The 331,519-nt window shown below is 70.2% G+C and carries 349 protein-coding genes, 1 tRNA gene and 3 pseudogenes (1 of these 353 running past the window's edge); 196 read left to right on the top strand and 157 right to left on the bottom strand.

What is annotated here, in order from left to right; genetic code table 11:
* Nucleotides 1-471: 471 nt before the first annotated feature.
* The 4 genes from DMB42_RS12345 to DMB42_RS12330 form a co-directional block, all read right to left on the bottom strand.
* Nucleotides 472-660: a hypothetical protein gene (locus tag DMB42_RS12345; protein WP_125633796.1), complete on the bottom strand. Its 189-nt coding sequence runs from the start codon at nt 658-660 to the stop codon at nt 472-474.
* 1,071 nt (nt 661-1,731) lie between these two features.
* Complete coding sequence (locus tag DMB42_RS56350) at nt 1,732-2,175, bottom strand: transposase (protein ID WP_125633794.1); 444 nt, start codon at nt 2,173-2,175, stop codon at nt 1,732-1,734.
* Nucleotides 2,176-2,868: 693 nt separating this feature from the next.
* The gene (locus DMB42_RS12335) at nt 2,869-3,525 is read right to left on the bottom strand and encodes a RadC family protein (protein ID WP_125633792.1); all 657 of its coding nucleotides are present in this window, start codon (nt 3,523-3,525) and stop codon (nt 2,869-2,871) included.
* Between the two features lie 931 nt (nt 3,526-4,456).
* Nucleotides 4,457-5,173 (bottom strand): GntR family transcriptional regulator, encoded by a 717-nt coding sequence (locus DMB42_RS12330; protein ID WP_125633790.1) that lies wholly within the window; start codon nt 5,171-5,173, stop codon nt 4,457-4,459.
* Nucleotides 5,174-5,842: 669 nt separating this feature from the next.
* On the opposite strand from DMB42_RS12330, the gene DMB42_RS12325 reads away from it, so the two are divergent.
* The 3 genes from DMB42_RS12325 (at nt 5,843) to DMB42_RS12315 (ending at nt 9,229) form a co-directional block, all read left to right on the top strand.
* Entirely contained in the window at nt 5,843-6,289 is a 447-nt protein-coding gene (locus DMB42_RS12325) for a GNAT family N-acetyltransferase (RefSeq protein ID WP_125633788.1), read from the top strand.
* A 282-nt stretch (nt 6,290-6,571) separates the two neighbouring features.
* On the top strand, nt 6,572-7,489 hold the full coding sequence (gene dapA / locus DMB42_RS12320) for a 4-hydroxy-tetrahydrodipicolinate synthase (protein ID WP_125633786.1): 918 nt from the start codon (nt 6,572-6,574) through the stop codon (nt 7,487-7,489).
* Between the two features lie 54 nt (nt 7,490-7,543).
* Nucleotides 7,544-9,229: a ribonuclease J gene (locus DMB42_RS12315; protein WP_125633784.1), complete on the top strand. Its 1,686-nt coding sequence runs from the start codon at nt 7,544-7,546 to the stop codon at nt 9,227-9,229.
* Nucleotides 9,230-9,422: 193 nt separating this feature from the next.
* Here the strand turns inward: DMB42_RS12315 and DMB42_RS12310 are convergent, their stop codons facing one another.
* The 3 genes and pseudogenes from DMB42_RS12310 to DMB42_RS12300 all read right to left on the bottom strand — a co-directional run.
* The gene (locus tag DMB42_RS12310; RefSeq protein WP_185844608.1) at nt 9,423-10,199 is read right to left on the bottom strand and encodes an ABC transporter permease subunit; all 777 of its coding nucleotides are present in this window, start codon (nt 10,197-10,199) and stop codon (nt 9,423-9,425) included.
* Nucleotides 10,196-10,918, bottom strand: a complete 723-nt coding sequence (locus DMB42_RS12305) for an ABC transporter permease subunit (RefSeq protein ID WP_185844607.1) — start codon at nt 10,916-10,918, stop codon at nt 10,196-10,198. The genes DMB42_RS12310 and DMB42_RS12305 overlap by 4 nt, the downstream gene beginning before the upstream one ends.
* Nucleotides 10,919-11,025: 107 nt before the next feature.
* A pseudogene (locus DMB42_RS12300) lies at nt 11,026-11,676 on the bottom strand (ABC transporter ATP-binding protein); the annotation flags it as partial.
* 112 nt (nt 11,677-11,788) lie between these two features.
* On the opposite strand from DMB42_RS12300, the gene DMB42_RS54170 reads away from it, so the two are divergent.
* Entirely contained in the window at nt 11,789-13,168 is a 1,380-nt protein-coding gene (locus tag DMB42_RS54170) for a sensor histidine kinase (RefSeq protein ID WP_221762103.1), read from the top strand.
* Nucleotides 13,165-13,806 (top strand): response regulator transcription factor, encoded by a 642-nt coding sequence (locus DMB42_RS12290; protein ID WP_125633776.1) that lies wholly within the window; start codon nt 13,165-13,167, stop codon nt 13,804-13,806. The genes DMB42_RS54170 and DMB42_RS12290 overlap by 4 nt, the downstream gene beginning before the upstream one ends.
* A gap of 821 nt (nt 13,807-14,627) precedes the next feature.
* On the opposite strand, the gene DMB42_RS56345 is transcribed toward DMB42_RS12290, so the two are convergent.
* Entirely contained in the window at nt 14,628-15,092 is a 465-nt protein-coding gene (locus DMB42_RS56345; protein WP_221762102.1) for a transposase, read from the bottom strand.
* 643 nt (nt 15,093-15,735) lie between these two features.
* Here DMB42_RS56345 and DMB42_RS12280 point away from each other — a divergent pair.
* Nucleotides 15,736-16,233, top strand: coding sequence for a DUF402 domain-containing protein (locus DMB42_RS12280; protein ID WP_125633774.1), 498 nt, complete (start codon nt 15,736-15,738; stop codon nt 16,231-16,233).
* Between the two features lie 209 nt (nt 16,234-16,442).
* On the top strand, nt 16,443-16,574 hold the full coding sequence (locus tag DMB42_RS54910; RefSeq protein ID WP_260477634.1) for a hypothetical protein: 132 nt from the start codon (nt 16,443-16,445) through the stop codon (nt 16,572-16,574).
* Between the two features lie 374 nt (nt 16,575-16,948).
* Here DMB42_RS54910 and DMB42_RS12275 read toward each other — a convergent pair whose 3' ends face one another.
* Together DMB42_RS12275 and DMB42_RS12270 are read right to left on the bottom strand one after the other, a co-directional pair.
* The gene (locus DMB42_RS12275) at nt 16,949-18,100 is read right to left on the bottom strand and encodes a hypothetical protein (protein WP_125633773.1); all 1,152 of its coding nucleotides are present in this window, start codon (nt 18,098-18,100) and stop codon (nt 16,949-16,951) included.
* A complete protein-coding gene (locus DMB42_RS12270; protein WP_125633771.1) occupies nt 18,097-19,353 on the bottom strand; it encodes a glucarate dehydratase family protein in 1,257 nt (418 codons plus the stop codon). Before DMB42_RS12270 ends, DMB42_RS12275 begins: the two co-directional genes overlap by 4 nt.
* 107 nt (nt 19,354-19,460) lie before the next feature.
* Here DMB42_RS12270 and DMB42_RS12265 point away from each other — a divergent pair, with 107 nt between their 5' ends.
* Nucleotides 19,461-20,936, top strand: coding sequence for an aldehyde dehydrogenase (NADP(+)) (locus DMB42_RS12265; protein WP_125633769.1), 1,476 nt, complete (start codon nt 19,461-19,463; stop codon nt 20,934-20,936).
* Nucleotides 20,937-21,258: 322 nt separating this feature from the next.
* Here the strand turns inward: DMB42_RS12265 and DMB42_RS12260 are convergent, their stop codons facing one another.
* The 5 genes from DMB42_RS12260 to DMB42_RS12240 all read right to left on the bottom strand — a co-directional run bounded on the left by DMB42_RS12260 (nt 21,259) and on the right by DMB42_RS12240 (nt 26,428).
* Nucleotides 21,259-22,167 carry a 5-dehydro-4-deoxyglucarate dehydratase gene (locus DMB42_RS12260; protein WP_125633767.1) on the bottom strand — a complete coding sequence of 303 codons (909 nt, stop codon included), beginning with the start codon at nt 22,165-22,167 and terminating at the stop codon, nt 21,259-21,261.
* Between the two features lie 321 nt (nt 22,168-22,488).
* On the bottom strand, nt 22,489-23,250 hold the full coding sequence (locus DMB42_RS12255) for an IclR family transcriptional regulator (protein ID WP_125633765.1): 762 nt from the start codon (nt 23,248-23,250) through the stop codon (nt 22,489-22,491).
* Between the two features lie 70 nt (nt 23,251-23,320).
* Nucleotides 23,321-24,181, bottom strand: coding sequence for a carbohydrate ABC transporter permease (locus DMB42_RS12250; protein WP_125633763.1), 861 nt, complete (start codon nt 24,179-24,181; stop codon nt 23,321-23,323).
* A 10-nt stretch (nt 24,182-24,191) separates the two neighbouring features.
* The gene (locus tag DMB42_RS12245) at nt 24,192-25,124 is read right to left on the bottom strand and encodes a carbohydrate ABC transporter permease (protein WP_125633761.1); all 933 of its coding nucleotides are present in this window, start codon (nt 25,122-25,124) and stop codon (nt 24,192-24,194) included.
* Entirely contained in the window at nt 25,121-26,428 is a 1,308-nt protein-coding gene (locus tag DMB42_RS12240) for a sugar ABC transporter substrate-binding protein (protein ID WP_125633759.1), read from the bottom strand. Before DMB42_RS12240 ends, DMB42_RS12245 begins: the two co-directional genes overlap by 4 nt.
* Before the next feature lie 135 nt (nt 26,429-26,563).
* Between DMB42_RS12240 and DMB42_RS12235 the strand changes: the two genes are divergently transcribed.
* The 3 genes from DMB42_RS12235 to DMB42_RS12225 all read left to right on the top strand — a co-directional run bounded on the left by DMB42_RS12235 (nt 26,564) and on the right by DMB42_RS12225 (nt 29,333).
* On the top strand, nt 26,564-27,358 hold the full coding sequence (locus tag DMB42_RS12235; protein WP_260477633.1) for an NAD(P)-dependent oxidoreductase: 795 nt from the start codon (nt 26,564-26,566) through the stop codon (nt 27,356-27,358).
* Nucleotides 27,359-27,441: 83 nt separating this feature from the next.
* Entirely contained in the window at nt 27,442-28,404 is a 963-nt protein-coding gene (locus DMB42_RS12230) for a LacI family DNA-binding transcriptional regulator (protein WP_125633758.1), read from the top strand.
* The gene (locus tag DMB42_RS12225) at nt 28,401-29,333 is read left to right on the top strand and encodes an aldose epimerase family protein (RefSeq protein ID WP_125633756.1); all 933 of its coding nucleotides are present in this window, start codon (nt 28,401-28,403) and stop codon (nt 29,331-29,333) included. The genes DMB42_RS12230 and DMB42_RS12225 overlap by 4 nt, the downstream gene beginning before the upstream one ends.
* Here DMB42_RS12225 and DMB42_RS12220 read toward each other — a convergent pair.
* The 5 genes and pseudogenes from DMB42_RS12220 to DMB42_RS12205 all read right to left on the bottom strand — a co-directional run bounded on the left by DMB42_RS12220 (nt 29,323) and on the right by DMB42_RS12205 (nt 33,514).
* The gene (locus tag DMB42_RS12220; RefSeq protein WP_125633754.1) at nt 29,323-31,800 is read right to left on the bottom strand and encodes a SpoIIE family protein phosphatase; all 2,478 of its coding nucleotides are present in this window, start codon (nt 31,798-31,800) and stop codon (nt 29,323-29,325) included. The two genes, DMB42_RS12225 and DMB42_RS12220, sit on opposite strands and share 11 nt — an antisense overlap.
* A gap of 101 nt (nt 31,801-31,901) precedes the next feature.
* Nucleotides 31,902-32,363 (bottom strand): MFS transporter, encoded by a 462-nt coding sequence (locus tag DMB42_RS54905; RefSeq protein WP_396981981.1) that lies wholly within the window; start codon nt 32,361-32,363, stop codon nt 31,902-31,904.
* 16 nt (nt 32,364-32,379) lie between these two features.
* Nucleotides 32,380-32,592 (bottom strand): annotated as a pseudogene (locus DMB42_RS56340) (hypothetical protein); the annotation flags it as partial.
* Nucleotides 32,593-32,615: 23 nt separating this feature from the next.
* Nucleotides 32,616-32,843: an MFS transporter gene (locus DMB42_RS12210; protein ID WP_125633750.1), complete on the bottom strand. Its 228-nt coding sequence runs from the start codon at nt 32,841-32,843 to the stop codon at nt 32,616-32,618.
* A complete protein-coding gene (locus tag DMB42_RS12205; RefSeq protein ID WP_125633749.1) occupies nt 32,840-33,514 on the bottom strand; it encodes a tyrosine-protein phosphatase in 675 nt (224 codons plus the stop codon). Before DMB42_RS12205 ends, DMB42_RS12210 begins: the two co-directional genes overlap by 4 nt.
* A gap of 87 nt (nt 33,515-33,601) precedes the next feature.
* Between DMB42_RS12205 and DMB42_RS12200 the strand changes: the two genes are divergently transcribed.
* Entirely contained in the window at nt 33,602-34,309 is a 708-nt protein-coding gene (locus DMB42_RS12200) for a GntR family transcriptional regulator (protein ID WP_125633747.1), read from the top strand.
* On the opposite strand, the gene DMB42_RS12195 is transcribed toward DMB42_RS12200, so the two are convergent.
* A complete protein-coding gene (locus DMB42_RS12195) occupies nt 34,293-35,129 on the bottom strand; it encodes a metallophosphoesterase (protein ID WP_125633745.1) in 837 nt (278 codons plus the stop codon). The two genes, DMB42_RS12200 and DMB42_RS12195, sit on opposite strands and share 17 nt — an antisense overlap.
* A gap of 123 nt (nt 35,130-35,252) precedes the next feature.
* On the opposite strand from DMB42_RS12195, the gene DMB42_RS12190 reads away from it, so the two are divergent.
* From DMB42_RS12190 to DMB42_RS12165, 6 genes are all read left to right on the top strand, one after another.
* The gene (locus DMB42_RS12190; protein ID WP_125633743.1) at nt 35,253-37,763 is read left to right on the top strand and encodes a DNA translocase FtsK; all 2,511 of its coding nucleotides are present in this window, start codon (nt 35,253-35,255) and stop codon (nt 37,761-37,763) included.
* Between the two features lie 77 nt (nt 37,764-37,840).
* Nucleotides 37,841-38,605, top strand: coding sequence for a helix-turn-helix domain-containing protein (locus DMB42_RS12185; RefSeq protein ID WP_125633741.1), 765 nt, complete (start codon nt 37,841-37,843; stop codon nt 38,603-38,605).
* Nucleotides 38,606-38,663: 58 nt separating this feature from the next.
* Nucleotides 38,664-40,073 carry a 30S ribosomal protein S12 methylthiotransferase RimO gene (gene rimO, locus DMB42_RS12180; RefSeq protein ID WP_125633739.1) on the top strand — a complete coding sequence of 470 codons (1,410 nt, stop codon included), beginning with the start codon at nt 38,664-38,666 and terminating at the stop codon, nt 40,071-40,073.
* Nucleotides 40,070-40,642: a CDP-diacylglycerol--glycerol-3-phosphate 3-phosphatidyltransferase gene (gene pgsA, locus DMB42_RS12175; RefSeq protein ID WP_125633737.1), complete on the top strand. Its 573-nt coding sequence runs from the start codon at nt 40,070-40,072 to the stop codon at nt 40,640-40,642. Before rimO ends, pgsA begins: the two co-directional genes overlap by 4 nt.
* 8 nt (nt 40,643-40,650) lie before the next feature.
* Nucleotides 40,651-41,154, top strand: a complete 504-nt coding sequence (locus DMB42_RS12170) for a CinA family protein (protein WP_125633735.1) — start codon at nt 40,651-40,653, stop codon at nt 41,152-41,154.
* A 286-nt stretch (nt 41,155-41,440) separates the two neighbouring features.
* Nucleotides 41,441-41,797 carry a helix-turn-helix domain-containing protein gene (locus DMB42_RS12165; RefSeq protein WP_125633911.1) on the top strand — a complete coding sequence of 119 codons (357 nt, stop codon included), beginning with the start codon at nt 41,441-41,443 and terminating at the stop codon, nt 41,795-41,797.
* Here the strand turns inward: DMB42_RS12165 and DMB42_RS12160 are convergent.
* From DMB42_RS12160 to DMB42_RS12150, 3 genes are read right to left on the bottom strand one after another with little or no spacing between them, the layout of a single operon-like run.
* On the bottom strand, nt 41,794-42,573 hold the full coding sequence (locus tag DMB42_RS12160; RefSeq protein ID WP_125633733.1) for a DNA-formamidopyrimidine glycosylase family protein: 780 nt from the start codon (nt 42,571-42,573) through the stop codon (nt 41,794-41,796). The genes DMB42_RS12165 and DMB42_RS12160 overlap by 4 nt on opposite strands.
* A 56-nt stretch (nt 42,574-42,629) precedes the next feature.
* Nucleotides 42,630-43,079, bottom strand: coding sequence for an Rrf2 family transcriptional regulator (locus DMB42_RS12155; RefSeq protein ID WP_125633731.1), 450 nt, complete (start codon nt 43,077-43,079; stop codon nt 42,630-42,632).
* A gap of 8 nt (nt 43,080-43,087) precedes the next feature.
* Entirely contained in the window at nt 43,088-44,965 is a 1,878-nt protein-coding gene (locus DMB42_RS12150; protein ID WP_125633729.1) for an endonuclease/exonuclease/phosphatase family protein, read from the bottom strand.
* A 91-nt stretch (nt 44,966-45,056) separates the two neighbouring features.
* Between DMB42_RS12150 and DMB42_RS12145 the strand changes: the two genes are divergently transcribed.
* Nucleotides 45,057-46,238: an ROK family transcriptional regulator gene (locus DMB42_RS12145; RefSeq protein WP_125633727.1), complete on the top strand. Its 1,182-nt coding sequence runs from the start codon at nt 45,057-45,059 to the stop codon at nt 46,236-46,238.
* Between the two features lie 85 nt (nt 46,239-46,323).
* Here the strand turns inward: DMB42_RS12145 and DMB42_RS12140 are convergent, their stop codons facing one another.
* From DMB42_RS12140 to DMB42_RS12125, 4 genes are all read right to left on the bottom strand, one after another.
* Entirely contained in the window at nt 46,324-47,763 is a 1,440-nt protein-coding gene (locus DMB42_RS12140) for a glycoside hydrolase family 3 protein (protein ID WP_125633725.1), read from the bottom strand.
* A 76-nt stretch (nt 47,764-47,839) separates the two neighbouring features.
* On the bottom strand, nt 47,840-48,691 hold the full coding sequence (locus DMB42_RS12135; protein ID WP_125633723.1) for a carbohydrate ABC transporter permease: 852 nt from the start codon (nt 48,689-48,691) through the stop codon (nt 47,840-47,842).
* The gene (locus tag DMB42_RS12130) at nt 48,688-49,701 is read right to left on the bottom strand and encodes a carbohydrate ABC transporter permease (RefSeq protein WP_125633721.1); all 1,014 of its coding nucleotides are present in this window, start codon (nt 49,699-49,701) and stop codon (nt 48,688-48,690) included. The genes DMB42_RS12135 and DMB42_RS12130 overlap by 4 nt, the downstream gene beginning before the upstream one ends.
* 2 nt (nt 49,702-49,703) lie before the next feature.
* On the bottom strand, nt 49,704-50,828 hold the full coding sequence (locus tag DMB42_RS12125) for an extracellular solute-binding protein (RefSeq protein WP_260477631.1): 1,125 nt from the start codon (nt 50,826-50,828) through the stop codon (nt 49,704-49,706).
* 335 nt (nt 50,829-51,163) lie between these two features.
* Between DMB42_RS12125 and DMB42_RS12120 the strand changes: the two genes are divergently transcribed.
* The 3 genes from DMB42_RS12120 (at nt 51,164) to DMB42_RS12110 (ending at nt 54,139) form a co-directional block, all read left to right on the top strand.
* A complete protein-coding gene (locus DMB42_RS12120) occupies nt 51,164-52,312 on the top strand; it encodes an ROK family transcriptional regulator (protein WP_125633717.1) in 1,149 nt (382 codons plus the stop codon).
* A 12-nt stretch (nt 52,313-52,324) separates the two neighbouring features.
* A complete protein-coding gene (locus DMB42_RS12115) occupies nt 52,325-52,981 on the top strand; it encodes a M15 family metallopeptidase (RefSeq protein WP_125633715.1) in 657 nt (218 codons plus the stop codon).
* Between the two features lie 72 nt (nt 52,982-53,053).
* Nucleotides 53,054-54,139, top strand: a complete 1,086-nt coding sequence (locus DMB42_RS12110) for a glutamate--cysteine ligase (RefSeq protein ID WP_125633713.1) — start codon at nt 53,054-53,056, stop codon at nt 54,137-54,139.
* A 9-nt stretch (nt 54,140-54,148) separates the two neighbouring features.
* Here DMB42_RS12110 and DMB42_RS12105 read toward each other — a convergent pair whose 3' ends face one another.
* The 4 genes from DMB42_RS12105 to DMB42_RS12090 form a co-directional block, all read right to left on the bottom strand.
* Nucleotides 54,149-54,895: a sulfite exporter TauE/SafE family protein gene (locus DMB42_RS12105; protein ID WP_125633711.1), complete on the bottom strand. Its 747-nt coding sequence runs from the start codon at nt 54,893-54,895 to the stop codon at nt 54,149-54,151.
* Nucleotides 54,892-56,685, bottom strand: coding sequence for a gamma-glutamyltransferase family protein (locus DMB42_RS12100; RefSeq protein WP_221762111.1), 1,794 nt, complete (start codon nt 56,683-56,685; stop codon nt 54,892-54,894). The genes DMB42_RS12105 and DMB42_RS12100 overlap by 4 nt, the downstream gene beginning before the upstream one ends.
* A 92-nt stretch (nt 56,686-56,777) precedes the next feature.
* On the bottom strand, nt 56,778-57,461 hold the full coding sequence (locus DMB42_RS12095; RefSeq protein ID WP_185844606.1) for a GntR family transcriptional regulator: 684 nt from the start codon (nt 57,459-57,461) through the stop codon (nt 56,778-56,780).
* A gap of 262 nt (nt 57,462-57,723) precedes the next feature.
* Nucleotides 57,724-62,376 carry an ATP-dependent helicase gene (locus DMB42_RS12090; protein WP_185844605.1) on the bottom strand — a complete coding sequence of 1,551 codons (4,653 nt, stop codon included), beginning with the start codon at nt 62,374-62,376 and terminating at the stop codon, nt 57,724-57,726.
* Between the two features lie 89 nt (nt 62,377-62,465).
* Between DMB42_RS12090 and DMB42_RS12085 the strand changes: the two genes are divergently transcribed.
* Nucleotides 62,466-62,954 (top strand): VOC family protein, encoded by a 489-nt coding sequence (locus tag DMB42_RS12085; protein ID WP_125633706.1) that lies wholly within the window; start codon nt 62,466-62,468, stop codon nt 62,952-62,954.
* 253 nt (nt 62,955-63,207) lie between these two features.
* On the top strand, nt 63,208-63,402 hold the full coding sequence (locus DMB42_RS12080; protein ID WP_125633704.1) for a DUF3046 domain-containing protein: 195 nt from the start codon (nt 63,208-63,210) through the stop codon (nt 63,400-63,402).
* Here the strand turns inward: DMB42_RS12080 and DMB42_RS12075 are convergent.
* Nucleotides 63,385-63,660: a hypothetical protein gene (locus tag DMB42_RS12075; protein WP_125633702.1), complete on the bottom strand. Its 276-nt coding sequence runs from the start codon at nt 63,658-63,660 to the stop codon at nt 63,385-63,387. The genes DMB42_RS12080 and DMB42_RS12075 overlap by 18 nt on opposite strands.
* A gap of 597 nt (nt 63,661-64,257) precedes the next feature.
* On the opposite strand from DMB42_RS12075, the gene recA reads away from it, so the two are divergent.
* The 3 genes from recA to rny all read left to right on the top strand — a co-directional run bounded on the left by recA (nt 64,258) and on the right by rny (nt 69,742).
* A complete protein-coding gene (recA, locus tag DMB42_RS12070; protein ID WP_125633700.1) occupies nt 64,258-65,352 on the top strand; it encodes a recombinase RecA in 1,095 nt (364 codons plus the stop codon).
* A gap of 11 nt (nt 65,353-65,363) precedes the next feature.
* Nucleotides 65,364-67,664, top strand: a complete 2,301-nt coding sequence (gene recX / locus DMB42_RS55970) for a recombination regulator RecX (RefSeq protein WP_312024724.1) — start codon at nt 65,364-65,366, stop codon at nt 67,662-67,664.
* Between the two features lie 461 nt (nt 67,665-68,125).
* A complete protein-coding gene (gene rny, locus DMB42_RS12060; protein WP_125633698.1) occupies nt 68,126-69,742 on the top strand; it encodes a ribonuclease Y in 1,617 nt (538 codons plus the stop codon).
* Nucleotides 69,743-70,076: 334 nt separating this feature from the next.
* Here the strand turns inward: rny and DMB42_RS12055 are convergent, their stop codons facing one another.
* The 11 genes from DMB42_RS12055 to DMB42_RS12005 form a co-directional block, all read right to left on the bottom strand.
* Nucleotides 70,077-71,039 (bottom strand): ABC transporter permease, encoded by a 963-nt coding sequence (locus DMB42_RS12055; protein ID WP_260477630.1) that lies wholly within the window; start codon nt 71,037-71,039, stop codon nt 70,077-70,079.
* 153 nt (nt 71,040-71,192) lie between these two features.
* Entirely contained in the window at nt 71,193-72,200 is a 1,008-nt protein-coding gene (locus DMB42_RS12050; RefSeq protein ID WP_125633696.1) for an ABC transporter permease, read from the bottom strand.
* Nucleotides 72,197-73,195, bottom strand: a complete 999-nt coding sequence (locus tag DMB42_RS12045; RefSeq protein ID WP_125633694.1) for an ABC transporter ATP-binding protein — start codon at nt 73,193-73,195, stop codon at nt 72,197-72,199. Before DMB42_RS12045 ends, DMB42_RS12050 begins: the two co-directional genes overlap by 4 nt.
* Entirely contained in the window at nt 73,195-74,232 is a 1,038-nt protein-coding gene (locus tag DMB42_RS12040; RefSeq protein ID WP_125633692.1) for an ABC transporter ATP-binding protein, read from the bottom strand. Before DMB42_RS12040 ends, DMB42_RS12045 begins: the two co-directional genes overlap by 1 nt.
* A gap of 61 nt (nt 74,233-74,293) precedes the next feature.
* On the bottom strand, nt 74,294-76,120 hold the full coding sequence (locus tag DMB42_RS12035; RefSeq protein WP_125633690.1) for an ABC transporter substrate-binding protein: 1,827 nt from the start codon (nt 76,118-76,120) through the stop codon (nt 74,294-74,296).
* A gap of 203 nt (nt 76,121-76,323) precedes the next feature.
* On the bottom strand, nt 76,324-78,129 hold the full coding sequence (locus tag DMB42_RS12030; protein WP_125633688.1) for a prolyl oligopeptidase family serine peptidase: 1,806 nt from the start codon (nt 78,127-78,129) through the stop codon (nt 76,324-76,326).
* A 40-nt stretch (nt 78,130-78,169) separates the two neighbouring features.
* Entirely contained in the window at nt 78,170-79,021 is an 852-nt protein-coding gene (locus DMB42_RS12025) for a glutamate ABC transporter substrate-binding protein (protein ID WP_125633903.1), read from the bottom strand.
* Nucleotides 79,022-79,157: 136 nt separating this feature from the next.
* Complete coding sequence (locus DMB42_RS12020; protein ID WP_125633686.1) at nt 79,158-80,075, bottom strand: amino acid ABC transporter permease; 918 nt, start codon at nt 80,073-80,075, stop codon at nt 79,158-79,160.
* Nucleotides 80,072-80,740 (bottom strand): amino acid ABC transporter permease, encoded by a 669-nt coding sequence (locus DMB42_RS12015; protein WP_125633684.1) that lies wholly within the window; start codon nt 80,738-80,740, stop codon nt 80,072-80,074. Before DMB42_RS12015 ends, DMB42_RS12020 begins: the two co-directional genes overlap by 4 nt.
* 58 nt (nt 80,741-80,798) lie before the next feature.
* Complete coding sequence (locus tag DMB42_RS12010) at nt 80,799-81,650, bottom strand: glutamate ABC transporter substrate-binding protein (RefSeq protein ID WP_260477629.1); 852 nt, start codon at nt 81,648-81,650, stop codon at nt 80,799-80,801.
* Nucleotides 81,651-81,675: 25 nt separating this feature from the next.
* A complete protein-coding gene (locus DMB42_RS12005) occupies nt 81,676-82,431 on the bottom strand; it encodes an amino acid ABC transporter ATP-binding protein (protein WP_125633680.1) in 756 nt (251 codons plus the stop codon).
* A gap of 137 nt (nt 82,432-82,568) precedes the next feature.
* Between DMB42_RS12005 and miaB the strand changes: the two genes are divergently transcribed.
* Nucleotides 82,569-84,062 (top strand): tRNA (N6-isopentenyl adenosine(37)-C2)-methylthiotransferase MiaB, encoded by a 1,494-nt coding sequence (gene miaB / locus DMB42_RS12000; protein ID WP_125633678.1) that lies wholly within the window; start codon nt 82,569-82,571, stop codon nt 84,060-84,062.
* Nucleotides 84,063-84,117: 55 nt separating this feature from the next.
* Here miaB and DMB42_RS11995 read toward each other — a convergent pair whose 3' ends face one another.
* Nucleotides 84,118-84,540: a hypothetical protein gene (locus tag DMB42_RS11995; RefSeq protein WP_125633676.1), complete on the bottom strand. Its 423-nt coding sequence runs from the start codon at nt 84,538-84,540 to the stop codon at nt 84,118-84,120.
* 325 nt (nt 84,541-84,865) lie between these two features.
* On the opposite strand from DMB42_RS11995, the gene DMB42_RS11990 reads away from it, so the two are divergent.
* The 3 genes from DMB42_RS11990 to DMB42_RS11980 all read left to right on the top strand — a co-directional run bounded on the left by DMB42_RS11990 (nt 84,866) and on the right by DMB42_RS11980 (nt 87,022).
* Nucleotides 84,866-85,399: a hypothetical protein gene (locus DMB42_RS11990; protein WP_125633674.1), complete on the top strand. Its 534-nt coding sequence runs from the start codon at nt 84,866-84,868 to the stop codon at nt 85,397-85,399.
* Between the two features lie 81 nt (nt 85,400-85,480).
* Nucleotides 85,481-86,257: an isocitrate lyase/phosphoenolpyruvate mutase family protein gene (locus DMB42_RS11985; protein ID WP_125633672.1), complete on the top strand. Its 777-nt coding sequence runs from the start codon at nt 85,481-85,483 to the stop codon at nt 86,255-86,257.
* Between the two features lie 120 nt (nt 86,258-86,377).
* Nucleotides 86,378-87,022 carry a hypothetical protein gene (locus tag DMB42_RS11980; protein ID WP_125633670.1) on the top strand — a complete coding sequence of 215 codons (645 nt, stop codon included), beginning with the start codon at nt 86,378-86,380 and terminating at the stop codon, nt 87,020-87,022.
* On the opposite strand, the gene DMB42_RS11975 is transcribed toward DMB42_RS11980, so the two are convergent.
* Nucleotides 86,998-87,912, bottom strand: coding sequence for a ribonuclease Z (locus DMB42_RS11975; protein ID WP_125633668.1), 915 nt, complete (start codon nt 87,910-87,912; stop codon nt 86,998-87,000). The genes DMB42_RS11980 and DMB42_RS11975 overlap by 25 nt on opposite strands.
* Here DMB42_RS11975 and DMB42_RS11970 point away from each other — a divergent pair.
* From DMB42_RS11970 to DMB42_RS11915, 12 genes are all read left to right on the top strand, one after another.
* The gene (locus DMB42_RS11970; protein WP_125633666.1) at nt 87,911-88,423 is read left to right on the top strand and encodes a methylated-DNA--[protein]-cysteine S-methyltransferase; all 513 of its coding nucleotides are present in this window, start codon (nt 87,911-87,913) and stop codon (nt 88,421-88,423) included. The genes DMB42_RS11975 and DMB42_RS11970 overlap by 2 nt on opposite strands.
* Nucleotides 88,424-88,463: 40 nt before the next feature.
* Entirely contained in the window at nt 88,464-89,369 is a 906-nt protein-coding gene (miaA, locus tag DMB42_RS11965) for a tRNA (adenosine(37)-N6)-dimethylallyltransferase MiaA (protein ID WP_125633664.1), read from the top strand.
* Nucleotides 89,370-89,378: 9 nt separating this feature from the next.
* Complete coding sequence (gene dapF, locus DMB42_RS11960) at nt 89,379-90,191, top strand: diaminopimelate epimerase (protein WP_125633662.1); 813 nt, start codon at nt 89,379-89,381, stop codon at nt 90,189-90,191.
* A 51-nt stretch (nt 90,192-90,242) separates the two neighbouring features.
* On the top strand, nt 90,243-90,998 hold the full coding sequence (locus DMB42_RS11955) for an SCO6745 family protein (RefSeq protein WP_260477628.1): 756 nt from the start codon (nt 90,243-90,245) through the stop codon (nt 90,996-90,998).
* Between the two features lie 19 nt (nt 90,999-91,017).
* The gene (locus DMB42_RS11950; RefSeq protein WP_125633660.1) at nt 91,018-93,294 is read left to right on the top strand and encodes a tetratricopeptide repeat protein; all 2,277 of its coding nucleotides are present in this window, start codon (nt 91,018-91,020) and stop codon (nt 93,292-93,294) included.
* 1 nt (nt 93,295) lies between these two features.
* On the top strand, nt 93,296-94,054 hold the full coding sequence (locus DMB42_RS11945) for an SDR family NAD(P)-dependent oxidoreductase (protein WP_125633658.1): 759 nt from the start codon (nt 93,296-93,298) through the stop codon (nt 94,052-94,054).
* 25 nt (nt 94,055-94,079) lie between these two features.
* Nucleotides 94,080-94,703 (top strand): GNAT family N-acetyltransferase, encoded by a 624-nt coding sequence (locus DMB42_RS11940; RefSeq protein WP_125633656.1) that lies wholly within the window; start codon nt 94,080-94,082, stop codon nt 94,701-94,703.
* An 82-nt stretch (nt 94,704-94,785) separates the two neighbouring features.
* Complete coding sequence (locus DMB42_RS11935; protein ID WP_125633899.1) at nt 94,786-97,179, top strand: FAD-dependent oxidoreductase; 2,394 nt, start codon at nt 94,786-94,788, stop codon at nt 97,177-97,179.
* A complete protein-coding gene (locus DMB42_RS11930) occupies nt 97,176-98,378 on the top strand; it encodes a sarcosine oxidase subunit beta family protein (RefSeq protein ID WP_125633654.1) in 1,203 nt (400 codons plus the stop codon). The genes DMB42_RS11935 and DMB42_RS11930 overlap by 4 nt, the downstream gene beginning before the upstream one ends.
* Nucleotides 98,378-98,626, top strand: coding sequence for a sarcosine oxidase subunit delta (locus tag DMB42_RS11925; RefSeq protein ID WP_125633652.1), 249 nt, complete (start codon nt 98,378-98,380; stop codon nt 98,624-98,626). Before DMB42_RS11930 ends, DMB42_RS11925 begins: the two co-directional genes overlap by 1 nt.
* Nucleotides 98,623-101,730, top strand: coding sequence for a 2Fe-2S iron-sulfur cluster-binding protein (locus tag DMB42_RS11920; RefSeq protein ID WP_125633650.1), 3,108 nt, complete (start codon nt 98,623-98,625; stop codon nt 101,728-101,730). Before DMB42_RS11925 ends, DMB42_RS11920 begins: the two co-directional genes overlap by 4 nt.
* Nucleotides 101,731-101,791: 61 nt before the next feature.
* The gene (locus DMB42_RS11915; RefSeq protein WP_229824582.1) at nt 101,792-102,460 is read left to right on the top strand and encodes an HNH endonuclease family protein; all 669 of its coding nucleotides are present in this window, start codon (nt 101,792-101,794) and stop codon (nt 102,458-102,460) included.
* 40 nt (nt 102,461-102,500) lie between these two features.
* Here the strand turns inward: DMB42_RS11915 and DMB42_RS11910 are convergent, their stop codons facing one another.
* Together DMB42_RS11910 and DMB42_RS11905 are read right to left on the bottom strand one after the other, a co-directional pair.
* Nucleotides 102,501-103,739 carry a HAMP domain-containing sensor histidine kinase gene (locus DMB42_RS11910; RefSeq protein WP_125633648.1) on the bottom strand — a complete coding sequence of 413 codons (1,239 nt, stop codon included), beginning with the start codon at nt 103,737-103,739 and terminating at the stop codon, nt 102,501-102,503.
* Entirely contained in the window at nt 103,736-104,413 is a 678-nt protein-coding gene (locus tag DMB42_RS11905) for a response regulator transcription factor (RefSeq protein WP_125633646.1), read from the bottom strand. Before DMB42_RS11905 ends, DMB42_RS11910 begins: the two co-directional genes overlap by 4 nt.
* A gap of 93 nt (nt 104,414-104,506) precedes the next feature.
* On the opposite strand from DMB42_RS11905, the gene DMB42_RS11900 reads away from it, so the two are divergent.
* On the top strand, nt 104,507-104,920 hold the full coding sequence (locus DMB42_RS11900) for a hypothetical protein (RefSeq protein ID WP_125633644.1): 414 nt from the start codon (nt 104,507-104,509) through the stop codon (nt 104,918-104,920).
* A gap of 52 nt (nt 104,921-104,972) precedes the next feature.
* On the opposite strand, the gene DMB42_RS11895 is transcribed toward DMB42_RS11900, so the two are convergent.
* The 8 genes from DMB42_RS11895 to aceB form a co-directional block, all read right to left on the bottom strand.
* A complete protein-coding gene (locus DMB42_RS11895; protein ID WP_125633642.1) occupies nt 104,973-106,886 on the bottom strand; it encodes a hypothetical protein in 1,914 nt (637 codons plus the stop codon).
* A 62-nt stretch (nt 106,887-106,948) separates the two neighbouring features.
* A complete protein-coding gene (locus DMB42_RS11890) occupies nt 106,949-107,161 on the bottom strand; it encodes a DUF2277 domain-containing protein (RefSeq protein WP_125633640.1) in 213 nt (70 codons plus the stop codon).
* Nucleotides 107,162-107,165: 4 nt separating this feature from the next.
* Nucleotides 107,166-107,906, bottom strand: a complete 741-nt coding sequence (locus DMB42_RS11885; RefSeq protein ID WP_125633638.1) for an IclR family transcriptional regulator — start codon at nt 107,904-107,906, stop codon at nt 107,166-107,168.
* Between the two features lie 48 nt (nt 107,907-107,954).
* The gene (locus DMB42_RS11880) at nt 107,955-108,698 is read right to left on the bottom strand and encodes an IclR family transcriptional regulator (protein WP_125633636.1); all 744 of its coding nucleotides are present in this window, start codon (nt 108,696-108,698) and stop codon (nt 107,955-107,957) included.
* Entirely contained in the window at nt 108,695-109,897 is a 1,203-nt protein-coding gene (locus DMB42_RS11875) for a (Fe-S)-binding protein (protein WP_125633634.1), read from the bottom strand. Before DMB42_RS11875 ends, DMB42_RS11880 begins: the two co-directional genes overlap by 4 nt.
* 2 nt (nt 109,898-109,899) lie before the next feature.
* Nucleotides 109,900-111,105: an FAD-binding oxidoreductase gene (locus DMB42_RS11870; RefSeq protein WP_125633632.1), complete on the bottom strand. Its 1,206-nt coding sequence runs from the start codon at nt 111,103-111,105 to the stop codon at nt 109,900-109,902.
* Nucleotides 111,105-112,544, bottom strand: coding sequence for an FAD-linked oxidase C-terminal domain-containing protein (locus tag DMB42_RS11865; protein ID WP_125633630.1), 1,440 nt, complete (start codon nt 112,542-112,544; stop codon nt 111,105-111,107). The genes DMB42_RS11870 and DMB42_RS11865 overlap by 1 nt, the downstream gene beginning before the upstream one ends.
* 179 nt (nt 112,545-112,723) lie before the next feature.
* Nucleotides 112,724-114,301, bottom strand: a complete 1,578-nt coding sequence (gene aceB / locus DMB42_RS11860) for a malate synthase A (RefSeq protein ID WP_185844604.1) — start codon at nt 114,299-114,301, stop codon at nt 112,724-112,726.
* 156 nt (nt 114,302-114,457) lie between these two features.
* Between aceB and DMB42_RS11855 the strand changes: the two genes are divergently transcribed.
* The 6 genes from DMB42_RS11855 to DMB42_RS11830 all read left to right on the top strand — a co-directional run bounded on the left by DMB42_RS11855 (nt 114,458) and on the right by DMB42_RS11830 (nt 121,764).
* The gene (locus DMB42_RS11855; protein ID WP_125633628.1) at nt 114,458-115,150 is read left to right on the top strand and encodes a DUF4097 family beta strand repeat-containing protein; all 693 of its coding nucleotides are present in this window, start codon (nt 114,458-114,460) and stop codon (nt 115,148-115,150) included.
* 85 nt (nt 115,151-115,235) lie between these two features.
* Nucleotides 115,236-116,648, top strand: coding sequence for a GTPase HflX (gene hflX / locus DMB42_RS11850; protein ID WP_125633893.1), 1,413 nt, complete (start codon nt 115,236-115,238; stop codon nt 116,646-116,648).
* A gap of 426 nt (nt 116,649-117,074) precedes the next feature.
* The gene (gene hutI, locus DMB42_RS11845; RefSeq protein WP_125633626.1) at nt 117,075-118,283 is read left to right on the top strand and encodes an imidazolonepropionase; all 1,209 of its coding nucleotides are present in this window, start codon (nt 117,075-117,077) and stop codon (nt 118,281-118,283) included.
* Nucleotides 118,284-118,318: 35 nt separating this feature from the next.
* Nucleotides 118,319-119,140, top strand: coding sequence for a DegV family protein (locus DMB42_RS11840; protein ID WP_125633624.1), 822 nt, complete (start codon nt 118,319-118,321; stop codon nt 119,138-119,140).
* Between the two features lie 544 nt (nt 119,141-119,684).
* A complete protein-coding gene (locus DMB42_RS11835; protein WP_125633622.1) occupies nt 119,685-120,350 on the top strand; it encodes a ComEA family DNA-binding protein in 666 nt (221 codons plus the stop codon).
* Entirely contained in the window at nt 120,310-121,764 is a 1,455-nt protein-coding gene (locus DMB42_RS11830) for a recombinase family protein (RefSeq protein ID WP_125633620.1), read from the top strand. The genes DMB42_RS11835 and DMB42_RS11830 overlap by 41 nt, the downstream gene beginning before the upstream one ends.
* A 728-nt stretch (nt 121,765-122,492) precedes the next feature.
* Here DMB42_RS11830 and DMB42_RS11825 read toward each other — a convergent pair.
* Nucleotides 122,493-122,897, bottom strand: a complete 405-nt coding sequence (locus tag DMB42_RS11825; protein WP_125633618.1) for a hypothetical protein — start codon at nt 122,895-122,897, stop codon at nt 122,493-122,495.
* 225 nt (nt 122,898-123,122) lie between these two features.
* A complete protein-coding gene (locus tag DMB42_RS11820) occupies nt 123,123-123,485 on the bottom strand; it encodes a hypothetical protein (RefSeq protein ID WP_125633616.1) in 363 nt (120 codons plus the stop codon).
* A 326-nt stretch (nt 123,486-123,811) separates the two neighbouring features.
* On the opposite strand from DMB42_RS11820, the gene DMB42_RS56335 reads away from it, so the two are divergent.
* From DMB42_RS56335 to DMB42_RS11725, 22 genes are all read left to right on the top strand, one after another.
* Nucleotides 123,812-124,051, top strand: a complete 240-nt coding sequence (locus DMB42_RS56335) for a helix-turn-helix transcriptional regulator (RefSeq protein ID WP_125633614.1) — start codon at nt 123,812-123,814, stop codon at nt 124,049-124,051.
* The gene (locus tag DMB42_RS11810) at nt 124,048-124,227 is read left to right on the top strand and encodes a hypothetical protein (RefSeq protein ID WP_125633612.1); all 180 of its coding nucleotides are present in this window, start codon (nt 124,048-124,050) and stop codon (nt 124,225-124,227) included. The genes DMB42_RS56335 and DMB42_RS11810 overlap by 4 nt, the downstream gene beginning before the upstream one ends.
* The gene (locus tag DMB42_RS11805) at nt 124,224-124,922 is read left to right on the top strand and encodes a phage antirepressor N-terminal domain-containing protein (protein WP_125633610.1); all 699 of its coding nucleotides are present in this window, start codon (nt 124,224-124,226) and stop codon (nt 124,920-124,922) included. The genes DMB42_RS11810 and DMB42_RS11805 overlap by 4 nt, the downstream gene beginning before the upstream one ends.
* A complete protein-coding gene (locus DMB42_RS11800) occupies nt 124,922-125,200 on the top strand; it encodes a hypothetical protein (protein ID WP_125633608.1) in 279 nt (92 codons plus the stop codon). The genes DMB42_RS11805 and DMB42_RS11800 overlap by 1 nt, the downstream gene beginning before the upstream one ends.
* Nucleotides 125,201-125,399: 199 nt before the next feature.
* Nucleotides 125,400-125,654: a hypothetical protein gene (locus DMB42_RS11795; RefSeq protein ID WP_125633606.1), complete on the top strand. Its 255-nt coding sequence runs from the start codon at nt 125,400-125,402 to the stop codon at nt 125,652-125,654.
* Complete coding sequence (locus DMB42_RS11790) at nt 125,654-125,911, top strand: hypothetical protein (protein WP_125633604.1); 258 nt, start codon at nt 125,654-125,656, stop codon at nt 125,909-125,911. Before DMB42_RS11795 ends, DMB42_RS11790 begins: the two co-directional genes overlap by 1 nt.
* Nucleotides 125,908-126,135, top strand: a complete 228-nt coding sequence (locus DMB42_RS53140) for a hypothetical protein (protein WP_185844602.1) — start codon at nt 125,908-125,910, stop codon at nt 126,133-126,135. The genes DMB42_RS11790 and DMB42_RS53140 overlap by 4 nt, the downstream gene beginning before the upstream one ends.
* Nucleotides 126,132-126,368, top strand: a complete 237-nt coding sequence (locus tag DMB42_RS53135) for a hypothetical protein (RefSeq protein WP_185844601.1) — start codon at nt 126,132-126,134, stop codon at nt 126,366-126,368. Before DMB42_RS53140 ends, DMB42_RS53135 begins: the two co-directional genes overlap by 4 nt.
* Nucleotides 126,365-127,201 (top strand): ERF family protein, encoded by an 837-nt coding sequence (locus tag DMB42_RS11785; protein ID WP_185844600.1) that lies wholly within the window; start codon nt 126,365-126,367, stop codon nt 127,199-127,201. The genes DMB42_RS53135 and DMB42_RS11785 overlap by 4 nt, the downstream gene beginning before the upstream one ends.
* The gene (locus tag DMB42_RS11780) at nt 127,198-127,542 is read left to right on the top strand and encodes a hypothetical protein (RefSeq protein ID WP_125633600.1); all 345 of its coding nucleotides are present in this window, start codon (nt 127,198-127,200) and stop codon (nt 127,540-127,542) included. The genes DMB42_RS11785 and DMB42_RS11780 overlap by 4 nt, the downstream gene beginning before the upstream one ends.
* Nucleotides 127,539-127,994 carry a hypothetical protein gene (locus tag DMB42_RS11775; RefSeq protein WP_125633598.1) on the top strand — a complete coding sequence of 152 codons (456 nt, stop codon included), beginning with the start codon at nt 127,539-127,541 and terminating at the stop codon, nt 127,992-127,994. Before DMB42_RS11780 ends, DMB42_RS11775 begins: the two co-directional genes overlap by 4 nt.
* Nucleotides 127,991-128,140: a hypothetical protein gene (locus tag DMB42_RS53130; RefSeq protein WP_185844599.1), complete on the top strand. Its 150-nt coding sequence runs from the start codon at nt 127,991-127,993 to the stop codon at nt 128,138-128,140. The genes DMB42_RS11775 and DMB42_RS53130 overlap by 4 nt, the downstream gene beginning before the upstream one ends.
* A gap of 80 nt (nt 128,141-128,220) precedes the next feature.
* Nucleotides 128,221-128,592 carry a hypothetical protein gene (locus DMB42_RS11770; protein WP_125633596.1) on the top strand — a complete coding sequence of 124 codons (372 nt, stop codon included), beginning with the start codon at nt 128,221-128,223 and terminating at the stop codon, nt 128,590-128,592.
* Nucleotides 128,589-128,984 carry a hypothetical protein gene (locus tag DMB42_RS11765; RefSeq protein WP_125633594.1) on the top strand — a complete coding sequence of 132 codons (396 nt, stop codon included), beginning with the start codon at nt 128,589-128,591 and terminating at the stop codon, nt 128,982-128,984. The genes DMB42_RS11770 and DMB42_RS11765 overlap by 4 nt, the downstream gene beginning before the upstream one ends.
* On the top strand, nt 128,981-129,700 hold the full coding sequence (locus tag DMB42_RS11760; RefSeq protein WP_125633592.1) for a hypothetical protein: 720 nt from the start codon (nt 128,981-128,983) through the stop codon (nt 129,698-129,700). The genes DMB42_RS11765 and DMB42_RS11760 overlap by 4 nt, the downstream gene beginning before the upstream one ends.
* Nucleotides 129,697-130,050, top strand: coding sequence for a hypothetical protein (locus DMB42_RS11755; protein ID WP_125633590.1), 354 nt, complete (start codon nt 129,697-129,699; stop codon nt 130,048-130,050). Before DMB42_RS11760 ends, DMB42_RS11755 begins: the two co-directional genes overlap by 4 nt.
* On the top strand, nt 130,047-130,406 hold the full coding sequence (locus tag DMB42_RS11750; protein ID WP_125633588.1) for a hypothetical protein: 360 nt from the start codon (nt 130,047-130,049) through the stop codon (nt 130,404-130,406). The genes DMB42_RS11755 and DMB42_RS11750 overlap by 4 nt, the downstream gene beginning before the upstream one ends.
* Complete coding sequence (locus DMB42_RS11745) at nt 130,399-131,370, top strand: DNA cytosine methyltransferase (protein ID WP_125633586.1); 972 nt, start codon at nt 130,399-130,401, stop codon at nt 131,368-131,370. The genes DMB42_RS11750 and DMB42_RS11745 overlap by 8 nt, the downstream gene beginning before the upstream one ends.
* A 186-nt stretch (nt 131,371-131,556) precedes the next feature.
* On the top strand, nt 131,557-132,186 hold the full coding sequence (locus DMB42_RS11740; protein ID WP_185844598.1) for an HNH endonuclease: 630 nt from the start codon (nt 131,557-131,559) through the stop codon (nt 132,184-132,186).
* Nucleotides 132,186-132,479 carry a WhiB family transcriptional regulator gene (locus DMB42_RS11735; RefSeq protein ID WP_260477627.1) on the top strand — a complete coding sequence of 98 codons (294 nt, stop codon included), beginning with the start codon at nt 132,186-132,188 and terminating at the stop codon, nt 132,477-132,479. The genes DMB42_RS11740 and DMB42_RS11735 overlap by 1 nt, the downstream gene beginning before the upstream one ends.
* Nucleotides 132,476-133,198: an HNH endonuclease signature motif containing protein gene (locus DMB42_RS11730; protein WP_125633582.1), complete on the top strand. Its 723-nt coding sequence runs from the start codon at nt 132,476-132,478 to the stop codon at nt 133,196-133,198. The genes DMB42_RS11735 and DMB42_RS11730 overlap by 4 nt, the downstream gene beginning before the upstream one ends.
* Complete coding sequence (locus tag DMB42_RS11725; protein WP_125633580.1) at nt 133,198-133,884, top strand: hypothetical protein; 687 nt, start codon at nt 133,198-133,200, stop codon at nt 133,882-133,884. Before DMB42_RS11730 ends, DMB42_RS11725 begins: the two co-directional genes overlap by 1 nt.
* A gap of 53 nt (nt 133,885-133,937) precedes the next feature.
* On the opposite strand, the gene DMB42_RS11720 is transcribed toward DMB42_RS11725, so the two are convergent.
* Both DMB42_RS11720 and DMB42_RS11715 read right to left on the bottom strand, forming a co-directional pair.
* On the bottom strand, nt 133,938-134,348 hold the full coding sequence (locus DMB42_RS11720; protein ID WP_125633578.1) for a type II toxin-antitoxin system prevent-host-death family antitoxin: 411 nt from the start codon (nt 134,346-134,348) through the stop codon (nt 133,938-133,940).
* Complete coding sequence (locus tag DMB42_RS11715; protein WP_125633576.1) at nt 134,345-134,572, bottom strand: hypothetical protein; 228 nt, start codon at nt 134,570-134,572, stop codon at nt 134,345-134,347. The genes DMB42_RS11720 and DMB42_RS11715 overlap by 4 nt, the downstream gene beginning before the upstream one ends.
* A 240-nt stretch (nt 134,573-134,812) precedes the next feature.
* Between DMB42_RS11715 and DMB42_RS11710 the strand changes: the two genes are divergently transcribed.
* From DMB42_RS11710 to DMB42_RS11685, 6 genes are all read left to right on the top strand, one after another.
* Nucleotides 134,813-135,703 carry a hypothetical protein gene (locus DMB42_RS11710; RefSeq protein WP_125633574.1) on the top strand — a complete coding sequence of 297 codons (891 nt, stop codon included), beginning with the start codon at nt 134,813-134,815 and terminating at the stop codon, nt 135,701-135,703.
* Entirely contained in the window at nt 135,703-136,257 is a 555-nt protein-coding gene (locus DMB42_RS11705; protein WP_125633572.1) for a hypothetical protein, read from the top strand. The genes DMB42_RS11710 and DMB42_RS11705 overlap by 1 nt, the downstream gene beginning before the upstream one ends.
* The gene (locus tag DMB42_RS11700; RefSeq protein WP_125633570.1) at nt 136,254-136,571 is read left to right on the top strand and encodes a hypothetical protein; all 318 of its coding nucleotides are present in this window, start codon (nt 136,254-136,256) and stop codon (nt 136,569-136,571) included. The genes DMB42_RS11705 and DMB42_RS11700 overlap by 4 nt, the downstream gene beginning before the upstream one ends.
* Before the next feature lie 51 nt (nt 136,572-136,622).
* Complete coding sequence (locus tag DMB42_RS11695; protein ID WP_125633569.1) at nt 136,623-137,687, top strand: DUF5131 family protein; 1,065 nt, start codon at nt 136,623-136,625, stop codon at nt 137,685-137,687.
* Entirely contained in the window at nt 137,680-138,009 is a 330-nt protein-coding gene (locus DMB42_RS11690; protein WP_125633567.1) for a hypothetical protein, read from the top strand. The genes DMB42_RS11695 and DMB42_RS11690 overlap by 8 nt, the downstream gene beginning before the upstream one ends.
* 151 nt (nt 138,010-138,160) lie before the next feature.
* The gene (locus DMB42_RS11685; protein WP_125633565.1) at nt 138,161-138,460 is read left to right on the top strand and encodes a hypothetical protein; all 300 of its coding nucleotides are present in this window, start codon (nt 138,161-138,163) and stop codon (nt 138,458-138,460) included.
* Between the two features lie 47 nt (nt 138,461-138,507).
* Here DMB42_RS11685 and DMB42_RS11680 read toward each other — a convergent pair whose 3' ends face one another.
* Nucleotides 138,508-138,786 carry a hypothetical protein gene (locus DMB42_RS11680; RefSeq protein WP_125633563.1) on the bottom strand — a complete coding sequence of 93 codons (279 nt, stop codon included), beginning with the start codon at nt 138,784-138,786 and terminating at the stop codon, nt 138,508-138,510.
* Between the two features lie 89 nt (nt 138,787-138,875).
* Here DMB42_RS11680 and DMB42_RS53125 point away from each other — a divergent pair, with 89 nt between their 5' ends.
* From DMB42_RS53125 to DMB42_RS11600, 20 genes are all read left to right on the top strand, one after another.
* Complete coding sequence (locus tag DMB42_RS53125) at nt 138,876-139,034, top strand: hypothetical protein (RefSeq protein WP_185844597.1); 159 nt, start codon at nt 138,876-138,878, stop codon at nt 139,032-139,034.
* A 99-nt stretch (nt 139,035-139,133) separates the two neighbouring features.
* Entirely contained in the window at nt 139,134-139,658 is a 525-nt protein-coding gene (locus DMB42_RS11675) for a hypothetical protein (RefSeq protein WP_125633561.1), read from the top strand.
* Nucleotides 139,659-139,731: 73 nt separating this feature from the next.
* Nucleotides 139,732-140,010 carry a hypothetical protein gene (locus DMB42_RS11670; protein WP_125633559.1) on the top strand — a complete coding sequence of 93 codons (279 nt, stop codon included), beginning with the start codon at nt 139,732-139,734 and terminating at the stop codon, nt 140,008-140,010.
* A gap of 86 nt (nt 140,011-140,096) precedes the next feature.
* Nucleotides 140,097-140,297: a hypothetical protein gene (locus tag DMB42_RS11665; RefSeq protein ID WP_125633557.1), complete on the top strand. Its 201-nt coding sequence runs from the start codon at nt 140,097-140,099 to the stop codon at nt 140,295-140,297.
* A gap of 14 nt (nt 140,298-140,311) precedes the next feature.
* Nucleotides 140,312-140,620, top strand: coding sequence for a hypothetical protein (locus DMB42_RS11660; protein ID WP_125633555.1), 309 nt, complete (start codon nt 140,312-140,314; stop codon nt 140,618-140,620).
* 4 nt (nt 140,621-140,624) lie between these two features.
* Nucleotides 140,625-140,834 (top strand): hypothetical protein, encoded by a 210-nt coding sequence (locus DMB42_RS11655; RefSeq protein ID WP_125633553.1) that lies wholly within the window; start codon nt 140,625-140,627, stop codon nt 140,832-140,834.
* Nucleotides 140,827-141,063: a hypothetical protein gene (locus tag DMB42_RS11650; protein WP_125633551.1), complete on the top strand. Its 237-nt coding sequence runs from the start codon at nt 140,827-140,829 to the stop codon at nt 141,061-141,063. Before DMB42_RS11655 ends, DMB42_RS11650 begins: the two co-directional genes overlap by 8 nt.
* The gene (locus DMB42_RS11645; protein WP_125633549.1) at nt 141,056-141,460 is read left to right on the top strand and encodes a DUF4326 domain-containing protein; all 405 of its coding nucleotides are present in this window, start codon (nt 141,056-141,058) and stop codon (nt 141,458-141,460) included. Before DMB42_RS11650 ends, DMB42_RS11645 begins: the two co-directional genes overlap by 8 nt.
* Nucleotides 141,453-141,749: a hypothetical protein gene (locus tag DMB42_RS11640; RefSeq protein WP_125633547.1), complete on the top strand. Its 297-nt coding sequence runs from the start codon at nt 141,453-141,455 to the stop codon at nt 141,747-141,749. Before DMB42_RS11645 ends, DMB42_RS11640 begins: the two co-directional genes overlap by 8 nt.
* Nucleotides 141,742-142,044, top strand: a complete 303-nt coding sequence (locus DMB42_RS11635; RefSeq protein WP_125633545.1) for a hypothetical protein — start codon at nt 141,742-141,744, stop codon at nt 142,042-142,044. The genes DMB42_RS11640 and DMB42_RS11635 overlap by 8 nt, the downstream gene beginning before the upstream one ends.
* A 248-nt stretch (nt 142,045-142,292) precedes the next feature.
* Complete coding sequence (locus tag DMB42_RS11630; RefSeq protein WP_125633543.1) at nt 142,293-142,577, top strand: hypothetical protein; 285 nt, start codon at nt 142,293-142,295, stop codon at nt 142,575-142,577.
* Nucleotides 142,578-142,658: 81 nt separating this feature from the next.
* Nucleotides 142,659-142,814, top strand: coding sequence for a hypothetical protein (locus DMB42_RS53120; protein ID WP_185844596.1), 156 nt, complete (start codon nt 142,659-142,661; stop codon nt 142,812-142,814).
* A gap of 3 nt (nt 142,815-142,817) precedes the next feature.
* Nucleotides 142,818-142,964, top strand: a complete 147-nt coding sequence (locus tag DMB42_RS53115) for a hypothetical protein (RefSeq protein ID WP_185844595.1) — start codon at nt 142,818-142,820, stop codon at nt 142,962-142,964.
* Nucleotides 142,965-143,201: 237 nt separating this feature from the next.
* Nucleotides 143,202-143,393, top strand: coding sequence for a hypothetical protein (locus tag DMB42_RS11625; protein ID WP_125633541.1), 192 nt, complete (start codon nt 143,202-143,204; stop codon nt 143,391-143,393).
* A 698-nt stretch (nt 143,394-144,091) separates the two neighbouring features.
* Nucleotides 144,092-144,724, top strand: a complete 633-nt coding sequence (locus DMB42_RS11620; protein WP_125633539.1) for a hypothetical protein — start codon at nt 144,092-144,094, stop codon at nt 144,722-144,724.
* A gap of 297 nt (nt 144,725-145,021) precedes the next feature.
* Entirely contained in the window at nt 145,022-145,771 is a 750-nt protein-coding gene (locus DMB42_RS11615) for a hypothetical protein (protein WP_125633537.1), read from the top strand.
* Entirely contained in the window at nt 145,771-146,313 is a 543-nt protein-coding gene (locus DMB42_RS11610) for a DUF6221 family protein (protein ID WP_125633535.1), read from the top strand. The genes DMB42_RS11615 and DMB42_RS11610 overlap by 1 nt, the downstream gene beginning before the upstream one ends.
* Before the next feature lie 20 nt (nt 146,314-146,333).
* Complete coding sequence (locus DMB42_RS53110) at nt 146,334-146,495, top strand: hypothetical protein (protein WP_185844594.1); 162 nt, start codon at nt 146,334-146,336, stop codon at nt 146,493-146,495.
* A gap of 98 nt (nt 146,496-146,593) precedes the next feature.
* The gene (locus DMB42_RS11605) at nt 146,594-146,929 is read left to right on the top strand and encodes a hypothetical protein (protein WP_125633533.1); all 336 of its coding nucleotides are present in this window, start codon (nt 146,594-146,596) and stop codon (nt 146,927-146,929) included.
* Nucleotide 146,930: 1 nt separating this feature from the next.
* Nucleotides 146,931-147,110, top strand: a complete 180-nt coding sequence (locus DMB42_RS11600; RefSeq protein WP_125633531.1) for a hypothetical protein — start codon at nt 146,931-146,933, stop codon at nt 147,108-147,110.
* 108 nt (nt 147,111-147,218) lie between these two features.
* Here DMB42_RS11600 and DMB42_RS11595 read toward each other — a convergent pair whose 3' ends face one another.
* A complete protein-coding gene (locus DMB42_RS11595; RefSeq protein ID WP_125633530.1) occupies nt 147,219-147,458 on the bottom strand; it encodes a hypothetical protein in 240 nt (79 codons plus the stop codon).
* A gap of 188 nt (nt 147,459-147,646) precedes the next feature.
* Between DMB42_RS11595 and DMB42_RS11590 the strand changes: the two genes are divergently transcribed.
* Genes DMB42_RS11590 through DMB42_RS11575 form a run of 5 tightly spaced genes read left to right on the top strand, consistent with a single transcriptional unit; the run spans nt 147,647 to nt 152,450 of the window.
* Nucleotides 147,647-148,165, top strand: coding sequence for a hypothetical protein (locus DMB42_RS11590; protein ID WP_125633528.1), 519 nt, complete (start codon nt 147,647-147,649; stop codon nt 148,163-148,165).
* A 14-nt stretch (nt 148,166-148,179) separates the two neighbouring features.
* Nucleotides 148,180-148,485 carry a hypothetical protein gene (locus DMB42_RS54160; protein WP_221762101.1) on the top strand — a complete coding sequence of 102 codons (306 nt, stop codon included), beginning with the start codon at nt 148,180-148,182 and terminating at the stop codon, nt 148,483-148,485.
* Nucleotides 148,473-149,729, top strand: coding sequence for a phage terminase large subunit (terL, locus tag DMB42_RS11585; RefSeq protein WP_312024726.1), 1,257 nt, complete (start codon nt 148,473-148,475; stop codon nt 149,727-149,729). The genes DMB42_RS54160 and terL overlap by 13 nt, the downstream gene beginning before the upstream one ends.
* Before the next feature lie 17 nt (nt 149,730-149,746).
* Nucleotides 149,747-151,477: a hypothetical protein gene (locus tag DMB42_RS11580; RefSeq protein ID WP_125633526.1), complete on the top strand. Its 1,731-nt coding sequence runs from the start codon at nt 149,747-149,749 to the stop codon at nt 151,475-151,477.
* The gene (locus DMB42_RS11575) at nt 151,386-152,450 is read left to right on the top strand and encodes a phage minor head protein (RefSeq protein ID WP_125633524.1); all 1,065 of its coding nucleotides are present in this window, start codon (nt 151,386-151,388) and stop codon (nt 152,448-152,450) included. Before DMB42_RS11580 ends, DMB42_RS11575 begins: the two co-directional genes overlap by 92 nt.
* A 4-nt stretch (nt 152,451-152,454) precedes the next feature.
* Here DMB42_RS11575 and DMB42_RS11570 read toward each other — a convergent pair whose 3' ends face one another.
* On the bottom strand, nt 152,455-152,991 hold the full coding sequence (locus tag DMB42_RS11570) for a hypothetical protein (protein ID WP_125633522.1): 537 nt from the start codon (nt 152,989-152,991) through the stop codon (nt 152,455-152,457).
* Nucleotides 152,992-153,060: 69 nt separating this feature from the next.
* On the opposite strand from DMB42_RS11570, the gene DMB42_RS11565 reads away from it, so the two are divergent.
* The 13 genes from DMB42_RS11565 (at nt 153,061) to DMB42_RS11505 (ending at nt 159,818) form a co-directional block, all read left to right on the top strand.
* Entirely contained in the window at nt 153,061-154,539 is a 1,479-nt protein-coding gene (locus tag DMB42_RS11565; protein WP_125633520.1) for a hypothetical protein, read from the top strand.
* Between the two features lie 20 nt (nt 154,540-154,559).
* On the top strand, nt 154,560-154,913 hold the full coding sequence (locus DMB42_RS11560; RefSeq protein ID WP_125633518.1) for a DUF2190 family protein: 354 nt from the start codon (nt 154,560-154,562) through the stop codon (nt 154,911-154,913).
* 15 nt (nt 154,914-154,928) lie between these two features.
* Nucleotides 154,929-156,089 carry a Mu-like prophage major head subunit gpT family protein gene (locus DMB42_RS11555; protein ID WP_125633515.1) on the top strand — a complete coding sequence of 387 codons (1,161 nt, stop codon included), beginning with the start codon at nt 154,929-154,931 and terminating at the stop codon, nt 156,087-156,089.
* Nucleotides 156,086-156,319, top strand: coding sequence for a hypothetical protein (locus DMB42_RS11550; RefSeq protein WP_125633513.1), 234 nt, complete (start codon nt 156,086-156,088; stop codon nt 156,317-156,319). Before DMB42_RS11555 ends, DMB42_RS11550 begins: the two co-directional genes overlap by 4 nt.
* Nucleotides 156,319-156,516, top strand: coding sequence for a hypothetical protein (locus DMB42_RS11545; protein ID WP_125633511.1), 198 nt, complete (start codon nt 156,319-156,321; stop codon nt 156,514-156,516). The genes DMB42_RS11550 and DMB42_RS11545 overlap by 1 nt, the downstream gene beginning before the upstream one ends.
* Nucleotides 156,516-156,872: a hypothetical protein gene (locus DMB42_RS11540; RefSeq protein WP_125633509.1), complete on the top strand. Its 357-nt coding sequence runs from the start codon at nt 156,516-156,518 to the stop codon at nt 156,870-156,872. The genes DMB42_RS11545 and DMB42_RS11540 overlap by 1 nt, the downstream gene beginning before the upstream one ends.
* Before the next feature lie 12 nt (nt 156,873-156,884).
* Complete coding sequence (locus tag DMB42_RS54155; RefSeq protein ID WP_221762099.1) at nt 156,885-157,316, top strand: DUF6093 family protein; 432 nt, start codon at nt 156,885-156,887, stop codon at nt 157,314-157,316.
* Nucleotides 157,317-157,763 carry an HK97 gp10 family phage protein gene (locus DMB42_RS11530; RefSeq protein WP_125633505.1) on the top strand — a complete coding sequence of 149 codons (447 nt, stop codon included), beginning with the start codon at nt 157,317-157,319 and terminating at the stop codon, nt 157,761-157,763. It begins immediately after the preceding gene.
* Nucleotides 157,760-158,194, top strand: coding sequence for a hypothetical protein (locus DMB42_RS11525; RefSeq protein ID WP_125633503.1), 435 nt, complete (start codon nt 157,760-157,762; stop codon nt 158,192-158,194). Before DMB42_RS11530 ends, DMB42_RS11525 begins: the two co-directional genes overlap by 4 nt.
* A gap of 67 nt (nt 158,195-158,261) precedes the next feature.
* Nucleotides 158,262-158,594, top strand: coding sequence for a hypothetical protein (locus DMB42_RS11520; RefSeq protein WP_125633501.1), 333 nt, complete (start codon nt 158,262-158,264; stop codon nt 158,592-158,594).
* 1 nt (nt 158,595) lies between these two features.
* A complete protein-coding gene (locus tag DMB42_RS11515; RefSeq protein ID WP_125633499.1) occupies nt 158,596-158,808 on the top strand; it encodes a hypothetical protein in 213 nt (70 codons plus the stop codon).
* A gap of 3 nt (nt 158,809-158,811) precedes the next feature.
* Nucleotides 158,812-159,297 carry a hypothetical protein gene (locus tag DMB42_RS11510; protein WP_125633497.1) on the top strand — a complete coding sequence of 162 codons (486 nt, stop codon included), beginning with the start codon at nt 158,812-158,814 and terminating at the stop codon, nt 159,295-159,297.
* Nucleotides 159,297-159,818, top strand: coding sequence for a hypothetical protein (locus DMB42_RS11505; protein ID WP_125633495.1), 522 nt, complete (start codon nt 159,297-159,299; stop codon nt 159,816-159,818). Before DMB42_RS11510 ends, DMB42_RS11505 begins: the two co-directional genes overlap by 1 nt.
* Before the next feature lie 360 nt (nt 159,819-160,178).
* On the opposite strand, the gene DMB42_RS11500 is transcribed toward DMB42_RS11505, so the two are convergent.
* Entirely contained in the window at nt 160,179-160,601 is a 423-nt protein-coding gene (locus tag DMB42_RS11500) for a hypothetical protein (protein ID WP_125633493.1), read from the bottom strand.
* Nucleotides 160,602-160,735: 134 nt separating this feature from the next.
* Between DMB42_RS11500 and DMB42_RS11495 the strand changes: the two genes are divergently transcribed.
* Nucleotides 160,736-165,538 carry a hypothetical protein gene (locus DMB42_RS11495; RefSeq protein ID WP_125633491.1) on the top strand — a complete coding sequence of 1,601 codons (4,803 nt, stop codon included), beginning with the start codon at nt 160,736-160,738 and terminating at the stop codon, nt 165,536-165,538.
* 43 nt (nt 165,539-165,581) lie between these two features.
* Here the strand turns inward: DMB42_RS11495 and DMB42_RS11490 are convergent, their stop codons facing one another.
* Nucleotides 165,582-165,860 (bottom strand): hypothetical protein, encoded by a 279-nt coding sequence (locus DMB42_RS11490; protein WP_125633489.1) that lies wholly within the window; start codon nt 165,858-165,860, stop codon nt 165,582-165,584.
* Nucleotides 165,861-165,883: 23 nt separating this feature from the next.
* Here DMB42_RS11490 and DMB42_RS11485 point away from each other — a divergent pair, with 23 nt between their 5' ends.
* The 11 genes from DMB42_RS11485 to DMB42_RS11440 all read left to right on the top strand — a co-directional run bounded on the left by DMB42_RS11485 (nt 165,884) and on the right by DMB42_RS11440 (nt 173,707).
* Nucleotides 165,884-166,153, top strand: a complete 270-nt coding sequence (locus tag DMB42_RS11485; RefSeq protein ID WP_125633487.1) for a hypothetical protein — start codon at nt 165,884-165,886, stop codon at nt 166,151-166,153.
* Nucleotides 166,137-166,589 carry a hypothetical protein gene (locus DMB42_RS11480; protein WP_125633485.1) on the top strand — a complete coding sequence of 151 codons (453 nt, stop codon included), beginning with the start codon at nt 166,137-166,139 and terminating at the stop codon, nt 166,587-166,589. Before DMB42_RS11485 ends, DMB42_RS11480 begins: the two co-directional genes overlap by 17 nt.
* 77 nt (nt 166,590-166,666) lie before the next feature.
* Nucleotides 166,667-168,508 (top strand): phage tail family protein, encoded by a 1,842-nt coding sequence (locus tag DMB42_RS11475; RefSeq protein ID WP_125633483.1) that lies wholly within the window; start codon nt 166,667-166,669, stop codon nt 168,506-168,508.
* A gap of 37 nt (nt 168,509-168,545) precedes the next feature.
* Nucleotides 168,546-170,381 carry a hypothetical protein gene (locus DMB42_RS11470; protein ID WP_125633481.1) on the top strand — a complete coding sequence of 612 codons (1,836 nt, stop codon included), beginning with the start codon at nt 168,546-168,548 and terminating at the stop codon, nt 170,379-170,381.
* Nucleotides 170,382-170,386: 5 nt separating this feature from the next.
* Complete coding sequence (locus DMB42_RS11465; RefSeq protein ID WP_125633479.1) at nt 170,387-170,800, top strand: hypothetical protein; 414 nt, start codon at nt 170,387-170,389, stop codon at nt 170,798-170,800.
* Between the two features lie 125 nt (nt 170,801-170,925).
* Nucleotides 170,926-171,366 (top strand): hypothetical protein, encoded by a 441-nt coding sequence (locus DMB42_RS11460; protein ID WP_125633477.1) that lies wholly within the window; start codon nt 170,926-170,928, stop codon nt 171,364-171,366.
* Entirely contained in the window at nt 171,353-171,760 is a 408-nt protein-coding gene (locus DMB42_RS11455; RefSeq protein ID WP_125633475.1) for a hypothetical protein, read from the top strand. Before DMB42_RS11460 ends, DMB42_RS11455 begins: the two co-directional genes overlap by 14 nt.
* The gene (locus tag DMB42_RS11450) at nt 171,757-172,539 is read left to right on the top strand and encodes a peptidoglycan-binding domain-containing protein (RefSeq protein ID WP_125633473.1); all 783 of its coding nucleotides are present in this window, start codon (nt 171,757-171,759) and stop codon (nt 172,537-172,539) included. The genes DMB42_RS11455 and DMB42_RS11450 overlap by 4 nt, the downstream gene beginning before the upstream one ends.
* Nucleotides 172,536-172,658: a hypothetical protein gene (locus DMB42_RS54885; RefSeq protein ID WP_260477626.1), complete on the top strand. Its 123-nt coding sequence runs from the start codon at nt 172,536-172,538 to the stop codon at nt 172,656-172,658. Before DMB42_RS11450 ends, DMB42_RS54885 begins: the two co-directional genes overlap by 4 nt.
* Nucleotides 172,659-172,801: 143 nt before the next feature.
* Entirely contained in the window at nt 172,802-173,344 is a 543-nt protein-coding gene (locus DMB42_RS11445; RefSeq protein ID WP_125633471.1) for a hypothetical protein, read from the top strand.
* Nucleotides 173,345-173,353: 9 nt separating this feature from the next.
* Entirely contained in the window at nt 173,354-173,707 is a 354-nt protein-coding gene (locus DMB42_RS11440) for a hypothetical protein (RefSeq protein ID WP_125633469.1), read from the top strand.
* A gap of 138 nt (nt 173,708-173,845) precedes the next feature.
* Here the strand turns inward: DMB42_RS11440 and DMB42_RS11435 are convergent, their stop codons facing one another.
* The 4 genes from DMB42_RS11435 to DMB42_RS11420 form a co-directional block, all read right to left on the bottom strand.
* Nucleotides 173,846-174,664: a phosphotransferase family protein gene (locus DMB42_RS11435; protein WP_125633467.1), complete on the bottom strand. Its 819-nt coding sequence runs from the start codon at nt 174,662-174,664 to the stop codon at nt 173,846-173,848.
* Between the two features lie 136 nt (nt 174,665-174,800).
* Nucleotides 174,801-176,168: a hypothetical protein gene (locus DMB42_RS11430; RefSeq protein ID WP_125633465.1), complete on the bottom strand. Its 1,368-nt coding sequence runs from the start codon at nt 176,166-176,168 to the stop codon at nt 174,801-174,803.
* A 12-nt stretch (nt 176,169-176,180) separates the two neighbouring features.
* Complete coding sequence (locus DMB42_RS11425; RefSeq protein ID WP_125633463.1) at nt 176,181-176,861, bottom strand: hypothetical protein; 681 nt, start codon at nt 176,859-176,861, stop codon at nt 176,181-176,183.
* A gap of 130 nt (nt 176,862-176,991) precedes the next feature.
* Complete coding sequence (locus DMB42_RS11420) at nt 176,992-178,017, bottom strand: NAD(P)-dependent oxidoreductase (RefSeq protein WP_125633461.1); 1,026 nt, start codon at nt 178,015-178,017, stop codon at nt 176,992-176,994.
* A 206-nt stretch (nt 178,018-178,223) separates the two neighbouring features.
* On the opposite strand from DMB42_RS11420, the gene DMB42_RS11415 reads away from it, so the two are divergent.
* Nucleotides 178,224-179,669: a helix-turn-helix transcriptional regulator gene (locus DMB42_RS11415; RefSeq protein WP_185844593.1), complete on the top strand. Its 1,446-nt coding sequence runs from the start codon at nt 178,224-178,226 to the stop codon at nt 179,667-179,669.
* A 498-nt stretch (nt 179,670-180,167) separates the two neighbouring features.
* Here the strand turns inward: DMB42_RS11415 and DMB42_RS56330 are convergent, their stop codons facing one another.
* From DMB42_RS56330 to DMB42_RS11395, 4 genes are all read right to left on the bottom strand, one after another.
* A complete protein-coding gene (locus tag DMB42_RS56330) occupies nt 180,168-180,512 on the bottom strand; it encodes a type II toxin-antitoxin system PemK/MazF family toxin (protein WP_185844592.1) in 345 nt (114 codons plus the stop codon).
* A complete protein-coding gene (locus DMB42_RS11405) occupies nt 180,509-180,829 on the bottom strand; it encodes a hypothetical protein (protein WP_125633455.1) in 321 nt (106 codons plus the stop codon). The genes DMB42_RS56330 and DMB42_RS11405 overlap by 4 nt, the downstream gene beginning before the upstream one ends.
* Nucleotide 180,830: 1 nt before the next feature.
* Nucleotides 180,831-181,211, bottom strand: coding sequence for a hypothetical protein (locus DMB42_RS11400; RefSeq protein WP_125633453.1), 381 nt, complete (start codon nt 181,209-181,211; stop codon nt 180,831-180,833).
* Between the two features lie 139 nt (nt 181,212-181,350).
* Nucleotides 181,351-181,602 (bottom strand): hypothetical protein, encoded by a 252-nt coding sequence (locus DMB42_RS11395; protein WP_125633451.1) that lies wholly within the window; start codon nt 181,600-181,602, stop codon nt 181,351-181,353.
* A gap of 11 nt (nt 181,603-181,613) precedes the next feature.
* Here DMB42_RS11395 and DMB42_RS11390 point away from each other — a divergent pair, with 11 nt between their 5' ends.
* Nucleotides 181,614-181,907, top strand: a complete 294-nt coding sequence (locus tag DMB42_RS11390; RefSeq protein ID WP_125633449.1) for a hypothetical protein — start codon at nt 181,614-181,616, stop codon at nt 181,905-181,907.
* On the opposite strand, the gene DMB42_RS11385 is transcribed toward DMB42_RS11390, so the two are convergent.
* From DMB42_RS11385 to DMB42_RS11340, 13 genes are all read right to left on the bottom strand, one after another.
* Nucleotides 181,908-182,096, bottom strand: a complete 189-nt coding sequence (locus tag DMB42_RS11385; protein ID WP_125633447.1) for a hypothetical protein — start codon at nt 182,094-182,096, stop codon at nt 181,908-181,910. It abuts the gene before it with no gap.
* An 87-nt stretch (nt 182,097-182,183) separates the two neighbouring features.
* Nucleotides 182,184-182,363: a hypothetical protein gene (locus tag DMB42_RS11380; protein ID WP_125633445.1), complete on the bottom strand. Its 180-nt coding sequence runs from the start codon at nt 182,361-182,363 to the stop codon at nt 182,184-182,186.
* Between the two features lie 5 nt (nt 182,364-182,368).
* A complete protein-coding gene (locus DMB42_RS11375) occupies nt 182,369-182,548 on the bottom strand; it encodes a hypothetical protein (RefSeq protein WP_125633443.1) in 180 nt (59 codons plus the stop codon).
* Nucleotides 182,549-182,589: 41 nt separating this feature from the next.
* On the bottom strand, nt 182,590-182,721 hold the full coding sequence (locus DMB42_RS54880; protein WP_260477625.1) for a hypothetical protein: 132 nt from the start codon (nt 182,719-182,721) through the stop codon (nt 182,590-182,592).
* An 82-nt stretch (nt 182,722-182,803) separates the two neighbouring features.
* A complete protein-coding gene (locus tag DMB42_RS11370) occupies nt 182,804-182,992 on the bottom strand; it encodes a hypothetical protein (protein ID WP_125633441.1) in 189 nt (62 codons plus the stop codon).
* 82 nt (nt 182,993-183,074) lie between these two features.
* Nucleotides 183,075-183,242, bottom strand: a complete 168-nt coding sequence (locus tag DMB42_RS53105) for a hypothetical protein (protein WP_185844591.1) — start codon at nt 183,240-183,242, stop codon at nt 183,075-183,077.
* A gap of 8 nt (nt 183,243-183,250) precedes the next feature.
* Nucleotides 183,251-183,415 carry a hypothetical protein gene (locus DMB42_RS53100; protein WP_185844590.1) on the bottom strand — a complete coding sequence of 55 codons (165 nt, stop codon included), beginning with the start codon at nt 183,413-183,415 and terminating at the stop codon, nt 183,251-183,253.
* 8 nt (nt 183,416-183,423) lie between these two features.
* Complete coding sequence (locus tag DMB42_RS11365; RefSeq protein ID WP_125633439.1) at nt 183,424-183,681, bottom strand: hypothetical protein; 258 nt, start codon at nt 183,679-183,681, stop codon at nt 183,424-183,426.
* 279 nt (nt 183,682-183,960) lie between these two features.
* Entirely contained in the window at nt 183,961-186,192 is a 2,232-nt protein-coding gene (locus DMB42_RS11360) for an ATP-binding protein (RefSeq protein WP_221762097.1), read from the bottom strand.
* Nucleotides 186,189-186,506 (bottom strand): hypothetical protein, encoded by a 318-nt coding sequence (locus tag DMB42_RS11355; RefSeq protein WP_125633437.1) that lies wholly within the window; start codon nt 186,504-186,506, stop codon nt 186,189-186,191. The genes DMB42_RS11360 and DMB42_RS11355 overlap by 4 nt, the downstream gene beginning before the upstream one ends.
* A gap of 145 nt (nt 186,507-186,651) precedes the next feature.
* Nucleotides 186,652-187,857: a hypothetical protein gene (locus DMB42_RS11350; protein ID WP_125633435.1), complete on the bottom strand. Its 1,206-nt coding sequence runs from the start codon at nt 187,855-187,857 to the stop codon at nt 186,652-186,654.
* A 294-nt stretch (nt 187,858-188,151) separates the two neighbouring features.
* The gene (locus DMB42_RS11345) at nt 188,152-188,370 is read right to left on the bottom strand and encodes a hypothetical protein (protein ID WP_125633433.1); all 219 of its coding nucleotides are present in this window, start codon (nt 188,368-188,370) and stop codon (nt 188,152-188,154) included.
* A gap of 104 nt (nt 188,371-188,474) precedes the next feature.
* The gene (locus DMB42_RS11340) at nt 188,475-188,636 is read right to left on the bottom strand and encodes a helix-turn-helix domain-containing protein (protein WP_125633431.1); all 162 of its coding nucleotides are present in this window, start codon (nt 188,634-188,636) and stop codon (nt 188,475-188,477) included.
* 156 nt (nt 188,637-188,792) lie between these two features.
* Here DMB42_RS11340 and DMB42_RS54875 point away from each other — a divergent pair.
* Together DMB42_RS54875 and DMB42_RS11335 are read left to right on the top strand one after the other, a co-directional pair.
* Nucleotides 188,793-189,068: pseudogene (locus DMB42_RS54875) on the top strand (GntR family transcriptional regulator); the annotation flags it as partial.
* A gap of 27 nt (nt 189,069-189,095) precedes the next feature.
* Entirely contained in the window at nt 189,096-189,647 is a 552-nt protein-coding gene (locus DMB42_RS11335; RefSeq protein ID WP_260477641.1) for a UTRA domain-containing protein, read from the top strand.
* Nucleotides 189,648-189,699: 52 nt separating this feature from the next.
* Here DMB42_RS11335 and DMB42_RS11330 read toward each other — a convergent pair whose 3' ends face one another.
* Nucleotides 189,700-190,368 carry a hypothetical protein gene (locus DMB42_RS11330; RefSeq protein ID WP_125633427.1) on the bottom strand — a complete coding sequence of 223 codons (669 nt, stop codon included), beginning with the start codon at nt 190,366-190,368 and terminating at the stop codon, nt 189,700-189,702.
* Nucleotides 190,369-190,795: 427 nt separating this feature from the next.
* Between DMB42_RS11330 and DMB42_RS11325 the strand changes: the two genes are divergently transcribed.
* From DMB42_RS11325 to holA, 4 genes are all read left to right on the top strand, one after another.
* Entirely contained in the window at nt 190,796-191,041 is a 246-nt protein-coding gene (locus DMB42_RS11325; protein WP_125633887.1) for a GntR family transcriptional regulator, read from the top strand.
* A 103-nt stretch (nt 191,042-191,144) separates the two neighbouring features.
* Nucleotides 191,145-191,381 (top strand): GntR family transcriptional regulator, encoded by a 237-nt coding sequence (locus tag DMB42_RS11320; protein ID WP_125633425.1) that lies wholly within the window; start codon nt 191,145-191,147, stop codon nt 191,379-191,381.
* A 141-nt stretch (nt 191,382-191,522) separates the two neighbouring features.
* Nucleotides 191,523-194,198, top strand: coding sequence for a ComEC/Rec2 family competence protein (locus tag DMB42_RS11315; RefSeq protein ID WP_185844589.1), 2,676 nt, complete (start codon nt 191,523-191,525; stop codon nt 194,196-194,198).
* A 196-nt stretch (nt 194,199-194,394) separates the two neighbouring features.
* Nucleotides 194,395-195,366 (top strand): DNA polymerase III subunit delta, encoded by a 972-nt coding sequence (gene holA / locus DMB42_RS11310; protein ID WP_125633423.1) that lies wholly within the window; start codon nt 194,395-194,397, stop codon nt 195,364-195,366.
* 471 nt (nt 195,367-195,837) lie between these two features.
* Here holA and DMB42_RS11305 read toward each other — a convergent pair whose 3' ends face one another.
* Nucleotides 195,838-196,977, bottom strand: coding sequence for an epoxide hydrolase family protein (locus DMB42_RS11305; RefSeq protein ID WP_125633421.1), 1,140 nt, complete (start codon nt 196,975-196,977; stop codon nt 195,838-195,840).
* A 59-nt stretch (nt 196,978-197,036) separates the two neighbouring features.
* On the bottom strand, nt 197,037-197,534 hold the full coding sequence (locus tag DMB42_RS11300; protein WP_125633419.1) for a MarR family winged helix-turn-helix transcriptional regulator: 498 nt from the start codon (nt 197,532-197,534) through the stop codon (nt 197,037-197,039).
* A 68-nt stretch (nt 197,535-197,602) separates the two neighbouring features.
* On the opposite strand from DMB42_RS11300, the gene DMB42_RS11295 reads away from it, so the two are divergent.
* Complete coding sequence (locus DMB42_RS11295) at nt 197,603-198,964, top strand: MFS transporter (RefSeq protein WP_125633417.1); 1,362 nt, start codon at nt 197,603-197,605, stop codon at nt 198,962-198,964.
* Nucleotides 198,965-199,065: 101 nt separating this feature from the next.
* On the opposite strand, the gene DMB42_RS11290 is transcribed toward DMB42_RS11295, so the two are convergent.
* The 6 genes from DMB42_RS11290 to DMB42_RS11265 all read right to left on the bottom strand — a co-directional run bounded on the left by DMB42_RS11290 (nt 199,066) and on the right by DMB42_RS11265 (nt 207,903).
* Nucleotides 199,066-199,758 (bottom strand): ABC transporter ATP-binding protein, encoded by a 693-nt coding sequence (locus DMB42_RS11290; RefSeq protein ID WP_185844588.1) that lies wholly within the window; start codon nt 199,756-199,758, stop codon nt 199,066-199,068.
* Nucleotides 199,748-200,677 (bottom strand): ABC transporter ATP-binding protein, encoded by a 930-nt coding sequence (locus DMB42_RS11285; RefSeq protein ID WP_125633415.1) that lies wholly within the window; start codon nt 200,675-200,677, stop codon nt 199,748-199,750. Before DMB42_RS11285 ends, DMB42_RS11290 begins: the two co-directional genes overlap by 11 nt.
* Entirely contained in the window at nt 200,674-203,265 is a 2,592-nt protein-coding gene (locus tag DMB42_RS11280) for an FtsX-like permease family protein (RefSeq protein ID WP_125633413.1), read from the bottom strand. Before DMB42_RS11280 ends, DMB42_RS11285 begins: the two co-directional genes overlap by 4 nt.
* On the bottom strand, nt 203,262-206,321 hold the full coding sequence (locus DMB42_RS11275) for an ABC transporter permease (RefSeq protein ID WP_125633411.1): 3,060 nt from the start codon (nt 206,319-206,321) through the stop codon (nt 203,262-203,264). Before DMB42_RS11275 ends, DMB42_RS11280 begins: the two co-directional genes overlap by 4 nt.
* A 192-nt stretch (nt 206,322-206,513) precedes the next feature.
* A complete protein-coding gene (rpsT, locus tag DMB42_RS11270; RefSeq protein ID WP_125633409.1) occupies nt 206,514-206,783 on the bottom strand; it encodes a 30S ribosomal protein S20 in 270 nt (89 codons plus the stop codon).
* Nucleotides 206,784-206,913: 130 nt separating this feature from the next.
* Complete coding sequence (locus DMB42_RS11265) at nt 206,914-207,903, bottom strand: hypothetical protein (protein ID WP_125633407.1); 990 nt, start codon at nt 207,901-207,903, stop codon at nt 206,914-206,916.
* Between the two features lie 55 nt (nt 207,904-207,958).
* On the opposite strand from DMB42_RS11265, the gene lepA reads away from it, so the two are divergent.
* The gene (gene lepA, locus DMB42_RS11260; protein ID WP_125633405.1) at nt 207,959-209,794 is read left to right on the top strand and encodes a translation elongation factor 4; all 1,836 of its coding nucleotides are present in this window, start codon (nt 207,959-207,961) and stop codon (nt 209,792-209,794) included.
* A gap of 130 nt (nt 209,795-209,924) precedes the next feature.
* Here lepA and DMB42_RS11255 read toward each other — a convergent pair whose 3' ends face one another.
* Entirely contained in the window at nt 209,925-210,218 is a 294-nt protein-coding gene (locus DMB42_RS11255) for a hypothetical protein (RefSeq protein ID WP_125633403.1), read from the bottom strand.
* Nucleotides 210,219-210,284: 66 nt separating this feature from the next.
* Here DMB42_RS11255 and DMB42_RS11250 point away from each other — a divergent pair, with 66 nt between their 5' ends.
* Entirely contained in the window at nt 210,285-210,776 is a 492-nt protein-coding gene (locus tag DMB42_RS11250; protein WP_229824584.1) for a GNAT family N-acetyltransferase, read from the top strand.
* Here the strand turns inward: DMB42_RS11250 and DMB42_RS53095 are convergent.
* Together DMB42_RS53095 and ccmA are read right to left on the bottom strand one after the other, a co-directional pair.
* On the bottom strand, nt 210,764-212,314 hold the full coding sequence (locus tag DMB42_RS53095; RefSeq protein WP_185844587.1) for a DUF6297 family protein: 1,551 nt from the start codon (nt 212,312-212,314) through the stop codon (nt 210,764-210,766). The two genes, DMB42_RS11250 and DMB42_RS53095, sit on opposite strands and share 13 nt — an antisense overlap.
* A complete protein-coding gene (ccmA, locus tag DMB42_RS11240; RefSeq protein ID WP_125633401.1) occupies nt 212,311-212,934 on the bottom strand; it encodes a heme ABC exporter ATP-binding protein CcmA in 624 nt (207 codons plus the stop codon). The genes DMB42_RS53095 and ccmA overlap by 4 nt, the downstream gene beginning before the upstream one ends.
* A 152-nt stretch (nt 212,935-213,086) precedes the next feature.
* On the opposite strand from ccmA, the gene DMB42_RS11235 reads away from it, so the two are divergent.
* Both DMB42_RS11235 and DMB42_RS11230 read left to right on the top strand, forming a co-directional pair.
* On the top strand, nt 213,087-213,377 hold the full coding sequence (locus DMB42_RS11235) for a hypothetical protein (protein ID WP_125633399.1): 291 nt from the start codon (nt 213,087-213,089) through the stop codon (nt 213,375-213,377).
* Nucleotides 213,378-213,456: 79 nt separating this feature from the next.
* On the top strand, nt 213,457-214,089 hold the full coding sequence (locus tag DMB42_RS11230; protein ID WP_125633397.1) for an MOSC domain-containing protein: 633 nt from the start codon (nt 213,457-213,459) through the stop codon (nt 214,087-214,089).
* Nucleotides 214,090-214,142: 53 nt separating this feature from the next.
* On the opposite strand, the gene DMB42_RS11225 is transcribed toward DMB42_RS11230, so the two are convergent.
* Nucleotides 214,143-215,387, bottom strand: coding sequence for a glycoside hydrolase family 18 protein (locus tag DMB42_RS11225; RefSeq protein ID WP_125633395.1), 1,245 nt, complete (start codon nt 215,385-215,387; stop codon nt 214,143-214,145).
* A gap of 54 nt (nt 215,388-215,441) precedes the next feature.
* Entirely contained in the window at nt 215,442-216,656 is a 1,215-nt protein-coding gene (locus DMB42_RS11220; protein ID WP_125633393.1) for a styrene monooxygenase/indole monooxygenase family protein, read from the bottom strand.
* A gap of 55 nt (nt 216,657-216,711) precedes the next feature.
* Here DMB42_RS11220 and hemW point away from each other — a divergent pair, with 55 nt between their 5' ends.
* The gene (gene hemW, locus DMB42_RS11215; protein WP_125633391.1) at nt 216,712-217,929 is read left to right on the top strand and encodes a radical SAM family heme chaperone HemW; all 1,218 of its coding nucleotides are present in this window, start codon (nt 216,712-216,714) and stop codon (nt 217,927-217,929) included.
* On the opposite strand, the gene DMB42_RS11210 is transcribed toward hemW, so the two are convergent.
* From DMB42_RS11210 to DMB42_RS11200, 3 genes are read right to left on the bottom strand one after another with little or no spacing between them, the layout of a single operon-like run.
* Nucleotides 217,922-218,500 carry a DUF4870 domain-containing protein gene (locus DMB42_RS11210; RefSeq protein WP_125633389.1) on the bottom strand — a complete coding sequence of 193 codons (579 nt, stop codon included), beginning with the start codon at nt 218,498-218,500 and terminating at the stop codon, nt 217,922-217,924. The two genes, hemW and DMB42_RS11210, sit on opposite strands and share 8 nt — an antisense overlap.
* A complete protein-coding gene (locus DMB42_RS11205) occupies nt 218,497-219,309 on the bottom strand; it encodes a DUF3097 domain-containing protein (RefSeq protein ID WP_125633387.1) in 813 nt (270 codons plus the stop codon). Before DMB42_RS11205 ends, DMB42_RS11210 begins: the two co-directional genes overlap by 4 nt.
* 17 nt (nt 219,310-219,326) lie before the next feature.
* Nucleotides 219,327-220,085 (bottom strand): hypothetical protein, encoded by a 759-nt coding sequence (locus tag DMB42_RS11200; RefSeq protein WP_260477623.1) that lies wholly within the window; start codon nt 220,083-220,085, stop codon nt 219,327-219,329.
* Between the two features lie 156 nt (nt 220,086-220,241).
* Between DMB42_RS11200 and hrcA the strand changes: the two genes are divergently transcribed.
* The 3 genes from hrcA to DMB42_RS11185 are packed head-to-tail and all read left to right on the top strand — an operon-like array spanning nt 220,242 to nt 223,144.
* On the top strand, nt 220,242-221,255 hold the full coding sequence (gene hrcA, locus DMB42_RS11195; RefSeq protein WP_125633385.1) for a heat-inducible transcriptional repressor HrcA: 1,014 nt from the start codon (nt 220,242-220,244) through the stop codon (nt 221,253-221,255).
* Between the two features lie 11 nt (nt 221,256-221,266).
* Nucleotides 221,267-222,409: a molecular chaperone DnaJ gene (dnaJ, locus tag DMB42_RS11190; RefSeq protein WP_125633383.1), complete on the top strand. Its 1,143-nt coding sequence runs from the start codon at nt 221,267-221,269 to the stop codon at nt 222,407-222,409.
* Between the two features lie 9 nt (nt 222,410-222,418).
* On the top strand, nt 222,419-223,144 hold the full coding sequence (locus DMB42_RS11185) for a 16S rRNA (uracil(1498)-N(3))-methyltransferase (RefSeq protein WP_125633381.1): 726 nt from the start codon (nt 222,419-222,421) through the stop codon (nt 223,142-223,144).
* Nucleotides 223,145-223,154: 10 nt separating this feature from the next.
* Here the strand turns inward: DMB42_RS11185 and DMB42_RS11180 are convergent, their stop codons facing one another.
* Together DMB42_RS11180 and DMB42_RS11175 are read right to left on the bottom strand one after the other, a co-directional pair.
* Nucleotides 223,155-223,799, bottom strand: coding sequence for a hypothetical protein (locus DMB42_RS11180; protein ID WP_125633379.1), 645 nt, complete (start codon nt 223,797-223,799; stop codon nt 223,155-223,157).
* Entirely contained in the window at nt 223,796-224,308 is a 513-nt protein-coding gene (locus DMB42_RS11175; protein ID WP_125633878.1) for a SigE family RNA polymerase sigma factor, read from the bottom strand. Before DMB42_RS11175 ends, DMB42_RS11180 begins: the two co-directional genes overlap by 4 nt.
* A gap of 279 nt (nt 224,309-224,587) precedes the next feature.
* On the opposite strand from DMB42_RS11175, the gene DMB42_RS11170 reads away from it, so the two are divergent.
* The 8 genes from DMB42_RS11170 (at nt 224,588) to era (ending at nt 230,502) form a co-directional block, all read left to right on the top strand.
* Entirely contained in the window at nt 224,588-224,932 is a 345-nt protein-coding gene (locus DMB42_RS11170) for a histidine triad nucleotide-binding protein (RefSeq protein ID WP_125633377.1), read from the top strand.
* A 90-nt stretch (nt 224,933-225,022) separates the two neighbouring features.
* Entirely contained in the window at nt 225,023-226,060 is a 1,038-nt protein-coding gene (locus tag DMB42_RS11165) for a PhoH family protein (RefSeq protein WP_125633375.1), read from the top strand.
* Nucleotides 226,057-226,533, top strand: coding sequence for an rRNA maturation RNase YbeY (ybeY, locus tag DMB42_RS11160; RefSeq protein ID WP_125633373.1), 477 nt, complete (start codon nt 226,057-226,059; stop codon nt 226,531-226,533). Before DMB42_RS11165 ends, ybeY begins: the two co-directional genes overlap by 4 nt.
* Complete coding sequence (locus DMB42_RS11155; RefSeq protein ID WP_125633371.1) at nt 226,530-227,825, top strand: hemolysin family protein; 1,296 nt, start codon at nt 226,530-226,532, stop codon at nt 227,823-227,825. Before ybeY ends, DMB42_RS11155 begins: the two co-directional genes overlap by 4 nt.
* A gap of 308 nt (nt 227,826-228,133) precedes the next feature.
* Entirely contained in the window at nt 228,134-228,769 is a 636-nt protein-coding gene (locus DMB42_RS11150; protein ID WP_125633369.1) for a hypothetical protein, read from the top strand.
* Nucleotides 228,770-228,779: 10 nt separating this feature from the next.
* Nucleotides 228,780-229,097 carry a cytidine deaminase gene (locus DMB42_RS11145; protein ID WP_125633367.1) on the top strand — a complete coding sequence of 106 codons (318 nt, stop codon included), beginning with the start codon at nt 228,780-228,782 and terminating at the stop codon, nt 229,095-229,097.
* 7 nt (nt 229,098-229,104) lie between these two features.
* Entirely contained in the window at nt 229,105-229,575 is a 471-nt protein-coding gene (locus DMB42_RS11140) for an NUDIX domain-containing protein (RefSeq protein ID WP_260477640.1), read from the top strand.
* An 18-nt stretch (nt 229,576-229,593) separates the two neighbouring features.
* On the top strand, nt 229,594-230,502 hold the full coding sequence (era, locus tag DMB42_RS11135) for a GTPase Era (RefSeq protein ID WP_396981829.1): 909 nt from the start codon (nt 229,594-229,596) through the stop codon (nt 230,500-230,502).
* Between the two features lie 18 nt (nt 230,503-230,520).
* Here the strand turns inward: era and DMB42_RS11130 are convergent, their stop codons facing one another.
* Complete coding sequence (locus DMB42_RS11130; RefSeq protein WP_125633361.1) at nt 230,521-230,994, bottom strand: hypothetical protein; 474 nt, start codon at nt 230,992-230,994, stop codon at nt 230,521-230,523.
* 110 nt (nt 230,995-231,104) lie between these two features.
* Complete coding sequence (locus DMB42_RS11125; protein ID WP_125633359.1) at nt 231,105-233,672, bottom strand: BTAD domain-containing putative transcriptional regulator; 2,568 nt, start codon at nt 233,670-233,672, stop codon at nt 231,105-231,107.
* 79 nt (nt 233,673-233,751) lie between these two features.
* Here DMB42_RS11125 and DMB42_RS11120 point away from each other — a divergent pair, with 79 nt between their 5' ends.
* Nucleotides 233,752-237,168, top strand: coding sequence for a WD40 repeat domain-containing serine/threonine protein kinase (locus DMB42_RS11120; protein WP_185844586.1), 3,417 nt, complete (start codon nt 233,752-233,754; stop codon nt 237,166-237,168).
* A gap of 23 nt (nt 237,169-237,191) precedes the next feature.
* On the opposite strand, the gene DMB42_RS11115 is transcribed toward DMB42_RS11120, so the two are convergent.
* The 4 genes from DMB42_RS11115 to DMB42_RS11100 form a co-directional block, all read right to left on the bottom strand.
* Complete coding sequence (locus tag DMB42_RS11115) at nt 237,192-237,491, bottom strand: hypothetical protein (RefSeq protein ID WP_125633355.1); 300 nt, start codon at nt 237,489-237,491, stop codon at nt 237,192-237,194.
* Entirely contained in the window at nt 237,488-237,763 is a 276-nt protein-coding gene (locus tag DMB42_RS11110; RefSeq protein ID WP_125633353.1) for a DUF6461 domain-containing protein, read from the bottom strand. Before DMB42_RS11110 ends, DMB42_RS11115 begins: the two co-directional genes overlap by 4 nt.
* Before the next feature lie 183 nt (nt 237,764-237,946).
* The gene (locus DMB42_RS11105; protein ID WP_125633351.1) at nt 237,947-238,516 is read right to left on the bottom strand and encodes a hypothetical protein; all 570 of its coding nucleotides are present in this window, start codon (nt 238,514-238,516) and stop codon (nt 237,947-237,949) included.
* Nucleotides 238,517-238,774: 258 nt separating this feature from the next.
* Complete coding sequence (locus tag DMB42_RS11100; RefSeq protein ID WP_125633349.1) at nt 238,775-239,506, bottom strand: Mut7-C RNAse domain-containing protein; 732 nt, start codon at nt 239,504-239,506, stop codon at nt 238,775-238,777.
* A 26-nt stretch (nt 239,507-239,532) separates the two neighbouring features.
* On the opposite strand from DMB42_RS11100, the gene DMB42_RS11095 reads away from it, so the two are divergent.
* A complete protein-coding gene (locus DMB42_RS11095) occupies nt 239,533-240,432 on the top strand; it encodes a TAXI family TRAP transporter solute-binding subunit (protein ID WP_260477622.1) in 900 nt (299 codons plus the stop codon).
* Here the strand turns inward: DMB42_RS11095 and DMB42_RS11090 are convergent.
* From DMB42_RS11090 to DMB42_RS11065, 6 genes are all read right to left on the bottom strand, one after another.
* The gene (locus DMB42_RS11090; protein ID WP_125633347.1) at nt 240,423-241,748 is read right to left on the bottom strand and encodes a HAMP domain-containing sensor histidine kinase; all 1,326 of its coding nucleotides are present in this window, start codon (nt 241,746-241,748) and stop codon (nt 240,423-240,425) included. The genes DMB42_RS11095 and DMB42_RS11090 overlap by 10 nt on opposite strands.
* A complete protein-coding gene (locus tag DMB42_RS11085; RefSeq protein ID WP_125633345.1) occupies nt 241,745-242,410 on the bottom strand; it encodes a response regulator transcription factor in 666 nt (221 codons plus the stop codon). Before DMB42_RS11085 ends, DMB42_RS11090 begins: the two co-directional genes overlap by 4 nt.
* 9 nt (nt 242,411-242,419) lie before the next feature.
* The gene (locus DMB42_RS11080; protein ID WP_125633343.1) at nt 242,420-243,730 is read right to left on the bottom strand and encodes an MFS transporter; all 1,311 of its coding nucleotides are present in this window, start codon (nt 243,728-243,730) and stop codon (nt 242,420-242,422) included.
* 125 nt (nt 243,731-243,855) lie between these two features.
* A complete protein-coding gene (locus tag DMB42_RS11075; protein ID WP_125633341.1) occupies nt 243,856-245,970 on the bottom strand; it encodes a protein kinase domain-containing protein in 2,115 nt (704 codons plus the stop codon).
* Between the two features lie 26 nt (nt 245,971-245,996).
* Nucleotides 245,997-246,971, bottom strand: coding sequence for a GNAT family N-acetyltransferase (locus DMB42_RS11070; RefSeq protein ID WP_185844585.1), 975 nt, complete (start codon nt 246,969-246,971; stop codon nt 245,997-245,999).
* Nucleotides 246,972-247,040: 69 nt separating this feature from the next.
* Nucleotides 247,041-247,286, bottom strand: coding sequence for a DUF2630 family protein (locus DMB42_RS11065; RefSeq protein ID WP_125633337.1), 246 nt, complete (start codon nt 247,284-247,286; stop codon nt 247,041-247,043).
* 38 nt (nt 247,287-247,324) lie between these two features.
* On the opposite strand from DMB42_RS11065, the gene ddaH (DMB42_RS11060) reads away from it, so the two are divergent.
* Nucleotides 247,325-248,071, top strand: coding sequence for a dimethylargininase (gene ddaH / locus DMB42_RS11060; RefSeq protein WP_125633335.1), 747 nt, complete (start codon nt 247,325-247,327; stop codon nt 248,069-248,071).
* Nucleotides 248,072-248,336: 265 nt separating this feature from the next.
* Nucleotides 248,337-250,043: a 2-isopropylmalate synthase gene (gene leuA, locus DMB42_RS11055; RefSeq protein WP_125633333.1), complete on the top strand. Its 1,707-nt coding sequence runs from the start codon at nt 248,337-248,339 to the stop codon at nt 250,041-250,043.
* Nucleotides 250,044-250,113: 70 nt separating this feature from the next.
* Here the strand turns inward: leuA and DMB42_RS11050 are convergent, their stop codons facing one another.
* On the bottom strand, nt 250,114-250,809 hold the full coding sequence (locus tag DMB42_RS11050) for a TetR/AcrR family transcriptional regulator (RefSeq protein WP_125633331.1): 696 nt from the start codon (nt 250,807-250,809) through the stop codon (nt 250,114-250,116).
* Between the two features lie 117 nt (nt 250,810-250,926).
* Between DMB42_RS11050 and DMB42_RS11045 the strand changes: the two genes are divergently transcribed.
* From DMB42_RS11045 to DMB42_RS11035, 3 genes are read left to right on the top strand one after another with little or no spacing between them, the layout of a single operon-like run.
* Nucleotides 250,927-251,280 carry a YrdB family protein gene (locus DMB42_RS11045; RefSeq protein WP_125633329.1) on the top strand — a complete coding sequence of 118 codons (354 nt, stop codon included), beginning with the start codon at nt 250,927-250,929 and terminating at the stop codon, nt 251,278-251,280.
* A 2-nt stretch (nt 251,281-251,282) separates the two neighbouring features.
* Nucleotides 251,283-252,194 carry an NAD-dependent epimerase/dehydratase family protein gene (locus DMB42_RS11040; RefSeq protein WP_125633327.1) on the top strand — a complete coding sequence of 304 codons (912 nt, stop codon included), beginning with the start codon at nt 251,283-251,285 and terminating at the stop codon, nt 252,192-252,194.
* Entirely contained in the window at nt 252,191-253,075 is an 885-nt protein-coding gene (locus tag DMB42_RS11035; RefSeq protein ID WP_125633325.1) for a Gfo/Idh/MocA family protein, read from the top strand. The genes DMB42_RS11040 and DMB42_RS11035 overlap by 4 nt, the downstream gene beginning before the upstream one ends.
* Here DMB42_RS11035 and DMB42_RS11030 read toward each other — a convergent pair.
* The 4 genes from DMB42_RS11030 to DMB42_RS11015 are packed head-to-tail and all read right to left on the bottom strand — an operon-like array spanning nt 253,059 to nt 257,461.
* Entirely contained in the window at nt 253,059-253,883 is an 825-nt protein-coding gene (locus DMB42_RS11030; protein WP_125633322.1) for a serine protease, read from the bottom strand. The genes DMB42_RS11035 and DMB42_RS11030 overlap by 17 nt on opposite strands.
* A 56-nt stretch (nt 253,884-253,939) precedes the next feature.
* Complete coding sequence (locus tag DMB42_RS11025) at nt 253,940-254,959, bottom strand: acetamidase/formamidase family protein (RefSeq protein ID WP_125633320.1); 1,020 nt, start codon at nt 254,957-254,959, stop codon at nt 253,940-253,942.
* Nucleotides 254,956-256,323: an APC family permease gene (locus DMB42_RS11020; RefSeq protein ID WP_125633319.1), complete on the bottom strand. Its 1,368-nt coding sequence runs from the start codon at nt 256,321-256,323 to the stop codon at nt 254,956-254,958. The genes DMB42_RS11025 and DMB42_RS11020 overlap by 4 nt, the downstream gene beginning before the upstream one ends.
* Before the next feature lie 58 nt (nt 256,324-256,381).
* The gene (locus DMB42_RS11015) at nt 256,382-257,461 is read right to left on the bottom strand and encodes a substrate-binding domain-containing protein (RefSeq protein WP_260477621.1); all 1,080 of its coding nucleotides are present in this window, start codon (nt 257,459-257,461) and stop codon (nt 256,382-256,384) included.
* 51 nt (nt 257,462-257,512) lie between these two features.
* On the opposite strand from DMB42_RS11015, the gene DMB42_RS11010 reads away from it, so the two are divergent.
* Nucleotides 257,513-257,959, top strand: coding sequence for a MarR family winged helix-turn-helix transcriptional regulator (locus tag DMB42_RS11010; RefSeq protein ID WP_125633315.1), 447 nt, complete (start codon nt 257,513-257,515; stop codon nt 257,957-257,959).
* A gap of 10 nt (nt 257,960-257,969) precedes the next feature.
* On the opposite strand, the gene DMB42_RS11005 is transcribed toward DMB42_RS11010, so the two are convergent.
* The gene (locus DMB42_RS11005; protein ID WP_125633313.1) at nt 257,970-258,164 is read right to left on the bottom strand and encodes a hypothetical protein; all 195 of its coding nucleotides are present in this window, start codon (nt 258,162-258,164) and stop codon (nt 257,970-257,972) included.
* 72 nt (nt 258,165-258,236) lie between these two features.
* Entirely contained in the window at nt 258,237-259,514 is a 1,278-nt protein-coding gene (locus DMB42_RS11000) for a Glu/Leu/Phe/Val dehydrogenase (protein ID WP_125633311.1), read from the bottom strand.
* 239 nt (nt 259,515-259,753) lie between these two features.
* On the opposite strand from DMB42_RS11000, the gene DMB42_RS10995 reads away from it, so the two are divergent.
* The 4 genes from DMB42_RS10995 (at nt 259,754) to DMB42_RS10980 (ending at nt 263,892) form a co-directional block, all read left to right on the top strand.
* Nucleotides 259,754-261,289 (top strand): alkaline phosphatase D family protein, encoded by a 1,536-nt coding sequence (locus DMB42_RS10995; protein ID WP_260477619.1) that lies wholly within the window; start codon nt 259,754-259,756, stop codon nt 261,287-261,289.
* Nucleotides 261,290-261,299: 10 nt separating this feature from the next.
* Nucleotides 261,300-262,016, top strand: coding sequence for a trans-aconitate 2-methyltransferase (locus tag DMB42_RS10990; protein ID WP_125633309.1), 717 nt, complete (start codon nt 261,300-261,302; stop codon nt 262,014-262,016).
* An 81-nt stretch (nt 262,017-262,097) separates the two neighbouring features.
* A complete protein-coding gene (locus tag DMB42_RS10985; RefSeq protein ID WP_125633308.1) occupies nt 262,098-262,691 on the top strand; it encodes an RNA polymerase sigma factor in 594 nt (197 codons plus the stop codon).
* The gene (locus DMB42_RS10980) at nt 262,684-263,892 is read left to right on the top strand and encodes a CU044_5270 family protein (protein ID WP_125633306.1); all 1,209 of its coding nucleotides are present in this window, start codon (nt 262,684-262,686) and stop codon (nt 263,890-263,892) included. Before DMB42_RS10985 ends, DMB42_RS10980 begins: the two co-directional genes overlap by 8 nt.
* A gap of 64 nt (nt 263,893-263,956) precedes the next feature.
* On the opposite strand, the gene rocD is transcribed toward DMB42_RS10980, so the two are convergent.
* The 3 genes from rocD to DMB42_RS10965 all read right to left on the bottom strand — a co-directional run bounded on the left by rocD (nt 263,957) and on the right by DMB42_RS10965 (nt 266,571).
* Entirely contained in the window at nt 263,957-265,162 is a 1,206-nt protein-coding gene (rocD, locus tag DMB42_RS10975) for an ornithine--oxo-acid transaminase (protein WP_125633304.1), read from the bottom strand.
* A 1-nt stretch (nt 265,163) separates the two neighbouring features.
* Nucleotides 265,164-265,961, bottom strand: coding sequence for a dimethylargininase (gene ddaH / locus DMB42_RS10970; protein ID WP_125633302.1), 798 nt, complete (start codon nt 265,959-265,961; stop codon nt 265,164-265,166).
* 121 nt (nt 265,962-266,082) lie between these two features.
* Nucleotides 266,083-266,571: an Lrp/AsnC family transcriptional regulator gene (locus DMB42_RS10965; protein WP_125633300.1), complete on the bottom strand. Its 489-nt coding sequence runs from the start codon at nt 266,569-266,571 to the stop codon at nt 266,083-266,085.
* 91 nt (nt 266,572-266,662) lie between these two features.
* Here DMB42_RS10965 and DMB42_RS55965 point away from each other — a divergent pair, with 91 nt between their 5' ends.
* Nucleotides 266,663-269,011 carry a GH1 family beta-glucosidase gene (locus DMB42_RS55965; RefSeq protein ID WP_125633298.1) on the top strand — a complete coding sequence of 783 codons (2,349 nt, stop codon included), beginning with the start codon at nt 266,663-266,665 and terminating at the stop codon, nt 269,009-269,011.
* Here DMB42_RS55965 and DMB42_RS10955 read toward each other — a convergent pair.
* From DMB42_RS10955 to DMB42_RS10940, 4 genes are all read right to left on the bottom strand, one after another.
* Nucleotides 269,008-269,955 carry an isopenicillin N synthase family oxygenase gene (locus DMB42_RS10955; protein WP_221762089.1) on the bottom strand — a complete coding sequence of 316 codons (948 nt, stop codon included), beginning with the start codon at nt 269,953-269,955 and terminating at the stop codon, nt 269,008-269,010. The two genes, DMB42_RS55965 and DMB42_RS10955, sit on opposite strands and share 4 nt — an antisense overlap.
* Before the next feature lie 80 nt (nt 269,956-270,035).
* Nucleotides 270,036-271,445, bottom strand: a complete 1,410-nt coding sequence (locus DMB42_RS10950; RefSeq protein WP_125633295.1) for a glycoside hydrolase family 16 protein — start codon at nt 271,443-271,445, stop codon at nt 270,036-270,038.
* Between the two features lie 228 nt (nt 271,446-271,673).
* Nucleotides 271,674-272,393 (bottom strand): DUF5941 domain-containing protein, encoded by a 720-nt coding sequence (locus tag DMB42_RS10945; protein ID WP_125633293.1) that lies wholly within the window; start codon nt 272,391-272,393, stop codon nt 271,674-271,676.
* On the bottom strand, nt 272,390-273,898 hold the full coding sequence (locus DMB42_RS10940; protein ID WP_125633291.1) for a CDP-alcohol phosphatidyltransferase family protein: 1,509 nt from the start codon (nt 273,896-273,898) through the stop codon (nt 272,390-272,392). The genes DMB42_RS10945 and DMB42_RS10940 overlap by 4 nt, the downstream gene beginning before the upstream one ends.
* Nucleotides 273,899-274,038: 140 nt before the next feature.
* Between DMB42_RS10940 and recO the strand changes: the two genes are divergently transcribed.
* From recO to DMB42_RS10920, 4 genes are all read left to right on the top strand, one after another.
* Nucleotides 274,039-274,773 (top strand): DNA repair protein RecO, encoded by a 735-nt coding sequence (gene recO / locus DMB42_RS10935; RefSeq protein ID WP_125633289.1) that lies wholly within the window; start codon nt 274,039-274,041, stop codon nt 274,771-274,773.
* Nucleotides 274,770-275,552 carry an isoprenyl transferase gene (locus DMB42_RS10930; protein ID WP_125633287.1) on the top strand — a complete coding sequence of 261 codons (783 nt, stop codon included), beginning with the start codon at nt 274,770-274,772 and terminating at the stop codon, nt 275,550-275,552. The genes recO and DMB42_RS10930 overlap by 4 nt, the downstream gene beginning before the upstream one ends.
* A 116-nt stretch (nt 275,553-275,668) precedes the next feature.
* Nucleotides 275,669-276,586: an ABC transporter ATP-binding protein gene (locus tag DMB42_RS10925; protein WP_125633285.1), complete on the top strand. Its 918-nt coding sequence runs from the start codon at nt 275,669-275,671 to the stop codon at nt 276,584-276,586.
* Complete coding sequence (locus DMB42_RS10920; RefSeq protein WP_125633283.1) at nt 276,583-278,175, top strand: ABC transporter permease; 1,593 nt, start codon at nt 276,583-276,585, stop codon at nt 278,173-278,175. Before DMB42_RS10925 ends, DMB42_RS10920 begins: the two co-directional genes overlap by 4 nt.
* A 268-nt stretch (nt 278,176-278,443) precedes the next feature.
* Here DMB42_RS10920 and DMB42_RS10915 read toward each other — a convergent pair whose 3' ends face one another.
* Nucleotides 278,444-278,971, bottom strand: coding sequence for a CGNR zinc finger domain-containing protein (locus tag DMB42_RS10915; protein ID WP_312024725.1), 528 nt, complete (start codon nt 278,969-278,971; stop codon nt 278,444-278,446).
* A 91-nt stretch (nt 278,972-279,062) separates the two neighbouring features.
* On the opposite strand from DMB42_RS10915, the gene DMB42_RS10910 reads away from it, so the two are divergent.
* Nucleotides 279,063-279,980, top strand: a complete 918-nt coding sequence (locus DMB42_RS10910) for a DMT family transporter (protein WP_185844583.1) — start codon at nt 279,063-279,065, stop codon at nt 279,978-279,980.
* Here the strand turns inward: DMB42_RS10910 and DMB42_RS10905 are convergent.
* Genes DMB42_RS10905 through DMB42_RS10885 form a run of 5 tightly spaced genes read right to left on the bottom strand, consistent with a single transcriptional unit; the run spans nt 279,920 to nt 283,265 of the window.
* Nucleotides 279,920-280,309, bottom strand: coding sequence for a Fur family transcriptional regulator (locus DMB42_RS10905; RefSeq protein ID WP_125633277.1), 390 nt, complete (start codon nt 280,307-280,309; stop codon nt 279,920-279,922). The genes DMB42_RS10910 and DMB42_RS10905 overlap by 61 nt on opposite strands.
* Nucleotides 280,306-281,178: a metal ABC transporter permease gene (locus tag DMB42_RS10900; protein WP_125633274.1), complete on the bottom strand. Its 873-nt coding sequence runs from the start codon at nt 281,176-281,178 to the stop codon at nt 280,306-280,308. The genes DMB42_RS10905 and DMB42_RS10900 overlap by 4 nt, the downstream gene beginning before the upstream one ends.
* Nucleotides 281,175-281,954, bottom strand: coding sequence for a metal ABC transporter ATP-binding protein (locus DMB42_RS10895; RefSeq protein ID WP_125633272.1), 780 nt, complete (start codon nt 281,952-281,954; stop codon nt 281,175-281,177). Before DMB42_RS10895 ends, DMB42_RS10900 begins: the two co-directional genes overlap by 4 nt.
* Nucleotides 281,951-282,862, bottom strand: a complete 912-nt coding sequence (locus DMB42_RS10890) for a metal ABC transporter substrate-binding protein (protein WP_260477638.1) — start codon at nt 282,860-282,862, stop codon at nt 281,951-281,953. Before DMB42_RS10890 ends, DMB42_RS10895 begins: the two co-directional genes overlap by 4 nt.
* 58 nt (nt 282,863-282,920) lie before the next feature.
* Nucleotides 282,921-283,265, bottom strand: a complete 345-nt coding sequence (locus DMB42_RS10885) for a DUF6703 family protein (RefSeq protein ID WP_125633270.1) — start codon at nt 283,263-283,265, stop codon at nt 282,921-282,923.
* A 57-nt stretch (nt 283,266-283,322) separates the two neighbouring features.
* Here DMB42_RS10885 and DMB42_RS10880 point away from each other — a divergent pair, with 57 nt between their 5' ends.
* Complete coding sequence (locus DMB42_RS10880) at nt 283,323-283,610, top strand: antibiotic biosynthesis monooxygenase (RefSeq protein ID WP_125633268.1); 288 nt, start codon at nt 283,323-283,325, stop codon at nt 283,608-283,610.
* Between the two features lie 94 nt (nt 283,611-283,704).
* Entirely contained in the window at nt 283,705-285,090 is a 1,386-nt protein-coding gene (locus DMB42_RS10875; RefSeq protein ID WP_185844582.1) for a glycine--tRNA ligase, read from the top strand.
* A 76-nt stretch (nt 285,091-285,166) separates the two neighbouring features.
* Here DMB42_RS10875 and DMB42_RS10870 read toward each other — a convergent pair whose 3' ends face one another.
* Complete coding sequence (locus DMB42_RS10870) at nt 285,167-286,078, bottom strand: dienelactone hydrolase family protein (RefSeq protein ID WP_125633266.1); 912 nt, start codon at nt 286,076-286,078, stop codon at nt 285,167-285,169.
* Nucleotides 286,079-286,238: 160 nt separating this feature from the next.
* Here DMB42_RS10870 and DMB42_RS10865 point away from each other — a divergent pair, with 160 nt between their 5' ends.
* Nucleotides 286,239-286,901: a response regulator transcription factor gene (locus DMB42_RS10865; RefSeq protein WP_185844581.1), complete on the top strand. Its 663-nt coding sequence runs from the start codon at nt 286,239-286,241 to the stop codon at nt 286,899-286,901.
* Nucleotides 286,898-288,070: a HAMP domain-containing sensor histidine kinase gene (locus DMB42_RS10860; RefSeq protein WP_125633264.1), complete on the top strand. Its 1,173-nt coding sequence runs from the start codon at nt 286,898-286,900 to the stop codon at nt 288,068-288,070. Before DMB42_RS10865 ends, DMB42_RS10860 begins: the two co-directional genes overlap by 4 nt.
* Nucleotides 288,071-288,076: 6 nt before the next feature.
* Here the strand turns inward: DMB42_RS10860 and DMB42_RS10855 are convergent, their stop codons facing one another.
* Together DMB42_RS10855 and DMB42_RS10850 are read right to left on the bottom strand one after the other, a co-directional pair.
* Entirely contained in the window at nt 288,077-288,520 is a 444-nt protein-coding gene (locus tag DMB42_RS10855) for a hypothetical protein (RefSeq protein WP_125633262.1), read from the bottom strand.
* A 56-nt stretch (nt 288,521-288,576) separates the two neighbouring features.
* Nucleotides 288,577-289,935 (bottom strand): cytochrome b N-terminal domain-containing protein, encoded by a 1,359-nt coding sequence (locus tag DMB42_RS10850; RefSeq protein WP_125633260.1) that lies wholly within the window; start codon nt 289,933-289,935, stop codon nt 288,577-288,579.
* A 229-nt stretch (nt 289,936-290,164) separates the two neighbouring features.
* Between DMB42_RS10850 and ppdK the strand changes: the two genes are divergently transcribed.
* A complete protein-coding gene (ppdK, locus tag DMB42_RS10845; protein WP_125633258.1) occupies nt 290,165-292,801 on the top strand; it encodes a pyruvate, phosphate dikinase in 2,637 nt (878 codons plus the stop codon).
* A gap of 19 nt (nt 292,802-292,820) precedes the next feature.
* On the opposite strand, the gene DMB42_RS10840 is transcribed toward ppdK, so the two are convergent.
* Complete coding sequence (locus tag DMB42_RS10840) at nt 292,821-293,345, bottom strand: GNAT family N-acetyltransferase (RefSeq protein ID WP_125633256.1); 525 nt, start codon at nt 293,343-293,345, stop codon at nt 292,821-292,823.
* A 246-nt stretch (nt 293,346-293,591) separates the two neighbouring features.
* Between DMB42_RS10840 and DMB42_RS10835 the strand changes: the two genes are divergently transcribed.
* Nucleotides 293,592-294,068 (top strand): GNAT family N-acetyltransferase, encoded by a 477-nt coding sequence (locus tag DMB42_RS10835; RefSeq protein ID WP_125633254.1) that lies wholly within the window; start codon nt 293,592-293,594, stop codon nt 294,066-294,068.
* On the opposite strand, the gene DMB42_RS10830 is transcribed toward DMB42_RS10835, so the two are convergent.
* Complete coding sequence (locus tag DMB42_RS10830; protein WP_125633252.1) at nt 294,065-295,555, bottom strand: M48 family metallopeptidase; 1,491 nt, start codon at nt 295,553-295,555, stop codon at nt 294,065-294,067. The two genes, DMB42_RS10835 and DMB42_RS10830, sit on opposite strands and share 4 nt — an antisense overlap.
* An 81-nt stretch (nt 295,556-295,636) precedes the next feature.
* On the opposite strand from DMB42_RS10830, the gene DMB42_RS10825 reads away from it, so the two are divergent.
* Together DMB42_RS10825 and DMB42_RS10820 are read left to right on the top strand one after the other, a co-directional pair.
* On the top strand, nt 295,637-296,857 hold the full coding sequence (locus tag DMB42_RS10825; protein ID WP_125633250.1) for a deoxyguanosinetriphosphate triphosphohydrolase: 1,221 nt from the start codon (nt 295,637-295,639) through the stop codon (nt 296,855-296,857).
* A gap of 77 nt (nt 296,858-296,934) precedes the next feature.
* On the top strand, nt 296,935-298,098 hold the full coding sequence (locus tag DMB42_RS10820; protein ID WP_185844580.1) for an NAD(P)/FAD-dependent oxidoreductase: 1,164 nt from the start codon (nt 296,935-296,937) through the stop codon (nt 298,096-298,098).
* Here the strand turns inward: DMB42_RS10820 and DMB42_RS10815 are convergent.
* Complete coding sequence (locus tag DMB42_RS10815) at nt 298,061-298,957, bottom strand: M23 family metallopeptidase (protein WP_125633248.1); 897 nt, start codon at nt 298,955-298,957, stop codon at nt 298,061-298,063. The genes DMB42_RS10820 and DMB42_RS10815 overlap by 38 nt on opposite strands.
* 209 nt (nt 298,958-299,166) lie before the next feature.
* Here DMB42_RS10815 and dnaG point away from each other — a divergent pair, with 209 nt between their 5' ends.
* Both dnaG and rpoD read left to right on the top strand, forming a co-directional pair.
* On the top strand, nt 299,167-301,008 hold the full coding sequence (gene dnaG / locus DMB42_RS10810; protein ID WP_125633246.1) for a DNA primase: 1,842 nt from the start codon (nt 299,167-299,169) through the stop codon (nt 301,006-301,008).
* A 354-nt stretch (nt 301,009-301,362) separates the two neighbouring features.
* Nucleotides 301,363-302,466 carry an RNA polymerase sigma factor RpoD gene (gene rpoD, locus DMB42_RS10805; RefSeq protein WP_241563834.1) on the top strand — a complete coding sequence of 368 codons (1,104 nt, stop codon included), beginning with the start codon at nt 301,363-301,365 and terminating at the stop codon, nt 302,464-302,466.
* Nucleotides 302,467-302,545: 79 nt separating this feature from the next.
* Here the strand turns inward: rpoD and DMB42_RS10800 are convergent, their stop codons facing one another.
* From DMB42_RS10800 to DMB42_RS10770, 7 genes are read right to left on the bottom strand one after another with little or no spacing between them, the layout of a single operon-like run.
* A complete protein-coding gene (locus DMB42_RS10800; protein ID WP_125633244.1) occupies nt 302,546-303,352 on the bottom strand; it encodes a transporter substrate-binding domain-containing protein in 807 nt (268 codons plus the stop codon).
* Nucleotides 303,349-304,725, bottom strand: coding sequence for a hypothetical protein (locus DMB42_RS10795; RefSeq protein WP_125633242.1), 1,377 nt, complete (start codon nt 304,723-304,725; stop codon nt 303,349-303,351). The genes DMB42_RS10800 and DMB42_RS10795 overlap by 4 nt, the downstream gene beginning before the upstream one ends.
* Entirely contained in the window at nt 304,722-305,360 is a 639-nt protein-coding gene (locus DMB42_RS10790) for an FHA domain-containing protein (protein WP_125633240.1), read from the bottom strand. The genes DMB42_RS10795 and DMB42_RS10790 overlap by 4 nt, the downstream gene beginning before the upstream one ends.
* Entirely contained in the window at nt 305,360-306,643 is a 1,284-nt protein-coding gene (locus DMB42_RS10785) for a VWA domain-containing protein (RefSeq protein WP_125633238.1), read from the bottom strand. Before DMB42_RS10785 ends, DMB42_RS10790 begins: the two co-directional genes overlap by 1 nt.
* On the bottom strand, nt 306,636-307,487 hold the full coding sequence (locus DMB42_RS10780; RefSeq protein ID WP_221762109.1) for a PP2C family serine/threonine-protein phosphatase: 852 nt from the start codon (nt 307,485-307,487) through the stop codon (nt 306,636-306,638). Before DMB42_RS10780 ends, DMB42_RS10785 begins: the two co-directional genes overlap by 8 nt.
* A complete protein-coding gene (locus tag DMB42_RS10775; RefSeq protein ID WP_125633234.1) occupies nt 307,487-309,655 on the bottom strand; it encodes a serine/threonine-protein kinase in 2,169 nt (722 codons plus the stop codon). The genes DMB42_RS10780 and DMB42_RS10775 overlap by 1 nt, the downstream gene beginning before the upstream one ends.
* Nucleotides 309,652-310,818 carry a hypothetical protein gene (locus tag DMB42_RS10770; RefSeq protein WP_125633232.1) on the bottom strand — a complete coding sequence of 389 codons (1,167 nt, stop codon included), beginning with the start codon at nt 310,816-310,818 and terminating at the stop codon, nt 309,652-309,654. The genes DMB42_RS10775 and DMB42_RS10770 overlap by 4 nt, the downstream gene beginning before the upstream one ends.
* A gap of 177 nt (nt 310,819-310,995) precedes the next feature.
* On the opposite strand from DMB42_RS10770, the gene DMB42_RS53090 reads away from it, so the two are divergent.
* Genes DMB42_RS53090 through DMB42_RS10760 form a run of 3 tightly spaced genes read left to right on the top strand, consistent with a single transcriptional unit; the run spans nt 310,996 to nt 312,931 of the window.
* Nucleotides 310,996-311,154 carry a hypothetical protein gene (locus DMB42_RS53090; protein WP_185844579.1) on the top strand — a complete coding sequence of 53 codons (159 nt, stop codon included), beginning with the start codon at nt 310,996-310,998 and terminating at the stop codon, nt 311,152-311,154.
* A 32-nt stretch (nt 311,155-311,186) separates the two neighbouring features.
* Nucleotides 311,187-312,461 (top strand): amylo-alpha-1,6-glucosidase, encoded by a 1,275-nt coding sequence (locus tag DMB42_RS10765; protein ID WP_125633230.1) that lies wholly within the window; start codon nt 311,187-311,189, stop codon nt 312,459-312,461.
* The gene (locus DMB42_RS10760; protein ID WP_125633228.1) at nt 312,458-312,931 is read left to right on the top strand and encodes a hypothetical protein; all 474 of its coding nucleotides are present in this window, start codon (nt 312,458-312,460) and stop codon (nt 312,929-312,931) included. Before DMB42_RS10765 ends, DMB42_RS10760 begins: the two co-directional genes overlap by 4 nt.
* A 41-nt stretch (nt 312,932-312,972) precedes the next feature.
* On the opposite strand, the gene DMB42_RS10755 is transcribed toward DMB42_RS10760, so the two are convergent.
* Nucleotides 312,973-313,293, bottom strand: coding sequence for a YtxH domain-containing protein (locus DMB42_RS10755; RefSeq protein WP_125633227.1), 321 nt, complete (start codon nt 313,291-313,293; stop codon nt 312,973-312,975).
* A gap of 126 nt (nt 313,294-313,419) precedes the next feature.
* Here DMB42_RS10755 and DMB42_RS10750 point away from each other — a divergent pair.
* Nucleotides 313,420-313,491: transfer RNA gene (locus DMB42_RS10750), tRNA-Asn, on the top strand.
* Between the two features lie 113 nt (nt 313,492-313,604).
* On the opposite strand, the gene DMB42_RS10745 is transcribed toward DMB42_RS10750, so the two are convergent.
* Entirely contained in the window at nt 313,605-314,138 is a 534-nt protein-coding gene (locus DMB42_RS10745) for a hypothetical protein (RefSeq protein ID WP_125633225.1), read from the bottom strand.
* Between the two features lie 164 nt (nt 314,139-314,302).
* Between DMB42_RS10745 and DMB42_RS10740 the strand changes: the two genes are divergently transcribed.
* The 6 genes from DMB42_RS10740 (at nt 314,303) to DMB42_RS10715 (ending at nt 320,409) form a co-directional block, all read left to right on the top strand.
* Nucleotides 314,303-314,506: a hypothetical protein gene (locus DMB42_RS10740; protein WP_125633223.1), complete on the top strand. Its 204-nt coding sequence runs from the start codon at nt 314,303-314,305 to the stop codon at nt 314,504-314,506.
* A gap of 164 nt (nt 314,507-314,670) precedes the next feature.
* Nucleotides 314,671-315,066, top strand: coding sequence for a hypothetical protein (locus DMB42_RS10735; RefSeq protein WP_125633221.1), 396 nt, complete (start codon nt 314,671-314,673; stop codon nt 315,064-315,066).
* A 345-nt stretch (nt 315,067-315,411) separates the two neighbouring features.
* On the top strand, nt 315,412-316,506 hold the full coding sequence (locus DMB42_RS10730) for a nitric oxide synthase oxygenase (RefSeq protein WP_260477615.1): 1,095 nt from the start codon (nt 315,412-315,414) through the stop codon (nt 316,504-316,506).
* Nucleotides 316,507-316,547: 41 nt separating this feature from the next.
* Nucleotides 316,548-317,321, top strand: a complete 774-nt coding sequence (locus DMB42_RS10725; protein ID WP_125633217.1) for an enoyl-CoA hydratase-related protein — start codon at nt 316,548-316,550, stop codon at nt 317,319-317,321.
* A gap of 144 nt (nt 317,322-317,465) precedes the next feature.
* Entirely contained in the window at nt 317,466-318,503 is a 1,038-nt protein-coding gene (locus DMB42_RS10720; protein WP_260477614.1) for an NAD(P)-dependent alcohol dehydrogenase, read from the top strand.
* Between the two features lie 79 nt (nt 318,504-318,582).
* Entirely contained in the window at nt 318,583-320,409 is a 1,827-nt protein-coding gene (locus tag DMB42_RS10715) for a glycoside hydrolase family 15 protein (RefSeq protein WP_125633214.1), read from the top strand.
* Here the strand turns inward: DMB42_RS10715 and galK are convergent.
* Entirely contained in the window at nt 320,406-321,518 is a 1,113-nt protein-coding gene (gene galK, locus DMB42_RS10710; RefSeq protein ID WP_125633212.1) for a galactokinase, read from the bottom strand. The genes DMB42_RS10715 and galK overlap by 4 nt on opposite strands.
* A gap of 43 nt (nt 321,519-321,561) precedes the next feature.
* Between galK and DMB42_RS10705 the strand changes: the two genes are divergently transcribed.
* Nucleotides 321,562-322,398, top strand: a complete 837-nt coding sequence (locus DMB42_RS10705) for a 1-aminocyclopropane-1-carboxylate deaminase/D-cysteine desulfhydrase (RefSeq protein ID WP_125633210.1) — start codon at nt 321,562-321,564, stop codon at nt 322,396-322,398.
* Here the strand turns inward: DMB42_RS10705 and DMB42_RS54860 are convergent.
* Nucleotides 322,332-323,000, bottom strand: a complete 669-nt coding sequence (locus tag DMB42_RS54860; RefSeq protein ID WP_260477613.1) for a DUF6766 family protein — start codon at nt 322,998-323,000, stop codon at nt 322,332-322,334. The genes DMB42_RS10705 and DMB42_RS54860 overlap by 67 nt on opposite strands.
* Before the next feature lie 47 nt (nt 323,001-323,047).
* Complete coding sequence (locus DMB42_RS10695) at nt 323,048-323,593, bottom strand: hypothetical protein (protein WP_125633209.1); 546 nt, start codon at nt 323,591-323,593, stop codon at nt 323,048-323,050.
* Between the two features lie 115 nt (nt 323,594-323,708).
* Here DMB42_RS10695 and DMB42_RS10690 point away from each other — a divergent pair, with 115 nt between their 5' ends.
* The 3 genes from DMB42_RS10690 to DMB42_RS53085 all read left to right on the top strand — a co-directional run bounded on the left by DMB42_RS10690 (nt 323,709) and on the right by DMB42_RS53085 (nt 327,124).
* On the top strand, nt 323,709-324,437 hold the full coding sequence (locus DMB42_RS10690; RefSeq protein ID WP_125633207.1) for a TetR/AcrR family transcriptional regulator: 729 nt from the start codon (nt 323,709-323,711) through the stop codon (nt 324,435-324,437).
* Entirely contained in the window at nt 324,434-326,911 is a 2,478-nt protein-coding gene (locus tag DMB42_RS10685; RefSeq protein ID WP_125633206.1) for a PEP/pyruvate-binding domain-containing protein, read from the top strand. Before DMB42_RS10690 ends, DMB42_RS10685 begins: the two co-directional genes overlap by 4 nt.
* Before the next feature lie 72 nt (nt 326,912-326,983).
* Nucleotides 326,984-327,124, top strand: coding sequence for a hypothetical protein (locus DMB42_RS53085; RefSeq protein WP_185844578.1), 141 nt, complete (start codon nt 326,984-326,986; stop codon nt 327,122-327,124).
* A 64-nt stretch (nt 327,125-327,188) separates the two neighbouring features.
* Here the strand turns inward: DMB42_RS53085 and DMB42_RS10680 are convergent, their stop codons facing one another.
* A complete protein-coding gene (locus tag DMB42_RS10680) occupies nt 327,189-329,171 on the bottom strand; it encodes an amino acid transporter (RefSeq protein ID WP_125633204.1) in 1,983 nt (660 codons plus the stop codon).
* An 86-nt stretch (nt 329,172-329,257) separates the two neighbouring features.
* Nucleotides 329,258-330,229 carry a PP2C family protein-serine/threonine phosphatase gene (locus tag DMB42_RS10675; RefSeq protein ID WP_185844577.1) on the bottom strand — a complete coding sequence of 324 codons (972 nt, stop codon included), beginning with the start codon at nt 330,227-330,229 and terminating at the stop codon, nt 329,258-329,260.
* Nucleotides 330,230-330,367: 138 nt separating this feature from the next.
* Between DMB42_RS10675 and DMB42_RS10670 the strand changes: the two genes are divergently transcribed.
* Nucleotides 330,368-331,519 carry the 5' portion of a LuxR family transcriptional regulator gene (locus tag DMB42_RS10670; RefSeq protein ID WP_148109011.1) on the top strand. 954 nt of this gene lie beyond the right edge of the window, so only the first 1,152 of its 2,106 coding nucleotides appear in the window; it begins with the start codon at nt 330,368-330,370; its stop codon lies beyond the right edge, outside the window.

The raw sequence follows: 331,519 nt of genomic DNA, 5'->3' as shown, positions 1-331,519 counted from the left end.
TGCGACGGTGTGGATTGTGGTGATCAACCCGTCTACCAGGAGCTTCTTCACGTCACCGGCCGGACACCGGCATCGCGATCATGCTGTGACCAGGGCGCTCGCTGCGGAGCCTGAAAAAGGTTCACTGTTCATCGCGGCCATCACGTAGCCTCCTTCGTTCTCGGACAAGGCCCTAGAAGGAATACGGGTTGACCGTCACCATTTCCAGAATCGCATGCACATGCCAACCGGCAGCCGTGACCCGAACACATCTCACCACCGCACGTTTGAAGCCCATCCCCGCCGTTCGATGACCTTCACCCCGTACGAACAAGAGCCCCCGGCAAACACCGAAGGCTCAGCCCCGTCCTACAAGTCATCCTTCGCCAATAGGCGATCAAGTCTGAGCCCCAGATCAACCAGCTGGCACTGAAGCTCATCGAGCCTCCTCAGCACCTCCGCCAGGCTGGACCTGCAGTTATCGTCAAGGGTTCACCGAAGGCGTGCGATCTCGAAGTTGAGGATCTCGAAGTCCTGACCGACCTCCGAGTGAACATCGGCGACGTCAGCCCTGACAGTAGCGATCCCAGCCAACAACGCGTTGCTGCTCTCCGAGCACGACCGAGCCTCGAGCGCCTGGATCCGGAGCTGCAGATCAAGGATCTCCACCTCAATGTTCACGTACCCCTACCCCTTACCGCTAGTCGAAAGGGAGCCCGGCCCTCCATCGGCCAGGTCCCACCTGCCGCCAGCACATATTCGCAAGGAGCCCATGCCTTCGGCGATCGCCGACGACCATCCCAGGAGTGCTTTTCTTCACCCACCGATTGGCGCTATTCCCGTGACGTCCGCGTCCGCCCCGCTTGTCGGAGGAAATAACCTGACCCAGGTAAGAGGAAGAACACCCCGCCTGGTCACATCCGCTCGGTCAAAGGCCTGCGCAACGCAGCAATGATCGCCTCAATGCAACAGCGCTCTCCGGAAACCAGAGGGCGCAGACTCGACCGAACGTCCCGAAAGCTTGCCTATCCGCGTGCAACCAAGCTGTTCGTGACGACCGGAGGACTGGCGATCGCAGCGAGCCGGAGCTTGGTCTCGTCCGCATCACCTGGACCTGACCACAGCCCGCCCTCCGAGAGCGGACCCCACAGCAAGCTCAAGCTCCCGATAGTGCCCGCCTGTAAGCCCGACCACCATGACAAGGCCACGCCGACACCCTGCCGCCATGCCACCGTTGCGAAAGGCCGACGCCCTCTCGCAACCACGAACTGACGCACCCATCCATTCCCGTGTTTTGGGCTGTATCCGTTCGTGCGTCACCAGGCCAGATCAAGGCTGACCAGGTCTCCAAGACCCGAACATCAACACCATGGTCGACACGAATGGCCTGAACGTCCCGGCCCTGTACTGCCTGGCGAATCGCCGGCCGCACTCAAGGAACTTAAAGTGCTCGTCAGCGTCGTCTCATCCCAAGCAAGTCAAACCGCTCGAATGCACCCAGGCATCACTACCGCTCAACCCTGACGGCACCACGAAGGAAGTGCCACCCACACACCATCGGTGAGCCTGACCGGGCCCGTTAGCGCACCCCCGTAGTCACGTGCCGCCGCCGTCACACGACCCCTGCCCCGCCACCCGACGCCGCGCCATCGGCCACGGCCCCGACCGAGCCTATGGGGCAATCACCTCCGTGACGGCAGGCGCCGCATGCTAACCCGGCATCCCGTGCCTGTCGCCAGCAACGTACTCACTTCAACCCTTGCGTCTCCCCATTTGGATCACCTCTGCCAGGCGGAGCGCCAAGCTCGCCAGCACCGGATCCCGCTGCTGTGCCAGGCCGGCCCCCTCGTCGTACGCGACCTGTGACGAGAGACCAACATCGAAGATCCTTACGACACCAGCAGTCACTGAAACACCACCGCCCACTTGGCCGTCACCATCCTGAGCGGCCTGTACCTCGCTGAACAGGCGCTGCCAGGTCCCGTCCGCCGCCCAGCGGCGTTGCCGCTTGTAGACCGTGATCCAACACCCGAACCGGTCCGGGAGGCTACGCCACGGCGCCCCGGTACGCGCCTGGTACAGCACCCCGTTGATCACCGTCCGATGATCCCCTCGCCGCCCCTGCCGAACCTCGCCGTCAGGTAGCAACGGCATCAGGCGTTCCCACTCCGCATTCGTCAGATCCGAATGAAGCATTTATCCCTACCCCTTGAGTGCAATCTGCTCTCGACCTCGTCATCAGGGCAATAAGGACGGCCATCGCAGGTTCCCTTCGAATAGCAACGATTCAAGGGGTGAAGGAGCCCTGCGATGGCCGCAGGAACTAGTTTGCCTTCTCCGTCATGCTCGCCGCAGCAGATCGGCAAGAATTAACCAAATTTCTTGAGCCGACCATCCGTGCGAACACAGGCCGTTGAGGATTGATCCTCGCCAGCGTCGTTTTGTCATAGAGAGTCGGCCGCCATGTGATTACGCCTATTCGGAAGCGCGCGCAACCCGCATATAGTCACATAGCTCGCCGGGTTCCAAGTCCCAGAAATGGGTGAATGCTCCAAGCATCACCCTCAGCGCAAACGACACAGGCGCGGACTCGAATACTGCCTGTCGTCTACATGGATGGGGAGCAGCGGGCCGTTATCGCCGCCGGCCCGCTGTCCCGGTCCAGATTCCTCCGTGAGGAGTAGAAGCGTGGTCCCGCACTCTCCGGGATGCGCGGGACCACGCTTTGGCGAGTCTGTTGGCCGGCCGACGTCCATTACGACCTCAACTCGCGCCATTAGATTCTCATGACCGCCCCATGGGTTTCTACTGTTCGGCGCTATAAACGGGAAGGTCCCATTTGATGCATCCAGGGTTCATGCATACGTTCAGATCCTGAATGGAGGTGATTTACATGGAGATCCGCCTCCAGGCCGCATCCGTGATGATCAGATGGTCGAGGAAGCGCACCCCGACTGTCTGGGCGGCCTCGGCGAGGCGAGCCGTGGCCTCCAGGTCGGCATCGCTGGGATCCAGAGAACCTCCTGGATGATTGTGGGCAACGCCGAACATGGCGCCGCCCGCCGTGAGCACGAGCGAGATCGTCTCCCGTATGGGAACCGCCGTGTGATCGGCGCCGCCTTCAGTCAGCACTGACCTTTTCAGCACGCCACCTCGCGTGTCGCACACCACTACGACGAAACGCTCGTGCCCGAGACCGCGAAGTAATGGCGCGCAAACTTCCGCCAGATCGGACGTACTGCTGATACGGACCCGTGCTGGTTCCGAGGCCGCGCGCCGTACGAGATGAAACGCCGCCGCCACCCGGGCGGCCTTGGCCGGCCCGATGCCTGGCAGCCTGAGCAGTCGATGCGGGTCGGCGCGCCCGAGCGCATCGAGATCGCCGCAATGTTCGATCACCTGGCTGGCCAGCTCCAGCGCGCTCGACCCACGAAAGCCGGAGCCGAGCAGGACGGCCAGCAGCTCCCGGTCGGCCAGCACCGCCGCGCCGCTCGACATGAGCCGCTCCCGCGGCCGATCGCGCTCGCACAAATCTTTGACTCGCATTCTCAACCTCCGCCCCCGTTCTATCAACGACGACCGACAATCTCCGGCCCGGCATCTCGGGGCCGATAAATCAGCTAATGGTCGGCAAGTGTGCCTTCAGGTGTGCGCACCATGGACACTTCCGTTTCGGAGAGAAACAGGTGCGTGTTGGGGAAGTCTCCCGGCCGAAGCCATGCTGACTGACTTATGGGGAGATGTCTCCAGCTGCGTGCCCTTCGGTCGATTATCTGAACGCTGTGCAATCCGGCATCTGGGGTGATTCAGTGCGCAGACTGCTGCTCTTGGCGCCAGGATGAATCGCCTTTCATGGCTTGATCGAGATTGCTTCCCGTGCACTCGCATGGTTGCCCGCTGCGGGATGCCGCATATCTCGTGACTTGCGACTGGGGAATTGCATCCGGGGCCGCGGTAGAGTGCACGCATCACCAACTGCCGTTGGCGTTCCGGGGGATAGGCGCTGTCGAAAGTGCCTGGTCAGCGCTCGCGATCAAGGCTGTCAGACCATGCAACTCGTGATGAGCTGTGAGTCATCGTTCACGGCCTGCGCGACACGCTGGGATGTATCGGTCAAGGCGGCAAGTTCTACAATTGTTGCCAGCTGAGCTCGGAGTCGAGATGGTCGAGAGCATGACTCCAGGACCGTCATAGGACGCGCCGGGCGCCCACCAAGAGGTCCGTTCGACGCCTATTATCCCTGCCCGGACCGTCTGTAGAAGTGTCGCCTCATCAGCTGAGGGCGTGATCTTAGAACCGTTCCGTTGATCGCCCTACTGTCATACGAGCACCTGCTCATGACCTGCCTCCGCCGCAGTGGCCTCGTAACGCTGGCAGGTCCCGCGTCGCTCCCGCTAAGGGTGCACGCCGACCCTCTCTGAGGGCAAGCGAGGCTCCAGGCGGCGAGGCGCGGCGCCACCCGGAGCGCAGAGGTCGGTCAGACAGGCATGCTGTACATCACTCTGAAACGATCGCCTGGAATGACGATGTCGCTCGTTTCGACCGGACGCTCGCCGGCCCAGTGCGTACGTTCGACATGCAACACGTGAACCCCAGCCGCCAGAGCGAGCGCGTCACTCTCGGCCGGCTGGGGAACGCGGGTGTGAATGCTCTCCACCACTTCTGTGATCTTTATGCCATGCGCGTACATTCTCGCGACCAGGCTTCGGCGTTCCTCCTCTGTATGGGCGACGAACGCCATCGGCTCGTAGGCGGTGACCAGTTGGATCGGCTTGCCGTCGCCGCGGAAGACGTAGGACGTTCTGGTCAAGGTGGACTGTTCGTCGATGCGTAGGCGTCTGGCGATGTCGGGACTGGCCTCGGCCGGCTCGCTGTGCCAGTCCCATGTCACGCGTCTGCCTTGTGATTGCAGGTCGGCCGCGAACGGCGCGGGATGGTCGAGAAAGCGCCATCGATGCAGAGGGGTGAGGTTGGGGCGGTCCCTGACGTAATGACCCGACCCGACACGGCCAATGATGAGCCCCTCGCCCGCGAGCACGCGTAGGGCGTGACGGGCAGCGGTCTCTCCGACCTGGTACTTACGGGTCAGTTGCGCCCGTGAGGGGATGGGCGCGCCTGGGGGGAGGGTGCCGTCGATGATCTGCCGCCGGATGTCTTCGACGACACGCAGGTAGACCGGATCTGAGGTGGCCACTAGTCCATCCCTGGGGGTTCGTGTGAGGCGTTGCCCCATGTTGCCGTATTCGACAGGTAACCGACCGTCATCGATGACTGCTGGAGCCCCAACTTTGCGATGGTGGAAAATTATCGAAGAAACCTTGTAACGCGGATGTAAGGGACGCCGATTCTCCGGTAGAGGTCGTCGATGTGTGTACCCCCGAGCACATATCGGCGGCCTCTTCCATGCCCGCACTTCGGAAGCGGCAGTTGGGGTCGGACGAGCGCAGATCAATCATGCGCTGCGTCCCTGCTGACGGTCATCTCGTTGATCGCAGCCACGCCGTGCTCCCATAGGCCGAGGCCGAAGGGCCGGCCGCCGGATGGCTTCGGAAAGAGCGCCGCTGGATCACGAGCCGCCCATGCCTTGAGCCTGCTCCCGTGACCTCTGGGTTGGATCTGTGTGTATGTGAGAGTGAGGCGGCGCACAGAGCGATGGCCTGGTGGAGCCCGGGTTCAGGGTGGTGAACGGCGCGGGTGCAGGTCTGACGTCGGGAAGAGTGGTCTTCTGGTATCGCCAAGAAGTGGCTGTGTTGTGAAGGGCCACCTGCTCCCTAGGTTGTGGCTTCCCCCGTCATTAGGCATTGGCTGCTTGCCCATGTGTCCAGGATGGTCGATGCCTCAGCTCTCGCCCTAAGGAGATCATTTGATCAGCATCGGCAAGCTCGTGCCGTCCGACCGAGATGTGTGGGAAGGCCTGTTCAGGGCGTACATCGACTTCTACCAGCGCGTTGAACCGGCTGAGATGTACGAACGCGCATGGCAGGAATTTCAGGCGGACACCCGCATGCATGCCTTCGGCGCGCGCCTGGACGGTCGACTCGTCGGCATCACGCACTTCCTGGTCCATGCCAGCACCTCGGCCCCTGACGCCGACGTCTGCTATCTCCAGGATCTGTTCACCGCTTCCGACGTCCGGGGCAGGGGAGTGGGGCGCATGCTGATCGAGGCCGTCGCAGACTGGGCTCGTGATCGCGGTTGCTCCCGGGTCTACTGGAACACTCATGAGTCGAACAGCACCGCGCGTCGTCTGTACGACAAGGTCGCCGAGAACAGGGGTTTCATCAGATATCAGATCGAACTGCCCCGGTAGGGCTTGATTCACGGTTGCTGCTCTCGCCTTGGGGGCCCGTTCTGGGCGATGAGAGTGGGTCACGACGGATCCCGAGGGAGAGGCCAGGCCAAGGGAGAGGAGGATATGGGCTTGGCGGCAGCCGGGGTGATCGTCGGCGGAGCAGGTTGGGTCACCGCAAGCGGTCATCCTTGTCACCTGGGCCCTCCAGATGCCCGCGAATGAGGGCAAATGGCCCCGCTGGGCAGGCAAAGCGGGGTGGCGACGTCCAACGCTTTTCCGAATCCAGGTAGCGTTCGCACTATGGCATCGCCAACTGGAACCACCGACGCACCCTTCGGTCGCATGTTGACCGCGATGGTCACGCCGTTCACCCATGACGGCGACGTTGACTACGCGGGCGTACGGCGCCTGGCCACCTTTCTGGTGGACGAGCAGCGTAACGATGGTTTGATCGTCAACGGGACGACAGGTGAGTCGCCCACCACCTCGGACGATGAGAAGCGACGGATTGTCGCCGCCGTCCTGGAGGCTGTGGGTGATCGCGCGGTGGTTGTGGCCGGCGTGGGGACGAATGACACTCGCCACAGCGTCAAGCTTGCCAAGCAGGCGGCGGAGGTGGGGGCCCACGGTCTGCTGGTGGTGACGCCGTACTACAGCAAGCCTCCGCAGGAGGGGCTCTATCGGCATTTCACCGCCGTGGCCGACGCCACCGAGTTGCCGGTGATGCTTTACGACATCCCGGGACGCAGCGGCGTACCGATCAAGACTGAGACGCTGATCCGGCTGGCGCAGCACGACCGCATCGTGGCCGTAAAGGACGCGAAGGGCGATCTGTTCGCTGCGAGCCAAGTGATGACGGCGACCGATCTCGTCTTCTACTCCGGCGACGACCTGCTCAACCTGGCCTGGCTGTCCCTCGGCGCCGCAGGGTTCGTGAGCGTCGTCGGACATGTGGTGGGCTCCGAACTGGCTCGCATGATCGCGTTGCACAAGAGCGGTGACGTCAGGCAAGCGCTGGCGGTTCACGGCCAGGTGGCCCCCGTGGTGGACGGGATCATGCTGAAGGCCGGTGGCGCGATCATGGCAAAGGCGGCACTGAGTCTGGTGGGTGTGCCGGTGGGATCGGTACGCCTGCCGCTCGTGGACGCGACAGAGAAGCAAATCGCCGAGCTGCGTGCTTGCCTGGTAGCCGGCGGGGTGAAGTTGACAGACGCATAGGAACGGGGAGGAACCGGGAGTTTTGAGAACACGATTTGACCATGGGGGCCGGGTATGAGCCATCCGCATCCTGAGCTTGGCCCCCCGCCGGAGCTGCCGTACGGCGGCTTGCGCATCGTCGCGCTCGGCGGGTTGGGTGAGATCGGCAGGAACATGGCCGTCTTCGAGTACGACGGTCGCCTGCTGGTCGTCGACTGCGGGGTACTGTTCCCCGAGCCCGACCAGCCGGGCGTCGACCTGATCCTGCCCGACTTCGATTACATCAGGGACAGGCTCGACGACATCGAAGCCGTCGTGCTGACACACGCCCACGAGGACCACATCGGGGCAGTTCCCTACCTTCTGCGCGAGCGGCGCAACATCCCGCTCATCGGATCCAAGCTCACATTGGCCCTGATCGAGGCCAAACTGACGGAGCACAGGATCCAGCCGACCAAGCTCGAGGTCATCGAGGGTGAACGGCACGTCTTCGGGCCTTTCGACTGCGAGTTCCTCGCGGTGAACCACTCGATTCCGGACGCGCTGGCCGTGGCGATCAGGACGCCCGCCGGCATCGTCCTGCACACCGGCGACTTCCGTATGGACCAGTTGCCGAGCGACGGCCGGCTCACCGACCTCGGCGGTTTCGCCAGGCTCGGCACCGAGGGTGTCGACCTGCTGATGTCGGACTCCACCAACGCCGAGGTGCCGGGCTTCGTCACCAGTGAGCGGGAGATCGCGCCGGTCATCGACGAGGTGATCCGCACTTCCGAGCAGCGCGTGATCGTGGCCAGCTTCGCCTCGCACGTGCACCGCATCCAGCAGGTCATGGACGCCGCGGCCAAGCACGGCCGCAAGGTCGCCCTGGTAGGACGGTCGATGGTGCGGAACATGGGGGTGGCCCGCGATCTGGGCTACCTCAAGGTGCCGCCGGAGCTGATCGTCGACGCGCGCGACATCGAGGAGTGGCCGCCGGAGGACGTGGTGCTGGTCTGCACCGGTTCCCAAGGCGAGCCGATGGCGGCGCTGTCGAGGATGGCCAACCGCGATCACCCGATCCGCATCGCCGAGGGCGACACCGTGTTGCTGGCCTCGTCCCTGGTACCGGGGAACGAGACCGCGGTCAACAAGGTGATCAACGGGCTCACCAGGTGGGGTGCCCGCGTCGTGCACAAGGGCAACGCCAAGGTGCACGTGTCCGGACACGCGGCCGCCGGCGAGCTTCTTTACGTCCTCAACCTGACCCGTCCCTCGAACTTCATGCCGGTGCACGGGGAATGGCGACACCTGCGGGCGCACGCCAAGCTTGCCGCGCTCACCGGTGTTCCGGACGACCACATCGTGATCGCCGAGGACGGCGTCGTGGTGGACCTGGTCGACGGCAGAGCGAGGATCGTGGGAGCGGTTCACGCCGGGTACGTCTATGTTGACGGCACCTCGGTCGGCGAGATCACCGACACCTCGCTGAAGGATCGCAGGATTCTCGGTGACGAAGGATTCATCTCGGTGGTCGTCGTGGTCGACTCCGCCACCGGGAAGCTCACCGCCGGCCCCGAGATCCACGCGCGTGGGTCGGGCATCGATCCGGCCCAGTTCGAGGAGTTCATTCCGCAGATCGAAAGGGCGCTCCAGGAGAAGGCCGCAGACGGTGTGGTCGACATGCAGGAGATCCGCCGAGTCGTGCGTCGCACGGTCGGTCGGTGGGTCAGCGACACCTATCGTCGCCGTCCCATGATCATCCCTGTCGTGCTCGAAGTCTGAGCCTCTGGGCGGTACGGCAGGCGCCTGAGCCTGCCGTACCAGCGGTTGCGGACCGAACCTCTGCCGCATCGGCCCTCGCCGGGTACGGAGACCCGTGACGGCCATCTGCTCTGACCGAGGGCGCCTGCGGAAGATGTCATGACTTGCCGGACGGCGGCGGACACGCCGTACCAAGGCCCCTAGAACGCGCAACTCAAGCGTCCCTCCTGCGAATGAGCCAGACGGCGGCCAGCAAGGGAAGAACCGCGTACGCCACCGATACGGCGACGGCCGCTGGAGGAGACAGCAGGGAGCCGTACACCGAAGTGGTGATGAGGTCGCCGGTGATCTCTCGGGCCAGCGCGCCGATCATGACCGAGCCCAGCCGTTCGCTCCAGGGTTCCGGGATGTTGCCCACGATCATCGGGATCACATAGACGAGCCCCACCAGCAAGGTGATCGCGCCTGCAGCGGAACGCAGAAGCGCGCCCAAGCCCAGGCCCAATAGAGCGAAGACCGTCACCGTGAGACCGGTGACGAGTAGGAATGGTAGCTTGGCCGCGAACGGGACCAGATAGGTGCCGGAGAAGCGGTCACCAAGCACCCCACGTGAGACGAAATAGGTTCCGAACACTGCAATCGGGCCAACGACCAGGCTCACTACGGCCACTACGGCGGCCTTCGCGGCGAGAATCGGCCATCGACGGGGGACCACCGTCAGACTCGTTCTGATCAAACCGGTGGTGTATTCAGAAGTGATGACCAACGTGCCCAGGACACCCATACAGAGCTGCGGCACGATCACCAGGACCTCCTCCAGGTCTGCCACCCGGGCGCTTGCGCGCTGCTCCGCTGAGGCGTTGTCGTACATGCCGGCCGCCATCGAGGCGAGGGCCAGGCCCAGGAGAATCGTGCCGAGGCTGATGCCGACGATGAGGTAGGAGGAGCGGACGGAACGCACCTTCAGCCACTCCGAAGTGAGAACACTCATGCGTCCCTCCGCTTGAACATGATGAAGCCGACAATGAGAGCGATGGCCGGATAGAGGAGGAGGGCCAGGAGTGCGGCCCATGGCGGTAGAAGGCCGTCGCCAAGCCGTGACGAGAGGCGATGACCGGCCAACTGCGGAACCAGGTTCGGCAGCAGCAACGTGGCAACACGCGTGCTCCACGGCGGAGGCAGATAATTGACGACGCCGGGCAGGATGAACAGCAAGGTCACCACCGAAACGATCGCCCCCGCCGTAGACCGCATGGCCGCACCCAGACCGAGCCCCACCAAAGCCAGCGCAGTCACCGAGATCCCCGCGGCGAACAGCATCGGCAGATCATCGGCCAGAGGTGTCTCGTTGAAGCCCAACCGGTGGCCGGCGGCGATCAGGCGGCTCGCCGAATAGGTGACCAGCAGAACGACGTACGCCGTTGTCGAAGTGGCCAGGCCGACGACGACGGCCTTGGCCAGGAACAAGGTACGGCGCTGCGGGACGACAGTGAGACTGGTACGGATCATTCCTGTCGCGTACTCGGATGTGATCGCGAGCACGCCCAGGACGGTCAGGCTCATCTGAAGGAGTGGCAGGAATCCCTGTTCCGGCGCGGCTGCCTGGACGGTCCCTCGTTCGTCGGCGAGGCCGCCGACATAGACCGTCCACACCGCGCCGAGCACCATCATCAGTGCGGCAGCCCCCACCACGTGCCAGGTCGAAGTCACCGACCGGAGCTTCAGCCACTCGGACGACAAGGTTGCCTTCATCTCGTCGCGCCGAACTGCACGCTGCTCGCAGCCAGGGCCATGTAGGCGTCTTCCAACGAGGCATGGCCCGCGGTCAAGTCGGCTACCGTGGCGTGCGCGATCAGCCGCCCTCGGCCGAGGACCACGATGCGTTCAGCGGTCAACGCCATCTCACTCATCAGGTGACTGGAGAGCAGGACCGTCCTTCCCTCACAGGCCAGCGAACGCATGAGGTCGCGGATCCAGCGCACGCCGTCGGGGTCGAGGCCGTTGACCGGCTCGTCGAACAGCAGGACGCCAGGATCGCCGAGCAACGCGGCGGCGATACCGAGCCGCTGTTTCATGCCGAGAGAGAAGCCGGCCACGCGCTTTCGCGCCACATCCGTCAGCCCCACCTGTTCAAGCACCTCAGCCACCCTTGTGGCGCCGATGCCGTTGGTGGCGGCCAGGCAGAGCAGATGGTTGTAGGCGGTGCGCCCACCGTGGACGGCACCCGCATCGAGCAGCGCCCCCACCTCGTGCATGGGCCTCCTCATAGAGGCATAGCGTCGGCCGTTGACCAGGGCCAAGCCGGAGGTCGGCGCATCCAGGCCCAGGATCATGCGCAGCGTGGTGGACTTGCCGGCGCCGTTGGGGCCGAGGAAGCCCGTCACGTGGCCAGGCTCGACCGTGAAGGACAGATCGTCTACGGCGAGCGTGTCGTCGTACCGCTTGGTGAGGTGCTGAAGTTCGATCACGCTGAACAAGATGCGGCACGCCGGGTCGCCGCCGCATCGGACCACGGTCCGAACTTCAAGGTCAGACCCTGGGTTGACGTGCTCAGCTTGGCGAGCGGCTACCGTTCAACACGTGAACGAGAACCACCCCTTCTTCGCCAGGCGTTGGAGCCGCCGCCAGTTGATCATGCTGGATCTGGCGGCGGCGCTGGGGTTCGCGTTCGTGTTCTTCACAGCTGCCGTCACCACGCCGGATATGCCTCTGTGGCTGAAGATCGCCCTTCCGTGCGGACTGGGATTGCCGCTGGCGGTGCGAAGGCTCTGGTCTCTGCCCGTCTTCTGTCTCACGCTGCTGCTCGCCGTCACCGCCGCGATGGTGGATGCGGTGGCGTACGCCTACATCGCACCCGCGTATGCGATGTACATCGTGGCGATGTCCGACAGGCTGGGAGCCCTGATCCCATCCTCGGCCATCGGTGTGGTGAGCATGATCAGTGTGCTCGGGCTGGTGGTGGCAGGGGGAGCGCCACGCGAGGGCGCTCCGTTCTGGCTGGTGCACATCGACCAACCGCTGGTCGGGATCGCGGCGCTCGGCGGAGCCTGGACGATAGGGCGGGCTGTGCGGGAACGCCGGCTGTACGCGGCGCGGGATGCCGAGCGATTTGCGGAGCATGCGGTGACACAGGAGCGGTTACGCATCGCGCGAGAGCTGCACGATGTCGTGACCCACAGCGTGGGCCTGATCGCGGTCAAGGCAGGCGTGGCCAATCACGTGCTGGCCACCAGACCGGAAGAAGCACATGATGCCCTCCGCGTGATCGAGACTGCCAGCAGGAGTGCCTTGGTGGAGATGCGCCACCTGCTGGGCGTGCTGCGTTCCAACCAACTGCCCGATTTTGCTCCCGTGCCGGGGATCGCAGGATTGGAGGGCTTGGCGGAGCAGGCCAGGCAAGCCGGGGTTGCGGTCGAGCTTGATCTACGGATCGGGGCGGCTGACGCCGACGAGACGCGGCCAGGAGATCGTGTTCAGACTGGCAGCACGTCACGTGGCCGGGCAGACAGGTCGTCGCGTGAAGAAGACGAGCCTTCTGAAGGGCCGCGCGCCATGTCTCCGAACGGCGACTGTGGGCCGCATGAAGACCTGTCGATGGGAGCCACCTCCGTGCCTGGAGTGGGCGGAGATCGAGAAGTCATTGCGGCGGGAGGGAGACGGTTGCCCGACGGTGTGGAGCTGTCTGTCTATCGCCTCGTGCAGGAGGCGCTCACAAACGTGGTCAAGCACGCCTCGCCCACTCGTTGCCGGGTGTCCGTTGCCGCAGAGGAGGGTGAGGTACGCATCGAGGTGATCGACGAAGGGCTGGGCAAGCGCTCGTTGTCCCCGGACGGCGCCGGTCACGGACTCATCGGGATGCGGGAGCGGGTCATGATGTACGGCGGGGTGTTTGAAGCGGGGAATTTGCCGCGAAGGGGCTTCCGTGTGTTCGCGTGCCTGCCCTATCAGGAGCTCTCGTGATCAGGGTCGTCGTCGCTGACGATCAGGCCCTCCTCAGGGGAAGCTTCACGATGTTGGTCGATTCCGAGCCTGACCTGATGGTTGTTGGCGAAGCATCGACCGGTTCCGAAGCCGTGTCGGTCGTCTTGGAGCAGCGGCCGGATGTGGTGTTGATGGATGTTCGCATGCCGGAGATGGATGGCATCGAGGCGACGCGGCGCATCGGGGCTGTCTCGCGAGTTCTCGTGGTGACCATGTTCGATCTTGACGCGTACGTCTACGATGCGCTTCGGGCTGGGGCGAGCGGGTTTCTGCTCAAAGACACGCCGCCGGCTGACCTGCTCGCCGCCGTTCGGGTGGTTGCGAGCGGCGAGGCTCTGCTGGCGCCTACGGTGACGCGACGCTTGATCGAGGAATTCACGAAGACTCCCGTGGTGCAGCGGCCGCAGGGGCTCGAAAAGCTGACGGGTCGCGAGCGGGAAGTGCTGTTGTTGATCGCTCAAGGACTTTCCAACGGGGAGATCGCTGATCATTTGCGGTTGAGTGTAGCCACGATTAAGACGCATATCGGCCGGTTGCTGGCGAAGCTGGGGGCGCGCGATAGAGCACAGCTGGTCATCGCGGCGTACGAGAGTGGGCTGGTTTCCGCAAGGCGATGACTCGGGGTGAACCTGATGTGGGGTGTCGGGTGGGACGTGCTAGCCCAGGTAGGGAGCCGGCGTCTTCTCGCGGGTGACGAGTGGGCCTTAGCGGTCGGTTCTGTCGGCGGCGATCTGGTGGGTTCTGAGTCGGAGTTCTGGTGCGGTGCGGTATCTCAAGGGATCGGTAGACGGTTGGCGTAGGTTGCGCAGATGGAGTGGGATCTTTGTGGCGATCCTCTCCATATGTCCTTCTGTGTGATGGAGTGCAATTTTGGCTTCCTGGGATGCTTGGCGCCTATTGGGTATCTCAGGAATTGTGCTGGTCACGCTTTGATTGCGCAGTATCCATGTAAGGGGAGGCGGCTGGTGGGTGTCAGAGAACACGAGTCGCAGCACTATGGTCGAAACCTGCCGGGTTAATCGGAGGGTTCGGCGCTAGGCCGTCGCCAAGCTGTGGGCGGTGACCTGGTGCGAAGGGTTTGGCCGCCACCGAACCGGACCTGTGTCAGGGGCGGACGTGCTGGCGCCTTGATGTGGCCGACATTGATGCCAATGCGACAGGTGGAGCTGGCAGAGGGTATTTGTCCGGCAACAGAGCACTTGAGTGCGGCACGGAAATGCTGTGTGCGAGAGCCGGCCCGCGCGGGCACCCATGAAGGGGTGGTGCCCACGCGGGCCGGGTGGAGGAAGAAGGTAGGTGCCCGCGCGGGCAAAATGGAGGGGGTTTCTAAGTGCCCGCGCGGGTGTCTGTGGGATCCTGTGTCGGATCGGACTTGTCCTACTTTGAACAGGTTAATGCGGTCCCTGTTCGGGTTTCCGGCTCGCTCAGGGGAAGATTACTAGTCGGACGCCTCTTTGTGGGCGTGAATTCTTATGTTGATGCTGGTGGGGTTGGTGAGCGCGGGCGGTTCAGTAGCAGCGGATTGAGAATCCTCTTTCGCGCCTTCTGGGGGATTTTCGGGGGTTCGAGTTGATAGTCCCCGATCTTTCCTAATCCTGGATGGACGCGGGTGGGGCGGAAGTGGAGAGGGGGCCGGATCGTGTTCGTCTTCGGCTTGTGCTTCCTCTAGGACTCTCGCCCAGGTTCCGTCTTCGGTCCAGCGTTTGAATCGTTCGTAGCAGGTTTGCCAGGGGCCGTAGCGCTCTGGGATTTCTCGCCAGGTTGCTCCAGTCTCGAAGCGCCACAGGATTCCGTTCACTACTTGCCTGTGTCCCCGCCAAGGCCGGCCGGGGCCTGCGGCAACCGGGAGTAGAGGTGCGATTCGTTCCCATGCCTTGTCGGTCAACTCGCCACGTCTCGCCACGGGTCACAATCTAAGCGGGATCAGGCGGTCGTTGTAAGGGGGTTATGGGGGCGTTCTTGGGGTGGAAGTGTGTGGGCGGGGCAGGAACGGCGAAAATGCCTGGCTATTTGGGAGATATGTCTGTGAATTTTGAAGGTTGACTGGTTTTTGAGTTGCTGTCGAAGGATGATGATATTTCGTGTGACGTGGGGCTTGTCGGGATGTCTTGAGGAGGCGCTATTCGCGCATTTTGGGGTGAAATGCTTGGATGGGTGCTTGTTGGAGGTGCGTTGCATTTGTTGTGTTGGATGACGATGCGTTTTGGGTGCACCTTGATGGTTGTTTGTGAATGCCGGCGAGTTGTGGGTTATGTAGTGGAAGAGCGGGGAGGAGGGGGCCTCTCGGGTGGGGCTGGCTCGCTACAGAGGCGCCTCGTGCGAGTGGGTTGCCTCGGCGGAGTGAGGGGCGCGTCGCGTCGCTGGCGAACCTTGTGGCCGTGAGTAGTTGATGGTTCGAGGTGCGTTTAGAGGCGCTGGGGTGGCCTGCCTGGTTGGGGGGTCTGTCTTCGAAGTTTGGGATGCGGTGGTGAGGGGTGTGCGTGGGGGATGTGGTCGTGGGGCTAATGGCCTCGTGGTGGAGGTGGGCGGAAAAGTAGGTTTGTCTCATGAGTGATGTGCGTGTGGTGTTTCGGAAGTACGGCGGGGCTCTGCACTGGAACCATCCGGGCAGGGTGCTCGGGGATGATCAGCACGGGATCTGGGTGGCGGTGCCGGGAGGGACGGTCGCGCGGAAGGGGGAAGGGCCGGCCGTCAAGTGGGAGACCCACGCGATCATGCTGTTCCCGCGGGATGCCTGGTGGACGGCATCGTTCAATGCGGCGCCGCATCGTAGTGAGGTCTACGTGGACGTCACCACGGTTCCAGAGTGGCGTGATGACGAGGTCACCATGTTGGACCTCGATCTCGACGTGATCAGGATGCGGGACGGGCGGCTCATTCTCGACGATGAGGACGAGTTCGCCGAGCATCAGGTGCTGCTGGGGTATCCGCCGGAGTTGGTAGCTCGGGCGGAAGAGAGTGCGCGGTGGTTGATGGATGAGGTGGGGGCGCGAAGGGGGCCGTTCGGGGGAGCGCACCTGAAGTGGCTTGCGATGTTGGATTGAGTGCCGTCGGATCTGGTGGTGGGGTTGGGACGGCAGGAGCCCAGTCCTGGGCCCGGGACGTTGCTGGGGCTGGGTGGTGTGTCGGTCGTCGGGTAGGGCGGGTGGCGGGCTGCTCGGGTGGGTGATCTTCGGTGCTGGGGTGCGATGCAGGTTGCGACGCCGACGTCCGGTAGGGGGCGGCCTGATCTGAGGGGCGGGCTGTTCGGTGGGTGAGGAGTCTGCTTCCGCTGCGCTGCTGCCGTTTCTGGTCGGGCTGGCTGCGGGCCTTCCTGAAGCGGCGGGTGTTGGGGTTGCGTCTGCGGCTGATCTTCACCGTTGGCGGGTTGTCGGTCAGCCGTTGAGCCTGTCTCTGCCTCGGTCGGGCTGTTGGTGACCTAGGCAGGTGCGTGTCTGGGCGTCGGGCGTTGATGTGGGGCACGCGCTGATGGGTGTGCATCTAGGGGGCAGCTGGTCCGGTGCTGCTGGTGATCGGTGAGTTAGACGCTTCAGGTAGGCGGCTGGGTATGGGACTCGATCTGTTCCGAATGTTGGTCGGTGTCCCGGGACACGTGGGTAGCTGACTCGGGGGCTGAGGCGCTCTTCAAGGCAGTTGCGCGGGGGAGTTTGTTGTGGCTCGTGGTTCGGGCTTCGATGTTCGGGGCGCTCATCGGGGGGAGGGGCCGGATGTCCTGGGCTGGGGTCTCTGCTGGCGTTATGGGCGCGATCAAGGCTGAGGTCAGGGGAGATGGCGGAGGGCGTTTGTGAGGGCTGAGAGGCGCTGGGGGGAGGCCAGGCCTGCGTGGTAGAGGTGGAATTCTGAGGCGCCGGCGTGGGCGTAGGCCTTCAGGTGCGCGGCCAGGGTGGTTGTGTCGGCCGGGCGAGGTGGGAGGGCCAGGACGTAGGCGCCTACTCGTTGGCCAGGGGTGCACAGGTTCGCCAAGGCGGTGAGGCGGGCGGCGTCTGTGGTGGTGTCGCCCCAGCAGTTGCCTACGAGGACGTCCAGGTCTGGGTCGCCGTCGGGGAGGGCGGCGAAGGGGCCGGTCGCCCAGGGGGTCGGGTTGGCGTGCAGGGTGATCGGCGTGTTCGGGGCTGTTGCGCGGGCGGCGGAGAGCAGGCGGCGGCGGAGGGAGGCCGACAGCCGCACGCGGATCGCACGTACCTCGTCGGTCAGGGGGCCGAGGGCGTGGTCCATCGTGTCGGCCTTGGGGGGATGGGGGCCGGTTTCGGGTGAGGCGGTTGCTGGGTGGTCGAGGATTTCGCGGATTCGAGGGGCGGCTTCTGAGGGGTAGTGGGGGGTGCAGGCCTTGCAGAAGCAGAGGGAGAGGAGGTCGGTGTCGGTGAGGGTCCAGTCGGCGCCGGAGGTCTTCTCGTGGATGCTCTGGTGGGTGAACCCCATCGGTCCGCAGGCCTCCAGGATCAGGCCGTCCGGCTCGGCCAGGGTGAGGGTTTCCGTGACGAGGGTCTCGCAGTACTCCAGGACGTCCTCGTGGGCGGGGCAGAGGGCGTACGGGTAGGGGTCGCCGAAGGCGTTGCGTACGACCAGGTCGGGGAACCGGGTGCCCAGGTAGGAGTTGTGGGTGAGGACGATCCAGGCGTGGACCTTCAGGCCGGCCCGGTGCAGGGCCGTCTGGGCCTGGAGATAGGCGTCCGGCGGGGTCCAGGTGGGAGCGGCGGGGACCAGGCGGGACCAGGTGTGCGGGCGGATCGGCAGGTAGAAGGCAGGGTGGGGGACGTCCAGTACGCGGTGTGCGGGGTGGTACGGGGTGACGGCGCGGGTGGAGTGATAGGCGGCCGCCAGGGCGATCGTGTCCACGCCCAGTTCGGCAAGGCGGGTGGGGGCCGTCGGGTCGCCGACGACGTCCCAGGGGTAGACGTAGGCGACGTTCACCAGCGGGGTCTCCTCGTGGAGAAGGCGGGCTCGAAACGCCGCATGTAGGTCGTGTCGTCGCGGGCCCGGACGCCGCACGTCTCGTACTGCTCGTTCATGATCGCCAGTGCGTCGCGGTCCAGTTCGACGCCGAGGCCGGGGCCCGCGGGGACCGGTACGGCGCCGTCGGTGAAGCGCAGGCTGCCGGGAAGCACCACGTCCTGGCCGTCCTGCCAGGGGGTGTGGGTGTCGCAGGCGAAGGTCAGGTTCGGGGTGGCGGCGGCGAGGTGGGTCATCGCGGCCAGGCTGATGCCGAGATGGGAGTTGGAGTGCATCGACAGGTCCAGGCCGAAGGTGCCGCAGAGCGTGGCGATGTGCGCCGATCGTACGAGGCCGCCCCAATAGTGGTGGTCCAGCAAGAGCACGCTGATCGCGCGGGCGGAGATGGCGGGGGGCAGGTGTTCGGGGGTGACGACGCACATGTTCGTGGCGAGGGGCATCGGGACGGCCGCGGCCACCTCCGCCATGCCCGAGATGCCCGGTGTGGGGTCCTCCAGGTACTGGAGGGCGCCGTCGAGCTCGCGGCCGACGCGGATGGAGGTCTCGACGGTCCAGGCGGCGTTGGGGTCCAGGCGGAGGGGGATCCCTGGGAATGCCGCGTGCAGGGCCCGGATGCCGGCGATCTCCTGGTCGGGGGGCAGCACGCCGCCCTTCAGCTTGATCGAGGAGAAGCCGTACTCCTTGGTCAGGAGGGCTGCCTGCGCGACCAGGCCCGCCTCGTCGAGGGCCGGGCCGAAGCGGTCGGGGCCGGCGCCCGGGTGGGCCGCCCATTTGTAGAAGAGGTACGCGCTGTAGGGGACGGCGTCGCGGACGCGTCCGCCGAGCAGGTCCACGACCGGTACGCCGGCCGCCTTGCCGCGGATGTCCAGGCATGCCACCTCGAAGGGGGAGAAGACCCGGTCGACGCTCTTCTCCTTGGTGGCGGCGCCGGTCAGGCCGTGCAGGTCGGTCACGACGTCGCCGACGGTCGCCGAGACGCGGGCGTACATCTCGTTGGTGGCATGGACGTCGAGGCCGAGCAGGACCTGTGCGCACTCGCGGACCTTGGTGAGGTGGCCGAGGTCGCCGTAGGTCTCGCCGAGTCCCGAGATGCCCTCGTCCGTGACGATCTCGACGATGGTGCGCAGGGCCCATGGTTCGTGCACTCCGGCGGCATTCAGGAGGGGCGGATCCCGGAAGGCGACGGGGGTGACGTGGATCTGCCGGATGATCATTTTAGAACCGCCGTCCATATATGTGAACAAATGCCAGATTTGTGGACAGGTTGCCGCCACTGTAAGAATCGGGCTCAGACAGTGTCAAGACTGCGAAGGGCCATGTGATGATCTACGGATACGACCCCAGGACCGGTGAGACCGTGGGCAGCGCCGTGCCCGAGACCGACAGCGCCGGGGTCGGCCTGACCGTCTCCGCGGCGGCGGCGGCCGGCGCCGCGTGGCGGGCGACCCCTGTGGACGAACAGGCGCTGGCGCTGGAGGCCGTCGCCGACGCGCTCACCGCGCACGTGGACGAACTGTGGCAACTCGCCGACCAGGAGACCGCCCTCGGAGAGGTACGGCTGCGCGGCGAGGTGGCGCGTACGGCCGGCCAGTTCAGGCTCTTCGCCCAGGTCGTCCGGGACGGCGGCTACCTGGAGGCCGTCATCGACCACGCCGACCCCGCGCTCACCCCGCCGCGGCCGGACGTGCGGCGGATGAACCATCCGCTGCCCGGTGTCGTCGCCGTCTTCGCGGCGAGCAACTTCCCGTTCGCGTTCTCGGTGGCGGGTGGCGACACCGCCTCGGCGCTGGCCGCCGGGTGTGCCGTGGTGGTCAAGGCGCATCCGGGGCATCCGAACACGTCCGAGCGGGTGGCGAAGATCGTACGGAATGCCCTGCCTTATCCGGACCTGCTCGGGCTGGTGCAGGGGATGCAGGCAGGCGTCGACCTGGTACGGCATCCGCGGGTGGTCGCGGCCGGGTTTACCGGGTCGGTGGCGGGCGGCAAGGCGATCCGGAAGCTGATCGACGAGCGGGAGACGCCCATCCCGTTCTACGGCGAATTGGGCAGCGTCAATCCCGTGGTGGTGCTGCCGTCGGCGCCGGCGAAAGAGGTGGCGAGCGGGTTCGCGGCGTCGCTGACGCTGGGGGTCGGGCAGTTCTGTACGAATCCGGGGCTCATGTTCGTGCCCGAGGACGACGAGCTGCGCGAGGCGCTGGTCGCGGCGATCGAGGGGACCGCCGCGACCGGGCCCATGCTGGCCGAACGGATCAGGGACGGGTATCTGGGCGGGCTCGGACGGCTCGGCGAGCTGCGGTTGCTGGCCGAGGGGAAGCCGGGGGAGGGGGCCTGGGCGGTGGCGCCCAAGGTGTTCGCGACGGATCTGGAGTCGTTCGGGGAGAGGTTGCCGGGAATCGCGGAGGAGTGTTTCGGGCCGGCGGCTGTCGTGGTGACTTATCGGGATATTTCGGAGCTGCGGAGGGTGTTGGAGCGGCTGGAAGGGTCGTTGACGGCGACTGTTCATGGCAGTGATCCGGATGAGGCCGAAGAGGTCGTCGAGGTGCTCGGCCGGAAGGCGGGGCGGCTGATCTGGAACGGGTGGCCGACGGGGGTGGCGGTCTGCTGGGCGATGCATCACGGGGGGCCGTGGCCGGCTTCGACGTCGGCGTTCACGTCCGTGGGGGCGGCGGCCATCGGGCGGTGGGTTGCGCCTACGGCGTATCAGGACTGGCCGGAGGCGTTGCTGCCTGAGGAGCTGAAGGAGGGAAACCCCCTCGGGATCTCGCGCCGGGTCGATGGGCGACTGCAGGCGGGGTGATGCTGAGTGTGCCCTTGGGAGGTGGGGGCTCGGCTCGATGGGGGCGGGAGCGAGCCCTGTGCCTGGCTTGCGCCTGCGCCTGAGCCTGAGCCTGAGCGTGCGGCTGAGGCTGAGGGCTGAGGGCTGAGGGCTGAGGCTGGGCTGAGGCTTGGGCTTGGACTTGGGGGCGAGGGCGTGGGGTGATGGGGCGTGAGGGTATGTGGTGGGCGCGGGCTGGGGGCGTGGTCTGACCCTAGAGCTCAAGGTGGCCTGGGTGGTGGGAGGGCTCACTCGCCGAGGGCTACCAAATGGCTGCTCGATGGGACCGACTCGCTGACTCCCGTCAGGTGGTGGCGAGGTGTAGGCCGGTGGTCGTGAGGTGTCGCAGGGTGGCCAGGTGGTCGGGGGTGGGGTCCGTCAGGGGGGCGCGTACGCCGCCGACGTCCAGGCCTCGTAGGCGTACGCCTGCTTTGACCAGCGATACCGCGTACCCCGGCACCAGGTCGCGCAGTTCCACCAGCGGCAGGTAGAAACCGGTCAGCAGGCGGCGTACGAGTGCGTCGTCCCCGCTGGTCACCGCCTTGTGGAAGGCCAGCGCGATCTCGGGGGCGAAGGCGAAGACGGCGCTGGAGTACAGGTTCACGCCGAGGCCGCGGTAGGCCGGTACGGTCAGCTCGGCGGTGGGCAGGCCGTTGAAGAACGTGAACTCCCCGCTGGGCGCGGCGGCCTGGACGGTCAGGATGATGCGCTGGAGCAGGTCGAGGTCGCCCAGGCCGTCCTTGAAGCCGATCACGTTCGGCAGCGCGGCGAGCTCGGTCACGGCGGCGGGGGAGAAACGCGCGTTCCCTCGCTGGTAGATGATGACCGGGAGGTCGGTGGCGGCCGCCACTTCGCGTACGTACCTCACCAGACCGGACGGCGGGGCGCTGACCAGGTACGGGGGCAGCAGCAGCAACCCGTCGGCGCCGCTGTCGGCGGCGGCCAGCGCGCCGGCCCTGGCCATGGGGAGCGGTCCGCCCGCGCCTCCGAACACGGGCACGCGGCCCTGCGTCGCCGCGACCGACGTGGTCATGACCTTGGTGTAGTCGGTGAGGTCGAGGGCGTTGAACTCGCCGGTTCCGCAGGCGGCGAACACTCCTCCCGCTCCGGCGGCGACCCCGTCGGAGACGTGCTTGGCCAGCACCGCCGCGCCGTCGGCGCCGTTGCCGTCGAAGGGGGTCACGGGAAAGAAGAGAACACCATCCAGCCGCATCGGCAGTCCTTCCAAGGAGGGGGTCGGCGGGTGCCCGGTCGGCGATTCCGCCGACGTCGGGGTGGTGGATGCCTGTCGGCGATCCTTCCGAGGTGAGGGTCGGTGGATGCCCCGGCGGGGGCATCCACGCAAGGCGGGCATTCGGTGGAGGCCCTGGCGACAGTCCGTGCAAGATGGGTGTCCTGGCGACAGTGGAAGGTGGTGGTCCTGGCGACAGGCCCCGCGAGGTGGGTGTCCTGGTGACAGGCCCCGCAAGGTGGGTGCCGTGGCCGGGGGTCTTGCATGGTGGATTACTGGTTGGCGGGCTCTGCGAGGTGGGGACTAGCGGATGCCTTCTCTGCGGAGGGTGGCGGCCAGTCTGCGGGTGTGGTTGATCACTGCTTCGGTGATCCGCTCGATCTCGGCCGGTGGCAGCCCCACCGGCATCGAGCAGCTGATCGCGTCGGTGGCCGGGATGCGGTAGTCGACCGCCACGGCCACGCAGGCCACGCCCGGCGTGCCCTGCTCGCGTTCCAGCGCCCAGCCCCGGGTGCGCACCTGGTCGAGCTCGCCGGTCAGCTTGGTCAGGTCGGTGATGGTGTGGTCGGTCAGCGCCCGCAGCGGGTCGGGCAGCAGGGCCACGACCTCGTCGTCCGTGAGCTGGGCGAGCAGCACCTGGCCGAGCGCGGTCACGTGGGCGGGCAGCCGCCGGCCCACCCTGGGGATCACGTGGCCGGCCTCCCGTGACTCGCGGGTGGCCAGGTAGAGGACGTGGGCCTCGTCCCGGCGGGCGAAGTGCACGGTGTGGCCGATCTCGTCCCGCAGGTCCTCCAGGGTCTCCTGGGCGAAGCGCAGCGCCGGGTCCTTGTCGAGGTACGCGGTGCCGGTCAGCAGCGCGTGCGGCCCGATCCCGAACGCGGACCTGGTCGTGTCCGTCTCCACCCAGTTGAGCTCGACCAGGGTGCGCATGAGGGCGTGCAGGCTGCTGCGCGGGAAGCCGGTGCGCTGCTGGAGCTGTGCCAGCGTGAGGTGGTCGTGGGACTCCGCCAGGGTCTCCAGGATGCGTACGGTCCGCTCGGCGGACTTGACCAGCTGTGGCTCCATACTCGTCCCATCTCGGCGGCGACGGCTTCAGGGTGTCAGGATATGGGATCCCGTCCATATACATGGACATCTACCCCTTGATCGCGCCGCTGGTCAGACCCCGCATGAACTGCCGCTGGAACGCCAGGAACGCGATGATCGAGGGCAGCAGCGCCAGCAGCGAGCCCTTGAGCAGCACGCCGATGCCGACCTCCTCGTCCGAGCGGAGCGAACGCAGCGCGATGGGCAGGGTCCAGGTGCTGGAGTCGGTCGAGACGATCAGGGGCAGCAGGTACTGGTCCCAGATCATGGTGAAGCCGAAGACGCCGATCACGCCGAGCGCCGGACGGCACAGCGGCACGATGATCGTGGCGAAGATGCGCAGCTCGCCCGCGCCGTCGATGCGGGCGGCCTCCTCCAGCTCGACCGGCACCTCCTTCATGAACTCGGTCATCACCAGGATCGAGAAGCCCCAGGCGCCGACGGGCAGGATCATCCCGGCGTACGTGCCGATCAGGTTGAGGTGGAGCACGGGCAGGTCGGCGAGGACCAGCGACAACGGGATCGCGATGATCTCCTCGGGCAACATCATCGTGGCCAGCATGAGCAACATCACGACGGTCATGCCGCGGAACCTCTTGCGTGCCAGCGAGTACGCCGCGAACACGCTCACCAGCAGTTGCAGCAACAGCCCGAACCCGACGACGACGAAGGAGTTGAACAGGTAGAGGTAGACGTTCTTCTCCCCGGCCTGGACGAAGTTCTCCAGGGTCAGGTCGTCGGGCCACAACGAGAAGGACGTCGGGTCGAGCGTCCTGCTGAACGCGCTGACCAGCAGCCCCACCAGCGGCCCGGTGAAGACCAGCACCATCGCGGAGTAGAGCACGACCTTGCCGGCGGTGGCCGCCGGCCCCTTGTGCGCCTCCAGGCCCAGGGCGCTGTCGAACCTCATCTGTCGAACCTCATCTCGCCTGCCTCCTGCGCAGCATCTGCACGACGAGGGTCAGCGCCAGCGTGGCCAGGAACAACACGATCCCGCCCGCCGAGGCGACCCCCAGCTCGTTCTTCTGGAACCCGAGCTTGTAGATCAGCGTCATCAGCACCTCCGAGGACCCGTCGGGGCCGCCGTTGGTCAGGACGTAGACCTCGACGAACACCCGCAGCCCACGGATGGCGGCCAGCGTGAACAGGATCCAGAACACCGGCCGCAGCGCCGGCAGCGTGATGTGCCGCAGCCGGCGCCAGGTGGACGCGCCGTCGACGGCGGCGGCCTCGTACAGGGTGCGGTCCACGCCGACCAGGCCGGCCAGAAAGATCATCATGTCGTACGGCGTCCCGCGCCAGACGCTCATCAGCATGATCGACCAGAGTGAGGAGTCCTCGCTGCCCAGCCACGGCTGCGGGTCGATGCCCAGCCGACCGATGATGACGTTGAGCATGCCGGTGTCGCCCGGGTGGAACATGATCCGCCAGACCTCGGCCACCGCGGCCATCGTGGTGACGACCGGGAGGAAGGCCGCGGTCCTGACGAACCACAGGTAACGGGCGGTGCCCTCGATGAGCAGCGCGAGCACCAGCCCGAGCAGGAGCGAGCCGAGCGTGGTGCCGAGCGCCAGTACGAGGCTGTGCCAGATGGCCGAGGCGAAGGCGTCGTCCGCGATGATCGTGCGGTAGTTGTCGAGGCCGACCCATTCGTCCGAGACGTACTGGACCTTGTTGAAGCTCTTCCACAGGCCGAGGGCCATCGGGATGAACTTGAAGTACAGGAACAGCAGCAGGGCGGGGGCGAGGAACAGCCAGGCGGCCAGCGTGCCCCGCCGCCGGGCCGGGCCGGGTCCGGTGTGGCGGCGAGCGGGCGCCGTCGTGGCCGCCGCCCGCGTGACGGTCGGGGTCATGACGCTTTCTGGCTCTGCAGTTCCTGGGTGAGCTTGGTGGTCAGCTCGCCCATCTTCGCCTTGACGTCGGCGCCGCAGTCGGCCCATACGGCGTTGACGACGTCGGCGGAGTCCTGCCGGATGGGCGCCCAGTTGGGCACCGGCGGCGCGTAGACGGCGTGGTCGTAGGACTCCTGGAACACCTTCCAGCGCGGGTCCTGCCGCTCGGCGGCCAGGTCCACGCCCTTGTTCACGGGCAGGCGGACGATTGCGCCGTTGGCGTCCTTGTTCATGCCGATGCGCTGGCCGTCGGGGGAGATCGCGAACTCGGCGAACTTCTGCTGGGCGTCGGGCATGTCCGATCCGGCCATCAGGTAGACGTTCTCGCCCTCGCCGAGGGTTCCGGGGCCGCCGGAGGGGCCCTTGGGCACCGGCAGCACCTCGATCCTGTCGGTGCCGATGCTCTTGACGAACCGGGCCAGCACGTACGGGCCGACCAGGTAGATGCCGCCCTGTCCCTTCTCGAACACCTCGTGCGTGACGGTGGTGTCGTTGCTGACCGCGCCCGGGTTGACCGTCTTGCTCTTGCAGAACTGGTCCTGGAGGTACTGCACGGCCTCGACGGTCCTGGGGTCGTCCGTCATCGCGGCGAACCTGCCGGGGCCGGTGGGCTTCACGAAGTCGCCGCCGTTGGCGTAGATGAGGGAGGAGGCGTACCAGGAGGCGTAGCCACGTTTGGTGCCGGCCGGGATCACGAAGCCGGCGGTGTCCTTCTGCCCGTTGCCGTCGGGGTCGTCGTCGGTGAAGGCGCGGGCCAGTTCGGCCAGGTCCGCCCAGGTCCGCGGCGGTCGCAGGCCGACCTTCTCCCGCCAGTCCTTGCGCACGATGAGGGCGAAGGCCTGGGCGGAGAAGGGCGCGCCGTAGAACTTGCCGTCGGAGCCGGTGGCCGCCTTCCAAGCCAGGTCCGAGAGCTGGTCGCCGCCGGTCAGCTTGCTCTTGTCCACCTCGCGCAGCCAGCCCTGGGAATGCATGTTGCCCAGTTGCGCGGTGTCGTTGACGACGATGTCGGGAAGCGCCTTCTGGGACGCCTGCTGGTTCAGTTTCGTCTCGAAGTCGTCGAAGAGGGCGACGACTTTGGTCTTGATCCCGCTGGCCTTGGTGAATGCGCCGGCGAGTTTCACCGCCGTCTTCGCGGAATCGGAATCGGGCGCCTGCCTGATCCAGATCTCCAGCGTGTCGTTCGTGCTCGATCCCCCGGAACCGCAGCCCGTCAGCGTTGCGGCCAGGCTCGCGGCGAGCGCGACCCCCAGCAAACGGCGTGACATCAGACCGCCTCCCGTTCACATACGTGGACACGTGTCGTGTGCATGAACTTGTTCCTGTGACGGTAACTACGGCGATATAGACCGGTCAATATTCAAGGATGTGAATTTATGTCAGAATTGTGTACAACGGTTGACATGCGCATTCTGATGACCGGAGCCGCGGGAAAAGTCGGCACGCTGCTCCGCCCCCGGCTCGCCCGTCCGGGGCGCACGCTGCGGCTCTCCGACCTCCACCCGGTCGGTACGGGCCCGGACGAGGAGTGGGTGACCGCCGACCTCGCCGACGCCGCGGCCATGGCCGAGGCCATGAAGGGTGTGGACGCCGTACTGCACCTGGGCGGCCAGAGCCGCGAGCACCCGTGGGACGACATCGTGCACGCCAACGTCAACGGCACCCACGTGCTCATGGAGGCCGCCAGGAACGAGGGCGTCGAGCACTTGGTACTCATGGGCAGCCACCACGCGGCCGGCTTCCACACCAGGCCGCGCGACGGCTCAGACCTCCCCGACTACGCCTTCCCGCGCCCCGACACCTTCTACGGTGTCAGCAAGGTCGTCATGGAGGCCCTGGGCAGCCTCTACCACGACAGGTTCGGCATGAACGTGACCGTGATCAGGCTCGGCACCTGCAACGAGGGCTCGGCCGACACCCGGGGCCTGGCCACCTGGATCTCGCCCGACGACCTGGCCCGCCTGGTCGAGGCCGCGCTGGCCGCGCCCGGCTACCACGTCGTCTGGGGCGTGTCCGGCAACGCCCGCCGGTGGTGGTCGCTGGAGGAGGCCCGCCGCATCGGCTACGACCCCCGCGACGACTCCGAGCCCCAGGCCGCCGCGCTCGTCGCCGAGCAGGGCGAGCCCGACCTGGCCGACCCCGTGCACGACCGCGCCGGAGGGATGTTCACGCTGAAGGAGCTCGGCGGCTCCTGGTAGGCAAACGGTTGCAGAAACCTTGACGGCCGGACCGTCGAAGGTCAAGGCTTAGCCCTGGCAACCGTTTGCAAGGGAGGACGGCGATGGCGACGACGATCAAGGACGTCGCACGCGCCTGCGGCGTGCACGTGTCAACCGTCTCACGCACCTTCTCCGCGCCGCACCTGGTCAATCCTGCCACGCGCAACCGCGTGCTGGCCGCCGCCGAGGACCTCGGCTACCGGCCCAACAGGGCGGCCAGGGCGCTGACGACCGGGCGTACGTTCAACCTCGGCCTCATCGTGGCCGACATCGCGAACCCGTTCTTCCCCTCGTTGATCAAGGCCGCCCAGGCGCAGGCCAGGGGCCGTGACTACCACGTCTTCGTGGCCGACACCGACGAGGACCCGCGGGTCGAGGAGGAGCTGATCAGGACGTTCGCCAAGCAGGTGGACGGTGTGCTGCTGTGCAGCCCCCGCCTGTCGAACCGGATGATCGAGCGCCTGGCCGAGGACGTGCCGTTCGTGCTGGTGAACCGGCGGATCAAGGGCATGCCCGCGGTGCTGATGGACGTCGGCAAGGGCGCCAGGCTCGCGCTGGAGCACCTGGCCGGGCTCGGCCACCGCAGGATCGCCCTGCTCTCCGGCCCGCCCGGCTCGTGGACCAGCAACGAGATGCAGGCCGCCGCCGCCGAGATGCCGGGTCTCGACCTGGTCTTCTTCGGCCCCAACCAGCCCACCGAATCGGGCGGCCTGGCGGTGGCGCCCGAGGTGGCCGCGTGCGGGGCGACCGGCGTGCTGGCCTACAACGACCTCGTGGCGCTCGGCCTGATCGAAGGGCTGACGGCGATGGAGATCGGCGTACCGGGCCGGATCAGTGTGATCGGGTTCGACGACATCCTTCCTGGGCGGCTCGGCCGGCCCAAGCTGACCACGGTGGCGATGCCCGCCGCGACGGCCGGGCGGATGGCGGTCGACCTGCTGCTGCAGTCAGAGGGCGAGGGCGCGGTGATCACCCTGGACACCGACCTCATCGTCCGCGAGTCCACGGGAAGGGCCAACACATGATCTTCGGAACGCTGGCGTCGGGCGAGACCGTCGAGCGCGTGGAGCTGTCGTCCGGACGGCTGCGCGCCGAGGTGCTCACCTACGGCGCCGTCCTGCGCTCGCTGGAGGTCGGCGGCCTCGACGTCGTGCTCGGCCTGGACACGCTGGAGGACTACCTGACCCGCAGCCGCTACTTCGGCGCCGTGGTCGGCCGCTACGGCAACCGCGTCGCCGGCGGCCGCTTCACCCTCGACGGCGAGCACCGCCTGCCGGTCAACAACGGCCCCAACAGCCTGCACGGCGGCACCGAGGGCTTCGACCGCAGGGTGTGGACGATCACCGCCCGCACCGCCACCTCGGTCACCCTCGAACTGACCAGCCCCGACGGCGACCAGGGCTACCCCGGCACGCTCACCGCCTCGGTCACCTACACCCTGGACGACGACGCCCTCCGCCTCGACTACACCGCCGAGACCGACGCGCCGACCGTGCTCAACCTCACCAACCACTCCTACTTCAACCTGACCGGCGGCGGCGACGTGCTCGGCCACGTGGTCAGGATGGAGGCCGGCCACTACCTGCCCGTGGACGACGGCAAGATCCCCACCGGCGAGCTCGCGCCGGTCAAGGGCACCGACTTCGACTTCACCGAGCCGCACGCGGTGGGCGACCGGCTCGGCGGCGCCTACGACCACTGCTTCGTGCTCGACGGCGGCGTCGAGGTCACCGCGGGCGGCCTGACCATGCGGGTGACCACCACCGAGCCCGCCGTGCAGTTCTACGCGGGCGGCATGCTCGACGGGGTCGCCACTCCGTACGGGCCCTTCGCCGGGTTGTGCCTGGAGACCCAGCACTTCCCCGACTCGCCGAACCAGCCGCACTTCCCGTCCACCGTGTTGCGGCCCGGCGAGCGCCACACGTCCTCGACCGCCTACCGGTTCACGGCCTGACCCCGCGCAGCTCCGCCGCCGCCTTGATCACCAGCAGCGCCACGTCGTCCTGCGACGGCTCCTTGGCGAACGTCTCGACCGCGTGCCGTACGCGCTCGGCCACCCCGTGGGCGCTCAGCCCACGGCAGCCGGACAGCAGGGCCGACAGGCCCTCGTCGTCGTCGAGCAGCCGGTCGCCGTTGCGCCGCTCGGTCACGCCGTCGGTGACGCACAGCAGCACCTCCTCCGGCGCCAGCTCGAACGTCTCGACGTAGAACCTCGCGCCGGCCTCGATGCCGAGCAGCAGTTGCGGCGAGGCCACCGTGTCGACCACGCCGTTCGCGCGCAGCAGCAGGGGCGGCGGGTGCCCGGCCGAGGCGATCGTGCACAGCGCGCCGCCCTGGGGGAGCGGGGTCAGCTCCCCGCACAGCAGGCTGAGGAAGCGGTCCTCCTCGACCTCCTCCAGCAGTGCCTGGTTGAGCCGGTCGAAGATGTCGGCCACCGTGTAGTGCTCCTTGGCCAGCAGGCGTACGGCGTGCCGGGCCAGGCCGGTCACCGCGGCCGCCTCTGGGCCGCTGCCGCACACGTCGCCGAGGGCGAAGCACCAGTGGTCGGAGACCGTGAACAGGTCGTAGAAGTCGCCGCCGACGTCGGCGCCCTCCTCGGCGGGCTCGTAGACGACCGCCGACTCCAGGCCCGGCATGGGCGCCGCGCGCATGGGCAGCAGGCTGCGCTGCAACACCCGCGAGGTGGTCGCCTGCCGGGCGTACAACATGGCGGTGTGCAGGTTGAGGGCGACCAGGCGGCACAGGTCGGCCAGCAGGTCGGCCAGCTCCAGCGGCAGGGTCGGCTCGGCGCGGCCGATCACCAGCGCGCCGTGCGAGCGGCCCTGCGTGAGCAGCGGGAACGACAACACGGTCTCGGCGCCGACCGGCCAGCTCACCTCGTTCAGCGCGGTACGCGGGATCGCCGGCAGCGACCTGCGCAGGTTGGCGTTGTAGCGCTCCTCGCTGTGCCAGACGTGGGCGAGCCTGGTCATGCCCGCCAGGTCGGTCAGGTAGACCGCCGCCCAGGTCGCGATCTTGGGTACGACGAGCTGCGCGGTCAGCGCGGCGATCAGCTCCTCGTCGTGCACCCCGGCCAGCAGCTCGCCGGCCTCGGCCAGGAAGGAGAGGCGGCCGCGGTGGGCGCGTTCGCGTTCGGCCAGCCGTTCGCGCTGCACCGGCATGGCCACCTGGTCGGCGATGTGCTGGAGGCTGACCGTGAGCTCCTGGTCGAAGCGGCCCGGCTGGGCGGCGGTCACCACGATGTAGCCGGTCACCTCGCCGCCCACGCTCATCGGCGCGCACGCCAGCGACCTGGCCCGGAGCTGCTGGGCCAGCTCGACGTCGCCGGCCAGCAGGTCGTCGATCATCGACGGCGTCCTGCCGTCGGGGCCGAACACACCCGCGGCCAGCACGCCCACCAGCCCCGCCGTCGCGCCCGCGCCCGCCGCCACCCCGAACCGGTCGCCGCCCTCGGCGGCCAGCAGCACGTACGCCGCGTCGCCGCCGCTGCTGGTCTGGACGATCTGGGCGATGGTGTCCAGCAGCTCGGCGAACGGCATGTCCCGGTCGAGCAGGTCCTTGATCCGCCGACCGGCCTCCCTGCGCAGCGGCGCGGCCGGCGGCGTCAGCACGTAGCGGTGGTCGCCGGCCACGATCATCCAGATCGACCGGTGGTCCTCTGGGCCGCCGCGGCTGCGTACGTGCGAGACGTAGACGGGGATCAGCCGGCCGTCGGCGTGCCGCATCCGGGCCTCGCCCCGCCAGCGGCCCAGAGAGAGGGTGCCGGCCAGGGACATCGCGTACGGGCCGTGGCCGCGCCAGGCCACCAGCTCGGCCAGCGGCAGGCCGACCGCCTGCTCCGGCGTCCAGCCCAGCAGCTTCTCGGCTTCGGAGTTCCAGGACAACACGGTCCCGTCGCCGTCGGCGAGCAGCACGCCGACGTGGAGCCCCTCGATGGGCGTGGCCACGGTGGCCGGTACGAGCCCCGGCGTGCCGACCATGACCTCCTGGTGGTCGGGCCCGTCGGTCAGCTCCAGGCGGACCCACACCCGCTTGGCGGTCCTGGTGTAGGTGACGCCCCAGGCGTCGGCCAGCATGCAGGCCAGGGCGAGCCCGCGCCCGGACGAGCGCATCACGCCGTTCGACACCGCCTCGGCGGACACGGCCTCGGCCGTCAGGACCGTCCGGGCGGGATGGTGGTCGTCGACCTCGATCTCGAGTCTGGCCGGGCTCGCCGAGACGTCGAGACGGCAGGTCAGCTCGATGCCGGTGCCCGCGTGCACCACGGCGTTGGTGACGAGCTCGCTGGTCAGCAGCACCGCGTCCTCGGCCAGGTGGCTCAGGCGCCATTCGCTGAGCACCTGGCGGATGAATCGGCGCGCGTGCGCGGGCGCGTGGGGAGTGCCGTCGAAGGCCGTGCTCGACACTCGGGTCGTGTCCACTCTGGCGGTCCTAGTACATCACTCGATGTGGCAGTTCGGTGACTCTCAGAGTGGCAGAACGGTGCCGTTGATACCTCCTGTTGTGAAGAAGGAGCCGCGGGCTACCGTACGCCGCGAAGAAGACCGACAAGGGGCGCCGCGGCCGCCGTCACGATCGCGCAGGCCAGGAAGAGCAGGAAGTAGTTGGGGCCCGGTGCGAACGGGTCGCTCCCGACGCCGAGCAGCAGCGGCGCGAGCGCCGGGGCCACCGCCGACGGCAGGTGCTTGGCCATCGCGAACGCGCCCAGGAAGCGCCCGGCCTCGCGCTCGTCGGGCAGCACCTGGGTCACCATGCCGAGGTCCACCGCGTAGTAGACGCCGGTCGCCGCCCCCGAGACCACGGCCACGAGCACCACGACGGCCACGCTCGCGGTCGCCGCCTTGAGCAGCAACATGGCGGCCAGGATCACGGTCGCCCACAGGACGAACGGCCGGCCCTTGCCGATCCTGGCCGACCAGCGCCCGCCCAGGTAGGCGAGCAGGCCGGACAGCAGCGTGCTGACGATCGTGGTCAGGCCGACCAGCGCCGCGGCGCCGGCGGTCGGGCAGGACCACCCAGAGCACGAGCGCGGCGGCGACGGCCAGCGCGCCGCACACCGCGAACGCGGTGACCAGCGAGTCCTTGAACACCTGGGCCAGCACCATGGCGGGCACCACGCCGACGATGTTGCACATGGAGAACACGCCGGCCACCCGCGTCCTGCGCGCGGGCGGGAACTGGTCGACCACCGTGGCGGTCAGGCCGGCCACCATGGCCTGGTAGCCGCAGACGGCGATCATCCAGCCGAGCGCGACCAGGGGACCGAGCCGGCCAGGGCGAGCAGCAGCAGGCCGGCCAGGCCGGTGAGCGAGCCGCCGAGGATCCAGGGGCGGCGCATGCCGTACCGGCCGGCGGTGCGGTCCGACAGGTGGCCCGAGACGGGGTTGGCGATCACGGTGGCCACGCCGCCGAGGGCGCTGACCAGGCCGCGGCGCAGGCGTACCGGCTCCTGGGTGAGCGTCATGGCAGCAGCGCGGCGCGCAGCCGCTCGATCCGGTCGGCGGTGAGGCCGTTGGTGAGCAGGAACGTCTCGGCGCCGCCCAGTTCGTCCAGGGTGGCCAGGAACGTGCGCATGGCGCTCTCGGGGGCGTCGAGCAGCGCGCCCGGCACGGCCGCGGGGCCGTCCGCCCCGGACAGGCCGAGCATGAGCAGGATGTCGGGCAGCGCCGGCGCGGTCAGGGCGTAGTCGCGGACGATGGCCTCGTGGTCCACGTCGAGCAGGTCGAGGATCAGGGCGACGACCATGCCGGTCCGGTCCTTGCCGGCGGCGCAGTGCACGAGCGCGGGCAGGCCGTCGGCGATCTCGGCGATCACTCCGGCGAACCAGGCGGCCCGGTGCCGGAGGAGGCCGGCGTACAGGTCGCCGAGGTCCAGGTCGGCGGGCAGTGTGGCGAGCTGGGCGGGGGAGGAGGTGCTGCCCGCGCCGAGCGTGGCGTGCCGGACGGCGCCGCCGAGTACGGCCGCCCAGTCGCCGAGCCGGCGCTCGTCGTCGCCGCGCAGGTCGGCGATCAGCCGAAGGCCGGTGACGAGCCGGGTGTCCTCGGAGGTGAGGGTGTGCGGTTGCGCCGAGCGGTAGAGCACGCCCGGGCGCAGGGAGGTCGCCGCGGCGACGTCACGGAGGTTCAGGAGGGGCATGAGTCATATATATGAGTTGGCGGTCTGCGGGCAGACGGCCTGCGTGTGGCCGACGGATGAACCCTGACGCACCTTTAAGGTGTTCACGTGCCACGACAAGCCCGCTACCGGGAGATCGCCCACGTCCTCGGCAGATCCATCGAGTCGGGGGAGCTGGCTCCGGGCGAGCGCCTGCCGACCGAGGACGCCCTCGCCGAGCGTTACGGCGTCCACCGGCTGACCGCCCGCCAGGCGATGGTGGAGCTGCGCAAGGCCGGCCTGGTCGAGACCCGGCAGGGGCTCGGGAGCTTCGTCAGGCGGGCGCCGCGCAGGATCGAGGTCTCCGTCGATCCCGAGACCCGCAGACACCGTCCTTCGGACATCGCGGGCATGGCGGGCCTGTTCACCGGCGGGGAGCGGCTCGTGGAACGCGGCGAGGTTGCGCATCCGGCCGCGGCCGGTCACCTGCGGCTGCCCGGCGGCATCGTGCACGAGATCACCACCCTGCTCAGGAACGGCGAGCGGCCCTGCGTGCTCAGCCGCTACCGCCTGGCCCCCGAGCTGGCCGGGCTGCGCCTCGACCCGAAGGCGGGTGTGCTGGCCTCGCTGGAGGCCGCCGGCCACGCCTACCGCTACGCCTGGCGCGCCATCTCGGCCGAGCCCGCCGACCTGCACGACCAGAGCATGCTGGAGATGCAGGCGGGCGAGGCGGTGGTGGTGCGGGAGGGGCTGCTCACGCACGACGGGCAGCCCCTGTGCCATGTCGAACGGCGTTGCCGCGGCGACATGATCTCGTTCGTCACCCGATATGACTGAGCAGCACCTCGGTGTCCAGCTCGTAGACCGGCGGGGCCGGCGACAGCGGCACGAGCGTGGTGAGCACGCCTGACGGGCCGAGGTCCACGCGGGTGAACGCCTGCGAGGCCAGCGCGCGGGTGCGTCCGGCGGGGGCCATGGTGTCGGCCGCGTAGGCGCTGCCCGGTCCGACCCAGATCGGGATGCCGGCCAGCGTGCCGGCGCTCGCGCTGTGGGTGTGGCCGGCCAGCACGAGCCGCACGTCCGACCCTTCGAGCACGCGGGCCAGCCGGGCGGGCTCGCGCAGGCCGATGCCGTTCATGAGGGGCAGCACGCTGGGGATCCGCGGGTGATGCAGCACCAGCACGCTGCCGTCGGGCGCGGGTTCGGCCAGCGTGTCCGCCAGCCAGGCGAGCTGGTCGTCGTCGAGCTCGCCGTGGTGGTGGCCGGGCACCGAGGTGTCGAGCGCGATCAGCCGCAGGCCGCCCGCCATCGTGACGGCGTCCCAGGCGCCCTCGCCGGTGCGTGGGCGGGCGGCGGCGTTCAGCCCGGACAGGCCCGCGCGGAAGGCCGCGCGCTCGTCGTGGTTGCCCATGGCGGTCACCACGACCGCCCCGAGCGCCCGCGCGGCCTCCCCGACCGCGTCCTCCAGGATCCGGTACGAGGCCAGGTCGCCCTGGTCGGCCAGGTCGCCCGACAGGACGATCGCGGCCACGTCCAGCCCGGAGGCGCGGACGGCCGACAGCGCGGCCCGCAGCCCGCCCACGGGATCCGCCGAGCCGTGCAGCGGCCCCTCGGGTACGACATGGACATCGGTCAGGTGGATCAGCGTGTACGTCATGACCGCGAACGATGCACGACGACACCGAACGTGACCGGTCATCTATATGAATAAAGTCGGACATTTCGGGCGCACGGCGCGTCCTCGCGCGTGCGGCGGCGTCTCCGACGTACCTTTGGCATCATGGCCACCCGTACGCCGAAAAGCGCATCGAAGGGGCCGGCGAAGCGGTCGGCCTCGCCTCGATCGACCCCCGCGAAGCGGCCGGCCACGGCGGCGGGGCGACCGAAGGCGAGGGCCGCAGGCTCCGGTCGCAAGTCCTCCGTGACCCATCCCGACCCGATCAGCTGGGTCTTCACCATGGTCGGCAAGCTGATCGTCGGCTTGTGGATGTTGCTCGCCAACGGCATCGGCAGCACCGCCCGCGCGCTCGGCAAGAACGCCCGCGAGCTCGACCCCGCCCACCGCCGCGACGGCGTCGGCCTGTCGGTGCTGGCCGGCGCGATCGTGCTGGCCGCGATGACCTGGCGCAACCCCGAGGGCACGGTCTCCAGCGTCGTCAACACCACCGTGCACGCCCTGTTCGGCTCGCTGGCCTGGGCGCTGCCGCTGCTGCTCGGCCTGCTGGCCTGGCGCTACCTGCGCCATCCCGACCAGAACGCCGACACCGGCCGCATGGTCATCGGGTGGAGCGCGCTCATGGTCGGCGTGCTCGGCGTCATCCACGTGGCCAACGACACCCCCTACCCGGCGGGCGACGGGCAGGGCATGGACAAGGTGTCGGCCGCCGGGGGCATGATCGGGTTCATCGTGTCCGCGCCGCCGATGAGCATCCTGCCGTCCTGGATCACGATCCCGCTGCTGATGTTGTTGTCCGGGTTCGGCGTGCTGGTGATCACCGCCACGCCCGTCCACCGCATCCCCGAGCGGCTCTCGGAGCTGCGGCACATGCTCTTCGTACGGGACGCCGAGCAGCCCGCGCCGCGGGGGCCGGGCAAGCGCAAGCCCAGGACCAGGAAGACCGACGCCGAGGGCGCCGAGACGGTCAAGCCGTACGATACGCCGGTCATCGCCGAGAAGGACAAGCTGGCCGACCACTCGCCGGAGATCGTGCCGGGGCTGACCGACGGGCCCGCGGAGGAGGAGCCGTCCGCGCCGGAGCGCAGGCCGGAACCGCCGGAGCCCACACCCGCGCCGCGCAAGGTCGAGCAGCTCGTGCTGTCGCCGCAGGCGGGGCCGTACAGTCTGCCCGACCTGCAGTTCCTCAAGCAGGGCAGCGCGCCCAAGCCGCAGACCAAGGCCAACACGACCGTGGTCAACGCGCTGACCAGCGTGCTGGAGCAGTTCACCATCGACGCGCAGGTGATCGGCTTCACCCGCGGCCCGACGGTCACCCGCTACGAGATCGAGCTGGGCCCAGCGGTCAAGGTGGAGAAGGTCACCGCCCTGACCAAGAACATCGCCTATGCCGTCAAGTCCGCCGACGTCCGCATTTTGTCGCCGATCCCCGGCAAGTCGGCGATCGGGGTCGAGATCCCCAACGCCGACAAGGACCTGGTCTCGCTCGGCGACGTGCTGCGCTCCCAGGTGGCCCAGGCCGACCATCACCCGATGATCGTGGGCCTCGGCAAGGACGTCGAGGGCCGGACCATCGTCGCGAACCTCGCCAAGATGCCCCACCTGCTCATCGCGGGCGCGACCGGCGCCGGAAAGTCGGTCTGCGTCAACGGCCTGATCACCAGCATCCTCATGCGCAGCACCCCCGACGAGGTGCGCATGGTGCTGGTCGACCCCAAGCGCGTCGAGCTGAGCGTCTACGAGGGCATCCCTCACCTCATCACCCCCATCATCACCAACCCGAAGAAGGCCGCAGAAGCCCTCGAATGGGTCGTGGGCGAGATGGACCGGCGCTACGACGACCTGGCCGCCAGCGGGTTCCGGCACGTGGACGAGTTCAACAAGGCCGTACGCGCGGGCAAGCTGGTGCCGCCGCCGGGCAGCGAGCGGGTCTACCAGCCGTATCCGTACCTGCTGGTGATCGTGGACGAGCTGGCCGACCTCATGATGGTGGCCCCGCGCGACGTCGAGGACTCGATCGTCCGCATCACCCAGCTCGCCCGCGCGGCGGGCATCCACCTGGTGATCGCCACCCAGCGGCCCTCGGTCGACGTCGTCACCGGCCTGATCAAGGCCAACGTGCCCTCCAGGCTGGCCTTCGCGGTGTCGTCGCTGACCGACTCGCGGGTCATCCTCGACCAGCCGGGCGCCGACAAGCTGGTCGGCCAGGGTGACGCGCTGTTCCTGCCGATGGGCGCGAGCAAGCCCATCCGGATCCAGAACGCGTTCGTCTCGGAGAAGGAGATCGCCGAGATCGTCTCGCACTGCAAGGAGCAGATGCAGGTCGAATACCGCGACGACGTGGCCGCCGCGCCGGTCAAGCGGGAGATCGACGAGGAGATCGGCGACGACCTCGACCTGCTGATCCAGGCCGCCGAGCTGATCGTGACCACGCAGTTCGGCTCGACCTCGATGTTGCAGCGCAAGCTGCGCGTCGGCTTCGCCAAGGCCGGGCGGCTGATGGACCTGCTGGAGAGCCGCAACGTGGTCGGCCCCAGCGAGGGCTCCAAGGCCCGCGAAGTCTTGGTGAAACCGGACGATCTGCCTGGCCTGCTGGCGGACCTGCGTGGCGAATGACCCCAATGCACGGTTCCACGGCGATAACTGATTGAATATGAACCACTACGCACTGTCGTGGTGGGGAGGCGTTCGCTGTGCAGGAACAGAGCATCGGGGCCATGCTGGCAGCGGCCAGGCAGGCGGCGGGAATGACGGTCGCGCAGGTCAGCGCGGCCACGCGGATCAGAGAAACGATCATCAACCACATCGAGCAGGATGACTACGAGCAGTGCGGGGGCGCCTTCTACGCCCGCGGTCACGTCAAAGCCATCGCCAAGGTCGTCGGCCTCGATCCCGAGGCCACGGTCCACCTGTTCGACCAGCAGCACGGCGGGGCGCCGCAGCCCGTGCGCGCCGCGGCCGTGTTCCAGGCCGACCGCACGCTGGCCCTGCGCGAGCGCCGGGGGCCCAACTGGACGATGGCGCTCGGCGTGGCGCTGGCCGTCGTGGTGGTGTTCGGCACCGTACGGGTGCTCGGCGGCGCCAGCGACCAGGTGCACACCGCCGACGTGCACGCCATCACGCCCAAGCCCAGCGTGCCGCCGAACACGCCCATCACCGAGGCGCCCCGCGCCGCGGCGGCCAAGGGCAAGGTGACCAAAGGCATGGTCACCCTGAAGATCAAGGCCAAGCGGACCTCGTACGTGAACGTGCGCGACGGTGAGGGCCGCATGCTCTTCGCCGGGATGTTGCAGGCCGGCAACAGCTCGACCTGGCAGGCCGCCGACAAGCTCAGCCTGCTCCTCGGGGACGCCGGGGCGGTATCTCTGCAGGTCAACGGCAAGAAGGTGGACAAGCTCGGCGGTCGGGGGGAGATGGTGAGCCGCTCGTTCGGGCTCTCCACGACGCCTCCGCGGTAGTCCGGCGGGGAGGCCGTGCATCAGGTGGTGGCCAACTCCCGATACCGTAGTGTTCACCATGTCATCCCGCCGAACCGCATCGCTGATCACTCTGGGCTGCGCACGCAACGAGGTCGACTCCGAGGAGCTGGCCGCGCGACTTGAGGCTGCCGGCTGGCAGCTGGGCGACGACGACCCCGACGTCGTCGTCGTCAACACGTGTGGCTTCATTGACTCGGCCAAGAAAGACTCCATCGACACGCTGCTCGCCGCCGCCGACTCCGGGGCGAAGGTGGTGGCCGCGGGCTGCATGGCCGAGCGCTACGGCAACGAGCTGGCCGAGGCACTGCCCGAGGCGAGCGCCGTCATCTCCTTCGACGACTACACCGAGATCGGTGGCCGGCTCGACGACGTGCTGGCCGGGCGTCCGCTCAAGCCCCACACGCCGCGCGACCGGCGCACGCTGCTGCCGATCTCGCCGGTCGAGCGGGGCAGCGCGCCCAAGACCGGCATCCCGGGCCACGGCGACCTGCCCGACGGGCTCGCGCCCGCCAGCGGGCCGCGGGTGCTGCGCAAACGGCTCGACGAGAGCCCGGTGGCCTCGCTCAAGCTGGCCTCCGGCTGCGACCGGCGCTGCACGTTCTGCGCCATCCCGGCCTTCCGCGGCGCCTACGTCTCGCGCAATCCCGACGAGCTGCTGGCCGAGGCTGACTGGCTGGCCCACCGGGGTGTGCGCGAGCTCGTCCTGGTCTCGGAGAACTCCACCTCCTACGGCAAGGACCTCGGCGACCTGCGGGCGCTGGAGAAGCTGCTGCCGGAGCTCGCCGCCGTGCCGGGCATCGACCGGGTGCGGGTCAGCTACCTGCAGCCGGCCGAGCTGCGGCCCGGCCTGATCGAGGTCATCACCGCCACCGAGGGCGTGGCCGACTACTTCGACCTGTCCTTCCAGCACGCCAGCGGCAGCGTCCTGCGCCGGATGCGCCGCTTCGGCGACCCCGAGCGCTTCCTCGGCCTCCTGGAGAGCGTGCGCAAGGGCGCTCCCGAGGCGGGTGTGCGCTCCAACTTCATCGTGGGCTTCCCGGGCGAGACCGAGGAGGAGTTCGGAGAGCTGGTCGGGTTCCTGGAGCGGGCCAGGCTCGACGTCATCGGCGTGTTCGGCTACTCCGACGAGGACGGCACGGAGGCCGCCGGGCTGCCGGGCAAGCTCGACCAGGAGGTCATCGACGAGCGCGTACGCGTGCTCACCGAGCTGGCCGAGGAGCTGACCGCCCAGCGCGCGGAGGAGCGCATCGGCACCGAGGTCGACGTGCTCATCGACGACGACCTGGGTGACGGCGGCTACGAGGGCCGGGCCGCCCACCAGGGCCCGGAGGTCGACGGTTCGGTGACGGTCCAGGGCATCGGCCTGGTCAAGGGACAGATCGTGCGCGCGGTCGTGGTCGACGCCGAGGGGGTTGACCTGATCGCGCGCATCAAGGCCAGTCCATGACCAGGGACGAGCGCCGCGTGGTGAGCCCGTGGAACATCGCCAACGTCCTCACGGTCCTCCGGTTGGCGCTCGTCCCCTTCTTCGTCTTCTGCCTGTTCCTGCCCGGCACCGGCTGGCGGCTGGCCGCGCTGGCGGTGTTCGGGGTGGCCTCGATCACCGACCATCTCGACGGCGAGCTGGCCCGGCGCTACGGCCTGATCACCGACTTCGGCAAGATCGCCGACCCGATCGCCGACAAGGCGCTCACCGGGGCGGCGCTGGTGTGCCTGTCGATCCTCGACGAGCTGCCGTGGTGGGTCACGATCGTGATCCTGGGCCGCGAGCTGGGCATCACGCTGCTCCGGTTCATCCTGCTTCGGCACGCGGTCATCCCGGCCAGCTACGGCGGCAAGGTCAAGACCGTGTTGCAGATCGCCGCGATCGTGCTCTACATCCTGCCCGGGGTGCCGTGGCCGCTGCGGTGGGCGGTGATGGGCGCGGCGCTGATCGTGACCGTGGCCACGGGCGTCGACTATCTCGTACGCGCGGTCAAGCTGCGCCAGGTCGCCAGACGGGCGCGTGGGGAGTGATCTGAGCGATGGCGGACGTGGCCGACGTCGTGGCCGAGGTTCTGGCCCTGCTGGTACGGCGGGAGGCGACCGTGGCGGTGGCCGAGTCGCTGACCGGGGGGCTCATCGGGGCCGCGTTCACCTCGGTCTCGGGGTCCTCCAAGGCGTTCAGGGGCGGGGTGATCTCCTACGCCACCGATCTCAAGCGCGATCTGCTGGGCGTGCCGGGCGCGCTGCTGGAGCGCGAGGGGGCCGTGCATCCGGAGGTGGCGGCGGCGATGGCCGAGGGGGTCGCCCGGGTGTGCGGGGCCGCGTACGGGCTGGCCGTGACCGGGGTGGCCGGGCCGGAGCCGCAGGACGGCAAGCCCGTGGGCCTGGTCTACGCGGCCGTTCATGGTCCCGGTGGGGAGTTCCTTGTCCGGGAGTTGACCCTGGAGGGGTCGCGTGAACGTATCAGGGTAAGGACGGTGCACGAGGCAGTCGATCTCCTCGCAGGTGTGCTGAAGGCTAACAAAGGGGAACATTCCGGATGATTACCGTGTTACGTCCCGAGCGAACATGCGAAGCACGGTCTGACGCGGTGTCGGTGGATACGGGTACGGTGGAGCTGTGAGTGAGGTCCGTGAGCCAACTGCAAGCACCGAGCGCCCGGCAGGCGGGCCTGATGAGTCGCGCAACCAGGCACGAGCGGCAGACCCGGGTCGGCGACGCCCCATGATGACGGCGAGGAGTATGTACGAAGCAAAGAAGACCAATGTGCGGCACGATCCGATCGCGCGGGGCGTGGTGAAGACATCCGCGCCGGGGAGGGAGCGACAGATGATTCTGCTGCGTCAGCTGCTCGGTGACGTGCTGAGGCGGTTGCGGGTGCGTCAGGGGCGCACGCTTCGAGAGGTGTCCACGCTGGCGCGTGTCTCGCTCGGCTACCTGTCCGAGGTTGAGCGTGGCCAGAAGGAAGCCTCGTCCGAGCTGCTCGCGTCGATCTGCGGTGCCCTCGGAGTGCCGCTCTCGCAGGTGTTGCGTGAGGTTTCCGACCAGTTCGCGCTGGCGGAGCTGCAGGCCGCGCCTGTTTTGGCCGACGTGCCCGAGCACGAGCGGCTGCCCCTTGCCGAGACGGTTCCCGGGTCGATCTCCGACACGGTGTTCCCCGAGGTCAAGGACATGGTGGCGGCCTAACGCGGCTGGCAGCCACCACACCACAGGATGAGCCTTTCCTGTGGCTGTGCCCCCATCTCCCCGCGGCTGATGCGGGTGCCGCATCGGCGACAGGGTCTCCCTGCCCTGCCATAGACCCAGGTCTGGTTCGCCGGGCGGCGATCACCTGTCGTCACCGTGCCGGCATGCCCCTTGTTGGCCTCCAGGAGCCGGTGGGCCAGTGTGACGAGCCCTTCGAGATCCTCGATCTCCCCGACCTTCTTCCACGGCCAGATCCCGCGTAGGAACAGGGTCTCGGCGCGATAGATCGTGCCGATCCCCGCCAGGTTGCGCTGATCGAGCAGCGCTTCCCCGATCGTCCTGTCCGGCGCCCCTCGTAGTCTTCGCACGGCCTCGGCCGGATCCCAGTCGGCGCCCAGCAGATCGGGCCCCAGATGGCCCACGAGCCGCTCCTCGTCGGCGGTCCTCACCAGGTCCACCATGCCGAGTTTGAGCCCCACCGCCTGCCACCGCTCGTTGGCCAGGATCAGCCTGACCTGATCGCCGCCGGCCGTACGCCGGCTGGCGGGAACGATCAGCCAGCGTCCGTCCATGCGCAGGTGGGTGTGCACGGTCAGGCCGCCCTCCACCCGGGTCAGCAGGTGTTTGCCCCTGGAGACCGTCGTGATCACGGCTCGGCCCCTCAGATCGGCGGTGGCGTGCCGCGGGACGCGGAAGTCCGACGTGGTCAGCACGCGGCCGTCGAGCGCGCCACGCAGGCGCGCGGCGGTGCGGTGGACGGCGTCTCCCTCGGGCATCCCTCCAGTCTAGGTTTCCGGCCGGCCGGGATCCGGGGTCGCGCCGCCCGGTGGGGTCAGTCCCAGGCGGCCGGGTCGGCGGCGAGCTGGCGGACGCGGTGGGGCAGGCTTCCCGTGGCGACCTGTTCGAGCGTGACCTCCTCAAGGATGGCTCGCTCGGTGGCGCGCAGGGCGATCCACACCTGCTGCAACGACTCCGCCGGGCCCCGGTAGCCGACGTGTTCGGGACGTTCGCCCCGTACGTTCGCCAGCGGCCCGTCAACGGCCCTGATCACGTCCGCCAGGGAGATGTTGGCGGCGGGCCTGGCCAGCACGTAGCCGCCCTCAGGGCCCCGCTGGCCGCGTACGAGGCCGGCACGGCGCATCTGGAGCAGGATGTTCTCTAGGTATTTGGGCGGCATGTCCTGTTCCTTGGCGAGCTCACCCACGGTAGTCGGGCCCGCGCCGGCTGCGGCGAGTTCAGCGGCGGCGCGGAGGGCGTAGTCGACACGAGCGGAAAGGCGCATGTTCTCGATTATCCCTCCTGGTCAACACTGGTTAGGCGCAAGGTCGTCAGAAGGGGCAGGTGATCCGAATACGGCAGACGCGGCGCCTGCGCGGAAACGGCCGTCAGTCCCTTGGTGATCAGCACGTGGTCGATGCGCTCCTTGGGGGCGTCGGCGGGTGAGGTCGGCGGGTCACCGAACGCCGTCAGAGGGTCGGTCAGCCCGGCCGCCTTCAGCACCTCCATCGCCGGGTCGGTGGGCCGTGTGTTGAGGTCGCCCGCGAGGATCACCGGCCGTCTGACCTGCCCCTCGGGCCCGGGGCCCCCTTGTCCGGCCTCGTCGGCGTCCCGTCCGGCGGCCAGGGAACGGGCGATCGCGGCCACCTCCGGCGCCTGGCCGTCGGTGGCCTGCAAGTGGGTGTTGACGATGCCCACCTCCCGGCCGCCGACCTCCAGGACGATCGCCTGGGCCTGCGCGCCCGTCGGATAGTCGTGCTTGCCCAGGCGGTGGGAGTACACCTGCTTGACGGGCAGGTTGGTGAGCAGCGCGTCACCCCACACCTCGTCGGCGGCGGGGGCGAAGTGGTAGCGCATGCCGAGCCCGCGGGCGATCCTGGCCAGGTCGTCGTGGCCGCCGTTGAGCAGCCAGCCGCGGTCGACCTCGCTGAGCAGCACGACGTCGGGCTTCTGGGCCGCGGCCCACGAGGCGATCCGGTCCAGCGACAGGCGGCCGTCCAGGCCGTAGCCCATGCGGATGTTGTAGGCGATCAGGGTGAAGGTGCCGCCCTGCCTGGCCCGTACGGGCGGCGCGGACGGCGTGCCCAGCGTGAGGAGGCCCACCAGGAGGACGGCGAAGGCCGGGGGCAGCCAGCTCACCCGGACCCGTGCGGTAGACGGCGGTGCATGCCGGACGAGGGCCGTGACCGCGCCGAGAACGGCCACCAGCACCGCCACCGCGACGAGGATCGCGCCGTTGGGGAAGCCCAGGTCGAGGTCGTAGGCGGCGTAGTAGAGGAACAGGGCCACGAAGAAGACCAGCCCGCCGCCGAGCACGGCCACGCCCGTCCGACGGCCGCCGGGGTGGTCCGGCCGCGCGGTCCCGGCCAGCAGGGCGCCGACGCTGCCGATCAGCAGCACGCCGATGTAGGACGCACCCATCACGAGGGTCAGCGTGAAGACCACGAGCATGACCCCGGTGACGAGGTCGAAGAAGGGCGACAGCGGCGGACGGGCGCTCTGCGCCATGGTCATGACCAGGACGACGGCGAGCAGCGCGGCGCCCGGCAGGGCCTGCCACAGGGACAGCGGGCTCTCCTCGGGCTTGGCCCAGCCCGTGGCGGCCACGCCGGTCAGCAACATCGCCGGGCCGAGCAGGAACCAGGTCAGCGCGGGCGCGCGGTCCACCTCGGCGTCCGGGGCCGGGGGACGTATGAGGGTCAGGAAGGCGGCGCAGACGGAGAGCGCGGCCAGCCAGGGGAGCACGCCGTCACGCCAGACCAGGTCCACGCCGTCCAGCAGCAGGTGGACGATCAACGACAGGCACAGTCCGCCCATGATTCCGGCCGGTACGGCCCGCCGGGGGACCGTGTGGGCGCAGCCGTACAGGAAGACCAGACCCGCGGTGACGCCGGCGGAGGCGACGTAGAGCTGTCCGACTCCGGACTGCAGCAGGATCCTGGCCAGGACCAGCGCCGCGGCGCCGCCGAGCAGAGCGTGGCGCGGCTTGGCTAACAGCGCCAGGAAAGGCAGGATGAACCAGGCGGCGGCGTAGAGGCCCATCAGCTCAGGCGGAGTCTCGCCCGCGCGGCCGAACAACGTGATCAACGACGGAAGGAAGACCCTCGACACATCCAGCAGCAGCACGAGGCCGAGCGCGAGCATGATCGCCGGGCCGCGGGGGATAGTCATGAGGCATCCTCGTGTTCGGCTCCGATGATATGCAAGAGCTGGGGCGCTAAACTTCCAACAACCTTTTCGATTTTGACGGTGGGATATCAGCGTGGAGCGTCGTCCTGGTGTGCCCAGACTTCTCCGGGAGATCAACGATCGGGCCGCACTGGAGCTGTTGCTGGACACCGGTCCGATGACGAGGGGACAGATCGGCGACCTGACCGGTCTGTCCAAGGTCACCGCCTCCCAGACGCTCGCGCGACTTGAGGAGCGCGGCCTGGTCGAGGTGGTGGGCGCGCAGGCGGGCGGCAGGGGGCCGAACGCGGCGCTCTACTCGGTGATCCCCTCCAGCGCGTACGTGGCCGGTCTGGAGGTCGGGCCCGAGCTGATCTCCACCGCGGTCGCCGACATCCACGGCCGCACGGTCGCCGAGGTCACCGTCGATCCCGGCGGTCACGACGACCCGGTCGCCGCCGTCCACGGCGCGATCGTCAAGGCCTGCCGCAGCGCCAAGGTCAGCCTGGCCAAGCTGCGCGGCGTGGTGATCGGCACCCCGGGCGTGGTCGACCCGCGCAGCGGCGACGTACGTTTCTCCTTCGACCTGCCGGGCTGGCACGAGGGCATCCACGAGGCGCTGGCCGGCGACCTGCGGCGCGAGGTGACGATCGAGAACGACGTCAACCTGGCCGCCATCGCCGAGCACGTCGACGGCGCGGCCAAGGGCGTGGACGACTTCGTGCTGATGTGGGCCAGCCGCGGTCTCGGCATGGCCGTCATGCTGGGCGGCAAGCTCCACCGGGGGCGTTCGGGCAGCGCGGGGGAGATCGGCTATCTGCCGGTGCCCGGCGTGCCGCTGCCGGAGAACATCCACACGACGCCGGGCCGGCTGCCGTCGCTGGCGGGCGGCCTGCAGTCGCTGGTCAGCGCCGAGGCGGTGGCCGAGCTGGCCAAGAGTTACGGGCTGGAGGCCGAGAGCGCCGCGGAGTGCGTCGAGGTCGCGGTGGCTGCGGTATCCCGCGGCGAGCCGATGCTCGACGAGATCGCCAACCGGCTGGCGCTGGGTGTGGCGGCGGTGTGCGTGATCCTCGACCCGGGGCTGGTGGTGCTGGCCGCGGAGGTCGGTCACGCCGGGGGATCCGCGCTGACGTCCAGGGTGGAGGAGGCCGTGGCGCGGATCTGCCCGGTGCGGCCGCAGGTGGTCACCACGGCGGTGGCCCACAAGAACTCGGTGTTGCGCGGCGCGGTGCTGGCCGCGCTGGACCAGGCGCGCGAGGAACTCCTCACGCCCTGACCCGGCGGTGTTCCGCCCGAACGCGGCGCTCAGACGGGTTTCGCCTGAACACCGCGCTCGGGGTGGGTTTCGCCTGAGCGTGTGCTCAGGCGGTGATCAGTTCAACGGCGGCCTGGGCGTTGGCCCTGGCCGCCCCGTACGTGGCGATGTAGGCGGCGCTGTCGGGCCGCCAGACGGGCAGGCCCATCTCGATCACCGTCGCGTCCTGGCGGGCCGCCACCAGGGCGGAGACCAGTTCCTGGCTCTCCTGGTAGCGGTGGGCGTCCTTGACCACGATGACCAGCGACCGGTTGGCGGCCTTGGCCAGCAGGGCGGGGACGTCGGCGGCCGCCGGCTCGACCCGGATGATCTCCGCGTCCGGCAGCCACGGGCCCACACCCCATGGCACGTTCCCCACGGCGATCGTGGGCGGGGTGTCCACCTCGATCACCAGGGGTTCGACCAGGGGTTCCGTCTCACCGGTCAGCCGTACGGCGCGGCGGGCGGCGTGCAGGCCGACCCCGTTCTGCCCGGCGGCGACCACCTCGGGCGTGCCGAACCAGGAACGCAGCGCGCTGACCCGGTCGGCCGCCTCCTCCAGCCTGGCGGCCGGCAGGCGGCCCTCGGCCACCGCGGCCACGATCTCCGCGATGACCCGCTGGACGTCGTCCTCGCCGGGGATCGGGCCGAGGCAGATCAGGTCCGACCCGGCCGCGAGCGTGAGCACGGCGCCGTTGGCCAGGCCCACGCTCTTGGTGATCGCGTGCATGTCAAGCGCGTCCGTGATGACCACGCCGTCGTAACCGAGCTCGCCCCTGAGGAGCCCGGTCAACGCGGCGGCCGACAGGGTGGCCGGGGTGTCCCCGGTCACCACCGGCACCGCCACGTGCGCAGTCATCACGGTCTTCGCGCCGGCCTCGATCGCCGCCCGGAACGGTGCGAGCTCGCGGGCCCGCAGCACGTCCAGGCCGACGTCCACGACGGGCACGGCCAGGTGGGAGTCCACCCGGGTGGCGCCGTGGCCGGGGAAGTGCTTGACGCAGGCGGCCACGTTCACCGACTGCAGCCCAGCGACCGCCGCGACCGTGTGCCTGGCCACCAGCGCCGGGTCGGCGCCGAACGACCTGGTCCCGATCACCGGGTTGTCGTCCTCGGTGTTGACGTCGGCGCTCGGCGCCAGGTCCAGGTTGATGCCGCACGCGGCCAGCTCCGACCCGATGGCGGCGTAGACCCGGCGGGTCAGGTCGACGTCGTCGACCGCCCCCAGCGCCGCGTTCCCCGGGTACGGGCTGCCCACGTGGTAGTCCAGCCTGGTGACGTCCCCGCCCTCCTCGTCGAGCGAGATGACGGGCTCGGCCGAGGCGCGCAACGCCGCGGTGAGCGACCTGACCTGGTCGGGACTGGCGACGTTGAATCCGAAGAGCGTCACGCCGCCCAGGCCGTTGTCCAGCTCACGCAGCACCCAGTCGGGCGCAGTGGTGCCCTGGAAGGCGACGAGCAGCGTGCCGGCCGCGAGGCGACGCAGCCCCCGATCACTCTGACTCATGGCTCCTCATCACTTGAATGACGGCACGATCGGGTACGGCTCGGAGCAGCCCGAGCCGTACGAGGATCCGCGCCCTTTACCCCTTCACGGCCCCGGCCGTGAGACCGGTGACCATGCGGCGTTGTACCAGCAGGAAGAAGACGACCACCGGAAGGGTCATCAGGGTGGAACCGGCCATGATCGCGCCCCAGTCGACGCCCTTCTGGCCGAAGAAGTACTGCAGGGCGACCGGCATCGTGTACCCCTCGGAACCCGACATGAGGTAGAGGGCGAACACCAGATCGTTCCAGGCGGTGATGAAGGAGAAGATGCTCGTGGCCACCAATCCCGGCGCGACCAGCGGGAACAGCACCTTCCAGAACGTGGTCAGCCGGCTCGCGCCGTCGATCCACGCCGCTTCCTCCAGCGTCCGCGGCACCGCCGCCACGAACGTGCGCAACATCCAGATGCCGAACGGCAGCGTCAGCGCGACCTGGGTGATGATCAGCCCGAGGAGCTGGTCACCGAGGCCGACCCGCTTGACCATCATGTACAGCGGGATGAGCAGGCCCTCCGACGGCAACATCTGCACGATCAGCAGGACGACCAGGAACGTGCCACGTCCCTTGAAGCGGAACCGGGCGATCGCCGTGGCCGACAGCAGCGCGAAGACCGAGCCGACGAGCACGGTGCCGAGCGCCACGATCGCGCTGTTGCGCATGTAGAGCCAGATGGAGTTGTTGGCCACGCCCTCCGTCAGCACCCGCGCGAAGTGGTCGAACGTGAAGTGCGTCGGGAACGGGATGAACTCCGTCGTGAAGATCTGGTCGTTCTCCTTGAAACCGGTGGAGACCATCCAGTAGACGGGGAAGACCGCGTAGAGGAAGACCAGCACGCCGGCCGTGTTCAGGAGGATCTTCCCGAGCTTCTTGCGGGCGAGCGGGTTCACATCTCCTCCTGCTTCACGATCTGCCGGACGTACGCGACGGTGATGATGAGCAGGATGATCGTCAGCACGATGGAGATCGCCGCGCCCGTGCCCAGCTTCTGCGGGGGCTTGAACGCCTCCGCGACCGAGTACATCGACAGGTTGAAGCCGTCCCGGTTCGTCGGGCCGTTCATCAGCACGTAGAGCTGGCTGAAGACCTTGAAGTCCCAGATGATCGACAGGATCGTCAGGACGGCGAAGACCGGCTTGAGCAGCGGCAGGGTGATCTTCCTGAACGTCCGCCACGCCCCCGATCCGTCGACCTTCGCCGCCTCGTACAGCTCGGCCGGGATGCCCTTGAGGCCCGCCAGCACCGAGACCGCGATGAACGGGAACCCGGCCCACACCACGCACACGACCAGTGCGACGTAGAGGGGGAAGCTGTCGTTGAGCCAGGGGGTGCCGGTCCAGTCCTGCTGACCCGCCGGTGGCGCGGCCAGCCAGTCGGGCAGCAGGTTGAGCAGCCAGTTGACGATGCCGGACTCGGCGTCGAAGAGCGAGCGCCAGATGACGCCCTGCGCGACCGGCGGCACGGCCCAGGCGAACATGCACCCGATGACCACGAACAGGGACATCCTCTTGCCGAGCTTGTTCAGCAGTACGCCGACCGCGGTGCCCACGATCAGGGTGAGGCTGACGGCGACGAAGGCGAACACCACGGTGTTGCGCAGCGCCGACCAGAAGATGTCGTTGGAGAGGACCTTCTCGAAGTTGTCCAGGCCCACCCATTCAGCAGGCCTGCTGCCCCTGATCTGCGCGAGTCCGACCTTCTGGAAGGCCATCACGACGAGCTGGAACATCGGGTAAAGCAGTAGTACCGCGATGACCAGCAGACCGGGGACGAGCAGGACGTACGGGATGCTCCAGGAGGGCATCCCGCTGCTCTTGACGGGCCCGCCGCCCTTCTTACGGCGGCGCCCCGGGGCGGGGGACGAGCCCCTGCCCCGGGTGACCGTAGTCGTGTTCGCCATCGTTACTGGTTCAGGATCTCTTCGAGTTCCTTGTTGGCGTCAGCGAGAGCCGCGGCGGTGTCCTTCTTGCCCTCGATGACGGCGCGCGCCGCGTTCTGCAGCACGGCCTTGGTGGCGTCGGCCTCGGACCAGTTCGGGTCGGCCGGGAACGCCTTGGCCTTGGCGAAGGCCTGGGCGAACGGACCCTGTGCCGGGTCCTCGTTCAGCGCTGCCAGGGTGTCGGGGTAGACAGGCAGCAGGCCGCCTTCCTTGGCGTAGCGGTCGGCCCAGGTCTTGCTGGTGGCGAGCTTGATGTACTCCTTGCCGAGGTCGGCCTCCTTGGTGCCGCCCCACAGCGCGATGTCGTTGCCGCCGAAGAAGGACGGGGCCAGGCCGCCGGTCTTGGCGGGCAGCGGGAAGAAGCCGAGCTTGTCGCCCTTCAACTTGCCCTTGGAGTCTTCCTCGATGCCGGGCAGGTCCCAGCCGGCGGTGAGGTACATCGCCACCTTGTTGTTGGCGAAGCGCTTGCGGATGTCGACCGTGTTCAGCGTCAGGTTCGCCTTGCTGGACAGGCCGTCCTTGACCAGACCGGTGTAGGTCTCGAAGCCCTTGGTGAAGCCGGGCTCGGTCAGCTTGCCGACCCACTTGTCGCCTTCCTTGACGGCGAACTCGCCGCCCTCGGACCAGGCGAAAGCGGCCAGCAGGTGGTTGGCGTCGGAGCCGCCGTTGAAGGCGAAGCCGTCGACGCCGGCGCCCTTGGCCTTCTGGAGCTTCTTGGCCGCGGCCACGAGCTCGTCCCAGGTCTTCGGAACCTCGATCTTGAGGTCCGCGAACCAGTCCTTGCGGTAGAGGACGGCGCGGGCGCCGGCGCCCCACGGGATGCCGTAGACCTCGCCGTCGACCGTCTCGTAGCCGTAGAGGTTCTCGGGGATCTGCGCCCGGTCGCCCTCGTGGGCGATGTCAGTGATCGGGGTGAGCGCGTCCTGGCTCTGCCACATGGGGACCTGGTCGTTGCCGATCTCGGTCACGTCCGGGCCGGCGCCCGTCGCGGCGGCCGCGAACTTGTCGGCCACCTGCGGCCACGGGATCCACTCAAGCTTGACCTCGGCGCCGGTCTGAGTCTTGAACTCGGCGTTGAGCTCTTCCATGTACTTGGCCGCGGCCGGGTTGCTGTCACCGAGGCGCCAAACACTGAGCGTCTTGCCCGCGAACTTGGGTCCACTAGAGGCGGGGGCGGCAGCCGTGCTGGACGACGGCTTCGGCTCCTCACCAGACCCACAGGCAGCCAGGCCCAGGGCCAGGGCGGCCGTGGTGACCGTAGTGGCTGTGATCTTCGCGATCCTCACAGGGTTCTCCCTTCCCGGGTGCTGGCCTACGGTCCGCACCAGGCTGATCGTCAAATGCCGAACGACGCTGTTAAACTAACAAGAAACTTTCTTAAAAGAAACGCTCGTTAGCCATTCGTGACGAGAGGGGTGCGGTAATGAGTCGAAGCCCGGGGATCCCCCGGTTGCTGCGCAGGTTGAACGACCGCTCGGCACTTGAACTCCTCCTCGCGGACGGCCCGCTGACCCGCGCCGAACTGGGAGAGCGAACGGGGCTATCCAAGGTAACCGCAGGTCAGCTGCTGGCTCGCCTGGAAGAACGGGGCCTCGTGGAGGTCGCGGGCGAGCGCGCCGGAGGCAGAGGTCCCCACGCCGCCCTGTACGCCGTGGTTCCGTCCAGCGCGTACGTCGCCGGGCTGGAGGTGCTGCCCGAGAGCCTCACTGTCGGTGTGGCGGACATCACAGGTAAAATCGTTGTCGAGGTGACGGTCAACCCCTCCGACGGCCGGGATCCCGTCAGGGCGGTCCACTCGGCCGTGCAGCGGGCCTGCGCCACGGCCAGCGTCGAGCTCTCCCAGCTCCGCTCCTTCGTCATCGGCACCAGAGGCGTCGTCGATCCCCGCAGCGGCGACGTGCGCTGGTCCTACGACCTGCCCGACTGGCACGTCGGCGTACTGGCCAGCCTCCGCGAGACCCTGGGCGCCTCGGTGACCATAGAGAACGACGTCAACCTGGTCGCCCTCGCCGAGAGCCGCTACGGCGCCGCCGTCGGCCGCGACGACTTCGTGGTCATCTGGGCCGGCGTCGGCCAGGGTCTCGGCGTGATGCTCGGCGGCAGGCTGCACCGCGGCATCACCGGCGGCGCGGGCGAGATCGGCTGGCTGCCGGTGCCGGGCGAGCCGCTGCCCGCCGACGTGTCGCAGCCGCAGTCGGGCTCCTTCCAGCGCCTGGTGGGCCATGACGCCCTGCGCGGCCTGGCCGGCGAGCACGGCGTGATCGGCTACACCGTGCCCGACCTGGTGCGCAACGGTGACGAGCACTACCTCGACGAGGTCGCGGGCCGCCTGGCCGTGGGCGCCGCGGCCGTGGCCGTCGTGCTCGACCCCGAGTTGATCGTGCTCAGCGGCGACGTCGGGCGGGCCGGCGGCGAACGGCTGGCCGCCAAGGTCCAGGAGGCCGTGGCCCGCGTGTGCCCGAGCCAGCCGACCGTGCTGACGACCAAGGTGACCGGGAACGCGGTGCTGCGCGGGGCCATGGTCGCCGCTCTTGAGCAGGCCCGGGAGCAGGTTTTCTCCGACACTGTGTGAGAATTTCTGCCCATGTGGCAGCTCGACACCGACGTAGTCCTCATCTCCGACCCGCGTGTGACCGCGATCCCCGTACGGGAGTGCGGCGAGCCGCTGGCTGACGTACGCGGGCGGCTGCGGGTCGACAAGCGCATGGCCGACCGCGACGGCGCGTACGCGCATCTGCGCGCGGGCCTGCTCGACCGCCTGGAACAGGCCGAGCGTGGCCTTCCCGAGGGCTTCCACCTGCTGATCGTCGAGGGCTACCGCCCGATCGCCACCCAGCGCCGCATCTTCGAGGGCTACCGCGCCGAGCTCCTGGACGCCTACCCCGGCATGACGCCCGAGCAGTCCCACGTCGCGGCCAGCCGCTACGTCTCGCCCGTGGAGGTCGCCCCCCACACCGCCGGCGCGGCCGTCGACCTGACCCTGTGCGCGCCCGACGGCACCGAGTACGACATGGGCACCCAGGTCAACGACAACCCCGAGGAGAGCGGCGGCGCCTGCTACACGGCCGCGGCGGGCATCCCGGCCGAGGCCCGCGTCCACCGCGAGATCCTGGCCGCCGCCCTGGAGCCCGTGGGCCTGGTCAACTACCCGACCGAGTGGTGGCACTGGTCGTACGGCGACTGCTACTGGGCCATGTCCACCGGCGCCCCCGCCGCCCTGTACGGTCCTGCCCCCTTCTAGCCAGGTTTTCCACAGGCGGCGGTACGGGCACAACCTCAAGCGGAGGCTTCTGGACTCCCCAGCGAGGTGTGCATGGTTCCGTTGATCGGGATCGAAGAGGAATACCTCGTCGTCGATCCCCGCACCCGCCACGTGGTCCCCCGAGCGGCCGACGTCCTGGCCGCCGCGACGGACATGCTCGACGTGGCCTACGAGATCACCCGATTCCAGGTGGAGGCCCGCACGCCACCCTCCGCCGACCTGAGCGAACTGGGCTCCCACCTGCGGGCGGCCCGGAAGGAGGTGGCCCAAGCGGCCCGGTCGTGCGGTCTGGCGGTGGTGGCCAGCGGCATCCCGGTGCTCGGCGACGTCATGTCCCCGCCGCTCACCGACGACCACCGCTACCTACAGGGCAAGGAGCTCTACCGGGCGTTGCAGGACGAGATCAGCATCTGCGCCCTGCACGTGCACGTCGACGTACCGGACGAGGAGGTCGCCGTGTACGTCGGCAACCATCTGAGACCCTGGCTGCCGACGCTGATCGCGCTGGCCGCCAACTCGCCGTTCTTCGTGGGCCGCGACACCGGGTACGCGTCCTGGCGGGTGATCAGCTGGGGACGGTGGCCGGTGTCCGGCGCGCCGCCGTACTTCCCGACGTTCGCCGACTACGAGCTGGCGCTGCGGGCGTTGTCGGAGTCGGGCGCGCTGATGGACCCCAAGACGGTCTTCTGGGACACCCGTCCGTCGCCGCGGTTGCCGACGGTCGAGATCCGGGTGGCCGACGTGCCGCTCGACGTGAGCGACAGCCTGACGATCATCGGCCTGATCCGGGCCCTGGTCGTGACCGCCCTGCGGGAGGTGGCGCGCGGCGATCGCGGGCTGCCGATCCCGTCGGAGGTGTTGCGGGCCGCCTATTGGCGGGCTGCCCGAGACGGGCTGGTCGGCGACAGCCTCGACGTGCGGCACGGCACGCTCGTGCCCGCGACGGTGATGGCCCGCCGCCTGCTCGCCCACGTACGTCTCGCGCTGGCCGAGGCCGGCGACCTGTCCTTCACCGAGGAGGGCCTGGAACGGCTGCTGCGCAAGGGGTCGGGCGCGGTACGCCAGCGGCGGGTGCACGCCCGCGGCAACGACCTGGCCGACGTCGTGGACGACCTGATCGAGGCCACCGTCGCCTGAACCGCCCGTCTACCGCAGCGCGAGCACCGCCGCCACGCCGAGGCCGAAGGCCACGACGACGCCGCGCAACACGTTCGGCGGCATCAGCCGGGCCACGCGGGTGCCGAGGAAGCCACCCGCCAGGCTGGCCGGCGCGACCACCGCCACCGCCTGCCACTCCACCGGCCCGAACAACGCGAACGCCACCACCGCCACCGTACTGATGACCAGCGACAACGCGGCCCGTACGGCGTTGACCCGGTGCAGGTCGTCGTGCAGGAACATGCCGAGCACGGCCAGCAGCAGCACGCCCATGCCGCCGTTGAAGTAGGCGCCGTAGCAACCGCCCAGGAACACCCCGGCGTACACCAGCCTGCTCGGGGCCTGCCCGGCCGCGCCGCCGAAGCGGGACCGCAACCACGGCTGGGCCAGCAGCGCGAGGCTGGCGAAGGTCACCAGCCACGGCACCAGCGAGTCGAACAGCCGGCCCGGCGTGAGCAGCAGCAGCGCGCTGCCCGCGGCCGCGCCCGCCGTCGTCGCGGCCGACAGCGTCACCACCCGGCGCCGCTGCCCGCGCAGCTCGGCGCGGTACCCGAGCACGCCGCCCAGGTAGCCGGGCCACAGGGCCACCGCGTTGGTCACCGACGCCGTGATGCTCGGGTAGCCGAAGGCCATCAGCGCCGGGAAGGAGATGAGCGTGCCACCACCGGCCAAGGCGTTGACCGCCCCCGCCAGCAGCCCGGCACCGGCCAGGAACGCGAGGTCGGCGAGCGTCATCGGCCCACCGCGTATCCCTGGGCGCCACGCGGGTTGGCGGCGGCCTTGAGGAAGCCGCCGTCGCGGGCCACCGCGCTCAGCCTGCCGAGCGACCACGGGCCCTCGACCTCGACCTCGTGCCCGCGCCGCCGCAGCTCGGCCACGACACCCGGATCGAGCCGCTCCTCGACGTGCAGCACCCCGGGACGCGAGCCGCGCGGGAAGAACGAGCTGGGGAAGTGCGCGGAGTGGAACATGGGGGCGTCGATCGCCTCCTGGAGGTTCAGGCCGCCGTGCACGACGGCCAGGAAGAAGTTCACGCTCCACTGGTCCTGCTGGTCGCCGCCCGGCGTGCCGAACGCCAGCCACGGCCTGCCGTCCCTGGTCGCGAACGACGGCGACAGCGTGGTGCGCGGGCGCGTGCCGGGCCGCAGCGAGGCGGGCAGCCCCTCCTGGAGCCAGAACATCTGCGCCCTGGTGCCCAGGCAGAAGCCCAGCTCGGGGATCGTGGGGGAGCTCTGCAGCCAGCCGCCGCTGGGCGTGGCCGAGACCATGTTCCCGAACCGGTCCACGACGTCCACGTGACAGGTGTCGCCCCGCACCGCGCCGTCCGGCGTCACCACCTGCTCACCCGCGCCGGTCTGGTTCCGCGTGCCCGTCAGCGGGGTGTGGCGGGCGATCGTGGGTTCGCCGAGGCCCGGACGGTTGCCGGGGGTCGCCGCGGCGGGCGCGAGGTAGGCGGGCAGCCGCGGCCCCCGGCCGCCGGGGGAGCCCGGCCGCAGCTCCAGGCTGGCCTCCGGGCCGATCAGCCGCCGCCGCTCCTCGTTGTACGCCGGGCCCAGCAGGTCGGACATGGGCACGTCCGCGTCGCCGTACCAGGCTTCGCGGTCGGCGAAGGCGAGCTTGGCCGCCTCGGTCACCGTGTGCACGTAGTCCGCGCCGAGGAACTCCATGGCGTCGAGGTCGTACCCGGCCAGCAGCGCGAGCTGCTGAAGGAAGACGGGCCCCTGCCCCCAGGGGCCCGTCTTGTACACGGTGTGCCCCCGGTAGTCGAAGCCGGCCGGCTCCTCGACGGTGGCCGACCAGCGTGCCAGGTCGTCCCCGGTGAGCAGGCCGCCGTGCACCTCGCCGGAGCTGTCCCGCCAGGCGGTGCCGGCGCTGAACGCGGCCACGGCCTCGGCGACGAAACCCTCGTACCAGGCCCTTCTGGCGGCGGCGAGTTGTCCTTCGCGAGAACTCGACGCGGCCTCGGACTCGGCGATCAGCCTGCGGTAGGTCGCCGCGAGCACCGGGTTGGCCAGCCGCGAACCCGGCGTGGGCACCCGTCCGCCCGGCAGCCAGGTGGCCGCGGACGTGGGCCACTCCTGAGTGAACAGCTCCTCGACCGTGCCGATCGTGGCGGCGATCCGGTGGAGCACCGGCACGCCGTGCTCGGCGTAGTGGATCGCCGGGGCCAGCACGTCGGCCAGCGACCAGGTGCCCCACCGCTCCAGCAGCAACATCCACCCGCCGAACGCGCCCGGCACCGTCGCCGCCAGCAGGCCCGTGCCAGGGACGACGTCCAGGCCCAGCGCGGCGAAGCGCTCGACGGTCGCGGCGGCGGGCGCCACGCCCTGGCCGCACACCGCCGACACCCGCTGCTCGGCCTCGCTCCACAACAGGATCGGCACCTCGCCGCCGGGGCCGTTGAGATGCGGCTCGGCGACCTGCAACACGAACCCGGCGGTCACCGCCGCGTCGAAGGCGTTGCCGCCGCGTTCCAGCACGCCCATCCCGGCGGCGGAGGCCAGCCAGTGGGTGCTGGCGACCATGCCGAAGTCGCCCGTCAGTTCGGGCCTGGTGGTGAACAACGCCGTCTCCCTGTCCGCTCGGGTTCAGGAGACTGTATACAACACCTCACATTTCAGGCATCCCCGGGGCCTTCGCCGGCCTCCCGGGTCGCGGCCGAGAGGAACGACCGGCGCGCGGCGGCGACGTGCGCGACCGCCCTGGCCTGGGCCTCGTCCTCGTCGCCCGCCGCGATGGCCTCGCACAGGCTCAGGTGCTCCGACCAGGAGTGCGGCCCGCGGGCGGCGGCGGTCTGGCTGAACACCCACTGCGCCCGCTGCAACATCGGCTTCATCATCAGGTTGAGGTAGGAGTTGCCGGCCGCCTCGCCCACGGCCAGGTGGAAGGCGGTGTTGAGGTCGGCCACCTCCTCCAGCCGCCCGGCCTCCACGGCCTCCCTGGCGTGGTCGAGCATCCGGCGCAGCCGGTCGGCGGCCTCGGGGGAGCGCTTGCGTGCCGCCAGCCGCGCGGCCAGGCCCTCGATCGCCATCCGCACGTCGAAGAGCTCCTCGCCCTCCTCGGCCGACAACCGCGCGACCGTCGCGCCGATCCGCGGGACGACCTCGACGAACCCCTCGGCGGCCAGCACCCGGATGGACTCGCGTACGGGGTTGCGCGACACGCCGAGCAGCGCGGCCAGCCGGTCCTCGACCAGCCGTTCGCCCTGGGCCAGCTCGCCGCGGAGAATACGGCGGCGCAGCTCCTCGGTGACCTCGTCCCGCAGGGTCTGGTGGGCGGCGCCCAGAGTCAGATCAGCCATATGAGCGCTCATCGTATACAAGAGCGGGCCGGTCGGAGGATGATCATCCCCGCCGCCACCGGCCGGCGCAGCCCCGGCCCCATGTACGTGGCCAGGAACCACGAGTGGCGAACGCGACAACTACACGAACACCGCGAGCTGGAGCACCATCGACGGCACCGCCACCAGCGCCGCAACCACACTCTGCCGCGCCCCGGCCGGCCGCCGCGGCCCCGGCCCGAGCAGCGAGAAGAACTCCGGACGCAGCGTCTCGTCCCGCAGGTCAGGCGCGCAGGCGCAGGCCCCTCGGCGTGGGGTGGAACCCGGCCGCCTCCAGGGCCGCGGCCAGCGGCGACTCCACGATGGACGCGCCGTCGGCCCGCTCCACCGTCAGCTTCCCGAGCGCGCCGTCGCGTACGGCCAGGGCCAGGGCGTCGACGGCCGGCTGCAGACGTTCGTCGTCGGCGAACGACAACAACGTCTTGCCGCCCCGCTCCACGTAGAGGACGAGGTAACCGTCCACGAGCACGACCAGCGCGCCCGCCTTCCGGCCCGGTTTGTGCCCGACGTCCCCAGGCCGCTGCGGCCAGGGGAGCGCGGCGCCGTACGGACTGGCGGGATCGGCCGCGGCCAGCACCACGGCACGCCGCCCCGCCACAGGCCGCCCGGCCCCCGGGCCGCCGGGAGGAGCGAAGCCCTCGTCGGGCCCGCCGCCCGTCGGGGCGATGCCCGGAGCCATGGCGCGCATGCGGTCGACCGCGCCCGGCAACGCGAACTGCGCACCCCCGAGCCCCTCGACGAAGTACCCCCGCCGGCACCGCCCGCTCTCCTCATAAGCACGAAGGACCTGGTAGACGGGCGTGAACCCGCCAGGCAACCGCTCGGACGTCACCGCCCCCCGCGTCACCACCCCGTGCCGTTCGAGCAGCACCTCGGCCTGCGCGTGAGCCCGCTGCGTCGTGTCGTCGGCGGGCCCGGGGAGCAGCCACCACCGCCCGGCCACCGTCGGCGGCCCGCTCCTGGACGGCAGCACGGCCCGGCGCCGCCGCGTCGTGGCCGGCCGGTGCGCGGGACGCCCGGTGCCCAGCGTGGCCCGCAGCGGCGCGAGCGTGTCCCCGGACACCCGGCCCGACCACACCAGATCCCACAACGCCGAGACCAGCGTGGCGTCGTCGAGCGCACCGCCCTGGGCGCCGAGCTGGTCGGAGATCCCACGGAAGAACAGCGCGCCCCCACCGCCCAGCAGGTCGAGCACCCGCTCGTGCAGCGGCGTCATCGTGATCTCGGCGGGCTCGGGCAGCAGCAGCGGCGCGGTGTCGGCGAAGTAGAGCGACACCCATCCGTCGCCGCCGGGCAGCGACCCCTGTCCCACCCACATCACCTCGCCCGACGACGTCAGCTCGTCGAGCAGCGCCGGATGGTAGCCGGGCACCCGCGAGGGCAGCACCAGCGTCTCCAGCGCCGAGGCCGGCACGGCGGCGCCCTGGAGCTGCTCGACGGAACGCACCAGCGCGTCCATCGCCCTGGCCGCCCCGGCCCGCGAACCGTCGGGCGCCGCCGAGCCCGAGCCGGTGATGCCGTGCCAGGTGGGCAGGAACCGCGCCAGCGTCTCGGCCGCGACCGGCTCGACCTCCTTGCGCAGCCGGGCCAGCGACCTGCGGCGCAACATCCGCAACACCCCGGCGTCGCACCACTCCTCGCCCCGGCCGCCGGGACGGAACTCGCCGTTCACGACCCGCCCCGAGGCGGCCAGCCGCCGCAGCGCGTCGGTGACCACGGCCGCGCCCAGACCGAAGCGGGCGGCGGCCGTACCGGCGTGGAAGGGGCCGCGGGTGCGGGCGTGCCGGGCCACCAGGTCGGCCAGCGGGTCGGGCACCGGCTCCAGGAACACGTGCGGCACCCCCACGGGCAGCGGCACGCCGAGCGCGTCGCGCAGCCGGGCCGCGTCCTCGACGGCCGCCCACTGCTCCTCGCCGGCGACGCGCACGCGGATGGCCCGGCGCGCGCGTTCGAGCTCCTCCAGCCAGGACGGGTCGCCGCCGCGCACGCTCACGTCGGGCGTCAGCAGCGGCCCGTGCGAACGCAGCAGGTCGGCGAGGTCCTCGGCGTCGCGCAGCGGCCGGTCGAGCCGGGCCAGCTCGCGTTCGCTGGCCACGATCACGTCGGGGTCGAGCAACTCGCGCAGGTCGGCCTGGCCGAGCAGTTCGGCCAGGAGCGTGGTGTCCAGCGCCAGGGCTTGGGCGCGGCGTTCGGCCAGCGGGGCGTCGCCCTCGTACATGAACGCGCCGACGTAGTGGAACAGCAACGACGCCGCGAACGGCGAGGCCTGCGAGGTCTCCACCTCCACCACCCGGACCCTGCGCGCGGCGATGTCCCGCATGAGCTGGACCAGCCCCGGCACGTCGAACACGTCCTGGAGGCACTCGCGCATCGTCTCCAGCACGATCGGGAACGAGGCGTATTGGGAGGCCACCCCCAGCAGGTGGGCGGCCCGCTGGCGCTGCTGCCACAGCGGGCTGCGCCGGCCCGGCACGCGGCGCGGCAGCAGCAGCGCCCGCCCCGCGCACTCCCTGAACCGGGAGGCGAACATGGCCGACCCGCCCAGCTCCTCGGTGATGATCTGCTCGATCTCCTCGGCGTCGAACGCCGCCACGTCGGTGGGGGGCTCGGCCAGCGTGTCGGGGATGCGCAACACGATGCCGTCGTCGGAGTGGACGGCCTGGACGTCGATGCCGTAACGCTCGCGCAGCCGCCGGTTGATCGCCAGCGCCCAGGGCGCGTGCACACGCGCGCCGTAGGGGGAGTGGATCACCACCCGCCAGTCGCCGAGCTCGTCGTGGAAACGCTCGACCAGCAGGGTACGGTCGTCGGGCACGTAGCCGGTGGCCTCGCGCTGCTCGTCGAGATAGGCCAGCAGGTTGCCCGCGGCGAACTCGTCGAGCCCCGCCTCCCGCATGCGCTCGGTGGAGCCCTGCTTGGCCTGCTCCCGCAGGAACTGCCCGATCGCCCGGCCCAGCTCGGCGGGACGCCCGGCCGTGTCGCCGTGCCAGAACGGCAGCTTGCCCGGCTGCCCGGGAGCGGGGGAGACCAGCACCCGGTCGGCCGTGATGTCCTCGATCCGCCACGACGTCGCGCCCAGCACGAAGACGTCGCCCACACGCGACTCGTAGACCATCTCCTCGTCGAGCTCGCCCACCCGGGACGCCTTCTCGCCCACGAGGAACACGCCGAACAGGCCGCGGTCGGGGATGGTGCCGCCGTTGGTCACGGCCAGCCGCTGCGCGCCGGGCCGCCCCTGGAGCGTGCCGGTGACGCGGTCCCAGACGATACGGGGCCGCAGCTCGGCGAACTCCTCGCTCGGGTAGCGCCCGGCCAGCATGTCGAGCGTCGCCTCCAGCGCGCCGCGCGGCAGCCTGGAGTAGGGGGCGGCCCGCTTGACCAGGGCCTCCAGCTCGTCGACGGTCCAGTCGTCGAGCGCGGTCATGGCCACGATCTGCTGGGCCAGCACGTCGAGCGGGTTGCGCGGGTAGCGCAACTCCTCGATCTGCCCGCTGCGCATGCGCTCGGCCACCACGGCCGTCTGGACGAGATCGCCCCGGTACTTGGGGAAGATCACACCCCGGGAGACCGCGCCCACCTGGTGGCCGGCCCGGCCGATGCGCTGCAACCCGCTGGCCACGCTGGGCGGGGCCTCCACGCACGCCACCAGATCGACCGCGCCCATGTCGATGCCCAGCTCCAGGCTGGACGTGGCCACCACGGCAGGCAGCCGCCCCGACTTGAGCGCCTCCTCGATCTGCGCCCGCTCCTCCTTCGACACCGAGCCGTGGTGGGCGCGGACGATCTCCGTCACCACACCCTTGCTCGCCCCCGCCTGCGCCATCATCTCGGCCGGCATACGCCTGGGCGGGGCCGGGTCCTCGTGGTCCTGCGGCGGCGTCTCCCAGATCGACAGGTCGACGGCCTCCAGCCCCTGCCGCCGCCCGTAGGCCAGCTCGTTGAGCCGGGTGCACAACCGTTCGGCCAGGCGCCTGGAGTTGGCGAACACGATCGTCGAACTGTGGGCCTCGATCAGGTCGAACAGCCGGTCCTCCACATGAGGCCAGATCGACCGGCCGGACGGCTCGACCTGCTCCGGATCGGGCGCCCCCTCCATCTCCGTCATGTCCTCGACCGGGACGACGACCTCGATCTCGATGCGCTTGTCGGACGGCGGCTGCACCACCGTCGCCGGGCGCGTGCCGCCGAGGAAGGCGGCCACCTCGCTCACCGGCCGCACGGTCGCCGACAACCCCACCCGCTGCGCCGGACGCTCCAGCAGCGCGTCGAGCCGCTCCAGGCTGAGCGCCAGGTGGGCGCCGCGTTTGGTGGCCGCGACCGCGTGCACCTCGTCGACGATCACCGTCTCGACGTCGCGCAGCGCGTCGCGCGCCTGGCTGGTGAGCAGCAGGAACAGCGACTCGGGGGTGGTGATCAGGATGTCGGACGGCTTGGCGGCGAACCGCCTGCGTTCCTCGGCCGGGGTGTCGCCCGAACGGATCGCCACCGAGATCTCCGGCACGGGCAGCCCGAGCCGCCGCGCCGTCTGCCTGAGCCCGGCCAGCGGCGCGCGCAGGTTGCGCTCGACGTCGACGGCCAGCGCCTTGAGCGGCGACACGTAGAGCACCCGCGTCCCCGGCTTCGCGCCCTTCGCAGGGGACTTCGGCGCTTTCGCGCCCGCTTCCGCGGGGGGCTGATCGGCCGCCCGGGCCGCGAGCCTGTCGAGCGACCACAGGAACGCCGCCAGCGTCTTGCCCGACCCCGTGGGGGCGACGACCAGCGTGTTGTCACCGCGCGCGATCGACTCCCACGCGCCCTCCTGGGCCGCCGTGGGCGCCTGGAAGGCCCCGGCGAACCATTGCCTGGTCACCTGGCTGAAGTGGTCTAGCGAGCTCACCAGCACATACTGCCTCGCGCCACCGACAGAAAACGTATTGGCGGAGCGCCCGGTGATTGAGGTGGGGTCATGACGGACATACAGCGACCGTGACCATTGACTATGCCGCCGTCGAGAACCGACGCGCACAACTGCGACAACAGTACGCCTTACCGCACCGGCCGTCGAGCAGCGCCCGTGGCCTGCACCACGTGGCCCTGTTGTCGTCCGATGTGGAACGAACCATCAAGTTCTACCAGGAACTCCTGGAGTTCCCGCTGACGGAGATCATCGAGAACCGCGACTACAAGGGTTCGAGCCACTTCTTCTTCGACATCGGCAACGGAAACCTGCTCGCCTTCTTCGACTTTCCCGGGCTCGACCTCGGTCCCTACCAGGAGGTGCTCGGCGGTCTGCACCACGTGGCGATCTCCGTGGACCCCGCCACCTGGGAACGTCTGCGGGGCAAGCTGGAGATGGCCGGCGTGCCGCACCAGATCGAGAGCGGCGCCTCCATCTACTTCAAGGACCCCGACGGCGCCCGCCTGGAGCTGCTCGCCGACCATCTCGGTGAGATGTACGGCGCGCGGGTGTTGTGACCGTGCGTCGCAGGCTCAGCGCCGCGACGCCCTGCGCGTGCGCGGCCTGCCCGCACGCGGTTCCTGCCTGATTCCCGCGTGCCGTTCCGATCGCTGTCCCTTCTCCTTCTGTACGGCCTGCCGCATCGCGAGTAACAGCCGGCGGCGCCTGGCCCTGTTGGCCTTGGTCCTGGAGGTCTTGGGGGGCGAGGACTTGGGGGTCTTTGGCATGCGGATGTCTTACCCACGTCCGACGCGATTCCATACTTGGTCCATGCGCCTGACCGAGTTCTGGAGACGGATGAACGCCCATTTCGGCGAGACCTACGCCGAGTCGTGGGCCCGCGACTACGTGATCGCCCCGCTGGGCGGCCGTACCGTGACGCAGGCGCTGGCCGACGGCGAGAGCGCCAAGACCGTGTGGCGGGCCGTGTGCCAGGTGGAGGACGTCTCACCCAGACTGCGCTGAGTCCAGCGTCCGGCGCAGCGAGGCCGCCGCGCTCTCCAGGTCGTCCGCGTCGCCCTGCCCGCCGGGCGACCACAACAACGTCCAGCCCCCGCTGGAGGGGGTGGCGAAGACGATCGTCTGGCGGCGCGTACGCGGGTGCCACACCCACAGCACCGGGTCGTCGCCGCCGACCAAGCGGCTCACCAGCCCCTGGTGGGGCAGCAATTCGGCGAGCGCCTCCAGAAGGGCTCGTCGTTCCCCGGTGTAGCCACTCGCCACTTCGCCGCCTCCAAGCCTGTCCCTGGAGTGAGTCTCCCCAGCTCACGGCGTCTGACAACACGCCGGGGCCAACCCGTACGCCGTCACTTCCGACGTGTGGGGAGGACGGCCGTGACGTCGCCCTCCCTCCTCCCCACACGGCGATCCCGTACGGCGATCCCGTACGGCGATCCCGTACGGCGATCCCGTACGGCGATCCCGTACCGATCCGTGTTCCAGGGACCCGATCACATGACGCCCGTCCATGTGGGACAGGCGTTCATCCGACCCGGACCCGTACAACCGCCCATCCGGGCGTACCCCATCACGTCCGCCCGCCGCGCGCGGTCGCACGGCAACGATCCCCAGGGCAGACCCCACGGCCAATCCGGTAGTGACGACCATGAACGCGAGCGGCGTCCGAGCACCGGCCTCGCCCTCCTTTGAACACGCCGCATGCATCCCAGCAGCGTGTTCGTGATGTGATCGAACAATCGTTCGGCTACGATGTAACAGCCGAACCAGGCCACGCCTTCCCCGGCCGTCACGGAAAATGTCGGTGGCAGGCCGTAGCTTTCACTCGACTGATCGGACCACGACCCTCCAGAGGGAGCTCCCATGGCTATCAACGACCGCGAGAAGGCCCTCGAGACCGCGCTCGCTCAGATCGAGCGGCAGTTCGGCAAGGGCTCCGTCATGCGACTGGGCGACGACGCCCGAGCCCCCATCGAGGTGATCCCCACCGGGTCGATCTCCCTTGACGTGGCCCTCGGCATCGGCGGCCTCCCGCGCGGCCGCATCGTCGAGATCTACGGCCCCGAGTCCTCCGGCAAGACCACGATCGCCCTGCACGCGGTGGCCAACGCCCAGCGGGCCGGCGGCATCGCGGCGTTCATCGACGCCGAGCACGCCCTCGACCCCGAATACGCCAAGAAGCTGGGCGTGGACACCGACGCGCTGCTGGTCTCCCAGCCCGACACCGGTGAGCAGGCGCTTGAGATCGCCGACATGCTGATCAGGTCCGGCGCGGTCGACATCATCGTCATCGACTCGGTGGCCGCCCTGGTGCCCAAGGCCGAGATCGAGGGCGAGATGGGCGACAGCCACGTCGGCCTCCAGGCCCGTCTCATGTCCCAGGCCCTGCGCAAGGTCGCCGGCGCGCTCAACAGCACCGGCACCACCGCCATCTTCATCAACCAGCTCCGCGAGAAGATCGGCGTCATGTTCGGCAGCCCCGAGACCACGACCGGTGGTAAGGCGCTCAAGTTCTACGCCTCCGTCCGCATGGACATCCGCCGCATCGAGACCCTGAAGGACGGCACGGAGGCGGTCGGCAACCGCACCCGGATCAAGGTCGTCAAGAACAAGATGGCCCCGCCCTTCCGCGTCGCCGACTTCGACATCCTCTACGGCGTGGGCATCTCCCGCGAGGGCGGTCTCATCGACATGGGCGTCGAGCACGGCTTCGTCCGCAAGTCGGGCGCCTGGTACACGTACGAGGGCGACCAGCTGGGCCAGGGCAAGGAGAACGCCCGTAACTTCCTGAAGAACCACCCCGACATGGCCAACGAGATCGAGAAGAAGATCAAGGACAAGCTCGGGGTCGGCCCCAAGCTCGACGCGCCCGCCGAACCGGCCGCTGCCGCCCCGGCTCCCGCCGCCGCGCCGTCTGGTCGTGGCTCGAAGTCCACCCCCAAGCCGGGTGACGTCTGATCGGTCGGCACATGAGTGACAGGGATCCGTCGCAGGCGCCCCGTTCCCAGGACTGGGGCGCATGGTCCGATCTCCCCGCCTCGGGGGAGCGCAGAAAGCGCGGACCCCGCGGCCCTCGGGCCACCACCCCTGAGCCGGCGCCCCGGGCGACCGACCGCCCGGCCCCCGCTCAGGGATCGCGTGGCCCCGACCTGGCCCGTTCGGCCGCAGACGGCTGGCCATCGGTAGACGAATGGCACGAACAACGCGCCCGCCTCCGAGCCGCCACCCCACCGACCACGGACACCCCTCTGGCAGGTGACGGCCTCCTGGCCGGTGACACCACCCCGCGGGACATCTCCATGTCCGGTGACACCGCCGAGCCCACCTTCGCTCCGGACTCCCTCCCGGCCGGTGACACCACCCCCACCGAGCTCCCTCTCGCCGACCATGACGAGCCGTCCGACCCGGCCATCCATGACGAGGTGGACGGCTCGGCCGCCCACGACGCCACGGTCGCGGCTGACGACGCTGATGACGCAGTCGTCGAGGCCGACGACAGTGGTGATGATGCGGTCGAGGCCGACGACGTGGCTGTAGCGGCTGACGAAATGGCCAGCTCCGATTGGCACTTGGAGCGCCGGACGGCCGTTGCCGTGCCTCCGGCGTGGGGGCCGGGCCGAGACATCGCCCCGCCGACCTTCACCTGGCCCGGTCAGCAGAGCTCCCCGTCCGCCGAACCCGACGCGGGCCCGGCCGACGAGGCCGCCGCAGGGCTGGGTGGTGAGCGTGGTGGCCTGTTGGATGCGATTGCATCCGGTTGGGGTCAGTCGGCCGAGGAGCGGGATCGGGCTGAGGAAGGCGCTGCTGATCGGCGTACAGGTGATCGAGCTGGTGGCCGGCCCTTCCAAGGGCGCTCGGAGGATCGTGCCGAGGCGCCGATCTTCGTATGGCCAGGTGAGCGTACTGCCCGTTCCAGCGGTGACGCCGCTGCTGCGGGCGGGCCTTCCAGCGCCGGTGCCGTACGAGCCGGTAAGGGCGTCTCCGGAAGGCGTAAGAAGAGGACCCGGGACGGCGAGGGTGTCACCGAAGGTCCGCTGAATGAGGTTGGTGGCCGTGGCGGTGAGGGCTTCTCCGGTGGGGAACTGAGTGAGCCGGACGCCCAGGACGGCGGCAAGGGCTCTGAACGGCGTCGGGGTGAGCGGGAAGACCCGCATGAGCCGGGCGGCGTTGTTGAAAGCACGCCGGGGGCCGAGGTTCCTCCGAAGGCGAAGTACGACGCCGACGGGTGGCATTCCGAGGTACTGGCCGGAAGTAGCTGGTTCGCCGAGGAGCAGCAGGCGAGCGGTAAGAAGCGATCGAGCAAAGAGCGATCGGGCAAGGGACGTCGCGCAGGTGGACGAGGGGCCGGCGGGGAAAGCGGTCACTCCGAGGAGGACGCGGCGGGAAACGGCTCGTCCAGGGGAGACGGAGACGCCGGGGGAAGTGGCTCTTCCGGCGGAGACGCCGGGGGGAGCGGTTCGTCCTGGGCGGACGCGAAGGGAAGCGGCTCGTTCCGGACGGTCGAAGGGGGAAGCGGCTCGGTCGGAGGGGGCTCGGAGGGAAGTGAGCAGTTCGGGGGCTCAGAGGGGAGCGGGCTCTTCGGGGGAGGCGGCTCGGAGGAAGGTGGGCTGTTCGGGGAAGGGCCAGGGGGAAGTGGGCTGTTCGCGGGGGGATCCGGTGGGAGCGGTCGGTCTGGGAGGCGCGCCAAGGGGAGTGGTCGGTTCGGGAGAGGGGCTCGGGGGCGTGGGACGTTGCCTGACGGGCCCGACGCCGAGAGTTCCGCTGCGGCTGGGCCCGAGGCGGATCCGGAGTCGGTGGCGCGGGCCATCTGTCTTCGGTTGCTCACCATGGCTCCCAAGACCCGGGCGCAGCTCGCCGAGGCCCTTCGCAAGCGGGACGTACCAGACGAGGCCGCGGAGAAGGTACTCGATCGGTTCGCCGAGCTCGGGCTGATCAATGACGAGGCGTTCGCGGAGGCGTGGGTCGATTCCCGGCATCACGGGCGTGGCCTTGCGAAGCGGGCGCTGGCGGCCGAGTTGCGCCACCGGGGCGTGGACACCGACACCGTCAAGGAAGCCGTGGACCGCCTGGATTCCGACCAGGAGGCCGAGACGGCCCGGCGGCTGGTGGAACGCAAACTCGCCTCCACCCGGTCGCTCGATACGCAGACCCGTACTCGGCGTCTGGCCGGCATGCTCGCGCGGAAGGGGTACTCGTCCGGGGTGGCCTATCGGGTGATCCGGGAGGCTCTCGAGCAGGAGGGCATCGACCTGGAGGATGACTTCTCCTGATCTTCTTCGGAGGCACCCGTCCCGATCCCGAGGAGTGTGTCCCCCACAAAGCTCTGCGGCTGAGGTCTGAGGGGCGTGAGGGCAGGGTGTTGAGGGAGAGGGGAAGGTGGGGACAAATGGGGGTGATCGTGGGTTATGTGGTCGATTGGGGAGATTCGGGCCCGTAAGACACGCTTGAGGACGCGTTTGCTTGCTCGTGACCTGTTCGACGCATAACCTCGACGGCAGTGAGGAGTTACTCCGCGCAGTGCGGATTTGCCATACCGGTGAACGACGGACGAACGAGCTCGGTTGATCGAGGCAGGCGAGGTGTCGGCTATGGGGGTCGATGCCCGGTCAGTCTTGGCTTGACATCGGTCCTGGAGACGACGCCGACCGGGCGTTCCGTGGCGCGCACGTGACCCCTCCCGTTTTGGGTCCGCGTTATGAGGTGTTGACGACGCGAGGAGGGCGGGGCGCACATGCAGCCGCTGGTCGTGGTGCTGATGGTGGCGGTGCTCGTGCTCGCGTTCGGGATGATCGCGGCGCTGCTCGTCGTCATACGCCGGACCTCAGGCGGTCTGCCCCGGAAGGGCGGGCCGAGCCCCGAGCAGGTGGAGGCCGTACACACTGAGCTTGAAGAGGCTCGGGAGAAGGCCAGCGAGATCCGGACCAAGGCGGAGAGCGACGCCGAGGAGATCCTGCGCAGGTCGGAGACCGCCGCCGAGAGCGCCGCGCAGATGCGGCGGGAGGTCGAGGAGGAGAGCCGGATCCTGAAGTCCGAGCTCAAGGAGCTCCGGACCGATCTCGAACGCAGGGAGGCCAGGCTGGCCGAGCGCGAGCAGCGGCTCGACGAGGAGGCCAGGCGGCAGGCCGAGCGGGACAGGAAGCTGGCCGAGACCGAGGTCGGGCTGGCCGACCGGCGCGAGGAACTGCTCCAGGTCGAGGAGGAACGGCGGGTGATCCTGGAACGGGTCGCCGGGCTGACGGGGGAGCAGGCCAAGTCCGAGCTGGTCAGGGAGATCGAGAACCAGGCCAAGCGCGAGGCGGCGCTGATCATCCGGGAGATCGAGAGCGATGCCCGTAAGGAAGGCGAGAAGCGGGCCACCAAGATCGTGACGCTGGCGGTGCAGCGGGTGGCGGCCGAGCAGACGGCGGAGTCGGTCGTCAGCGTGCTGCATCTGCCCGGTGATGAGATGAAGGGCCGGATCATCGGGCGCGAGGGGCGCAACATCCGGGCGTTCGAATCGACCACCGGCGTGAATCTGATCATCGACGACACCCCGGAAGCGGTGTTGTTGTCGTGTTTCGACCCGGTACGCAGGGAGACGGCGCGGCTCACGCTGGAGAAACTGGTGCTGGACGGACGCATCCATCCCCAGCGGATCGAGGAGGCGCACGACCGCAGCCGCCAGGAGGTGCAGGACCTCTGCGCGCGGGCGGGCGAGGACGCGCTGGTCGAGCTGGGCATCACGGACATGCACCCGGAGCTGACGCTGCTGCTCGGGCAACTTCGCTACCGCACGTCCTATGGACAGAACGTGCTCAAGCACCTGATCGAGTCCGCGCACATCGCCGGCATCATGGCGGCCGAGCTGAAGATGAACCAGCAGCTCATGAAGCGGTGCGCGCTGCTGCACGACATCGGCAAGGCGCTCACGCACGAGGTCGAGGGCAGTCATGCGCTGATCGGCGCGGAGATCGCCCGCCGGTACGGCGAGCAGGAGGACGTGGTGCACGCCATCGAGGCGCACCACAACGAGGTCGAGGTGCGTACGGTCGAGGCGGTGCTCACCCAGGCGGCCGACGCCATCAGCGGCAGCCGGCCGGGGGCGCGCAGGGAGTCGCTGGAGGCGTACGTCAAGCGGCTGGAGCGGCTGGAGGAGATCGCGCAGTCGTACGAGGGTGTGGAGAAGGTGTTCGCCATGCAGGCCGGGCGGGAGATCCGGGTCATGGTCAAGCCTGACGCGATCGACGACATCCAGGCGCAGGTGATCGCCCGGGACGTGGCCAAGCAGGTGGAAGAGGAGCTGACGTACCCGGGGCAGATCCGGATCACGGTGGTGCGGGAGTCGCGGGCAACCGAGTTCGCCCGCTGACCCTCGGTACGTCGGGAGAGTGGCTGTCCCCTGGGAAGTGGATGATCAGGGGATGGCCGACGTGGGCCGGGTGCGGGCCCGTGGTGGTGCCGGGACAACCGTCCAGCCAGCCGCGGTCCCTTCGGCGGTGGAGGGCCGCAGGCGGTTGGGACGGATGTTGGTGGGCCGCGGGTGGCGAGGGCGGTCGCCGGGTGGCGTTGCGGGTGGCCGGGGCGGTCGCTGATGGTGCCGCAAGGGGATCAAGAGGTGTGTTCGGCGAACGCGCTGGAGGGCTGGGCGGGCGCGGTTGGAGTGCGCCCGCCCGGTGGGTGGGTGGGTCGGGTGGGTTTGATGGTCAGGCCAGGCGGATTCGGGGGTCGAGGAGGCCGTAGGCGATGTCCACCAGGAGGTTGGCCACCACTACGGCGGTGGTGGCGAGGATGACGACGCCCATGATCACTGGTAGGTCGCCGCTGATGAACGCCTGCACCACCGCCTGCCCCACGCCGCCGAGACCGAAGACCGACTCCGTCACCACCACGCCGCCGATCAAGGTGCCGATGTCGACGCCGAGTTGGGTCACCACGGGGGTCAGCGCGGCCCGCAGGCCGTGCCGGTAGATGACGCGGCCCTCGGGTACGCCCTTGGCGCGGGCCGTACGGATGTAGTCCTCGCCGAGGACGTCCAGCATGGAGCCCCGGGTGAGGCGGGCGTACGAGGCCGCCTGGACCATGGCCAGGGTGATCCACGGCAGGATCAGGTGCCGGGCCCATTCGCCGGGGTTGTCGGTGAAGGCCACGTAGGAGTCGGGTGGCAGGATGGGCGCGCCTGCCATGGAGAGCTGGAAGAAGAAGAAATACAGCAGGAGCAGGCCGACCACGAACGTCGGCATCGAGACTCCGGCCAGGGCCAGCGTGGTCAGCACGCGGTCCAGGAACGACCGGACGCGGGTGGCGCTGAGCACGCCCGCGCCGACGCCGAGGCAGAACCACAGGACCGCACCCCCTAGCACCAGCGAGAACGTCGGGGGGAAGTCCTGGGCGAGCAGCTTGCCCACCGATTCGCCCGAGAAGTACGACTGGCCCAGGTCGCCGTGCAGAAGGCGGCCGAGGTAGTCGAAGTACTGGACGATGGTCGGGCGGTCGAGGCCGAGGTTGTGGCGGATCAGGTCGACCTGTTCGGGGGTGGCCTGGCGGCCGGCCAGCGTACGTGCGGGGTCGCCGGGGGCGACGAAGAACAGGAAGAACGTGCCCAGGGAGACCAGCCACAGCACCAGCAGCCCGAGCAGCGCCCTCCGCAGGAGGAACCGTCGCAACATCAGCCCACCACCCCCGATGTTACGAAGGTTCCGACAAGAGGGAGGGAGATGGGACTTACGAAGGGGCCGATGAGGGGGCCGGCCAAGGGCGCCGCGAAGGGGCCGATGAGGGAGCGGGCGAAGGGGCCTTCGTGGAGGCGGAGGGACACGGGGCTAGTGAGGTGCGGCATCGGAGCTCCCCGAAGCAGGTGCGGATACGGGGGCGGGGCGGCGGCGGGTACGGCGTCGCCGACGGCTGAACAGCCGTTCCATACGCGGATCGATGGCATCCCTGATCCCATCGCCCACCAGGTTGAACGCCAGCGTGGTGATCAGCAGCGACGCCGCCGGGAACCCCAGATACCAGTACGCCACCCGGTAGAACCCCTGAGCCTCGCTCAGCAGGTTCCCCCAGGACGGGGTGGGGGGAACGATCCCGAGCCCCAGATAGGACAAGGTGGACTCGAACACGATCGCCGCCGGCACCAGCAGCGTGGTGAGCACGATGACGGGGGCCAGCAGGTTCGGCAGGATGTCCACGAACATGATCCGCGCGTCGCCGGCTCCCATCGACCGGGCCGCCTCCACGTACTCGCGTTCCTTGAGCGAGAGTGTCTGACCTCTGACCACGCGGGCGATGGCGGCCCAGGAATAGAACGAGATCACCCCGATCGTCGCGGTCAGCGAGGGCCCGGCGATGGACACCACGGCGATCGCGAAGATCAGGTACGGGAACGACAACACCACGTCCATGAGCCGGGACAGGATGGTGTCGATGACGCCGCCGTAGTACCCGGCCAGCAGCCCGATGACGACGCCGATCAGCGCCGCCACGCCGGTCGCGACCACGCCGACGAGCAGCGAGACGCGTGCGCCGTACAGAACCCTGATGAACAGGTCGCGGCCGAGGCGGTCGGTGCCGAACCAGAACTCGCCGTTGGGCCCGACGGGCAGGCCCTCGTCGGTGATGCCGGTGTCGCGGAACTGTTCGTCGGGGTCGTGGCCGTTCCAGGCCGAGATGAGCGGCGCGGCCAGGGCGAGCAGGCACAGCAGTACGACGACGATCCCCGACACCAGGGCCACACGATCGGACCTGATCCTGGCCCAGGCGAGCTGCCAGGGGCTGCGGCCGGCGATCGTACGGTCGGCGACGGCGTCCGGACGGATCTCCGTGAGTGTCATGTGGTCCTCCCGGCGGTCAGGTCCTCGCCCGCCTCGACCGGGTAGTGACAGGCCACCAAGTGCTCCTGGGCCACCAGCTGCGGTTCCTCGGCCGAGCATCGTTCCCGCGCCTTCGGGCACCGGGGATGGAACCGGCACCCCTCGGGCGGGTCGATCGGCGAGGGCACGTCGCCGGTGAGGATGATGCGGTGCCGCCGTTCGGCCTCGTCGGGGTCGGCCACGGCGGTCGCCGACAGCAGCGCGTTCGTGTACGGATGGCGCGGCACCGCGTGCAGCTCCTCGGCGGAGGCCAGTTCGACCACCTTGCCCAGGTACATGACCGCGATCCGGTCGCTGACGTGCCGCACCACCGACAGGTCGTGCGCGATGAACAGGTACGTCAGCCCGAAGTCGTCCTGGAGGTCCTTGAGCAGGTTGAGGATCTGGGCCTGGATGGACACGTCGAGCGCCGACACCGGCTCGTCGCAGATGATCAGCCGGGGCCGCAGCGCGAGCGCCCGCGCGACCCCGATGCGCTGCCGCTGACCGCCGGAGAACTCGGCGGGGAACCGGTTGTAGTGTTCGGGGTTGAGCCCGACCCGTTCCATCAGCTCCTGGACGGTGCGCCGCAGCTCCTGGCCGCTCGCGACCCGGTGGATGACGAGCGGGTCGGCGATGATCGACCCGACCCGCCGGCGCGGGTTCAGGGAGCCGTACGGATCCTGGAAGATCACCTGGATGTCGCGGCGGTAGGGCCGCATCCGGCGGCGCGGCAGGTTCGTGATGTCCGACCCGTCGAACCGCACGCTGCCCGAGGTGATCGGATGCAGGCCCGCGATGCAGCGGGCCAGCGTGGACTTGCCGCAGCCGGTCTCGCCGACCAGGCCGAGCGTCTCGCCGGGCGTCAGCGACAGGCTGACGCCGTCCACGGCCTTGACCTGCCCGATCGTCTGCTTGATCAGCATGCCGCTGGTGATGGGGAAGTATTTGACCAGGTTCTCGACTTCGAGCAGCATCACGCCTCCTCAGCCGTGACCCGCGGCGCCTGCTTGCGCAGCGCCTCCGCCTCCGCGCCGAGCCCGACCGCCTCGTGCGGCAGCCAGCACGCCGAGGCGTGCCCGCGCGCGCCGGTGACGGAGGCCAGCGGCGGCCGTTCGGCGGGACAGACCGGCATGACGTACGGGCAACGCGGATGGAAGGCGCACCCGGACGGGATCGCGATCAGGCTCGGCGGCGAGCCCGGGATGGGCCGCAGCCGCCCGCCGCGGTCGCCGGTGCTGCCCGGGATCGATTCCAGCAGCCCCTTGGTGTACGGATGGTGCGGGCTGTAGTAGAGCGTGCGCCGGTCGGCCCGCTCGACCACGAGCCCGGCGTACATGACCATGACCTCGTCGGCCATGCCCGCGACGACGCCGAGGTCGTGCGTGATGAGGATGAGCGCGATGTCGAACTCGGCCTGCACCCGCCCGATGAGCTCCAGGATCTGCGCCTGGACGGTCGCGTCGAGCGCGGTGGTCGGCTCGTCGGCGACGATGAGCTTCGGGTTGAGCGCGAGCGACATGGCGATCATCGCGCGCTGCCGCATGCCCCCGGAGAACTGGTGGGGGTAGTCGTCCACCCTGCGGTCCGGGCGGGGGATGCCCACCAGGCCCAGCAGCTCGACGGCCCGCTTCCTGGCCTCGGCGCGGCGGGTGTCGGGACGGTGGACGCGGATCAGCTCCTCGATCTGCCAGCCGACCTTGTAGAGCGGATGGAGGCTGGTCAGCGGGTCCTGGAAGACCACGCTGATCTCCGCGCCGCGGATCCGGCGGAGTTGCTCGCGGTCGAGTTCGAGCAGGTCGATGCCCTCGAACAGGGCCGTGCCCGAGATGTCGGCGTCGGGGGTCAGCCCGAGGATCGCCTGGGTGCTCACGGTCTTCCCGCTGCCGGACTCGCCGACGATCGCCAGAGTCTGGCCGCGGTCGACGGTGAACGACAGCCCCCGCACCGCCTGGACCACGCCGTCGGATGTGGGAAAGGCCACCTGGAGGTCGGTTACCTCAAGCAGGCTCATATGTCTCCCTCACGGTTGTCCCGCGGACCCGCCGGTCGGCGGGCCCGCGGGACACCGGTCGTCAAGGCGTGTTGGGGTTCAGCCAGAGGTTGGTGACGTCATAGATCTGGTACGACGGCAGATACAGGGCGTTCTGCACCCGCTTGTTCTTGTACAGCGGCGTGTTCTGGTTGTTCAGCGGCACCATCACCGCGTCGCCCAGCACCGTCTGGTCGGCCTGGTGCCACAGCGCCGCGGCCTTGGCCTGGTCGGTCTCGGCGAGCGCCTGCTTGATCAGGTCGTCGACCTTGGGGTTGCTGTAGCAGCCGTAGTTGCTGGTGCCGGCGTTGCAGTTGGTCTGGAACAGCGGCTGCATGACCGCGCGGCCGTTGTTGCCGTACCAGTCGGGGATCCAGCCGGGGGCCGACAGGTCCCACTCGCTGTTCTTGGCGTGCGAGGGCGTCTGCAGGTAGGTGTAGTAGTCGCCCTGGCGCAGCGGCAGGCCCTTGACGGTGATCCCGCACTTCTTCAGGTCGGCCGAGTACGACTGGAAGTTGGCCGGGTGGTTGCCCGCGTTGCGGAAGGCGCCGATGAGGGTCAGCCCGTCGGGGTAGCCGGCCTCGCTCAGCATCTGCTTGCACTTGGCCGGGTCGCCCTGGTCGTTCGGCGTCGGGTACGGGTTGTACTCCTGGTAGCCGATGTTGCCGGGCGGGATGACCGTGTGCAGCGCGGTCGCGACGTCGGCGCCGCCGTAGATCTTGGCGATGGCGGTCTTGTTGATCGCGTACTCGATGGCCTGGCGGACCTTGAGCTTGCCCATCGCCCCGCCGGCGTTCTTGCTCTGCAGGTTGAACACGACGTACGGGTTCGTCACGGCGCCGGGGTAGATCGTGAAGTTGGGGTCGTTGCTCTTCAGGCGCGGGATCTGCGCGGTCGGCACCGGCAGGTCCCAGGACAGGTCGGCGCTGCCGGCCTCAAGCTGCTGCTGTACGGCGTCCGGTTCGGCGACGCCCATCTTGACCTCGATGGCGTTGACGTACTGGTGCCGGATCGGGTCGGACTCCTGTTTCCAGGCCGGGTTCTTCTCCAGCTTGATCGACTTGGTGGCCACGTACGAGGTGATCTTGTAGGGGCCGTTGGAGATCACGTGCTGGCGGAAGGTGGCGTCGTCGGGGACGTACTGGTCGTACTCCTGTGGCGCGGCCGAGGCGAAGTTCAGGGACAGGATGTTGAGGAAGTCACCGGCCGGCTGGGTCAGCGTGAAGACGACCGTCTTGTCGTCCTTGGCCTGCACACCGGCGATGTCGTGGCCGTTCTGGAAGTCGGCCAGTGCCTTGGCGGTGGGCTTGGCCTTCTCGAACGCCTTGATGTAGGCGTCGCAGTATTCGGCCATGCCCTTGATCGTGCTGGTGTAGTAGCCGGGCGCGCCGGAGCCCGCCACCGGGTTGCAGATGCGCTTGAAGCCGCGGACGAAGTCGCTCGCCGTCACCTGCCGCGGCGGCTGGGTGTCCCACTGCACGCCGTCCCGCAACTTGATCGTGTACGTGAGCTTGTCGGCGCTCAGGCCGCCGTTCGCCTCGGTGGGCAGTTCGGTGGCGATGTCCGGGAGCACCTCGTAGCCCTTGGTGGTGTCGGCCCCCGCGGCCACGCCTTGGAGGGCGAAGAGCTGGCGCGAGTAGCCGCGCATGATCCCGATGGTGACGACGTAGTAGATGCTGGTCGGGTCGAGATGGTCGACGTCGCCCGAGCCCACGAGCCTGAGCGTGCCGCCCGCGACGGGGCTTCCGGAGCTCGGGGCGGCGGCGGTGGGCGGCGCGGAGTTCTTGGCTCCGTTCTCCGTCGCGCAAGAGGTGGCGAGCAGAGTTGCCGCCGCCACCGTGATGATGCTGAGATGGCGCAAGCTGGCCATCTGGCCTCCCTCGTGCCGAGATGGGGTGTTCGTGGCTGGCACAGCTGGGGCGCGCGTCGTGGCCGCGATGCGCGCCCCACGTTTGCTGTGTCGAGCAACCCACGCCTGAGGGAGACTGTCGAGATCGGTTTACGTAACTGTTTGCGACTAGCGACTGCTTGGTAATGCTGGTTCAGTCTGAATTACGTCCAGGTATTGCGACATCAACTGAATAGCTGCTGGTAGAAGGCCAGCTCGGCGGCCAGTGCCGCGACACGTGTTTCCAGCCGGCGAAATCCGTGGGATTCGCCGTCGAAAGCCAGATAAGTGCAGGAGACTCCGCGCTCGGACAACGCGTCGGCGAAGGCCGTCGACTGCTCGGGCGGCACCACCGGGTCGTCGAGCCCCTGAAGGAGCAACATCGGGCAGGACACGCCGTCGACCAGGCCGAGCGGCTCCCTGGAAGCGTAGACGGCCGGGTCGTCGCCGACGAGCCACTCCACGTAACGGGACTCGAAGTCGTGGGTGTGCGCCACGAGCGGGGCGAGCGCGCTGACGCCGTAGTAGGACACCCCGCCCGCGAACACGTCGGACCGGCAGCAGGCGGCCATCACCGTCCAGCCGCCCGCGCTGCCGCCGCGCACCGCGATCCTGGCCGGGTCGGCGAGGCCCGAGTCGGCCAGCCACCGCGCGGCGGCGACCGTGTCGGCCACGTCGACCAGCCCCCACTGGCCTCTGAGCCGCTCCCGGTAGGCGCGGCCGTAGCCGGTGGAACCGCCGTAGTTGACGTCGAGCACGCCGATGCCGCGCGAGGTCAGGAACGCCTTCTCCAGGTCGAGCGCGGTGTCGGAGTGGGCGGTCGGCCCGCCGTGCACGAAGACCACGTACGGCGCCGGCTCCTCGCTCACCTGGTGGAGGAAGGCGTGGACCGGCCGCTCGCCCGGCACCACGACCGCGCGCGGATCGGGCACCCCGGACAGGTCGGGCAGGCGCTCGGCGGCGCGCATGAGCGGCTCGGCCCGGCCGGAGGCGACGTCGACCCGTACGACCGAGCGCGGCGTCCTGGCCGCGTGGCCGATCCCCGTCACCGTCGTGCCGTCGGCCGCGAGCGCCGCCTGCCAGCCCGCCCAGGGCACGTCGAGGTCGTGAAGCGCTCCCGTGGCCGGGTCGAGCACGCCCAGCCGCAGGTCGCCGCGCCCGTGCAGCACCGCGAGCCGCCCGTCGCCGAGCACGGTGTACGGCGCCCCGCCGAGCTGCCACGGCGGCTGCGTGAACTCCTCCTCTGCCGGGCACAACGCCCGGGCCTGCCCGCCGTCGAGGCCGCACTCGTAGAGGTTCCACCAGCCGGAGCGGTCGGAGACCAGGTAGAGGGTGTCGTCGTCCTTCCACGCGGGCGAAAGGACGGACTCGGTCTCGCCGCCCAGCAGCGTGCGGGCCTGCCCGTCGCGCAGCCGGACGACGCGCAGCTCGGTGCCGTCCCAGGGCATGCGGGGGTGGTTCCAGCAGACGTAGGCCAGGTGGGCGCCGTCGGGGGACAGGACGGGCGAGGCGTAGAAGTCGTGGCCGGAGGCCCGCTCGCGGGGCTCGCCGCCGGCCAGCGGGATCGACACCACCGAACGGGTGATCTTGCCGTTTCCGTCGTGCTGCTCGCGCACCGCCCAGACCTCGTCGTCGCGGACGGTGAGGTCGGCGTATCTGGAGCCCTCGGTGGTGAGGGGTTTCGGTCGGCCGTTTTCGCGGAGAATGTACAGGCGCTGATCGGTCAGGCTGGTGAAGACCACCTCGCCGGCGGGCGTCACGGCATAGGGGCGGCCGCCGTACTCGTGCACCCGGGTGCGGGCGCTCCAGGGCGCGGGCAGCAGGTCATGGCAGGTGCCGTCGGCCTCGCGGCGGACGATCGCGGTGCGGCCGCCCTCGCCGGGACGGTCCTCGGTCCACCACACCCGGCCGCCCTCGGCGACGGGCCAGCCGGGACGCAGACCGGCCGCGGCCACGTCGTGGGCGGAGATGGGGGATGGCCAGAAAGGCATACTCGCATCCTGCCGGAAGATCGGGGGCCGTGGGGCGCGATCAAGAACATCTCTCGGGCGGCGGCATCGTCGTGGGCAGCCTGAGCCCGGTCTCGCCGAACCATTTGCGCAGCAGCCGGGTGGCCGTGCCGTCCCGCCACATCTCGGCCACGGCCTGGTTGGCCGCCTCGCAGGTCTCGATGTCGCCCTTTTTCAGGCCGATGCCGTACAGCTCGTCGGTGAAGGGGGCGTTGAGCAGCCGGAACAGGCCGGGGACCTGCTGGGCGAAGCCGGCCAGGGTCAGGTCCTCGGTGGAGACCGCGTCGAGCTCGTTCGCGCTGAGCTTGCGTACGCAGTCGGAGTAGTTGGCCGCGGGCACGGCCACGACGGGCAGGTCGAGCTTGCCGTCCGGCGGCGGGTCGGCGACCCGTTTGAAGGAGTTGGAGCCGGGCACCTGGCACACGCGTTTGCCCCGCAGGTCGTCGACCTGGTGGATGTCCGGATTGCCGGCCAGGACCATCGTGTCCTGGTGCACGAGCACGTACGGGCCGGCGAAGGTGACCTTGGGGCGGCGTGCCTCGGTGATGGAGTAGGTGGCGAACACCATGTCCACGGTGCCGTTCTGCAGCAGGGCCTCGCGGCCCGCGGCGGGCGCCTCCCGCCAGGTGATGTGCACGGGCCGGCCGTTGGCCAGCTTGGCGACGACGTACCGGGCGACGTCCACGTCGAAGCCCTCGGGGTCGCCCGTACCGACCTTCAGGCCCAGGCTCGGCTGGTCCCACTTGGTGCCCACGGCGACCTGGCCGGTGCCCCTGATCTTGCCCAGGACACTGGAGTAGGCGCCCCCGCCGCCGCACGCGACCGGGACGGCGATCGCGACCGCGCCGGCCAGCACCACCGCGACTGCATGCATCCGCACGGACAGGAGTCTGCGCGCTGGAGGGCCGCGGGGAGCGGGTCGGCGGGCCGCGTCGGCGAAGATCTTGAGCTTTCTTTACGGGACGGCGGTGGGCTCGGGTGCCCGCCGCCGTCCCCGCCGTTCTCGCCGGTCACTCCACCGGGATGTCGGGCGCCATGCCGCCGCCCTCGGTGCCCTGGCCGGTGGCGACGCCGACGGCGGCCGAGCGCTGGGTGGCGGTCGGCCGCGCGGAGGTCTTCCTGCTGCGCCGGCTGCGCCGCTCCAGCCACGTGGCCAGGTAGCTCAGCGTCATGTTGAGCGCCACGTAGATGATGCCGATGACGATGGCCGCCGGGATCAGCGAGCCGAAGTAAGCGGCCGGCAGGATCTTGAACCCGGTGTTGAGCAGGTCGACGTAGGCGATGATGTAGCCGAGCGCGGTGTCCTTCAGCAGCACCACGAGCTGGCTGACGATCGCCGGCATCATCGTCGTGACCGCCTGCGGCAGCAGCACCATGCGCAACACCTGGCTCTTGCGCATGCCCACCGCGTACGCGGCCTCGGCCTGCCCCTTGGGGATGGCGTGCACGCCCGCGCGCACGATCTCCGCCAGCACCGAGCCGTTGTAGAGCATGAGGCCCAGCACGACCGAGATGAAGGCGTAGTCGCCGCCACCGGCGATCGTGGGCGCCAGGTAGAAGATGAAGAAGATCAGCAGCAGCAGCGGGATGGCCCTGAAGATCTCCACCACCGCGGCCGCCGGGACCCTGATCCAGGCGTGGTCGGAGAGCCTGGCCAGGCCGAAGACCGCGCCGAAGACCAGCGCGAGCGCCGCCGCGGCGACCGCCGCCTTGAGCGTGCCGAGCAGGCCGGGCAGGATGAACTCCTGCCACACCTCGGCCGTCAGGAACGGCTGCCAGATCTTGCCTTCCCACTGGCCCTTGGCGTCGAAGCCCCGGTAGACGAAGTACGCGGCGGCCAGGACCGCCACGAGACTGATCGCCGTCAGCAGGTGGTTGCGCAGCCGCGCGCGCGGCCCGGGGGCGTCGAACAGGACGGATGCGCTCATCGTGCCACCGCCAGACGCCGGGCCAGCCAGCCGGAGAGGAAGCCGACCGGCATGGTCAGCGCCATGAAGGCCACGACCACCCCGAGGAAGATCGGGATCGAGGCGCCCGTGGTGTCGAACGTGAGCTTCATCTCGGCCGCCACCTCACCGGCGAACCCGCCGGCGACGGCCACCGTGGTGTTCTTGATCATGGCGATCATCACGCTGCCCAGCGGCGCGACGACCGAGCGCAGCGCCTGCGGCAGGATGATCATCCGCAGCGTCTGCATGAAGGACAGGCCGATCGCCCTGGCGGCCTCCGCCTGCCCCATCGGCACCGTGTTGATGCCCGAGCGCACCGCCTCGCACACGAACGCCGCCGTGTAGACCGACAGGCCCATGGCGACGATCCAGAAGGAGTTCGTCCGCGGCACGTCGGAGAAGATCAGGCCCAGCTGGTCACTCAGGCCCAGCGCCGAGAACGCCAGCACCAGGGTCAGCGGGGTGTTGCGCACCACGTTCACATAGACCGTGCCCACCGCGCGCAGCACGGGTGTCGGGGAGACCCGCATCCCGGCCAGGACCGTCCCGAGGATGAGCGAGACGACCGCGGCCACGAGCGAGAGCTTGATGTTCTCCAGGAAACCCAGCGCGAGGTTGGGGAGGTACTTGATTAGTTCGTCCATCGTGCTCCACCGCATAGAGCGGCGGCGGCCGGGATCCCGGCCGCCGCCTCTGGCGTGACTAGCTGCAACCCTCGGCCGGGGGCGCGGTCTCCGACAGCTTCAGGCCCTGGATGCCGCCGAACCACTTCTCCAGCAGCTGCTTCATGGTGCCGTTCTCCCACAGCTTCTTCACCGCGGTGTTGACGGCCTCACACGTCTTGCTGTCGCTCTTCTTCAGGCCGATGCCGTACTTCTCGTCCGTGAAGCCCTGGCCGAGCACCTTGAAGTTGCCGCCGGCCTGCTTGGCGAAGCCCGCCAGGATCAGGTCGTCGGTGGTGACGGCGTCGAGGTTGCTGCCCGACAGCTTCTGCACGCACTCGGAGTAGTTGGCCGCGTCGACGGTGGTGGCGTCGATGTCGAGCTTGCCGTCCGGGGGCGGGTCGGTGACACGCTTGTAGGAGTTGGAGCCGGCCGCCTTGCAGATCTTCTTGCCCTTGAGGTCCTGCGGGGCGTTGATCGAGGCGTCGTCCTTGCGGACCATGATGTCCTGGTGGGCGATCACGTACGGGCCGCCGAAGGAGACCTTGGCCTTGCGCTCCTCGGTGATGGAGTACGTGGCGAAGATGATGTCGACCGTGCCGTTCTGGAGGAAGGGCTCGCGGTTGGAGGAGGCGGACTCCTTCCACTCGATCTGGGCGTCCTTGCCGCCGTTCATCTCCTTCAGCACGGCCTTGGCGACGTCGACGTCGAAGCCCTCCGGCTCCGACCCCTTCTTCAGGCCCAGGCTCGGCTGGTCCCACTTGGTGCCGACCACGATCTTGCCGCCGTCCTGGACCTTCTCCACGACGCTGGCGTAGGTCTTGTCCCCGCCGCAGGCGGCGAGCGCGGCGAGCATGCCCGCAGCCGTGACCACCGCTCCCAAACGACGCATGTGCATGTATACCTGCCTCAAAATCTCAGTGCGTGAGGATCTTCGAAAGGAAATCACGCGCGCGGTCGGTCTGCGCGTTGGTGAAGAACTCGTCGGGGGTGTTCTCCTCCACGATCTGTCCGTCCGCCATGAACACCACTCGGTTGGCGGCCCGGCGGGCGAATCCCATCTCGTGCGTGACGACCATCATCGTCATGCCGTCACGTGCCAGCCCGATCATCACGTCGAGCACCTCCTGGACCATTTCCGGGTCCAGCGCGGAGGTCGGCTCGTCGAACAGGATCATCTTCGGGTCCATCGCCAGCGCCCGCGCGATCGCGACCCGCTGCTGCTGGCCGCCGGAGAGCTGGGCCGGGTACTTGTCCGCCTGCGCGGCGATGCCCACCCGTTCCAGCAGCTCCATGGCCCGCCTGTCGGCCGCCTGGCGATCCTGGCGGCGCACCTTGACCGGACCGAGCGTGACGTTCTCACGGATGGTCTTGTGCGCGAACAGGTTGAAGGACTGGAACACCATGCCGACCTCGGACCGCAGCCTGGCCAGCCCCCTGCCCTCCTCGGGCAGCACCTGGCCGTCGAACACGATCCTGCCGCCGTCGATCGTCTCCAGGCGGTTGATCGTCCGGCACAGCGTGGACTTCCCTCCGCCCGAAGGACCGATGACCACCAGAACCTCGCCACGAGAGACGGTCAAGTTGATGTCCTTCAGGACGTGCAAGGCCCCGAAGCGCTTGTTGACGCCCTCCAACAGAACTAGTGGAGTGGCGTCGCCGTTCTCCGTCATGGACCAAAACGGTAGAGGTCATTAAGGCGCTGGTCACTAACCAGGTGGTACCGATCCGGTCACATCGTGCCGTCAAGCTGGTGTTTTAGACGCCGGCGGCTGTCGCGAGCCGGACAACGACTACCCTTGAACCTGCCATGACTGTGACCCAGGAGAGCGCCCGCACGTACGAAGTGCGCACATACGGGTGCCAGATGAACGTGCACGACTCCGAGCGCCTTTCCGGCCTGCTGGAGGGCGCCGGCTACGTGCCGGCCCCCGACGGCGAGACGGCCGACGTGGTGGTGTTCAACACGTGCGCCGTGCGGGAGAACGCCGACAACCGCCTCTACGGCAACCTCGGCCACCTGCGACCGGCCAAGACGAGCAATCCGCGCATGCAGATCGCGGTGGGCGGCTGCCTGGCCCAGAAGGACCAGGGCGAGATCGTCCGCAAGGCCCCGTGGGTCGACGTCGTCTTCGGCACCCACAACATCGGATCTCTGCCGGTGTTGCTGGAGCGGGCCCGCGTGGCCGGCGAGGCCCAGGTGGAGCTGAAGGAGTCGCTGGAGGTCTTCCCTTCCACCCTGCCCACCAAGCGCGAGTCGGCCTACGCGGCGTGGGTCGCGATCTCGGTCGGCTGCAACAACACCTGCACGTTCTGCATCGTGCCGTCGTTGCGCGGCAAGGAGAAGGACCGCCGGCCCGGCGACGTCCTGTCCGAGGTCCGCACCCTCGTCGGCCAGGGCGTGCTCGAAGTCACCCTGCTCGGCCAGAACGTCAACACCTACGGCGTGGAGTTCGGCGACCGGCTGGCCTTCGGCAAGCTGCTGCGCGCCTGCGGCGACGTCGAGGGCCTGGAGCGGGTGCGTTTCACCTCGCCCCACCCGGCCGCCTTCACCGACGACGTGATCGCCGCCATGGCCGAGACGCCCAACGTCATGCACCAGCTCCACATGCCGTTGCAGTCGGGCTCCGACCGCGTGCTGCGGGCCATGCGCCGCTCCTACCGCGCCGAGCGTTACCTCGGCATCATCGAGCGCGTACGCGCCGCCATGCCCGACGCGGCCATCTCGACCGACATCATCGTCGGCTTCCCCGGCGAGACCGAGGAGGACTTCCAGGCCACCCTCGACGTCGTCCGCCAGAGCCGCTTCGCCAACGCCTTCACCTTCCAGTACTCCATCCGTCCCGGCACGCCGGCGGCCACCATGGAGGACCAGATCCCGAAGGAGGTCGTCCAGGAGCGTTACGAGCGCCTGGTGGCCCTCCAGGAGGAGATCTCCTGGGAGGAGAACAGGAAGCAGGTCGGGCGCACGCTGGAGGTGCTGGTCGCCGAGGGCGAGGGGCGCAAGGACGACGCCACCCGCCGCCTGTCGGGCCGGGCCGCCGACAACCGGCTCGTGCACTTCGCGGTCGGCGAGGAGACGCCCAGGCCCGGTGACATGGTCACGGTCGAGGTCACCTACGCGGCCCCCCACCACCTGGTCGCCGACGGCGCCGTCCGCGACGTGCGGCGCACGCGGGCCGGTGACGCCTGGGAGGCCCGCCAGGGCGCCCCGGCGAAGGGGCCCGGCGTGCTGCTCGGCATGCCGTCCGTCGGCCGCCCGCCGGCTCCCGCCCCCGTGGCCGACGGCTGCTCGGCCCACTGACCTTCCGCGTTCCCGCACCCCGCCGCCCGTTCCGGACGGCGGGGTGTTCCATGTGTCAGCGGGTGAGGCGGTCGAGGAAGCTGTAGCACGGTTGCCGCCGGAAGTCGTCGAACGTGGCGCACGGATCGGGCATGCCCTGCCGTACGGGCGGCTCCGGCGCGGGGGGCGCGACCCGGGCCGGTTCCGGGACGGAACGTTCCCGGGGCGGCGGCTGCGGCGACACGTGCGGAGCCGGACGGTGGACGGCGGCCCGGCGCGGCGGACGCGGGGACGCGACGAGCGGCGGATGCGTGGGAACCGCCCTGGGGGAGACGGCCACGGCCCTGGCCGACGGCGGAACGCCCGCCACGGGCGTGGCCACGACGGGTTCGCCGGGCGCCGGTACGACTTCGAGCCACCCCGGGGTCCACCCCGGGGTCCACCCCGGGGTCCACGGCCCCGCGGAAGGGGTGGGCGGCGTGACGGACGGCCCGTCCACCGGCGGGACCGCGGCCTGCGAAGGAAAATACGATCTTGGGATAAGCGGTGTTTCCTGATCGAATTCACGATTGCTTTGCGGGCGCGATTCCGAAGGCCCGGCGAATGCGAGGAATATCCCGAGACCGGCCGTGACGAGTACCCCGGCCGCTCCGGCCGCGGCGCCCAGGCGAGGACGGCCACCTGCGCAAACAGATCTTTGGGGGGACAAGTCGTGATTCCTTTGTGATTGGTGTGCGAGCATTCCGCTGATGCGGCTAGTGTGGTCCATCACCCGCGGAAGCCGGCGAGCTTTCCCCGATACGACCGCAGGGAGCTGCACCACCATGCATGATCCGACCGAACCGGATCGTCAGGAGATCCTCTCCGGGCCGGGCCCGTCCAGAAGGGCCCCAGGCAGGAACAGGAAGACCGTCCTCATCGTCGCCTCGGCCCTCGTCGGCGTGCTCGCGGCGGGCGGCGCCGGCTATCTGCTGGCCGCCAAGCCCGGCCAGGGCACGCAGCAGGAGCAGGGCGCCGGGCGGCCGTCCCCGGCGCGGAGCGGCGGCGACGAGGTGTTCGACGCCGATGAGGAGGCCACCATGGGCGACGCCACCACAGACGCCCCCGACGACGCCTCCACCGACGACGGCCTGCCCACCGACGGCTCCGACGACTCCGCCATGGGCGACGCGGTCACGGACGGCGGCTCCGACCCCGCCGCCAAGGGGTCCACCGGCTCCGACGGCGGCACGACCCAGACGGGCACCGGCAAGAAGCCGACGACCCCGTCGAAAGCCCCGCAGCAGCCCGACGCGGACCTGCCCGCCGACGGCCCGGCGGGCGAGCTCAGCGGGCAGTGCGCCAAGAGCGGCTGCTGAGCCGCCGCCGCCAAGTGGCTCGCTCCTTCCGGCCGGTATTGGACCTGCTGGAGAGCCGGACGGCCTCGTAGGGTTCCGGGCATGACGACTGACAGAGCGGCCACTGACGGAGCTGCCGCTGACAGAGCGGCCACGCTGCGCCGGCTGCACGTGCCCGGCAGCCCGCTGATCCTGCCCAACGTCTGGGACGCGGCCTCCGCGCGCGCCGTCCAGGAGGCCGGGTTCCCGGTGGTGGCCACCGGGAGCGCGGCCGTGGCCCGCGTGCTGGGGTACGCCGACGGCGAGCGCACGCCGGTCGCCGAGATGATGGCGGCCGTGGCCCGCATCGCCGCGGCCGTGGACGTGCCCGTCACCGCCGACGTCGAACGCGGCTACGGCCTCGCGCCGCGGGAGCTGGCCGAGCGGCTGGCCGAGGCCGGGGCCGTGGGCTGCAACGTGGAGGACTCCGACCCGCGTACCAAGGAGTTGGTGGACGCGGGGGCGCAGGCCGACTTCCTGGCCGGGCTGCGGGCCGCCGCGGGCGCGGACCTGGTGATCAACGCGCGGGTCGACACGTACGTCACCGGCCTGCGCGATCGGGCGGCGGCGGTGGAGCGCGGGCGGCGCTACCTGGAGGCGGGGGCCGACTGCGTGTATCCGATCACGCTGGAGGACGAGGACGAGATCGCCGCCCTGGTGACCGAGGTGGGCGGGCCGGTGAACATCCTGTTCAGGCCGAAGGCGCCGTCGTACGCGCGGCTGGCGGAGCTGGGGGTGGCCCGGATCAGCTTCGGCGGCGGGCTGCACCAGGCGGTGCACGCCTACGCCCAGGGGCTGTTCGCCGCGGTCAGGGACGGCCGCGACCCCTACGCCGGCTGACTCGGAGGCGACGGCCGCGATCCCCGCGCCGGCTGACCCCTGAGTGACCGGGCGGGATCTCCGCGCAGGTCGACCCCCTGAGCGACCGGGGGCGGGCGGGGGCCGCGTACGCTTGCGCTCGTGCTTGTCGCCGCGGCCGTCTGCCCGCAAACCCCGCTGATCGTGCCCCGGCTCCCCGAGCTGCGCACCGCCGACCTGACCGCGGTCGCCGCGCTCCGGGACGCCCGCCCCGACCTGCTGGTCGTGGTGGGCGGGGCGGAGACGACGCGGGCGTACGACGGCGCCGCGGGGGGCAGCCTGCGGCCCTGGGGGTTCGACGTCACCGTGGGCGAGGGCCCGCCCGTGCTGCCGCTGTCCCTGACCGTCGGCCGCCTGCTGCTGGACGGCGAGCCCGTCCCGGCCCGGTCGGTCGCCTACGACGCGACGCCGGCCGAGTGCCGGGCGATCGGCGCGGAGCTGGCCGCCGCGGGCAGGGTGGCGCTGCTGGTCATGGCCGACGGCTCGGCCTGCCTGACCCCGCGGGCCCCGGGCCGGTACGACGAGGCGGCCGGGCCGTACAACGCCCTGGTCGCCGGGGCGGTCGGTCGGGCGGACGCGGCGGCGCTGGCCGCGCTCGACCCCCGCGAGGCCGACCGGTTGTGGGTGACCGGCCGCGCGGCCCTGCAAGTGCTGGCGGGCGCGGCCGAGGGGACGGCGCTGACCGGCCGGCTCCTCATGGAGGCCGCCCCCTACGGCGTGGGCTACTTCGCGGGCGTGTGGACCTGACGGCGCGGCACCGGGATCCTCATCAGGTCGCGCGCGGTGACGACCTCGCCGTCGAAGCTGCGCCGCACCTCCTCGACGAAGGCCGGCTCCTCGGCGAACCCGTAACGCTCGGAGAAGTGCGTGAGCACCAGCCTGCGCACACCCGCGTCGGCCGCCACCACCCCCGCCTCGAACGCCGTCAGGTGCCCGTACTCCTTGGCCAGCGTGCTCTCCGCGGACAGGAACGTCGACTCGATCACCAGCAGGTCGGCCCCAGAGGCCAGCTCGAAGACGGCGTCGCACAGGCGGGTGTCCATGACGAACGCGGCGCTCTGCCCCGGCCTGGGCTCGCTGCACTCGGCGAGCGTGACGCCCCGGACCGATCCGGTGCGCTGGAGCTCGCCGACCTCCGGGCCGCGGATGCCGTGGCGGGCCAGCCGGTCGGGCAGCATGCGGCGGCCGTGCGGCTCCTGCACGCGGTAGCCGTAGGACTCGACGGGGTGCGACAGGCGGCGCGCGATGACCGGGCCCACCCCGGCCAGCTCGCCGGAGACCGGATGCTCCTCGATCACCGAGGTGTCGGCGAACGCGGCCGCGTGCCGCAGCCTGCGCCAGTAGGTCTCGCCGGAGGCGGGGAAGAGCGCGCGCACCGGGTGGCGCACCCGGTCGCGGGCGATGCGCTGCACGACTCCCGGCACGCCCAGGCAGTGGTCGCCGTGGAAGTGGGTCAGGCACAGCCAGTGGACGTCGTTCGCGCTCAACCCGGCGTGCAACATCTGCCGCTGTGTGCCCTCACCTGGGTCGAAAAGGAAGCCTTGACCGTCCCAGCGCAGAAGGTACCCGTTGTGGTTACGGTGTCGGGTGGGCACCGCGCTGGCGGTGCCGAGCACCACGAGTTCACGTGAGGACATGATGACCACGGTCGCCTACGCCGAGGTGCCGACGCCGGTCGGCCCGTTCGTCCTGGCCGTCACCGAGCAGGGGCTGGTCGCGTCGGGATGGGGATCCCGCGCGGGACTGACCGGCAGGCTCGGCCTGGCTGAGGTTCATGATGCGGATCGTACGGCCTCAGTGGTCGCCGAGCTGAATGCTTATTTCGCGGGCGAGCTGCGCGACTTCACCACGCCCGTGGACTGGCGGCTGATGACGGGGTCGCGGCTGCAGGTGCTCCAGGCCCTGCACCGGGTCCCGTACGGGAAGGCGGTCACGTACGGCGAGCTGGCCCGGCGGGCCGGGTCGAGCGTGCCCGCCCGCGGCATCGGGTCGATCATGGGCTCCAACCCGATCCCCATCATCGTGCCCTGCCACCGGGTGGTCGCGGGCAACGGGCTGGGCGGGTTCAGCGGCGGCGTGGGCGTGGAGACCAAACGCTGGCTGCTGACCCACGAGGGATACCTGCAGCCGACGCTCCTCGACCTGTAGTTGGTCCGGCCACTACCGGACAGTTGACACACTGGTCGGTGTGCGCCAGCAGCCAGTCATCGCCGTCGTGGGTCCCACGGCGGCCGGGAAGTCCGACCTCGCCGTGGATCTCGCGCTCCGGCTCGGGGGCGAGTGCGTCAACGCCGACTCCATGCAGCTCTACCGCGGCATGGACATCGGCACGGCCAAGCTCACTCCCGCCGAGCAGCGCGGCGTTCCCCACCACCTGCTGGACATCTGGGACGTCACGGTCACGGCCAGCGTCGCCGAGTACCAGCGGCTGGCCAGGGAGCTGTTCGCGAAGATCGACGTTCCGGTGCTGGTCGGCGGCAGTGGCCTCTACGTCCGGGCCGCCATCGACGACCTGGAGTTCCCCGGCACCGACCCGGTGATCAGGGCCCGGCTGGAGGAGGAGCTGGCCGAACGCGGCCCGGCCCCCCTCTACGAGCGGCTGCGCGAGCTCGACCCGGCGGCCGCCGCGGCCATCCTGCCGAGCAACGGCCGTCGCGTCGTGCGCGCGCTGGAGGTGATCGAGCACTCCGGCCGGCCGTTCTCGGCCACCATGCCCTCCTACGACGCCGTCTACCCGAGCGTGCAGATCGGCCTGGAGGTGCCGCGGCCCGTCCTGGACGAGCGCATTGAGCTGCGGGTCGGCCGCATGTGGGCCGCGGGCCTGGCCGGCGAGGTCCGCGAGCTGCTCGGCCAGGGGCTCGCCGAGGGCCGTACGGCGGGCCGCGCGCTCGGCTACGCCCAGGTCATCCGGTTCCTTGCGGGGGAGTGGAGCGAGGAGCAGGCGTTCGCCGAGACGGTCAGGGCCACCAGGCGCTTCGCCCGCCGCCAGGAATCGTGGTTCCGCCGCGACCCTCGGGTGCGCTGGCTCCCGTACGACGCCCCCGACCTGCTTGAACGCTCCCTTGCGCACATCGCGGAGCCGGGTGCGGCATAAACTCAGGCAATGCGGTTTCTCAAGGGGCACGGCACCGAGAACGATTTCGTCATCCTGCCCGATCTCGACGACGGCCTCGATGTGTCGGCCGCGCTCGTGGCCAAGATCTGTGACAGGCGGGCCGGGATCGGCGCCGACGGCGTGCTCCGGGTCGCCAGGACCAAGCAGCACGCCGAGGTGGCCGCGCACGCCGAGGTGGCCGAGTGGTTCATGGACTATCGCAACGCCGACGGCAGCGTCGCGGAGATGTGCGGCAACGGCGTACGCGTCTTCGCCCGCTACCTGCTCGACGCCGGTCTGGTGGAGGGCACGGAGTTCGTCCTGGCGACCAGGGGCGGCCCGCGCAGGGTCCGGTCCGAGCCCAACGGTGACATCACGGTCGACATGGGCAGGCCCTCCGTGCTCGGCGAGAGCACGGCCAGCGTCGCCGGCCACGAATACTCCGGCCTGCGCGTCGACATGGGCAACCCCCACCTGGCCTGCGCCATCGGCGACCCCGTCGTCCAGGTCGACCTGAGCCACCAGCCCGGCTTCGACACGGGCGTCTTCCCGGCGGGCGTCAACATCGAGCTGTTCAACCCGGTCGGCGTCAGCCGCGTGGTGATGCGCGTCTACGAGCGCGGCTCGGGCGAGACCCGTTCCTGCGGCACCGGCGCCGTGGCCACCGCCGTGGCCGCCGCCCACCTGTCCGGCGACACCACCGGCACCTGGACCGTCGAGGTCACCGGCGGCACGCTGACCGTCATCCTCGACGAGGACACGAGCTACCTGTCCGGTCCGGCGGTGATCCTGGCCAGCGGCGAGCTGATGCTTGCAGAATGATGTTCTCCTGAGCGATGCTGGGTCCACTTCCCGAACCGAGAAGGGGTGGAGATGGCAGACCCACGTACCACGGCGGTGCAGGTCAAGGCGCCCATCGGCCAGTACGGCGGTGGCTTCATGGTCTCCCGCGAGGCCAAGGCCCTGTGCGAGGAGCACGGGCTCGGCCCGCGCGAGCTGTACTTCCGCGGGCGCTGCGGGGTGCTCGGCGAGTGCCACGCCGACGTCGTCACCTCGGTCGCGGTCTTCTTCCCCGCCGCCCACGTCGAGGAGAGCTGGAACGGCGGCAGGAAGATGCACGTCGAGCGGGCCGTGGAGCTCTACGCCGAGGCGTGCAGGCAGTGGGGGCGGCGAAAGCTCGGCGGCCACGACGGCTGCGCCAGGATCGCCGAGCTGCTCGAACCCGTCGTCGCCCAGGCCTCGCCGGTCGGCGCGCCGCTGTTCGCCGGCTGGCGGGCGGTGCCGCTGCCGGACGACCCGCCCGCGCGCGCCGTCCAGCTCATGCACGTCCTGCGCGAGCTGCGCGGCGGCCTGCACGCCAACGCCGTGCTCGCGGCCGGCCTCGACCCCCTGGAGGCCACGCTGGCCGCCACCCACGACACGACCCCCTTCGGTTACGCCGACGGCGTGACGATCGCCAGGTTCTTCACCTGGCCCGAGCCCTACCCCACGCCCGGTCCCGAGGTCGTCGCGCGGCGGGCCGAGGTCGAGGAGACCACCGACGTGCTGATGGCGCCGGTCTTCTCGGTCCTGCGTGACAGCGAATCGGACGAGCTGATCGAGCTTCTGCGTTTTGGGCACGCTCGTTGACCTGGCAGACTGACTGCCCATGGACGTGGACATCTGGGCCTGGGTCGGCGAAACCCAGCAGCAGCTTTCCGAGGCGGGCAACGTTGGCCTCGCCATGGCGCTGGGAGACCTTCCCGCACAGGCCTACGAGGGCCGGTATCCGCAGCTCGACGTGATGGCCCCGGCCATCGCCCAGCAGGCCGAGACGCTGGAGCTGCCCTGGCTGGAGTTCTACGCCCGCTACTGGCACCTGATGGGCCGGATCGGCGACCGGGCCCAGGGCGCGGTGGCCATCGACGACGCGCGGCAGCTCCTCACGTTCGCCCAGCGCGAAGACGTGCGCGAGTGCCCGGCCACGCCGGCCGCCGTCGAGGCGATGGCCGTCGTGTGGGCCAACACCGACGCTCCCGGCTACGCCGGCGAGCGCCTGGAGACGGTGGCGGCGTTCCTTGAGGGGATGAGCCCGGAGCGGCCGGCGTTCTGCGGCCTCGTGACCCAATACGTATCGGCGCTCATCGACGCGGGCCGGGCCGAAGAGGCCGTCACCTACGCCGAGTCCGCCGTCGAGCGGCTGCGCACGGCCGGTCGCGAGGCGAGCTGGGAGCTCGGCGCCGAGGGCGCCCGCGCGCTGCTGGCCGCCGGCCGCGCCGACGACGCGCTGGCCGCGCTCCAGGCCGCAGCCGACTTCGCGCCGGACGACCCGCCCGCCAAGGCCCACCGCGAGGGTGTGCGCCGCGCGCTCATCCTGGCCGAGCTCGGCCGTACGGCCGAGGCCGTCGACGCGCTGCCCGATCTCGACGTGGTCGGCGAGCACCCGCGGGTCTTCGTCGAGTGGTCGCGCGCGGTCAACAAGCTGGCCGGCTCCTCCCAGATCACCAACACCTGGCAGCTCGGCCGCGTGTTGCGCCAGTGGATCGACTACTTCGGCATGATGGGCGGCTACCGCGCCCGCGTCGAGCTCGCGCTGGTCGCGGGCGAGCTGGCCCTCGCCAGGAAGGGTGTGTGGCAGGCCCGCCTGCTCGCCGACCTGGCCGACTCCGGCGCGGCCGAGCTGCGCGAGACCGGCGACCTGGCCGAGCGCATCGCCGGGCTGCGCGCCGCCGCAGACGCCACGTCCGAGCCCGAGGCCCCCGGGCCCCTGTCGGAGCGGGTCGGGCTCTTCGACGCCGCCGACGGCTTCAACGCCGACCCCGAGAAGTGGGTGGGCTGGCTCGCGCCGCTGTCCGGCGAGGACCTTGAGGCGACCCGCCGCCACACCACCACGCTCGGCTTCCTCGGCTTCCCCGCCGCGGGCGCCGACATCTACTGGAAGCTGCTGGTCGACTCCGGCGACACCGCCGACGCCGACCCCGACGACGTGGCCTACCTGACCACCCTGCTCATCGAGGCCCGCCAGGACGAGCGGCTGGAGCAGATGGCGGCGCTGCTGCCGCACGCCGCCCAGTACCTCGCGCTGGCCAGGCTCCACAGCGCCCGCGAGCACTGGCAGGAGACGCTCGACGCCGCCGAGCACGCGGTCGCCGCCGGGGCCGGCATCGAGGCCAGGCGCCTGCTGTCCGGCGCCGCCCAGCAGCTCGACCACAACGACAGGGCCGCCGGCGTGCTGCTGGAGGTGCTCGACGAGCTGACCGACGAGGACACCTGGCGCATGGTCGTCATGGCCACCTCGGCGGAGGACTGGGACACCGTCCGCAAGGGCGCGGCCAAGATCGGCATGCCGATCAAGTCCAAGCAGGGGCCGATCGAGGAGGAGATGGGCCTGATCAGGCTCATCCTCCCGGCGCCCGACGGCGGCCAGCGGCAGGTGTTGTCGATCCGTACCGGCCCGGCCACGGCGCGGCTCGCGCTGCCGCAGCCGCGCGGCATGGACTACAACGCGGGCGACCTGGTCGTGTTCGACCCGCAGTTGCTGGAGCCGGTCCCCGAGGACCCGCAGGAGCAGCAGAACTTCGTGCCGCCGTTCGCGGCGGTGCGCATCCTGCGGCCCGGCGGCTACACCAGCTACTTCTTCGACGGCGCCGCGCCGAGCGAGGAGGACTGGGCGGAGTTCACCGAGGTCATGGCCGAGCGCGGCTGGCCGATGTGGGTCTACAGCGACGAGAACTACACCGTCACCCACCCGACCAGCGGCGAGTCGCTGCCGGGCGTGTTCGGCTGGGTCGCGGTGCCGCCGGACGTGTCGGCGTCCGAGGTCGACGCCCTGCTCGACGACGCCACCGAGCGGTGGGTGCACCCGCTGGCCTGGCTCGACCTGGCCCGCGAGATCGACGTCGAGATCGAGCGGCACGAGCGCATCGTCAAGGAATACGGGCTCTGACGTGCTGGAGCGCTTCAGCCTCGACGGCAAGGTCGCCATCGTCACGGGCGCATCGTCGGGGCTGGGCGTGGCCTTCGCCCGCGGGCTGGCCGAGGCCGGCGCCGATCTCGTGATCGGCGCCCGGCGCGCGGACCGGCTGGAGGAGACCAGGCGCCTGGTCGAGGAGACCGGGCGCCGCTGCCTGGCGATGCCTACCGACGTGGCGGTTCCGGAGGAGTGCGACGCGCTGGTCGCCGCGGCCGTGGCCGAGTTCGGGGCGGTCGACGTGCTGATCAACAACGCGGGGGTCGGCACCGCCGTGCCCGCGGTGCGCGAGCGCCCGGAGGAGTTCCGCCGGGTGGTGGAGATCAACCTGCACGGCACCTACTGGATGGCTCAGGCGTGCGCGCGGGTGATGCGGCCGGGCTCGTCCATCGTGAACGTCGGCAGCATCCTCGGCGAGACCACCGCCGGGCTGCCGCAGGCCGCCTACAGCGCCTCGAAGGCGGCGGTCGCCGGGCTCACCCGCGACCTGGCCCAGCAGTGGACGGCGCGGCGCGGCATCCGGGTCAACTGCCTGGAGCCGGGGTTCTTCGGCTCGGAGATGACCGAGCAATATCCGCCCGGCTACCTGGAGCAGATGCTGGAGCTGCGGGTGCCGATGAAGCGGGCGGGGGAGCCGGCCGAGCTGGGCGCGGCGGCGGTCTTCCTGGCCAGTGACGCCTCCTCGTACGTCACCGGGGTGACGCTACCCGTGGACGGCGGGATCCTGATCACCTAGGGGTGCGTCCAGTACGTTGTCGGGAATGACCGCCCCCTTCGTACGTCCGTACCGTCCCGCCGATCTGGCCGCCGTCTACGACATCTGCGTGCGCACCGCCGACGCCGGTGGCGACGCCCGCGGCCACTACGCCTCCGACCTGCTCATGGGCGACATCTTCGCCGTCCCGTACGTGACCCTGGAGCCCGAGCACGCCCACGTCGTGGACGACGGCGCCGGCCAGGCCGTCGGGTACGTCCTCGGCACCGCGGACACCGCGGCGTTCGTCCGCCGCTACCGCGAGGAGTGGATCCCGATGTCGGCCGCCCGCTGCCCCCTGCCCGCCGACCCGCCGGTCACGGCCGACGACCTGATGCTCACCCTGCACCACCGGCCCGAGCGCATGCTGCTGCCGGAGCTGGCCGGGCACCCGGCCCACCTGCACATCGACCTGCTGCCCGGCTGGCAGGGCAAGGGCTGGGGCCGCCGGCTGATGAGCTCGTTCGTCGACGGCCTGCGGGCGGCCGGGGTGGCCCGGCTGCACCTGGGGATGGTCAGCACGAACGTGTCCGCGCGGGCCTTCTACGACCGGCTTGGGTTCGCCGAGCTGGCGGTGGCCGTCGCGGGGCCGGTGACGTACCTGGGGCGGGACACCTCGCCGCTCGGCTAGCTCTTGTCCCTGAGGATCCGGGGCCTTATGTTCGTTGCGTAGTCCGGTGTGTGTTGCGTATTAAGGAACAACCGGAGGCGTGATGGGTCGGCCGCGCGTGGTCATCATCGGAGCGGGGATCGTGGGATGCGCGGTCGCCGACGAGCTCACCGAACGCGGCTGGACCGACGTCACCGTGGTCGACCGGGGGCCGCTGTTCGCCGCGGGCGGCTCCAGCTCGCACGCACCCGGCCTGGTCTTCCAGACGAACCCGTCCAAGACCATGACCGAGTTCGCCGCCTACACCGTGCGCAAGTACACCGGGCTGGGCGAACGCTGCTTCCGGCAGGTCGGCGGCCTGGAGGTGGCCACCACCCCCGAACGCTGGACCGACCTGCACCGCAAGCTCGGCTGGGCGCAGTCGTGGGGCGTCGAGGCCCGCCTGCTGGACACCGGACAGTGCGCCGAGCTGTGGCCGATGCTCGACCGCGGCAGGGTGCTGGGCGGCCTGTACGTCCCCAGCGACGGCCTGGCCGGAGCCGTGGCCTGCGGCGAGACGCAGGCGGCACGGGCCACCGGACGAGGGGCCCGCTTCCTCGGCGGGCACACCGTGACGGGCGTCGAGCAGAAGGGCGGCCGGGTCACCGGCGTGTCCTGCACGGTCGCGGGCGAGTACCGGACGATCCCGGCCGACGTGGTCGTGTGCGCGGCGGGCTTCTGGGGCCCCTCGATCGGGAAGATGGCCGGGCTGACCGTGCCGCTGCTGCCGCTGGCCCACCAGTACGCGAAGTCCGGCCCGCTGCCCCCGCAGCCCGAGGGCCCGATCCTCCGCCACCAGGACCGCGACCTGTACGTCCGGCAGCACGGCGACCGCCTCGGCATCGGCTCCTACGCCCACCGCCCGATGCCGGTCGCCCAGCACGAGATCGCCCTCAAGGGCACGACCATGCCCTCGGTGCAGGCGTTCACCGAGGAGGACTTCGACCCCGCCTGGCGCGACGCCGCCGAACTGCTGCCCGCGCTGGCCGAGTCCAAGTACGAGGACGGCATCAACGGCGTCTTCTCCTTCACCCCCGACGGTTTCCCCCTGATCGGCGAGGCGCCGCACCTGGACGGCTTCTGGCTGGCCGAGGCCGTGTGGGTGACGCACTCGGCCGGGGTGGCCAGGGCGGTGGCCGACCTGCTGGTGACCGGCCGGTCGGAGGTGGACCTGCACGAGTGCGAGCTGGCCCGCTTCGAGCAGGCGCAGCTCTCGCCCGCGTTCGTCGAGGAACGCGGCCGGCAGAACTTCGTCGAGGTCTACGACGTCATCCACCCGTTGCAGCCCATGGAGTCGCCGCGTCCGATGCGGACCAGCCCGTTCCACCCCCGGCAGGTGGAGCTGGGCGCGTTCTTCCTGGAGGCGGCCGGGTGGGAACGGCCGCACTGGTTCGGCGCGAACGAGCCGCTGCTCGCCGGCCTGGAGGAGCCGCGCGTCGGCGCCGCACCCCGGGACGCGTGGGCGGGCCGCTACTGGTCAACCGTCGCCGCCGCCGAGGCGTGGGCCACCCGGGAGCGGGTCGCGCTCTACGACATGACCTCGCTCAAGCGCATCGAGGTTGCCGGCCGGGGCGCGGCGGCGTTCCTCCAGCACATGACCACGAACAACGTGGACAAGAGGCCCGGGACGGTCACCTACACGCTGCTGCTGGACGCCCGGGGCGGCATCCGCTCCGACCTCACGGTGGCGCGGGTGGAGGAGGACCGGTTCCAGATCGGCGCGAACGGCAACCTCGACCTCGACTGGCTGGCCCGGCACGCCCCCCACGGCGTGCACATCAGGGACATCACGCCCGGCACCTGCTGCGTCGGCGTGTGGGGACCGCAGGCGAGGGAGTTGTTGCAGGGCCTCACGGACATGGACCTGTCCAACGAGGGTTTCCGCTACTTCAACTGCCGGTCCGGGTACGTCGGCCAGGTCCCGGTCCTCGCGATGCGCGTCTCGTACGTGGGCGAGCTGGGCTGGGAGCTCTACACCAGCGCCGACATGGGCCTGAAGTTGTGGGACACGCTCTGGGCCACCGGGACGCCGGTCGCGGGCGGCCGGGCCGCGTTCAACAGCCTGCGGGTGGAGAAGGGATACCGGCTCTGGGGGGTGGACATGACCACCGAGCACGACCCGTACGAGGCCGGGCTGGGGTTCGCGGTCAAGGCGGACAAGGACTTCATCGGCCGCGACGCCCTGTCCACCGAGCCGGTCCGCAGGCTCGTGCCGCTGCTCAGCGCCGAGGTGGTCATGGGCAAGGAGCCGGTCTCGCACGCCGGCCGCGTCGTCGGGTACGTCACCAGCGCCGCGTACGGGCACACCGTCGGCCGGCCCATCGCCTACGCCTGGCTGCCCGCCGAGCTGGCCGGGCCGGGGACAAGGGTGGACATCTCCTACTTCGGCCGCCGCGTGCCCGCGGAGGTCGCCGCCGAGCCGCTGTACGACCCCCAGATGGAGAAGATCAGACGTTGACCCACCCCGGCTTCCTCTGGCGCAACCCCGACCCCAGGCCCGCCTACGACGTCGTCGTCGTGGGCGGCGGCGGGCACGGCCTGGCCACCGCCTACTACCTGGCCAGGAACCACGGCCTGACGAACGTCGCCGTCCTGGAGAAGGGCTGGCTGGCCGGCGGGAACATGGCCCGCAACACCACCATCATCCGCTCCAACTACCTGTGGGACGAGAGCGCGGCGATCTACGAGCACTCGCTGAAGTTGTGGGAGGGCCTGAGCGCGGAGCTGGACTACGACCTGATGTTCAGCCAGCGCGGCGTGCTCAACCTGGCGCACACCCTGAGCGACGTGCGCGAGGGCAGGCGGCGGGTCAACGCCAACCGGCTCAACGGCGTGGACGCCGAATGGCTGGACGCCGACGAGGTCGGGAAGTTCTGCCCGGTCGTCAACGTGTCCGGCCGGGCGCGGCATCCCGTCCTGGGGGCCACCTTGCAGCGGCGCGGCGGCATCGCCAAGCACGACCACGTGGCGTGGGCGCTGGCCCGCAAGGCGGACGCGTACGGGATCGACCTGATCCAGGGCTGCGAGGTCACCGGGTTCGAGATCACCGGGAACCGGGTGACGGGCGTGCGCACCTCGCGGGGGCGCATCGCGGCGGGCACGGTCGCGCTGGCCGCGGCCGGGCACACCTCCGTCCTGGCCGAGCGGGCCGGGATCCGGCTGCCGCTCCAGTCGCACCCGCTCCAGGCGCTGGTGTCGGAGCTGCTGGAACCGGTGCTGGACTGCGTGGTCATGTCCAACGCCGTCCACGTGTACGTCAGCCAGGCGCACAAGGGCGAACTGGTCATGGGGGCGGGCATCGACGCGTACAACTCCTACGGGCAGCGCGGCGGGTTCCACGTGATCGAGGCGCAGATGGCGGCGGCCCTGGAGCTGTTCCCGGTCTTCAGCCGGGTCCGCGTGCTGCGTACCTGGGCCGGGATCGTCGACGTCTCGCCCGACGCCTCCCCGATCATCGGCGCCACCCCGGTGGACGGCCTCTACGTCAACGCGGGCTGGGGCACCGGCGGCTTCAAAGCCACCCCCGGCTCCGGCTGGGTGTACGCCGACACGATCGCCAACGGCCGGCCGCATCCGCTCGCCGAGCCGTTCGCGCTGGAGCGGTTCACCACGGGCGCGCTCATCGACGAGCACGGCGCGGCGGCGGTGGCCCACTGATGATGCTCATCGACTGCCCCTGCTGCGGCCCGCGCGACGAGAACGAGTTCCACTACGGCGGACAGGCCGGCGTCCCCTACCCCGAGAGCCCCGCCGACCTGTCCGACCAGGAGTGGGCCGCCTACGTCTTCCTGCGCGACAACCCCAAGGGCTGGTTCCGCGAACGCTGGTTCCACACGCACGGCTGCCGGACCTGGTTCGCCGTCGAACGGCACACGGTCACGCACGAGATCAGGAAGGCGCCATGAGGTTCACCTTCGACGGCCGTACCCTCCAGGGGGAAGCGGGCGACACGCTGGCCGCGCTGCTGCTGCGCAACGGGGTGCGCGTGGTCGGCCGGGGGGTGGAGTCGGGCCGCCCGCGCGGCGTCTTCTCGGCCGGCCCCGAGGAGCCGAACGCCCTGGTCCGCGTGGGCGCCGACCCGATGCTGGCGGCCACGACCGTGGAGCTGTACGACGGGCTGGAGGCGTGGAGCCTGCGCGGCAAGGGCCGGGTGGACCTCGACGCGGCCGACGACCGCCGCTGCGACAAGGGGTACCTGCACTGCGACGTGCTGGTGATCGGCGGCGGCCCGGCCGGGCTCGCGGCGGCCGCAGCGGCGGCGGCGGCCGGCGTCCGGGTGATCCTGCTCGACGACCAGCCGCGCCTGGGCGGCGACCTGCTGAACAGCCGGGTGCTGCTCGACGGCGCGCCCGCGCTGGACTGGGTGGACTCGCTCGACCTGTCCGGCGTGCGGGTGCTCACCAGGACCACGGCCGTCGGCCACCACGACCACAACTACGTGGTGGCCGTGGAGCGGCGGGCGCGCGGCGAGCGGCTGTGGCACATCAGGGCCCGCCGGGTCGTGCTGGCGACCGGCGCGCACGAGCGTTCGCTCGCCTTCCCCGGCAACGACCGGCCCGGCGTCATGCTGGCCGCCGCCGCCCGCGCCTACGCCAACCGGTACGGCGTGCTCCCCGGCCGCCGCGCGGTGGTCCTGGCCTGCGCGGACTCCGGTTACGAGGCCGCTCGGGACCTGCGGGCGGCCGGGGTGGAGATCGCCGCCATCGTCGACCCGCGCCCCGAAGGGCTGACCCCCGACACGCTGGCCGGGCAGGTGGTGACCGGCACCACGGCCGGCGCGGACGGCGTGCTGACCGGCGTACGGGTGGGGGACCGGCACATCGAGGCCGACCTGCTGGCCGTCGCGGGCGGCTGGAACCCCGCCGTGCATCTGTTCAGCCAGTCGGGGGGACGGCTGCGCTTCGACGACGGCCTCCAGGCGTTCGTGCCGGACGTCTCGGCCCAGGCCGAACACTCCGCGGGCGCCTGCCGCGGCCTGTACGGCACCCGCGAGGCCATCGCCGACGGCCACGCCGCCGGACGGGAGGCCGCCGGATCGGCCGCCCGCGAGCTTCGCGTCCCCGACTGCGACGAGCGGCCGCCCCGGCCCCCGGCCAAGTTGTGGCTGGTCGAGGGGGAGGACGACGAGCCCGCCTTCGCCGACCTGCACCGCGACGTGACCGTGGCCGACCTGGCCAGGGCGACCGGGGCCGGGATGCGTTCGGTCGAGCACGTCAAGCGCTACACCACCGCGGGCACCGGCGCCGACCAGGGCAAGACGTCGGGCGCGGTCGTCGTCGGCGTGATGTCGGCCCTGCTCGGGACCGCTCCTGGACAGGTGGGCACGACCACGTTCCGGCCGCCGTACACGCCGGTGTCGTTCGCCACGCTCGCCGGGCGCGACCGCGGCGCGCTCTCCGACCCCGTCAGGACCACCGCCATGCACGCCTCGCACGTCGCGGCGGGCGCCGTGTTCGAGGACGTCGGCCAGTGGAAGCGCCCCCGCTACTTCCCGCTGGACGGCGAGCCGATGGAGGTGGCCGTCCTGCGCGAGTGCCGGGCCGCGCGCACGTCCGTGGCCGCCATGGACGCCTCCACCCTCGGCAAGATCGACATTCGGGGCGCGGACGCGGGCGTGTTCCTCGACCGGATCTACACCAACATGTACTCCACACTGGCCGTCGGCGCCTGCCGCTACGGCCTGATGTGCCGGGCCGACGGCATGGTGTTCGACGACGGCACCACGACCAGGCTCGCCGAGGACCGCTACCTCATGACCACGACCACCGGCAACGCCGCCGCCGTGCTCGACTGGCTGGAGGAGTGGCGGCAGACCGAGTGGCCGGGGCTCGACGTCTCCTTCACCTCGGTCACCGACCACTGGGCGACGGTGGCCGTGGCGGGCCCGAAGGCGCGCCGCGTGCTCGCGGCCGTCGCGCCCGGCGCGCTCGACCTGGCCTTCATGCGGTACGCGGAGACGGACGTGCTCGGCGTGCCCGGCCGGGTGTTCAGGATCAGCTTCTCCGGCGAGCTGGCCTACGAGGTCAACGTGCCCTGGCCGTACGGGAGGGCGTTGTGGGAGGCGGTGCTGCAACTGGGCGCGGTGCCGTACGGGACCGAGGCCATGCACGTGTTGCGGGCCGAGAAGGGGTTCGCGATCGTCGGCCAGGAGACCGACGGCACGGTCACCCCGCACGACCTCGGCATGTCGTGGATCGTCTCGCCGCGCAAGCCCGACTTCGTGGGCAGGCGCTCGCACGCCCGCCCCGACACCGCCCGGGAGGGCCGTAAGCGGCTGGTCGGCCTGCTCGCCGACGACCCCGCGACGACGATCGAGGAGGGCGCGCAGCTCGTCAGGGGTGAGCCCGGCGTCGCGCCCATGCTCGGCCACGTGACCTCCGGCTACGCCAGTGCCGCGCTCGGGCGTACGTTCGCGCTGGCCATGGTCAGGGACGCGGTGCCGGGGGACCGGCTCACGGCCGTGTCGGGGACGGCGGCGCACGGCGTGACGGTCGTCGAGCCGGTCCTGTACGACCCGGACAACGCCCGCCGCGACGGCGATCCGTCGGAGGGCGCGCCGGTCGGACCCGGCGGGGCCCTCGTGAGGGAGAGCCCGGCCGCGGCGATCGCCGCGCGGTTCGCGGCGGCGAGCGGGCCGTCCGTACGGCTGCGCGAGGCGGCGTTCGAGCCGATGTGGGAGGTGCGGGGCGCCGATCCGGGCGTCGGGCTGCGGCTGGGGCCGTCCTGGTGGCTGGTCGCCGGGGAGGCCGCGCCGGGCCCGGACTGGGTGGACGTCTCGGGGCAGCGGACGATCCTGGAATTGTCGGGACCGGCGGCGCTGGACGTGCTGATCACCGGCTGTCCCGTGGACCTGCATCCCGGCGTGTTCCCGGGGCACACGCAGACGCTGCTGGGGAAGACCTCGGTGATCCTGGAACGGCGGGCGCCCGACGTGTACCGGATCCACGTCAGGTCATCGTTCACGTCCTACCTGGCGGAGTGGCTGTTGGACGCCATTTTGGCGTTATAAGGCCATTTAGGGGTACTCGCTATACCTAGACTTTACGAAAACAGGGAGTCTGGGGGATCACGTGCGCGCACGGGCGTTCATGGCCGGTCTGGCCGCGGTGACGATGTTGACCGGCTGTGGGGGCCTGGCGGCGCAGTCGGGCGGCAAGGACCCGGCCAAGCCGGACTCGGCGTCGGTCTCGGACGCCCGCAAGAAGCTGGACAAGCTCCAGGTCAAGGGCCGCGCCGCGCGTACCGGCTTCGACCGGGACGAGTTCGGCCCCGCCTGGTCGGACGTGGACCACAACGGTTGCGACACCCGTAACGACATTCTCAAGCGCGACATGAAGGACGAGACGTTCAAGGCCGGGACCCACGACTGCATCGTGCTCAGCGGCACGCTCGACGACCCGTACAGCGGCAAGACGATCAGCTTCAAGCGCGGCCAGGACACCAGCACGGCCGTGCAGATCGACCACCTGGTGCCGCTGTCGGACGCCTGGCAGAAGGGCGCCCAGCAGTGGTCGGCGACCAAGCGCAAGGAGTTCGCCAACGACCCGCTGAACCTGCTGGCGGTGGACGGCCCGCTGAACGGCCAGAAGAGCGACTCCGACGCGGCCACCTGGCTGCCGCCGCGCAAGGCGTACCGGTGCGCGTACATCGCCCGCCAGATCGACGTCAAGAGCAAGTACGACGTCTGGGTCACCGCGGCCGAGAAGACCGCCATGGAAGGCATCCTCAAGGACTGCTGAGACCCGTGGATCCACGCCCGCCGAGGAAGCCCGGCCGGCGCTAAGGGGCGGTCAACGCCACCTCCACGCGGGCCCCGCCGCCGTCGGGGACCGTGACGGCCAGCGTGCCGCCGCAGGACTCGGCGGTACGCCGGGCGATGTCCAGCCCGAGCCCGGTCGAGCCGCGCCCGCTGTTCCCCCGTTCCAGCAACCCAGGGTCGAACCCCGGCCCCGAGTCCTCCACGACCAGCAGCGCGCCGGAGGGCCGCCGCGACAGCCGTACGGCCATGGCGGTCCCCTCCGGTGTGTGCGCGAACACGTTGCCGAGCAGCGCGTCCACGCACGCGGCCAGTTCCTCGCCGCCGACGGCGACCGGCGCGGGGAGGTCGGGCAGCGACACCGACACCGGCCGCCCCTGATCCTCGGCCAGCACCGACCAGAACCGCACCCGCTCCCGAACCACCTCGGCCGCGTCGCACGGGCCGCGCCCGGCCGAACGCCGCCGCGCCTCGGTGATGACCGCGCTGACCGCCCGCTCAAGGGCATCCACCCTGGCCTGCACCCGGCCCGCCTCCTCCGGGTCGCGCAGCGACTCCGCCTCCAGCCTGAGGCCGGTCAGCGGCGTGCGCAGCCGGTGGGACAGGTCGGCGACCGACTCGCGCTCGGCCGCCAGCAGGTCGCCGATGCGCCCGGCCAGGTGGTTGAGCGCCATCGCCACCGACCGCACCTCGGGCGGCCCGCCCGGCTCGGCCCGCGCGCTCAGGTCGCCCCCGGCCAGCCGGTGGGACACCCGCGCCAGCCCGTCCACGGGCCTGGTCACGGCCAGCGCCAGCCGGTCGGCCAGCACGATGCCGAGCACCACGAGCCCCAGCCCGAGCACCAGCAGCGCCAGCCAGGCCGCCCGCACACCCTGCGTCAGCTCGGCATCCGGCACGAACACCCTGATCACGGCGGTGCCGTCGGGCGACTGCGCCGACACCAGCACCTCCCTGCCGCCGGGGGCGGCGGCGGTCACGCTGCGGCCGGTCGCGGCCAGCCGTACGGCGTCGGAGCGGGCGGCGGGCGCGCCCAACGTCGTCTCGTGGGGCAGGAACACCGTCACGGGCCGCGGCACCTGCTCGACGGCCAGCGCCAGGTCGGGCGTGCCGACCGCGACCGCCACGGACTCGGCGGCCGCGGTGGCCCTGCTCATCGCGCCGTTCTCGGCCACCGCCCCGATGAGCAGCGCCATCGGCACCAGCAGCGCGATCAGCACGAGCGACGTCGTCGCCGCCACCAGCAGCGCCAGCCAGCGCCTCACGACGGGCCGACCAGCTTGACCCCGACGCCTCTGACGGTGTGCAGGTAGCGGGGTTCGGCCGCGGTCTCGCCGAGCTTCCTGCGCAGCCACGACAGATGCACGTCCACGGTCTTGTCCGCCCCGCCGTACGGGAGCCGCCACACCTCCGTCAGCAGCTCGCGCTTGGTGACCACCTCGCCGGGCCGCGCCGCGAGGAAGTGCAGCACGTCGAACTCGCGCGGCGTCAGGTCGAGCGACACGCCGTCGAGCGTGGCCGTACGCGCGCGGGGGTCGACGCGCAGCCCGCCCACGGCCAGCGGTTCGGGCGCCGCCTCGCCCGCGCGCCGCAACACGGCCCGCACCCGGGCGTCGAGCTGCGCCGCGCTGTACGGCTTGACCACGTAGTCGTCGGCCCCCGCGTCCAGGACGGGGACCATCTCGGCGTCGCCGTCGCGGGCGGTCGCCACGATCACCGGCACCCGGCTCACCGCCCGCAACATGCGCAGCAGCTCGACGCCGTCGAGGTCGGGCAGGCCCAGGTCGAGCACGATCAGATCGGGACGGTCCTGCACGGCCAGCCGCAGACCCTCCAGCGCGGTCGGGGAGGAGGAGACCGCGTGGCCGAGATCGCGCAGGCCCCGGCTCAACGACGTCCGGATGGTCACGTCGTCCTCGATGAGCAGGATGTCAGCCATATACCCAAACCGTAACCGGTCCCTGACAGTGCGCCGAGCATCCTTAGGATGCCCTTAACCTGCGCTTAGCCGTACATGGGAGAGGGTGGGGGCGTGAAACGTCTCGTGCTGGCCTGGGCCGCCACCGCGGTCGCCGCGACCGGCGCGGCGGTCGCGGTGCTCGGCCTGCTCGGCACCGGCGTCACCGGCACCTCCAGCCGGGTGCTCAGCGGGCCCGAGGTGCGCGCCGCCCTGGCCACCGCCACCGCGCGCGCCGCCACCCCGCCGCCCCGCACGGCCGCCCGCGCCCAGGACCGGCTCGTGCGCAGTCCGGGCGGTACGGTGATCGCCTCCTGCTCCGGCGGCGGCCTGGTCACCCTGCGCTCCTGGAGCCCCGCCCAGGGTTACTCGGTGGACGGCGTCGAGGCGGGCCCGGCGCGCGAGGTGAAGGTCGAGTTCGAGCCGGAGGACGGCAGGGAGGTCGAACTCAAGATCATCTGCACCCCGGAGGGCCCAGCCGCCCGCTGACCACCCCGCCGCTGCACCGCCCCCTTGAAGGGCCCGCCCGCCTCCAGAGGGGTCAGGATTCGGCGGCGAGGGCTGACTTCGTGAGTTCGGCCTGTCGGGTGATCTGGCCCATGACGATCGGGTTGACGCCCTTCGCCGCGAACAGCGCGACCATCCGGTCCATGACGGCCTCGGCCCGCGCCAAATCGCCTTGGCGGGCCTCGGCCCTGGCCAGGCGGCGCAGGACCAGGTTGAGGGTGATGTTGTCGACGCCGTCCTGGCGGGCGACCCTGGACAGGTGCTCGATGCCCTGCTCGGGGTCGGGCGGCCGGACGTGCAACCGCCTGTCCGCGGTCAGCGCCTTGAAGCCGCGTTCGGCGTTCAGGCCCTTGACCAGCCGGGCGTAGACGGCCAGGGGATGGCTGCCGTACCGGTCGAGCAGCTCGTCGAGGGCCTGGTTGCCGGCGCGCAGGGCCGTCGAGTCCGAGCCGAGCAACGAGAACAGCTTGCCCTGCTCCTCGCCCAGCATCAGCTCGGCCACCGCGTGGTCGTCCGCGCTGACCGGGAGGCGTACCCGGACCACGCACGGCGGGGAGACGACGCGGGAGCCGTCGGCGGCGATGTACTGGGCGCGCACCCGGTACTCGCCGGGCTGCTGGAAGTAGTGGCCGTCGCGGCCGTGCCCGATGTACGCGCTGCGGTACATGGCCGGGTTGCCGTCGTCCAGGCGGATCCGGGGCGAGGTGTCCACGCAGTGGCGCATCATCGGGCGGTACAGGACGGTCCGGCCGCCCGGCTGGGTGATCGAGACCTGGGTGAACTCGGTGTCGGGGTGCAGGTGGCCGTGCGTGCCGCGCGGCTCGCCCGTGACGGCGAGCTTGAGCTCGACCACGACCGGCTCGCCCAGCTCGAACGCCTCCTTGGCGCGCAGCTCCAGCCGCAGCCCCGAGTGGTCCTCGACCGGCGGCTCGAACGGGGCCACCTCGGCGGCCCTGGTGCCGAACGCGTTCGCGCCCATGGCCACGTCGCGGTAGAAGCCGTGGCGGAGGTGGACCAGCTCCGGATCGGTGAACTGGAACGGGAAGGCCGCCCAGTAACCGGGCTCGCCGCCCGGACGGTAGTTCTGCACGTAGTTCATCCACGACAGGTCGCCGAAGCCGCCCTCGGGGCCCAGCGGCTGCGGCGGCACGGCCAGATCCTTCTGCCAGGAGTGCAGCAGGTTGAACGCGTGCCCCAGCTCGTGCATGTACGTACGCAACTGCGCCCGCTGCGCCTGCGGCGTCGTGCCCTTGATCTCCTCGTAGAAGACCGCCGAGCCCTGCCGCTGGTGGGCGTCGTCGTAGTCGAACATGATGCCCCGGTAGCCGCCTACGTGCCTGCTCGCCACCAGCAGCCACACCCGCCAGGCCGGGGCGTCGGCGTACCGGCTGAACTGCTGGGTCATCGCGTGGTGCAGCTCGGCGTCGTCCCACGCCAGGTCGGCGCCGGCGCCGTCCACGGGGATCACGCCGGGTGGGGCGAGGGTCAGCTCGACGCCGGCCTCGGCGTAGGCCGCGACGACGCTCAGCGTCCTGGCCGCGGAGCCGGACGGCGAGGGCAGCGAACCCGTCCCGTACGACACGAACGGCACGGCCCCCGCCACCGAGTCCTGCTCCAGCAGCACGCTGCGGAAGTACGGCGAGGTGAAGGCCAGCGGGAAGACGCGCCCGGCCAGCGCCGCCGTGGCGCCCTGGCCGGTGATCGCGACGCTCACGTCCTCCGCCGGGCTGTCGAAGGTGAACGCCCCCCGCCCCTCGACCCGCGTCTCGTCCCCCTCGGCCCGTACGACCGGGGAGCCGACGACGAACGAGCCGGCGTAGGAGGTCGTCGAACCGGCCACCGTGAACAGGTCGCCGCTGACGCCGCGGGCCGGACGGGGACCGTCGACGTCCACCCTGAGCGCGAGCCGCGAATCGCCGTCCTGTCCCTCGTACAACCCGCTGATCATGGCAGCTCCCCGGGGGATGGCTGGGTCATATGCCAGGACACTTCTCCGGCGGCGCGGGCGTGTCAACGACCTCCGCGAACTTCCAGCGCCCCCAGCAACTCCTCGGACGCCTTGGTGATCGCCTCCACGGCCCGGTCGAACGCCTCGGCGTTGTGCGCGGCGGGGGCGCGGAAGCCGGAGATCTTCCTGACGTACTGGAGCGCGGCGGCCCGCACGTCCTCCTCGGTCACGCTGTCGGCGTACGGCGGCCTCAGGGTCTTGATGCTTCTGCACATGGTTTCAACGGTAATAGCCGATGCGCTGGCTTATCTCCTTCGCGCCCTCGACGAGCAGCACGGCGACCTCGGGCAGCCGCTCGGGCGTGAGCCGGTAGGACGGCCCCGACGCGCTGACGGCGGCCACCACCGAGCCATCGGCCCCCCTGACCGGGGCCGCCACGGCGTTCAGGCCCACCTCAAGCTCCTCCACCGTGGCCGCCCAGCCGCGCTCCCTGATCTCCTCCAGGCCCAGTTCGGCGGGGGAGGTGAGGGTGCGGGGCGTGTAGCGCTCCAGCTCGCCGGTCAGGCGGAGGGCGCCGAAGGCGAGCAGCACCTTGCCGCTGGAGGTGGCGTGCGAGGGGGTGCGCTGGCCGACCCAGTTGTGGCCGCTGATCGCCGCCGGGCCGCGTACCTGGCTGATGTTGACCGCGTCGCCGTCCTGGGGGACGGCGATGTTGACGGTCTCGCCGACCGTCTCGGCCAGGCGCAGGCACACCTCGCGGCTCTCCCGCGACAGGTCGAGCTGGGCCGTGGCCGCGCCCGCCAGCCGTACGACGCCGAACCCCAGCCGGTAGCGCCCCCGGTCGCCGCTCTGCTCCACGAGCCCGCCCTGCTCCAGGGCGGCCAGCAGCCGGAACGCGGTGGACTTGTGCACGTCGAGCTCGACCGCGAGGTCCGTCACCCGGGTGGAGCCCTCGCGGGCCAGGATCTCCAGGATCGCGATGGCCCGGTCGACGGACTGAACCGTCGTGCTGTTGCTCATAGCGCAACACGATAACCGGTTGCCCCGCTCCGCACCCGGGACGCGGTCTCAGCGGCCCGGGGCGAGTTCGCGGCCGAAGTCGTGGGCGATCCTCCGCATGCCCTCGGCCAGCTCGTCGCGGTCCAGGGCGTCGATGCGCTCGGCCGGCCCCGACACCGACATCGCGGCCACCACCCGCTCGCCGTCCCGTACGGGCACCGCCAGGCAGTGCACACCCAGCTCCTCCTCGCCCAGGTCCATGGCGTAGCCGCGTTCCTCGACCCGGTCGAGCTCGGCCAGCATGCCGGCGATGTCGGTGATCGTGTTCGGGGTGCGCCGCGGCATGCCCGTACGCTCGAACACCGCCACCGACTCCGCGGCCGGCCGTCCCGCCAGCAGCGCCTTGCCCACGGCCGTGCTGTGCGGCAACACCCGCCGGCCGACCTCGGCGAACATGCGCAACCTGCGCGGCGAGGGCACCTGCGCCACGTAGACGACGAAGTCGCCTTCGAGCACGGCCAGGTTGGCGGTCTCGCCCGACAACTCCACCATCCGCGTCAGGTACGGCTGCGCCCACACGCCCACCATGCTCTCCGCGATGCCGCCCAGCCGGACCAGCCCGCCGCCCAGCGCGTACCGGCGGTCGGACTCCTGACGTACGTAACCGCGGGCGAGCAACGTCTGCAGCAGCCGGTGGATGGTCCCGTACGGCAGGCCCGTGCTGGCCGCGATCTCCGACAGGCCGGCCTCGCCGCCATGCTCGGCCAGCGCCTCCAGCACGTCGAGCGCCCGCTCGACCGACTGGACGCTCACAGGGACACCCCGCGCAGCGAGGCGTCCAGCACCTCGGCGGTGTGGGCCACCCTGATCTCCTTCCCGGCCCGCCGCATCGCGGAGGCGATCTGCATCGTGCAGCCCGGATTGGCCGAGACCAGCAGCTCGGCCCCGGTGGAGCCGACCGCCCCTGCTTTCCGGTCACCGAGGTCGCGGGCCGCCTCCGGCTGAAGAATGTTGTACGTCCCCGCCGACCCGCAGCAGATCGCCGACTCCGGGATCTCCCGCAGCTCCAGCTCCGGGATGCCGCGCAGCAGCTCGCGCGGCTGGGCCCGGACGCCCTGGGCGTGGGCCAGGTGGCAGGCGTCGTGGTAGGCGACGGTGAGCGGCAGCGGATGCCGCCTGGCCGCCGGGCCCAGCTCGGCCAGGAACTCCGACAGGTCCATCACCTTGAACCCGGGATCGGCGCCGAGCAGCTCGGCGTACTCCTTCATCGTGGAGCCGCAGCCGGCCGCGTTCACCACGACCGTCTCGACCCCGGCCCTACGGAACGCCCTGACCGTCCGGCGGGCCAGCCGCCGGGCCTGCTCCGCACGCCCGGCGTGCACGCTGAGCGCCCCGCAGCAGCCCTGCCCCGCCGGGACGAGCACGTCGCAGCCCTCCAGCGCCAGCACCCGCGCGGTGGCCGCGTTCACCTGCGGGAAGAACTCCCCCTGCACGCACCCGGTCAGCATCCCCACCACGGCCCTGCGCCCGCCCCTGGCCCTGACCAGGCGCGGCAGGCGCTGCCGGTGCTCCACGGGCGGCGCGAGCGCGGCCATGGCCCCGAGGCTCGGATGGACCCGCGCCAGGAACGGCGCCATCCGCCCGGCCAGCCACATCGTGGGCCGCAGCAGCCGCAGCCGGCGCGGGTAGGGGAACAGGCTGAACACGATCTCCCGCACGGCCCGCTCCCGGGGCTCGCGCACGTGCGTACGCTCCACCTCGACCCGGGTCAGCTCGATCAGCCGGTCGTAGCGCACGCCCGACGGGCAGGCCGTGACACACGCCATGCAGCCCAGGCAGGCGTCGAAGTGCCCGGCCATCTCCGGCGTCACCGGAGTGCCCTCGACGTGCTGCTGCATCAGGTGGATACGCCCGCGCGGGGAGTCCATCTCCTCGCCCCACAACGCGTACGTCGGGCAGGTCGGCAGGCAGAAGCCGCAGTGCACGCAGTCGCCGATCAGCTCCGGGTCCATGGTCAGACGCCTCCCGTCAGCCGTCCGGGCGACATCCTGCGCCCCGGATCGAACCGTTCCTTGACCCGCCGCATCAACGGCAGCGAGCTCACCCGTCCCCACCTGTCGACCCCCGCGTACGGGGTGGCCACCACGTTCACCCGGCCGCCCGCCGCCTCGACCCGCTCCCGAAGCCCGGTCACCAGGGCCGGCAGGGCGGCCTCGCCGACGGGCTCCCACGGCTCCAGCGACACCCGCCCGGCGACCGCCGAGCCGCGCAGCGACAGGCCGCACCCGGACGCCGCCGCCAGCACCGCGCCGCAGGCCGCGGGCGGGAAACGTACCTCGACCAGCAGTTCGTTCGCCGGGACCAGGCCCCACCAGGGCGGCGGTACGGAGGTCACCGTACCGGCGCCGGCCAGGTCGCGCAGCGCTTCGGCCCGCTTCCCGGCCGCCGTGCCCTCCACCAGCGCGGCCAGCGTCACCGGACCGCCCGGCTCCGGACGGTCCACCTCGACCGCGCTCGGCTCGGCCTGCGAGGCCGCCAGCGCCGCGGCGATCCCCGGCACGTCGTCCGCGGGCACCTCGGCGACCACCCAGCATCGCTCGCCGGGCAGCGGATGCAGCCGGAACGTGGCCTCCGCGATCACCCCGAGGGTGCCGTACGAGCCCGTGAAGAGTTTGCCGAGGTCGTAGCCCGCGACGTTCTTGACCACCTTGCCGCCCGACCGGGCGATCGTGCCGTCGGCCAGCACCACCGTGATGCCGATGAGCAGGTCGCGGGCGGCGCCGTAGCGGAAGGCGCGGGGGCCGGGCAGCGCGGCGGCGAGCGTGCCCCCGACGGTCGCGCCCTCGGCGAACGGCACGTCGAGCGCCAGCTCCTGCCCCTCGGCCGCGAGCACCCCGGCCAGCGCCTCCATGGTCACCCCGGCCTGGACGCGCACTACGAGGTCACCCGCCGCGTGCTCCAGGACCTCGTTCATGCAGCACAGGTCGAGCAGCACGTCGCACCGCTCCGGCGGCGGGCCCCAGTGGAGCTTCGTGCCGCCGCCCACGGGCACCGCCGCCAGGTCGTGCGCGGCGCAGGCGCGCAGCACGGCGGCGATCTCCTCGACCGTCTCCGGCAGCGCCACCCACCGGGCCGGCACGCCGCCCACCGTGTCGCCGGGACCGGCCTCCCTGACCGTCACGCCGGTGCCCGAGAGCGGGCCCGAGCCCGGATCCGTCATCAGAACTGCTCCGCCCTGCCCGACTCGACCAGCGGATGCACACCCTTGCGCACACCCGGCACCTCGCCGCACAACCGCGGCGTGGGGAACACCTTGCCCGGGTTCGACAGGCCGCCCGGATCGAACGCGCACCGGACGAGCTGCATCGTGTCCAGGTCGGCAGCGGTGAACATCTTCGGCATGTACCGGGACTTGTCCACCCCGACGCCGTGCTCGCCGGTGATCGAGCCGCCGTGCTCGATGCACAGGTCGAGGATCGCGCCCGAGACCGCCTCGGCCCGCTCACCCGCGCCCGGCTCGGCGTCGTCGAACAACACCAGCGGGTGCAGGTTGCCGTCGCCGGCGTGGAAGACGTTGGCCACGCGGATGTCGTGCTCGCGCGAGAGCCGGTCGATGGCCGCGAGCACGCCGGGCAACGAGGTGCGCGGCACCACGCCGTCCTGGACGATGTAGGCCGGGCTGATCCGCCCGACGGCCGCGAAGGCCGACTTGCGTCCCTTCCAGATCGCCGCGCGCTCGTCGGGACCGGCCGCCACGCGCAGCTCGAACGCCCCCGAGCAGATCTGCGTCAGCTGGGCGAACTCCCGCTCGACCGCCTCGCGCGGCCCGTCCAGCTCCACGATCAGCACCGCGCCCGCGCCGCGCGGGTAGGAACAGGCGACGGCCGCCTCGGCCGCCTCGATGGCCAGCGCGTCCATCATCTCGATCGCGGCCGGCACGATGCCTGCCCCGATGATCGCCGACACCGCCCGTCCGCCCTGCTCGATGTCCTCGAACGCGGCCAGCACCGTGGTCACCGCCTCCGGCGCCCGGCTCAGCCGTACGGTGATCTTGGTGGCGATGCCCAGCGTGCCCTCCGAGCCGATGAACGCGCCGAGCAGGTCGTAGCCCGGGTCCATACGGTCGAGGACGACCAGGTCGCCGTCCGGCGTGACGATCTCGCACGCCTCGACGTGGTTGACGGTGAAGCCGTACTTGAGGCAGTGGGCGCCGCCGGAGTTCTCGGCGACGTTGCCGCCGATGGAGCAGACCTGCTGGCTGGAGGGGTCGGGGGCGTAGTAGTAGCCCTGGTCGCGTACCGCCTCGGTGATCGCCAGGTTCGTCACGCCCGGCTCGACCACGGCCCTGCGGTCGGGCAGGTCGATCTCCAGGATCCGGCGCATCTTCGAGGTGACGATGAGCACGCCGTCCTCGCGGGGGAGCGCGCCGCCCGACAGGCCCGTGCCCGAACCCCTGGCCACGAACGGCACCCCGAACTCGTTGCACAGCCGTACCACTCCGGCGACCTGCTCGGCCGTCTCGGGCAGCACGACGACGCCCGGCGTCGCCCGGTGGTTGGTCAGGCCGTCGCAGTCGTAGGTGCGCAGGCGTACCGGGTCGGTGATCAGCGAGTCGGGAGGCAGCAGCGGACGCAGCGCCGCCGTCAGCGTGTCGAGCACCGGTCTCCTTCCAGGTCTCTCACCTCATAGTGTGCGTTCGTATCGCCCGATCTGGCCACTTTTCGGAGGCGACCTGGCCGGTTTTCGGAGGTGCGGATATGTCCGGTGGTGCTGGTCATGTTCGGCGGTGCGGTTATGTCCGGCGCTGACGCGCCGGACATAACCGCAAATTTCACCATCTACGGCATTTGTGCGTACGCCGGCAGCGTCAGGAACTCGGCGAAGTCGTCGTCCAGCGCCACCTCCTTGAACAGCGCCGTCGCCTGCCCGAACAGCCGCTCGTCGTAGCCCGGCTCGGCGGAGATCCGGTCCAGCTCCTCGGCGATGATCCGCTCCACGAGCTCCTTGGTCACCTGCTCACCGGTGTCGGCCAGCGTGATGTCGTTGTGGATCCACTGCCAGATCTGCGAGCGCGAGATCTCGGCCGTCGCGGCGTCCTCCATGAGGTTGTGGATCGCGACCGCGCCCAGCCCGCCCATCCACGCGGCCAGGTAGCGCAGGGCCACGTCGACGTTGTTGCGCAGGCCCGTCTCGGTGATCTCACCGGGCGTCTCGGACACCGACAGCAGGTCGGCGGCCGACACGCTGACGTCCTCGCGCAGCCGGTCGAGCTGGTTGGGCCGCGCCCCGAGCACGCCGTCGAACACCTCGCGGCACACCGGCACCAGGTCCGGGTGCGCCACCCACGAACCGTCGAACCCGTCGCCCGACTCGCGCGTCTTGTCCGCCCGCACCTTCTCCAGCGCCACCGCGTTCACCTCGGGGTCGCGCCGCGAGGGGATGAACGCCGCCATCCCGCCGATGGCGTGCGCGCCGCGCTTGTGACACGTACGCACCAGCAGTTCGGTGTAGGCCCGCATGAACGGCGCCGTCATGGTCACCGCGTTCCGCTCGGGCAGCAGGAACTCCCGCCCCCGCGTCCGGAACTTCTTGATCACGCTGAACAGGTAGTCCCAGCGTCCCGCGTTGAGCCCGGCCGAGTGGTCGCGCAGCTCGTAGAGGATCTCCTCCATCTCGAACGCCGCCGGATAGGTCTCGATGAGCACGGTCGCCCTGATGGTCCCGTACGGGATGCCGAGGAGCTCCTGCGCCCGCGTGAACACGTCGTTCCAGAGTCGCGCCTCCAGGTGCGACTCCATCTTGGGCAGGTAGAAGTACGGCCCCTTGCCCTTGTCGAGCTGCCGCCGCGCGCAGTGGAAGAAGTACAGCCCGAAGTCGAAGATCGACGCCGACACCGGCCGCCCGTCCACCTGGGCGTGCTTCTCGTCCAGGTGCCAGCCGCGCGGGCGCACCACGATCGTGGCCAGCTCGTCGTCGGGCCCCAGCGCGTACGTCTTGCCGCCGGTCTCGAAGTCGATCGCCCGGTCGAGCGCCTCGCGCAGGTTGAGCTGCCCGGACACGCAGTTCTCCCAGAGGGGGGAGTTGGCGTCCTCGAAGTCGGCCAGCCACACCTTGGCGCCCGAATTGAGCGCGTTGATGGTCATCTTCCTGTCGACCGGACCGGTGATCTCGACGCGGCGGTCCTCCAGGCCGGGGGCCGGCGGCGCGACCCGCCACTCGCCCTCCCTGACCTCCTTGGTCTCCGGCAGGAAGTCGAGCGTCCCGCCGGCCGACAACTCCGCCTGCCGCGTCCGGCGGGCGTCGAGCAGCTCCAGCCGCCTGGCGCCGAACTCCCGCTGGAGAGCCGCCACGAAGTCGAGCGCCTCCGGCGTGAGGATCTCGTCGAACCGTTCGAGCATCGGGCCGGTGATCTCCATGTCCCCTCTTTTCCGCATCATGGAAAACAAATTCTGGATTGTGGAAGTGAAGCTACCCCCGCCAGGGATCCCGGGTCAAAGGCTGGGGTATCCCTGGGTCGTCTTCGGGGGCATCCCCGATGCGGGGGGTGTCATGCCCGCGAAAAGATCGGAGGCATGAAGACGATTGCTGTGGCGGGCGGGCTGCTGGCCGCCGCGCTGGTGCTGACGGGCTGCCGGATCGAGAGCTTCGGCGGTTCCACGAGCCAGGACACCGCGTCCTACGAGGTGAAGGACAAGGTTTCCAAGCTGCAGGTCAAGAGTGACGCCGGCGACACCGTGATCACCGAGACCGATGGCACGGCCATCCGCGTCATCGAGACGTTGCGCTGGCGGGGCGACGACAAGCCCCGGCCGCAGCACAAGGTCGAGGGCCAGGCGCTCTTCGTGACGTACGACTGCCCGTCGAACTGGGGGAGTTGCAGCGTCGACTACAAGATCGAGATCCCCAAGGGCCTTGCCGTCGACCTCGACAGCGGTTCGGGCGACATCACCCTGCGGGCGCTGAGCGGCCAGCTCGACGTCGAACTCGGCTCCGGTGACATCGACGGCTCGAACATCACGGGCAAGAAGGCGTACGTCAAGGCCGGATCGGGCAACGTCGAGCTCAAGTACGCCGCCGCGCCCGACAGCGCGGAGCTGGAGTGCGGCTCGGGTGACATCACCCTGCGGGTGCCCACCGGGGCCTACGACATCAAGACCGACGTGGGGTCCGGCGACGCCAGCGTGCCGATCAAGTCCGACCCGGCCTCGCCCCACAAGATCTCCCTGACCGCGGGTTCCGGCGACGTGGTGGTGTCCGCGGGATAACCAGGTGATGACTCCCGGGATGTCGTGCCACCATCGTGGGAAGACACCGAGGTGTCCAGACGTTTCCCTCATAGAGATGACACGAATGCACGAATACACCGCGCTCGACGAGTTCGAGACCGGCGACATGGACCTCGAGGAGCGCCAGGCGCTGCGCCGCGTGGCGGGCCTCTCCACCGAACTCCAGGATGTCTCCGAGGTCGAGTACCGGCAGCTGCGGCTCGAGCGGGTCGTCCTTGTCGGCGTCTGGACCTCCGGCACAGCCGAGGACGCCGAGAATTCCCTGCTGGAGCTCAAGCTCCTGGCCGAGACAGCCGGGTCCGAGGTGCTCGAAGGGCTCATCCAGCGGCGCCAGAAGCCCGACCCGGCCACGTACATCGGCTCGGGCAAGGCCCTGGAGCTGCGCGACGTGGTCGACTCGACCGGCGCCGACACCGTCATCTGCGACGGCGAGCTGACCCCCGGTCAGCTCCGCCAGCTCGAGGAGACGGTCAAGGTCAAGGTCATCGACCGTACGGCGCTGATCCTCGACATCTTCGCCCAGCACGCCAAGAGCCGCGAGGGCAAGGCCCAGGTCGAGCTGGCGCAGCTGCAGTACCTGCTGCCGCGCCTGCGAGGCTGGGGTGGCAACCTGTCCCGCCAGGTCGGCGGCCGCGCCGCGGGCGGCGTGGGCATCGGCGGCCGCGGCCCCGGTGAGACCAAGATCGAGCTTGACCGGCGCCGCATCCGCGAGCGCATGTCCAAGCTGCGCCGCCAGATCAGCGGCATGTCCACCTCGCGTGAGACCATGCGCCACCGGCGCCAGCATCGCGAGGTCCCGGCCGTGGCCATCGCGGGTTACACCAACGCGGGCAAGTCCTCGCTGCTCAACCGCATCACCGGTGCGGGTGTGCTGGTCGAGGACGCGCTGTTCGCCACGCTCGACCCGACCGTACGCCGCGCGCGCACGCCGGAGGGCCGGCTGTTCACGATCGCCGACACCGTCGGGTTCGTCCGCCACCTGCCCCACCAGCTCATCGAGGCGTTCCGGTCCACGCTGGAGGAGGTCGCCGACGCCGACCTGATCCTGCACGTGGTCGACGGCTCGCACCCCGACCCCGAGGGGCAGCTCGCGGCCGTCCGCGAGGTGTTCGCCGACATCGAGGGCGCCTCCGAGGTGCCCGAGGTCGTGGTGATCAACAAGGCCGACGCGGCCGACCAGGAGGTGCTCGACCGCATCGCCAGGCGCGAGCGCGACAGCATCGTGGTCTCGGCCCGTACCGGCAAGGGCGTCACCGAGCTCATGCGGCTCATCGAGGAGCGGCTGCCGCGCCTCGACCACGAGGTCCACCTCCTGGTGCCTTATGACCGGGGCGACCTCGTCTCGCGGGCCCACAAGGAGGGCGAGGTGCTCTCCGTCGAGCACGTCGGTGACGGCACCGTCCTGCACGCCCGCGTGTTGCCGAGCCTGTTCCAGGAGCTGGAGCGGGTAGGTAAGCCCGTCGAACGCGTCTCTTAGCGGGACGGCTGGGCAGCTCTCGCTCAAAGTAGCGCAGAGCTGCCCAAATAGGGCAGTGGTCCGCGAACCCCGGGGTTGCTAGGATGGCCAGACCTAACGTTGGTCTGGTTTTTGGGTTTCGGTTCTGGGTTTCGGATGATGACGTCGAGTGCCACAGTCGTCAGCGGGGGCCAGGGGGTAAGGCGTGCCCGGGTGACGGATGGGATGAGTGGTCTTTCTTCCGAATAACCCTGTACACCAAGCCCGGCTGTGAAATAACGTAACTGAACTGAAATCGCCGGATCATGTCTCTGGCGATACGGTCACCGCACAACATCACGCGGATGAGAGCAGGAGACCCCCCATGTCGTCCGGACCCGGAGCGGACTCAGTGGGCGCGGCACAGGCCGTGCGCTGGGTGCTGCGCCTGCGCGGGGCGGTGGTGCGATGACCGTTCGACTCTTGACCAACATCGGCCGCCTGTGGACGGGCAACGAGGTCCTCAGCAACGCGGCCATCCTCGTGCACAACGACCGCATCGCCTGGGTCGGGCGGGCGCCCGACCTCCCGCAGAGCGTGCCCGGCGTCGTCGATGACATCGTCGACGTCGACCACGTGGAGAACCTCGGCGGCGCGCTCGTCACGCCCGGTCTCATCGACGCGCACACCCATCCGGTCTACGCCGGCAACCGCTACGCCGAGCTGGCGATCCGTACCGGTGGTTCCAGCGCGGCCTCGATCACCGCGGCGGGCGGCGGCGTCGGCTCCACCGTCACCGTGACGCGCGGCACCGACCCCTGGACGCTGTGCAACGGCGTGCGCGAGCGCCTGCGGAGCTGGCTGCTCAGCGGCACCACCACCGTCGAGGCCAAGACCGGCTACCACCTCACCCGCGACGGCGAGCTGGCCGACGTGCGGCTCCTGCGCGAGCTGGAGAAGGAGCCGATGATGCCGCGGGTGCACGTCACCTTCCTCGCGGCGCACGTCGTCCCGCCCGAGTACTTCGGCCGCCAGCGCGAGTACGTCGAGGCCGTGGGCGCCTGGTGCGCCGACGCGGCGGCGGCCGGCGCCGACAGCGTCGACGTCTACTGCGACGAGGGCCACTTCACCACCGAGGAGTCCCGCTGGGTCCTCGCCTCGGGCCGCAACGTCGGGCTGCTCCCGCGCATCCACGCCGGCCTGTTCAGCCGTCGCGGCGCCGTGCAGCTGGCCGCCGAGCTCGGCTGCGCCTCCGCCGACGGCCTGCACCACATGTCCGACGAGGACATCGCGATCATGTCCCGTTACGGCGTGCCCGCGGTGGTCTGCCCGGCCACGGCGCTCCAGCGCGGCCACGTGCCGCCGGTCCGCCAGATGATCAAGCACGGCGTGCAGATCGCCCTCGGCAGCGACCACAACCCCGGCTACTGCGGCATCACCTCGATGTCGCTGGTCATCGCCATGGCGGTGTCGGCGTTCGGCATGAGCGTCAACGACGCGCTGCGGGCGGCCACGCTGGGTGGCGCGACCGTGCTCGGGGCGCCCGACCGCGGGGTGCTGGCTCCCGGGCGACTGGCCGACATCGTCCAGTGGGACGCCGACCACGAGGGCGCCTTCGCCTGGTCCTTCGGGCTCAAGCCGCGCCGAGTGTGGCGGGGCGGGACGCCCGTCCAGTAACGCCGCATCCGGGATTCGGTGGCTAATCTCGGGATATGCCGCCCTCTGTCGCCGTCGTCACCGATTCCACCGCGTATCTGCCTGCCGTGCCCGGGGTGACGGTGGTGCCCGTACAGGTGGTCGACCGCGGCATCCCCCGTGACGAGGACACCTTCACCGGCGACCTCGCCGGCGTCACCACCTCGCGCCCGTCGCCCTCCCGCTTCGCCGCCTGCTACGACGCGCTGGCCGCCGCCGGCGCGACGGGCGTGGTCTCGATCCACCTTTCCGGCGAACTGTCCGGCACCGCCGACTCGGCCATGGCGGCGGCCGAGGGCGCGTCCGTGCCGGTCGAGGTGATCGACAGCCGTTCCATCGCGATGGGCCTCGGCTACCCCGTGCTGGCGGCGGCCCGCTCGGCCGCGACCGGGGCCGAACTGCCCGCCGTGGCCGCCGCCGCCCGCCGCGTCGCCGCCGCCACCAGGACCTTCTTCTACGTGGACACGCTGGAGTACCTGCGCCGCAGCGGCCGCATCGGCGCCGCCGCCTCGCTGTTCGGCTCGGCTCTCATGATCAAACCGCTGCTGCACATCGTGGACGGGCGCATCTCGCTGCTGGAGAAGGTCCGTACGTCGGCGCGGGCGATCGCACGGCTGGAGGACCTGGCGGTGGAGGCCGCGGCGGCGTCCTCGGGGGTTGTGGAGGTGGCGGTGCAGCACATGGGGGCGCGGGGGCGGGCCGAGATGCTGGGCGAGCGGTTGTCCAAGCGGGCGCCGGGCGGGGGGGCGGGGGTGCGGGTGGTGGAGGTGGGGGCGGTGATCGGGGCGCATGTGGGGCCGGGGATGCTGGGGGTGACGGTCACGCCGTACGAGGGGTGACCTGGTGCTTTCCGTGCCTGCTTTCCCGGGGCGTTTGTCCACAACCCTCTTCGTCCCTCGCCTTCTTCATCCCCAGAACCTGATTCGGTGACTTCTGGCGGGGGGTTGTGTCCCTAGGTTCGTCGGCGTGCGATCTCAGGACCCGACGGCGGAGCGGACCATAGCCGAATCCAGGCTACGGTCGATCACCACCCCTGCCCGTAGGCCCCGCTCAGGGCGACGCAGCACGCATCCCTACCCCGACGAGCCCTGGAACGCCCAAAAGGCGCAGCTCAAAGCCGTCCCGCCGTTGGCCGAAGACCTTCGAAGGGGGCCAAGGCCCAAGCGGGGGACAAAGTCCCAAACCGAGCCTTGGACTGATGCCGACGCCGCGTCGCGATCCGTGCGTGGGGCGGAGTCCTGGTCCGAGGCGTGGGCCGCTTTCGAGGCCGCGCCGCGATCTGAGCACCGGGCCGATCCGCAGTCCGAGACGTGGGCTGAATCTCAGGTCGCGGAGGCTCCGTCACGGCCCACCGGCCGTCGGTTGACGGGCAGCCCTGCCCCTATGCCTCCCACCTTCCAGGCGTTCCGGGCCGCCATCGCCTCCTCCCAACCCGCCACCGCCCTCGACCTCGGCAAGCCTGGCCTGCGTGTGCTCATTGCCGTAGGCGCCCTGGCCGTCGCGACCGCCGCCTTCTTCGTCTGGCGCTCCCAGCCCGCCCCCGAGCCCCTGGCACCCCCACCCGTCATCGCCCCGCTGACGCCGTCGCCCACCGCCAAGGTGACCGTCCAGGTGGCGGGCAAGATCCGTAATCCCGGCGTCTACCTGCTTCCCCAAGGCTCCCGGGTGACGGACGCGGTGACAGCGGCAGGCGGGCTCAAGCACGGCGCCGCCACAGGCTCCCTCAATCTGGCCAGACGCCTGATCGACGGAGAGCAGATCGTCGTGGGCGCCCCCGCAGCCGCAGCGGCTGCCGGATCTCCCGTCGTAGATCCCGCCACAACCATCCTCGACCTCAACTCCGCCACCCCCGACCAGTTGGAAGACCTTCCCGGAGTAGGAGAGGTGCTGGCCGCCCGGATCGCCGAGTTCCGCACCACCCACGGCGGCTTCACCAGCGTCGACCAACTCCGCGAGGTGAGCGGCATCGGCCCCCCGAAACGAATAAAAGAGATTAAGCTAGCGAACCGTGAAGCCCATACGCGCCATCCTTCTGCTGCGCATCAGTGACGACAAGAGCGGCGAAGCGGCCGGCGTCACCCGCCAAGACGAAGACGGACGACGACTTGCCGACAGGCTCGGCTGGACCATCGGCCCCGACGAGACTCACGTCATCATCGAGAACGACACCTCGGCGTTCAAACGCCGCAAGATCCGACTCCCTGACGGGGGAGAAGGCCTGAGAACCGTGCGCCCAGGATTCCGTCGTGGGCTCGACATGCTCGCCGACGGCACCGCAGACGGACTCCTCGCCTACGACCTCGACCGGGTAGCCCGCGACCCGCGCGACCTTGAAGACCTCATCGACGTCGTCGAGTCCAAACACCATCGCATCCCTGTGGAGTCCGTCTCCGGTTCGCTCAGGCTGGCCAACGACGCCGACGTCACCATGGCCCGAGTCATGGTCGCCGTTGCCAACAAGAGCTCCCGCGACACATCCCGTCGAGTGGCGCGCAAGCACGAGGAGCTCGCCATGTCGGGCAGGCCGGGCGGGGGCGGGATACGCGCCTTCGGCTACGAGCAGGACGGGGCGACGGTACGCCAGGACGAAGCCGACACCGTCGAGTGGATGGCCGAGCGGGTGCTTGAAGGTGAGTCGCTCAACAGCATCGCGGCCATGCTGAACGAGCGTGACATTGCTCCTGTCCGGGGTGCGGAGTGGAACGCCAGGTCGGTTTGGTCCATCCTCACCGGCCCTCGCATCGCTGGCTTGCGCCGGTTCCGGGGCGCTGTGGTGGGAGAAGCGACATGGCCGGCCATCTTGGACCGCGACGTCTGGGAAGAGGTTAGGGAGCGGATCTCCAACCGTGCGACCGGGCATCGGAACCAGCTCACGCGCTGGCTCACCGGCACCTTGTGGTGCTCGCTGTGCGACTATCCACTGATCGGCACCGCTGCAACCAAGCGAGTCGGACCGAGGTACTGGTGTCCGACCCCGCGGGGAGGGTGCGGGAAGATCGCCATCACGGCACTCGCCGCCGAAGATCTGATCGGCCGGAGAATGATCGAGTACCTCTCTGACGAGAACGTGACGACGAACCTGCTTGCCGCAGTGTCCGGCGGGTCGTCGGAGGATGTCCGCAGGCAGGTGGCCGAGGATGAGAGTCAGCTCAAAGACCTCGCCCGCATGTGGGCGACGCGCCGTATCACTCTCGCCGAATACAGCGAGGCGCGCGACATCATCGAGGCGCGTATCAAGGATGCTCGCATGTTTACGCTCGGGTCGGTGCCTCGGGTGCTGCGTCGGCTCCTTGAGGGCGATGTCGAGGAGGGGTGGAGCGACCTCGCCCCCAAAGAGCGGCGCGATGTGCTTCAAGCGATCGTGCCTAACGGGTTCGCGGTGCTGCCCCACCCGAAGGAGAAGGCGCGCCGCTTCGACCCGGACCGGATTGTGCCGCGATCAGCCGAGGAGACACGCATCTAGCAGCGGGTTGAGATCCACGCGAACGAGGCAGTCGCGTCCTGCTGCGGCGGTGGCGCCTTGGGTTGGCGTAGGGGCTGATGCGGCTGTCGCTGGAGGTGTTGGCGGCCCAGGTGGCGCGTGACTGTCGGCCGGCGAAGGGTCGGCCCCGCGGGCACCCGGGGCTGTGGGAGTTCCGGATGGACGCGTGTCTGGAGGGCGTGGGCTCGGCCGTCTCCGTCTGGTGGGTGACGCTTGGGGGCGTCCGCTGCTGTGCGGTGGAGTGGTGATCTTCGGAGGGCCGATGGGAGGCAACGTTGCCTGAGGGCTGGGTGCCCGGGAGGTCGCCGATGGGCTCGGCCTCCGGGTTGGCCGATGTGTCGAGTAGGAATGAGTGGCGGTCGTCGTCATGGTGTGCGGAGCTGCACTAGGCGCCGCGTCCCCGTCTTTCAGCCCGGTCCCAGCGACGATCGCGGCGGTGGCAATTGCCCCCAAGCTGGCGGCAGTCGTCCCGAGCGCAACTCCTGGGTGCGTCATGGTCGCATTCTTGATCGGCTCCCAGGCGTATAACGCGAGCGGCAGCAGAATCAGCGAACCGAGGTTGCGTTTGTATGCCCGTGCTGCATCGACGATCGCGGTGGCCCGCTCTTTGCCTTTGAGTTTGGCGTCCACCTCGACGATCAGTTCGCCGTCCTTTTCGTAGGCGACGGCCGGCAGGGGAGCGTCCTCGATCTCCACTATCTTCGGCATCTTCATGCGCCACTCTCCCCGTAGCGCTCTCGCAGCTGACGCCAGAGCTGTGCTTCGGCGACCGGGTCGTCATATCCCCGCTGGGGGATGAGAAGGATCCTCGGTATGCCGCCGAGATCGAGGCGGACGGGCTGCAGGCCGCTGCCGTGGCTGCGTAGCGCGTGCCGCAGCTGTACAGGGACAGGGTTGTCTTCGCTTCCGTATAACTGGTGCGTGAGATCGGCGATCGTGTCGTGCGCGGATTGGAGATCTTCTACTACTTCATTGAGGCGACGCTGAAGAAACTCAGCATCTCGTAACTCGGACTCGCTCAGCACCTTGGCGGCGACGAGCCGTTCCTTGATTACTCCTAGGACGTGTTCGATCAGTTGGCGTTCTGAGGCTCCGTTGCCCGTCTTGCCTGTCACGATCACCTCTTTTGTTGCGCGACGTACCACAATGGACGTCGTTGTTCCCCCTCGCCCCGAATGTTCCTCATATTGGACGCCCGAGTTGTTGAATCGTCTACAGGCCGTTAACGGTCGTGACCTTATCGTGACGTGGTGTGCCCTGGCGTGGCCGGGCATGCCCCGGTGGCGACGCAAACAAGGCTCCGGATCGTCGTGATCCCGGAGCCTCGGCTTCGTGCGGGGTTATTGGCTTCGGCGGCGAAACTCGTGCACCTCGGCGTGAGACTGGTGGCGCTCATGTGCCTCGTCCGCCCGGCGCATCGCCTGAAGGTGGCCGATGAGTTGCCGGCGTTGTGTGGCACTAAGGCCGGGCGTCTCCCAGAGGTGTTGCTCGGCCCTGTCCGCATAGCGCGACTCGACGTCGGAGATGGCCTCGCGTGGTTGGGTGCGGCGGTCCGTCTCGCTCGGCTCCAGGTCTCCGCCTTGGAGTGCGCGGTCGACGGCTCCGGACTTGAGTTGGTACGCCTGCTCGATCGCCCGCTTGGTGGCGTCCGAGAAGTTGGTGCGTCGCGCGCTCTCGACGTCGTAGAGGACTCGGTAGTCCATGCCGACAGTGGCCGCGAACGCTCTGCGGTTGCGGTATCTGACATCGAGTTCTACGCGACGTGCCAGTAGGAGTTCCCCGAGGCGGGTCCACGCCTCAGGTGTATGCGTATCCACTTCTGACACCTCTCGTCAGGATGGTGCTCCACCGAGAGTGGCGGACTCAGTAGGACTAGTCAACTCTCCAAGAGTAATTGATGTCTACCCATGTCACGAACCAAGTGTCCCGACAGCAACGCAAGTCGTACTGAGTCTCAACAGGGGCTCTGACATCAAGTGAGTCATAGGAGAGGGTTGTGTGATGCGTAACTGAGTCATATTGTGAGTACGTGCCACCAACCAAGAACACACCGCAGCACGGCCCCGCCATACGAGCGCTCCGCGAGAAGGACGGCTTGAGCGTCGAGGAGCTCGCTGCCCGCATCGACATGCACCCGCAGTCTCTGCGGAACGTGGAACTGGAGCGGCGCCCGATCTCCCACAGGAGGCTCAACCTCCTCGCCCGCGCACTCCAGGTCGAGACGGCAGCGATTAGCCGAGAGACCGGCCCACGCAAGGGGGCAGCATGAACACCCCCAACCCGGTGGAGGGGCGCGGCCTCTCCCGGCCGCTTGTCGAGCTCATTGACATGCCGTCGCCTGAGCAACTCCGCAGGGTGGCGCGACTCCTTGGGCTGGTCGACGTCGTACAGCGCCGCCTGGACCGGGAAGCCGCCGAACGCAAGACGGCGGGGGAGGCGGCATGAGCGACATCGTTCACATCCCCTTCCACGGCGGGGAAATTCTGGCGGCCCAGGAGAACGGGAAACCGCGCATCATCCTCAAGCCAGCCGTCGAGCACATCGGCTTGGACTACCCCACGCAGTATCGGAAGTTGGAGTCGAAGTCGTGGGCAACCGTTGGCCTGGTGCCAATGGTTGCCGAGGACGGCCGGACCCGCCAGATGGTCGTGGTCGACCTCCGCACCTTCCTGATGCTGCTGGCGACGATCGACGAGAAGCGCGTCAGCGATGCCGCTCGCCCGATCCTGGTCGCGTACCAGAACGAGGTTGCCGACGTGATCGAGGCGTATTTCACGAAGGGCAGCGTCGCCAACCCGCGGCTCGCTCAGGCCGAGCTCGCGCCGATGGCGATCAGCTTCGACGACGCGATGGCCCTGTACGGGCAGGAGTACGGCTACGACTATCCGACGCCGTTCTTCACCGCAGGCCTGCGGCTGGCCGGCTTCCTGCGGCAGGGCGGCTGTGTGCCGCGCCGTAAGAAGCGCAAGTACTTCTGGTTCAACGGGACGAGCTGGGAGATCAGGGCGTGGGCTCTGCCGATTCTGTTCGGCGAGTTCGACAACGTGATCCGCCAGTTCGAGCCGCTGCCGTGGGCGCAGCTGCGGTTGGATGACGGCGCCGCCGAGCGGGTGCTGCCAGTGAAGCGGGGCGAGTCCTGATGACTGAACTCGTCTTCCGGGACCCGCCTCCGCCGAAGAAGTTGCGGCGTAACTGGTCCGCCATCGCTGAGCAACTGCGGCAGAAGCCCGGCAGTTGGGCGGTCGTCGCGTCGGGACAGCGCCGCGCCACCATGGCGACGCTCGCGGGCCGGCTGAATGAGGGGCGGATGGCTGGGATGCCGGCCCGTCTCTTCGAGGCCGTGACCCGCGCTAGTGACACGGCGCCGGGCTTGTACGAGGTGTACGTGCGTTACGTCGGACAGCGGGACGGCCTGTGATGACCGCCGCCGAGTTCAACGAGCGATGTGCCGAGGCGTTCGCCTGCCACGTGATCCGGCTGGACCTCGACGACGCGCTTGAGATCGCCGCCGAGTACCAGCTCACCGCCTGAAAGCGCGAGGCCAGCCGGACAGGGCTGACCTCGCAAGACCACCCGCTCATCCACGAGTCGGACCACGACTGAAGGAGCAGGAAGTCATGAACAAGGTACTTGAAACACTCGCCGCCTACACCTACGCGCACCAGCTCGACCAGGGCGGCACCCACTTGCGGACGGCGCTGCTCGCCGCGGTGCTGACCGAACGCCACAAGCTCACCCCTGGTGAGGCTCTCGACCTGGCGTGCGGCTACTCCTTCGACGACCGGGTTCGTCCGGCCGGTGACGAGACAGACCGGCTGATCGACCAGGCGCGTCGCGCGGACTTCGCCTCGCAGGCCGAGGCGGTGGCCTGATGCCCGCCCCCACGCTCACACGCAACCTGGTCGCCGAGTACCAGGTGCGCGGTACCTGTCTGGACTCCGAGGGCGACGAGCAGAGGGCCACCGAACCGGTGGACGGCATCGCTGAGGCTCACATGCAGTGCGCGCTGATCCTCGAATACCAGGAGCGGTGGCGCCTGCCTGAGGACGCGGAGATCTGGTGGCGTCCCGGAGCCGGCCACGCCTGGCGGAAGTGGGCGGCCATAGCCGAGCAGGCGGTGACGGCATGACCGTGCTCGCCCCGTTCCTCATTGCCGAGGGCCGCACCAAGGCCGATCCGGACGAGAACCACCTGTACTGCTGCAACGAGAACGTGTCCCTTTGCGGGCTGGACATCACCGACACCGGCGAGCAGGACTTCGACGACGAGGACTGCTGCCCGATCTGCCGAGACCTGTCGGGCCTGCCCTGTCGCCCAGGATGCCGCGGCAGCGAGGGCGGTGAGGTTCTGTGACCTTCACCTGGCTGTCCATCAACGACGCTGCGGATCGTCTCCGCCTGTCCCCGCTCACGGTGCTGGCGATGGCTGTCGATGGAGAGCTGCACTCCCGTCTGGCCACCGATCACCGGGAAGTGTGCGCCGGCGCGGTAGCCGCCTGGCGGGAGCAGTCCCGGCCCAGCTACCGGGGCGGTCCCGAGATCGGGTTCGAGGCGGAGGACGAGTACCGAAGGGAACAGGACACGTGACCGAGCCGCAGAGCGTCATTCAGCTCATCGTCGAGGCCAAGCGCAAGGTTGGTGCGATCCGCAAGCGGGAGCGCAACACGCAGCAGAACTTCGTCTACCGGGGCGTCGAGGCCGTGGTGAACGCGGTCGGCCCCCACCTCGACAAGTTCGGCATCGTGGTCGTCCCCATCATGGAGACCAGCTCCTACGAGACCGTTGAGGTCGGCAAGAACCGCACTCAGATGGGGCACGCGACGGTCGAGGTCACCTACCGCTTCTACGGGCCCGCGGGCGACCACATCGACGCGCGGGTGCCTGGTGAGGCGATGGACTCGGGCGACAAGGCGATGGCCAAGGCCATGGCGGTTGCCTGGCGGACCGCGCTGATTCAGGTGTTGAACCTGCGCACGAACGACCCGGAGCCGGACGAGATGTCCTACGAGCGGTCGCCGGCCAAGACCGTCGAGGACTTCCGCATGGAGGCGCTGAACGGCAACGCCACCAAGCAGGACCTTGAGCGGACGTACCGGGAGGCGAACCGGGCGGGGATGCTTGCCCAGCTCGTCACCGACGCGGCCGGCAACGAGATGCGGCTGGTCGACCTGCTGATTGAGCGGGGCAAGCAGGTGCCTGACGGGCTGCCCCGCAACAAGGACCGGACGGTGTCGAGGTCGAAGCTGACCGACGAGGAGAAGGCCGCAGCCGGCCTGATGACCGGCCCCGAGCTCAAGGCGCACAACAAGCTTGAGAAGGAGACGATCGCCAACCCGAAGAAGGCCGAACGTCTCGACTCGTCTGAGCTGTTTGACCCGTTCGCTACCGTGCCGCCCACGCCGAATGGCGGTGGGGCATGAGCGAGATGCTCACCATCGTCAAGCAGCTCGGGCAGCTCTCCCGCGACCTGGACGACGCGGTCAACAAGCTGGCCGACCTCGAGTTCCTCGCCATCGAGGCCGAGGGTGAGTTCAAGGTCGCGTTCGCGAAGGCGTTCCGCGAAGCGACTGGCTCGGTTGAGGACCGCAAGCAGGTCGCGGTGATGCAGACCGACCCGCTGTGGCGCACCCACGAGAAGGGCGCGGCGGCAGTCCGGCTGCAGAAGGAGCACATCAAGGCGCTCCACGCCCGGATCGACGTCGGCCGGACGATCCAGTCCACGGCCCGCGCGGAGATGCAGATGGCGGGAGGGACGCTGTGAAGCGCGGCAACCCTCCCCAGCGCCGGACGCCTCTGAAGCAGGGCAAGCCGCTCGAGCGGAAGACGCCTCTGCGGGCGGCTGGCAACCTCGAGCGGAAGCCGATCCGCAACCAGTCGAAGAAGCGCCAGGCGGAGAACCTCGAGCGCCGCGCCATGAAGCACGCGATGTTCCCCGACGGCACCCCGCCCTGCATCGTGCCGTGGTGCGGACAGTGGGCCGACGACCTGCACGAGCCGCTCACCCGGGCGCGCGGCGGGTCGATCACCGAGCCGGACAACGCCGTCCCCACGTGCCGGCGGCACAACAGCGAACTCACGGAGGAACCGCCGTGGGGCTACGAGCTGCACCTGCTCGTCCACGCGTGGGACACGCGGACGTACGCCGAGGTCGCCGCAGATCGCCGTGAGGCGCTGGCCGGATGGCACGCCGAGCAGGTGCGGGAGGCGTCGTGAACGGCCCGCTACGTCCTGAGGCGCTGGCGGGCGAGGTCGGCTGCATCGAGCGCTGGCCTGACGAGTCGCCGTGCGGCACCTGCTCGGACTGCCTCACCGCGATGCTCTCCGACCCTCGCTACGGCTCTCATTCCGACCATCCCTGATCTTCCGCTTCCTCGCCCCGACCTCTCGGGGGACGGGGCGAGGGGCGGCTCTCAAGACCACTTCAGCAACAGGAGATCGCATGGGACGCCACAGCTCCGCACCAGTCCGCGAGGAACAAGTCAGCGTCAAGCAGCCGCTGCGGCAGCGGTTCCGCGCTCTGGTCCTGCGCTCGTGGCGTCTCCTGCCGGCAGAGTTCCGGCGCCGCATGTGGCACCGCCGCCAACGCTGGAGGTCCTGGTGGGACCGCTGGCACAGCCGCCCCCGGCTCCGCGACTGGAAGAAGGGCCAGGAGTGGGAGGCATCCCTCCCGCGAGATCCCAGCCTCTGGTCCGACGCCTGGGACCACATCGGCTCCTACGCCGTCGCCGCCGAACTCCGCCGCCGCGACGCCGAACGCGGCGATCTCCTTCCTTCCCGCCCCCGCATCGAGCCTCTTCAGGAGGAATCATGACCACCACTCTTGAAAAGACCACACCGTCGGCTCCGTCCCTGCCGTGTGACGGGCAGATGGCCTGTGACGCGTGCGGCAAGGTCTACACCCACGCGATCGTGCTGGACTCCGCTGTCTCATTCCGAGAGCAGATCCGCCAGGCCGCATCCCGCGACGGCTGGAAGCTCACCTTCGACGGGCGCGACGTGTGCAACGCCGACGCCGAAGGTGACTCCGCGTTCCTGATCCGCGGATGGACGGACTTCTGGTCCCCCGAGAAGGCGATCGTCCCGCTGCAACGCCCGCCGGTGATGAACGGCGACGACCAGCAGACCGTCACCCTCCCGGCCGTCGTCGAGCCCGTCGCGGTTCCGGCCGGCCGTCCCCCCTACTCCCCGAAGGACGCAGCATGAGCGACATCGTGCTCAACACCGCCGAGCTTCACGACCTGATCGTCCCCGTTCTGCCTCACGCGAGCGGCGACAAGAACACACCTGAGCTCGACATCGTCCGCATCGAGGTGCGAGACAACGTCCTCTACGCCATCGCCAGCGACAGGTACACGATGGCCGTCACTCGGCATCGCCTGCGTGACGCCACCGCCGACTCCACGATCGCGATCGGCCGAGCTGACGCCGCCGTCATGCTGAAGCTGTTCAAGTTCGACAGGAACGCCAACCCGGATGTGCAACTCACCGTCGGCAGCGTGGAGGCCGAAACCATCCTGGACCCGGCCGACAGGCCCGCCCTGACGGTGTCGGCCAAGGACGGCAACACGCTGGTTTTGCACGGTCGCGATGACCGGTCGATCGCCTCATGGCGCAAGATCATGGCCAAGGTCATTCACCGCGAGGAACAGCCCGCCAGCCCGCATCTGAATCTCGCCCCGATGTACCTCTCGCGCTGGACCAAGGCGATGCGCAAGGGCGTCCCCCTGTCGGTGTCCTTCGGCGCCAAGACGACCGATCCGGTCGTCGTCCGTGTGGAGGACTACTTCATCGGCATCTGGATGCCTGTTCGGCAGACGGATGGCAGCAAACGGCTGGCCGACAGCCCGTGGCGCAAGGAGCTCCCGCTCGACGCGGAGACCACCGAGGTTGCTCCGGCCGAGACGCGAGGTGCGGCATGAGCGAGATCACCCCCGAGCGGGTCGCTGCCCACCTGGGCTACTTCTCCGGCAGCCCGGACAAGGCGCTCGGGCTCGTGATTGTGAACCGGTCCGGCGCGAGGTTGGACATCCGCATCACTCGCGATGGATCGACCAGCTTGTTCCGGGCGGTCGTCGTCGAGGGCGAGACAGACCCGATCGTGCTGGACCGGGACCGCTACCGGGATCGTGTCGAGGACATCGTCAAGGCGTTCTCCACGGCTCTCGCCTCGTCGGTGCTGGAGATGTACCCGTACCACCTGGCCCGGCTGAAGGGTGCGCTGTGGGACCTCGCTGAGGCCGCTCAGGCAGAGAAGGGCGGCAAGCCGTGAAGCCGTCCCGTCTGTTCTTCGCTGCCGCCTACGCGTTCTCCACGTCCGTGTGCGCCACCATCTCAGCGCTTGCCGTCCGTGACCTGATCGCCGAGCCGTTCTCGTGGCCGACCGCCGCGATCGCTGCGGGCGGCGCAGTAGCCACTGTGATGTGCGCCTCCCTCCTGGTTCGCACGCTTGGGGACGCGTTCTCCCACCTGTTCGGCTGGCACCGCCCGGCTGTGGAGGAGATGGCGGACCCGGCCTACAACCCCGAGTTGGACCGGCATCAGAGGATCCTCCGCGCGGCGCTCAAGGGTGAGGCCGAGCGCTACCCGGCCGACCTGCACGACGTGTTCGGGGGCGGCGATGACTGACCTGACCGCCGTCTCCCTGTTCGCCGGCATCGGCGGCTTCGACCTTGCGCTGCAGCGCTCCGGTGTCAAGGTCGTCGCCGCGGTCGAGATCGACGCGGCGGCCCGCAGGGTGCTGCGGCGCCACTTCCCCGACACGGTCCTGTTCGAAGACGTGAGAGAGGTGACTGGTGACGCTCTTCGAGCAGCCGGATTTGTTCCAGAGCGAGGGATCATCACCGCCGGCTGGCCCTGCCAGGGCAACAGCATCGCCGGCCGCCGCGAGGGCTTGGCCGACGCGCGATCCGGCCTGTGGTCCCACACGCGGCGCCTGCTGCGCGAGGCAGACCCCGCCTGGTTCTTCGGCGAGAACGTCGCCGGCCTGCTTTCGGTCAACCGCGGCCAAGACTTCGGAGTCATCCTCGACGACCTGGCCGACCTCGGGATGGGGGTCTGCTGGAGGGTGGTGGACGCGCGACACTTCGGAGTCGCCCAGCGTCGCCGTCGCCTCCTCATTGTCGGACGTGCTGGAGCCGACGTCCGCAGTCCCGTCGAAGTACTACTTGAGCCCGAAGGCGGCTGCTGGAGTCCTCCAGCGAGCGCAGGCGACCGGCCGGACACTGCCGCCTTGGCTGATGGCGGCACTGGAAGCGGCCACTGGACCGCCGACGGACTGACAGCGCCCGCCCCCGTGGCCGTGCGGGGGCGGGCCGGCGGCGCGCAGATCGAGTACGGCGCGCCCGGGGAGCCGGCCTTCACTCTGCGTACGCCGGGCGGTGGCTCGTCCTATCCGATGGTCGCCACAGACGTGGTGCGCCGTTACATGCCCATCGAGTGCGAGCGTCTACAGGGCTTCCCTGTCGACTGGACTGCGGGGCAACCCGATGTCGCCCGGTATCGACAGCTGGGCAACGCAGTCCCGGTTCCGCTGGCGGAGTGGGTCACTCGCCGCATCGTCGCCGTGGACTCCCGGGAGGTGGCGGCATGACCGGCCTCCGCCGCTGCTGCCAGCAGGACTACCTCGACGGCTTCTCTCCGGAGGAGCACGCCCGAGTGTGCCGCGATCCCGAACACGTCCGAACGGTCTCGGATGTCCCCGTACGGGACCGGACGGAGACGGATGGTTCCGGAACGTCTCGGAACGGATCGGACCCGAGAGGCGAGGAGGAGACCCGTGGCCACGCCTGAACGACCTGCGCTGGACAGCCTGAACAACTACCTGCCGGCCGGCAACGGGTGCTGGGTGTGGCAGGGCTACATCGACCGGAACGGATATGGCCGCGTCTACGACTCCACAGCGGCGCAAGGTAAGCGCACCGACTGGGTTCATCGCGTCTCGTACCGGCACTACAAGGGCCCAATCCCCGAGCGTTACGAGATCGACCACACCTGTGAAAACACGGCATGCATGAACCCGGATCACCTGGACGTGGTGACCAAGTCAGAGCATGTCCGCCGGACGTTGGACCGTCTCGGGACAACAGATCGCCAGAAGCTTGCCGCTCAGCTACGACACACCGGCCTCACCTACGGGGAGATCGCCGAGGCGCTCCGGTATGCCAGCAGGACCGGCGCTCACGACGCCGTCCAAGCAGCCATCGACAAAGGCCTGGTGGATGCAGACGACGTCCCCCCTCCTCCGCGGCTGACGCCGGAAGAGAGGGAGGACATCCGCGCTCTGTATGCGCTCGGAGTTCCCCAGACCGAGATCGCGGTCTGGTACCGCCTGGACTCCTCCCAGATCTCGCGCGTGTGCAACGGCCAATCGAGTGGTCACCGTCAACGCAAGCAGGGAGTGAAGTGATGGCGGACATGCGCGGTTGGTCCTGGCAGGACGATGCGGCTTGTAGAGGCGAAGACCTGGTCCTGTTCTTTGGGCCGGATGGTGAACGCCAGCCTGAGCGCGACATCCGGGAGCGGAAAGCTAAGGCGATTTGTGCTCAGTGTCCGGCGCGTCGTCCTTGCCTCAACTACGCGCTGTCCAGGCCGGAGAAGTACGGGCTCTACGGCGGACTCAATGAAGGCGAACGGGCGGCGGAACGGCGACGCCGTATGCGGCGTCCTGCTGATCGCTCGCGCATGGAGGTGGCGAGTTGAAGCGCGACGAATTGATCGGCGCCATTGTCAGCTTCTGGTCCCAGGTACGCCGGGACGGTGACAGGTGCTGGCTGTGGACCGGTGAACTCAACAGCACAGGCTATGGTCGCCTGGAATGGTGGAGCGGCGCCAAGCGCGAGCGAATCTTGGCGCATCGTCTGGCATATCTGCTCTTCACTGGGGATGACATCGCCGGCTTAGTTGTCCGGCACGACTGCGACACGCCTCTCTGCTGCAACCCAGCTCACCTGCGCTCCGGGACGCAGGCGGACAACATTCAGGACGCCATCGAGCGGAACCGGGCCAACTTCGATGGGCTCGCCAAAGGGCGCGCCAACAAGGCGGCCGGCCTTGAAGCGAAGCTGCAATCCCAAGAAAAGCAGTGTCCAAACTGTCAGGCCACCAAGCCCCTTGACGCATTTCACAAGGCTCGTGGATCCGCTGATGGTCGACAGGGCTGGTGCAAGAGCTGTCGCTCGCAGAAACTCCGGGATGCGTGGCAGAACGACCCCGGCTTCCGGGAGCGTGAGTTGGCCCGCAAGCGGGAGCGCAGGGCAGCACAGCCCAAGGCGGATAACTCGCCCCGAACTCACTGCGGGAACGACCATGAACTGACGCCTGAGAACCGTGGGGCGCGCGGCCAGTGCAAGCAATGCGCCAGAGACCGGGCCCGTCGCGCCCAGGAGAAGAAGCGGGCCAACGTCGAGGCGGTGGCGTGATGGCCGCCAAGTACGCCACCAACGCTCCGCACGGCGTCTACCACCGGTACACGATGGGCGGCTGCCGGTGTGAGCTGTGCCATGCGGCGATGCTCCGGTACAACAAGCGGCGCCTGGCGCTGATCCAGCGCGGCGAGTGGAAGCCGTGGATGGAGGCCGAGTCAGTCCGCCGCCACATCAGGAGGCTTCGCGACGGCGGGATGCGCTTGGAGACCATCGCGTCTCTCGCTGGGGTGGCGCCGGGCAGCATCTACAAGCTGTTCGACGCCGGCCGGACCAGAGTGCGGGCCGACTTCGCCGGCAAGCTGCTCGGCGTCGCTCCCGACGCTGAGCCTCCGCCGCGGGCTCGTGTGGATGCGACGGGGACGCGCCGCCGGTTGCAGGCGCTCGTCTTCATGGGCTGGTCGGCTCAGCTTCTGGCCGAGCGGCTGGGCATGGAGCGGTCCTTCATCCGCAAGGTGATGGACCGGCCCCAGGTCGAGGGTGTCACTGCTCGGGCGGTGCAGGACCTGTTCGCCGAGATGTCGATCGTGGGCCCGCCTGTCCGGACCAGGTACGAGCAGGCGAGCGCGACGCGAGCGCAACGGTATGCGCGTGAGCGGGGCTGGGTGTCGGCGCTGGCCTGGGACGACATCGACAACCCGAAGGAGAAGCCGAAGGGGCTTGTCCGTGGGGAGGCGTCGTGAAGACGTCAGGAGTCCTCGGGGGTAGCGCGCTTGCGTCGCCCTCGGGGGCGACGTCAGTCCCTGGACTCGTGGTAGCCCTGGATCGCTTCGGCGTCGGCCACAGATACCACGGCAGCGATGCGCCGGCCGCGGCTGGTGACGTACGTGATCGTGTCGTAGGCCGCGGCGTCGTTGATGACGTCGGCGAAGCGCGCACGGAGGTCGCGGACGCTTGTGCCAAGCGGCGGGTGGTAGTCGGCGTGAGCTCGGTTGTGCGCTGGTCGCTCCGTCTTGATGGCGGCGATCTCGGCGGCTGCGGCTTCGGCCCGTGTGGCGTACCACTGGACAGCCTTGCGCGCGACCTGCGGCCACCACTTGGTGGTGGAGTGGGCTTGCCAGCGGACCGCCGTGTCGGTGGTGATGCCGACGTACAGGAGTTCGTCAGCGGCGTCGTAGAGCCGATACAGGGCGGTGCGCTCCCTCATTCGCCAGCCTCGCCACGAAGTGAGGCGTCCTCGAACTCTCGCTGGAAGCGGCGAACCTGCTCGCGCGTCAGCCCGAGCTCTCTGACGATCGCATCCTGCGAGATGTCCTGTCGGCGGGCATCCCGGATCGCCCGCCCGAGGTCCAGGCGGGCGCGTTTGACGAGTTCGCGAGCATCGATCTGGGCCTTCTCGTACGCCTTGCGGGCGGCGACTACGTATCCCATCGGGTCCGACACCTCTTCATGGTCTCACGGGGTTGGCCTAGCAGAGATTATGCCACATGGCAACGTGGCGTATAGGCCAATGCCACATGCGGCGTAGGCGTAGACTGAACCCGAGCAACCGAGTGATCAGGGGGACTCGAATGGCTTCGCTCCGAAGACAGGCCCCGCCCTGCGCCTGAACCAATCCCTACTGAACTACCTGGAGCAACCGACGTGGCATGGGCTCGCATCGATGACGCCTTGGACGACCACCCGAAGGTGTTGTCGCTGCTGGACGAGGAGGGCGGCGCCGCTGCCCTCGGTTTGTGGACGCTGTGCCTGGCATGGGCGCACCGCAACACTCGACGACGGGGAAAGGTCCCCGGGCTCTTGCCTGGGTCGCTCCCGCGCCGCTATCTGGGACCCGATGGCAAGGCCCTCGCCGTCCTTCTCGTGCGCGTCGGCTTGTGGGATGAGTCGGAGGACGGCGGCTGGTTCATCCACGACTTCGACAAGTACCTGCCCGGCGATGAGACCAGGGCAGCCCGTTCGGAGGCCGGCAAGCGGGGCGCGGCCAATAGGTGGGCAGCAAAGCGAGAGGCGGAAGCTGCTGGAGCCGATAGCAAGTTGCCATCCACGGATGACAAACAGCCATCAGACAGCCATGGGGTTGATAGCAACGCTGTAGCAAGCGATGGCTCGCGCACGCGCGCGCGCCGGGCTACTCCTTACGGAGTAGCACCCACTCCCACTCCCATTCCCGAAATCACTCCGCCTTCGGCGGGCACGGCCGAGCCGCGCCGCGACGGCGAGGTGACTGCGCGGACGATCGTCGGCGAGTGGATCGAACGCTGTCGCGAACGCCCGCCGAGCAACGTCATTGGCCAGATCAGCAAGCAGGTCAAGCTGCTGCTCGACGACGGCATCCACCCGGACCACGTCCGGCGCGGTCTGGCCGAGTGGATGACGAGGAGCGTCCACCCGTCGGTGCTGCCAAGCCTGGTCAACAGCGTCATGAACACCGTGCCGGCGGCTCGTGACACGCCTCGCCAGTCCCGGTCGACCACTGACGAGCGTGTCGCCCAGGCACAAGCACTCAAAGAGCAGTTTCGCACGTCACCGCCTCAGATGATCAGAGGAGAGATCGCGTAATGACCCCCGAAGAGGTGATCGACTTACTGACCACGGCCGCCGCCTACGACCGCCGCAAGGTGGGGCAGACGGACGTGGTCGCCTGGCACGCCGCGGTCAAGGACCTGGACTTCCTCGACGCCCAGGACGCGGTGATTGGTCACTACACCGAGACGACCGACTGGCTGATGCCAGCGCACGTCCGCACGCGGGTGAAGGCGATCCGGGCCGCGCGGGTGGCGTTCGCCCCCGTCCCTGCGCCGCCGGCCGAGCTGGCGGACACGCCTGGCGCCTACCAGGCGGCGATTCTGGACGCGGTGGCGAAGATGGCGCGCGGGTTCGCCCTGCCCAAGCAGATCACCGCCAGGGCTGAGCCGTCCGAGGAGTGGGTGACGCGCCGGGGCGAGGACCATGACCCCACGAGGGCCGCCGCCATTCTCGTTGCCTGCCCGTGGCCCCCCTGCAAGGCAATGCCTGGCGCGGTGTGCGTGGACGCGGACGGGCGTCGGCTGACCGCACCGGCCCATGAAGCTCGCCTGAAGGCCGCCGGGCTGACCGGCGAGGAGGTGCCGTGAACTACCTCGACGACTTGGCCGAGCAGATGATCCTCCCGGCCTGTCGCCTTGTCGCCGCCGTTCAAGATCGGAAAGCCGACCAGGTGCGGGAGCTGCTCACCCCGCTCGGCGTCGACAGCCTGCGAGCACTCGCCGTGGTGCTGGCCGAGCTGATCCCCCGAGACGACCCGGCGACCGCCCTGTTCACCGCCTGGAAAGTGCAGGACAACGAACTGCCTCTGCCGAAGGTTACGGCCGAGCAGGCGGAGGAGAACCGGCGGCGGCTCGTGGCTGAGGTCGCCGAGTACGAGGCCGGCAAACGGAGCGCGGCGTGACCGTCCCCGACTTCTCCGACACGACACCAGAGACCCCAGAGGAGACCCCGCATGGCTGATCAGAGCAAGATCGAATGGACAGACGCGACCTGGAACCCCGTCACGGGCTGCACCAAGGTCAGTCCCGGATGTGACCACTGCTACGCCGAGACGTTCGCCGAGCGGTGGCGCGGTACGCCCGGCCACCACTTCGAGGCCGGATTCGACGTGACCCTGCGGCCGGAGCGGCTAGACCAGCCGCTCCGCTGGAAGAAGCCCCGCCGGATCTTCGTCAACAGCATGAGCGACCTCTTCCACGACGACGTACCCGACGAGTACATCGCCCGCGTCTTCGCCGTCATGGCCCAGGCCAGCCACCACACCTTCCAGATCCTCACGAAGCGCCACGCCCGCATGAGGTCGTTCCTCAACGACATCTGCAAGTGCGGCAGCGGCCATGCCCCCGGTATCCACCTCCGCTCCGCCATGAGCTGGGCTGGCACCGCGCACAGCCCCACCTACGTGCCCGGAGTCGACGGGCACACGGTCTACTTCGATCGGCCGTGGCCGCTGCCGAACGTCTGGCTCGGCGTCAGCGTCGAGAACCAGCAGTGGGCGGAGGCCCGCATTCCCGCCCTGCTGGAGACGCCCGCCGCTGTGCGGTTCATCTCGGCCGAGCCGCTGCTCGGCCCCGTCGACCTGCGGAACCTGAAGGCGCGGAACGGAGCGCTGATCGACTGCCTGTCCGGCGACGTCAAGGACGGCGACGGCACGGTCTACACCGGGGCCCCGAGCGTGCTGGACTGGGTCATCGTCGGCGGAGAGTCAGGTCGCGGTGCCCGCCCGATGCACCCTCGATGGCCGATCGATCTCCGCGACCAATGCCTGGAGTTCGGGCATGTCAGCTTCCACTTCAAGCAGTGGGGTGAGTGGCGGCCCCAGCCTCGCTACTCGACAGACGACCGACACCACGTGGTGATGCTGAACGGCATGGACCGGGGCACGCCGTGGCCTGGCTGGGGTCTCGACCAGCCCGACGCGGAGGTCATGGAGCGGGTCGGCAAGAAGGCCGCTGGTCGCGTTCTGGAGGGGCGCACCTGGGACGAGTTCCCGCAGGAGGTGTTGGTCCGTGGCTGACACCTCCGAGAAGAACGCCGTGGGCTGCTCGGTCCAACTGGTCGACCTGCTCGGCATGCCGTACTGCCAGGAGCCCGTCACGGTGACCTACGTGACCGGGTGCGTGAGTGAGCACCTGGACGATGACCGGTTCTGCGGTCGGCATGCTCGGCTGCTGCACGAGGGCGACCTGCTGTGTATCCCGTGCCATCAGCTCGGTCACCGTACGCCCGCTGTGGCGCTCGCCGAACTGCTGCCCTCGGGCGAGCGAGTCCGTGTGGCGGGGGCGCCTCGGACGTGGATGCCCGCGCTCACGTCTCAGAGATGCCTACGGCGGGCGTAGAGCCGTCTCGGGTCTCCCGCTAAGCCGCGACTACTTCTGAGCGCCGAGCGTCGATTCTGGCGGCTCTCGGCGCTCCGGAATCCAAACTCCAGTCCTAATCAAGATCGAGACATGGCTCAAGGTGGGCTGTGTTCGAGAGAGGAATCGAACGATGAGCGAGACCGGCCTGACCGCAGACCGAGTCCTCCACGTCCTCAACGGTGGACCGGTGGACCTGGCAGACCTGGAGCTGTGTGTCATCACCGAGATCGGCGATGGCCGCTGGACGCAAGGCGTGTTCATCCTCGGAGAGGTCCTCGTCGTCAACCGGGACGGCAGGGAGCCGTTCGGTGGGCAGCGCAAGCCCGGCAAGTGGGACGTCGAGGCGACGTACACCAAGGACTGGGCAGAAGCGTGGGCACTCAGTGCGCAGGTGCGCGCCTCTCACCAGTCTGGGGAGGCGTCCCAGTGACCCGTCTGACAGTCCTGTGCGCCGTGGTCTTCGTCGTCCAGTGAGGGCTACTCGCCGGCAGGAGGCGTCTTACGGGGGCGGCCTCCCTTGCGGGCTCGGCGCTCCTCAAGCTCCTGCTCGGCGAGCTCCAGCTTGGCGAGTTCGGCGGCGTTACCGTGCTCGGCGATGACGGTACGCATGTGCTCGACGATGTCCTCGGACCGCTCTCGGCTGAACACGCGCTTGCAGACGGTCTCGTACGCCTCCCAGAGGTGGTCTGGGGCGCGAAAGCGCCTGATGGGGGTGTGTGTGGAGTCGGCGTCTTCGCTCATCTTCTCTGTGGCCACAAAGAAATCTTCCCACAGGCCTTGTGTAGCCACAAGGTTTCATACTACTGTGTGGCTACAAGGTTAAGCGAGACGCCAGGGAGACCGAAATGACCGCCAGCCTCACCGCCGCAGCCCTTCTCGCCGACAACCCGAACCTCGCCCTCGACGAGCTCACTGCCCACACCGCCGGCATGAATACCCGCGACGAGGACCTGTTCTGGGCGAAGGTCCGCGAGATCAACCCCACCCTCTGCCCCGACTGGTAGCCGGACCGGGCCCCGCGAGGGGCCCCAGCCCGACCAGCAGACACCCGGGTGCGAGTCCCGGGCGGGCACCACCGCAAGCCCTTCGACCGAGGAGACCCGTTGACCATCACGATCGCTCCGACCATCGCCGCCCGCCCCGCCATGGACCTCCTGCTGGACCGCCTGTACGCCTCACCCGACTGGCAGCACACCCTCACCCTCGGCATCTACACCGACCAGCCGGTAGCTACCTTCCGCCGCACGAGCGGACCTTTCGCCGGCTACGACCTGACCGTCTTCGGCGACGACGACCCTGACGCGGCCCGGATCGCCGACGGCGTCGACCGCGGCCACATCCCCGCCTGCGGCCTCGACATCGACGTCATCGTCAGGGCGATCGGCGCCATCGGCGCCATCCTCGCGGAGGGCCGCACCGGGACGGCGACGCTGACCGAGGTGGTCGCCCTGCGGGCAGTGGCCGAGCCGTGGTACGTCGCCGACGCCGACACCCGGGCGGCGCTCCGGGCCGTGTGCGCCGGGCGTCCCTTGCACGTGCTGTCGGACGAGGCGGTAGCCCGGCTGCAGCACCTCACCGTCGACCTGGCGGCCCTCGCCATGGCTGTCGCCGTGGACGACTTCGCCTGACATACCTCCGGGCCCCTCCTCGGGGCCCGCCCCCTCTCCCTGACCAACACCAGCCCCGGACGTAGGAGAAGAGATGAGGACGACCCTCACCCCCGAGAAGCTCGCCGAGCTGGCTGCCCAGGGCCGCGCCGAGGCGGCGAAGAGCAGGTTCGTGGACCCGTGCGCCGCCGCCAAGTCGAAGAAGCTCCTGTGCGAGCGCGGCGAGGAGTGGGCCGCGAGCGTTTTGATGCGTGACCTGTCCCGCCGTTCCCTGCGGGGCGGTTGGCCGTGGCTGGAGGACGGCGAGCTGGAGACGCTCATCCTCGCTGACAGCGCCGAGTGGGACCTGCTGGTGCGCGCCGCGACTGCCTGACCTTCTTCCGGTCCCGGTCTCTACCGACCGGGACCACCCTCTCGGACAACGCTTTCCCGCCCACCCCTGACCCCACGGAGAACGACATGAGCGCCCGGCTCCAGCTCGACTACCGCGACAGCGGCACCGTCACCGCCTACGACCCCGACTCAGGATCACTTCTCACGGTCGGGTACCGCCGCGCTGACGTGTACGTGTGCGCCGGCTGCAACGCCATGCACGGCTCGCTGCCCGCGCTGGACGAGCACGTGCAGGGCTGCCCCGAGATTCGCCCCCAGACCCCCTGAACGGAGACCGACCGATGCCCACCGCTCACTGCGTCCGCGAACCGGACGGCTACCACGCCCATCTCTACGCCGTGTACATCGACGGTAACGCCGTGCCTGCCACGATCGAGCTGAGCCTCCACGCCTGGATGGACGAGCACCGGCGGACGCACCCGAACGCCCGCGACGTGTACGCCTACCGCAGGCTCGGACTCGCGGGCATCGAAGCCTTAGGCAAGTTCGACACCGTGGACGAGGCGTGGAAGGCGTTGGACGTGGGCGGCAACATTCCGCCCGTTGCATGCGCCTCCGCCTCTCCGGACTCCTCCTCCGAGGAGGGCTGACCCGATGGCCGACGTCGCGCGTGAGACCTACACCGATCGCGGCCCCAAGGACGCGAACCCGTGCACCGAGTGCGGCATGTCCGACTGGTGGTGCCTGTACGACATCAACCGTGGCGCGGGCCGCTGCTGCATCTGGTGCGGCCTCGCCGACGTTCACGGCGTTACGGCCCCCTCGCCCGACGGCGCCAGCGTAGAGGAGAGGGACCGTGGCTGACCGCATCCCGCTACACCCGATCCAGGAGCCCCCGTACTCTGCGATCCAGTACGAGCCTGGCACCATGTCGGCGCCGGCGAACGAGGAAGCGCTCCGCGAAGCCCTGTCCGGCGTCGAGCTGGGGGCGTACGACGAGGCCATCCTGAAGTGGATGACGTTGTGGGAGACCGCCACGGTAGCCACCGTCTGCTCGTGGCTGTACCGAGTGAGGGAAGTGGACCGTGGCTGAGACCCGAGAGCCGAAGCGCATCCAGAGGCGACGCACGAAGGGCTTCCGGCTTCCCGAGGGCGCGGTCTGCGTGGACCGCAGCACAAGGTGGGGCAACCCGATCCGCATAACGCCCGAGCGCAGCGAGCGCGACGGCCGCCGCATGTACCGCGTCCACGGCAGCCCGATGGACCACCACGGCGGCCCCAGCTACATCGACATCGAGACAGCCCGCTACTTCGCCGCCAAGTTCTTCAAGTGGGACCTGCTCAACGGGCGGTACGGCAACGCCTACCCGTCCCTGGAAGAGATCCGGCGGGAACTCGCAGGCAAGGATCTGGCCTGCTGGTGCCCGGAGGGCCCGTGCCATGCGGACGTGTTACTGGAGATCGCGGACGGAGCGTACGCCGATGCCTGACCCCATCCCAGCAGAAGCCGACGGGTGCCTGTTCAGCGGCAGGCGCCATGACGGGACGTGCGGCCGGCAGGCGGTGATCACCATCACGGCTGGCTGCGTCCACGAGCACGTTCACGCCGACGTTCCTGTGTGTCAGTACCACGTCGAAGAGGTGGCGGCAAAGGACGCCTACTGCTACCCGTGCGGTGCTCACGATGGGCACGACTGCCCTCTCATGTTCGACCCGCGCTCCGCCCGCGATCTGGAGAGCGCCTACCCTGGCCTGTTCCTGGAGGTGGCCGATGCCTGACCTTCCCGAGGAAGCCGTACAAGCCGCGATCGACGGCGTGGATCACGAGTACGTGGAGCGGCGTGGATTCGACTACAACGTCGCCCGTGCTGCTCTCACGGCTGCTGCTCCGATCCTCGCCGCCCAAGCCCTACGTGAAGCCGCTGTCATCGCCCGCCTGACCGGCACGGACGGCCCTCAGGGTGCCCGGAGCCCGCTCGCTAGGCGGACCTGGCGGATGGCGGCGACGTGGCTGGACTGCCGCGCCGATCTCGCTGTCGCCTGCCAGATAGGAGAAGCCCGTGACTCCCGTTGAGCTGATCGCCTTGCACGGCTGTTCCCGTCCCGAGGAGGGGAGAGGCTGCTCTGTGTGCGTGGCCGCTGCCGAGGTGCACGTGCGAGCGGTCGAGGACGCCGGTCTGGCCGTCGTCTCCGCCATCGCTCACGAAGGGCTGGTCTGTGTCGCCGAGTACGTGTCCCGAGGGCGCGGCTACATCGGCGTGGAATCGTACCCGGACGCGACGGCACGCTTCGCTCTGGGAGCCCTACCTGAGAGGACAGCCGATGCCTGAGATGCCTCGCTTTGCCGCCTGGTTGCGCAAGTGGGCCGACAGGCTCGACGACAACGGAGCGATCAAACGCGCTGGCGTGTCGTTCACGTTCGAGAACGGGAAAGGCCAGGCGATCCGCGACGACGGCAAGGGATGCCCGCTGTACTTCGTCCAGAGCGACTATGAGCGGGCCCATGCGGAGGCGGACTCCAGCCAGCCGGACCCGAAACTGGAGGAAGCTAGGCGCTTCATCGGCGCTGTGATCGCAGCACAGGAGGAGGAACGTCGCCGTGGCTGAAGACCTCCGCCACCGCTACGCCGAACCTTCCACCGCTCTCGACGCTAGCCTGCCTCCAGAGCCGTCTACCGAGGAGTCCCAATGAGCGAGACCCCCAGCCTGGCCCAGCTCGTCGAGGACGTGAGGACGCTGGGCGAGCCATACGTCCGAGGCGTCGGCACCGCTCTGGGAGAGGTCGTAGCAGCGTTCAAAGGCGCGGCAGACCAGCTCATCGCCACCAAGTCTGAGCAGGAGTAGAGCATGTACAAGGTCAGCTTCCTGCGCCACGGACTCATCGACGAGATCACCTTCCACTGCCGTCCGGACGCTGAAGCGTTCGTCGCGTGGCTTGAGGGCGGGAGCGCGGGCATCAACCCTGAGATCACCGAGGCAGACGATCGGCGGTGACCAGCCTCCTCCAGTAGCCATCGCACTGCCGGACTGGACCTGGCAAGACGGAGATCAGGCCGACCTCGAAACGTTCGCCGAATACGAGCAAGACAGCTTCAAGGGAATGGGCTTTTTCGTGTCTGCATGGCGGCCCGGCACCGACATGAGGATGAACAAGTCCGTGACGGGAAAGGAGGCCGCTGGGTTGATCCACACCCTGCTAGAGGGAGGTAAGTCCGCGGAAGGAACGACACCATGACGCACGTGTGGGTGACTGGCGAAGGCGACTGCTACCACTCCTCCCCGGACTGCATCGGGCTGACCTCAGGACAGGAGGGCGGCGCCGTCCAGAACTACACCCTGCACCCTCCGGTCAGAATGGAGCTGAGCAAGGCTCTGGCCAAGAGGAAGAAGCCGTGCGGCACCTGCGGAGGAACGACGCTGTGACCGAGCATGCCTGCGCTCGGCCCTCCGCATCTCATGACGGCCAACGGTGGAGGTGCCCCGACTGCGGCATGCTGTGGGAACTCCTCCCAGCAGAGACCAAGAAGGCGCGACGACAGCAAGCGTTCAGATGGGGTGGTCTCGGACTCACGGTCGTAGCCGTCGCTGCTGTCGCATGTGCAGGCTGGTGGGGGACGATCTTGGCGCCCATAGCGTTCCCTGCTGCCCTGGGCGCTCTCCTGGTCACCGCTATCGGGGTGGCGGTGTGGCAGAACAGACGCTCGTGAGACGATTGCTGCGTCACATCCCCGTCTGGCATACGGCAGACTCTCACTGAACGCGAAAGCGGCCCTCCGCTGGTCCCGGAGAGCCGCCTCGTCCCACTAGTCCTCGCCCGACTCTCTAGGCCCCTCAACCCACACGAGTCTCCCGTAAGCGTACAAGCACGTCAGGGGGACACGTTGGCTCTGGACTGCCCGGTCAGCATCTGCGACCGCACCATGCCCGGCTCGGCCCGCATCTGCGGAGCCTGCGAAGCCGAACTCGACCGCGAACTCCGCTCCATCCCCGGTCTGTGGGATGACCTGCAGCTCGCCATAACCCGCCAAACCCGCATGGGCGGAGGGTCGGTAGGCGGACACTCCGACGAGCGCCCCCTCCCGTGGCACGAACGAGCCTCCGAAGCGACGACCGTCTTACAGGTGATGCTGCTCGGCTGGGCGCGCGTCCTCAACGACACCGTCCAGCAGCTCCAAGGGCCCGTCTGCCGCTCCTGCAACCACCCCACCTGCGTGTACGCCGACCTCGGACGCGAACCCCGCCACCAACCCGCCCACACCGCCACCTGGCTGCTCCGCCACACCGACGCGCTCATCCGCCACCCTGCCGGCCCCGACGCCGTCGAGGAGATCCTCACCGCGGTACGCAACGCCCGGTGGGCTGTTGACGCTCCACCCCGAGACCTCATCTACGCCGGCCCCTGCGACGCCTGCGACGGCGACCTGTACGCCCGTCCCGGAGCGGCGCGTGTCGCCTGCCGGTGGTGCCGAGACGAGGAGGGCGGCCGGCTCGTGTACGAGATCGAGGCTCGCCGCAGATGGATGCTGGACGCGCTGGAAGACGTAGAGCTGGCCGCGCCGGCCATCGCCCGCGCTTTGACCTCGCTGGTGAGGCCGATCAAGCCCGCGCTTCTGCACACGTGGGTGGCGAGAGAGAAGCTGTTCCCCGCGGGCCGCGACGACGCAGGCCGGGCGCTGTTCCGTGTCGGCGACGTGATCGACCTGATGGCCTCGGGCGACACCAGAGGGCATCAGCGTGTCCTTGTAGTTGCGTGAACAACTACTAGGTGACATGATCTCTGCTGATAGCTTCGGCGAGAGCCGTCGAGAAGCCCGTCTGTCTCTCCCCGAGCAGGCGGGCTTTCGCCGTTTCCGGCTCCTAGATAGCCGTAGAGATCCCCATAGACGCGCACCTGCCCGGCGGACGGGTGCGCTCGCTCGGCGATGCCCGCCCCCGCGGATCGCCTGAGCTCGTGTCCCGGTCTGGTCTCTCCCTTTGTGGACGTGGGGTCCGAGGGTGGGGGAGAGATCAGGCCGGGCACCTCAACACCTGTAACCCCACCTGGAGACGTCATGTCCGAACGCAAGCTGACCCTGTCCGGAGGGCGCGGTAGCTACTCCGTGACCCTGGACGGCCACGACCTCAGCAAGGGACTCCGGTCTCTCTCGATCGACGTGGACCCGCGCAAGAGTGGGCCGCGCGTCTCGGCTGAGCTGGCGATCGACGCAATCGAGGTGACTGGTCTCGCTTTGCGGGACTCGCGGTCCTTCGTGTCGATGCCTGATGGGGCCAGAGAGGCGCTGATCGCTCTCGGCTGGACGCCACCGCGCGAGATCCCCATGGACCGCCGCGAGCAGGCCCGCGAGTGGATTCAGGGCTTCATGGCGACCACGGACGACGACCGGGTCAACGTGATCGCGCTCCTGCTGATGGCTGCCGACGATGCCCTTGAGTGTGCCCTGAACCACAAGCGTGCCGAGAGCGACGAGCCCGGCCAGGTCGAACCCGAGTCCGAAGGTCCCGGCGTCTACAGCGAACGAGCGCGTCTCATCGCCTACCTGGCTGTCGAGTACGACTCGGTGATCGCCTACAACGACCCGAACGAGCCAGACTGGCCCGTCATCTACATCGACACCCCACGCGGTCAGCTCTCCTGGCACCTCTCGCCGGATGACCTGCACCTGTTCCCGCATGTGCCCGTTGCCGGTCGGCACGTCCCGATCGACAGGGCTCCGCAGTGGGACGGGCACACGACGTCCGAGAAGTACGGCCGGCTCGCGGCTCTCGTGGCCGATGAGGTACGCGGTCAGGGGACGGCCTGATGTCCGACCTGCTCTCCTGGTTGAGGGCGACGATAGAGGGCGACAAGGCAGTAGCCGTAGGAGCGGCGTCCTCGCCGCGTGCCGTGGAGTACCTCTTTCCTGATGGCCCCGACGCCTCTGGCCGCGCCTGGGAGGAGCGTCAGGTCCCGGACGGCGGAGCCTGGTTCGTCGAACGTGACCTCGTCATGTCCTGGCCGCAAGGGATGCACGCTCGTCGTGGTGTCGTGGGCGGTTCCTGTGGCTGCTGCTATGGCGACTCCGAGGGGCGTTCGGTCGATCTCGACCACATCCAGCGCCACGACCCCAGGGACACGATCGCCCGCTGCGAAGCCGAGCTGAAGATCCTCGACATACACAAGCCTGTAGACGGCTACGGGCGGGTGGAGTACCGCGAACTCAAGGACCCCGGCAAGGTGTGCGAGGTGTGCTGCTTCGACTGGGACGGGCCGCTCATCGGCAAGTTCCCGTGCGACACGCTCATCGCCCTGGCCGCTGGTCGCCGCCACCGTCCCGGCTTCAACCCTGAGTGGGTGAGCGAGTGAAGACCAGCCTCCCTCGGGGCGTGAAGATCGCCCTTATCGCCGCTCTCTGCTTCCACGTCCTCGGCGACGCCTTCGCAGCGGTCCGCGACGGGCTTCTCTTCGTTGCCGTCGCTGATGTGCTGGTGTTCGGTCTCGTGGTGGCGCTCGCTTGCGAACTCCGTAAGGAGAGAGGCCGCCTCTGACCTCGTAGACCTCCGGGCGGGTATGAGGACACACCCGATCTAGGTGCGCGTCTTCGCTGGGAGAGCCCGCCCGGAACAACCCTCACCCTGGAGACCCCATGACAGACGACCTCCGCCAACGGTACGCAGAAGCGATCTCCTCACTGCTGGATCAGCCGAACGGCAACGCCTACCGGGGCACGCTGCCCGAGCGGTTGATGACGGTGCGCGACGAAGAGGTGGAGCGCCTACGGGCGCGTATCGCCGCCGATGAGCGCACCCTTGACCGCGTGATCGCCCTGGCGTGGAACATGCGCGACTGGTGCTCCCCGGACGGCGTGGCCGTGGACTACGCCGACAAGCTCGCTGAAGCGCTCATAGGCACTGACCAGCCAATGAAGCGCGGCGAAGCGTTCTTCGTTCTGGAGGCGATCGGGAAGGGCCGCGGTGCCTGAGGTGGACTCTCTGCAGCTCGACCTCGCCACGCTCGTAGGCCGCCTGGAACAGGTCGAGGCCGAAGGCGGCTGGGAGCACGCTTCGCCGATCGCGCTGGACCGCATCCTTACATGCGACCTACCGCGCCTACGCGAGCACCTCACCCCAGAGGCTGTAGCTCTGCTCGACGCCAGCCGCTAGCCCGACTCGAATACCTGCCTGACCCACAGCCTCAAGAACCCTGCGGCCTGATCACCGCAGGTTAGACGGCCCCGAGAGCTACCCCGGGCTCGGGGCCGTCGCCACACCTCACCTCAGAGCGAAGACGACCTTCTCCTGATGAATGGTGCAGTGGTAACGCCGCAGCGGAACGAACACGCCCACGAAGGGCCCGCCCACCGGAACCTCCCTCGCCGGCACGACCCCTTCATCCACGAGGCCGTCCGAATGAAACCCTGACGAGCAGCACCAGATCCCATCCAGGTTGGAACTGGTCATCGGGTTGAGCGATCGGCGGTTGAGCAGCGTTACATCGGCTCGGATCATCATCGGATCTCCTTCCAGAGGCTGACCTGACACCGCAGTGTGCCTGCCGCGGGCGCTACTGTCCTCTCCCGTCTATTCCGTCACTCTCGGTACAAATCGCCACCGGCGGGAGACCGCAAAACGGCAACGCTGCGTAGTTTCGCCAGGAGTCTCAGAAGCCGCTCGTTACCTAGCTTTCGGGGGGAACGCCCATGGCCAAGGGAACCAGAGGGGGCAACGGGCGCTTCGAACGCAACCCCGACACCGCCACACGAGACGCCCAAGCAGCCCGCCTCCGCACTCGTGGTCTCACCTACCGGCAGATCGCCGACGAGCTCGGCTTCGCAGGACCGGGCAAGGCGCACGAGGCGGTCAAACGCGTCCTCGCCGAGACGGTCCAGGAAGCTGCTGACGACCTTCGCGCCGTCGAGCTGGAACGCCTGGACCAGATGTACCAGGCGGCGCTCAAAGTGCTGGAGACCGAGCACTACGCCATCTCTCACGGCAAGGTCATCTACCTGGAAGAGGGCGGCCCACCCCTTGCGGACAACGGGCCCGTCCTTGCCGCGATGGACCGATTGCTGAAGATCCAGGAGCGTCGGGCGAAACTCCTCGGTCTAGACGCGCCGGCGAAGACGAGCGTCACCGTGTCCGACGCCATCACGTCCGAGATCGAACAGCTCGCAGCGCAGCTCGGCATGACAGACGACACGGAGCCATCGGAACCGTAGAGCGCGAGGTGAGCATGAGCACGCCTTCCACGCTCCCGCGCGGCTGGCGCGACTGGCCCGCCGAAGCTCAGGAGCAGCTCCTCGCCACGCTGCGCACAGCGGCCATCAACAAGCTCGGCCACCTCCGGCCGCTGTGGGCAACACCAGGCGAACTGGCGAAGTCTCTCGATCGGAAGACGCGGCAGACGCCGGCACTCGACCTGATCGACGCTGAACTCGTCCGGCTGCTGAACACGCCTGATGGTCGCCTCGTCTTGTCGATGCCGCCTCAGGAGGGAAAAGCCAACGGGCCTCTCGCCGCTTCCCTCTGTGGGCGCTGACGCAGAGGCCCGACACCCGAGTAGCGATCGCCTCCTACGAGCATGGCGTTGCCAGACGGTGGGGCCGTGCCATCCGGGACGACATCCTCGTCCACGGGTCGAAGCTCGGACTGTCCGTACGCGACGACCTGTCCGCACAGCATGAGTGGCAGCTCGTCGGTCACGAAGGCGGCGTGTACGCGGCCGGCATCGGCGGAGCGCTCACGGGTCGGCCGGTCGACCTGATGGTCATCGACGACCCGATTAAGGACCGCGCTCAGGCCGACTCCCCGACGTACCGTGAGCGGGCGTGGGATTGGTGGACGGACGTCGCCGCGACCCGCCTCGCCCCCGGCGCCCCGGTGGTACTGATCCTTACCAGATGGCATGAGGACGACCTCGCAGGCCGGCTCCTCGCCGCAGAGGATGGCCACCTGTGGCGGGTGGTCAACATCCCCGCCCAAGCCGATCACGACCCGAACAGGGGCGAGTCGGACCCGCTCGGCCGCGAGCCCGGCGAGTACATGCAGTCGGCGCGCGGACGTACGAGAGCCCAGTGGGAGGCCATCAAGGTCCGCTCAGGCTCGCGCACATGGGCCAGCCTCTACCAAGGTCGGCCCGCTCCGGCTGCCGGCGACATCTTCCAGCGTGACTGGTGGCGCGAGTTCACATCGCCGCGGTGGATCGTCCGCGACGACGGCACGCACATCGCCCCCGGCGCCGACGAAGTCTGCATGTCGTGGGACATGGCGTTCAAGGACACCGACGGCTCCGACTACGTCGTCGGGCAGGTGTGGGCCAGGTACGGGCTGGAGCTGTTCCTGCTCGACCAGGTACACGACCGGCTGTCTTTCACCGCCACTTGCGCCGCGCTGCGGCAGATGGCCGCCAAGTGGCCTCAGGCGACGTTGAAGCTGGTGGAGGACAAGGCCAACGGCACCGCCGTCATCAACAGCCTGTCCCGTCAGGTGTCCGGCCTCGTTCCAGTCGAACCAGACGGGTCGAAAGAGGCCAGAGCGAGAGCTGTCACACCGTTCATCGAGGCGGGCCAAGTGTGGTTGCCCTCTCCCGAGGTCGCACCCTGGGTCGGCGGCTTCATCAACGAGGCTGCGGCCTTCCCCAACGGCTCCCATGACGACCAGGTCGACGCCGCGACACAGGCGATCAACCGGATGTTGCTTGCGCCGATCCTCGCCGGAGACCTGATCATCGACGCGACTGAGCTGGACGACGAACTCGACAGCTACGCCATCTCGCCGTACTGAGCTGAGGGAGGCCGTTCGTGGGTATCGCCTCCCGACTCCAGGAAACGTTCTACCGGGTGACAGGCCAGACCGAACTGGCCGAGGTGGTCAAGGCCGAGCGGCAGATGGTCGCCCACCTCCAGGAGTCGATCGCCGACCTTGAGGCTCGGATGTACGAGCCCGGGTGGCAGCGGCTCACCACGATGGCGGACCAGGAGTTCTCGCGCGACGGCCTCCGCCAGATCTCCGCCGTCAACCGGCTGATGGCGCTCAAGAACCCGCTCATCAAACGCGGCCTCGCGCTACGCATGGCGTACGTGTGGGGGCAAGGCGTCGAGATCAGCGCCCGCGACGAGGACGTCAACGACCTGATCCAGTCGTTCCTCGACGACCCGGGCAACAAGCGCTGCCTGACCGGCGCCCAAGCGCGCGAGGAGAACGAGCGGGCGCTGGACACGGACGCCAACCTGTTCTGGGCCCTGTTCACCAACCCGCGCACCGGCAAGGTGAAGGCCCGCAGCATCCCATGGGACGAGATCGCCGACGTCATCGCCAACCCAGAGGACAGCTCCGAGCCCTGGTACTACAAGCGCGTCTACTACGAGACGTCGACCGACCCGATCACGGGCGGGCAGACGTCCAGGCATCGCACCGTCTACTACCCGGCGCTCGGCTACCGCCCCGACGGGCCGAAGCCGCTCCGGGTGCGTGACCAGACGGGCGAGGCCGCCGAGGTGATGTGGGACGCGCCCGTCTTCCACATGAAGGTCGGCGGCTTGAAGGGCTGGAAGTTCGGGCTGGGCGTCGTCTACGCGGCGATCGACTGGGCTTCCGCCTACAAGGACTTTCTGACCGACTGGGCGACGCTCGTGAAGGCGTTGTCCAGGTTCGCGTGGCGACTCACGTCGAAGGGCAGCAAGCAGGCCGCCGCCAAGGCGCGCATCGCCGCCGCCCCTGCTACCGACCGGTACACGGGAGAGGGCCAACGCGCTGGGGCGACCGCGCTCATGACTCCGGACATGGCGCTCGAAGCGGTCCCGAAGTCCGGGGCGACGATCGACTCCGAGTCGGGCCGCCCTCTTGCTGCCATGACGGCCAGTGCGCTTGATCTGCCCGTCACGATGCTGCTCGGCGATCCGGGCGTGACCGGCGCGCGAGCCACCGCGGAAACGTTGGATAGCCCAACCGAGCGGACCATGGAGCACCGCCGGCAGGCGTGGACAGAGACGTTCCAGGCCATCCTCGGCTACGTCATAGCCGCCGCCGCGAAGGCCCCACAAGGCCCCTTGAAGGGCACTGTGACGGTGGACGACGGAGTCGAGACAGTCGAACTGGCTGGCGGGGTCGAGGCCACGCTGGACATCTCGTGGCCCGACATCGACGACATCGACCCTGCGACGGTCATCGACTCCATCACCAAGGCTGACCAGACCGGGTACCTGCCTCCTCTGGTGATCGTCCGCCTCCTGCTGGAGGCGCTCGGCGTGAAGGACGTGGACGAGATCGTCCAGGAACTCACCGACGAGGACGGCAACTTCAAGCCTCCCGAAGGTGCTGCCGGGATGGCAGGGCAGGCAGCGGTGGACGCGTTCCGCCGTGGCGAGGACCCCGCCCGCATGCTCGGCGGAGACCGGACCGACCAGTCTCCAGACCAGGACCAGGGCGACGGAGGCGACGGTGGCGATCACTCCGGAGACGATGAGGCTGATAGCGACCCTGAGAGCCCAGATCAACCAGATCGCCGACGGCAGCGTAAGAGCGCTGACTAGCGCCTGGGTGCGAGCGTGGGACGAACTCGTCTACGAGACCGCGGCAGCGATCGACGAGCTGTTGCGTTCGGCAGACGGAGGCTGGCCCACGCGACGGCAGATCGCCCGTACCCGGCGGGCGATGACAGCGCTCGACCTGATCCGGGAAGCGCTCGAACGCCTCGCCAGCCTCACCATCCGTACCGCGTCCGCTGCCGCCGATGAGGCGGCCCGGGTGACGTACACGGCGCAGCGGGACCTGACCGCCAGCCAGCTCCCGCCCGGGTCGCGGCTCCAGCTCGCGGTCCGGTTCGGGCGGGCCGACCAGGACCCGTTGGCGGCGATCGTCACCCGCACCACGCAGCAGATCACCTCCCGGGCCCGGCCTCTGTCACGAGAGGCGACCGAGGCCGTACGCGGCGAACTGGTGCGTGGTGTAGCGGTGGGGGACAACCCGCGCGAGGCAGCCAGGCGCATGCTGAGGCGTGTCGAGGGCGCATTCAACGGCGGACTCGCGAGAGCCGCGACGATCGCCCGGACGGAGATGCTGGACGCTTCCCGGGCTGCCGCTGACGCATCCCAAGCCGATCACGCCGACGTCCTCGACGGCTGGATCTGGAACGCTTCCCTCGACCCTCGCGTCTGCCCCGCATGCCTGGCCATGCATGGCACCCAGCACCCGGTGTCGGAGGCGGGCCCGCAGGGGCACCCGAACTGCCGATGCTCGCGCACGCCCAAGACGAAGAGCTGGGCAGACCTCGGATTCGACATCCCCGAGCCGCCCAGCCTGCTGCCTGACGCTCGAACCTGGTTCGACACCCTGACGGACGCGGAACAGCAGCAGATCATGGGGCGCCGCCGGCTCGACTTGCTCAAGTCCGGGAACCTCGCCTGGCAGGACATCCCGCAGCGGCGTGACAATCCCGACTGGAGGCCCTCCTATCAGGTGAGGCCGCTTAAGGGTTTGTCGGGCAGGGATGCTCAGGTGGCCTAACCGATCACTGAGGGACAGCGACAGGGACGGGCTCGGATTGTCCTTCCCACGTCAACCAAATCTCCCCAGGGAACGGTTCCTCACTGACGTCGATGATGTAGAACTCCACCGAACCGCCAGCGCGAACAGCCGCATCCTGGGGCAAGCCCTCGACGATGCCAGAGGTCAGCGCCTTGTCGACGTTCACTTTGCTCGCCGAGGCATCGCCCGTGTTCCTGAGGCGGTAGAGCGCATTCTGTACAAGCTGGATGCGCCACGAGACCTTTGCGGCAGGCGGTGGCGGAGGCTGGCTTGCAAGCTCGGCTAGGGCCGTCGCCTTCTCGGCGGCGTTCGCCGAGCGAACTGCGGCATCCGCGGACACCTTGGTGGCCTCCGCAGCGTCTTCGGTTGCTCGCGCAGACCTCTCGGCGATGCTCGAGTTCTTTCGCTGCCAGCGCCTGGATGAGAACCAGACCCAGATCGAGATGAGCAGTGCCGCCCAGGCGGGCGCATCGCCGAAGTCGATGTCGAACTGCTTGATCCACGCGATGAATTCGTCCACGGCGCGGACTTTAGACCGCAGCCCACGCTTACGTCCTCTTCTCTGGGCGAACGCCACCAAGGAGACACCATGCCCGAACAGCAGGCGCTCACCGAGCGCGTGCCGCTCGCTGAGGCCGCCGGAGGGCAGACCCCGAAGGGCCGCCGCTTCCGAGCCCGCATCATCCAGGGAGACATCCAGGGCAGCAGCGGCTTCTACCCGGCGGAGATGCTCAAGCGAGACGCCGGCGTCTTCCGGGAGGGCCTGCCTGTCTTCTTGGACCATCCCGGCGCCACGGAGGCGTACGACCGGCCCGAACGGTCTGTGCGCGACCTCGCCGGACGGCTGGCCACCACCGCCGTCTACGAGGGCGACGGCCTGTACGCCGACGTCGAGGTGTACCCGCACTGGGCACCCGTCATCGAAGCCATGTCCGGCGACATCGGCATGAGCATCCGGGCGTCCGGCACGGTCGAGGCGTCGAAGGACGAAGCGATCCGAGGGCCGATTGTGACCGCCCTGACTGAAGCCGCGAGCGTGGACTTCGTGACCGCGGCCGGCGCTGGAGGCAAGATTGTGGCCCTACTCGAATCCGCGCGGGCCCAGGCGGGCGATTTACTCCGCAAGGCGACAGAAGCGCAGACCCCCACAGGCCAGAAGGCAGAAGTGGAGGAAGCGCGCAACGTCGGCCACTGGCTCGAATCGCGCATCCACAGCCTGTTCACGCAGATCGCCGACGACATGTTCGGCGAAGGCCAGCTCACCCGCGACGAGCGGATCGCCCTGTCCAACGCCATTGGCGAAGGACTGACCGCCTTCAACGCCGTCGTCGCAGAGAAGGTCCCCCACCTGTACGAGCGGGACATCTACGACGACCCCACGCCGCCCGACCCGGCCACCGAGGTCAGCGAGGGCGACCAGCCTGGAAGCGAGCCGGACGAGGAACCCGAGCAGATCGTCGAGGCCGACACCACAGACACCGCGCCTTCCAAGGTGGCGGTCATCGAGAACGAGCCGGGCAGCTCGCCCGCCGTCGAGAACGAAAGGGAGGGCGAGATGCCCGAACTGAACGAGGACCAGGCGCGCGAGCTCGAAGAGGCGCGCAAGACCCTGGAGGCCGAGAAGGCGCAGGCACTGCAGGAGGCCGCCGCCGCCAAGGCCGAGGCCGAGAAGGCGCTGAAGGAAGCTGCCCGCCTGCGCGCCGCTGAGGCTGCCCGGCCGATCGCCGTGCAGATGGTCACCCAGGCCGACATGCCGGCCGCGGCTCGCGTCCGGGTCCTGGACGAGGCGCTGCGCCAGGTGCCGTTGACCGAGGACAACAAGCTGGACGAGGCCGGGTTCAAGGCCCGCGTCGACCAGCTCGTCACCGCCGAAGCCTCCTACCTTGCCTCGCTGGCTGAGGCCGCTGGCGTCGGGCAGGTGCGGGGACTCGGCGAGTCGACCGCTGGCGCCGCCACCGAGCAGGAGCGCGCCAACACCTCGCTCATCGCCACCCAGCTCGAAGAGGCGTACGTGCGGCGAGGCATGACCCCTGAGGCCGCCAAGCTCGCTGCCGCCGGCCGCCCGTAAGGCCAGAGAGGACCTGACCCATGGCAACGAACATCCGCTTCGAAGAGGGCGACCAGCTCTATGTGACGGTCACCCACCCCGCCACCCCTGTCTCCGGCAACCCGGTCCGGTACGGGCAGCGGCCCGGCGTCGCACTGACCGACGAGAAGGCCGACGGCAAGACGACCGTCAAGTTCGACGGCGTCGCCAGCTTCTCCGTCAAGGGCATCGACCAGTCCGGCAACTCCGCTGTGGCCGAGGGCGACATCCTCTACTACGTCGATGGCGACACCCCCAACCTCAGCAAGAAGAACACCGGCGTCCGCTTCGGGTACGCCGCCGGGGCGGTCAGCTCTGCTGCGACCGCCACCATCGACGTGATCATCGGTTACTAGGGAGACCGCAACAAGATGACCAGCAACCTGTTCGAGGCTACGGTCGAGCGGATCGACCTCGAAACCGCGTCCATCGGCGCCATGTTCGGCAGCGAGCGCAAGAGCTTCGGCCAGCGCAACCAGGACCCGCGCTACCTGGCGAAGTTCGCCGAAGCAGTCAAGTTCATGGACGAGATCTACACCGGACGTCGCCCGCTGCACCACTTCACCGAGGCGATGACGACCTCGGACTTTCCGAAGCTGTTCGCCGACAGCCTGGATCGGCAGCTGTACGGCGCCTACGAGGCCGTCTCGCCGACGTGGATGAACTACACTCGCGCCGCCACCGTGAACGACTTTCGCGAGGTCAAGAGGTTCGCCACCTCCGGGGTTCGCGGCCTGCTCGGCAAGGTTGGCGAGCTCGGCGAGTACAAGCGGCGCGGCCAGACCGAGGCCGAGTACAAGTACAAGGTCGAGAAGTACGGTGCCGCGTTCGGCCTGTCCTTCGAAGCGATGATCAACGACGACCTCGACTCGTTCATGAGGCTCCCGCAGGACCTTGCCGACTCCGCCCGCGACAGCGAGGAGGAGTTCGTCACCCGCCTGTTCTGCGGCGCGTCCGGCCCGCTCACCACCGTCTACACGACCGGCAACGACAACTTCCTCGACGGCGTGCCCGAGGCCGCGCTGACCCGCGACAACCTTCAGGCCGCGATCACGAAGCTGCTCAAGCGCAAGGACGACAATGGCAACCCGATCCGGGTCAACGCCGTCGAACTCGTCACCGGCCCCGGCCTGGCGCTGGAGGCGGAGGAGATCCTCAACACCACCCAGTACCGGGTCGTGGACGCCTCCGGCAACGTGCAGATCATCTCCGGCAACGGCGTGTCCGCAAACCTCCGCCACAGCCTCAACTACTGGGTCCCGTCCGTGGCCACCACGGCCAACGCTGACACCTCCTGGTGGCTGTTCGCCAACCCGAGCGGTCCCCGCCCGGCCATGGAGTTCGGCCGGATGCGCGGCTACGAGGCGCCCGCCCTGTTCGAGAAGATCCCCGACGCGCGCCGGATCGGCGGCGGCGAGGACATGTTCGACTTCGAGACGGACGGGTCGGCGAAGAAGATCCGCCACATCTTCGGCGGCGTGTTCGTCGACCCGAAGATGACGATCGGCTCGACGGGCGACACCACGCCGTGACCGACCTGCCGAAGGCGATCACCCGCGACCAGGCGTTCTGGGCTGCCATCGCCGACAGACAGGACCAGACCAACCAGCTACTGGCGCAACTCCTCGACCGTTTCCCGCCAAAGCCCGCCTCGGCGGACTCGGGGACAGTCGAACTGCGTGAACCTGCAACCGAGTCGGAAGCGCCTAAGCCTCCGGCCCGGCGCGCCCGCAAGACCAGAACCGTGAAGGAGACCGGCTGATGGCCACCAAGGCCGCCTACTACGGAACCAAGCCCGCTCTGGCCGCGGCTTCGAAGGGTGCTGCTGTGCCCAACGTCGCGACGGCCAATGCAGACGCCACCTACGGCCAGCCTGAAGCGGATCTGATCAACGAGCTGAAGACTCAAGTCAACGCGCTGCTGGCGTCGCTGCGCGCTGCTGGGCTTCTCAGCCCCTGATGGCGATCGACTACACCACCGACCGAGGCCGAGTGCGGCTGCTGATCCCGGACGCCGACGAGGCGTCCCTGCTGCTGGCTGACGATCAGATCGATGCCCTCCTGTCGATGGAGGACTCGGTCAAGCTCGCTGCGGCGGCTGCTCTCGACACGATCGCCTCGTCGGAGGCGATGGTCGGCAAGAAGATCCGCACTCAGGATTTGCAGACCGACGGCCCCGCTGTGGCCGCCGAGCTGCGGGCCAGGGCAGCGGAGCTTCGCCGCCAAGTGGACGAGGGCGTCGGAGACGATTCGGTCGGGTTCGACATCGTGGACTTCGACCAGTGGCGCGGATATCTCGGCTACGAGTCCTGCTGAGGGGAGGCCCTGGTGTCTCCTCTCACAGGCTCTGCTCCGATCCATCCGAGGTGGTCTGAGCATCACCGTCCTGTCGCCTCGGGCTCCCATACGGGCCGCTGCACCATCACCCGGCAAGGCTCTGGGGAGGGCACCACTGACCCGGACGGGACCTGGCACCCGCCCACGGCGACGACCGTCTACACGGGGCCGTGCAGAATCACCGCGCCGGCCCCGTCGTCGATCGTCGTCGTGGGGGAGCAGCAGACCGCTGTCGCCACCTACGAGGTCGGGATCGAGTGGGACGCGGCCGAGGTCCTAGAACACGACCTCATCACCATGGACGAGGCCCCGGACCCGGCGATCGTCGGCAAGCAGCTGATCGTCATCGACATCGCGTACGCCACCGAGCGGTTCGAGCGGGTCCTGCGCGCGAAGCTCAACCTCAGCGAACCGGAGGCGTGAATGGGCTGGGATGTCTCCGACCTCGACAGGCATATCGGCCATCTTGGTGATGCGCGCCCGAAGGTAGAGGCACTGGCCAAGGTCGTCGTCAAGAAGATCGGCTTCGACACCGTGGCGGGAGCTCAAAGCCTTGCGCCAGTCGACACCGGAAACCTGGTCGGCACCATTGGTGTGGACCCTGTCGACGAATGGATGGGGTTTGAGGCGGGGCCAACAGCCTCGTATGGCGCCGACGTCGAGTTCGGCACGCAGCCCCACGAGATCCGCGCCAAGGGTGTGGATGCTGGCGGCGCCAAGGCTCTGATCTGGGAGGGCGCCGCTCACCCAGTCAGGAGCGTTCAGCACCCTGGCACCGCACCACAGCCGTACATGCGTCCCGCGTTCGAGAAGGCGACCGCACCAATCGACGACGTCATGTCGCAGGTGGGGAAGAAGGCGCTCGAATGATCCCGGTCGCGCCCTCAACACCGCACACCGATGCCGTCGTGGCCGCCATCGCGGCGATCCCGCTGCTGGTCGACGTTGCGGCCAAGCCTGCCGAATCAGGATGGCAAGGAACGCCAGGCGCCTCGCCGTTCAAGAGGTACGCGGTCGTCTACCCCTTTCCGGGCGTCCCCGACGGGAACGCAGCCGAACCGTACGAGTACCTCACCTACAAGGCGCAGATCAGCCTGTTCGGCGCGACCGCGGCGCAGGCTGGGGGCGCCGCTGACGATGTGAGTGCAGCGTTGATAGGACAGCGTCTTTCTGTCCCGGGGCGCTCCACGTATCCGGTGAAGACTCCTCCTGGGCAGCGGCCCCTGCGACGCGACGATTCGCTTCCCGTGTCCGTGTACCAGGCGATCGTCGAGATCGAGTTCACCTCCCAGCGCGACTAACCCCGTTCAATTCCTAGCCCGACACCTCAGGTGGCCGGGCTCTTTGGCATGCCCTGGAGGAGCCCGAATGGCTACCCGCACAGCACAGGCGATCACCGTCGGCGGTGTCACGCCCACCTACTACAGCGCGACCGCCACCACCGGAGACAAGGTCAAGGCCGGCCCCCGGAACTGGGTGCACTACAAGAACGGCTCGGGCGGCTCGATCACAGTCACGGTGTCTGGTGTCGGACAGACCAACTACCAGGTGGACAACCCGGACAAGGCGTTCACCATCGCTGCCGGCGCGGAGATGCACATCCCGGTCCTGCCCGAGTACGGCGACCCGGACGACAGCGGCCTGGCCACGATCATCTGCTCCTCTGTCACCAGCGTGACCTTCGCGGCCCTGCGGATCTGACATGCCACGCAACCGGATCATGGTCCGATCCAAGACAACGGGCCTCACCGCAGAGATCGCCGCCGAGGCGCTCGACCATTTCCCCGACTACGAGCCCGTCGAGGCCGCGCCTGAAGCGGTGTTCGTCGAGCCCGAACTCCCGCCCGCTGAGGCGGTTGAGACCCCCAAGACTTCGCGCCGCAGCACGGCGGCCAAGACCACCGAAGAGGAGTGACCCATGGCTGCCGACCTTTTGGGCGACGGCAACGTCAAGGTGACGTTCTGCCTGACGATCGCGAACATCTCCGCGCCGACCGCTGCCGAGTGCAACGCGGGCGTGGATCTGCAGGAGTACATCACCAAGGACGGCCTGGGCATCAGCCCCGAGCAGGCCGCGGTGGACAACACCGCCCTGGCCTCGCGGGACGAGACCGAGGATGCCGGAAGCGTCAAGTACTCGATCGAGCTGACCGTGAAGCGGAAGGAAATCTCCGCCGAGGACATCGGCTGGAACACCCTCACCGACCGGACGCTCGGCTACCTGGTCGTCCGACGGAACATGGCACACGAGACCGCGTACGCTGCCGGGCAGCACGTCGAGGTGTACCCGGTCAGGTGCGGCCGACCGAACATGCAGCCGCCGGAGCTGAACGCGGCACAGCGGTTCGTCAGCAAGATGTTCAACCACTCGACGTCCGACTCTGACGCGCTGGTGGCGGCATAGTGCAGAGCATCGACGACATCCTCGGGCAGATCCGTCTGCCCGAGCGCACCTACCAGCTCTGTGTACGGCCGGACCTTCAGGCACAGTGGGAACAGGCTGAGGCCGAGCTAGAGGTAGCCCAGCGCGGCGACTCCGGCTCTCTCGCCGGCGTCAGCGCCGCGGCAAGGACGGCGGCCAAGAGGGTGCAGCAGATCGAGGCGGAGATGGCCGAGCACACCATCCCCGTCACCCTGCGCGCCCTCACCCACAAAGCCTGGTCCGACCTGATCGCCGCCCACCCGCCGAGGGAAGACAGCGACAACGGGCTGTGGAACGGGGAGACGTTCAGCCGGGCGCTACTCGCCGCGTGCGCAGTTAACCCGGAGATGAGCGTCGAGCAGGCCACAGCGCTGGTTGATCAGTTGCCGCTCGGCCAGTGGAACGGCTTGCAGGCGCTGCTGTTCGACCTGAACACATCCGGTGTGGATCTCCCAAAATCCAGGCGAGCCTCCGAAGCTCTCCGGAACTCGCGGAAGAAGTAGCGCTAGCGGCGGCGTACGGGATCCCTCGATCGATCCTGCTTGGCCGCCAACGAAGGACGGTCATCGAGCGGGAGTACGACGAGAGGGGGCACCTTGTCCGCGAGGTGCTCACTCACGACGCCGAATGGCTCGATGAGGATCTCGCCTACGCCAAGGCTCATCGGCGTAACGAGTTGGAGAAGTGCCCCGGCTGCGGGTTGCCGCTCAGCGAGACGACTGACCCTGAAAACGAGGGGATGTATGAGGCTCCGCCCCCGATGCGGTGCCACGCCTGCACGCCCTTGGAGCATCGCAAGAGCGAGTACACGGAGAGCCCACCCGGGCTGCTGTACCGCGTCTACCTGAAGGTTCGGTCGGTGCTCAGATAGAGCGCCAGATGGACTGCACGACGATGGCCAGCACGAGCGCGGTCACGCTCAGGATCATCCCGGTGATCGACACGCCTCGGTTGGTGGCTGTCCCGACGCGGGTCTTGGTCACGCCCACCGCCGACATGAAGATCCCGACGAACGACATCCAGATCCCGACGCGGGCTAACACCATGGTCACGTCGAGCAGGATGGCGAGGATGCCAAGGCAGAGGCCGATGACACCCACCCAGTTGTGTGTTGTCGGGGCTGGCATAGGCGGCTGTTGGTAGCCGGGCGGCGGGCCCTGCCACTGCTGCTGTGGTGGCGGCCCGTACAGGTGTCCGCCTGGGTTCGGCGGCGGGCTGGGCGGCCCGTACTGGGGCTGTGGCGGGTACTGCTGGCCGTACTGGTCCTGAGGGCCGGGATGCGTCATGTGGGGCTCCTGAAGGAGTAGGGGTGCGCGCGTAAGACGCGCCGACAGCGGGTGCGGTTTGCACCGTGACACGACAGGACCGCCTAAGTCCTGCAATCACCTGATTTCGGGTCTTGGACGGAGGTGGCTCCGTCGTGGCCGACCGCACCGTAACTGTCCGACTTGATGCCGACATCAAGCCTTACCTCGCCGCTCTGGCCAAGGCCGAAGCCGCGACGAAGAAGTTCCGCGACAGTTTCGGCAAGGGCATGCCCGACCCGTTCGAGCCGTGGGACGAGGAGACCGACAAGCGGCGCAAGCGGGCGCCGAAGGATGGCGAACAGATCGCGGGCGCATTCTCCCGATCGTTCTCCCGCCGTCTTGAGGCCGCGTTCCGGTCTCTGCCAAAGGCGAAGATCGACGGCGACTCCAGTGACGCGCAGAAGCGCCTCCAGGAGGTCCGAGCCTCCCTCCAGTCCTTGTCCGCCAAGCAGGTCGGCATCGACATCTACGCCGGCACTGCGCTCGGCGAGATCAAAGATCTGCAAGGCGAACTGGAGCGGCTCGCGCTGCTCGGCGACATCGACGTCAAGGCCGACACCGCCGCGGCGCTCGCCCAACTGCGGACCATCGAGCAGGAAGTCAACAAGCTCAACGGCGTCCACCCCACCGTCCAGCCGCAGGTCGACGCTGCGCAGGCGAGGGCCGAACTCGACGATCTGCGCCGACGTCTTGCGGAGTTGCAGGAGCGCCGAAGGCTCGGCATCGATCTGGACGATGGCGCAGCCAAGTCGGAGATCAACGCGATTCAGCGGGATCTGGAGCGGCTGAACGCCAGCAGCGCCGACCCCAAAGTTCGGGTGGACTCCGCCGCCGCGCTCGCGCAGGTGCGGACCATCCAGTCGGAGATGTCGCGGGTCGACGGACGGTCGGCCCGGGTCAAAGTGGACGCGGATGTCGGCGGCGCGCTCCGTAACATTGCGGTCGTTGCTGCGGCCCTGGCGTCGTTGCCGTCTGCCGTGTCGATCGGCGTCGGTGTGGCGGGCTTGGGCGCGGCGTTCGGTGCTGCTGCTGCTGGCGCTGCCGGGTTCGCCGCGGTCGCCGTACCCGGAATCAGCCGGGTGACGGACGCGCTCAAGCAGGCCGAGAGCGCCTCGGGTGGCGCGGGTGGCGCCGTGAAGAGTGCCGCCCAGAAGGCCGCCGAGGCCGCCTCGTCGGCGCTCCGACTCGCGGAGGCTCAGGACAGGATCAAGGACGCGGCGCAAGGTGTCAAGGACGCCCAGCGCGCCGTCGGCGACGCTATGCGCGACGTCCGTGACCGGCAGGACACCCTCCGGCAGGCACAGGAATCCGCGGCGATAGCAAGCGCTCGCGTCGCCGAGGTCGCCGAGTCTGGTGCTCGCCGCATCGCTGACGCCGAGCGGACAGCGCAGGACGCCCACCGCGCCACCCAGCGAGCACTTGAGGATCTGACGCGGGCCCGCGCCGCAGCACAGGAGAAGCTCGAAGACCTCGCGCTGGCGACCGAGGGCGGCGCTCTAGCCGAGGAGCGCGCCCAGCTCTCACTGAAGCGTGCCCGCGAGAATCTCGCGCGGGTAACGCAGCCGGGCTCGAAGGCCACCGCCACCGACCGGGAGGACGCCGAGCTGTCGGTCCGCGAGGCGGAGTTCGCCGTCAAGCGGATCAAGGAGGCCAACGCCGACCTCGCTGCCGAACGGGCCGACGCGGACCGGAAGGGAGTCGAGGGCTCCGACGAGGTTCTGCGGGCGAAAGAGCAGATCGAGGCGGCCACCCGCCGAGAAGCGGACGCAGAACGCGCGGTAGCGGACGCGCGAACACAAGCAGCCCGCGACGTTTCCGCAGCTCAACGCGATGCGGCGCAGGCGGCCCGCGATGTGGCCCGCGCGCAGCGGGATGTGCAGGACGCGCTCCGCGACGTGGGGGACGCCCAGCGGAAGGTGACCGAGGCCGAGCGTGACGCGCTGCGCGCCAAGCAGCAGCTCAAGTTGCTCCAACTGGAGCAGAAGGCCGCCATGGAGCAGACCGGTGGCGCTGCCGGCGGTGCTGCGTCCAAGGTGGCGGAACTCTCGGCGGAGGAGAAGAAGCTCGCTAAGGCGATCAAGTCGTTCCAGGACGACTACCTCGCCTGGCAGAGATCCTTGCAGCCGAATGTGTTCCCCGTCATCGAGAAGGGCCTTGATGTCCTTCGCGTCGGCATGGATCGTGCGACACCGCTGGTCAAGGGAGGTGCGCAAGGTCTCGACCGGTTCGCTGATGCCTCCAAGAAGGCTCTGCAGTCCAAGGAATGGACGTCGTTCTTCGACGATCTCGGCAAGAAGGCGCCGGATGCGATAGCAGGGCTCGGCGACGCGGCCATCAACGTGGCCGGCGGGCTGCGCGGCATCATCGAAGGATTCCTGCCGTACACGGGACCGATCACCGCCTGGGTTACGGACGTCACTCAGGATTTCGAGGACTGGGGGACCAGCCTCAAGGACTCGAAGGAGTTCAAGGACTTCCTGGCCTACGCTGCTGAGCAGGGGCCGAAGGTCGCGGACATCTTGGGCAACATCGCCAAGTTTGTCGGCAAGGTTGTCGAGCTTGGCGCTGGCGTCGGGTCCAATGTGCTCGATTTCCTGGTCGTCCTTTCGGACAAGCTCGCTGGTCTGGACTCGGGTCAGATCGAGGCCATCGCCAAGGGCGTCGGCCTGATCTTTGCCGCCGTCAAGATCGGCGCGACGCTCAAGCTCGGCGCGCTGGTCGCGCTGGCCGAGGTGCTGTCTGGGATGAGCCCTGGTCAGATCAACGCGCTAGCCGTGGCGATCGGTCTGGTTGTCCTGGCGGTCAAGAGCTACCAGGGCGTTCAGGGAGCGGTCTCGTTCTTTGAGACCTTGTCCGGCGGGATCGACAAGGCGGGCAAGTCCGCAGGGTCCGCTACAGGCAAGCTGTCGAATCTGGGCGGCTTGTTCAAGGGCGGTGTGATCGCTGGATCGGTCACCGCGCTGGCGTTCGCGTTCGACAAGGTCGGCGACGCGCTGGATGGCCTCAACCCGGACATCGACGCTCTGTCGAAGAATCTCGCCCAGTTCGGGCAGGGCGGGAAGCCGGCGGCTGAACTGCTTGATCAGCTCAATCCGAAGTTGCAGTCCACGATCGGCCGGTTTGAGAACTTCGGCGAGTCGGCGGCCCGGTTGGCGTCGGACAACCCGTTCGAGTCCATCAGCGAGTCCATCAGCGGCTTCATCGATGACAGCTTCGGTCTCCAGTTGGACGGCGGACGTCAGGCGATCGACAACCTCGACACAGCGCTGTCCACCATGGTGGCCAACGGCAACGCTGAAGGGGCCGCGCAGGCGTTCAACCGGCTGGCCACGCAGGCGAAGGACGCGGGCGTGCCCGTGGACAAGCTCAAGGAGCTGTTCCCGCAGTACGCCCAGTCGATGAACGGCGTCCCTGCCACAACGGGGGAGGTCGGTACCGCAATCGGGCTGCTGGGGGGCTCGGCCGATGGGGCGCAGAAGGCTCTGGGCGAGGCCACTCAGAAGCTGTCCGACTGGAAATCGTCGCTGGACGAGTTCAACTCCCAGACGGACGCCGCACAGGCGATCCGTGAGATGGAGAAGGCGTTCAAGGACACCAAGTCCGCGATCGACGCAGCGAACGGCCGGCTGGAGCTCACACCTGGATTGACCGGCAAGCAGCGCGATGCGGTCATCGGGGCGCGTGATGCTTTCGCTGGCTACCTGGAGAAGGTGCGGCTGAGCTCGGACGCGCAGGCGACCTTGTCGGGTAGGACGATCGACGCTCGCGACTCGGTCCTGCAGCAACTTCCGGCGCTGATCGACCTGGCCGGCAAGAACCAGTCAGCTCGTGATCAGGTGTTGAAGCTGGCTGAGGCGTATGGCATCTCTCGTGAGGACGCGATCAAGGCATCCAAGGGCGGCCAGGATCTGGTCGAGGTCTTGGCCAAGATCAAGTCCAAGGATGTGCGGATCGGCGTCGATACACACGACGCACAGGAGGCCATCGACGGGTTCATCCGCCTCAACTCCGGGCGCAAGATCCCGATCCAGGTGTACGCCAAGCAGGAGAAGGCCGCAGCGGCGGGCGCGATCATGCGGTACGCGCAGGGCGGGATCGCGCGGATGGCAGCGGGCGGGACGCGCCCTCAGCCGCCGCACATCGTCAGCAAGCCCACCGTCCTGTACGGCGAAGGCAGCAGCGGACATGGCGCGACCGAGGCGTTCATCCCTTATGAGTCCCAGTACCGGTCGAGGGCGATTGATCTGCTGTCGCAGGTCGCCTCGGACTTCGGGCTGGAGGTGTACTCCGCTCGGGCATCGGATCAGGTCGGTGCTCTGACGGGCGCGATTGACGCCACGAACATGCAGGTCGGCACTGGACTCACGGCGGCTACGGGTGCGCTGGAGAACACGCTCGGCCAGGCAGGTTCGCTCACGTCGGCTATCACGCAGGTCGGGGTGACCGCTGCTCAGCTCGACCAGGGCTGGCTGTCGGGCTCTCAGGTGATCGGCGACTCGATCAACCTGCTCGGTGCGGGCGTGGACGGGCTGTCCGGCAGCGTGTACGAGCTGACGCAGACAATCGGCAGCCTAGACGGCAAGGGCGCGTCCTCGAAGTCGAAGGCGGGCTCGTCCAAGGGCGGCATGATCGCGGGTAACCAGCCGGCCAAGAAGGCGTCCAAGGGCGGGTTCGTCCAGGGCAACCAGCCGGTCAACTCGTCGAGGGTGTCGGCGCCGCAGCAGATGCCGGCGTTCTATTCGGCGTCTACCGGTCAGCCTGGCGCGGAGACGGCGAAGGGGGCGGCGGGCGCTTCGAGCGCTGGTCGTAGCGGCTCGCTGATCACGGTGCAGACGATGAACGTCAACAGCAAGTCTGACGCCGACCAGACGGCGGCCTACCTGTATGCGCGGCTCGGTTCCAAGGGGCCCGTCTGACAAGCCCCGGACGGTATGTCCGGGGCTTTCTCATTCCCCTGTTTCACATCAGCGAGGAGGGCGGTTCGGCATGCCCGGACTTATTGCCGCGAGCGCGGCGGATCTGACCCGGCTGCGGTCGGTTCAGCACATCCGTGGCGGGCGAACGCACGCCACACAAGACCAGAGGCGCGAGTTCAGAGACGAGCGCGGGCGGCTGGTTCAGGTGGTTGTCGACCAGCTCGGTAACCGGGTCAGGCGGCGGCGTACGGGCCGGGAGGGTGAGGCGCAAGACGTGAAGATTCTCAACGCGCAGCTCGTCGTCGGCGATGTTCCCGCGCACCTGGTGGATTGGGGGCGGGTGCGATGACGAGTGCACGGATCGCCGCCATGCATGCGCGGCGTGGTCTGGAGTTCCTGGAGATCTGCGACGGCTACGAGGAGCGCCTGGAAGCCGCCAAGCAGGCCGTGGCCGACGACCCGTCCCCGGAGGCGCTGGCTGAGCTGAAGGCGGCCAAGCAGGAGATGCGCGACTTCCGGGCGTGGGCGCGCACGGTCGGCAGCCCGCCTGAGGGCGTGCCCGGCAAGGACGCCACGATCAAGATCGGGGGTGCCGTCGATGGCATGGGGCGGTAGCGGCTGGTACGCCGACACGCTGGTCGACGCGCTGGGCACCACCCAGTACGCGCTCGACCTGGACAACGACCTGTCGAAGCTCGCCCTGTACGGGAACAGCATCACGCCGAACTACGCGACCGCTGACCAGTCCTACAGCACGACAGGCGAAATCTCGGGCACCGGGTACACGGCAGGCGGGGCAGTGATCGCTTCAGCGACGCTGACCGTGGTGACCGCGACCAACGTGTACGTGGTGTGGGACGGCAACGACGTCCAATGGACGTCGTCCACGCTGTCGAACGTAAGGGGCGGCATCGCCTACGCTGACGCGCTGACGCCGAAGCGGCTGATCCTCGGGATCGACTTCGGCAGCTTGTACACGACCGCTGACGGCACGCTTCTAGTCAGTTTTTCTGCAAATGGCATCGGTCGCATCAACGTCATATCGCCGTAGTGAAGTAGAGACCTGAATCGCGCCGCCTTCGGGCGGTTTTTTCATGCCCGCCCACCTGACCGCATGAGGGGGTGGGCATGCCCATCGCGATTGACGGCACGAGCCCGGCCGGAGTAGCGTCCCCGTCCACGCTGACGACGGCGTCGTTCACGCCTCCTGCGGGCAGCCTCCTCGTGGCGTTGGTGATGACCACCGACGGCACCATCTCCAACAGCGGTACTGCGCGAACGTGGACGAACCGCAAGCAACACGGGACCTACACCGGGTTGCGGATCTATACGGCGCCGAACCCGACCGCGTCCGCGCTCACCGTGTCCATCACCGGGGACGGCGCGCTCAAGGTGTTCGTCGTCACCGGCCAGAACGCCTCACCCGCAGGCGCAAACGGTGCAGGCGCGACCACGACCAACAACGCCACGGTCAACGGCTACACCTCGACCGGCGCGAACAGTCGGGGTTTCGTGGCCGCGATCAACTGGGCGGCCGGCGGCGCCCCGTCCAGTACGGATGACGAGTACGCCGCCTTCTATGGCGACTTCGGCATGGGCATGCTGGGCGCTGTTAAGGCGGCTAACTCGGGCGCGTCGGGCAGCACGGTCCAGTTCAACCTGGACGCCGATGGCACTGGCGCCGCCGACTGGGCATGGATCGCACTGGAGATCCTTGCGGGCTCGACGGACGCGACGATCTCCGTGACCGAGGTGGGCGCGGCTGGCGAGGTGCCCGCGCCCTCGATTGCTGCGGCGCAGAACGCGACCGTATCTCCTGCGGTGGTGGCTGCGGCGGGCGAGGTGCCGTCCGCGACCGTCAAGACGGGGCAGACGGCCAAGCCGTCCGCTGTGGATGTGCGGGCCGAGGTGCCTGCCCCGAATGTGGTCGCGGGTTCGGCCACGCTGGTGCAGCCGTCTGTGGTCAACGCTTCGGGCCAGGTCCCTGCCCCAACGGTGTCGGCGTCGCAGGCCGCGACCGCGAGCCCGACTGTTGTGGCCGGGCAGGCCGATGTTCCGTCGCCTACCGTGTCGGCGACGACCGCGGCGACGGTCACGCCTGAAGTGGTCGAGGCGCAGGCGCTGGTCCCGTCGGCGGGCGTATCTGTTCCGATCCTGCCGGGCACGCTTATCACGCAGGACGCGCAGGTGGAGTGGGGCGGCACCGCCTTGTGGGGGACTGGCACCTCCTACAGGCTGCTGGAGATCACCGGCTGGGATGCGAAGCCCCAGCTTGACGATCTGACGCAGGAGGAGCCCGCACGGCACGGAGCGAACGCGGGCGTCAGCTACCTGCAACGCCGCATCGTGACGATCAAGCTGCAGGTTGATGCGCTGTCGGATCCGACCGAGGTGTCCGGGCTGCTCGCTCAGCTCCGGTACGACACCCGCACGCTGCGGGACAACACCCTGTGGACGCTGGTGATCAGGGGTTACACCGAGACGCTGATGGCGTTCGGCAAGGTGATCGACCGGACCGGGGTCATGGACCGGGACTGGTCGATAGGCGCACCAGAGCCCGTCATCACCATCATGTGCCCGGATCCGCGCCGGTACAGCCTGGACCAGCACAGCGTCGTCATCCCCGCCAACGCGTCCTCGCCCATGACGTTGGTGAATGACGGCGACCTGTACACCAACCCCTTGCTGCGGTTCGCTGGCCCGGCCACGAACCCGCTCCTCTACAACGAGACCTTGGACCGGGTTCTCGGCTTCGACATGACGCTCGGCGCCGGTGAGCTGCTGGTGGTCGACACCCAGCGGGGCAAGGTCACGATCGGCAACGTCGACCATGAGGCCGACATCTCCGACACGATCTCGGTGCCGGTGAAGGAGTTTTTCCTCGATGTCGGCTCCAACGAGCTGTCGTACGAGACGGACTCGGGTGGCGCTGGCGGCGTCGAAGTGCTGTGGCGTGACGCGAACGAGTGAGCCCACCTACTGACTAAACACGGGGCGGGGGTGGGTTGTGGCCACCCTGCGCTCCATCTCCTCAGGCCAGGGCACCGGGACGGCGTTCACGGTGTCGAAGCCCCCCGGGGCCAGCGTCGGCGACATCCTGATCGCGTTCCACAGCGTCGCCGACATCTCCCCGTTCGGCATGCTCTCCCCGGTCGGGGGCGTGTCGTGGCAGCTGCTCGGCTCCCGTAGCGACACCGAGTGGGGCGGCACGAAGGTTTGGTGGAAGGTCGCCGGGCCTGCGGAGCCGGCCAGCTACACGTTCCGGCAGGGCGGCGGCGACCTCTACTCCGGAGGGATCGCCTCCATCGTCGCCATCTCCGACCATGACGGGGCGACGCCGCTCATCTCCTCTGCGGAGAACGGGGACGACCCCTTAGTCGGCTGCCCGTCTGTGTCACCTACCGCCGCTCCTGGCGTCACGCTGCGGTGGGCGGCGGCGGTCACCCAGCTCACGCATTCGTGGACGTCCCCGTCCGGCCACACGGAGCAGGTCGAGCGCACCTCCGCCGACCTCACCGCGACCTTGGCGAGCAGGGCCCGACCCGAGGTTGTGGGGACGGGCACGGCAACGTTCACGTTCGTTGCCTCGTTCCCGCCCGTGTTCTCGCACGGGTTCACCGTGGACGTGGGCGGCATCGGGGGTCTGCCTCCGGAACCGCCGCCGTCGATCCCGCCGAGCAAGGACGTCCACTACAAGTACGACTTCTGCGACCTGCGGACGGACAACTTCATTTGCACGCTTGACCCCGACGACGTCTCCTACTCGCGGCTGATCGGAGAACCGGGCTCGTTCCAGGCTTCGATCGACGTCACCAACCGGGACATCGCCGACCAGGTCGCCAAAGTCGTCCCCCGCTGGGTGATGCACGACTCCGAGCCGGACAGCCTCTCGACGGGCCCAGGCCGCACCGTCTGCCACGTCTATCGCAACGGCATCATCTGGGGCAGCTACGCGATCTGGAAGGCCATCGTCAGCTCAGATGGGCGCGGAGCCATCAAGGTGTCCCTGACTGGGGCGTCGCTCGAAAGCTATTTGAACGCCGTCGAGATCCGCGATGATCTCACCTACGAGGCGACTGACCAGCTGGAGATCGCCCGGCAGCTCATCGACGAGATGCAGGCCCTGGGCAACGCGAGTATCGGCCTCACCTCCCAGTCGGGCACGTCAGGCGTCAACAGGGACCGCACCTACCTGGCGGGTGAGACGGCCACGTTCGGGCAGCGGCTGCGCGAGCTCGCCGACGTCGATGACGGGTTCGAGTGGCTGATCCACACCGAAGACCCCGGTGTCGGGGCGCGGACCAAGCTGGTGAAGCTCGGCTACCCCAAGCTCGGCACCAACGCTGACCACGTGTTCAGCCAGCCCGGCAACGTCACCGGGTGGAGCCAGGACATCGACGGTCTCCGTGGGGCTACCTCCTACCGGGCGCGCGGGGAGTCCATCTCCTCCGACGCCTCGACGGCTTCGACGCCGCTCATGTCCGACCCGCAGAACGCGACCGCTCACCTGGCGGCGGGCTGGCCCAGGATCGACAAGACCATCGACTACTCGACGGTCAAGGAAGTCGACACGCTCAACGCGTACGCGGCCCGATGGGCTGCTGAACGGCCCGGAGCGGTCCGCGTCCACCAGGTCAGCGTGCGCCTGGACGACACCGAGTGGACGCCCGCCAACCTGGGCGACTACGCGCGGGTGATGCTCGTCAACGACTGGTGGCCCATCGCCGACGGCGGAGCCAGCTTCAACAACAGGTGGCGGGTCATCGGCATCAACGTGCGCGCCACATCTCGTGACTCCCAGGAGTCCGCAACGCTCGTGTTCGAGGAAGAGGTGGAAATCTAGTGCCGTTGCCTCAACCGGAGGACTACGCCGACCGGATCCGCAAGCTGGAACGGGAAGTGCGCGACCTGCGCTCCAGCCTCACCAACCAGGCCGGCGCCACCAGCGCGTCCCTGGGCTGGCACATCCCCAGCGGCAGTCTCCCCACCGCCCCTGATGACGGCGGCCATCTGACGACGCTGGGCAGCGAACCGTACTGGACGGAGTCGTCCGGCGCCGTCTACAGCCTGAAGAACGCACCGTTCCCGCAAGGCGGGTTCGTTGCCGCCCCTGCGGCGATGACTGCAGGGGCGGCTCCTGGCAGCTACAGCTCATCTCACTCGAACGCGCTGGTGACAGACATCGCCGAGGTGAGGCTGCAACTGATCCGGCTGCTGAACTCGCTCAAGGGATCCAGTCCGCCGATCATCAGCAACTTCTGATCGTGGCCGCCCGTGTGGGCTCGCGCTTCGCCCCTGAGGGAGCGCGGGCGGCCATCCCCAAGTCGTGCCGTCCCGTTCATCGAGGATGCGGGCGGGACGGCACCCCAACTAACGAGGGGTTATACATGAAGCGGTTCGTTCCCCTCGCCGAGCACCCGTTCGAGCTACTGTTCGGGCTGCTGTTCCTGCTCAACGGGGCTGCGATCTCGTTCGGCGCTGGACCACCCGCCAGCATCAACGCCATCCTCCCCGCCGCTGTGGTGCTGGCCTGGGGAGTGATCCAGCTCTTGGCGGGTCTGCTCATCGTCGCCGGGATCGTCCTGCGCTACTGGCGGCCCAACCTGCTCCTGCTCGGGCTGCGCCTGGAACGGGCGGGCCTGTGGCCGCTCGCCGCGGCTGTCGCCGTCTACGGCGTTGTCGTGGTCGCCTACGCAGGCGCCCGAGCCCTCTACACCGCTGGCGTGCTCGCCGCTGTCACTGCCGCCTGCGCGGCACGGGCCAGGACGGTGGCCCGCCTGGAGAAGACCATCGTCAAGTACACGGGAGGTGCGGGTGGCGGCGACTGACTGGCTGACGCCAGCGGCTATCACGCTGATCGCCGGAGGAGCCGGGACCGGCTTAGGTGTCCTGGTGAAAGCCAGGGTCGACCTGCGGAAGACCAAGCTGGAGGAAGAACGGCAGCCAGTCGAGTTGGAGTCCGTTTTCATCGGCGGCGCGGAGCGGGCGGTCTCGGCGTTGTCAGCGGCGTTAGACCGCACGGAAACGAACATCACCCGCCTGGAGAAGGCGCTGTCCGAACGAGACGAGAAGCTCCAGGAGCGCGACCGCCGCATCGCCGACCTGGAACAGGATCTGGCCACCACCCGTCATCGGCTCTCTGAGATGCAGACGCGGTGTGAGCAACTCCAAACCCGGCTCGCTGACCTGAGGATCGAACCACGTGAAGGAGAGGCGCTGTGAAGATTGTTCAGGCCCGCTGGTTCCACAAGGGCCGCATTTCGCCGATCCGCCTCATCGTGGTCCACGACATGGAGATGGCCGAGAAGCCGACCACTGCTGAGTCGTGCGCCCTCATGTTTGCTTCCATGTCGCGGCAGGCTTCGGCTCACGTTTGCGTGGACTCCGACTCCGCGGTCCGATGTGTGAAGGACGCCGACACGGCGTGGGCGGCTCCCGGGGCGAATGCTGACGGCCTACAGATGGAGCTCGCCGGGTTCGCGCGGCAGACGCGCGCCGAATGGCTGGACGAGTACGGGCAGGACCTGCTCGCGCAGGCTGCCGCGGTCGCGGCCAGCTGGTGCAAGACGCACAAGATCCCGGTTAGGAAGCTGAGCCAGGCCGAGCTGAAGGCGGGCAAGAAGGGGTTCACGAGCCACGCTGACGTGTCCGCGGTGTACAAGCGCAGCGACCACAGCGACCCAGGCTCTGGCTTCCCGTGGGATGTCTTCCTGGAGTGTGTACGCCAGTACCTCGCTGACGAGGACGACGGTGACGACGAGCCCGAGGTGCCGAAGTGGACGCGCCGGCTGACGTGGCCGCCCACCACGAAGGGCGACGACGTCCTGACGTGGCAGCGGCAGATGCGCAAGCGCGGCTGGGCCATCACTGTGGACGGCTGGTACTCCGAGAACGACGAGAAGATCTGCATGGCGTTCCAGCGCGAGAAGGGTATCCCGGCGACGGGCGCTGTGGACGAGCGGACCTGGCGGGCCGCCTGGACCGCGCCGATCACGCCATGAGCGATGGCCTGGCCATGCGCCTGTGGCCGTACCAGACGTCTCTTCCGCGGCATCCCGAGCCTGCGGAGGAGAGCACGCCGATCGAGCGCGCGCCTGGCCTCATCGACGAGGCCAACTGACCGCGAACTCGAAAGGAATCCTTTCCAGTTCGCCAACCGAGCGCGGTTCGGAACCTTAATTCTCCGCGTGATTTTATCGCGCCGATTCTTTAGGGCTTCTGAGCTGCGCTTTCGCATGTAACCCATCCCCGAGGAGCATCCTCATGCGCTACAAGAGCGCTGCCATCCTGTCCGCTGCCGCCCTCGCTGCTGGCCTGGTCGGCGCTGTGCCGGCCTCCGCCGACGTCCCTGGTGACGTCCTGCGGATCGTCGAGGTCGGCACCGACGCCATGGGCGCCGACACCTACGCCAACCGCAACCGCGAGTTCGTGCGCTTCCAGAACGTGTCCGGCAGCCCTGTGGACGTCGCTGGCGTCCTGGTCGAGGACAACTGGGCGCACGCCAAGACGCTGTCTGGCGCCGCCCACTCATGCAACACGTACAAGGTCGTGGACCTGCCGGACAACGGCACCACCACGATCGCCAACGGCGAGTACGTGACGGTCTACAACGGCACCCGTGTCGGCGGCGACCGCAAGGTCAACGGCAACGAGTACCAGCTGTTCGCCAACTCGGACGCCGACTGCGGCACCGCCGGCCAGTTCTACAACAACGACGCCGACACCGCCTGGGTGACCAAGTCGGACGGCACCGCGTACTCCAGCAAGTCGTGGGACTGGAACGGTGGCTACACCGTCAAGCCGTAGGAGGCTGGCATGCAGTTCAAGCTGTTCGGCCGGGACCCTGCGGCCATCCTGTACGGCCTGCAGTCGCTGCTCGCGGTCCTGGTCGCGTTCGGTGTGCTGACCGGTGACGCGGCCGACTACACGATGACGGTCGCGGGTGGCGTGATGGCGCTGATCGTGGCGCTGACCACCCGGCCGTTCGTCGTGGCCGCCATCACGGGCGCGGCATCGACGATCCTCACGGGGATCGTCTCGTTCGGGCTTCCTGGTCTGACGTTCAACACGACGCAGCAGGGCGTCATCATCGCCGCTCTTGCCGCAGTCCTGGCCCTGATGCTGCGGCAGAACCAGGAGCCGAAGGAGACGGCGGTTACGAGCGCCTGAGCGCCGCGGCTACGCCAAGTGGATGTACTGGTAGAGACGAGCAAGCCCCCGCTTCCTCCTTCGGGAGGGGCGGGGGCGTTTCGTCATGCGCGCCAGCGCATCGCAGGCCGCGCACGGTCGCTCATTTTGGCAACGGGCTCAGCCGAGCAGCTGCAGAACGCGTTCGGCTTGGACGTGGAGGGTACCAGCGGGATTGTGCGGCGTTGCCGGCCCGTTGGGGCCGAGTTGGAGGAACCAGCCCAATGCGATCAGGCGGCGGAAGTCGCGCACCCGCGTCGCTTCAGCCGGGGCCAGGTAGATGTGGGGCAGGAGCTGGTCTGCGTCCAAGATGCCGTCGAGACGGGAGATGTGTTCGCAGACCTCGCCGAGCTCGAACGCTCGATCGTTGCGGCCCGAGTCTTCCCAGTCGATCAGTTGCACACGACCCTCGCCACTGGACCACAGGTAGTTCGCTCGATTCCCGTCCGCCAGGCCAAGGACGGGCGGCAGCGGGTTGACCATGAGCTCGTCGGGGGTGGTGGAGGCCAGCCACGCGGCCCCCGCGCGGAACGCCTCCTGCACGAGGGGATCGTCGCCGAGGTCGGGCTGCTTGTCGGCCCACGCCCGCGTCTTGTGTACCGCGGCGGCGGGTCCCCACGGGGCAGGCGCGATGGATTCCACTGCATGGGCCGGAATCTGGTGCAGCCGGTTGAGGGCGGTGGCCAATGCCGCGATCTGTTCGTCGGTGGCGTGCTGGCCGCGCAGGATGTGGCCAGGCAATCTGCTCATCACGATCACGGGCGGTTTTGCCTCCAGCTCGGCCTGGATGGGCACGGGTGCGAGGTCGGGCGCGTGCTCGGCCAGCAGGGTAAGCGCTGCCCACTCGCGGCCCGGTTCGCCTCTTCCCCACGAGGTGTAGCGCTTGACCACGACGTCGTCTTGAATGTCGAGGTCGTGGGTGCATCGGCCGAGCGTCATTCGTCCACCTCGCCCTTTCTGTCCCTCGGGCCGGAGGACAATGCGCCCTCCGGCTACGTCCCGCGCAGGAAAGGAAAGGGCTGAGACTACCCCAGGCGGCGGCCCGTTCTCAGGCGAGCCGAGATCGGGGCCCGGGTCAGTGCTGTCGCCGTTGCTCGTTGTTGGGGAGCGTGAACCGGGCGCGGCCCAACGCGGTGTCACGCAGATCCGACAGACGCGGCACCAACGTGAGCGGCAGTTCCTCGGCAGGGTGGAGCAGCCCTCCGCTGACGTCGGCGGTCCAGACGCGGGCGCCAGCGGGCCAGGCCATGTTGAGGCCGATCTCGCCCTTCGGGCACGTTCCGTTGAACGGCGCGGGGATTCCCTGGGTGTTCCAGAACGCGGACACGCCGGTCGCCTTGGGCTGCTCGAACACCGGGTACAGCTGCGGGTAGCGGGGACTGGTGCGCAGCAGCCGGAAGAGCATCTGCCCCAGCAGCCCCGGTGCCGCCCATGCCAGCGTGTCGAACGTGGCCTGGGCGAAGGTGACGGCAGTGGCGTCCTGAGAGGAGTCCAACGCCACGCAGGCGAACAGGTGCGCCAGGCGGCGGCGCACGTACTCCGCCACACCGTCGACCAGGCCGGGCTCGACCTGCCCGATCAGCTCGCGGAGCCGGGCGTGGCCGGGCCGGAACAGGGCCAGGTCGAACAACTGGCCCATGGTGTCCACCGCGGCGAACGCCAGGTCCTTGGACAGGAGCGTGTTCATCTCCCCGACCTCGGCGCAGGCGCGGGTCTGGGGGCTGGTCGAATGCAGCATCAGGTATTCCGACACCGCCTCGAAGTAGGCGTAGCCCAGGAACGGCACCAGGGGCACCGCGCCGGCGAGCTGGTCGAGGAACCGGTCGGCCGGCGTTGCGGCCCCGCACGCGTTCCGGACCAGCATGTCCAGCACGGTCGCGGCCTGCCGGATCCGCTGCATGGCCGCTGCGCGCAGATGATCGTCCTCGGCCGGGGTGAGGAAGGCCCGGTGATCGACGTAGGAGGCCAGGTGCACGGCGCCCAGCCGCAGGTAGTCGATCCCCTTGGCCGGGACAGGCCCTTCGGGGGTGACCTCGATGATCAGGATGTCGCGGTGGGACTTGTTCGCCAGCAACCAGGCGCCCAGGTTGTGGGGCCGCAGTCCGTCGGGGCCGGGGGTGAGCAGGACGCAGTACAGGGCGCCGACCATGCAGCCGGGGGCCTGGTAGAGCTGGCCGCTGGCGCGGATCGCGTTCAGGTTGGCGGTGGTGTGCATGAGGTAGATCGGCCGGCCGCTGGCCAGTGTCTCCAGCAGCGAGCCGGCGCGCATCAGCCAGCCGTTGGGGGTGTGCTGCTGGAGGTAGGTGCTCCATTCGGTGTCGTCGGCGGCCAGGCCGCGGGGGGCCGGGCGCGGCGGGTGGCCGGGGCTGTAGTCGGTGTGCGCGTCCTGCCAGACCGGGTCGGTGGGAGCAGGGGCGGTGATGGTGGACAGGACTTGGTCCATGACGACGGACTCCTAGGGCAGGTGGGAGATGGTGTGGCGGCCGGCGGCGATGGCTTCGTGGTGTGTGGCGCCGTCGAGGCGGGCCTGTTCGCTGGCCAGCATCAGGTCGAAGGCGACGCCGTACATCCAGGCGGGCACGTCCACGCGCAGCCGAGTGCGGTCGGGCCACCAGCGGTCCAGGGGCAGCCGGTAGCGGTCGAGACAGTCGGCGGCCTTGAGCAGGTCGGTCAGCTGCGGGGCCCGCGCGTACACCTCGCGCTGGGCGGGTGAGAAGGTGGTGTAGTCGACGTTGTGCACGCTGATGGCAAAGCGGGCTGCGGTCACCGCCTCGGCCGGCAGATGCAGGCCGAACGAGGCGGTGACGACCTGGTGATGGCGGGCGAGCCAGTGGGCGGCCCGCTGCCCGTGCTCTGGGTCGGTCTGGTCATCGTGGCGGCGGCAGTCGTGGACGGCCGCCGCCAGACGCAGCGCCGCGCGATGATCGTCATCCAGGCCGAGATGTTGGGCCAGCAGGTCCGCCAGCAGGCTGACCCGCGCGTTGTGGCGCACACCATGAATGCCCTCGGCGGCCTGCTCCCGGGTGAACCATGCGACGTCGGGCAGCAGAGGCACGGGGTGATCGGGCACGGCCACGGTGCGGGCCGTCTCGGTGGGCCTGTTCGCCCCGATCCAGCTCAGGGTGGATTGGTCCATGACCTGGTGGCGCGGCAGGCACCGTTGCAGGGCTGTCTCCCGGAGGGACAGGGCCGGCTGCGGGCAGGCGGGCATGGGCGTCTCTCCCGGGGCGAGGGCCACCCAGTGGCGGCCAGGACGAAGGGGGCGGTCAGGCGGCGGCGGGCTGACGCAGCCAGGCGGGGATGGCCGAGGGGGTGCTCTTGAGCCAGTTCGCGTACCGGGCGACGCCCTCGATGATCGTGATGCCGGGCTGCCAGTCGAGGAGCTCCGTCATGCGCCGGGTGCAGGCGTATCCGCCGAGCGGGTCGCCGGGCGGGCGGGGTGTGTCGATGACGGTGGCGTCCGGGTAGTGGCGGCGGACCAGGTCAGCGATCTGACGGATCGTGGTGCCGGTGCCGGTGCCGATGTTGAGAATCTGGTTGTGGGCGGCCGGCGCGACCAGGGCGTGCAGGGTGCCGGTGGCGATGTCGTTCACATGGACCATGTCGCGCACCTGGTGGCCGCCGCCGTTGAGGTGCAGGGGCAGCCCGAGGGCGGCGCGCATGCAGAACCAGGCCACCACCCATGAGTGGCTGTTCTCCTTGACGACCTGCGGCTCCCCGTAGACGGAGAAGTAGCGGACGATCGCGTGCGAGGTGCCCGCCTCCCCCAGGACGGTGGTGGTCTGGTTCTCGCCGCACATCTTGGTGGTGCCGTAGATCGACACTGGGTGCAGGGGCGCGTCCTCGGTGAACCGGGCGAACCCGTCCTCGCGCGGCGGCTGGTTGCCGTAGACGCTGGCGGAGGAGACGAACACGACCCTGCGCACGCTCGGTGTGGCGGCGGCGGCCTCCAGCACGCGTTGCGTGCCGATGACGTTCGTCTTGATGGCGTCCACCGACCGCCGGGTGCAGGCGGCGACGTCGGCCCGGGCGGCGGCGTGGATGACGTAGTCACAGCCGTCGATGAGCTTGTCCACCACGCCGGGCTCGGCGATGTCCCCGACGTGGAAGTCGGGGTCGTCCAAGCTGATCCCGAAGTGGTCGTGGTAGACGCCCCTGGGGTAGGCGTCGATCTTGCACAGGGAGACCGGGCGTGCGCCGATCCGGCGCAGCTGCGCCGTCAGACGGCTGCCGATCAGTCCTCCGGCTCCCGTGACGAGCACGGTCATGCCCTCAAGCTGGTGTAGGGACATGTGCGCTCACCTCCTCGGTTGTGGCGCCGACCGATCCAAGGCGAGGTCGGCTCGTACTTCGACGTTCGCAGCGGGACGAGGGCCACGTCATTGCGGCGGTGAGCAGCGACCATTGACGGTCTGGCATCAATCACAGCGGCATGGGCTGCACGGGAGGCGCAGGGCGGTTACGGTGCTGGCAGGTGTTCGCGAACCGTGGAGGCCCCGTGGGGATCACCAGGTCAAGGCGTGCACAGATCCAGCGGGAGGCGACGACCATCCGCATGCACGCTCAGCGCGCCGGCCATGCGACGGAGCGGATCGTGTCCGAGCTGCGCCAGGCGCTGCCTGAGTTGACGATGCTAGAGGCGTGGAGGCTGGCACTGGGCTGGTCGAGGGCGCAGGTTGTCGACCAGGTTGCAGCCGCCTACGTGAGCGAGGGGCTCCGGCCGCCAGGGTTGTCTGAGGCGCGACTGTGCCGTATCGAGCATGGCCAGGAGCGGCCGGGGCCCGAATATGCGGAGATGCTGGCTCGCGCCTACGGCACCAGTGCGGAAACGCTGGGCTTGGTGCCGCGGTGCGTGTGCGGGGGAGATCGCCGCGCAACGCTCCAACCTTCCACTTCAGTTACCCGCCGCACTGGTGCGGATACATTTAGCTATAGGAACGATGACGACGAGGGGACCGATCCGATGCGGCGCCGAACACTGCTCACAGCGGCCGGGCTGAGCATCCCACTGGCGGCTCTCCAACGCGTCGACGACGCGCTGGCCCTACCCCCACGAACCGACTCCGTCGAGCCGGCACAGATCGCTGCCCGGCTACGGGCGGCGCACCGCCAGTTCGACCGCAGCGAACTCGGCGACCTAGTAGACGGGCTGCCTGACCTGCTCGCCTCGGCGACCGCCGCTGCCGAACGAGTCGACACCCCAGCCGGGTGGGGGCTAGTGGCGGGGAGCTACCGCCTGGCCACCGACACCCTCAACAAGATCGGGACCAAGGCGACCGCTCGCCTGACCGCCGATCGCGCGGTGCTGTATGCCGCCCGGTCTGAGGACCCGGTGGCCGTGGCCGCGTCAGAGCGAGCGCTCGGCATGATGCTGCGCATCGAGGGGCGCCCCGACCTGGCCGCCGCGGTAATGACGAGAGGCGTCGATCGTCTGGCGGCGACGGGACTGCACACGACGGCCCAGGCATTGATGTTCATGCGGCTGCTGTGCGCGAGGGCGTACACCTACGCATGGGCTGGGGACCGGTCGCGCGCCCTTGAAGGGATCGATGAGGCCGAGCACGCAGCCGCCCGGATCCCGGCGATGAAATCGGCCGCACTGCCGTTCGCACGGCTGTATCGCTCCAACATCCACTACGCCCTCGGCGATGCTGGCGCCGCGCTGCACGCCGCCCGGGATCTGCGCGATGGCATGTACCCGACGCCCGAGCGGCGCGGGCGGCTCCACACTGACCTCGCCCGCGCCTACTGGCAGTGGGGCAAGCCCGAGCAGACCACGGCCGAGCTGCTGGCGGCTTACCAGCACGCGCCTGCGGAAGTGCGCGACAGGCCATCCATTCGGAAGATTGCAGTCGAGCTGGTGGAACGGCACCCGCGGGTAGCTGGAGTGCGCCAGCTCGCCAAGGCGACCCCTCGCCCTTCCGCTCTGCCCGCGGCGATCTGACCAATCCTCTACAACGACAAGCCCCCATCCGGTCCTCGCGGATCGGGCGGGGGCTGCTTCGCGTTGTACGGCTAGCTCAGGCGCGCCTCCACCGCCAGTACGGGTCGGAGCTCTTATAGGTGCACTTGTAGCGGACCTTCGTCACCTTCGCGTACCCGTACCGGTTGCGCGCCGCCTTCGGACAGAACGCGCCAGGGGTGATGCACTCCCAATGGCTCCCGACCTGCCGGTAGCAGGACGCGGCGGCAGCGTTCACGTGTGCGGTAGTCGCAAACGCGGGCGCTGTGGCGGCTACAGGTGCGACCAGCGCAGCACCGACCAGGGCGGCGGACACGAGCAGGCGTCTGAGCACAGAGACTCCAGAGGCGTGGGGGATGGAACGTGACAGAGGTGAGACGCCGCAGGGTGACGATTAGTTGCCGGTGATTGCTGTCCGGATGCGGACACAAGAAAGCCCCGTCCTGATCATGCGCGGGACGAGGCCACTTCCTGCGTTCATTAGGTCAGGAGCCCTCGCACATGCTGACGGACCTCCTCCAAGAGGGTGTCCTTGACCTGGCCAAACAGTCGGTTCTCGAAGTCTCGATCATCGGCAGTCCAGATTCGATGTGCTCGTACGACAGAGGGCGCAACGAGGCCGAGCGACTGCCAGTCCTTAATGGCCACGTCGTGAGGACCGAGACCAGCTAACCTCTTGGCGCTCGATGTGATCATCGCAGCAAGGATGGCGCGGTCCGCTCCTCTGCCTGCCGTGCCGACGATGAGGACAGGACGCTTCTTGTAGGGCTTTGGCTCTGAGTGGCTGAACGGGAACCAGACGAGCCTGATGTCGCCTGGGTTCACAGCTCGTCGTAGAGGGCGTCTTCGGGGCTGTCCCAGTCTTCTGCCCACAAGCGGGAGACTTGGGCCCGAACGTGCTCGTCTGTGCCATCGTCCTCGTAGTGGAGGAGTGTGGACTGCATCAGCGCCACCGCGGGAGCGTTACTAGTGATCGCGGACCAGGGGCCTTCGAGGATCGCTGGATTGCCTGGGTGAACCCGCCCTCGCCGGGTGCGCCGACGTCCGCGGATCCGTAGCTTCGCTGGGTTCGGTTGCTCGTAGCAGAACTGACCGGCTGTGCTCGTGGTCGAGTAGAGAGAAACGGCGACGGTGATGGTCATGTTAGCCCTCCTCGCCTTGTTCCGACTGTGCTGCAGCAGCCTTGTCCACCAAGGCGTCGTACTGGTCAGCTGTTTGTTGCAGGACTTGGATGAGCTCGTCGAGCCTCTCTCGGCTCATCTGGTAACGACCGTGAATGGTCACCCTGATGCCTGTGGCTTTGAGCGCTTCGATGGCCTGGCGCTGGCCTTCCGTGTCGCGGGGAATGAAGGGCGGCGGGATTGAGCCGATTACCAGGTAAACACCGTCAGGACCCGCGCCCGCTGTGGGTGGGCCGGCCTGCACGAGGAACTGGTTGACATGCGTGATGGGCATGCCGTCCAAGTCGCTCCAGTCGACCGTAACGGGGAAATTCTCCACTACCGGGTTCTCCTGCTCCTGCACGCTCTCAGTCTGACATCGCATGTCGGACAGTGCTATGCCCCAGTACCCCCGTCCCAGGCAAAGACTAGACGCGTGAGTGTGCCACAAGGTTGACATGTACTGCTAGGGCTTCTCCGACATGCTTCCCTCGCGTGAACCTTCACGTTTCCGGGGGCGGCGAAGACCGGCGATCCTGGTACATCTCCCGTACCCGCTCGCTCACCTCGGGCGGCTGCTGCTCGGTGGCCAGGATGTGATCCATCAGAGCGGCCCGCAGCCGTTCCGTCGCCATGCGCTCGTCAACCTCGTCCCGATCCACCCGCCCATCCTCGCCCGACCTGCTGATCGTCTGCCGTGTGTTGCTCCAGGTCATCGTGTCGAAATGCCATAGGATCAACCTGCCGCGCACCACCTGGGGGAAATATGACCGACACCGCCATGCCCGAAGCGATCAAAGCCCAGCAGCAGTACGACGCTCTCGATGTCGAAGTGCAGCGGCTCGCAGACCTTCTCCCGTCCAGCACCGAGCTCATCGAGATGGACGAGATCCCCGAGAAGGTGCAGAAGGTGCGCGACCAGTACGAGGCGGCGCGGGCGAAACGGCTGGACGCCCTCGACGTGCTGCTCGCCGCGAAGAGCAAGCTGGGAGACGCCCCGCTGAAGACGGAGGCTGCCCTTCGCAAGGCCGCCCGCGGCGGCGAGCCACCGGCGGCGTAGCTACTTGCGGAGCGGGATCACCTCGACCAGGTCGGCAAGGTCTACGTGCTGCACGATCTGGCCGATGGTGCCGTAGTAGCCGAGAAGGTAGCGGCGCTGGCCGACGGTCTTGGTCACCTTGAAGCGCTGCTTCTCGCCTAGGGTGATGATCTCGACGAGGATGCCGTTGGGGCCGTGCCAGCGTGTCACACATCTAATCTACGCAAAACGGACATATGTTCCGGACGTGAGAGAGCCCCCGGCCCCATCGTGGGAAGGCCGGGGGCTCACGGGCCGTCAGCGCTCCTTGCGCGGTACCTTCCGCACCTGGACCGGCACCCCCGCTTCCTTGGCTGCCTTCAGGCGCGCCTTGAGGTCCTTGCGGCCATAGACGCCGATCGGGGCGGCCACGATGTGATCGGTGATGCTGTCGCCCTGGGCGGGCGAACTCAGAATGTGCGTGATCTTCTTGCGCATGATTGCTACCGCCTGCCCTGGCGGGCGTTGGCCTGGCCGCGCACGATCAGGGTGTCCAGCACCCTGTCAGCCACTGCCGGAGACACCTCGCGCATGTCGTCGAACGCCTCCGCGGCGCCCTCGTGGTTCTTGTCTCGGATCGCCGCCTGAAGCTTGTCTGCGGCCTCGCTGAGCTTCCTGCCCATGTTGCTTCTCCTTGGCTCGCGCTGCTGTCGTAGACCAGGTGTCAGTGAATCTCGGTGATCATCACGTTGTCGGAGTCGAACGGCAGGTTGTCGTAGAACTCCTCGTCGCCGGGCGCGACGTCGAGCTCGATCGGGTCGCGGTCGCCCTTGGTGTGGATCCTGACCTTCGGCATCGCGGTTGCCTCTCAACTGGGGTGGTGGAGCTGGTTGCTCCGGGCAGCTCGCCCGACCTGAGAGCCGGGCGAGCACCCGCAATCACCAGGAGAAGCGGCCCTTGATCGCGCCCGTCTTGTCGACGACGTTGGACGTCCCCGACCGCTTGTCCTCCACGTACGTCAGGTCGTCCGGGTTGCAGCCGGTGTCCTTGACGACCTTCTGCAGGGCGAGGCGCTGCCGGCCGCGCCGGGTGGCAGCTCGCCCGACGGGCTCTTCGGTAGTGGCCATGACGATCTCCTTCGCTGTCCTATGGGAGCTGGCTGCTCCGGGCGTCCGCCACGCCCCCTCGACGTGGCGGACGCCCGCAACGTCAGCTCGCCAGCACGGTCGTCGTGTGGCCGTTGCGGCATGTGCCGGTGAACATGCCGTCCTCGTCGTCTCCGTAGCCGATCACTGGTTCATCGCAGTCGCAGGTGTAAGACATGGCGTATCCGGCGTCGTGGTTGGTCTTGTAAACGGCGAATCTGATCCGCGACATGACGCCTCCTAGGCGAGGATGTTGGTGAAGAACACGGCCAACCGATCAGCGCCCTGCATCACCCCGTTGAAGGCGCCGTTGACAGCCGCAGCGGCTTGGGCGGGCCGGGTGAACAGGTAGAAGATCGCGAATGCGGCCAGCACGTACAGGCCGAACCTTCTCTTGCGGTTCATCACTGCTCCTAGCGGGAGAACGAGGTCCGCACCTTGTGGGCGGCCTGGTCGACTAACTTCTTGGCCTCGTCGGCGCCGACGGCGTTGACGAGCTGGTTCCATGCCGCACGCTTGGCGTCCCGGCTCACGCCGAAGCCGTTCGCGATCTGAGCGAGCTGGTTGCGCGTGTTCGTGGTCTGACCCTGAGCCTTGGCGCGGTCGAGTATCTCGGCCGGCATGGTGCTGCGGGCGCCGGCGTTGGCCACCTTGTCGAGGAAGCTGAACATCTTGTCTTCTTTCTTGATCGGCAATAGGGATAATTAGGGGAGCGGGGTGCTCCGGACGCCCTCCCGACTGGTTCGGGAGGGCCTCCGCAGCCACCGCGATATGCGAGCCGTGGAGGGAGGTGACTCCCAGCGCCAGGACTGGCGTTCTGGGGCCCTCTTCAGCCCCTCGGGGGTCCCGCCTCCCTGGCTCCCTGGCAGGGAGTTCCGCAGGTCAGCGCCCAATTTCGAGGGAGGGATGCGTTTAGGGAGTTCTCCCTGCCTCCCTGCGAGACTCCCTGATCATTCCGGCTCATCAGCGTCGTCTCCGGAGGTCGATTCCTGCCGGTTTGCGAGAGCCCGGAGGACCCGCTCGCGCCCCACGACCATCCGCCCGTCGCTCTTGTACGAGGGCGCCCCCGACTCGTCCAGGACCTCCTTCAGATCGCCCGGCGTCCACTCGCCGTACCGGCCCGGATCGCGCGCCGATAGCAGCTTCAACACGTCCTGCGTGAACACCCGCGGCTCGTTCCCAAGCACCGCCGCGATGTCCACCAGGGGGTCGACGCGCGGCTCCTGGTCGGGCATGCCATTGCGGGTGGCCGTTCCATTGCGAAGCGCCTTCGCCCGGTCGGCCACCTCGGCCGCTTCCGGCGTGTCGATGAAATGCGTGCGGATCGTGATGGACGACTGCCCTGCCGGCAGCTTCGTGCCGCCACCATTGGTGACGACCGTGCCCTTGTCGAGGTCCTGCCGCAGCAGGTGCGGCGCGGCCCCGCCGTCGATCGCCTTGTCGCCGAGCGCCATGCGGGCCTGCGCCTCGGTGCCGACGGCGAGCGAGGCGCGGATGTGCGCGCCCTCGCGCACCATCTTCGGCAGGTTCTGGTCGGTCGGATCCTGGGTGCCCTGCCACAGCAGCACGTCCACAGCGCGCCCCTGGTTGTGGATCTTGCGCGCGGCCATGAAGTACCTGGACGTGGACTTCGACCCACCGTACGGAGCTCCCAGCTTCACCTTGCCGTCGTCGGTGATGTACTCCTCCCGGGCCGGGCACATGAACGCCTGCTGCGCCTCGTCCACGATGAGGATGACAGGGTCGAACTTCGTGCCGGGAGGGGCCTGCAGACGGCGCTCCATCTCGCGGACGCCCCACTCGACCATTTCCGTCGCCTCGATGACGTGTTCGTCTGTCGGCCCCTGGATGAGCACCTCGGCGATGCCGCCGAACATGGCCCAGTCGCCGACGCCCTTGAGGTCGGCGATGTAGAAGCGCACGTTGAGGACGAATGCCAGCCAGAGCGCGAGCGCCCGAAGTGAGGCCGTTTTGCCCTGGTTGGACAGGCCGGTGATGAGCAAGTGCCGCTGGAACAGGCTGATCCCGACAGCGTCGCCGCGCAGGTTCTCACCCCACGGCGCCAGGCCCTTCGCATAGTCGGCCTTCACCTCGTTGCCACTGACCAACGGAGACGGGCCGATCGGCTCGTCCAACGAGCCCGGGTCGGCGATCCACAACCGCACCGTACGCGCCCTCTTCGGGATGGTGATGAACACCTCGTGCTCGTGACGGCCCAAGTTCTCGGCTAGCTTCCGCCGCCGCTTCTCCACTTCATCCGTACTGGTGCCGGACGGCAGCAACACGTCGACCTCAACGCCGCACCCGGCGATGCTGATAGGGCCGAGCATCCCGGCGCCAGCGTCGCCCATCGCCTTGATGGACTGGCGCAGCGGCCCGTACCCGATATCCCGCAACGCCGTGACCACAATCGACGGCGTGACCAGCACGGGCTCCGGCCTGGGGCCGTGCCCAATAGCACTACGAGTCGTAGCCCGGTCCACCCAGGCTGGTGTCGACCCGCTGCGCCGTCCCGCACGGTGGCCCGCCACGATGAACCACACCGGCCACGTGACGGCGAATACCCACCAGGCCAGCGACACGGCAGCGAACAGCCAGCGCAGCACGGAGCCGAGCCACACCCACAGGTCCGTCCAGTCGCCGGCCCCGGTCATCCATACCACCGTGGCCACGACGACCAGCAGCACCAGCACACCTGCCGCGGTCATGCCGGTGAACGCGGCTATCCGCAACGCTAGGAGCGGCAGTTCCTTCAACCGGTCGCGGCGCTCGCGCTTGGCCTCCCGTCGTTTGTCCAGCCAGAACGCCAGCCGCTCGTCATTGCCGAGCGCCTTCGCCGCGCGGATCTGTTCGCGGATGACGCCGTCGTTGAGGCCGCCCAGCGTACGAACCAGGTAGGAGTGCCAGCCTGTGATGACGATCGCGCCGTGCGTGGCGAGAACGAGAGCTGCCTTCTTCGCGCCGGGCGACGGCCGGACGACCATGACCCGGTCGACGACCGCAGACGGCAGCAGGCGGCTGCGTCCGGGCTCGTCGGAGATGACCTCACCCTCGTAGACCATCTGCTCCAGCTCGGCGGTGTCCTGGCGGGCCACCTCCGAGCTGTGCTCCTCCAGCGGCAGGTCGGGGGCGTCGTCGCTGTGGCGGACGATCCGCAGGTCGGGGCGCGGGTTGGGGGTCATGCCGTCTCCACGCGTCCGATCGGGAGGGGCGGGTTGAGCAAGTCGCGCAGGTGCTCGTGGACGATGCCGGCTATGAACCCGACCCCTTGCACGGTCTTGGTGGCGACGGTGAGAGCCACCAGGCCGAGGCTGGCAGCGAGCAGCAGCGCGAACACGAGCAGCCCAGCGACGGTCAGCGCGGTACCGCGGCCCCAGCCGTTGGCGCGGGCCGGCTCCCACATCTCCGACAGAGAACGGGCGTTCCCGAGCTGGCGGCGGTTCGTCGCCAGCAGCAGGGCGAGAGCGATGAGCGCGAGCATCAAGACGGTGTTCATGACGTGCCTCCGCAGGGAGGGTTAGCAGCGGACTGGACACACTCAGCACAGCGAGGGGAGTAGCCGTGCAGGCCGTGGACGGAGCAGCGGGGCTTGTCCTCGTCCTGGTGGAAGCCCTGGCACAGCGGGCACTGGTAGAGGGCCATCAGGCGGTCGCCTCCGAGCGCTGTGAGTTGTCGGTGGAGGCGACCGTTTTGTGCGGGGCGAGGACGGTCCCGTCGGGACGGAACTCGTAGCCTTGGGCGGTCATCCTCTTCTGCACGGTCTGGACGCGCTTGAGGCCCCACGTCTCGCTGAAGTCGTAGCGTTCCGCGACTTCGGTTTTCGTGGGCCGCCGGCCGACGCCGTTCTGGCCGCGGCACCGACGGCGGATCCAGTCCTCAGCTTCGCGATTGTCCTGATCGTCGGGCCGTTCGCGGTCGCTGTCTGAGTCGCGCTCTCGGTCGCCATCTCGGTCGCTGTCCTCGTCGTCGTCCGCGACTGGGGGCGCGACCGTGTCGACGACCGTGAGGGTGGTGGTGGAGAGGGCCGTGGCCGGTCGCGGGGCGGGCTGTTGTCCGGTCGCGTCGGCGGTCGGGGAAGTGTCCGCCGCCGCGACCGAAGTCGGCTGCTCGGTGACGCCGAGCACGCGGCGCCGAGTCCACGCGGTCAGGTCAGCGAGGGCGCCGGCGGCCTGGTCGTTGGAGGCGGGTTCGCTGGCGGTGTGTGCGTCGGCTATCGCCTTGGCGCGGGCGACGGCTTCCTCGGTCGCCTCGTTGATCGCGGCGGCGCGCTCGGCGGCCCAGTGGTAGGCCTTGTGAACCGCGGTGGTGATCTGATGCTTGAGCGTGGTGACGGCCTCGGCCGCGCAGAACACCATGATGGGCGGCACCGAGTGGAGGAGGATCAGCGCCGGGTCGAGCTTCGCCCACGCTGACCACGTGTTCATCGCGTAGGTGAGGCCGAGCGCTGTCCACTTGGTGCGGCGGATCCACCGGCCGCCCTGGATCTGATGGCGGGCGATGATCTGCTCACCGAGAAGCACGCCGACCAGAACGAGGGACACCATCGGGTCAAGCAACCAGGCGATCCACCAGGGGATGGACCATGTGGCGGCGCCTTGCGCGGCGAAGTGCTGAACATTCGCCATCGTGAACAGCAGCCCGAGGACCAGGCCGGTCCAGATGAGCCGGTCGACGCGGGTCCGTAGCCGTTCTATCCGGAGGGCAACCACGTCGGGGTCGGTGTCGTAGGCGCGGACGTCAGCAGCCGCTCTCGCCGCGGCGGCGAGCTTCTGCGCGCGCGTCGGCCGCCGGCGCCGCTGCGCCCAGGCGTTGACCTGGCGGGCCGGGGGAGCGTGTGACGCGTCCATCAAGAGGATCCGTTCGATCGGGGGCTAGAGGTGGTGGCCCCGTCCGCGGGGCGAGATGGTTGGATTCCGGACACGCCACGCCGCGGACGGGGAGTAGGGGAGGGCCCGGCTGCTGTGGGCCCGTAGACCTGGAGGGAAAACAGCCGGGCCGGGTTCATCGCTGCGCCCGGGGAGAGCAGGACGTGCAGCGGGGGTCTGTGCACTGGCCGGTCTTGACCGTGTGGGCGAGCTGCTCGGGAGGGACCCGCATCCGCCACTCAAGGTCAGCCGTGAGTGCTGCCATTTGGGCGGGGGTCATCGGGATACCGGCCGGCGGTGCGAGCGGTAGGTGTCGAGAGAAAGCACGTCGGGGTCATGGTCAGGGACGATGAGGGTGGCGGTCGTGCGAGTCAGGTCGATGCCGCAGTCCTCGGCGATCGCGCCAGCGAGAACAGCCAGAGCGGCGGCGTCCTGATGGAGTGTCCGCAACTGGTCAACCGAGATGGATATGGTCGCCGGGGCGGGCTGTGTCATGATTGAGGCGTCCTTCCGAATTTGACTAGTAGGGAGGACATGCGGGCGGCCTAGGTCTTGGCGGATGAGGGCCGCCTTTCGCATGTCGAGGGAGATCTCTCGCATCAGGCCGCACCCTCGGTGTCGCATCTGCTGTTCAGCAGCGCCTCTACCTCGGCAGGGTCGAAGCGGTAGTGACCGCCGGGGGTCTTCGTAGCGTGGAGCTCGCCCGCCTTCACCCACGCGAGGACTGTCTCGCTGGTGACGCCACACTGAAGTGCAACCATGCTCGTCTTCAGCAGAGGGGCGCGGTGCACTCGCGAGGTGCGACAAGTTGTCAAGGCAAGCCTCCTGCAAAGCGGACATATGCGACGTGCGGCTGTATCCCCGGGAAAGCAAGGGAAAGCGTCGTACGACAAAAAGCATCGTACGACGCCTGGGTCATGTCAAGGGAATTGTCGTACGACACATGCAAGATCTTGGAATTGGCCTACGACAATTGTTATGGTGGGTGCATGAGTCCTGAGTCGCAGACCGGGCCGGCCACCCGGATCGCTAATGATCTCCGAGCTGCCATAGCTGATGGCCGATTTCCGCCGGGGGCCAAGCTCCCCACGGTCCGAGACCTTGCTGCGCAGTACGACGTCAGCCGAAACACCGCAGCAAAGGCGATAGCCCAACTCGGCAACGAGGGGACAATCGTCACGCGCTACGGATCTGGGGCATATGTCCGCGACGCTCACCCCGTGCGCAAGCTTGGCGCTGATCGCTACGCACGCAGTCGGTGGGCGACGACCGTGGTTGAGGCATTTACCGACGAGGACCCCGAGGGTGCGCCGGTTCAGCAGCAGGGCGATCAGACGCAGACAGTATTACTGGTGCCAGCTGAGGGTCGGGTGGCTCGCGAGCTAGGAGTTGAACCGGGCACCATGGTCTGGGAGCGCGCGCGGACGATGACCCGGGATGGGCAGACGACACACAAGGTCGCCAGCTACTACCGACGTGAGGATGTCGATGGCACACCCATCGTTGATTCACGGCCAGGGATGGCTGGCCGGGGCGGCAGCTTCGCGATTCTCACCGAGCGCGGCCTGGCTCCGGCGAAGATGAGGGAAGACCTGAACGCGCGCATGCCAACGCCAGACGAGGTAGTGGAGTTGGATCTGCCTGCGGGCGAGCCGGTCGTCGAACTGCATCGGGTAGCGCTGACGGCCGACGGCAAGGTCATCGAATACGCCCGTGGAGTCCACGTTGCTCGACGGTTCTCCTGGTCTTATGAATTCGACATTCCGGACTGACTGGCATGCACCTCCGTCCTAGCGCCCCTCCAGTCGCCAGGACGGAGGCGGTCTAGGGGACGTGAGTCATGCCGTGGAGCTCGACCATGTGGGCGACCGCCAAAGCGGACGAGTGGTATCGGTGGGCGTCCCAGGCTACGAAGACGTTGCGCTTGGCCAGCGCGGGCAGGCTGAAGAGGCCGCACTCGTACATGTCGGCGAGAACGCCGACGCTCCTGATCGACGCAACGGTGTAGAGGGAGAAGTCCTTCTGCAGCATGTGGCACTCCTCCAGAGCCTTAGGAATGCAGTCCCAGCAGCACGGCGGCGCGTTGGTGCGCCCGCTGTCCGGGCCGGTGCGCTCGAACACGGTCCTAGTCAGTAGCCAAGGGATGAGGCGCGTCTTGGAGTCTTGGGCGGGCTCGCCACATACCTGGCAGAGGAGCTTGCGCATGCACCGCCACTGGCGGCGAGTGTTGAGCTTGCGCATCCTCTCCGCCCCGCGCACCTCCTCTGGCTTGTCGAGCAGGTCACGTACTCGTGCACGCAAGATCCCGTGCACCCAGTCGGCAGGACGAGGTTTCTCATAGGTGAGGCGCAACTCATAGCCGTGCTGCTCGAATTTGATTGGGTCGGTTACGAGCTCGTTGGCGAAGGCGATCGTGTACGGCACTGTCGTGTAGCCGCTCATGCGCGCCTCCCGGGCGCTGCGTCGGCCGGCGCTTGTCTCTTCGTGGTTCACGGTTCCTCCACTGCGGTTTCCCACAGCCACACACGAGCCTGGTTGTTCACTGCCTTCTGATGGAGCTCTGGAGCGGTGTCGGCGTGGAGGTGCTGCATGCAGCCGTAGGCGAGGGCGTCGTCTGGCAACTCGCGGTGCAGTCGCGCGTGGTAGCCGCTGTCGTCGTGCCACGTTCTGTAGTGCTGCAGATCGGGAGGCGAAGGAAGGGGAGTGTTCGTAACGTCCCCCCGCGGCGTAGCCTCTTCCATGGGTCGGACCTCCAGTGTCCGATCAGGCCCTCGCTGGTGTTCGTGCACCTAGCGGGGGCCGCTTTGTGTCTGCGTAGCGTGGCGGCCATCCTACGCTGCTTCCACATACTTCACCATGGTGAGCCTTGAGGAAGCATGGGTATCCGCAGGTCAACACGGTTGCCTACGGTGCAACTGTGATGATCGAATTCCGGCCGAACGCCCCGAAGTGGAGGCAGATCGCCGACATCCTCAAGGCGCGGATCGCGGATGGCACATACCCCGTCGACACACCGCTCCCGTCTGAGCATGAACTCGTCAAGGAATTCGGCGTCGCTCGCGGTACGGCGCGGAAGGTGTTGACCAAGTTGAAGGAAGAGGGCTTCGCCTACGCGGAGCGCGGCATGGGAACGTTCGTGGCGCCGGCGAATACTCCCGAAAGCTGATGGAGCTATCGGATATGTCGGGCACCAGGGCACGCTAGGGCATGCCCTGGCATGCCCTGCCTCAGCAGCCCAGGCGATGGTCTACCCTCCTACGGTCTGCCGCATGATCGAGTGGGCCCCGGATGAGACAGTGTGGGAGCAGATGTACGACATTCTGCGCGAGCGCATCGAAAGGGGCGTCTATAAGCCGCGCAACCCCATACCATCCATCACCCACCTGGAGCAGGAGTTTGGGGTGGCTAGAGGGACAGTACGGAAGGTTCTCGGCAAATTGAAAGAAGACGGCCTTCTGCGCGCAATACCGGGCAAGGGCACCTTTGTAGTGCCAAGAGGGGGCTAAGCTCCTACGCCTCGCCCCGGCTGAAGATCCGCCGGGGCGATTTCGTGCCCATCGTCCGATGTCACTCAGCGTCTTGATCTCGCTCATACTACTTGGGCCCGCGGAAGTACGAAGAGATCAAGCCGAAGGTCCGCGTCTGACATGCCCGGCCTCGACCACCCCACGACCACGGACGACGGCGACCACAAGCGCTCCTGGACCCTCGTCCTCCCGGCGCTGTCCGCGTGGATCAGCGCCCTGATCCTGCTCGGCCAACCGGCCGCTGTGGGCCTGACGGCAGCCGCAACCACCGCACTCGCCACCTGCGCCCTGGCCTGGCACACCCGCACCCCCTCCAACCGTGCTTCCGGCGGGCCCTCCCGCTCGTGGGGTGCGTGGCGCAACGCCGTGCTCGCGACGCTCATCTGCGCCACGGCGGCCTCCGCGTCGGTCGCCTTCCGCGTGCAGGCGTTGACCGGCGGGCCGGTGGCCGAACTCGCCGCCAGGAACGCGACCGTGACCGCCCAGATCGTCCTGTCCGACGACCCGAAGCGCAGACCACACAAAAGCGGCCACTTCCACCGAGACAGCTACGTCATCCCCGCCACCCTGAAGACCATCGAGTCCACCGCAAGCCAAGGTCACACGGGGGACGACCTCTCCGCCGGTGCTCACGGGGCGATGAGCCAGGCGTCCTCGTCGGCGAGCCGCCAAGCGGTCGACGTACCCATCACCGTCTTCGCCAGTGGGACCGCCTGGAGCGCCCTGCTGCCCAGCCAACGCCTGGAAGTCACCGGCCGCCTGGCCAGTCCCACCTCCGGAGACCTGGTGGTGGCCATCCTCCTCGTACGGGGCGAGCCCCGGATCCTGACTCCGCCCTCGTCCATGCAGACAATGGCCGGAGCCCTGCGAACCGGTCTCCGAACAGCCGCCGACCCTCTCCCGCCCGACCAGCGCGGCCTCCTGGCCGGCGAGGTGGTCGGAGACGTCTCCCGTATCGACCCGCAGGTGGCCGCCGACCTCAAGGAAGCGGGCCTGAGCCACCTGAACGCCGTGAGCGGCGCGAACCTCGCCATCGTGGCGGGTGCGGCCCTCGCGATCTCCCGCCTGGTCGGCCTCTCCCTGCCCCTGAGGGCCGTCTTCGCGGCCGTCGCGATGCTCGCGTTCACCGTGGTGGCCCGGCCGTCCCCGAGCGTTCTCCGCGCCCTCCTGATGGGGCTGGCCGCCGCCCTCGCCCTGGGCACGGGCCGGGCGAAGGACGGCCTCGCGGCCCTCTCCGGGACGGTCCTCCTGCTGGTCCTGTTCGCTCCAGATCTGGCCCGTTCGTACGGCTTCGCCCTCTCGGTGGCGGCTACCGCCGGCATCCTCCTCCTCGCTCCGCGCTGGCGCGACAAGCTCTCGACGGCGCCAACCCCGCAGAAGCCGACGAAAGCTGACGAGCCCGATGCCCAGGAAGCGGCAGCGACCGGCCGGAGACCGCCGACGGCCGACCGGCGCGTCGGGGCTGTCATCGATGGGAGGGAACTCAGGGCGGACGCCGATGGCCGTCTCTCATCATCGCCTCCGGGAGACGGGGCCACGGATCCTCCCCGCGCCGCCTCCAGGTTGTGCCGGTTGCCGAGATGGCTGGCCGAGGCGCTGGCCGTCTCAGCCGCCGCGCAAGCGGCCGTGACACCCGTTCTGGTGCTGATGTCGGGCCAGTTGACGCTGGTGGCGGTGCCCGCCAACCTGCTGGTGGCCCCCGCCGTGGCTCCGGCGACGCTGCTCGGGTTCGCCGCCGCCCTGGTGGCCCCGATCTGGCCGGACGCCGCAGGCCTGCTGGTCGTCCCGGCCGGTTACGCGGTGGGCTGGATCGTCACCGTGGCTCGTTGGGCGGTGAACGTGCCTCTCGCCACCCTGCCGTGGCCGGGTGGTCTCCCTGGTCTCGGTCTTCTCGCGATCGCCGTGGCCGTCGCGATTCCGGTGCTCAGACACCGTCCGTGGAGGGCGATGGCTTTGGTGACGGCCGGGGCCGTGCTGGTGGCCGTACTGGTGATCCGGCCGCTGACCGGGCCTTGGCCGCCCAAGGGCTGGTTGATGGTGATGTGCGACGTGGGGCAGGGGGACGGGCTGGTGGTGGCGGCCGGGCCAGGTCGCGGCGTGGTCGTCGACACCGGCCCGGACCCGGTCGTGATGGACCGGTGTCTGCGCAGGATCGGCATCGAGGAGGTTCCGCTGCTCGTCCTGACGCATCCGCACGCCGACCATGTGGACGGCCTGCCGGGTGTGCTCAGGAACAGACGTGTCGGAGCCGTGGTCGTCAGCCCGCGACCGACGGCGGAGCAGGCGAGCGCCCGGATCTCGGCCGTACTGGCCCGCCATCGTGTCCCCGAGGGGAGTGCCGTACCGGGCACGCGATGGCGGTTCGGCCCGTCCGAGCTGACCGTCGTCGCCCCCGACCTGGCCTCAGGCACTGCGAACGGCCAAGGCGAGGGCAGCGTGATCAACAACTCCAGCGTGGTCATCCACGTACGATGGCGGGCCGGTTCGGCGCTGCTCGCCGGAGACCTGGAGACCGAGGCCCAGGACGACCTGGCCCGCCACCTCACCCTGCGCGCCGACATCCTCAAGACCCCGCACCACGGCTCGAACCGCCAGTCCCCGGCCTTCCTCGCCTCGCTGGGCGCACGGGCCGCCCTGATCAGCGTCGGCGCCGGCAACGACTACGGCCACCCCGCCACCTCGACCCTCGCCCTTCTTCATCGTCTCGGCGCCGCCGTCCACCGCACCGATCGATCAGGTGACCTGGCCGTCGTCGAGCACGAGGGGAGCCTGGCCGTGGTCCCCCGTGGTCCGTGAGCACCGGTCCCCGGAAGAGCGGGACCGGAGATCAGCGAGGCACAGCGCTCGATCCCTCCCACCACCCGTCCACCCAGCCCTTGGAGACCTCGTGGAACGCCTGATCGCAGCCAGGACGACGCCCGGCGTCGTCATGGATCAGCGGGGTGCCGCGTCGAGTACCAGGTTGTCGGCGACGCATGGCATGCTGCCTGACATGGCGGGAACCGATCCAGCACCTGTGACCCTGGTCCTCGGCGACGAGGAGCTGCTTGCCGAGCGGGCGGTGGGCGCTGTCGTCGCGGCGGCGCGGTCCGGTGATCCATCGGCAGAGGTGCACGATCTCCTCGGCGGGAAGGTCGGCACCGGCGAGCTGACCCAGCTGACCTCGCCGTCGCTCTTCGGCGACCGTTCGGTGGTCGTGATCCGTTCGGCCCAGGATCTGGCGAAGGACGTCATCACCGAGGTGGTGTCGTACGCGAAGCAGCCGTCCGACGACACCGTGCTGGTGCTGGCGCACCCGGGTGGGGTGAAGGGGAAGGCGCTGGTCGACGGGGTGAAGAAGGCCGGCGCCAAGGTGGTGACGATCAACAAGGTCACCAAGGCGGGCGAACGGCTGGAGTTCATCAAGGGGGAGGTCAAGCGGGCCGGGCGGAACATCGCCGGGGACGCGGCTCAGGCCCTGCTCGACGCGGTGGGGAACGACCTGCGAGAGCTGGCGGCGGCGGCCAGCCAGCTCGTGTTCGACACCGAGGACAAGACGATCAGTGCGGCGGCCGTGGCTCGCTACCACAAGGGGCGCGCCGAGGTCACGGGGTTCAACGTGGCGGACTCGGCGATCGAGGGGCGGCTGGCCGAGGCTCTGGAGCAGTTGCGGTGGGCTCTGGGCACCGGGGTCGCGCCCGTGCTGCTGGTGAGCGCGATGGCGGGTGGGTTGAGGTCGCTGGCCAAGGTGGGGAGCGCGCCGCGCAACCTGCGCGGGGGGCAGCTCGCCAGCCACCTGGGGATGCCGCCGTGGAAGGTCGACCGGGTCAAGCGCCAGCTGAACGGCTGGGGGCCGGAGGGACTGTCCCGCGCGATCCAGGCGGTGGCCAACGCGGATGAGCAGGTCAAGGGGGGCGGCGCGGACACGGGGTATGCGTTGGAACACGCCGTACAAGTGATCGTCACCAGCCGTACCGGCCGGTAGGGAACGTCTTTCTCAGGCCGTAAGGGCTGTGGCGGAAGTTCCTGCCTCGGTCCGGTCGGCGATGGGTTCCTCCGAGCCATACGTGATCGGTGAGCCTATATGGCCAGCGACGGTTCGGGACCGTGCGTGGTCAGTAACAGGTTCACATGGGTCCTCAGACGGTTGGTTACGGCTTCCAGACGAGCGCAGCGCGGTGGCGAGGGGCCGTGAGCGCCGGACGGTTGCTTGGGGGCATGCGAGAGCGGCCAGTGGTCTGGGTGAGGCCGGGGAAGGCACGTCCTGGGGTGGCGAGCAGGTGATGGCCTCCACCGGCGTCTTCCAGAGGCCGTTCAGCCGTTCAGCCGTTCAGCCGTTCAGTGGGCCAGCGGGGTGCCCCGTCCTGCCCAGTGGCCCACATGAGTGGGGCTGTTTCCTTGTCTGGTAAGCGAATGCCGGGTGGGTAAGTCGCTTTGGGCTGGTTAGAGGGTGGGGTTAGTGGGGGCGGAGGGGGTGGAAGAAGGTGGTGAGGTCGGTTGCCAGTTGGGTGGGTTCTTCCAGGGGCATGAAGTGGCCGCCTCGGGCGGGGGTGTTCCAGTGGCGGAGGTCGGTGAGGGCGCGTTCGGCGAGGCTGCGGGGGAGGCCGGCCATGGACGGCTCGTGGCTGAGGGTGACGGCGGCCGGTACGGTGATGGGCGGCCGGGGCGGGTTCAGGTGCCAGTCGTAGTACGACTTGAACGAGGTGCCGATCGAGCCGGTGACCCAGTACAGCGTCACGATGGTGAGCAGGGTGTCGCGGTCGAAGCGTGATTCCAGATCGCCCTGGCAGTCGCTCCAGGCGTGGAGCTTGTCCACGATCCACGCGGCCAGGCCGGCCGGTGAGTCGATCAGGGCGGCGGCGATGGTGTCGGGACGGGTGAGCATGATCTCGCTGTAGCCGCCGTCGCGCGCGTCGTAGGCCGCTTCGGCGTCCAGGAACGCCTGTTCCTCGGCGGTCGGCGGCGGGTTCTCCAGGGAAGCGGGGGCGGGCGGGTGGATCAGGTGGATTCCGAGCACCTGGTCCGGATAGAGGGCGCCCAGCCAGCCGACGGCCGCGCCGCCGATGTCGCCGCCGAAGGCTCCGTAGCGTTCGTGGCCGAGGACCTCGGTCATGAGCGGATGCAGCATGCGGGCCAGCGCGCCTCGGGTGGCGGGTTCCGGGGGCAGGTCGGAGTAGAGGAAACCGGGCATGGACGGGATCACGACGTCGAACGACTCGTCGGGGTCTCCGCCGGAGCGGGCGGGGTCGGCCAGGCGTTCCGCCAGGGGCAGCATCTCCATGAAGCTGCTCGGCCAGCCGTGGCAGAGCAGGAGGGGCAGGGGGGCGCGGCCGGTGCCGGGGATGCGGATGAAGTGGAGGTTTCGTCCCTGGACGGGGGCTTGGTAGTGGTCCAGCTCGTTGAGGCGGGCTTCCTGGGCGCGGAAGTCGAACCCGTCGGCCCAGTACGTCACCAGATCCCGTAGGTAGGCCGGGTCTGTTCCGCTCTCCCAGGGACGGGGGTCGAGCGGGCCGGTGAACCTGGTGTTGCGGAGACGGCTGCGCAGGTCGTCCAGTACGTCGTCGGGAACCTCGATACGGAACCGCGTCGCGGTCATGTGGTGTCCGGTGTCTGGAGGGTCATTCCAGCACGGGTATCACCGGACGCCTGTCGGTCTCAATGTGATTGATGCGGGTGCGTCTCCGCGTGGAGCAGGAGCTGCTTGAGCAGGTTGTCCAGGATGCCCTGGTCATCGGGGGTGAGGGCGTTCACCATGTCCGTCTCCAGTACGGCCAGGACGGCCATGGCGTCCGTCCAGAGGTCGTGGCCTTTGGGGGTGAGTTCGATGTCCACGCGCCGGCGGTCTTCGGTGCTGCGGATGCGGCGTACGAGACCTGCTTTTTCCAGCGTGTCGAGGCGGCCGGTCATGCCGGCGGGGGAGAGCAGCAGCTCGGCGGCCAGTTCGGTGGGGGTGGCGGTGCCGTCGTGGGCCACGAGCCGGTGGAGCGTCTGGAACTCGAAGTCCTGCAGCCCCGTCTGGGTCAGCGCGGCCGCCTTCGCGTGGGCCAGGTGTTTCACCAGCGACTGCATGCGGGTCACGATCGCCTCCACCCGCTCGTCGAAGGGGGCCTTGCCGCGCCAGCGGGCCAGATGACGATCGACGGAGTCCTCCACGAGACCAGATCATACGTCGGCTAGTAATTTGTTGACGAATTATTCGCTGACGAAATACCTTGGCGGTCATGTCGTATTCGTCGCTTGCCGGGGCCAGGAACCGGCTACTGGTCGGGCGCTGTATGTCCGCGCTCGCCACGGCCATGATCCCCACCACGCTGACGCTCGCGGTGTTGCGGGCCACGGGGTCGGGGGAGGCGCTGGGGGTTGTGCTGGCCTGTGAGATGGTTCCGCTGCTGTTGTTGCTGCCGGTCGGGGGCGTGCTGGCCGACCGGGTCCGGCCCGAACGGGTCGCGCTGCTCGCCGACCTGACGCGGTGCCTGGCTCAGGGGGTCATGGCGGTCGAGTTGCTGGTCGGGGTGGATCGGGTGCTCGATCTCGCCGTGTTGTCGGCCGTCGCGGGGGCGGCGATCGCGTTCGGCAGTCCTGCCGTACCACGGCTGGTGGTGGCGGTGGTGCCGGGGTCGGACAGGTTGCGGGTGAACGCCCGGATCGGGGTGGCGACCAGCGTGTCGGCGGTGCTCGGGCCGGCCCTCGCCGGGACGCTCACGCTGGCCGCCGGGCCCGGGTGGGCGGCCGGGCTCACGGCGATGTTGTTCGCCTGCTCGGCGCTGACCCTCGGTGGGGTCCGCACAGCCGGCGCAAGGGTGACGGTTGGCGGGAAAGCCGGCACGGCTCCCGGGAGGGTGGCGCCTGGCGGGAAGGCCGGCGCCGCCGAAGGGGTGGCGGTTGGTGAGAAGGCCGGCGCCTCCGAAGGGGTGGCGGTCGGTGGGAGGGCTGGGTTCTGGAGGGAGTTGGGGGAAGGGGTCGGGGAGGTCAGGGGGCGGCCGTGGTTCCTGGTCTGTGTGCTGGGGCACGGTGTGTGGCACTTCATGGCCGGGTTGTTCCTCACGCTGGGGCCGGTGGCGGCGGTTCAGCGGCTCGGAGGTGAGGCCGGCTGGATGATCATCGTGCAGAGCGGCACGGTCGGGCTGGTCATCGGGGTGCTGGCCGCGCCGAGGTTGCCGATCCGGCGGCCGCTGGTCGCCGTTCAGGTGGGGGCGGCCTGTTATCTGCTGCCCATGGTGGCGTTGCCGGCGGCGGTGGGGTTCGGGCTGCCGGTCGTGGTGGTGGCCGCCGCGTACTTCGTGGCCATGGTGGGGCTCGGGGTGCTCAGTCCGCTGTGGGAGACGGTGGTGGCCGAGGAGATCCCGGAGGGGGCGCTGGGGCGGGTGCGGTCGTTCGACCAGCTCATCTCGTTCGCGGCGCGGCCGTTCGGGCTGGCGGTCGCGGCGCCGCTGGCGGGCGCGGTCGGGATGGCGGCGCTGATGGTGACGGGTGGGGTGCTGGTCGCCGTCGCCAACCTCGCGGCGGTGGTCCGCTCGCCCAGGACCGCGCCCCCTCGGACCGCCGGGGACCTGGACCGGGTGACGGTCCGACGGCACGACTGAGGAAGGGGGCGAGCGGCCAAGGCGGGTGGGGGCCAGGGGAGGGCCAAGGCGGGTGGGGGCCAGGGGGAGGGCCAAGGCGGGTGGGGGCTGGGGGCGGTGGGTCAGGTCAGGGCGGGTTCGCGGACGACGCCGTCGCTGATCTCCAGGACCCGGTCCGCCAGTGTGATCAGGCTCGGGTCGTGGGTGGCGACCAGCGCCGTCACCCCTTCACTCCGTACGAGCGCCCGCAGCAGCTCCATGATCTGCCGCCCGGTCTGCGAGTCGAGCTGTCCCGTCGGCTCGTCGGCCACCAGCAGCCTGGGCCGGTTGGCCAGGGAACGGGCGATCGCCACCCGCTGCCGCTGCCCGCCCGACAACTCGTACGGCCGCTGGTTCACGTGCTGCTCCAGCCCCACGAGCGCGAGCAGCAGCCGTACGCGCTCCTCCCGCTCGGCGGACGGCACGCGGGCCAGCCGCATCGGCACCCCCACGTTCTCGGCCGCCGACAACACGGGGATCAGCCCGAAGGACTGGAACACGAACCCCACCACGTCCCGGCGCAGCGCCAGCAGGGCGTCCTCGGACATGGACGTGACCTCGTGCCCGTCCACGACCACCCGCCCGGCGTCGGGCCGGTCCAGCCCGCCGATCTGGTTGAGCAGCGTGGTCTTGCCCGACCCCGAACGCCCCCGTACCGCCACCAGCTCCCCGGGGAACACCTCGAAGGACACCTCGTGCAGCGCGACGACCTCCTTGGGCCCGCTGCGGTAGACCTTGCGGACCCCCTCCACCACGACCAGGGGCTCATTGCTCATGGGAGGGCTCCTCTCGGGCGGGCCAAACGCCGATGTGGTCGGATTCGAGTTCGAGGCGCACCCGGCGTTCCATGTCCAGGGCGTTCATGAAGTCGCGGGGGAGCTGCAGGCGGCCCACGCGGTCCAGCACGGCGTACTCCTCGGCGACGATCTGCCCCTCGGCGCCCTCGCGCCGCAGCGTCTCGCTGCTGGTACGGCCGTCGCGGATGCCCACGGTGCGGTCCACCTGCTCCGAGACCAGCGGGTCGTGGGTCACGATGACCACGGTCACGCCGAGCTCCCGGTTCGCCTTGCGCAGGGAGTCGAACACCTGCTCCGACGTCTCGCTGTCCAGCTCGCCGGTCGGTTCGTCGGCCAGGATGAGCTGGGGCTCGTTGGCCAGGGCGACGGCGATGGCGACCCGCTGCTGCTCGCCGCCCGACATCTCGGGGGTGCGGCGGTCGGCGCAGTATCCGACGCCGAGCAGTTCCAGCAGCTCGCCGGCGCGGGCGCGGCCCGCCCGGCCGCCGCCGGCCAGCTTCATGGGCAGCTCGACGTTCTCCCTGGCGGTCAGGTACGGCAGCAGGTTGCGCGCGGTCTGCTGCCAGATGAAGCCCACGACGGAACGCCGGTAGCGCAGCCGGTCCTTGGCCGTCATCGCCAGCAGGTCCGTACCCGCGACCCTGGCCACCCCCGCGGTCGGCACGTCGAGCCCCGACAGCACGTTGAGCAGCGTGGACTTGCCCGATCCGGACGCGCCGACGATGGCGACCAGCTCGCCCTTGTCGATCACCAGGTCGAGGCCCTGAAGGGCGACGACCTCGACGCCCTCGGTCTTGTAGATCCGGACGAGGTTGTCGCAGACGATGTGCGCGTCGCCGCCGAACGCGCTCTTCTTCTCCGCGGCCTTGGCTTCCAGCTCTGACAGGGTCGGGTTCATGTGAGGTCCCCCACTCGAAGGACGGCGCCGAGGCTGCGACGACGGCTGATGGCGGTGTGCGCGTACGCGCCGAGCACGGCCACGACGGCCAGCCCGGTCGCCAGCGCGGTCGGCGTGACGAGGTCTAGGGAGTAGTCGCCGACGGGCAGGTCGCCGGCGTAGGAGGACAGGTCCACGCCCGGCCCGAGCGCCTCTGGCAGCCCGAGGCCGAGCAGGAGCCCGGCCAGCGCGGTCAGCAGGATCATCGGCATGATCTCCAGGACGGTGAGCCGCTGCGCCTGCCGGTCCGACAACCCGAGCGTACGCAGGAACGACAGCGCCCTGGCCCGGTCGGCGGCCCCGATCACCAGCGAGAGGATGACGGCGACCAGCGCGTACGCGGCCAGCGCGACCGTGACCACCACCAGCGTGGTGCGGACCGTGCTGGTCAGCGGGTCGTCCTGGATGGCGGCCAGCGCCAGCGTCTGCGACTCCACCGTGCCCAGCGGGACCATCCGGCGCAGCTCGTCGACGGCGGGGTTGCCGCGGATGAGCAGCGTGTTCACGGCGGGGCGCACGAGCTGGTCCAGCGGCATGACGATGAACTTGCCCTGGCTGTAGAAGCCGGGCACGGAGGTGATCACGCCGCTCTCGGGCAGCTTGAGCCGCGACTGCCAGCCGATCTCGTACGTGCCGCGCCCCTTCAGGTCGGGCGAGACGAAGGCGCCGCCCCCGGTGGGCACGCCGATGGGCGCGCCTCCCAGCAGCTGCCGCCACTCCGCCAGGTTCACCGCGATGGCCTCGGCGCGCTCGGCGCCGTAGCCGACCTGGACCCGGCCGGTCTGGGCGAGTACGACCTGCTCGACGCCCGCGACCTTGCGCACCCGGTCGATCACGTCGGCCGGGATCTCGATCCGCGACGTGATCTTGACCGGCGCGCCCACCTGCTGCCAGGACGCCAGCCGCTGCGTGCTCACCAGCCCGTCGGAGATCACCGCGGCGAACACCGACACGCCCAGCGCGGGCAGCAGGATCAGTACCGGCAGCACCGAGGCCGAGCGCGCCCTGGCCGCCCTGGTCAGTCCCAGGAACGGCACGGCGCCGGGCCGCCGCGCGGCCAGCCGTACGAGCAACCGCAGCGGGTACGGGTAGCAGCGCAGGATGACCACCGCCGCGGCCAGCGTCAACGCGATCGGCACCACCAGCAGGAACGGGTCGAACCCGGCGGAGGCGGCCAGCCCGCGGGTGCGCAGCAGGTAGGCCCCGGCCAGCGCGAGCACCACGACCAGCACCTCCAGCGTGAGCCGGCGGGCGGAGGGACGGGCGGTGGCGACGTCCTCGCGGCGCTCGTCCAGCGGGACGCGGTGCGCGAACGCCAGCCCGGCGGCGGCGAAGCCGACGGCTGCCGCCATGACCAGCAGCGGCCCGATGTGCACGACCGGCAACACGGGCCCGGGTACGAACCAGGACAAGGCGTACCCGACAAGCCCGGCGGGCACGACGGCGAGCGCGGTCAGCGCCGCCCCGGTGCCCGCGACCTGCCGCAGCGACCCGCCACGCGCCCGGGTCAGCGCCAGCGTGTGGTCGAGCCGGCCGGCCAGGAGCTGCACCGCCAGCACGATCACGCCGGCCGCCACCAGCAGCAGGCCGCCGAGCACCAGGTACATGACGGTTTGCGCGGTGGACTGGGCCGCCAAGAAGTCGGTCAGCAACTTGGGCAGCGCCGTCATCACCCGGTACGGGCTGAACGAGCCCGACGCCTGCAACCCGATCACGCGCTCGAACTCGCTGACCGCCGTGTTGAGGTCGCTAGTGGCCAGCGCGTCCGCCTTGTCGGGGGCGATGGGCAGCACCCAGTTGTAGGACAGGTTGCGCCCGTCGCCGCTGAGCACGGCCAGCCCGTCGTCGGACATGACCGTCGTGATGTGCTTCTCGAACTCCAGCTTGCCCGGCGGCAGGATCCGGGTGACGGAAAGGATGTCGGAGTTGTGGCTCCAGTAACGCTCGTTCGGGTTCTTGGCCCTGAACGCGCCGACCAGCCGCACCGCCACGTAGTGGCTCTCGCCGAGCACCTTGACCTGGCCGAGCCGCAGGTCCATCGCGGGCAGCGCGGACTCGACCAGGCCCACCTCGATCAGCGGGATCGTCTCGCCCTCGAAGCGCGTGGTGGAGGGCTTGCCCGGCGGCCGTCCCTGGACCCAGTCCACCCGCCGGTCGGCGTCGGACAGCCAGCCGAGGTTCATGAACATGGTCCCGCCCGAGCCCTGCAGCGGGGTGACCACGGTCTTGGCGCTCATGTGGCTGTCGCCCGTACCGGTGGGGACCACCAGGGGCCGCAGCGCCGGGGGCAGGAGCCTTCGCCAGCGCTGGTCCCTGGACTCGAACTGGCCGCGTTCGTTGAGGTCCTCCTCCTTCGACATCGACGCGACGGTCACGGTCAGGTCGGCCTGCTCCGCGGGAGCGGTCCGCAGCGCCTCGCGCAGCGCCTGGTCGAACGACGACTGCATCGCCCTGGGCAGCCCGGCGACGAGCAGGCAGGCGCTCAGCGTCAGCACGAAGAGCACGGCCACCGCGCCCAGGTGCGTCCGGGCCAGCAGCGGGATCCTCACTGTTCCTCCCGAAGGCCGAGACCCTGCCTGCGCAGGTTGCGGGCCAGCCCGGCGACGATGGCGAGCAGCTCCGCGGCCACTCCGGCGAGCATGGCGGCCGTGGCGCCCCACGGGATGTCCAGCACCACGCCCGGGGTGACCGCCGAGGCCTGCCCGGTCAGTACGATGTGCGGCACCACGAGCATGCCCACGACGACGGCGAGCCCGGTCCCGGCCGCCAGCGACAACCCGATCACGAACGTCTGCTCCATCGCCAGCATGCCGAACACCTGCCGCGAGCTCACGCCGAGCGCCCGCAGGATCGCGAACTCGTTCATCCGCTCGCGGGCCGCGACCGCCGCGTTGACCAGGAACCCGAGCGCCGCGAACACCAGCGCCGCGAAGAAGCCCAGCATCAGCGCCCCCTGCAGCCCGCTGGCCAGCGGGTCGTCCTGCAACTTGGTGGCCAGGGCGCGCTGGTCGAGCGCGGTGACGTCCCACGCGGGGCGGCCGGTGAGCGCCTGCGCCGCCCGGCCGTCGCCGGTGGCGAGCCACCATTCGGTGGCGGGCCTGGGCAGTTGCGCCGCGGCCAGATCCTGCGCCTGCATCGTCCCCCAGTCGGCCAGTACGGCATGTTGCCCCGCGGTGGTCGTCGGCATCGTCTCCACGACGGCCACGACCTTGACGTCCATGACCCTGCGGTCGATGCTGGCCCGTCCGACCTGGCCGACGCCCAGCTTGAGCGAGGTCGCCAGGTCGGCGGTGAGCACGACGGGCAGCGGCCCCTGGACGGGCGGCGACCCGAAGGCGGCCATGGCCGGCTGCCGGCCTGTCGCCTTCAGCGACACGGCCGGCACGGTCACCGGCTGCCCGTCCGCGCTGATCCCGGTCACCGTCAGGCTCGCGCTGCCCTCGGACGGCGCGCTCCCGACCAGCCCGCGCAGCGACAGCGGGTACGTGATCTTCCCGCTCCGCCCCGCCATCGCGGCCAGGTCCACGTCGATCGTGTTCTCGCCCGCCTTCAGCACGCCCAGCGACACGTCCCGCCAGACGCCCAGCGCGTCGGACAACACCAGCCGCAGCGGCAGGTCGGCGTCCGCCGTGGCCCGCAGGGTGAGCGCGGCGGGCCGTCCAGGCAGGTCCAGCTTGCCCGCCTGCGGCCCGGCCAGCGCGCGGGACATCTCGGCGACGGGCCGGTCCGACAGGTCGGGACGGAGCTGGAACAGTGTGTCGAGCTTGGCCGCGTCGATCCCGATCAGGACGGCGTTCTCGTTGCTGACCTCGGTCTGGCCGCGGAAGACGGGCGAGGCGGCGGTCACGCCGGGCAGCGCCGCGAACGCCGTGCCACGCCCGAACGGGCCCAGCTCCGGCGCGTCCGGCGGCCCGGACAGCCGCAGGTCGGCCCCGGCCTGGTGACGGGCCTGGTCGAGCTGGGAGCCGCGCCAGGTGGAGGAGGTGGCCATGGACACGATGCCGATGGCGATGGCCATGGTGAGCAGCAGCGCGGGGCCGGCGTACTTCAGTGGGCGCCTGCTGACCTGCCACGCGCCGAGCGCGGGGGCGAGGGTGGGCCGCCTGGAGGTCACCCGTTCGGCGACCGCGGAGATTCGCGGCACCAGGCGCAGGCCGAGCATGCCGCCGGTGAGCAGGGCCAGCGCGGGCCCGGAGATGATCAGCGGGTCGATGCCGAGCCCGCCGCCCGCGGTCGCGGTGACCGGCGCGCCGTAGTGCTGGAGCTGCCAGATCGCCAGCCCGGCCACGGCCAGCAGCGCCACGTCGGCGCCCGCCCGCTCGATCAGCCCGCGCCCGCCGCCGCGCCCGCGCGCCGACTGCTCCTCCACGTACGTGCGCCGCGCGCCCGCCAGCGCGGGCAGCACCAGCAGCACCGCCGAGGCCAGCGCCACCGCGCCCGACACCAGGAACGTGCCCAGGCCGACCGTGGGGTCGAGCCGCACGCCCGACGCCCTGATCCACGGGATCCGGTTCACCAGCCCGAGCAGCGGCGGCCCGAGGAACGGCGCGACGACCGCGCACGGGATCGCCACCAGCAGCGCCTCGCCGCCGGCCAGCGCGGCCAGCCGCATCGTGCCCGCGCCGCGCGAGCGCAGCAGCGCCACCTCCATGCGGCGGTGGTCGGCCAGCAGCCGCGCGGTGAGCATCAGCGCGTACGCCGCCAGCAGCAGCAGTTGCAGCACCGGGATCAGCATGGTCGAACGGGCCACCAGGGAGGCGGTGTCGAGCTGGGTGAGCATCTCGGGCAGGCGGCTGGTGGTCACGCAACTCGCGCAGCCGGCCGCCTTCAGGTGCGGGCCCACCTCACCGACCGCCGCGGCCAGCGGGCGAAGCTGGGCCGGCGTCAGAGCGCGCAGGTCGGGCTCGGCGGTCCAGGTGGCGTTCACGTTGGTGGCGAAGCGGCCGATGAACGTCTCGCGCGCGACCATCAGCGGTCCGTACGTGGTGAAGTCGCCGCGTTCGACGCCCCTGCTGAGCAGCTGCTCGCCGGTCCAGCGTTCGCCGAAGGGGTCGTCGAGCTGGAAGACGCCGGTGATGCGGACCTTGACGGGCTCCGGCGACAGGCGGCCCACGGTGGTCAGCTCCTGGCCGACCTTGAACCCGGCCGCCGAGGCCGCCGACAGCGAGACCGCCGCCTCCACCTGGCCGTCGGCCGCCTTGGGCCAGGCGCCGGAGACGAGCTTGGCGTGCTGGTCGAGGCCGTCGTAGCTGCCGAACCGCAGCAGCTCCGGCCGGTCCCTGCCCTCCTGGCCGGGCATGGCGTAGGAGTCGGAGTGGAAGCTCGTGGTGAGCGCGGGCGCCTTGGTGTACGCCTTGGTCAGCTCGGCGCGTACCGCCTGGTCGTAGACGGGGAACGTCTTGGCGGTGACCGGGGCGCTGATCGTCGCCGAGGTCTGGCGCAGGGAGGCGGTCTCCATCGTCCTGCGCACGCCGGCGTCGGCGATCGAGGAGGCGTACATGGTCAGCGCGACCAGCGTGGTGGTGGCGAGCAGGATCGAGCCGAACGCGGCGAGAAGGAGCAAAGGCTCGCTGAACGCCCGTTTGACGACCAACGGCCCCCGCATGTGTCCCCCTTCGTCCGTTTAGTGAACCCTCACGGAGAGGCGGACGAGGTGGCAAGGTGATCTTGTCAAGGGATGCGCAGCCGATACGCAGCAGCTATGCCCATGTGATATCGAAACTGTGACAAAACGCGCACAAAAACAAGAACGCCGCACCCCTAGGAAGGAGTGCGGCGTCGGTGCTCGCCGGTGGTGTTACTTGGCGGCCAGGGCGGCGGCCTGCTTGGCGATCGCAGACTTGCGGTTGGCGGCCTGGTTCCTGTGGATGACGCCCTTGCTGACGGCCTTGTCGAGCTGACGGGCGGCAACCCGCTGCAGCGCCGCCGCCTGCTCGACGTCGCCCTGCTCGGCGGCCTCGCGGAACTTGCGGACAGCCGTCTTCAGAGAGGACTTGACCGCCTTGTTGCGCAGACGCGCCTTCTCGTTCTGCTTGTTGCGCTTGATCTGGGACTTGATGTTCGCCACGAAGAAGCCTCGGTGAAAGTCTAAGGATGGATGGGGCGCGCGGGCTCGAGAGAGGGCGCGCCACACGCAAGTGAACAGGGTACCAATAACCCGGGCGGCTGCTCAAATCAACGCACCGGGTCTTCCCAGTTTAGGACAGCCAGCGGGTCATGTACTCCTTCCAGTCCTCTTCGGTGGCGGCGAAGTCGACGTACAGGGCCAGGCCGAAGCGGTCGCGGCGGCCGTGGTCCGACAGGGCCAGCCTGGCGCCCTCGGCGGCCATCGCCACGCTCTCGGCGGCGTCCAGCCAGGCCAGGCCGTGGTCGTGGTAGGCGGGGGCGCCGATGAACAGCGACTTGCCGGGCGGCACCAGTTCCAGGGCGAGCCCGGCCTGCCGGGCCACGTAGCCGCCGTAGAGGGACTGCGTGGGGGCGCCGGAGTCGTATGTCATGATCGCGACCTGGTCCACCCGGTTCACGACCTGCTGGAAGTAGCCCTGCGACCAGTACTTGTCGTGGCCGAGCGCGAGCCGGGCCGCCGGGCGCATGAGGGGATAGGGCTCGATCTGCGGGGTCGAGGTGGACAGCAGCCTCGTGTACTTGCGCGTCTCGTCCAGCAGGGCGAGGAACTCGGTGTCGCCGTCGCCGATCGGCTCGAAGTTGTAGTGGATGCCGTCGTAGCCGGCCTTCATGATGTCGGCCACACCGGCCAGGACGTTCGCGCGGGCGCGGGGGTCGTCGAGGTCGAGACCGTTCTTGACGGCCTGGCCGAGCCAGGCGGAGACGCGGACGGCTGGTAGGCGCTCATGCATCCATTTCACGAAATTTCCGGCGTTGGGATGCTTTGCCGGGTCGAGTCGGCCGTCCCACTCGAACGGACCGGAATGTACGTACACATCCTTGATGCCGGTGGTTCGCAGGCGTACGGCCAGTCGCTCCACATCCTGCTCCGTACGGCGGCCGTCCACCCAGGCGTGGCCGAGCCAGAGAGCGTCGTTGCCGGTGCTCTTCGCCCAGGCCGCCGGGGCACCGGTAAACTGGAGGCGGAGCGCGACGGCGAGGAGGCCGGCCAGCGCCACCACGACGGCCACGGCCAGCGCGACCAGGCGCAGGCCGCGGCGGATGACGGTCCGGAGAATCATCCGGGCATGTCACCATGAAAGACGCTTGACCTCAACCCTGTCGAAACGGACTTCGGTGCGCACTCAGCCTGGCCAGACCGACCCCGCGTTGATCCGCAACTTCTGCATCATCGCGCACATCGACCATGGCAAGTCGACCCTTGCCGACCGGATGCTGCAGATCACCGGTGTGGTCGACGAGCGCTCCATGCGCGCCCAATACCTCGACAGGATGGACATCGAGCGCGAACGCGGCATCACCATCAAGTCGCAGGCCGTGCGGCTGCCGTGGGACGGCCACGTCCTCAACATGATCGACACCCCCGGGCACGTCGACTTCACCTACGAGGTCTCCCGGTCGCTCCAGGCGTGCGAGGGCGCGATCCTGCTGGTCGACGCCGCGCAGGGCATCGAGGCGCAGACCCTGGCCAACCTCTACCTGGCCATGAACGCCGACCTGCACATCATCCCGGTCCTCAACAAGATCGACCTGCCCGCGGCCCAGCCGGAGAAGTTCGCCGAGGAGCTGGCCGGGCTGATCGGCTGCGACCCGTCCGACGTGCTCAAGGTGTCGGGCAAGACCGGCGTGGGCGTACGCGAGCTGCTCGACCACGTGGTGCAGAACGTCCCCGCGCCCGTGGGCGTGGCCGAGGCCCCCGCGCGTGCGCTGATCTTCGACTCCGTCTACGACACCTACCGCGGCGTCGTGACGTACGTCAGGGTCGTCGACGGCCACCTGGGCAAGCGCGAGCGCATCCTCATGATGTCCACCAACGCCACCCACGAGACGCTGGAGATCGGCGTCATCTCGCCCGAGCCCAAGCCCTCCGAGCGTGGCCTGGGCGTCGGTGAGGTGGGCTACCTGATCACCGGCGTGAAGGACGTGCGCCAGTCGCGCGTGGGTGACACCGTCACCTCCTCGGTCAAGTCGGCCAAGAACATGCTGGCCGGCTACGAGCACCCCAAGCCGATGGTGTTCTCCGGGCTCTACCCGATCGACGGCGACGAATATCCCGAGCTGCGCGAGGCGCTGGACAAGCTCCAGCTCAACGACGCCGCGCTGGTCTACGAGCCGGAGACCTCGGCCGCGCTGGGCTTCGGCTTCCGCGTCGGCTTCCTCGGCCTGCTGCACATGGAGATCGTGCGGGAGCGGCTGGAGCGCGAGTTCGGCCTGTCGCTGATCTCCACCGCGCCCAACGTGGTCTACCGCGTGGTCATGGAGGACGGCAAGGAGCTCACGGTCACCAACCCGTCGGAGTTCCCGACGGGCGGCAAGATCGCACAGGTCTTCGAGCCGGTCACCAAGTCCACCATCCTCGCGCCGGCCGAGTTCATCGGCGCGATCATGGAGATCTGTCAGGGCCGGCGCGGCCAGCTCCTCGGCATGGACTACCTGTCGGAGGACCGCGTCGAGATCCGCTACACGCTGCCGCTCGGCGAGATCATCTTCGACTTCTTCGACCAGCTCAAGTCGCGCACCCGCGGCTACGCCTCGCTCGACTACGAGCCCGCCGGCGAGCAGGAGGCCGAGCTGGTCAAGGTGGACATCCTGCTCCAGGGCGAGGCCGTCGACGCCTTCAGCGCGATCGTCCACAAGGACAAGGCCTACTCCTACGGCGTCGACATGGCCAAGAAGCTGCGCGAGCTGATCCCGCGCCAGCAGTTCGAGGTGCCGATCCAGGCCGCCATCGGCGCCCGGGTCATCGCCCGCGAGAACATCCGGGCCATCCGCAAGGACGTCCTGGCCAAGTGCTACGGCGGTGACATCTCCCGTAAGCGGAAGCTGCTGGAGAAGCAGAAGGAAGGCAAGAAGCGGATGAAGATGGTCGGCCGCGTCGAGGTGCCTCAGGAGGCATTCGTCGCCGCGCTGTCCACCGACTCCGGCGCCGCCGCCGACAAGACCAAGAAGTAACCCCGGAACGCCCGCGGACGCCTGAGCTGTCCGCGGGCGCTTCAGGCTCGGCACGGCACCGGCGCGGCCGTCCGCGGGTCCGTCAGGCCGGGTGGCGGGTTCGTCGGGTCGCCGCCGCGCGCCGGGGAGGTCATGGTCGTTCCTCCAGCCAGGCGTGCGGTTTGGCGGTGAGGTAGCGCAGGCCGTCCTCGCCGAGTTCCACCCAGTCACTGCGGGCCCAGCCGCCGGTGGTCTGGGGGGCGAACCCGTGCCGCCGGAACAGCGCCGACGCCTCCTGCTGGGTGAGGCCGCGACGGCCCCATTCGGCGATGACCCGAGCCGTACGTTCGGCCTCGCCCGCCTCCTCGTCCCCCAGCGCGGCGGCCAGCTCCTCCAGACCGCGCGCCATGAGCCGCAACGACGCCTGTACGCGGGCGATGTTCATCGACGCTCCTCATCGCTCTTCGATCGCTACCGATAGCCTAGCGATCGAAGAAGCTACCCTGAAGGTATGGAAGTGGTGCACACGGAACGGATGGTCCTCTCCCGGGTACGCCCGGAGGACCTCCAAGCCGTGCACGAGATCCACGCCGATCCACGGACGAACCTCTACAACTCCGCCGGCCCCACCGTCGACCTGGAGGCCAGCCGGGCCATGCTGGACCTGTGGCTGGCCGACTGGGACGAGACCGGGATCGGCTACTGGGCCGCCCGCCTGGCAGGGCAGTCGCGGGTGCTCGGCATCGGCGGGATCCGGCACGCCGCCATCGAGGGTACGGACGCCCTCCACCTCTACTACCGATTCCGCCCCGACGCCTGGGGCCACGGGTACGCGGTCGAGCTTGCCAGGGCGGCCCTGCGCGTCGGGCGCGGCCTCGGCACCGTCGTGGCGGTGATCGGCGACGCGAACGCGCCCTCCCGCCGGGTGGCCGAGAGGGCGGGGCTGCACAGAACGCGCACGATCCCGTACGGCGGCGTGCCGAGCGACCTCTACGTCGCCTGACCGCCCGAGGGCCGCAACCGCGCGTCCGGGCGTGATCTCGCGTCCGGGCGTGACCTCAGCAGGACGCCCGCCAGCGCCGCCAGGCCCGTCAGCGCCTGCGCCGCCAGGAACGCGCCCGCCTCGGCCGGTCCGGTGGCCAGCGCGACCAGCGCGGGCAGGGAGCCGATCAGCGCCAGGTCGGCGCCCGTCGCGGCCCACATCACCGGGCCGGTCGGGATCGCGCCGCCGGGGGTGTCGATGACCGGCATCGAATGGTCGACCGGGCCCCTCCTGGCGATCCGCAGCGCCCCGGCCGCGAGCGCAGGGGCGGCAAGCAGGCCGAACCACCACGATCCCGGCGGCAGGCCGCCCGCCGCCGCCACGCCGGCCAGGGCCAGGGCCGCCCACGTACCGCCCAGCAGCGCGGGCAGCAGCGCGCGCGCCGCGAGCGCCGGACGCCGGCCCACGCCGGTCAGGCGGGCCAGGGCGGGGTTGTCGGCGTCCCTGCGCGCGCCGGACGTGCCGGAGGCCGCCACGGCCAGCCCGCCGCCGAGCACGGCCAGCGCGAGCGCCACCGGAGCGCCGCCCGCCTGGGCGAACACCGCCGGCAACGCCGCGCTGGCGGCCGTCGCCGCCAGCCGCCAGGGCCTGCGGCCGAGCCGCACCCAGTCGGACCAGGCCAGCGCGAGTTGCGCGGGCAGGGCCGGCCAGCGCCGTGAACTGAGCCTCCTGGCCCGCCAGTGGTTGTCCTCGGCGATCCAGGTGAGCGCCCCCGGATCGAGGGTGACGGCCGCGTCGGCGACGTGACCGGCGCGGGTGGAGGCGGTCAGCAGCAGGCGGGTGGGGATGGTGGCCAGAGCCCCCCAGGCGCGACGGGCCAGGATCGCGGCGAGCGCGGCCATGGCCGACGCCGTGGCGGCGAGCGCGGGCAGGGGGGCGTTCGCGGCGGCGGCGAGCACCGTACGGGCCTGGCCGCTGACGGCCACCACAGCCAGTACGAGAAGCGCGGCCAGTACGCCGGTGAGCCAGACGTGCCACGTCTGGGACGCCTGGGAGAGCATCGCCAGCGCCATGCCCGCCACGCTCGCCGCCACGCCCAGCGCCAGTGCGCCGAGCAGCCGCCACACGAGGTCGCCGGGCGCGCCGAGCGCCGCGAGCAACCCCAGCCCCAGCAGCAGCCCCGCGACCAGGGCGACGACCATGAGCACCCGTCCCGTACGGCCCAGCAGGTGCCGCCGGTTCAGCGGCGACATCAGCAACCAGGACGCGTCCGCCGCCGGCATCATCACCGGCCCCGCCATCCGCGCGACGGCCAGGCAGCCCGCGAAGGCCAGCAGCGCCAGGGCGATCCCCGCGCCCGTACGGCCCGGCGCCACCGCCCCCTCCAGCCCCGCCAGCACCGTGGACAGCGGCTGCCCCAGGACGGCGGCCAGCATGCACAGGCCGAACACCGAGACGTAGCGATCGATCAGCCCGGCGGGAGCCCGGCCCCGCGCCCGTACGAACGCCCGCACACTCGGCACGCCCCCACCCGCTCCGGCCGCTTCGGGGTGCGTCATGCGGTCACCCCGGTGGGGGAGACCTGGCGGGCGGCCCCGGCGAGGGTCTCGTCGTGGGTGGCCATCACCACGGTGCCGCCCTCGTCGGCGTACTCCTCCAGGAGCCGCGCGAGGCGGACGCGGAAGTCGGCGTCGAGGCCGCGTTCGGGCTCGTCCAGCAGGAGCAGCGTGCTGGGCCTGAGCAGCGTGGCGGCCAGGCAGAGGCGCTGTCGCTGGCCCGTGGACAGGTTGAGCGGCGGCGCGTCGGCCCGTTCGGCCAGCGCGAACACCTCCAGCGCCGACTCGACCGTCATGCGCGCCTCGGCGTGCACCGCTCCCATGAGCTCCAGATGCTCGCGCGCCGTCAGCCCCGGATACCAGGCGGGCTCGTCGCCGAGCAGCGCGACGCTGCGCCAGAAGGTCGCGTCGTCGGCGGGCTCGGCGCCGAACACCCGCACCGTCCCGGACGTGGGGGGCTGGAGCCCGGCCAGGCAGCGCAGCAGTGTGGACTTGCCCGAGCCGTTCGGCCCCACCACCGCCACGATCTCGCCCTGCTCGACGGCCAGTTCCAGGTCGCGCAGCACCGGATTGGCCCCGAGTTCGACCGTGAGGCCCGCGACGTCGACGATCAAGCTGCTCATCGTTCGAGCGTAGCCACTCACCCGCCCACCCGCGCCGCGACGCCCGCCCACCCGCGCCGCCCGCAACGGCCGCCCACTCGCGGTTCGCCGATTCTGTCGGTGGCGATCGCTAGTTTTGCTGTTCCCGAACACCAGTGCTACTGGAGGGTGACGTGATTGCTTCTGAGCGATTCGAGCGTGCCGCTGTGCTGGGGGTGGCCGTGGCGGAGGAGACCAGGCGGTTGCTGCGGCTTCACCTGAGGCCCGCCGAGGTGGGCGGAGACGGCAAGGTGGTGGTCGACGTGCCCTATCCCGACGCGGCCGTGGTGACGGCGCTGCTCGACGTCGCGGCCGAGTGTTTCGGCGAACGCGGCGACTCGGTCGAGGAGACCAGGCAGGCGGCGCTGGAGACCCTGTTACAACTGGCCGAGCTCGACGCCGACTCCCAGCTCAACCGGAGGTGACGGGGAAACGCCGCGGACTTCTCCAGAAAGGCGGAAATATCGGTGCACTCCGCCCTTCTTTGTCGGTTACCGTCACGACATGCACATACTCTCCGTCAACGTCGGGACGTCGGTCGACGCCGAATGGGCCGGCAAACTCGGCCGTACGGCCATCGACAAGCAGCCGGTGGCCCATCGGGTGCAGGTGTTGCGCAACGGGCTCACCGGCGACCAACGGGCCGACACCCCCAACCACGGCGCCCCAAGCCAGGCCGTCTACGCCTATGCCCGCGAGGACTACGACTGGTGGCAGGGCGAGCTGGGCCGCGACCTGCGCCACGGCCGCTTCGGGGAGAACCTGACCACCGCCGGCCTCGACGTCAACGGCGCCTTCGTGGGCGAGCGGTGGCGCGTCGGCGGGGCCCTGCTGGAGGTGACCGGGCCGCGCACGCCGTGCGTGGTGTTCCGCAACTGGATGGACGAGCCGGGCTGGCTCAAGCGCTTCACCCGCGCGGCCGGGCCGGGGGCGTACCTGGCGGTGGTGGAACTGGGTGAGCTGGGCGCGGGCGACGAGGTGGAGATCGTCTCGCGGCCGGAGACCGGGATGACCGTGGCGGACGTCTTCCGCGCCCGCCACGGCGACGACGAGGCACTCGCCCGGATCCTCGCGGTCCCCGGGCACGACCCCGAATGGGACCGGATGGCCGAACGCACCGGCCGGGCAACCGCCTAGCCCGCCCCGCCCGCCTCCCGGGCAGAGCTCAGGGGCGGGCCGGAGGGGGCCGGTCAGCGCAGGACGGAGTACAGCGCCGAGGTGAGGGAGGCGCGGGCGTCGTCCTGGTCGATCGACCACATCATCGACCCGCCGAGCCCCTTGAGCCGGATGTAGGCCGCCTTCTCCAGCAGCGACGCCGGGTCGTCGTAGGACCAGAACTCGTTGCCGTCGTACAGCCACATCGCCCCGGTGCGCAGGTCGCGGTAGCGTTTGCCCGGCTTGGCCGCCAGGTCCTTGTAGTCCTCGGTGCCCGGCCCCCACTTGCCCGCCGCCGGCCCGGTCGCCGGCTGGTAGAGGCCGTTGCCGCCGCCGGTCACGCCGGTCCACCCCTGGCCGTACGCGGGCACGCCCACGACGATCTTGCGACCGGGCGCCCCGCGCGACAGGAAGTCGCGGACGGTCTGGTCCACGCTGTACTTCACCGGGTTCGGGTCGCGCCGGTCGGTGAACAGGTTCCCGTTGTGCCCGGTCCGCGGCTCCCACGTACCGTGCAGGTCGTATCCCTGGACGGTGGCGAAGTCGAGCGACCGGAACACGCGCCGCACCTCGAACCCGGCGTCGATCTTCACGGCGGCGGCCGGCAGGAACGCCGTGAGCTGGGAGCCCGCGGAGAAGGCCCGGAGCTGGGCACGCAGTTCCTCGACGAACAGCGTGAAGTTGCGCCGGTCCTCGGGCCTGATCACGTTCCCGTCGTTGCCCGCCGAGCCGGGCCACTCCCAGTCCAGGTCGATGCCGTCGAACACGCCGGCGCCCGTGCCCGGCTCCAGGCCGGGCAGGTTGCCGCGCAGCCACAGGTCCACGCACGACCGCGCCAGCGTGGCGCGGGACTCGGGGGTGAGCACGGCGTCGGAGAAGTACTTGGACCCGGTCCAGCCGCCCAGCGAGATGAGCACCTTGAGGCCGGGGTGCTTGGCCTTCAGCTTGCGCAGCTGGTTGAGGTTGCCGTTAAGCGCCTGGCCCGGCTGGTCGGCGACGCCGTCCACGCTCTGCTCGGCCGGTACGGGACGCTGCCAGTCGGCCCACGGGTCGGCCGAGTAGCAGGAGCCCTCGGCGTTGACGAAGCCGAAGGCGTAGTTGAGGTGGGTGAGCTTGGCGGCGGCGCCGCTGGCGTCCAGGTCCTTGACGTGGTAATTGCGGCCGTACACGCCCCACTGGATGAAATAGGCGACCCGTTTGAAGGGGGAGTGGGCCTCGGCGGGCACGGATACCGCCGTGAGCCCGAGTAAGAGCGAGAGTGCGAGGGCGATCTTCTTCACGGGCGCTCCTGGGGGGTGAACTTATAAGAAACTTTCCTATAAGTTGACGCGATCCTAAAACCGTCGCCCCACCCCGTCAACGACGCGCGCGACCTCCTCGGCGCTCGACAGCAGCTCCCACGCGCGTACCGGATCGCCGAACAGCGACAGCACCAGCTCGGCCACGAACGCCATGGTCGAGGCGGCCACGAGCAGGGCGGTGACGTGGTCCGCCGGCGGCCGCAGGAAGGCGTTCGTCCAGGAGGTGACCGGCTCGGCCATCGCCCACATACGCCGGACCGTGTCCCGCGCGAACGCCGCGTCGTACGGCCCGCCCGCCGCGATGGCGTCGGCCGCGATCCAGGCGCAGGCCGAGCCCAGGTTCGCGCCCTGCCCGGTGATCGGGTCGTTGGCGATCCAGGCGTCGCCGATCGCCAGCGCGACGCCGCCGCCGGGCAGCTCGGCCACCGCCTCGCGCACGACCGGCGTGATGGCGCCCTGGAGCAGGTCGTCCGGCCCGAGCAGCTCGAACGCGGCGGGATCGATCAGCTCGGCCAGGCGCGGCGCGTGCTCGGGGAGCAGGGCGAGCAGCGCCTGGCAGAACCCGGCGGCGGGCACCCGCGCCATCGCTTCGAGCGGCCCGCCCGGGATCGCCTCGACCAGGATGCCGGGCACCAGGCCCGCCCGCGTCATCATCGACATGCTCAGGATCTCGCCGCAGCCGGGCGAGATGTTGAAGCCGAACGCCGGGCCCGGGTCGAATCCGTGGAACAGCCCGGCGGCCAGGACGCGCTGCGGAGCCTCGTACGGCGACCAGGCCGGATCGCGCGGGAACAACTCGCTCACCGAGCGCCGCCCGGTGGCCACCACCATCAGCTCGTGCCCGCGCGACCAGCGCTCGACCCGTTCCGCGTCCGGCGGGACGGGATCGACGACCAGGAGGCCGCCCCTGGCCGTGTAGTCGTCCATGAGCGCCGGCAGCAGCAGCCGGAAGTCGACCGCGTGGAACGGCTCCGCCACGCGGGCGGTGAACTCCAGCGGCGGATCCCCCTTGATCGAGAGCCTGCCGCTGCTCAGCAGGCAGCCGGGGTCGAGGAAGTGCAAGCTGCCCAGCTCCCGTTCATGGGCCTGCGCGCGGGCCATCCTGCCGACGGTGTTCGGCAGCCGTCCCCGGCCCAGGCCGGCCGCGTCGCCCTCGCTGTAGAGCGTGGTCGCGACGCCGAGCTGCTGCAGCCGCAGGGCCAGGGTCAGCCCCGAGATCCCCGCGCCCACGATTCCGATGCCCGTCATGTGCCGCCTCCTTCGATGGCTCGGAGCACCCCCGTGAGCAGGCACACTGGATGACGTGCCATCCACCCTGCCCGACGGAGACCCGGCGCCCGCATCCGGCGAGCTGCCCGGCAGCGCGCTGCGCGGCCTCGGCGAGCGTCCGTTCGGCTTCTACGTGCACGTGCCCTTCTGCGTGACCCGCTGCGGCTACTGCGATTTCAACACCTACACGGCCTCTGAGCTAGGCCCCGGAGCCTCCCACCGCGACTACGCCGACACGGTCGTCGAGGAGGTGCGCCTCGCGCGGCGTGTGCTCGGCGACGCCGAGCTGCCCGTGGAGACGGTGTTCTTCGGCGGGGGCACCCCCACGTTGCTGCCCCCGGAGGACCTGTCGCGCATCCTCGCCGCGATCGACGCCGAGTTCGGGCTGCGGCCGGGCGCCGAGGTCACCACCGAGGCCAACCCCGAGTCCGTCGACCCGGCCTACCTCGACAAGCTCCGCCAGGGCGGCTTCAACCGGGTGAGCTTCGGCATGCAGAGCGCGCGCGAGCACGTGCTCCGGGTGCTCGACCGTACACACACGCCGGGCCGGCCGGCGCGGGCCGTGCAGGAGGCGCGGGCGGCCGGGTTCGAGCACGTCAACCTCGACCTGATCTACAGCACGCCGGGTGAGAGCGACGACGACTGGCGGGCCTCGCTGGCCGCCGCGATCGAGGCCGGGCCCGACCACGTGTCGGCGTACTCGCTGATCGTGGAGGACGGCACCCGGCTGGCGGCCAGGATCCGGCGCGGCGAGCTGCCGATGCCCGACGACGACGTGGCCGCCGACCGTTACCTGATCGCCGAGGAGATGCTGACCGAGGCCGGTTTCTCCTGGTACGAGGTGTCCAACTGGGCGACGTCCGAGCAGGCCCGCTGCCGGCACAACCTGCTCTACTGGACCGGCGGCGACTGGTGGGCGGCCGGTCCCGGCGCCCACAGCCACGTCGGCGGCACCCGCTGGTGGAACGTCAAGCATCCCGCCGCCTACGCCCAGCGCCTGGCGGCGGGCACCTCGCCCGCCCACGCGCGCGAGGTGCTCTCCGACGCCGACCGGGCCGCCGAGCGGCTGATGCTGGAGCTGCGGCTGGTCTCGGGTTACCCGCTGGCCGAGGTGGCCCCCGGGGCGCGCACGTCCGTGGCGAGCGCGCTGGCCCGCGGGCTGCTGGAGCCCGAGCCGTTCAGGGCGGGACGGATGGTGCTCACCCTCAAGGGGCGGCTGCTGGCCGACGCCCTGATCACCGAGCTCATGTGATGAGGCGGATGGCGAACGGGTAGCGGTAGTTCTCGCCCCGGTTGGTGGCGAGGGCCGCCTGGATGTGGAAGATCAGCGACACGATCCACACGAGCGGGAGCAGCAGCAGGCCGATCAGCACGACCGTCAGCACGCCCGCGATCATGTAACCGATGAACATGGTGATCTGGAAGTTCAGGGCTTCGGCGGCCTGGTCCCTGACGTAGGGGGACTCGTCCTTCTTCATCAGGTAGATGATCAGCGGGCCGACCCACGAGACCAGCAGGCCCAGCAGGTGGGAGAGCATCGCCATCGTCGTGTCGTCGCTGCCGGGGCGCGGGCCGAACCTGCCGGGCACGTACGGCCCGGCGGCGGGGTAGCCGTAGCCGGGGGGCTGGCCGTAGCCGGGCGGCGGGGGGACGTGCCGGGGCGGGGGCGGCATGGAACCGGGCGGCGGGCCGTAGTCGGGCCGGGAGCCCGGCTGCTGTCCGTAGCCGAGCTGGGGGCCGGAGCCCTGGCCGCCGGGTACGTCCGAGGGCGGGGGTTGGCGGGGGGAGTCGTCGGCGGGCGGCGGTTGCGGATCCTGGCTCATGTTGCCTCCGTAACGAAGTCGATCAGTTCCTCGACCCGGCCGAGCAGTTCCGGCTCCAGGTCGGCGTAGGACGAGACGGAGCCCAAGATGCGCCGCCAGGCGTCCGCGGGCTCCATGCGCCAGCCCAGCGCGGCCAGCACGCCCTCCTTCCACGGCACCCCGCGCGGCACGTCGGGCCAGGCCGGGATGCGCAACACAGACGGTTTGACCGCCTGCCAGACGTCGATGTACGGGTGGCCCACGACGAGCACGTGCGGCGAGGTGATCCGCGCCGCGATCCGGCTCTCCTTGGACCCCGGCACCAGATGGTCGACCAGCACGCCCAGCCTGCGGCCCGGCTCGGGGGCGAACTCGGCCACGATGGCGGGCAGGTCGTCGACACCCTCCAGGTATTCGACCACGACCCCCTCGACGCGCAGGTCGTGGCCCCAGATCTTCTCCACGAGCGCGGCGTCGTGCACGCCCTCGACGTAGATCCGGCTCTCCTTGGCCACCCGGGCCCGCAGCCCCTCCACGGCGATGGACCCGGACGCGCTGCGCCGGGGCCCCGCCTGGGCCGCCGCGGGCGCCGGGCGCACCAGCGTCACGGGCCTGCCCTCCAGGAGGAACGCGGCCGGCGCCAGCGGGAACAGGCGGCGTTTGCCGAACCGGTCCTCAAGGGTGACGGCCTCCTTGTCGCAGGCCACCACGGCGCCGCAGAAGCCGCTGTCGGCGTCCTCCACGACCAGGTCGAGTTCGGCGGGCACCTTCGGGATCTTGCCCTTGCCCGGCCGCCGCCAATTGCCTGCCAGCACATCACCCTCGTACACACGGGGACCGTAGCAAATCACCCGCTGACCGCAAGGCGCTTACGCGCGCCGCTGCGCCGGACGAGGACGACGACGGTCCCCACGATGCCGATGAGCAGGCCGGCGCCGGGGATCAGGAACAGCGCGGCCACGCCGCCGAACATGCCGCCCGCGGCCGAGAGCACGTCACGGCCGACGCCGAAGCGGGCGGACGCCTGCTCCTGCGTGGCGCAGGTCAGCTGGTACTCGCCCTTGGCGGGCGCGTTGACCGCGAGGATCTCCTGCCAGGTGCTCCCACCGGCGCTGACCGTCTGGGTGCCGTTGACCTTGACGAGCTTGGCCTGGGCCGGGCCGCCGGAGATCTCGCACTGGTAGTTGACGCGCGTCCCGGTGGCGATGAAGACAGCCGGGCGCTCGGCGGGGTCGAGGGACACCTTCACGCTTTCGCCGGACGCGAACGTGGCCGTCGGGGCCATGTCGGAGACGCTGCTCAGCACACCGCCCGCGAACACGACCACGCCCACGACGCCCAGCACCACGGCGACGGCCCACACGACCGCGATCCACCACAGGCGCGGCTTGATCGCCTTGCCGTCGATCCTGGGCGGGAACTGGGGCTGTTGCCCGTACTGGCCGTACTGGTTGTACTGGGGTGGGGGGCCGTACTGGGGAGGAGGCTGCTGGTATTGGGGAGGCGGGCCGTACTGCTGGGGCTGGGCGTACTGGGGGTTCTGACCGTAGTAGGGACCCTGCCCCTGGGGCGGTCCGTACTGCGGGGGCTGGGAATTGTCGGTCATGCGGCAAGTGTGAGGCCTGTCGCTTGTAAGACGCTAGCAACAGGATGGGACCCGGTGTTATCGCACCTTGTGGGCGAGAGCCGTACACTTGGCACTCGGGAACACGGAGTGCTAGACCTGTCGTTTCCCTGTTAGGCAGAGGCAGGAGGTGAGCACGTGCTCGACGATCGGAAGCTTGCGGTGCTCCGCGCCATTGTCGAAGACTACGTGTCCACCAACGAACCGGTGGGCTCCAAGGCGCTGGCCGAGCGCCACAATCTGAAGGTCTCCCCGGCAACGGTCAGGAACGACATGGCCGCTCTGGAGGAGGAGGGGTACATCACCCAGCCGCACACCAGCGCGGGCCGCGTGCCGACGGACAAGGGCTATCGCCTGTTCGTCGACCGGCTCTCGCAGGTCAAGCCCCTGTCGGGGGCCGAGCGGCGGGCGATCGAGACCTTCCTCGTCGGCGCGGTCGACCTCGACGACGTGGTCTTCCGCACCGTGCGGCTGCTCGCGCAGCTCACCAGGCAGGTCGCGGTCGTGCAGTACCCGACGCTGACCCGCTCCACGGTCAGGCACGTCGAGCTGGTCCCGCTCAACGACCGGCGCGTCATGCTCGTGCTGATCACCAACACCGGGCGCGTCGAGCAGCGCGTGATCGAGCTGCCCGAGGTGGTGGAGGACGACCGCATCGCCCACCTGCGCGCGGTCCTCAACGCCTGCCTCGACGGCTGCGGGCTGAGCAACGTGCCCGAGCTGGTCGCCGACCTGCCCGAGCGGCTTCCCGTCGAGGATCGCCCCGCCGTGGCCACGATCCTGTCGGTGCTGCTCGAAACCCTCGTCGAACGCCACGATGAGAAGATCGTGTTCGCCGGCGCGGCCAATCTCGCGGGCGCCGACTTCGCCACCGGCCTGCGCGACGTGCTGGAGGCGCTGGAGGAGCAGGTCGTGCTCATGCGGCTGCTCGGCGAGACTTCCACAGACACCCCGTCCGCGCTCACCGTGCGCATCGGTTCGGAAAACCCCTACCTTCGGGGCACGTCCATCGTCGCAACCGGATACGGTTCTGGCGACAACCAACTGGCCCGGCTCGGCGTGCTGGGTCCCACGAGGATGGACTACCCCGTGACGATGGGCGCCGTACGCGCGGTGGCACGCTACGTCAGCCAGATCCTGGCTGCATCTTAAGAGGTCGATAAGTGGCAAACAGCGACTACTACGCCACCCTCGGGGTGCGCCGTGACGCCAGTCAGGACGAGATCAAGAAGGCTTACCGCCGCCTCGCCCGCGAGCTGCACCCCGACGTGAACCCCGATCCTGAGACCCAGGAGCGGTTCAAGGAGATCACGCAGGCCTACGAGGTGCTGTCCGACCCCAACAAGCGCCAGATGTACGACCTGGGCGGCGACCCCTTCGGCGGCGGCGCCGGTGCGGGCGCGGGCGCGGGAGGCTTCGGGGCCGGTTTCCCCTTCAGCGACATCATGGACGCCTTCTTCGGCACCGCGGGCGGCACGCGCGGGCCGCGTTCGCGCGCCAGGAGGGGCCGCAACGCCACCATCCGGGTCGAGCTCGACCTGCGCGAGACGGCGTTCGGCACCACCCGTGAGCTGGTCGTGGACACCGCCGTGTTGTGCGAGGTGTGCCACGGCGCCGGCGCGGCCCCCGGCACCCACCCCGACACCTGCGACATGTGCAACGGGCGCGGCGAGATCTCCCAGGTCACCCGTTCGTTCCTGGGCCAGGTCATGACCTCGCGGCCGTGTCCCCAGTGCGGCGGTTTCGGCAGCATCATCCGTCACCCCTGCCAGGAGTGCTCGGGCGACGGCCGGGTGCGCACCCGCCGTACGATCAAGGTCCGCATCCCCGCGGGCGTCGAGGACGGCACCCACATCCAGCTCGCCGGCGAGGCCGAGCTCGGCCCCGGCGGCGGCCCTCCCGGAGACCTCTTCCTGGAGATCGTCGAGCGCGCCCACGAGATCTTCGAGCGGCGCGGCGACGACCTCCACTGCACGGTCCAGATCCCGATGACGGCCGCCGCGCTCGGCACGATCCTCGCCGTGGAGACCCTCGACGGCTCCGAGGAGATCGACGTGCGCCCCGGCACCCAGTCCGGCCAGGTCATCACCATGTACGGGCGCGGCGTGCAGCGCCTCAACGAGTCCGGCAGGGGCGACCTGCTCATCCACGTCAACGTCGAGACCCCGCTGCGGCTCGACCAGCCGCAGGAGGACCTGCTGCGCGAGCTGTCCAGGCTGCGCGGCGAGGAGCGCCCGCCGGGCAAGTTCGCGCCCGGCCAGCAGGGTTTCTTCTCCCGCCTGCGTGACGCCTTCAACGGCAGGTGACGGCCGGCCGTGACCGTCCCCGTGTTCCTCGCCGAGGACCTGAACGGCTCCGAGCTGACGCTCGACGGCCCTGAGGGCCGGCACGCCGCGTCCGTACGGCGGTTGCGCGCCGGCGAGCGGGTCGATCTGACCAACGGCGCGGGCGACGTCGCCGAGTGCGTGGTGCGCGAGGTGTTCAAGGACACGCTCACGCTCGACGTGCTCGCCCGCTACACCGTCGAGCCGCCCGCGCGGCGGCTGGTCGTCGTGCAGGGGCTGCCCAAGGGCGACCGGGGCGAGCTGGCCGTCGAGATGATGACCGAGGCCGGGGTCGACGTGATCGTGCCCTGGGCGGCCTCGCGCAGCATCACGCAGTGGAAGGGCGACAAGATCGCCAAGGCGCTGGGCCGGTGGCGTTCCACGGCCCGCGAGGCGGGCAAGCAGGCACGCCGGTTCCACCTGCCCGAGGTCACCGAGCCGGCCTCCACCGCGCGGGTCGAGGGGCTGCTGGCCGACGCGGCGCTGGGGCTGGTGCTGCACGAGGAGGCCGTCGAGCCGCTGTCGCGGGTGGCGCTGCCGCCGGGCGGCGACATCGTGGTCGTCGTGGGGCCCGAGGGCGGCGTGTCGGAGGACGAACTGCGCAGGTTCGTCGCGGCCAAGGCGGTGCCCGTGCTGCTCGGGCCCACCGTGCTGCGCACCTCCACGGCGGGGGTGGCGGCGGCGGCCGTGCTGCTCGCGCGTACCGGGCGCTGGTAGGCGGCGGCCGCTAAGGCGTCGTGTGCGGCACGCCGACGAGCGGGCTGCTCAGGTCGCTCGGCCCGGTGGGCGTCTCCTCCGGCGGGCACTCGTCGACGGGGCACGTCGTCGTCGGCGTGTCCGTCACCTCCGTCGGCGTCGGCGTGGGCGTCGGGGTGACCTCCGGGCAGTCCTGGTCGGCGGCGTCCTGGTCGGCGGCGGGCTCGCCGCTCGCGCAGGGCGTCGGGGACGGCGTCGGCGACGGCGTGGGCTGCCGGGTCGACCTGGCCGACTCCGAGGGCCGGTGGGTCTCGCTGTGGCTCGGCGGCACGACCACCACGGGCGGCGGCTCGGCGCTGCGCGTGGGCGGCTTGGGTGGCGTGGACAACCTGGTCGAGGAGTTGCCGGGGGTCGTGGTCGAGTTGTCGATCAGGTTGGCGGGGGTCTCGAAGATCTGGGAGCGCAGCCCGGGAACGACCATCACGATCGTCCCCGCCACCAGCACGGCGCTGGCGGCCGCCGCGCCCGCGCGCCACCAGAACAGGTTACGGACGCCGCGCCGCTCGATGCGGGCACGGATGATCTGCAGTCCTTCCGGCGAGGGCACGACCGCGTCCGCCTCCGCACGGAGCGCACGGCGCAGGACGTCGCCGTACTCGTCGGGGGGCTGGGTCATGACATCGTCTCCAGGACGGATCGCAACGCGGCCATGCCACGGGCGGTGTGGCTCTTGACCGCGCCCTTGCTGATTCCCATGGCATGGGCGATCTCAGCCTCGGACAGATCTCCGTAATAACGCAGAACCAGTGCTTCTCTCTGTCGGGTCGGCAGGGCGCGTAACGCCTCGATGACGGCGGAGCGTTCCAGCTCGCCGATCGCGCCGTTCTCGGCGCTCGGGGCGTCCGGCAGGCCCTTGGGGGCGTACTTCTCGACGACCGCGCGGTGACGCAGCACGGAACGGGACCGGTTGACGACAGACTGACGTAGGTAGGCGAGTGCTTTGTCGGGGTCACGCAGTCTGCGCCAGGCGCCATGGATGGCGACGAACGCGTCCTGCACGACTTCCTCCGCGGTTGCTATGTCGCGCACCAGCAACACCGCGAGACGCACCAATGACCGAAAATGAGCGCTGTACAGCGCGGTCACGGCCATGTCGGCATCCCACCCGACCGGCACCGCCCCCATCGACCTGTCGGCCAGAAGGGTTTCGGTGGTCACATCAGTGGGACGCGCGGCCTTCCCAGAGGGTTTACGCTCTTCCGGTTCTGAAGGTTTCCCCGGTTCCTTAGGGTGCATTACCCAGTCGTGTCCCTCGCCAGGTGGCGTTCGCCCGACCCTGAATCATCTTTTTTGCTCTGAAGTGTCGCATACTCACCCTAACCGCGCGGATCTTCGGGCGCACGACACCACGGATTACCGATTCGCAACGGACTGCCGAACGGTCGCTCTCGATAGGGTACTGCCGTGAGCGACTGCCTCTTCTGCAAAATCGTGGCCAAGGAAATTCCGGCCGACATCGTCTACGAGAACGCCAGGGCGCTGGCGTTCCGCGACATCAACCCGCAGGCTCCGACCCACGTGCTCGTCATCCCGCGCGCCCATCACGCCGACGGGGCGGCCCTCGCCGCGGCCGACGACGGGCTCGCCGACGACGTGCTCAAGGCCGCCCACGCCGTCGCCGTCCAGGAGGGCGTGGCCGAGGGCGGATACCGCATCGTCTTCAACACCGGCGCCGGCGCCGGCCAGACCGTTTTCCACGTGCACGCCCACGTTCTCGGCGGGCGTGGCCTGACGTGGCCGCCGGGCTGATATTGACGCGAGCGATCAGCCTGGTGGCGGCTACCATGGGCGGAGAAGAACACCGAACAGACCGGGAGGCATCAGGCCGCTGGCCTGCCCATGTCCGAACTACATGAATCCCGACGCACGGCACCTCCCTCGCGCACTCAAGCCAAGGTGCTGATTCCGGACGAATACCCGATGGTCAGCCTCCTCGGCTCCCGCGACGAACTGCTTCGCGTCATCGAGGGCGCCTTCAGGGCCGACATCCACGTACGGGGCAACGAGATCACCGTCACCGGCAGCCCCGACGAGAGCGGCGCCGTGGTGCGCCTGTTCGAGGAGCTGGTCGAGGTGCTGCGCAGCGGGGGCGAGCTCACGCCCGACGCGGTCGAGCGGAGCATCGCCATGCTGCGCATGACCTCCGACCGCCCGGCCGAGGTGCTCTCGCTCGACATCCTGTCCTCGCGCGGGCGCACGATCAGGCCGAAGACCGTCAACCAGAAGCGGTACGTCGACGCAATCGACCAGCACACGGTCGTGTTCGGCATCGGGCCCGCGGGCACCGGCAAGACGTACCTGGCGATGGCCAAGGCCGTGCGGGCGCTGCAGGAGAAGCGGGTCAACCGCATCATCCTGACCAGGCCGGCGGTCGAGGCGGGCGAGCGGCTCGGCTTCCTGCCCGGGACCCTCTACGAGAAGATCGACCCCTACCTGCGGCCGCTCTACGACGCGCTGCACGACATGGTCGACCCCGACTCGATCCCGAAGCTGATGGCCGCGGGCACGATCGAGGTCGCCCCGCTGGCGTACATGCGCGGCCGTACTCTCAACGACGCCTTCATCATCCTCGACGAGGCCCAGAACTCCTCGGCCGAGCAGATGAAGATGTTCCTGACCCGGCTGGGGTTCAACTCCAAGATCGTCGTCACGGGTGACGTCACCCAGGTCGACCTGCCCTCGGGCACGGTGAGCGGGCTGCGTGTCGTCCAGGAGATCCTGGAGGGCATCCCCGACATCCACTTCGCCCGCCTGTCCAGCGCCGACGTCGTGCGCCACAAGCTGGTGAGCGAGATCGTCGACGCCTACGGGCGCTACGACGCCACCCAGGCCGCACAGGAGCCGAAGGCCATCCACCGGGGGAAACGACGCCCGTGAGCATCGAGATCAACAACGAGTCCGGTGTCGGCGTCGACGAGGAGAACCTCGTCGCGCTGGCCACCCACGTGCTCGGCGAGATGGGCATCAACCCGCTCGCCGAGCTGTCCATCGTGGTCGTCGACGAGGACGCCATGGCCGAGCTGCACGAGAAGTGGATGGGCGAGCCCGGCCCGACCGACGTGCTGGCCTTCCCGATGGACGAGCTGCGTCCCGGCGGCGGCGCCCGCGGCGACGGCGAGAGCCCGGCCGATCCGGCGCTGCTCGGCGACGTCGTGCTCTGCCCGCAGGTGGCGGCCAGGCAGGCCCAGGAGGCCGGCCACAGCGCCCAGGACGAGCTGGAGCTGCTGTGCACCCACGGCATCCTGCACCTGCTCGGCTACGACCACGCCGAGCCCGAGGAGCACAAGGAGATGTTCGGGCTGCAGGCTCAGCTTCTTGAGTCCTGGCAGGAGGTGCGCGACTCGCGGTGAACGCCTGGTTGCTGTGGGCCATCGCCCTTGTGATCATCGGTGGCCTGATCGCCAGTGCGGAGACGGCACTGACGCGCATCTCCAGGGTGCGCGCGGAGGAGTTCGTCCGCGAGGGCAGACGCGGGGCCGAGCGCCTCCAGGCCATCGTCACCGACCCGCCGCGCTACCTCAACCTGCTCCTGCTGCTGCGCCTGAGCTGTGAGCTGGTGGCGACGGTCATCGCCACGCTGCTGTTCATCGACCTCATGCACGACCAGGGCTGGGCGTACGTGGCCGCCGCGGCGGTCATGATCGTGGTCAGCTACGTCGTCGTCGGGGTCATGCCCCGTACGCTGGGCCGCCAGCACGCCGAGCCGGTCGCCCTGGCCGGGGCGCCGATCGTCTACGGCCTGACCCGTATCTTCGGCCCGCTGCCCAAGCTGCTCATCCTGCTCGGCAACGCGCTGACCCCCGGCAAGGGCTTCCGCGACGGGCCGTTCACCTCGGAGGCCGAGCTGCGCGACCTGGTCGACCTGGCCGAGGAGCGGCGGGTGATCGAGCCGGACGAGCGCGAGATGATCCACTCGGTCTTCGAGCTGGGCGACACGCTGGTCCGCGAGGTCATGGTGCCCCGTACGGACATGGTCTACATCGAGCGGGGCAAGACGATCAGCCAGGCGCTGTCGCTCGCGCTGCGCAGCGGCTTCTCCCGCATCCCGGTCGTGGGCGAGAACGAGGACGACGTCATCGGCATCGCCTACCTCAAGGACATCGCCCGCAAGATCCACGAGTCGGGGGAGGGCGGCGGCAAGGAGACGGTCGAGTCGATCATGCGATCGGCCGCGTACGTGCCGGAGAGCAAGCCCATCGACCAGCTCATGCGCGAGATGCAGGCCCGGCAGATCCACATCGCGATCGTCATCGACGAGTACGGCGGCACCGCCGGCCTCGTCACCATCGAAGACGTCCTGGAGGAGATCGTCGGCGAGATCACCGACGAGTACGACCAGGAGGCCCCGCGCGTGGAGACCATGCCCGACGGCGCCATCCGGGTGACCGCCCGCATGCCGGTCGACGAGCTGGGCGAGCTGTTCGACACCGAGATCGACGTCGACGACGTCGAGACGGTCGGCGGCCTGCTGGCCCACGCGCTCGGCCGGGTGCCGATCGCCGGGTCGCAGTCGGAGGTGGCCGGGCTGGAGCTGACGGCCGAGAGCCTGGCCGGGCGGCGCAACCGCATCAGCACCGTCGTGGTCCGCCGGGTCACGCGGCCCGAGGAGGAGACGGACCAGGCCGCGGCCGACCGCGAGTGACCGCTTTGCGGGGAGTTGCCGCAAGTGTTCTACAAGTCTCCTGCAAGTGGGTTCCGGCAGTCTCATACCTGACACCCGGTGCGGTGGGTGTCACGAGGAAGCGTCCGAACGCCGGGTGGGGTTCGCGGCGGGAGGGCGCTCCTGGGGGGACGACGGCGTTCCGGCCAGCTAGCCGGCTTGGACGTCGATCGGCGTAAAGGGTGTTCTCGTCTGGAAAACCGGACGGGGGCACCCTTTTTGCGTTTGGTGGAGACTCCGTGGAGATTGCCGCATTCGTCACCTGGGGAGGCTGCGGTCCAGGGGGAATCATGAAACCGGGGATCATCCTGTACGGGCTGCTGGCCGCGACCCTGGCGGGCTGCGCCGGCGGCGGCGCGGACAACGTCGTGGACGCCCACGCCATGGCCGAGCTCCGTGAGGTGCTCAACAGGCGGCCGAGCCTGCCGGACGGCTTCGCGCAACGGCCGGAGCAGGCGTGGCGGGTGCCGTTCGGCCGGTTGGACAAGAACTGCGGGTCCGCGCTCGACGCGGCGGCCGGGCACGCGCCGCAGGAAGGGCTCACCGGCCAGGCCGCGGTCAGCTACCAGGGGGACGGCCTGGGGGAGCGGGCCGGGCTCGTCCTCGCGCGGTACGCCGGCGACGAGGCCGAGACCAGCTTCGACGCGCTCAGCGATGGCCTCGAGTCGTGCCGGGAGATCCGGGTGGCCGGCGGCACCGACCTGCGCGCCCGCCGGCTGGACATCGGCGACGCGGGCCGGTCGGGCGACGAGGTCGTCGGTACGCGGCTGCGCGGGCGGCTGAACGGCTACCCGTACGCGCTGGACGTCGTGTTGTCGCGGACCGGTGACACGCTGGTGTCGGTCGTGCACGCGGGAATGACCGACGTGGACCGGGACCGGACGAAGAAACTGGTCGCCGCCGTGCTGTCGATGTCCACCGCCTAACCTGGTTCCCGTGACTCTCGATCCTGAAGACAGCAAGATCATCACTCTGGCGCGGGCGGCCAGGGCACGCAACGAGGCGGCGGAGGGGGCCGCCGTGCGCGACGAGACCGGGCGCACGTACTCGGCGACCAACGTCGCGTTGTCGTCGCTGAGGTTGTCGGCCGTACAGGTCGCGGCGGCGATGGCGATCTCCAGCGGCGCGCGTTCGCTGGAGGCCGTGGCGCTGGTGACGGCGGTGGCGCCGGACCCGGCCGACGAGGCGGTCGCGGCCGAGCTGGGCGTCAAGGCCCTGCTCGTGGCCGGCCCCGATGGCACGCTGAGGTCCTGACGTGGCCATGTCACCGTTCCTGGCCCGGCTGCGGGCCAAGATCGGCAACGACCTGATCATGTTGCCGTCGGTCAACGGATGCGTGTTCGACCAGGCGGGCCGGGTGCTGATGGCCAAGCACGGCGACGTCGGCCTGTGGGCCACGCCCGGCGGCGGCGTCGACCCCGGCGAGCGCCCCGAGGACGCCGTGGTCAGGGAGTTGCGCGAGGAGCTGGCCATCGAGGTCGAGGTACGCGGGCTGATCGGCGTCTTCGGCGGCCCCGAGTACCACACGGTCTACCCCAACGGCCACGAGGTCGCGTACGTGATCGCCATGTACGCCTGCACGCTCGCCTCCGGCACGCCGACCCCCGACGGCGAGGAGATCACCGACTACAAGTGGGTGGCCGAGCACGAGGTCGGCGACCTCACGACGACGGCCTGGACGCCGGGCGCGCTGCCCGACGCGTTCACCTGGTGGCGTGAACACGCCGGCTGATAAGCGACAATGCACAATGTGACTTCGCCAGACAACCATCGCGCCGGATTCGCCTGCTTCGTGGGAAGGCCGAACGTCGGCAAGTCCACGTTGATGAACGCCCTGGTCGGCGCGAAGGTGGCGATCACCTCGTCCAAGCCGCAGACGACCAGGCGGGTCATCAGGGGCATCGTGCACCGCCCCGACGCCCAGATCGTCATCGTGGACACGCCGGGCCTGCACCGGCCGCGCACCCTCCTCGGCGAGCGGCTGGACAGCCTGGTGTTGTCCACGCTCACCGAGGTCGACGTGATCGGCTTCTGCGTCCCGGCCAACGAGCCGATCGGCAAGGGCGACCGTTTCATCGCCGACAAGCTGTCGGCGGTCAAGAAGACGCCCGTGGTCGCCGTCGTGACCAAGTGCGACCTGGCGAGCAGGGAACAGATCGCCCAGCAGCTCCTCGCGGTGTCGCAGGTGGCCGAGTTCGCGGCCGTCGTGCCGGTGTCGGCGCAGTCGGGGGAGCAGCTCGACGTGCTGGGCGACGTGCTGATCGAGCACCTGCCCGAGTCGCCGCCGCTCTACGAGGGCGGGCAGCTCACCGACGAGCCCGAGCAGGTGATGGTGGGCGAGCTGATCAGGGAGGCGGCCCTGGAGGGCGTACGCGACGAGCTGCCGCACTCGATCGCCGTGGTCGTCGACGAGATGTTGCCCCGCGAGGGGCGCGACGACCTGCTCGACATCTACGCCCACATGTTCGTGGAGCGGCCCTCCCAGAAGGCCATCGTCATCGGGCACAAGGGCGAGCGGCTGCGCGACGTGGGCACCAAGGCCCGCAAGCAGATCGAGGCGCTGCTCGGCACGCGGGTCTACCTCGACCTGCGCATCAGCGTGGCCAAGGACTGGCAGCGCGATCCCAAGCAGCTTCGCCGCCTCGGCTTCTTCGACTGACCCCGCCGCTCAGGACGGTCAGCGTGGGCGGCGCGGGAGGGCCAGCACCGACAGCACGACGATCGCGATCGAGCAGGCCAGTGCGGCGAACCAGCCGAACCTGATGACCGGCTCGACCGACAACAGCCGGCCCAGGTCGATGGAGAGCCGGTCGCCGATGCGCTGGGGGTCGGAGACGAACAGCACCAGCAGCACCGTGGCCAGCGCGCCGGGGATCACGGCCATGGCCGCGACGCGCGGCCGGCCGCCGAGCAGACCCGTGACGCCGAACGCGAGCGCGGCCAGGCCGGCGAGGAGCGTGTAGAGGCCCGTGCTGACGTCGACGCCGCGCACGTCGTCGGAGACGCCGCCGCCGAGCAGGTCGCTGCGGGCCTCGACGCCGGCCCAGGGCATGATCGCGGTGAGCACCAGGAGAGCGGCCGCGACGGCGACGGCCAGCGCGGCGCCGCGGCGGGCGGACGTCGTCCGGGCGGGCTTGAGGTCATCGGCCACACGATCACTGTAAGCCGGGGCCCCGCCCCTCACCACCCGACGCGACGGAGTCGTCACCAAGCCGGACGGCCGGCGCGGCGGGGGCGCGGGGGTTGGCGGCGGACGGGACGTCAGGGGGTGGCGAGGAGGGCGCGGGCGTTGGCGGCGGCCTGGCGGTCGCCGGTCTCGTCGAAGACGTCCAGCGCGGTCCTGGCCAGCTCGCGGGCGTGTTCGGCCGCGCCCTCGGCCCGGTTGACGCGGGCCAGGGTCAGCAGGGCGTGCGCGTCGAGCAGGCGGTCGCCGAGCCGTACGGCGATGCTCCTGGCCCGTTCAGCGGCGGAGCGGGCGTCGGGTTTGGCGCCCTGAGCCAGGCGTACGGCGGCCAGGTCGAGCAGGGTGTCGGCCTGGCGGTGCCGGTCGCCCAGCTCGGTGAGATGGCCGACGGCCGCCAGCAGGTGGACGGCGGCCTCCTCCAGACGGCCCGCGCGGCGCAGCACCGCGCCGAGCACGCGCTCGGCGTCGGCGGCGTCACGCTGGTTGCCGGCCGCGTCCAGGCAGGCCAGCAGCGCCCGCTCGGCCTCCTCCAGCCGGTCGCGTTCCAGGTGCACGCGGCCCAGGCGGCGCCGGGTGTGGTTGACGTCGCGGTCGCGGCCCTGCCGCAGGAACATGCCGAGCGCCAGCCGCAGCTTCTCGTGGGCCAGGTCCCAATCGCGTTCGGCCAGGTGCAGGTCGCCCTGGTCGAGCAGGACGAGCGCCTCCCCCCGATCGTCGGCGGCCCGCCGGGCGGACTCCAGCGCCCGCTCCGAGACCGCCCGCCAGTCGTCGAGGTACCGGTGCCGCTCCAGGTACGGCCCCAGCAGGTGCGCCAGCCGCCAGCACGGCTCGTCCAGCCCCGCGGCGTGCAGGTCGGCCACCAGGCTCACCAGGAACGGCCGCTCGGCGTCCAGCCACTCGACCGACTCCCTGATGTCCCTGGTCGCCACGGCCGTGCCGGGATCGCCGGACACCAGCGAGAACCGGGACGCCTGCACCCGGGCCAGCACGATCGCCGACACCTTGGCCAGCACCCCCGGCAGCGGCTGCTCGCGGGCGAACAGCCGGGTCAGGTCGTGCATCCGGTAGCGGATCTGGCCGGCCGCGTCCACGCCGTGCGTCTCCAGCAGGCCCGCGTCCACCAGGGCCTCGGCGCCGCCGCCGAGCTGGTCGGTGAGCCAGTCGGCGAAGTCGGGGGCCGACAGCGCGCCGAGCCCGCGCAGCGTGAGCCTGGCCGGCTCGGGCAGCCCCTCGTAGCCGACGGTGAACACGCTGCGGACCGTCTGGTCGCCCGCGTGCAGCCTGTCGAGCCGTTTGTGCTCGTCCTCCAGGAGGCTCACGAGGTAGTCGACCGTCCAGTTCGGGCGGGCGGCCAGCCTGGACGCTGCGATGCGCAGCGCGATCGGCAGGCCGCCGCAGAAACGGGCCAGCCGGCGCAGCGACTCGTCCGCGGGGCGTCCCGAGCCGGCCACGAGCAGGTCCAGGGCCTCCTCCTGGCCGAGCACGCCCACCGACAGCCGGGTCGCGCCGGTCAGCCCGCCCAGGGACGAACGGCTGGTCACGACCGTCGGGCACGACGTCAGCAGCGGGCGCACCTGGGCCTCGCCGACGGCGTTGTCCAGCAGCACCAGCAGGCGGCGGTTGGCCGTGTAGGCGCGGAACAGGCGTTCGCGCTGCTCCAGCCCGGCCGGTACGGCCTGGGCCGGGCAGCCGAGCCAGCGCAGGAAGTCCTCCAGGACGGCCGAGGGGGTCGTGGTCTCGCGCAGGTCGGCGTACAGGATGCCGTCGGGGAAGGACTCGCGGGCCAGCCAGGCGGCGTGCACGGCCAGGGCCGACTTGCCCGCGCCCGCCTGGCCGTGCACCACGACCTGGCCGCCGACGACCCGGCCGAGCAGGTCGGCGCGGCCGGTGAAGCTGGGGATGTCGGGCGGCAGCAACACCGGCGGGCCCGCCGACACGTGCAGCGACACGTCGTCGTGCAGCATGCGGTGGTAGAGGAGTTGCAGCTCGGGGTCCGGCTCGATCGCGTGGCCGCCGTCGAGCTGGTCGCGCAGCACCGCGTACGCGGCCAGCGCGTCCACCCGGCGGCCGCTGCGGTAGAGGGCCAGCATGTACTGGCCGCGGAAGCGCTGCCACATCGGGTGCTGCCTGGTCAGGTGCTTCAGCTCGGCCAGCAGCTCGCGGTGGCGGCCGGTGTCCAGGTCGGCCTGGAGGCGGCGCTCCAGCGCGAGCAGGCGCAGCTCCTCCAGCTCCTCGCGCAGGCGCCGGGTCTCCTGCCAGCGCTCGCCGTCGGGGTCCACGTCCTCCAGCGCGGGGCCGCGCCCGAGCACCAGCGCCTCCTCGTACGAGCCCCGGTCCACCAGCAGCCGGAACCGGTCCACGTCGAGCTGGTCGTCGCCGATCGTCAGCACGTACGAGCCGGACACGGTCATGATCACGTCCTTGCCCAGGAGCTGGCGGAGCTGGCCCACGTACCCGCGGACGAGGGAGTCGGAGCGGTCGCCGCCCTCGCGCGGCCACAACAGCCGGCGCAGCCGCTCCACGGTCAGCGGGCGGCCCGCGTTGAGCAGGAACGTCGCCAGCAGGTCCCGGTGCTTCGGGGTCGTGGGTGTACGATCCCGGCCGCCGTCGAGGACGTGGAGCGGCCCCATGATGCGAAATTCCACGCGGCCTTCCTTTTAGGAGGAGACGTAGATCAGAATGGCACATCTGATGGCTCCCCTCACTCCGTCCGACCCTCACCGGTTGGGACGCTACTGGCTGGCCGGTCGGCTGGGGGCCGGTGGCCAGGGCGTGGTCTACGAGGCGTACGGCGAGGCCGGGGAGCGCGTCGCGGTCAAGGTGCCCAGGTTCGACAGCGCGGACTCGCGTACGCGGCTGGCCAGGGAGGCGGCGGCGGCCCAGCGGGTGGCCTCGTTCTGCACGGCCAAGGTGATCGAGGCGCAGGTGGACGAGGCGCCGCTGTACATCGTCAGCGAGTACGTCCCCGGGCGCAGCCTGCGCGAGGTGGCGGCCGGGGCGGGGGCGTACGGGCAGGGCGCGCTGCGCCGCCTGGCGATCGGGGTCGCGACCGCGCTGACGGCCATCCACCGGGCCGGGATCGTGCACCGCGACCTCAAGCCGGACAACATCATCCTGGGCCCGGACGGCCCCCGCGTGATCGACTTCGGCGTGGCCAGGGAGGCCGGGCCGACCACGAGCGGGCCGATCATGGGCACGCCCGGCTACATGGCGCCCGAGGTGCTCACCGGGCGCGCCGCCACCGGGGCGGCCGACGTGTGGGCGTGGGGGATGGTGGTGCTGTTCGCGGCGCGGGGACACGACGCGGTCGAGGCGGGCGAGCCGATGGCGGTCGTGGGCCGGGTGCTGGAGTTCGAGGCGGACCTCTCAGGGTTGCCGGAGGAACTGGCCCCGCTGGTGTCGGCGGCCACCGCCCGCGACCCGGCCGACCGGCCCGCCGCCGGGGACCTGCTGCTCCGCCTGCTGGCCGAGGGCGGCCGCCCGGACGCCGCCGACCCGCTCGCCCGTGGCGGGATCGTGGCGGGGGAGCTGAAGGGGCAGGCCGGGCCCGACCTGGGGGCGATCGCCGAGGAGCTCTACGGCGAGCTGAGCGAGGCCGAGCGGGCGGTCGTGCCCGAGGTCTTCCTGCGCCTGCTCGACGGCGACGCGCTGCGGCCCGTGGAGCGCGAGGAACTGCCGGAGGCGAAGGCGGTCGACTCGATGCTCGGCGTGTTCGCCTCGGCGGGCATCCTGGCGGCGAGCGGCGGCGCGTACGAACTGGTGGCCCCCGGCCTGGTGCGGGCGTGGCCGCGGCTGCGCGACTGGCTGGCGGGCAACCGCGAGGGGCTGCCTGTGCACCGGCGCCTGGCCGAGGCCGCCGCCGAGTGGGACGACCACGGCCGCAAGCCCACCGACCTGCTGCACGGCACCAACCTGGACCGTACGTTGCGGTGGGCCGCCACCGAGCGCAAGGACCTCACCCTGGCCAGGCGCGAGCGCGAGTTCCTGGACGCCGCAGCCGGGCAGGCCCGCCGGCGCTCCAGGCGGCGCGGCCTGGTCGCGGCCGTGCTGGCGGTGTTGCTGGTGGCCGCGCTGGGCGGGCTCGGGACGGCCGAGTACCTGCGCAGGGAGTCGGCCCGCCAGCGGGACGAGGCGCTGGCCAGGGAACTGGCCCTGCGCGCCGCCGGGCTGCGCGAGCTGGAGCCCGCGTTGTCCGGCCTGCTGTCCGTGGCGGCCTGGCGGCTGGCCCCGGCGCTGATCGAGACGTCGGGCGCGCTGTACGAGGCGGCGTCCCAGCACGTCACCGACGTGTTCGTGGCGCCGTACGTGAACACGGCGAGCGTGCAGGCGCTCAGCGCGGACGGCCGCGTCCTGGCCTCCGCGACGGACGGCACCGCCCGCCTCTGGGACGTCCCGACCGGGCGGAAGCTGCACGAGGTGACCGGTCTCGGCGCCGGCGTGCAGACCCTCGCCGTGAGCCTCGACGGCCGCCTCCTGGCCGCCCTGGACGGCAAGGGCGTGCGGCTGTGGGACACCGTCACCGGCAGGCCGCTCGGCGGCCGGTTCGCGGGCAAGGCGAGCGGGCTGGGGGCGCTGGAGTTCGACCGCACCGGCCGCCGGCTCTCGGTCCCGTACGGCGCCGAGGCCGAGCAGTGGTGGGACGTCGCCACCCGCACCCCCCTCACCGCTCCCGGCGGCGCGATCCTGAACGGCGTCAGCCCCGACGGCCACTACGGCTTCGTCGCCGAGGGCGAGGAGAGCGCCGAGGTGTGGGACCTCGGCCGCGGCCGGCCGCTGGACCTGCCGATGATGCCCGGCACCGGCACCGCCGTCGAGGCCAGGTTCAGCGACGACGGCCGCGACCTCGTGGTCGTCGAGGACGTCCCCCGCCACGACAAACCCAGGATCCACCTGTACGAGCTGCCCGCCCGCACCACCGTGTACGAGTTCGACGGCCAGAACGCGCAGGCCGCGGACGTGGTCTTCGGCGGCCGGTACGTAGCCATGTGGCGACCGGCGGACCTGCTCACCCTTCGGCCGCGCGACAGCCTGGTGCCCGCGCTGCGGCTCCCGCTGCCGGACGGCGTCACGCAGGTCCGCTTCGACCTGGCGGGCAAGGCCGTACGCCTGCTGGACGCGGTCGGCGGCGTCTCCACCGTCGACGTCTCCACGGTGTTCGACCCCCCGGTCGAGGGCGAGCTGCCCGACCTGCGGATGCGCCAGGACGGCCGGGTGCTGGCCGTCAAGCGCCGGAGCCGGCTCGAACTGCTCGACCCGGCGACCCACCGCCGCCTGGCCGGCCCGGTCGCCTGGAAGGGCGAGGGGTCGGCGATGGCGTTCAGCCGGGACGGCACGCTGCTGGCCTACGGCGACGGCGACCGCGTCCGCGTGCTCGACGTCGCCGACGGGCGGGAGAGGCAGGCGTTCGAGCTGGCCGGGAAGGGGGCGGAGCGGGCCGACGCGCTCGCCTTCAGCCCCGACGGCCGCACCCTGGCCGTGCTGCCCTCCAGGTTCGAACGGGGGTTGCCGCTGGAGCTGCGCGACCTCGCGGGCGGACGGACGAGGACCACGAAGGTGGCCGGCGTCGGGCCCATGAGCTTCGCGCCGGACGGCTCCCGGCTGCTCATGGGCGGCCCCGAGCTGCGGCTCTACGACCCGGCGGCCGGGGCCGTGTTGCCGGTGGGGGCCGAGGCGAGGCTGATCGGCGGCGCCTTCGCCTACAGCCCCGACGGCCGCCAGGTGGCCTTCTCCCATCCAGGCCGGCTCACGCTGTGGGACCGGGACCTGCGTACGCTGCTCGGGGCGTTCCCCACCGTGCCGGGCGCGGACCAGTTCGAGCTGCCCGCCTGGTCGCCCGACGGCCGCCTGATCGCCACGTACGAGAAGGGCCCCAGGATCCGCCTGTGGGACGTGGCCTCGCGGCGGCACATCGGCGTCGTGTTCGACGGGCTGGCCGAGTCGATGGGCGACAACATCTGGCTCGGCTTCTCGGCCGACGGGACGAAGCTGCGCACCCTGGACGACGCCGGCACCTTCCGTACGCACGACCTCGACCGGCGGCACGTGGCCGCGACCGTGTGCGCCCGCGCCGGGCGCGCTCTCACGGCGGCGGAGTGGCGGGCGTACCTGCCGGGGGTGGAACCGTTCGACGTGTGCCGCTAGCGCCGGATCCCCCTCGCCCGGCCCTATTTCTGCAGCTGCTCCAGCACTCCCATGAGCGCGCCCACACGACGGCCTCCCCGGTCGCCCAGCCGAAGCATGCCGACGCGCCAGATCGTATCCCTGGCCGCGGTCAGGGCGTCCTCCTCGACCGCCGCCTCCAGGACGTTCGACGCGTGGTACCGCGCGCGCCGGAGTTCCACCGTCTGAGTGGGAGCGGTGGCCTCCAGACTCTGGGCCAGCAGCTCCTGGCTGAGGAGGCGTACTTCGGCGCGGAGCTCGGCTAGAACGTCCGGGGTCGCCGGCGAGGTAGGCGAGGTGGTCACGCTTGTCCTGGCCGTCCGGGGTCGTTCCAGAACACGCTGAGCGCTCGCCCCTGCCGCGCCAACCGGGACAGAACCTCTGGACGCACGCCTTGAAAGCCATTGGGCTCGACCAGGACGGTCCAGGACCTCAGGCTTCCGGCCAATGCCGCTCCGGCCCGATCGGGAAGCGCGTCGTAGGCCGCCTGTACGGTCTGCGTGAACGTGCGCCTGCCCGACCCGTCCAGGATCTCCTCCACCAGCACGCGATAGTGCGTCAGCGCATCGGAGTGCAATTTCGTCTCCCGGCGAAGAAAGAGGAAGGGCCCGGCCCACCGTAAAGCCGGCGGCCGTCAGGAACAATCTGCTCGTCGGCCAAGCCATCGGCGGCCGGGGCCCGAGGAAAGCGGTGCTGTTCTGTGCTCGCCTGCTTACCTCGGGCCCCTTCATGGTTCGAGCCGGGTCGGGCCGGGCGGTGTTCAGCAGAAGCCGGGACTGGTTTCCCGCTGGACCTCGATGGAGGGCGCCGGCCCCTCGTACGGCGGCAGTGCGGACGCGGTCGTCAGCAGCTCGCCCGCCGTGCCGTCGACGCGCTCCAGGAAGTCGCTCCACCCGGTCGGCACGGTGAGCGCCGTGATCGAGTACCACTCCCCGGCCATCGCGGGGTCGTCGCCTTCGAGCGAGACGGGCACGTCCCACTGCCCCGAGGGGCGTACGGTGTCGACGCGGTAGAACCGGGTGAGCCTCGTGCGCGGGGTGCCGGTCGTCCGGCGTACCCCGACCAGCAGGGTCGTGCCTTCGGGGAGCGTCGCGGTGCCTCTCACCAGCGGGCAGGGCGGCGCGCTGGCTCCCGGCCCGGTGGCGGGCGCGGTGATGGCGAGCCGGGCCGGCTGACCCTCGCCCTGCGCCTGGCCGTACCTCACCACGACGCCGGGCAGGCCCACCAGCGTCGTGGCCATGCCGACGATGGCGGTCGCCCACTTCCTTCTGATGCTCCACACGTGTGGAGCGCGCCCGGCGCGGTTGCCGGACTTTCCGTTCTTGGCCATGGCGGTGTTTCCCCCGATCCTGGGCGAATTCCCCGTTCTCCATGGGCGTGCGCGCTGCGGATACGCGGAAACGCGACGTGTCCGTTATTCCGGATAAACGTCGTATTGGAGTCTTTTACTCAACGAGGTGGAGGGCTGTCGGCATGCACCCGATTTCGGGTAGAGCCGTTTCCCCTGCTCATACCCTTGGTCTTCCGGGTAATCCCAGGTGGAGGGCGTTTTTGAGATCATCTTGACGCTTGCTTCAGGCGGCGTGAATCAGGCGTTCTCAGTCCAAATGCGGGCTGACTGCACGATTTCCTCAAGGTTGTCGCTGTGCGCGCCCTGCCAATAGATCCGGCCGCAGTCGCCGCAACGGCCGTACGCGTCGTAGCTGCGCCGGGTGCCGGCCTCCAGCAGCGACTCGACCTCCTCCTTGGCCACCGGGACGAGCACGCCGTTGCACGACGTGCAGCGTGTCCAGGGAGCCAGCGGCGGCGCGAACCGTTCGAGCACGTCGCGGAGCTGCTCGGCGGGACGGGAGCCGCGGACGTACGCGCCCAGCCACAGCGCGCGGCGGCGCAGCAGGCCGCGGTCCTGGGTGAGCAGCACCCGCCGCTCCTCGTTCGCCTGGACGACCAGCGCCGGGTCGTCCATGTCGTTGTGGTACGCGGTGTCCACGCCGAGCAGCCGCAACCGCCCCGCCACCGTGCCCAGGTGCACGTCGAGCAGGAACCGCGGCCCGGCGGGCAGCGGCTGCGGCCGGGGCATCGCGTACACCTCGACCACCTCGCCCGGCGCGAGCAGGTGGGCGGGGACCACGCCGCGCCCGGCCGCCACCATCGGGCCCACCTCGGTCAGCGGGATGCCGATCGACTCGACGTGGTGGCCGAGCGTCGAGGTGCCGTCGGTGGTCACCTGCTGCCACTCCCGCCGCCGGTTCGCGGGCAGGAACATCCTCAGCTCGTCGGCGATGCGCAGGCGTGCGTCCTGTTCGGTCACGCTGTCCATTCTGCGGGACCGGATACCGTGAAATCATGCCCATATCCCGCCGGGCCTTCCTCGGGCTCGCCGCGCTCGCGGCCGGCTGCTCCACGGCGCGGCCCGCCGAGCTGCGGCTGGTCACCGGGCTGGCGGGCGGCCCGTACGGCGTGCTCGGCGACCAGCTGGCGGGCGAGCTACGGCGCGACGGGCTGACCGTGCGGGTGGTGGAGACCGCCGCCAGCGTCCAGAACCTCACCATGATGGCCGGCGGCCGGGCCGACGTCGGCTTCGTGCTGGCCGACAGCGCCGACGACGCGGTCAGGGTACGCCACCAGCCGGTCTCCGCATTGGCCCGGATGTACATGAACTACGTGCACCTGGTCGTACGCGAGGGCGCCCGGATCACCGCGGTCGCGGACCTGGCGGGGCGCGCGGTCTCGATCGGGGCCGAGGGGTCGGGCACGGCGGTGACCGCGACCCGCGTGTTGTCCGCAGCCGGGCTGCGCACCCCGCCGGAGTTGTCCAGGCTCGGGCTCGACGCCTCCATCACCGGGCTGCGCGAGGGCCGCATCGAGGCGTTCTTCTGGTCCGGGGGCGTGCCGACGCCCGCGCTGGCCGCTCTCGGCGACATCGCGCTCGTCCCCATGGAGTCGCTGGTGCCGGTGCTGCGCCGCCTCTACGGCCCGGTCTACGAGCACGCCGCCGTGCCGGCCGGCGCGTACGGGCCGGCCAGGCAGGTGCCGACCGTGGGCACGCCCAGTTACCTGATGTGCCGTACCACGTTGCCCGACGACGTGGCCTTCACCGTCACCGAGACGCTCTTCAGGGCCCGCGACCGCCTCCAGGCCCCGTCGGCCCCCGGCGGCCGCCTGGACAAGCGGTACGCCATCGGCACCGGCGTCGTCCCCCTCCACCCGGGCGCCGCCCGCTACTACCGTTCGGTCTACGGCTGAGCCATGGCCAGCTCGACCACCAGCCCGTGCGGTACGGCGGGCCGCAGCCGCAGGGTGGCCCCGCACGCCTTGGCCAGCTCGGCGGCGATGGCGAGCCCGAGACCGCTGCCCGGGACGTTCGCGTGCGCCCCCGACCGCCAGAACCGGCCCAGCGCCTCGGCCCGCTCCTCCTCGCCCAGCCCCGGCCCGTCGTCGGCGACGCGCAACACCTCGCCGTCGAGCGTGACGGTCACCGTGCCGCCCTCGGGGACGAACTTCTGGGCGTTGTCGAGGGCGATGTCGGCGATCCTGGCCGCCGCCTCCGGCACGAGCGCGGCGTCGGGGACGTCGGCCACCAGGCACACACCCTTGGCCGCGTAGACCTCCCGCCACACCGCCAGCCGCTCGCCGAGCGCGACCTCCTTGCCCGCCAGGCCCGCGCCCGCCTCGACCCTGGCCAGCGCCAGCAGGTCCTCCACCAGCAGAGCCAGCCGGTCGAGCTCGGACATCGCCTCGGCGTACTCGGCCGTGCCCTCCGCGCGCAGGTGCGGCTCCAGGTTCTCCAGGCGCAGCCCGAGCACGGTCAGCGGGGTGCGCAACTCGTGCGAGGCGTCGGCCACGAACGCCCGCTGCCGTTCCATCGCCGCCGAGACCGCGTCGGCCATCGCGTTGAAGCGTTCCTCCAGCCGCCGCAGCTCCGTCGGGCCCACCCCGGGATGCGCCCGCGCGTCGAGCTGCCCCTGCGCGATGGCCCGCGTGGTGCGGTCGAGCTCGGTCACCGGCCGCAGGATCCAGCGGGCCAGCCGCCGGGCCGCCAGCGCCGACCAGGCCAGCGCGACCAGCGCCCCGGCCGCCAGCGCGCCCCAGACCAGCGACACGTCCAGCCGGGCCTGCCCGGTCGGCGCCTCCAGCAGCACCACGCCGGACAGCTGCGCGTCGCGTCCGGCGGGCTCGGCCAGCAGCACCGTGGCCGGTCCGAACGGGCTGACCGTGGGCAGGTCCTCGGTCGTACGGCCGGACAGCGCGAGCCTGGTCGCCTCCCGGTCGTCGGCCTCGAACCGGCCCGCCGAGACCAGGATCGAGCCGTCGCGGTCGCGGACCCGTACGGCCGCGCCGTACAGGTCGGCGTAGCGGGCCACCTCGGTGATCAGGCCCGTACGGTCGTCGTCGCGGGCCGCCGCGTCGGCCAGCTCGGCGAAGCGGGTGGCGTCCGCGCGCCGGTCGAGCAGCAGGCGGTTGGTCCGGTGGGAGGCGTAGGCCAGGCCGAGCGGCACCGCCAGCGCCGCGATGAGGAAGACGATCAGCGTGGTGAACGTGACCACCAGGCGCGCGTTCACCCCGCCGGGCCCAGCCGGTAGCCGGTGCCGCGCAACGTCTCCACCAGCCCGGGACGCCCGGTCTTGGACCGCAGCCCGGCCACGTGCACGTCGAGCGACCGGGACGCCGACAGCAGCGGGTCGCCCCAGACCTCGTCGAGGATCTCCTCCCGGCTGCGCACCACGCCCGGCTCGCGGGCCAGCAGCGCCAGCACGTCGAATTCGCGCCTGGTCAGCGTCACCGGCTCACCGGCGACCGTGACCTGCCTGGCCTCCAGGTCGATGCGCACGTCGCCCACGCACACCACGTGGTCGCGCACCGGCATCGGACGGGTGCCGCGCCGCATCACGGCCTCCATACGGGCCATCAGCTCGACCGTGCGGAACGGCTTGACCAGGTAGTCGTCGGCCCCCGAACGCAGGCCGCGCAGCACCTCGCGCTCCTGCGTGCGCGCGGTGACCACGATGAGCGGCACCGCAGAGACGCGGCGCAGCCGGCGCAGCGCGTCGAGCCCGTCCATGTCGGGCAGGCCCAGGTCGAGCAGCACGAAGTCGACGCCCCCCGCCAGGCGGAGGGCGTCGACGGCGAGGCCCGCGCGGGTGACCTGATGGCCGTGCCGGGCCAGCGCCGTGGTGAGCGCGGAGGCGAGGCGGTCGTCGTCCTCGACCAGGAGAACCCGCATAGTGCCAGGTTAGACGCGGGCGGCGACCGAATCCGACGGCTGCGCGCCTTCGCTGCGGGACAGCGCCACGTCACGGGTCTCGCGCATGGTCAGGTAGACGACGAGGGACACGGCCGCGCAGGCGGAGACGTACCAGAAGTAGCCGGACTCGATGTCGTGGCGCTTGAACCACAGGGCCACGTACTCGGCGGTGCCGCCGAACAGGGCGTTCGCGATCGCGTACGGCAGCGCCACCCCCAGCGCCCGCACGTGCGTCGGGAACAGCTCGGCCTTCACCACGGCGTTGATCGAGGTGTAGCCGGTGACGATGACCAGCCCGGCGAGCGACAGGACGAGCGCGCCCCCGAAGCCGCTCGCCCCGCCGAGCGCCGTCATCAGCGGCACCGTCCCCAGCATCGACCCGATCCCGAACGTGATCAGCAGCGGCCTGCGCCCGATCCGGTCCGACAGCGACCCGGCCAGCGGCTGGACGCACATGAAGATGAACAGCGCGCAGAAGCTGACCAGCGTCGCGGTCTCCTTCGGCAGGCCCGCGCTGTTCCACAGGTACTTGGTGAGGTAGGTCGTGTAGGTGTAGTACGCGACAGTGCCGCCCATCGTCAGGGCGATGACCAGCAGCGCCTCCTTCCTGTGCGCGAGGAGCTGCCTGATGGTGCCCTTGGCCCGGCCCTCCTCTTCCTCCTCGCCGTACACCTCGGTCTCCAGCAGGCTGCGACGCAGGTAGAACACGACCGCGGCGGCCACGGCCCCGACCACGAACGGGATGCGCCAGCCGTAGGAGTTCAGGGCCTCGGTCGACATCGTGTTCTGCAGGATGATCTGCAGGCCGAGGCCGACGAGCTGGCCGGCGGTCATGGAGACGTACTGGAAGCTGGAGGCGAAGCCGCGCCGGCCGCGCGGGGTGGCCTCGGTCAGGTACGTGGCGCTGGCGGCGTACTCGCCGCCGACCGACAGGCCCTGGAGCAGGCGGGCGACCACCAGGACCAGCGCGCCGAAGTAGCCGGCCGCCGCGTACGTCGGGGCGACGGCGATCAGCAGCGCGCTGGCCGACATCAGCGTGACGGTGAGCGTGAGCGCCGCCTTGCGGCCCCGGCGGTCGGCGTAGCGGCCGAGCAGCCAGCCGCCCAGCGGGCGCATGAAGAAGCCGACGGCGAAGATGGCCGCGGTGTTGAGCAGCTTGGCCGTGTCGTCCCCTTCAGGGAAGAACGAAGCGGCGAAGTACACGGCGAAGCTGCTGTAGACGAACCAGTCGTACCACTCGACCAGATTGCCGACGGAGCCGCCGATCACTGCCTTCCACGGCACGCGCGCTTTGTTCATGTGGGACCTCCTGGGGGGAGTGGATGCAGGCCAGAGCCTCTCCCCAGAAGGTTGTTCGGACAAGGTGCGGCGGGTCAGATCTAACGTGCGCTTAACATCGGGCTCTTCTCCCCACAACGGTCTTCTCAGCGCAACGGGGGCTCGGCGTTCTTCGCGCGTTCGAGGGCCAGCTCGGGCCACCACTCGCCGTTCGCCGGGGCCACCACGCCCCGCTCGGGGTCCTTGTCGCCGTTCGTGCCGCGCCGGCACCTGCCGCTGGAGCTGCCCGCCCGGGTGATCCACAGGTAGGCGTACGCCAGCTCCTCGCCGGTGTCGGTCGTCGGGCGCTCGCCGACGCCCCGGCCCGGCGGGTTGCACCAGGTCTGCGGGTCCGCGTACGTCTTCGTCGGGGACCACGGGCCCTTGCCGTTCCTGGCGGTGTCCACGACGAAGTGCGGCAGGCCGGCGCCCGGGTCGGCGTCCTTCGGGCAGCCCGTGCCGCCGGTCCTGCGCATGACGGCGATGCAGGCCGACAACGACTTGCCGTACTCGACGGCCTTGGTGGTGCTCTGGTGCGAGGCGGTGTTGACGAAGAAGCCGTCGGCCTCGTCGATCCCGGCCCCGATCAGGCGCTCGGCCATGATCTCGGTGCCGGGGTAGAGGTCCTGGCCGCCGTCGAGGTAGACGGCCGTACGGGCGTGGCCGGTCTTGAGCGACCGTACGGTGTCGCGCAGGTCGCGGTAGCGCTGCTCGGCCGTGCTGGCGAGCTTGCAGTCCTTGGTGCCGGGCAGGTTGACCAGGCTGGACGGCTCAAGGATGACCACCGCCTCGTGGTCGCCGATCTGGCGGGCCACGCCGTTGACCCATTCCTTGTAGGCGGCCAGGTCGCCCGCGCCCGCGGGGAGGCAGTCGCCGCCCCCGGGCATGCGGTTGATCAGGAACACGGGCACGCCGCCCGCCTCCCGCGCGGCGGTCATCGTGGCCTCGACCGTGGCCCTGACCTCGGGCTGGTTCAGGCGGATGGCGTGGGGGACGGCGGCCAGCCGGTCCATCAGCGCGGCGTCCGCGGGCCGGTCCTTCTGCCAGACGGCGGCCTGGCGGGCGGCGGCCTTCTCCTTCTCGGAGTAGAAGGTGACGCCGTCGCGGCGCAGCGGGTTGCCCGCCGCCGCGGCCGGCGGTACCGAGGCGGACGTGCTCGCCTGCCCGCCGGTGGTCCCGGTGGTCCCGGTGGTCCCGGAGGTCACCGGGTGGACGGTGGCGTCCTGGCGGTTCCACAGCAGCGCCGTGGTGATGCCGGCGGCGGCCACCACGACGGCCACGCCCGCCGCCAGCAGCCTCGTACGCCGGTTGCCCGCCGCCCGCTCGCCCGTCTCCTCAGGCGGGTCCGGGGGACGGGTGGACGCGGGCCCGGGGGAGGGTGGGGGGACGGCCGGAGGGCGTGGGGCGGGGAGGACGGCCGACGGGTCGGCGGTGCTGAGGTGGTCCATCAGCTCCTGGGCCGTGGGCCGCGCGGCCGGGCTCTTGGCGAGGGACGCGGTCACCAGGTCCAGCAGCGGCCCCGACAACCCCCGCAGGTCCGGAGCCTCGTTGACGACGCGTAACAGGACCGCCGGCACCGTGCCCGACCCGAACGGCGACACCCCCGACGCGGCGAAGGCGACCGTGCAGCCCCACGAGAAGATGTCCGAGGCCGACCCCACCCGCGAGCCCGACACCTGCTCGGGCGACATGTACGAGGGCGTCCCCACGACCGCGCTGCTCATCTCCGAGTCCGCGAGCCGCGCGATGCCGAAGTCGATCACCTTGGGCCCCACCTGGGACAACAACACGTTCGACGGCTTGAGGTCGCGGTGGACCACGCCGGCCCCGTGGATGGCCCGCAACGCCATCGCCATGGCCGCCGCCAGCCCGTCGAGCGCCGAGCCCTTGAGCGGCCCCGACTCGCGTACGGCGTCCGCGAGGCTCGGCCCCTCGACGTACTCGGTGACCAGGTACGCCACCTCCGCCCCGACGTCGGCGTCGAGCACCGGGGCGGTGCAGAACCGGGCGACCCGCCGGGCCGCGGCCACCTCGCGGGCGAACCGCCGCCGGAACTCCGGGTCGGCGTCCATCCTGGCGTGGATGAGCTTGACCGCCACCTGGCCGCGGCTCTGGTCCTCGCCCAGGTAGACGACGCCCATGCCGCCCTCGCCCAGCCGACCCAGGAGCGCGTAGCGCCCCACCCGCCGCGGATCCCCGTCCCTCAGCGCCTCCAAGGTCATAATCCGTCAGGTTAGCCGCAGGGGTGTCACACCGTCAGCCGCCACTCGTTCCATTCGTCGAGCAGTTCGAAGCCCATGGCCTCGTTGATGGCCAGCATGTGGGCGTTGGACGTGGCGTTCCAGGTGATGACCTGCTCCAGGTGGGGCTCGCGCTCGCGCAGCCACAGCAGGTTGGAGAGCTTGAGCAGCAGGCCGAGGCGATGGCCGCGGTGCTCGCGCAGGACGGTCGTGTCGGCCTGGTGGCCCCAGGTGTCGGAGCGGTCGGCTTCGAGGTAGACGCGCGTGTAGCCGGCCGGCGCGCCGTCGGAGTCGCGCCTGGCGATCATCGTGTAGCAGGTCTGGCCGCTGAGCGTGACGTGCTCCTCGCGGGTGCGCAGGCGGTCGAGGCTGAAGGTCATGTCCTCGAGGTCGGGGTCGCGCGGGGCGTCGTTCATGCCGCCCATCAGCGTGGCGAGGTCGGCCAGCAGCTCCGGCCCGGCCGGGCCGAAGAAGCCTTCGACGCTGTAGCCCGGGACGTCGGGCAACATGGCCCGCAGCGCGGGCCAGTCGGCCGTACGCAGGTCGAGCGTGCGGCGGGCCTCCTCCTGCGCGACCGTGAACCCGTGGGCGCGGGCGAAGCGGGCGCCGACGCCCGTGGCCGGGGTCTCGGTGAGCAGGAGGGTGCGGCCGTGGGTGCGCATCCGGCCCACGACGTGCTCCAGCAGCGCGCCGCCGAGGCCGCGGCCGCGCAGCTCAGGGCGGACCACGAGCGGGAAGACCCAGCCCATGTGCTCGTTGTCGTGCTGGGACAGGGCCAGGCTGTAGCCGCCGGTCACCTTGCCGCCGTCGGTCATGACCCACATCTCGGCACGGTTGCCGGGGCCGCCCTCGCGGGCGATGACGGAGAAGCGGGCCTTAGACAACATGGGGCCGAGCTCGTGCGCGTGGCCCGCCAGGCAGGCGTCGTACAGGCCCGTCAGCAGCTCGCCCGGCCGGTCGGGATCGATTGGCTGGATGCGCATCCGTTCAGCCAAGCGCATCGGCACCGGCCGGGGCCAGCGAATTTACCGCCGCCAGACCTGCGTCCCGGCCTACTGGCGGTAGTTCTCCACCTCGACGGCCAGGCGGACGGCCGCGCTGTCGGGGTCCTCGCCCACGCCGCGCCTGGCCCGGCGCTGCCGGAGCAGGTCCCAGCACTGGTCGAGGGCCACCTCCAGCTCCTTGACGCGCGCGTGCTCCTCGTCGGAGGTGACCTCGCCCGCCGACAGCCTGCCGCGCAGCTCGTGCTCTTCGGTGACCAGAGCGCTGATCCTGGTGAGAATCTCGTCGTCCCGCATGCCCAAGACTCTAACGACTGCGTGATAGAACACGCCCTATGTCTGGTATTGCGCTGGTAAGGAAGCCCGGCCCCCGGATCGCCGAGGGCATCGTCACGCACATCGAGCGCGAACCCGTGGATTACGAACGCGCAGTTCACCAGCATGACGCCTACGTCGCGGCGCTGGCCGCCGCGGGCTGGCGGCCCGTCCACGTCGAGCCCGCCGACCATCTTCCCGACGGGCCCTTCGTGGAGGACGCCGTGGTGGTGTCGGGGCGGCTGGCCGTGCTCACCCGGCCGGGCGCCGCCGAGCGGCGCCCCGAGGTGGAGTCCGTGGAGCAGTCCGTACGGGACCTCGGGCTGAAAGCGGTCAGGATCGCCCGCCCCGGCACGCTGGACGGCGGCGACGTGCTCCAGGTCGGCCGGACCGTGTACGTCGGCAGGTCGGGCCGTACCAACGACGAGGGCGTCGCCCAGCTCGCCGCCCTGCTGCCGGAACGCCGGATCGTGCCCGTGGACCTGCGCGGCGTGCTGCACCTGAAGTCGGCGGTGACCGCCCTGCCCGACGGGACGCTCATCGGCGATCCCGCTCACGTCGACCTGCCGGACCTGCTGGAGCCGCCGGAGGAGCCGGGCGCGCACGTGGTGCCGCTGGGCGGCGACCGCGTCCTGCTGGCCGCCTCCGCGCCGCGGACCGCGGCCCTGCTGGAGCGGCGCGGACTCGTCGTGACGACGGTCGACATCTCGGAGTTCGAGCGGCTGGAGGGCTGCGTCACCTGCCTCAGCGTGCTCGTCCCGGCCTAGCGCGGCGTTCCATCCGACGGCCCGCCGGTGGCCCCGGATGGAATTTCATGGCCCCCACCTGGTGTTTCCCCATCGGTGGACCGATCGGCTCTCATGATGTGAGATCAAGGGCGGCGTATCTCGAGACGTCTGGTAGCGTGCTTGGCATGCTGCGCGGGCTGCTTCTTAGCTGCCGCGGCGAGGGCCTGTAAGGCCGGCTCCCTCGTCGCGGAGCCAGTCGTGCGCGTCGGCCGCTTTCTGACTCGACCGACGAGGAGCAGCAGACATGAACGCCCAGCAGCCCAGCCCCATGCCGGCCCATCGTTATCAGCCGTTCGAAGCGATCCGGCTGACCGATCGCACGTGGCCCGACCAGGTCATCACCAAGGCGCCCCGCTGGTGCGCGGTCGACCTGCGTGACGGCAACCAGGCCCTGATCGACCCGATGGACTCCCACCGCAAGCTCCAGATGTTCGAGCTGCTGGTACGCATGGGCTACAAGGAGATCGAGGTGGGCTTCCCGGCCGCCTCGCAGACCGACTTCGACTTCATCCGGCAGATCATCGACGAGGGCCGCATCCCCGACGACGTCGCCGTCCAGGTGCTGACCCAGGCCAGGCCCGAGCTGATCGAGCGCACCTTCGAGGCGATCGAGGGCGCCAAGCAGGCCATCGTCCACCTGTACAACTCGACCTCCACCCTCCAGCGCCGCGTCGTGTTCGGCCAGGACAAGGAGGGCATCACCGCCATCGCCGTCGAGGGCGCCAAGCTGGTCAAGAAGCTGGCCGAGGCCACCGACGTCGACGTGCGCTTCCAGTACTCTCCCGAGTCGTTCACCGGCACCGAGCTGGAGTACGCCGTCGAGGTGTGCGACGCCGTCAACGAGGTGTGGCAGCCCACGCCCGACCGCAAGGTCATCATCAACCTGCCCGCCACGGTCGAGATGGCCACGCCCAACATCTACGCCGACCAGATCGAGTGGATGCACCGCAACCTGCGCCACCGCGACTCGATCGTGTTGTCGCTGCACCCGCACAACGACCGCGGCAGCGCCGTGCCCGCCGCCGAGCTGGGCTACATGGCCGGCGCCGACCGCATCGAGGGCTGCCTGTTCGGCAACGGCGAGCGCACCGGCAACGTCTGCCTGGTCACGCTGGGCATGAACCTGTTCTCCCAGGGCGTCGACCCCGAGATCGACTTCAGTGACATCGACGAGATCCGCCGCGTCACCGAGTACTGCAACCAGCTCCCCGTCCACCCGCGCCACCCGTGGGGCGGCGAGCTGGTCTACACCGCCTTCTCCGGCTCCCACCAGGACGCCATCAAGAAGGGCTTCGAGCACCTGGAGCGCGACGCCGCGGCGGCGGGCACCCCGGTGGCCGAGTTCACCTGGGCGGTGCCCTACCTGCCGATCGACCCGAAGGACATCGGCCGCAGCTACGAGGCGGTCATCCGGGTCAACAGCCAGTCCGGCAAGGGCGGGGTCGCCTACATCATGAAGGCCGACCACCAGCTCGACCTGCCGCGCCGGCTGCAGATCGAGTTCTCCAAGGTCGTGCAGGCCCGTACCGATTCCGACGGCGGCGAGATCAGCCCCGCCGCGATGTACGAGATCTTCCGCGACGAATACCTGCCCAACCCGGCCAACCGCTGGGGCCGCCTGAGCCTGATGGCCCACCGCCACGAGTCGACCGTCGACGACAAGGACCGCATCGGCGCCGACGTCCGCCTCGACGGCGAGATCCGGGAGATCGCGGGTGTGGGCAACGGCCCGATCTCGGCCTTCATCGACGCCATCGCCGGGGTCGGCATCAAGGTCCGGGTCCTCGACTACGTCGAGCACGCGATGAGCGCGGGCAGCGACGCCAAGGCCGCCTCCTACCTGGAGTGCGAGGTCGACGGGCAGGTGCTGTGGGGCGTGGGCGTCGACGCCAACACCACCACGGCCTCCCTCAAGGCCATCATCTCGGCGGTCAACCGCGCCGCACGCTGACCTCGTCAGCCGGAAAGGGCAGGAGTGCCGCCGCACTCCTGCCCTTTTTGTCGTGGTGGTGACGCACTGGTCACGGGGCGAGGCCCAGAGCCGCGGCGGCCAGGCGGAGCGCGTGGTCGAAGGCCGGTCGCCGGTTGTCCACGGTGTTGTTGAACTGGCCGAACACCTCGAAGTTGACCCAGCCGTACAACGTCGACCAGGACGCGATCGCCCGCCACACCACGTCGTCGGGCACACCCGGCATCAGGGCGCGGATACGTTCGGCGTCGTCGGCCACCTCCGGCGGCGCCTCGGGACCGGCCGGCGCGTGGAGCTCGCCGGCGCGCCAGGCGTCGGAGACGATCGAGCCGAGCACGGTGACGTCGCGCAGGCGGGCCTGGACGGTGTCCTGCGGCGCCTGGTAGCCGGGCACGGGGGAGCCGTAGATCAGGGCGTACTCGTGGGGGTGGGCGACCGCCCAGTCGCGTACGGCGTGGCCGGCCGCCATCCAGCGGGCCAGGTGGCCCGAGCGCGGGCAGGCGGCCTCGGCCTGCTCGACGGCCTCGCCCAGGGCGTTGTAGCCGTCGATGATCAAGGCGGTCAGCAGGTCGTCACGGCTCGGGAAGTAGCGGTAGATGGCCGAGGAGACCATGCCCATCTCCCGCGCGACGGCCCTCAGTGACAGGCCGCCGGCGCCGTCGGTGGCAAGCTGGCGGCGGGCGATGTCGGTGATCTCCCTGGTGAGCTCGGCTCTCACGCGCTCTCGCGCGGTACGGCTGGCTGTCATGCACAGCAGGTTATCAGAGCGGTGCCAGAAAACGAGAGCACTGCTCTTGACGACTACTGCTCTTATGAGAGAGCATTGCTCTCGTAAGCGAACAGCGCACCACCTCGGGAGACCCCCATGCTCGCCCTCGCCAAGAACGCCAACGCCGTCCTGATGTTCTTCCTTGAGCTCGGCGTGCTGGCCTCGGTCGCGTACTGGGGGTTCACGCTCAGCCCGAACTGGTGGATCAAGCTCCTCGCGGGGCTGGGCGGTCCGGCGCTGTTCATCGCCGCGTGGGCGCTGTTCGGCGCGGGTGGCGGCGCGAACGCCACGATCCCGCTCACGGGCCTGGCCCGGGCCGCTCTAGAGATCCTCTGGTTCGGCGGCGGCGCGCTCGCGCTCTACGCCGCGGGCCGCGCCACCCCGGCGATCGTCTTCGCCGCCGTCTTCGTCGTCAACGCGGTGCTCCGCCTCATCTGGAAGCAGGTCTGATCATGGGCAAGCATGTCGTCGTGGGATCCGGTCAGGTCGGCACACACCTGGCCACCAAGCTCGCCGCACAGGGGCACGAGGTCGTCGTCGTGACCCGCTCCGGCCGCGGACCCGAAGGGACGGTCAGAGCGGCCGCCGACGTGGCCGACAAGGCCCGGCTGAGCGAGCTGGCCAAGGGCGCCGACGTCCTCTACAACTGCGTCAACCCGGCCTACCACCGCTGGCTCACCGACTGGCCGCCGATCGCCGAGTCGTTCTTGGCCGCCGCCGAGTCGAGCGGGGCCGTGCTGACCATCCTCGGCAACCTCTACCCGTACGGACCCGTCACCGGCCCGATGACCGAGGACCTGCCGCTCGCCTCCACCACCCCCAAGGCCCGGGTACGCGCCAAGATCTGGCACGACGCGCTGGCCGCCCACCGGGCCGGGCGCATCAGGGCGACCGAGGTGCGCGGCTCGGACTTCTTCGGCCCCGGCGCCACCGACCAGTCCCACCTCGGCACCCGCTTCATCCCGGCGCTCAAGGCGGGCAAGACCATCCAGCTCGTCTTCCCGGCCGACATGCCGCACAGCTGGACCTACCTGCCGGACGTGGCCGACGCCCTGATCACGGCCGGCGCCGACGAGCGGGCCTGGGGCCGCCCCTGGCACGTGCCCACCGGCGAGCCGATGACCTTCCGGGAGATCGGCGCGCGGATGGCCGGCCTGCTGGGCCTGCCCGCGCCGAAGATGACGACCCTGCCGTGGCCGTTGTTGCGGGCGGCCGGGCTGTTCTCGCCCATGATCGGCGAACTGCGGCACGTCCGCTACCAGTTCACCGCGCCGTACGTGCTCGACTCCTCGGCGTTCCAGCAGGTCTTCGGCGTCGCGCCTACGCCGATGGAGACCGCGCTGAGGACTACGCTCGACGGATGAAGATAGCCATGATCGGCCTGGGCGACATCGCGGAGAAGGCGTACCTGCCCGTGCTCGCCGCCCAGTCCCTCGACCTCCACCTGTGCACCCGCAACACCGCGCGGCTCGACCGGCTCGGTGACGCCTACCGCATCGCCGACCGGTCCACCAGCGTGGACGAGGTGATCAAGGCGGGGGTCGACGCCGCGTTCGTGCACGCCGCGACCGAGGCCCACCCGGAGATCGTCGAGCCGCTGCTCAGCGCCGGGATCCACGTCTACGTCGACAAGCCGATCGCCTACAGCCTGGCCGAGTCCGAGCGGCTGGCGCGGCTGGCGGAGTCCGAGGGCAGGTCGCTGATGGTCGGCTTCAACCGCCGTCACGCCCCCGGATACATCGGGCTCACCGCCCTTCCCCGTCACCTCGTGCTGATGGAGAAGAACCGCGACAACTACCCCGACGCGCCCCGGCGGGCCATCTTCGAGGACTTCATCCACGTCGTGGACACCCTCAGGTTCCTCGCCCCCGGCCCGGTCAACGAGACCAGGATCCGCACCCGCGTCCGCCGCGACCTGCTCGAACACATCGTGCTCGAACTGTCGGGCGACGGCTTCACCGCGATCGGCGTGATGAACCGGGTCAGTGGCGCCGGCGAGGAGACCTGCGAGGTCATGGGCGACGGCATCAAGCGGCGCGTGGTCAACCTCGGCGACGTCCTCGACTACGAGGGCGGCGAGACGCTCACCAGACGGCCCGACTGGGTGCCGGTCGCCCGGCAGCGCGGCATCGAGCAGGCCTGCCAGGAGTTCCTGCTCGCGGTGCGCGAGGGCCGGGTGATCAGCGCGGACGACGCCCTGATCACCCACGCCATCTGTGAGGACGCCGTCAGCCAGGCTTCCTGACCCGCATCGACTCGTCGGCCCTGGCGAACATGCGGTCGAACGTGTCCCCGCCCAGCCGGGCCAGCACCGTGTACCCCTCGGTGTCGCTCAGCGGGCTGGAGGAGGAGACCACCCCCGCCACCGAGCCGCCGTACAGGGCCGGGCCGCCGCTCCCTCCGGCGGCGGCGTGGCAGTTGCGGGTGACCATCACGCCGGGGCCCACCGTGGAGCCCTCCACCGCGTCGCCCAGGCACCGGTACATCTGCGTGCCCGGGTAACGTCTGCCCGCCGGGTAGCCGAGCAGTTCGAGCCCGCGCAGCTCGGCGCCCCGCCCGGTGCGCAGCGGCGGCAGGCCGGGGCCGACCACCGACTCCAGCGGCCGTTTGCCCTTGACGACCCCGACCAGGCCGACGTCGTACGGCAGCACGGCGGGCGAGTCGGGGCTGGCCCGCCAGCGGGCCGGCACCCACGTACGGACCGCGGACCAGACGCCGTGCCGCGGGTTCCCCTGGTCGAAGCCGGGCATGAAGGTCACCCGCTGGAGCTGCCGGCCCTCGTGGTAGAGACAGTGGGCGGCCGTCAGCACCAGGCTGCGGCTGCGCGAGCCGATCACCGCGCCCCCGCACCAGATGTCCGTGCGCGTGACGGGATCGTGGCCGAGCAGCACCCCCGTCACCCGCCGCGCCCCCGTGTAGGGGCGCGGCACCGGCGCGTAGCCCAGGCGGTCGCCGTCCGGGGTCAGCACGCGGGGGACGGGGACGCTGTGGAGCGAGACGTCGCTGACGCCAGCCGGATCGAGCAGGACCAGAGACAGAACCAACCTGAGCACTTTCCCACTGTACGGGGAAGATGATCAATGCCCTGACCTGCGACACCAACGTTTACCTAAGCGGGGGATTGTGTCGAACCGTACTGGGCGCCCAGGGCCCGCAGACGGGCGTGGGCGTCCTCGTACACCGAGGGCGCTCCCAGGTAGGTCTTGGGCAGCTTGGCGACCATGGTGTAGTTGGTGTCGCACACGTTCCCGACCGGCGCCTGGCCGGCCTGGCTGACGAGCTGGTACGCGTCCAGCGTGTCGAGCCCGGTCAGCTCCGACGCCCAGGTGACCAGGTCGTGCTGGCTGATCCGGTACGCGTCCTCGAGGGGCCTGGCCGAGCCGGTGGACATCAGGTGCAGATCGTCCTCCAGCCGCGGCCAGGGGGTGGCCACGCCCTTGATCAGCTCGACCGCCACCACGGTGTTCATGGCCGACTCCACGGCCGTGCCGCAGACCTCACCGTGCCCCTGCAGACCATGGCCGTCACCGATCGAGAACATGCCGCCCTCGACGTTGACACCCAGGTAGACGGTGACGCCGGCGCGCAGCTCCGGAGTGTCCATGTTGCCGCCGTGCGCGTCGGGGGTGATGGTCATCCGGGCCTCGTTGGCGCCCGGGGCCACGCCCACCGTGCCGTGCATCGGGTCGAGCGGCAGCGCGACGCTGAAGTCGCTGTTGCGGGCGTGGTAGACGGCCACGCCCTTGTCCACGTCGATGTCGTAGCGCCACACCCGCTCCTCCAGCGGCGGCTGGAGCATCGCCGTGGTGTGGGTGCCGGTCAGCGCGCCGAAGTGCGGGAACGTGGTGGAGACCGCCCAGTCGCGGGCCGGCGTGATGCTGACGAAGTGCAGCGCCAGCGTGTCGCCGGGCTCGGCCCCCTCCACGTGGAACGGGCCGGTCACGGGATTCAGGTACGGGAACTCGCAGACCCGCGACGGCAGGTCCTCCACGGTCCGTACCAGGCCGCCGAAGCAGTCCTCGGTGTACAGCTCCATCACCGTCCCCGGCCGCACCCTGCCCAGGGCGGCGCGGCCGCCGAAGGTGTAGCTGAGCTCCTCCGGCGAGGGGTGGTAGGAGACGACGTTCACTTGACCTCCGAGGGGAGAACGGGCCTGCGGCCGATGAGATAGCTGACGCCGAGGACGACGAGCCCGACCGCCAGCCAGATGAGGCCGACCGTCTGGGTCACCAGCTTCGTGTTGTACACCACGGCGGCCAGGACGAGGAAGCCGATCGCCGGCACGATGACATGCGCCCACATGTTCCTGCTGCGCCCGCGGAACCGGTAGTGGACGACGACGGCCACGTGCAGGATCAGGAAGGCGGTCATCGCGCCGAAGTTCACGAGCTGGCTGAGCAGCGCGATGCCGTCCTCGCGGCTGTTCATGTAGAGGCCGATGGCCAGCGACAACACCGCGACGGCCAGCGTGGCGTTGACCGGCACCTGGTGCTTGGGGTGCACCTTGGCCAGGAACGAGGGGAGCATGCGGTCGCGGGCCATCGCGAACAGCAGGCGCGAGGTGGCCGCCTGGGCGACCAGCGAGTTGGCGAAGCCCCACGCGATCGCGGTGGCGACGGCGGTCAGCACGCTCAGCCAGTGGCCGCCGGCGAACTCCGCCATGCGGTAGAAGGCGTCGCCGTTGGGGTCGCCGTCGGAGATGAGCTTGGCGCGGTCCGGCATGAGCAGCGCCGCGACCCAGGTCTGCGCCACGAACAGCACCGCGGCCAGCCCGAGCGCCGCCACCATGGAACGGCCGAGCCGCCTGCCGTCCTCCTTGTTCTCCTCGGCCAGCGTCGAGATGCCGTCGAAGCCGAGGAACGACAACACCGCCGTCGCCGCCGCCCCGAACACCAGCGTCCAGCTGAACGCCGAGGACTCGAAGATCGGCGTGAACGCGCCCGCCTGGGCCTTGCCCTGCGCCAGGGCGACGACGCCGACCACCAGGAAGATCGCCAGTACGGCCAGCTCGGCGACCAGCATCACCCGCGTGATGCGCGCGGTCATCTGGATGCCCATGTAGTTGACGGCCGTGTTGAGCAGCACGAAGATGATCAGCCAGCCCCAGACCGGGATGCCGGGCACGACCGAGTTCATGCCCAGGCTGGCGATGAGGTAGAGCAGCGACGGCACCAGGATGTAGTCGAGCAGGATCGCCCATCCCGCGATGAACCCGACCGGCGCCGAGATGCCGCGCCCGGCGTAGGTGTAGACGGAGCCGGCCATGGGGAACGCCTGGGCCATCTGCGAGTACGACAGCGCCGTGAACGCCATGGCGACCAGGCCGATGATGTAGGCCAGCGCGACCATGCCGCCGGACGACTGGAACACGCCGCCGAAGATGCCGAAGGGTGCGATCGGCACCATGAAGATCAGGCCATAGATCATCAGGTCGGCGAAGCCCAGAGAGCGTTTGAGCTCTTGGCGGTAGCCGAACTGCTCAACGGTGCTCATGTTGCGCGGCTCCTTGTCGAGGTTGGGGGGTGACTCGCACCTTAGAGCCAAAAGCTTTCTACTGAAAAGGTTTCTCAAGCAAGAAATCGAGGCCGTCCGCCCTGCCGAGGTGCACCGTCCGCCGCACCTGACGGTTCACCAGCGTGAGCGGGCCGCGCGCGCTGACGATCGTGGTGCCGTCGGCGACCGCGTCGAGCGCCGGGACGGCCAGGCTGCCCGCCCGCCCCGACAGCGCGGCGAGCATCGCGACGGCCTCGTAGCAGCCCTGGCCGTGGGCGTTGAGCATGGGGGCGTACGGGCCGAAGCGTTTGGCGTACCGTTCGGCGAAGTCGAGGCTCGCCTCGGTCGGCAGGTCGCGGAAGTAGCCCATCGAGGCGTAGAGCTCGCCGGTGCCGTCGCCGCCGATGCCGAGCAGGCCGTGCTCCTCCAGCGCGCCGCACAGCCGGGCCGCGCCGAGCCCGCTCGCCGCGTAGGCCCGGTTGAAGGCCACCAGGTCGCTGCCGATCAGCGTGAGCAGGATCGCGTCGGGGCGGGCGTCGGCGATCCGGCCGAGCCGGGAGGCCGCCTCGCCGTACCGGACGAACGCCTCGCCGACGACGGTCGCGCCACGCGCGTGCAGCCGCCGGCGCGCGCCCGCGTGCACCAGGCGCGGCCAGACGTAGTCGTTGCCCAGCAGGTACCAGCGGCGCGCCCGGTGGACCTGGACCAGCCATTCGATGCCGGGTTCGAGCTGCCGGCCCGGGGTCTCGCCGAGGAAGTAGACACCCGGCGCGTGCCCACCGCCCTCGTACGGCGGCGCGTACACGAACGGGACCCGCCCGCCGATCGCGGCGACCACGTCCACGCGCACGTCGCGGGCGTGCGTACCGGCGACCGCCTCGACCGTGCCGGACGCGACCAGCCCGGCCACCTCGGCCGCCACCTCGGGCCCCGGCCGGCCGCCGTCGACGAGCACCAGCTCGACCTGCCTGCCGAGGACGCCGCCCCGGGCGTTGACCTGCGCGGCGGCCAGCACGGCGCAGTTGATCGCGCACGGCCCCACCAGCCCGAGCACCCCGGACACGGGCACGACCAAGCCGATCCGGACCGCGTCCGAGGGGATGAGCCGGGCCTCGAAAGGATCGACGATCGCCGTCACGCGGACGAGTATCCTCCGAACTAGCTCTCCGGTGAAAGGACCTGATCTGTCATGGCTAATTCCGGGCTGGGGTCCTCACTCGCGTACCTGCTCAGCCGGGCCGAACGCAGCGTCACGCGCGGTCTGGCGACGACGCTGGCCGGTGAGGACGTCACGGTCGAGCAGTGGCGCATCCTGCGCGCGCTGGCCGACGGGCGCGGTCATTCGATGGGGGAGCTGGCCGAGGCGGTGCTCATGCCGCACCCGACGCTCACCAAGGCGGTCGACCGGCTGATCGACCGCGCGCTGGTCCACCGGGGCGCGTCGGCGGGCGACCGGCGGCGGGTGGCGGTGTTCCTGGCCGACCGGGGGCGCGACCTGCTGGCACGGGTGGACGGCACGGTGGCCGAGCACCACCGGGCCATCGCCGCCGCGTTCGGCGACGAGCGTACGGGGCGGCTGATGCGCGAGCTTGAAGACCTGGTGACGGCCCTCGACTGCGCCCCGGTCAAGTCCTGAGCCCCGGCGGTCAGCTCTCGTGGCGTTTCCTGTCGTGGTCGGCCCACAGCAGGAGCGCCACGCCGGCGACCGCGAGCCCTAGGTAGGCCATCAGCGGCAGCTCGACGAGCCGCCCCACGAACCCCCATTCGCTGTCGAACCAGACGCGCCCGACGAACCCGCCGAGCCCTTGGATGACGGCCATGATCCCGATGAATCCCCTCATGCCTGCGACAGTGGCAGAACGTGACCCGCCCCGGCATCGAACCTTGGACGGGTCACGTGCGACCAAAGTAGGTCAGGGATAGAGCCCGCGCATGCTGTGGGCCTCGGCGACCCGGCCCACGCCGATCACGTGCGCCGCCTCCCGCAGCGTCAGCCCGCGTTCGGCGGACAGAGACTTGACCTCGGCGAAGGCGCTTTCCATGAGGTCGCGCAGCTTCACCTCGACCTCGCGGGAGCTCCAGGAGAAGGCCTGCATGTTCTGCACCCACTCCAGGTACGACACGATCACCCCGCCCGCGTTGGCCAGGATGTCCGGCACGACGGTGGTGCCGTTGGCGGCCAGGATCTCGTCGGCCTCCGGCGTGGTGGGGCCGTTGGCGCCCTCCACGATCAGCCGGGCGCGCACGCGGGGCGCGTTCGCCTCGGTGATCACGCCTTCGAGCGCGGCCGGGACGAGCACGTCCACGTCGAGCTCGAACAGGTCGTCGTGGGCCATGGCGTCGGCCAGCGGATAGCCGGTCACGCCGCCGGTCTCGGCCACCCAGGCACGCAGGTGGGCGACGTCGAGGCCGCCGGGCGCGTAGAGCGCGCCGGTGACGTCGGAGACGGCGACCACCTTGCAGCCCGAGTCGGACAGGTACTGCGCGGCCAGCGCGCCCACCTTGCCGAAGCCCTGCACGGCCACCGTCACGCCCTCGGGCGAGCGCCCGAGCGCGGACAGCGCCGCGATCTGCACGCCGCGCGAGGTCGATCCGGTACGGCCGAGCGAGCCGCCCAGCGTCATCGGCTTGCCGGTGACCACGCCGGGCACCGAGTAGCCGGCGTTGACGCTGTAGGTGTCCATGATCCAGGCCATGGTCTGCTCGTCGGTGCCGACGTCGGGGGCCGGGATGTCCTTCTCCGGGCCGATCAGCGGCAGGATCTCGTTGACGTAGCGGCGGGTGAGCCGTTCGAGCTCGATCGTGGTCAGCGCGGCCGGGTCGACGGCCACGCCGCCCTTGGCGCCGCCGTACGGGATGCCGACCAGCGCGCACTTCCACGTCATCCACATCGCGAGGGCGGTGACCTCATGGATGTCGGTGGCGGGATGAAACCGGATGCCGCCCTTGGCGGGGCCGCGTGAGACGTTGTGCTGGACGCGGAAGCCCTGGACGACGTCCATGCGTCCGTCCTCGCGGCGCACCGGGACCGAGACGGTCAGCGAGCGGCGGGGCGTGGCCAGCATCGTGCGGAGCCCGTCGTCGAGACCGAGGTGCGCGGCGGCGTGGTTGAGTTGGTGAAGAGCGGAGTCGAGCGCCTGTTGACCAGGTGTGATCAGCGCCGGCGTCTTTGACGGCACCATGATGCTCATGGTCGAGTTTCCTCCTGTATGCGCGCCCATTTTGCGGGAGAAGGCGCCGTTGCCTTCCCTCTTGGGCGTGTTGTCTCGATCATCCTAGGCCGGGCAGTTTGACCTTGCCTAGGTTATGAAGGGATATCCAAGCCGTTGATCAACGTGCTGGGAACGTGCCACTCTGGCAGGCTAACGAGCGAGAGTGTGCCGAATCGTCGAAACCGGGGGGTTGGATGCCCGCACTCGTGGTTGGGCCCATGTTGCGTCACGTCGACTCGGTCAGCGCCTCGATCTGGGTGGAGACCGGCGAGCCCTGCACGGTCACCGTCGAAGCGGCAGGCAGGGCTTATCGGTCGCCCACCTTCACCGTGCACGGTCACCACTACGCGATCGTGGATCTCGTTGGCCTGTCCCAGGATATCGCCTCCTATTCCGTCAGCCTCGACGGGGACCAGGTGTGGCCCCTGGCGGGTCGTCCGGCCAGCCGCATCCGGTTAATGCCCGCCGAAGGGCCGCGCAGGATGGCGTTCGGCTCGTGCCGCACCAGCGTGCCGCACGACTCGGCACACGTCCGCACCCACGGCGACGACGTGCTGCGCGCCTACGGCGTGAGCCTCATGCGCGCCGGTGACGAGGACTGGCCCGACCTGCTGCTGCTCCTCGGCGACCAGGTCTACGCCGACAACCCGTCCCCCCAGATGCTCGACTACATCCACGCGCGCAGGAACACCGAGCCGCAGGGCGAGATCGCCGACTTCGAGGAGTACGCCGAGCTCTACCGCCAGGCGTGGACCGACCCGGAGATCCGCTGGTTGTTGTCCACCGTGCCCACGGCGATGATCTTCGACGACCACGACCTGCGCGACGACTGGAACACCTCCCACTCCTGGCGGGCCAAGATGGCCCGGACGAGCTGGTGGCCCCGCCGCGTGGTCGCGGGGCTCGGGGCCTACTGGGTCTACCAGCACCTCGGCAACCTGACCCCGGCCGAGCGCGCGGACGATCCGCTGGTGCGCGAGCTCACCGAGGGCGGCGGCGACGGCGGGCCGGCCCTCGACGCCTTCGCCGCCGGGCTCGACGCCGAGCCGGGCAGCAACCGCTGGAGCTACACCCGCGATCTCGGGCACACCCGCTTGATCATGATCGACACCAGGTGCGCCAGGCAGCTCACGCCCGGCGACCGGCGCATGCTCGACCCCGAGGAGTGGGCCTGGCTCGAGGAGCAGGCCGCCGCGCCGGCCCGGCGGCTGGTCATCGGCTCCTCGATCCCGTTCCTGCTGCCCGAGGGCGTCCACGGCGTCCAGAACTGGAACGAGGCGCTGTGCGACGGCAAGTGGGGCCGCACCGCGCAGCGGTTGTCGGAGCAGCTTCGGCAGTTCGTCGACCTGGAGCACTGGGCGGCCTTCCGCCGCTCGTTCGAGGACCTGTCCAGGCTGCTGGTCCGGCTCGGCAGGCCCGCGGTGATCCTGTCCGGCGACGTCCACTACTCCTACCTGGCCAAGGCGTCGGCCGGGCAGATCCACCAGGTCGTCTGCTCGCCGATCCGCAACCCGCTGAGCCGGCTGCTGCGCTGGGCCAACGTGCTCACCCAGTTCGGGCTGGCGACGCTGGTCGGCGGGCTGCTCGCGCTGCTGGCCGGCATCCGGCGGCCGCCGTTCCGGTGGCGGGTGACCAAGGGGCCCTGGTTCCAGAACGCGCTGGCCACGCTGACCTTCCCCGACGAGGTCGAGGTCACCTGGTACGAGTCGACGGGCGACGGGGTCCGGCCGATCGACTCGGTCCGCCTGTCGTAGAAATGACCTCATGAGCGACGACCAGTACTCCCTCGCCGTCCCCTTCTACGACCTGTGGCACGAGGACGGGCACGTCCCCGAGATCCGCGAGCTGCTGCCGCCCCTGCTGAAGGGGGTGCGGCGCAGCGTCATGGAGATCGGCGCGGGCACCGGCCTGATCACCGAGCTGATCGTCCGGGAGACGACGGCCGACGTCTACGCCGTCGAACCGGCGCTCGCCATGCGGTCGGTGTTGCTGTCGCGGGTGGCCGCCAACGAGGAGGCGCGCCGCCGCGTCACCGTGCTGCCGTACGGCGCGCTCGACGTCGACGTGGACGAGCCGGTCGAGGCGATCGTGATGATCTCGGTGTTGCAGGCGTTCCCGGCGGCGCGGCGGGAGGAGTTGTGGCGGGTGCTGGCCCGGCAGCTCCAGCCGGGCGGGCTGCTGCTGTTCAACTGGCGCGAGCGGCCCGCGCCCACGCCGGGTGAGCTGGAGCTCATGGGGGCGTACCAGGTCGGGCGGCACACGTACGAGGTCTGGGGGCAGGTGGTCGAGGTCGCCGGCGAGACCGTGCGCTCCCGCTTCCTCTACCGGGTCAGGCAGCGCGGCGTGGTGATCGGCGAGGACGAGGTGACCAGCGAGGCCCACCGGCCGGGCGGCGAGCGGCTGGCCGCGGAGCTGGCCGCGGCCGGGTTCGCCAGGGACGAGGCTCCCGACGGCCTGGCGGCCTGGCGCAGGACGGCATAGCCGGAAGGCAGCCGGAGAAAGGTGGAACCGGGTTTCCCCATGCGGCCAAGAACAGGGTGACCGCATGAGAGAGGACCGGACGTGGTGAGTGTCGAGGACAGAACCGAAACGCTGGATGACTCGACGTTGATCGGGCATTCGCTCGGCGACCCCGAGCGTTTCGCGGCGTTGTTCGACCGGCACGCCGACGAGATCCACAGGTACGCCGCCCGGCGCCTGGGCGCGGAACTGGCCGACGACGTGACCGGCGAGGTGTTCCTCCTCGCCTTCCGTGGACGCGCCCGCTACGACCGCTCGCTGCCCGACGCCAGACCCTGGTTGTACGGCATCGCGACCAAGGTCGTGTCCCAGCACCGCAGGGCCGAACGGCGGCGCACCGCGGCCATGGCCAGGGTGGGCGCCGAGCGTCCGGGCGGCTTCGACGAGCGCAGCGCCGCCTGCGCCACCGCCGAGCAGCTCCAGCCCCGCCTGGCCAAGGCGCTGACCAGGCTCAGCGCGGGCGAGCGCGACCTGCTGCTGCTCGTGGCGTGGGCCGACCTGACCTACGAGGACGCCGCCCGCGCCCTCGGCGTGCCCGTCGGCACCGTTCGATCCAGGTTGCACCGGCTCCGCGTCAAGGTACGCAGGGCGCTCGGCGGCATCGACCCCTTCGCAGAGGAGCCCCAGCATGGATGACGAGATCCGTACCTTCGCCGACGGTAGGCCGTCCGCGCCGTCGTACGAGCCGCAGGCCCGCGCGCGGGCCAGGGAACGGCTGATGGCCGAGGCGCGCGGCGGGCGACGCCTGCGGCTGCCGAGGCTGGGCTGGCAGACGGCCGCCGCGTTCGGCGTCACGGTCGTCCTGGTCGGCGGCGTGGCGGTGGCGCTGTCCGGCCAGAACACGCCGGGCGCCCGGCCGGCCACGTCCGTGGTGCTCACGACCGGCGAGCTGAACCCCCGGCCGGACCAGTTCATCCTGGTCGAGTCCGACACCATGTACGGCGCGCACTCGGTCAACGGCTCCGGAGGGGAGAGCCGCCACCTCTACCGCCAGCACCGCAAGATCTGGAAGTCGGTGGACGGCAGCAAGGACGGCCTGCTGCTGACCGAAGGCCGCGAGCCGCGGCCCTGGCCGGGCGAGCCGCTGCCCGCGGACGCCGGGAACTGGCAGGGCAGCCAGTGGAACCGGCTCGCCTCCTGCCCCGACCGGCGTGGCTCCAACCGCGACGACTACGCCTACCTGAGCACGCTCCCGGCCGACGCCGCGGCGATGCGGGACCGCCTCTACCAGCCGGTTCCCCAGGGAAAGGACATCAGTGCCGACGCCGCCGCCTTCACCCGCGCCGGCGACCTCGTCAGGGAGAACTACCTGCCCAAGCCGCAGCGGGACGCCCTGTTCGAGGCCGTGAAGGCGATCCCCGGCGTCGAGGCGGCCGAGGGCGTGGCCGACTCCTCGGGACGCGTGGGCGTGGCGCTGGGCCGGGTCACCGACTACGGGGTGCGCGAGGAGCTGATCTTCGACCCGGTCGAGCACATGTTCCTCGGCGAGCGGCAGACGGCGGCCGGTGAGCAGGCCGGGGCGCCCAAGGGCAGCGTGCTGGCCCTGACGGCCCAGCTCGACGTCTCGCTGGTGGACGCCCTGCCGGACGCCCCCGACGCCGGCGCCGACGCGAGCTGTACGGCGGAGACCCTGGCCCCCACCCCCATCCCCTCGGAGACCGACGTGGCGACGTCGGAGCAGCCGGCGGCCGAGGTGACGATCACGTCCACCATGGAGCCGCCCACGGCCGCGCTGGCCGCCGGGCCGAAGCCGGAGCCCACCGACACGCCCACCCCGGGCGGCGGGCCGGTGCCGGAGCCCACGCGTACCGTGACGCCCACCCCGGCCGGCTCCTGACGGCCGGCGGCTCGTCACCCGGCGGGCCCGCGCAGGCGGGTCCGCCGGGTGCGGCCGTGCGGTCCTAGAGGCTTTCCAGGACGGCGGCGAGCTGGTCGACCGCCCAGAGCAGGTCCTCCTCGGAGATCACGATCGGCGGCGCGAGCCGGATCGTGGACCCGTGGGTGTCCTTGGCGAGCACGCCGCGGGCCATCAGCGCCTTGGACACCTCGCGGCCCGTGCCGAGGGCCGGGTCGATGTCCACGCCCGCCCACAGCCCGCGACCGCGCACCGCCACCACGCCCTTGCCGATCAGCTCGCGCAGCCGGGCGTGCAGCACCTCGCCGAGCCTGGCGGCCCTGGCCTGGAACTCGCCGGTGTTCAGGATGTCGATGACCGCGATCCCGACCGCGCAGGCCAGCGGGTTGCCGCCGAACGTGGACCCGTGCTGGCCCGGCTTGATGACCCCGAGGACGTCCTCGTCCGCGGCGACGGCCGACACCGGCACCACGCCGCCGCCGAGCGCCTTGCCCAGGATGTACATGTCGGGCACGACGTTCTCGTGGTCGCAGGCGAACGTGCGGCCGGTGCGGCCGAGCCCGGACTGGATCTCGTCGGCGATCATCAGCACGTTGTTCTCGGTGCAGATGCGCCTGACCTCGGTCAGGTAGCCGTCCGGCGGCACGAGCACGCCCGCCTCGCCCTGGATCGGCTCGACGAGGACGGCCACCGTGTTGTCGTCGACGGCCTCCCTGATCGCCTCGGCCGACCCGTAACGCACGATCTTGAACCCGGGCGTGTACGGCCCGAACCCGTCGTGCGCGTCGGGGTCGGTCGAGAAGCTGATGATCGTGGTGGTGCGGCCGTGGAAGTTGTCCTCCATCACGATGATGTTGGCCTGCTCGGGCGCCACGCCCTTGACCTCGTAACCCCACTTGCGGGCCACCTTGATCGCGGTCTCGACGGCCTCGGCGCCGGTGTTCATCGGCAGGATCATGTCCTTGCCGGTGAGGTCGCCGAGCCCGGCGCAGAACCGGGCGAACTGGTCGTGGTAGAACGCCCGGCTGGTCAGCGTGAGGTTCTTGAGCTGCTCCTGGGCGGCTTCGATGATCTTCGGATTGCCGTGACCGAAGTTCAGGGACGAATAGCCCGACAGGCAGTCGAGGTAGCGCTTGCCCTCGACGTCGACGACCCACGCCCCGTGCGCCTCGTGGATGACCACGGGCAGCGGATGGTAGTTGTGCGCGCTGCGGCGCTCGCTCACTTCGATCAGCTCTGCGCTGGTGCTCATGTTACTTCTCCCCCCTGATCTCCAGTGTGCAGCACTTGGGGCCCCCACCGGCCTTGCGCAGCTCCGACAGGTCGACCGGGATCACCTCGTAGCCGCGCCGCTTGAGCTCCAACTGCAGCCCGGTCGCCTCGGCGTTGATCACGATGTTCCGGCCGTCGCTGACCGCGTTGAGCCCGAGCACCTCGGCGTCCTCGGCGGTCGCGATCACCGCGTCCGGGAACATCACGCGCAGCACCTCCTGGCTGCCCTTGGAGAAGGCGCCGGGGTAGTAGGCGACGTTGCGGCCGTCGAGCGGGAACAGCGCGGTGTCCAGGTGGTAGAAGCGCGGGTCGACCAGCTTCAGCGAGACGACCGGACGGCCCAGGTACTCCTGCGCCTCCTGGTGGGCGACCACGTCGGTGCGGAAGCCGGTGCCGGCGAGGATGACCTCGTCGAGGGTGAGGAAGTCGCCCTCGCCCTCGTTGACGTGCGTGGGCTCCAGCGCCGGGTAGCCGCGCTCGGTGAACCAGCGCAGGTAGGCGGAGCCCTCGGCGCCGCGCTCGGGGAAGGTGAAGCGGGCGCCGTAGACCCGGCCGCCGACGACCAGCGCGCCGTTGGCGGCGAACACCATGTCGGGCAGGCCGTCGATCGGGTCGATGAGGCTGACCTCGTGCCCGAGCTCCTCGTAGGCCGACTTCAGTCCCTCCCACTGCCGGATCGCCACCTCACGGTCCGCGCCGGCCTCGGGGTCCATCCACGGGTTGATCGCGTACTCGACCGCGAAGTAGTCCGGGCGGCACATGAGGAAGTGTTTGGGCATGCAGGGCTCCGTCGTCGTCTGCAGGGAGATTCCCGTTTCCGGGAGGACGAGGACAGCCTAAGAATTGGTGTTTGCGCAGGCCAAGCGGTGCGCATTGCGCGTTCGCGCAGGTCTGTTGCGTCTATCGGCCGACCATGTGCGATCCGTTGCGTGACTCCGTCAGGGCGCTTCCCGGAGGGATGTCGACCAGCCTCGACAACACGATCGAGCTCTTGGTCCGGACCACGAAAGCCTCCGCCGCGATGCGCTCGATGACCCGCTCGACGTGCCGTACGTCCGTGGCCCTGATGTGCAGCAGCGCGTCCGCCTGGCCCGTGATCGTGGCCGCCGCCACCACCTCGGGGAACTTGGCCACCGCCACCGCGATGTCCGACGGCTTGGTCTTGCCCTGGCAGAACAGTTCGACGTACGCCTCGGTGGTCCAGCCGAGCGCCTGCGGCGCGACCCTGGCGCTGAAGCCGGTGATCGCCCCGCTCTTCTGCAACCGGTCGACCCGCCGCTTGACGGCCGAAGCGCTCAGCCCCACCTGATGGCCGATGTCCGCGTAGGTCGCGCGGGCGTCGTCCACGAGCGCCGCGATGATGTCACGATCGAGCCGGTCCAGTTCCACGGGCTCTGTATACCGCCTGGCCAGGCTGGCGCGCGACGAGCGCCGCGCGGGAGACTGGGCGTTCGGTCCACTGCCGGAGGATTGCCGCCACATGAATATCGCACGTTTTCCCGAGGGTTTCGTCTGGGGAGCCTCGACGTCGGCCTTCCAGATCGAAGGGGGCACGTCCGCCGACGGACGTGGGCCGTCCATTTGGGATGACTTCGCGGGAGTGCCCGCCGACGCCTGCGACCATTACCACCGATATCGCGACGACGTACGGCTGATGAAAGACCTGGGAATGGCCGCGTACCGGTTCTCGGTGAGCTGGCCGCGCGTTCTTCCCGAAGGCGCGGGAAAGGTCAACGCGGCCGGGCTCGACTTCTACGAGCGGCTGGTCGACGCCTTACTCGAAGCGGGCATCACGCCTTATGCGACCCTTTATCACTGGGACCTGCCGCAGGCCCTGGAGGAACGCGGCGGATGGCCCGCCCGCGACACCGCCCGCCGGTTCGCCGACTACGCCGCGATCGTCGCCGCCCGGCTCGGCGACCGGGTCCGCACCTGGTTCACCGTCAACGAGCCGTGGGTGGCGGCCTTCGTCGGCCACGGCTCGGGGGTGCACGCGCCGGGCCGCAGGTCGGCCGCCGACGCGTTCAGGAGCGCCCACCACCTGCTGCTCGCCCACGGCATGGGCGCCCAGGCCCTGCGCGCCGCCGGCGCCGCCGAGGTGGGGGCCGTGCTCAACTTCTCGCCCGTCCTGACGCCCGCCCAGGTCGGCGACTTCGACCGGCCGCTGTCGGAGGAGGACGCCGAGGCCGTGGCCAGGATCGACGCCCTCGTCCACCGGCAGTTCCTCGACCCGCTGCTGCGCGGGGCCTACCCCGCCGACCTGCTGCCGGTCATCGAGGAGCACGCGGGGCTCGGGCACGTCCACGACGGCGACCTGGCCGTCGTCGCCCAGCCGCTCGACCTGCTCGGCGTCAATTACTACACGCCCGCGGTCGTCCAGGCGCAGCCCGGCGAACCGGCCGACCCGGCTTTTCCGGGAAGCGCCGGCGTGCTTTTCAGCACCATTCCGACGGCGGTCACCGCGATGGGCTGGCCGATCGTCCCGAACGCCCTCTCGCTGCTGCTCAGGCGGCTCACCCGCGAATATCCCGGCCTCGAACTCATGCTCACCGAGAACGGCGCCGACTTCGTCGACACGGTCACCCCCGACGGCATTCACGACGTGGAGCGCGTGCAATTCATCGAGGAACACCTGCGGGCCCTGCGCACCTCGATCGAGGAAGGCGCGAACGTCCGCGGATATCTCGTCTGGACGCTGCTCGACAATCTCGAATGGGCCGACGGCCACCGGCGCAAGTTCGGCCTCGTGCACGTCGACTTCGAGACCCAGCGCAGGCGTCCCAAGGACAGCGCGCTGTGGTACCGGGACGTGATCAGGCGCAACGGCCTGACCGAGGTCCCGCCGAAGAGGCCCACCCTGGAGACCGTGGCCGCCCGCGCCCGGGTCTCCAGGGCCACCGTCTCCCGCGTCGTCAACGGCGAGACGTCGGTCAGCCCCGAGGTGCGCGCTTCGGTGCTCCAGGCCGTCAAGGAGCTCGGGTACGTGCCCAACGCCGCCGCCGGCAGCCTGGTCACCCGGCGCACCGACACGGTCGCGCTGGTGTTGTCGGTCCCCAGGAACGCCGCCGACCCGCTGCTCCCGGCCGTCGTCCAGTACGTCACGAGCCTGCTGGAGGGCGCGGGCAAGCAGATCACGCTCATGCTCGCCGACACCGCCGAGAGCCACCGCCGCATCGTCCGGCACGCCGAGGCGCGGCTGGTGGACGGCGTCGTCCTGCTGCCGCCCGACCGGGGCGACACGCTGGCCGAACACCTCTCGCGCACCGGCGTGCCCCTCGTGCTGCTGGGCCGGCCGCCGGTCAGCTCGCTGGTGCCGTACGTGGAGGCCGACAACGTGGCGGGCGCCGCGGCGGCCACCGAGCACCTGCTCGCGACGGGCCGCCGTCGCATCGGCATGATCTGCGGCCCGATGGACCTGGTCGCCACGCAGGACCGCCTCGCCGGCCACCGCGCGGCCCTCGAACGCGCCGGGTTGCGGCCCCGCCTGGCGATCGGCGACCTCACCCGCGCCTCCGGGACGGCCGCGGCCGGCCAGCTCCTCGGCGACAGCCCCGACCTGGACGCGATCTTCGCGGCCGGCGACCAGATGGCGATCGGTGCCCTGCGGGCCGCCCGCGCCGCCGGCCGGCGGGTGCCCGACGACCTGGCGATCGTGGGCTTCGGCGACATCGACGCCGCCTCGGCCACCACCCCCGCCCTCACCACCGTACGGCTGCCCGTCGCCGAGCAGGCACTGGCCCTCGCGCGGCTGCTGCTGTCGCGGCTGGAGGGCCGCAGCACCGCGCCGGACGTCCTGCCCACCCGCCTGGTGGTGCGCGAGTCGGCCTAGATCTGCCGCTCGAACAGGCGCGGGAAGACCTTGGACACCTTCGACAGCAGGTACTCGCCGTAGGTGCCGGTGAAGTCCACCTGGCCGTCCCACCGCTCGCCGGCGGCGTAGGGGAGTGGCGGCACCTCGCTGTCCCAGCCGGGGTCGAAGAAGAACGGGTAGCTCAGGCGCTCGTTGCCGCTGCGGTTGCGTACGCGGTGGGGGGTCGAGCGGTAGCGGCCGCCGGTGAGCTTGTCGAGCATGTCGCCGATGTTGCAGACGAACGTGCCCTCCAGTGGCGGCGCCTCGATCCAGCCGTCCGCCGTGCGGACCTGGAGCCCGCCGTTGGAGTCCTGGAGGAGGAGGGTGAGCAGGCCATAGTCGGTGTGCTCGCCCACGCCCCAGGTGTCGTCGTCGTCCGGCGGGGCGGGCGGGTAGTGGAAGATCCGGAACAGGACGGTCGGGTCGGCGGTGTAGCCGGTGCGGAAGTAACCCTCGTCCAGGCCCAGGCTCAGCGCCACCCCGGACATGACCGCCTGGGCGACCTCCGTCATCGTGTCCAGGTAGGCGAGCACGGCCTCCCGCAGCTCGGGCACCTGGGCGGGGAACAGGTTGGGGCCGTGCAGCGGCAGCGGGCCGGGCGGTTGCTCGGCGCCGAAGTAGACGCCCTCCTTCAGGTCCGGCCGGCCTGAGGTCAGCTCGCCGCCGACCGGGAAGAAGCCGCGCCAGGCCGGGCCGCCCCGGTCCATCGAGATCTCGTCCTTGACCTCCTCGGGCAGCGCGAAGAAGCGCCGGGCGGCCGCGTCGAGCCGGTCGAGGAGGTCGTGCGGCACGCCGTGGCCGCGGACGTAGAAGAACCCGTTGTCGCGGCAGGCCGCGCCGATCGCGGCGGCGGCGGCCTGCCGTGCGGGGCCCGTGGTGTCGCCGAGCAGCGGGGAGATGTCGATCACCGGCAATTCGCGCACCGCCTCATTGTTCCCCATTTCCCGCGATCACCATCGAAGGCTGGACCCGGGCCGGAGACCGGACGCGATTCTCCCTGCCGTCAGGTTGTCGAGAAGGTGAACCAGTTGACGTTGACGAAGTCGGCGGGCTGGCCGCTGCTGAAGGTCAGGTAGACGGTGTGCGTGCCGGTCACCCCGCTGATGTTGGCCGGGACCGTACGCCAGCTCTGCCAGCCGCCGGTGCCGGCGAGGGCGAAGTCGCCGATGGGCGCGGCGGACGGGCTGTCCAGCCGTACCTGCACCAGCCCGCTCACCCCGGACGCCGCTCCCGAGGCCACCCTGGCCTTGAACTGGCGGGCGGGCTCGGACCCGAAGTTCACCCCGTCGTAGCGCAGCCAGTCGCCGTTGGCGATGGCGCCGACGTTCTGGCCGCCGCCGGTGTCGGTGGTGGTCTCGACGATGGTGCCCGACTGGGCCTGGTAGCGCTCGGCCTGGATGGTGGAGCGCGCGTCCACGCCGCCCGGGACGGTCGGGGTCACAGTGGGTGTCGCGGTGGGGGTCGGGCCGGTGCCGCTCTGCCAGACGGCCACGTAGTCCACCAGAAGCGGATGCCCGGGGACGGTCGCCGCCGTCGGTGTGCCCGTACCGGCCAGGGCGTTGGGGAAGGCGCCGCCCATGGCCAGGTTGAGCAGCAGGAAGTAGCCGCCGTGCCCGGTCATGGCGTCCCAGGTGGCGGCGTCGAGCTGGCCCTGGCTCACGCTGTGGAACTGCTGGCCGTCGACGTACCAGCGCAGCTGGTTGGGGGTGGCGGCGCGGTCCCACTCGAAGCGGTAGGTGTGGAAGGCCGACTGGCAGGCCGAGCCGGGGCAGGCCCGGCTCGCGCCGAGGCCGGTGGTCTCGTTGCAGGGGCCGCCGGGGTTGACGCCGCAGTGGAGCACGCCCCACACCGAGTTGATGCCGTTGACGTTCTCCATGATGTCGAACTCGCCGATGCCCGGCCAGTTCCAGTAGTTCCCCCGGTACGGCGCCCCGAGCGCCCAGAACGCCGGCCAGTAGCCGAGGGCGGCCTGACCGGTCACGTCCGGCATCTGGATCCTGCCCTCGATCCGCAGGACGCGCCCGGCGGCCGGCTTGAAGTCGGCCCGCCTGGTCTCGACGCGGGCCGAGGTCCACTCGCCCGAACCGTTGCGCAGGGGCGTGATGCGCAGGTTGCCGGAGCCGTCGAGGCTGACGTTGGAGGTGCTGGAGGTGTAGTTCTGGACCTCGCCGGTGCCCCAGTTGCCCGGCCCGCCGGGGTAGCCGTGCCCGGTGTCGGTGATCCACTCGGCGGACGAGGGCGGCGTCCCGGCCGAGCCGTTGAAGTCGTCGGACCAGACCAGCGACCAGCCGGACGGCGTGGGCGGCACGGACGCCGAGGCGCTGACGGCCACCTTGACGAGCAGCCCGGTGAGTGCCACGAGCACCACGGCCACGGCCAGCAGGCGGCGCCTGTGCCGGATCGGTGTTGTCATCCCTGCTCCATGGGGGGTGTGGAGACGAATGAGAGAGCGCTCTCTTGACGTGACGTAAACACGCGGTTTACCTGTTGTCAATACGGGAGAGCGCGCTCCGAAGCAGGCGACGGGGGGTGCTCCGTGTCCACGCCGGGACCTCCCGGCGGCCGGACGCGAAACGGCGGTCACCGGCGTCCCTGTCGGGAGCCCGTGACCGCCGTCGTGTCCGGAGGGGGAGGCGGCCGCTCAGCCCTTCTCCGCCTCGCCGGTGGCCTGTTCGAGCGCGTCCTCGGGCGAGGCCTCGAGGTCCTGCTCGGCGTCGGCACCGGCCTGAGCGGAGGCCTTGTCCAGGCGCACCCAGCTCGTCACGCTCTCCACGGCGAACAACACGAACAGGTACGCCGTCAGCACCGCGAGCACCGGCGTCAGCCAGCCCAGCGCCGCGCCGGCACCGATGAGCAGCAGGCGCAGCTCCCAGCCGAGCCCCGCGTGGAACACCCACGCGGGCGGCCAGATGCTCTGCCGCGTACGGTAGACGGTGTCGTAGGTGTGGTAGCCCACCACGTAGACCAGCACGAACAGCAGCCACTTCGGCGCGCCGGCGGCCAGGCCGATCGCGATCATGGCCAGGAACTCGGTGCCGCGCAGCAGCGGCGGGGTGAGCCAGTCGAAGCGGCTCAGGTGGTCGCGCGGCGCGGTCGGCAGCACGAGCAGCAGCGTGATGGCCACCGGCAGGAGCAGCAGCGGCCCCTTGTCGGGCAGCCCGACGACGGTGACGGCGATGACGGCGAGCAGCGCCACGAGCGTGGCGGGGACGGGCGGGAGGCCCTTGCCCAGCTTGCCCGACAGGGCGTGCACGAGCGGGCCGTCGTCGCGGTAGGCGAGCAGGCGGGCGGTCTGGATGCGGCGGCGTTCCTCGTCGGGATCCGGCGTGGGGGTGGCCATGGCCTGCGGTTGAGTGATCATACGAGCGACCTCATGAGGCGTCCGGTGAGGGTGTAGGCGGCGGCGAGGGAGCCCCAGATCACGAGGGTGAGGAACGTGATCCGGGCGTCGAAGAGGGCGGCGGTGATCGCGATGGCCGCGAACCGCTCGCCGATGGGGAACACGATCATCTTCCGCGCCCAGTGGACCGCGCGGAACTTGCCCGCCCTGGTCCACATCTTGAGCACACCGCGCAGGCCCTGGCTGCGCTCCACCTTGCGCCGCTCCAGAGCCTTGCGCAGGTCACTGTCGTCGGGGGCGTCGAGCGGGAGCGTGGGGAGCGGCGCGGGCGGCTTGCGCCGGTTGGAGATGCCGAAGGAGAAGTCGAGCAGGTGGCGAATGGACTGCAGCCCGATCGCGGCCAGCGCCAGGATCCAGATGTCGTCGCCGTTGCCCGAGACGACCCAGCCGACGGCCAGGCCGGCGAAGACCACGTATTCCTTGAAGCGGTCGAAGGTGGCGTCGAGCCAGGCTCCGAGCACGCCGAATTTTCGGGCGTACCGGGCGACCTGTCCGTCGACGCAGTCGAACACGAAGGCGAAGTAGATCAGCAGCCCGCCGGCGATCATCCACGGCCGGTCGCCGGTGGCGAAGCAGGCGGCGGCGGCCACGCCGAGCGTGATCGAGATCAGCGTCACCTGGTTGGGCGTCAGCCCGCGCCGGGCCGCCCAGCGGGCGATGAAACGCGAGTAGGTGGAGACGAAGTACGTGGTGAAGAAGCCATCGGCGCCCTTGACCGCGTTGTTGAGCCGGGCGCGGTCCTCGTTCATGCCGGCCATCTCGGCCCCGGCCTCGTTGACCTCCTCCTGGGTGGCCACCCGGCGGTAGAACAGGTCGCGCCGGCCGCGGATGCCGACCGACACGCCGTTGCGCACCAGGCCGAACACGACGAGCTGGACGAGGTCGTCGTCCTTGCCGAAGCGGTCGGCCATGTGGGCCAGCTCGCGGCAGGTCTGCGCGAGCACGGGGGCGTTGCGGGCACTGATGTGCAGCGGGCCGAGCAACACCGCGTTGGGCCTGGTCACCGCGTGGTTGGCGGTGCCGACCGACACGACGCGCGACTTGCCGGCGCGCGTCCGGACCGGCAGCCCTTCGAGGCGGCCGTAGCCGATCTCCGGCTCGGCCTCGTCGATCGGTACGGTGTCCTCCTGCGCCTCCTCGGCCACCTCCAGCCGCGGCTCCTTGGCCACGAGCGCGAGCGCGCCGCGCTTGGCCTTGGTGATCTGGTAGATCAGCTCGTCGTGGACGACCGAGTTCTGGGGGAGGATGAGGAGGCTATCCGTTGCCGAATCAGCGACGTCGGCCAGGGCGCGCAGGGCGGCGGCCACGTCGCCGGTCTCGATCGTGGCGGGGCGCGGATCATAGGAAGCGAGCTGGCCTCGCAGCCGCTCGGCCACGGTGGGATTGCCGGGCAGCGCGGCCAGCCTCAGGCCGGTCGGAGAGGTGTCGGGGCCGGGCGAAGAGCCCAGCAGGACCACGCGGGTCATGACTCCCTTTCGAGGCAGTAGCGGGGGGTTGAACAACGGGTGATGCGGGGACAGACGTCAAAGTCTAGTGACGGCAGGGCAAAGTCGCGTCACTAGAGCATGCCCGGAACAAGCCGCGGGTGCGGCCGTAAGATGGGCAAGTGAGTCTCTACCGCGACGAAGGCGTCGTCCTGCGGACGCAAAAACTCGGTGAGGCCGACCGCATCGTCACCGTTCTGGCCAAGCGCACCGGCAAGATCCGGGCGGTGGCCAGGGGCGTGCGCCGCACCAAGTCACGCTTCGGCGCGCGGTTGGAGCCGTTCACGCACGTCGACCTCCAGCTGCACACCGGCCGTACGCTCGACGTGATCACCCAGGCGGAGACCATCCGCCCCTACGGCGAGGCCCTGGCCGTCGACTATCCCCGCTACACCGCCGGCAGCGCCATGCTGGAGACGGCCGACCGGCTGACCCAGGGCGAGAAGGAGCCGGCGCTGCGGCAGTTCCTGCTGCTGGTCGGCGGGCTGCGCACGCTGTCCGAGCGCGCCCACGAGGCCAGGCTGGTGCTCGACGCCTACTTCCTGCGTTCGCTGGCGGTGGCGGGTTACGCGCCCGCGCTTGAGGCGTGCGCCAAGTGCCAGGCCCCCGCGATCAGGGCCTTCGCCATCGTCGCGGGCGGCGTGGTGTGCGGGGCGTGCCGCCCGCCGGCGGCGGCCGTGCCGGCGGGGGAGACGATCGGGCTCATGACGGCGCTGCTGCGCGGCGACTGGACCACCGCCGACGCCTCGGAGTCACGCCATCGCAGCGAGTGCAGCGGTCTGGTCGCCGCATATCTGCAATGGCATCTCGAACACGGAATACGCTCTCTGCGACACGTCGAAAGGGAGCATGCGTGAACGTCCGGCCTCCGACCCCTCATCCGTCAGGCGCGACCCCGCCGCCGATCCCGCGTGACCTCGTGCCCCGGCACGTCGCCATCGTCATGGACGGCAACGGCCGCTGGGCCAAGGCGCGCGGCCTGCCGCGCACCGAAGGTCACAAGGCGGGCGAGTCATCGCTGTTCGACGTCATCGAGGGGGCCATCGAGCTGGGCATCCCCTACCTGAGCGCCTACGCCTTCTCCACGGAGAACTGGAAGCGCTCGCCCGACGAGGTGCGCTTCCTCATGGGCTTCAACCGCGACGTCATCAGGCGGCGACGCGACGAGCTCAACGCGATGGGCGTACGGGTGCGCTGGGCGGGCCGTCCCGGGCGGCTGTGGAAGAGCGTGATCTCCGAGTTGCAGGACGCCGAGCGGATGACGGTCGGCAACAGCAAGCTGACGTTGCAGTTCTGCGTCAACTACGGCGGGCAGGCCGAGATCGTCGACGCGGCGGTCAAGCTGGCGGCCGACATCGCGGCCGGGCGGGTCAAGCCGTCCAAGGTGACCGAGAAGGTGTTCGCCCGCTACCTCGACGAGCCGGAGATCCCGCCGGTCGACCTGTTCCTGCGCTCCTCGGGCGAGCAGCGCTTCTCCAACTTCCTGTTGTGGCAGTCGGCCTACGCCGAGATGGTCTTCCTCGACCGGCTCTGGCCCGACTTCGACCGCCGCGACCTGTGGGAGGGCTGCGAGATCTACGCCAAGCGCGACCGGCGTTACGGCGGCGCGATCCCCAACCAGGTCCCCGGCGCCTAGGGAAACCCCGGGTCCACCCCTGCTGAGCTGCCGCGCTGGACGACGACTATACGCCGATATAGTCTGCTACTCGTTCGGGTAGTCAACTGTACAAGCGAACAGTCATGAGGCAGATCATGAGCGACGCCATCTCGGTGGCCGGACTCGTCAAGACGTACGGCCGGACCCGGGCCCTGGACGGCCTCGACCTGGACGTACGCACCGGCGAGGTGCACGGCTTCCTCGGTCCCAACGGCGCGGGCAAGAGCACCACGATCCGGATCCTGCTCGGCCTCGTACGGGCCGACGCGGGCAGCGCCCGCCTGCTCGGCGGCGACCCCTGGCACGAGGCCGCCGAGCTCCACCGCCGCCTGGCGTACGTGCCGGGCGACGTCACGCTGTGGCCCGACCTGTCGGGCGGCGAGGTGATCGACCTGCTCGGACGGCTGCGCGGCGGCCTCGACCGCGGGCGCAGGAAGGACCTGCTCGACCGGTTCGACCTCGACCCGCGCAAGAAGGGCCGGGCCTACTCCAAGGGCAACAGGCAGAAGGTCGCCCTGGTCGCGGCGCTCGCCTCCGACGCCGAGCTGCTGCTGCTCGACGAGCCGACCTCGGGGCTCGACCCGCTCATGGAGGAGACCTTCCGCGAGGTCGTCAGGGAGGAGCGGCGGCGCGGCGACCGTACGGTGCTGCTGTCCAGCCACATCCTGTCCGAGGTCGAGGCGCTGTGCGACCGGGTGACGATCATCCGCGACGGCCGCGCGGTCGAGAGCGGCACCCTGGCCGAACTGCGCCACCTGACCCGTACCACCGTCCACGCCGAGCTCGACCGGCCCGCCGAAGGGCTGGCCGCGCTGCCCGGTGTGCACGACCTGCGCGCCGAGGGCGGCCGGGTGCGGTTCGACGTGGACGCGGGCGCGCTCGGCGCGGCGCTGCGCGGCCTGGCCGAGGCGGGCGTGCGCACCCTCGACAGCCGCCCCCCGACGCTGGAGGAGCTGTTCCTGCGCCACTACGAGGGCACGGGCGGCGGGCGGCGGGCGGAGGCCGTGCGATGAGCCCCGGCACCGGCGTGCTCGTCCGCCTGGCGCTGCGCCGCGAGCGGGCGGTCGCACCCTGGTGGCTCCTGCTGCTCGTGGCCCTCGCCCTGGCGATGGTCGCCTACATCAACCGGAACATGGCCACCTACGAGCTGAAGCTCGCCTACACCGAGGTCGTCCGGCGCTACGCCTTCTTCCAGGCGCTCGGCGGCGGGTACGTCGAGCCGCGCCTGGAGGTGCTGGCGACCTGGCGCAGCGGCGGCTTCCTCTACGTGATCAACGCGTTCGCCGCCCTGATGACCGTCGTCAGGCACACCCGCAGGGAGGAGGACGCGGGCCGGACCGAGCTGCTGCGCGCGGGCGTGGTGGGCCGCCGCGCGCCGCTCGGCGCGGCCCTGCTGGTGGCCGGGACGACCAGCCTGGCCGGCGGCGCGCTGGTCGCCGCCGCCCTGCTCGCCGCCGGCCTCGAACCCGCCGGCACGCTCGCGTACGGCGCCGCCGTCGTGGTGGCCGGCTGGGTGTTCGCGGGCATCGCCGCCGTGGCCGCGCAACTGGTCCGCGAGGCCCGTACCGCCACGGTCATCGGCCTGTACGCGCTCGGCCTGGCCTACGTGCTGCGCTACACCGCCGACGCGAGCGGCCAGCACTGGCTCAAGGCCCTGTCACCGCTCGGCTGGAGCCACATGGTGGACGCCTACAAGGACGAGCGCTGGTGGCTGCTGGGGGTGTCCGCGCTGGTCGCGGGGGCGTTGTGCGCGGTGGCGTACACGCTGGCCGGCCGCCGCGACCTCGGCTCGGGGCTGCTGGCCGAACGGCCCGGCAGGGAGTCGGCCCCCGGGCTGCGCGGCCCGGTCAGCCTGGCCTGGCGGCTGCACCGCGGCCTGCTGCTGAAGTGGGCGGCCGGAACGGCGGCCTTCGCGGCGGTGGGCGGCGCGATGGGCCCGCTGGCCAAGGACGTCCTGGCCCGCCCGAGCGTCGTGGTCACGAACATCACGACCCTGCTCGGCGTCTCCCCGGAGGCCGCCCTCGACGGGTACATGTGGTACTACCTGCTGATCCTCGCCTACTGCATCGCGCTCTACCCGGTGCTGATGATCGTGCGGCTGCGGTCGGAGGAGACCTCGGGCCGCGCGGAGGCCGTGCAGGCCACGCCCCTGACCCGGGTGCGCTGGGCGGCCGGGCACCTGGTCGTGGCCGCCCTCGGCACGGCGGCGCTGCTGGCGCTCACCGCCCTCGTCTTCAGCGCCGTGTACGGGGCGCTCCTCGGCGACTTCACCGGCACCGCGCCGCGTTTCCTGGCCGCCGCGCTGAGCCAGGCCCCGGCGGCGTGGTGCGTCGGCGCGGTCTGCCTGGCGGCGTACGGGCTGGTGCCCCGGGCGAGCGTGCCGCTCTGCTGGGCCGCCTGGATCCTGACCGCCCTGCTCGGTCAGGTCGTCGCCCCCTTCTACGGGGTGTGGGGCGGCACCCCGTTCGAGCCGTTCCACTACCTGCCGAACATCCTGGCGGGGCAGGCGTTCGGGACGGTGCCGGTGCTCGTGCTGCTCGCGCTGACGGCCGTGCTGACCGCCGGCGGGCTGCTCGCGCTACGCCGCCGCGACGCCTGCTGAGGGGCCTTGGCTTGCCGCCGGGATGGGGAACACTGGCATGCCGGTCAGGCTGAGAGCGGGTGAAGGCGGGTACAACCCGTTCCCCCTACGTCTTGAAGGAGGGCCGATGCTCCCAGGTTGCGGCTCGTGCAACTGCTCCGACGTCTTCGCCACCGCCAAACCACCGTGGTGGCAGACATCCAGCGAAGCGCCCTGAATCGGGCGTACCTGCCGCCCGCCCCCGGTGACCTGGGGGGCGGGCGGTCCGCTTTCCGGGGCCCGCGACGGGTCAGGCGCGGCGGCGGGCCCGGTAGGCGGCGACGTGCATGCGGTTGCCGCAGGTACGGCTGTCGCAGTAGACCCGCGAACGGTTGCGGGACTCGTCCACGAACACGCGGTCGCAGTCGGGGGCCGAACACGTGCGCAGGCGTTCCATCTCGCCCTCCACCAGCAGGTGCGCCAGCGCCACGCCGCAGTCGGCGGCCACGTGCTCGGCCAGCGAGGCGTCGTTGGCGAAGTAGTGGACGTGCAGCGGGTGGCCGTCGTGCTCGGTCAGCCTGGGCGTGATGCGCGTCTCGGCGAGCAGCGCGTTGAGGGTGCGCACGGCGCTTGCCACGTCGGGGGCGGTGAACACCCGGTGGAACGCCTCGCGCACCATCCGGACCTGGCCGAGGTCGCGGGCCGTCAGCGCGCCGACGCCGCTGACCTGCCGGGACTCCACGAAGGTCTGCAGCTCGGCCAGGCTGGCCAGGTCGTCGCCGCCGCCGGTGGACGGAGAGGTGTTGACCAGGTCGACAACGGTGGCCAAAGAATGCACCATGTCATGGCCAAACGGCATGTTGACTCCTGTCGGGGCCGGTTCTAGCGTGGTCGCAGCGTATCTCTCCCATGGCGCTCGGGGGGTTTCCATGAGTGCATATCGGCGTATCGTCCTGATCGCGATCGCCGGAGCACTGATCATCTCCACCTCCGGTCCCCTCGTACGTCTGTCGGAGGTGTCGCCCGCGACGTCGGCGTTGTTCCGCTGCGCGTACGCGGTGCCGCCCATGCTCGTGCTGGCCTGGCTCGAACGCCGGAAGCTGGGGCCCCTGCCGCTCAAGGGCGCGCTGCTGGCCTGGGCCGCCGGCGCGCTGTTCTCGCTCGACCTGCTCTTCTGGCACCAGTCGATCAAGCTGGTCGGCGCGGGCCTGGCGACCGTGCTGGGCAACCTCCAGGTGTTCATCGTGGCCTTCGCCGCCTGGGGCCTGTTCCGCGAGCGGCCCTCGAACCGGCTCATGGCCGGCACGCCGATCGTCTTCGGCGGGGTCGTGCTGATCTCGGGGGTGTTCGACGGCTCGGCGTACGGGCTCGATCCCGTCATGGGCGCGGTCACCGGGCTGGTCACCTCGGTGGTGTACGCGGCGTACCTGCTGCTCCTGAAGGCGGGACCGGGGCGTACGGCCGGGCCGCTGGCGCAGGCGACCGTCGTGGCCACCGTGCTGATCGCGGTGCTCAGCCCGCTGTTCGGCTGCGCCGACCTGGCGCCGGAATGGCCGGCGCACGGGTGGCTGCTGCTGCTCGCGCTGGGGCCGCAGGTGGTGGGGTGGCTGCTGATCACGTACTCGCTGCCCAGGCAGCCCGCGGCGCTCACGTCGCTGCTGCTGCTCGTGCAGCCGGTGGTCACCGTCGCGATCTCCGCGCTCACCCTGGGGGAGCGGCCCTCCGCGCTGCAGTTCGCCGGGTGCGCCGCGGTCGTGCTCGGCGTGTTGTACGGCTCCCGCTGCGCTCAGCCCACGCGGGCCGGCGCCGAGCAGGACGAGCAGGTGCCGAAGACCTCGACCGTGTGAGTGATCCCGGTGAAGCCGTGCTCGCTGCCGATCGCCTCGGCCCAGCGCTCGACGGCGGGCCCGGCCACCTCGACCGTGTGGCCGCAGCGGCGGCAGACCAGGTGGTGGTGATGGTCGTCGCTGGCGCACGCGCGGTAGACCGACTCTCCCTCGTCCGTGCGCAGCACGTCGACCTGGCCGCAGTCGGCCAGCGCCTGGAGCGCCCGGTAGACGGTGGTCAGGCCGATCTTGGCGCCGTGCAGGCGCATCTCGGCGTAGACGTCCTGGGCGCTGCGGAACCCCTTGCTGTGGCGCAGGGTGTCGTGCACGGCATCACGCCTCGTCGTCATGCGGCCTCCTCGACACGGACTCGTGGTCGCGGGCTCACCGGGGACTCCTGGATGCGGCCTCGCCGTACGAATTTACCGACACCTAGGGCCAGGACGAAGCCGGCGAGGGCAAGAAGCACGATCGCCGCGCCCGGAGGAACCCGTGCCGACATCGTCGAGGCCAGCAGGCCGCCCACCGAGGCGAGCACGCCGAACAACATCGCCAGCCCCATCGTGGCCCGGAACCCCCTGGTGAGCTGCTGGCTCGTGGCCACCGGGATCACCATCAGGGCGCTGACCAGCAGCAGGCCGACCACGCGCATGGCGATGACGACGGTGAGCGCGGCGGTGACCGCGATCAGCAGGCTGAGGAAACGCACCGGCAGGCCGCTGGCCCTGGCCATCTCCTCGTCCTGGCAGAGCACGAACAACTCCCTGCCGAAGACGATGACCACGCCGATCACCGCAGCGGCCAGCGCGCCGATGATCCAGATGTCCTGCTGGGTGACGCTGGCGATGGCGCCGAACAGGTAGGAGTTCAGCTTGGCGTTGCTGCCGCCGGGGGCGATGCCCATGAGCATGACGCCGCCCGCGATGCCGCCGTAGAACAGCAGGGCGAGCGCCACGTCGCCGCTGGTCCTGCCCCGGGCCCTGACCAGCTCGATCGCCACCGCGCCCAGCACCGAGACGATCACCGCCGTCAGCACCGGCGCCGTGCCGGTCAGGAAGCCCAGCGCCACGCCGGTCAGCGCGACGTGCCCGATGCCGTCGCCGAGCAGCGACAACCTGCGCTGCACGATGAACGTGCCCACCGCGGGCGCGCACAGCCCCACCAGCAGCGCGGCGATCAGCGCGAGCTGGAAGAGGTTCTCCTGCAGAAGCTCGATCATCGTGGTTCCCCCTGCCAGCCCGTCAGCGGGGCGGCGGCCGTCTCCGCGGCGTGCGGATGCTGGTGCTCGTGTCCTGGCCTGGCGCACTCGCCCTCGGGCCGCGGCGGCCTGCCGTCGTGCGCGACGCGGCCCTCGCGGACCACGACGCCGCGGGTGATCAGCGGCTCCATCGGGCCCAGCTCGTGGGCGACCAGGACGATCGTCTTGCCCTCGCGGACCAGGCCGCCCAGCGTGTCGGCCAGGAGTTGCTGTGTCTCGGCGTCGACGCCCGCGGTGGGCTCGTCCATCACGTACGTGTCGGGCTCCCCGGCCAGGGCGCGGGCGATGAGCACCCGCTGCTGCTGGCCGCCCGAGAGCGACTGCACGGGATCGCCGGCCCGGCCGGTCAGGTCGACGGCGTCGAGGGCGGCGGAGACCGCCGCGCGGTCGGCCGCGCTGGTCCTGCGCAGCCGGCTCTGCCGGGCGACGCGGCCCGAGGCGACGACCTCGCGGACCGTGGCGGGCACGCCGCCGCCGACCTGGAGGCGCTGGGGCACGTAGCCGATGCGCCACCAGTCGCGGAACCTGGCGGGCGGGGAGCCGTACAGGAGGGTCTGGCCGCCGGACAGCGGCGTGAGGCCGAGCAGCGCGCGGACCAGGGTGGACTTGCCCGAACCGTTGGCGCCGAGGAGGGCCACGACCTCGCCGGGGCGGACGGTCAGGTCGACGCCGCGCAGGATCTGGCGGCCGTCGAAGCTGACCCGGCCGCCGGTCATCGCGAAGGCCGTCTCGCTCATGCCGTACACCTCAGTGCTGTTCGAAGGGTCTTGAGGTTATCGCGCATGGCTGACAGGTAGTCGCCGGCGGGCTTGCTCTCCAGCGGGTCGAGCACGGCCGTCTTCGCGCCGACCTCGCCGGCCAGCACCTCGGCCACCTTCGGGCTGACCAGGGACTCGGTGAAGATCGTGGTGACGCCTTCGGACCTGGCCAGCGCGGCCACCTCCGACAGGCGCTTCGGCGACGGCTCGGTCTCGGGGTCGAGGGTGATGCCCACCTGCTTGAGCTTGTAGCGGTCGGCCAGATAGCCGAACGCCTCGTGCGCGGTGACCAGGGTCTTGCTGGCGCAGGTGGACAGGCCCTTGGTGAACTCCTGGTCGAGCCCGCCCAGCGCGCCCGCCGCCGCGGCGGCGCGGTCCTTGTACGCCTGCGCGTGGCCCGGATCGGCGGCGGCCAGGCGCTCGCCCAGCTTGCCGGCCACCGTGGCCAGGCGGGAGGGGTCGAGCCAGATGTGCGGGTCGTAGGAGACCGCGTGCTCGTCGTGCCCCTCCTCGCCGGCGTGCCCGCCCGCCGGGATCGTCGTGACGGCGGAGGCGGCGTCGAAGGCGGTGTCGGCGGAGACGGCGTCGTCCACGGCCGGCTGCACGCCCTTGACGTAGACCGTGAGCGCCGCGTCCTGGAGCTTGGTCATCTGCTGAAGGCCCAGCTCCAGGTCGTGCGGCTCGACGCCGGGCGCGGTCAGGACGGTCACGTTCGCGTCGGGCCCGGCCACCTGCTCGGTGAGCCACTGGAGCGGGTAGAAGGCGGCGATCACCTCGGGCCTGCCGCCGTCGGCGCTCTCCGCGGAGCCGGCGCGCGAGGCGGACGTGGCCAGCAGGGCTGCTCCGGCGAGGAGGGTTACGGCGCGCATTGGGGGCGTACGGGACATCACGCCCCCAATTATGGGGGAAAATGAAAATGATTGTCAAAATCTCCGGCGGGCCGGACTAGAACGCACCAAACCGGTCAGCCGCCAGGATCACCAGGAAGACCAGCATCGCCACCCGCAGCAGCCGCCCCCCGAGGCCCAGCGACGGCCACGACAGGTGGGCCAGCCACCCGACGAACGCCAGCACCGCCAGCGCCGCCACGCCGCCCACCCAGTTGGCCAGCGCGAAGCCGGCCAGCAGCAGGATCACCAGCACGGCGGGCGCCACCCACTTGGGCACCTGCGTGAACAGGAACGTCATCGGGACCGCGCTGCGCTGCTCGACGGCCTTGCGCAGGCCGCTCGCGCCCGGCGTGAAGAACTGCTCGCCCTGGGGCAGCGGGCGCTTGTTTTTGGAGGCCACGTCGAGAGCCTAAGGGAGTTCGCGTGACAGCAGGGCGCACACCTCTAGGCTGGGCTGGTGCTCGCCGTGATCCGATACACCGTGCCAGAGTCGCAGTCCCAAGACTTCGTCAAGCAGGGCCACGCCATCCTCGACACCTTCGCCGCCCAACCCGGATACCAGCGCGGCCGGCTGGCCCGTTCGGTGGACGAGCCCAACCTGTGGGCGCTGGTCAGCGAATGGGAGGGCGCGGGCTTCTACCGGAGGGCGCTGTCGGCGGCCCGGATGGCCATGTACCCGTTGATGATCCTCATGGTCAACGAACCCAGCGCGTACGAGGACGTGTACACGCAAGAGGGTGCGTAGCGTCAGTCGCGCGCGAGACCGGGTGAGCGTCCCCTAAGCTGGGATCTCATCGAATTCACTCGCCGACCTCCAGCCGGAAAGAGACGCAACCAAAATGGCACGACGCACCGACGTCATGGACACCATCGTCAGCCTCGCCAAGCGCCGCGGGCTCGTTTACCCGTCGAGCGAGATCTACGGCGGACTTCGCGCGTCGTGGGACTACGGTCCTCTGGGTGTCGAGCTGAAGAACAACGTCAAGCGGCAGTGGTGGCTGTCGATGGTCCAGTCGCGCGACGACGTGGTGGGCCTCGACTCCTGCGTCATCCTGGCCCCCGAGGTGTGGCGGGCCAGCGGCCACGTCGAGACCTTCTCCGACCCGCTGACCGAGTGCCAGTCCTGCCACAAGCGTTTCCGCGCCGACCACCTCGTGGAGGCGTACGAGGAGAAGAACGGCAAGGAGCCGGAGAACGGCCTGGCCGACATCACCTGCCCCAACTGCGGCAACAAGGGCACCTTCACCGACCCCAGGCAGTTCAGCGGCCTGCTCAAGACCTTCCTCGGCCCGGTCGAGGACGAGTCGGGCCTGGCCTACCTGCGTCCCGAGACCGCCCAGGGCATCTTCATCAACTACCTCAACGTGCAGCAGTCGGCGCGCAAGAAGATCCCGTTCGGCATCGGCCAGGTCGGCAAGTCTTTCCGCAACGAGATCACCCCGGGCAACTTCATCTTCCGCACGCGCGAGTTCGAGCAGATGGAGATGGAGTTCTTCGTCAAGCCCGGCACCGACGAGGAATGGCACCAGTACTGGATCGACGAGCGTTTCCGCTGGTACTCCGACCTCGGCATCAACAAGGACAACCTGCGCCTCTACGAGCACCCGCAGGAGAAGTTGTCCCACTACTCCAAGCGCACCGTCGACGTCGAGTACCGCTTCAACTTCCAGGGCTCGGAGTGGGGCGAGCTGGAGGGCATCGCCAACCGCACCGACTTCGACCTGACCGCCCACTCCAAGGCGTCCGGCGTCGACCTGAGCTTCTTCGAGCAGGACACCGGTGAGCGTTACGTCCCCTACGTGATCGAGCCGGCCGCCGGTGTCGACCGGGCCACGCTGACCTTCCTGCTCGACGCCTACACCGAGGACGAGGCGCCCAACGCCAAGGGCGTCCTGGAGAAGCGCACGGTGCTGCGGCTCGACCACCGGCTCGCGCCGGTCAAGGCCGCGGTGCTGCCGCTGTCGCGCAACGCCGACCTGTCGCCGAAGGCCCGCGACCTGGCCGCGCAGCTGCGCAGGCGGTGGAACGTCGAGTTCGACGACGCGGGCGCGATCGGCCGCCGCTACCGTCGCCAGGACGAGATCGGCACGCCGTTCTGCATCACCGTCGACTTCGACACCCTCGAGGACCACGCGGTGACGATCCGCGAGCGTGACAGCATGGCCCAGCAGCGCATCTCCATCGACCAGGTCGACTCCTACCTGCGTCAGAGCCTCAACGACTGACCGTCAGGCGCCATCACGGCGACGCCGCCCCGGTTTCCACCGCGGGCGGCGTTCCGCTGTTCCGGGCCGGTGCCCGTCAGGCCAGGTGGCGGCCGAACCACTTCAGCACGTAGTCGTAGGCCTGAGAGGCGGCCCGCGCGTCGTAGCGGGGGCCCGTGTCGTTGAAGAAGGCGTGGCCGACGCCCGGCACGGTCACCAGCTCGTGGGTGAGCCCGGCCTTCTCCAGCGCCGACTCGGCCGCCTCCCGGGTGGCGTTGACGCGGTCGTCCTGCTCGGCGTAGATGGCCAGCACGGCCGCCTCGGTACCGGTCATGTCGGCGTCGTCGGGCAGCGGGCCGTAGAACGGCGCGGCGGCGGCCAGCCGGGGCTCGCCGGACGACAACAGCAGCCAGGTCATCCCGCCCCCGAAACAGAACCCGATCATGCCCAGCCGGACGCCCCCGGCCCTGCGCTCCAGCTCGCCGACGGCCGCCTTCATGTCGGCCACGAAACGTTCGCGGGGGATCGCGCCCAGCGTGGCCGTGACCTGCGCGGTGTCGGCGAACGCGGCCGTGCCGCCCGCGTGGGAGAGCAGGTCGGGCGCGAGGGCCGAGTAGCCGTCGGCGGCCAGCCGGCCGGCGATCGAGCGGATGTGGTCGGTCAGCCCGCGGTTCTCGTGCATGACCAGCACCGCGCCCTTGGGAGCGGCCGCGGGCGCCCAGGCGCCCAGGAGCCTCGTCCCGTCCGGGCCGGGGAACGTGATCGCCCGCGTGGGCAGCGGCGGCGGGCCGGCCGGGGAGGCCGTGGCGGACGCCGCGGGCGTCGGTGCCGGCGGGATGCTCGCCGGGTCGGTGTCGGGGGTGGCGGCGCAGGCGGCGAGGAGAGCAGTGGCGGCGGGGAGGGCGAGCCCGAGGAGGCCGAGACGGCGCAGTGCCTCGCGCCGCGAGATCAGGCCCTCTACGTGGTCGAGTGCCACTTCTTCTGCCAAATATCGCTGGAAGGGCGTCATGCTCGAAAGATTTAACGACTAACACCGAAAAATCGTGTAAAGACGGCAGTTATGTTGGCTTTCGCGCACGCTTGCTGTAGTTCACCTCGGCGGGAGCGCCGCCCGATCGGCCAGGTCGCCCCCGTGGCGGAACGCGTCATCCGAAATTAGGGTCAAGATCATGCGACTGCTGGTGGTCGAGGACGAGGAAGACCTGGTCGACGCGTTACGGGTGGGTCTGACCCGGGCGGGCTACGCGGTGGACGTGGCCTACGACGCGCCGTCGGCGCACGAGAAGCTGGAGGTCAACACCTACGACCTGGTCCTGCTCGACCTGAACCTGCCGGGCGGCGACGGCTTCCAGCTCTGCCGGTCCGTACGGGCCGCCGGGCGCGGGGTGCGGATCATCATGGTGACCGCCCGCGACCGCCTGGACGACCGGGTACGCGGCCTCGACGAGGGCGCCGACGACTACCTGGTCAAGCCGTTCGCCTTCCCCGAGCTGCTGGCCAGGGTCCGGGCGCTGCTGCGCAGGGACACCGGCGGCACCGCCGTGCTGGAGGTGGGCGGCCTGCGCATCGACACCGCCCGCATGGAGGTCTCCCTCGACGGCCGCTCCCTGGCCCTGACGCCCAAGGAGTACGGGGTGCTGCACTACCTGATGACCCGTCCCGGCCACGTCGTCTCCTCCGAGGAACTGCTCGAACACGTCTGGGACGAGCACGCCGACCCGTTCACCAACACCGTCCGGGTCACGGTCGGCAACCTGCGCCGCAAGCTCCAGGAGGACGGCCTGATCGAGACGGTGATCAGCCGCGGTTACCGGCTCAAGGAGCCGACATGATCCACACGATCCGCTTCCGGCTCACCGTGCTCTACTCCGGGCTGCTGTTCGTGCTGGCCGCGCTGGTGCTGGGCGGCATCTACTTCGCCGTCTCCAAGACCACCGAGGAACGCCCGTACTCGACCGAGTACGCCAAGGCGTACCGCGACAACCAGTACGTGGGCAAGCAGGAGGTCGTCTTCATCGAGGAGGTCGAGAACGAGGTCAACATCAGGACGCTGGCCACGCTGCGCGACTACTCTCTGGCCACGCTGGCCGGGCTCTACCTGGCGTCCCTGGGCATCGGGTGGGTGCTGTCCGGCCGGGTGCTGCGTCCGGTGCGGTCGATCACGCGTACGGCCGAGGAGATCCAGGCGACCGACCTGACCCGGCGGATCAGGCTGGCCGGCTCGCCCGACGAGCTCAAGGACCTGGCCGACACCATCGACACCATGCTCGACCGGCTGGAGGAGGCGTTCAGCGCGCAGCGCCGGCTCATCGACGACGCCTCGCACGAGCTGCGCAGCCCCCTGACGATCATCCGGGCGAACGTGGACGCCGTGCTCGCCTCGCCCGAGGCCAGCGAGGAGGAGCGGGCCAGGGCCGTGCAGATCGTGGACCGGGCGACCACCCGCATGACCAGGCTCGTGGAGGACCTGCTGGCCAGCGCCCGGCGGCAGGCGACCGCGTTCGCCGACACCGACCTCGACCTGAGCAGGGTGGCGCGGGAGGCGTGCGAGGAGTACGCGGCGCTGGCCGCCGCCCGCGGCCTGACGATCAGCCGCGGCCTGGGCCGGGACCTGGAGATGACCGGCGACCAGGACGCCCTGCGCCGGGCCGTGGCGAACCTGCTGTCCAACGCGGTCCGCCTGACCCCGCCGGGCGGTTTCGTCCGGGTCGAGGCCGGGCGGTCGGGCGGCTGGTTGTGGGTCGCGGTCAGGGACGACGGCCCCGGGCTCGCCGCGGCGGAGCAGGAGCGGGTGTTCGACCGGTTCTGGCGCGGCGAGGCCAGCCGCCGCGACCGGCACACCGGTCTCGGGCTGGCCATCGTCCGGCAGATCGTGGAGTCGCACGGCGGGCGGGTGGCGGTGTTCTCCAGGGTCGGGCAGGGGGCCACGTTCGTGTTGTGGTTGCCGCCGCGCGAGGGCGCGCCGGGGCCGGCCCCCGAACGCAACCCGATCGTCGCCTAGCCGGGTCTAGTCCAGCACCCGCCCGACGAGCTGCCCGTGCCGCGCCGCGGCCAGGCAGTACGCCGTGCGGTGGCGCGGCCAGTCGCCCTCCAGCGGCGGCAGCGCGCTCACCGCGACCTCGTTGCGCCGGCTCGGTTTGACCCGCATCCGGGGCGCGCAGAAGCTCTTGGCCAGCCGTACGGCCTGCGCGGAGCCCGGCCACGCGCCCTCCGGGACCACGTAGATCATGGCGAACTCGGCCGCGTGCGGGTTGCCGCACGGCACGAGCGTCGCGATCAGGTCGTCGGGGATCGACACGAGGCAGTCGCCCGGCCGAAGCTGGGTCGCGTGACGCTGCTCCGCCCCCGGTGGCAGCGTCTCGGTGAAGGGTTCGGGCGTGCTCGAACCGCAGGCGGACAGCACCAATGCCAGGCAGGCGGCGATCAGGCCTCGTGGCGTCGTGCGGGGCATGGCAGGAGAGTGTCATGCCACGATCACGCCCGCGTCGCGGAACGAACCGAGCTGGGTCACGTTGAGCGATCACGCCGGCGGCACACGGCCCGGGTCAGGACGTAGGCGAGCGGCGGCAACACGAAGACCGCGATCCGCAGCGCCAGGACGACCGTCTCGTAGACGTCCGCCGGCACGGTGAGCAGCGCCGCCGGGGCCCGCCCCTCGGACGGGAACGCGGCCTGCGGGCGTACGGCGGGCGGCGCGGGCGACACCCACGTCCCCGCCCAGAGCACGGTGAAGAACGTGATGACCGCGACCCCGGAAGCCGTCCGCCCCGGCGCCTGCGCCGGCCGGTCCAGCAGGAGGTGGACGCGGACGTCGCCGGTACGGCGGCGCTCGGCGAACGGGTAGAGGAACAGCGCACCGAAGAAGACCGTCAGGATCAGCGGCGGGATCCACAAGCCCGGCTGGAGCGTGAACCCGCCCACCGTGACCTCCCACGGCGGCACCAGCCGCTGCGCGCCGTCCAGCACGCCGAAGTACCAGAACGGCTGCGCCGACGGGGGAGCGGCCCCCGGCCGGTACGCCCCGTGCTCCCACACCGGGTTGACCCGTACCAGCGTGGCCAGCGCGGCGATGGCCGCGATCGTGAACAGCGCCGTGGCGGCGTTCTTGACCGCGAAGTACGGGAAGAAGGGCCCGCCGGTGACCTTGTCCTCGGCCGTCGCGGTGGCCCGCCGCTCGGTGTGCTTCTGCCGCCAGGTGAGCACCAGGGCGTGCAGCGGCACGGCCGCGAGCAGGATGCCCGGCACCAGCAGCACGTGCGTGACGAAGACCCGCGGGATGACCTGGCCGGGGAAGCCGCCGTCGAACACGAACGCCGACAGGTACGTCCCCACCAGCGGGATCGACGACAACACCCCCTGCGCCTGCCGCAGCCCGGTCATCCCGAGCTGGTCGGCCGGCAGCGAGACGCCCAGGAACGACTCGAACAGCGCCAGCCCGAACAGCAGCACCCCGAGCATCCAGATCACCTCGCGCGGCCTGCGGAACGCCCCGGTGAAGAAGACGCGGCACAGGTGGGCCACGATCGCCAGCACGAACACCGTGGCCGACCAGTGGTGCAACTGGCGCATCAGCAGCCCGCCGCGCACGTCGAGGCTGATCTCCACGACGGAGTCGTAGGCCACGTCGGGGTTGGGCTTGTAGAACAGCGTCAGGAAGGTGCCGGTGAGCACCAGCATGACGAACGCGTACAGGGCCAGCTCGCCCAGCAGGAACGACCAGTGGCTGGGGAACAGTTTGCGGAGCTGGGGACGCAGCCAGCGGCCGAACGGCAGCCGCTCGTCCAGGTAGATCGCCGTGTCGGCGGCGGTCTTGGCCGATCCCGCGACGAAGCGTGCACGACGCTTGGGCTTGGTAGGAGTGGCCATGGGCGCCTCCTGGTGGGGGGTGATCCGATTCTGCACCTCCCGCTCTACTTTCTCAAGAATTGGTGTAAACCAATTGGTATAAACCAATTTATCCGTCAGGAGTCCTATAATTGGATTAGACCTGTTGTAGGCCGTTGACCAGCAGAAACGATGACTTATCCGAGGAGTGCAGTTTCATCATCAATTTCGCCGGTAGAGTCCGGGACAGAAGCGTTGGATTGGAGCTGTGGTGGCCAAGTATGTTTACGACTTCACCGAGGGCAACAGGAATCTCAAGGATCTTCTCGGTGGAAAGGGTGCGAACCTCGCCGAGATGATGAATCTCGGGTTGCCCGTTCCCCCCGGGTTCACGATCACCACTGAAGCCTGCCGTCACTACCTGACGGAAGGCGCTCTTCCCGACGGCCTGGAGCGCGAGGTCGCCGGGCACCTGGACGCCCTGGAGGCCCAGATGGGCCGCAGGCTCGGGCAGGCCGACGACCCGCTGCTGGTCAGCGTACGGTCGGGCGCGAAGTTCTCCATGCCGGGCATGATGGAGACGGTCCTCAACATCGGGCTCAACGACGAGTCGGTCCACGGTCTGGCCAAGCAGGCGGGCGGCAACGACCGCTTCGCCTGGGACTCCTACCGCCGCCTGATCCAGATGTTCGGCAAGACCGTGCTCGGCCTCGACGGCGACCTGTTCGAGCACGCGCTCGACGAGCTGAAGGGCCGGCGCCAGGACACCGACCTCGACGCGGGCGAGCTGCAGGGCCTCGTGGAGACCTACAAGGGCATCGTACGGGCGCAGACCGGCAAGGACTTCCCCGCCGACCCCCGCGAGCAGATGCGGCTGGCCGTCATGGCGGTCTTCGACTCCTGGAACGCCCCGCGCGCGATCCTCTACCGCCGCCAGGAGCGCATCCCGGCCGACCTCGGCACCGCCGTCAACATCGTGGCCATGGTCTTCGGCAACGTCGGCAACGACTCCGGCACCGGCGTCGCCTTCACCCGCGACCCCGGCTCCGGCCAGCAGGGCATCTACGGCGACTACCTGCAGAACGCCCAGGGCGAGGACGTCGTCGCCGGCATCCGCAATACCATCCCCCTCCAGGAGCTCGAACGCATCGACAAGCGCTCCTACGACGAGCTGCTCCAGATCATGGAGACGCTGGAGAACCACTACCGGGACCTGTGCGACATCGAGTTCACGATCGAGCGCGGCAAGTTGTGGATGCTCCAGACGCGCGTCGGCAAGCGCACCGCCGCGGCCGCCTTCTGCATCGCCACCCAGCTCGTCGACCAGGGCCTGATCACCCTCGACGAAGCCGTCACCCGCGTCACCGGCGACCAGCTCGCCCAGCTCATGTTCCCCCGCTTCGACGGCGGCGCCGAGAAGAAGAAGATCGCCAAGGGCATGAACGCCTCGCCGGGCGCCGCCGTAGGCAAGGTCGTCTTCTCCTCCGAGCGCGCCGTCGAGCTGGCCGGCCGGGGTGAGGACGTCATCCTCGTCCGCCGCGAGACCAACCCCGACGACCTGGCCGGCATGATCGCCGCCAGGGGCATCCTGACCAGCCGCGGCGGCAAGACCTCGCACGCGGCCGTGGTCGCCCGCGGCATGGGCAAGACGTGCGTGTGCGGCGCCGAGGAACTGGAGGTCTCCACGAGCGAGCGCCGGTTCACCACGCCCGGCGGCGAGGTCGTCTCCGAGGGCGACGTGATCTCCATCGACGGCTCCACCGGCGAGGTCTACCTCGGCGAGGTCCCGGTCGTGGACTCCGCCGTCGTCGAGTACTTCGAGGGCTCGCAGCCGGACGACGACCTGGTCAGGGCCGTGGACCGGATCATGGGCCACGCCGACTCCGCCCGCCGTCTGCTGGTGCGCGCCAACGCCGCGATCACCGAGGACGCCGCGCGGGCCCGCCGCTTCGGCGCCCAGGGCATCGGCCTGTGCCGTACCGAGCACATGTTCCTCGGCGAGCGCCGCCAGCTCGTGGAGGACCTCGTCCTGGCCGACGGTAAGGAGGAGCGGCAGGCCGCGCTCGACGCCCTGGAACCCCTCCAGAAGTCCGACTTCATCGGCATCTTCAAGGCCATGGGCGGCGATCCCGTCACCATCCGGCTCATCGACCCGCCGCTGCACGAGTTCCTGCCCGACCTCGTGGACCTGTCGGTCAAGGTCGCCACCTCACCCGACGTGACGGACAAGGACCGCAGGCTGCTGGCCGCCGTCAAGAGGCTGCACGAGGCGAACCCGATGCTGGGCCTGCGCGGCGTACGCCTCGGGCTGGTGATCCCCGGCCTGTTCGCCATGCAGGTGCGGGCCATCGCCCAGGCCGCGGCCGAGGTCCCCGGCGCGCGTCCGGAGATCATGATCCCGCTGGTGGCGGCCGTCCAGGAGCTGGAGTCCGTACGTGAGGAGGCCGGCAGGATCCTCGCGGAGACCGGCGTCGAGGCGCTGATCGGCACCATGATCGAGGTCCCGAGGGCGGCGCTGACGGCGGCCGTGATCGCCGAGGCCGCGCAGTTCTTCTCCTTCGGCACGAACGACCTGACCCAGATGACCTGGGGCTTCAGCCGCGACGACGTGGAGGCCGCGTTCTTCTCGCGCTACCTGGAGCTGGGCATCTTCGGCGTCAGCCCGTTCGAGACGCTGGACCGCGACGGCGTCGGCCGGTTGATCAGGATCGCCGTGGAGGAGGGCCGGGCCGCCCGCCCTGACCTGCACGTGGGCATCTGCGGCGAGCACGGCGGCGACCCCGACTCGGTGCACTTCTGCCACGAGGTCGGCCTCGACTACGTCTCCTGCTCGCCGTTCCGCATCCCGGTGGCGCGCCTGGAGGCCGGTCGCGCCGCCCTGGCCGGCACCGGCTCCGACACCCGCTGACCCGTGCGGCGGCCGGGGCTCAGGCCCCGGCCGCCCGCCGGTAGCGCACCATCGGGCCCAGCAGTCCCGGGACCACGTCGAACGGCGTCATCCCCAGCCGCCCGGCGACCGCGGCCGAGGCCGTGTTGCCCTCGTCGATCTCGGCCAGCACCTCGGGCAGGCCCAGCGGGCCGAGCGCGAACTCCAGCACGGCCCCGGCGGCCTCGGTGGCGTAGCCCTTGCCCCAGACCTCCGGCGCCAGGCTGTAGAACAGCTCGGTCCCGGCGTCGTCCAGCGGACGCAGCCCGGTCGTACCCACCAGCGTGCCGGCGCCGGCCTCCGTGACCACCCACAGCGCCGCCACGTCCCCGGCGCCGCCCGGCGGCCCGGCCAGGGGCCGGACGCTGTCCTCGATCGCCTCCGCGATCTCCTCCGCGGGCAGGACCTCCCCGTCGAACAGGAACCTCCGCACGTCGGGCGCCCGCCAGTGGACGGTCAGCGCGCCCTCGTCGTCCCGGGTCACCGGGCGTAGGACCAGCCGAGGTGTGGTGAGTACGTGCCGCACGGTCGCGAGACTACCTGCGCAGCCGGTTCGCCAGCACGACGGCGCCGAACACCACGGCCCCGATCAGGAGGAAGAAGAGCACGATGCCGATGACGATCTCCGGTACGCCGAGGTTCACGACGGGTTCCCTTCCCTGCGCGTGGCTTCCTGGGACTGACCCTAATAGCCCGCGGTTGAGGATCCGTTGACTTCCTGTGCACCGACCCGGAGATCATCAGAAAACGGGCTATTGGGATACTTCACGCCATGAAAGATCCTGTGGAGTGGGAACTGCGCGCCGCCCGGCCGGAGGAGGTGGAGGCGATCGCGGAGCTGCGGGCGACGGTGATGCGCCCCGACCTGGAGCGGCTGGGCCGGTATGACGAGCACCGCGTACGCCGGCGCTTCCGCGAGTCCTTCGCCCCCGGGCACACGTCCGTCATCCTGGCCGGCGGCGGCTTCGGCGGCTGCGTCACCCTCCGCCCCGCCGCGGACGGGCGCTGGCTGGAACACTTCTACCTCGCCCCCGGACTCCAGGGCCGCGGCCTCGGCACGGCCGTCCTGCGCACCCTGCTGGGACGCGCGGACGCCGACGGCGTGCCCGTACGCCTGGTCGTGCTGCGCGGCAGCGCCGCCCAGCGCCTCTACGAGCGGCACGGCTTCACCGTCGAGACCGAGGACCCGGTCGACGTCCTCATGGTCCGCCATCCCCGGCCCGCCGAGCCCCCGGCGGCCCGCGACTAGCGGTCCAGGGGCTCCTCGACCGGCACGTAGTCGTGGCGCATGCCGTGGTCGCCCAGCCACTGCCGCATCCCGGCCACGGCCGCCGGATCGGCCGCCACCTGGGCCGCGTACTCGGCCAGGGACACCTCCTCGCCGTCCTCGTACAGCAGCCGCGCGGGCCCCGACCAGGACAGCGTCCACCTGGCCTCGCCGAGCCGGATCAGCACCGCCTCCAGCGCCTGCCCCAGCACCCCGGCCAGCAGCGTCTCCGACGGCTTCCACCCCAGCCCGCGAAGCTGCTCCTCCAGCTCGGCCTGCCGCCCTCTGGCGATCGACTCGAAGGCCGCGTCGAGATAGGGCCGCGTGGCCCCCATCACCCGCTGCCCCGCCACCGCCAGGTCGTGCAGCGCGTCGGCGTTGCGCCCGGCGTAGACGCCCTGGGCCACCAGCTCGTCCCACGGGACCGGCCGCAGCCCGGCCAGCGCCTCCGGCGTCCACATCGACCGCTCCACCGCCTCGGCCGCGACGTCGGGGTCGCGCAGCAGCGTCAGCGCCGACCGCGGGTCGGGGACCTGCTCCGGCTCGGGCAGCCGTTCGATGGCGGCCAGGCGGTCGGCCAGAGCGGGATGGGAGTCGTACGGCGAGACCTCCTTGGGCCGCTCGCTCAGCCGGGCGAGCTCGGCCTGCCGGACCGGGTCGTTCAGCAGCGCGTGGAAGCCGCCGAACACCGACGCCGGCCGCGCGCCGCCCACGCCCGTCAGCGACAGGTAGTCGCCGGCGTACAGGTCCCAGGCCAGGGCGGTGTTGTGGATCTTACGCAGCGCGCCCGCCATGGCCTCCCGCCCGCCGATCGACACCGCGAACTCGTCGGCCTCCAGCTCCTGCCGGCGCGACACCGCCTGGGAGACCCGCAGGTAGAGCTTGGTGTACAGGGCGAAGAGCCGCCGGAGGAGCGGATGGTCGCCGAGCCCCTGCACCACCGCGACCAGCGAGACCCGCCCCCGGTAGACCGGGGCGCCCAGCCGGGTGTGGGCCCCGCTGTAGTGGCCCAGCTCGTGCCCGAGCACCGCGCGCATCTCGTCCACGGTGAGGGTCTGCAGCAGCGGCAGCCCGATGAACATGCGCCGCCGCGTGGCCCGCATCCCCAGGAACCGGGTGTCCTCCGAGACCGCCGCGTTGACCTCGGGCACGAGCCGGATCTCGTCCGGCGGCGCGGTACGCACCCGACGGGACAGGTCCTCCACCGCCTGCCAGAGCGCGGGCTCGTGCTCGCGGCCCACCGGCACGCCCGGCTGCTCGCCCGACCGGCGCCGGCCGACCATGAACAGCGCCCGCACCATCGCGCCCGCGGCCAGCGTGAGCGCGATCGCGACCGTCAGTCCCCTGACGCGGAAGTCGGTCACCAGCAGGACGTCGAAGAACACGGCGGCCGCCAGGATGATGCCGACCAGCACGTAGAAGCCGGCGAGCAGGCTGAAGGCCAGCACAGCTCGGAACGCTGTCGTCATGGGGGAGGGCTCCCGGGGAAGGGGGTTCTCGCGAGGCTTGACACTAGCGGAGACGGGAAACTGGATAAAATCACTGCACCGATGTCGAACTACGACGAGCACGACCAGGAACGATGGGTTCCCGAACCTCCCGGCAACCCCGGACGCGCCGCGTTCGAACGTGACCGCGCCCGCGTCCTGCACAGCGCCGCGCTGCGCAGGCTGGCGGCCAAGACGCAGGTCGTGGGCCCCGGCGACACGCTCGGCGGCGGCCAGCACATCCCGCGCACCCGGCTGACCCACTCGCTCGAATGCGCCCAGGTCGGCAGGGAGATGGGCGCCACACTCGGCGTCGACCCCGACCTGGTCGAGACCGCCTGCCTGGCCCATGACCTCGGCCATCCGCCGTTCGGGCACAACGGCGAGGTGGCGCTCAACGCGCTGGCCACCTCCTGCGGCGGCTTCGAGGGCAACGCCCAGAGCCTGCGCCTGCTCACCCGGCTGGAGGCCAAGGTGCTCACCGAGGACGGCCGCAGCGCCGGCCTCAACCTCACCAGAGCCGCCCTCGACGCCTCCATCAAGTACCCCTGGACGTGCGAGAAGTCCCCGAAGTTCGGCGTCTACCACGACGACCTGCCCGTCTTCGAGTGGATCAGGGACGGCGCCCCGGAAGGCCGCGTCAGCTTCGAGGCCCAGATCATGGACTGGGCCGACGACGTGGCCTACTCCGTCCACGACCTGGAGGACGCCCTCCACTCCGGCCACGTCACGCCCGAGGCGCTCCAGTCGCCCGTGGAACGCGGTGCGGTGGCCCGGATCACCCACACCTGGTACGCGCCCGGCGCCGACCTCAACGAGCTGGAGGAGGTCTTCGCCAAGCTGATCGCCGACCCGCTGTGGCCGCGCCACTTCGAGGCCACGCTCGCCGACCTGGCCGGGCTCAAGGCGCTCACCAGCGGCCTGATCGGCCGGTTCTGCCGTTCGGCCCAGACCGCGACCAGGGAGGTCCACGGCGCCCGCCACCGCGCCGACCTCGTCGTCCCGCACGCCACGCTGCTGGAGTGCGCCCTGCTCAAGGGCGTCACCGCCCACTACGTGATGACCACCGAGGGCCACCACGCCAACCAGGCCAGGCAGCGCGAGCTCATCACCGAACTGGCCTCGTTGATCACGCTCGGCGCCCCCGGCACCCTCGAACCCGCCTTCCGGCCCGCGTTCGCCGAGGCCCCCGACGACCCGGCCCGGGTGCGCGTCGTGATCGACCAGATCGCCTCACTCACCGACACCTCAGCCGTGGCCTGGCACCGGCGCCTGTCGAAGTGACGCCACCCCGTTCCTGACGGCCGGACCGCCGCCACGAGCGGCTTTCCGGACCTGCCCGCTCGGCGGATACTGCGCGCATGGCCACATTTGTGATCGTCGGCGCGGGCCTTGCGGGAGCCAAGGCGGCGCAGACGTTGCGCGAGGAGGGCTTCGACGGCGAGGTCGTCCTCGCCGGCGCCGAGAGCGAACGCCCGTACGAACGACCGCCCCTGTCCAAGGAGTACCTGCGCGGCGGGAGCGAGCGAGAGAAGATCTTCGTCCACCCCCCGGAGTGGTACGCCGACAACGACGTGGAACTGCGGCTCGGCCTGCCCGTCACCCGCGTCGAGCCCCGCAACCACGTCGTCAGGTTCGCCAACGGGTCCCGCCGGGCCTACGACAAGCTGCTGATCGCCACCGGTGCCACTCCGCGCCGCCTGCCGGGCCCCGCCTACTACCTGCGTACGGTCGAGGACAGCGAGGCGCTCAGGCGGCGCCTGGCCGAAGGCGGCAGCGTGATCGTGGTCGGCGCGTCCTGGATCGGGCTGGAGAGCGCCGCGGCCGCGCCGGCGGCGGGCTGCCGGGTCACCGTCGTCGAACGCGAGCCCACCGCCCTGCACCGCGCCCTCGGCCCCGAGCTGGGCGGCGTGTTCGCCCGCCTGCACATCCGCAACGGCGTCGACCTGCGCTTCGGGACCGCGGTCGCCGAGGTCACCAAGACCGGCGTACGCCTCAGCACGGGGGAACGGCTGACGGCCGACCTTGTGGTGGCCGGTATCGGCGTCGTCCCCGAGGCGGAACTGGCCCGTGACGCGGGACTGGCCGTCGGGCACGGCATCCGCACCGACGCCTCCCTGCGCACCTCACACCCCGACGTGTACGCCGCCGGCGACGCCGCCGAACCCTTCCACCCCCTGTACGGCCGGCACGTCCGCGTCGAACACCGCGCCGGCGCCCTCAGGGGCGGCCCCGCCGCCGCCCGCGCCATGCTCGGCCAGGACGTCGTCCACGACGAGCTCCCGTACCTCTCCACCGGCCAGTACGACCTGCGCATGGAGTTCTCCGGCGACATCGACGGCTACGACGAGATCGTCCACCGGGGGTCGGTGGAGGACCTGCGGTTCGTCGCGTACTGGCTGCGCGACCGCCGGGTGATCGCCGGCATGGGCGTCAACACCCGGGACGCCCTGCCCGAGATCCAGGATCTGATCAGGTCGGGGGCCGTCATTGACCAAAAGGAGTTGTCGACGGGTTCGCCGTGATCGGGCTGTCGTCCTTCTCGTCCTTCTCGTCCGTCTGTGGTTTGCGGGGCTTCTTGCTGGCCTGCGGCACCTTCTTCGACTTGCACTGGACCACGCAGCCCGGCGTCTCACCGAGCCTGCCGCGCATCGCCAGCGTCTCCTTCCGCGGGGAGAGCGTACGGTTTCCCGACAGCCAGGCGTCGAGGTAGTCCCACGGCTCGACCATGCCCCGGCGTACCCACCAGTAGGCCGGGGCGGTCTTCCACGAGATCGCGAAGTAGAGGTTCGAGCCGGTGTCGCGGGCGTTGCCCGACCTGCCCACCCGGCCGAGCACCTGCCCGGCCTTGACCCGTACGCCCGGCCTGACGCCCTCGGCGACCGAGTCGAGGTGACCGCCGAGGTAGCGCACGCCGTCGTCGCCGATGATCGTGACGAACCTGCCCTCGCGGTCGGCGCCCTTGTCGGTGGAGGGCGCCCACCGGTTCTTGATGTTGACCTCGTCCACGACACCGTCGATCGGCGCGACGAACGAACAGCCCTGCGCGGCCCAGATCGTCGTCTTGGGCAACACCAGCAGGCTGCGCTGGTACGTCGTGCCACAACCCTTGACCGGGAAGGCGTAGGTGAACTTCGACAACTTGGGCGGCGGCACCTTGACCGGGTCGTCCCCCTTGGGCGGCTGCTCGGCAGCCTGCTGGGACGGGCTGGGCGAGGGAATGGTCGCGGTCACCGCCGGGGTGGTGTCAGGGGTGCTCGTGGCCGGAGCGGTGGAGGGCGATTGGGCGCTGACGCCCGCCACCCCGGTCGCCTGGGCACAGGCGCCGGTGAGCAGCACGGCGCCGACGACGGCCGCCCATCGTACGAAATGCCCCGATTGCATGATCTTCCCTACCCGTGTCACCGTTTCCACCGACAACCCCCACATTTGTAGCCGACCGCGGGGTTCCGCATCACCAGTTTCCCCCTTTAGCAACCCAGAGGTGACGCACGCCTTCCCTGGGCGTCCACCGCCCTTGCCTCGCCGTTCACCGGGCACGGGACACCCCGCATCGGGCGGAACCGTCGGTCGGGCGGAATAGACTCACCGGCGTGGCTGGCCGGATCCGTGATGTCGACATCGCGCTCGTACGTGAGCGCTCACCCATCGCCGACGTGATCGGCGAGCACATCCAGTTGCGCAACGCCGGAGGGGGCAACCTCAAGGGCCTGTGCCCCTTCCACGACGAGAAGAGCCCGTCCTTCAACGTCACCCCCGAGCGCGGAATGTACTTCTGTTTCGGGTGCGGGGAAGGCGGCGACGTGATCACGTTCGTCGAGAAGATCGAGCACCTTCCGTTCGGTGAGGCGGTCGAGCGGCTGGCGCAGCGGGCCGGCATCCAGCTCCAGTACGAGCAGGGCGGCTACGTCCCGAAGCGTGACCACGGCGAGCGGGCCCGGCTGATCGAGGCCCACAGGGTGGCCGCGGAGTTCTACGCCGAGAAGTTGTTCGGGCCCGACGCGGCCCCGGGGCGGCGGTTCCTGTCCGAGCGGGGGTTCGAGCGCGCCGACGCCGAGGCGTTCGGGGTCGGCTACGCGCCGGCCGAGTGGGAGGCGCTGGCGCGTCATCTGATGGGGCGCGGGTTCACCGCCGACGAACTGGTCAAGGGCGGCCTGGCGCGGGAGGGCCGGCGCGGGCCGATCGACCGCTTCAGAGGGCGGCTGGTCTGGCCGATCAGGGATGCCACGGGCGACGTGATCGGATTCGGCGCCCGCAAGTTGCTTGATTCCGATGATGGTCCGAAATATCTGAATACGCCTGACTCGCCGCTTTACAAGAAGAGCCAGGTGCTTTATGGGATCGACCTCGCCAAACGGGAGATCAGCAAGCGCGCCCAAGCCGTGATCGTCGAGGGATACACCGACGTGATGGCCTGTCATCTGGCCGGTGTGCCCACCGCGGTGGCCACGTGCGGCACGTCGTTCGGCGAGGAGCACATCAAGATCCTGCGCCGGTTCCTGCTCGACCAGGCCGAGTTCCGCGGCGAGGTGATCTTCACCTTCGACGGCGACGCGGCCGGTCAGAAGGCGGCGCTGCGGGCCTTCGCCGACGAGCAGAAGTTCGTCACGCAGACGTACGTGGCGGTGCAGAGCGACGGGCTCGACCCCTGCGACCTGCGGATCAAGCAGGGCGACGCGGCGGTGCGCGACCTCATCGCGAGCCGGGAGCCGCTGTTCCAGTTCGCCATCCGGAGCACCATCTCCCGTTACGACCTGCGCAGCAACGAGGGCAAGATCGCGGCCCTCGACGCGGCGGCGCCGATCGTGGCCGGGATCAAGGACGTCGGCCTGCGCAAGCGCTACGCCATCGACCTCGACCGGTGGCTCGGGTTCATGGACGAGCGTTTCGTCATGCAGCGCATCGGCGAGGTCGCGAACACCCAGCAGGGGCGGCCCCAGCGCGCCCCCAAGGCGGCGCCCGTCGATCCGGGTGTGCGGGTGGAGGGTGAGCTGCTCAAGCTGGCCGTCCAGCGGCCCGCGCTGCTCGGGCCGCGTTTCGACGCGCTCGACCAGCAGGCGTTCACCGCGCCCGACCACGTCGCGCTGCACAAGGTCATCGTGGCCGCCGGGGGCGCCGGTTCGGCCGGCCACGGCGGCCGGGAGTGGGTCGACCGGCTGCTGGAGCAGGCCCACGACGAGAGCGCCAGGGGGCTGGTGACGAGGTTCGCGGTGGAGCCGATCCAGGCCGACGCCCATACCGAGGAGCGCTACGCGGGGGCGATGCTGGCGGCCATCGAGGCGATCGCGGTCGACCGTGCCATCGCCCAGGTCAAGTCCCGTATCCAGCGGCTCAATCCGGTGGAGGAGCAGCAGGAGTACAACAAGCTGTTCGGCGAGCTGGTGGCGCTTGAGCAGCAGCGCCGGGTGCTGCGGGAACGCGCCGCGGGGAGCTGACCCGCCGGGCTTTGATAACAGTTCGGCAGCGCGGCCAAGCGGTAAACCAGGGTGGTTGACGGGGAATCTGGACCGGTCCACGCTGCGACAAAACGGGCCACGACACGTCATCGAGGCAGCGAAAGAGATACGTCCGGCCAGAAGGCGTTGCCGGACGTTGGATTCCAGACCGCGTAATTGACTTTTCTTTCCTGATCAAACTTCGGCCAAACCTTTAATCGATCTCAATTCGGTAAGGACGATCGTCTTACCTTCGGCAACAAAAATGGGTCTGCCATTTGATGGAACCAATACTGCAGACTGTCTCCCGTGGGTGCATCGGTGCTGCCAAGCGGACCGCCATCGGTAGATCAGGTGGCGGACCTCGTCGCGAAGGGAAGGGAGCGCGGAAGCGTAACCGTCGATGACGTCGCCGCCGCGCTTGACCGATCCGAGTTGCCGTCCGACGCGCTGGAACGCGTCGTGCGCATGCTCGCCGAGAACGGCGTGGAGGTCCTTGAGCCCCAGGGCGACGAGGAATCCACCCGCGCCGATGAGGAGGACGTAGGCAAGCGCGCGCCGACCAGCGATCTCGTCCGCATCTATCTGCGGGAGATCGGCCGCGTGCCACTGCTGACGGCCGAGGAGGAGGTGGAGCTCGCCAAGTCGATCGAGGCCGGCCTGTTCGCCGAGGACAAACTCGCCAACGGGGTCTCGCGCCTGGCCTTCCCGGAGTTCAGGGAACTCGTCTGGCAGGGCACCCGGGCCAAACAGCGGCTCATCGAGGCCAACCTCAGGCTGGTGGTGTCGATCGCCAAGCGCTACGTGGGCCGCGGCATGTTGTTCCTCGACCTGATCCAGGAAGGCAACCTCGGGCTCATCCGGGCGGTCGAGAAGTTCGACTACACGAAGGGTTACAAGTTCTCCACCTACGCCACCTGGTGGATCAGGCAGGCGATCACCCGGGCGATCGCCGACCAGGCGCGTACCATCCGCATTCCGGTGCACATGGTGGAGACCATCAACAAGCTCGTCAGAGTGCAGCGTCAGCTCCACCAGGACCTCGGCCGCGAGCCGATCCCCGAGGAGATCGCCAAGGAGATGGACCTCCCGGTCGATCGCGTGGTGGAGATCCAGCGCATCGCCCAGGAGCCGGTGTCCCTGCAGTCGCCGATCGGCGAGGAGGACTCCGACCTCGGTGACTTCATCGAGGACGCCGACGCCGTCGTGCCCATGGAGGCCGCCGCCTTCATCATGCTGCAGGACCAGCTCGACGACATCCTGGCCACGCTGTCCGACCGCGAGCAGCGCATCATCCAGCTCCGCTTCGGTCTGGCCGACGGGCATCCGCGCACGCTGGAGGAGGTGGGCAGGGAGTTCGGCGTGACACGGGAGCGCATCCGGCAGATCGAGTCGAAGACCCTGGCCAAGCTCCGCCATCCGACGCGCGCGCAGATGCTCCGCGACTACCTGGACTGACCCTTCGACCCCGCGACGGGCCCGGCGCCACCGCCGCGGCGGTCGGCGTGCGGACCGAGGTGGGTCTGCGACGCGGTGCTCAGGAACAGCCCTCGAACTGCGGGACGGCGATGTTGGTCAGGTTCAGGCCCGCCTTGTCGAACCACTTGTGCAGCAGCTTGCCCGCGGTCCCGTCCTGGTACATGTCGGTGATCGCCCGGTTCACCGCCTCGCAGCCCGGTACGTCGTCCTTGCGCAGGCCCACCCCGGTGCGCTGCTCGTTGAACTGCGCGTTGGCCAGCCGCAGCCCCGAGCCGTCCTGGTCGGCCAGGCCGGCGAGGATCACGTCGTTGGTCGTCACCGCGTCCACCTGCCTGTTCTTCAGCGCGCTCAGGCACGACGCATAGTCCTTGAACGGCACGAGCTTGGCCGCCACGCTGCGTTCCTCCACGACCCGCTCGGCCGCGTTCGAGCCCTCCACCGCGCAGATCCGGCGGCCCTTCAGCTCGCGCACGTCGTCGACCCTGTCGTCCGGCCGCGTCAGGATGTCCTGGTAGGAGATGTGGTACGGCCCGGCGAACAACACCTTCGCCTTACGGTCCATGCTGATCGTGTACGTCGCCAGCACCAGGTCGGCCCGCCCCTGGAGCAGCACCTTCTCCCGGTCGCCGGCCAGTACGGGGATCAGCTTGAAGCTCTTGCCCAGCCGCCCCGCGACATAACGCGCGACGTCGACGTCGAAGCCCTCGAAGGTGCCGTCCGGCTTGCGGAAGCCGACCGACGGAATGTCGGACCGGACCGCGATGACGAGGGAGTCCTTGTCGACGATCGACTCCCGGCCGCCGGTCCCGCAGGCCGCGGCGACCGGCGCGGTCAGGGCCAGCGCCGCTACCAGTGCCCGCTTCAACGGTACTCCTTGAGTCTCGGCCACACCCCGGCGATCACCAGCAGCCCGATCCCGGCGATCGCGAACGGGAGCAGCCGCCACAGGTTGTCCAGCGCGTTCTCGCCGGCGTCGATGGCCCGGTCGAAGGTGCGCTCGTGCCGTTCGGCCAGCGCCAACAGGGCCCGGTCGTAGGCGTCGAACGCGGTGGTGACCGGCCCCAGCTTGGCGGTGACGGCGTCGGCCGTCCGGCCGCCCAGCGCCAGCTGCCGGAAGGAGGTGTCGGCCGCCTGGAAGGCCCGGTACGCCTCCAGCACGCGCCGCCCCTCGGGGCCGGTGAGCTCCGGACCGAGCATGCCCAGGGCGTCGTCGGAGCCGCCGGCCACCTTCGCGTGGTACTGGGTCAGGTTGCCCGACTCGAAGTAGACCACCGACTGCGACTTGTCCAGGAACGTGTGCTCGTAGGTGTCGGCCCGACCCTTGTCCAGCAGGTACCGGCTCTGGTCGCCCTGCATGCTGTTGCTGATCGCGCGGGCCTTGGCCAGCGTCAGCACCGAGTCGAAGCCCTGCGCCTTGGCCGTGCGCAGGTCCTCCTGGTCCTGGCCGAGCACGTTCGCGCCGAGGATCAGCGAGACGGCCGTGGTCAGCGTGGCGGCCAGCAGCGCCGGGCCGAACACCCGGCGGAAGCGCCTGGCCAGGAAGATCTGCAGCCAGATCAGGCAGCCCAGCGCGAGCAGCCCGGCCAGCAGGACCGCGGTCCGCAGCAGCGGGACCATGGCGTTCTTCTCGTCGTAGGTGCGGCGCACGATCGTGCCGCTCTCCAGGGTCAGGTTGTAGGCCTGCGGCAGCAGCACCGACCGCATCAGGTCGGTGGCCTGCCGGTAGGTGCCCACCACGTTGTCCGGCGGCGAGCCGGGGGCGTGCCTGGCCTGCTCGTTCAGCAGGAGGGCCTGCCCGGCGAGGCGTTCGTACCTGCCGAGCCCGTCGAGCACCGACTGCACGGTCCGCCGCGTGGCGGCGTCGTCGCCGGCCAGCTCGAACGCCTTCAGCAGCGCCTGGCTGGCCTCCGAACGCCGCCGCTCGTACCGGGCGACGGCCGCGCCGCGCTGCTGGGCGTACTGCTCGCCCATGACCAGCGCGTTGGCGACCTGGGCGTCCATGTCGCTGAGCGCCAGGTAGAGCCCGGCGGTGGCGACGACCTGCGGCCCGGCGTCGCGGCCGATGACCCGCAGCCCGTCGCCGGCGGTCAGGCTGCCGACCCCGAGCGCCGCGAACAGCAGCGCCAGCGCCGCCACGGTGACGCCGGAGATGACCCGGATCCGGCCGGGCACGCTGCGGTCCGGTACGGGGGCGACCGTCGCCGGGAGCTGGGGCGCCTGGCTCTGCGTCACGGTCATGGCGTCCCCTCCCTGATGGTGATGACGGTCCAGGCCCCCAGGTGGATCCGGTCGCCGGGCCCGATCCGTACGGGCGTGTTGAGCTGCACGGTCCGGCCGTTGACCTGCGTGCCGTTGGCCGAGCCCGGGTCCACCAGCGTCCAGGTGCCGTCAGGCTGGGCCAGCAGCACCGCGTGCAGGTGCGACACACCGGGGTCCTCGGGCGGGCCGGTCAGGTCGATCTCCGGCGCCAGGTTCCTGGCCTTGCTGCGCCGTCCGATGCGTACCTGCTCGCCGGCCAGCCCGAACGAGCGCTCAGGACAGTACGGCGGGAAGGCGATGCTCGCCGCGTCGGGACCGCCCTCGGCCAGCACCTTCTCGTAGTAGCCGCGGTCGGCGGACGTGACGGCCTCCCAGCGCGCCCCCAGCACGGGGATCGGGACCGGGGACCCGGCGCCGGTGAAGTCGTGGCCGCACACCTCGCAGAACTGCCCGGCCCGCGGCGTCTGGCAGACGGGACAGGCGTCGTCGCCCCCGCTCCCACCGCCTGTGGCCTGAGGCTGCGGCGGGGCCGAGGCCGCGCCGCCCATCTGCGCGCCGCAGACGTCGCAGTAGTCGTCGGAGCCGGAGGCGTGCCCCTGGGGACAGGTCGCCATCAGCCTTCGCCCTTACGCAGCCGGGACGTGCGGACCGAACCGGTGTCCAGCTCGATCTCGTCGGCCTTGTCCACGTTTCTGCGCAGACGTGCCGTACCGGTCGCGGGATCGACCTCCACGACCTTCTCCAGCAGCCGGGCGGTGTCCTCGCGGCCCGACTCGGTGGCCAGCTCCTTGGCCTTGGCCAGGCGGGCGGTCGCGGTGTGCACGTCGCCGGCGGCGCGGGCGCTGAGACCGTCCTGGATGAGCTCGTGCAGTTCGGCCTGGCCGGTGTAGTGGGCGACCTTCCTGTTGAGCTGCGTGGACTGCGCCAGGTCGTCGGTCCACTGGGCCAGCACGTTGCCGCTGGCCACGACGTCCTGGGTGTCGGGGCGTACCAGCTTCACCCAGCCGGCCCTGATCTCCTGGCCGATCTGGCCGGGCGGCACCTCGACGCACAGGTGGTACTCGCGTTCCTCCTGGCCCCACGAGCCGGTCGGGTAGTCGCCGGTCAGCGGGTTCACGTCGGCGCGCTTGCCGGTCAGGTCGAGCAGCGTGGGGGAGACCTGCTTGACGAACTTCAGCGTGGCCGTCTGCGGCACCCACACCCGCAGCGACAGGTCGGCCACGGTCTTGCTCATAGACGTCTGCGTGACCCGGCGGAAGAACTCGGCCAGATCGCTCTGGTTCCGTACGAAATCGAACGAGCCGAGCATCGCCTCGGCCACCTTCCGCAACTCGGCGGGCACCCAGTCGTCGCCCACGCCCAGGCTGTCGCAGACGAACTTGCCGCTCCAGCCCTGCAACACGGAGGCGAACACCTCGGGACGCTCGTTGTTCTGCCCGTCGGTCATCAGCAGCGCGTGCCTGATCGCGTTCGGGTGCCCGCTCAGCAGGTGGCCGGCCAGCTTCAGCCACTCGCCGATGGCGGTGCCGCCGTGCGCGAGCAGCCGGGTGATCGCCCGTTCGGCCTCGGCACGGGTCGCGGGCGTGGCCCTGGCCAGGCTCGTGCCACCGGGGTAGACGACCTTGGCCTTCTCGGTCCCGGCGATCACCGCGAAGTACACGCCGTCGCGCAGGGCGTGCACGGCCGCCGCCGCGGCCTGCCTGGCCTCCCGGATCTTGCCACCGCTCATCGAGCCCGAGGTGTCGACGATGATGACCTCGGCCGCCTCGGTGGGCGCCGCCTGGGTGAAACCGCCGCCCGAGGAGCTCACGGTGAGGATCGCGTGCACCTCGCGGGCGTCGGTGGACAGGTATTTGTTCTGGTCGATGTTCAGCGTGAACGTGGGCTGGTCACCCATGTGTTGCTCCTAGGGGGATGAGAACGATCGTCACGTTGTCCTGGCCGCCGGAGGCCAGCGCGTGGCGCAGCATCTCGCGGGCCATGTCGAGCGGGGTCCCCGCCTGAGGGAACCGGTAGCCGTCCAGGTACCGCCACAGGCCGTCGCTGCAGACCAGCAGCAGGCCGGGCGCCCCCGGGGCGAGCGTGCGCACATGCAGCGACACCTCGCCGGAGTCCGCGCCGAGCCAGGCGGTGATCTCGCCGGTCGGCACCACGTCGTCCTCGGTCAGCAGCACGCCCTGCCCGGGGTCCTCGCCCGGCAGCCAGTACGCCCGCGTGTCGCCCGCCCAGCTCAGCGTGATCCCGCCGGGCCCGGCGACCGCGGAGACGTACGTGCAGGCGGGGGCGTCGTGCACGGAGGTCGCCAGCGCCGCGACGGCCTTCCCAGCCAGCTCGAACGCCTCCTGCGAGGACAGCCCGGCGGCCAGGGCGGCGCCCGCGGTGGACACCGCCGCGGCCGAGGCCTCGTCGGCCCGCGGCGAGCTGCCCACACCGTCGCACACCACCGTCACGACGCCGTCGCCGGTCGCCAGCAGCGCCATCGCGTCCTCGTTGCGGGCCCGCCGCAGCCCACGGTCGGTCACGGCGGCGGCCCCGCCGTCGAGCACGGTCTCGGCGTGGTCCCTGCCGGTGGGCTGCCGGGCGCCGCAACGTTCGCAGTAGCCCTCCTGTACGACCGCCGCCGCGCCGCAGGAGGTGCAGGTCGGCGCGCCGAGCGCGTGGCCGCACCGCTCGCAGTAGAGGTCCCCCTGGACGACGGGGGACTCGCACACCGGGCAGGCCCGGCTCGCCAGGGGTTCCATCACAGCCACGTCCTCGGTCGTACGGCGTTCGCCTCGTCGATGAGCGCGTGGCGTTCCTGGCGGGAGCCGGCCGCCACCGCGAGCTTACGGAAGATCGACTCCAGTCGCCTGCGCAGCCCGGACTCGGTGAAGTCGGCCTCGGCCAGCTTCGTCCCGGCCGGCGCGGGGTTGTTCTCCAGCCAGTCCAGCGCGCAGCGCAGCAGCTCGGCGGTGAGCCGGTCGCGGCGGCGCGGATCGAGGTCGACCAGGTTGGCCAGCCGTCCGGCCGCCGCGACCAGGTCGCCCGCGCCCACCGTGCTCAGGTCGGTCCGGCGGAACACCGAGGCGGCCAGCGCCACCTGCGCCGCCACCCGGTAGCTGGAGGTGGGCGGCACCTCGTCCAGCACGCCCATACGGCCCGTCCTGGCCAGCCCGAACGCGGCGCTGACGTAGGAGTGGTCGGTCCGCCAGACGGCGTTGTACCAGTGGGTCGCCTGCCGGCCGGCGCACTCCAGCGCGAACGCCAGCGCCAGCTTGGGCGCCGGCTCGCCGGGCAGCGCCGACACGCACGCGTCGAACATCGACACCGCGGTGTCCACCTGCCGCGCGGCCAGCGCCAGCACCCCGCGGTACCAGGTGATCCGCCAGTCGCCGGGAAGCTGCCGGTCCAGCTCGGACAGCGCCGCCGGGGTCTCGGCCGCGGCCACCTCGGCCAGCAGCCTGGCCCGCATGAGCCGCGTCTCGGGCGTCGGCGGCATCGCCGAGAGCTGGTCGAACAGCTCCTTGCCGTCGAACCCGAGCAGGCCCGCCAGCGCGCCGGCCGCCGGGTCGAGCGGATCGACGTGCGGCACCGGCAGCTCGACCGCGACCCGGGCCGGGTCGAGCGGCTCGAACACCTCGTGCCGCGCCTGCGACAGGGCCGTGCCCACGGCCGAGCGCTCCGGCCCGAACAGGGTCGAGGGCGCCGGGAAGGGCACGCCGTCCTCGGCCGCGCTGATCTCCCGCAGCACGCCGACGAGCTGCTCCTCCATCTCCCAGGCGCTCTCGAACCTGTCGGCCGGGTTCGGCGCCGTGGCCCTGCGCAGCAGTCGCGCGAACGACTCGTGCCCGCAGTCCTGCGGCAGCGGATTGGCCACGCCGCCCTTGGCCGGGCTCCAGGAGGGGATCGTCAGCACCGCCAGCGTCCTGGCCACGGTGTAGAGGTCGGAGGCCACGGACGAGGGCCGGGTGTCCAGCTCGGGCGCGTGGTAGCCGACCGTCGCCCACGACGTGCCCGGCGGGGAGCCGGCCGGCTGGACGGCGCCCAGGTCGATCAGCTTGAGCCGCCGGCCGACCCTGATCACGTTGGCCGGCTTGAGGTCGCAGTAGACCAGGCCGTTCTCGTGCAGGTAGCCGAAGGCGTGCAGGATCTCGCGGCCGTAGACCAGGGCCTCGCGCAGCGGCAGCGGGCCCTGACGGCGCAGCTCGTGCAGGGACTGGCCGCCGACGTACTCCATGACGATGTAGCCGAGGCCGGCCGAGCGCTGGAAGTTGAAGATCTTGACGATGTTCGGGTGGTCGACCGTGGTGAGGAACTTGCGTTCGGCCTCGGCCGCCGCCAGCGCCTCGGCGTCGTTGGTGTTGAGCAGGCCCTTCAGTACGACCCAGCGGCCGTCCAGGTTCTCGTCGGCGGCCAGGTAGATCCAGCCGAGACCGCCGTGCGCCAGGCACCCGAGCACCCGGTACTGGCCGGCCACCAGGTCGTCCTTGGCCAGCTTCGGCGTGAAGGAGTACGAGGTACGGCAATGCGGGCAGAAACCCTCCGTCAGCCCGGGACGTCCCTGCCTGGACCGGCCCACCGGCTCGCCGCAGGCCGGGTTGGCGCAGAATCGTTTCTCCTCCGGCACCTGCGGATCGGCCATCACGGCCGTGGCCGGATCGCGGTACGGCACGGACGGCAGGTCCGCGATGCCGCCCAGCACCGCGGCCCGCGACCTGCCGCTGCCGCTCACCGGCGAACTCAGCGACCGGCTCACCGGCTGGGTGTTGACCGGCCCCGAGAGCGGCCCCGAGAGCGGCCCCGAGGCGGGTCCCGATCCTTGCTGGGGGACGGACGCCGCCGCGGGCGGCGCGGCCGCCGCGTTGCCGCACAGGTCGCAGTAGCCGTCCTCGATGGTGCCGGTGCAGCCCGGCTGCGCGCAGCGGGTCATGGCTTACCTCCGTGTATCGCGCGCTGGTAGGTGTCGACCGCGGCGGCCGCCTCGGTCAGGTCGCAGGGAGCGCTCCACAGCAGGGCCCGTGCCCGCTCGAAGCAGGCGGAGGCGGCCGGGTCCTCGGCCATGCCCTTGCGCACCGCCATGGCCTGGCAGGCGCCGAGCCGGCCGCGTAACTCGTCGCGCCTGCCGACCAGCCCGTACAGGGCCTTGGCGGTGGCCCTGGCCCGGTCGGCGGCCTTCTCCGCCTCGTTCTCCAGGCTCGCCAGCCTTCTGGCGCGTACCACCCAGGTGTCGGCCGAGACGTCGAGCGCGTCCAGGCCGCCGGTCAGCTCCTCGACCCGGCTGCGCGGGCTGGCCTGCGGCGGCAGGGCGATCTTGACCACGACCGCGCCGTGGGCCAGCCTGGCCTCGCTCTCGGCGCCGCGTACCCGGTCGAGGGCGGCCAGCAGGTTCTCGCGGCGGGCGGCGTACTCGCGCTTGACCACGATCGCCTGGTCGACCTCCGCGCGGACCTCGGCCAGCACGCGGGCGACCCCGCCGAGGTCGGGGCCGACGCCCGCGCCCAGCGGGTCGGTCAGCAGGGCCGCGCGCATCCGCCGCAGCTCGGACTCCTGCGCGGCCAGGTCGACGCTCTCGCCCAGCTCACGTTCCAGGTCGCGGATCTCGCGCAGGTCGCGTTCGGCGTCGTCGAGCCGGGGCAGTACGGCGTTCCACACGGCGTCGATGTCGTTGAGCGCCGAGGTGACCTCGCGGAAGGCGCCGTCCATCCGGGCCACGGTCTCGTCGAGGGTCAGCCGCTCGTCGGCGTCCGGCAGCAACGAGCGCTGCTCGACGGGTTTGGCCGCGGCCCGCAGCACGACGGACGTGCCCGACAGCAGCTCCGTGAGCTGCGCCAGCTGGTCCGCGCCCAGCTTCGCCCGGGTGGCCCTGACCTGCTCGGCACCGCGCAGTACGGCCCGGTAGGCGTCGTTCAGCAGCCACAGCCGGCCCAGCGCGGCCTGTACGGCAGCCCACCGCCGCCCGGTCACCCCGTCCAGCGCGGCGCCCTTGAGCAACTGGTAGGTGGTGTGGGATTCGAGATCGAGCAGGTCGCCGGAGATCCGGTCGCGTTCGTCGGCCCGAGCGCGCAGCGCGTACTCGGCGCCCTCCCTGCTCATGGGTGGTCCCAGACTCATCACGCTCCCCGTGAAGAGGGCCCCCGATGCCCCGTGGTCCTACCGGCTCAACGGGATGCCTGACCGGTTGGTTCCAAAGGGTAGGGGTGACCCTGACTTGTCCCTGATTCAACCCTCGCTCACCTGCAAGTGGCTTAAAGGATCTCTTACCGTGGAGACATGGCACGCATTCTTCTGATCATCGCCGCGATCATCGCCGCACTGCTCCTCATCGGCCCGCTCGTGGGCTTCGTCTTCACGCTTCTCAAGTGGGCTCTCATCATCGGCGCCGTGGTCTTCGGTGTCACGCTCGTCTCGAAGTGGGCCAAGAGGACGTAGCTTCCGCCCGCTTCCCAAGGCATAGTGAGTGAATGGAGGCGCGGCCGGCGGTTGACGATGCCGCGCTCGGGCGCGACGCGCTGGCCGTGCTCGAGGCGAACTGGACGGGCAGCGGCACCGTGCCCGCGCCCGGCCTGTACCCCCACCAGTGGAGCTGGGACTCCGCCTTCGTCGTCATCGGCCTGGCCAGGCACCGCCCCGAACGCGCCCGCGAGGAGCTGCTCAGCCTGCTGAGCGGCCAATGGGCGACCGGAATGGTCCCGCACATCGTCTTCCACACCCGCGAGGCGTACTTCCCCGGGCCGTCCGTCTGGCGCTCGCAGGAGCACGAGTCCGCGCCCAGGGTCTGCACCTCCGGGCTCACCTCGGCGCCGCTGCAGGCGCTGGCGCTGCGGTGGCTCTACCGGCACACCGGCGACGTGGGGTTCGTCCGGCGCACGTTCCCGCTGCTCGTCGCCCAGCACGACTACCTGGCCTCGGCCCGCGACCTCGGCGGCGCCGGCCTGGCGGCGATCGTGCACCCCTGGGAGTCGGGCATGGACGACAGCCCGGCCTGGGACCAGCCGCTCGGCGCCCTGCCCGCCATCGGCTACGGCTACCACAACGTCGAGCCGGCCGAACGCCACCCCGACAGCGACCACGACCGCTACGTCTGGCTGGCGATGCGCTACCGCGACGCCGGCTATCGCGCCGAGTACCTGCGCGACGAGCACCCGTTCGCCGTCGAGGACCCGATGTTCAACGGCATCTGGCTCGCCTCCTGCCAGGCGCTGGCCGAGCTGGCGCCGGTGGCCCGCGCCGATCCCACGCCCCACGCCGAGCAGGCCGAACGCATCAGGCAGGCCATGCTCGACCGGCTCTGGGACGGCTGCTTCTACCCGCGCGACCTGCGTTCCGACCGGCTGATCAAGGTGTGCACGGTCGGCGCGTTCGGCCCGCTGCTCGATCCGGGGTTGCCCAGCGACCACCTGCACGCCTGCGTCGAGGTGCTGGAGTCGGCCCGGTTCATGGGCGCGACCGGCTATCCGGTGCCGAGCTGCGAGATCCGCGCCGCCCAGTTCGACCGCACCCGCTACTGGCGCGGGCCGTCCTGGGTGAACACCAACTGGCTGTTACGCCGGGCCGCGGACGTGCACTCGCTCGACCAGCTCGGCCGGCAGCTCACCAACGGCACCCTGCGGCTCGTCCGGCAGGCCGGGTTCCGCGAGTGCTTCGACCCCTTCGACGGCAGCGGACGCGGGTGCAGGGACTTCTCGTGGAGCGCGGCGCTCACCCTCGACCTGCTCGCCGATACCGTGGAGGTATGAGCATTTTTCGCCGCCTGCCCGCCGACGTGCGCCGATCCCTGGACACCCGGCCGGGGGAGCGGGTGCTGACGTTCACCGAGACCGGCGACGGTCATCTGGTGGTCACGAACCTGGCCCTGTTCCTGTCGGACGGGACGCGGGTGCCGTACGAGGAGATCGACAAGGCGTCGTGGGACGACGAGGGGCTGCGGGTCGTCACCACCGCCGGTGAGCGTCACTTCGAGCGCGTCGCCGAGCCGCGGATGGTGCCGGAGACCATACGCGAGCGGGTGAACTCCACCATCGTGGTCAACAAGCGCGTCAGCCTGCCGGGACGCGTGGGCGTACGGCTGGTGGCCCGGCGCCCGCCGGGCGGAGAGGTGCTGGGCTGGACCCTCGTCTTCGACGAGGGGCTCGATCCCGACGATCCCGGCCTGCGCGCGCAGGCCGAGCAGGCCTTGGAAGGCGTCCGGCGCAGCATGGGCGTGTGAGCCCTCACACGCCCGTGCCGCGCCGGATCACAGGGCGGGCCTCAGTACGGGATGCCGGTCTCGCGGGACCTCCTGTCCGCGAGATCCTCCTCGGGCCAGCCGATGCCGGTCTCGGACTTGTCGCGGCCGTCGGAGCCGAGGAACGGGATCCGCTGCTGCAGCGTCCCGCCCACCTTCTCCCTGGCCGCTCCCGCCAGTCTTGACGCCTGCGCGCCGACCACACCCGCGGCCTCCTGGACCCTCGGGCTGTCGGCCACACGCTGGGCCGCCCGCTTGATCTGTTCGTACCGCTCGCGGCCGGCCCGGCTGCCCAGCACGTAGCCGACGGCCAGACCAACCACGAATGTCATCCGATAACGCATCTTGCACCTCCGCTGTCTCCGGGCCTACCCCAGTTGCGATGCGACACGCACTCCCGGAGTGCGCTAATCTATTCCTGCGCACGAAGGAAGGGCCCAACAAGCCCGACCAGCAGGGCGAACGTACGATCCCGCGTAGCTCAACGGCAGAGCAGCCGGCTGTTAACCGGCAGGTTATAGGTTCGAGTCCTATCGCGGGAGCTGCGGTCAAACAGCAGTTTGGCAACTCAGGCCCCCGATCTGGAGACAGATCGGGGGCCTGAGTCGTTTCCGAGGCGAGCGCCTGTCGTGATCGGTCGCGTGCCGGCGGGTGCTCACAGTTCTCGGTCGCGAGCGAACTTCTCTCGATCGAGGAAGTACTCAGAAGCGTTGCTCGTGGCCTTGACGATGGCGGGCTCCTCAAGGGGGGCGGGCCATATCTGAAGGTAGTGGTCGTCGACGCCGTCGTCCCTTGCGCCTTCCCAATCCATGTTCTTGACGTGATATCGAATGCGGTAGGTTCCGGGCCCGGCCGGAAGGGATGGCAGGGGATGCGTCACGGCCGCGTCGAAGGTGAATCCGCTCATCTCCACTTTGCCTGAGATGGAGACGTAGCCGATTTCCGTGATGTCCTCGTAGGTGGCGAGATCTGCTCCGGGGTCGCGGTCGGCGATCGTCACGGTGAAGTCGGCCGGTCCGCACTGGTGGGTGATGTGAAGGGTGACCCAGCCCTGCTCGACCTCGATGAAGCCGGCGGACTGGACCGGTGTGTCGGCACACCCGTCGAGATCCTTGTCCCCCAGACCGGCGACGCCGCAGTCGGAGACTTCGACTGTCAGGCGTACGGTGCGAGTCCCTTCGTTGTTCATGAAGGGGGAGCGTAAACGCTGCCACCGACAAGGACCTTCGGGGTCCGGGAGTGGCGCTCGGCTTTGTGGGGGTTGTTTAATCCGGTGGAATGGGGCGCTTATCTGAGCGGTTGGGTCTTTCTTCGTTGGTCGTCGCCTGCCTGGCCATGTTCGCGGGTGGGCCGTTGAGGGCGAAGCTGGGGGCGCCGGGCTGGACGATGCTGGCCCTGGGGGTCGTCGCGGTGGTGCTGGCGTGGCCGGGCGTGTGGCGCAGGCCTACTGTCTCGACGGTGTCCAATCGCAGCATGTCGGTGGCGGGGTTGGTGGTGGGGGTGCTGGCGGCCGGGATCGGTGTGGTGAACCTGGTGCTGGACAGCGTGATCGGCTGAGGGCTTCGGGGCGGGGTCGGCGGGACGCGCTGGGGGCTCGGGCGGCGGCTGTCGTGAGTGGGGCTCGGGGGAAGCTGAAGATCACTTCGGGTGCCTTAAGGCTCGCTTCAGGGGGTGCGGGTGATCCTCGGGATGGTCGAAATCATCTCGGGGAGGAGAATCCCATGTTCAAGCGACGTATCGCCGTCGTCGGCACCGCCGTGCTGCTCGGGCTGGCGGGCATGGCGGGGGCGGCGCTGGCCGACGACGGTGGTGGGAGCAGGTGGCGCGGGTCGGTCGTGACCGAGGCCCGGCCCGCCGGGAAGCTGGTGTGCTGGACGGGTGAGGGCGAGCGGGTCAGGTTCTCCAAGGTCAAGGTCGCCGAGTTCGTCGAGGAGGATGTGATCGGGCCCGAGCTCGCTGAGGTGGTGAGCGGGGAGAAGGTCCTCGCCACGGATCGGTTCTCGGTCAGCGTGCCTGCGACCGAGCTGCCGCGCAAGGTCGTCAAGCACCGGTTCCGTGGTCGCGTCGTCCATCTGACCTGCGTGGTGGATGGTCGTTCCGACGACGTGCTGCGCTGATCCGGAGGCCCGCTTCCGTTGAGGTGGGTGGATGTGCGGTCCCCTCCGCCGGGGCGCGTTCGGCGGAGGGGGCACGTTCTGCCGGGGCGGGGGATTTACCGGGTGTAGTGGGTGGGTTACGGGATTTGTGGGTTGCGGGGACAAAGGTGGGGTTGGGGCGGGAAGATGGGGGTGTCGGTCGTTGTGGTCGGCAGCCGCGGGAAGTCGTGACGGTGGCGTGGAGAGGGCGCCGCCGGCAGGACGTGTCGCCGACCCGGAATCGGCGGGGCGCTCCGCTGACGGGAATGTGTTGGTTGCCGCGTGCGTACCTGGATCAGGTCTTTGCGTCCCTTCGATGTTCATGCCGTGCACGCGCTGTTCGGGCGCACCACGGACGTCCGCGAGGCAGAGCGTTTCATCAGGCTCTTCCACGCCGAGAACCCCTCCGCCGGCGGCCTGCCCGCCCGGCTGCGTGACGTCGCCAGAGACGTCGCCCGCCACGGCACGTACGTCCACACCTTCGAGGAGCTGGAGTTCGGCGCGCGGGTCGCCTGGCGCAACAGCGGCCGGTGCATCGGACGCCTGTACTGGCGCTCGCTGAAGGTACGCGACCGGCGGGAGGTGGCGACGGCCGAGGGCGTGGCGGTGGAGTGCGTGGCCCACCTGCGGGAGGCGACAGGCGAGGGACGGATCAGGCCCACCGTCACCGTCTTCGCCCCGGACACCCCGGCCATGCCGGGCCCGCGGGTGCTCAACGACCAGCTCGTCCGCTACGCCGGGCACCGTCTGGGCGGCGGCGTCCTCGGCGACCCGCGCAACGTCGTGCTCACCGACGCGGCCAAGGAACTGGGGTGGCGCGGCGGGCCGGGGCGGTTCGACGTGCTGCCGCTGATCGTACGGTCCGGGCTCGGCGACCCGCTGCTGTGCAACCTGCCGGGCGACGCCGTGCTGGAGGTGCCGCTGCGACACCCGGAGTACGGGTGGTTCGCCGAGCTGGGGCTGCGCTGGCACGCCGTTCCGGTCATCTCGGACATGTGCCTGGAGATCGGGGGTGTGTGCTACCCGTGTGCGCCGTTCAACGGCTGGTACATGGGCACCGAGATCGGGGCGCGCAACCTGGCCGACGCCGACCTGGCCGCCCTGCTCCCGGAGGTCGCCGCGCGCCTCGGGCTGGACACCTCCACCGAGCGCTCGCTGTGGCGCGACCACGCGCTGGTGGAGCTCAACGTGGCGGTGCTGCACTCGTTCGAACAGGACGGGGTGACGATCACCGACCACCACACCGAGTCGCGGCGCTTCCTGACCCACCTGGAACGCGAGGAGCGGGCCGGACGCCGCTGCCCGGCCGACTGGTCGTGGATCGTGCCCCCGCTGTCGGGCGGCGCCACCCCGGTCTTCCACCGGTACTACGACACGTGCGAGCTGACCCCCGCGTACGTGCACCACCGGCCCACCCGCTGACCGGCTTGCCAGCCCGGCCCAGAACATGGTTCGGTTGGGGCATGGCGGAACTTGTGCTCTCATCGTCCGACCAGGGCGTGCTCACGCTGACCTTCAACCGTCCCGATACGCTCAACGCCTGGACGGACGCCATGGGCCGGCGCTACTTCGACCTGCTGGCACAGGCCGAGAAGGACCCCGAGGTCCGGGTGATCGTGGTGACCGGCGCGGGCAAGGGGTTCTGCGCCGGGGCCGACTTCAGGACGCTCGCCGCCATCCAGACCGGCTCCTACGACGAGACCCCCGACCCGAGGCCCAACACGTTCCCCACGACCATCGGCAAGCCGATCATCGCGGCGGTCAACGGGGCCTGCGCCGGGCTCGGCATGGTGCACGCGCTCGTCTGCGACCTGGTCTTCACGGCCGAGGAGGCCAAGTGGACGACGGCGTTCCCGCGCCGCGGCCTGGTCGCCGAGTACGGCCTGTCGTGGGTGCTGCCGCGCGTCATGGGCCAGCAGCGGGCCATGGACATCCTGCTGTCGGGCCGGGTGTTCACCGGCAGGGAGGCGTACGAACTGGGCCTGGTCAACCGGGCGGTGCCGGGGGAGACGCTGCTGGCCCAGGCGCACGAGTACGCGAGGGAGCTGGCCGTGCACAGCTCCCCGGCGTCCATGGCGGTGATCAAGCGGCAGGTGTGGAACGACTGGGACGCCACCCTTGAGGAGTCGGCCAGGAAGGCCGTCCACGAGATGATGGCCTCCTTCGGGCGGCCCGACTTCGCCGAGGGCGTCGCCAGCTTCCTCGAACGACGCGCGCCCGACTTCCCGCCGCTCTAGAGCCACGCCGTCGCCGCCCGGCGGCGGGTCCCCAGGTTAAACGGCGAGGTCGGCAGGGTAGGCCAGGGCTTGTCCGCGGCGTACCGGCATGCCGGCGACGCCGGGCACGGGGGATCATCGGGGGGCGCGGTGCAAGCTTTCGTCATGCGGGAGATCGGCCAGGTCGGCTTCCTGGACAAACCCGTGCCGCGGCCCGGTCCACGTGACGCCGTCGTACGCACCACCACCGCGCTCATCTGCACCTCCGACTCCCACACGGTCAGAGGCGGCATCGGGCCGCGGGAGAACCTGACGCTCGGGCACGAGGGCATCGGCGTGGTGCACGAGGTGGGCGACGAGGTACGGGACTTCCGGCCGGGCGACCGGGTCCTGGTGGGCGCCATCACCCCCGACTGGGGCGACCCGGCCTCCCAGAACGGCCACCCGTCGCAGTCGGGCGGCCCGCTCGGCGGGTTCAAGTTCGCCAACTCCAAGGACGGCGTCTTCGCCGAGTACTTCCACGTCAACGAGGCCGACGCCAACATGGCGAAGATCCCGGACGACGTCCCGGACGAGCGGGCCGTCTACTGCGCCGACATGCTCTCGACCGGCTTCATGGGCGCCGAGAACGGCAACATCCCGATCGGCGGGACGGTCGACGCGCTCGCCCAGGGCCCGGTGGGTCTCATGGCCACCGCGGGAGCCAGGCTGCGCGGTGCCGGCCTGATCATCGGGGTCGAGTCGGTGCCCGGCCGGCAGAAGCTCGCCCGCCACTACGGCGCCGACGAGATCGTCGACTTCGCCACCGAGGACGTCGTCGGGCGCGTGCTCGACCTGACCGGCGGCCAGGGTGTGGACACCGCCGTCGAGGCGCTCGGCGCGGACGTGACCTTCCAGACCGCAGTCAAGATCATCAAGCCGGGCGGCACGGTGTCGAACACCGGCTACTACGGGGAGGGCGAGTACATCCGCATCCCGCGCGTCGAGTGGGGCGTCGGGATGGCCGACAAGACGATCGCGACCGGCCTGTGCCCCGGCGGCAGACTGCGCATGGAACGCCTGCTGCGCGTCCTGAGGGGCGGGCGGCTCGATCCGACGCCCATGACCACCCACACGTTCCGCTTCGAGGAGATGGAACGGGCCTTCGAGGTCGCGGACAAGAAGCTCGACGACGTGGTGAAGGTGTTGATCACCTTCCCGTGACGCAAGCCGATCATCGGACGGACACGGCGACGAGCGCCCCCCACTCCGCCGGCACGTGGCACGGAGGAGAACGCCAGGCATGCTCGACCTCGACCCGCCCTTCCACCCGGTACGCCGCCGGGAGGGCTATCTGGCGCTGGAGGACCTGGGCCTCATCGGCGACGGCACGACGGCGGCGCTGGTCGGCGTCGACGGCTCGATCCCGTGGTTGTGCCTGCCCTCCTTCGACAGCGACCCGCTGCTGTGCGGCCTGCTGGACCACCGGCGCGGCGGCCACTTCACGCTGACCCTCGACGACCTGCTGGAGGCCAGGCACTACTACGAGCCGGACACCGCGGTGCTGGTCACCGAGCTGCGCGGCCCGGACGGCCTCGTCCGGATCACCGACGCCCTGGCCCTGCGCGCGGGCGCCGACCTCAGCGACGACGCGGGTGGGGGCCGGGGCGAGCTGGTCAGGTCCGCGGTCGTCCTGGACGGGAGCGTACGCCTGCGGGCCGAGCTGGAGCCGCGCGGCGGCGGCCAGGTCCGGGTGCTAGGCAGCGGTCTGGAGGTGCGCGCGTCCCGGCGGCCCGACCTGCGGCTGCACCTGCGGTCCAACCGGCCGCTGAACGGCCTGCGCACGGACCACGACCTCCGGCAGGGGGACCGGCTCGACCTGGTGCTGTCGTGGGGACGCATCCACCGCCACCACCGGTTCGACGCCGAGGCGATGGTACGGCAGACGGCCGACGCCTGGCGGCGCTGGATGCTCGCGTGCGGCTACCACGGCCCGCAGGAGGCGCTGGTACGGCGTTCGGTGATCACGCTCAAGCTGTGCGACGACTGGGTCAACGGCTCGCTGGTCGCGGCGCCCACGTCCTCCCTGCCCGCGCCCGTCGGCGGGGTGCGCAACTGGGACTACCGGTACACGTGGATCCGCGACGCCGCGTACGCGGTCTTCGCGCTGCGCCGCGTCGGGTTCGAGGAGGAGGCCGACGGATTCCTCGGCTGGGTGCTCGACGCCTTCGAGCAGAGTGGCCGGCCGCGGATCATGTACACGCTGCGCGGCGACCCCATCCCCGAGGAGATCCTCGATCCCGGCCTGGAGGGTTACCGGCGTTCGGCGCCGGTGCGCTGGGGCAACGGCGCCGCCGACCAGCGCCAGCACGACGTCTACGGCGAGGTCCTGGACTGCGCCGACCAATGGCTGCTTCCCGGCCGCGAGCTCCAGCCCGCGCTATGGGCGGGCCTGTCAGAGCTGGCCGAGGCCGCCGGGCGCACGTGGCGGGAACCGGACCAGGGCATCTGGGAGGTACGCAGCCAGGGCCGGGTCTTCACGTACTCCGCGGGCATGTGCCAGGTGGCGCTGGACCGGGCCGCGGCCATCGGCGAACGGCTCGGGCTGGCCGGTCCGATCGCCAGGTGGCGGGCCGACGCCGAGGAGCTGCGCCGGCTCATCCTGGACCAGGCGTGGAACGAGGAGGCACGGTGCCTGAGCGAGCACCTGGACGGCGGCGGCGGCCTGGACGCCAGCCTGCTCGCCCTGCCGCTGCGCAAGGTCGTGCCGGCCGGCCATCCGCGCATGGTGGCCACCACCGCCGCCATCGCCGAACGCCTGTCGGCCGGCGACGGCCTGCTCTACCGCTACCTGCACGGGCAGTCGCCCGACGGCCTGCCCGGCGACGAGGGAGCCTTCCTGCTGTGCAGCTTCTGGCTGGTGGACAACCTGGTCATGCAGGGCCACCGGGACCGCGCCGAGGAGCTGTACGCCTCCCTGTGCGCCCGCGCCAGCCCGCTCGGCCTGCTCCCGGAGCAGATCGACCCGGCCACGGGAGCGTTCTTGGGCAACTTCCCGCAGGCGTTCAGCCACATCGGGATCATCTCCAGCGGCGTCAACCTGGCACGGGCGGGCGCCGGCCAGGGCTAGGCGAGGCGGTGGGCGCCCCTGGCCGCGGTGGCGGACAGGAAGCGCGGGGCACGGAAGCCGCGCTCGGCGTAGGCGGCCGAGACCGACTCGTGCACGTTGTCCAGGCGGTCCAGGGCGACCAGGGCGATGGCCGAGCCGCCGAAGCCGCCGCCGGTCATCCTGGCCCCGCGGGCGCCGCCGCGGAAGGCGGCCTCGACGGCCACGTCCAGCTCCGGCGAGGAGACCTCGTACTGGTCGCGCAGGGACAGGTGGGAGGCGTTGAGCAGGGCGCCGATCTCGGTGACCTTGCCCGCGCGCAGCAGGCCGATCAGGGCCTCGACGCGGTGGTTCTCGGTGACGACGTGCATGACGCGCTTGCGTTCGTCGCCCTGGAGGCGGTCGAGGGCCGCGGCCAGGTCGGTGACATCGCGCAGGGACGCCACGCCGAGCTTGCGGGCGGCCGACTCGCACTCCGCGCGGCGCTTGGCGTACTCGCCGCCGGCGTGCTCGTGGTGCACCTGGGTGTCGATGATGAGGATGCCAAGGCCCTCGGCGGCCAGGTCGAGCGGGATGTTCCTGGAGCCCAGCGAGCGGCAGTCGAGGAAGAGCGCGTGGCCCTCCTGGCACAGGGCCGAGGCGGCCTGGTCCATGATGCCGCACGGCATGCCGACGAAGTCGTTCTCGGCCCGCTGGCTGAGCAGGGCGATCTCCATCGGCGTCAGGCCCAGCCCGTGGACGTCGTCGAGCGCGGAGGCGACGGCCACCTCCAGCGCGGCGCTGGAGCTGAGCCCCGCGCCCTCAGGCACGTCGCCGTCGACGGCGATGTCCGCGCCCGCGACCCGGTCGCCCAGCATGGCCAGCACGCCGACGGCGTAGCGGGCCCAGCCGGTCGCCTCCTCCCTGGCCGACAGCTCGATCGCGCCGCCGGGGGACTGGAGGGACAGCAGGCGGATGGTCTGGTCGGTACGCGGCGTGACGGCGGCGCTCACACCCCACGGCACCGCGAAGGGCAGGACGAACCCGTCGTTGTAGTCGGTGTGCTCGCCGATCAGGTTGACCCGGCCGGGCGCGCGCCAGACGGTCTGGGGATCGGCTCCGAAGGCGGCACGAAAAGCTTCAGCAACGCGCATAATCCAACACTCCTCAACAAAGGCCCGACCGTAGACTAGCGCCATGGAGGAGCTCCTGGATCCAGCGCTCGGCCAGGTCCGGGTGTTCCTGATGCACGACGACAACAAGCAGCGCAAGCTCAAGTACAACCTGGGCCATCCGCGGCTGCTCACCTTCGGCGGGGCGTACTCCCATCACATCAGGGCCGTGGCGCGGGCCGGACGGCGGCACGGGATCGAGACGATCGGCGTGATCAGGGGCGAGGAGCACCTGCCGCTCAACCCCACGCTCGCCTGCGCGGCCGCCTGCGGGATGACGCTCACCTACCTCGATCGCGCCTCCTACCGCCTCAAACACACGCCCGAGGTGCGGGCGCGGCTGCGGGAGCAATGGGGGGACGTCGAGATCCTGCCGGAGGGCGGCAGCAACGCGGCGGCCGTACGCGGCTGCGCCGAGCTCCCGCCGGAGATCGGCGTCGACTACGACGTGGTCTGCTGCCCGGTCGGCACCGGCGGCACCCTCGCCGGCATCGCGGCAGGGCTGCCGCCGGGCCGCCGGGCGCTGGGGTTCGCGGTGCTCAAGGGGGCCGGGTTCCTGACCGGCGAGGTGGCCCGGCTCCAGCGCGAGGCGTACGGCCGGACCTGGGACAACTGGTCGGTCAACCTCGACTACCACTTCGGCGGCTACGCCCGCTCGACCCCCGCCCTCGACCGGTTCGCCGCCGAGCACGCCGTCGAGGGCATCTACGTGGCCAAGATGTTGTACGGCGTGCTCGACCTGGCCCGGCGGGGCGCCTTCGCGCCGGGCACCCGCGTCGTGGCCGTGGTGACCGGTCAGCCCTCGACGTTCGTGGCCGCGTGCGGCGCGCCGACCGGTTTCGACTCCGGCGAGCCGCGCTGACGCAGGTAGATCGACAACACCACCATCGACAACACGGCCAGCAGCTCCGACTGCCAGTTCTGCAGGCTGCGGTTCCAGAACTCGGCCGAGGTCACGTACTGCCCCCACGAGACGGGGTCGCGCAGGTCGCCGAGCCGTACGGCGTTGTAGGCCGCCTGGCCGGCCACCGACTGGGCCAGCCACGACAACACGAAGACGGCCCCGGCCGCCTGCCCGCCCACCGCGAGCAAGAACATCACCAGGAAGGCCGGCGAGAGGGGGTTCTCCTTCAGCCACTTCCTCACCCGCCAGCCGTCGTCGAAGTGGTGGAGGAACAACGTGTCGCCGGTCAGCCGCACCTGGGCCTCGTTCCCCCACACGTTCACCTCGGTGACCCGGCCGCCCGGGCCCATGTGGAGGTCGGACAGCGCCTGCCCGCAGGTCTGGCCGGGGTCGGGCAGCTTCCGGGCGGTCTTGCGGGACAGCAGCGCGCACGCGGCGTCCTCGTGACGGGACTCCAGGGCGGCGTGGAACCGTTCGGCCGCGCGCGCGGCGGGCGTCGGGTCCGCCGCGCAGCCGACGGCCGCCAGGAGCAGAGCCGGCACGACGAACGGAAGTCTCATGAGCCCTGCTACCCACGGGGCGATCGGGCATGTGGCCGAAGGGCCGGCTAACCGAGCTGGTCGAGCACCGGGCTGACCAGCGCGTTGAGCTCGCGGGCCAGCACCACCACGGCCCGGTGGGCACGCTGCTCGACCTCGTCGTGCGGCCCCTCGGGCTCGGCGGCGAGGTCGCCGAGCGGCACCGGCGCCTCGACGAGCATCGTGGCGCGCAGGAACGGGATGCGCGCGAGGTCCTGCTGGCTCGGCTCGACGTACTGGCCGAAGGTCTCCTGCCAGCCCAGCCAGCCGCGGTCGCGCCACCAGGCGCGGGACCTGGTCAGCTCCTCGGGGAGCGGCGAGACGAGCCGGACGCGCGCGTAGAGCGTGCCGTCCCAGGTGTTGCGGTGGCAGGTGGCCTCCAGCACGCGCCGGTCCCAGCGCACGTAGCCGGGCATGAGCGAGGGCGGCGTGGCCAGCCGCCAGGCCGCGCACGCGAACCGGACGGGCGCGATGTCACCCCACTCGAACTCGTCGAGGTTCTTGCGCACGTGTACGGCATAGCGCCCGTCACGGTCCCTGTCGAACTCCTGGTCGATCCAGAACGCCTTGCCCATGCCCCCTACGCTACGGCCCGGCGGCGCCTCCCCGGCGGCGTACGGGAGATCTGAGACTTGCCGTCAATTGAATGACCATTTAGGCTCATATGGTCAAACAATTGGAGGACGACGAATGGCCAGAGCGGGCAGGCCGCCGCAGGACCCCGCGCGGCAGGCCGAGCGCGCGCACCGGATCCTCGACGCCGCCGCCGAGCTGATCCTGCGCTGGGGCTACGACAAGACCACGGTCGACGACGTCGCCAAACGCGCCGGGGTCGCCAAGGGCACCATCTACCTGCACTGGAAGACGCGCGACGAGCTGTTCGCCGCGCTGCTGCGGCGCGAGCGGGTGCTCATGCTGGAAGGCGTGCGTGACAGCGCGCCCGCCGCGCTCGGCGAGCTGTTCGGGAGCCTTGCCTCGGCGTTGTTGCGTCGGCCGCTGCTCCACGCGGTCCTGCTCGACGACTCCGAGGTGCTCGGCAAGCTCACCCGGCTCAAGCGGCGCGGCCCGGCGGGCGGCCTCGAACTCGGCGGCCCCTTCGACGCCTACCTGCGCGAGCTGGTCGGGCTCGGCGCCGTACGCGAGGAGCCGGGCGAGCACGTCACCGTGATCGGCTCGATCTTCTACGGCTTCATGTTCCTGCCCGGCGCGCTGCCGGAGTCCGATCGGCTGCCCGACGACCGCGTCGCCGCGCTGCTGGCCGAGACGGTCGAGCGCGCGGTGGGCACGGGACGCGCGCTGCCGCCCGCCGCCGCCGGGGCCGTCGCGCGGGCCACGCTCGACCTCCTCGACGCACTCGCCGACGTCGCCCGGCGCAAACTGGCGACATCCCTGAGCCCTGCTAAGGAGCGCTTGCAGTGAAGGCAGTCATCCCCCTCGACGACGAAGCCGCCGCCGACCTCGGCACCACCGGCGGCAAGGGCGCCTCGCTGGCCCGGCTGGCCGGGGCGGGGCTGCCGGTGCCCGGTGGGTTCGTCGTCACGACGGAGGCGTACCGGTCGTTCGTCGCGCCCTTCCGCGACGAGATCCCCTCAGCCGGCGACCCCGCCGCGCTGTTCGCCGCGCACGAGATCCCGGCCGAGCTGGCCGCCCGGATCACCGCCGCGTACGCCGCGCTCGGCGACGACGTCGCCGTGGCCGTGCGCTCGTCGGCGACCGCCGAGGACCTGCCCGGCATGTCGTTCGCCGGGCAGCAGGACACCTTTCTCAACATCAGGGGCGAGGGCCTGCTGGAGGCGGTCCGCCGCTGCTGGGCCTCGCTCTGGAACGCGCGCGCCGTCGCCTACCGCGAGCGCAACGGCGTCCCGCACGACGACGTGGCTCTGGCCGTGGTCGTCCAGGAGCTGGTGGACGCCGACGCGGCCGGGATCATGTTCACCGCCGACCCGGTCACCGGCGCGCGGGACGAGATCGTGATCAACGCCTCCTGGGGGCTCGGCGAGGCCGTCGTCGGCGGCCAGGTCACGCCCGACACGATCAGCGTCTCGGGCGGCCGGGTCACCGGCTCGCAGGTCGCCGACAAGACCGTCATGACCGTGCGCACCGCGACCGGCACCCGTGAGGAGCCGGTGCCCGAGGACCTGCGCCGCCGTCCCGTCCTCGACCCGCCGCAGGCGCGGGAGCTGGCCGCGCTCGGCGAGCGCGTCCAGACCCTGTACGGCATGCCGATGGACGTCGAGTGGGCCCGGTACGACGGGACGTTCGCGATCCTCCAGGCGCGCCCGATCACCGGCCTGAAGCAGCAGGTCGAGGAGTGGAACGACAGCCTCAAGGGCGACTACCTGTGGACCGGCGGCAACCTGGGCGAGGCCATCCCCGACGTGATGACGCCCGCGACCTGGTCGTTCGTCCGCCTGTTCATCCACGAGGCGATGTCGGCCTCGGCGCTGCCCGGCTTCGACCTGGTGGGCAACATCGGCGGACGCTTCTACATGAACCTCAGCGTCGTCCACTCCATCGCCGCCGCCCTGGGCATGCGCAGCCGGCTCGGCGCGGTCGAGCAGGTCTTCGGCAAGCTGCCGCGCGGCCTGGAGGTGCCGAAGGTGAACCTGTCGCGCTGGGAGATCGTCAAACGGGTGTTGCCGATGGCCGTGAACATCCAGCGGCGGGTGCACCGGAACCTCAAGGACATGCCGGCCTTCCTCGCCTCCTCCCGGCAGCACTGCGAGGAACTGCGCGAACGCGTCGCCGCCACGTCCTCAGGGCCCGAACTGGCCGATCTGTGGGCCGCCGCGATCGAGCCCCACATGGTCACCTCCAGCCGCATGCTGGAGGCCGCCGGACGCCAGGGCGGCGCCACCCTCGTCTGGACCCGCGACCGGCTGCGCAGGCTGATGGGCGAGGTGGACGCCGAGGCCATGCTGACCGGCGTGAACGCCGACGGCGAACTGGCCAGCCTCGGGCCGGTCCTGGGCCTGGGCAGGCTCGCCAGGGGCGAGATCAGCCGGGAGGAGTTCGCGCTGGCGTACGGGCATCGCGGCCCCCACGAGTTCGAGGTCTCCATGCCCCGGCCGGGCGAGGACCAGGCCTGGATCGACGCCCAGCTCGCCGGCCTGCGCGACCTGCGGGCCGGCACCGAGGCGCTGCTCGCCCGCCAGGAGAAGGCCCGGCAGGAGGCGTGGGCGAGGTTCGCCGCGCGCTACCCGGGCAAGGAGGCCGGGACTCGCGCCCGGGTACGCCGCTGGAACGCGGTCGTCCGCGACCGGGAGACCGCGCGTTCGGAGAACATGCGGGCCTTCTGGGTGTCGCGGGCGTTCGTGGTGCGCGCCGGTGAGCTGACCGGGCACGGCGACGACCTGTTCTTCCTGTACCTGGAGGAGATCCTCGACGTGCTGCGCGGGGACACGACGGCCCTCGCCCGGGTGCCGGTACGGCGGGCGACCTACGAACGGTACGCCGCGCTGCCGCCGTACCCGACGGTGATCGTCGGCCGGTTCGACCCCGTACGGTGGGCCGCCGACCCTGACCGCCGGGCCGACGTGTACGACGCCCGCGGGTTCGACGTCCCGGTCAGCGACACCGTGACCGGGTTCCCCGGCGCGCCCGCCGACGTCGAGGGTGTCGCCAGGGTCATCGCGGGCCCGGAGGAGGGCGACCGGCTCAAGCCCGGCGAGATCCTGGTCACGACCCTGACGAACGTGGGCTGGACCCCCATGTTCCCGCGTGCCGCCGCCGTCGTCACCGACATGGGCGCGCCGCTGTCGCACGCCTCGATCGTGGCCCGCGAGCTGGGCATCCCGGCCGTGGTCGGTACCGGCAACGCCACCATGCGGCTGCGCGACGGCGACCGCGTTCGGGTGGACGGCGAGCGCGGCACGGTCGAGTTGCTGCAGTGAAGGGTCGCTGAGGTGAAAAGACTGCGCCAAGTCCGCCGTCCGCCGGGCCGCGGTGTGTTCACTGTGATGACCATGATCGATCAGTGGATCCTCGACGACGAGCGTGAGCTCGAAGCACGCTGCGCCCGCTTCCGTCTCGCCCTGCTGGGCCTCGACCGCGACGGCCTCCCGCCCGACCGGCAGGAGCCCCGGCAGCCGGACGAAGCCGCCTGACCGTCCTGCCGGCCTGGCCCGCCCGCCTGACCGGCCCGCCCGGCCGGCCGGTCAGCCTGGCCGGTCAGCCGCCGACGTGGATGCCGGGCCGCCGCTGCGGATCGGGCTCGATCTTGCGGATGATCTCCCGTACGACCGGGGCGGTGTCGCCGCGGCCCAGGATGAGGTAGCGCAGCAGGTGGACCATCGGCGAGCCCTCGGCCCACTCGAAGTAGCAGTGGGGACGCACCCCGGTGGCGGCGCGCAGCGCGAGCAGGACGGCCGCGATCGCGTTGGGCGCCGCCGGGCTCTCCGCGCGCAGCACCCGGTGGCCGCCGACCTCGACGCCGTGCAGCCGCAGCACGTCGCTGAAGCTGGAGGGGTCGATGACGTCGATCTCCAGGAACAACACGTCGGCCCGGCCCGGCACCGGGTTCATGGCGCGCTGCTCGCTCTCCTTGGCCAGGTACTCGGCCACGTCGCCGGGGCCGCGCCGGTTGGCGATGATGTTGAGCGCGCCGTCGTAGTTCAGGGAGTCGGTGACGAACCGGCGCGCCGCCTCGTCGAACTCGACGCGGTCGGCCCGCAGCTCGGTCGTGCGCGACACCCGCGAGATCAGCGAGATCGCGACGATGCCGAGGATGAAGAACGCCGAGATGGTGATGCCGTCGGGCTTCTCCCTGATGTTCTCCAGCAGCGCGTAGACCAGCACCAGGGTCAGCACGGTGAACCCGACGACGGCCGGGGTCTGGCGGCGGCGGACGGCCGAGATGGTCACCGCGACCGCGCCGGAGACCATCATGGCCAGGATGCCGGTGGCGTACGCGCCGGCCTGGGCGTCCACGTCGGCGTCGAAGGCCAGGGTGAGCAGCACGCAGATGACCGTGTAGACCAGCACGACGGGCCGGACGGCCCTGCCCCACTCCGGCGCCATGCCGTACGAGGGCAGGTAGCGCGGCACGATGTTGATCAGGCCCGCCATGGCCGACGCCCCGGCGAACCAGAGGATGAGGATGGTGCTGACGTCGTAGACCGTGCCGAAGCCCTCGCCGAGGCGCTCGTGCGCCAGGTACGCCAGCGCCCTGCCGTTGGCCTGCCCGCCCGGCGCGAACTGCTCGGCCGGGATGAGCACGGTGGTGACGAAGCTGGTGGCGATCAGGTAGACGCTCATGATGAGCGCGGCCACGGTCAGCAGCTTGCGGGTGTTGCCGATGCGCGAGCGCAGCCGCTGCTCGGGGTTGTCGCCCTGGGCGGCCACGAGGGGCATCATGCTGACGCCCGTTTCGAACCCGGACAGGCCCAGCACCAGCAGGGGGAAGGCCAGCACCGCCGGGCCGAGCAGCCCGGTGAAGCCGCCGCGCCCGGTCAGCAGCGCGTCCGTCCAGTGCGACAGGGCCTCGGGCTCGGCCGCGAGGGCGGCGAACCCGACGGCGACGACGACCGCGTTGAGCAGCAGGAACAGCGCGACCAGCGGGATCGCGACGCCGACCGCCTCGGTGAAGCCCATCAGGAACACCCCGCCGAGCACCAGCAGCAGCACCACGGTGATGATCACCGCGTGCCCGTGCAGGAAACTCGGGAAGTACGGGTTCTCCAGGATGTGCACCGAGGCGTCGGCGGCCGACAACGTGATCGTGATGATCCACGACGTGGCCACGAACCCCAGCAGGACCAGGACGAACAGCTTGCCCCGCCAGAACGGCAGCAGGCGTTCGAGCATGGCGACCGACCCTTGCCCGTGGGGGCTCTCCTTGGCCACCCGCCGGTACATCGGCAACATGCCGAGCAGCGTCAGCGCCACGATGAGCAGCGTGGCCAGCGGCGACAGCGCCCCGGCCGCCAGCGCGGCGATGCCGGGCAGGTAGGCGAGGGTGGAGAAGTAGTCGACGCCGGTCAGGCACATGACCTTCCACCACGCCTGCGGCTCGCCGTGGCCCTCGGCCGACTCCGGGCCGACGGGCTGGACCTGGTGCCGCAGCAACCACCGCGCGAGCCCGCTGGAAGGCGGTCCGGTACGGCCCGCGCTCTCGACCGACTCGGGTACGGCAAGCTCTCCGGTACCGCTCACCGGATCTCCCTCTCATCGGACGCCGCGAACGAACGTCCCCACCTTAGGGGGTGGGATCTCGCCCGCGCGCGCCGCGTCCTGCCGCGCTACGGGCGCTCGTTGCCCGAGTCGGCCGGCAGGACGGTGACGCCCAGGTCACCCGGCGCCGGGCCCGGCACCCGCTCGGCCGGATCGGGCACGGGGACGGGCTGCGCCAGCACGAGCGTCAGGTCGTCCCGCAGGTCGCCGGCGTGCTCGTCGAGCAGGTCGAGGAGGTTGGGCAGCGCGTGGTCGAGGCCCGGCGCGGCCAGGGCGTGCCTGACGTGCTGGTCGAGCGGGATGTCGATGCCGTCGGCGTCCCTGGCCTCGGACAGGCCGTCGGTGTAGAGCAGCAGCCGCTGGGAGAGGCCGAGACCGGCGCGGCGCATCCGCGGGTCGGGGCCGAGGCCCAGCGGCGGCGAGGGCTCGGGCGGCTCCAGCGCCTCCAGGCGGTGGCCGATCCGCAGGGGCGCCGGGTGGCCGCAGTTGACCAGGCGTACCTCGCCGGGCGCGAACTCGGCCAGCAGGACGGTCACGAAGTCCTCCTCGCCGAGGTGCGGGAAGAGTTCGGCGTCGAGCGCCCCGGCCAGCGTCACCAGGTCGGGCGCGGCGGCCGCGTGCCGGCGGAAGGCGGCCAGCACGACGGCGCTGAGGTGGGCGGCCTCCATGCCCTTGCCCTTGGCGTCCCCGACGATGACCCGTACGCCGGAGGGCGCGGCCAGCGCGTCGTGCAGGTCGCCGCCGACCAGCGACTGGTCGTTGGCCGAACGGGTGTGGACGGCCAGGCTGACGCCGCCGAGCCGGGGCGGCAGGGGCCGGACGACCGCCTGCTGGGCGAGCTCGGCGATCTGGCGAACCCGGACGAGTTCGTTCTCCTGTTCGCGCTGGGCCCGGATGGTCACGAACGTCCAGCCGCCCGCGGCGGCCAGGACGAGCAGGCCCGTCAGAGGGTCGAAATCGGCGCCACCGAAGGTGGCGAACAGCGCGACAACCACTTCGACCAGCAGGAACAGCAGGAACCAGCCTCGCTGTGAACGCATGGTGTGTCTCCGGCTATCGGCTTCTTCTTTCCGGACGGGGCGAACAGTAGGAGTAGCTACTTTCTCACTTTTAGTGACGGAGCGCATCAGCTTCCGGCAAGCTGCTGTCACAACTTCATCCGATAGGTGGCGATCACGATGGCAGGTAACTGGCAGGCGGGCAACCTCCCAGCGGAACTTACGAGCCTGATCGGCCGAGAAAACGAGTTGGAGCAGGTGCGGCGGGCGTGCCGGCGCTCCCGGATGGTGACCCTGACCGGGGTGGGCGGAGTGGGCAAGACCCGCCTGGCCCTGCGCGCCGCCGCCGATCTGCGGTCCGCGTTCACCGGCGGGGCCTGGCTGGTGGAGCTGTCGCCGCTGGACGACGGGACCCTGCTGCCGCACGCCATCGCCGAGGCGCTGCGGCTCACCGACCAGACCACGAGGCCCATGGCCGAGGTGCTGGCCGAGCACCTGTTCGGCCGCGAGGTGCTGCTCGTGCTCGACACCTGCGAGCACCTGGTGGGCGCCTGCGCGGTGACCGTCGAGACGCTGCTCGCCGCGGTGCCGGGGCTGCACGTCCTGGCCACCAGCCGGCGGGCGCTGGAGGTGGACCCGGAGCTGGTGATCGTGGTCGAGCCGCTGCCCGTGCCGGCGCCGGGCGCCACCGCGCTACGCGGCCAGGACGCCGTGACGCTGCTGGTCGAACGGGCCACCGAGACGATGCCGACCTTCGAGGTCACCGACACCAACCGCGACGACGTCGTACGGCTGTGCCGCCGGCTCGAAGGCATCCCGCTGGCGATCGAGCTGGCCGCGGCCCGGCTGCGCGACCTGCCGCTGGGCCATCTGGCCGACCGGCTGGAGGACCGCTTCGCCACGCTGGAGGACGACCAGGTGCTCGACCAGGAGGCCGATCCGCCCTGGCACCAGGCGCTGCGCACCGCCGTCGGGTGGAGCCACGAGCTGTGCGAGCCCGCCGAACGCCTGCTGTGGGCGCGGGTGTCGGTGTTCGCCGGTGACTTCGACGCCGATGCGGTGCGCCAGGTGTGCGCCGACGAGCGGCTGCCGGAGGCCGGCGTCGGGCTGCTGCTCGACGCCCTGGCCGACGAGTCGATCCTGACCTGGCTGCCGACCGGCTCGGGCGAGCGTTACCGCATGCTCGACACCCTGCGCGAGTACGGCGCCGGATGGCTGCGCGGCCTCGGCGAGGAGGAGGAACTGCGCCGCCGGCACCGCGAGCACTACCAGGACCTGGCCGTACGCGGCGCCGCCGGCTGGCTCGGCGCCGGCCAGCCGGCCTGGTACGAC

The sequence above is a fragment of the Nonomuraea sp. WAC 01424 genome (assembly GCF_003947315.1).
Lineage (GTDB): Bacteria > Actinomycetota > Actinomycetes > Streptosporangiales > Streptosporangiaceae > Nonomuraea > Nonomuraea spiralis.
Note: the sequence above shows the minus strand (reverse complement) of the source record. Positions and strands in the feature narration are given on the sequence as shown.

What these genes read in the sequence shown, in the direction of transcription:
- pgsA (WP_125633737.1), top strand. Translation starts at nt 40,070, where the DNA reads ATGACCAGGGACGAGCGCCGCGTGGTGAGCCCGTGGAACATCGCCAAC.
- DMB42_RS12210 (WP_125633750.1), bottom strand. Translation starts at nt 32,843, where the DNA reads ATGACGCTCACCCAGGAGCCGGTACGCCTGCGCCGCGGCCTGGTCAGC.
- DMB42_RS10675 (WP_185844577.1), bottom strand. Translation starts at nt 330,229, where the DNA reads ATGCGTTCACAGCGAGGCTGGTTCCTGCTGTTCCTGCTGGTCGAAGTG.
- DMB42_RS11220 (WP_125633393.1), bottom strand. Translation starts at nt 216,656, where the DNA reads ATGACGGGCATCGGAATCGTGGGCGCGGGGATCTCGGGGCTGACCCTG.
- DMB42_RS12335 (WP_125633792.1), bottom strand. Translation starts at nt 3,525, where the DNA reads ATGCGAGTCAAAGATTTGTGCGAGCGCGATCGGCCGCGGGAGCGGCTC.
- DMB42_RS10760 (WP_125633228.1), top strand. Translation starts at nt 312,458, where the DNA reads ATGAGCATTTTTCGCCGCCTGCCCGCCGACGTGCGCCGATCCCTGGAC.
- DMB42_RS11340 (WP_125633431.1), bottom strand. Translation starts at nt 188,636, where the DNA reads ATGGTTGCACTTCAGTGTGGCGTCACCAGCGAGACAGTCCTCGCGTGG.
- DMB42_RS11325 (WP_125633887.1), top strand. Translation starts at nt 190,796, where the DNA reads ATGATCGAATTCCGGCCGAACGCCCCGAAGTGGAGGCAGATCGCCGAC.
- DMB42_RS12110 (WP_125633713.1), top strand. Translation starts at nt 53,054, where the DNA reads ATGGTTCCGTTGATCGGGATCGAAGAGGAATACCTCGTCGTCGATCCC.
- DMB42_RS53095 (WP_185844587.1), bottom strand. Translation starts at nt 212,314, where the DNA reads ATGACGCACCCCGAAGCGGCCGGAGCGGGTGGGGGCGTGCCGAGTGTG.
- DMB42_RS12020 (WP_125633686.1), bottom strand. Translation starts at nt 80,075, where the DNA reads ATGAGCGCATCCGTCCTGTTCGACGCCCCCGGGCCGCGCGCGCGGCTG.
- DMB42_RS11885 (WP_125633638.1), bottom strand. Translation starts at nt 107,906, where the DNA reads ATGAGCAACAGCACGACGGTTCAGTCCGTCGACCGGGCCATCGCGATC.
- DMB42_RS11920 (WP_125633650.1), top strand. Translation starts at nt 98,623, where the DNA reads ATGAGGTTCACCTTCGACGGCCGTACCCTCCAGGGGGAAGCGGGCGAC.
- DMB42_RS11380 (WP_125633445.1), bottom strand. Translation starts at nt 182,363, where the DNA reads ATGCGCAAGAAGATCACGCACATTCTGAGTTCGCCCGCCCAGGGCGAC.
- DMB42_RS10715 (WP_125633214.1), top strand. Translation starts at nt 318,583, where the DNA reads ATGCTCGACCTCGACCCGCCCTTCCACCCGGTACGCCGCCGGGAGGGC.
- ddaH (WP_125633302.1), bottom strand. Translation starts at nt 265,961, where the DNA reads ATGCCCAAACACTTCCTCATGTGCCGCCCGGACTACTTCGCGGTCGAG.
- DMB42_RS11445 (WP_125633471.1), top strand. Translation starts at nt 172,802, where the DNA reads ATGCGCTACAAGAGCGCTGCCATCCTGTCCGCTGCCGCCCTCGCTGCT.
- DMB42_RS10940 (WP_125633291.1), bottom strand. Translation starts at nt 273,898, where the DNA reads ATGACCCGCGTGGTCCTGCTGGGCTCTTCGCCCGGCCCCGACACCTCT.
- DMB42_RS10910 (WP_185844583.1), top strand. Translation starts at nt 279,063, where the DNA reads ATGAGTGCATATCGGCGTATCGTCCTGATCGCGATCGCCGGAGCACTG.
- DMB42_RS11615 (WP_125633537.1), top strand. Translation starts at nt 145,022, where the DNA reads ATGTCCGAACGCAAGCTGACCCTGTCCGGAGGGCGCGGTAGCTACTCC.
- DMB42_RS11695 (WP_125633569.1), top strand. Translation starts at nt 136,623, where the DNA reads ATGGCTGATCAGAGCAAGATCGAATGGACAGACGCGACCTGGAACCCC.
- DMB42_RS11085 (WP_125633345.1), bottom strand. Translation starts at nt 242,410, where the DNA reads ATGCGGGTTCTCCTGGTCGAGGACGACGACCGCCTCGCCTCCGCGCTC.
- DMB42_RS11770 (WP_125633596.1), top strand. Translation starts at nt 128,221, where the DNA reads ATGGGACGCCACAGCTCCGCACCAGTCCGCGAGGAACAAGTCAGCGTC.
- DMB42_RS10860 (WP_125633264.1), top strand. Translation starts at nt 286,898, where the DNA reads ATGATCCACACGATCCGCTTCCGGCTCACCGTGCTCTACTCCGGGCTG.
- DMB42_RS11375 (WP_125633443.1), bottom strand. Translation starts at nt 182,548, where the DNA reads ATGGGCAGGAAGCTCAGCGAGGCCGCAGACAAGCTTCAGGCGGCGATC.
- DMB42_RS11760 (WP_125633592.1), top strand. Translation starts at nt 128,981, where the DNA reads ATGAGCGACATCGTGCTCAACACCGCCGAGCTTCACGACCTGATCGTC.
- rimO (WP_125633739.1), top strand. Translation starts at nt 38,664, where the DNA reads ATGTCATCCCGCCGAACCGCATCGCTGATCACTCTGGGCTGCGCACGC.
- DMB42_RS11840 (WP_125633624.1), top strand. Translation starts at nt 118,319, where the DNA reads ATGCCGCCCTCTGTCGCCGTCGTCACCGATTCCACCGCGTATCTGCCT.
- DMB42_RS11665 (WP_125633557.1), top strand. Translation starts at nt 140,097, where the DNA reads ATGAGCGCCCGGCTCCAGCTCGACTACCGCGACAGCGGCACCGTCACC.
- DMB42_RS10695 (WP_125633209.1), bottom strand. Translation starts at nt 323,593, where the DNA reads ATGGGCAAGGCGTTCTGGATCGACCAGGAGTTCGACAGGGACCGTGAC.
- DMB42_RS10720 (WP_260477614.1), top strand. Translation starts at nt 317,466, where the DNA reads ATGCGGGAGATCGGCCAGGTCGGCTTCCTGGACAAACCCGTGCCGCGG.
- DMB42_RS10920 (WP_125633283.1), top strand. Translation starts at nt 276,583, where the DNA reads ATGAGCCCCGGCACCGGCGTGCTCGTCCGCCTGGCGCTGCGCCGCGAG.
- DMB42_RS53125 (WP_185844597.1), top strand. Translation starts at nt 138,876, where the DNA reads ATGACCGCCAGCCTCACCGCCGCAGCCCTTCTCGCCGACAACCCGAAC.
- DMB42_RS11940 (WP_125633656.1), top strand. Translation starts at nt 94,080, where the DNA reads ATGACCGCCCCCTTCGTACGTCCGTACCGTCCCGCCGATCTGGCCGCC.
- DMB42_RS12050 (WP_125633696.1), bottom strand. Translation starts at nt 72,200, where the DNA reads ATGACACTCACGGAGATCCGTCCGGACGCCGTCGCCGACCGTACGATC.
- DMB42_RS54160 (WP_221762101.1), top strand. Translation starts at nt 148,180, where the DNA reads ATGAGCACGCCTTCCACGCTCCCGCGCGGCTGGCGCGACTGGCCCGCC.
- DMB42_RS12260 (WP_125633767.1), bottom strand. Translation starts at nt 22,167, where the DNA reads ATGCGGCTGGATGGTGTTCTCTTCTTTCCCGTGACCCCCTTCGACGGC.
- DMB42_RS12240 (WP_125633759.1), bottom strand. Translation starts at nt 26,428, where the DNA reads ATGTCACGCCGTTTGCTGGGGGTCGCGCTCGCCGCGAGCCTGGCCGCA.
- DMB42_RS10735 (WP_125633221.1), top strand. Translation starts at nt 314,671, where the DNA reads ATGTTCAAGCGACGTATCGCCGTCGTCGGCACCGCCGTGCTGCTCGGG.
- DMB42_RS12140 (WP_125633725.1), bottom strand. Translation starts at nt 47,763, where the DNA reads ATGAGTCAGAGTGATCGGGGGCTGCGTCGCCTCGCGGCCGGCACGCTG.
- leuA (WP_125633333.1), top strand. Translation starts at nt 248,337, where the DNA reads ATGAACGCCCAGCAGCCCAGCCCCATGCCGGCCCATCGTTATCAGCCG.
- DMB42_RS11050 (WP_125633331.1), bottom strand. Translation starts at nt 250,809, where the DNA reads ATGACAGCCAGCCGTACCGCGCGAGAGCGCGTGAGAGCCGAGCTCACC.
- DMB42_RS11835 (WP_125633622.1), top strand. Translation starts at nt 119,685, where the DNA reads ATGCCTCCCACCTTCCAGGCGTTCCGGGCCGCCATCGCCTCCTCCCAA.
- DMB42_RS11780 (WP_125633600.1), top strand. Translation starts at nt 127,198, where the DNA reads ATGAGCGAGATGCTCACCATCGTCAAGCAGCTCGGGCAGCTCTCCCGC.
- DMB42_RS11315 (WP_185844589.1), top strand. Translation starts at nt 191,523, where the DNA reads ATGCCCGGCCTCGACCACCCCACGACCACGGACGACGGCGACCACAAG.
- DMB42_RS11355 (WP_125633437.1), bottom strand. Translation starts at nt 186,506, where the DNA reads ATGAACACCGTCTTGATGCTCGCGCTCATCGCTCTCGCCCTGCTGCTG.
- DMB42_RS11250 (WP_229824584.1), top strand. Translation starts at nt 210,285, where the DNA reads ATGGAAGTGGTGCACACGGAACGGATGGTCCTCTCCCGGGTACGCCCG.
- DMB42_RS11430 (WP_125633465.1), bottom strand. Translation starts at nt 176,168, where the DNA reads ATGGACCAAGTCCTGTCCACCATCACCGCCCCTGCTCCCACCGACCCG.
- DMB42_RS10690 (WP_125633207.1), top strand. Translation starts at nt 323,709, where the DNA reads ATGGCCAGAGCGGGCAGGCCGCCGCAGGACCCCGCGCGGCAGGCCGAG.
- DMB42_RS10755 (WP_125633227.1), bottom strand. Translation starts at nt 313,293, where the DNA reads ATGCGTTATCGGATGACATTCGTGGTTGGTCTGGCCGTCGGCTACGTG.
- DMB42_RS11795 (WP_125633606.1), top strand. Translation starts at nt 125,400, where the DNA reads ATGAACAAGGTACTTGAAACACTCGCCGCCTACACCTACGCGCACCAG.
- DMB42_RS10815 (WP_125633248.1), bottom strand. Translation starts at nt 298,957, where the DNA reads ATGCAATCGGGGCATTTCGTACGATGGGCGGCCGTCGTCGGCGCCGTG.
- DMB42_RS10870 (WP_125633266.1), bottom strand. Translation starts at nt 286,078, where the DNA reads ATGACGCCCTTCCAGCGATATTTGGCAGAAGAAGTGGCACTCGACCAC.
- DMB42_RS11790 (WP_125633604.1), top strand. Translation starts at nt 125,654, where the DNA reads ATGCCCGCCCCCACGCTCACACGCAACCTGGTCGCCGAGTACCAGGTG.
- aceB (WP_185844604.1), bottom strand. Translation starts at nt 114,301, where the DNA reads ATGGAGATCACCGGCCCGATGCTCGAACGGTTCGACGAGATCCTCACG.
- DMB42_RS11010 (WP_125633315.1), top strand. Translation starts at nt 257,513, where the DNA reads ATGGCTAATTCCGGGCTGGGGTCCTCACTCGCGTACCTGCTCAGCCGG.
- miaB (WP_125633678.1), top strand. Translation starts at nt 82,569, where the DNA reads ATGACTGTGACCCAGGAGAGCGCCCGCACGTACGAAGTGCGCACATAC.
- ddaH (WP_125633335.1), top strand. Translation starts at nt 247,325, where the DNA reads ATGTCTGGTATTGCGCTGGTAAGGAAGCCCGGCCCCCGGATCGCCGAG.
- DMB42_RS10825 (WP_125633250.1), top strand. Translation starts at nt 295,637, where the DNA reads ATGTCGAACTACGACGAGCACGACCAGGAACGATGGGTTCCCGAACCT.
- DMB42_RS11230 (WP_125633397.1), top strand. Translation starts at nt 213,457, where the DNA reads ATGCACATACTCTCCGTCAACGTCGGGACGTCGGTCGACGCCGAATGG.
- DMB42_RS12115 (WP_125633715.1), top strand. Translation starts at nt 52,325, where the DNA reads ATGTGGCAGCTCGACACCGACGTAGTCCTCATCTCCGACCCGCGTGTG.
- DMB42_RS12225 (WP_125633756.1), top strand. Translation starts at nt 28,401, where the DNA reads ATGATCTTCGGAACGCTGGCGTCGGGCGAGACCGTCGAGCGCGTGGAG.
- DMB42_RS11515 (WP_125633499.1), top strand. Translation starts at nt 158,596, where the DNA reads ATGCCACGCAACCGGATCATGGTCCGATCCAAGACAACGGGCCTCACC.
- DMB42_RS11560 (WP_125633518.1), top strand. Translation starts at nt 154,560, where the DNA reads ATGGCAACGAACATCCGCTTCGAAGAGGGCGACCAGCTCTATGTGACG.
- DMB42_RS11180 (WP_125633379.1), bottom strand. Translation starts at nt 223,799, where the DNA reads ATGACCCAGCCCCCCGACGAGTACGGCGACGTCCTGCGCCGTGCGCTC.
- DMB42_RS53120 (WP_185844596.1), top strand. Translation starts at nt 142,659, where the DNA reads ATGAGCGAGACCCCCAGCCTGGCCCAGCTCGTCGAGGACGTGAGGACG.
- DMB42_RS11140 (WP_260477640.1), top strand. Translation starts at nt 229,105, where the DNA reads ATGTCACCGTTCCTGGCCCGGCTGCGGGCCAAGATCGGCAACGACCTG.
- DMB42_RS11595 (WP_125633530.1), bottom strand. Translation starts at nt 147,458, where the DNA reads ATGATGATCCGAGCCGATGTAACGCTGCTCAACCGCCGATCGCTCAAC.
- DMB42_RS11435 (WP_125633467.1), bottom strand. Translation starts at nt 174,664, where the DNA reads ATGACGCTCGGCCGATGCACCCACGACCTCGACATTCAAGACGACGTC.
- DMB42_RS11390 (WP_125633449.1), top strand. Translation starts at nt 181,614, where the DNA reads ATGACCGACACCGCCATGCCCGAAGCGATCAAAGCCCAGCAGCAGTAC.
- DMB42_RS11405 (WP_125633455.1), bottom strand. Translation starts at nt 180,829, where the DNA reads ATGACCATCACCGTCGCCGTTTCTCTCTACTCGACCACGAGCACAGCC.
- DMB42_RS11365 (WP_125633439.1), bottom strand. Translation starts at nt 183,681, where the DNA reads ATGTTCAGCTTCCTCGACAAGGTGGCCAACGCCGGCGCCCGCAGCACC.
- DMB42_RS11080 (WP_125633343.1), bottom strand. Translation starts at nt 243,730, where the DNA reads ATGAACAAAGCGCGCGTGCCGTGGAAGGCAGTGATCGGCGGCTCCGTC.
- DMB42_RS11870 (WP_125633632.1), bottom strand. Translation starts at nt 111,105, where the DNA reads ATGACGGATCCGGGCTCGGGCCCGCTCTCGGGCACCGGCGTGACGGTC.
- DMB42_RS11950 (WP_125633660.1), top strand. Translation starts at nt 91,018, where the DNA reads ATGGACGTGGACATCTGGGCCTGGGTCGGCGAAACCCAGCAGCAGCTT.
- DMB42_RS11955 (WP_260477628.1), top strand. Translation starts at nt 90,243, where the DNA reads ATGGCAGACCCACGTACCACGGCGGTGCAGGTCAAGGCGCCCATCGGC.
- DMB42_RS11095 (WP_260477622.1), top strand. Translation starts at nt 239,533, where the DNA reads ATGCCCATATCCCGCCGGGCCTTCCTCGGGCTCGCCGCGCTCGCGGCC.
- recX (WP_312024724.1), top strand. Translation starts at nt 65,364, where the DNA reads ATGAGTGACAGGGATCCGTCGCAGGCGCCCCGTTCCCAGGACTGGGGC.
- DMB42_RS11045 (WP_125633329.1), top strand. Translation starts at nt 250,927, where the DNA reads ATGCTCGCCCTCGCCAAGAACGCCAACGCCGTCCTGATGTTCTTCCTT.
- DMB42_RS11520 (WP_125633501.1), top strand. Translation starts at nt 158,262, where the DNA reads ATGGCTACCCGCACAGCACAGGCGATCACCGTCGGCGGTGTCACGCCC.
- DMB42_RS11210 (WP_125633389.1), bottom strand. Translation starts at nt 218,500, where the DNA reads ATGAGCCAGGATCCGCAACCGCCGCCCGCCGACGACTCCCCCCGCCAA.
- DMB42_RS10890 (WP_260477638.1), bottom strand. Translation starts at nt 282,862, where the DNA reads ATGTCCCGTACGCCCCCAATGCGCGCCGTAACCCTCCTCGCCGGAGCA.
- DMB42_RS12245 (WP_125633761.1), bottom strand. Translation starts at nt 25,124, where the DNA reads ATGACCCCGACCGTCACGCGGGCGGCGGCCACGACGGCGCCCGCTCGC.
- DMB42_RS10950 (WP_125633295.1), bottom strand. Translation starts at nt 271,445, where the DNA reads ATGACAACACCGATCCGGCACAGGCGCCGCCTGCTGGCCGTGGCCGTG.
- DMB42_RS11905 (WP_125633646.1), bottom strand. Translation starts at nt 104,413, where the DNA reads ATGGCTGACATCCTGCTCATCGAGGACGACGTGACCATCCGGACGTCG.
- DMB42_RS11350 (WP_125633435.1), bottom strand. Translation starts at nt 187,857, where the DNA reads ATGGACGCGTCACACGCTCCCCCGGCCCGCCAGGTCAACGCCTGGGCG.
- DMB42_RS11165 (WP_125633375.1), top strand. Translation starts at nt 225,023, where the DNA reads ATGTCCGAACTACATGAATCCCGACGCACGGCACCTCCCTCGCGCACT.
- DMB42_RS12120 (WP_125633717.1), top strand. Translation starts at nt 51,164, where the DNA reads ATGAGTCGAAGCCCGGGGATCCCCCGGTTGCTGCGCAGGTTGAACGAC.
- DMB42_RS10850 (WP_125633260.1), bottom strand. Translation starts at nt 289,935, where the DNA reads ATGGCCACTCCTACCAAGCCCAAGCGTCGTGCACGCTTCGTCGCGGGA.
- DMB42_RS10945 (WP_125633293.1), bottom strand. Translation starts at nt 272,393, where the DNA reads ATGATCACTCAACCGCAGGCCATGGCCACCCCCACGCCGGATCCCGAC.
- DMB42_RS12165 (WP_125633911.1), top strand. Translation starts at nt 41,441, where the DNA reads ATGATTCTGCTGCGTCAGCTGCTCGGTGACGTGCTGAGGCGGTTGCGG.
- DMB42_RS11745 (WP_125633586.1), top strand. Translation starts at nt 130,399, where the DNA reads ATGACTGACCTGACCGCCGTCTCCCTGTTCGCCGGCATCGGCGGCTTC.
- DMB42_RS10795 (WP_125633242.1), bottom strand. Translation starts at nt 304,725, where the DNA reads ATGACCGTGACGCAGAGCCAGGCGCCCCAGCTCCCGGCGACGGTCGCC.
- DMB42_RS11630 (WP_125633543.1), top strand. Translation starts at nt 142,293, where the DNA reads ATGCCTGAGATGCCTCGCTTTGCCGCCTGGTTGCGCAAGTGGGCCGAC.
- DMB42_RS12095 (WP_185844606.1), bottom strand. Translation starts at nt 57,461, where the DNA reads ATGGCTGATCTGACTCTGGGCGCCGCCCACCAGACCCTGCGGGACGAG.
- rny (WP_125633698.1), top strand. Translation starts at nt 68,126, where the DNA reads ATGCAGCCGCTGGTCGTGGTGCTGATGGTGGCGGTGCTCGTGCTCGCG.
- DMB42_RS11640 (WP_125633547.1), top strand. Translation starts at nt 141,453, where the DNA reads ATGCCTGACCCCATCCCAGCAGAAGCCGACGGGTGCCTGTTCAGCGGC.
- DMB42_RS12205 (WP_125633749.1), bottom strand. Translation starts at nt 33,514, where the DNA reads ATGCCCCTCCTGAACCTCCGTGACGTCGCCGCGGCGACCTCCCTGCGC.
- DMB42_RS11765 (WP_125633594.1), top strand. Translation starts at nt 128,589, where the DNA reads ATGACCACCACTCTTGAAAAGACCACACCGTCGGCTCCGTCCCTGCCG.
- DMB42_RS12160 (WP_125633733.1), bottom strand. Translation starts at nt 42,573, where the DNA reads ATGCCCGAGGGAGACGCCGTCCACCGCACCGCCGCGCGCCTGCGTGGC.
- DMB42_RS10765 (WP_125633230.1), top strand. Translation starts at nt 311,187, where the DNA reads ATGGAGGCGCGGCCGGCGGTTGACGATGCCGCGCTCGGGCGCGACGCG.
- DMB42_RS12250 (WP_125633763.1), bottom strand. Translation starts at nt 24,181, where the DNA reads ATGAGGTTCGACAGCGCCCTGGGCCTGGAGGCGCACAAGGGGCCGGCG.
- DMB42_RS12100 (WP_221762111.1), bottom strand. Translation starts at nt 56,685, where the DNA reads ATGGTCGCCAGCACCCACTGGCTGGCCTCCGCCGCCGGGATGGGCGTG.
- DMB42_RS11150 (WP_125633369.1), top strand. Translation starts at nt 228,134, where the DNA reads ATGAAACCGGGGATCATCCTGTACGGGCTGCTGGCCGCGACCCTGGCG.
- DMB42_RS11610 (WP_125633535.1), top strand. Translation starts at nt 145,771, where the DNA reads ATGTCCGACCTGCTCTCCTGGTTGAGGGCGACGATAGAGGGCGACAAG.
- DMB42_RS11295 (WP_125633417.1), top strand. Translation starts at nt 197,603, where the DNA reads ATGTCGTATTCGTCGCTTGCCGGGGCCAGGAACCGGCTACTGGTCGGG.
- DMB42_RS11475 (WP_125633483.1), top strand. Translation starts at nt 166,667, where the DNA reads ATGCCCATCGCGATTGACGGCACGAGCCCGGCCGGAGTAGCGTCCCCG.
- DMB42_RS11715 (WP_125633576.1), bottom strand. Translation starts at nt 134,572, where the DNA reads ATGGGATACGTAGTCGCCGCCCGCAAGGCGTACGAGAAGGCCCAGATC.
- DMB42_RS54860 (WP_260477613.1), bottom strand. Translation starts at nt 323,000, where the DNA reads ATGAGACTTCCGTTCGTCGTGCCGGCTCTGCTCCTGGCGGCCGTCGGC.
- DMB42_RS11810 (WP_125633612.1), top strand. Translation starts at nt 124,048, where the DNA reads ATGAACACCCCCAACCCGGTGGAGGGGCGCGGCCTCTCCCGGCCGCTT.
- DMB42_RS11290 (WP_185844588.1), bottom strand. Translation starts at nt 199,758, where the DNA reads ATGAGCAATGAGCCCCTGGTCGTGGTGGAGGGGGTCCGCAAGGTCTAC.
- DMB42_RS10775 (WP_125633234.1), bottom strand. Translation starts at nt 309,655, where the DNA reads ATGACCCGCTGCGCGCAGCCGGGCTGCACCGGCACCATCGAGGACGGC.
- DMB42_RS12130 (WP_125633721.1), bottom strand. Translation starts at nt 49,701, where the DNA reads ATGGCGAACACGACTACGGTCACCCGGGGCAGGGGCTCGTCCCCCGCC.
- DMB42_RS56350 (WP_125633794.1), bottom strand. Translation starts at nt 2,175, where the DNA reads ATGCTTCATTCGGATCTGACGAATGCGGAGTGGGAACGCCTGATGCCG.
- dapF (WP_125633662.1), top strand. Translation starts at nt 89,379, where the DNA reads ATGCGGTTTCTCAAGGGGCACGGCACCGAGAACGATTTCGTCATCCTG.
- DMB42_RS12005 (WP_125633680.1), bottom strand. Translation starts at nt 82,431, where the DNA reads ATGACGGAGAACGGCGACGCCACTCCACTAGTTCTGTTGGAGGGCGTC.
- DMB42_RS10865 (WP_185844581.1), top strand. Translation starts at nt 286,239, where the DNA reads ATGCGACTGCTGGTGGTCGAGGACGAGGAAGACCTGGTCGACGCGTTA.
- DMB42_RS11720 (WP_125633578.1), bottom strand. Translation starts at nt 134,348, where the DNA reads ATGAGGGAGCGCACCGCCCTGTATCGGCTCTACGACGCCGCTGACGAA.
- DMB42_RS11425 (WP_125633463.1), bottom strand. Translation starts at nt 176,861, where the DNA reads ATGGACCAATCCACCCTGAGCTGGATCGGGGCGAACAGGCCCACCGAG.
- DMB42_RS11370 (WP_125633441.1), bottom strand. Translation starts at nt 182,992, where the DNA reads ATGGCCACTACCGAAGAGCCCGTCGGGCGAGCTGCCACCCGGCGCGGC.
- DMB42_RS11725 (WP_125633580.1), top strand. Translation starts at nt 133,198, where the DNA reads ATGGCCGCCAAGTACGCCACCAACGCTCCGCACGGCGTCTACCACCGG.
- DMB42_RS11075 (WP_125633341.1), bottom strand. Translation starts at nt 245,970, where the DNA reads ATGACCTTGGAGGCGCTGAGGGACGGGGATCCGCGGCGGGTGGGGCGC.
- DMB42_RS11265 (WP_125633407.1), bottom strand. Translation starts at nt 207,903, where the DNA reads ATGATTCTCCGGACCGTCATCCGCCGCGGCCTGCGCCTGGTCGCGCTG.
- DMB42_RS11985 (WP_125633672.1), top strand. Translation starts at nt 85,481, where the DNA reads ATGACGACTGACAGAGCGGCCACTGACGGAGCTGCCGCTGACAGAGCG.
- galK (WP_125633212.1), bottom strand. Translation starts at nt 321,518, where the DNA reads ATGCGCGTTGCTGAAGCTTTTCGTGCCGCCTTCGGAGCCGATCCCCAG.
- DMB42_RS11460 (WP_125633477.1), top strand. Translation starts at nt 170,926, where the DNA reads ATGAAGCGGTTCGTTCCCCTCGCCGAGCACCCGTTCGAGCTACTGTTC.
- DMB42_RS11360 (WP_221762097.1), bottom strand. Translation starts at nt 186,192, where the DNA reads ATGACCCCCAACCCGCGCCCCGACCTGCGGATCGTCCGCCACAGCGAC.
- DMB42_RS11970 (WP_125633666.1), top strand. Translation starts at nt 87,911, where the DNA reads ATGATGACCACGGTCGCCTACGCCGAGGTGCCGACGCCGGTCGGCCCG.
- DMB42_RS12015 (WP_125633684.1), bottom strand. Translation starts at nt 80,740, where the DNA reads ATGGACGAACTAATCAAGTACCTCCCCAACCTCGCGCTGGGTTTCCTG.
- DMB42_RS11855 (WP_125633628.1), top strand. Translation starts at nt 114,458, where the DNA reads ATGAAGACGATTGCTGTGGCGGGCGGGCTGCTGGCCGCCGCGCTGGTG.
- DMB42_RS12025 (WP_125633903.1), bottom strand. Translation starts at nt 79,021, where the DNA reads ATGCATGCAGTCGCGGTGGTGCTGGCCGGCGCGGTCGCGATCGCCGTC.
- DMB42_RS11345 (WP_125633433.1), bottom strand. Translation starts at nt 188,370, where the DNA reads ATGACACAGCCCGCCCCGGCGACCATATCCATCTCGGTTGACCAGTTG.
- DMB42_RS12270 (WP_125633771.1), bottom strand. Translation starts at nt 19,353, where the DNA reads ATGATCATCCGGCAGATCCACGTCACCCCCGTCGCCTTCCGGGATCCG.
- DMB42_RS11875 (WP_125633634.1), bottom strand. Translation starts at nt 109,897, where the DNA reads ATGGACCCGGAGCTGATCGGCGACTGCGTGCACTGCGGCTTCTGCCTG.
- DMB42_RS11820 (WP_125633616.1), bottom strand. Translation starts at nt 123,485, where the DNA reads ATGGACTACCGAGTCCTCTACGACGTCGAGAGCGCGCGACGCACCAAC.
- hutI (WP_125633626.1), top strand. Translation starts at nt 117,075, where the DNA reads ATGACCGTTCGACTCTTGACCAACATCGGCCGCCTGTGGACGGGCAAC.
- DMB42_RS11660 (WP_125633555.1), top strand. Translation starts at nt 140,312, where the DNA reads ATGCCCACCGCTCACTGCGTCCGCGAACCGGACGGCTACCACGCCCAT.
- DMB42_RS11565 (WP_125633520.1), top strand. Translation starts at nt 153,061, where the DNA reads ATGCCCGAACAGCAGGCGCTCACCGAGCGCGTGCCGCTCGCTGAGGCC.
- DMB42_RS12310 (WP_185844608.1), bottom strand. Translation starts at nt 10,199, where the DNA reads ATGAGTGTTCTCACTTCGGAGTGGCTGAAGGTGCGTTCCGTCCGCTCC.
- DMB42_RS55965 (WP_125633298.1), top strand. Translation starts at nt 266,663, where the DNA reads ATGAATATCGCACGTTTTCCCGAGGGTTTCGTCTGGGGAGCCTCGACG.
- DMB42_RS11925 (WP_125633652.1), top strand. Translation starts at nt 98,378, where the DNA reads ATGATGCTCATCGACTGCCCCTGCTGCGGCCCGCGCGACGAGAACGAG.
- DMB42_RS12010 (WP_260477629.1), bottom strand. Translation starts at nt 81,650, where the DNA reads ATGCGTCGTTTGGGAGCGGTGGTCACGGCTGCGGGCATGCTCGCCGCG.
- DMB42_RS10990 (WP_125633309.1), top strand. Translation starts at nt 261,300, where the DNA reads ATGAGCGACGACCAGTACTCCCTCGCCGTCCCCTTCTACGACCTGTGG.
- DMB42_RS10820 (WP_185844580.1), top strand. Translation starts at nt 296,935, where the DNA reads ATGGCCACATTTGTGATCGTCGGCGCGGGCCTTGCGGGAGCCAAGGCG.
- DMB42_RS53100 (WP_185844590.1), bottom strand. Translation starts at nt 183,415, where the DNA reads ATGAACCGCAAGAGAAGGTTCGGCCTGTACGTGCTGGCCGCATTCGCG.
- DMB42_RS10705 (WP_125633210.1), top strand. Translation starts at nt 321,562, where the DNA reads ATGGAGGAGCTCCTGGATCCAGCGCTCGGCCAGGTCCGGGTGTTCCTG.
- DMB42_RS12265 (WP_125633769.1), top strand. Translation starts at nt 19,461, where the DNA reads ATGATCTACGGATACGACCCCAGGACCGGTGAGACCGTGGGCAGCGCC.
- DMB42_RS10895 (WP_125633272.1), bottom strand. Translation starts at nt 281,954, where the DNA reads ATGAGCGAGACGGCCTTCGCGATGACCGGCGGCCGGGTCAGCTTCGAC.
- DMB42_RS10900 (WP_125633274.1), bottom strand. Translation starts at nt 281,178, where the DNA reads ATGATCGAGCTTCTGCAGGAGAACCTCTTCCAGCTCGCGCTGATCGCC.
- DMB42_RS12170 (WP_125633735.1), top strand. Translation starts at nt 40,651, where the DNA reads ATGGCGGACGTGGCCGACGTCGTGGCCGAGGTTCTGGCCCTGCTGGTA.
- DMB42_RS12045 (WP_125633694.1), bottom strand. Translation starts at nt 73,195, where the DNA reads ATGCTGCTCGAAGTCGAGAACCTGGTCAAATACTTCCCCATCACCAGC.
- DMB42_RS12230 (WP_125633758.1), top strand. Translation starts at nt 27,442, where the DNA reads ATGGCGACGACGATCAAGGACGTCGCACGCGCCTGCGGCGTGCACGTG.
- DMB42_RS11510 (WP_125633497.1), top strand. Translation starts at nt 158,812, where the DNA reads ATGGCTGCCGACCTTTTGGGCGACGGCAACGTCAAGGTGACGTTCTGC.
- DMB42_RS11255 (WP_125633403.1), bottom strand. Translation starts at nt 210,218, where the DNA reads ATGAACATCGCCCGCGTACAGGCGTCGTTGCGGCTCATGGCGCGCGGT.
- hflX (WP_125633893.1), top strand. Translation starts at nt 115,236, where the DNA reads ATGCACGAATACACCGCGCTCGACGAGTTCGAGACCGGCGACATGGAC.
- DMB42_RS10905 (WP_125633277.1), bottom strand. Translation starts at nt 280,309, where the DNA reads ATGACGACGAGGCGTGATGCCGTGCACGACACCCTGCGCCACAGCAAG.
- DMB42_RS53105 (WP_185844591.1), bottom strand. Translation starts at nt 183,242, where the DNA reads ATGTCGCGGATCAGATTCGCCGTTTACAAGACCAACCACGACGCCGGA.
- DMB42_RS11320 (WP_125633425.1), top strand. Translation starts at nt 191,145, where the DNA reads ATGATCGAGTGGGCCCCGGATGAGACAGTGTGGGAGCAGATGTACGAC.
- DMB42_RS54880 (WP_260477625.1), bottom strand. Translation starts at nt 182,721, where the DNA reads ATGCCGAAGGTCAGGATCCACACCAAGGGCGACCGCGACCCGATCGAG.
- DMB42_RS11000 (WP_125633311.1), bottom strand. Translation starts at nt 259,514, where the DNA reads ATGAGCATCATGGTGCCGTCAAAGACGCCGGCGCTGATCACACCTGGT.
- DMB42_RS11605 (WP_125633533.1), top strand. Translation starts at nt 146,594, where the DNA reads ATGACAGACGACCTCCGCCAACGGTACGCAGAAGCGATCTCCTCACTG.
- DMB42_RS11065 (WP_125633337.1), bottom strand. Translation starts at nt 247,286, where the DNA reads ATGCGGGACGACGAGATTCTCACCAGGATCAGCGCTCTGGTCACCGAA.
- DMB42_RS12235 (WP_260477633.1), top strand. Translation starts at nt 26,564, where the DNA reads ATGCGCATTCTGATGACCGGAGCCGCGGGAAAAGTCGGCACGCTGCTC.
- holA (WP_125633423.1), top strand. Translation starts at nt 194,395, where the DNA reads ATGGCGGGAACCGATCCAGCACCTGTGACCCTGGTCCTCGGCGACGAG.
- DMB42_RS11805 (WP_125633610.1), top strand. Translation starts at nt 124,224, where the DNA reads ATGAGCGACATCGTTCACATCCCCTTCCACGGCGGGGAAATTCTGGCG.
- DMB42_RS11635 (WP_125633545.1), top strand. Translation starts at nt 141,742, where the DNA reads ATGCCTGACCTTCCCGAGGAAGCCGTACAAGCCGCGATCGACGGCGTG.
- DMB42_RS11500 (WP_125633493.1), bottom strand. Translation starts at nt 160,601, where the DNA reads ATGACGCATCCCGGCCCTCAGGACCAGTACGGCCAGCAGTACCCGCCA.
- DMB42_RS11420 (WP_125633461.1), bottom strand. Translation starts at nt 178,017, where the DNA reads ATGTCCCTACACCAGCTTGAGGGCATGACCGTGCTCGTCACGGGAGCC.
- DMB42_RS12055 (WP_260477630.1), bottom strand. Translation starts at nt 71,039, where the DNA reads ATGTTGCGACGGTTCCTCCTGCGGAGGGCGCTGCTCGGGCTGCTGGTG.
- DMB42_RS11655 (WP_125633553.1), top strand. Translation starts at nt 140,625, where the DNA reads ATGGCCGACGTCGCGCGTGAGACCTACACCGATCGCGGCCCCAAGGAC.
- DMB42_RS10925 (WP_125633285.1), top strand. Translation starts at nt 275,669, where the DNA reads ATGAGCGACGCCATCTCGGTGGCCGGACTCGTCAAGACGTACGGCCGG.
- DMB42_RS10980 (WP_125633306.1), top strand. Translation starts at nt 262,684, where the DNA reads ATGGATGACGAGATCCGTACCTTCGCCGACGGTAGGCCGTCCGCGCCG.
- DMB42_RS11485 (WP_125633487.1), top strand. Translation starts at nt 165,884, where the DNA reads ATGACGAGTGCACGGATCGCCGCCATGCATGCGCGGCGTGGTCTGGAG.
- DMB42_RS12040 (WP_125633692.1), bottom strand. Translation starts at nt 74,232, where the DNA reads ATGAGCCTGCTTGAGGTAACCGACCTCCAGGTGGCCTTTCCCACATCC.
- DMB42_RS11100 (WP_125633349.1), bottom strand. Translation starts at nt 239,506, where the DNA reads ATGGACAGCGTGACCGAACAGGACGCACGCCTGCGCATCGCCGACGAG.
- DMB42_RS11800 (WP_125633608.1), top strand. Translation starts at nt 124,922, where the DNA reads ATGACTGAACTCGTCTTCCGGGACCCGCCTCCGCCGAAGAAGTTGCGG.
- DMB42_RS10855 (WP_125633262.1), bottom strand. Translation starts at nt 288,520, where the DNA reads ATGCCCCGCACGACGCCACGAGGCCTGATCGCCGCCTGCCTGGCATTG.
- DMB42_RS11935 (WP_125633899.1), top strand. Translation starts at nt 94,786, where the DNA reads ATGGGTCGGCCGCGCGTGGTCATCATCGGAGCGGGGATCGTGGGATGC.
- DMB42_RS11625 (WP_125633541.1), top strand. Translation starts at nt 143,202, where the DNA reads ATGACGCACGTGTGGGTGACTGGCGAAGGCGACTGCTACCACTCCTCC.
- DMB42_RS12280 (WP_125633774.1), top strand. Translation starts at nt 15,736, where the DNA reads ATGAGTGATGTGCGTGTGGTGTTTCGGAAGTACGGCGGGGCTCTGCAC.
- DMB42_RS11020 (WP_125633319.1), bottom strand. Translation starts at nt 256,323, where the DNA reads ATGAGCACCGTTGAGCAGTTCGGCTACCGCCAAGAGCTCAAACGCTCT.
- DMB42_RS12190 (WP_125633743.1), top strand. Translation starts at nt 35,253, where the DNA reads ATGGCCACCCGTACGCCGAAAAGCGCATCGAAGGGGCCGGCGAAGCGG.
- DMB42_RS12150 (WP_125633729.1), bottom strand. Translation starts at nt 44,965, where the DNA reads ATGACTATCCCCCGCGGCCCGGCGATCATGCTCGCGCTCGGCCTCGTG.
- DMB42_RS12125 (WP_260477631.1), bottom strand. Translation starts at nt 50,828, where the DNA reads ATGGAAGAGCTCAACGCCGAGTTCAAGACTCAGACCGGCGCCGAGGTC.
- DMB42_RS11105 (WP_125633351.1), bottom strand. Translation starts at nt 238,516, where the DNA reads ATGGCCAAGAACGGAAAGTCCGGCAACCGCGCCGGGCGCGCTCCACAC.
- DMB42_RS12255 (WP_125633765.1), bottom strand. Translation starts at nt 23,250, where the DNA reads ATGGAGCCACAGCTGGTCAAGTCCGCCGAGCGGACCGTACGCATCCTG.
- DMB42_RS11555 (WP_125633515.1), top strand. Translation starts at nt 154,929, where the DNA reads ATGACCAGCAACCTGTTCGAGGCTACGGTCGAGCGGATCGACCTCGAA.
- DMB42_RS12105 (WP_125633711.1), bottom strand. Translation starts at nt 54,895, where the DNA reads ATGACGCTCGCCGACCTCGCGTTCCTGGCCGGTGCCGGGCTGCTGGCG.
- DMB42_RS11525 (WP_125633503.1), top strand. Translation starts at nt 157,760, where the DNA reads ATGATCCCGGTCGCGCCCTCAACACCGCACACCGATGCCGTCGTGGCC.
- DMB42_RS11705 (WP_125633572.1), top strand. Translation starts at nt 135,703, where the DNA reads ATGACCCCCGAAGAGGTGATCGACTTACTGACCACGGCCGCCGCCTAC.
- recA (WP_125633700.1), top strand. Translation starts at nt 64,258, where the DNA reads ATGGCTATCAACGACCGCGAGAAGGCCCTCGAGACCGCGCTCGCTCAG.
- DMB42_RS12080 (WP_125633704.1), top strand. Translation starts at nt 63,208, where the DNA reads ATGCGCCTGACCGAGTTCTGGAGACGGATGAACGCCCATTTCGGCGAG.
- DMB42_RS11895 (WP_125633642.1), bottom strand. Translation starts at nt 106,886, where the DNA reads ATGATCAGCGGGTTGTACGAGGGACAGGACGGCGATTCGCGGCTCGCG.
- DMB42_RS10875 (WP_185844582.1), top strand. Translation starts at nt 283,705, where the DNA reads ATGGCACGACGCACCGACGTCATGGACACCATCGTCAGCCTCGCCAAG.
- DMB42_RS11540 (WP_125633509.1), top strand. Translation starts at nt 156,516, where the DNA reads ATGGCGATCGACTACACCACCGACCGAGGCCGAGTGCGGCTGCTGATC.
- DMB42_RS11890 (WP_125633640.1), bottom strand. Translation starts at nt 107,161, where the DNA reads ATGTGCAGAAGCATCAAGACCCTGAGGCCGCCGTACGCCGACAGCGTG.
- DMB42_RS11005 (WP_125633313.1), bottom strand. Translation starts at nt 258,164, where the DNA reads ATGAGGGGATTCATCGGGATCATGGCCGTCATCCAAGGGCTCGGCGGG.
- DMB42_RS12315 (WP_125633784.1), top strand. Translation starts at nt 7,544, where the DNA reads ATGAGCCATCCGCATCCTGAGCTTGGCCCCCCGCCGGAGCTGCCGTAC.
- DMB42_RS53115 (WP_185844595.1), top strand. Translation starts at nt 142,818, where the DNA reads ATGTACAAGGTCAGCTTCCTGCGCCACGGACTCATCGACGAGATCACC.
- DMB42_RS11755 (WP_125633590.1), top strand. Translation starts at nt 129,697, where the DNA reads ATGAGCGAGATCACCCCCGAGCGGGTCGCTGCCCACCTGGGCTACTTC.
- DMB42_RS10785 (WP_125633238.1), bottom strand. Translation starts at nt 306,643, where the DNA reads ATGGGTGACCAGCCCACGTTCACGCTGAACATCGACCAGAACAAATAC.
- DMB42_RS11305 (WP_125633421.1), bottom strand. Translation starts at nt 196,977, where the DNA reads ATGACCGCGACGCGGTTCCGTATCGAGGTTCCCGACGACGTACTGGAC.
- DMB42_RS11990 (WP_125633674.1), top strand. Translation starts at nt 84,866, where the DNA reads ATGCATGATCCGACCGAACCGGATCGTCAGGAGATCCTCTCCGGGCCG.
- DMB42_RS11735 (WP_260477627.1), top strand. Translation starts at nt 132,186, where the DNA reads ATGGCGGACATGCGCGGTTGGTCCTGGCAGGACGATGCGGCTTGTAGA.
- DMB42_RS10725 (WP_125633217.1), top strand. Translation starts at nt 316,548, where the DNA reads ATGGCGGAACTTGTGCTCTCATCGTCCGACCAGGGCGTGCTCACGCTG.
- DMB42_RS11440 (WP_125633469.1), top strand. Translation starts at nt 173,354, where the DNA reads ATGCAGTTCAAGCTGTTCGGCCGGGACCCTGCGGCCATCCTGTACGGC.
- DMB42_RS11545 (WP_125633511.1), top strand. Translation starts at nt 156,319, where the DNA reads ATGGCCACCAAGGCCGCCTACTACGGAACCAAGCCCGCTCTGGCCGCG.
- DMB42_RS11175 (WP_125633878.1), bottom strand. Translation starts at nt 224,308, where the DNA reads ATGGGGGCGGTGCCGGTCGGGTGGGATGCCGACATGGCCGTGACCGCG.
- dapA (WP_125633786.1), top strand. Translation starts at nt 6,572, where the DNA reads ATGGCATCGCCAACTGGAACCACCGACGCACCCTTCGGTCGCATGTTG.
- DMB42_RS11975 (WP_125633668.1), bottom strand. Translation starts at nt 87,912, where the DNA reads ATGTCCTCACGTGAACTCGTGGTGCTCGGCACCGCCAGCGCGGTGCCC.
- DMB42_RS10770 (WP_125633232.1), bottom strand. Translation starts at nt 310,818, where the DNA reads ATGAGCAGGGAGGGCGCCGAGTACGCGCTGCGCGCTCGGGCCGACGAA.
- DMB42_RS11590 (WP_125633528.1), top strand. Translation starts at nt 147,647, where the DNA reads ATGGCCAAGGGAACCAGAGGGGGCAACGGGCGCTTCGAACGCAACCCC.
- DMB42_RS54885 (WP_260477626.1), top strand. Translation starts at nt 172,536, where the DNA reads ATGAGCGATGGCCTGGCCATGCGCCTGTGGCCGTACCAGACGTCTCTT.
- DMB42_RS11070 (WP_185844585.1), bottom strand. Translation starts at nt 246,971, where the DNA reads ATGCGCATCCAGCCAATCGATCCCGACCGGCCGGGCGAGCTGCTGACG.
- DMB42_RS10780 (WP_221762109.1), bottom strand. Translation starts at nt 307,487, where the DNA reads ATGGAACCCCTGGCGAGCCGGGCCTGCCCGGTGTGCGAGTCCCCCGTC.
- DMB42_RS11035 (WP_125633325.1), top strand. Translation starts at nt 252,191, where the DNA reads ATGAAGATAGCCATGATCGGCCTGGGCGACATCGCGGAGAAGGCGTAC.
- DMB42_RS10835 (WP_125633254.1), top strand. Translation starts at nt 293,592, where the DNA reads ATGAAAGATCCTGTGGAGTGGGAACTGCGCGCCGCCCGGCCGGAGGAG.
- DMB42_RS53090 (WP_185844579.1), top strand. Translation starts at nt 310,996, where the DNA reads ATGGCACGCATTCTTCTGATCATCGCCGCGATCATCGCCGCACTGCTC.
- DMB42_RS11480 (WP_125633485.1), top strand. Translation starts at nt 166,137, where the DNA reads ATGGCATGGGGCGGTAGCGGCTGGTACGCCGACACGCTGGTCGACGCG.
- DMB42_RS11285 (WP_125633415.1), bottom strand. Translation starts at nt 200,677, where the DNA reads ATGAACCCGACCCTGTCAGAGCTGGAAGCCAAGGCCGCGGAGAAGAAG.
- DMB42_RS10745 (WP_125633225.1), bottom strand. Translation starts at nt 314,138, where the DNA reads ATGAACAACGAAGGGACTCGCACCGTACGCCTGACAGTCGAAGTCTCC.
- ccmA (WP_125633401.1), bottom strand. Translation starts at nt 212,934, where the DNA reads ATGAGCAGCTTGATCGTCGACGTCGCGGGCCTCACGGTCGAACTCGGG.
- DMB42_RS53085 (WP_185844578.1), top strand. Translation starts at nt 326,984, where the DNA reads ATGATCGATCAGTGGATCCTCGACGACGAGCGTGAGCTCGAAGCACGC.
- DMB42_RS12030 (WP_125633688.1), bottom strand. Translation starts at nt 78,129, where the DNA reads ATGCCTTTCTGGCCATCCCCCATCTCCGCCCACGACGTGGCCGCGGCC.
- DMB42_RS10995 (WP_260477619.1), top strand. Translation starts at nt 259,754, where the DNA reads ATGTTGCGTCACGTCGACTCGGTCAGCGCCTCGATCTGGGTGGAGACC.
- DMB42_RS12035 (WP_125633690.1), bottom strand. Translation starts at nt 76,120, where the DNA reads ATGGCCAGCTTGCGCCATCTCAGCATCATCACGGTGGCGGCGGCAACT.
- DMB42_RS11275 (WP_125633411.1), bottom strand. Translation starts at nt 206,321, where the DNA reads ATGCGGGGGCCGTTGGTCGTCAAACGGGCGTTCAGCGAGCCTTTGCTC.
- DMB42_RS11200 (WP_260477623.1), bottom strand. Translation starts at nt 220,085, where the DNA reads ATGACCGACAATTCCCAGCCCCCGCAGTACGGACCGCCCCAGGGGCAG.
- DMB42_RS11530 (WP_125633505.1), top strand. Translation starts at nt 157,317, where the DNA reads ATGGGCTGGGATGTCTCCGACCTCGACAGGCATATCGGCCATCTTGGT.
- DMB42_RS10830 (WP_125633252.1), bottom strand. Translation starts at nt 295,555, where the DNA reads ATGACGACAGCGTTCCGAGCTGTGCTGGCCTTCAGCCTGCTCGCCGGC.
- DMB42_RS11670 (WP_125633559.1), top strand. Translation starts at nt 139,732, where the DNA reads ATGAGGACGACCCTCACCCCCGAGAAGCTCGCCGAGCTGGCTGCCCAG.
- DMB42_RS11685 (WP_125633565.1), top strand. Translation starts at nt 138,161, where the DNA reads ATGAGCGAGACCGGCCTGACCGCAGACCGAGTCCTCCACGTCCTCAAC.
- DMB42_RS12195 (WP_125633745.1), bottom strand. Translation starts at nt 35,129, where the DNA reads ATGACGTACACGCTGATCCACCTGACCGATGTCCATGTCGTACCCGAG.
- DMB42_RS53140 (WP_185844602.1), top strand. Translation starts at nt 125,908, where the DNA reads ATGACCGTGCTCGCCCCGTTCCTCATTGCCGAGGGCCGCACCAAGGCC.
- DMB42_RS12155 (WP_125633731.1), bottom strand. Translation starts at nt 43,079, where the DNA reads ATGCGCCTTTCCGCTCGTGTCGACTACGCCCTCCGCGCCGCCGCTGAA.
- DMB42_RS11040 (WP_125633327.1), top strand. Translation starts at nt 251,283, where the DNA reads ATGGGCAAGCATGTCGTCGTGGGATCCGGTCAGGTCGGCACACACCTG.
- rocD (WP_125633304.1), bottom strand. Translation starts at nt 265,162, where the DNA reads ATGAGCACCAGCGCAGAGCTGATCGAAGTGAGCGAGCGCCGCAGCGCG.
- DMB42_RS10790 (WP_125633240.1), bottom strand. Translation starts at nt 305,360, where the DNA reads ATGGCGACCTGTCCCCAGGGGCACGCCTCCGGCTCCGACGACTACTGC.